407 protein-coding genes, 4 tRNA genes, 1 rRNA gene, 1 other RNA gene and 5 pseudogenes are annotated in these 441789 nt (G+C 72.1%); 229 read left to right on the plus strand and 189 right to left on the minus strand.

Annotated features, from left to right (window positions below; translation table 11 throughout):
• Positions 1-87, plus strand: a 5S ribosomal RNA gene (gene rrf, locus ACIBK9_RS35655); the annotation flags it as partial.
• Between the two features lie 122 nt (positions 88-209).
• Here rrf and ACIBK9_RS35660 read toward each other — a convergent pair.
• Positions 210-1043 (minus strand): carbohydrate-binding protein, encoded by an 834-nt coding sequence (locus tag ACIBK9_RS35660; protein WP_358283946.1) that lies wholly within the window; start codon positions 1041-1043, stop codon positions 210-212.
• A 155-nt stretch (positions 1044-1198) separates the two neighbouring features.
• Between ACIBK9_RS35660 and ACIBK9_RS35665 the strand changes: the two genes are divergently transcribed.
• The 19 genes from ACIBK9_RS35665 (at position 1199) to ACIBK9_RS35755 (ending at position 24935) form a co-directional block, all read left to right on the plus strand.
• Entirely contained in the window at positions 1199-2524 is a 1326-nt protein-coding gene (locus ACIBK9_RS35665) for a bifunctional folylpolyglutamate synthase/dihydrofolate synthase (RefSeq protein ID WP_397163094.1), read from the plus strand.
• The gene (locus tag ACIBK9_RS35670) at positions 2521-2862 is read left to right on the plus strand and encodes a DUF4233 domain-containing protein (RefSeq protein WP_397163095.1); all 342 of its coding nucleotides are present in this window, start codon (positions 2521-2523) and stop codon (positions 2860-2862) included. The genes ACIBK9_RS35665 and ACIBK9_RS35670 overlap by 4 nt, the downstream gene beginning before the upstream one ends.
• Positions 2863-2873: 11 nt before the next feature.
• Positions 2874-4451: a hypothetical protein gene (locus ACIBK9_RS35675; RefSeq protein WP_397163097.1), complete on the plus strand. Its 1578-nt coding sequence runs from the start codon at positions 2874-2876 to the stop codon at positions 4449-4451.
• 166 nt (positions 4452-4617) lie between these two features.
• Positions 4618-5028, plus strand: coding sequence for a nucleoside-diphosphate kinase (gene ndk / locus ACIBK9_RS35680; RefSeq protein ID WP_352358020.1), 411 nt, complete (start codon positions 4618-4620; stop codon positions 5026-5028).
• Between the two features lie 273 nt (positions 5029-5301).
• A complete protein-coding gene (locus ACIBK9_RS35685) occupies positions 5302-6333 on the plus strand; it encodes a rod shape-determining protein (RefSeq protein ID WP_352328454.1) in 1032 nt (343 codons plus the stop codon).
• A complete protein-coding gene (gene mreC / locus ACIBK9_RS35690; protein WP_352328455.1) occupies positions 6333-7211 on the plus strand; it encodes a rod shape-determining protein MreC in 879 nt (292 codons plus the stop codon). Before ACIBK9_RS35685 ends, mreC begins: the two co-directional genes overlap by 1 nt.
• A gap of 90 nt (positions 7212-7301) precedes the next feature.
• Entirely contained in the window at positions 7302-7766 is a 465-nt protein-coding gene (gene mreD / locus ACIBK9_RS35695) for a rod shape-determining protein MreD (RefSeq protein WP_352328456.1), read from the plus strand.
• Positions 7763-9811: a penicillin-binding protein 2 gene (mrdA, locus tag ACIBK9_RS35700; protein ID WP_397163099.1), complete on the plus strand. Its 2049-nt coding sequence runs from the start codon at positions 7763-7765 to the stop codon at positions 9809-9811. The genes mreD and mrdA overlap by 4 nt, the downstream gene beginning before the upstream one ends.
• Positions 9808-10971, plus strand: a complete 1164-nt coding sequence (gene rodA / locus ACIBK9_RS35705; protein ID WP_358283960.1) for a rod shape-determining protein RodA — start codon at positions 9808-9810, stop codon at positions 10969-10971. Before mrdA ends, rodA begins: the two co-directional genes overlap by 4 nt.
• Positions 10972-11040: 69 nt before the next feature.
• Entirely contained in the window at positions 11041-12951 is a 1911-nt protein-coding gene (locus tag ACIBK9_RS35710) for a TIGR03960 family B12-binding radical SAM protein (protein ID WP_387663376.1), read from the plus strand.
• Positions 12952-13103: 152 nt separating this feature from the next.
• The gene (locus ACIBK9_RS35715) at positions 13104-13856 is read left to right on the plus strand and encodes a TIGR03936 family radical SAM-associated protein (protein WP_352329263.1); all 753 of its coding nucleotides are present in this window, start codon (positions 13104-13106) and stop codon (positions 13854-13856) included.
• 663 nt (positions 13857-14519) lie between these two features.
• The gene (locus ACIBK9_RS35720; protein ID WP_397163102.1) at positions 14520-17288 is read left to right on the plus strand and encodes an Rne/Rng family ribonuclease; all 2769 of its coding nucleotides are present in this window, start codon (positions 14520-14522) and stop codon (positions 17286-17288) included.
• 208 nt (positions 17289-17496) lie between these two features.
• The gene (gene rplU / locus ACIBK9_RS35725) at positions 17497-17799 is read left to right on the plus strand and encodes a 50S ribosomal protein L21 (RefSeq protein WP_055506260.1); all 303 of its coding nucleotides are present in this window, start codon (positions 17497-17499) and stop codon (positions 17797-17799) included.
• Between the two features lie 15 nt (positions 17800-17814).
• The gene (gene rpmA / locus ACIBK9_RS35730) at positions 17815-18072 is read left to right on the plus strand and encodes a 50S ribosomal protein L27 (RefSeq protein ID WP_012893687.1); all 258 of its coding nucleotides are present in this window, start codon (positions 17815-17817) and stop codon (positions 18070-18072) included.
• A 139-nt stretch (positions 18073-18211) separates the two neighbouring features.
• Entirely contained in the window at positions 18212-19564 is a 1353-nt protein-coding gene (obgE, locus tag ACIBK9_RS35735; protein ID WP_387663380.1) for a GTPase ObgE, read from the plus strand.
• Positions 19565-20197: 633 nt separating this feature from the next.
• Positions 20198-21319 carry a glutamate 5-kinase gene (gene proB / locus ACIBK9_RS35740; RefSeq protein WP_397163104.1) on the plus strand — a complete coding sequence of 374 codons (1122 nt, stop codon included), beginning with the start codon at positions 20198-20200 and terminating at the stop codon, positions 21317-21319.
• Between the two features lie 10 nt (positions 21320-21329).
• The gene (locus ACIBK9_RS35745; protein WP_397163105.1) at positions 21330-22613 is read left to right on the plus strand and encodes a glutamate-5-semialdehyde dehydrogenase; all 1284 of its coding nucleotides are present in this window, start codon (positions 21330-21332) and stop codon (positions 22611-22613) included.
• 50 nt (positions 22614-22663) lie between these two features.
• Entirely contained in the window at positions 22664-22840 is a 177-nt protein-coding gene (locus ACIBK9_RS35750) for a hypothetical protein (RefSeq protein ID WP_352325645.1), read from the plus strand.
• Positions 22841-22931: 91 nt separating this feature from the next.
• Positions 22932-24935: a protein kinase gene (locus ACIBK9_RS35755; RefSeq protein ID WP_397163107.1), complete on the plus strand. Its 2004-nt coding sequence runs from the start codon at positions 22932-22934 to the stop codon at positions 24933-24935.
• Between the two features lie 21 nt (positions 24936-24956).
• Here ACIBK9_RS35755 and ACIBK9_RS35760 read toward each other — a convergent pair whose 3' ends face one another.
• A complete protein-coding gene (locus ACIBK9_RS35760) occupies positions 24957-25988 on the minus strand; it encodes a M48 family metallopeptidase (protein WP_387663390.1) in 1032 nt (343 codons plus the stop codon).
• An 87-nt stretch (positions 25989-26075) separates the two neighbouring features.
• On the opposite strand from ACIBK9_RS35760, the gene nadD reads away from it, so the two are divergent.
• The 3 genes from nadD to ACIBK9_RS35775 all read left to right on the plus strand — a co-directional run bounded on the left by nadD (position 26076) and on the right by ACIBK9_RS35775 (position 27806).
• Positions 26076-26693 (plus strand): nicotinate-nucleotide adenylyltransferase, encoded by a 618-nt coding sequence (gene nadD / locus ACIBK9_RS35765; RefSeq protein ID WP_397163108.1) that lies wholly within the window; start codon positions 26076-26078, stop codon positions 26691-26693.
• 91 nt (positions 26694-26784) lie between these two features.
• Positions 26785-27180 (plus strand): ribosome silencing factor, encoded by a 396-nt coding sequence (gene rsfS, locus ACIBK9_RS35770; protein ID WP_397163109.1) that lies wholly within the window; start codon positions 26785-26787, stop codon positions 27178-27180.
• Positions 27177-27806 carry a histidine phosphatase family protein gene (locus ACIBK9_RS35775; RefSeq protein ID WP_358283976.1) on the plus strand — a complete coding sequence of 210 codons (630 nt, stop codon included), beginning with the start codon at positions 27177-27179 and terminating at the stop codon, positions 27804-27806. Before rsfS ends, ACIBK9_RS35775 begins: the two co-directional genes overlap by 4 nt.
• 9 nt (positions 27807-27815) lie before the next feature.
• On the opposite strand, the gene ACIBK9_RS35780 is transcribed toward ACIBK9_RS35775, so the two are convergent.
• Positions 27816-29003, minus strand: a complete 1188-nt coding sequence (locus ACIBK9_RS35780; RefSeq protein ID WP_397163110.1) for an FAD-dependent monooxygenase — start codon at positions 29001-29003, stop codon at positions 27816-27818.
• 155 nt (positions 29004-29158) lie between these two features.
• Here ACIBK9_RS35780 and ACIBK9_RS35785 point away from each other — a divergent pair, with 155 nt between their 5' ends.
• Together ACIBK9_RS35785 and ACIBK9_RS35790 are read left to right on the plus strand one after the other, a co-directional pair.
• Complete coding sequence (locus ACIBK9_RS35785; RefSeq protein ID WP_397163111.1) at positions 29159-30070, plus strand: TetR/AcrR family transcriptional regulator C-terminal domain-containing protein; 912 nt, start codon at positions 29159-29161, stop codon at positions 30068-30070.
• A 66-nt stretch (positions 30071-30136) separates the two neighbouring features.
• Positions 30137-30209: transfer RNA gene (locus ACIBK9_RS35790), tRNA-Ala, on the plus strand.
• Between the two features lie 44 nt (positions 30210-30253).
• On the opposite strand, the gene ACIBK9_RS35795 is transcribed toward ACIBK9_RS35790, so the two are convergent.
• Together ACIBK9_RS35795 and ACIBK9_RS35800 are read right to left on the minus strand one after the other, a co-directional pair.
• Entirely contained in the window at positions 30254-30736 is a 483-nt protein-coding gene (locus tag ACIBK9_RS35795) for a hemerythrin domain-containing protein (RefSeq protein ID WP_358283982.1), read from the minus strand.
• 112 nt (positions 30737-30848) lie between these two features.
• Positions 30849-31820, minus strand: a complete 972-nt coding sequence (locus ACIBK9_RS35800) for a helix-turn-helix transcriptional regulator (protein WP_397163112.1) — start codon at positions 31818-31820, stop codon at positions 30849-30851.
• 46 nt (positions 31821-31866) lie between these two features.
• On the opposite strand from ACIBK9_RS35800, the gene ACIBK9_RS35805 reads away from it, so the two are divergent.
• Entirely contained in the window at positions 31867-32322 is a 456-nt protein-coding gene (locus ACIBK9_RS35805) for a hypothetical protein (RefSeq protein WP_387663403.1), read from the plus strand.
• 21 nt (positions 32323-32343) lie between these two features.
• Here the strand turns inward: ACIBK9_RS35805 and ACIBK9_RS35810 are convergent, their stop codons facing one another.
• The 4 genes from ACIBK9_RS35810 to ACIBK9_RS35825 all read right to left on the minus strand — a co-directional run bounded on the left by ACIBK9_RS35810 (position 32344) and on the right by ACIBK9_RS35825 (position 36481).
• Positions 32344-32613 (minus strand): hypothetical protein, encoded by a 270-nt coding sequence (locus ACIBK9_RS35810; protein ID WP_358283989.1) that lies wholly within the window; start codon positions 32611-32613, stop codon positions 32344-32346.
• Positions 32614-32697: 84 nt separating this feature from the next.
• Positions 32698-33189, minus strand: a complete 492-nt coding sequence (locus ACIBK9_RS35815; RefSeq protein WP_397163113.1) for a hypothetical protein — start codon at positions 33187-33189, stop codon at positions 32698-32700.
• Between the two features lie 36 nt (positions 33190-33225).
• Positions 33226-35022 (minus strand): Na+/H+ antiporter NhaA, encoded by a 1797-nt coding sequence (gene nhaA, locus ACIBK9_RS35820; RefSeq protein WP_397163114.1) that lies wholly within the window; start codon positions 35020-35022, stop codon positions 33226-33228.
• Between the two features lie 88 nt (positions 35023-35110).
• Positions 35111-36481 carry a Dyp-type peroxidase gene (locus tag ACIBK9_RS35825; RefSeq protein ID WP_397163116.1) on the minus strand — a complete coding sequence of 457 codons (1371 nt, stop codon included), beginning with the start codon at positions 36479-36481 and terminating at the stop codon, positions 35111-35113.
• 140 nt (positions 36482-36621) lie between these two features.
• On the opposite strand from ACIBK9_RS35825, the gene ACIBK9_RS35830 reads away from it, so the two are divergent.
• Together ACIBK9_RS35830 and ACIBK9_RS35835 are read left to right on the plus strand one after the other, a co-directional pair.
• Positions 36622-37221 carry a TetR/AcrR family transcriptional regulator gene (locus ACIBK9_RS35830; RefSeq protein ID WP_397163118.1) on the plus strand — a complete coding sequence of 200 codons (600 nt, stop codon included), beginning with the start codon at positions 36622-36624 and terminating at the stop codon, positions 37219-37221.
• A 41-nt stretch (positions 37222-37262) separates the two neighbouring features.
• The gene (locus ACIBK9_RS35835; RefSeq protein WP_397163119.1) at positions 37263-37643 is read left to right on the plus strand and encodes a hypothetical protein; all 381 of its coding nucleotides are present in this window, start codon (positions 37263-37265) and stop codon (positions 37641-37643) included.
• Here ACIBK9_RS35835 and ACIBK9_RS35840 read toward each other — a convergent pair.
• Positions 37619-38113 (minus strand): DUF523 domain-containing protein, encoded by a 495-nt coding sequence (locus tag ACIBK9_RS35840; protein ID WP_358284004.1) that lies wholly within the window; start codon positions 38111-38113, stop codon positions 37619-37621. The genes ACIBK9_RS35835 and ACIBK9_RS35840 overlap by 25 nt on opposite strands.
• Before the next feature lie 79 nt (positions 38114-38192).
• On the opposite strand from ACIBK9_RS35840, the gene ACIBK9_RS35845 reads away from it, so the two are divergent.
• The 5 genes from ACIBK9_RS35845 to ACIBK9_RS35865 all read left to right on the plus strand — a co-directional run bounded on the left by ACIBK9_RS35845 (position 38193) and on the right by ACIBK9_RS35865 (position 41758).
• Positions 38193-38555, plus strand: coding sequence for a hypothetical protein (locus ACIBK9_RS35845; RefSeq protein WP_358284006.1), 363 nt, complete (start codon positions 38193-38195; stop codon positions 38553-38555).
• Positions 38552-38929 carry a hypothetical protein gene (locus ACIBK9_RS35850; protein ID WP_397163121.1) on the plus strand — a complete coding sequence of 126 codons (378 nt, stop codon included), beginning with the start codon at positions 38552-38554 and terminating at the stop codon, positions 38927-38929. Before ACIBK9_RS35845 ends, ACIBK9_RS35850 begins: the two co-directional genes overlap by 4 nt.
• A gap of 31 nt (positions 38930-38960) precedes the next feature.
• A complete protein-coding gene (locus tag ACIBK9_RS35855) occupies positions 38961-39578 on the plus strand; it encodes an SRPBCC family protein (protein ID WP_357984730.1) in 618 nt (205 codons plus the stop codon).
• Between the two features lie 180 nt (positions 39579-39758).
• The gene (locus tag ACIBK9_RS35860) at positions 39759-40940 is read left to right on the plus strand and encodes an MFS transporter (RefSeq protein WP_352328545.1); all 1182 of its coding nucleotides are present in this window, start codon (positions 39759-39761) and stop codon (positions 40938-40940) included.
• Positions 40937-41758: a metal-dependent hydrolase gene (locus tag ACIBK9_RS35865; protein ID WP_397163124.1), complete on the plus strand. Its 822-nt coding sequence runs from the start codon at positions 40937-40939 to the stop codon at positions 41756-41758. Before ACIBK9_RS35860 ends, ACIBK9_RS35865 begins: the two co-directional genes overlap by 4 nt.
• 39 nt (positions 41759-41797) lie before the next feature.
• Here the strand turns inward: ACIBK9_RS35865 and ACIBK9_RS35870 are convergent, their stop codons facing one another.
• Positions 41798-42538, minus strand: a complete 741-nt coding sequence (locus tag ACIBK9_RS35870; RefSeq protein ID WP_397163125.1) for a dienelactone hydrolase family protein — start codon at positions 42536-42538, stop codon at positions 41798-41800.
• A 49-nt stretch (positions 42539-42587) separates the two neighbouring features.
• Here ACIBK9_RS35870 and ACIBK9_RS35875 point away from each other — a divergent pair, with 49 nt between their 5' ends.
• The 8 genes from ACIBK9_RS35875 to ACIBK9_RS35910 all read left to right on the plus strand — a co-directional run bounded on the left by ACIBK9_RS35875 (position 42588) and on the right by ACIBK9_RS35910 (position 47209).
• Complete coding sequence (locus ACIBK9_RS35875) at positions 42588-43007, plus strand: MarR family winged helix-turn-helix transcriptional regulator (RefSeq protein ID WP_397163127.1); 420 nt, start codon at positions 42588-42590, stop codon at positions 43005-43007.
• A 50-nt stretch (positions 43008-43057) separates the two neighbouring features.
• Positions 43058-43273, plus strand: a complete 216-nt coding sequence (locus ACIBK9_RS35880; protein WP_352357954.1) for a hypothetical protein — start codon at positions 43058-43060, stop codon at positions 43271-43273.
• A 3-nt stretch (positions 43274-43276) separates the two neighbouring features.
• A complete protein-coding gene (locus ACIBK9_RS35885) occupies positions 43277-43807 on the plus strand; it encodes a Clp protease N-terminal domain-containing protein (protein ID WP_397163129.1) in 531 nt (176 codons plus the stop codon).
• 105 nt (positions 43808-43912) lie between these two features.
• Positions 43913-43985: transfer RNA gene (locus ACIBK9_RS35890), tRNA-Ala, on the plus strand.
• 138 nt (positions 43986-44123) lie between these two features.
• Entirely contained in the window at positions 44124-44921 is a 798-nt protein-coding gene (locus tag ACIBK9_RS35895) for a hypothetical protein (RefSeq protein WP_397163131.1), read from the plus strand.
• Positions 44918-46048, plus strand: a complete 1131-nt coding sequence (locus ACIBK9_RS35900) for a sensor histidine kinase (RefSeq protein ID WP_397163132.1) — start codon at positions 44918-44920, stop codon at positions 46046-46048. The genes ACIBK9_RS35895 and ACIBK9_RS35900 overlap by 4 nt, the downstream gene beginning before the upstream one ends.
• Positions 46045-46686, plus strand: coding sequence for a response regulator (locus tag ACIBK9_RS35905; protein WP_397163134.1), 642 nt, complete (start codon positions 46045-46047; stop codon positions 46684-46686). The genes ACIBK9_RS35900 and ACIBK9_RS35905 overlap by 4 nt, the downstream gene beginning before the upstream one ends.
• A 76-nt stretch (positions 46687-46762) precedes the next feature.
• Entirely contained in the window at positions 46763-47209 is a 447-nt protein-coding gene (locus ACIBK9_RS35910) for a MarR family winged helix-turn-helix transcriptional regulator (protein ID WP_387663435.1), read from the plus strand.
• On the opposite strand, the gene ACIBK9_RS35915 is transcribed toward ACIBK9_RS35910, so the two are convergent.
• From ACIBK9_RS35915 to ACIBK9_RS35925, 3 genes are all read right to left on the minus strand, one after another.
• Entirely contained in the window at positions 47206-48678 is a 1473-nt protein-coding gene (locus ACIBK9_RS35915; RefSeq protein ID WP_397163136.1) for a pyridoxal-dependent decarboxylase, read from the minus strand. The genes ACIBK9_RS35910 and ACIBK9_RS35915 overlap by 4 nt on opposite strands.
• 88 nt (positions 48679-48766) lie before the next feature.
• Positions 48767-48952 carry a DUF4236 domain-containing protein gene (locus ACIBK9_RS35920; RefSeq protein ID WP_352326433.1) on the minus strand — a complete coding sequence of 62 codons (186 nt, stop codon included), beginning with the start codon at positions 48950-48952 and terminating at the stop codon, positions 48767-48769.
• A gap of 36 nt (positions 48953-48988) precedes the next feature.
• Complete coding sequence (locus tag ACIBK9_RS35925) at positions 48989-50434, minus strand: PLP-dependent aminotransferase family protein (RefSeq protein ID WP_397163138.1); 1446 nt, start codon at positions 50432-50434, stop codon at positions 48989-48991.
• 71 nt (positions 50435-50505) lie between these two features.
• On the opposite strand from ACIBK9_RS35925, the gene ACIBK9_RS35930 reads away from it, so the two are divergent.
• The 12 genes from ACIBK9_RS35930 to araA all read left to right on the plus strand — a co-directional run bounded on the left by ACIBK9_RS35930 (position 50506) and on the right by araA (position 65266).
• Positions 50506-51255 (plus strand): metallophosphoesterase, encoded by a 750-nt coding sequence (locus ACIBK9_RS35930; RefSeq protein WP_387663441.1) that lies wholly within the window; start codon positions 50506-50508, stop codon positions 51253-51255.
• Between the two features lie 452 nt (positions 51256-51707).
• Positions 51708-52691 carry an ABC transporter substrate-binding protein gene (locus ACIBK9_RS35935; protein ID WP_397163140.1) on the plus strand — a complete coding sequence of 328 codons (984 nt, stop codon included), beginning with the start codon at positions 51708-51710 and terminating at the stop codon, positions 52689-52691.
• Positions 52692-52743: 52 nt separating this feature from the next.
• Positions 52744-54252, plus strand: coding sequence for a sugar ABC transporter ATP-binding protein (locus ACIBK9_RS35940; protein ID WP_397163141.1), 1509 nt, complete (start codon positions 52744-52746; stop codon positions 54250-54252).
• Positions 54252-55265 (plus strand): ABC transporter permease, encoded by a 1014-nt coding sequence (locus ACIBK9_RS35945; protein WP_352326440.1) that lies wholly within the window; start codon positions 54252-54254, stop codon positions 55263-55265. Before ACIBK9_RS35940 ends, ACIBK9_RS35945 begins: the two co-directional genes overlap by 1 nt.
• 5 nt (positions 55266-55270) lie before the next feature.
• On the plus strand, positions 55271-56245 hold the full coding sequence (yjfF, locus tag ACIBK9_RS35950; RefSeq protein WP_358285917.1) for a galactofuranose ABC transporter, permease protein YjfF: 975 nt from the start codon (positions 55271-55273) through the stop codon (positions 56243-56245).
• Between the two features lie 208 nt (positions 56246-56453).
• On the plus strand, positions 56454-57572 hold the full coding sequence (gene chvE, locus ACIBK9_RS35955) for a multiple monosaccharide ABC transporter substrate-binding protein (RefSeq protein ID WP_352326442.1): 1119 nt from the start codon (positions 56454-56456) through the stop codon (positions 57570-57572).
• Positions 57573-57633: 61 nt separating this feature from the next.
• Entirely contained in the window at positions 57634-59163 is a 1530-nt protein-coding gene (gene mmsA / locus ACIBK9_RS35960) for a multiple monosaccharide ABC transporter ATP-binding protein (RefSeq protein WP_358284042.1), read from the plus strand.
• A 5-nt stretch (positions 59164-59168) separates the two neighbouring features.
• Positions 59169-60428 (plus strand): multiple monosaccharide ABC transporter permease, encoded by a 1260-nt coding sequence (gene mmsB, locus ACIBK9_RS35965; protein ID WP_397163142.1) that lies wholly within the window; start codon positions 59169-59171, stop codon positions 60426-60428.
• Between the two features lie 71 nt (positions 60429-60499).
• Complete coding sequence (locus ACIBK9_RS35970; protein WP_358285920.1) at positions 60500-61483, plus strand: LacI family DNA-binding transcriptional regulator; 984 nt, start codon at positions 60500-60502, stop codon at positions 61481-61483.
• Between the two features lie 53 nt (positions 61484-61536).
• Entirely contained in the window at positions 61537-63156 is a 1620-nt protein-coding gene (gene araB, locus ACIBK9_RS35975; RefSeq protein WP_397163536.1) for a ribulokinase, read from the plus strand.
• Between the two features lie 11 nt (positions 63157-63167).
• Positions 63168-63815: an L-ribulose-5-phosphate 4-epimerase gene (locus ACIBK9_RS35980; RefSeq protein ID WP_397163143.1), complete on the plus strand. Its 648-nt coding sequence runs from the start codon at positions 63168-63170 to the stop codon at positions 63813-63815.
• Complete coding sequence (araA, locus tag ACIBK9_RS35985) at positions 63812-65266, plus strand: L-arabinose isomerase (protein WP_358284047.1); 1455 nt, start codon at positions 63812-63814, stop codon at positions 65264-65266. The genes ACIBK9_RS35980 and araA overlap by 4 nt, the downstream gene beginning before the upstream one ends.
• On the opposite strand, the gene ACIBK9_RS35990 is transcribed toward araA, so the two are convergent.
• A complete protein-coding gene (locus ACIBK9_RS35990; RefSeq protein ID WP_387663450.1) occupies positions 65263-65610 on the minus strand; it encodes a PLDc N-terminal domain-containing protein in 348 nt (115 codons plus the stop codon). The genes araA and ACIBK9_RS35990 overlap by 4 nt on opposite strands.
• A 66-nt stretch (positions 65611-65676) precedes the next feature.
• Here ACIBK9_RS35990 and ACIBK9_RS35995 point away from each other — a divergent pair, with 66 nt between their 5' ends.
• The 3 genes from ACIBK9_RS35995 (at position 65677) to ACIBK9_RS36005 (ending at position 68207) form a co-directional block, all read left to right on the plus strand.
• Positions 65677-66882 carry an FAD-binding protein gene (locus ACIBK9_RS35995; RefSeq protein WP_397163145.1) on the plus strand — a complete coding sequence of 402 codons (1206 nt, stop codon included), beginning with the start codon at positions 65677-65679 and terminating at the stop codon, positions 66880-66882.
• A 91-nt stretch (positions 66883-66973) separates the two neighbouring features.
• The gene (locus ACIBK9_RS36000) at positions 66974-67765 is read left to right on the plus strand and encodes an LLM class flavin-dependent oxidoreductase (protein ID WP_397163147.1); all 792 of its coding nucleotides are present in this window, start codon (positions 66974-66976) and stop codon (positions 67763-67765) included.
• Between the two features lie 37 nt (positions 67766-67802).
• Positions 67803-68207, plus strand: coding sequence for a DUF3224 domain-containing protein (locus ACIBK9_RS36005; protein ID WP_397163149.1), 405 nt, complete (start codon positions 67803-67805; stop codon positions 68205-68207).
• Positions 68208-68236: 29 nt separating this feature from the next.
• On the opposite strand, the gene ACIBK9_RS36010 is transcribed toward ACIBK9_RS36005, so the two are convergent.
• Positions 68237-68309 (minus strand) — tRNA-Ala (locus ACIBK9_RS36010).
• Between the two features lie 94 nt (positions 68310-68403).
• Here ACIBK9_RS36010 and ACIBK9_RS36015 point away from each other — a divergent pair.
• Entirely contained in the window at positions 68404-69069 is a 666-nt protein-coding gene (locus ACIBK9_RS36015) for a tRNA-dependent cyclodipeptide synthase (protein ID WP_358284056.1), read from the plus strand.
• A gap of 13 nt (positions 69070-69082) precedes the next feature.
• Here the strand turns inward: ACIBK9_RS36015 and ACIBK9_RS36020 are convergent, their stop codons facing one another.
• Positions 69083-70573, minus strand: a complete 1491-nt coding sequence (locus ACIBK9_RS36020; protein WP_397163151.1) for a von Willebrand factor type A domain-containing protein — start codon at positions 70571-70573, stop codon at positions 69083-69085.
• A gap of 233 nt (positions 70574-70806) precedes the next feature.
• Entirely contained in the window at positions 70807-71826 is a 1020-nt protein-coding gene (locus ACIBK9_RS36025) for a 3-oxoacyl-[acyl-carrier-protein] synthase III C-terminal domain-containing protein (RefSeq protein ID WP_358284061.1), read from the minus strand.
• Positions 71827-71998: 172 nt separating this feature from the next.
• Here ACIBK9_RS36025 and ACIBK9_RS36030 point away from each other — a divergent pair, with 172 nt between their 5' ends.
• Positions 71999-72946: a helix-turn-helix domain-containing protein gene (locus ACIBK9_RS36030; RefSeq protein ID WP_358284063.1), complete on the plus strand. Its 948-nt coding sequence runs from the start codon at positions 71999-72001 to the stop codon at positions 72944-72946.
• Between the two features lies 1 nt (position 72947).
• Here ACIBK9_RS36030 and ACIBK9_RS36035 read toward each other — a convergent pair whose 3' ends face one another.
• Complete coding sequence (locus ACIBK9_RS36035; protein WP_397163154.1) at positions 72948-73610, minus strand: TetR/AcrR family transcriptional regulator; 663 nt, start codon at positions 73608-73610, stop codon at positions 72948-72950.
• A 22-nt stretch (positions 73611-73632) separates the two neighbouring features.
• Here ACIBK9_RS36035 and ACIBK9_RS36040 point away from each other — a divergent pair, with 22 nt between their 5' ends.
• A complete protein-coding gene (locus ACIBK9_RS36040) occupies positions 73633-74964 on the plus strand; it encodes an MFS transporter (RefSeq protein WP_397163156.1) in 1332 nt (443 codons plus the stop codon).
• Positions 74961-75374 (plus strand): hemerythrin domain-containing protein, encoded by a 414-nt coding sequence (locus ACIBK9_RS36045; protein WP_397163158.1) that lies wholly within the window; start codon positions 74961-74963, stop codon positions 75372-75374. Before ACIBK9_RS36040 ends, ACIBK9_RS36045 begins: the two co-directional genes overlap by 4 nt.
• A 15-nt stretch (positions 75375-75389) precedes the next feature.
• Here the strand turns inward: ACIBK9_RS36045 and ACIBK9_RS36050 are convergent, their stop codons facing one another.
• The 3 genes from ACIBK9_RS36050 to ACIBK9_RS36060 all read right to left on the minus strand — a co-directional run bounded on the left by ACIBK9_RS36050 (position 75390) and on the right by ACIBK9_RS36060 (position 77361).
• Entirely contained in the window at positions 75390-76253 is an 864-nt protein-coding gene (locus tag ACIBK9_RS36050; RefSeq protein ID WP_397163160.1) for a pyridoxamine 5'-phosphate oxidase family protein, read from the minus strand.
• A complete protein-coding gene (locus tag ACIBK9_RS36055; RefSeq protein WP_397163161.1) occupies positions 76254-76697 on the minus strand; it encodes a VOC family protein in 444 nt (147 codons plus the stop codon). It abuts the gene before it with no gap.
• A gap of 88 nt (positions 76698-76785) precedes the next feature.
• The gene (locus ACIBK9_RS36060; protein ID WP_397163163.1) at positions 76786-77361 is read right to left on the minus strand and encodes a CGNR zinc finger domain-containing protein; all 576 of its coding nucleotides are present in this window, start codon (positions 77359-77361) and stop codon (positions 76786-76788) included.
• Positions 77362-77459: 98 nt separating this feature from the next.
• On the opposite strand from ACIBK9_RS36060, the gene ACIBK9_RS36065 reads away from it, so the two are divergent.
• Both ACIBK9_RS36065 and ACIBK9_RS36070 read left to right on the plus strand, forming a co-directional pair.
• Positions 77460-78089 (plus strand): TetR/AcrR family transcriptional regulator, encoded by a 630-nt coding sequence (locus ACIBK9_RS36065; protein ID WP_397163164.1) that lies wholly within the window; start codon positions 77460-77462, stop codon positions 78087-78089.
• A complete protein-coding gene (locus ACIBK9_RS36070) occupies positions 78086-79567 on the plus strand; it encodes an FAD-dependent monooxygenase (RefSeq protein ID WP_397163165.1) in 1482 nt (493 codons plus the stop codon). Before ACIBK9_RS36065 ends, ACIBK9_RS36070 begins: the two co-directional genes overlap by 4 nt.
• Here ACIBK9_RS36070 and ACIBK9_RS36075 read toward each other — a convergent pair.
• A complete protein-coding gene (locus ACIBK9_RS36075; RefSeq protein ID WP_358284086.1) occupies positions 79526-80140 on the minus strand; it encodes a TetR family transcriptional regulator C-terminal domain-containing protein in 615 nt (204 codons plus the stop codon). The genes ACIBK9_RS36070 and ACIBK9_RS36075 overlap by 42 nt on opposite strands.
• A gap of 38 nt (positions 80141-80178) precedes the next feature.
• Between ACIBK9_RS36075 and ACIBK9_RS36080 the strand changes: the two genes are divergently transcribed.
• On the plus strand, positions 80179-80628 hold the full coding sequence (locus ACIBK9_RS36080; RefSeq protein ID WP_397163166.1) for a hypothetical protein: 450 nt from the start codon (positions 80179-80181) through the stop codon (positions 80626-80628).
• Positions 80629-80666: 38 nt separating this feature from the next.
• The gene (locus ACIBK9_RS36085; RefSeq protein WP_352357888.1) at positions 80667-81431 is read left to right on the plus strand and encodes a class II aldolase/adducin family protein; all 765 of its coding nucleotides are present in this window, start codon (positions 80667-80669) and stop codon (positions 81429-81431) included.
• Positions 81432-81437: 6 nt separating this feature from the next.
• Here ACIBK9_RS36085 and ACIBK9_RS36090 read toward each other — a convergent pair whose 3' ends face one another.
• Positions 81438-82388 (minus strand): GlxA family transcriptional regulator, encoded by a 951-nt coding sequence (locus ACIBK9_RS36090; RefSeq protein WP_397163167.1) that lies wholly within the window; start codon positions 82386-82388, stop codon positions 81438-81440.
• 71 nt (positions 82389-82459) lie between these two features.
• Between ACIBK9_RS36090 and ACIBK9_RS36095 the strand changes: the two genes are divergently transcribed.
• Both ACIBK9_RS36095 and ACIBK9_RS36100 read left to right on the plus strand, forming a co-directional pair.
• Positions 82460-83728 (plus strand): MFS transporter, encoded by a 1269-nt coding sequence (locus tag ACIBK9_RS36095; RefSeq protein ID WP_397163169.1) that lies wholly within the window; start codon positions 82460-82462, stop codon positions 83726-83728.
• Entirely contained in the window at positions 83728-84396 is a 669-nt protein-coding gene (locus ACIBK9_RS36100) for a peptidyl-tRNA hydrolase (RefSeq protein WP_352357882.1), read from the plus strand. The genes ACIBK9_RS36095 and ACIBK9_RS36100 overlap by 1 nt, the downstream gene beginning before the upstream one ends.
• Here ACIBK9_RS36100 and ACIBK9_RS36105 read toward each other — a convergent pair.
• Entirely contained in the window at positions 84386-85351 is a 966-nt protein-coding gene (locus ACIBK9_RS36105) for a DUF3616 domain-containing protein (RefSeq protein ID WP_397163170.1), read from the minus strand. The two genes, ACIBK9_RS36100 and ACIBK9_RS36105, sit on opposite strands and share 11 nt — an antisense overlap.
• Positions 85352-85521: 170 nt before the next feature.
• On the opposite strand from ACIBK9_RS36105, the gene ACIBK9_RS36110 reads away from it, so the two are divergent.
• From ACIBK9_RS36110 to ACIBK9_RS36135, 6 genes are all read left to right on the plus strand, one after another.
• Complete coding sequence (locus ACIBK9_RS36110; RefSeq protein WP_397163171.1) at positions 85522-86322, plus strand: hypothetical protein; 801 nt, start codon at positions 85522-85524, stop codon at positions 86320-86322.
• Positions 86323-86359: 37 nt separating this feature from the next.
• The gene (ftsH, locus tag ACIBK9_RS36115; RefSeq protein WP_397163173.1) at positions 86360-88279 is read left to right on the plus strand and encodes an ATP-dependent zinc metalloprotease FtsH; all 1920 of its coding nucleotides are present in this window, start codon (positions 86360-86362) and stop codon (positions 88277-88279) included.
• Positions 88280-88380: 101 nt separating this feature from the next.
• A complete protein-coding gene (locus ACIBK9_RS36120; RefSeq protein WP_397163174.1) occupies positions 88381-88971 on the plus strand; it encodes a DUF937 domain-containing protein in 591 nt (196 codons plus the stop codon).
• A gap of 28 nt (positions 88972-88999) precedes the next feature.
• Positions 89000-89581, plus strand: a complete 582-nt coding sequence (locus tag ACIBK9_RS36125) for a nucleoside triphosphate pyrophosphatase (RefSeq protein WP_352327805.1) — start codon at positions 89000-89002, stop codon at positions 89579-89581.
• Positions 89582-89591: 10 nt separating this feature from the next.
• A complete protein-coding gene (locus tag ACIBK9_RS36130) occupies positions 89592-90359 on the plus strand; it encodes an EI24 domain-containing protein (RefSeq protein WP_397163176.1) in 768 nt (255 codons plus the stop codon).
• Positions 90360-90474: 115 nt separating this feature from the next.
• Positions 90475-91578: a DUF4192 domain-containing protein gene (locus tag ACIBK9_RS36135; protein ID WP_397163178.1), complete on the plus strand. Its 1104-nt coding sequence runs from the start codon at positions 90475-90477 to the stop codon at positions 91576-91578.
• Positions 91579-91622: 44 nt separating this feature from the next.
• On the opposite strand, the gene ACIBK9_RS36140 is transcribed toward ACIBK9_RS36135, so the two are convergent.
• Positions 91623-91967, minus strand: coding sequence for a hypothetical protein (locus tag ACIBK9_RS36140; protein ID WP_352327808.1), 345 nt, complete (start codon positions 91965-91967; stop codon positions 91623-91625).
• A gap of 130 nt (positions 91968-92097) precedes the next feature.
• Here ACIBK9_RS36140 and ACIBK9_RS36145 point away from each other — a divergent pair, with 130 nt between their 5' ends.
• Positions 92098-92694, plus strand: a complete 597-nt coding sequence (locus ACIBK9_RS36145; RefSeq protein ID WP_397163180.1) for a DUF1707 and DUF4870 domain-containing protein — start codon at positions 92098-92100, stop codon at positions 92692-92694.
• Between the two features lie 861 nt (positions 92695-93555).
• Here ACIBK9_RS36145 and ACIBK9_RS36150 read toward each other — a convergent pair.
• The 4 genes from ACIBK9_RS36150 to ACIBK9_RS36165 form a co-directional block, all read right to left on the minus strand.
• Complete coding sequence (locus ACIBK9_RS36150; RefSeq protein ID WP_397163181.1) at positions 93556-94383, minus strand: septal ring lytic transglycosylase RlpA family protein; 828 nt, start codon at positions 94381-94383, stop codon at positions 93556-93558.
• Between the two features lie 754 nt (positions 94384-95137).
• Positions 95138-96661 (minus strand): ATP-dependent DNA ligase, encoded by a 1524-nt coding sequence (locus tag ACIBK9_RS36155; protein ID WP_397163183.1) that lies wholly within the window; start codon positions 96659-96661, stop codon positions 95138-95140.
• Between the two features lie 109 nt (positions 96662-96770).
• Positions 96771-97145 (minus strand): FKBP-type peptidyl-prolyl cis-trans isomerase, encoded by a 375-nt coding sequence (locus tag ACIBK9_RS36160; RefSeq protein ID WP_352357863.1) that lies wholly within the window; start codon positions 97143-97145, stop codon positions 96771-96773.
• Between the two features lie 139 nt (positions 97146-97284).
• Positions 97285-98724: a GuaB1 family IMP dehydrogenase-related protein gene (locus tag ACIBK9_RS36165; RefSeq protein WP_387663500.1), complete on the minus strand. Its 1440-nt coding sequence runs from the start codon at positions 98722-98724 to the stop codon at positions 97285-97287.
• Between the two features lie 96 nt (positions 98725-98820).
• On the opposite strand from ACIBK9_RS36165, the gene ACIBK9_RS36170 reads away from it, so the two are divergent.
• Positions 98821-99273 (plus strand): effector binding domain-containing protein, encoded by a 453-nt coding sequence (locus ACIBK9_RS36170; protein ID WP_358284121.1) that lies wholly within the window; start codon positions 98821-98823, stop codon positions 99271-99273.
• Between the two features lie 10 nt (positions 99274-99283).
• Here ACIBK9_RS36170 and ACIBK9_RS36175 read toward each other — a convergent pair whose 3' ends face one another.
• Positions 99284-99802, minus strand: a complete 519-nt coding sequence (locus tag ACIBK9_RS36175) for a helix-turn-helix domain-containing protein (RefSeq protein ID WP_364329365.1) — start codon at positions 99800-99802, stop codon at positions 99284-99286.
• A gap of 82 nt (positions 99803-99884) precedes the next feature.
• Here ACIBK9_RS36175 and ACIBK9_RS36180 point away from each other — a divergent pair, with 82 nt between their 5' ends.
• Entirely contained in the window at positions 99885-101111 is a 1227-nt protein-coding gene (locus ACIBK9_RS36180) for an FAD-dependent monooxygenase (RefSeq protein WP_397163184.1), read from the plus strand.
• A gap of 7 nt (positions 101112-101118) precedes the next feature.
• Here the strand turns inward: ACIBK9_RS36180 and ACIBK9_RS36185 are convergent, their stop codons facing one another.
• Complete coding sequence (locus ACIBK9_RS36185) at positions 101119-102240, minus strand: CaiB/BaiF CoA transferase family protein (protein WP_397163186.1); 1122 nt, start codon at positions 102238-102240, stop codon at positions 101119-101121.
• A 221-nt stretch (positions 102241-102461) separates the two neighbouring features.
• On the opposite strand from ACIBK9_RS36185, the gene ACIBK9_RS36190 reads away from it, so the two are divergent.
• The 4 genes from ACIBK9_RS36190 (at position 102462) to ACIBK9_RS36205 (ending at position 107722) form a co-directional block, all read left to right on the plus strand.
• Positions 102462-104000, plus strand: coding sequence for a protein kinase (locus ACIBK9_RS36190; RefSeq protein ID WP_397163187.1), 1539 nt, complete (start codon positions 102462-102464; stop codon positions 103998-104000).
• Positions 103997-104980, plus strand: coding sequence for an NAD(P)-dependent oxidoreductase (locus ACIBK9_RS36195; protein ID WP_397163189.1), 984 nt, complete (start codon positions 103997-103999; stop codon positions 104978-104980). The genes ACIBK9_RS36190 and ACIBK9_RS36195 overlap by 4 nt, the downstream gene beginning before the upstream one ends.
• Before the next feature lie 130 nt (positions 104981-105110).
• Positions 105111-106460 (plus strand): FAD-binding oxidoreductase, encoded by a 1350-nt coding sequence (locus tag ACIBK9_RS36200; protein WP_364329616.1) that lies wholly within the window; start codon positions 105111-105113, stop codon positions 106458-106460.
• Positions 106461-106462: 2 nt separating this feature from the next.
• On the plus strand, positions 106463-107722 hold the full coding sequence (locus ACIBK9_RS36205) for a class I SAM-dependent methyltransferase (RefSeq protein WP_397163191.1): 1260 nt from the start codon (positions 106463-106465) through the stop codon (positions 107720-107722).
• 90 nt (positions 107723-107812) lie between these two features.
• Here the strand turns inward: ACIBK9_RS36205 and ACIBK9_RS36210 are convergent, their stop codons facing one another.
• Positions 107813-108190, minus strand: a complete 378-nt coding sequence (locus ACIBK9_RS36210; RefSeq protein ID WP_397163193.1) for a hypothetical protein — start codon at positions 108188-108190, stop codon at positions 107813-107815.
• Between the two features lie 95 nt (positions 108191-108285).
• Between ACIBK9_RS36210 and ACIBK9_RS36215 the strand changes: the two genes are divergently transcribed.
• Positions 108286-108648, plus strand: a complete 363-nt coding sequence (locus ACIBK9_RS36215; RefSeq protein ID WP_358284134.1) for a DUF488 family protein — start codon at positions 108286-108288, stop codon at positions 108646-108648.
• A gap of 13 nt (positions 108649-108661) precedes the next feature.
• Here ACIBK9_RS36215 and ACIBK9_RS36220 read toward each other — a convergent pair whose 3' ends face one another.
• Both ACIBK9_RS36220 and ACIBK9_RS36225 read right to left on the minus strand, forming a co-directional pair.
• Positions 108662-109681, minus strand: a complete 1020-nt coding sequence (locus ACIBK9_RS36220; RefSeq protein WP_397163195.1) for a phosphotransferase — start codon at positions 109679-109681, stop codon at positions 108662-108664.
• Between the two features lie 9 nt (positions 109682-109690).
• On the minus strand, positions 109691-110023 hold the full coding sequence (locus ACIBK9_RS36225; RefSeq protein WP_397163196.1) for an HAD family hydrolase: 333 nt from the start codon (positions 110021-110023) through the stop codon (positions 109691-109693).
• On the opposite strand from ACIBK9_RS36225, the gene ACIBK9_RS36230 reads away from it, so the two are divergent.
• Positions 110022-110249: a hypothetical protein gene (locus tag ACIBK9_RS36230; RefSeq protein WP_397163197.1), complete on the plus strand. Its 228-nt coding sequence runs from the start codon at positions 110022-110024 to the stop codon at positions 110247-110249. The two genes, ACIBK9_RS36225 and ACIBK9_RS36230, sit on opposite strands and share 2 nt — an antisense overlap.
• Here the strand turns inward: ACIBK9_RS36230 and ACIBK9_RS36235 are convergent.
• Positions 110230-111765, minus strand: a complete 1536-nt coding sequence (locus ACIBK9_RS36235) for a long-chain fatty acid--CoA ligase (protein WP_387663520.1) — start codon at positions 111763-111765, stop codon at positions 110230-110232. The two genes, ACIBK9_RS36230 and ACIBK9_RS36235, sit on opposite strands and share 20 nt — an antisense overlap.
• A gap of 199 nt (positions 111766-111964) precedes the next feature.
• On the opposite strand from ACIBK9_RS36235, the gene ACIBK9_RS36240 reads away from it, so the two are divergent.
• Both ACIBK9_RS36240 and ACIBK9_RS36245 read left to right on the plus strand, forming a co-directional pair.
• A complete protein-coding gene (locus tag ACIBK9_RS36240) occupies positions 111965-113509 on the plus strand; it encodes a GMC family oxidoreductase (protein ID WP_397163198.1) in 1545 nt (514 codons plus the stop codon).
• Between the two features lie 54 nt (positions 113510-113563).
• A complete protein-coding gene (locus ACIBK9_RS36245) occupies positions 113564-114817 on the plus strand; it encodes a cytochrome P450 (protein ID WP_387663524.1) in 1254 nt (417 codons plus the stop codon).
• On the opposite strand, the gene ACIBK9_RS36250 is transcribed toward ACIBK9_RS36245, so the two are convergent.
• Positions 114792-116273, minus strand: coding sequence for an FAD-dependent oxidoreductase (locus tag ACIBK9_RS36250; RefSeq protein WP_397163200.1), 1482 nt, complete (start codon positions 116271-116273; stop codon positions 114792-114794). The two genes, ACIBK9_RS36245 and ACIBK9_RS36250, sit on opposite strands and share 26 nt — an antisense overlap.
• A 50-nt stretch (positions 116274-116323) precedes the next feature.
• On the opposite strand from ACIBK9_RS36250, the gene ACIBK9_RS36255 reads away from it, so the two are divergent.
• A complete protein-coding gene (locus ACIBK9_RS36255; protein WP_387663528.1) occupies positions 116324-117010 on the plus strand; it encodes a TetR/AcrR family transcriptional regulator C-terminal domain-containing protein in 687 nt (228 codons plus the stop codon).
• On the opposite strand, the gene ACIBK9_RS36260 is transcribed toward ACIBK9_RS36255, so the two are convergent.
• Positions 116940-117581, minus strand: a complete 642-nt coding sequence (locus tag ACIBK9_RS36260; protein WP_397163201.1) for a TetR/AcrR family transcriptional regulator C-terminal domain-containing protein — start codon at positions 117579-117581, stop codon at positions 116940-116942. The two genes, ACIBK9_RS36255 and ACIBK9_RS36260, sit on opposite strands and share 71 nt — an antisense overlap.
• Positions 117582-117628: 47 nt before the next feature.
• Here ACIBK9_RS36260 and ACIBK9_RS36265 point away from each other — a divergent pair, with 47 nt between their 5' ends.
• Positions 117629-118033, plus strand: a complete 405-nt coding sequence (locus ACIBK9_RS36265; protein WP_397163202.1) for an ester cyclase — start codon at positions 117629-117631, stop codon at positions 118031-118033.
• Here the strand turns inward: ACIBK9_RS36265 and ACIBK9_RS36270 are convergent.
• Positions 117975-119312 carry an MFS transporter gene (locus tag ACIBK9_RS36270; protein WP_397163204.1) on the minus strand — a complete coding sequence of 446 codons (1338 nt, stop codon included), beginning with the start codon at positions 119310-119312 and terminating at the stop codon, positions 117975-117977. The genes ACIBK9_RS36265 and ACIBK9_RS36270 overlap by 59 nt on opposite strands.
• 56 nt (positions 119313-119368) lie before the next feature.
• Between ACIBK9_RS36270 and ACIBK9_RS36275 the strand changes: the two genes are divergently transcribed.
• Entirely contained in the window at positions 119369-120226 is an 858-nt protein-coding gene (locus tag ACIBK9_RS36275) for an alpha/beta fold hydrolase (RefSeq protein ID WP_397163205.1), read from the plus strand.
• 48 nt (positions 120227-120274) lie between these two features.
• Here ACIBK9_RS36275 and ACIBK9_RS36280 read toward each other — a convergent pair whose 3' ends face one another.
• Positions 120275-121402 carry an RNA methyltransferase gene (locus ACIBK9_RS36280; RefSeq protein ID WP_397163206.1) on the minus strand — a complete coding sequence of 376 codons (1128 nt, stop codon included), beginning with the start codon at positions 121400-121402 and terminating at the stop codon, positions 120275-120277.
• A 229-nt stretch (positions 121403-121631) separates the two neighbouring features.
• On the opposite strand from ACIBK9_RS36280, the gene ACIBK9_RS36285 reads away from it, so the two are divergent.
• The gene (locus ACIBK9_RS36285) at positions 121632-122873 is read left to right on the plus strand and encodes a cytochrome P450 (RefSeq protein ID WP_397163208.1); all 1242 of its coding nucleotides are present in this window, start codon (positions 121632-121634) and stop codon (positions 122871-122873) included.
• Positions 122874-122897: 24 nt separating this feature from the next.
• On the opposite strand, the gene ACIBK9_RS36290 is transcribed toward ACIBK9_RS36285, so the two are convergent.
• On the minus strand, positions 122898-124565 hold the full coding sequence (locus ACIBK9_RS36290) for a hypothetical protein (protein ID WP_397163209.1): 1668 nt from the start codon (positions 124563-124565) through the stop codon (positions 122898-122900).
• Between the two features lie 504 nt (positions 124566-125069).
• On the opposite strand from ACIBK9_RS36290, the gene leuS reads away from it, so the two are divergent.
• Entirely contained in the window at positions 125070-127550 is a 2481-nt protein-coding gene (leuS, locus tag ACIBK9_RS36295; protein WP_387663544.1) for a leucine--tRNA ligase, read from the plus strand.
• A 4-nt stretch (positions 127551-127554) separates the two neighbouring features.
• Here leuS and ACIBK9_RS36300 read toward each other — a convergent pair whose 3' ends face one another.
• Positions 127555-128523 (minus strand): TIGR03557 family F420-dependent LLM class oxidoreductase, encoded by a 969-nt coding sequence (locus ACIBK9_RS36300; protein WP_397163211.1) that lies wholly within the window; start codon positions 128521-128523, stop codon positions 127555-127557.
• Positions 128524-128572: 49 nt separating this feature from the next.
• Positions 128573-128995: a hypothetical protein gene (locus tag ACIBK9_RS36305; protein ID WP_387663548.1), complete on the minus strand. Its 423-nt coding sequence runs from the start codon at positions 128993-128995 to the stop codon at positions 128573-128575.
• A gap of 156 nt (positions 128996-129151) precedes the next feature.
• On the opposite strand from ACIBK9_RS36305, the gene ACIBK9_RS36310 reads away from it, so the two are divergent.
• Positions 129152-132298 (plus strand): PDZ domain-containing protein, encoded by a 3147-nt coding sequence (locus ACIBK9_RS36310; RefSeq protein WP_397163213.1) that lies wholly within the window; start codon positions 129152-129154, stop codon positions 132296-132298.
• A gap of 101 nt (positions 132299-132399) precedes the next feature.
• On the opposite strand, the gene ACIBK9_RS36315 is transcribed toward ACIBK9_RS36310, so the two are convergent.
• Both ACIBK9_RS36315 and lexA read right to left on the minus strand, forming a co-directional pair.
• The gene (locus tag ACIBK9_RS36315; RefSeq protein WP_397163215.1) at positions 132400-133482 is read right to left on the minus strand and encodes a MalY/PatB family protein; all 1083 of its coding nucleotides are present in this window, start codon (positions 133480-133482) and stop codon (positions 132400-132402) included.
• Positions 133483-133863: 381 nt separating this feature from the next.
• Entirely contained in the window at positions 133864-134571 is a 708-nt protein-coding gene (gene lexA / locus ACIBK9_RS36320) for a transcriptional repressor LexA (RefSeq protein WP_352357808.1), read from the minus strand.
• Between the two features lie 1557 nt (positions 134572-136128).
• Between lexA and ACIBK9_RS36325 the strand changes: the two genes are divergently transcribed.
• From ACIBK9_RS36325 to ACIBK9_RS36340, 4 genes are all read left to right on the plus strand, one after another.
• Positions 136129-136314 (plus strand): hypothetical protein, encoded by a 186-nt coding sequence (locus ACIBK9_RS36325; RefSeq protein ID WP_397163217.1) that lies wholly within the window; start codon positions 136129-136131, stop codon positions 136312-136314.
• A 106-nt stretch (positions 136315-136420) separates the two neighbouring features.
• Complete coding sequence (locus ACIBK9_RS36330; protein ID WP_397163219.1) at positions 136421-136879, plus strand: hypothetical protein; 459 nt, start codon at positions 136421-136423, stop codon at positions 136877-136879.
• A 693-nt stretch (positions 136880-137572) separates the two neighbouring features.
• On the plus strand, positions 137573-138028 hold the full coding sequence (nrdR, locus tag ACIBK9_RS36335) for a transcriptional regulator NrdR (RefSeq protein WP_103955744.1): 456 nt from the start codon (positions 137573-137575) through the stop codon (positions 138026-138028).
• Positions 138025-140844: a vitamin B12-dependent ribonucleotide reductase gene (locus ACIBK9_RS36340; protein WP_358284177.1), complete on the plus strand. Its 2820-nt coding sequence runs from the start codon at positions 138025-138027 to the stop codon at positions 140842-140844. Before nrdR ends, ACIBK9_RS36340 begins: the two co-directional genes overlap by 4 nt.
• 89 nt (positions 140845-140933) lie before the next feature.
• Here the strand turns inward: ACIBK9_RS36340 and ACIBK9_RS36345 are convergent, their stop codons facing one another.
• A complete protein-coding gene (locus ACIBK9_RS36345) occupies positions 140934-141767 on the minus strand; it encodes a glycerophosphodiester phosphodiesterase (RefSeq protein ID WP_397163221.1) in 834 nt (277 codons plus the stop codon).
• A gap of 172 nt (positions 141768-141939) precedes the next feature.
• Positions 141940-144501, minus strand: a complete 2562-nt coding sequence (locus ACIBK9_RS36350) for a glycosyl hydrolase family 18 protein (RefSeq protein ID WP_397163223.1) — start codon at positions 144499-144501, stop codon at positions 141940-141942.
• A 99-nt stretch (positions 144502-144600) separates the two neighbouring features.
• On the opposite strand from ACIBK9_RS36350, the gene ACIBK9_RS36355 reads away from it, so the two are divergent.
• Positions 144601-146001, plus strand: coding sequence for an MFS transporter (locus ACIBK9_RS36355; RefSeq protein ID WP_397163225.1), 1401 nt, complete (start codon positions 144601-144603; stop codon positions 145999-146001).
• On the opposite strand, the gene ACIBK9_RS36360 is transcribed toward ACIBK9_RS36355, so the two are convergent.
• The 3 genes from ACIBK9_RS36360 to ACIBK9_RS36370 are packed head-to-tail and all read right to left on the minus strand — an operon-like array spanning position 145952 to position 147356.
• Positions 145952-146434, minus strand: a complete 483-nt coding sequence (locus ACIBK9_RS36360; RefSeq protein ID WP_397163226.1) for a pyridoxamine 5'-phosphate oxidase family protein — start codon at positions 146432-146434, stop codon at positions 145952-145954. The two genes, ACIBK9_RS36355 and ACIBK9_RS36360, sit on opposite strands and share 50 nt — an antisense overlap.
• A gap of 29 nt (positions 146435-146463) precedes the next feature.
• Complete coding sequence (locus tag ACIBK9_RS36365) at positions 146464-146862, minus strand: ester cyclase (RefSeq protein ID WP_397163228.1); 399 nt, start codon at positions 146860-146862, stop codon at positions 146464-146466.
• A 29-nt stretch (positions 146863-146891) separates the two neighbouring features.
• Positions 146892-147356 carry a hypothetical protein gene (locus tag ACIBK9_RS36370; RefSeq protein WP_397163230.1) on the minus strand — a complete coding sequence of 155 codons (465 nt, stop codon included), beginning with the start codon at positions 147354-147356 and terminating at the stop codon, positions 146892-146894.
• Positions 147357-147473: 117 nt separating this feature from the next.
• Here ACIBK9_RS36370 and ACIBK9_RS36375 point away from each other — a divergent pair, with 117 nt between their 5' ends.
• Both ACIBK9_RS36375 and ACIBK9_RS36380 read left to right on the plus strand, forming a co-directional pair.
• The gene (locus ACIBK9_RS36375; RefSeq protein WP_397163232.1) at positions 147474-148679 is read left to right on the plus strand and encodes an amidohydrolase; all 1206 of its coding nucleotides are present in this window, start codon (positions 147474-147476) and stop codon (positions 148677-148679) included.
• Between the two features lie 75 nt (positions 148680-148754).
• A complete protein-coding gene (locus tag ACIBK9_RS36380; RefSeq protein WP_364329272.1) occupies positions 148755-149840 on the plus strand; it encodes a PrsW family intramembrane metalloprotease in 1086 nt (361 codons plus the stop codon).
• A gap of 36 nt (positions 149841-149876) precedes the next feature.
• Here ACIBK9_RS36380 and ACIBK9_RS36385 read toward each other — a convergent pair whose 3' ends face one another.
• Positions 149877-151220: an MFS transporter gene (locus ACIBK9_RS36385; protein ID WP_397163233.1), complete on the minus strand. Its 1344-nt coding sequence runs from the start codon at positions 151218-151220 to the stop codon at positions 149877-149879.
• Between the two features lie 46 nt (positions 151221-151266).
• Between ACIBK9_RS36385 and ACIBK9_RS36390 the strand changes: the two genes are divergently transcribed.
• The gene (locus tag ACIBK9_RS36390) at positions 151267-151785 is read left to right on the plus strand and encodes a helix-turn-helix domain-containing protein (RefSeq protein ID WP_358284201.1); all 519 of its coding nucleotides are present in this window, start codon (positions 151267-151269) and stop codon (positions 151783-151785) included.
• A gap of 34 nt (positions 151786-151819) precedes the next feature.
• Complete coding sequence (locus ACIBK9_RS36395) at positions 151820-152440, plus strand: pyridoxamine 5'-phosphate oxidase family protein (protein ID WP_387663581.1); 621 nt, start codon at positions 151820-151822, stop codon at positions 152438-152440.
• Between the two features lie 65 nt (positions 152441-152505).
• Here the strand turns inward: ACIBK9_RS36395 and ACIBK9_RS36400 are convergent, their stop codons facing one another.
• The 3 genes from ACIBK9_RS36400 to ACIBK9_RS36410 form a co-directional block, all read right to left on the minus strand.
• On the minus strand, positions 152506-152679 hold the full coding sequence (locus ACIBK9_RS36400; RefSeq protein ID WP_352357779.1) for a hypothetical protein: 174 nt from the start codon (positions 152677-152679) through the stop codon (positions 152506-152508).
• A 310-nt stretch (positions 152680-152989) separates the two neighbouring features.
• Positions 152990-153436 carry a carboxymuconolactone decarboxylase family protein gene (locus tag ACIBK9_RS36405; protein ID WP_397163236.1) on the minus strand — a complete coding sequence of 149 codons (447 nt, stop codon included), beginning with the start codon at positions 153434-153436 and terminating at the stop codon, positions 152990-152992.
• Between the two features lie 80 nt (positions 153437-153516).
• Positions 153517-153966 (minus strand): hypothetical protein, encoded by a 450-nt coding sequence (locus ACIBK9_RS36410; protein WP_387663585.1) that lies wholly within the window; start codon positions 153964-153966, stop codon positions 153517-153519.
• A 79-nt stretch (positions 153967-154045) separates the two neighbouring features.
• Between ACIBK9_RS36410 and ACIBK9_RS36415 the strand changes: the two genes are divergently transcribed.
• Positions 154046-155152 (plus strand): MFS transporter, encoded by a 1107-nt coding sequence (locus tag ACIBK9_RS36415; RefSeq protein ID WP_397163238.1) that lies wholly within the window; start codon positions 154046-154048, stop codon positions 155150-155152.
• A 79-nt stretch (positions 155153-155231) separates the two neighbouring features.
• The gene (locus ACIBK9_RS36420) at positions 155232-155483 is read left to right on the plus strand and encodes a hypothetical protein (RefSeq protein ID WP_352326656.1); all 252 of its coding nucleotides are present in this window, start codon (positions 155232-155234) and stop codon (positions 155481-155483) included.
• Positions 155484-155493: 10 nt separating this feature from the next.
• Here ACIBK9_RS36420 and ACIBK9_RS36425 read toward each other — a convergent pair whose 3' ends face one another.
• Complete coding sequence (locus ACIBK9_RS36425; protein WP_397163241.1) at positions 155494-156591, minus strand: winged helix DNA-binding domain-containing protein; 1098 nt, start codon at positions 156589-156591, stop codon at positions 155494-155496.
• 71 nt (positions 156592-156662) lie between these two features.
• On the opposite strand from ACIBK9_RS36425, the gene ACIBK9_RS36430 reads away from it, so the two are divergent.
• The gene (locus ACIBK9_RS36430) at positions 156663-157295 is read left to right on the plus strand and encodes a LysE family translocator (RefSeq protein WP_364329247.1); all 633 of its coding nucleotides are present in this window, start codon (positions 156663-156665) and stop codon (positions 157293-157295) included.
• 7 nt (positions 157296-157302) lie between these two features.
• Here the strand turns inward: ACIBK9_RS36430 and ACIBK9_RS36435 are convergent, their stop codons facing one another.
• The 7 genes from ACIBK9_RS36435 to ACIBK9_RS36465 all read right to left on the minus strand — a co-directional run bounded on the left by ACIBK9_RS36435 (position 157303) and on the right by ACIBK9_RS36465 (position 168074).
• Positions 157303-158997 carry an ABC transporter family substrate-binding protein gene (locus ACIBK9_RS36435; RefSeq protein WP_397163243.1) on the minus strand — a complete coding sequence of 565 codons (1695 nt, stop codon included), beginning with the start codon at positions 158995-158997 and terminating at the stop codon, positions 157303-157305.
• A gap of 19 nt (positions 158998-159016) precedes the next feature.
• Positions 159017-161047: a dipeptide ABC transporter ATP-binding protein gene (locus ACIBK9_RS36440; protein ID WP_397163245.1), complete on the minus strand. Its 2031-nt coding sequence runs from the start codon at positions 161045-161047 to the stop codon at positions 159017-159019.
• Positions 161044-161943, minus strand: a complete 900-nt coding sequence (locus tag ACIBK9_RS36445; RefSeq protein ID WP_397163246.1) for an ABC transporter permease — start codon at positions 161941-161943, stop codon at positions 161044-161046. The genes ACIBK9_RS36440 and ACIBK9_RS36445 overlap by 4 nt, the downstream gene beginning before the upstream one ends.
• Positions 161943-162926 (minus strand): ABC transporter permease, encoded by a 984-nt coding sequence (locus tag ACIBK9_RS36450; RefSeq protein ID WP_358284224.1) that lies wholly within the window; start codon positions 162924-162926, stop codon positions 161943-161945. Before ACIBK9_RS36450 ends, ACIBK9_RS36445 begins: the two co-directional genes overlap by 1 nt.
• 83 nt (positions 162927-163009) lie before the next feature.
• On the minus strand, positions 163010-165358 hold the full coding sequence (locus tag ACIBK9_RS36455) for an AAA family ATPase (protein ID WP_397163247.1): 2349 nt from the start codon (positions 165356-165358) through the stop codon (positions 163010-163012).
• Between the two features lie 64 nt (positions 165359-165422).
• On the minus strand, positions 165423-166319 hold the full coding sequence (locus tag ACIBK9_RS36460) for a haloalkane dehalogenase (RefSeq protein ID WP_397163249.1): 897 nt from the start codon (positions 166317-166319) through the stop codon (positions 165423-165425).
• Positions 166320-166334: 15 nt separating this feature from the next.
• Entirely contained in the window at positions 166335-168074 is a 1740-nt protein-coding gene (locus tag ACIBK9_RS36465) for a hypothetical protein (protein ID WP_397163251.1), read from the minus strand.
• Positions 168075-168320: 246 nt separating this feature from the next.
• On the opposite strand from ACIBK9_RS36465, the gene ACIBK9_RS36470 reads away from it, so the two are divergent.
• Both ACIBK9_RS36470 and ACIBK9_RS36475 read left to right on the plus strand, forming a co-directional pair.
• Positions 168321-169850: an MFS transporter gene (locus ACIBK9_RS36470; RefSeq protein WP_358284233.1), complete on the plus strand. Its 1530-nt coding sequence runs from the start codon at positions 168321-168323 to the stop codon at positions 169848-169850.
• 35 nt (positions 169851-169885) lie between these two features.
• Positions 169886-170665 carry a DoxX family membrane protein gene (locus tag ACIBK9_RS36475; RefSeq protein WP_397163253.1) on the plus strand — a complete coding sequence of 260 codons (780 nt, stop codon included), beginning with the start codon at positions 169886-169888 and terminating at the stop codon, positions 170663-170665.
• Here the strand turns inward: ACIBK9_RS36475 and ACIBK9_RS36480 are convergent.
• Together ACIBK9_RS36480 and sthA are read right to left on the minus strand one after the other, a co-directional pair.
• The gene (locus tag ACIBK9_RS36480) at positions 170651-171589 is read right to left on the minus strand and encodes a DMT family transporter (RefSeq protein ID WP_397163254.1); all 939 of its coding nucleotides are present in this window, start codon (positions 171587-171589) and stop codon (positions 170651-170653) included. The genes ACIBK9_RS36475 and ACIBK9_RS36480 overlap by 15 nt on opposite strands.
• A 38-nt stretch (positions 171590-171627) precedes the next feature.
• Positions 171628-173031, minus strand: coding sequence for a Si-specific NAD(P)(+) transhydrogenase (sthA, locus tag ACIBK9_RS36485; protein ID WP_358284239.1), 1404 nt, complete (start codon positions 173029-173031; stop codon positions 171628-171630).
• Between the two features lie 59 nt (positions 173032-173090).
• Between sthA and ACIBK9_RS36490 the strand changes: the two genes are divergently transcribed.
• Positions 173091-173906: a PhzF family phenazine biosynthesis protein gene (locus ACIBK9_RS36490; RefSeq protein ID WP_397163256.1), complete on the plus strand. Its 816-nt coding sequence runs from the start codon at positions 173091-173093 to the stop codon at positions 173904-173906.
• On the opposite strand, the gene ACIBK9_RS36495 is transcribed toward ACIBK9_RS36490, so the two are convergent.
• The 6 genes from ACIBK9_RS36495 to ACIBK9_RS36520 all read right to left on the minus strand — a co-directional run bounded on the left by ACIBK9_RS36495 (position 173884) and on the right by ACIBK9_RS36520 (position 178741).
• A complete protein-coding gene (locus ACIBK9_RS36495) occupies positions 173884-174717 on the minus strand; it encodes a biotin-dependent carboxyltransferase family protein (RefSeq protein WP_397163258.1) in 834 nt (277 codons plus the stop codon). The two genes, ACIBK9_RS36490 and ACIBK9_RS36495, sit on opposite strands and share 23 nt — an antisense overlap.
• The gene (locus ACIBK9_RS36500; RefSeq protein ID WP_397163260.1) at positions 174714-175331 is read right to left on the minus strand and encodes an allophanate hydrolase subunit 1; all 618 of its coding nucleotides are present in this window, start codon (positions 175329-175331) and stop codon (positions 174714-174716) included. The genes ACIBK9_RS36495 and ACIBK9_RS36500 overlap by 4 nt, the downstream gene beginning before the upstream one ends.
• A complete protein-coding gene (locus tag ACIBK9_RS36505) occupies positions 175328-176083 on the minus strand; it encodes a LamB/YcsF family protein (protein WP_387663619.1) in 756 nt (251 codons plus the stop codon). The genes ACIBK9_RS36500 and ACIBK9_RS36505 overlap by 4 nt, the downstream gene beginning before the upstream one ends.
• 20 nt (positions 176084-176103) lie before the next feature.
• The gene (locus ACIBK9_RS36510; protein WP_397163262.1) at positions 176104-176874 is read right to left on the minus strand and encodes a thioesterase family protein; all 771 of its coding nucleotides are present in this window, start codon (positions 176872-176874) and stop codon (positions 176104-176106) included.
• Between the two features lie 10 nt (positions 176875-176884).
• Complete coding sequence (locus tag ACIBK9_RS36515; protein WP_387665263.1) at positions 176885-178375, minus strand: hypothetical protein; 1491 nt, start codon at positions 178373-178375, stop codon at positions 176885-176887.
• A 141-nt stretch (positions 178376-178516) separates the two neighbouring features.
• Positions 178517-178741, minus strand: a complete 225-nt coding sequence (locus tag ACIBK9_RS36520) for a hypothetical protein (protein WP_125639785.1) — start codon at positions 178739-178741, stop codon at positions 178517-178519.
• 141 nt (positions 178742-178882) lie between these two features.
• On the opposite strand from ACIBK9_RS36520, the gene ACIBK9_RS36525 reads away from it, so the two are divergent.
• The 3 genes from ACIBK9_RS36525 (at position 178883) to ACIBK9_RS36535 (ending at position 183653) form a co-directional block, all read left to right on the plus strand.
• The gene (locus ACIBK9_RS36525; RefSeq protein WP_352329753.1) at positions 178883-179452 is read left to right on the plus strand and encodes an HhH-GPD-type base excision DNA repair protein; all 570 of its coding nucleotides are present in this window, start codon (positions 178883-178885) and stop codon (positions 179450-179452) included.
• A gap of 206 nt (positions 179453-179658) precedes the next feature.
• Entirely contained in the window at positions 179659-181749 is a 2091-nt protein-coding gene (locus ACIBK9_RS36530; RefSeq protein ID WP_352329755.1) for a SpoIIE family protein phosphatase, read from the plus strand.
• A 242-nt stretch (positions 181750-181991) separates the two neighbouring features.
• Positions 181992-183653 carry an RNA polymerase sigma factor gene (locus ACIBK9_RS36535; RefSeq protein WP_397163265.1) on the plus strand — a complete coding sequence of 554 codons (1662 nt, stop codon included), beginning with the start codon at positions 181992-181994 and terminating at the stop codon, positions 183651-183653.
• A 65-nt stretch (positions 183654-183718) separates the two neighbouring features.
• On the opposite strand, the gene ACIBK9_RS36540 is transcribed toward ACIBK9_RS36535, so the two are convergent.
• A complete protein-coding gene (locus ACIBK9_RS36540) occupies positions 183719-184465 on the minus strand; it encodes a YaaA family protein (RefSeq protein WP_397163267.1) in 747 nt (248 codons plus the stop codon).
• Positions 184466-184525: 60 nt separating this feature from the next.
• Here ACIBK9_RS36540 and ACIBK9_RS36545 point away from each other — a divergent pair, with 60 nt between their 5' ends.
• Positions 184526-185227, plus strand: coding sequence for a GNAT family N-acetyltransferase (locus ACIBK9_RS36545; RefSeq protein WP_397163269.1), 702 nt, complete (start codon positions 184526-184528; stop codon positions 185225-185227).
• Positions 185228-185693: 466 nt separating this feature from the next.
• On the opposite strand, the gene ACIBK9_RS36550 is transcribed toward ACIBK9_RS36545, so the two are convergent.
• A complete protein-coding gene (locus ACIBK9_RS36550) occupies positions 185694-185924 on the minus strand; it encodes a hypothetical protein (protein ID WP_125639804.1) in 231 nt (76 codons plus the stop codon).
• 247 nt (positions 185925-186171) lie between these two features.
• On the opposite strand from ACIBK9_RS36550, the gene ACIBK9_RS36555 reads away from it, so the two are divergent.
• The 3 genes from ACIBK9_RS36555 to ACIBK9_RS36565 all read left to right on the plus strand — a co-directional run bounded on the left by ACIBK9_RS36555 (position 186172) and on the right by ACIBK9_RS36565 (position 192223).
• Positions 186172-188238: a DNA topoisomerase IV subunit B gene (locus ACIBK9_RS36555; RefSeq protein ID WP_352327648.1), complete on the plus strand. Its 2067-nt coding sequence runs from the start codon at positions 186172-186174 to the stop codon at positions 188236-188238.
• Positions 188239-189848: 1610 nt separating this feature from the next.
• A complete protein-coding gene (locus ACIBK9_RS36560) occupies positions 189849-191204 on the plus strand; it encodes a cytochrome ubiquinol oxidase subunit I (RefSeq protein WP_397163271.1) in 1356 nt (451 codons plus the stop codon).
• A gap of 2 nt (positions 191205-191206) precedes the next feature.
• Entirely contained in the window at positions 191207-192223 is a 1017-nt protein-coding gene (locus ACIBK9_RS36565) for a cytochrome d ubiquinol oxidase subunit II (protein ID WP_397163273.1), read from the plus strand.
• Here the strand turns inward: ACIBK9_RS36565 and ACIBK9_RS36570 are convergent.
• Entirely contained in the window at positions 192204-192698 is a 495-nt protein-coding gene (locus tag ACIBK9_RS36570; protein ID WP_358284263.1) for a carbonic anhydrase, read from the minus strand. The two genes, ACIBK9_RS36565 and ACIBK9_RS36570, sit on opposite strands and share 20 nt — an antisense overlap.
• 139 nt (positions 192699-192837) lie before the next feature.
• Here ACIBK9_RS36570 and ACIBK9_RS36575 point away from each other — a divergent pair, with 139 nt between their 5' ends.
• Positions 192838-193158 (plus strand): hypothetical protein, encoded by a 321-nt coding sequence (locus ACIBK9_RS36575; protein ID WP_352357718.1) that lies wholly within the window; start codon positions 192838-192840, stop codon positions 193156-193158.
• Between the two features lie 40 nt (positions 193159-193198).
• On the opposite strand, the gene ACIBK9_RS36580 is transcribed toward ACIBK9_RS36575, so the two are convergent.
• Positions 193199-193765 (minus strand): thioredoxin family protein, encoded by a 567-nt coding sequence (locus ACIBK9_RS36580; RefSeq protein WP_397163275.1) that lies wholly within the window; start codon positions 193763-193765, stop codon positions 193199-193201.
• Positions 193766-193816: 51 nt separating this feature from the next.
• Here ACIBK9_RS36580 and ACIBK9_RS36585 point away from each other — a divergent pair, with 51 nt between their 5' ends.
• A complete protein-coding gene (locus ACIBK9_RS36585; RefSeq protein ID WP_387663634.1) occupies positions 193817-194191 on the plus strand; it encodes a VOC family protein in 375 nt (124 codons plus the stop codon).
• Positions 194192-194248: 57 nt separating this feature from the next.
• Here ACIBK9_RS36585 and ACIBK9_RS36590 read toward each other — a convergent pair whose 3' ends face one another.
• On the minus strand, positions 194249-196750 hold the full coding sequence (locus ACIBK9_RS36590; RefSeq protein WP_397163277.1) for a DNA topoisomerase (ATP-hydrolyzing) subunit A: 2502 nt from the start codon (positions 196748-196750) through the stop codon (positions 194249-194251).
• A gap of 132 nt (positions 196751-196882) precedes the next feature.
• Here ACIBK9_RS36590 and ACIBK9_RS36595 point away from each other — a divergent pair, with 132 nt between their 5' ends.
• The gene (locus ACIBK9_RS36595; RefSeq protein ID WP_358284271.1) at positions 196883-197719 is read left to right on the plus strand and encodes a TauD/TfdA family dioxygenase; all 837 of its coding nucleotides are present in this window, start codon (positions 196883-196885) and stop codon (positions 197717-197719) included.
• On the opposite strand, the gene ACIBK9_RS36600 is transcribed toward ACIBK9_RS36595, so the two are convergent.
• Positions 197709-198536 carry a hypothetical protein gene (locus ACIBK9_RS36600; protein ID WP_397163279.1) on the minus strand — a complete coding sequence of 276 codons (828 nt, stop codon included), beginning with the start codon at positions 198534-198536 and terminating at the stop codon, positions 197709-197711. The two genes, ACIBK9_RS36595 and ACIBK9_RS36600, sit on opposite strands and share 11 nt — an antisense overlap.
• Positions 198537-198705: 169 nt before the next feature.
• Here ACIBK9_RS36600 and ACIBK9_RS36605 point away from each other — a divergent pair, with 169 nt between their 5' ends.
• On the plus strand, positions 198706-200793 hold the full coding sequence (locus ACIBK9_RS36605; RefSeq protein ID WP_397163280.1) for a RecQ family ATP-dependent DNA helicase: 2088 nt from the start codon (positions 198706-198708) through the stop codon (positions 200791-200793).
• Between the two features lie 50 nt (positions 200794-200843).
• Here the strand turns inward: ACIBK9_RS36605 and ACIBK9_RS36610 are convergent, their stop codons facing one another.
• Positions 200844-201737, minus strand: a complete 894-nt coding sequence (locus tag ACIBK9_RS36610; RefSeq protein WP_352323632.1) for a sugar kinase — start codon at positions 201735-201737, stop codon at positions 200844-200846.
• A 167-nt stretch (positions 201738-201904) separates the two neighbouring features.
• On the opposite strand from ACIBK9_RS36610, the gene ACIBK9_RS36615 reads away from it, so the two are divergent.
• The 4 genes from ACIBK9_RS36615 to ACIBK9_RS36630 all read left to right on the plus strand — a co-directional run bounded on the left by ACIBK9_RS36615 (position 201905) and on the right by ACIBK9_RS36630 (position 207209).
• Positions 201905-204574 carry a GNAT family N-acetyltransferase gene (locus tag ACIBK9_RS36615; RefSeq protein WP_358284279.1) on the plus strand — a complete coding sequence of 890 codons (2670 nt, stop codon included), beginning with the start codon at positions 201905-201907 and terminating at the stop codon, positions 204572-204574.
• Between the two features lie 96 nt (positions 204575-204670).
• Positions 204671-205261, plus strand: a complete 591-nt coding sequence (locus tag ACIBK9_RS36620) for a DUF5998 family protein (protein WP_352323634.1) — start codon at positions 204671-204673, stop codon at positions 205259-205261.
• Between the two features lie 26 nt (positions 205262-205287).
• Entirely contained in the window at positions 205288-206400 is a 1113-nt protein-coding gene (locus ACIBK9_RS36625; protein ID WP_397163282.1) for an alkaline phosphatase family protein, read from the plus strand.
• On the plus strand, positions 206397-207209 hold the full coding sequence (locus ACIBK9_RS36630; RefSeq protein WP_397163283.1) for a sulfurtransferase: 813 nt from the start codon (positions 206397-206399) through the stop codon (positions 207207-207209). The genes ACIBK9_RS36625 and ACIBK9_RS36630 overlap by 4 nt, the downstream gene beginning before the upstream one ends.
• Before the next feature lie 13 nt (positions 207210-207222).
• Here ACIBK9_RS36630 and ACIBK9_RS36635 read toward each other — a convergent pair whose 3' ends face one another.
• From ACIBK9_RS36635 to ACIBK9_RS36650, 4 genes are all read right to left on the minus strand, one after another.
• Complete coding sequence (locus tag ACIBK9_RS36635; protein WP_397163285.1) at positions 207223-209775, minus strand: CHAT domain-containing protein; 2553 nt, start codon at positions 209773-209775, stop codon at positions 207223-207225.
• A 54-nt stretch (positions 209776-209829) separates the two neighbouring features.
• Positions 209830-210291: a hypothetical protein gene (locus ACIBK9_RS36640; protein ID WP_352323638.1), complete on the minus strand. Its 462-nt coding sequence runs from the start codon at positions 210289-210291 to the stop codon at positions 209830-209832.
• Positions 210288-210848, minus strand: a complete 561-nt coding sequence (locus ACIBK9_RS36645) for a sigma-70 family RNA polymerase sigma factor (protein WP_352357697.1) — start codon at positions 210846-210848, stop codon at positions 210288-210290. The genes ACIBK9_RS36640 and ACIBK9_RS36645 overlap by 4 nt, the downstream gene beginning before the upstream one ends.
• A gap of 72 nt (positions 210849-210920) precedes the next feature.
• Positions 210921-211934 (minus strand): S8 family peptidase, encoded by a 1014-nt coding sequence (locus tag ACIBK9_RS36650; RefSeq protein WP_397163288.1) that lies wholly within the window; start codon positions 211932-211934, stop codon positions 210921-210923.
• 175 nt (positions 211935-212109) lie between these two features.
• Between ACIBK9_RS36650 and ACIBK9_RS36655 the strand changes: the two genes are divergently transcribed.
• Positions 212110-212604 carry a DUF3145 domain-containing protein gene (locus ACIBK9_RS36655; RefSeq protein ID WP_352323642.1) on the plus strand — a complete coding sequence of 165 codons (495 nt, stop codon included), beginning with the start codon at positions 212110-212112 and terminating at the stop codon, positions 212602-212604.
• Positions 212605-212743: 139 nt separating this feature from the next.
• On the opposite strand, the gene ACIBK9_RS36660 is transcribed toward ACIBK9_RS36655, so the two are convergent.
• From ACIBK9_RS36660 to ACIBK9_RS36700, 9 genes are all read right to left on the minus strand, one after another.
• Positions 212744-214168, minus strand: a complete 1425-nt coding sequence (locus ACIBK9_RS36660) for an acyl-CoA carboxylase subunit beta (protein ID WP_397163290.1) — start codon at positions 214166-214168, stop codon at positions 212744-212746.
• Positions 214168-215400: a beta-ketoacyl-ACP synthase II gene (gene fabF, locus ACIBK9_RS36665; protein ID WP_358284293.1), complete on the minus strand. Its 1233-nt coding sequence runs from the start codon at positions 215398-215400 to the stop codon at positions 214168-214170. Before fabF ends, ACIBK9_RS36660 begins: the two co-directional genes overlap by 1 nt.
• 36 nt (positions 215401-215436) lie before the next feature.
• Positions 215437-215676 carry an acyl carrier protein gene (locus tag ACIBK9_RS36670; RefSeq protein ID WP_125639869.1) on the minus strand — a complete coding sequence of 80 codons (240 nt, stop codon included), beginning with the start codon at positions 215674-215676 and terminating at the stop codon, positions 215437-215439.
• Between the two features lie 81 nt (positions 215677-215757).
• Positions 215758-216711, minus strand: a complete 954-nt coding sequence (locus ACIBK9_RS36675; RefSeq protein WP_352357688.1) for a beta-ketoacyl-ACP synthase III — start codon at positions 216709-216711, stop codon at positions 215758-215760.
• Entirely contained in the window at positions 216708-217604 is an 897-nt protein-coding gene (locus tag ACIBK9_RS36680) for an ACP S-malonyltransferase (protein ID WP_397163292.1), read from the minus strand. The genes ACIBK9_RS36675 and ACIBK9_RS36680 overlap by 4 nt, the downstream gene beginning before the upstream one ends.
• A 103-nt stretch (positions 217605-217707) precedes the next feature.
• A complete protein-coding gene (locus tag ACIBK9_RS36685; protein WP_352358034.1) occupies positions 217708-218832 on the minus strand; it encodes a helix-turn-helix domain-containing protein in 1125 nt (374 codons plus the stop codon).
• A 95-nt stretch (positions 218833-218927) separates the two neighbouring features.
• Positions 218928-219359: a DUF350 domain-containing protein gene (locus ACIBK9_RS36690; RefSeq protein WP_352323647.1), complete on the minus strand. Its 432-nt coding sequence runs from the start codon at positions 219357-219359 to the stop codon at positions 218928-218930.
• A 24-nt stretch (positions 219360-219383) separates the two neighbouring features.
• A complete protein-coding gene (locus ACIBK9_RS36695; RefSeq protein WP_397163293.1) occupies positions 219384-220529 on the minus strand; it encodes a glutathionylspermidine synthase family protein in 1146 nt (381 codons plus the stop codon).
• Between the two features lies 1 nt (position 220530).
• A complete protein-coding gene (locus tag ACIBK9_RS36700) occupies positions 220531-220932 on the minus strand; it encodes a hypothetical protein (RefSeq protein ID WP_397163294.1) in 402 nt (133 codons plus the stop codon).
• 90 nt (positions 220933-221022) lie between these two features.
• Here ACIBK9_RS36700 and ACIBK9_RS36705 point away from each other — a divergent pair, with 90 nt between their 5' ends.
• The 3 genes from ACIBK9_RS36705 to ACIBK9_RS36715 all read left to right on the plus strand — a co-directional run bounded on the left by ACIBK9_RS36705 (position 221023) and on the right by ACIBK9_RS36715 (position 223296).
• Positions 221023-222045: a PHP domain-containing protein gene (locus tag ACIBK9_RS36705; protein WP_397163295.1), complete on the plus strand. Its 1023-nt coding sequence runs from the start codon at positions 221023-221025 to the stop codon at positions 222043-222045.
• Between the two features lie 86 nt (positions 222046-222131).
• Complete coding sequence (locus tag ACIBK9_RS36710; RefSeq protein ID WP_352357678.1) at positions 222132-222860, plus strand: YafY family protein; 729 nt, start codon at positions 222132-222134, stop codon at positions 222858-222860.
• Between the two features lie 73 nt (positions 222861-222933).
• Positions 222934-223296, plus strand: coding sequence for a VOC family protein (locus tag ACIBK9_RS36715; protein ID WP_358284308.1), 363 nt, complete (start codon positions 222934-222936; stop codon positions 223294-223296).
• Positions 223297-223501: 205 nt separating this feature from the next.
• On the opposite strand, the gene ACIBK9_RS36720 is transcribed toward ACIBK9_RS36715, so the two are convergent.
• From ACIBK9_RS36720 to aceE, 3 genes are all read right to left on the minus strand, one after another.
• Positions 223502-224248 (minus strand): maleylpyruvate isomerase family mycothiol-dependent enzyme, encoded by a 747-nt coding sequence (locus ACIBK9_RS36720; protein ID WP_397163297.1) that lies wholly within the window; start codon positions 224246-224248, stop codon positions 223502-223504.
• 10 nt (positions 224249-224258) lie between these two features.
• Positions 224259-225758: an alpha/beta hydrolase gene (locus ACIBK9_RS36725; protein WP_397163298.1), complete on the minus strand. Its 1500-nt coding sequence runs from the start codon at positions 225756-225758 to the stop codon at positions 224259-224261.
• Positions 225759-225943: 185 nt separating this feature from the next.
• Positions 225944-228691: a pyruvate dehydrogenase (acetyl-transferring), homodimeric type gene (gene aceE, locus ACIBK9_RS36730; protein WP_397163300.1), complete on the minus strand. Its 2748-nt coding sequence runs from the start codon at positions 228689-228691 to the stop codon at positions 225944-225946.
• A gap of 930 nt (positions 228692-229621) precedes the next feature.
• Between aceE and ACIBK9_RS36735 the strand changes: the two genes are divergently transcribed.
• From ACIBK9_RS36735 to ACIBK9_RS36765, 7 genes are all read left to right on the plus strand, one after another.
• On the plus strand, positions 229622-229918 hold the full coding sequence (locus ACIBK9_RS36735) for a DUF1918 domain-containing protein (RefSeq protein ID WP_397163302.1): 297 nt from the start codon (positions 229622-229624) through the stop codon (positions 229916-229918).
• Between the two features lie 9 nt (positions 229919-229927).
• On the plus strand, positions 229928-230335 hold the full coding sequence (locus ACIBK9_RS36740; RefSeq protein ID WP_352321050.1) for a secondary thiamine-phosphate synthase enzyme YjbQ: 408 nt from the start codon (positions 229928-229930) through the stop codon (positions 230333-230335).
• Between the two features lie 118 nt (positions 230336-230453).
• A complete protein-coding gene (locus tag ACIBK9_RS36745) occupies positions 230454-230882 on the plus strand; it encodes a DUF3052 domain-containing protein (RefSeq protein ID WP_352321051.1) in 429 nt (142 codons plus the stop codon).
• Between the two features lie 39 nt (positions 230883-230921).
• Complete coding sequence (locus ACIBK9_RS36750) at positions 230922-231374, plus strand: peroxiredoxin (protein ID WP_358284319.1); 453 nt, start codon at positions 230922-230924, stop codon at positions 231372-231374.
• Positions 231375-231388: 14 nt separating this feature from the next.
• Complete coding sequence (locus ACIBK9_RS36755; protein ID WP_352321053.1) at positions 231389-231718, plus strand: hypothetical protein; 330 nt, start codon at positions 231389-231391, stop codon at positions 231716-231718.
• A gap of 174 nt (positions 231719-231892) precedes the next feature.
• Positions 231893-232834 carry an ROK family protein gene (locus ACIBK9_RS36760; protein ID WP_358284323.1) on the plus strand — a complete coding sequence of 314 codons (942 nt, stop codon included), beginning with the start codon at positions 231893-231895 and terminating at the stop codon, positions 232832-232834.
• A gap of 17 nt (positions 232835-232851) precedes the next feature.
• Positions 232852-232923: transfer RNA gene (locus tag ACIBK9_RS36765), tRNA-Val, on the plus strand.
• A 243-nt stretch (positions 232924-233166) separates the two neighbouring features.
• Here ACIBK9_RS36765 and ACIBK9_RS36770 read toward each other — a convergent pair.
• Entirely contained in the window at positions 233167-233520 is a 354-nt protein-coding gene (locus ACIBK9_RS36770; RefSeq protein ID WP_397163305.1) for a hypothetical protein, read from the minus strand.
• A gap of 901 nt (positions 233521-234421) precedes the next feature.
• On the opposite strand from ACIBK9_RS36770, the gene ACIBK9_RS36775 reads away from it, so the two are divergent.
• Positions 234422-235060 carry a GNAT family N-acetyltransferase gene (locus ACIBK9_RS36775; protein ID WP_397163307.1) on the plus strand — a complete coding sequence of 213 codons (639 nt, stop codon included), beginning with the start codon at positions 234422-234424 and terminating at the stop codon, positions 235058-235060.
• Positions 235061-235082: 22 nt separating this feature from the next.
• Here the strand turns inward: ACIBK9_RS36775 and ACIBK9_RS36780 are convergent, their stop codons facing one another.
• The gene (locus ACIBK9_RS36780; RefSeq protein WP_397163309.1) at positions 235083-235922 is read right to left on the minus strand and encodes a hypothetical protein; all 840 of its coding nucleotides are present in this window, start codon (positions 235920-235922) and stop codon (positions 235083-235085) included.
• 159 nt (positions 235923-236081) lie between these two features.
• Here ACIBK9_RS36780 and ACIBK9_RS36785 point away from each other — a divergent pair, with 159 nt between their 5' ends.
• From ACIBK9_RS36785 to ACIBK9_RS36800, 4 genes are all read left to right on the plus strand, one after another.
• Complete coding sequence (locus tag ACIBK9_RS36785; RefSeq protein WP_397163310.1) at positions 236082-237254, plus strand: hypothetical protein; 1173 nt, start codon at positions 236082-236084, stop codon at positions 237252-237254.
• Positions 237191-237523 (plus strand): hypothetical protein, encoded by a 333-nt coding sequence (locus ACIBK9_RS36790; protein ID WP_397163312.1) that lies wholly within the window; start codon positions 237191-237193, stop codon positions 237521-237523. Before ACIBK9_RS36785 ends, ACIBK9_RS36790 begins: the two co-directional genes overlap by 64 nt.
• Positions 237524-237727: 204 nt before the next feature.
• The gene (locus ACIBK9_RS36795) at positions 237728-238000 is read left to right on the plus strand and encodes a hypothetical protein (protein WP_397163314.1); all 273 of its coding nucleotides are present in this window, start codon (positions 237728-237730) and stop codon (positions 237998-238000) included.
• The gene (locus ACIBK9_RS36800; RefSeq protein WP_397163315.1) at positions 237997-238266 is read left to right on the plus strand and encodes a hypothetical protein; all 270 of its coding nucleotides are present in this window, start codon (positions 237997-237999) and stop codon (positions 238264-238266) included. The genes ACIBK9_RS36795 and ACIBK9_RS36800 overlap by 4 nt, the downstream gene beginning before the upstream one ends.
• On the opposite strand, the gene ACIBK9_RS36805 is transcribed toward ACIBK9_RS36800, so the two are convergent.
• Both ACIBK9_RS36805 and ACIBK9_RS36810 read right to left on the minus strand, forming a co-directional pair.
• The gene (locus ACIBK9_RS36805) at positions 238243-239088 is read right to left on the minus strand and encodes an FkbM family methyltransferase (protein ID WP_397163317.1); all 846 of its coding nucleotides are present in this window, start codon (positions 239086-239088) and stop codon (positions 238243-238245) included. The genes ACIBK9_RS36800 and ACIBK9_RS36805 overlap by 24 nt on opposite strands.
• A 27-nt stretch (positions 239089-239115) precedes the next feature.
• Entirely contained in the window at positions 239116-240489 is a 1374-nt protein-coding gene (locus ACIBK9_RS36810; RefSeq protein WP_397163319.1) for a hypothetical protein, read from the minus strand.
• Between the two features lie 154 nt (positions 240490-240643).
• On the opposite strand from ACIBK9_RS36810, the gene ACIBK9_RS36815 reads away from it, so the two are divergent.
• From ACIBK9_RS36815 to ACIBK9_RS36825, 3 genes are read left to right on the plus strand one after another with little or no spacing between them, the layout of a single operon-like run.
• Positions 240644-241450 (plus strand): GNAT family N-acetyltransferase, encoded by an 807-nt coding sequence (locus ACIBK9_RS36815; protein WP_397163321.1) that lies wholly within the window; start codon positions 240644-240646, stop codon positions 241448-241450.
• Positions 241451-241499: 49 nt separating this feature from the next.
• Positions 241500-241646 carry a hypothetical protein gene (locus ACIBK9_RS36820; RefSeq protein WP_352323191.1) on the plus strand — a complete coding sequence of 49 codons (147 nt, stop codon included), beginning with the start codon at positions 241500-241502 and terminating at the stop codon, positions 241644-241646.
• A gap of 43 nt (positions 241647-241689) precedes the next feature.
• Positions 241690-241833, plus strand: a complete 144-nt coding sequence (locus tag ACIBK9_RS36825; RefSeq protein WP_397163323.1) for a hypothetical protein — start codon at positions 241690-241692, stop codon at positions 241831-241833.
• A gap of 33 nt (positions 241834-241866) precedes the next feature.
• Here the strand turns inward: ACIBK9_RS36825 and ACIBK9_RS36830 are convergent, their stop codons facing one another.
• On the minus strand, positions 241867-242154 hold the full coding sequence (locus ACIBK9_RS36830) for a hypothetical protein (protein ID WP_397163325.1): 288 nt from the start codon (positions 242152-242154) through the stop codon (positions 241867-241869).
• A gap of 131 nt (positions 242155-242285) precedes the next feature.
• Positions 242286-243014 (minus strand): LysR family substrate-binding domain-containing protein, encoded by a 729-nt coding sequence (locus ACIBK9_RS36835; RefSeq protein ID WP_397163327.1) that lies wholly within the window; start codon positions 243012-243014, stop codon positions 242286-242288.
• A 54-nt stretch (positions 243015-243068) separates the two neighbouring features.
• Between ACIBK9_RS36835 and ACIBK9_RS36840 the strand changes: the two genes are divergently transcribed.
• On the plus strand, positions 243069-243440 hold the full coding sequence (locus ACIBK9_RS36840) for a DUF5997 family protein (RefSeq protein WP_352323187.1): 372 nt from the start codon (positions 243069-243071) through the stop codon (positions 243438-243440).
• 62 nt (positions 243441-243502) lie between these two features.
• Here ACIBK9_RS36840 and ACIBK9_RS36845 read toward each other — a convergent pair whose 3' ends face one another.
• From ACIBK9_RS36845 to ACIBK9_RS36875, 7 genes are all read right to left on the minus strand, one after another.
• Complete coding sequence (locus ACIBK9_RS36845) at positions 243503-244867, minus strand: TrpB-like pyridoxal phosphate-dependent enzyme (RefSeq protein WP_397163329.1); 1365 nt, start codon at positions 244865-244867, stop codon at positions 243503-243505.
• Positions 244868-244901: 34 nt separating this feature from the next.
• Positions 244902-245558 (minus strand): transglutaminase family protein, encoded by a 657-nt coding sequence (locus tag ACIBK9_RS36850; RefSeq protein WP_397163331.1) that lies wholly within the window; start codon positions 245556-245558, stop codon positions 244902-244904.
• A complete protein-coding gene (locus ACIBK9_RS36855; protein WP_358284364.1) occupies positions 245555-246721 on the minus strand; it encodes an acyl-CoA dehydrogenase family protein in 1167 nt (388 codons plus the stop codon). The genes ACIBK9_RS36850 and ACIBK9_RS36855 overlap by 4 nt, the downstream gene beginning before the upstream one ends.
• Before the next feature lie 15 nt (positions 246722-246736).
• On the minus strand, positions 246737-247111 hold the full coding sequence (locus tag ACIBK9_RS36860; protein ID WP_352323183.1) for an ectoine synthase: 375 nt from the start codon (positions 247109-247111) through the stop codon (positions 246737-246739).
• Positions 247108-247377, minus strand: a complete 270-nt coding sequence (locus ACIBK9_RS36865) for an acyl carrier protein (RefSeq protein WP_364329040.1) — start codon at positions 247375-247377, stop codon at positions 247108-247110. Before ACIBK9_RS36865 ends, ACIBK9_RS36860 begins: the two co-directional genes overlap by 4 nt.
• A gap of 75 nt (positions 247378-247452) precedes the next feature.
• Positions 247453-248922: an AMP-binding protein gene (locus tag ACIBK9_RS36870; RefSeq protein ID WP_397163334.1), complete on the minus strand. Its 1470-nt coding sequence runs from the start codon at positions 248920-248922 to the stop codon at positions 247453-247455.
• A gap of 139 nt (positions 248923-249061) precedes the next feature.
• Positions 249062-249976: a DMT family transporter gene (locus ACIBK9_RS36875; protein WP_397163336.1), complete on the minus strand. Its 915-nt coding sequence runs from the start codon at positions 249974-249976 to the stop codon at positions 249062-249064.
• Positions 249977-250409: 433 nt separating this feature from the next.
• Here ACIBK9_RS36875 and ACIBK9_RS36880 point away from each other — a divergent pair, with 433 nt between their 5' ends.
• Both ACIBK9_RS36880 and ACIBK9_RS36885 read left to right on the plus strand, forming a co-directional pair.
• Positions 250410-250820: a hypothetical protein gene (locus ACIBK9_RS36880; protein ID WP_358284371.1), complete on the plus strand. Its 411-nt coding sequence runs from the start codon at positions 250410-250412 to the stop codon at positions 250818-250820.
• A gap of 138 nt (positions 250821-250958) precedes the next feature.
• A complete protein-coding gene (locus ACIBK9_RS36885; protein WP_397163338.1) occupies positions 250959-252212 on the plus strand; it encodes a serine hydrolase domain-containing protein in 1254 nt (417 codons plus the stop codon).
• A gap of 15 nt (positions 252213-252227) precedes the next feature.
• On the opposite strand, the gene ACIBK9_RS36890 is transcribed toward ACIBK9_RS36885, so the two are convergent.
• From ACIBK9_RS36890 to ACIBK9_RS36900, 3 genes are all read right to left on the minus strand, one after another.
• Positions 252228-252785, minus strand: coding sequence for a DUF6624 domain-containing protein (locus tag ACIBK9_RS36890; RefSeq protein WP_397163340.1), 558 nt, complete (start codon positions 252783-252785; stop codon positions 252228-252230).
• A 97-nt stretch (positions 252786-252882) separates the two neighbouring features.
• Positions 252883-253641 carry a TipAS antibiotic-recognition domain-containing protein gene (locus tag ACIBK9_RS36895; RefSeq protein WP_397163342.1) on the minus strand — a complete coding sequence of 253 codons (759 nt, stop codon included), beginning with the start codon at positions 253639-253641 and terminating at the stop codon, positions 252883-252885.
• A 10-nt stretch (positions 253642-253651) separates the two neighbouring features.
• Positions 253652-254536 (minus strand): DUF2268 domain-containing protein, encoded by an 885-nt coding sequence (locus ACIBK9_RS36900; protein WP_397163343.1) that lies wholly within the window; start codon positions 254534-254536, stop codon positions 253652-253654.
• 662 nt (positions 254537-255198) lie between these two features.
• Here ACIBK9_RS36900 and ACIBK9_RS36905 point away from each other — a divergent pair.
• The 3 genes from ACIBK9_RS36905 to ACIBK9_RS36915 all read left to right on the plus strand — a co-directional run bounded on the left by ACIBK9_RS36905 (position 255199) and on the right by ACIBK9_RS36915 (position 257905).
• The gene (locus ACIBK9_RS36905) at positions 255199-255798 is read left to right on the plus strand and encodes a hypothetical protein (protein ID WP_397163344.1); all 600 of its coding nucleotides are present in this window, start codon (positions 255199-255201) and stop codon (positions 255796-255798) included.
• Positions 255799-256280: 482 nt separating this feature from the next.
• A complete protein-coding gene (locus ACIBK9_RS36910) occupies positions 256281-256688 on the plus strand; it encodes a YciI family protein (RefSeq protein ID WP_397163346.1) in 408 nt (135 codons plus the stop codon).
• An 80-nt stretch (positions 256689-256768) separates the two neighbouring features.
• Positions 256769-257905 carry an RNA polymerase sigma factor gene (locus ACIBK9_RS36915; protein ID WP_397163348.1) on the plus strand — a complete coding sequence of 379 codons (1137 nt, stop codon included), beginning with the start codon at positions 256769-256771 and terminating at the stop codon, positions 257903-257905.
• An 81-nt stretch (positions 257906-257986) separates the two neighbouring features.
• On the opposite strand, the gene ACIBK9_RS36920 is transcribed toward ACIBK9_RS36915, so the two are convergent.
• From ACIBK9_RS36920 to ACIBK9_RS36930, 3 genes are read right to left on the minus strand one after another with little or no spacing between them, the layout of a single operon-like run.
• Positions 257987-258715, minus strand: a complete 729-nt coding sequence (locus ACIBK9_RS36920; protein WP_397163350.1) for a TSUP family transporter — start codon at positions 258713-258715, stop codon at positions 257987-257989.
• 33 nt (positions 258716-258748) lie between these two features.
• A complete protein-coding gene (locus ACIBK9_RS36925; RefSeq protein ID WP_397163352.1) occupies positions 258749-259441 on the minus strand; it encodes a cation transporter in 693 nt (230 codons plus the stop codon).
• Positions 259438-259818 (minus strand): ArsR/SmtB family transcription factor, encoded by a 381-nt coding sequence (locus ACIBK9_RS36930; protein ID WP_397163353.1) that lies wholly within the window; start codon positions 259816-259818, stop codon positions 259438-259440. Before ACIBK9_RS36930 ends, ACIBK9_RS36925 begins: the two co-directional genes overlap by 4 nt.
• Before the next feature lie 152 nt (positions 259819-259970).
• On the opposite strand from ACIBK9_RS36930, the gene ACIBK9_RS36935 reads away from it, so the two are divergent.
• Positions 259971-260201, plus strand: coding sequence for a hypothetical protein (locus ACIBK9_RS36935; RefSeq protein ID WP_397163355.1), 231 nt, complete (start codon positions 259971-259973; stop codon positions 260199-260201).
• 81 nt (positions 260202-260282) lie between these two features.
• Here the strand turns inward: ACIBK9_RS36935 and ACIBK9_RS36940 are convergent, their stop codons facing one another.
• Positions 260283-260966, minus strand: a complete 684-nt coding sequence (locus ACIBK9_RS36940) for a thermonuclease family protein (RefSeq protein ID WP_397163356.1) — start codon at positions 260964-260966, stop codon at positions 260283-260285.
• Positions 260967-261306: 340 nt separating this feature from the next.
• On the opposite strand from ACIBK9_RS36940, the gene ACIBK9_RS36945 reads away from it, so the two are divergent.
• Positions 261307-262236, plus strand: a complete 930-nt coding sequence (locus tag ACIBK9_RS36945; protein ID WP_397163538.1) for an ankyrin repeat domain-containing protein — start codon at positions 261307-261309, stop codon at positions 262234-262236.
• A 31-nt stretch (positions 262237-262267) separates the two neighbouring features.
• Here the strand turns inward: ACIBK9_RS36945 and ACIBK9_RS36950 are convergent, their stop codons facing one another.
• Complete coding sequence (locus ACIBK9_RS36950) at positions 262268-263344, minus strand: ROK family protein (RefSeq protein WP_397163358.1); 1077 nt, start codon at positions 263342-263344, stop codon at positions 262268-262270.
• A gap of 257 nt (positions 263345-263601) precedes the next feature.
• Positions 263602-264486, minus strand: a complete 885-nt coding sequence (locus ACIBK9_RS36955; protein ID WP_397163360.1) for an N-acetylmannosamine-6-phosphate 2-epimerase — start codon at positions 264484-264486, stop codon at positions 263602-263604.
• A gap of 117 nt (positions 264487-264603) precedes the next feature.
• Between ACIBK9_RS36955 and ACIBK9_RS36960 the strand changes: the two genes are divergently transcribed.
• A complete protein-coding gene (locus tag ACIBK9_RS36960; protein WP_358284400.1) occupies positions 264604-265299 on the plus strand; it encodes a GntR family transcriptional regulator in 696 nt (231 codons plus the stop codon).
• A 216-nt stretch (positions 265300-265515) separates the two neighbouring features.
• Positions 265516-265719 carry a PLDc N-terminal domain-containing protein gene (locus ACIBK9_RS36965; RefSeq protein WP_397163363.1) on the plus strand — a complete coding sequence of 68 codons (204 nt, stop codon included), beginning with the start codon at positions 265516-265518 and terminating at the stop codon, positions 265717-265719.
• A 181-nt stretch (positions 265720-265900) separates the two neighbouring features.
• Here ACIBK9_RS36965 and ACIBK9_RS36970 read toward each other — a convergent pair whose 3' ends face one another.
• The 3 genes from ACIBK9_RS36970 to ACIBK9_RS36980 all read right to left on the minus strand — a co-directional run bounded on the left by ACIBK9_RS36970 (position 265901) and on the right by ACIBK9_RS36980 (position 269281).
• Positions 265901-266206 (minus strand): hypothetical protein, encoded by a 306-nt coding sequence (locus ACIBK9_RS36970; RefSeq protein ID WP_397163365.1) that lies wholly within the window; start codon positions 266204-266206, stop codon positions 265901-265903.
• Between the two features lie 89 nt (positions 266207-266295).
• Positions 266296-267273: an aldo/keto reductase gene (locus tag ACIBK9_RS36975; RefSeq protein ID WP_397163367.1), complete on the minus strand. Its 978-nt coding sequence runs from the start codon at positions 267271-267273 to the stop codon at positions 266296-266298.
• A gap of 85 nt (positions 267274-267358) precedes the next feature.
• Positions 267359-269281, minus strand: a complete 1923-nt coding sequence (locus tag ACIBK9_RS36980; RefSeq protein ID WP_397163368.1) for a hypothetical protein — start codon at positions 269279-269281, stop codon at positions 267359-267361.
• A gap of 123 nt (positions 269282-269404) precedes the next feature.
• Here ACIBK9_RS36980 and ACIBK9_RS36985 point away from each other — a divergent pair, with 123 nt between their 5' ends.
• Positions 269405-269872: a GNAT family N-acetyltransferase gene (locus ACIBK9_RS36985; RefSeq protein WP_397163370.1), complete on the plus strand. Its 468-nt coding sequence runs from the start codon at positions 269405-269407 to the stop codon at positions 269870-269872.
• Between the two features lie 64 nt (positions 269873-269936).
• Here ACIBK9_RS36985 and ACIBK9_RS36990 read toward each other — a convergent pair whose 3' ends face one another.
• Positions 269937-270227, minus strand: coding sequence for a hypothetical protein (locus ACIBK9_RS36990; RefSeq protein WP_397163372.1), 291 nt, complete (start codon positions 270225-270227; stop codon positions 269937-269939).
• 213 nt (positions 270228-270440) lie between these two features.
• Here ACIBK9_RS36990 and ACIBK9_RS36995 point away from each other — a divergent pair, with 213 nt between their 5' ends.
• Genes ACIBK9_RS36995 through ACIBK9_RS37030 form a run of 8 tightly spaced genes read left to right on the plus strand, consistent with a single transcriptional unit; the run spans position 270441 to position 280752 of the window.
• Positions 270441-271751 (plus strand): MFS transporter, encoded by a 1311-nt coding sequence (locus tag ACIBK9_RS36995; protein WP_397163374.1) that lies wholly within the window; start codon positions 270441-270443, stop codon positions 271749-271751.
• Between the two features lies 1 nt (position 271752).
• Positions 271753-273765 (plus strand): molybdopterin oxidoreductase family protein, encoded by a 2013-nt coding sequence (locus ACIBK9_RS37000; RefSeq protein ID WP_397163375.1) that lies wholly within the window; start codon positions 271753-271755, stop codon positions 273763-273765.
• On the plus strand, positions 273762-275156 hold the full coding sequence (locus ACIBK9_RS37005) for an FAD-dependent oxidoreductase (RefSeq protein ID WP_397163376.1): 1395 nt from the start codon (positions 273762-273764) through the stop codon (positions 275154-275156). Before ACIBK9_RS37000 ends, ACIBK9_RS37005 begins: the two co-directional genes overlap by 4 nt.
• Positions 275153-277582 carry a nitrite reductase large subunit NirB gene (nirB, locus tag ACIBK9_RS37010; RefSeq protein ID WP_397163378.1) on the plus strand — a complete coding sequence of 810 codons (2430 nt, stop codon included), beginning with the start codon at positions 275153-275155 and terminating at the stop codon, positions 277580-277582. The genes ACIBK9_RS37005 and nirB overlap by 4 nt, the downstream gene beginning before the upstream one ends.
• On the plus strand, positions 277579-277899 hold the full coding sequence (gene nirD / locus ACIBK9_RS37015) for a nitrite reductase small subunit NirD (RefSeq protein ID WP_397163379.1): 321 nt from the start codon (positions 277579-277581) through the stop codon (positions 277897-277899). The genes nirB and nirD overlap by 4 nt, the downstream gene beginning before the upstream one ends.
• 53 nt (positions 277900-277952) lie before the next feature.
• Positions 277953-278684, plus strand: a complete 732-nt coding sequence (locus tag ACIBK9_RS37020) for a class I SAM-dependent methyltransferase (protein WP_358284423.1) — start codon at positions 277953-277955, stop codon at positions 278682-278684.
• Positions 278684-279667, plus strand: coding sequence for an iron-containing redox enzyme family protein (locus ACIBK9_RS37025; protein WP_387663765.1), 984 nt, complete (start codon positions 278684-278686; stop codon positions 279665-279667). The genes ACIBK9_RS37020 and ACIBK9_RS37025 overlap by 1 nt, the downstream gene beginning before the upstream one ends.
• Entirely contained in the window at positions 279664-280752 is a 1089-nt protein-coding gene (locus ACIBK9_RS37030) for a glycosyltransferase (RefSeq protein WP_397163381.1), read from the plus strand. The genes ACIBK9_RS37025 and ACIBK9_RS37030 overlap by 4 nt, the downstream gene beginning before the upstream one ends.
• Here ACIBK9_RS37030 and ACIBK9_RS37035 read toward each other — a convergent pair.
• Positions 280716-280829 (minus strand): annotated as a pseudogene (locus ACIBK9_RS37035) (hypothetical protein); the annotation flags it as partial. The gene ACIBK9_RS37030 and the pseudogene ACIBK9_RS37035 sit on opposite strands and share 37 nt — an antisense overlap.
• 375 nt (positions 280830-281204) lie before the next feature.
• Here ACIBK9_RS37035 and ACIBK9_RS37040 point away from each other — a divergent pair.
• From ACIBK9_RS37040 to ACIBK9_RS37050, 3 genes are all read left to right on the plus strand, one after another.
• Positions 281205-281780 carry a YybH family protein gene (locus tag ACIBK9_RS37040; RefSeq protein ID WP_397163382.1) on the plus strand — a complete coding sequence of 192 codons (576 nt, stop codon included), beginning with the start codon at positions 281205-281207 and terminating at the stop codon, positions 281778-281780.
• 70 nt (positions 281781-281850) lie between these two features.
• Positions 281851-282132, plus strand: coding sequence for a metal-sensitive transcriptional regulator (locus tag ACIBK9_RS37045; protein WP_364328945.1), 282 nt, complete (start codon positions 281851-281853; stop codon positions 282130-282132).
• Between the two features lie 43 nt (positions 282133-282175).
• The gene (locus ACIBK9_RS37050) at positions 282176-282817 is read left to right on the plus strand and encodes a class I SAM-dependent methyltransferase (RefSeq protein WP_364328942.1); all 642 of its coding nucleotides are present in this window, start codon (positions 282176-282178) and stop codon (positions 282815-282817) included.
• Positions 282818-282891: 74 nt separating this feature from the next.
• Here the strand turns inward: ACIBK9_RS37050 and ACIBK9_RS37055 are convergent, their stop codons facing one another.
• A complete protein-coding gene (locus ACIBK9_RS37055) occupies positions 282892-283134 on the minus strand; it encodes a hypothetical protein (RefSeq protein ID WP_397163385.1) in 243 nt (80 codons plus the stop codon).
• A gap of 163 nt (positions 283135-283297) precedes the next feature.
• On the opposite strand from ACIBK9_RS37055, the gene ACIBK9_RS37060 reads away from it, so the two are divergent.
• Positions 283298-284179 (plus strand): hypothetical protein, encoded by an 882-nt coding sequence (locus tag ACIBK9_RS37060; RefSeq protein WP_397163387.1) that lies wholly within the window; start codon positions 283298-283300, stop codon positions 284177-284179.
• Between the two features lie 15 nt (positions 284180-284194).
• Here the strand turns inward: ACIBK9_RS37060 and ACIBK9_RS37065 are convergent, their stop codons facing one another.
• Positions 284195-285088, minus strand: coding sequence for an NAD(P)-dependent oxidoreductase (locus ACIBK9_RS37065; protein ID WP_397163388.1), 894 nt, complete (start codon positions 285086-285088; stop codon positions 284195-284197).
• Positions 285089-285159: 71 nt separating this feature from the next.
• Positions 285160-285492: a nuclear transport factor 2 family protein gene (locus tag ACIBK9_RS37070; RefSeq protein WP_397163390.1), complete on the minus strand. Its 333-nt coding sequence runs from the start codon at positions 285490-285492 to the stop codon at positions 285160-285162.
• Between the two features lie 73 nt (positions 285493-285565).
• On the opposite strand from ACIBK9_RS37070, the gene ACIBK9_RS37075 reads away from it, so the two are divergent.
• The 9 genes from ACIBK9_RS37075 (at position 285566) to ACIBK9_RS37115 (ending at position 294174) form a co-directional block, all read left to right on the plus strand.
• A complete protein-coding gene (locus ACIBK9_RS37075; protein WP_397163391.1) occupies positions 285566-286276 on the plus strand; it encodes a TetR/AcrR family transcriptional regulator in 711 nt (236 codons plus the stop codon).
• Between the two features lie 129 nt (positions 286277-286405).
• A complete protein-coding gene (locus tag ACIBK9_RS37080; protein ID WP_397163392.1) occupies positions 286406-286744 on the plus strand; it encodes an NADH-quinone oxidoreductase subunit A in 339 nt (112 codons plus the stop codon).
• Complete coding sequence (locus tag ACIBK9_RS37085; protein ID WP_397163394.1) at positions 286735-287808, plus strand: hypothetical protein; 1074 nt, start codon at positions 286735-286737, stop codon at positions 287806-287808. Before ACIBK9_RS37080 ends, ACIBK9_RS37085 begins: the two co-directional genes overlap by 10 nt.
• 4 nt (positions 287809-287812) lie before the next feature.
• On the plus strand, positions 287813-288718 hold the full coding sequence (locus ACIBK9_RS37090) for an NADH-quinone oxidoreductase subunit H (protein WP_397163395.1): 906 nt from the start codon (positions 287813-287815) through the stop codon (positions 288716-288718).
• The gene (locus tag ACIBK9_RS37095) at positions 288715-289212 is read left to right on the plus strand and encodes an NADH-quinone oxidoreductase subunit J (RefSeq protein WP_397163397.1); all 498 of its coding nucleotides are present in this window, start codon (positions 288715-288717) and stop codon (positions 289210-289212) included. Before ACIBK9_RS37090 ends, ACIBK9_RS37095 begins: the two co-directional genes overlap by 4 nt.
• The gene (nuoK, locus tag ACIBK9_RS37100) at positions 289209-289514 is read left to right on the plus strand and encodes an NADH-quinone oxidoreductase subunit NuoK (RefSeq protein WP_352358980.1); all 306 of its coding nucleotides are present in this window, start codon (positions 289209-289211) and stop codon (positions 289512-289514) included. The genes ACIBK9_RS37095 and nuoK overlap by 4 nt, the downstream gene beginning before the upstream one ends.
• The gene (locus ACIBK9_RS37105) at positions 289511-291361 is read left to right on the plus strand and encodes a proton-conducting transporter membrane subunit (RefSeq protein ID WP_397163399.1); all 1851 of its coding nucleotides are present in this window, start codon (positions 289511-289513) and stop codon (positions 291359-291361) included. Before nuoK ends, ACIBK9_RS37105 begins: the two co-directional genes overlap by 4 nt.
• A gap of 3 nt (positions 291362-291364) precedes the next feature.
• Positions 291365-292828 carry a NuoM family protein gene (locus tag ACIBK9_RS37110; RefSeq protein ID WP_397163401.1) on the plus strand — a complete coding sequence of 488 codons (1464 nt, stop codon included), beginning with the start codon at positions 291365-291367 and terminating at the stop codon, positions 292826-292828.
• On the plus strand, positions 292825-294174 hold the full coding sequence (locus ACIBK9_RS37115) for an NADH-quinone oxidoreductase subunit N (protein ID WP_397163402.1): 1350 nt from the start codon (positions 292825-292827) through the stop codon (positions 294172-294174). Before ACIBK9_RS37110 ends, ACIBK9_RS37115 begins: the two co-directional genes overlap by 4 nt.
• Before the next feature lie 13 nt (positions 294175-294187).
• Here the strand turns inward: ACIBK9_RS37115 and ACIBK9_RS37120 are convergent, their stop codons facing one another.
• Together ACIBK9_RS37120 and ACIBK9_RS37125 are read right to left on the minus strand one after the other, a co-directional pair.
• A complete protein-coding gene (locus ACIBK9_RS37120; RefSeq protein ID WP_387663793.1) occupies positions 294188-294847 on the minus strand; it encodes a FadR/GntR family transcriptional regulator in 660 nt (219 codons plus the stop codon).
• 31 nt (positions 294848-294878) lie between these two features.
• Entirely contained in the window at positions 294879-295868 is a 990-nt protein-coding gene (locus tag ACIBK9_RS37125; protein ID WP_397163403.1) for an ADP-ribosylglycohydrolase family protein, read from the minus strand.
• Positions 295869-295944: 76 nt separating this feature from the next.
• On the opposite strand from ACIBK9_RS37125, the gene ACIBK9_RS37130 reads away from it, so the two are divergent.
• Positions 295945-297867: a Xaa-Pro dipeptidyl-peptidase gene (locus tag ACIBK9_RS37130; protein WP_397163404.1), complete on the plus strand. Its 1923-nt coding sequence runs from the start codon at positions 295945-295947 to the stop codon at positions 297865-297867.
• 31 nt (positions 297868-297898) lie between these two features.
• Here the strand turns inward: ACIBK9_RS37130 and ACIBK9_RS37135 are convergent, their stop codons facing one another.
• The 5 genes from ACIBK9_RS37135 to ACIBK9_RS37155 form a co-directional block, all read right to left on the minus strand.
• Complete coding sequence (locus ACIBK9_RS37135; protein ID WP_397163405.1) at positions 297899-299761, minus strand: hypothetical protein; 1863 nt, start codon at positions 299759-299761, stop codon at positions 297899-297901.
• Between the two features lie 25 nt (positions 299762-299786).
• Positions 299787-300971 carry an FAD-dependent oxidoreductase gene (locus tag ACIBK9_RS37140; protein WP_387663801.1) on the minus strand — a complete coding sequence of 395 codons (1185 nt, stop codon included), beginning with the start codon at positions 300969-300971 and terminating at the stop codon, positions 299787-299789.
• Positions 300968-301708, minus strand: coding sequence for a hypothetical protein (locus ACIBK9_RS37145; RefSeq protein WP_352358998.1), 741 nt, complete (start codon positions 301706-301708; stop codon positions 300968-300970). The genes ACIBK9_RS37140 and ACIBK9_RS37145 overlap by 4 nt, the downstream gene beginning before the upstream one ends.
• A gap of 37 nt (positions 301709-301745) precedes the next feature.
• Entirely contained in the window at positions 301746-301946 is a 201-nt protein-coding gene (locus ACIBK9_RS37150) for a hypothetical protein (protein WP_358284467.1), read from the minus strand.
• Positions 301947-302423: 477 nt separating this feature from the next.
• A complete protein-coding gene (locus tag ACIBK9_RS37155; protein ID WP_397163406.1) occupies positions 302424-303155 on the minus strand; it encodes a hypothetical protein in 732 nt (243 codons plus the stop codon).
• Between the two features lie 222 nt (positions 303156-303377).
• Here ACIBK9_RS37155 and ACIBK9_RS37160 point away from each other — a divergent pair, with 222 nt between their 5' ends.
• Entirely contained in the window at positions 303378-304634 is a 1257-nt protein-coding gene (locus ACIBK9_RS37160; protein WP_387663807.1) for a Scr1 family TA system antitoxin-like transcriptional regulator, read from the plus strand.
• Positions 304635-304822: 188 nt separating this feature from the next.
• Complete coding sequence (locus ACIBK9_RS37165; RefSeq protein WP_397163407.1) at positions 304823-305632, plus strand: SAM-dependent methyltransferase; 810 nt, start codon at positions 304823-304825, stop codon at positions 305630-305632.
• Positions 305633-305680: 48 nt separating this feature from the next.
• Here ACIBK9_RS37165 and ACIBK9_RS37170 read toward each other — a convergent pair whose 3' ends face one another.
• Genes ACIBK9_RS37170 through ACIBK9_RS37185 form a run of 4 tightly spaced genes read right to left on the minus strand, consistent with a single transcriptional unit; the run spans position 305681 to position 310131 of the window.
• Positions 305681-307288 carry an MFS transporter gene (locus ACIBK9_RS37170; protein WP_358284473.1) on the minus strand — a complete coding sequence of 536 codons (1608 nt, stop codon included), beginning with the start codon at positions 307286-307288 and terminating at the stop codon, positions 305681-305683.
• A gap of 37 nt (positions 307289-307325) precedes the next feature.
• Positions 307326-307745 (minus strand): hypothetical protein, encoded by a 420-nt coding sequence (locus ACIBK9_RS37175; protein ID WP_358284475.1) that lies wholly within the window; start codon positions 307743-307745, stop codon positions 307326-307328.
• On the minus strand, positions 307742-309259 hold the full coding sequence (locus ACIBK9_RS37180; protein ID WP_397163409.1) for a hypothetical protein: 1518 nt from the start codon (positions 309257-309259) through the stop codon (positions 307742-307744). Before ACIBK9_RS37180 ends, ACIBK9_RS37175 begins: the two co-directional genes overlap by 4 nt.
• 53 nt (positions 309260-309312) lie before the next feature.
• Positions 309313-310131 (minus strand): DUF4253 domain-containing protein, encoded by an 819-nt coding sequence (locus ACIBK9_RS37185; RefSeq protein WP_397163410.1) that lies wholly within the window; start codon positions 310129-310131, stop codon positions 309313-309315.
• Between the two features lie 120 nt (positions 310132-310251).
• On the opposite strand from ACIBK9_RS37185, the gene ACIBK9_RS37190 reads away from it, so the two are divergent.
• Positions 310252-310842 carry an HAD family hydrolase gene (locus tag ACIBK9_RS37190; RefSeq protein ID WP_397163540.1) on the plus strand — a complete coding sequence of 197 codons (591 nt, stop codon included), beginning with the start codon at positions 310252-310254 and terminating at the stop codon, positions 310840-310842.
• Between the two features lie 55 nt (positions 310843-310897).
• Here the strand turns inward: ACIBK9_RS37190 and ACIBK9_RS37195 are convergent, their stop codons facing one another.
• Together ACIBK9_RS37195 and ACIBK9_RS37200 are read right to left on the minus strand one after the other, a co-directional pair.
• Entirely contained in the window at positions 310898-311257 is a 360-nt protein-coding gene (locus tag ACIBK9_RS37195) for a hypothetical protein (protein WP_397163412.1), read from the minus strand.
• A gap of 240 nt (positions 311258-311497) precedes the next feature.
• Complete coding sequence (locus ACIBK9_RS37200; RefSeq protein ID WP_397163414.1) at positions 311498-312625, minus strand: TIGR03118 family protein; 1128 nt, start codon at positions 312623-312625, stop codon at positions 311498-311500.
• A 119-nt stretch (positions 312626-312744) separates the two neighbouring features.
• Here ACIBK9_RS37200 and ppgK point away from each other — a divergent pair, with 119 nt between their 5' ends.
• From ppgK to ACIBK9_RS37215, 3 genes are all read left to right on the plus strand, one after another.
• Positions 312745-313476 (plus strand): polyphosphate--glucose phosphotransferase, encoded by a 732-nt coding sequence (ppgK, locus tag ACIBK9_RS37205; protein WP_397163415.1) that lies wholly within the window; start codon positions 312745-312747, stop codon positions 313474-313476.
• A 142-nt stretch (positions 313477-313618) separates the two neighbouring features.
• A complete protein-coding gene (gene hrpA / locus ACIBK9_RS37210; RefSeq protein ID WP_397163417.1) occupies positions 313619-317491 on the plus strand; it encodes an ATP-dependent RNA helicase HrpA in 3873 nt (1290 codons plus the stop codon).
• A gap of 34 nt (positions 317492-317525) precedes the next feature.
• Positions 317526-318188, plus strand: coding sequence for an HAD family hydrolase (locus ACIBK9_RS37215; protein WP_397163418.1), 663 nt, complete (start codon positions 317526-317528; stop codon positions 318186-318188).
• A 78-nt stretch (positions 318189-318266) separates the two neighbouring features.
• Here the strand turns inward: ACIBK9_RS37215 and ACIBK9_RS37220 are convergent, their stop codons facing one another.
• The 4 genes from ACIBK9_RS37220 to ACIBK9_RS37235 form a co-directional block, all read right to left on the minus strand.
• Positions 318267-318593: a DUF5709 domain-containing protein gene (locus tag ACIBK9_RS37220; protein WP_352359025.1), complete on the minus strand. Its 327-nt coding sequence runs from the start codon at positions 318591-318593 to the stop codon at positions 318267-318269.
• 82 nt (positions 318594-318675) lie between these two features.
• Positions 318676-320256 (minus strand): gamma-glutamyltransferase family protein, encoded by a 1581-nt coding sequence (locus tag ACIBK9_RS37225; protein WP_397163420.1) that lies wholly within the window; start codon positions 320254-320256, stop codon positions 318676-318678.
• A 9-nt stretch (positions 320257-320265) separates the two neighbouring features.
• Complete coding sequence (locus ACIBK9_RS37230) at positions 320266-321546, minus strand: MFS transporter (RefSeq protein WP_397163422.1); 1281 nt, start codon at positions 321544-321546, stop codon at positions 320266-320268.
• A 119-nt stretch (positions 321547-321665) separates the two neighbouring features.
• On the minus strand, positions 321666-323399 hold the full coding sequence (locus ACIBK9_RS37235) for an ABC transporter ATP-binding protein (RefSeq protein ID WP_387663828.1): 1734 nt from the start codon (positions 323397-323399) through the stop codon (positions 321666-321668).
• Positions 323400-323470: 71 nt separating this feature from the next.
• Here ACIBK9_RS37235 and ACIBK9_RS37240 point away from each other — a divergent pair, with 71 nt between their 5' ends.
• Positions 323471-323890: a MarR family winged helix-turn-helix transcriptional regulator gene (locus tag ACIBK9_RS37240; RefSeq protein ID WP_397163424.1), complete on the plus strand. Its 420-nt coding sequence runs from the start codon at positions 323471-323473 to the stop codon at positions 323888-323890.
• A 39-nt stretch (positions 323891-323929) separates the two neighbouring features.
• Here the strand turns inward: ACIBK9_RS37240 and ACIBK9_RS37245 are convergent, their stop codons facing one another.
• The gene (locus ACIBK9_RS37245) at positions 323930-325006 is read right to left on the minus strand and encodes a hypothetical protein (protein ID WP_397163426.1); all 1077 of its coding nucleotides are present in this window, start codon (positions 325004-325006) and stop codon (positions 323930-323932) included.
• A gap of 249 nt (positions 325007-325255) precedes the next feature.
• Positions 325256-326410, minus strand: coding sequence for a PucR family transcriptional regulator (locus ACIBK9_RS37250; protein ID WP_397163427.1), 1155 nt, complete (start codon positions 326408-326410; stop codon positions 325256-325258).
• A gap of 110 nt (positions 326411-326520) precedes the next feature.
• Between ACIBK9_RS37250 and ACIBK9_RS37255 the strand changes: the two genes are divergently transcribed.
• Complete coding sequence (locus tag ACIBK9_RS37255; protein WP_397163429.1) at positions 326521-328632, plus strand: M6 family metalloprotease domain-containing protein; 2112 nt, start codon at positions 326521-326523, stop codon at positions 328630-328632.
• Between the two features lie 71 nt (positions 328633-328703).
• Positions 328704-331226, plus strand: a complete 2523-nt coding sequence (locus ACIBK9_RS37260) for an ATP-binding protein (RefSeq protein ID WP_397163430.1) — start codon at positions 328704-328706, stop codon at positions 331224-331226.
• 13 nt (positions 331227-331239) lie between these two features.
• Here the strand turns inward: ACIBK9_RS37260 and ACIBK9_RS37265 are convergent, their stop codons facing one another.
• A complete protein-coding gene (locus tag ACIBK9_RS37265) occupies positions 331240-332247 on the minus strand; it encodes a hypothetical protein (protein WP_387663840.1) in 1008 nt (335 codons plus the stop codon).
• 73 nt (positions 332248-332320) lie between these two features.
• On the opposite strand from ACIBK9_RS37265, the gene ACIBK9_RS37270 reads away from it, so the two are divergent.
• Entirely contained in the window at positions 332321-333103 is a 783-nt protein-coding gene (locus ACIBK9_RS37270) for a tyrosine-protein phosphatase (protein WP_387663842.1), read from the plus strand.
• Between the two features lie 16 nt (positions 333104-333119).
• On the opposite strand, the gene ACIBK9_RS37275 is transcribed toward ACIBK9_RS37270, so the two are convergent.
• Both ACIBK9_RS37275 and ACIBK9_RS37280 read right to left on the minus strand, forming a co-directional pair.
• Complete coding sequence (locus ACIBK9_RS37275) at positions 333120-334160, minus strand: Gfo/Idh/MocA family oxidoreductase (RefSeq protein ID WP_397163433.1); 1041 nt, start codon at positions 334158-334160, stop codon at positions 333120-333122.
• A gap of 35 nt (positions 334161-334195) precedes the next feature.
• Positions 334196-335095, minus strand: coding sequence for a proteasome assembly chaperone family protein (locus ACIBK9_RS37280; RefSeq protein WP_397163435.1), 900 nt, complete (start codon positions 335093-335095; stop codon positions 334196-334198).
• 249 nt (positions 335096-335344) lie between these two features.
• Here ACIBK9_RS37280 and ACIBK9_RS37285 point away from each other — a divergent pair, with 249 nt between their 5' ends.
• The gene (locus ACIBK9_RS37285; protein ID WP_397163437.1) at positions 335345-335506 is read left to right on the plus strand and encodes a hypothetical protein; all 162 of its coding nucleotides are present in this window, start codon (positions 335345-335347) and stop codon (positions 335504-335506) included.
• 206 nt (positions 335507-335712) lie between these two features.
• The gene (locus ACIBK9_RS37290; RefSeq protein WP_397163438.1) at positions 335713-336633 is read left to right on the plus strand and encodes a hypothetical protein; all 921 of its coding nucleotides are present in this window, start codon (positions 335713-335715) and stop codon (positions 336631-336633) included.
• A 10-nt stretch (positions 336634-336643) separates the two neighbouring features.
• Here the strand turns inward: ACIBK9_RS37290 and ACIBK9_RS37295 are convergent, their stop codons facing one another.
• From ACIBK9_RS37295 to ACIBK9_RS37305, 3 genes are all read right to left on the minus strand, one after another.
• Positions 336644-338692 carry an ATPase gene (locus ACIBK9_RS37295; RefSeq protein ID WP_358284520.1) on the minus strand — a complete coding sequence of 683 codons (2049 nt, stop codon included), beginning with the start codon at positions 338690-338692 and terminating at the stop codon, positions 336644-336646.
• 1012 nt (positions 338693-339704) lie between these two features.
• On the minus strand, positions 339705-340424 hold the full coding sequence (locus tag ACIBK9_RS37300) for an MBL fold metallo-hydrolase (RefSeq protein WP_397163439.1): 720 nt from the start codon (positions 340422-340424) through the stop codon (positions 339705-339707).
• Between the two features lie 62 nt (positions 340425-340486).
• Positions 340487-340867 carry a nuclear transport factor 2 family protein gene (locus ACIBK9_RS37305; RefSeq protein WP_397163441.1) on the minus strand — a complete coding sequence of 127 codons (381 nt, stop codon included), beginning with the start codon at positions 340865-340867 and terminating at the stop codon, positions 340487-340489.
• 88 nt (positions 340868-340955) lie between these two features.
• On the opposite strand from ACIBK9_RS37305, the gene ACIBK9_RS37310 reads away from it, so the two are divergent.
• Both ACIBK9_RS37310 and ACIBK9_RS37315 read left to right on the plus strand, forming a co-directional pair.
• A complete protein-coding gene (locus ACIBK9_RS37310; RefSeq protein ID WP_397163442.1) occupies positions 340956-341747 on the plus strand; it encodes a helix-turn-helix domain-containing protein in 792 nt (263 codons plus the stop codon).
• Positions 341748-341913: 166 nt separating this feature from the next.
• Complete coding sequence (locus tag ACIBK9_RS37315; RefSeq protein WP_397163444.1) at positions 341914-342390, plus strand: VOC family protein; 477 nt, start codon at positions 341914-341916, stop codon at positions 342388-342390.
• On the opposite strand, the gene ACIBK9_RS37320 is transcribed toward ACIBK9_RS37315, so the two are convergent.
• Genes ACIBK9_RS37320 through ACIBK9_RS37330 form a run of 3 tightly spaced genes read right to left on the minus strand, consistent with a single transcriptional unit; the run spans position 342383 to position 346321 of the window.
• On the minus strand, positions 342383-343231 hold the full coding sequence (locus tag ACIBK9_RS37320) for an ABC transporter permease (protein ID WP_387663860.1): 849 nt from the start codon (positions 343229-343231) through the stop codon (positions 342383-342385). The two genes, ACIBK9_RS37315 and ACIBK9_RS37320, sit on opposite strands and share 8 nt — an antisense overlap.
• The gene (locus ACIBK9_RS37325) at positions 343228-345867 is read right to left on the minus strand and encodes a CocE/NonD family hydrolase (RefSeq protein WP_397163446.1); all 2640 of its coding nucleotides are present in this window, start codon (positions 345865-345867) and stop codon (positions 343228-343230) included. Before ACIBK9_RS37325 ends, ACIBK9_RS37320 begins: the two co-directional genes overlap by 4 nt.
• 46 nt (positions 345868-345913) lie before the next feature.
• Positions 345914-346321 (minus strand): PaaI family thioesterase, encoded by a 408-nt coding sequence (locus ACIBK9_RS37330; protein WP_352321529.1) that lies wholly within the window; start codon positions 346319-346321, stop codon positions 345914-345916.
• A 94-nt stretch (positions 346322-346415) separates the two neighbouring features.
• Between ACIBK9_RS37330 and ACIBK9_RS37335 the strand changes: the two genes are divergently transcribed.
• Both ACIBK9_RS37335 and ACIBK9_RS37340 read left to right on the plus strand, forming a co-directional pair.
• The gene (locus ACIBK9_RS37335; protein WP_397163449.1) at positions 346416-347699 is read left to right on the plus strand and encodes a cytochrome P450; all 1284 of its coding nucleotides are present in this window, start codon (positions 346416-346418) and stop codon (positions 347697-347699) included.
• A gap of 69 nt (positions 347700-347768) precedes the next feature.
• A complete protein-coding gene (locus ACIBK9_RS37340; RefSeq protein WP_397163451.1) occupies positions 347769-348953 on the plus strand; it encodes a hypothetical protein in 1185 nt (394 codons plus the stop codon).
• On the opposite strand, the gene ACIBK9_RS37345 is transcribed toward ACIBK9_RS37340, so the two are convergent.
• Positions 348911-349945, minus strand: coding sequence for a CopD family protein (locus ACIBK9_RS37345; RefSeq protein WP_397163452.1), 1035 nt, complete (start codon positions 349943-349945; stop codon positions 348911-348913). The two genes, ACIBK9_RS37340 and ACIBK9_RS37345, sit on opposite strands and share 43 nt — an antisense overlap.
• Positions 349942-350562: a copper resistance protein CopC gene (locus tag ACIBK9_RS37350; protein WP_397163454.1), complete on the minus strand. Its 621-nt coding sequence runs from the start codon at positions 350560-350562 to the stop codon at positions 349942-349944. Before ACIBK9_RS37350 ends, ACIBK9_RS37345 begins: the two co-directional genes overlap by 4 nt.
• Positions 350563-350613: 51 nt before the next feature.
• Here ACIBK9_RS37350 and ACIBK9_RS37355 point away from each other — a divergent pair, with 51 nt between their 5' ends.
• Complete coding sequence (locus ACIBK9_RS37355; RefSeq protein ID WP_397163456.1) at positions 350614-351375, plus strand: class I SAM-dependent methyltransferase; 762 nt, start codon at positions 350614-350616, stop codon at positions 351373-351375.
• Between the two features lie 28 nt (positions 351376-351403).
• On the opposite strand, the gene ACIBK9_RS37360 is transcribed toward ACIBK9_RS37355, so the two are convergent.
• From ACIBK9_RS37360 to ACIBK9_RS37375, 4 genes are all read right to left on the minus strand, one after another.
• Positions 351404-352201 (minus strand): SDR family NAD(P)-dependent oxidoreductase, encoded by a 798-nt coding sequence (locus ACIBK9_RS37360; RefSeq protein WP_397163458.1) that lies wholly within the window; start codon positions 352199-352201, stop codon positions 351404-351406.
• Positions 352198-353175, minus strand: a complete 978-nt coding sequence (locus ACIBK9_RS37365; protein ID WP_397163459.1) for a diiron oxygenase — start codon at positions 353173-353175, stop codon at positions 352198-352200. The genes ACIBK9_RS37360 and ACIBK9_RS37365 overlap by 4 nt, the downstream gene beginning before the upstream one ends.
• 69 nt (positions 353176-353244) lie before the next feature.
• On the minus strand, positions 353245-353844 hold the full coding sequence (locus ACIBK9_RS37370; RefSeq protein ID WP_397163461.1) for a TetR/AcrR family transcriptional regulator: 600 nt from the start codon (positions 353842-353844) through the stop codon (positions 353245-353247).
• Between the two features lie 11 nt (positions 353845-353855).
• Positions 353856-355205, minus strand: coding sequence for an ATP-binding protein (locus ACIBK9_RS37375; protein WP_397163462.1), 1350 nt, complete (start codon positions 355203-355205; stop codon positions 353856-353858).
• 163 nt (positions 355206-355368) lie between these two features.
• On the opposite strand from ACIBK9_RS37375, the gene ACIBK9_RS37380 reads away from it, so the two are divergent.
• Genes ACIBK9_RS37380 through ACIBK9_RS37390 form a run of 3 tightly spaced genes read left to right on the plus strand, consistent with a single transcriptional unit; the run spans position 355369 to position 359072 of the window.
• Positions 355369-356535: an acyl-CoA dehydrogenase family protein gene (locus ACIBK9_RS37380; RefSeq protein WP_397163464.1), complete on the plus strand. Its 1167-nt coding sequence runs from the start codon at positions 355369-355371 to the stop codon at positions 356533-356535.
• Positions 356532-357563, plus strand: a complete 1032-nt coding sequence (locus ACIBK9_RS37385) for an acyl-CoA dehydrogenase family protein (protein ID WP_397163466.1) — start codon at positions 356532-356534, stop codon at positions 357561-357563. The genes ACIBK9_RS37380 and ACIBK9_RS37385 overlap by 4 nt, the downstream gene beginning before the upstream one ends.
• Entirely contained in the window at positions 357564-359072 is a 1509-nt protein-coding gene (locus ACIBK9_RS37390) for an AMP-binding protein (RefSeq protein ID WP_397163468.1), read from the plus strand.
• Here the strand turns inward: ACIBK9_RS37390 and ACIBK9_RS37395 are convergent.
• From ACIBK9_RS37395 to ACIBK9_RS37440, 10 genes and pseudogenes are all read right to left on the minus strand, one after another.
• The gene (locus ACIBK9_RS37395) at positions 359033-360154 is read right to left on the minus strand and encodes a C45 family autoproteolytic acyltransferase/hydolase (protein WP_397163542.1); all 1122 of its coding nucleotides are present in this window, start codon (positions 360152-360154) and stop codon (positions 359033-359035) included. The genes ACIBK9_RS37390 and ACIBK9_RS37395 overlap by 40 nt on opposite strands.
• Before the next feature lie 51 nt (positions 360155-360205).
• A pseudogene (locus tag ACIBK9_RS37400) lies at positions 360206-360480 on the minus strand (helix-turn-helix transcriptional regulator); the annotation flags it as partial.
• Positions 360481-360496: 16 nt separating this feature from the next.
• Positions 360497-361390 (minus strand): NADP-dependent oxidoreductase, encoded by an 894-nt coding sequence (locus ACIBK9_RS37405; protein ID WP_397163544.1) that lies wholly within the window; start codon positions 361388-361390, stop codon positions 360497-360499.
• Positions 361391-361402: 12 nt separating this feature from the next.
• Positions 361403-362425, minus strand: a pseudogene (locus tag ACIBK9_RS37410) (zinc-binding dehydrogenase); the annotation flags it as partial.
• 47 nt (positions 362426-362472) lie between these two features.
• Positions 362473-363909 carry an Nramp family divalent metal transporter gene (locus ACIBK9_RS37415; protein WP_397163470.1) on the minus strand — a complete coding sequence of 479 codons (1437 nt, stop codon included), beginning with the start codon at positions 363907-363909 and terminating at the stop codon, positions 362473-362475.
• A gap of 61 nt (positions 363910-363970) precedes the next feature.
• Entirely contained in the window at positions 363971-364759 is a 789-nt protein-coding gene (locus ACIBK9_RS37420; RefSeq protein WP_397163472.1) for a GNAT family N-acetyltransferase, read from the minus strand.
• A gap of 76 nt (positions 364760-364835) precedes the next feature.
• Entirely contained in the window at positions 364836-365249 is a 414-nt protein-coding gene (locus ACIBK9_RS37425) for an SSI family serine proteinase inhibitor (protein WP_397163474.1), read from the minus strand.
• Between the two features lie 147 nt (positions 365250-365396).
• Positions 365397-366458, minus strand: a complete 1062-nt coding sequence (locus tag ACIBK9_RS37430; protein ID WP_397163476.1) for a M20 family metallopeptidase — start codon at positions 366456-366458, stop codon at positions 365397-365399.
• The gene (locus ACIBK9_RS37435; protein ID WP_387663898.1) at positions 366455-367483 is read right to left on the minus strand and encodes a dipeptidase; all 1029 of its coding nucleotides are present in this window, start codon (positions 367481-367483) and stop codon (positions 366455-366457) included. Before ACIBK9_RS37435 ends, ACIBK9_RS37430 begins: the two co-directional genes overlap by 4 nt.
• 72 nt (positions 367484-367555) lie before the next feature.
• The gene (locus tag ACIBK9_RS37440; RefSeq protein ID WP_397163477.1) at positions 367556-369022 is read right to left on the minus strand and encodes a flavin-containing monooxygenase; all 1467 of its coding nucleotides are present in this window, start codon (positions 369020-369022) and stop codon (positions 367556-367558) included.
• Between the two features lie 117 nt (positions 369023-369139).
• Here ACIBK9_RS37440 and ACIBK9_RS37445 point away from each other — a divergent pair, with 117 nt between their 5' ends.
• The 5 genes from ACIBK9_RS37445 to ACIBK9_RS37465 all read left to right on the plus strand — a co-directional run bounded on the left by ACIBK9_RS37445 (position 369140) and on the right by ACIBK9_RS37465 (position 372840).
• Positions 369140-369940, plus strand: a complete 801-nt coding sequence (locus ACIBK9_RS37445) for a Nif3-like dinuclear metal center hexameric protein (protein WP_397163479.1) — start codon at positions 369140-369142, stop codon at positions 369938-369940.
• Positions 369941-369942: 2 nt separating this feature from the next.
• On the plus strand, positions 369943-370683 hold the full coding sequence (locus ACIBK9_RS37450) for a C4-type zinc ribbon domain-containing protein (RefSeq protein WP_358284573.1): 741 nt from the start codon (positions 369943-369945) through the stop codon (positions 370681-370683).
• Complete coding sequence (locus tag ACIBK9_RS37455) at positions 370680-371921, plus strand: bifunctional RNase H/acid phosphatase (RefSeq protein ID WP_364328728.1); 1242 nt, start codon at positions 370680-370682, stop codon at positions 371919-371921. Before ACIBK9_RS37450 ends, ACIBK9_RS37455 begins: the two co-directional genes overlap by 4 nt.
• A 222-nt stretch (positions 371922-372143) precedes the next feature.
• An RNA gene (gene rnpB, locus ACIBK9_RS37460) (RNase P RNA component class A) lies at positions 372144-372534 on the plus strand.
• 69 nt (positions 372535-372603) lie between these two features.
• Positions 372604-372840, plus strand: a complete 237-nt coding sequence (locus tag ACIBK9_RS37465) for a hypothetical protein (RefSeq protein ID WP_387663905.1) — start codon at positions 372604-372606, stop codon at positions 372838-372840.
• 329 nt (positions 372841-373169) lie between these two features.
• Here the strand turns inward: ACIBK9_RS37465 and ACIBK9_RS37470 are convergent, their stop codons facing one another.
• The 4 genes from ACIBK9_RS37470 to ACIBK9_RS37485 form a co-directional block, all read right to left on the minus strand.
• A complete protein-coding gene (locus ACIBK9_RS37470) occupies positions 373170-374186 on the minus strand; it encodes an NAD-dependent epimerase/dehydratase family protein (RefSeq protein ID WP_397163481.1) in 1017 nt (338 codons plus the stop codon).
• A 33-nt stretch (positions 374187-374219) separates the two neighbouring features.
• The gene (locus tag ACIBK9_RS37475) at positions 374220-376415 is read right to left on the minus strand and encodes a SulP family inorganic anion transporter (protein ID WP_397163483.1); all 2196 of its coding nucleotides are present in this window, start codon (positions 376413-376415) and stop codon (positions 374220-374222) included.
• A gap of 80 nt (positions 376416-376495) precedes the next feature.
• A complete protein-coding gene (locus ACIBK9_RS37480) occupies positions 376496-377893 on the minus strand; it encodes a hypothetical protein (protein ID WP_387663911.1) in 1398 nt (465 codons plus the stop codon).
• Between the two features lie 199 nt (positions 377894-378092).
• Complete coding sequence (locus tag ACIBK9_RS37485) at positions 378093-378662, minus strand: YbhB/YbcL family Raf kinase inhibitor-like protein (protein WP_397163486.1); 570 nt, start codon at positions 378660-378662, stop codon at positions 378093-378095.
• 960 nt (positions 378663-379622) lie between these two features.
• On the opposite strand from ACIBK9_RS37485, the gene ACIBK9_RS37490 reads away from it, so the two are divergent.
• Together ACIBK9_RS37490 and ACIBK9_RS37495 are read left to right on the plus strand one after the other, a co-directional pair.
• On the plus strand, positions 379623-380144 hold the full coding sequence (locus tag ACIBK9_RS37490; RefSeq protein ID WP_358284587.1) for a PH domain-containing protein: 522 nt from the start codon (positions 379623-379625) through the stop codon (positions 380142-380144).
• An 80-nt stretch (positions 380145-380224) separates the two neighbouring features.
• On the plus strand, positions 380225-381676 hold the full coding sequence (locus tag ACIBK9_RS37495) for a PH domain-containing protein (protein ID WP_397163488.1): 1452 nt from the start codon (positions 380225-380227) through the stop codon (positions 381674-381676).
• 100 nt (positions 381677-381776) lie between these two features.
• Here ACIBK9_RS37495 and sepH read toward each other — a convergent pair whose 3' ends face one another.
• On the minus strand, positions 381777-384566 hold the full coding sequence (sepH, locus tag ACIBK9_RS37500) for a septation protein SepH (protein ID WP_397163490.1): 2790 nt from the start codon (positions 384564-384566) through the stop codon (positions 381777-381779).
• Between the two features lie 161 nt (positions 384567-384727).
• Positions 384728-385702 carry a S8 family serine peptidase gene (locus tag ACIBK9_RS37505; protein WP_397163492.1) on the minus strand — a complete coding sequence of 325 codons (975 nt, stop codon included), beginning with the start codon at positions 385700-385702 and terminating at the stop codon, positions 384728-384730.
• A 113-nt stretch (positions 385703-385815) separates the two neighbouring features.
• On the opposite strand from ACIBK9_RS37505, the gene ACIBK9_RS37510 reads away from it, so the two are divergent.
• Entirely contained in the window at positions 385816-386763 is a 948-nt protein-coding gene (locus ACIBK9_RS37510; protein WP_397163493.1) for a hypothetical protein, read from the plus strand.
• Here the strand turns inward: ACIBK9_RS37510 and ACIBK9_RS37515 are convergent.
• The 3 genes from ACIBK9_RS37515 to ACIBK9_RS37525 are packed head-to-tail and all read right to left on the minus strand — an operon-like array spanning position 386760 to position 390011.
• Complete coding sequence (locus ACIBK9_RS37515; RefSeq protein WP_397163495.1) at positions 386760-388037, minus strand: D-arabinono-1,4-lactone oxidase; 1278 nt, start codon at positions 388035-388037, stop codon at positions 386760-386762. The genes ACIBK9_RS37510 and ACIBK9_RS37515 overlap by 4 nt on opposite strands.
• A 44-nt stretch (positions 388038-388081) precedes the next feature.
• Entirely contained in the window at positions 388082-388804 is a 723-nt protein-coding gene (locus tag ACIBK9_RS37520; protein ID WP_397163497.1) for a polysaccharide deacetylase family protein, read from the minus strand.
• 55 nt (positions 388805-388859) lie between these two features.
• Positions 388860-390011: an MFS transporter gene (locus ACIBK9_RS37525; RefSeq protein ID WP_397163499.1), complete on the minus strand. Its 1152-nt coding sequence runs from the start codon at positions 390009-390011 to the stop codon at positions 388860-388862.
• 143 nt (positions 390012-390154) lie between these two features.
• Here ACIBK9_RS37525 and ACIBK9_RS37530 point away from each other — a divergent pair, with 143 nt between their 5' ends.
• On the plus strand, positions 390155-391342 hold the full coding sequence (locus ACIBK9_RS37530) for a lytic transglycosylase domain-containing protein (RefSeq protein WP_358284604.1): 1188 nt from the start codon (positions 390155-390157) through the stop codon (positions 391340-391342).
• Here the strand turns inward: ACIBK9_RS37530 and ACIBK9_RS37535 are convergent.
• Positions 391333-392292, minus strand: a complete 960-nt coding sequence (locus ACIBK9_RS37535) for a ferrochelatase (RefSeq protein WP_397163501.1) — start codon at positions 392290-392292, stop codon at positions 391333-391335. The genes ACIBK9_RS37530 and ACIBK9_RS37535 overlap by 10 nt on opposite strands.
• Before the next feature lie 107 nt (positions 392293-392399).
• On the opposite strand from ACIBK9_RS37535, the gene ACIBK9_RS37540 reads away from it, so the two are divergent.
• Both ACIBK9_RS37540 and ACIBK9_RS37545 read left to right on the plus strand, forming a co-directional pair.
• Positions 392400-394376, plus strand: coding sequence for a prolyl oligopeptidase family serine peptidase (locus ACIBK9_RS37540; RefSeq protein ID WP_397163503.1), 1977 nt, complete (start codon positions 392400-392402; stop codon positions 394374-394376).
• Positions 394376-395164, plus strand: coding sequence for an inositol monophosphatase family protein (locus ACIBK9_RS37545; RefSeq protein WP_397163504.1), 789 nt, complete (start codon positions 394376-394378; stop codon positions 395162-395164). Before ACIBK9_RS37540 ends, ACIBK9_RS37545 begins: the two co-directional genes overlap by 1 nt.
• Positions 395165-395227: 63 nt before the next feature.
• On the opposite strand, the gene ACIBK9_RS37550 is transcribed toward ACIBK9_RS37545, so the two are convergent.
• Positions 395228-395392 carry a hypothetical protein gene (locus ACIBK9_RS37550; protein ID WP_352324241.1) on the minus strand — a complete coding sequence of 55 codons (165 nt, stop codon included), beginning with the start codon at positions 395390-395392 and terminating at the stop codon, positions 395228-395230.
• Between the two features lie 223 nt (positions 395393-395615).
• On the opposite strand from ACIBK9_RS37550, the gene ACIBK9_RS37555 reads away from it, so the two are divergent.
• From ACIBK9_RS37555 to ACIBK9_RS37570, 4 genes are all read left to right on the plus strand, one after another.
• Positions 395616-396269 carry a response regulator transcription factor gene (locus ACIBK9_RS37555; RefSeq protein WP_349451511.1) on the plus strand — a complete coding sequence of 218 codons (654 nt, stop codon included), beginning with the start codon at positions 395616-395618 and terminating at the stop codon, positions 396267-396269.
• A gap of 38 nt (positions 396270-396307) precedes the next feature.
• Positions 396308-397576, plus strand: coding sequence for a sensor histidine kinase (locus tag ACIBK9_RS37560; RefSeq protein WP_397163545.1), 1269 nt, complete (start codon positions 396308-396310; stop codon positions 397574-397576).
• Between the two features lie 340 nt (positions 397577-397916).
• Positions 397917-398216, plus strand: a complete 300-nt coding sequence (locus tag ACIBK9_RS37565) for a DUF4193 domain-containing protein (protein ID WP_352324238.1) — start codon at positions 397917-397919, stop codon at positions 398214-398216.
• A gap of 94 nt (positions 398217-398310) precedes the next feature.
• Entirely contained in the window at positions 398311-399120 is an 810-nt protein-coding gene (locus tag ACIBK9_RS37570) for a hypothetical protein (RefSeq protein WP_358284617.1), read from the plus strand.
• Positions 399121-399136: 16 nt separating this feature from the next.
• Here the strand turns inward: ACIBK9_RS37570 and paaK are convergent.
• Positions 399137-400436: pseudogene (gene paaK / locus ACIBK9_RS37575) on the minus strand (phenylacetate--CoA ligase PaaK).
• Positions 400433-400801 (minus strand): hydroxyphenylacetyl-CoA thioesterase PaaI, encoded by a 369-nt coding sequence (gene paaI, locus ACIBK9_RS37580; RefSeq protein ID WP_387665278.1) that lies wholly within the window; start codon positions 400799-400801, stop codon positions 400433-400435. The pseudogene paaK and the gene paaI overlap by 4 nt, the downstream one beginning before the upstream one ends.
• A 174-nt stretch (positions 400802-400975) precedes the next feature.
• On the opposite strand from paaI, the gene ACIBK9_RS37585 reads away from it, so the two are divergent.
• The 3 genes from ACIBK9_RS37585 to ACIBK9_RS37595 are packed head-to-tail and all read left to right on the plus strand — an operon-like array spanning position 400976 to position 404913.
• The gene (locus tag ACIBK9_RS37585) at positions 400976-401923 is read left to right on the plus strand and encodes an MBL fold metallo-hydrolase (RefSeq protein WP_352359151.1); all 948 of its coding nucleotides are present in this window, start codon (positions 400976-400978) and stop codon (positions 401921-401923) included.
• Positions 401920-403470, plus strand: a complete 1551-nt coding sequence (locus tag ACIBK9_RS37590; protein ID WP_387663938.1) for an FAD-dependent monooxygenase — start codon at positions 401920-401922, stop codon at positions 403468-403470. Before ACIBK9_RS37585 ends, ACIBK9_RS37590 begins: the two co-directional genes overlap by 4 nt.
• Positions 403471-403479: 9 nt before the next feature.
• On the plus strand, positions 403480-404913 hold the full coding sequence (locus ACIBK9_RS37595; protein WP_397163505.1) for a trehalose-6-phosphate synthase: 1434 nt from the start codon (positions 403480-403482) through the stop codon (positions 404911-404913).
• On the opposite strand, the gene ACIBK9_RS37600 is transcribed toward ACIBK9_RS37595, so the two are convergent.
• Complete coding sequence (locus tag ACIBK9_RS37600; RefSeq protein WP_352324039.1) at positions 404846-405130, minus strand: DUF4235 domain-containing protein; 285 nt, start codon at positions 405128-405130, stop codon at positions 404846-404848. The two genes, ACIBK9_RS37595 and ACIBK9_RS37600, sit on opposite strands and share 68 nt — an antisense overlap.
• Before the next feature lie 107 nt (positions 405131-405237).
• Here ACIBK9_RS37600 and valS point away from each other — a divergent pair, with 107 nt between their 5' ends.
• The 9 genes from valS (at position 405238) to ACIBK9_RS37645 (ending at position 413223) form a co-directional block, all read left to right on the plus strand.
• On the plus strand, positions 405238-407715 hold the full coding sequence (gene valS / locus ACIBK9_RS37605) for a valine--tRNA ligase (protein ID WP_397163507.1): 2478 nt from the start codon (positions 405238-405240) through the stop codon (positions 407713-407715).
• 110 nt (positions 407716-407825) lie between these two features.
• A complete protein-coding gene (locus tag ACIBK9_RS37610; protein ID WP_397163508.1) occupies positions 407826-408989 on the plus strand; it encodes an AI-2E family transporter in 1164 nt (387 codons plus the stop codon).
• A gap of 75 nt (positions 408990-409064) precedes the next feature.
• Positions 409065-409619, plus strand: a complete 555-nt coding sequence (locus ACIBK9_RS37615) for a PaaI family thioesterase (protein ID WP_352324042.1) — start codon at positions 409065-409067, stop codon at positions 409617-409619.
• Complete coding sequence (dut, locus tag ACIBK9_RS37620) at positions 409616-410056, plus strand: dUTP diphosphatase (RefSeq protein WP_387663945.1); 441 nt, start codon at positions 409616-409618, stop codon at positions 410054-410056. Before ACIBK9_RS37615 ends, dut begins: the two co-directional genes overlap by 4 nt.
• A 59-nt stretch (positions 410057-410115) precedes the next feature.
• Positions 410116-410754 (plus strand): DUF3710 domain-containing protein, encoded by a 639-nt coding sequence (locus ACIBK9_RS37625; protein WP_397163511.1) that lies wholly within the window; start codon positions 410116-410118, stop codon positions 410752-410754.
• A gap of 100 nt (positions 410755-410854) precedes the next feature.
• Positions 410855-411241: an OB-fold nucleic acid binding domain-containing protein gene (locus ACIBK9_RS37630; RefSeq protein WP_352324045.1), complete on the plus strand. Its 387-nt coding sequence runs from the start codon at positions 410855-410857 to the stop codon at positions 411239-411241.
• Between the two features lie 4 nt (positions 411242-411245).
• Positions 411246-411917, plus strand: a complete 672-nt coding sequence (locus ACIBK9_RS37635; protein WP_387663949.1) for a DUF3159 domain-containing protein — start codon at positions 411246-411248, stop codon at positions 411915-411917.
• A gap of 3 nt (positions 411918-411920) precedes the next feature.
• On the plus strand, positions 411921-412475 hold the full coding sequence (locus ACIBK9_RS37640; RefSeq protein ID WP_397163512.1) for a Uma2 family endonuclease: 555 nt from the start codon (positions 411921-411923) through the stop codon (positions 412473-412475).
• Between the two features lie 265 nt (positions 412476-412740).
• Positions 412741-413223, plus strand: coding sequence for an NUDIX domain-containing protein (locus ACIBK9_RS37645; RefSeq protein ID WP_387663953.1), 483 nt, complete (start codon positions 412741-412743; stop codon positions 413221-413223).
• On the opposite strand, the gene ACIBK9_RS37650 is transcribed toward ACIBK9_RS37645, so the two are convergent.
• The 3 genes from ACIBK9_RS37650 to ACIBK9_RS37660 are packed head-to-tail and all read right to left on the minus strand — an operon-like array spanning position 413189 to position 414923.
• The gene (locus tag ACIBK9_RS37650) at positions 413189-413596 is read right to left on the minus strand and encodes a TIGR03668 family PPOX class F420-dependent oxidoreductase (RefSeq protein ID WP_387663955.1); all 408 of its coding nucleotides are present in this window, start codon (positions 413594-413596) and stop codon (positions 413189-413191) included. The two genes, ACIBK9_RS37645 and ACIBK9_RS37650, sit on opposite strands and share 35 nt — an antisense overlap.
• A 2-nt stretch (positions 413597-413598) precedes the next feature.
• Positions 413599-414258, minus strand: coding sequence for a TrkA family potassium uptake protein (locus ACIBK9_RS37655; protein ID WP_352324051.1), 660 nt, complete (start codon positions 414256-414258; stop codon positions 413599-413601).
• A complete protein-coding gene (locus ACIBK9_RS37660; protein WP_352324052.1) occupies positions 414258-414923 on the minus strand; it encodes a TrkA family potassium uptake protein in 666 nt (221 codons plus the stop codon). The genes ACIBK9_RS37655 and ACIBK9_RS37660 overlap by 1 nt, the downstream gene beginning before the upstream one ends.
• 80 nt (positions 414924-415003) lie before the next feature.
• Here ACIBK9_RS37660 and ACIBK9_RS37665 point away from each other — a divergent pair, with 80 nt between their 5' ends.
• The gene (locus ACIBK9_RS37665) at positions 415004-417070 is read left to right on the plus strand and encodes an APC family permease (protein WP_387663957.1); all 2067 of its coding nucleotides are present in this window, start codon (positions 415004-415006) and stop codon (positions 417068-417070) included.
• Here the strand turns inward: ACIBK9_RS37665 and ACIBK9_RS37670 are convergent.
• The gene (locus ACIBK9_RS37670) at positions 417057-418694 is read right to left on the minus strand and encodes an alpha/beta hydrolase (RefSeq protein ID WP_397163515.1); all 1638 of its coding nucleotides are present in this window, start codon (positions 418692-418694) and stop codon (positions 417057-417059) included. The two genes, ACIBK9_RS37665 and ACIBK9_RS37670, sit on opposite strands and share 14 nt — an antisense overlap.
• Before the next feature lie 121 nt (positions 418695-418815).
• Here ACIBK9_RS37670 and ACIBK9_RS37675 point away from each other — a divergent pair, with 121 nt between their 5' ends.
• The 3 genes from ACIBK9_RS37675 (at position 418816) to ACIBK9_RS37685 (ending at position 421747) form a co-directional block, all read left to right on the plus strand.
• A complete protein-coding gene (locus tag ACIBK9_RS37675) occupies positions 418816-420045 on the plus strand; it encodes a class I SAM-dependent RNA methyltransferase (protein WP_397163547.1) in 1230 nt (409 codons plus the stop codon).
• A gap of 82 nt (positions 420046-420127) precedes the next feature.
• Positions 420128-420535 carry an STAS domain-containing protein gene (locus ACIBK9_RS37680; RefSeq protein ID WP_397163516.1) on the plus strand — a complete coding sequence of 136 codons (408 nt, stop codon included), beginning with the start codon at positions 420128-420130 and terminating at the stop codon, positions 420533-420535.
• A 69-nt stretch (positions 420536-420604) separates the two neighbouring features.
• Positions 420605-421747: a DUF418 domain-containing protein gene (locus tag ACIBK9_RS37685; protein WP_397163518.1), complete on the plus strand. Its 1143-nt coding sequence runs from the start codon at positions 420605-420607 to the stop codon at positions 421745-421747.
• Between the two features lie 32 nt (positions 421748-421779).
• On the opposite strand, the gene ACIBK9_RS37690 is transcribed toward ACIBK9_RS37685, so the two are convergent.
• From ACIBK9_RS37690 to ACIBK9_RS37705, 4 genes are read right to left on the minus strand one after another with little or no spacing between them, the layout of a single operon-like run.
• Complete coding sequence (locus tag ACIBK9_RS37690; RefSeq protein WP_397163520.1) at positions 421780-422379, minus strand: response regulator; 600 nt, start codon at positions 422377-422379, stop codon at positions 421780-421782.
• Positions 422376-423476, minus strand: coding sequence for a sensor histidine kinase (locus ACIBK9_RS37695; protein ID WP_397163522.1), 1101 nt, complete (start codon positions 423474-423476; stop codon positions 422376-422378). Before ACIBK9_RS37695 ends, ACIBK9_RS37690 begins: the two co-directional genes overlap by 4 nt.
• The gene (locus tag ACIBK9_RS37700; protein ID WP_397163523.1) at positions 423473-424591 is read right to left on the minus strand and encodes a sensor histidine kinase; all 1119 of its coding nucleotides are present in this window, start codon (positions 424589-424591) and stop codon (positions 423473-423475) included. The genes ACIBK9_RS37695 and ACIBK9_RS37700 overlap by 4 nt, the downstream gene beginning before the upstream one ends.
• A gap of 38 nt (positions 424592-424629) precedes the next feature.
• Positions 424630-425628, minus strand: coding sequence for a hypothetical protein (locus tag ACIBK9_RS37705; RefSeq protein ID WP_397163525.1), 999 nt, complete (start codon positions 425626-425628; stop codon positions 424630-424632).
• A gap of 119 nt (positions 425629-425747) precedes the next feature.
• On the opposite strand from ACIBK9_RS37705, the gene ACIBK9_RS37710 reads away from it, so the two are divergent.
• From ACIBK9_RS37710 to ACIBK9_RS37740, 7 genes and pseudogenes are all read left to right on the plus strand, one after another.
• A complete protein-coding gene (locus ACIBK9_RS37710) occupies positions 425748-426662 on the plus strand; it encodes an LLM class F420-dependent oxidoreductase (RefSeq protein WP_397163526.1) in 915 nt (304 codons plus the stop codon).
• A 42-nt stretch (positions 426663-426704) separates the two neighbouring features.
• Positions 426705-428237: a 3' terminal RNA ribose 2'-O-methyltransferase Hen1 gene (locus ACIBK9_RS37715; RefSeq protein WP_397163528.1), complete on the plus strand. Its 1533-nt coding sequence runs from the start codon at positions 426705-426707 to the stop codon at positions 428235-428237.
• The gene (locus ACIBK9_RS37720) at positions 428221-430680 is read left to right on the plus strand and encodes a polynucleotide kinase-phosphatase (protein ID WP_397163530.1); all 2460 of its coding nucleotides are present in this window, start codon (positions 428221-428223) and stop codon (positions 430678-430680) included. Before ACIBK9_RS37715 ends, ACIBK9_RS37720 begins: the two co-directional genes overlap by 17 nt.
• Positions 430681-430705: 25 nt before the next feature.
• Positions 430706-430831 (plus strand): hypothetical protein, encoded by a 126-nt coding sequence (locus ACIBK9_RS37725; protein WP_352326762.1) that lies wholly within the window; start codon positions 430706-430708, stop codon positions 430829-430831.
• Between the two features lie 85 nt (positions 430832-430916).
• A complete protein-coding gene (locus ACIBK9_RS37730; protein WP_397163532.1) occupies positions 430917-432317 on the plus strand; it encodes a sugar porter family MFS transporter in 1401 nt (466 codons plus the stop codon).
• A 31-nt stretch (positions 432318-432348) separates the two neighbouring features.
• The gene (gene mug, locus ACIBK9_RS37735) at positions 432349-432882 is read left to right on the plus strand and encodes a G/U mismatch-specific DNA glycosylase (RefSeq protein WP_397163534.1); all 534 of its coding nucleotides are present in this window, start codon (positions 432349-432351) and stop codon (positions 432880-432882) included.
• 112 nt (positions 432883-432994) lie between these two features.
• Positions 432995-441789: pseudogene (locus ACIBK9_RS37740) on the plus strand (hypothetical protein); the annotation flags it as partial.

A 441789-nucleotide genomic window follows, 5' to 3' on the forward strand; every position in this document is an offset into this window, starting at 1 on the left:
GGTTACATTCCGAACCCGGAAGTTAAGCTTCTCTGCGCCGATGGTACTGCACTCGGGAGGGTGTGGGAGAGTAGGTCACCGCCGGACAATCTTTCGAAAGGGCCCCACACGCTTGTGTGGGGCCCTTTCGCATTCACCGGCATGACAACACGAACAGGGCCACCCCCAGCAGCCGGGGTGGCCCTTTTTTGCGTTCGGGGACCAGTGGGTCAGACGCGCTGCCACAAAGCCGGCACGTTGGGTGGCTCCCAACCGGCCATTGACGTGTGCCCTTGCAGGCACCGGTACGTCGACCCGCCGTAGGTTACCTGGTCACCCGCCTGGTAGGTCACCCCAACCTTCCAGGTTCCGCCGCCCGGAGACGGGCTAGTCGTGGGCGTGGGAGTGGGCGTCTGCGTGGGTGGCACGCCCTGCACGTTGAGCACGAAGTCGAACGTCGCTTCCTTCCCCGAGCCGACGGGGCGGACGTTCATGAGCAGTCTCGGGTCGTAGATGCTGTCGGTGTTGTTGCGCGGCTCGCCCGGGAAGTAGAGCTGCGTGGTGAGGATCCCACGGCCCGGAGCCTGCGCCTTGACGTGGATGTGCCGGGTACGGCCGGGGTAGAGGCCGGGCACGATGGTGGTGAGTTTGAAGGCCCCCTGGGCGTTCGTGTACTGGTGCCCGCGGAAGTTGTACGTGACGTTGTCGTAATTGCCGTTGGTGTCGGCCTGCCAGAAGTCGAGCAGGACGTTCGCCAGTGGCTGGCAGGACAGTCCGAACACGTATCCGCTCACCGTCAGCGGGGTGCCCGAGCCGGGGAGGGTCGAGCGCTGGGGGGAGTTGGGCTTGAAGTAGGGGCCCTCGGTCTGCGAGATCGTGAGATCGTCACCGTCGTCGCAGAACGGGGTGGGCTCCAGCTGCTGGCCGGTCCCGGCCATGGTGCGGGCCAGGGCCGGCACCTCGCCGATCAGGAACGGGACCGGTGTCGCTATGAGAGCCGCCTTGAACAGCGCCTTTCTGGTGATTCCGCGCTGCCTTTCCTCGCGAGTGTTCTCGCCTTCCACGATGGCCTCCTTGAAAGCGCCTGCTGGGGGGTAGAGCAGGCTGTTCTCCAAGGTGGCACCCTGCGGCGGAGGTGAGTACCCTCTAATTTTCTATACGATTCACGATATGTTTGCCCCGCGTCCAGACCGCTACGCGTGGTCAGTAGGGTTGAGGGGTGGATTATCGTGCGGTTGAACGTGCCATCCTGGAGCGGGGCGTCGAGTGGGACTTCGAGCCGACGCTCGACAGGATCGCTGCGCTCATGGATTTGCTCGGCTCGCCTCAGCGGGCGTATCCGGTCATACACATCGCCGGCACCAACGGCAAGACGACCACGGCGCGGCTGACCGAGGCGCTGCTTCGCGAGCGCAACCTCAGGGTGGGCCGGTTCACCAGCCCGCACCTGGTCACCGTGCGCGAGCGCATCACGGTCGACGGCGAGCCGCTGAGCGAGGAGCGCTTCGCCGAGGTCTACGAGGAGATCGCGCCCTACGTCGAGCTGGCCGACGCGCAGGGGCACCGGCGCATCCAGTTCTTCGAGCTGCTGACGGCCATGGCGTTCGCGGCCTTCGCCGACACGCCGGTCGACGTCGCGGTCATCGAGGCCGGCATGGGCGGTTCGTGGGACGCGACGAACGTCGCCGACGGCCTGGTGTCGGTCATCACGCCCATCTCCCTCGATCACATGGATCGTCTGGGTCCTGACATCCCGAGCATCGCCGGGGAGAAGGCCGGGATCATCAAGCCGGGCGCCACGACCGTGCTCGCTCAGCAGGAACTGGCCGCGGCCGAGGTGCTGATGCGCCGCGCGGCCGAGGTCGGCGCGGTGGTGGCGCGCGAGGGGCTGGAGTTCGGCGTGCTCGGCCGGGAGATGGCGATGGGCGGGCAATTGCTCACCCTGCGCGGGCTCAAGGGCGTCTATGACGAGATCTACCTGCCGCTCTACGGCAGCTACCAGGCCAGCAACGCGGTGTGCGCGCTGGCCGCCGTCGAGGCGCTGACCGGTGGCGACGATCCGCTCGACGCGGACCTGGTGCGCCAGGCGTTCGCCCAGGCGGCCTCGCCCGGCCGGATGGAGGTCGTACGGCATTCGCCCACGGTGGTGATCGACGCGGCGCACAACCCCGGCGGGCTGGAGGCGAGCCTGGAGGCGCTGCACGAGGCGTTCGACTTCGCCAAGGTGATCGGCGTGGTCGCCGTCATGCGCGACAAGGACGTCGAGACCCTGCTGGAGCTGCTGGAGCCGATGCTCGACGAGATCGTGGTGACGCGTAACTCCTCACCCAGGTCGTTGTCGGCGCAGGAGCTCGCCGCGCTGGCCGTGCCGTTGTTCGGCGAGGACCGCGTGCACGTCGTCGAGCGGCTCGACGAGGCCATCGACAGGGGTATCGGCATCGCCGATGCTGAGGGCGAATTCAGTGGGACCGGGGTGTTCATCACCGGTTCGGTGGTGACTGCCGGAGATGCCCGGCATCTGCTCAAGGCGGATGGTGTGAGATGAATTTCGAGGTCACACCGGGCATGCGCAGGCTCGGCGCGAGCGTGCTCGGCATGGAGGCCATCGTGGCCGGGCTCATCACGCCGGTGGCGATCGTCGTGGGCGGAGTGGCCCCCGCGCTCGCCGTCGCGGTGGGCATCGGGCTGCTGGTGTTGTGCGTGGTCGCCGCGGGCCTGCTCAAACGGCCCTTCGGGTACGTCATGGGCAGCGTCATCCAGGTGCTGGCCATCGCCACGGGCTTCCTCGTGCCGACCATGTTCTTCCTCGGCGCGATCTTCGCGGCGCTGTGGATCACCGCGATTATCGTAGCTCGCCGTGTCGAAGGCGTGACTTCCCGCTAAAGTCGGCCTACATGGCCGTCCCCCCGATTCAACGGTCGCCGCTTCCGGCTGGCCTCAGACATTCCTGGCTGCTCGACGTGGTGCTCGGGCTGCTCGTCCTCGTGGCGTTGCCGCTGGCGATCGTCGCGATACCCAACACGCTGTCCGTGGTCGCCGACCTGCTGCCGGGCGACTTCGACCAGATCGGGCTGAGCCGTACGCACGGGCTGGCGCTGCCCGCCCTGATGCTGACGGTGCCGCTCGCGGCGGTCGCGTTGCGGCGGATGAAGGTGGCTCACGTGCTGGTCGCGGGGCTCGCGCTGGTGGCGGTGGCCGACGCGGCGGGCGGATACGCGGCCTCAGAGCTGGTCGTCGGCGTCGTACGCGTGCTACGCGGCGTCGGCGGCGGCCTGATCGTGCCGGCCACGCTGGTGGCGGTCTGGGACCGTACGCCCGCATTGCGTGGCCTGTGGGCCGGGGTGTTGTGCGTCAGCCTGCTGGAGGCGCAGGCGCTCGCGCTCTGGCCGCTGGTCGACGTGACGAGCTGGAAGGTCACGTTGCAGCCGTACCCGATGGCCACCGGGGTCGCGCTGGCGCTGGCGGCGGCGTACCTGCTGGTCTGGAGGCTCGCCGGGCGGGCGCCCGCGCCCGCGCCGGACGCCAGGGAGCGCAGCCGGCTGCTGCTCGCGGCCGTGCCCGCGGCGGCCATCGCGGTCGTGGCGGTCAGCACGGCGAGCGCGGGGTGGGGCGTCGTCCCGGTGATCCTGCTGGCAGGGGTGGCGATCGCCGGGCTGCTGGCGCTCGGCTCGATCGGCCGGGCGGAGGGCCGCACGCACGCGTACACGATGGTGGCTGTCGGGGTGGTGCTGCTGCCGAGCACGGCGCAGGTCACGCTGGTGGAGATGGGTGGTCTGGGCGGGCCGGGGCTGCGCGGGCTGTGGACGCCGTTCGGGGTGGCGGCGGTGCTCGCGGTCGTCGCCGGGGTGGGCGTGCGCATGTTCGCCAAGGGCGTGGGACGGCTGGCGGCGCCGCTCGGGCTGCTGGCGATGGTGGTCGGCCTGTGCTCGGTGCGGCTGGTCGTCCCGTCGGCCGACGGGCTGGTGCTGGCGGTGCCGTTCACGCTGCTCGCGGTGGGGGCCACCGTGGCGGTCACGGCCACCCTCGGCGAGGTCGGGATCGGGGCGGCGGCGTTCGGGCTGTCGCTGGGCGTCGCGGGGGTGCTGGTGGGCTATCTGCTGGGCACCGGCGTGCAGATGTGGATGCTGGAAGGGGTCGGGTCGCGCCAGGAGCTGGTCGACAGCTTCGTGGGCGCGTTGCACTGGTGGGCGTTGATCGGCGGCTTCCTGCTGGTGGGCGTGATCGTGCTGGCGGCGGTGATGGGGCGGCGGCCGTCCCGGGAGGAGGAGCCGTCGTCCGGTGATGAGCCGGCGGAGGTCGCGGTCGCGGTCGGGGCCGGTCGTGAGCGCGGGGCCGCGGCGCAGGAGCCGGTCACGACGTGGGGCTCGGTCGTTCCCGAGGGCCCTCCCGCGCCGGAGGAGGACGAGCCCGCCGAGCCCGTGCCCGCGGTGCCGCCGCAGGCGCCTTCGCCGGAGGACGGCGAGCGGTCCTGAAGTCCTCGCCCGCGCGCGTCATGCCTGTGGCGACGAGGGTGTGGGTGCGGACGGTAAGCTGAGCGACGGCTATGGCGACGCGAGGGCCCGTGTCCCGCGGAGCGCCCCCGTGGTCAGGCCAGGCGCCCGTAGCCGCGACCCGAATCTGTTCAAAGGAGAACCACACGTGTCCGAGCGCACTCTTGTCCTGATCAAGCCCGACGGGGTGAAGCGTGGCCTCATCGGTGACGTGATCGCCCGCGTGGAGCGCAAGGGCCTCAAGGTCGTGGCGATGGACCTGCGCACCCTCGACGCCGACACCGCCAAGGCGCACTACGCCGAGCACGCCGAGAAGCCGTTCTTCGGCGAGCTGGTCGACTTCATCACCTCGGCGCCGCTCGTGGCCCTGGTCCTTGAGGGCCCGCGCGCCATCGAGGCCTTCCGCGCGCTGGCCGGCGCCACCGACCCGGTCAAGTCCGCCCCCGGCACCATCCGCGGCGACCACGCCCTGGAGATCGGCGAGAACGTCGTCCACGGCTCCGACTCGCCCGAGTCCGCGGCCAGGGAGATCAAGATCTTCTTCCCCGACCGCTTCTAGCAGTCAGCTTCACCCGCGCGCCCGCCGGCTTCATGCCGTGCGGGCGCGTCTTTTTGTCGGCTGCGGGTTGTAGCGTTCACCGAGTCTGGCAGGCGCGGGCGCAGTTGATCCGGTCGTGTGGGTGCAATTCGGGCAAAATCCAGGTTGAGGTAGGGGCTGGAGATTTTTGTGGAGCGCGAGGGCTCATTGCGCTCACTGGTGGGTACGTCACGTTACGATTCGAATTCGATCCGTAGTCATTCGCGAACGACGATACGGAGGGCTCCGTTCCCCATGGGCAGCAAGCTCGCGTTTCTCGGCCGTGACATGGCGGTCGATCTGGGCACCGCCAACACGTTGGTCTACGTGCGTGGCCGGGGCATCGTGCTCAATGAGCCGTCAGTCGTAGCGATCAACACCACCACAGGCAAGATCGTGGCGGTGGGCATCGAGGCAAAGCGAATGATCGGTCGTACGCCCGGCAACATCGTCGCGGTCCGCCCGCTGAAGGACGGCGTGATCGCCGACTTCGACGTCACCGAACGGATGTTGCGCTACTTCATCCAACGAGTGCACAGACGACGCCATTTCGCCAAGCCGCGCATCATCATCGCCGTACCGAGCGGCATCACCAGCGTCGAGCAGCGCGCGGTGAAGGAAGCCGGATACCAGGCCGGCGCAAGGAAGGTCTACATCGTCGAGGAGCCGATGGCCGCCGCCATCGGGGCCGGGCTGCCGGTGCACGAGCCCACCGGGAACATGGTGGTCGACATCGGCGGCGGCACCACCGAGGTGGCCATCATCTCGATGGGCGGCGTGGTCACCAGCCAGTCGATCAGGATCGGCGGCGACGAGCTCGACCAGGCGGTGATCACGTTCGCCAAGAAGGAGTTCTCGCTGATGCTCGGCGAGCGCACCGCCGAGGAGATCAAGATGGCGATCGGGTCGGCCTGCCCCAACGGCGAGGAGACCCACGCGGAGGTGCGGGGGCGCGACCTGATCAGCGGGCTGCCCAAGACGATCATCGTGTCGAGCGAGGAGATCCGCAAGGCCACTGAGGAGCCGGTCAACGCGATCGTCGACGCGGTGAAGACCACCCTCGACAAGTGCCCGCCCGAGCTGTCGGGCGACATCATGGACCGCGGCATCGCCCTGACCGGCGGCGGTGCCCTGCTCAAGGGGCTCGATGAGCGGGTCAAGGCCGAGACCGGCATGCCCGTCCACCTGGTGGAGAACGCCCTCGACTCGGTCGCCATCGGCTCGGGCAAGTGCGCCGAGGAGTTCGAGGCCCTGCAGCAGGTGCTCGTTCCGGAGTCGCGGCACTGATGAGAGATTCGCGCCGGGCCCGGCTGATCCTGGGAGTGCTGCTGATGGCGGCGCTGGTCGTCCTGACCATCGACCATCGTGCGGGCGACAGCTCACCGCTGCGTCCGCTGCGCTCGGCGGGGTCCTGGGTGTTCGGCGCGGCCGAGCGGTTCGGCGGGGGCGTGGTGCGTCCCGTCGGCGGCTTCCTGCACGCCCTGGCCAGCGCGCCCAGCGCGCAGCGGCACATCGAGCAGCTGCAGGAGGAGAACGCCAGGCTGCGGGCCGGGCTGTCCTCCAGCACGCTCGACGCCACCCGCTCGGCGGAGCTGAAGAAGCTGCTCGGCCTCTCCGGCACCGGCGGCTACAAGGTGGTCACGGCCAACGTGGTGGCCAGGCGCGGGCAGCCGGGGTTCGAGGACAGCGTGCAGATCGACGTGGGCACCGGTGACGGGGTGCGTCCCGACATGACGGTGCTCAACGGTGACGGGCTGGTCGGCCGGGTCATCCACGCCTCGTCGGCCACCTCCACGGTGGTGCTGCTCAGCGACCCCGCCTCGGCCGCCGGGGGGCGGCTGGAGGGCGGCCAGGAGATCGGCGTGGTGCACGGGGTGGGCGAGAACGGGCGGCTCGTGCAGTTCCGGCTGCTCGACTCGACGGCGCCGATGGAGCGGGGCGGTCGCATCGTCAGCTTCGGCTCCAAGAACGGGCGGCCGTACGTGCCGGGGGTGCCGATCGGGGTGATCGAGCGGGTGGAGTCCACGCCGGGGGAGCTGACCCGCATCGCCTACGCCCGGCCGTTCGCCGACCTGACGGCGCTCGACGTGGTCGGCGTGGTGGTCGAAGGGCCCAAGCGGGATCCGCGTGACGCGGTCCTGCCGGTCAAGGAGGGGGCGCGGTGATCGGCGACGGCACGGCCTCCGGCGAGGCCGCTGCTGGCGTGGTGATCGGGGGATGAGAAGCGTGCTGCTTTCGGCGGGGACGGAGGCGCGGTGATCGGGGCGATGGTCGTGGTGCTGGCGTTGCTGGCACAGGTCATGCTGGTCAACCGGCTGCCGTTGCCGGCGGGCGGCGCGCCTGACCTGGTGCTGCTGGCGGTGGTGGGCATGGCGCTGGAGCGCGGACCGGTGGCGGGGGCGATGGTCGGCTTCTTCTCGGGGCTGCTGGTGGACCTGGTGCCGCCGACCGCGCATCTGATGGGCCAGTACGCGTTCGTGCTGGCCGTGGTCGGTTATGTGGCGGGGCGCGGCGCGGGCGGGCCGGCGACGACCGTCGTGCTGTGTGTGCTGATCGCGCCGCTGGTGGCCGTGGGGGTGGCCGGGCTGCTGTCCGATCCGCGGGTGTCGCTGGCGACGCTGACCCAGCAGGTGCCCGTCACCGTTCTCTACACGCTCATCGTGGCGCCGGTGGTGATCTGGCTGGCCACCCGGGGGAGACAGCCGAGGTACTCGACATGATCCGCATGCGTACCAGGTTGCTGGTGCTGCACGTCCTGGTGGTGCTGCTGCTCGTCGTGCTGGCCGTACGGCTGTGGCAGGTGCAGGTCGTGCGCGGCCAGGAGTTCGTGACCAGGGCGATGGAGACCAGGACGCGCACGGTGATCGTGCCCGCGGTGCGGGGGCAGATCCTCGACTCGTCGGGGCGTCCGCTGGTGCGCAACAGGACGGCGCTGGTCGTGTCCGTCGACCGGACGAAGCTGAACAGGATGCCGGGCGGGGGGATGAGCGTGCTGCGCAGGCTCTCCTCGGTGCTCGACCGGCCGGTCAAGGACCTGCGGCAGCGCATCACGCCCTGCGGGCCGGGGGTGGGCAAGCCGTGCTGGACGGGGTCGCCGTACCAGCCGGTTCCGCTGGACGAGAAGGTGGACACGCGCGAGGCGTTGCAGATCCTGGAGCGGCAGGAGGAGTTCCCGGGGGTGACCGCGGAGATCCACTCCGTCCGGCAGTACCCGGGCGGACGGGCCGGGGCGCAGATGCTGGGTTACCTGCAGCCGGTGACCGAGGCGGAGCTGGAGAAGCGCGAGGGGCTCAAGGCCAGCTTCTCCGGTGTCGACCTGGCGGGGCGCGACGGCATCGAGTACGTCTACGACGACGCGCTGCGTGGCAAGTCGGGGCTGCGCAGGGTGCAGGTCGACCGGATGGGCAAGGCCCTCGGGGTCGAGGAGCAGGTGCCGCCGGTCGCCGGCGACCACCTGGTGACCAGCATCGACGCGCGGGTGCAGGCGGTGACGGAGAAGGCGCTCGCCAACGCGATGAAGAGCGCGCCCGGGGCCGACGGCGGCGCCGCGGTGGTGCTCGACGCGCGTTCCGGGCGGGTGGTGTCGGTGGCCAGCGCGCCGGGGTACGACCCGGAGATCTGGGCCGGTGGCATCTCGGCCAAGGGCTACCAGTGGCTGTTGTCGGACAAGTCGGGTAAGCCGCTGGTGTCGCGGGCGATCAACGGGCAGTTCGCGCCCGGTTCGACGTTCAAGGTGTCGTCGGTGTCGGCGATGTTGCGGGCTGGGTATCCGCTCAACGGCACGTACGACTGCCCCGGGGCGTACATGGTGGGCGACCGGTCCTTCAGCAACTTCCGGGGGATCGGCCTCGGGCAGATGAACCTGCACACGGCGCTGGTCAAGTCGTGCGACACCATCTTCTACCGGGCGGCGTACGAGCAGTACCTGAAGGACGGCGGGCGCAACCCGAAGAAGCGCACGAAGGAGGTGTTCGCCAACACGGCCAGGGCCTTCGGCTTCGGCCGGCCGACCGGGGTCGACCTGCCGGGCGAGTCCTCCGGGCGCATCCCCGACCGGGCCTGGAAGAAGGACCTGTGGAACCGCACCAGCGCCACGAGCTGCGAGCGGTCGCGCAAGGGATATCCGGAGGAGAAGGACCGGGCGCGGGCCGACTTCCTCAAACGCCTCGCCCTGGAGAACTGCACCGAGGGCTTCCTGCTGCGGCCCGGTGACTCGGCCAACTTCGCCATCGGCCAGGGCGACGTCCTGGTGACGCCGATGCAGCTCGCGCGGGCGTACATGGCGCTGGTGAGCGACGGCAAGGTCCGCAGCCCGCGCATCGGGTGGGCGCAGGTGAGGCCCGACGGCAAGGTGGTCAAGACCATCGACGTGCCGGTGGTCGGCAAGCTGCCGATCAGCGACAAGGAGCGTAACTACATCAAGAACGCGCTGAGCCAGGTGCCCTCCGACGGCACCGCGGCGGGAGCGTTCACCGGCTTCCCGATGGACAAGGTGCGCATCGGCGGCAAGACCGGTACCGCGGAGGTGTGGGGCAAGAAGGACACCTCGTGGTTCGCGTCGTTCGCGCCCACCAACAATCCGCAGTTCGTGGTGGTCGTCATGGTGTCGCAGGGTGGCATGGGCGCCTCGACCGCCGCGCCGGCCGCACGCGAGATCTACGAGGGCATCTACGGCTTCAAGGGGCAGCCGGCCGCCGTGCCCGGCGGAAGACTCCCGACCAAGCTGCCAAAGTTCGCGCCCGACGGGACGGTGATCCACCAATGAACCGCGCCGTGGCCGCGCGGCGGCCCTCGCTCATCCAGCGGGCGATCGGCGAGCACTCGGTGGTGCGCCGCATGGACGGGCTGATGCTGGTCGCGGTGGCCGGGCTGTGCCTGATCGGCACCCTGCTGGTGTGGTCCTCGACCCGCACGTGGGCGCCCGGCGCCACCGGGCTGGTCAAGAAGCACCTGCTCAACGAGGTCATCGGCGTCACCTTGTGCGCCGTGGTGGCGATGGTCGACCATCGGGCGATGCGGGCGTACGCGCCGCTGGTGTTCCTGGTGTCGCTGGTGGGGCTGGCGCTGGTGATCACGCCGCTGGGCGCGACGATCAACGGGTCGCACTCGTGGATCCTGCTCGGAGGCGGGTTCGCGGTGCAGCCGTCGGAGTTCGCCAAGGTCGGGCTGCTGCTGATCATCGCGATGCTGCTGGCCCAGCCCGCCGAGGGCAGCGACCGGCCGCGTGCCCTGGACATCACGCTGGCCCTGGTCGCGGCGGGCATCACGATGGGGCTGGTGATGTTGCAGCCCGACCTCGGCACGGCGCTCGTGCTCGCCGTGATCACGGCCGCGGGGCTGGTGATCGGGGGCGTGCGCAAGCGGTGGATCGTCGGGCTGGTGCTCGTGGCGGCGGCCGGGGTGTTTTGCGTGTTCTGGTTCAACCTGCTGGAGCCGTACCAGGTGGCGCGGTTCACCGCGTTCGTCGATCCGAAGGTCGATCCGCGCGGGGTGGGCTACAACAGCACGCAGTCGCTGATCGCGATCGGTTCCGGGCAACTGCTGGGCAAGGGGCTCTTCGGTGGCGGGCAGACGACCGGCCGGTTCGTGCCCGAGCAGCACACCGACTTCATCTTCACGGTGGCGGGGGAGGAGTTCGGGTTCATCGGGTCGGTCACCGTGGTGCTGCTGCTCGGCGTGGTGCTGCTGCGCGGGCTGAAGGTCGCCAGGCACTGCGACGACCGGTTCGGCACGCTGGTCGCGGGCATGATCGTGTGCTGGTTCGCGTTCCAGACATTCATCAATGTCGGGATGACGATCGGGATCATGCCGATCACCGGTCTGCCGCTGCCTTTCGTGTCCTATGGCGGCACTGCCACGTTCGCGAACCTCATGGCGGTAGGGCTGCTTCTGGCCATCAGAGTGCGGCGGCAGTCGTTCAACTGAGCGCGTAACGGGGGCCGTCCGCCGGTGGGCCGGATTTGTCACCGTCCGCGCGCCGCTACCCTGGACGGTATGCCTGTCGAGTCGATATTCCACCGCCTGGAAGCGCTGCTGCCCAAGGTGCAGAAGCCCATCCAGTACGTCGGGGGTGAGCTCAACTCGACCGTCAAGGACTGGGACTCCGCCGACGTGCGGTGGGCGCTGATGTACCCGGACGCCTACGAGGTCGGGCTGCCCAACCAGGGCGTGGCGATCCTCTACGAGATCCTCAACGAGCTGCCCCGCACCCTGGCCGAGCGCACCTACGCGGTCTGGCCGGACCTGGAGGCCCTCATGCGGGCCGAGGGCGTGCCGCAGTTCACCGTCGACGCGCACCGGCCGGTGCGCGCCTTCGACGTGCTCGGCCTGTCGTTCTCGACGGAGCTGGGCTACACCAACATGCTGACCGCGCTCGATCTGGCCGGGATCCCGCTCAACGCGGTCGACCGGGGCGAGGACGACCCGATCGTGCTCGCCGGCGGTCACGCGGCCTTCAACCCCGAGCCGATCGCCGACTTCCTCGACGCGGCCGTGCTCGGCGACGGCGAGCAGATCTCGATCGCCATCTCCGAGGTCATCCGTGAGTGGAAGGCCGAGGGGCGTCCCGGCGGGCGCGACGAGCTGCTGATGCGGCTCGCCGAGTCCGGCGGCGTCTACGTGCCGAAGTTCTACGACGTCGACTACCACCCCGACGGGCGCATCAAGCGGGTCGCGCCCAACAGGTCCGACGTGCCGTGGCGGGTGCACAAGCACACCGTCATGGACCTCGACGAGTGGCCCTATCCGAAGAAGCCGCTGGTGCCGCTGGCCGAGACGGTGCACGAGCGGTTCAGCGTGGAGATCTTCCGCGGCTGCACGCGCGGCTGCCGCTTCTGCCAGGCGGGCATGATCACCCGTCCGGTGCGGGAGCGTTCGATCACCACGATCGGCGCCATGGTCGACAACGGCATCAAGGAGTCCGGCTTCAACGAGGTCGGCCTGCTGTCGTTGTCCTCGGCCGACCACTCCGAGATCGGCGAGGTCGCCAAGGGCCTGGCCGACCGCTACGAGGGCACCAACACCTCGCTGTCCCTGCCCTCGACCCGGGTCGACGCGTTCAACATCGACCTGGCCAACGAGTTCTCCAGGAACGGCAGGCGCTCGGGTCTCACGTTCGCCCCCGAGGGCGGCTCCGAGCGCATGCGCAAGGTGATCAACAAGATGGTCACCGAGGAAGACCTCATCCGCACGGTCACCACCGCCTACTCGCAGGGCTGGCGGCAGGTGAAGCTCTACTTCATGTGCGGGCTGCCCACCGAGCAGGACGAAGACGTGCTCGGCATCGCCGACCTGGCCAAGAAGGTCATCCAGGCGGGCCGTGAGGCGACCGGCAGCCGCGACATCCGCTGCACCGTCTCCATCGGCGGGTTCGTGCCCAAGCCGCACACCCCGTTCCAGTGGGCCGGGCAGGCCGACCATGAGACCGTCGACCGGCGGCTCAAGGCGCTGCGCGACTCGCTGCGCGGCGACAAGCAGTACGGCCGGGCCATCGGCTTCCGCTACCACGACGGCAAACCGTCCATCGTGGAGGGCCTGCTCTCGCGCGGCGACCGCAGGGTCGGCGCGGTGATCAGGGCCGTGTGGGAGGCCGGCGGCAGGTTCGACGGGTGGAGCGAGCACTTCTCCTACGACAGATGGATGCAGGCCGCCGAGAAGGCGGGCGTCGACGTCGACTGGTACACCACGCGTGAGCGGGCCGAGAACGAGGTCCTTCCGTGGGACCACCTCGACGCCGGGCTCGACCGCGAATGGCTCTGGCAGGACTGGCAGGAGGCCGTGTCCGGTGGCGAGGTCGAAGACTGCCGCTGGACCCCGTGCTACGACTGCGGGGTCTGCCCGACCATGGGCACCGAGATCCAGATAGGCCCGACAGGGCGCAAGCTCCTTCCTCTCACCGTGGTCTAGCGCGCTCAGTGGGCGAGCCGTGTCACGGCGTACACATACACGTGTCGCGGCGGCTTATCCTGGGAGAAGGAACTCTGACAAGGGAAGGACGCAAAGCTCTGAAACCTGTTCCCGACGGGCCTCCGCCCGCGCCTACGGTGCAGCGCCTTCGTGTGCGTTACGCCAAGCGCGGACGTCTGCGCTTCACCAGTCACCGCGACATCTCGCGGGCCGTCGAGAGGGCGGTCCGCCGTGCCGGCATTCCGGTGGCCTTCAGCGCGGGCTTCTCGCCCCATCCGAAGATCTCCTACGCGGGCGCAGCGCCGACCGGTGTCGCCAGCGAGGCCGAATACCTCGAGATCGGTGTCACCAGGCTGTGCGACCCCGAGCAGGTCAAGTCGAGCCTGGACGCGTCACTGCCGCCCGGTCTCGACGTGCTCGACGTCGTGCAGGCGGGCCCGGGGGGGCTGGCCGACCGCCTGGAGGTCTCCGACTGGGAGGTACGCCTGCCCGGGGCCGATCGCGAGCTCGCCGAGACGGCGGTGGAGAAGTTCCTCGCGGCGGGCACCGTGGAGGTCGAGCGCCTCACCAAGAAGGGCCCCCGGCGCTTCGACGCGCGGGAGGCCGTCCTGGGGCTCGTGGTGTCCGAGGGAACAGACAGAACCGCAGCTCAGGTGCCAGGACAGACGTGTGTCATACTGCGCATGGTTGTTCGGCACATGACGCCTGCCGTTCGACCCGATGATGTGCTCACAGGGCTGCGCCTTGTGGCCGACTTCGCGCCGCCGGTCCCCCCCGAGGTGACCAGGCTGGCGCAGGGGCCGCTCGACGCCGGTACCGGTGCGCTTGCCGACCCGCTCGGCCTTGACCGCGATACGACGCGCGGCGGCGAGGCGGGACCGGCGGGTGAGCACGTCGTCGGCTAAGGAGGTGCCCTGCGCGAGCGGGGCGCCACCGCTGACAGGACTTGGCGCCCGCGCCTCCTTTCCGGAGGCGGGGGCGGACAACGAGACACGAGGGCTCCTGCGCGGCGCGGCGACGCGCCCGGGAGCTGACGGGAGAGCGCCCGCATGCTCGACAACGAGCCCAACGCCGGGGCCACTGGCCCTGACGGGGAGACAACTGAACAGCCCAAGGTGACCAGGCGCCGCCGTTCCGCGAGCCGCCCGGCGGGTCCTCCGCCGGAGCTGCCGGAGGAGCCGGCCGCCACCGCCCCGATCACCGTCGCGGCCGCCCAGGCCGCGCCGTCGGTTGCCGACGTGCAACCGGTGCAGACCAACGCCGTGCAGCGCGCTGCCGGAGAACCCGCGCCCGACGCCGGGCGCGGCCGGAGAACCCGGGCCCGCGCGGCGGCGCCCGAAACGCCGGCAGGCCCGGCCGGAGCCGCCGAGGGCGGCCCGGAAGGCGTTCAGGCACAGGCCGGCGCGCCCGAGAGCGCCGTGGCTGGAGCCGGTGCGCCGCAGGGTGCCTCCGCTGTGGCCGGTGCGCCTGAAGGCGCCGTGGCCGGTGCTGGCGCGCCTGAAGGTGCCGTGACTGGCGTCGGCGCGCCTGGTGGCGCCGCTGCCGGGGCCGGTGTTCCTGAAGGTGCCGTGGCCGGGGCCGTCGTGCCCGAGGGGCCGGCGCCGCAGCAGGCCGAGAGCCCTGCCGCCTCGCAGGCCGGTACGTCGGCAGAGCCCGCCGTGGAGCCCGCCGTGGAGCCCGTCGTGGCGCCGGTCGTCGAGCGGCGGGAGGCCGCCGGGCAGGTGGCCGGTGCGGCCGAGCCGGTCGTGGCGCCCGTGGTGCAGAGTCCGGGTGCGCCGGAGGCCGAGAGCCCCGCGTACGCGGGTGGCCCGGCCGAGGCCGACGAGGTGGCCAGCGTGGTCGAGGCCGCGATGGCCGAGGCCGTGGTGGAAGCCGCCGACGTTCCCGAGGAGAAGCCCAAGAGGGCCACGCGCACGCGGTCCACCGCGACCACGACGCGCCGCCGTACGACCAAGAAGGCCGAGCCGGAGGTCGCGGGAGCGCTCCCGGAGGAGGAGGCCGAGGCGCCGAAGCGGCGGCGTACGCGGAAGAAGGCCGAAGAGGTCGTCGTGGAGGCGCCGGCGGGCGCCGACGTCGAGGTCGTCGCGACGCCCTCCGACGTCGAGGTGGCCGTCACCGTGCCCGAGGCCGCCGAGGCGGCCGACGAGGACATCCTGGAGATCCTGCCCGAGGACGAGCCGCTCGACGACGAGCCCGCCGGCGAGGACCTCGACGAGGACGTCGACCGGCCGAGCCTGCTCGCCGACCCCTTCGGGCTGAGCGCGCGCAGGCACGACGAGCCGGGAACGGCGTTCCAGCGTCCCGCGGCCATCTTCGCGCCGCTGTTCCAGGCCCCCGACCCCAGCCAGGGCAAGCCCGCCGTGATCCGGCGGCCCGAGCCGGAGCCGGAGCCCGAGGAGATCGAGGAGCTGGTCGACGAGACCGTCGTCGAGGACGAGGGCGACCTCGACACCTCTGACGAGCAGGAGGAGGAGGGCGGCGGCCGTCGTCGCCGTCGCCGTCGCGGCGGCCGGGGCCGCGGCAAGTCGCGCGAGCGTGACGAGGCCGAGGACGGCGAGGAAGGCGACGAGGAGGAAGGCGAGGACCAGGGCGAGGAGGCCCAGGAGGAAGAGGCCGCCGGCTCGCGCCGCCGTCGCCGTCGTCGTCGCCGCGGCACCGAGGAGACCCTGGAGCCCTCCAGCGACGACCCGCCGAACACGGTGGTGCGCATCCGCGCGCCGCGTTCCGGCCGTGCCGCCTCTCTGGAGACCGCCACCGACGGCGTGCAGAGCGTGCGCGGCTCGACCCGCCTGGAGGCCAAGAAGCAGCGCCGCCGTGAGGGGCGCGAGCTCGGCCGCAGGCGTCCGCCGATCATCACGGAGTCGGAGTTCCTGGCCCGCCGTGAGTCCGTCGACCGCATGATGGTGGTGCGGCGTCAGGGCGACCGTACGCAGATCGCGGTCCTGGAGGACGGCGTGCTCGTCGAGCACTACGTCAACCGCGAGGCCAGCCAGTCCTACGTCGGCAACGTCTACCTGGGCAAGGTCCAGAACGTGCTGCCGTCGATGGAGGCCGCGTTCGTGGACATCGGCAAGGGGCGCAACGCCGTCCTGTACGCCGGTGAGGTGAACTTCGACACCGCCGGGCTGGAGGGCCAGCCCAAGCGCATCGAGGCGGCGCTGAAGTCCGGCCAGTCGGTGCTGGTGCAGGTCACCAAGGACCCGATCGGCCACAAGGGCGCCCGGCTCACCTCGCAGATCAGCCTGCCCGGCCGCTACCTGGTGTACGTGCCGGACGGGTCGATGACCGGCATCAGCCGCAAGCTGCCCGACAAGGAACGCACCCGGCTCAAGAGCATCCTGAAGAAGGTCATGCCGGAGAACGCCGGTGTGATCGTCCGCACCGCGGCCGAGGGCGCCTCCGAGGACGAGCTGGCTCGCGACGTGGCCCGGCTGTCGGCCCAGTGGGAGAACATCCAGAAGAAGGCCAAGTCGGCCAGCCCGCCCGAGCTGCTGTCGGCCGAGCCCGACCTGACCATCCGGGTCGTGCGCGACGTGTTCAACGAGGACTTCACCTCGCTGGTCGTGCAGGGCGACGACGCCTGGGACACCGTCGACGACTACGTCAAGTACGTCGCGCCGCACCTGGGCGAGCGCCTGTCGCGCTGGGACACCGGGCAGGGCGACGTGTTCGAGTCGTACCGGATCGACGAGCAGCTGGGCAAGGCGCTGGAGCGCAAGGTGTGGCTGCCGAGCGGCGGCTCGCTGGTGATCGACCGTACCGAGGCGATGACCGTCGTCGACGTCAACACCGGCAAGTTCACCGGCCAGGGCGGCAACCTCGAGGAGACCGTCACCAGGAACAACCTGGAGGCGGCCGAGGAGATCGTGCGCCAGCTGCGGCTGCGGGACATCGGCGGCATCATCGTGATCGACTTCATCGACATGGTGCTGGAGTCCAACCGCGACCTGGTGCTGCGGCGGCTGCTGGAGTGCCTGGCGCGCGACAGGACCAAGCACCAGGTCGCCGAGGTGACCTCCCTGGGCCTGGTGCAGATGACGCGTAAGCGGGTCGGTCAGGGGCTGCTGGAGGCGTTCTCGACGGCCTGTGAGTGCTGCAACGGGCGCGGGCTGATCGTCTCGACCGAGCCGGTCGAGGCCAAGCCGGAGCCGCGCGGCACGCAGGGCAAGATGGCGATCGAGAAGGCGGTCTCGGACAAGGTTTCCGCGGCCAAGGACTCCGCCAGCCGTGATACCGTGACCGGTGCGCTTGATGACGTCCCGGCTGAGGACGACCAGGCCAGCCAGACTTCCGGCAGAGGGCGGCGACGCTCCCGCCGAGCCAAGTCCGCCGAGTAGCCTCGGCAGGCTTCCGACGATCCGTCCGGTTCGCCTAGGGCACCGTTAAGCGGTACCCTGGTGAATCGGTGCGTCAGGTGACGTGCCCTGTTGGCGCGCTTACTCGGTTCGTCGGTTTGAGACAGGCCGAATGATAGGCGCAGCATTCGGCGGCCGCCTCGATGCGGGGCGGCTGAGGGCAACAGCGAGTCAGTAGAAGGGTTCCGCGGTGTACGCGATCGTTCGTTGCGGCGGCAGGCAGCAGAAGGTCTCCGTCGGTGACGTCCTCGAGGTGGACAAGGTCGCCGGCGAGGTCGGCTCTTCGGTTACGCTGCCGACGGTGCTCGTCGTCAACGACGGCGATGTGACCACCGAGGCCGGCAAGTTCACGGTCAGCGCCGAGATCCTCGGTGAGACCAAGGGCCCGAAGATCCGCATTCTCAAGTACAAGAACAAGACCGGTTACAAGAAGCGCCAGGGTCACCGTCAGCGGTACACCCAGGTGAAGATCACCGGTATCGACCAGGCCTGATCGGGAGTTTGAGAGATGGCACACAAGAAGGGCGCGTCGTCCACCCGGAACGGCCGTGACTCCAACGCTCAGCGCCTGGGCGTCAAGCGCTTCGGCGGCCAGCTGGTGAACGCGGGCGAGATCATCGTTCGTCAGCGCGGCACCCACTTCCACCCCGGCGACAACGTCGGCCGTGGTGGCGATGACACGCTGTTCGCGCTGGCCGCCGGCCACGTGCAGTTCGGCGTCAAGCGCGGTCGTCGCGCCGTCAGCATCGTTCCCGTCGCGGAGTAATCAGCTTCGCTTCGGTGTTGCTTCAAGGGGTGGATCGCCTGTCGATCCACCCCTTAGGCGTTTTCTGGGGGCCCTGCGGGGGCGCCATGTTGTGATTGATCTTGTATTGCCCCTGGTGGGCTTGATGGAGGAGAGCTGGATGCCGGACTTCGTGGACCAGGTGGTCCTGCACGTCAAGGCCGGTGACGGAGGGAACGGGTGCGCCTCCATCCACCGGGAGAAGTTCAAGCCGCTCGGCGGCCCCGACGGGGGGAACGGCGGCCGTGGCGGCGACGTGATCCTTGAGGTCGATCCCAACACCGCGACCTTGCTGGACTACCACCGCCGTCCCCATCGCAAGGCCGACAACGGCAAGCAGGGGCAGGGCTCCAACCGCGACGGCGCCAACGGCGACGACGTGATCCTCGCCGTCCCGAACGGGACCGTGGTGAAGGACGCCAACACCGGTGAGGTGCTGGTGGACCTCGTGGGGGCCGGCACCCGGTACGTGATCGCGCAGGGCGGTCACGGCGGGCTGGGGAACGCCGCGCTGGCCACGTCCCGGCGGAAGGCGCCCGGGTTCGCGCTGCTGGGGGAGCCCGGCGACGGGCTCGACGTCATGCTGGAGCTCAAGAGCGTCGCCGACGTGGCGCTGGTCGGGTTCCCCAGCGCCGGCAAGTCGTCGCTGATCGCGGCGCTGAGCGCGGCCAAGCCGAAGATCGCGGACTATCCGTTCACCACGCTCATCCCCAACCTGGGGGTCGTGACGGCCGGCGAGAACGTGTTCACGGTCGCCGACGTGCCCGGGTTGATCCCGGGGGCCTCGCAGGGCAAGGGGCTCGGGCACGAGTTCCTGCGCCATGTCGAGCGCTGCGACATGCTCGTGCACGTCATCGACTGCGCGACCATGGAGCCGGGGCGCGACCCGGTCACCGACTACGAGGTGATCGAGGCCGAGCTGCGGGCGTACGGGAAGCTTGAGGACCGGCCGCGGATGATCGTGCTGAACAAGGCCGACGTGCCCGACGCGCGGGAGCTGGCCGACCTGGTCAGGGCCGAGTTCGAGGAGCGGGGGCTGCAGGTCTTCGTCATCTCGGCGGCCACGCACGACGGGTTGCGGGAGCTCACGTACGCGATGGGCGAGTGGGTGGCGGCGGCCAGGGCCAACAAGCCGGTCGAGGAGCCGACCCGACTGGTGATCAGGCCCAAGCAGCTCGGCGAGGCCGGGTTCAAGGTGCGGCGGGTCAACGAGAACATGTTCCAGGTCACCGGCGAGAAGCCCGAGCGGTGGATCCGGCAGACCGACTTCAGCAACGACGAGGCCGTCGGGTACCTGGCCGACCGGCTCGAACGGCTCGGCGTGGAGGATGAGCTGGTCAAGGCGGGCGCCAAGGCGGGGGCCGAGGTGGTCATCGGGCCGATGGAGGGCGGATACGTCTTCGACTGGCAGCCGACGCTCAGCGCCGAGTCGGTGCGGCAGGGGCCCCGCGGCTCGGACAACCGCCTGGTCTGACCGCTGCCGGGGGTGACGGTCGTCTTGGCGTGACTGCCGTCTGGCGTGGCCGCCGGCTGGTGACCGTATGGGGTGGTCGCCGGCTGGTGACCGTCGTATGGGGTGGTCGCCGGCTGGTGACCGCTGTTTGAGGTGACCCTCATATGAGGTGGCCGTCGGCCGGTGATGCCGTGCGGTGTGGTCGTTGGCTGGTGGCTGTCGTATGGGGTGGCTATCGGCTGCTGATGCCGTGTGGTGTGGTCGTTGGCTGGTGGCCGCCGTTTGGGGTGACCGTCGGCTGGGACCCTCGTATGGGTGACCCGGGCGGCGGGTGGGTCGCGATCGTGCCCGTCGGTGGTTCTCGTGGCGGGATCGCTGCGGGTTCCACGGGGGTGAAGCGGCCGGGGGCGGTGGTCGTGGGTGGGATCGCCGTCCTTCTGTGCGGGCGGGCCGTGCGGTGGGACCGCTGTGAGTCCACGGGGGGCGAAGTGTCTGGAGGCGGTGGCCCAGCGGTGGGTCGCTGAGGTCTCTCGGGAGTGACGGCCCTGGGGCGGGGGCGTACGGGGACCGCCGGTGTGGCGCGCGGCGGTTGCGGTTCCGCGGGGGGTGAAAGCGGGACGGGGGTGGGGGTGGGGCGCGGATAGGCTGTCAGGCGTGCGGGAACAGATCAGCTCAGCGTCGAGGGTCGTCGTCAAGGTCGGCTCCTCCTCGCTCACCACCCCCCAGGGCATGATCGACGTGGACCGGGTCGACGCCCTGGTCGACGTCCTGGCGGCGCGGCGGCGTGCCGGGGCGCAGATCGTGCTGGTGTCGTCGGGAGCGATCGCGGCGGGTCTCGGCCCGCTGGGGTTGTCGGCGCGGCCACGCGACCTGGCCACCCAGCAGGCGGCGGCCTCCGTCGGCCAGGGGGTGCTGGTCGCGCGCTACACCTCCTCCTTCGCCCGCTACGGCCTGCGGGTCGGCCAGGTGCTGCTGACCGCCGACGACATGATGCGCCGCGCCCACCACGCCAACGCCCAGCGCACCCTGGCGCGGCTGCTGGAGCTGGGCATCGTGCCGATCGTCAACGAGAACGACACGGTCGCGACCGACGAGATCAGGTTCGGCGACAACGACCGGCTCGCCGCGCTGGTCTCCCACCTGATCCACGCCGACGCGCTGGTGCTGCTGTCCGACGTCGACGCCCTCTACGACGGTCCGCCGAGCCGGCCCGGCTCGCGCCGGCTGGCCGAGGTGCGCGGCCCCGAGGACCTGGTCGGCGTCGAGCTGGGCAGGAACGGCGCGGCGGTCGGCACCGGCGGCATGGTGACCAAGGTCCAGGCGGCCCGGATCGCCACGGGCGCGGGCGTGCCGGTCGTGCTCACCGCCGCCGCCCACGCCGCCCAGGCGCTCACCGGCGCCGACATCGGCACCTACTTCCACCCCGGCGGCCGCCACCCCGGCACGCGGCTCCTGTGGCTCGCCCACGCCACCACCGGGCGCGGCCGGCTGCACCTCGACCAGGGGGCGGTCGAGGCGATCGTGGGCCGGCGCAAGTCGCTGCTGCCCGCAGGCGTGACGTCCGTGGAGGGCGAGTTCGCCGCGGGCGACCCGGTCGACCTGTGCGGGCCGCAGGGCGGCGTGGTGGCGCGCGGCCTGGTCAACTTCGACGCGGTGGAGATCCCGGGGCTGCTCGGCCGCTCCACGAAGGAGCTGGCCAGCGCGCTCGGTCCGGAATATGAACGCGAGCTGATCCACCGCGACGACATCGTCATACTGGAAGCCCGTCACCAGTGAGGAGCACGCGATGTCCGAGGAGTTCCTGAAGGTCGCCCGCGCGGCACGAGAGGCCGCCGCCGAGCTGGCCCCGCTGCCGCGGGCGCCCAAGGACCGGGCGTTGCGGGTGATCGCCGACGCCCTGGTCGCGCACGCGGCCGAGATCGTCGAGGCCAACGCCGAAGACGTCGAGCGGGCGCGGGCCCAGGGCACGTCCGAGGCGATGATCGACCGGTTGCGGCTCGACGAGGCCAGGATCGAGGCCATCGCCGAGGCCGTGCGGGAGGTGGCCGACCTGCCCGACCCGGTCGGCGAGGTCGTCCGGGGCAGCACGCTGCCCAACGGGCTGGAGCTGCGGCAGCTCAGGGTGCCGCTGGGCGTGATCGGCATCATCTACGAGGGGCGTCCCAACGTCACGGTCGACGCCGCCGCGCTCTGCCTCAAGAGCGGCAACGCGGTGCTGCTCAGAGGCTCGTCGAGCGCCTACTCCTCCAACACGGCGCTGGTGCGGATCATGCAGGACGCGCTCGCGGGCACGCAGGTGCCCGCCGGGGCGGTGCAACTGGTGCCCGGTACGACGCGGGAGTCGGTCAAGGAGCTGATGCGCGCCCGCGGGCTGGTCGACGTGCTGATCCCGCGCGGCGGGGCGGCGCTGATCAACTCGGTGGTCGAGGAGTCCACGGTCCCGGTGATCGAGACCGGCGTCGGCAACTGCCACGTCTACGTCGACGCGGAGGCCGATCTCGACCTGGCCGTGCAGATCCTGGTCAACTCCAAGGCGCAGCGGCCGTCGGTGTGCAACGCGGCCGAGACGTTCCTCGTCCACGAGGAGGTCGCCGACGCGTTCGTGCCGAGGGCGCTGCGGGCGCTGGCCGAGGCGGGGGTGACCGTCCACGGCGATGAGCGCATCGCCGGTTACGGCGAGGTCGTGCCGGTCACCGACGACGACTTCGCCACCGAATACCTGTCGCTCGACATCGCCGCCGCCGTCGTCGGCTCGCTTGAGGAGGCCGTGGCCCACATCCGGCGCTACGGCTCCGGGCACACCGACGCGATCGTCACCCGGTCGCAGCCGGCCGCCCGCCGCTTCGTCTCGCTCGTGGACTCCGCGGCCGTGGCGGTGAACGCCTCGACCAGGTTCACCGACGGCGGCGAGTTCGGGTTCGGCGCGGAGATCGGCATCTCCACGCAGAAGCTGCACGCGCGTGGCCCGATGGGCCTGCCGGAGCTGACCTCCACCAAGTGGATCTACACGGGAGAAGGGCATCTGCGCACGTCAGAAGGCACTGTGGTACCCGGACCGGCTTGCGGTTAGTCGGCGTGTCGGGCTGACCGGCGGCCCGCGGCCTCGGTTGACTGGGTGTCATGGAAATTGTCGTCGCCCTTGTCTTCTCGGCCGCGGTGCTGTTCGGCGCCGACCGTCTGCTGCTCTGGCTGGAGAGCCGCGGTCACGTCAACTGGCGCAGGAAGGGCCGCAAGCCCCTGGCCGAGGAACCCACGGCCGAGCTCGACAGCATGCTCTCCGACCGTTCACCCCGATAAAGGTTCAACGGCTCCGGCGCGCCGCGGGCGTCAACTGTCGTCCCAGCGCTAGGGTTGTGTCCCTTATGGGCGCGCCGGGCGGGGAGGGACGGTGAGCAAGCTCGGCAAGGTCGGGCCGTACAGCCTGGTCGAGCGGCTCGGCCGAGGCGGCATGGGCGAGGTCTACCTCGCCACCACCCGCCGTGGCGAGCAGGTCGCACTCAAGGTCCTCCACGACCTGGCCGAGGACGAGATGTCCCGGGTCAGGCTGGAGCGCGAGGTGCGCGCGCTGCGCAGGGTCGAGAGCCCCTACGTGGCCAAGGTGCTCGACGCCGACCTGAGCTGTGCCCGGCCCTACCTGGTCATGGAGCACATCGAGGGCGTCACGCTGCTGGAGCGCGTACGCCAGAGCGGGCCGCTCGACCTGGGCCAGCTCGTGCACATGGCGCAGGGCATCGCCGCGGCGCTGGCCATCATCCACGCGGCCGGGGTCGTGCACCGCGACCTGAAGCCGGGCAACATCATCATGGGCACCGAGGGGCCGGTCCTCATCGACTTCGGCATCGCGCAGGTGCTCGACGCGACCCGGCTCACCATGACGGGCACGTTCCTCGGCACGCCCGGCTACACCGCGCCGGAGATCTTCGCCGACGAGCAGGTGGACTCGCCCGCCGACGTGCACGCCTGGGCCGCGACGGTGGCGTTCGCGGCGACCGGGCGGCCCACGTTCGGGCGCGGCACGGCCGAGGCGCAGATGTACGCGGTGCTGAACGGGCAGGCCGACCTCAAGGGCGTGCCGGTGGCGCTGCTGCCGCTGGTGCGGGCGGCGCTCAACCGGGAGCCCGGCAAGCGGCCCACCGCGGCGTTGCTGGCCGACCGGCTCTCCCGGCTGGCCAAGGCCACCAACGGGCCCGACGGCGACGCGTCCGTGGCCGCCGAGGAGGCGTCCAGGGGCGAGAGCGCACGAAGCCGGGCGAACGGCACGACGGCCGAGGTGCCCGCGCCCCGCGGCCGGGCCGGCACGGAGGGCAAGACGCCCGTGCCGCGCGGCCGTACGGGCACCGACGGGAAGACGCCCGTGCCGCGCACGCGTACCGGCGGGGACGGGAAGACGCCCGTACCCAGGAACCGGACGGAACCGCCCACGGCGCGCAACCGGACGGAACCGCCCGCCGCGCGGAACCGGGCCGACGGCGCGGCCTCGGCCGCGCGCCCCAGGCCGGGCACGGACGGACCGGCCTCCGCCCCCCGCCCCAGGCCGGGAACGGAGAGCACCCGCGCCAGGACCGGCACGGAGGGCACCCGCCCCAGGACCGGCACGGAGGGGACACGTCCCCGCACCGGCACGGACGGCACGCGCACCCGCACCGGCACGGACGGCACGCGGGCCAGGACCGGCGCCGACGGGACCCGGGTCAGGGCCGACGGCGCGGTTCCGCCGCCGCGGGGCAGGACGAACACCGACGGCAAGGCCGCCACGCCCCGCACCAGGAATGGCGCCGACCCCAAGACGGGCCCGCGCGCGCGGGCGACGGCGGCCGTGCGGAGCAGGTCACAGGACGGCCGGCGGACCAGGCTCAGGGGCGAGGCGCCGACCACGCTGCCCGCGGGCAACACGGCTCTGCTGCTGCTCGCGGTGCTGGCGGTGCCGTGCGTGGTGACGTCGGTGATCTGGCCGATCGCCTCGATCGCCATCACGACGGCGTTCGTGGTGCTGACCAGGACGCTCTGGATGAGTCATTGGCTGGTCAGGAAGCGCAGCGCGCGTCGCATGCGGATCGCGCTGCGCGTGTTGCTGTTCCCGTTCGCGCTGACCGGGGCGGCGGCGACCGCCGTGGTGTGGCCGGGAGTGCCCGTCGCGGTGGCGTCGGGCGGTGCGCTCTGGGTGACCGGTGGCGGTCAGATCGACTCCGACTGGTGGCAGCAGCCGGCGCCCGTGACGGTCGCGGCGGTGGTGTTCGGCATGTTGTGCGGCGGTATCACCGGGCGCGAGATCGAGCGGATCGGCGGCAAGCTGCCGGAGTTGCGCAGGGAAGGGCTGCGCGCACTGGCCGTGCTGGGCGGGTTCGTCGCCCTGTGCGCGGCCGCCGTGCGCGCGATCGCCCTCCTGCTGTAGGCGGCGAGGACGGCCGGCCGGTCAGCCCTGGCCGCCGTCGCGGCGCGAGAAGCGGTTGAAGATGCGCTCGCCCGCGTTCACCGCCCCTTCGGCCACGTCGCGCAGCACGCCGATGAAGGGGTCCTGCGACTGGGACCAGGAGGCGCGGTAGGACTCGGCCGCCGCCTTGATCTCGTCGGTGACGCGGGCGTTGGCGTCGTCCTCCCTGCGGGGGTAGTCGCCGCCGATGATGCGGTCGTACTCGCCGCTGCGCTGCCACTTGTCGAGCTCGGCGACGCGCACCACGGCGAACGGGTGGGTGGTGCCGAGCAGGTTGAGCACCTTGAGGAAGCCGTCGCGCAGGTCGCCCGCGGTGTCGTACTCCTGGTACTGCTCCAGGAACGCCTCGATGTTCATCTCGTGGGTGTAGGCGCCGCCGGCGAGCTTCATCAGCGCGCGCTTGGCCGACTCGGGGTTCTGGGCGGTCAGCAGGCCGCCGCGGTCGGAGGAGAGCTCCGACTTGCGGTACCACTCCTCCAGGCCCGCGACGATGGCGCGCAGCCCGATGTAGCCGAGCGGGATCCAGGCGACGCGCGTGGCGAGGCGGGTGAGGATGTCGAGCATCGTCCGGTAGACCGCGTGACCCGACAGGATGTGCGAGGTCTCGTGGCCGATGACGAAGCGCTGCTCCTCCTCGTCCATGAGGTTGAGCAGGCCGGTGGTGACGACGATGAACGGGTCGTCGAAGCCGATGGCCTTGGCCTGGACGTGCGGGTCCTGCTGAACGTAGATCTCCGGGATGCGGTGCAGGTCGAGGATGTAGGCCGCGTCGCGCCCCATGTCGTACAGGGAGCGGAACTGGGTCTCGCTGACGCGCACGGACGACGCCAGGTACATCAGGCGAAGGCGGCGCTCACTCACAAGACCGGACATCTGCTTGAGAACCGTGTCGAACCCACTCAACTTACGCAGAGCGACCAGGGCGGACCGGTCTGCGGGGTGTTCGTAGGCTCGGGACGAGATGCCGGGCAGTTGGACGCGGTTGCGGTCCGGGGTGGTCGTCATGCCCGGCATGCTACGTCCGCAACGGATGTGATGCGCGGACATCACCAAGGGGGGTGCCGTCATGTTCGGGTACCCCGTCCGCGTAGGGTCCGACTCATGATGAACGCGCCTGGGAACCAGGGGAAGCGGCGGGTGGGTGTGATGGGCGGGACCTTCGATCCCATCCACCACGGCCACCTGGTCGCAGCAAGCGAGGTCGCCCATCACTTCGACCTCGACGAGGTCGTGTTCGTGCCGACCGGGCGGCCGTACCAGAAGTCCGGACGCGAGGTGTCGGCGCCCGAGGACCGCTATCTGATGACGGTCATCGCCACGGCCTCCAACCCCCGCTTCTCCGTGAGCAGGGTGGACATCGACCGCCCCGGCCCCACCTTCACCATCGACACGCTGCGGGACATCTCCAACGTCTACGGCCCGCAGGTGGACCTGTACTTCATCACCGGCGCCGACGCGCTCGGCGCGATCCTGGGCTGGCAGGACGCCGACGAGCTGTTCGAGCTGGCGCACTTCGTGGGCTGCACCCGCCCTGGGCACACGTTGCACGACCCCGGGCTGCCCGAGGGCAGGGTGACCCTGCTGGAGATACCCGCGCTGGCCATCTCGTCGTCGGAGTGCCGTCAGCGGGTGGCCAAGGGGGAGCCGATCTGGTATCTGGTGCCGGACGGAATCGTGCAGTACATCAACAAACGAGGGTTGTATCACGGGGAAGGCTGAAGCTCTCCGCGCCGTGGGTGAGGGGTTTCGGCCTGGAAGGGTACCCTCGGTATATGGGCATGCTGCCGACACAGGAGGACAGACCCGCATCGTGACCGCATCCGACAGATCCGTTCAGCTCGTCCAGATCGCCGCCGAGGCCGCGGCCGACAAGCTGGCCGATGACATCCTCGCCTACGACGTGAGCGAGCAGCTCGTCATCACCGACGCCTTCCTGCTCTGCTCCGCCACGAACGACCGCCAGGTCCGCGCCATCGTCGACGAGATCGAAGACCGGCTGCGCACCGAGGCCGACGCCAAGCCCGTGCGCCGCGAGGGCGAGCGCGAGGGCCGCTGGGTGCTGCTCGACTACATCGACATCGTCGTGCACGTCCAGCATGAGGAAGACCGCACGTTCTACGCCCTTGAGCGCCTGTGGAAGGACTGCCCGGCCATCGGGCTGCCGGAGAGCGTCATGCTCGCCAACATCCAGCGGGCCCGCAGTTGAGCAGGCGGATCGTCTGCCTCCGCCACGGACAGACCCTGTGGAACGTGGAGCACCGTTTCCAGGGCCACTCCGACATCCCGCTCGACGAGACCGGCGTCGCGCAGGCGGCCAGGGCCGCCTCGCTGCTGGCCTCGCTGCGGCCCACCCTCATCGTCTCCTCCGACCTCCAGCGCGCCCATGACACGGCCCTGGCGCTCGGCAGGCTCGTGGGGCTCGACGTGACCGTCGACAAGGACTTCCGCGAACGCGGCGGCGGCCAGTGGGAGGGTCTGACGCGCGACGAGATCGCCGCGCGCTGGCCCGAGGAGTACATCGCCTGGGAGGCCCCCGACGGCGAGCCCGTCTCGGAGGTCGCGACCCGGGTGGCCGCCTCCATGCGCAAGTGGGCGGCCAAGCTCGACGACGACGGGCTCCTGGTCGTCGCCTCGCACGGCGCCGCGCTGCGGCTCGGCATCTGCGAGCTGCTCGGCCTGCCCGAGGAGCTGTGGCCGGCGCTGGGCGGGCTGGGCAACTGCTCCTGGTCGGTGCTGCAGGAGGGCCGTCAGGGCTGGCGGCTGCTCGAACACAACGCCGGCACCCTGCCCGAGCCCATCAGCAGCGACGACCGCCCTGACGCGGAGGCGTAGCCGACCGGCTCAGGCCGGCTGCGCGGGGCGGCGAGCGCCCTGCCGGGGATGGTCCGGCAGCGTGACGGCGCTCGCGGCCTTGTCCGTCATCCGCTTGACCATGCCCTTGCCCGGCAGGTACGGCAGCATGCGCATCATCTGGTTCCGCAGCCGGATCCGCGCCCGCGTGCCCGGCACGAGGTATTTGTCGGCCCCCTCGGCCTGCTTCTGGCACACCTCGACGTACGGTCTCATCCGCCGCTCGTAGGCGTCGAAGGCGGCACTGTGGTCGCCGGGGGCCGCGGCCAGCTCGGCGGCCAGCACGTACGCGCCGATCATCCCGAGCCCCGTGCCCATGCCGCCGGGGCCGGGGGCGTACCCGGCGTCGCCGACCAGCGCCACCCGGCCGGACGACCACCGGGGCAGGACGACCTGGGCGGCCTGCCAGAAGTAGAAGTCCTCGGCCCTGTCCATGGCCGCCAGCAGGGACGGGACCTGCCAGCCCACTTCCCGGAACGCCCGCGCCACCAGGGCCCGCTGCGCCGCCTGGTCGCGGTGGCCGACGTCGAGCGGGGGCGTGGCGAAGTCGAGCGACGCCCTGGTCCGGCCGTTCGTCCGGACGATGGTGGCGCAGCGGCCCGGCACGTTGTGCATCAGGCCGTCGTGGTCCAGCCCGTACGTGCCGGGGACGGAGAAGACGGCGCCGTAGAAGCCGAGATGGCGCAGGGGAGCGGCCGGGAAGGCCAGCTCGCGTACCTTGCTGCGAATGCCGTCCGCGCCGACGACCAGGTCGAACGTGCGGGGCGCGGCCTTTTCGAAGGTCACCTGCACGCCGTCGGGGCGCTCGGTCAGGGAGGTGATCGAGTCGCCGAGGAGGCGTTCGGCGGGGGCGGCCTCGTTCAGGATGCGGGTCAGGTCGCCGCGCAGGATCTCCACGTCGCCGCTGAACACCTCCGACGGCAGCCTGGCCAGCCGTCTGCCGGCGCCGTCGACGATGGCGATGTCGCCCATGCCGGTCTGGGCCGCGCTGATCGGGTCCAGCACGCCCATGCGCTTCAGCACCTCCAGCTGCGGGGCGCCGCGGAAGTCGACGGCCTGGCCGCCGGTGCGCAGGGCGGGGGCGCGTTCGACGACGGTCGGCCGGAACCCGAGGCGGGCCAGCCAGTGGGCGAGCGTGGGCCCGGCGACGCCGCCGCCGGAGATGAGGACGGTCTGCACGGTTGCCTCCCTGGGTAGTGCGCCATGTACGTTGTACGCGTACCGTAGGTTCGGGTTCTCCAGCAGGCAAGAGGGTCGCCCGGCGCACTAGTGCGGTGAGAAGGTGCCGCCGGGTGCGCCGAGCCTGGTGCACTAGTGCTGCGGAAGGGGTGGCCGTGGATCGGCCCGTGTATCTGCGGATCGTGGCGGAGTTGCGCGACCGCATCGCCGCCGGCGAGCTGGCGCCGGGGGACAAGGTGCCCTCGACCCGCCAGATCATCCGCGAGTGGGGGGTGGCGATGGCCACCGCGACCAGGGCCCTCGGCAGGTTGCGCGAGGAGGGGCTCACGCGGGCCGTGCCGGGGGTCGGGACCGTCGTCGCCGGGCCCGTGCGGCGGGCGGCGCAGGACCTCACCGCGCGGCGCGTCGTGCGCGAGGCGATCAGGGTCGCCGACCGGGAGGGGCTGGCCGCCGTGTCGATGCGCCGCCTGGCCGCCGAGGTCGACGCCTCGGCCATGTCCCTGTACCGGCATGTCGCGGGCAAGGACGAGCTGGTCCGGCTCATGATCGACGCGGTCTACGGCGAGGAGCCGCCCGCCGGGCAGCCGCCGCGCGACTGGCGGGCCCGGCTGGAGCTGGAGCTCCGGCAGTTGTGGCGGGTGCACCTGCGGCATCCGTGGCTGGCGCAGGCGGTCTCGCTGACCCGGCCGCAGCTCGTGCCCAACGGCATGGCGTCCACCGAACGGCTGCTGCGGGCCCTGGACGGGCTCGGCCTCGACGCCGGCACCATGCTGCACGCCGTCGTGTCCCTGGTGAACTTCGTCCGGGGCGCCGCCGTGGCCCTGGAGGCGGAGCTGCAGGCGCGTACCGAGACCGGGGTGACCGAGGACGACTGGCTGAGCGAGCACGAAGGGGAGATGGCGGAGTTGCTCGCCTCCGGCGCCTTCCCGACTCTGGCGAAGGTGGTCACGGATCCCGGGGTGGATCTGGACCTGGACTCCGTCTTCGAGTTCGGGCTCCGCGGGCAGCTCGACGGGCTCGCCGTGCTGGTGGCACGGGCGCAGCGGGGACGGCGGCCGGGCGATTAGGCGAAAGGGCGCGGATGGCTATATGCTCTCGGAGCGCCGCAACGGGTGATCCCGCAGCGGTGACCAGGGGCTATGGCGCAGTTGGTAGCGCGCCTCCATGGCATGGAGGAGGTCTGGGGTTCGAATCCCCATAGCTCCACACAGATTTTTGCCCTGGTTCGAGCGGTCCGGCTCGACCGCGCGTCAGTCCAGGAACGCCGGAGCGCTCCACGTCGTGGCGGGCAGGGCGTTGAGGGCGGCGACGATCCGCTTCTCCTCGTAGACGAAGTGCGATTCCAGCAGGGCCGACAGGCCGTCCAGCTCGGTGCGCACGTCACGGGTGGCGGGCGCGTCGGCGGTCAGCAGGGTTTCCAGGTCGCGCAGGATGGCGGCCACCTGCTCGTGGTCCCGGCGCAGTTCCTCAAGGACGGGGCGTAGTTCGGGGAACTCGGCGGCGAGCACCGGGAAGGCCGTGGCGTCCTCACCGGTGTGGTGGGTGGTGATCGCCGAGCAGAAGGTCAGGCAGTGGGTGCGCAGGTCGCGCAGGGAGCCGCCGCGGCCGGCGGTGTCGCGCAGCCTGGCCAGCTCTTCGCGGAGCCGGAGGTGCACGTCGATCAGCTGGTTGCCGAAGGCCGCCAGACGGCGGGCCGGCTCGGGGAAGTCGTTCATGGTCGTGTCCGATGTCACGGCGCCTCCATGCCCGCGGCGGTCTCCTGGCCGGGTGCACTGCGACGCTGATCTGGGATCAGATCATGCTTTTCGCGGCGAATCAACTCGGCGGGCCGAGCCCACTTTCGGGTCAGGCGTAGCGCCGGGCCAGCTCGGCCGCCGCCGCGCCCAGGGCCTCGCGCAGCGCGGGCGGGGACAGCACCTCGACGTCGGTCCCGAGCCGCAGGAACTCGCCGAGCGCGTGGTCGTGCGACTCGATCGGCAGGGTGACCCGCGTCCAGCCCTCGGCGTCCGGCGGCTCGGCGGTCTCCCGGGCGGCCGCCGCGACGCCGGGCGTCATGAGGTCGGGCAGGCGTTCCAGGCCGCGCGGCGACAGCCGCACCACCGCCTCGCCGCGCCGCAGCCTGGCCTCGAACTCGGCCAGGTACTCCTGCCAGTACGCCGCCAGGGAGAAGTCGTCCGGCCTGGCGAACGTCTCGGGGAGGGCGTGCAGGTCGAGGATCTGGGAGACGCGGTAGGTGCGCACGTGCTCGCCGCAGCGCGCCACCAGGTACCAGCGGCCCGCCTTGACCACCAGCCCGTACGGCTCCAGCCGCCGTTCCACCTCCTGCGGCGCCTTCCACCGCCGGTAGGTGACCTGGACGGCCCGCTCGTTCCACACGGCGTCGGCCACGGCCGGCAGGTACGTGACCGGCTCGGCGTCCCGGTACCAGGAGGGCGCGTCGAGATGGAACCGCTCCTGGATGCGGCCCGCGCGGTCGCGCAGCTCGACGGGCAGCGCGGCCATCAGCTTGAGCTGGGCGGCGGTCACCACCGCGCCGAGGCCCAGCTCGGCCGCCGGCCCCGGCAGCCCGGCCAGGAACAGCGACTCCGCCTCGTCGGTGGTCAGCCCGGTGAGGCGGGTGCGGTAGCCGGCGAGGAGCTGGTAGCCGCCGTTGGGCCCGGCGTCGCCGTAGAGCGGGATGCCGGCGGCGTGCAGGGACTCCATGTCGCGGTAGATGGTGCGGACGGAGACCTCCAGGCGCTCGGCGAGGTCGTGGGCCGTCATGCGGCCGCGCGTCTGCAACAGCAGCAGGATCGAGACCAGGCGGGAGGCGCGCACGGACACTGACACTACATGTCAGTGACCCGGCCGTACGTTCGCTCGCATGGACGACTTCGACTTCCTCGCCGGCACCTGGGACGTGGTGAACCGCAGGCTCCTCAAGCCGCTGGCCGGCAGCGACGAATGGGACGAGTTCCCCGGCCGCTCGGTCGCGACCCGGCACTTCGACGGCGCGGCCAGCTTCGACGAGATCGCCTTCCCCACCAAGGGCCGGCACGGGATGACCGTGCGCGTCCGCAACCCCGCGACGCGGCAGTGGTCGATCTACTGGGCCAGCAGCGCGACCGGCACGCTGGACACCCGGCCCATGGTGGGCGCCTTCACCGGGAACCGGGGCGAGTTCTACGGCGAGGAGACCCACGAGGGCCGGCCGGTGCGCTGCCGGTTCGTCTGGACCGTCGTCGACGAGCGCCGGGCCAGGTGGGAGCAGGCCTTCTCGGCGGACGACGGCCAGACCTGGGAGACCAACTGGACGATGGACTTCACCCGGGCGTCCTGAGCGAAGGGCTTCGTCCGGGCCTCAGGACGCCTGGCCGCGCACCCACAGGACCGTGGCCACGGCCACCACCGCGACCAGCAGCAGGAGCCCGCCCACCAGGACCACCCACCGCCAGGCCGACTTCGGCGGCGGCGGGGGCTCGTACAGGGGGACGTCGGGGAGCATGTCGGGGGTGTAGGGCAGGCTCTGCGTGTACGGCGCTTCCGGGGGGCCCTGGGGAGGGTGCTCCGGGTGCGGGACGCGATGTCGGACGGTCTGGTTCGGGTCCGGCTCCTGCGGCTCTCGCTTCATGATCCCCTCAGACGCGGCTCTGGAGGTGGGTTTCATCGACATTGTCATACTTGCCGGTGAAACGCGGTCCAGACGTCGGAAGGCTCAGTAACCGCTCTGATCGCCGCCGTGCGGCGGCTGCGGCGGCTGCCAGCCGCCCTGGGGACCACTCTGAGGGCCGCCCTGGGGGCCGGGCTGCTGGTAGGGCTGCTGCTGGTAGGGCTGGTGGTACGGCTGCGGGGGCTGCTGCCAGCCGGGGCCCTGCGGCCGCTCCTGCTGGGGGGCGGCGCGGCGCGCGACGACGGCCCAGATCAGCAGCCCGATGCCGGCCAGGTGGAACAGCGAGGAGATGAGATAGGCGAACGGCAGGACGGCCATCATGCTGGAGCCGTACGACTCGATCAGCGTCTGGGTCAGGATGCTCAGCACGAGGTTGATCAGCGTGCCGATCAGCAGCAGGCCGCAGCCCGACATGCCGAGGGTGGCCGCGCGGCCCACGTGCCGTCTGTTCATCCCGATCAGGACGATGCCCACCACCAGCAGCAGGGCGGTGATGAGGGTGGGGAGCAGGTTCGTGAGCATGTTGAGGAAACTCATGGGGCGACTCCAGCCAGAAGGGGGACTCGGGCGACGTTACGGGGATCCGCGCAGTTCTTCCACCGCACGGCTGATCGACTGCAGGTCGAGACCGCCCTTGTGCCGGCGGCCGTTCAGGAACAGGGTGGGGGTGCCGCGCACGCCGCTCTCCTTGCCCGACGCCTCGTCGAGCGCGATGCGGGAGGCGTGCCCGGCCACGTCCGCCCAGGGGTCGACGTCGAGCTCGGCGGCGTAGTGTTCGAGGTCGGCGTCGGTGAGGAAACGCTGGTTGTCGTAGAGGATGTCGTGCATCTCCCAGAACCGGCCGCGGTCGGCGGCGGCCTCGGAGACGATGGCGGCGGACGCGGCCCGGGGGTGCAGCGTCCGGATCGGGAAGTGCCGGAAGACCAGCCGGACGTCGGGGTTCCGGCGCAGGATCTCGTCCAGGACGGGGTGGAGACGGCCGCAGTAGGGGCACTCGAAGTCGCCGTACTCGACGATGGTCACCTTCGCGGTCGCCGGACCCCGTACGTGGTCGTCGGGGCCGACCGGCACCGACAGCACGTCGGGCAGCTCCTCGTCGGGCTCGGCCTCGGGCGGCGCGCAGACGCCGCCCCGGTCCCAGGCCAGCCGGAAGACCACCCAGCCCAGCGCGGCGGACAACAACGACCCGGCCAGGATGCCGATCTTGGCCTGGCTCTGGATCGCCGGGTCGTCGAAGGCCAGGTCGACGATGAACAGCGCCACCGTGAACCCGATGCCGGACACCGCCGCGCCGCCCAGCAGCTGCCCCCACACCAGGTTCCCCGGCAGGATGCCCCAGCCGAACCGCAGCGGCAGCCACGTGCCGAGCGAGATCCCGGCGAACTTGCCGAGCAGCAGCCCCAGCGCGATGCCGAGGGAGATCGGCGAGGTCAGCGCCGCCCGCAGGGTCTCGCCGTCGAGCCGAACCCCGGCGTTGGCCAGCGCGAACACCGGCACGATCACATAGCTGCTCCAGGGGTGCAGGCGGAGCTGGAGCCGTTCGTTGACCGAGACGGCGCGCTGCACGCGCCGCGAGGCCTCCCTGGCCGCCCGCGCGCTCGGCTCGGTGGTGAACTCCTGGACGGCCTCGCCCGCCAGCAGCAGCTTCTGGTCGCTGGGGGCGTAGACGAACACGAGGACGCCGAGCGCGATGCCCACGAGCGTCGGGTGGATGCCGCTCTCCAGCGTCGCGACCCACAAGCCGAACCCGAGCGCGATGTAGGCCGGCGCCCGCCAGATCTTCAGCCAGCGCAGCAGCACGATCGCCGCCAGCAGCACGACGGCCACGACGAGCGCGGTGAGCTGGAGGCTGGCCGTGTAGAAGATCGCGATGATCATGATGGCCAGCACGTCGTCCACGATGGCCAGCGTCAGCAGGAACGCCCGCAGCGGATCGGGACAGCGCGCCCCGACGACGGCCAGCACGCCCAGCACGAACGCGGTGTCCGTGGCGATCGGCACACCCCACCCGCCCGCGCCGGGGCCGCCGAGGTTGAGCGCGAGGTAGACGGCGGCGGGCACGAGCATCCCGCCGAGCGCGGCCACGGCCGGGACGGCGATCAGCCGCCGGTCCCTGAGCTGCCCGAGCCGCACCTCGTAGGAGACCTCCAGGCCGATCAGGAAGAAGAACACGCTCATGAGGCCGTCGTTGACCCAATGGCGCAGGTCGAGGGAGAACACCGCGTCGCCGAACGAGATGCCCATGGGCAGGTGCCAGAACGACTCGTAGGTCCCGGCCCACGGCGAGTTGGCCCAGACCATGGCCAGGGCGGTGGCCACGAGCAGCACGCTCGTGCTGCCCGCCTCGGTCTTGAAGAACGCCCGCAACATCGTCAGATCTCCCCCCGGAGATCCGATCTTAGAACCCGCCCCGAAGGCCGCCGGGCCCGGCGGGGGTGTTCCCCGCCGGGCCCGGATGTCACAGGTTGCGGAGATAGGCCAGGGACGGCGCGAAGAAGTACTCGCCGCCCTTCATCGTGATCGTCTGGGCGACCTGCGCCTGCGGGGCCGACGGCTCGGCCCGGCCCCACACCTTCGGCCAGCTCACCTTGACGTCGCGGGCTCCCTGCCCGATGAGCGGGTCGTGGCCGGTCGCCGGGTTCTGGAAGTCCTCGTTGTTCGCCCAGCTCTGCTGCGTGAACTCGAACTGGGCGAGCAGGCTGCTGTTGAACGCCATGAACAGCAGGCCGACCTCGCCGCTCGGGCGGGTGCCGGGCGGGGAGTCGTCCCAGGGGTCGTCGGTGCGGTCGCCGTAGGTCTGGCCCCGGCGGGCCATGAGGACCTCACGGCCGAACGATCGCGGGTTCGTCTTCCTGATGTGCCCGCTGAAGGGGCACTTCGAGCCCGGGTCGTCGTCGAAGGTGAAGTCGTTGGCCACCGGGCCCCCGCCCGGCTTCTGCTTGAGCGTGACGGGGGTGCCGTCCTTGAAGCGGCCGACGAGCATGGCGCCCGCGCGGTCCCGGTCGGCGCCGAGCAGGCCGAGGGCGTCGGCCAGGTCCTGCTCGATCTCCTTGAACGCCCGTACGTTCTGCTCCAGCTTCCTGAAGACCAGGTAGCTGCCGAAATGCCGCTCCGGGTGCGGTGCGAAGGGGTCGGCGACCAGGATGTTGGAGAGCGGGAAGGCGGGGTCCCAGTGCTCCTTCGGCTCCTTGTCCACCTCGTCCCGCACGAACAGCGGCTGGCTGCGGCCGTCCACGTACCCGAAGTGCTCGATGCCGTCGCCGGCGGGGTTGCGCATGCCGTGGCCGGTCTCCTCGCCGAGCAGCCGCGCGCTTGCGGGCAGCTCGCCCAGGATCTCCTCGCGCAGCTCCTCGACCCGGTCCTGGCGGGCGTCGCCGATGAGGATGACGGCGTGGATCTCCCGCTGGTAGGCGGGCTCCCACTCGGTCACCGGCGGGTCGTCCAGCTCGGCGCCGCGCCGCTTCATGCCGTCGCGGAACGCCTTGTCGCCGAACCTGCGCACGTCCTCGACCGAGTGGCCGAGGTCGCGGTAGCCGGCCTTGCTGATGCCGATGCCGACGTACGGCGTGCCGCGCCGGCCGTTCGCGCCGAACTCGCGCACCTCCTCAAGGTGCCGGCGCGCCGACTTCATCTTCGTGACGGCGATGTGCCGCAGGAACGCCTTTCCCGCGGCGACGTCGTTGAACCTGACGAACAGCACGGACAGGTGCTCGCGCACGTGCGCGCGGAGAATGTTGGGCTGGAGATTGTCCAGCATCTCCTTGGTGTCCGCGTCGAGCTTGGCCGAGTCCCAGGCCAGGGGTTGTGCGTTGTTCAGGTCGACAGCCATTGTCGCCGAATCCTTTCCCCGTTTCGAAATGAATCGGGCCCCCTGCATCTGTACGACTCCCGGGAATGCGAGAAAGTTTCCACTTGATCAGGTCAGTTCGATTTCCTGATCAAACCCGGCGGACCGTACATAATGACCGGATGAAGAACCGGGGCTGGGGACGTTCCAGCGGCACCCGCGACACGCTGCTGCGCGCGGCCCGCGAGGTCTTCCTGGCCAAGGGGTACGCCGAGGCCACCGTCGCCGACATCGTCGAGACGTCGGGCATCAGCGTCGGCAGCCTGTACCACCATTTCGGTGGCAAGCCGGGTCTGTTCCTGGCCCTGTGGGAGCAGTTCATGCGCGAACAGGAGGAACGCACCTCCCGCGCGGCCAAGGCCACCGCCGGCGCCGGCGAGGAACGGTTCCTGGCCGGCGCCCGCGCCTATCTGGAGGGCTCGTGGGAGCAGCGCGACGTGGCCAGGCTGTTCCTGGAGAACGACGGCCCGGCCGAGTTCACGACCCTGCGCAGGCAGCGCGGCTGGGAGTGGATCGGCGGCAACAAGCGGCTGCTCGGCCTGGCGGACACGCCGGAGGGCAACGTGCTGGTGGTGCTGCTGACCACGGTGATGGGCGAGGCCGGGCGCGAGGTGGCGGCCTGCGAGTCCGACGGGGACGCCCAGGTGACCATCGACGAGGTGATCCGGATCGTCCGCCGCATGCTGGCTACGACGGGCGGCGTACCGCGGCCTTCTCCCTGAGGACGATTCCGCCGGCCCCTCGCGATGCGAGCGTGTAGCCCATGGACGCACTGCGCAAAGCCCTCGGCGTGCTCTCCCTGGCCTACGCGCTGATCTTCGCCGGGGCCGCGCTGCTGCACGCGGGCCTCACGGTCGGCCCGCTGTCCCAGCCGGTCGTGCCGCCCGCGGTGGTCGTGGAGACGTTGTGCGCCCTGGGCCTGCTCGCCGGCGGCCACGGCGCGCTGACCCGCCGCCGGTGGGCCTGGGACGGCCTGGTCCACACCCACGCGGGGGCGCTGGGCGGCGTGCTGATCGGCATCCTGGCGCTGGCCCTGCACCCGTCGGCGGCCACCGCGCTGAGCACCTGGTTCCACGACACGATGGCGGTGCTGCTGGCCGCCGGGCTGGCCGGGGCCTTCTACGCCTCCAGATCGCGCAGGTGATCGGCCGCCTCGGGCAACTGGTCCTCGGTGAACACGCGGACGCCGTGCGCTTCGAGCAGGGCGGTGGTCACCCCCTGGCCGGGCACCCGCCGGCCGCCGAACGTTCCGTCATGGATCGCCAGCGCGCCGCACGAAGGGCTGCCCTCCTTGAGCACGGCCAGCCGGACCCCGGCCGAACGGGCGGCCTCAAGCGCGGCCCGCGCCCCCGCCACGAACTCGGCCGTCACGTCGGAGCCGTCGCTCGCCAGCACGCGGGCGTCGCCGGAGAGCACCGCCGCCCCGCCCGCGCCGCCCTCGATCTCGGCCGCCGGGCGCGGAACGGGCAGCCCGCCCGCCACCTCGGGGCAGAAGACCACCAGCCGGCCCTCCGCCCGCCAGCCCGCGAGCAGGGCGTCGGCGCTGGTCTTCGCGCCGCCGTCGTAGCGGACCCGGCGGCCCATCAGGCAGGCGCTGACGAGGATTCTCTGCACGTCCCCGATCCTATGAGCGCGATCGGCACCAGCGGGACGCCGGCGAGGGCGACCCGCACGGGCGCTAACCTGTGTCGCGATGAACACCACCGTCGCCACGATCGTCATCGTCGGCTCACTGCTGCTCATGCTGGCGAGCCTGGTCGTCGCCGTCCGCGACCGGCCCATGGGCATGGTCCTGCTGGTCGGCTTCGCCGTGCTGGAGGTGGCGATCCTGGTGCAGGCCGGGTTCGTGATCGCGGCGGTGAGCGGCGGCGAGGGGCCGCCGGAGAAGGCCACGCTGTTCGGGTACATCGGCGGTCAGGTGCTCATCCCGCCCGCCGGGGTGTTCCTCGCGCTGGCCGAGCGCAGCCGGTGGGGCACGGCGATCCTGGTCGTGGCCGGGTTCGCGATCGCGGTGATGAACGCGCGGCTGCTGCAGATCTGGCAGGGCGTGGCGTGAGCGCCCCGATCGGCGCCGGCCCCGGGCGCGCGCTGGTCGCCGTCTACGGGCTGTTCTCGCTGGCGGCCGGGGCGCGGGCGGCGGTGCAGATCGCCACCAGGTTCGGCGAGGCGCCGCTGGCCTACGCCCTGTCGGCGTTCGCCGCGCTGGTCTACGTCGTGCTCACCGTCGCCCTCGTGCGCGGCGCCCGCCGGCTCGCGCTCGGCGCGCTCGTCATCGAGCTGGCCGGGGTGCTGCTGATCGGCACCGCGAGCGTGGCCGACCCGGCGGCCTTCCCCGACGCCACGGTGTGGTCGGCGTACGGCAAGGGTTACCTGTTCATCCCGCTCGTGCTGCCCTTCGTGGGGCTCTACTGGCTGCTGCGCAGGCGTTAACGCCGGGCGTGCGCGGGCAGGGACAGACCCCATGAGCACGATCGAGCACTCAGTAGACGTCAACGTCCCGATCCGCGTGGCCTACAACCAGTGGACCCAGTTCGAGAGCTTCCCCGAGTTCATGGAGGGCGTGGAGTCCGTCAAGCAGATCTCCGACACGCTCACCGAGTGGGTGGTCGAGATCGCCGGGGTCCGCCGCGAGTTCCAGGCCGAGATCACCGAGCAGCACCCCGACGAACGCGTCGCCTGGCGCGGCACGGACTCGCCGCACCACGCGGGCGTCGTCACCTTCCACCGCATCGACGCCGACACCACCAAGGTCACCCTCCAGATGGAGTACGACCCGGAGGGCGTCGTCGAGACCGTCGGCGACGCGCTGCAGATCGTCCGGCTGCGCATCAGGAACGACATGGAGCGGTTCAAGTCGTTCATCGAGTCGCGCGGCGGCGAGACGGGCGGCTGGCGCGGCGACGTCCCCGGCGCTCACCAGCACCAGCACGAGCACGGCTCCACCTACGGCGACAGCGGCGCGCCGGTCCCGCCCGGCACCGTCGGCGGCGGCGACTACCCGCCGAGCGGCACCCTGCCGCCCCCCGGCCCCGTTCCCCCGCGTAACCAGCCCCCGGAGGGCCCGAGCCCGGTCCTGTAGGACGGGATCTCCCCGAGAATCTCAGCCCCCGCCCCGGGGGCTTTCTCATGTCCAGGAATAAAGGGACATTTCGGTCCTGTTAAGGTGGTGATTCGTCCCATGATTTGATGAGTGGAGGACCTGACCAGCATGAGCGTGCTAGCCCAAGAGGCCCGTGGCAGAACAGGCAGAACCGCCCCCTTGGCCTGGCTTCTCGTGCTGGGCATCGTTCTGGCGGCGCTGAACCTGCGCACGGCCGTCACCAGCGTCGGGCCGCTGCTCGACCAGCTCGCCGGGGCGCTCGGCATGAGCAGCGTCGGCACCGGTCTGCTCACCACGCTGCCCGTGCTGGCCTTCGCCGGCGTCGGCGCGGTCACCCCCACCCTGGCCCGCCGGATCGGCGAGCACCGGCTGCTGCTGCTGGCCCTGGTCACCCTCGGCTCGGGCATGCTGGTCAGGTCGCTGGTCGGGTCGGCCCCGGTGTTCCTGCTGAGCAGCGCGGTCGCGCTGTCCGGCGGCGCCGTCGGCAACGTGCTCATCCCGACGCTGATCAAGCGTCACTTCCCCGGGCGCACCGGGATCATGACCACCGTCTACACCACGGCCCTGGCGGCGGGCACCATGCTGGCCGCCGCCGCGACCGTGCCGATCGAGCGCGCGTCGGGGGACTGGCACATCGCGCTCGGCGTGTGGGCGGCCCTGGCCGCCGTGGCCGCCATTCCGTGGCTTGCGCTGCTGCGCAGTGAGCCGGAGCGGGACACGGGCAGCCGGGACGCGGGCATCTCGACCCTGCTCAGGAGCAGGCTCGCCTGGATGGTGGCGATCTACTTCGGCACCCAGTCGATGATCGCCTACATCATGTTCGGATGGCTGGCCACGATCCTGACCGACGGGGGATACACCTCCTCGCAGGCCGGGATCATGCTCGGCGTGTTCACCGCCCTGAACATCCCGGTCTCGATCCTCGTGCCGACGATCGCCGCGCGCTTCCGCGACCAGCGGCCGGTCGTCGTGGGGCTGGTCGTGTTCTACACGATCGGCTTCCTCGGGCTGTGGTTCGCGCCCTCCTCGACCGCCATGGTCTGGGTGGTGTTCGTGGCGGTCGGCATGGGGTCGTTCCCGCTGGCGCTGGTGATGCTGGGGCTGCGCACCCGTACGCCGGAGAGCACGGCCGCGCTGTCGGCCTTCGGGCAGAGCGCCGGATATCTCATCGCCGGCGCCGGCCCGCTGCTGGTCGGGGTGATCTACCAGATGACCGGCGGCTGGTCGCTGACGTACGTGCTGATCTTCGGCGTGATCGCCGTCCAGCTTCTCACCGGCCTGTACGCCGGCCGCGACCGTTATCTGGAGGACGAGCGCCGCCCTGCCACAATGACCAGGTGAGATCCACTGTCGTCACCTTCCCCAACGGCCGGGTCAGCGGCCGTTCCCCGATTGTCGGGGCCGTGCCGGTGGGGGACCGGCACGGCCTCGTCACCGCCGAGACGCCGTTCCATCCCCTCGACCACACCTGGCCCGACCAGCCCGCAGACCGGGGGACGATCGGCGAGCTGCCGGTCCTCGACTGCGTGACAGGGGCCCAGTCGAACGACGGTGAGATCTTCGTCGGCGAGTCCATCCCGGTCCGGCGGGGCGCGGAGGGCTGGGAGTGGCTGGTCGTCCACGTCACCGACACCCCGCTGCCCGTCGGCGCCGAGGTGGACCTGGAGGTGGACGCCGGATACCGGGCGGCGCTCTCGGCCGGCCACACCGCCTGCCACCTGGCCGCGCTGGCGCTCAACGCGGCGCTGGCGGACAGGTGGCGCAAGGAGGTGCGGCTGGACCGGCTCGGCCACCCCGACTTCGACCAGACGGCGATCACCTCCTCGCGCATCGTGCCGCACGGCAGCGTGGACGAATACCGCCTCGGCAAGTCGCTGCGCAAGAAGGGCTTCTCCGCCGACGACCTGGACCTGACCGAGCTGGCCCGGCGGGTGAACGAGCAGCTCGGCACATGGGTGGCGGCCCGGGCGCCGGTCCGGCTCGACGTTCCGGGGTCCGGTCTGACCGCGTTGCGCACCTGGCACTGCTCGCTGCCCGAGGGCGAGGCGTCGATCCCGTGCGGCGGCACGCACGTGCGCGACACGGCCGAGCTCGGCACGGTCGAGGTCGCGTTCACCCTGGAGGAAGCCGCCTTCACGATGCGCACCACCTGCGGCTAGCGGGCCCCTACTACGGGGACCCTTGATGCGGGGCCCGTGTCAGGCTCTCGCGGCCAGGAAGGCGAGGACCCGGCGCCAGGCGTCCGCGCAGATCGCCTCGTGCTCGCCGTGGGCCTCGTCGAAGAAGCCGTGCGGGGCGCCCGGGTAGACGACGATCTCGTGCTCCACCCCGGCCCCGGTCAGCGCGGCCCCGAACTCGGCCACCTGCTCGGCCGGGATGCCCTCGTCGGCCCCGCCGAACAGGCCGAGGATCGGCGCGCCCAGCTCGGCGGCGTGCTGGGCGGGGCCGGGGCCGTACGGGCCGGCGATCCCCGGCGCGCCGTAGAACCCGATCACGCCGGCGAACCCGAACCTGGGCGCCGAGGCGAAGAACGCGTTCCGGCCGCCCATGCAGAAGCCGAGCGCCACCGCCGGACGTCCCAGGTGCTCGGTCGCGGCCTGGAGGTCGGCCTGGATGTTCTCCCTGGTCAGCTTGGGGATGTGGGCCATGACCTGGAACGACTCGCCCCGGTCGTCGTCGGTGGCGGTCCTGCCGTAGTAGTCGAGGGCGAGCGCCGGATGGCCCTGCTCGGCCAGCCGTACGGTGAGCTGCTTGTAGAAGCCGTGCAGGCCGCGGACGTCGGGGAGGATCACGACGCCGGGCCCGCTCACCCGGTCGGGACGGGACTCGTGGGCGGCGAACGACGCGCCGTCGGCGGAGGTCAGGCGGAGGTCGGCGGAGCGGGTGCCGGTGATCGGCGGTTGCGGGCGCGGTGGTGCGGCGTCGTTGTCGTAGCACATAGTGCCGGGAAACTACCAAAGCTGGATTGATAAAGCTAGGCTTGGTTTTGTGCTCGCCAAGGAACTGCGGATCTCGGTCGGGCGGCTCGCCCGCCGCATCCGGCAGCTTTACACCAACGCCTCGGGCGACGACGTGTCGTTCACCGAGCTCGCCGTGCTCTCCCGCCTCGACCGGGACGGGCCGCACACCTCGGCCCAGCTCGCGCACCTGGAACGCATCACCGCCCAGGCGATCGGCACCGTCCTGGGCGGCCTCCACCAGCGCGGCATGGTGGCCCGCGAGCCCGACCCGGCCGACCGGCGGCGGGTGATCACCGCCATCACCGGCTCCGGCCGCGCCGCGCTCGTCAGCCGCGAAGAGGTGATCACCGAACGCCTGGCCGCGGCCGTCGACTCCCTCACCCCCGACGAGCGCGAACTCCTCGCCGCCGCCCTGCCCGTCCTCGCCGACCTGGCCGAACGGCTCTGAGGCGTCAGCATGTGTTGACAAGCGGCCCTCTGTCAGCACATGCTGACACCATGGACGTCACCGAACTGGCCGGGGCGGCAGCCGACCGCGACCCCGGAACGGGCCTCGCGGCGGTGGCCGCGCTCAGGGCCCTGCTGGAGGAGCTGGAGGCCGTCCACGTCAGCAACGCCCGCGCGGCGGGGTGGTCGTGGGAGCAGATCGCCGGCGCGCTCGGGGTCCGGCGGCAGTCCGCCCATCGCAAGCACGCCCGCAGAACGGGGAGGTAGCAGGTGTTCGACAGGTTCACGGAAGGCGCCCGCCGGGCGGTGGTCCGGGCCGGGATCCTCGCGCTCGACGCCCCCCGCGCCACGCTCGACGCCGATCTCCTGCTGCTGGGCGTGGCCGAGGTGCGGCCGTTCTCGCTGTCGTCGTTCACCGCCTCCGATGCCGGCCTGCGCGCCCGCGTCGACCTGGGCGACGCGCGTGCGCTGCTGGCCACCCTCGGCATCGACCTCGACGAGGTGCACCGCCGCACCCGAGCCGGGACGGACGCGCCCGACCAGTGGGCCCTGCGCCGGTCCCGGCTGCGCCCGCTGCGCGTCGCCCTGGACGGGCCGCTGGGCACGATCCCGCTGGCCATGCATGCCAGGAAGGTGATCGAGGTGGCGATGTGGAAGCCGGGGCCGGTCACCGGCGAACGGCTGCTGTGGGGCCTGCTCGCCGACGGCGCGAACGGCGCCGGCCGCCTGCTCCGCGAGGCCGGGGTCGACGTGGCCGCGCTGGTCAGGGAGGCGGGCATCCCGTCCCGCCGCGCCGCCTGACGCCACGCCGTTCGGGGCGGGCCGGAGAGCTCCTCCGGCCCGCCGGGGCGCGGGATCCGGCGTGACGCGAGGGGTCCGGAAGTCCGATACACTTGGTGATCGCAAGGGGCTATGGCGCAGTTGGTAGCGCGCCTCCATGGCATGGAGGAGGTCTGGGGTTCGAATCCCCATAGCTCCACAGAAGAAAAAGGTGGCGTCCGTCAGGGCGTCACCTTTTTCATGCCTCCGCCAGGCCGTGTCAATACCTCTCAGGTCACCTCTTGTCCGGACCTGGGGGAGACGCGGGCGGCGGGCCGGAGCCGCGATCGTCGGGGGCATGCGACTTCAACGACTGCAGATCTCGGCGCTCTCCGTCCTCGCACTCGTCGTGGCGCTCGCGCTCGCGCCGCTGCCGGGGCTGCCGTACACCATGGGGTTCGCGCCGCACTGGGTGACCGTGCTGGCCGCCGGGGTGGGGGCGGTCTTCGTGGTGCGGCCGCACCCGGCGGGGCTGCTGCCCGCCCTGCTGCTGCTGTGGTCGGCGGGCGGGCTCGTGCTCGACGTCTTCCGCGCCTTCTTCGCGCTCACCGGCATCCCCGCCGGGGAGTTCGCGCAGGTCGACTGGCCCGGGATGGCGCTGCGCGGGCTCAGCCTGGCGGGCTGCGCGCTGCTGGGCGCGCTGCTGCTGCCGCGGATCAGGGTGCCCAGCGGGCCCTGGCTCGGGTACGCCGCGTTCGCCCTCGGGTTCGTCTACCCCCTCGCCAAGCTCTACTGGTCGGCGGGCGGCACCCTGCTGCGCCCCGCGGACTACGGCGAGGGCTTCCCGTACGGCGAGACGATCATGCTGGTCATCGGCGCGGTCGGCTCGCTGGCCCTCGTGCAGAGGTGGGGACGGTCGCTGCCGCGGCGGCTGGTGCTGGCCGGCGGTTGGACGGGCGCCGCCATGTTGACCACTATGGGAGCCATGTCCGTTCTCGGCACCTTCTCCCAGCTTCTCGGCCTCACCCAGGGGCCCGTGCCGCTGTCCGAGCCGGCCACGGTGGCGGCGGTCGCGGTCGTGTACGGGAGCTGGCTGCTGTTCGGACTCGCGGTCGCCGGGGCCACCCTCTCCTACCAGCGCACGACGGCACGATGACGCCCCGCCGCGCCGACGTGCTCCTGGCCCTGGTCGCCGGGGTGACACTGTTCCCGCTCTCCCTGACGGTGGCGGTGTTGTCGGCGCCCGGCGTGCGGGCGGTCCTGCTGGCGGGGGCCTGCCTGGCGGCGCACGCGGCCGTGGCGTACCGGCGGCGGACGTGGGCGTTCCTCGTGGTCGCCGCGGCCTTCGCCGTCCAGGTCGCGGTGACTGGGTTGTTCCTCGTGCTGCCGTCGTCGGCGCTGTTCCCGCTCGCGGTCTACTCCTGCGCCGCCCACGCCCGGCGGCATCCGCCGCTGGTGGTCGGCCTGGCGGGAGCGGGGGCGGCGGCGGCCAGGTTCGCGACCGACTCCAGCGTCGCGGCGGCCGGGCTCGGGCCCGACCCGTGGCTGCTGCTGGCGTTGCTGGCCGCGGTGGTGGTCGCGGCGTGGGGGCTCGGACTGTACCGGCGGACCCAGCTCGCCCACCTCGACCTGCTGCGGGAGCGGGCCGGCGAGGCCGCGGCGCGGGCCACCGCCGAGGAACGGGCCAGGATCGCCAGGGAGATGCACGACGTGGTCGCCCACGCGCTGGCCGTCATCGTCGCCCAGGCCAGGGGCGGCCGGTTCGCGCCCGCGCGGGCGGCCGAGATCCTGGCCACGATCGAGGAGACGGGCCGCGCGGCCCTCACCGACATGCGGGCCGCCGTCGGCGCGCTGCGCGCCACGCCCGGGGACGGGCCGCCGCCCGGACTGACCGGCCTGCCGGACCTGGTGGCGCGGACCAGGGACGCCGGGCTGCCCGTCGAGGAGATCGTCCGCGGCACGCCGCGTCCCCTCGGGCCGGGGGCCGATCTCGTCGCCTACCGCGTGGTGCAGGAGGCACTGACGAACACGCTCAAGCACGCGGGCGCGGGCGCGCGCAGCACCCTCCGGCTGGAGTGGACGGACGACGCCCTGCGCATCACCGCCGGCGACACGGGCGGCGACGCGGGCGGCACCGCCTCCGCCGCGACGTGCGGTGACGGGCCGGGGAACGGGCTGACGGGCATGCGCGAGCGGGTGACCGCGCTGGGCGGGACCCTGGACGTCCGGACGGAGGAGGAAGGCGGGTTCGTCGTCGAGGCCCGCCTTCCGTACCCGGCATGACCATCGGCGTGTACGTCGTCGACGACCAGCGGCTGGTGCGTACCGGCACGGTGATGGTGATCGACGCCCAGGACGACATGCGCGTGGTGGGGGAGGCCGGCGACGGGGTGGAGGCGCTGGCCGGACTGCGCGCGGTGACGGCGGACGTGGTGCTCATGGACGTCCGCATGCCGCGCATGGACGGCGTCGAGGCGACCCGGCGGCTGCTGACGACCCCCGGCGCGCCCAAGGTGATCGTCCTGACCACCTTCGACCTGGACGAGTACGCCTTCGCCGCGCTGCGGGCCGGCGCGTCGGGGTTCCTGCTCAAGGACGCCCCCGCCGAGGAGCTGCTGGCCGCGGTGCGGACCGTCCACCGGGGGGACGCGGTGATCGCCCCCTCGACCACCCGCCGCCTGCTCGACCACGTCGCGCCGCACCTGCCGGACGCCGGGCCCGACCCGCTGACCGAACGGGAGCGGGAGGTGTTGCGGCACATCGCCTGGGGCGAGACGAACGCCGAGATCGCCGGCGCGCTGTTCCTGTCCGAGGGCACCGTCAAGACCCATGTCAGTCGCATCCTGGCCAAACTCGGGCTGCGCGACCGGGTCCAGGCCGTCATCTGGGCCTACGAGCACGGCCTGAACCGCCGCCCCTGAGCGGTCGCGCAGCGGATGCGACGGGCCGTCGAATCATTCATGCTCTGAATGATGTATCGACGCTACCATCGTGCACGTGGACGAAGTCAAGCCGGTGTCGGTGGCGGGGACGATGGCCTTCAGGATCGGGACGCTCGGGGCGATCCTGACCGAGCGGTTCACGGCCGCGCTCGTCCCGCTCGACCTCAAGCCCAAGCACGTCGGGCTGATGACCCTGCTGGAGGCGCGCGGCGCGGCCTCGCAGCTCGACGTCGCCAAGACCATGGGCGTCGCGCCGAGCCTGGTGGTGACGCTGGCCGACCACCTCGAACGGCTCGGCGCGATCTCCCGGGTGCGCGACCCCGGCGACCGGCGGCGTCAGCTCCTCGACCTCACCGCCGAGGGGCGCGCGCTGCTCGGCCGGTGCCTGGAGGTGACGCTGGAGCTCGACGCCGAGCTGACCGGCGGGCTCGGCCCGCGGGACCGGGCCGTGCTCGCCAGGGTCCTCGGCACGCTGGCCGCCCAGGCGGGGCTGCCGATCTAGTCGTCGCGGTCGGTCTCCCCGGCCAGGGCGGCGCGGCCCTGGCGGATGTCGGCCCAGGCCCGTTCGACGTGGCGGAGTTCTGTGGCGGGGCCGCCGACGGCCATGCGGAGCACGATCCGGCCGCCGATCGCGGTGTGCGTCAGGTAGAGGGAGCCGCCGGCGTTCAGGGTCTCCATCAGGCGCAGCGTGGCGGCGTCGGCGTCGGCGGGCGGCAGGCCGGGCCAGCGGGGGCGGAAGCAGACCAGGCCGAGCGGGTGCGGCTCGTGCAGCTCGAAGGCGGGGTCGGCGGCGATCAGGGCGGCCAGGTGCTGGGCCAGGGAGACGCCCTTGCGGATGTGGGCGCGCAGGCCCTCGGCGCCGTACCAGCGGATCACCGACCACAGTTTCAACGCTCTGAACCGGCGGCCCAGCGGGATCTGCCAGTCGCGGTAGTCGACCACCGAGCCGGCCGTGGTCGCGGCGTTGCGCAGGTACTCCGGCAGGATCGACAGCGCGCCGAGCAAGGGGGCGCGGTCGGCCGTCCACAGGACGGTGCAGTCGAAGTTGGTCAGCAGCCACTTGTGCGGGTTGGTGGAGTAGGTGTCGGCGTACTCCGCCACGCCGTCGTTGAGCCCGCGGAACTCGGGGCAGACGGCGGCGACCCCGGCGTAGGCGGCGTCCACGTGCAGCCACACGTCGTGCTCGCGGCACACCTCGCCGATCTCCGGCACCGGGTCGACGGCGGCCGAGGAGGTGGTGCCGACGGTGGCGCAGACCATCGCGGGGACCGCGCCGGCGGCCTTGTCGGCCGCGATCAGCTCGTGCAGCCGTCCCGGGTCCATGGCCAGCGTACGGGGGTGCACGTCCACCACCCGGACGCCGTCGGAGCCGAGGCCGGCGACGCGGGCGGCCTTCTCCAGCGAGGAGTGCGTCTGCGACGAGACGTAGATCGTGTACCGCTCGGCGACGCCCGTGCGCGTGACCCGGCCGCCGCTCGCCCGGTGCAGGGCGGCGAGCAGCGCCACCAGGCAGGCGCTCGACGCCGAGTCCTGGATCACGCCGCCGCCGCGCGCGTCGGTCCTGAAGTGCGCGGGCAGGCCGAGCAGGCTCGCCAGCCAGTCCACCACCACGGTCTCCAGCTCGGTGCAGGCGGGGCTGGTGACCCACAACATGCCCTGCACGCCGAGGCCGCTGGAGAGCAGGTCGCCGAGGATGGCGGGGCCGCTGGAGTTGGAGGGGTAGTAGGCGAAGAAGTAGGGGTGCTGCCAGTGGGTGATGCCGGGCAGCAGGATGGTGTTCAGGTCGTCCAGGACGGCCTCGAACGGCTCGCCGTGCTCGGGCGGCTCGGCGGGCAACGCGCGGCGGACGTCCCCCGGCTCGGCCCGTGACATCACCGGACGGGACTCGATGCCCGCCATGTAGTCCGCGATCCAGTCGACGACCTGCCTGCCGTGGCGGCGGAACTCCTCGGGGGTCATATGGGCGTTCATGCCTACAGATCATCATCCGGGCGGCGTCCCGGGAAGACGGGAACGGGCCGGAGGCCGCGCGCCTCCGGCCCGTCGTTCCGGCGGGGGGTCAGCGCCCACTGAGCGTCTTGCGCCAGTGGAAGCCGCCGGGCAGATTGACCGACAGCGTACGGCGGCCGTCGGCGGTACGCGTCACCCTGAACAGCCGGTTGCCCCAGCTGTGTCCAACGCCGCCGCGGGACAGGTTCAGCCGGACCGGGCCCAGCTTGATCGTCTTGCGGTAGCTCCAGCTCATCGGACTCCTCCGTCGAGGTCGGTGAGAGCCGGTCAACTACCCCGGAAGGCCGAAAATATCGGGGTTCTCGGCGCTGGAGGCGCTTCCCTCGGCGGATGCCCAGGTCAGAGCGTCGGCCAGGGCGTCCAGGGCGGCGGGGAAGGCGCGTTCGGAGGGGGCGGCGTACCCGATCAGCAGGCCGCCGGGGCCGGGCGTCTGGCGCAGCGGGCTCAGGCCGCGCAGGGCGATGCCGCGCCGTTCGCAGGCCGCCAGCACGGCGGACTCGGCCGGCCCGGACGGCGGGAGCAGCAGCAGGGCGCGCAGGCCGGCGGCCACGCCGGGCAGGCGCGCGCCGGGCAGCGGGGCGTCCGGTCCCGGGCCGAGCCGCGACAGCAGCAGGTCGCGGCGGCGGCGGTAGCGCAGCCGCGCGGCGCGGACGTGCCGGTCGTAGTCGTGGACGTCGATCAGCCGGGCCAGGACGAGCTGGCCCAGCACCCCGGTGTGGGCGTCGGCGTGCAGCTTGGCCTCGGCGACCGGGCCCACCAGGGCGGGCGGGAGCGCCATCCAGCCCAGGCGCAGCGCCGGGGAGAGCGACTCGGACGTGGTGCCGCAGTAGACGACCTGGTCGGGGGCCGTGCCCTGGAGGGCGCCCACGGGACGGCGGTCGTAGCGGAACTCGCCGTCGTAGTCGTCCTCGATGACCGGGCCGCCCCACTCGCGCAGCAGGCGGCGGCGCGCCGGGGCCAGCGGGACGCCGGTCGGGTACTGGTGCGCCGGGGTCAGCACGGCGGCCGCCACCCCGGACGTGAGGTCGCCGGTCCGGGCGCCCTGCTCGTCCACCGGGAGGGGGACGATCGTGCGGCCGGCGCGGCGCAGGACCTCGCGGTAGAAGTCGTGGCCCGGGTCCTCCATGGCGATCGGGCCCGCGCCGAGCACGCCCGCCAGCAGGTTGAGCGACTGGACGAAGCCCGTGGTGACGACGATCCGGTCGGGGGTGGTGCGCACGCCGCGGGTCCTGCCGAGGTAGCCGGCCAGCGCGGTGCGCAGTTCGATCCGGCCCCGGGGGTCGCAGGGGCCGAAGACGTCGGCGGGGGCCGCGGCGAGCACGTGGCGGGTGGCCCGCAGCCAGGCGCGCGCGGGGAAGGCCGACAGGTCCGGCTGCCCGGGACGAAGGTCGTGCACCGGCTGCGCCGGCCCGGCGACGGAAGGGGAGCCGATCGGCGCGGGGGCGGGCGGGAGGGCGTCGGCGACCTCGGTGCCCGAACCCGGGCGGGTGGTGAGGTAGCCCTCCTCGGCGAGCTGGTCGTAGGCGGCGGTCACCGTGCCGCGGGCGAGGCCGAGCCCGGCCGCGAGCACCCTGGTCGAGGGCAGGCGGGTGCCGGTCGGCAGCCGCCCGTCGCGGACGGCGGCGCGCAGCGCGTCCTCGACGGCCCGCCGCCGCCCGAGTGCGGGATCGAGCTCCAGATGCAGGTCAACTCCGGAACTGGCCCAATGTTTCGCCATAAAACCGGATCTTACGGGTGGGCCGGTGGGCGGCTACCGTCGAGGGCGTACCTCGAAAGGAAGTTCTGCCCATGCTCGTGATCGCCCATCTCAGCGACATCCACCTCGGCGGCTCGGAGCGGTCGGTCGAGCGCGCCGACGCCGTCATGCGCTATCTGGACGCCCTCCCGTACGACCTCGACGCGGTGCTCGTCACCGGCGACATCGCCGACCACGGTCTGCCCGAGGAGTACGAGCAGGCGCGCAAGCTGCTGACCTCGCGCCACCCGGTCCTCGTGTGCCCCGGCAACCACGACGTCCGGGAGGAGTTCCGGCGGGTGCTGCTCGCCGAGCCGGCCGCGTCCGGGCCGGTCAACCGGGTCCACCGCACCGGCGGGGCCGTCTACGTGTTGTGCGACTCCTCAGTCCCGGGCCGGCCCGAGGGCCACCTGGACGACGAGACGCTGGCCTGGCTCGACGGCGTGCTCGGCGCGGAACGCGGCCTGCCGGTGTTCGTGGCCTTCCACCACCCGCCCGCGACGCTGCACTCGCCGGTCGACACGATCATGCTCCGGACCCCGGAACGCCTCGCCGGCCTGCTGGCCGGGCACCCGCACGTGACGGCCGTGCTGGTCGGCCACGCCCACACCGCGGCGGCCACCACCTTCGCCGGCCGCCCGCTGCTCGCCGCGCCCGGCGTGGTGTCCACGCTGCGGCTGCCGTGGGAGGGCGCGACCACGCTGGCCGACTGCGCCGACTACGAACTCCCGCCGGGGCTCGTCTTCCACGTGCTGGACGACGACGGCCGGATCACCACCCACCACCGCGTCGTACCGGTCTGAGGACGGACGGCGGCGGGCCGGGAGGCCGCGGGCTTCCCGGCGCCGGGACGGTTCGTTTCATGGGGGGCTCCTCGGACGAGGGGGTTGTTAGCGCTACCAGTCGAAGTGACCGCTAACAAAGGTGATCGGCGTCACGTTAGGGAGGGAGCACCCCTGGAGTCAAGGGGTGTCCGGCGTGACGTGACCGTGATGTGGAGGGCCCTTGACGGATGTGCTTGTTAACGTTCACAGTCGTGGCCAAGCCAGGAAAGGAGCGGTCGCGGGATCGGTCCGGGGCCGTCTCCCCTCGGTCGCGGCCGAGGAGGCGAGGTGGCGGCCCGCCTCCTGGCGCCCCGCGGTCGCCGGTACGCGAGACGGGCACGGCCCGACGGGACCGCGCAGGCCCCCGAGGCAGGAAGGCGCCGGCAGCCGGGTTCGGTTGTTAGCGCTCACATGAGAAGGGAACCCCCCACGTGTTCAGAAGGATCTCGGCGCTGGTGCTCGCCGGGCTCACCGCGATGTCGGTGGCGAGCTGCGGCGGAGGCAGTGGCGGCAGCGGCGGCAGCGGCGGCGGCGACGGCTCGATCACCATGGGCTTCGCCCAGGTCGGCGCGGAGAGCGGCTGGCGCACCGCGAACACCAAGTCCGTGCAGGACTCGGCCAAGAACGCGGGCGTGACGCTCAAGTTCTCCGACGCCCAGCAGAAGCAGGAGAACCAGATCAAGGCCATCCGCTCCTACATCCAGCAGAAGGTGGACGTCATCGCCTTCTCGCCGGTGGTGGAGTCCGGCTGGGACACGGTGCTCAAGGAGGCCAAGGACGCGAAGATCCCGGTCATCCTGACCGACCGCGCCGTAGACTCCAAGGACACCTCCCTGTACAAGACCTTCCTCGGCTCCGATTTCGTCGAGGAGGGCAAGAAGGCCGGTCAGTGGCTGGTGCAGGAGTACAAGGACGCCAAGGACCCGGTGAACATCGTCGAGCTCCAGGGCACCACCGGCTCGGCCCCCGCCAACGACCGCAAGGCCGGGTTCGCCCAGGTCATCGGCGCCGACCCGAAGTTCAAGGTGATCGCCTCGCAGACCGGCGACTTCACCCGGGCCAAGGGCAAGGAGGTCATGGAGGCCTTCCTGAAGTCCAACCCGGACATCGACGTGCTCTACGCCCACAACGACGACATGGGCCTGGGCGCGATCGAGGCCATCGAGGGCGCGGGCAAGGTGCCCGGCAAGGACATCAAGATCATCACGGTCGACGCCGTCAAGGACGGCATGCAGGCCCTGGCCGACGGAAAGATCAACTACATCGTCGAGTGCTCGCCGCTGCTCGGCCCGCAGCTCATGGACCTGGCCAAGAAGGTCGTCAAGGGCGAGCAGGTGCCGGCCCGCGTGGTGACCGAGGAGACCACGTTCACGCAGGAGCAGGCCAAGCAGGTCCTGTCCAGCCGTCAGTACTGATCGTGCGGGCCGGGCCCGGTGGCCCGGCCCCTTCAGGCGGAAGGGGAGGCGCATGGCCGCACCCGTGCCGGTCCTGACGATGAACGGGATCGGCAAACAGTTTCCCGGGGTCAAGGCCCTGGACGGCGTGGACCTGCGGCTGCTGCCCGGCGAGGTGCACGCGCTCATGGGCGAGAACGGCGCCGGCAAGTCCACCCTGATCAAGGTGCTCACCGGCGTGCATCCCGCCGACTCGGGCACGATCGAGCTGGGCGGGCGGCCCGTCGCCTTCGCCGGCCCGGCCGAGGCGCAGCGGGGCGGCATCAGCACGGTCTACCAGGAGGTCAACCTCTGCGCGAACCTGTCGGTGGCCGAGAACATCTTCGTCGGCCGAGAGCCGCGCAGGTTCGGGCGCATCGACTGGAAACGCGTGCGGGCCAGGGCCGGCGAGCTGCTGAGCGGGCTGGACCTGAGCATCGACGTCTCGGCGCCGCTGTCGGCCTACTCGCCGGCGGTGCAGCAGATGGTGGCCATCGCGCGGGCGGTCGACATCGAGGCCCGGGTGCTGATCCTGGACGAGCCCACCTCCAGCCTGGACGCCGACGAGGTGCGGCAGCTCTTCCGGGTGATGCGGCGGCTCAAGGAGGAGGGCATCGCCATCCTCTTCGTCTCCCACTTTCTCGACCAGATCTACGAAATTTCGGACCGTATGACGATCCTGCGCAACGGACGGCTCGTCGGCGAGTACCTCACCCGCGAGCTGCCCCAGCTCGACCTGGTCGCCAAGATGATCGGCCAGGAGCTGGCCGCGCTCGACCGCCTGCACGGCGAGGCCAGGGTCTTCGACCGTCCGCTGGTCGAGGCGCGCGGGCTGGGCCGGGCCGGGGCCGTCGAGCCGTTCTCGCTCACCATCCACGAGGGCGAGGTCGTGGGGCTGGCCGGGCTGCTCGGCTCGGGGCGTACCGAGGTCGCGCGGCTGCTGTTCGGCGCCGACCACGCGAGCGGCGGCGAGCTGTCCGTCGGCGGCGCGCCCGCCGCGCTGCGCACGCCCCGCGCGGCGATGAACCACAAGATCGCCTTCTGCTCGGAGAACCGCAAGGAGGACGGCCTGATCCCCGACCTCACCGTGCGCGAGAACATCATCCTGGCGCTCCAGGCCACCCGGGGCTGGACCAGGCCGGTGCCGCGCGAACAGCAGGACGAGCTGGTCGCCCGGTACGTCAAGGCCCTGCGGATCAGCCCGCCCAACCCCGAGCACCTGGTGCGGAACCTGAGCGGCGGCAACCAGCAGAAGGTGCTGCTGGCGCGCTGGCTCATCCTGGAGCCCCGGCTGCTCATCCTCGACGAGCCCACCCGCGGCATCGACGTCGGGGCCAAGACCGAGATCCAGCGCCTGGTCGCCGAGCTGTCCGACGGCGGCATGGCGGTGTTGTTCATCTCCGCCGAGCTGGAGGAGGTGCTGCGGCTCAGCCACAAGGTCGAGGTGCTGCGCGACCGGCGGCTGGTGGCCGAGCTGCCCAACGACGAAGCCCTCACCACGGACGTGCTGATGGAGACGATCGCGAGCGGAGGGCGGCCCTGATGCGGCGGCTGCTGTGGCCCGTGGCGGTGCTCGCGCTGCTGCTGGCCCTGAACGTGTTCTTCACCCCCAGCTTCCTGTCCGTCCAGGTCAGGGACGGGCACCTGTACGGGAGCCTGATCGACATCCTGCGCTTCGGCGCGCCGCTGATCCTGGTCTCGCTGGGCATGACGCTGGTCATCGCGACCGGCGGCATCGACCTGTCGGTGGGCTCGGTGGTGGCGATCTCGGGCGCGCTGGCCTGCCTGCGGATCAGCGAGGACGCCGGCGTGCTCGCCGCCGTGGCGCTCGCGCTCGGATTGTGCCTGCTGCTCGGCGCCTGGAACGGGTTCCTGGTCGCGCAGGCGGGCATCCAGCCGATCATCGCCACGCTGATCCTCATGGTGGCCGGGCGCGGCCTGGCCCAGCTCATCACCGACGGGCAGATCATCACGGTCAACAGCCCGTCGTACAAGCTGATCGGCGGCGGGTATCTGCTGGCGGTGCCGTTCGGGGTGCTGCTGGTGCCGGTCGTGCTGGCGGTCACCGCGTTCCTGACCCGGCGGCTGGCGTTGGGCCTGCTGATCGAGTCGGTCGGCGGGAACGCCGAGGCCAGCCGGCTGGCGGGCATCAGGTCGCGCGGGATCGTCATCATGGTCTACGCCTTCGCCGCCCTGTGCGCGGGCATCGCCGGCATCCTGATCAGCTCGAACGTCTCCAGCGCCGACGGCAACAACGCCGGCCTGTGGATCGAGCTGGACGCGATCCTGGCCGTGGTGATCGGCGGCACCTCGTTGTCGGGCGGCCGGTTCTCGCTGGGCGGGACCGTGGCCGGCGCGCTCGTCATCCAGACGCTCACCACGACGATCTACTCCATCGGCGTGCCGCCCGAGACGACCCTGCTGTTCAAGGCGCTGGTCGTGACGGCGGTCTGTCTCGTGCAGTCGCCGTCGTTCCGCGCGAAGGCGCTGCGCCGGCGCGGCGGCAGCGCGCCGCCCAGCCCGGCCCCCGAGGAGAAAGTGCGGGTGACCCTGTGACGACCATGACCGTGGGCCGGGTCGCGTTGCCGGCCCGCCACCTGCCCGTGCTGGTGACGGCGTGCCTGTTCGTGGCGATGTTCGTCGTCGGCGGCCTCCGGTACGAGGGGTTCGCCAGCGGGCAGGTGGTGCTCAACGTCTTCATCGACAACGCGTTCCTGCTGGTGGTGGCGGTGGGGATGACGTTCGTGATCCTGGCCGGGGGCATCGATCTGTCGGTGGGGTCGGTGGTGGCGCTGTCCACGATGATCTCGGCGTCGCTGATGTCGGGGCCGGGGTGGCCGCCGTACGTGGTGGTGCCGGTGGTGCTGGCCGTCGGGTCAGGGCTCGGGCTGGTGATGGGGTACATCGTGCACGCCTTCGACATCCAGCCGTTCATCGTGACGCTGGCCGGGATGTTCCTGGCCCGGGGGCTGTGCTACACGATCGGCACGGACTCGATCCCGATCGAGGACCCGACGTTCACGGCGTTCGCGCAGACCAGGATCGACCTGTTCGCCGGGCTGTGGATCTCGCCGAGCGTGCTCATCGCGGTGGGGGTCGTGCTGGTGGCGGCGTACGTGCTGCACTACACCCGGCTCGGCCGGGCCGTGTACGCGACGGGCGGCAGCGAGCAGTCGGCGCTGCTCATGGGGCTGCCGGTGGGCCGGACGAAGATCACGGTCTACACGGTGAGCGGTTTCTGCTCGGCGCTCGGCGGCGTGCTGCTGTCGTTCTACATGCTCTCGGGCTACGGCCTGCACGCCGTGGGCATGGAGCTGGACGCCATCGCCGCCGTGGTGATCGGCGGCACGCTGCTCACGGGCGGCAGCGGCTTCCTGCTCGGCACGGTGCTCGGCGTGCTGGTGCTCGGGCTGATCCAGACGATCATCAGCTTCGAGGGCACGCTCAGCTCCTGGTGGACCAAGATCTTCATCGGCCTGCTGCTCTTCGTCTTCATCGTGCTGCAACGGATCTTTAGCGCGCGCCCAAGGCGCTGACCTGCGAGGAGTCTGCCGCGAAAGTTACCTAAAGGTTTCCGTGAGGTTATGCTCAACCGTTGACATCGTCTTTGTTAGCGATAACAATCGGCGGGAACGAAGCGAGAACTTTGTTCTGATTCGGCACGTTCTGTGACTGAGTCCTCTGCAAGATCGGCAGTTAACGCTCACATTCCGCTGCCGCAACCCCCATTGCAAGGAGTGCCACATGAGGTTGGGACGTATCGGGGGCGTGGTGTCCGCCATCGCGCTCGCCGCGACCATGACGGCCTGCGGCTCCAGCCAGAAGACGGTCGACGCCGACGCCTCCACGTCGGCCGCCGCCGGCGGCGCGGGCGCCCTGATCGGCGTCACGATGCCCACCAAGTCGTCCGAGCGGTGGATCCACGACGGCGACAACGTCAAGCAGCAGCTCGAACAGCTGGGCTACAAGGTCGACCTCCAGTACGCGGAGAACGACATCCCGACGCAGGCCAACCAGATCGAGAACCAGATCACCAAGGGCGCCAAGCTCCTGATCATCGCCTCGATCGACGGCACCGCGATCACCTCGCAGCTCCAGCAGGCCGCCGACGCCAAGATCCCGGTCATCTCCTACGACCGCCTGATCCGCAACAGCCCCAACGTCGACTACTACGCCACCTTCGACAACTTCAAGGTCGGCGTGCAGCAGGCGACCTCGCTGCTCAAGGGCCTCGGCGTGGACGACGGCAAGAAGGGCCCGTTCAACGTCGAGCTGTTCGGCGGCTCGCCCGACGACAACAACGCCACGTTCTTCTGGAACGGCGCCATGTCGGTGCTCCAGCCCAAGATCGACGACGGCACCCTGCTGGTCAAGAGCGGCCAGAAGGACTTCAAGACCGCCGCCATCCTGCGCTGGGACCCGGCCACGGCCCAGAAGCGCATGGAGGACATCCTCACCAAGACCTACACCGGCGGCACCAAGGTGGACGGCGTGCTGTCCCCGTACGACGGCCTGTCCATCGGCATCCTGTCGGCGCTCAAGAGCTCCGGCTACGGCACCAGCGGCCAGCCCTACCCCGTCGTGACCGGCCAGGACGCCGAGCTCGCCTCGGTCAAGTCGATCATCGCCGGCGAGCAGTACTCCACCATCTTCAAGGACACCCGCAAGCTCGCCGAGCAGACGGTGAAGATGGCCGACGCGGTCCTCAAGGGCGGCAAGCCCGAGGTGAACAACACCAAGGACTACGACAACGGCAACAAGGTCGTCCCCTCCTACCTGCTCGACCCGGTGATCGTGGACAAGAGCAACTACAAGGAGATCATCGTCGGCGGCAACTACTACACCGAGGACCAGCTCAAGTAAGGGCCCGCCCCGGGGGACCGCGGTCCCCCGGGGGCACTTCCCACACCTGAGCGAGGGGCATATGACCGAGCACATCTTGCGGATGAGCGGGATCACCAAGACGTTCCCCGGTGTCAAGGCGCTGCAGGACGTCAACCTGGCCGTCCGGCGCGGCGAGATCCACGCCATCTGCGGCGAGAACGGCGCCGGCAAGTCGACGCTGATGAAGGTGCTGTCCGGGGTCTACCCGCACGGCGACTACGAGGGCGAGATCACCTTCGAGGGCGCGCGCTGCGAGTTCGCCGGCATCCGCGACAGCGAGCACGCCGGGATCGTCATCATCCACCAGGAGCTGGCGCTCAGCCCGCAGCTGTCGATCGCGGAGAACATCTTCCTCGGCAACGAGCGCGCCAGGCGCGGCTTCATCGACTGGAACCGCACCAACTACGAGGCCGCCGAGCTGATGCGCCGCGTCGGCCTCCAGGAGAACCCCACCACCACGGTCTCCGACCTGGGCGTCGGCAAGCAGCAGCTCGTCGAGATCGCCAAGGCGCTGTCGAAGGAGGTGAAGCTGCTCATCCTCGACGAGCCGACCGCCGCGCTCAACGACGACGACTCGGCCCACCTGCTCGACCTGCTGCGTGGCCTGCGGGACGAGGGCATCACCTGCGTGATCATCTCGCACAAGCTCAACGAGGTGACCGCGATCGCCGACTCCGTCACGATCATCCGCGACGGCCGCACGATCGAGACCCTGGACATGGCCACCGACCACGTCACCGAGGACCGGATCATCTCCGGCATGGTCGGCCGCGCGCTGGACAACCGCTTCCCGCCGCACGAGTCGACGATCGGCGAGGAGGTGCTGCGGATCGAGGACTGGACGGTGCACAGCCCGAGCCAGCCCGGCCGGAAGGTCGTGGACGGCGCCTCGCTCACCCTGCGCAGGGGCGAGATCGTCGGCCTGGCCGGCCTGATGGGCGCCGGGCGCACCGAGCTGGCGATGAGCCTGTTCGGCCGCACGTACGGCGTGCACATCTCCGGCAAGGTCTTCAAGGACGGCGAGCCGATCGAGATCCGCAACGTGCAGGACGCGATCCGCCACGGCCTGGCCTACGCCACCGAGGACCGCAAGCGGTACGGCCTCAACCTCATCGAGGACATCAAGCGCAACATCAGCGCCGCCGGGCTCAAGGGCCTGGCCCGGCGTGGCTGGGTGAACGAGAACGAGGAGTACAAGGTCGCCGAGGAGTTCCACCGGAGCATGAACATCAAGGCGCCCAGCGTCAACAGCGTCGTCGGCAAGCTGAGCGGCGGCAACCAGCAGAAGGTCGTGCTCTCCAAGTGGATCCTGACGCAACCTGACGTGCTCATCCTCGACGAGCCCACCCGCGGCATCGACGTCGGCGCCAAGTACGAGATCTACACGATCATCAACCGCCTCGCCGACCAGGGCAAGGCCGTGCTGGTGATCTCCAGTGAGTTGCCTGAGCTGCTCGGCCTGTGCGACCGCATCTACACGCTCTCCGAAGGTCGCGTCACCGGCGAGGTCCCCCGCCGGGAGGCCACCCAGGAAAGCCTCATGCATCTCATGACCAAGGGACAGGAGTAGCTCCGATGAGCAGCATCACGCCCGCCGACGTGCAGGTCGGCGCGGGAGGCGACGGGGGAGCGCCGCGGCGGCCCGGCCGGGTGTCGCTGGGCGGCCTGTCGGTCAACCTGCGTTCGAGCGGCATCTACATCGCCTTCGCGCTGATCATCGTGCTGTTCTCGGTGCTCACCGACGGCGCGTTGCTCCAGCCGCAGAACATCTCCAACATCATCGTCCAGAACTCCTACGTCCTGATCCTGGCGATCGGGATGATCCTGGTCATCATCGCCGGGCACATCGACCTGTCGGTCGGCTCGGTGGTGGCGGTCACCGGGGCGCTGGCCGCCGTGCTCATGGTGAACATGGGCCTGCCGTGGCCGCTGGCCCTGCTGATCACGGTCGCCGCCGGCGCGCTGATCGGGGCCTGGCAGGGGTACTGGATCGCCTACTTCGGCATCCCGGCCTTCATCGTCACGCTGGCGGGCATGCTGCTGTTCCGCGCGCTCACCATGACCGTGCTCGGCAACCAGGGCATCGGCCCGTTCCCCGACCAGGTCCGCACGCTGGCCAACGGCTTCACCGACGGCTACCTCGGCAACGTGGGCCTCGGCCCGCTGGGCGGCGCCGACCTGTTCAGCCTGCTCATCGGCCTGGTCGCGATCGGCGGCATGGTCGCCGCGCAGTGGCGCACCCGCAACGCCCGCAGGGGCTACGGCCAGTCGGTCGAGCCGATGGCCGTCTTCGCGCTGAAGATGGCGGCCGGCGCCGCGCTGATCCTGTTCCTGGTCGTGCAGCTCGCCCGCTTCAAGAACCTGCCGTGGGTGCTGGTGCTGCTGGCCGCGCTGGTGCTGGCGTACTCGCTGATGGCCAACCGCACGGTCTTCGGCCGGCAGATCTACGCCATCGGCGGCAACCTGCAGGCGGCGGTCATGTCCGGCGTCAAGGTCAAGTCGGTGGTCTTCTGGATCTTCGTCAACATGGGCGTGCTGGCCTCCGTCGCCGGCATCATCTTCGCCGGCCGGCTCAACCAGGCGGGCCCGACCGCGGGCAACAGCTTCGAGCTGGACGCCATCGCGGCCGCCTTCATCGGCGGCGCGGCCGTCCAGGGCGGCGTGGGCAAGGTCGTCGGCGCGATCACCGGCGGTCTGATCATGGCTGTCATCAACAACGGCATGTCGCTCATCGGCTCGCCCAGTGAGCGCGTGATGCTCGTCAAGGGCGCCGTGCTGCTGGCCGCCGTCGCGTTCGACGTGTGGACCAAGCGGCGCGCCGGCGCCTCCCGCTGACCACCGCAGGCCCGGCAAGCCCCGCGAAAGGAGAACCCGTGGTACCGAGCCCCAGGCCGCGTCCGCCGGTCATGGCCGACGTGGCCAAGGAGGCCGGCGTGTCGCACCAGACGGTCTCACGGGTGCTCAACGACCACCCGAACGTCCGGGCCGACACCCGTGCCCGGGTGGAGGAGGCGATCGTCCGGCTGGGCTACCGGCGCAACCTGGTCGCCCGCGCGCTGGTCACCAAGCGGTCGCGCACCCTCGGGGTGGTGAGCTTCGACACCACCCTGTACGGCCCGGCCAGCATGGTCTACGGCATCGAGCAGGCGGCCAGGACCGCGGGTTACTTCGTCAGCATCGTGAGCCTGAAGTCGATCGACGCGGCCAGCGTCCGCGACGCGCTCGACTACCTGGCCGAGCAGAGCGTGGACGGGGTGGTGGTGGTCGCGCCGCAGCGCTCGGCCGCCTCCGCCCTGGAGAGCCTGCCGGCCGGGGTGCCCGCGGTCGTGGTCGAGGGCGCGCACGGCGCCGACGTCTCCGCGGTCTGCATCGACCAGGTCGAGGGCGCCAGGCTCGCCACCCAGCACCTGCTCGACCTGGGCCACGAGACGGTCTGGCACGTCGCGGGGCCGTCCGACTGGCTGGAGACCGAGGGGCGCGTCGAGGGCTGGCGGGCCACGCTGGAGGCGGCCGGCCGCCCGGTGCCCGAGCCGCTGCCGGGCGACTGGAGCCCGCGCGCCGGGTACGCGGCCGGCCGGCGCCTGGCCGGGATGGAGGGGGTCACCGCGGTGTTCGCCGCCAACGACCAGATGGCGCTGGGCGTGCTGCGCGCGCTCAGCGAGGCCGGGGTGCCCGTCCCCGGGCGGATCAGCGTCGTGGGCTTCGACGACATCCCCGAGTCCGAGTTCTTCTCCCCGCCGCTCACCACGGTCCGGCAGGACTTCGACGTGGTGGGCCGCCACTGCATCGAGGTGCTGCTGCGGCAGATCGACGCCGGGCCGGCGGCGTACGAGCGCATGGTGGTGCGTCCCAGCTTCGTCGTCAGGTCCAGCACCGCGCCGGCCCGATAGCCGGCAGGCGAACAGACAACTCTCTGGAGTGCAATGTGAACGCTAACAAGTTCGTGGTCGGAGTGGACTTCGGCACGCTGTCGGGGCGCGCGGTCGTCGTCCGCGTGTCCGACGGCGCCGAGCTGGGCAGCGCCGTCCACGAGTACGCCGAGCGCGTCATCGAGCACACGCTCCCCGGCACCGGCGTGCGGCTCGGCCCCGACTGGGCGCTGCAGTCGCCGCGCGACTGGCTGGACGTGCTGCGCGTGGCCGTGCCCGGGGCCCTGGCCGCCGCCGGGGTCGCCGCCGAGGACGTGATCGGCATCGGCACCGACTTCACCGCCTGCACCGTCCTGCCGACCACGGCCGACGGCACGCCCCTGTGCTTCGAGACGCCCGAGCAGCCGCACGCCTGGCCGAAGCTGTGGAAGCACCACGCCGCCCAGCCGCACGCCGACCGCATCAACGAGCTGGCCGCGCGGCGGGGCGAGAGCTGGCTGCCGCGCTACGGCGGCAAGATCTCCTCGGAGTGGGAGTTCGCCAAGGCCCTGCAGGTCCTGGAGGAGGCCCCCGAGGTGTACGCCAGGGCCGAGCGCTGGATCGAGGCGGCCGACTGGATCGTCTGGCAGCTGTCCGGCGTCGAGAGCCGCAACATCTGCACCGCCGGCTACAAGGGCGTCTTCCAGGACGGGAGCTACCCCTCCGAGGACTTCCTCGCCGCGCTCGACCCCGGCTTCTCCGGCTTCGCCGGCAAACTGGCCACCGGCGTGGTCGGCGACGACGTCGACGGCGTCACCCTGGCCCCCCTCGGCGGCCTGGCCGGCGTCCTGACGGCGCGGGCGGCCGGATGGACCGGCCTGCCCGAGGGCGTCGCCGTGGCCGTCGGCAACGTGGACGCCCACGTCACCGCCGCCGCCGCGGACGCCGTGCGACCCGGCCAGATGGTGGCCATCATGGGCACCTCCACCTGCCACATCATGCCCAGCGACCGGCTGGCCGAGGTGCCCGGGATGTGCGGTGTCGTCCGGGACGGCATCGTGCCCGGCCTGTGGGGCTACGAGGCCGGCCAGTCCGCCGTCGGCGACATCTTCGCCTGGTACGTCGACGCCTTCGGCACCGACGGCCACGAGCGCCTGACCGAGCTGGCCGAACGCCAGGCCGTCGGCGCGCACGGGCTGGTCGCGCTCGACTGGTTCGGCGGCAACCGCTCGGTGCTCGTGGACCACGACCTGTCCGGCGTGATCGTCGGCCAGACCCTCGCGACCAGGCCCGAGGACGTCTACCGCGCGCTCATCGAGTCCACCGCGTACGGCGCCCGCATGATCGTCGAGACGTTCGAGAAGTCCGGCGTGCCGGTCGAGGAGTTCGTGGTCGCCGGCGGGCTGCTGAAGAACCGCTTCCTCATGCAGGTCTACGCCGACGTGCTGCGCCGCCCGCTGTCGGTCATCGGCTCCGACCAGGGCCCCGCGCTCGGCTCGGCCGTGCACGCGGCCGTCGCCGCCGGGGCCTACCCGGGCATCGAGGAGGCCGCCGCGGCGATGGGCAAGCGCACGCGGGCGGCGTACGTGCCGGACGAGGCCCGCGCCGACGCCTACGACCGCCTGTACGCCCAGTACCGCGAGCTGCACGACCACTTCGGGGACGGGCGCATGCTGCACACCCTCCGCGCGATCAGGAACGAGGCCGCCAAGTGAACCACGAGGCAATGAGAGCGACCGTCGCCGGGCTGCACGCTGAAGTGGTGCACTACGGGCTGGTCGTGTGGACCGCGGGCAACGTCTCGGGCCGCGTCCCGGGCGAGGAGCTGTTCGTCATCAAGCCGTCCGGGGTCTCCTACGACGAGCTGACCCCGGAGAACATGGTCGTCTGCGACCTCGACGGCAACCTCGTCGAGGGGGCCCACGCGCCCTCCAGCGACACCGCCGCGCACGCCTACGTCTACCGCGAGATGCCCGAGGTGGGCGGCGTCGTGCACACCCACTCGACCTACGCCTCGGCGTGGGCGGCCCGCGGCGAGCCCATCCCGTGCGTGCTGACGGCGATGGCCGACGAGTTCGGCGGCGAGATCCCGGTCGGCCCGTTCGCGCTGATCGGGGACGACTCCATCGGCCAGGGCGTCGTGGAGACGCTCAAGGGGCACCGCTCGCCGGCCGTCCTCATGCAGAACCACGGCGTCTTCACCATCGGCAAGGACCCCAAGGCCGCCGTCAAGGCCGCCGTGATGTGCGAGGACGTGGCCCGCACCGTCCACGTGTCCAGGCAGCTCGGCACGCCGCTGCCCATCGGCCCGGCCCACATCGACCGCCTGTACGACCGCTATCAGAACGTCTACGGACAGAGGAGCCCGCGTTGAACATCTGGTTTCTGACCGGCAGCCAGGGACTGTACGGCGAGGACACGCTGAGCCAGGTGGCCGAGCAGTCGCGGCGCATCGCCGAGCAGCTTCCCGTGCCCGTGCAGTGGCGGCCCGTGCTGACCGACGCCGCCGCGATCAGGCGCGTCATGCTGGAGGCCAACGCGGACGACGAGTGCGCCGGCGTCATCGCCTGGATGCACACCTTCTCCCCGGCCAAGATGTGGATCGCCGGCCTCGACGCGCTGCGCAAGCCGCTGCTGCACCTGCACACGCAGGCCGACGTCGAGCTGCCGTGGAGCTCCATCGACATGGACTTCATGAACCTCAACCAGGCCGCGCACGGCGACCGCGAGTTCGGGTTCGTGCAGACCCGGCTCGGCGTGCCGCGCAAGACCGTCGCCGGGCACGTCAGCGACCCGGCCGTCGGCGCGCGCGTCGAGGCGTGGGCGCGCGCGGCCAGGGGCGTGGCCGAGGTGCGGGCGCTGCGGCTGGCCCGCTTCGGCGACAACATGCGCGACGTGGCCGTGACCGAGGGCGACAAGGTCGAGGCGCAGCTGCGCTTCGGCGTCTCGGTCAACACCTACGGCGTCAACGAGCTGGTCGAGGCCGTGGACGCGGCCTCCGACGCCGACGTGTCGGCACTGGTCAAGGAGTACGCCGAGCTGTACCGGGTGGCCCCCGAGCTGCTCGGCGAGCGCCACGAGTCGCTGCGGTACGCCGCCAGGATCGAGCTCGGCCTGCGCGGCTTCCTGGAGCGCGGCGGCTTCCGCGCCTTCACCACGAACTTCGAGGACCTCGGCGGCCTGCGCCAGCTCCCCGGCCTGGCCGTGCAGCGCCTGATGGCCGACGGTTACGGCTTCGGCGGCGAGGGCGACTGGAAGACCTCGGTCCTGCTGCGCACCCTCAAGGCCATGAAGCCGGGCGGCACGTCGTTCATGGAGGACTACACCTACGACCTGACGCCCGGCAACGAGCTCATCCTCGGCGCGCACATGCTGGAGGTCTGCCCGTCCATCGCCGCCGGGACGCCGTCGTGCGAGATCCACCCGCTGAGCATCGGCGGGCGGGAGGACCCGGTGCGGCTGGTGTTCGACGCCGCGCCCGGCCCCGGCATCGTCGTCGGCCTGGCCGACATGGGCGACAGGTTCCGCCTGGTGGCCAACGAGATCGACGTCGTCGCGCCGCCGCAGCCGCTGCCGAAGCTGCCCGTGGCCCGCGCCGTCTGGTCGCCGCGGCCGAACCTGCGCACCTCGACCGAGTCCTGGCTGACCGCCGGGGCGCCGCACCACACCGTGCTGTCCACGGCCGTCGGGCGCGAGGAGCTGACCGACCTGGCCGACATGCTCGGCGTGGAGCTGCTGGTGATCGACAAGGACACCACGACGGCGCAGTTCACCAAGGAACTGCGCTGGAACCAGGCGTACTACCGGCTCGCCCAGGGCTTCTAGTCCTCCGGCGGCTTCTTCGGGGCGTTCCTGCGCTGCTCCTCGGCACGTTCGCGGCAGCGGCGCAGGAACTCGGCGTCGTCGTCGGGGTCGGTGGCGGCGAACCGCCCCGGGCGGTCGTACTCGGGGAACGCGCTCGGGCGCGAGGCCGCCTGCGGGGCGCGTTCCGGACGGCCCGCCACGAGCCAGATGACCGAGCCGACCAGCGGGAACAGCAGGACCACCAGCACCCATACGATCTTGGGCAGGTTCCTGCAGACCGCGTCCGGCGTGGTGATCACGTCGAAGAGGCAGTAGAGCCACAACACGAGGGTGGCCAGGCCCATGGCCTCGGACAGATACAGCACGGGGCCGAACGTAGTGACGGGCGGGGGAGTCGGCAAGGGAAACCGGATGAATAGGGTGAAGCCGTGATGTTGACCAACTGGGCGGGCAACACCGCCTTCCGGGCGCGGGCCGTCCACCATCCCGCCTCGCTCGACGAGCTGCGCGGCCTGGTGGCCGGGAGCGACCGGGTGCGGGCCCTGGGCAGCGGTCATTCCTTCAACGACGTCGCCGACACCACCGGTGACCTCGTGGTGCTCGACCGCATGCCCGCGACGATCGAGATCGACAGCGCGGCGCGCACGGTCCGGGTCGCGGCCGGCACCACGTACGCGCGGCTGGCCGAGGCGGTGCACGCGGCCGGGTTCGCGCTGGAGAACCTGGCCTCGCTGCCGCACATCTCGGTCGCCGGCTCGGTCGCGACCGGCACGCACGGCTCCGGCGACGCCAACCGCTGCCTGGCCGCCGCCGTGTCCGGGCTGGAGCTGGTCACCGCCGACGGCTCGCTGCTGTCCTTGTCGCGCGGAGACGACGACTTCGCCGGCGCGGTCGTCTCGCTGGGCGCCCTCGGCGTCGTCCACACGCTGACGCTCGACCTCGTACCGGCCTTCGAGCTGCGCCAGTACGTCCGCGAGGGCCTGACGCCCGACGCGCTCGACGGATTCGACGACATCATGGCGAACGGCTACAGCGTCAGCCTGTTCACCGACTGGCGCGACACCCGGATCTGGCTCAAGCGCCGCGAGCAGTTCACCGCCGGCTCCTGGCACGGCACCCGCCCCGCCCCCGAACCCCGCCACCCGCTGCCCGGGATGCCCGCCGACGCCTGCACCACGCAGCTAGGCGTGCCGGGTCCCTGGCATGAGCGGCTGCCGCACTTCCGGCCCGACGCCCCGCCGAGCGGCGCCGGCGACGAGCTCCAGTCGGAGTTCCTGCTGCCCCGCGCGCACGCGGTCGCCGCGCTGCGCGAGCTGTACGCCGTCGGCGACCGCGTCCGCCCGGCCCTGCAGATCTCGGAGGTGCGTACGATCGCCGCCGACGACCTGTGGCTCAGCCCCTTCCGCGACCGTGACAGCGTCGGCGTGCACTTCACCTGGATCAGGGACGTCGCCACCGTGCTCCCGGCGATCGATCTGGTCGAGCGGACCCTCGCCCCCTTCGACCCGCGGCCCCACTGGGGCAAGCTGTTCACCCGCCGCCCCGGCTGCCCCGCCGGCTTCCGCGAGCTGGCCGGGCGGCTGGACCCGGCGGGCAAGTTCGCCAACGACTTCGTCCGGCTACTGCCGGGGGAGTAGCGGGCCGCGCCGGGCATGCGCCCGCCGTCGTAGCGGGCCACCGGTCCGGCGGACGATGTGCCGGCCGGGCGGTCGCGGCATCGTGGAGCGCATGACCGATCACCCGTTCAGATTCGGGGCCGTCGCCGGTTACGCCCCCACCGCGCAGGCCTGGACCGGGCTGGCCCGCAGGGTCGAGAGCCTGGGCTTCGCCACCCTGCTCGTCCCCGACACGCTCGGGACGCTGTCGCCGTTCGCCGCCGCGGCCGCGGCCGCCGCCGTCACCACGACGTTGCGCGTCGGCACGTACGTGATCAGCGCCCCGTACCGCACGCCCGAGACCGTCGCCTGGGAGACCGCCACCCTGCACACCCTCACCGGCGGACGCTTCGAGCTGGGGCTGGGCGCCGGGCGTCCGGGCGCCGAGCAGGACGCGGCGGCGCTCGGCGTGCCGTTCGGCACCCCGGCCGAGCGCGTGGCACGCCTGGCCGCCACGATCGACGCGGTCAAGGACGTGCCGATCCTGGTCGCCGCGACGGGCGCGCGCGTGCTGGGGCTGGCCGCGCGCAAGGCCGACACGGTGGCGCTCGGCGTGCCGCCGCAGCACACCGAGGACCAGGTCGCCGCCAAGCTCGACGAGCTGTACGAGCTGGCCGGCGACCGCTTCCACGACCTGGAGCTCGGCATGAACCTGGTGGCCGCCGGCGGCGAGCCGCCCGCCTGGCTGGCCGGCCGCTTCGGCCCGCTCGGCCCCGAGGCCACCGGCCTGCTCACCGGCACCCCCGACGAGATGGCCGACGTCCTGCGGCGGCGCAGGGACCGGCTCGGGATCTCGTACGTGACGGTGAACGCCCAGTTCATCGACGCCTTCGCGCCCGTCGTGGAACGTCTGGCCGGTACCTGACGGAAGCTGACAGGTAAGACCGGCATGATGTTTTCCCATGACCGCAAAGGGAACCTTCGACACCGCCGGCTGGGACGCCAAGCCGCCCTTCGACGACCGCGACGGCGTCGCGCTCGGCCTCGTCAGCATGACCAAGACCTTCCACGGCGACCTGACCGGGACGAGCGTCGTCCACCTGATGGTGGCCTCGACCCCGGTGGAGGACTCGCGCGCCTACGTGGCGCTGGAACGCATCGAGGGCACCCTGGAGGGCCGGAAGGGCGGCTTCGTCGTGGCGCACCAGGCGCTGAGCGACCGCGGAGGGCAGTCGCTCACCATCACGATCGTGCCCGACTCGGGTGTCGGCGAGCTGACCGGCATCACGGGACGGATGAACATCATCATCGCCCCGGACGGCTCGCACTCCTACACCCTGGACTACGAGCTGCGGGAGAGGGAGTGACTCGGGCGAACGCCCGGGTGGATGAGGGGTGGAGCTATGGGGATTCGAACCCCAGACCTCCTCCATGCCATGGAGGCGCGCTACCAACTGCGCCATAGCCCCTTGCTGCGGTCACAAGTGTATCGGACTCCGGGACCCGCCACACACATGCGCGTACCGGGCATACGCTGAGTCAAATCTTGCTACTCTCCGTGCCATGTCCAGCGTGCAGGCCGTCCCGTTGACCCCGCGGTGCGCGAAGATCCTCGCCGCTCGTGAGCATGCCGTCGTCGAGGTCAGCGCGTTCAACGGGTTCTTCACCCTGCGGGCCATCCGCAGCCTGCTGGAGTGGGCGACCCGCACGTTCACCGGCGTGCACGTGCTCGTGCCGGGCGTCGAGCTGGCCGGCACGCTGGTCGCGCGCGGGCTCCCGTCCGGGGCGGCGCTGATCAAGGCGCGGTCGGCGGCCAACAACACGCGCAACCGGGTGATCCGGGTGCTCGAAGGCATGGGCGCGGCCAACGCCACCGTCTTCGACTGGAACGAGCTGGCCGGCAACCGCGCCTACCGGCGCTCCCGCCGGGAGCTGGAGCGGCTGGCCGCCAAGGACGCCGCGTTCCGCGCCCGGTGCGTGGCGGCGGTGCTGCCGAGCGTCGGCGGCCAGGAGCTCACCCCCGAGCAGGCCGCGAACGCGCTGCCGTTCCTGCTGGCCGGGCTGCCGCTGGTGCTGAACAGCCCGGCGATCCTGCGCACGGGCTCGTCGGTGTTCTGCCACCCCGAACCCATGCCGCTGGTGGGGGAGCTCTACGCGGGCACACTGCCCGTCTCGCGCTCGCCCCACCAGGGCTTCGTCGCCTCCCGGCCGGCCCCCGACCCCGCCTGACCCCGGCGGGCGGTCAGCCGACCGAGCGGGCCTTGTCGATCAGAGTGACCAGCTCGGCGACCATCGGGTCCTCCGAGCTTCCCGACAGGCGCTCGGCGTGCTCGCGCAGCGCCGGCAGGTCCAGGCCGAACGCCTTCCTGTCGCGCAGGTAGACCGCGAAGGCCGCGACCACCACGTCCACCTGCAGCCGGATCGGCGTGCCGGTCCAGATCGAGGGCTTCAGCTCGTCGGCCCGCAGCGACTTGCCGGCCTCGGAGGCCGCGCGGGTGTCGGGGTCCTGCCAGCGCACGGTCGCCTGGGCGAGCTGGCCCCGCGCGCCCGGCTTGAGGTGCAGGGCGTACAGGGCCGTGACCGAGTGGCCGGGGCCGATCTCGCCGCCGTCGCGGCTGTCGTCACGGAACTCCTCGGCCGACATCGCGCGGTTCTCGTAGCCGATGAGCTGGTAGCTCTCCACGACCGAGGGGTTGAAGACGACCTGCGCCTTGGCGTCGCGGGCCCGTACCTCGATGGTGGCCGGGAGCTGGGTGGTGAAGACCTTCTCGGCCTCCTGCTCGGAGTCCACGTAGACGGCCATGCCGTCGCCGTTGTCGGCCAGCTGCTCCATCAGCTCGTCGCCGTAGTCGCGGCCGACGCCGACGGTGAGCAGCGTGACCTGCTTGCCCGCGTACTCCTTGACCTGCTCCACGATGGACCGCCACTCGGTGTCGCCCTGGTTGGCCAGGCCGTCGGAGAGCAGGACGACCCGGTTCGTGGCGGCGGCCCGGAACGCCTGCGACGCCTCCCGGTACCCGGTCAGGACGCCGCTCTGCAGGTTCGTGCCGCCGGCGGTGTCCAGCTCGTCCACCGCGGCGTGGAGCTGGCTCCTGGCGGTGAGCGGCGTCATGGAGGCCAGCACCTCCGCCTCGTCGCTGAACGCCACGAGCGACACCTGGTCGCCGGGCGCGAGCTGGTCGAGCAGCTTGTGCAGGGCCGACTTGACCAGGTCGAGGCGGCCGGTCTCGGCCATCGAGCCGGAGACGTCGACCACGAACGTGAGGTTGGCCGGGCGGCGCGCGGCCGAGTCGGAGGCGCGGGTCTGCAGGCCCACGCGGAGCACGGCCTCGTCGCGGCCGGGCAGCCGGGCGCCGTCCACGTGCACGGCGAAGCCGTCGTCGGAGGGCTGCGCGTAGTCCTGCCCGAAGGCGTTGACCCACTCCTCGGGGCGGATCTCGCCGGGCGCGGGCCAGCGCCCTTCCTGGAGCGTACGGCGGGCGTAGCCGTACGAGGCGGTGTCCACGTCCAGGGCGAAGGTGGAGATCTGCGCCTTGGTCGTGTCCTGCTCGGATTCCTGGGTGCCGGCCGGGGACGCGCTCGGCGCGGGTTGACGCTGCGTGTCGGACAGGGGGGCCCGCGCGGCGCTGCCGGTGGACGATCCGCCGGAGCCGCCGCACGCGGCGAGTCCGAGAAGCGCGGCGAGCCCGACGCTGATGGCCAGGGGACGAATGGCTAAGGGGCGACATCTCATCACAACCACCTCCGCGTCCTATGACGGAGATCCGTGTGGCAGCGGCCGGGCCGGAGACGCAAGCGAGCGCAAACCGCGATCGTCACGTGATCAGTTGTGACACATCAGGATTGATGAGATGGGCGGGGATGAGCGGCGCGGACGGTCGCGCGGGCCCGGAGGAGGCCGCCGTCGCCCCGCCGTTACCGGCCGTCGCCCGGTCGTCATCGACCTTCGCCCGTCGGCCGGTCGCGTCACCAGTGCAGCAGGAGCAGTTCGGCGGAGAAGCCGGGCCCCAGGGCCATCAGGACGGCGGGGCGCCCGGGGTGCCCGCGGGTCTCCTGGAGCACGTGGAGCACCGAGACCGACGACAGGTTCCCGTACGTCCGCAGCGACCGCCAGGTCACGTCCAGGGCCCTGGGATCGAGATCGAGGCTCTGCACGATCTTGTCGATGACCTTGGGGCCGCCGGGGTGGCAGATCCACGTCGGCACCTGGTCGGGGGTCAGGCCGTAGTCGGCCAGGAAGGCCCTGATGTCGTCGGCCAGCACCTGGTCCACGAAGTGGGTGAGGTCGGCGTCGAGCACGATGTGGAAGCCGTGGTCGCCCACCTCCCATCCCATCAGGTGCTCGGTGTCGGGGTAGAGCCTGCTGCGGGTGGCGACGACCTCGGGGCCCCGGCCGCGCCCGGTGGCCACGACGGCCGCCGCGCCGTCCCCGAACAGGCCGCTGGCGATCATGTTGGCGATCGAGGAGTCGTCGCGCTGGATGGTCAGCGAGCACAGCTCCACGCAGACCAGCACGGCGGCGTGGTCCGGCCAGCCGCGCAGATAGTCGTGCAGGCGCGACAGGCCCGAGGCCCCGGCGGCGCAGCCGAGGCCGAACACGGGCACCCGCTTGACGTCGCCGCGCAGCCCGAGGCGCTGGGCGAGCCTGGCGTCCAGCGAGGGCGTGGCCAGGCCGGTGGTCGAGCAGAACAGCAGGTGGTCGATCTTCCCCGGCGGCACGTCGGCCTTTTCGAGGGCGCCTCGGACGGCCTGTTCGCCCAGGTCGAGGGCGATCTCGACGTACATGGCGTTGGCGCGGGCGAAGGAGTCGAGCTTGGTGTAGCCGTCCAGCGGGAGTGCGAGGTTGCGGCCCACGACGCCGGTGGCCGCGTGGAAGCGCCGCAGCAACTCCTCGTCGCAGTCCGTCAGACGGGAGAACGCTTCGGTGATCTCCGCCTGCTCGTAGCGGTGATCGGGGAAAACGGTCTCTACCCCCGAAATATGCATATATCACTCCTGCCGCAGGGAGCGGAGCGCTAACCTGCTCGCGCCGGATATGGGCGGTTAATATGCGGATGTGCCGCTTCCGTCCTCCGGCCGACCGCCCTCGACCCCCGCCGCCCCGCTTCGGGCCTCCGCCCGGCCGCCGGTTCCGGTTCCGCTGCCGGTTCCCGCCCTGTTGCCCACGGTCGCCGTGCTGGCCTTCGACGGGATGGCGCCGTTCGAGCTGGGGTGCGTCGTGGAGTTCTTCGGGCTGCCCCGGCCCGAGCTGGACGTCCCCTGGTACGACCTCAAGGTGTGCGCCGAGACCGCCGAGCCGCTGCGCGTGGTCGGCGGGTTCACCATGCAGGCCGCGCACGGGCTCGACGTGCTGGCCGGGGCCGGGACGGTGATCGTGCCCGGCGTGGCCGACGTCCGGGGCGAGGTCTCGGGCGAGCTGGTCGAGGCGCTGCGCCTGGCCCACGGCCGGGGCGCCCGGATGGTGTCGATCTGCTCCGGCGCGTTCGCGCTGGCCGCCGCCGGCCTCCTGGACGGCCGCGAGGCCACCACCCACTGGAGGTACGCCGACCTGCTCCAGCGGCGCTTCCCCGCCGTCCGCGTCAACCCCTCGGTCCTGTACGTGGACGGCGGCGACGTGCTGACCAGCGCGGGCAGCGCCGCCGGCCTCGACCTGCTCGTCCACCTGGTGCGCAACGACCACGGGCCGAACGTGGCCAACGCGGTCGCCCGCCGCCTGGTCGTCCCGCCGCACCGGGAGGGCGGTCAGGCCCAGTTCATCGAGGCCGCCGTCACGCCCGTGGCCGACGACGGCGGCGTGGCCAGGGCGATGGGGTGGGCGCTCGACCACCTGGCCGAGCCGATCGGCGTGGCGGACCTGGCCGCGGTGGCGCACATGTCGCAACGCTCGTTCATCAGGCACTTCAAGCGGCAGACCGGGACCAGCCCGCTGCGGTGGGTGATCTCGCAGCGGGTGGCGGCGAGCCTGCCGATGCTGGAGACGACGGCGGTGCCGGTGGAGGAGATCGGGGCGGCGGTCGGGTTCGAGAGCCCGGCGACGTTCCGCCACCACTTCACCCGCGCGATGCGCACCTCACCCTCCGCCTACCGCCGCGCCTTCGGCCCCTGACTCACCCCGTCGCCGTCTGGCCGGGGCGGGGGAGCAGGCCGTCCACCAGGGCGCGCAACCCCAGCTCGTAGGTGTCCTCGGCGGTGAGCTCGGCCCAGCGGCCGCCCAGTTCGGCCAGGCGGGGCAGGGCGGCCGGGTCGAGGCCGGCGAAGACCTGGTCGCGGTAGGTCGGCCCGCCCTCCTCGCGCCTGCGCCCGGCCGCCGCGCGGACGGCGATCTCGCCCGCCGTGTAGTGCCAGATGATCCGGTAGAGGTGCACGGCGCGCTCGGCCGTCAGGCCCGCGCCGAGGGCCGCGTCGATGATCTTCTCCGGGTACCACAGCGCGCCGACCGCGAGCAGGTCGTCGGCGCGCAGCACGTCCACCGCCCAGGGGCAGCCGGCCACCGCGTCGCGCATGGCCAGGGCCACCACGACCACCCGGTCGCGCGGGTCGGCGGGCAGGTCGGGGCGCGGCAGCCCGGCCGCGTACTCGTCGAGCAGGAGCAGCAGCAGCTCCTCCTTGTCGCGGACGTGGTGGTAGAGCGCCATCGGCGTGCTGCCGACCTCCTTGGCCAGCCTGCGCATGGTCAGCCCGCCGACGCCGTCGGCCTCGATGACCCGGTGCGCCGCTGCCACGATGTCCGCCCGCGAGATCCGGGGCGGCCTTCCAGTGCGTGCGGGCATGTCGTCATGTTACTTTCTATACATGTATAAAAAGACATCTCCCTGGACGGCGGTGGTGGTCCTGGCGTTCGCCGTCGCCGTCGGGTCACTCCAGATGACCGTCGTCGTCCCGATGCTCCCGCTGCTCCAGAGGCAGTTCGGCGCGTCACCCACCTCCGTCTCCTGGACGCTCACCGCCGGCCTGCTGTCCGGCGCGGTCGCGATCCCGCTGCTGTCCCGGCTCGGCGACATGTACGGCCGCCGCGCCGTCGCCCTGTCCGCGCTCGCCCTGCTCGTGGCCGGTGCGGCGGTCGCCGCGCTGTCCGGCGCGCTCGGCGCGGTCGTCGCCGGACGGGTGCTCCAGGGCGTGTCCGCCGCGCTGCTCCCGCTGGCCATGGGGCTGGCCAGGCAGGCGGTCCCCGCCCACCGGCTGGCCACGGCGATCGGCGTGCTGAGCGCCACGATCGGCGTGGGCAGCGGCGGCGGCATGATCCTGGCCGGGCTGGTCGGCGGCGACCACCGGGCCATGTTCTGGATCCTGGCGGCGCTGGGCGCGCTGAGCTTCGCGCTGGTGGCGGCGCTGGTGCGGGAGGCCGTGCCGGCCGGGCGGGCGGGGCGTCCCGACCTGGTGGGGGCCGTGCTCGTCGCCGGCTGGCTGGTCTGCCTGCTGCTCGCGATCAGCAAGGGCGGCGCCTGGGGCTGGACGTCGCCGCCGACGTTGGGCCTGCTCGCGGGGGCGGTCGTGCTCGCGGTGGCGTGGGTGGTCACGGCCCGGCGCACCGCCTCGCCGCTGATCGAGATCCCCATGCTGCTGCACCGGGGCACGGTGGGGGCCACGGTGGCCTCGTTCCTCATCGGGTTCGCGCTGTTCGGGGCGATCACCACGCTGTCGGCGGTCGCCCAGGGCACCCTCGGGGCCTCGGTGCTGCAGGTGGGGCTGTATCTGCTGCCGACCACGGTGCTGATGCTCGCCGTCTCGATGCTGGCCGGGCCGCTGATGCGGCGCTTCCCGGCCGCGGCGCTGGTCTCCGGCGGCTCCGCGCTGGTCACCGCCGCCGCGGTGTGGCTGGTGGTCTTCCGCGACACCGCCGCCGACCTGTACGGGGCCGCCGCCGTCCTGGGCCTCGGCGTCGGCCTGGTGTACGCGGCGCTCGGCACGATGGCCGTCGAGCACGTCGAACCGGCCAAGACCGCCGCGGCCGGAGGCGTGAACGCGCTGGTCAGGGTCGTGGGCAGCAGCCTGGCCGGAGCCGTCGGCGCGGCCGTGTCGGCCGCCGGGGGAGCGGGCTGGAGCTTCGGCGTCGCCGCCGGGGCCGCCCTGCTGGCCGCCGTGTTCGCGGCCGTCCACCGGGCGAGGGCGGTGGCGTGGGCATGAGCGAGGAACAGCGCCTGATCGCGTGGGGCGACGAACTGGTGAAGCTGCACGACGGCTTCCGGCGGGAGCTGGCGCGCCTGCGGGCCGGCGGCGAGGGGTTCGACCTGCGCACGCACTGCCTGGCCTTCTGCGCCGCCCTGCACGCCCACCACGAGGGCGAGGACGCGGTGCTGTTCCCGCACCTGGCCGCCGAGCGTCCCGAGCTGGCCGACGTCCTGGCCCGGCTGGGGGCCGAGCACCGCGTGGTGGCCCGGCTGGTCGCCCGCGTCCGCGACCTGGCCGGCACGGACGCGAGCGCGGGCGACGAGCTCGACCGGCTGGCCGCCGAGCTGGAGGCCCACCTGGACTACGAGGAGGAACAGCTCGTCCCGCTGCTGAACGGCATGACCTCGATGCCCGAGAACCTCTGAGCCCGCCGCCCGTCGTCAGCGGGCGACAGGCGGGTTGAAGCGGTGGAGTTCCGGCGGGGTCCAGCCCGCCCCGACCGTGCCGTCCACCTCCGTGTACGCGGTCAGCTCGAACCGCACCGACCGCTGCTCCGCGGCCCAGTCCACCTCCGCCCGGCCGGTCAGGTGGAGGGTGCGGCCGGCGTCCCAGTCGACGAACAGCAGCCCGGCGGCCGGGTCGAGCTCCAGGTTGCCGAGCGTCATGTACATCGAGTTGCCGACGTAGTCCGGGAACTCCAGCGACCCCGGCCCGGTCACCCGGACGAACCCCGGGTTGCCGCCCCGGTGGGAGACGTCGGCCCCCAGGCCCGCGGCGCGGGTGGCGATGAAGAACGTGTCGGCCCGCTCGATCCACTCGACGTGGCCCGGCGCGAGCCGCGTCCCGCCGCCGACGACCTCCGGGACGCCGGGCGCGGCGGTGGGCTCGCGCGCCTGGATGTACTTGGGGCAGTTGGAGTACACCTGCTCCGTCCAGATCACCAGGCCGCCGCCCGCCTGGACGGCGGTGCCGTTCACGCGCATCCGGCGCCGGGTGTGCGGCTCGATGGCCAGCAGCCCGATGTCGCGTTCCGCCGTGAACAGGCCGCGCAGCGGCGCCGCGGGCAGGGCGCGGACGGTGATCGTGCGGTCGTCGTCGGCGTCGGCGAACCCCGGCTGCCCGGTCAGCACGTCGGCCCACACCTGGCCGAGGTCGTCGGCCGCGCCCGCGACCAGCAGGTGCTGGGCCCGCAGGAACGCGGCGGCCACCTCGGGGATCTCGGGACGGGTGCGCGAGCTGCCGAACGCGCCCGGCGTCCGCACCCCGGCGCGCGCCTGGACGGCGATCTCCCCCGGATGTCTCATTTAGAAGAATCCGCAGGTGGGAGCGCCGGCCGTGGGAGCGGGACGGTCGCCCGCGGCGCCGGGGGCGGAGATCTCCAGCCGGATGCCGTCGGGGTCCTCGAAGAACACGCCGCCGGAGGAGGCGCCCTCGCCGTGCGGGACCACGCCGTCGTGGTGCAGCTTCGCGCCGATCTCCCTGATGACCTGCTCGGCCCTGCGCACCGCGTCGAGGTCCTCGACCTGGAAGGACAGGTGGTGCAGGCCGGGCAGGGCGGTGGGGAAGCGGCCGTCGCTCTGCTGCCAGAGCGTGACGACGAGCTTGCTGTCCTGGGCGAGGAGGGCGTAGCGGCGGCCGTCCTCGGCGGACTCGTGGGCGACGGTGAAGCCGAAGACGCGGCCGTAGAACTCCTTCGACCTGTCGAGGTCGGTGACGTTGAGCCCGACGTGCCCGGTCCGGAATGACATACGACTCTCCTCGTCTAACGGTTGCACGACTGCTTGGCCGTTAGAAATTAATATAACGGCAAAAATGGGTCGTTGGCGTTAGAGAGGGCTATTTCTTGTGTTCCCGGTAGTGCCGCGCCGCCCGCGCGCGGTTGCCGCACGCCGGTGAGCACCACTCCTGGCGCGGGTGCTCCTTGACGAAATAGAGCACGCAGCGCGGGGCCCCGCAGGTGCGGAGCAGGACGCGGTCGGGGCCGGCCAGGAACTCCACGGCCGCGACGGCGAGCCGCCCCCGCAGGCGCGTGGACGGGTTCGCCTTGGTCGCGGGGGCCATGGTCAGCGCCGGCTCGCCGGTCCACGACAGCTGCGGGGCCGTGGGGGCGGCCAGGGCGGTCGCGTTGACCAGGGCCAGCGACTCGGCGAAACCGGGCAGGGTGGCCGCGTCCGCGGCGCTCGGCGGCTCCGGGGCGATCGCCCTGGCCAGCAGCGCCCGGACGGCCTGGCGCAGCCGTACGGTCTGCTCGCGCAACTCCTCCGTGGCGGTGAATCCGGGCGGCAGGTCCAGGTCGGCCGCGTGCTCGCGGAGCCATTCGGTCATCGCGGCGGCGTCGCGCAGCCGGTCGACGGGCCCGGAGCGGTCGGCTCTGACCGTGCCGGCGAACTCCATGGTCAGCGTGGTGGACATCTCTCCAATCTAACGCCTGCTCGATCGGGTGGCCGTTAGGTAAAGAATTGCTTCTACAGAAAGATTGCGTGATCAGAAAAAATGCGTACTCTGAAAGAGTGACCGGATTGAGGGAACGGAAGAAGCAGGCGACCCGCGAGGCGCTGATGGACGCGGCGCTCAAGCTGGCCTTGGAGCGCGGGCTGGAGAACGTCCGGGTGGAGGACGTCGCCGAGCTGGTCGGCGTGTCGCCGCGCACGTTCAACAACTACTTCTCCAGCAAGTACGAGGCCCTCGCCGCCCGCCACACCGACCGCGTCCGGCGGACGGTGGCCGTGCTGCGCGCCCGCCCGGCGGCCGAGCCGCTGTGGGAGGCGCTGATCGCGGCCGTCGCCGAGCCCTGGGAACACGCCTTGACCAGCCCGGGGCCGCCCGACGCCGACCGGCTGGCCCTCACCAGGCTGCTGGCCGAGGAGCCGGCGTTGCGCGCCGAGGCGCTGAAGGCCCAGTTCGCGGCCGACGGCGAGCTGGCCGCGGCCGTGGCCGAGCGCACGGGCACCGATCCGGACGAAGACCTCTACCCGCACCTGGTGGCGGCCACGGTGAGCGCCGCCGTGCAGGTGGCCGTCGGCCACTGGCTGCGCTCCGACCCGCCCGTCCCGCTGGTGCCGGTGCTGCGTGAGGCGCTGCACCGGCTGGCCGCGGGGCTGCCCGCCCCCCACCCCAGAACCGAAGGAGAGACCCCATGACCTCGACAGACGCCGCGGTCGCGGACGTCGTCATCGCCGGCGCCGGGCCCAACGGCCTGATGCTGGCCTGCGAGCTCAGCCTGGCCGGAGTCCGGCCCGTCGTGCTCGAACGCCTGCCCGCCCGCAGCGACCGGCCCAAGGCCAACGGCATCATCGGCCAGGTCGTCGGCCTGCTGCACCAGCGCGGGCTCGCCGCGGCGCCTGCGCCGGTGCCCGCGTTCGTCTTCGGCGCCATGCCGCTCGACCTGGCCGGGCTCGACGGCAACCCGCTGCGGGCGCTGCCCGTCCGGCAGCCGGAGCTGGAGGAGCTGTTCGAGCGGCGGGCCGCCGAGCTGGGCGTGCAGATCCGGCGCGGCCGCGAGCTGACCGGCTTCGAGCAGGACGCCGAGGGCGTCACGCTCGCGGTGACGGGCCCCGAAGGCCCCTTCGAGCTGCGGACGCGCTACCTGGTGGGCTGCGACGGCGCACACAGCCTGGTCAGGAAGCGGGCCGGCATCGGCTTCCCGGGGGTGAGCGCGCCCGACGTCGTCAGCCGCACGGCCCACGTCACCGTGCCGGGAGCGGCCGTGCGGCCCGGCACGGCCGAGATGGAGGTGCCCGGCCACGGCACGTTCGCGCTCTACACCTGGCACCGGACTGAGCGCGGCGCGTACGCGATGCTGCCCACGGGGCCGGGCGAGCTCTCGGTCACCGCGATGGAGTGGGGCGGCGAGGTCCCCGGCGACGACGTGCCGATGACGATCGGCGAGCTGCGCGCGAGCCTGGCCCGCGTGCTCGGGGCCGACCTGCCGCTCGCCCCGCCCACCGGCGAGGGCCCCCACCTGCTCCGGCGGCTGAACGGCCGCGAGACCCGGGTGGCCGACCGCTACCGGGCGGGCCGCGTCCTGGTGGCCGGCGACGCCGCCCACGTGCACTCGGCCATGGGCGCCCCCGGGCTCAACCTCGGCCTCCAGGACGCCGCCAACCTGGCCTGGAAGCTGGCCGCCGAGCTCCAGGGCTGGGCGCCCGAGGGGCTGCTCGACACCTACGACGCCGAGCGCAGGCCCGCCGCCGAGCGGGTGGCCCTGCACTCCAGCGCCCAGCTCGCCCTGGCCGCGCCGGGCCCCGACGTGACCGCCCTGCGCACGCTGTTCGCCGAGCTGCTGGACGACGACGCCAACCGGCGGCGCGTCGCGGCGCTCATGGCGGGCTCCGACCTGCCCTACCCGACGCCCGGCAGCGGGCATCCCCTCGCCGGCCGGTTCCTGGCCGATCTGCCCGCCGAGCCCGCGTCCCGGGCCCGTCCGCTGCTGCTCGACCGCACCGGCGAGCTGCGCGTGCGGCACGAGCGGGTCGAGACGGTCACCGTGCCGTCGTGCCCGGCCGAGGCCGTGCTGGTCCGCCCCGACGGCTACGTGGCCTGGGCGGGCACGCCGGACGAGACGCTGACGCGGGCGCTAGAGACCTGGTTCGGCAAGGGTGTCGAGGTGGCGGCGTAGACAGCGGCGCATCAGGCCGGGCGTCATCCGCTCGGGGTGCAGCACGCCCTCGACCGTGAGCCCGTCGATCAGCGCGCACAGCCGTTCGGTCTCCACCTCGACGTCGGCGTCCAGGCGGCCGTGCGCGGCGATGCCCTCGATGATCCGGCCGACCAGGCGGCGCATGCCGTCGTACGCCTCGCGGGCCTGTGGCCGCAGCTCCGGCCGGGTGCGCGCGGCCGTCGTGAAGGCCAGCCAGACCGCCGCCTCCTCCAGTCGCGGCTCGTCCAGGGGCAGCAGCTCCGACAACATCTGCTCCACCAGCTCGGCCCGCTCCTCGCCGTTCCGCGCGGCGAGCAGCGGGCCGACGCGTTCCTCCAGACGCGCGCTGATCCGCTCGATCGAGGCGCGCATCGCGAAGGTCATCAGCTCGGTGTGCCCGGCGAAGTAGTGGCGGACCGAGCCGATGGCGAGCCCGGCCTCCTCCGCCACGTTCCGCAGCGACGCCTGCTCGAACCCGGCGCGGCGCACGACCCGGAACACGGCGTCGGCCACCTCGTCGCGGCGGGCCTCGGGATCCACGACTTTCGGCATGTTGTCCTTTATAGCACGGCCCTGCTAATTTATTTAGCATGGACGTGCTACTAATCGCCGCACTCGTCGTCTACTCCGTGGCCCGGCGCATGATCGGCCAGCCGCTCGTCGCCAAGGACGTGTACGCGCCGCCGGTCATCCTCATCGGCATCGGCCTCCACGGCCTGCTCGACCTGCGCCCCACCGCGCTCGACATCATGTGGCTGGCGGTCACCGCCCTGATCGGCGTCGCCTTCGGCGCAATGCGCGCGGCCACCACGCAGATCTTCCCCAAGGACAACGAGCTCTGGCAGCGCTACACCTGGCGGACGCTGGTCGTGTGGGTCGTGACGTTCGCGATCAGCTTTGGCGTGGGCGCGCTGGCGCTGGCCACCGGCATGCACGAGGAGGTGCGCTCGATCCCGCTGTCGATCGGCGTCGGCCTGCTCGGCGAGGCCCTGGTGATCCTGGCCAGGTCGCGGACGGCGGGCGTGCCGTTCAGGCGTTAGTCTGCGGTCAGAACAACATTCTGTGCACGAGGAGAGCCATGCCGGACAACCTCATCTTCCGCCTGCCGCCGACGTTCGAGACGATCGAGGAGGAGCGGCGGCACCGCAAGGAACGCCTCGCGGCGGCGCTGCGCATCTTCGGCAGGTTCGGGTTCGAGGAGGGCGTGGCCGGGCACATCACCGCCCGCGACCCCGAGCTGAGCGACCACTTCTGGGTCAACCCGTTCGGCATGTCGTTCAAGCACGTCAGGGTCAGCGACCTCATCCTGGTCAACCACGAGGGCCAGGTCGTCGAGGGCCGCTACCACGTCAACGAGGCCGCCTTCGCCATCCACTCGCAGGTGCACCAGGCCCGTCCCGACGTCGTCGCGGCCGCCCACAGCCACTCGATCCACGGCCGCGCCCTGTCGGCGCTCGGCCAGACCATCGAGCCCATCACCCAGGACGCCTGCGCCTTCTACCAGGACAACGCGCTGTTCGACGACTACACGGGCGTCGTGACCGACCTGGAGGAGGGCAAGCGCATCGCCGCGACGCTGGGCGGCAACAAGGCCCTCGTGCTGCGCAACCACGGCCTGCTGACCGTCGGCGACACGGTCGACGCGGCCGCCTGGTGGTTCATCACCATGGAACGCTCGGCCCAGGTGCAGCTCCTGGCCAAGGCCGCCGGGCAGGTCGTGCCCATCGAGCCCGACAACGCCGCGCTCACCCACCAGCAGATCGGCAACGACCTGGTCGGCTGGATCAACTACCAGCCGCTGCACGACCAGATCGTGCGCGAGCAGCCCGACCTGTTCGAGTAGGGGCTCTCAGGAGCTGCGGAAGGTGTGCCGGTAGGTCAGCGGCGCGACGCCGACGGCCGCGTGCAGGTGCTGCCGGAGCGAGACCGCCGTGCCGAAGCCGGAGCGCCTGGCCACCTCCTCCACGCCGAGGTCGGTGGTCTCCAGCAGCCGCCTGGCGTGGCGGACGCGGTGGCCGGAGAGCCATTTGGCCGGGCTCATCCCGGTCTCCTCGCGAAAGCGTCTGGTGAAGGTGCGCACGCTCATCCTGGCGTGGGCGGCCAGCACGGCCAGGTCGAGCGGGGCGTCGAGGTGGGCCAGCATCCAGTCGCGGGTCGCGGCGGTGCCGCCGGCGCCGTCGTGCGGCAGGGGGCGCTCGATGTACTGCGCCTGGCCGCCGTCCCGCCAGGGCGGCATCACGCAGCGGCGGGCGGCCCGGTTGGCCACCTCGGTGCCGTGGTCGCGCTTGATCACGTACAGGCACAGGTCGAGGCCCGCCGCGACGCCGGCCGAGGTCAGCACGTCGCCGTCGTCCACGAAGAGCACGTCGGGGTCCAGCTTGACCTGGGGGAACAGGGCGGCGAACCGGGCCGCCTCGCGCCAGTGCGTGGTGGCCGGACGGCCGTCCAGCAGGCCCGCCGCGGCCAGCACGAACGCGCCCGTGCAGATCGACATGACCCGCGGCCGGTCCTGCAGGGCCGCGCGCAGGGTGGCGGTGATCGTGCCGTCCTTCATTGCCCGTCCCGCGTGGATGCCGGGGACCAGCACCGTGTCGGCCGTGTCCAGCACGTCGAGGTCGTGGTCGGGCAGCACGGTGTAACCGGCCGTGCAGCGGACCGGCTCGCGGTCGGGGGAGCAGGTCACGACCTCGTAGAGCTTCTCGCCGTCCGGCGTCTCGGCCGACTGGAAGACCTGGCCGGGCACGCCGAGGTCGAGCGGGGCGAAGTGGTTCAGCACGACGACCGCGACACGATGGGCCATGGCCCGATTCTTGCACATATTGGCTTTCGGGCCACTCGCGCCGTCAAAATGCGATGAATCAGGATTGGCGCATGACGTTGAGCACCACCCCCGCCCCCACGCGGACCCGCCGGATCCACCGCGCCTGGTGGGTCGCGGCCGTGGCCTTCGTGGCCATCCTCGGCGCGGCCGGCTTCCGCGCCACCCCCGGCGTGCTGATCACCCCGCTGCACGACGAGTTCGGCTGGAGCACGGGCACGATCTCGCTGGCCGTGTCGATCAACCTGGTGCTCTACGGGATGACCGCGCCCTTCGCCGCCGCGCTGATGGACCGCTTCGGCATGCGCCGCGTGGTGTCGCTGGCCCTGCTGCTGGTCGCGGTGGGCAGCGGGCTCACCGTGATCATGACGGCGAGCTGGCACCTGCTGCTGTTCTGGGGCGTGTTCATCGGGCTCGGCACCGGGTCGATGGCGCTGGTGTTCGCCGCCACGGTGACCGACCGCTGGTTCGTCCGGCACCGGGGGCTGGTCACCGGCATCCTGACCGCGGCGGGCGCGACGGGGCAGCTCGTCTTCCTGCCCGTGCTGGCCTGGCTCGCCGAGGGGCCGGGCTGGCGGGCGGCCTCCCTGACGGTGGCGGGCGCCGCGCTCGCGGTGGTGCCGTTCGTCTGGTGGCTGCTGCGCGACCACCCCGAGGAGGTGGGCACGACGGCGCTCGGCGCCGAGACGGGCGCCGTACGGACCAGGCCGGCCGGCGGGAACGCGGCGGCGCGGGCGCTGACGGTGCTGCGCTCGGCCGCGCGCACGCGGCCCTTCTGGTTCCTCGCCGGCGGCTTCGCGATCTGCGGCATGAGCACGAACGGCCTGGTCGGCACGCACTTCATCCCCGCCGCGCACGACCACGGCATGGCCGAGCCGGTCGCCGCCGGCCTGCTCGCGATCATCGGGATCTTCGACATCGCCGGGACGGTCGCCTCCGGCTGGCTCAGCGACAAGGTCAACCCCAAGCTGCTGCTCGGCGTCTACTACGGCCTGCGCGGCCTGTCGCTGATGCTGCTGCCCGGCCTGTTCGCGGCCACCACCGAGCCCAGCATGCTGATCTTCATCGTGTTCTACGGCCTGGACTGGGTGGCCACCGTGCCCCCGACCGTCGCCCTGTGCCGCCAGATCTACGGCCAGGACGGCGCGGTCGTGTTCGGCTGGGTGTTCGCCTCGCACCAGGTGGGCGCCGCCGTCGCCGCCGTGGGCGCCGGCCTGACCCGCGACCACCTCGGCGCCTACGACCTGGCCTGGTACGCCGCCGGCGCCCTCTGTCTGCTGGCCGCGGGAATGTCCCTGGCCATCCGGCATGCTAGACGGTGATGAACGAGACCGAACTGATGGTCCTCCCCCTCGTGGTCAGGATCGAGAGGGCCGCTCCCCCCGAGCGCACCGACGCGCTGGAGGCCGCCGCCATGGCCGTGCTGAGCCTGCTGGACGACCCGGGGGAGTGGGCCGCCGAGCTGCACGCCTGGCAGTCCACCGGCAAGATCCGCAAGGTGGTGCGGCGCGCCAGGGGCGCCGAGTGGCGCAGGGCCGCCGCGCTCCCCGGCCGCACGGTCGAGCACCGCACGGCGCAGGTGCGGGTGCACCCGCCCGTCCCGCTCGACGCCTGGCCCAAGGACCTGGCCCGGCTCCAGGTGGGCGGCACCGAGCTGAGCGACGCCGCCGAGCCCGGCGACCCGCCCGCCGGCCCGCCGGTCCTGTGGGAGAACCCCGTGCTGACCATGTCGGCGGGCAAGGCCATGGCCCAGGCCGGGCACGCCGCGCAGCTCGCCTGGTGGGCCAGCGACGAGGCCGAGCGGGCCGCCTGGCGGGCGGACGGCCTGGCGGTCTCCGTGCGCGCCGCGCCCGGCAGGGACGACTTCGACGCCAAGGTGGCCGCCGGGCTGCCCGTGGTGCGCGACGCCGGGTTCACCGAGATCGAGCCGGGTTCGTGCACGTTCGTCGCCGAGGCGCCCTGGCTCCTGGGACGGGTCGCTAGATCGTGAAGACGTCGGCCAGCACGCCGCCCGCCGGGGTGATCCGGGCGGGCGACGGGCTGTCGTAGACGACCATGAGCCGCCCGTCGGGCAGCACGGCCAGCCCCTCCGGATGGTCGTCGCCGACGCCGTAGGGCAGCTCCAGGACCGTCTCCAGGTCGTGCGCGGGCACCAGCCCGCCGCCCTGCCGCTCCCGCCAGCGCACGACCCGGACCGGGCCGTCCAGGCTCATCGTGGGCCCGGTGAGCAGCAGCAGGTCGCCGCCGTGCGGGCACATGTCCCGCACGCCCAGCCCGCCGAGGTCGAGGAAGTGCTTGCGGTACGGCCCGTCCAGCCGTAACCGGCCGCCGCCGTCGTCCACCGGACGGATCTCCAGCACCACCGCCCAGCCGCGCAGCACCGGCCCGCGCAGCCCCAGGTAGACCCGCTCGCCCACGACCGCGATGCCCTCGATGTCGAGCCCGTTGTCCTTGCCCGGCAGCGCCAGGAACGGCGCCAGATGGCGGTCGCCGGACAGCATGGCGGCGACGTTGCGCTCGCCGGACAGGATCGCGCCGGGCAGCGGACGCTCGCCGGTCGCGTCCAGCGGCAGGCGGACCAGGATGAACCGGTTCTCCTCGCGGACGACCGTGCCCAGCCGCCTGATCGACTTCTCCGGGCTGCCCGGCTTGGCCTTGCGGCGCTTGAGGCTGTGCGAGCCGACCGCCCACAGATGGCCGTCGGCCCTGGCCAGGCCCTCGATGTCGGCCTCGTCGAAGCGTCCGGCGGGCAGGTCCACGTAGTCGGCCAGGAAGAAGGAGCGCTCGTCGCCGAAGTGGTCGCCGGTCCAGGCGAGCCGCTCGACGGTGGCGGTCTCGTCGCCGGCCACCCACAGTCCCGACGGCTCCCACCTGATCGCGGAGAGATTCGTGTGCGTCTGGGCGAACCGGGAGTCCTCGCCGAACCGCAGTTCCACCTGTTCCACCCCGCCATGATTGCACTTCGGTCGCTTCACACACGCAATGGCGGGATATGTCGTACGCTCCCGTCGTGCTCCATGGGGAAGATGAGACCGAGGGTTCACGAGTGAGAACCACAGACCGCCCTGCGAACCCTGTTTCACCGCCCAGGCGCTCCCGCATCGGCGATGTCCGGATGCGGTCGATATATCGGGGGCTCGCCGTCGTGGCGGCCGTGGCGGTCGGCGCCACGGTGATCGTCCTGGCGCTCCCGTCCGGGCCGGACGAGGTCGTGGCGGGGCCGGTAACCGCGCCGCCGGCCGCACCCGCCTCGTCCGCACCCGCCTCATCCGGGCCGGCCCCGACGACGTCGGCCACCCCCACGCCGACGTCGTCCTCCACGCCGACGTCCTCCCTCACGCCGACCCCGACGCCGTCGCCGGGCTCCTCGCTCGCGCCCGGCTACACCGCCATGCAGGCCCTGTACGCCGACCCGCGGGTGCCCCGCCTGACCGGCCGCGTCAAGCGGATGGCCCTGCCCCGGCCGGCCAAACGGCTGGTGAAGGACCGGCGCACCGGCCTGGCCGTGCCCCGGCTGGGCAAGCCGTGGAAGACGCACGGGGCGGCGCCGTTCACCAGCAAGCAGGTGCTGCCGGCGGTGCGCGGCGGCAGGCTGCGCGGCATGCTGGTGACCTGCCCGCTGCCGATCATGGAGCAGAAGTCGCCGCGCGACACGGCGCTGCTGGCCGCGCGCTGGACGCTCAACCACCACCCCAAGGGCTCCAAGATCAGTTGGCTCGCCTCGCAACGTGTCAAAACCGGATGGATGCTCGTATACCGCGTCAAATACGGCAAACATTCCTCCCGAGCGGCCGTCGTGGTGATGGACGGGGGAATGAGCAAGCCAGGACTTGCGTTCGTCACAGTGCCTGACTCGCAGAGAAAGCGTTGGCGTGATATTGGCCGCGTCGTCTCAGGAGTGCGTGTTCTAGGCTAGAAAGATCATGTATGCGGCGATGTGGGGGAGTGACGCCGTGGAACGCTCTGGACCGCCGCAGGCACCGAACAAGGGCAAGGTCAAGCCGCCCTGGCGCTCGGAAGGCCTGCCCGGTTCGCCAGGCGGGCGGCCGAAGATCAACTGGTGGCGCTTCGTCGTCACCCTGCTCGTGGTGTACGCGGGCTTCTTCGTCGTCTCCTCCCTGGTCGACAACAACTCGGTCGAGACGATCTCCTACACCGAGTTCACCAAGCAGGTCGAGGCGAAGAACGTCAAGGACATCTACGCCCAGGGGCTGTCGGTCGAAGGCGACCTGAGGAGCTCGGCCAAGAACCCCGAGAGCAACGAGTCCTACACCAAGTTCCAGACCGAGATCCCCGCCTTCGCCAACACCGACCAGCTCGACCAGCAGCTCAAGTCGGCCCAGGTGGAGACCACGTCCAAGCCGCTGACCCGCGGCTTCTTCTCCAACCTGCTGCTGTCGCTGCTGCCCGTGCTGCTGCTGGCCGGCCTGTGGATCTGGGTCATGCGCCGCGGCGCCAGCATGATGGGCGGCGGCCTGAGCGGGCTCGGCAAGTCCAAGGCCGCCAAGCCGGTCGAGGCCCACAAGGTGCGCGTCACGTTCGACGACGTCGCCGGCATCGACGAGGTGGAGAACGAGCTCGTCGAGGTCGTCGACTACCTGAAGGACCCCGGCAAGTACCGCAGGCTGGGCGCCAAGCTGCCCAAGGGCGTGCTGCTCGCCGGCCCTCCCGGCACCGGCAAGACGCTGCTGGCCAGGGCCGTGGCGGGCGAGGCCAAGGTGCCGTACTTCTCGGCCAGCGCCTCCGAGTTCATCGAGATGATCGTCGGCGTGGGCGCCTCGCGCGTCCGCGACCTGTTCGAGGAGGCCCGCAAGGTCGCGCCCTCGATCGTGTTCATCGACGAGATCGACGCCATCGGACGGGCCCGCGGCGGCGCGGGCGGCATCGGCGGCCACGACGAGCGAGAGCAGACGCTGAACCAGATCCTCACCGAGATGGACGGCTTCTCCGGCGCCGAGGGCGTGATCGTCATCGGGGCCACCAACCGGCCCGAGATCCTCGACCCGGCGCTGCTGCGTCCCGGGCGCTTCGACCGCACGGTGCAGGTGGGCCTGCCCGACGCGGCAGGACGCACGGCCATCCTGGAGGTCCACTCGCGCGGCGTGCCGCTCGACGGCGAGGTCAGCCTCGACCGCATCGCCAAGACCACCCCCGGCATGACCGGCGCCGATCTGGCCAACCTGGTCAACGAGGCCGCACTCCTCGCCGCCAAGCGCGGCAAGGAGAAGGTCGACATGTCCGACTTCGCGGACGCGCTTGAGAAGCTCCAGCTCGGCGCCGCCCGCAGCATCGTGATGCCGGAGGAGGAGCGCACCCGCACCGCCTTCCACGAGGCCGGGCACGCCCTGCTCGGCATGCTCCAGCCCGGCGCCGACCCGGTCAGGAAGATCTCGATCATCCCCCGCGGCCGGGCGCTCGGCGTCACGCTGTCCACCCCCGACACCGACCGCTACGCCTACGACGAGCCGTACCTGCGCGGGCGCATCACCGGCGCGCTCGGCGGCATGGCGGCCGAGCAGGTCGTCTACGGCATCATCACCACCGGCGCCGAGAACGACCTCGAACAGGTCACCATGATCGCGCGCGGCATGGTGGGCCGCTGGGGCATGTCGGAGAAGATCGGCCCGCTGACCATCCTGCCCAACGACGGCTCCTCGCCGCAGGCGTCGCCGGCCACGCTGGCCACCGTCGACGAGGAGGCGCGGCGCATCGTGGACGAGTGCTACGAGCGCGCCGTCCAGGTGCTCACTGAGAACCGCGAACGGCTCGACGGCATCGTGGCGGCCCTGCTCGAACACGAGACGCTCGACGAGGCGAGCGCGTACGCCGCCGCCGGCCTGGCCAGCGGCAGCAAGCAGCCCGCCCTCGACTGAGCCCCGCGGGAGACCCGCCTTTCCCGAGACTTAGGGGAACCCCGGCCTTGCCTCGATCACGGCCGGGGAACGTCTCCCGCGACTCGGATCGGGGGACTGCCTTGACACTGAATGACGAGCTTCTCACCCAGCTCGGCGACTCAGGCGTAGACCAGATCGCCGGCATGCTCGGCACCGACACGGCCACGGCGCGCAAGGTCGTCGAGGCCGTGGCCGGCACCGTCATCGGCGGCATGGCCCGCAACGCCGAGCACCCCGACGGCGCCGAGGCCCTGCGCGGCGCCCTCGACGACCACGTCGACGCCGACCCCTTCAACGGCGACGTGGCCTCCCTGACCCGCGACGGCCACAGCATCCTCGGCCACGTCCTCGGCGGCCAGGGCACCGAACGGGCCGCGGCCGGGCTCTCGCAACTGGCCGGCGTCAGTTCCGGCACCATCATGCGGCTGCTCCCGCTGATCGCCCCCATGGTCATGTCCCTCCTGGCCGGCCGCGCCGCCAAGGCCAACATGGACGCCTCCGCCCTGGCCGCCGACCTGCGCGAGGAGCACGCCTCGCTGCCCGGTGGCCTCGGCCACCTGCTCGACGGCCTGCTGAGCGGCATCTTCGGCGGCACCGTCCCGGCACAGGGCGGCCCGTACGACCCGGCCGACCGGCAGCCCGCGAGGGGCACCCCCAACCACGACTGGTGACCGCGCGGGCCTTCGGTAAGCTGGGACGGTGATCGTTCTGGCCTCTGCCTCGCCCACCCGCCTCACCGTTCTGCGCAACGCCGGCCTCGACCCCAAGGTGATCGTCTCCGGGGTCGACGAGGACGCCTTCTCCGCGCACTCGCCGGCGGCGCTCAGCCTCGTCCTGGCCAAGGCCAAGGCACAGGCCGTCGCGAGCGGGCTGGAGGAGGGGCTGGTCATCGGCTGCGACTCGATCCTCGAACTCGACGGCCGCCCCTACGGCAAGCCCGGCACCCCCGAGGAGGCCGTCGAGCGCTGGCGCATCATGCGCGGGCGCACCGGCCGCCTGGTGACCGGCCACTGCGTGATCGACGTGCCGGCCGGCCGGCAGGCGGCGCAGGTGGCCACCACCGTGGTGCGCTTCGGCCAGCCGTCGGAGGAGGAGATCGCCGCCTACGTCGCCACCGGCGAGCCGCTCGGCCTGGCCGGCGGGTTCAGCATCGAGGGGCGCGGCGGCTGGTTCGTCGAGGGCATCGAGGGCGACCACGGCAACGTGCTCGGGGTGTCCCTGCCGCTGCTGCGCGAGCTGTTCGACGAGCTGGGTTACGCGGTCACGTCGTTCTGGCGCTAGCCTGCCGGGCATGCGATCTCTGCGCGACTTCGCCGCCGGCGTCGGCTTCTTCTTCCAGGGTCTCGGATGGGTGTCGCGGCACGGCCGGTGGTGGCTGTTCGGGCTGATCCCGGCGGTGATCGCGTTCGCCGTCTACGTGGCGGCGCTGATCCTGCTCGGCACCCACGCGCGCGAGGTGGCCGAGTTCTTCACCCCGTTCGCCGACTCGTGGAGCTGGGCCGACCTGTTCCGCACGCTGGTCGGCATCGCGATCTTCCTCGGCGGGCTGGCGCTGGCGGTGCTGACGTTCACGGCGCTGACGCTGGCGATCGGCGAGCCGTTCTACGAACGGCTCTCGGCCGAGGCCGACCCGCTGCCCGGCGCGGTGGAGCAGCCGTGGTGGCGTACGCTGCCCCGCTCGATCAGGGACAGCCTGATCACCCTGTTCTACGTGCTGCTGTTCACCGTGCCGCTGTTCTTCCTGGGGTTTGTGCCGGTGATCGGCCAGACGGTGGTGCCCGTGGTCGGCGCCTTCGTCTCCGGATTCTTCCTGACGGTCGAGCTGACCACGCTGGCCCTCGAAAGGCGGGGGGTGGCCAGGAAGGAACGGTTCGCGCTGCTGCGCCGGAACATGGCGACCACGCTGGGGTTCGGGGTGGTGGGGTTCCTGCTGTTCCTGGTGCCGTTCGTGGCGGTGGTGGCCATGCCGGCCGCGGTGGCCGGCGCCGCCCTCCTCGTACGCGCCCGCACAACCCCCACCCCACCCACCACCCCCACCCACCTGACCCCACCGGCATAACCCACCCGCGCGATACCACCGGCGTGTCCACAGGGTGGGCCGTCAGGGCGCTCGTCATCCACAGAACCGCGCTCGGGCGTTTGCGAGGCGTGCCTCCCCGGCACCCTTGACGCTCATGACGACCAACGCCCCGGCCCCCTGCCTCACGCTCACCAGCCCGGCCGACATCCTGGCCGCCGTCCCCTACCTGGTCGGCTTCCACCCCCACGACAGCCTGGTCGTGGTCGGCCTCCACCGGGGCCAGGCCAAGGTGGCCGCGAGGTGGGACCTCCCGTTCCCCCGGGGCACCCTCGACCCCCTCCCCGGCCTGCTGTCCCGTGAAGGCGTCACCGAGCTGGTCATCGTCGGCTACGGCAGAGGCGACACGGTCACACCCGCCGTCGACGAGGCCAGGCGGCTCGCCGCCGCATCGGAGATCCGCGTGGGCGAGGCGCTCCGCGCCCACGAAGGCCGCTACTGGTCCTACGTCTGCGACCTGCCCCGGTGCTGCCCGCCCGAAGGCACCCCGTACGACCCGACCACCAGCCAGATCGCCGCCGAGGCCACCGTGCGCGGCCTGGTCGCCCTCCCCGACCGCCGCAGTCTCGAACGCACGATCGCCCCCGCCGCCGGCCCGGTCCGCATGGCGATGCGACAGGCCACCGCCACCGCCGTCGCCGAGGTCCGCGCCCGCCTGGTGGCCGCCCCAGACCTGGACACCTTCGCCCGCGGCTACGTCGCCGAGGCGCTCACCGAAGTCCGCGCGACCCTGACCGCCCCCGCCGATGGCCTCCGCCTCGACGACATCGCAGCCGCCCGGCTGGGCCTGGCCCTGACCGTGATCAGAGTCCGCGACGAAGCCTGGACCATGATGCGCGAGGCCCATTTGCCTCTGTGGAAAGACCTCACCCGCCGCCTGGAGCCCCGCTTCGTCCCGCCGGCCGCCTCCCTGCTGGCCATGGCGGCCTGGCGTACGGGCGACAACATCCTGGCCACCATCGCCCTCGAACGCGCCCTCACCACCGACCCCCACTACTCGATGGCCAATCTCCTGATGCACGCCCTGCAGAGCCTGCTCTCACCCGCCGTCGTCCGAGACCGCCTGCCCAGCCCCGCCGAGCTCGACACCGCCATGGGGCCGGCCAACGGCGGCTGGCTGATCCCCATGCTCGGCCTGCTCGACGACGTCCCGCCCCCGCCGGGGCCCGACCGGCACCGGGGGCCGGGCGGGAGCGCATGAAGAAAGGGTGCCGGTGGCCTCCACCAGCACCCCTTCCGCCGGAACTACAGGCTGCCTTCTTCGCGGCGCCGGCGCTCGTTGTAAGCACGCATCCGAGGGGGATAGCCCGTCAGCTGCACGTCGTACACCGGTAACGCCAGATCTCGGGCCACCTTGTGGATCACCGCGGGCGACCCGACCCTGCGCCTGGTCCACTCGCCGTCGTCGGCCACCGCCACAGCGGTCGTGTCGGTGGCGAACGTCTCAGGCTCGACGTAGAACTCGACGCCACGCCGCGAACGTGCGAAGGCGATGAGCGCTTCGATGTCGGCATCGGTCGCCTCGCGGTCGAACCGCGCGATCTTCTGCCCGCGCAGCCGACGGATACCGTAGCGGTCTCGCCATCTCATGGATCCTTTTTATACCGTCCGGAGCGCCGGTGTCGGGGATGATCTCGGGGACAGCTCGGGGTTTCTCCCGATGGCACGTCCGGCTCCGAGGACGCAGTATGAAAGTTGACTGCCGATTCCAAGGAGAGGCATGACCATCATGGCTGGGGTACCCAAGACCCCCGGGCCGGGACAGGTGCCGCCAGCTCATCTGCGCGTCACCCACCAGGACCGAGAGCACGTCGTCGAGCACGTCAAGGCTGCCTACGCGGAGGGCCGCTTCGACAAGCTGGAGTTCGACGACCGGCTGGAACGTGCGATGACGGCGCGTACGCACGGCGACCTGATGCCCATCATGAACGAGCTGTACGGGACGATGGCGGTGCCGAGATTCGCGCCGCCGATGCCCCGGCCGGTCCGTCCGGAGCGGGCTCCGGAGAGCAACGAACGCGTCCAGGCCGCCCTCGGCCACCTGCTGATGGCCATCGGGATCCCGGTGGTGGGCCCGTTGATCCTGCTGCTCACGGCGGCCAAGACCTCTCCGTACCTGCGGCGGCATGCGCTGGAGGCCCTGAACTTCCAGCTCACCGTGGTGGGGGCGAGCTGCATCCTGCCGCTCACCGTCATCGGCATCGTGCTGCTGCCGGTTATCTGGGTCGGCGCCGTCGTCCTGGGCATCGTCGGTGGCATCTCAGCCCTGGCCGAGAGCAGCTTCCGCTACCCGCTGACGGTCCGCCTGGTCAAGTAACGCCTCCCGGCAGCACGCGGGGGGAGCCTGCTCTCGACGAAACGGCGGCGTGCGCACGGGTCGGAGAAGCCGACGCGCGGCGGCGGCTAAAAGATGGACGCGCGGATCGCAGATGCGGGGGCCTCGCGGGTACCGGATATCGGGGGGATATCCGAGAGATGGATCGCGACGTCCAAGGATCTGGATCAGGACCAAGCGATGCCGAGACCCGGGGAACTCAGATCGGGCTCAAGGAATGTCGGGGGACGTCTCAGGAATCGTGGGGGACCGGGGGCCGAGACACGCGGTACCGGGACCAAGGGACGTCGGGGGACGTCCGGGAACATCGGGGCGTCCCGGGGGAATCGGGGTGCGGGGATTTCGGGTCGGGGGGCCGAGCCATCGAAACCGCGGTATCGAGACCGCCATCGAAGAGACGTCCCGGTAGCGGGGCCGAGAGATTCAGGGACGTCTGGAAGAGCAGGGTGCACAGGGTTCGGATCGCGGGCTGCGGTAACGGTCCGACGGATGTCGGTGATGTCTGGAACCAGGTGTCCACCTAGGCCTCCAGGCATCCCGGTCGCAGCTCCCGGACATCCGGGGCCCGGTTCTCGGGTTCCAGCCCTCCGGGCATTCCGGTCGCAGCCCCGACATTCCGGGTTCGGTCCCCCGGACGACCGATGCCCGCCCCCCGAACACCCCGATCCCGATGTCGCGGTTCCATTTCCTCGGCTCCCCGGCCCTCCGATAGAGACCTGGGATGTCGGCAGCAAGGATCGGCGCATTTGTGGGATTCGTGGGGAGCGGTGTTGGGGGAGGGCCCGGCCCGCCCCCAGCGGACGAATGAGCGGGGGCGGGGCCGAGGAGAGAGAGCGAACGCGGTCAGCGGGCCAGGACTTCGTAGCGGACGGTCATCACGCCCGCGCCCAGGCTGCCGATCGCGTCGAACGCGGCCCTGGAGAGGTCGAGGCACCGGCCGCCCACGTACGGGCCGCGGTCGTTGATGCGTACGGTCACCGCCGAGCCGTTGCGCGGGTTGGTGACGCGGACACGGCTACCCAGCGGAAGGGTCTTGTGGGCGGCGGTCATGGCGGAGGGGTTGAAGCGTTCGCCGCTGGCCGTCATCTGGGGCTCGCCGTAGTAGGAGGCGCCACACGTCCCGGAGGACAGGACGCGGACCTTCGGCTTCGTGGCCCGGAGCTTGACCGGCTTGACGGTCTTGGTCGTCTTCTTCGCCGAGTCGGACGTCGCCGAGTCGGACGTCGCCGTGTCGGACGTTGCCGGGTCGGATGCCGCCGTATCCGACGAGGCTGTGTCGGAGGCCGACGTTTCGGTGGCCTCGGGCCGGGCGGCGGCGGGGGCCTTCGGCGCGGGGTTGGCGCCGTGCGGGGAGTTCGGGACGCCCTTCGCGCTCGGCCCCGAAGCAGTGGAGGTCGAGGCGCTGGGGCTCGAAGCCGCGGGAGCCGGGGTAGTGGTCCTGGCCTGGGAGACGTTGGCCGCGACCGGCGGGTTGGGGGTGCCGGTGGAGGTGGTCGCCGTGGCGGCGTCCTTGGCGGCGGTGGTGCCAGGGGCGTCGTTGCCGACGGCGGCCCAGGCGGTGGTCGAGGCGGCGGCCACTACGGCGGCCCCAGCGGCGATGGCGGTCCAGCGGCGCTTGCCCGGGGAGGGCTTGCGGTCGTTGGGGGACGATTTGTGGGAGTGCTGGCCCAAGGTAAACCACGGTCCTAGCTAGGGGACAGGAAAGGGAAAGGCCAGGTCATGGGGGGTGGGAGGCGTGTGACGGCCTGTCCGCCCGCAAGGGATGGGGGATCCGGCGGGCGAGGACGAACATATGCGACAAACAGCAGGTAAAGACAACTTAATGCGACATACAGTGACATATCTCACTTAAGGGCGCAAGAGGCCCAGAACGCCGAGCGTACGCCGAGGATCTTGGGCTTTCCGAAGAACGACAGAACTCGTCTAACACCACGCCTCCGGCCAACCCGACCGCAGCCCACAAACGGGCGCAACTTGATCTAAGGCCGCAACTGGGCTGACCATGATCTAAGGCCGCGAACGGCCCAACCCGCCCCTCAGGTCGTGACCGAGGGCATCCTCACGCCATGAACAGCAGAGCACGGAGACAAGACGGCCAACCTCCTCCTCGCCGCCGCACTCGCCGCGGTGCCTGTTCTTGGGTGTGCAGTCCGTTCGAGGAGGGTGCGCGGGGGATTGGGGGCAAGGCGTGCGGGTACCCCGTGCTCGTCGGCGCTCGCGTGCTGCTGAGCCTGCTTCTTGGGTGTGCAGTTCCGTACGGGGAAGGGTGCGAGGGTCTGTCGGCAAGGCGGTGGGGGCGGCGGTTGTTGGGTGCGGATGTGCAGGGCGTTCGGGAGTGTGCAGGGGGAAGCGACGGGAGCGGCAGGTGACCCCTCGCTTGCCTCCAAGGGGTCTGTGCTGTGGACGTGCCGCCCGGCGGGCGTGGTCAGAGCATGAGGGAGCGGACGGTGGCGACGGTGTCGGCGTCCTCGGGGCGTTTGTCCGGGCGGTAGCGCAGCACCCGGGCGAAGCGCAGCGCCATCCCCCCGGGGTAGCGCGGCGAACGCTGCACGCCGTCGAAGGCGATCTCCACCACCAGCTCGGGCCGCAGCTTGACCGCCCATTCGTCGGTGGGGCCGTCGGCGAGTTCGAGGAAGCGTTCGGTCTGCCAGGCCAGCAGCTCGTCGGTGAGCCCCTTGAACGTCTTGCCGAGCATGACGAACCCGCCCTCGGGGTCGCGCGCGCCCAGGTGCAGGTTGGACAGCTTGCCCTCGCGCCGGCCATGGCCCCACTCGGCCGCCAGGACGACCAGGTCGAGCGTGTGCCTGGGCTTGACCTTGATCCAGCCCGCGCCGCGCCGGCCGGCCGCGTACGGGGAGGACAGGGACTTCACCACCAGGCCCTCGTGGCCCGCCTTGACCACGTCGGTGAAGAACTTCTCCGCCTCGGCCACGTCGGCGGTGATCAGCCGCGGCGTCAGCAGGCCGGGCGGGACGGCGCGGGCCAGGGCCTCCTGGCGCTGGGAGTACGGCAGGTCGAGCAGGTCGGCGCCGTCGGCGCGCAGCGCGTCGAAGAAGAACACGCTGAGCGGGGTCTGCTCGCGCAGCCTGGCGACGTCGGTCTTGCTGGAGACGCGGCTCGCGGTCACCTGGAACGGGTGGGGACGCCCGTCCGGCCGCAGCGCGAGGACCTCGCCGTCGAGCACCAGGTCGGCGGCGTCGAGCCCGAGCACCGCCTCGACCAGCTCGGGCACCTGCGCGGTGATGTCGTCGAGAGTGCGGGTGAAGACCCGCACCTGCGTGCCCGAGCGGTGGGCCTGCACGCGTACGCCGTCGAGCTTCCACTCCAGGGACGCGGGCGAGCCGGCCTTCTCCAGCGCGGCGGCCACGTTGGGCGCGCTGCCGGCGAGCATGGGGGAGACCGGCCGCCCCACCTCCAGCTTGAACGCGTGCAGCGCCGCCACGCCGCCCGTCAGCGCCGCCGCGCCCACGGCGGGCAGCCAGCCGCGCAGGGTGAGCGCCCGCCGCACGTCGGCCGACGGCGCGCCGGACGCCTTGGCCAGCGCTTCGATCATCACGCCGTCGAGGGCGCCCTGGCGCAGCTCGCCGTTGAGCAGCCTGCGCATGAACTGCTGCTCCTGGCTGGTCAGCCCGGCGAACAGCTCGGCGACCAGCGCTCTGCGCGCCGCCTGCGAGCCGGGGCCGGAGACGGCCTTGATCCGGGTCAGCAGCGCGTCGACGGTCGTGAGGGTGGCGGTTGCGGCGAGTTTGGGCTGCGGGACGTCCTCCAGCGAGCGCCAGCCCACGCCGATCTGGCGCTGCGGCAGGTCGCCCGACAGGTAGGCGATGGCGATCTCCGCCTCGTCCGGGCCGACCCGGGCGAGCAGCTCGGCCAGATGCCCGACCTTGCCCAGCCGTGCGGAGGTGCGCGTCACCGCGTCGGAGGTCCGGACCACGTCGATCAGAAGCACACCGCTATCGTGCCTCACCACGCCGACATTTCCCCACCCGATATGTCCCGGGTTTTCCAAAGCAGGGGTAGCCGGGCGGGCCACCGTCGGCGGCCCGCCCGTTCCCGGTCTAGCTGACGCCGAGCAGGTCGACCACGAAGATCAGCGTCTCGCCGCCCTTGATGCGCGGCGGCGCGCCGCGGTCGCCGTAACCGAGGTGCGGCGGGATGACCAGCTTGCGACGGCCGCCGACCTTCATCCCGGCGACCCCGCGGTCCCAGCCCGCGATGACGCGGCCGCCCCCGAGCGGGAACTCGAACGCCTGGCCGCGGTTCCACGACGCGTCGAACTCCTCCCCGGACGAGAACGAGACACCCACGTAGTGGACGCTGACGTTGTGGCCCGGCTTGGCCTCGGGGCCAGTGCCTTCGACGAGGTCGACGATCTCCAGGTCGGCGGGCGGGTTGCCCTCGGGGAAGTCGATCTCGGGCTTCTCGAGTGCCACGAATGTGCTCCTGTTGACGATGACAATAACCCGACGACTCTATGCCGTCGGGGTACGGCCGTCGTTCATGCCCGCCCTTTTCTCCCGGCGCCGGGCCGCCCGAAGCCGGGAGATAGGGCACGTCACCGGCGCCGGTGGATCACCAGCTCTGGTGCAGCGGCATGCCCTCGGCGTAGCCGGAGGAGCTCTGGATGCCGACGACGGCCTGCTGGTGGAACTCCTCCAGGTTCGCCGCGCCCGCGTACGTGCACGACGACCGCAGGCCCGCGACGATCCCGTCGATCTGGTCCTCCACGCTGGGCCGCTTGGGGTCGAGGTACATGCGCGAGGTCGAGATGCCCTCCTCGAACAGCGCCTTCCTGGCCCGGTCGTAGGCGGAGTCCTCGGCCGTCCTGAGCCGTACGGCGCGGGAGGAGGCCATGCCGAAGTTCTCCTTGTACTTGCGCCCGTCGGCGTCGGTGCGGGCGTCGCCGGGCGACTCGTACGTGCCGGCGAACCACGAGCCGATCATGACGTTGGACGCCCCGGCCGCCAGCGCCAGGGCCACGTCACGGGGGTGCCGGACGCCGCCGTCCGCCCAGACGTGCCTGCCGAGCCGGCGGGCCTCGGCCGAGCATTCGAGCACCGCCGAGAACTGCGGACGCCCGACGCCGGTCATCATCCGCGTGGTGCACATGGCGCCCGGGCCCACGCCGACCTTGAGGATGTCGGCCCCGGCCTCGACCAGGTCGCGCACGCCCTCGGCGGTCACCACGTTGCCCGCCGCGACCGGCACGCCGGGGTCGAGCGCCCGGACGGCGCGCAGGGCGGCGATCATCTTCTCCTGGTGGCCGTGGGCGGTGTCCACGACCAGGCAGTCGGCCCCGGCCTCCAGCAGTTCCTTGGCCTTGGCGGCGACGTCGCCGTTCACGCCGACGGCCGCGGCGATGCGCAGGCGGCCCTGGGCGTCGAGCGCGGGCTGGTAGAGGGTGGCCCGCAGCGCGCCCGTGCGGGTGAGGATGCCGACCAGCCGGCCCTCGTCGTCCACGATGGGGGCGAGGCGGTGGCGGCCCTCGTGCAGGCGGTCGAAGGCGCCGCGCGGGTCGAGTCCGGCGGGCAGCGTGAGCAGCTCGCTCGACATGACCTCGGACAGCTGCGTGTACATGTCCACGCCCTGGCAGTCGGCCTCGGTCACCACGCCGACGGGCCGGTTGTCCCAGTCGACGACGATGACCGCGTTGTGGGCGCGTTTGGGCAGCAGTTGCAGCGCCTCGCCCACGGTGTCGTGCGGGGTGAGGGTGAGCGGCGTGTCGTGGACCAGGTCGCGCTTCTTGACCCAGTCGACCACGTCGGCGACGACGTCGAGGGGGATGTCCTGGGGGATCACGGTGATCCCGCCGCGGCGGGCCACGGTCTCGGCCATGCGGCGGCCGGCGACCGCGGTCATGTTGGCGACGACTATGGGGATCGTGGTGCCCGTGCCGTCGTTCGTGGAGAGGTCGACCGCGAGCCGCGATCCGACCGAGGAGCGCGACGGCACCATGAACACGTCGCTGTAAGTCAAATCGTAACGAGGCTCTTGGTCGTTGAGAAACTTCACGTTCATCCATCTTATGGGGTGACAGGTCCAACAAGGGGTTTCCCCCGTTCTCCGGGGCTTATGATCGGCCGGGGACACATTTGGGGGAGGTAAGTCGTGGACATCGTCGAACGGGCCGAGCTGACCGTCGTGGGCTTCGCCGTACGCACGACGAACGCCGACGAGGCGGATCCGGCGCGGGCCGCGCTGCCCGCGCTGTGGCAGCGGGCGGGCGCGCCGGGGGCCTTCGCGCACGTGCCGGGCCGCATCGACGAGAACCTCTACGCGGTGCTGACCGACTACGAGAGCGACCACACCGGCGCCTACACGCAGATCGTCGGCATCGGCGTGCGCACGGTGCCGCGCCTGCCCGAGGGCATGGTGGCGGTGCGCGTGCCGGCCGCGAAGTCGATCCGGCTGGCGGCCCGCGGGCAGCTGCCGCAGGCGCTGATCGAGGCGTGGCAGCAGGTGTGGCAGCACACCGAGTCGGGCGGCCAGCCCTCCCGCGCCTTCACCACGGACCTGGAGGTCCATCACTTCGAGGGCGCCGACCTCTACGTGGCCGTCTAGGCCCGGGGAGTCACAGGCCGAGCGCCTCGGCCGCCGCCGCGACGGCCGTCGGCTTGACCTCCTCCAGAGGGAGGCCGGCGTACTCGACCGTGCAGTCGGCCATGCCGCCGAGCGCCAGTGTGGCGCGGATCTGCTGGGCCCGCGTGAGGTCGGGGCCGAGCAGCAGGGCGATCAGCTCGCGCCGCCATTCGAACATGCGCTGGCCCAGGTCGAGGTAGGCCAGGATCGAGATGTCGCGCACCATCATCCCGGTCACGTCGCGGTGGCGCCACATGAGCTCGAAGTAGTCGTCGAGCAGCGCCCGCGGGTCGCCGGGCTCCTGCCTGGCGGCGAAGCGCTCGAAGTCCTCCACCAGCGGCTGCACGATGCTGCGCACCAGGTCGTCGCGTGAGGCGAAGTGGTAGTAGAGCGCCGGCTTGGTGATGCCCAGCCGGTCGGAGATCTGGCGCAGGCTGGTGTTCTGCACGCCCTGCTCGGCGAACAGCTCGCGGGCCACCGCCTGGATGCGGGACTTGGTGTCACTGGGCATGCCTGAAGTTTATCCCTTACCTACCGTTAAGTAAGGACGCGTGCTAGCGTGTACTTACCAACCGTTAAGTAAGGAGGCGGCCATGAAGGTCCTCGTCTCGGGAGCCAGCGTCACCGGGCCGGTGCTGGCGTACTGGCTGACCAGGTACGGCTTCGAGGTCACGGTGGTCGAACGCGCCCCGGCGCTCAGAAAGTCGGGCGGCCACGCGGTGGACCTGTTCCGGCCCGCCATGGACATCGTCGAGAAGATGGGGCTCCTGGAGCCGGTCATGGCGAAGAAGACCGGCACCGACTGGCTCCGGGTCCACCGCGAGGGCCGGGCGCGGCCCGTGGAGCTGGAGCTGCGCCGCATCCTCAGCGCCGTCTCCGACCGGCACGTCGAGATCATGCGCGACGACCTGAGCGAGGTCTTCCACGAGGCCACCCGGCACGACGCCGCCTACGTCTTCGGCGACTCCATCGCCTCGATCGCCGAGGACGGCGAGGTGCGCTTCGACAGCGGCCGGCAGGACCGCTTCGACCTGGTGATCGGCGCCGACGGACTGCACTCCAACGTGCGCCGCCTGACCTTCGGCCCCGAGGAGCGCTTCGCCGCCTGGATCGGCGCGTACCTCGCCGTCGCCTCCGTCCCCAACTTCCTGGGGCTCGACGGCCGGATGGAGGCCATGGCGGGCGAGGGCTACATGGCCGCCGTCTACAGCGCCGCGCACATGGACGACGCCCGCGCCGGTTTCCTGTTCAGGACGCCGGAGCCGCTCGACTACCACCACCGGGACGTGGCCCGGCAGAAGGAACTGCTGCGCGAGCGGTTCGGCGGCCTCGGCTGGCAGGTCCCCAGGATCCTGGACGAGGTGGACCGCACGTCCGTCTTCTACTTCGACTCCATCACCCAGCTCAGGCTCGACTCCTGGTCGCGCGGCCGGGTGACGCTGGCCGGCGACGCCGGTTACTGCCCGGGGCCGGCCGTGGGCGGCAGCACGAGCCTGGCGGTCGTGGGGGCGTACGTGCTGGCGGGCGAGCTGGCCGCGCACGGCGGCGACCACCGCACGGCCTATCCCGCCTACGAGGCCGAGATCGGCGAGTACGTGCGCCGCAGCCGCGCCTTCGCCCGCCGCGCGGCCAGGGGGATCGTCCCCGGGAGCCGCTTCGACGTGTGGGCGCTCACCCAGGGCATCCGCCTGGTCAACCACCTGCCGGTCGCCCTCACCAGGGCCGCCACCAAGATCAGCAGCAAGGGGGTGCGCCTGCACGACTCGATCCGGCTCAAGGACTACGCCGCCCACGCGCGACCGGCGACGTCCCGCCCCTGACGAAGGCTCAGGCCAGCACGCCCTGCTCCCGCAGCTTCTCCGCCTCCGCCGCCGGCAGCCCCCACGCGGACAGGTCCGTGAGGCGGGTGGCCGGCGACAGGTCCGGGTCCGGCACGCCGAGCAGGCGCGGCGCGGGCGCCGGATGGGTCACGCCGCCGACCTCGGCGAACGTGCCCCGGGCGACGTTGTGCGGGTGCCGCGCGGCCTCGGCCATGGACAGGACGGGCGAGACGCAGGCGTCCGAGCCCTCGAACAGGGCCTCCCACTCGGCACGGGTGCGCTTGGCGAACTCCTCGGCCAGCCGGGCCTTGAGCGCGGGCCACTGCGTCCTGTCGTCGCGGTCGGGCAGGCCGGTCAGGCCCATCAGGTTCACCATGGCGTCCCAGAACTGCGGTTCGAGCGAGCCGACGGCCAGGAAGCCGCCGTCGGCGGTCTCGTAGGTGTCGTACTGGGGGGCGCCGGTGTCGAGCAGGTTGGTGCCGCGCGGGCCCCAGAAGCCGCTCTGCGCGGCCTGGTAGAACATCGAGAACAGCAGGGCGGCGCCGTCCACCATGGCGGCGTCGATCACCCGGCCCTTCCCGGTGCGCTCGCGTTCGAACAGGGCCAGCAGCACGCCGTAGGCGAGCATGAGGCCGCCGCCGGCGAAGTCGCCGAGGATGTTGATCGGCGGGGTCGGCTTGCCGCCCTCGCGGCCGAGCATCGACAGCACGCCGGAGATCGCGATGTAGTCGATGTCGTGGCCGGCGGTGGGCGCGAGCGGGCCGTCCTGGCCCCAGCCGGTCATCCGGCCGTAGACCAGCCGCTCGTTCACCGCGTGCAGGTCGGCGGGGCCGATGCCGAGCCGTTCTGCGACGCCGGGACGGAAGACCTCGATCACCACGTCGGCGTTGCGGGCCAGCTCCTTGAAGGCGGCCACGCCCTCGGGCGACTTCAGGTCCAGGCCGATCGTCCGCTTGCCGCGGTCCATGACGTCCGTACGAGGCCGGTCGGAGACGGCCTGCACCCGGTCGACCCGCAGCACCTCGGCGCCGTGGTCGGCCAGCATCATCCCGGCGAACGGCCCCGGGGCCAGCCCCGCGAGCTCCAGCACGCGCACTCCGGCCAGCGGGCCGCCACTACCCTTCGACATGGACATCTCCTCGACAGTCGCACAGGCAAACGGTTGGCTTCACGGCTCCGAACCTGCCTCAGTAGAACAACATTCGGCAAGTCGTGGCAAGCGGCCTTTTGCGTCCTTCCCGCGAACTCGTGGGAGGTATGGGAAACTTGCCCACTGTTCGGGTGGTCTACAGATCGCCGGCGTCCAGCGGCTGTCTGCAGCAGGCGCTCGCGCCGCTACAGGGGTAGGACATGGTTTCGGAGAGCAACCGGCTTGTCGCCAGGCGCTACCAGTTACGGCGTGAACTGGGCCGCGGGGGTATGGGCGTCGTCTGGGAGGGCTACGACACGCTGCTCAACCGGCAGGTGGCCATCAAGGAGGTGCTGCTGCCCGAGGGGCTGTCGCCGGGCGAGCAGGAGCGCCACCTCATGCGCACCGCCCGCGAGGCCCGTACGGCGGCCAAGCTCAACCACCCCTCCGTGGTCGCGGTCTACGACGTGGTCGAGGAGGGCGGCCGGCCCTGGATCGTCATGGAGCTGGTCGCGCACCCCTCGCTCGAAGAGGTCGTGGCCACCTCGGGGGCCCTGCCCGTGCGGCAGGCGGCCGACGTGGGCCGCCAGGTGCTGTCGGCGCTCAGGGCCGCCCACGAGGCCGGGATCCTGCACAGGGACGTCAAGCCCGCCAACATCCTGCTCGCCGACGACGGCCGCGCGGTGCTGATGGACTTCGGCATCGCCACGGTCGAGGGCGACGCCTCGCTGACCAGGACGGGCATGGTGACCGGCTCGCCCAGCTTCCTGGCCCCGGAACGGGTGCGCGCGGACGAGGCCGGACCGCCCTCCGACCTGTGGTCGCTCGGCGCGACGCTGTTCGCCGCGATGGTCGGCCGCTCGCCCTTCGACCGCGGCGAGGCCATGGCGACGATCAACGCGCTGCTCAACGAGGAGCCCGACTACCGGCGCATCCCGCCGATCATGCACCCGATCCTGAAGGGCCTGCTGCGCAAGGAGCCCGCCGACCGGGTGGACGCCGAGGAGGCCGACCGGCTGCTCGCGGCCATCGAGGTGGCGGCCAAGCCCGCCTACACCGACCTGCCGGAGAAGAAGCCGGGCAGCGGGCGCGGGCGGGCCGTGCTGGCCGTGGCCGCCGCCGCCGTCGTGGTCGTCGCGGGTGGCGCGGTCGCCTACTTCAAGCTCGCCACGCCCGCCGAGGGCGCCCCGCGCACCGCCCAGCCGGCCGCCGCGGCCAGCCCGCTGAGCCCGTCGCCCTCGCAGCAGCCCACGACGAGCCGGACGCCGTCGGCGACCCCCACGCCGACCGTGCGGCGGGTGCGCCCGGCCGTACGGGCGTGGACCTCGCGGGAGGGCTGGTCGATCCTGCGCCCGGTCGGCTGGCGGGGCGCGCTGCGCGAGTCCGTCACCGAGTGGACGCGCCGCGACGGCAACGCCCACCTCGGCGTGGAGGCCCTGTACAGCAGCCTCGACGCCAACCAGATCCTGCGCGACTCGGAGGAGACGCTGCGGCAGGAGGGCCAGGAGGTGATCAGCCGCGGCCGCCGCGTGGTCAACCACCGGGGCGTCAAGGCGGTCGAGTGGGAGTTCTCCTGGACCGCCGCCAGCGCCGCCGGCACCCACTGGATCAGGCCGGGCATGACCTACCACGAGGTGCGCCGCGCGGTGGTGTCCGGCGAGACGGCCTACATCCTGTCCTGGACGGTCACCCAGGACCAGTGGCTGCGCAACAGGGCACTGATGCGACAGGTGATCGACAGCTTTACGGTGAAGGCATGAGCCCCTGGAACCTGCTCGCCCTGCCGCCGCTCCCCGAGGAGGCGACGCGCGCCCTGCTCGCCCCGCTCGGCGACCGGGTGACGGTCCGCGTGCCCGCCACCCGCGACCGGGCCGGGCTGCTGGCCGCGCTGCCCGAGGCCGACATCGTGCTCGGCGACTGGACCTCCACGCTCGTGCTCGACGCCGAGGCGGTCAAGCACGCGCCCGCGCTGGCCTTCGTGCAGCAGCCCTCGGTGGGCGTGGACGGCCACGACCTGGCCGCTCTGGCCGAGGCCGGGGTGCCGCTGGCCAACACGCCGGGCGTCAGCGCCGTCGCGGTGTCGGAGTGGTGCCTGGCCGCCACGCTGTCGCTGTCGCGCCGGCTGGGGGCCGCCGACGCCGCCGTGCGGGCGGGGGAGTGGCCGCAGCAGGGCCTGCGCCCGCGCGAGCTGAGCGGCCGCCGGGTCGGGGTCGTCGGGTACGGCCCGATCGGCGAGAACTGCGTGCGCCTGTTCGGCGCCCTGGGCTGCGAGGTCTCCTACTGGACCAGGTCCCCGCGGCAGGCGCCCGGCCGCGCCGACCTGGAGACGCTGGTGGCCGGCAGCGACGTGCTGGTCGTGGTGATCGCGCTGTCGGAGGAGACCCGCGGGCTGATCGACCCGCGCCGCATGAAGCAGGGCGCGCTGCTGGTCAACGCGGCCAGGGGCGGCGTCGTCGACCAGGCGGCGCTGGTCGCCGCGCTGCGCGACGGGCACCTCGGCGGGGCCGCGCTCGACGTGTTCGACACCGAGCCGCTGCCCGCCGGCGACCCGCTGCGCGATCTGCCGGACGTGCTGCTGTCGCCGCACGCCGCCGGGGTGACGCCCGAGGCGACGACGCGCCTGCTCACGGCCGTGCTGGACAACCTCACGGCGGCACTGGAGGGACGAGAGGTGCGTGCCGTGCTCAATGGGGTCTCACCCCTGGTTCGACGTAGATTTCCGCATTTGCCTGCCACATAGGCGTTTCACCTGGCACGATGAACAGTTTTCGTGTCTTTAACGACCCCGGTCTGTTCGAGCCGGGCTGCGGGAGATACGGTCTTACGGACGATCTCTACCAGCTCAAGGGGGTGCTTCCGTGACGACGACGATGTCGACACACCAACGGGCAGTAGAGCAGATCCGGCAGTCCTACGCCGAGATCCCCGGCGACGCCGCTCCCCGGTTGGCCAAGTCCACGTCCAACCTGTTCAGGTTCCGTGACGGAGGCAGGACGGCCAAGCTGTCGGCCAGAGACCTCGACGAGGTCATCAGCGTGGATCCGGCGACGATGACGGCCGAGGTCCAGGGCATGACCACCTACGAGCACCTCGTCGAGGCCACGTTGCCGCACGGGCTCATGCCGTACGTGGTGCCGCAGCTCAAGACGATCACGCTCGGCGGCGCCGTCACCGGCCTCGGCATCGAGTCGACCAGCTTCCGGGACGGCCTGCCGCACGAGTCGGTGGAGGAACTGGAGATCCTCACCGGCGACGGCCGCATCGTCGTGGCCCGTGACGACAACGAGCACCAGGATCTGTTCCGCGCCTTCCCCAACTCCTACGGGACGCTCGGCTACGCCCTGCGCATCCGGATCAAGCTCCGCAAGGTCCAGCCGTACGTGCACCTGACGCACATCAGGTTCACCGACGCGGCCAAGTGCATGCTGGCCATGCAGGAGATCTGCGACAGCATGGTGCACGACGGCGAGCAGGTCGACTTCGTGGACGGCGTCTTCTTCGACCCGGAGGAGATGTACATCACGCTGGGCCGCTTCGCCGACCGCGCGCCCTACGTCTCCGACTACACCGGCATGCGCATCTACTACCAGTCGATCAGGCAGCGCAGCCGCGACTGGCTGAGCATCCACGACTACCTGTGGCGCTGGGACACCGACTGGTTCTGGTGCTCGCGGGCGTTCGGCGTGCAGCAGCCGGTGGTCCGCTCGCTGATGCCGCGCCGCTGGATGCGCTCCGACGTCTACCGCAGGCTCGTCGCCCTCGACCGGCGGACCGGCCTGACCGCCCGCATCGACCGCTGGCGCGACCAGCCCGTCCAGGAGTCGGTCATCCAGGACGTCGAGGTGCCGGTCGAGCGCGGCGCGCAGTTCCTGGAGTTCTTCCACGACAAGGTGGGCATGACCCCCGTCTGGATGTGCCCGCTGCGGTCGAGCTCCCAGTGGCCGCTGTACCCGCTGGAGCCCGGGAAGCTCTACGTCAACTTCGGCTTCTGGGGCATGGTCCCGCTGCCCCGCGGCCAGTTCGACGGCTACTACAACAGGCTCATCGAGGACTCGGTACACGAGCTGGACGGCCACAAGTCGCTCTACTCGACCTCCTTCTACGCCCGTGAGCAGTTCTGGGAGCTGTACAACGGTGATGCTTATTGGCCGGTCAAGCGGGAATACGACCCGAACGGTCGCCTGCTGGACCTGTACGAAAAGTGTGTACGGGGAAGGTGAGCATGGCTCTCGCAAGCATCTTTGAGAAGATCGTCGGCTCTGACGCGAACATCTCGTTCATGGCCTATGACGGCAGCAAGGCCGGTCCCGACGGCGCCGACCTCGGTCTTGAGGTCAAGTCGCCCATCGCGGTGGCCTACCTGGCACAGGCCCCCGGGGAACTGGGTCTGGCCAGGGCGTACATCTCGGGGCACATCGACGTGCACGGCGATCTGTACACCCTGCTCGACCGCATGTGGAACATCACCACCAACGACCTGACCGCGGGCGAGAAGCTGGCCGCCGTACGGTCGCTGGGCGTCAAGCCGTTGCTGATGCGGGTGCCGCCGCCTCCGCAGGAGGTGCGTCAGAGCGCCCTGGCCCGGCTCGGCTCGCGGCACGCCAAGCAGCGTGACGCCGAGGCGATCCACCACCATTACGACGTGTCCAACCGGTTCTACCGGTGGGTGCTGGGGCCGTCCATGGCCTACACGTGCGCGACCTACCCCGAGGAGGGCGCGACGCTGGAGGAGGCCCAGTACACGAAGTTCGACCTGGTGGCCAGGAAGCTCGACCTCAAGCCGGGCATGCGCCTGCTCGACGTCGGCTGCGGCTGGGGCGGCATGGTCATCCACGCCGCCAAGCACTACGGCGTCAAGGCGCTGGGCGTGACGCTGAGCCGCCAGCAGGCCGAGTGGGCCCAGAAGGCGATCGCCGACGAGGGCCTCCAGGACCTCGCCGAGGTGCGCTTCATGGACTACCGGGACGTGCGGGAGACCGGCTTCGACGCGGTCAGCTCCATCGGCCTGACCGAGCACATCGGCAAGGACAACGTCCCGTCGTACTTCGAGTTCCTCTACGGCAAGCTCAAGCCCGGCGGCCGGCTGCTCAACCACTGCATCACCCGTCCGACGGGCAAGGAGAAGACGTTCAACAAGGGCGGCTTCATCAACCGCTACGTCTTCCCCGACGGCGAGCTGGAGTCGGTGGGCTGGCTGATCAGGCAGATGGAGGACATCGGCTTCGAGATCCGCCACGAGGAGAACCTGCGCGAGCACTACGCCAAGACCCTGCGCCACTGGTGCGACAACCTCGACGCCAACTGGGACGAGGCCGTCCAGGAGGTCGGGATGGGCACGGCCAGGGTGTGGGCGCTGTACATGGCGGGCTGCATCGTGGGCTTCGAGCGCAACAAGGTCCAGCTGCACCAGGTGCTGGGCGTCAAGCTCGACGACGACGGCCGGTCCGGCGTGCAGCTGCGCCCGGCGGTCACCTGGCCGTGACGGGCGGGAGAGGGCCCGTCGCCCTCTCCCCACGGCTCACCCCACCCCAAGGCGCTGTCCGAGCGGCCGGCCCCCTGGGGGTGTCCGGGGTCAGAGGTGGCCCACGGCGGTGACGGGTGCGCGGGTGCGCGGGCACGACCAGGTCGCGACGCCGTCCACCACCGTCGCGGCCAGCGGGTGGGTGCCGGGATGCTCGGGGCACTCCGGCCACACCGCGGGCAGCCCCTGACCCCACAGCGCCTCGACCGCCCACTCCTGCACCTGGTCGGCGAGGTCGGCCACCTGCTCGGCCGGGCCGCCGGCGACGCCGAGGCGCAGGCCCACGCCGCTGCCGTCGGGCGCGAACAGCATGAGCACCCGCTCACCGCCCCAGAGCGGCGTCTCCTCCCGCAGGTCCGGACGCACCCCGCAGGTGGCGCGCAGGTCGCGGAGCACGGGCAGCAGCGCGTCGGGGATCGGCTCGTCCACACCCCGGATCCTAGACGTCCCCCGGCCGGGTCCCTGAACGGCGCTTGGCGTCGCCCGGCGTAGCGTGGTCTCACGGTCGGAAGGAGGGGCGGACGGTGACGGCTGGGAACAAGGTTCGGGTGCGCCGGGTCTACGAGGAGCCCGCGCCGGACGACGGCGCCCGGGTGCTGGTCGACCGGCTGTGGCCGCGCGGGCTGGCCAAGGCCGACGCCCACCTCGACGAATGGTGCAAACAGGTCGCTCCCTCCACCGAGCTGCGCACCTGGTACCGGCACGACCCCGACCGGTTCGCGGAGTTCGGCGACCGCTACCGGGACGAGCTGGCCGAGCCTGAGCGGGCCGAGGCGGTCGCCCACCTGCGCGAGCTCGCCGGGAAGGGCCCGCTGACCCTGCTCACCGCCACCAAGCAGCCCGAGATCAGCGAGGCCGCGGTGCTCGCCGAACTGCTCGGCGCCTGACCGCCGGGAACGCTCAGCGGGCGGAGGGCCCGCCGGCGGCCAGGCCGTCGAGCGTGCGGGTGAGGAAGTGCCAGCTCAGCTCGGCGTCGCGGGTGTGGCCGTGCGGGGCGCGGAACAGGGCGACGTACTGGGCCACGTCGTCGAGGCTCCAGCGCAGCCGGTAGAGGGCCAGGGCGGCGGGGTCGGGCGTACGGCCGGTGGCGGCCGCGTACCTGGCCAGGTCGCCGGGGGTCCTGGCGACCAGCCACAGGTCCCGTTCCGGCACGGCCAGGCCGACGGTGTCCCAGTCGATCAGCAGGCAGCGGCCCTCGTGCCGGAGCACGTTGCCGGGGTGGGGTTCGCCGTGGGTGACGACGGGTGGGCCGAGGTCGCGGCAGCCGCGGTCGAAGTCGCGCAGCCGGGCGTGCAGGGTCGCGGCGTGCCGGTCGAGCAGGGTTCGGGCCCGTTCGGCGTACGGGCCGCCGGTCCACGGGCGGCCCGTCTCGGCGAGGGCCCGCTCCAGCGCCGCCCGTCCGGCCGGCTGCAGGGGGCGGGACGGGGTGGACGGGGGCGGGGACGTGCCGTGCAGCTCGGCCAGCAGGTCGATGACCTGGGCACGGTCGCGCTCGGCCGGCTCGTCGTCGAAGCCGCCGGTGACGCCGTCGACGAACGGGAAGACGCTCAGCGCGTACCGGGCGGCGAGCGGGCGGAGCAGCGCGCCGCCGTCCAGGTCCGGCACGGGCGCGACCACGAACTTCAGGGTCGCAGACAGCGCCGCCGCCGTCTCCAGCGCCCGCCCCAGCTCCCCGAACGCCACCCGCGCCCCTTCGCCCAGGCCACCGGCCGCCCGTGGCTCGCGGGGGAGGGGGGCATTCGGTGCGGAGGGCAGGGTGGCGGCGGTGAGGAACCAGCGTCGTCCGTCGGCGCCGGTCGCGATCCAGTGGTGGTCGCCGAAGCCCACCGGCGCGTGCGCCAGCCCGACGGCCTTGATCCCCCACGCCTCCAGGGCGGGCGCCAGCAGCGATTCGTCCAGATCCGCGGGCTTGTCACGCATCCGGCCACATTAGCGACCGCCCGCGCCGCCGGGCATCCCGATCAACAGTTCCATGGCCGCCAGCACGTCGTCCACCGTGAGGTCCGCCGGGGGAGCCGCCGCGCCCGTCCCGCGGTCGATCCAGATCGTCCGCAGTCCGGCCGCGCGTCCGCCCGCGACGTCCTTCTCCGGGTCGTCGCCCACCATCCACCCGCCCGCCGGCACGGCTCCGCACCGGTCGGCGGCGATCCGGAACAGCCGCGCGCCGGGTTTGCGCACGCCCTCCGCGCCGGAGATCGCCCACCCGTCCACCCGCTCGGCCAGCCCGGTGCGCCGGATCTTGCCCGTCTGGTTGTCGGCCATGCCGTTCGTCACGATCCCGACCGCCCACCCCGCCGCCCACAGCCGGAACGCCGCCAGCCGGTCGATCAGCGTGTTGTCCAGGTCGAACAGCGCGAGCGGGCGGGCCTCGGTGATCGGCTCGGTGATCGGCGCACTGGCCGTCCTGGTGATCGGCGCAGGGGGCGGCGCGGCCGGAAGGCGCGGGCCGGGGCCCGCGCCGCGGCCGGTCAGCGGAGCTCGCGCTTGAGGATCTTGCCCGTGGCCGTCATCGGCAGGGCGTCGCGGAACTCGACGATCCTCGGGTACTTGTAGGCCGCCATGTTCTCCTTGGCCCAGGCGATCAGCTCGTCCTCGGTGACCGACGAGCCGGGCGTGCGGATGACGTACGCCTTGACCTCCTCGCCGTGCGACTCGTGCGGGACGCCCACGACCGCCGCCAGCGACACCGCCTCGTGGGTCATGAGCACCTCCTCCAGTTCGCGCGGGTAGACGTTGAAGCCGCCCCGGATGATCATGTCCTTGGCCCGGTCGATGATGGCGTAGTAGCCGTCGGCGTCGCGGGTGGCGATGTCGCCGGTGCGGAACCAGCCGTCCTTGAGCACCTCGGCCGTCGCCTCCGGGCGGCCGTAGTAGCCCTTCATGACGTTGTGGCCGCGGATGGCGATCTCGCCGGGGCCCTCGCCCTCGACCGTCTTCCAGTCGCCGTCGATCAGCTTCATCTCCACGCCCCAGATGGGCGTGCCGATCGTGCCGGGCTTGGTGGGCCGTCCGAGCTGGTTGAAGCTGGCCACGGGGGAGGTCTCCGACAGGCCGTACCCCTCCAGGATGCCGATGCCGAAGGTCTGCTCGAAGTCCTTCAGCACCTCCACCGGCGAGGACGCGCCGCCGGCCACGGCCACCTTCAGACTGCGCGGCACCTCGGCGCCCTCGGCGTGGATCTTCGTGAGCATGCCCCAGTACATCGTCGGGACGCCGGCGAAGGTCGTCACGCTCTCCTTGCGCATGAGCTCCAGGGCCTCGCCCGGCTCGAAGCGCGGCATCAGCACGACCGTCGCGCCGCGCATGAAGGCGGTGTTCATGACGGTCGTCTGGCCGAAGGAGTGGAACAGCGGCAGCACCGCGAGGTAGGTGTCGCCGCCCTCGCTGCGCGGGAACATCCGGTCGCTGATCAGGGCGTTCATCAGCATGTTCTGGTGGCTGAGCTCGGCGCCCTTGGGCTGGCCCGTGGTGCCCGAGGTGTAGAGGATCACGGCAGTGTCCTCGGGGTCGGTCTGCACCGTCTCGAAGTCGGCCGGCACGCCGTTGAGCGCCGCCCACACCGTCTCGCCGTACGGGGACTCGGTGGCCAGCGGGGTGGCGGGCAGCACGAAGAAGTGCTCGCAGCCGTCCGCGGCCTCGAAGCCCGCCTTGCCGCGCTCGCCCAGCGGCAGCTCCGGCGAGCCCTCGAAGCAGAACAGCGCCTTGGCGTCGCTGTCGTCGAGGTGGTAGGCGATCTCCCGGCCCTGCAGCAGCACGTTCAGCGGCACCACGGTGGCGCCGGCCTTGAGGATGCCGAAGTAGACGAACGGGAAGTACGGCAGGTTGGGACAGGCCAGCGCCACCTTGTCGCCCTTGCCGATGCCCCGCGACACCAGCAGGTTCGCCACCTGGCGGGCAACAGTGTCGATCATGCCGTACGGCAGGCGCATGTCGCCGAAGACGATCGCCGTGCCGTCGGGGTTGTTTCTGGCGCTGTCCTCCAGGACGACCGACAAGTTGAGCATGAACGCCTTCCTCCTCTGTACGCGCTTGCCCGCCATCTTGGCATCAGCCCATACCGACCGGTAGGGCGAATTTCATTCGGCCCTGCTGCGGCCCGCTGAACGCGGGCCGCAGTAGGTAACAGAGGTTACAGATGCATATGGACGCGCCAGCTCACCTGGAGTAAGCAAGTGGCAGGTTACTTAGCCCCCTGGAGTGCTCATGCAGTACGACTACGTGATCGTCGGAGCGGGGTCCGCCGGGTGCGTGCTGGCCAACCGGCTGTCGGCGGACCCGTCGGTGTCGGTGGCGCTGGTCGAGGCGGGCGGGCATGACGACAGGCTGGAGATCCGCATGCCCGCCGGCTTCGCCAAGCTGTTCAAGACCGACTACGACTGGAACTTCACGACGGCCAAGCAGGGCGAGATGTCCGGCCGCGAGCTCTACTGGCCGCGCGGCCGGGTGATCGGCGGCTCGTCCTCGCTCAACGCGCAGATGTGGGTGCGCGGCTGCCAGGAGGACTACGACCAATGGGGGGTGCCCGGCTGGACGTACGAGGAGGTCCTGCCCTACTTCACCAGGGCCGAGCAGCGCGTCGGCAGCAACCACGGCGGCGTCTACGGCACCTCCGGCCCGCTCTACGTCTCCGAGCTGCGCAGCCCCAACGTCACCACGGCGGCCTTCCTGCGGGCCTGCGAGGAGCTGGGCCTGACCCGGCTGGCGGAGCTGAACGGCCGCTCCAACGAGGGCTGCTGCCCCACCCCCGTCACCCAGAACCGCGGCCGCAGGTGGAGCGCCGCGGACGCCTACCTGCGCCCGGCCGCCGCCAGACCGAACCTCACCGTGCTCACCGGCGCGACCGTGGACCGCGTGGTGTTCGAGGGCTCCCGCGCCGTCGGCATCGAGCACAGCGGCGGCACCCTGGTCAGGGCGGCCAGGGAGGTCGTCCTGTCGGCGGGGGCGATCGGCTCGCCGTACCTGCTGATGCGCTCCGGGGTGGGCGCGGCCGATGAGCTGCGCGACGCGGGGGTGCCGGTCGTGCGCGAGCTGCCCGAGGTCGGCAAGAACCTCCAGGACCACCTCGCCTCCGGCGTGTACGTCGAGTGCAAGGAGCCGGTGACGCTGACCAAGGCCGAGTCCCTGGTGAACCTGCTGCGCTACATCGTGCTGCGTTCGGGCATGCTGACCACGAACGTCGGCGAGGCGGTCGCCTTCGTCCGGACCTCGGCCGAGGAGCCCGCCCCCGACATCGAGCTCGTCTTCGCCCCCGGCCCGTTCGTCGACCACGGGCTCACCCCGCCGACCGGCCACGGCCTGACCGTCGGCGTCGTGCTGCTGCAGCCGCAGAGCCGCGGCAGGGTCGGGCTGAGCGGCCGCGACGTGCTGATCGACCCCGGCTACCTGAGCGCGGAGGCCGACGTCAAGCGCCTGGTCGCCGGGCTGAAGACGGCCAAGCAGGTGTTCGCGACCAGCGCGATGAAGCGGTACGCGGGCGGCCCGATGGCGCCGTACTGGGGGCCGGAGAGCGACGAGGAGCTGGCCCGGTGGGTGCGCGAACGCGGCGAGACCCTCTATCACCCCGTCGGCACCTGCCGGATGGGCACCGACGAGGGGTCGGTCGTGGACCCGTCGCTCCGGGTGCGCGGTCTCGAAGGGCTCAGGGTGGTGGACGTCTCCGTCATGCCGACGCTCAACCGGGGCCACACGCACGCCCCGGCGATCATGATCGGCGAGAAGGGCTCCGAGTTGATCCTGGGAAACCGGTAGCCGCGATGCGGCGGACCTTGACGTAAGTGAGCACTTGCCCAAGGCTTGTACGGTATGACGCTCTCCGCGGATCTGGACATCTCGCAGATACCGTTCTGGGGACTGCCGCAGGCGGACCGCTTGGAGACCTTCCGCCGCCTGCGCCGGCTCGAACGGCCCCTCTTCGTGCCGGAGCAGACCGTGCCGTTCATCGGCGGTGGGCCCGGCTACCACGCCCTCGTGCGCCACGCCGACGTCACCGAGGCCAGCAGGAACGCGGCCGTCTTCAGCAGCGAGCCGTGCTCCAACAGCATCCCGGACATGCCGCGCTGGCTCAGCGTCTACTTCGGCTCGATGATCAACATGGACGACCCGCGCCACGCCCGCCTGCGCAGGATCGTCTCCAGGGCCTTCACCCCGCGCATCCTGGCCAAGATGGAGGAGGACCTGGCCAGGGCCGCCGCCGAGATCGTGGACGAGGCGATCGAGCAGGGGCCGGGCGACTTCGTGGCGCAGGTCGCCGCCCGGCTCCCCGTACGGGTCATCTGCGACATGATGGGGATTCCGCCGAAATTTCATGACCTGGTGTTGCGACGGACCAACGTCATCCTCGGCAACGCCGACCCCGAGTACACCGGCATCGATCCCAATTTCAGCCGCGTCAACGTCGCCCGCGGCCTGGCCAAGCTGCTGCGCGCCGGCTACTCGCTGAACCGGATGGCCGCCCGCCTCGGCGACGAGCGCCGCAAACGCCCGACCGGCGACCTGGTCAGCCTGCTCGTGGGCGGCGAGGAGCGGCTCAGCCCGCAGGAGCTGGGGTCGTTCTTCATCCTGCTGGTGGTGGCCGGCAGCGAGACCACCCGCAACGCCATCGCCTACGGGCTGAAGCTGTTCACCGACCATCCCGGCCAGCGGGAGCTGCTGCTGGCCGACTTCGACGCGCGCGTCGGCCGGGCATGCGACGAGATCGTGCGCTACGCGACCCCGGTGATCCAGTTCCGCCGCACGCTGACCCGGGACCACGAGATGAACGGCGTGCCGTACAAGAAGGGCGACAAGGTGCTGCTCTTCTACAACTCGGCCAACCGCGACGAGTCCGTCTTCACCGACCCGGACGTCTTCGACATCACCCGCGACCCCAACCCGCACGTCGGCTTCGGCGGCCCGGGGCCGCACTACTGCCTGGGCGCCCACCTGGCGCGCAGGGAGATGAGCGTGATGTTCCGCGAGCTGTTCACCCGCCTGCCCGGCATCAGGACGGCCGGCGAGCCCGACTTCCTGCTGTCGAACTTCATCAACGGCATCAAGCACCTGCCGTACACGTTCTGACCGCCTCGGCCAGGCCGTCGTCCGGGCCGCGCCAGGCCACGAACCCGTCCGGCCGCACCAGCACGGTCCCGTACGGCCAGCCCTCGACCACGTGCACCGGGACGCCGGGGTCGGGCACCGGCGCGCCGGTGAACACGCTGAAATCGGGCCCGACCAGGTCGAGGCTGGATCGTTCGCCGATCCACACGTGCGGCAGCCGCGAGCCGGGCGAGCCGTCGAGGCAGAGCGTCACGTCCTCGGTGGAGGGCAGGCCCTCGACCGCCGAGGCGCCGCCGTAACGGTAACCGACGTGCACGATCGGGGCGTTCACCGCGCCCGCCGCCGCCCTGAGCCGGGCGGCCTCGGGGCCGGAGCCGAAGTGCATCCGCAGGTCCCGCATCCGCAGCCGCGACTGCTCCAGCGCCAGCAGCGCGACCGGCCGCCGCTCGTCGTGGTAGGTGTCCAGCAGCGCGGGCGCCGACCGGCCGGTCAGCACGCGGGCCAGCTTCCAGGCCAGGTTGTGGGCGTCGGCGACCCCCGTGTTCAGTCCGAACGCGCCCGTCGGCGGCACGGCGTGCGCCGCGTCGCCGGCCAGGAAGACCCGCCCCTCGCGGAACCGGTCGGCGACCTGGCCGCGGGCCCGCCAGCCCAGCACGCTGACGATCTCGACCTTCAGTCCGGGGTCGCCGATCGCGGTCCTGAGCAGGTCGGGGCTGGGTTCCTGGGCGGTGTGGAAGACCCATTCGGTCTCGCCGTCGATCGCCATGAGCATGCCGGGCGCGTCGGGAGTGGTGAGCTCGGCGAGCGCGAAGCCGTACCCGTCGGTCAGGTGGCTCAGGTCGGCGTGGAACATGACGTTGTGCAGCTCGGGGCCGAGCGCGCCGGGGCCGGTCACGCCGATGCCGAGCGCCGCCCGCACCCCGCTGCGCACGCCGTCCGCGGCGATCACGTAGCGGGCGCGCAGGGTGCGGGTCCCGTCCGGGCCGGACACGACCGCCGTCACGCCGTCGGCGTCCTGCTCCAGGGAGAGCAGTTCGGTGTCGTACGCGACGTGCGCGCCGCGCTCGCGGGCGGCGTCGAGCAGCACCTGGTCCAGCCGGTTCTGCGGGCATATGCCGCGCAGCCGGGCCGGGCTGTAGGCCGCCGTGTCGAACATCCGCGTCCGGGCGGGCAGGCCGGCCGCTATCGCGGCGAGGTCTGCGCCGGCCAGCGTGTCCACGGTGATCTTGCCGAGGGTCGCGTTCGTCATGTCGATGGCCACCTCGTCCACCGCCCGTTCAAGGCCGGCCTCGCGGAGCAGCTCGACCGTCCGGGGGCCGATGCCGGTGGCGCGGGGGTGCGCCCGCGGGCCGGGCTCGCGCTCGACGACCAGGGCGGGCACGCCGTGGCGGGCGAGGAACACGGCCGCGCTCAGCCCGACGCTGCCGCCGCCGACGATCAGGACGTCGGCGTTTCGTGGGAACACTGTTTCCGTCATGGGAACACTGTAACCACAGGCGTACGATGAAGGCCAGAGGGGGGAGCCGGATGTCACTGGTGTGGAGTCGCGAGCCGTACGCGCCGAAGCGTCAGGCCCTGAGCGTCGAGGCGATCGTGCGGGCCGCGATCGCGGTGGCCGACGCCGAGGGCCTCGACGCGGTGTCCATGCGCCGGGTGGCGAGCGAGGTCAAGTCGGGCACCACCTCGCTCTACCGCTACCTGGAGAACCGCGACGAGCTGCTCGACCTCATGGTCGACGCGGTGTGGGGCGAGGGCGAACCCGGTCCGCTGACCGGAGACTGGCGGGCCGACCTGGCCGGGGTGGCCCGCGACCAGCGCGCGGGCGTGCTGCGCCATCCGTGGCTGGCCGCGCTGATGACGAGCAGGCCGGCGCTCGGGCCCAACTCGCTGCGGCGGGTGGAGCACGCGCTGTCCGCGGCCCGGCCGCTGACCTCCGACATCACCCGGGCCGCCGCCGTGATCGGGGTGATCGGCGACTACGTGCTCGGCGCGGTGGCCAAGGAGCTGGCCGAGCAGGAGGCGCTGCGCCGCACGGGGCTGTCGGAGGAGGAGTGGCGGGCGACGATCGGCCCCTATGTCCGCGAGGTGATGGCCACCGGCGCCTACCCGGAGTTCAACCGGCGGGTGGCCGAGGCCGACGACCTCAGCTTCGCCGACCAGTTCGAGTTCGGGCTGGAGTGCCTCCTTCAGGGGTTCGCGGCGCGAATCCGCTGAGCAGGGCCGCCACGGCCAGCTCGAAGCGCTCCTGATGGTCCTCGGGCGTGCCGAGGCCGTCGGCGACCGCCCGCGCCAGCACCGGATAGTCCGCCAGGTCCAGGTCGGACTGCCGCGGGCTGTCCGGCCCCGCCTCGGCCAGCGTGTGCCCGATCACGAACGTCGACACCGCGTTGATCACATGCAGCGCCTCCTTGGCCGTGAAGCCCGCCCGGGTCAGCGCGGCGGCGGCGCCTTCGACCATGCCCAGGGCCCCCGGCGTGGCCACCGGCCGGATCGCGACCACCGGCATGAGCGCGGGATGCCGCAGCAGCTCGGCCCTGATCGACTCGGCGAACGCCCGCATCCACACCCGCCAGTCGCCGGAGGGCTCGATCGTGACGCGCGAGAGCACCAGCTCGACCAGCCCGTCGAGGACCGCGTCCTTGTTCGGCACGTAGTAGTAGAGCGTCATCGCCTCCACGCCCAGCTCCTTGCCCAGCTTGCGCATGGACAGCCCGGCCGCGCCCTCGCGGTCGAGGAGTTCGAGGGCCGCCTCCAGTACCCGCTCCCTTGACATCCGCTCTCTCATACACCGTAAGATACTGCCGTCTTACACCGTAAGAGAGAGGGTCGACCGTGATCACCGACTTCTTCGCCGCCGTCAACGAACGCCGCCTCGACGACCTGGGCGACTATCTGACCCCCGACGTCGTCGACCACAACAAGATCATTTTTGGCGAGCCGGACGAGCCCGGCGCCGCCTTCGAGGGCATCCGGATGCAGCTCGACGCGTTCGACCCGTTCCACATCGAGGTCGAGGAGGTCGTCGCCGAGGGGGACAGACTGGTCGCCCGGCTCCGCATGACCGGCACGCACTCCGGCACCCACCCGCGCATGCCCACGCCCACCGGGCGCAGTTTCGACGTCGAGGCGATCTTCCTGGTCACCCTGCGCGAGGGGCGGATCAGCGAGATCCGCGCGGTCAGCGACCGGCTGGGCCTGTTCCTCCAGCTGGGCTGGGACTGGCCGGAGACCGACTGACCCGCCCGCCCGCCAGGGCCAGCGGCAGCAGCGCGCCCGCCAGCGCCAGCCCGGCCGCCACCAGCAACATCGTGGACACCCCCGACCGGTACGGCGCCGCCAGCACCGCCACGCCCACCGCCGTGCCGACCTGCTTGAGCGTGTTCACCGTCCCGGTGGCCATGCCCACCTGATCCATCGGCGCGGTCAGGCCGACCTGGTTGGCCACCACGTTGCCCGCGCCGAGCCCCAGGCCGCCGAGGAACAGCCCGGCCATGATCGGCGTCCACCGGTCGGCCGCCGGGATCGCCATCACCAGCAGCGCCACGGTGATCAGCGCCGGGCCGACGGCGATCAGCACGCCCATGGGCCAGCGGTGCAGCACCTGGCCGACCGCGATCGGGCCGATGACCGCGGCCACGCTGAAGGCCAGGAAACGCACCCCGGCCTCGATCGGGCTCGCCTCCAGGGGGCCCTGCACGTACAGGGTGAGGTACGTGAACCCGCCCAGCAGCGCGGCCAGCATGAGCAGCGTCGTGGCCGAGCCGACCGCGAACACCCGGTTCCGGAACAGCCCGAAGTCGATCATCGGGGTCGCGGTCCGCCGCTCGGCGAAGACGAACGCCGCCAGCAGCGCGAGCCCGGCCACCAGCAGCAGCGGCACGTCGTGGATGAGCGCCGGGATGATGGCGAACAGCGCCGCGGCGATCAGCACGACGCCCAGGGGGTCCAGGTGGCCCCGGCCGCGCGACTCCGGCACCCGCTGCCGCAGCGCCACCACCACGAACACGCCGATCGGCAGGTTGATCAGGAAGATGGCCCGCCAGCCGAACGTCGCCGTCAGCACGCCGCCCACCACCGGGCCCAGCGTCATCGCCAGGCCGGAGACGGCGCTGAAGATGCCGAGCGCCCGGCCCCGGGCCGGGCCCTCCGGGTAGACCGAGGCGATCAGCGGGGTCGTGGTGCCGTACAGCGCGGACGCGCCCAGGCCCTGGACGCCCCGGGCCACGTCCAGCAGGGCAGCCGTGGGGGCCAGCGCGCAGGCCAGCGAGGCCACCGTGAAGACCGTCACGCCCACGGCCAGCATCCGGCGGCGGCCGTACCTGTCGGCCAGCACCCCGGCGGGCAGCAGGACGGCGGCCAGCGTCAGCGCGTACGCGTCCACCACCCACTGCACCTCGGGCAGGCTCGCCCCCAGGGCAGCGCGGATGTCGGGCAGCGCGATGGTCACGGCGGTCAGGTCCACCACCACGAGCACGATGGTCAGTGAGGCGAGAGCGAGAACCCATCCGCGTCGCATGCCTGCTCCTCACGATGAAAGGCCCCTTGTGCAGTGGTACTCCCGGAAGGAGGCGAATGCTAGGTTTCGCAGTCATGGAGATCAGGACGATCCACGCCAACGGTGTGGAGTTCGCGTATCTGACCGTGGGGGAGGGGCCGCTGGCGTTGTGCCTGCACGGGTTCCCCGACACCGCGCACACCTGGCGGCACCTGATGCCCGAGCTGGCCGGACGCGGCTACCGCGCCGTCGCGCCGTTCAGCCGCGGCTACGCGCCCACCGAGATCCCGGCCGACGGCGCGTACGAGGAGGCGGCCCTGGTCGCCGACGTGCGCGCGTTGCACGAGGAGCTCGGCGGCGATGAGAACGCGGTGATCGTCGGGCACGACTGGGGGGCCTTCCCCGCCTACGCCCTGGCCGGGCGTTTCCGCCGGGCGGTCGCGCTCGCGGTGCCGCCGCCGGGCGCGCAGCTTCCCGGGCTGCTGGCGTACGAGCAGCTCAAGCGGTCGTTCTACATCTTCCTGTTCCAGACCGTGCTGGCCGAGCCGGCCGCCGCAGACCCGGCCTTCCTCGACCGGCTCTGGCGGGACTGGTCGCCCGGCCACGACCCGGCCGAGGACCTGGCGTTCGTCCGGCGCAGCCTGGGCGAGCCCGCCAACATGGCGGCGGCCATCGGGTACTACCGCGCCGCGCTCGGCACCACGCCCCCCTCGGGCCGCTACCCGGACGTCGACCCCGCCACCGCGGGCCCGGTCCTGTACCTGCACGGCGAGCGCGACGGGTGCATGGGCGTGGAGATGGCCAAGGACGCGGCCGGCAGCCTGCCGCCGGGGTCGCGGGTCGAGCTGGTGGCGGACGCGGGCCACTTCCTGCACCTGGAACGGCCCGCGGAGGTCAACCGCCTCATCCTCGACTGGCTCGGCCCCGCCTCCTGACCGCCGCGATCACCGGGTGGGGACCGGCTCGCCTCCTGACCTCGGCGATCATCGGGTGGCACCTCGGCCGGCGCGGTCCCGCCTGCTGAGTACGGTGATCACCGGGTGGCGTCCTGACAGGCTCACCGGGAGCGCCTGCTCGATCGTGAACCCGCGCGGCGCGCCGCCCGGTGTCCCGTCCGCGCCGGGGTCGTCGTGGAGCAGTGCAACGGCCAGGCCGCCGGGTTCCAGCACCCGCCGCACCTCCCGCCACAACGGGTCCAGGCCGGGCCCGAGCAGGCCGCGCGGCGGCACCTGACGTCCCCAGGGCGGGTTCACCAGCACCCGCCGCACGCTTCCGTCCGCCATGGGGAGCCGCCCGGCGTCGGCGAGCCCCCAGTGGAACGGGCCCGGACCGTCCGGTGGCAGGGCGGCCCGAGCGTTCACGGCGACCGCCGCGACGGCGGCCGGGTCGCGGTCGAACCCGACGAACCCGACACCTTCGGCGAGCCCAGAGAGCCCGGCGGGCTCGGTGTGCGGCGCGCGCGTGAGCGCGTGGGCCTCGATGAGTGTGGTGCCCGCCCCGCAGCAGGGGTCGAGCACGACGCCGCGGAAGCCCTCCGCGCCCAGCCCGGCGAGCTGGGCCATCGCGGCCGCCAGCGGCGGGTGCAGCGTGCCCGGGATCGAGGCCGTCTTGTACGGCCTGCGGTGCAGCGGCCGGTCACCGGCCCGCCGGGCGATGACCGCCTGGTCGCCCTCGATCGTCACCCGCCACGCCGTCGCCCCGGCGGGTGGCCGGCCGCCGTCCCGCCGGGAGTGGTAGCGCAGCCGCCACGACCGGGCCAGCTCGGTCCCGACGGCGTCCTCGATCTCGTGCCTGGTGTAGTTGCGGCGTCCCACGAACGAGGCCGAGACCTCGACGTCGGGGCCGCCGGGCGGGCCGAGGTCGATCCCGCGGGCCGCCCGCGCCAGCCGGGCGAGCGCGGAGCGGCCGTGGCCGACCCCGTCCACCACGGCCGCGGCCAGCAGTACGTCGTCCGCGGTGCGCAATCCCAGGAGCCCGGCGCCGGGCCGGACCTCGAACCACACCTCCCGATGGCGGACGCCGACGACGACCCCGAGACGGGCACGCCGAATCTCCGCCGCGACCAAGGGCTCGGTGCCACGCACCGCCCTGGCCACCGCCAAGGTGAGCAACTGTTCTTCTCCCACGTAGCGACCCGGGACGGCGGCAGGCCGCCCCGCATCACCGGCGGTGGGTCAGCCCACGGCCCGCCGGCGGATCGCTAGCCGAGGAGGAAGAAGAACGTCATGCGCGGCACCCTACAAAAGCCCCGTCCGCACGAGCCACCGGTTTTCCCGGCAGCCACGTACGGTGTACGTCGAACCCATTGACGTAAGTGGTCGCTTTCCGAATGATGGCCCTATGACCGTCCTGGACTTCGACCTTTCGGACCGGAACTTCTGGGCCAGGCCCATGAGCGAGCGCGAGGCGGCGTTCGACCGGTTGCGCGCCCGCGAGACGCCGGCCTTCTTCGAGGAGATGGAGATGGCCGTCGCGCCCAAGGGGCCCGGCTACTACGCGCTGGCCAGGCACGCCGACATCCTGGAGGCGAGCCGCAACCCCGAGGTCTTCTGCTCCGGCGACGGCGGCGCGACGAACATCCCCGACATGCCCGCCGAGTTCACCGAGTACTTCGGCTCCATGATCAACATGGACGACCCCCGGCACGCCCGGCTGCGCAGGATCGTCTCCCGCGCGTTCACGCCCAAGATGATCAAGCAGTTCGAGTCGGACGTCGAGGCCGCCGCCGTGCGCATCGTGGACGACCTGGTGGCCGCCGGTCCAGGAGGCGACTTCGTCACCGACGTGGCCGCGCGCCTTCCGCTGAAGATCATCTGCGACATGATGGGCATCCCCGAGCGCGACTACCGGTTCGTCTTCGACCGCTCGAACATCATCCTCGGCGGCTTCGACCCCGAGTACACCGGCGGCGACCTCGACCAGCTGGCCACCCGCCTGCTCACCGCCGGGATGGAGCTGCAGCAGCTCGTCCAGGACCTCGCCGCCCACCGCACCGCCAACCCCACCAACGACCTGACGTCCTCGCTGGTCAACGCCAACATCGACGGCGAGCGGCTGACGATGCGGGAGCTGGGGTCGTTCTTCATCCTGCTGGTGGTCGCGGGCAACGAGACGACCAGGAACGCCATCTCCTACGGCCTGCGCCTGCTCACCAAGAACCCCGACCAGCGCGCCCTGTGGCTGGAGGACGTCGAGGGCCGCGCCCCCGGGGCCGTGGAGGAGATCGTCCGGCTGGCCTCGCCGGTGAACTTCATGCGCCGCAAGGTCACCCGCGACCACGAGATGAACGGTCACCTCTACCGCGCCGGCGAGAAGGTGGTGCTGTTCTACTGGGCGGCGAACCGGGACGAGCGGGTGTTCGCCGACCCGTACCGCTTCGACATCACCCGCCACCCCAACCCGCACGTCGGCTTCGGCGGGCCGGGGCCGCACTTCTGCCTCGGCGCCCACCTGGCCCGGCGGGAGATCACGGTGATGTTCCGCGAGCTGCTGCGCCGGGTGCCGCAGATCGAGGGCGGCAGGCCCGACCGCTTGCACTCCTCGTTCATCAACGGGATCAAGCACATGGAGTGCACGTTCTGAGCCGGGCGCGGCGGCGCCCGGGGCTCAGGACTGCGCGCTCAGCTTGAGCTGGTTCATCACGGTACGGATGTCCGGCAGGAGCTGCTTGCCCTCGTCCGGGATCGACACGAACACGATGGCGGGCACGCTGCCGCCGGTGTTGACCGCCATCGTGACGATCGTGGCCTTCTCCGTGCCGGCGGTCATGGCGTAGGCGATGAGCCGGCCGGTGGAGGCGCCCACCTTGATCGGCTGCTGCGCGATCTTCCTGACCTTGTTGCCGTCGGGGTAGAAGTCCTTGCGGGCCTGCAGCACCATGCGCCGGATGACCGGCTCCAGGTCGTCCTCCTGGTACAGGGAGGACAGGTTCGCCGGTAGCGGGCCCGACATGACCTGGGCGTACTTGTCGGGCGCGACCTCCGTGTACTGGCGGGTGTCGTAGCCGAACGTGGACTTGACCGTGGCCCGCTGGTCGAGCTGCCAGCTGCCGCCCAGGCGGGGCAGGGAGACCCCGGCCGCCGCGTCCTCGACCCGGCCGGTCACCGGGGACGCCTTGCCCGGGTACTTGGGCAGGGCGGGGATCGTGGTGGAGCGCTTGCCCGTGCCCGCCTTCGTGGGGCCGGCCGAGGCCGTGGGGGAGGAGGCGGTCTTGCCCTCCGGGGTGTCCTCGCCGGCCAGCGGGCCCGCGAGGAAGGCCCACAGCAGCGCCGCGACCAGGGCGATCACGACCGAGCCGCCGAGCGCGTAGATCCAGATGGGCTTGCTCGGCTCGTCGTCCAGGGAGTCGTGGTCGCCGCCCTGGTACTCGTCGCCGAAGACGTTGTTCCAGAGCTCCTGCTGGCGGTCGGGGGGCGGGGTGCGCGAGCCGCTGATCTGACCGGCCGTCACGAACCGGCGGTCGGGGTCGGAGGGGTCGCGGTTCAGGTTCGAGCCGGGGCGCGGCTGGTCGGGGTGGCCGTCGCCGGGCATGCCCGGTCCGGCCGGGGGCGCTCCGACGTGGGCCGCCGCGAGCGGGCCCGGGGGCATCGCGGGGTCGCCCGCCATGGTGTCGGCCTGCCGGCCGCCGTACATGACGGTGTGCTCGTCGGCCGGGCCGGCGGACGGCGCGCCAGGTCCGCCAGGTCCGCCGGGGCCGTCGAGCGGCGACGGCGCGGGCTGGACGGGGGCGTCGAGCGGGCCGGGCGCGCGGCCCAGCGTGACCGTGCGGTCCAGCGGGTCGGCGGCGGACGCCGACGGGGCGGGGGAGGGGGCAGGGGCGGGGCTGTTGGGCCAGGGCGCCGGCGTGGACAGGTTGGACCACGCGCCGGGGGACGGCGTCGGCGGCTGCGACCAGGCGGGCACCGGGTCCTGCGGCTGGGCCGGCTGCTGCTGCTCCGGCCAGGAGACGGGAACCTCCTGGCGGGGGGTCTCGGGCCAGCCCTGCTCCTGCCGCGGCGGGTCTGGCCAGGACGGCCGCGCCGGCTCCGGCCACGACGCGTCGCCGCCCCGCTGCTGCGCGCGGGAGTCGTTGCGAGACGGGTCGTTGCGCGGTGAGTCGTTCCGCGACGAATCGTTGCGCGGGACGTCGGGCCAGGAGGGGTCGGGGCGCGGCGGCTCGGGCCAGGAGGGCGCCTGCGGGGCCTCGGGCCAGGACGGCTGGGCCGGGGCGGCCTCCGGCCACGACATCGGCACGCCGGAGGACTCCTGCCCGCCGGACGGCCAGGAGGAAGGCACGTCGTTGCGGACCTCCGGCCAGGACGGTGGCAGGTGCGACGCTCCGGAGCTCGCGGAATTCTCCGTTGCCATTGCTGCCGGCCCTCCCGAGGTTGTGTCCGGATGTGCCGCTATATCCGGATTTGACGTACCAGGCATGATCTCATGGGATTTTCCAGGAGATACGGCTGGTTTCGCAGCGAAACGAGCGAAGCCGTGCGGATCGGTTGGCGGATCCTGCAGCGGCAGGTCGCCCTCCGGTCGATCTGGCTCAGCTGGGTACACCACGCGACGACAGTATTCTAAAGGGACATATGAGGTCACAACGGATACATCACCATCAGGTCTCGCTGGACCTGAAGGGTCTATTGTGCCTGCGCCGGTCCCCGGAGTATCTGCATTCCGTCGAAGACGTGCGCTAGGCTTGACACATGCGTTCCGCGACCCTGCTTCTTAGCGGGCCGCGACGGCCCTGAGAGGTCTCGCCGTCGCGGCTACCCCTCGTCGTGCACGAGGGGTTTTCTTATGGGTCCGAGTCAAGCCAGAAGGACAGTAGCCGTGAGTGAGTACGACCCGCAGGCGCTGCAGGCCAAGTGGCAGCAGCGATGGGAGGAACAGGAGCCCTACCGGGCGAGCGAGGACGCGGCCGACACCCGGGAGCGGCGCTACATGCTCGACATGTTCCCCTACCCGTCGGGCGACCTCCACATGGGCCACGGCGAGGTGTTCGCCATCGGCGACGTCGTCGCGCGCTACTGGATGCAGCAGGGCTACAACGTCCTGCACCCGATCGGCTGGGACTCCTTCGGCCTGCCCGCCGAGAACGCCGCGATCAAGCGCAACGCCCACCCCGCCGAGTGGACCTACGCCAACATCGAGACGCAGGCTCACTCCTTCCGGCGCTACGGCATCTCCTTCGACTGGTCGCGCCGCCTGCACACCAGCGACCCCGAGTACTACCGCTGGAACCAGTGGCTGTTCAACCGCTTCTTCGAGCGCGGCCTGGCCTACCGCAAGGGCGGCCTGGTCAACTGGTGCCCCAACGACCAGACGGTGCTGGCCAACGAGCAGGTCGTGGCGGGCAAGTGCGAGCGCTGCGGCGCCGACGTCATCCGCCGCGAGCTGACGCAGTGGTACTTCAAGATCACTGACTACGCCCAGCGCCTGCTGGACGACATGGAGCAGCTCGACGGCTGGCCCGAGCGCCTGCTGACCATGCAGCGCAACTGGATCGGCCGCTCCGAGGGCGCCGACGTGCTGTTCGAGATCGAGGGCCGCGACGAGCCGGTCCACGTCTACACCACGCGCCCCGACACCCTGTACGGCGCCACGTTCTTCGTGGTCGCGGTCGACGCCGCGCTGGCCGACGAGATCGTCACCGACGAGCAGCGCCCGGCCTTCGAGGCCTACCGCGCCGAGGTCGCCAAGCTGAGCGACATCGAGCGCCTGTCCACCGACAAGGAGAAGACCGGCGTCTTCCTGGGCCGCCACGCGGTCAACCCGGTCAGCGGCGAGCGCATCCCGGTCTGGGCGGCCGACTACGTGCTGTCCGACTACGGCCACGGCGCGATCATGGCCGTGCCCGCCCACGACCAGCGCGACCTCGACTTCGCCAGGAAGTTCGAGCTGCCGGTCAAGGTCGTCGTCCACACCGGCCTGGCCGACCCCGGCGAGACCGGCGAGGCCACGCCCGGCGAGGGCACGCTGGTCAACTCCGGCCCCCTCGACGGGCTGACCAAGGCCGAGGCCATCGCCAAGATCATCGAGATCCTGGAGGCCGAGGGCCGGGGCACCGGCGCGGTCAACTTCCGGCTGCGCGACTGGCTGCTGTCCCGTCAGCGGTTCTGGGGCACGCCGATCCCGATCATCCACTGCGCCGACTGCGGCGAGGTGCCCGTCCCCGACGAGCAGCTGCCCGTCACGCTGCCCGACCTGCGCGGCGAGGCGCTGGCGCCCAAGGGCGTCTCCCCGCTGGCCAGCGCCACCGAGTGGGTCAACGTCGAGTGCCCCAAGTGCGGCGGTCCGGCCAAGCGCGACACCGACACGATGGACACGTTCGTCGACTCGTCCTGGTACTTCCTGCGTTACACCTCGCCCGGCTACACCGACGGGCCGTTCGACCCCGAGCAGGTGCGCAAGTGGGGCCCGATCGACCAGTACGTCGGCGGCATCGAGCACGCCGTCCTCCACCTGCTGTACTCGCGCTTCTTCACCAAGGTCCTGCACGACATGGGCATGGTGAGCTTCACCGAGCCGTTCCTGCGCATGCTGAACCAGGGGCAGGTGATCAACGGCGGCAAGGCGATGTCGAAGTCCCTGGGCAACGGCATCGACCTGGGCCAGCAGATCGACGCGTACGGCGTCGACGCCGTGCGCCTGACGATGATCTTCGCCGGTCCGCCGGAGGACGACATCGACTGGGCCGACGTCTCGCCGGCCGCCTCCCAGAAGTTCCTGGCCCGCGTGCTGCGCGTGATGTCGGAGGCGACCGCCGAGCCCGGCGTGTCGTTCGAGGGCGGCGACGCCGAGCTGCGCAAGGTCACCCACCGCACGATCGACGAGGTCACCAAGCTGGTCGAGTCGCAGCGCTTCAACGTCGCGGTGGCCCGCATGATGGAGCTGACCTCGGCCGCCCGCAAGGCCATCGACTCCGGTCCCGGCGCGGCCGACCCGGCGGTGCGCGAGGCCGCCGAGTCGCTGGCCGTCATGCTCTCGCTGGTGGCGCCCTACGTCGCCGAGGAAGGCTGGGAGCGCCTGGGCCGCACCGGTCCGGTCGCCTTCGCCGGCTGGCCCGTCGCCGACCCCGCGCTGCTGGTGCAGGAGTCGGTCACGTGCGTGGTGCAGGTGGCGGGCAAGGTGCGCGACCGGCTGGAGGTGGCCCCCGACATCTCCGAGGACGAGCTGCGGGCCCTGGCCCTGGCCTCCGACAAGGTGTCCGGCTACCTCCAGGGCGCGCCGCGCAAGGTGATCGTGCGCGCGCCCAAGCTGGTCAACATCGTCCCGTAGGCGGCTAGATCCGGCGCAGGGCCGGCAGGAGCTCCTTCTCCGCCCAGTCGAAGAACGGCTCCTGCTGGTCGTGCCCGATCTGCACGAGCGCCACGTGCGTGTACCCGGCGTCGGCGAACTTCCTGACGCCCTGCACGACCGCGTCCAGGTCGTCGCCGCAGGGCACGCTCTCGGCGACGTCCTCGGGGCGCACCGAGCCGGCCGCGGCGGCGAAGTTCACCGGGCCGGGCAGCTCGGCCATGACCTTCCAGCCGCCGACGCCCGACCAGCGCCACAGCCGGTGGGCCCGCTCCTTGGCGGCCTCGGGGTCGGTGTCGTAGGCGATGGGGAGCTGGCCGTAGACCGGTTTGCCCTGGCCGCCCGCGGCGTGGAACTGCTGCACCACCTCGGGCATCGGGTCGTTGATGACCAGCACGTCGCCCAGCTCCGCGGCGAGCTCGGCCGACCGGCCGCCGGAGGCGGCGATGCCGATCGGCACCTGCTCGTCCGGCAGGTCGTAGAGCTTGGCGGAGTCGACGTCGAAGAACTCGCCCTGGTAGGTGACGTACTCGCCGCTGAACAGCTCCTTGATGATCTGCACGGCCTCGGCGAACATCCGGTGCCTGGTGTCCACCGGCGGCCAGCCCTCGCCGACGACGTGCTCGTTGAGGTTCTCGCCGGCGCCCAGGCCCAGGGTGAACCTGCCCTCGCTCAGCACCCCCATCGTGGCCGCCTTCTGCGCCACCACGGCCGGGTGGTAGCGCATGATGGGGCAGGTCACGTACGTCATGAGCGGCAGGCGCTCGGTCACCTGCGCCGCCGCGCCCAGCACCGACCAGCAGTACGGCGAGTGGCCCATCTCCTCGATCCACGGGAAGTAGTGGTCGGAGATGACCGCGTAGTCGAAGCCGACGCGCTCGGCGGTGGCGGCGTAGTCCACCAGTTCGCGGGCCGGGGTCTGCTCGGACATCAAGGTGTAGCCGATTTGTACCATGTGGTCGGGCTACCCAGGTTTGTCCGGCTTAGGGTCCGGCGTCCGGAGATCAATCGTCACTGCGCAGCTCCTCGATCACCAGCCCGAGGCCGATGGCCAGCAGCCAGAGGTCCTTGGACAGGCCGATGCCCTGCTGGGTCGGGCGCAGGCTGCCCTCCTCGCGCATGCCCGGCGTCCTGAGGTAGAGCCCGAGCAGGCCCGCCGCGAACGCGGTCAGCCCCGCGCCGGCCAGCAACGACGGCACGAACGGCAGGACGAGCGCGGCCCCGAGGGCGAGCTCGCCCTTCGACAGCAGCCGGGTGAAGGCCACCGGGTCCTGGCCGCGCAGGAACGGGTACGTGCCCGCGGCCATGCCGTGCAGGCCGGCCGCCGTCTGCTCGTCGGCCTTGGTCTTGCCGATCCCGGAGTTGAGGATGATGGCGGCGGCGGCCAGGCGGCCCGGGATCTGGTGTGGGCGCACGAAAAATCGCATGATTCCTCACAGCGTGTGATTTGTGGCGATTGGCTCCTTCCCTGCCGTTCCCCGCACATCCGGGACATCGGACGGTCTTGGCTGTTCGCGGACGGTGGACCGCTGCTCTGAGAGAAAATCTTTAGCTGGTTTGGTGTCTCGCATTAGTGTCTAGCTGTGACATATGGCGCATACCTGAGATATCCACATCTGTCTGGTGACCTGGTCACCTTCGTCGCCGACGACGATGTCTGGCTCGCCCCCGTCGCCGGCGGCCGGGCCTGGCGCTTCACCGCCGACCGCGTGCCGGTCTCCACCCCGCGCTTCTCGCCCGACGGCTCGCGCATCGCGTGGACCAGCGGCAAGGAGGGCGCCCCCGAGGTGTTCGCGGCCGAGCTCGACGGCGCCGAAGGCACCCGGCTGACGCACTGGGGCAACGCCATGACCGGCGTCCGCGGCTGGACCGCGGACGGAGCCGTGCTCGCGGTCAGCTCCACCGGGGAGGCGTCGCGTACCCGGCTGTGGGCGTACGCCGTCCCGCTCGACGGCGGGCCGGCCGAGCGGCTGCCGTACGGCTGGGTCGGCGAGGCGGCCGTCAACGGCGCGAAGGTGGCCACGGTGTCGCCGGTCTGGCGCGAGCCGTCCCAGTGGAAGCGCTACCGCGGCGGCACGGCGGCCAAGATCTGGGTCGACGCCGACGGCGACGGGGAGTTCGTCCGGCTGTTCGCCGACAGCCCCGCCCAGCACTGGGCGGTGAACTGGGTCGGCGACCGGATCGTCTACCTGTCCGACGCGGACGGCGTGGGGAACCTCTACTCGGCCCTTCCCGACGGGTCCGACGTGCGCCGGCACACCAGCCACGACGAGTTCTACGCCCGTCACGCCACGAGCGACGGCGAGCGGGTGATCTACAGCCACGCGGGGGACCTGTGGCTGCTGGAGAGCCTGGACGCCGAGCCGTACAAGCTGGAGGTGAAGCTCGGCGGCCCGCGGCCGGGACGGGCGCGCCGCCCCGCGCCCACGCGCGTCGGCGCCTTCTCCCCGGACACGACCGGGCGGGCCAGCGCGGTCGAGATCCGCGGCACCGCGCACTGGGTCACCCACCGCGACGGGCCCGCGGGCGCGCTCCGGGTGGAACCCGGCGTGCGGGTACGCCTGCCGCGCGCCCTCGGCGCCGACGGCCGGGCCGTGTGGGTCTCCGACGCCGGCGGCGAGGACGGCCTGGAGATCGGCGCCCCCGGCGGCGAGATCAGGAGCCTGGCCGGCGGGCAGCTCGGCAGGGTGCTCGAACTGACCGCCGCCCCCGACGGCAAGCACGCGGCCGTGGCCACGCACGACGGGCGGCTGCTCGTCGTGGACCTGGAGTCGGGCGACCTGCGCGAGCTCGACCGCACCACCCAGGGCGACATCAGCGGGGTCACCTTCTCGCCGGACTCCGGCTGGCTGGCCTGGGTGCATCCGGACCACGAGCCGCTGTCGCAGATCAAGATGGGCCGCGTGGACGGCACATCGGTGATCGACGTGACGCCGCTGCGCTTCTCCGACTACGACCCGGTGTTCACCAAGGACGGCAAGCACCTGGCCTTCCTGTCGGTGCGCACGTTCGACCCGGTGTACGACGCGCACGTGTTCGACCTGTCGTTCCCGGCGGGCTGCCGGCCGTACATCGTGCCGCTGCAGGCCGCCACGCCGTCGCCGTTCGACCCGTCGTTGCAGGGACGGGGGTTCAACGGGGAGGACGACAAGCCCGGCAAGGACGACAAGAAGGACGACGCGCCGCCGCGTACCGAGGTGGACCCGGAGGCGCTGGCCTCCCGCGTGGTGCCCGTACCCGTGCCGGCGGGCCGCTACGGCAACCTCAGGACCGCCAAGGACGCGCTGCTCTGGCTTCGCCACCCCCTGACGGGCCAGCTCGGCGACGGCACCGAGCCGGTGAACGAGACGGTGCTCGAACGCTACGACCTCAAGAAGCGCGCCAAGGCCGAGCTCGGCAAGGAGGTGCGGGCCTTCGAGGTCAGCGGCGACGGCACCAGGCTCGTCACCAACGGCAAGAACGGCCTGCAGACGCGGGCGGCCGGCGAGGGCGACGAGGTCGTCACCATCGACCTCGACCGCATCACCGTCCAGATCGACCCGGTCGCCGAATGGCTCCAGGGCTACCGCGAGGCCGGCCGGCTCATGCGCGACCACTTCTGGCGCGAGGACATGGGCGGCCACGACTGGCAGGCCACGCTCGACCGGTACGAGCCGCTGGTCGGCCGCCTCGGCTGCCACTCCGAGCTGATCGACCTGCTGTGGGAGGTACAGGGCGAGCTGGGCACCTCGCACGCCTACGCCAGGGGCCACGACGGCGTCAGCGACCCGCGCCGCCGCCAGGGCCTGCTCGGCGCCGACCTGGCCAAGGACGAGGACGGGACCTGGCGGGTCGAGCGCATCCTGCCGGGCGAGACCTCCGACCACGCGGCCCGCTCGCCGCTGCTCGCGCCCGGCGTCGCGATCCGTCCCGGCGACGCGATCGTGGCGGTGGGCGGGCGTCCGGTCGATCCGGTACGCGGCCCGCTCGCGCTGCTGTCCGGCACCGCCGACCAGCCCGTGGAGCTGACCGTGCGGCCCGCGGCCGGCGGCTCGACGCGCCGGGTCGTCGTCACCCCGCTCGCCGACGACAGCCAGCTGCGCTACCACGACTGGGTGGAGAGCCGGCGGGCCTTCGTCCGCGAGTCGTCCGGTGGGCGGCTCGGTTACCTGCACGTCCCGGACATGGTGGCCTCGGGGTGGGCGCAGTTCCACCGCGACCTGCGTACCGAGATGGCCTTCGAGGGGCTGGTCGTGGACGTGCGCGAGAACGGCGGCGGGCACCTGTCGGAGCTGGTGCTGGAGAAGTTGTCGCGCAAGGTCACCGGCTGGGCGCGGGCCCGCGGCTACGAGCCGATGCGCTATCCCGAGGACTCGCCCCGCGGGCCCATCGTGGCCGTCGCCGACGAGTTCGCCGGGTCCGACGGCGACATCGTCAGCGCCGGGATCAAGAACCGCGGCCTCGGCCCGCTGGTTGGCACCAGGACCTGGGGCGGCGTCATCGGCATCGACTCGCGCTACTCCCTGGTGGACGGGACCGTGGTGACCCAGCCGCGGTACGCGTTCTGGCTGGAGGGGCCGGGCTGGGGCGTGGAGAATTACGGCGTCGATCCCGACGTCGAGGTCGTGATCACGCCGCAGGACCGGGTGGCGGGCCGCGACCCGCAGCTGGCGAAGGCGGTCGAGCTGGCGCTCGCCGCGCTGGAGGAGCGTCCGGCGGCCACCCCGCCGGACCTGCCGCCGCTGAGCTGACCGTCCTGAGGGGCGGCCCGTCGGGGCCGCCCCTCAGCCTGGCGGGATCTCGGGGGAACGGCGGTTCGGCCTCGTCGTCTCGAAGAGCGCCGGGCCCCTCCTCAGTTCAGCCTGGTGAGGATCTCCGAGAGCACCGGTTCGGTCGTCGCGAAGTTCAGCCGTACGTAGTCCGCGCCGCCGGGCCCGAACGACGCGCCGTCGTTGAGCCGCACCTGGGCCTCCCGCTCGATGAGCTCGGCCATGCCCGGCTGCCCGGTGTGCAGCCATGCCAGGTAGGTGGCCTGGGGCATCCGGTACCCGAACCGGTCCGGCAGCCGCTCGGCGATGAGCCGGCGGTTGCGGTCGAGCAGCGCCCGCGTCCGGTCCAGCCAGGCGTCGCCGTGCCGCCAGGCCGCGACCGTGGCCTCCACCCCGAACAGGTGCGTCGAGCCGAAGAGGAACGGCGGCTGCGCCGCCAGGGCCGCGCGGATCCCGGCGTGCCCGATGTGGGCGACCGAGCAGCGGATGCCGCCCAGGTTGAACGCCTTCGTGGCCGAGGTGAGGGTGACCGTGCGCTCGGGGAGGATCGTCGCGAAGGGGATGTGCCGGTGGGGCGCGTAGGTGAGGTCGGCGTGGATCTCGTCGGCCAGCACCAGCAGGTCGTGGCGTTCGGCGTGCTCGGCCAGCCCTTCCAGCTCGGCGCGGGTGAACACGCGGCCCGTCGGGTTCTGCGGGTTGACCAGCAGCAGCACCCGGCAGCCGGACAGGTCGGGCACCTCGAACCGCCACGCGTCGCCGTCCGGTTCGAGCTGGATGGGGACGAGCGGACGATCCATGACGTCGAGGGTCGTCAGGAACGGGTGGTAGGCGGGGGTGTGCAGCGCGACGCCGTCCCCCGGCTTGGTCCAGAGGTGCAGCAGCACCTGGAGGGCCTGGTTGATGTCGCTGAACGTGTGGACGTGCAAGGGGTCGGCCGTCCAGCCGTGGCGGACGGCCATGCGCTCGGCGAACGCCTCGGCCAGGGGGCCGGCCTGCGGCTTGTCCAGCCAGGTCGGGTAGCCGAGGTCACCGGCGGCGCGGCGGGTCAGGGCCTCGATCACCTCGGGGGCGGTGGACAGGTCCATGTCGGCGATCCAGGCGGGGATGACACCGGGGGCGGTGATTGCCCATTTGAGACCGTCATGCGTCTCTTTGAGGTCCTTCATCTCTTTGGAGGCGGGGGTCTCTTTTGGGGCATTCGTGTCGGTCACGGGCACAGTCTAGGAGTCTGCGGTGTGGCGGTATGGGGGGCCTGATGCCGGTGCCTGCCGTCTTGGGCGTGGGCGGCTGCGCGGGGGTGGGCGCGTTGTGTTCCGGGGCCCGAAGGAACGTCCCGGGAGAAAGGCGAGCGGGCGATGCGACGCCGCCCTCCACGCGAGGCCGGGGTGGAAGGGCCTCGACGTTGGAGGGCGGCGTTCGGTGCGTGCGACTTGCGAGGAAGCGCCACATGGCGCCGACGATCACAGCCCCCGTGCGAGGGAAGCCGGATCGCGGAGAAACCGAACGGCGGCCGCAGCCTCAAGGAGGGCGGCCGGCCGGCGGACGGACTAGAGGCGGCGGAGGACGGCCACCACCTTGCCCAGCACGCTGGCCTCGTCACCGGGGATGGGCTCGTAGTTCGAGTTGTGCGGCACCAGCCACACGTGCCCGTCCTTGCGCTTGAACGTCTTGACCGTGGCCTCACCCTCAATCATGGCGGCCACGATGTCACCGCTCTCGGCGACCGGCTGCTGGCGGACGACCACCCAGTCGCCGTCGGCGATGGCGGCCTCGATCATCGAGTCACCGGCCACCTGGAGCAGGAAGAGCGTGCCCTCGCCGACGAGCTGCTTGGGAAGGGCGAAGACGTCCTCCACGCTCTCCTCGGCCAGGATCGGGCCACCGGCGGCGATGCGGCCCACGAGCGGGACGTAGGCGGCGGTCGGCCGGCTCACCGGAGCCTCGTCGTCGGTGGCGTCGGGGTCGACCCACAGCACGGGCTCGCCGGGCAGGCGCACCTCCAGGGCGCGTGGCCGGTGCGGGTCGCGCCGCAGGTATCCCTTGCGCTGCAGGGCGGTCAACTGGTGCGACACGCTGGACGTGCTCGTCAGCTGCACGGCCTCGCCGATCTCGCGCATCGAGGGCGGGTAGCCGCGCTGCTGCACCGAATCGCGGATCACTTCGAGGATCTTGCGCTGCCTGGGCGTCAGGCCCAGGGAGTCGCGCCGGCGCACCGCGAGGTCTGTGACCCCGTTAGCGTCTTCCCGCTCGCTCATGCTCTTCCTCCTCGCCTGGCGGCGGCCCGCCTCACCGGCGAACCTCCCGGTCCGTGGTCTTGATGTCGCACACAGCGACCGTATCGCTGTTGAAGATCATCTTCAAACAATTGTTCGAGTCTTCCTCGAAATTGTCGCCAGCGTGGTGTACAACATCGTACGGGAGTTCGATCGACACCGTGTTCGATTTGCTGATCTTATTTTGGCCGTTTCCTCGGGCCAGACGGCGGGAGGTCAATCGTGCGAACGACCCCGAGCACCGACCCGACCAGCGAAGACGCCAACCGGCTCACCCTCATCGCCGACGCCACCCGGGGCGCGGGCCGACGGGGAGACGACCCGCATACCGGCTCCGGCCGCCACGAGAATCCGGGAAAACGACCGGCTCCCGATTCGAACACCCGGCGGCGCCGCGCCGGCGGCTCAGGGGGAGCCGTCCAAGGCTCGGGCCGCCCCCGGCTGTGGCTGGTCCCCTCCCCGCGTCCCGACGCGGACACGGACACGGACGCCGACCGGACGCTGCCTCAGGAGGGCGCTGGACAGCCTCTCGCCGACGACACACTGACTGGCCGTCGTCCCGAAGGCAAACAGGGCACTCCGCGCACGGACGCGACAGAATCCCGCGCCCGCCCGCCCGAGCCCGGCCCCTGGCGCCGACGTCCGCCCGAAGCGAGCGGACGACGTCCGGAAGGCGAGACGCAGGGGCGGCGAGGCCGAGGTCAGGCGGAGGGGCCGGGCAGGCGCGGCGAGGCCGACATGTCAGGAAGCCGAGGTCTGGCGGAGGCGTCGGGGAGGCGAGGTCAGGGGGGCCGTGCGGCGCGACCGGCGGGCCGGGACTCGGCGATCGTGCCGGAAGGGGAGCGGGAGCGCCGGGCGGAGGCCCGGGCGGACCGCCCCTGGGAACGGCGGCGTCCAGGGGAGGCCACGGGCCGGCCCGAGCTTCGTAGGCGGCGCTCTGGTGAGCCCACGGCCCGACCCGAGACGCGAAGGCGCCGCTCGGGCGACTCGACCGAGCAGCCCGAGGCTGAGGGGCGGCGCCGGAAGAGGAGCGAGCGGCTGGGCGAGCAGGGGCGACGCCGGGAGGAGGCCGCCGAGCGGTCCAGCAAGCAGGGGCGGCGCTCGGGACGGTTGGTGGAGCGGCCGGGCGAGCCAGGGCGGCGCTCGGAGCAGTCGGCCGAGCGGCCGGACAGGCAGGGGCGGCGGTCGGGACGGGCGGCGGAGCGGTTCTCGGTACGGGGGCGGCGCTCTGGGGAGGCCAAGGGCCGGGATCGGGGGCAGGTGGTGAGCGGGCCGGGGGGCTCGCGGCGCCGGGGGGCGCGGAGGAACGGGGGTTCTGGTGACGGTGAGGCTCGCGGGGGGCGGGACATGTTGGGACGTGTTGTGGGGGCGGAAGGTGCTCCGGCCGGTGACGGTGCGGGGCTTGCACGGAATGGTCGTACGACCCCTACGGTCTTGCAGCGGCGGCGGGGCCGTGGGCGGGGTGTCGGGGTGATTCCCGCGGGGGCTGGCGTCAAGGCTGCGGCTCCTCCGGTGCGGCTGACCCGCCGGGGGCGGATCGTGCTGCTGGTGGTGGTGATGGTGCTGCTGTCCCTGGGCGGGTTCTGGCTCGGGACGCGGGCGGCCGGGCATGCGGCTGTGGGCGCCGGGGCGCCCGGCGCTTCGGCTGTGGGCGTCGGTGTGGCTGGCCGCCCGGCCGTGCCTGATGGCGACGCCACCAGCCTGACCAGCGCACGACGTCCGTGATCGCGCAGGTCGTCCGATCGGTCGCTCAACAGGCACTCCACAGGTTCTCAACATCGGCCTGGCTACCTTCGCGGTGTCCAGTACGACGAGCACCAAGGAGAACTCGATGCGAACGTTCAACACGATGGTCGTCGGTGTGGCGGTCGCCGCCGCGGCTCTGACCGCGGGTGCCCCCGCGCAGGCCTCCGTCCAGACCGGCGCCCAGACCTCCCTCACCGCCGTCACCACGGCCGCCGCGGCGGCCGGCTCGGCGACGATGTCCTGCCGTGAGGTGCGTGTGTACCGTCCGGAGATGCGCAAGGGGCACGTGGCCGCGACCGGCTGGGCGATCGGCTGCTCCAGCAACCAGCGCGTCAAGATCATGCTTCAGCGCAAGCGCTGGTGGGGCTGGCAGAACATCTCCAGCGCCTCCTGGTACGGGGCCGGCAAGAGGACGTTGTACAAGGGCTGCAAGCGGGGGGACACCTTCACCTACCGCCTGCAGGGCCAGGTCAGCTACTACGCGGGAAGCAAGTACGTCGTCCACAACGGCTGGAGCCCCACGATGCGCGCCAAGTGCCCGTGACGCGCTCCGTCCGCCACCCCGTGGGATGACCATCCACGACTCCAGTGACGCTTGGTGATCTTGAGGTGGTGGAGTCGCATGGAGACGGCCACCGCGTGATCATTCGGAGCTTGTGAAGCCAGCCGAAGATCGCGCGGTGGCCGCGTGCCTGGCTCAGGGGCGGGGCGCAGGGGGCAGGGAAGCGGGCGAGCAAGGGGGCGCGGTGAGTCGGCCAGGTCGTGGGGAGGGGGGAGGGGCAGGGGCGCAAGCGAAAGGCCGGGGAGGCAGGCGAAGGGCCGGGGTGGGGGTTCCGGGGTGTTTTGTGGGGGTAGGGGAGGGGGCTTCGGGGGTGGTGGGAGGTGGGGGGAGGCTGTGGGCTCCGGTACCTTTGTGGGGCCTGTTTGGGCTGGTCGCCGTCGGGTGCGAGGGGGCCGGTCGGGCGAGGCGCGCGAGGGGCCGGCCGGGGCGACACGCCCGGGGCCCGTGTGACGCGGGGGCTGATCAGCGACTTCAGCTCCACGGTGTTGCTCAACTTGCGTTCATGGTCGCGCGCTTCTACGGTTGGACCACAACATCTAGTAGTTACACCGATGTCGGTTCACCACACCTTGTGTTTCCGTGACCGCACCATGGCAAGCCGTGGGGCGTGCGCGAGCGTACCGCGGCGAGGGTTTTACGCGTGTGGTGGGCCAGGCGGGTCGAGGAGGCGAAGCCGTGCACTGTCCGTTCTGTCGCCACCCTGACACCAGGGTCATCGACAGCCGGTCCACGGACGACGGCGCGGCCATCAGGCGCCGGCGCACCTGTCCCGAGTGCGGGCGCAGGTTCACCACGCAGGAGACCGTCCTGCTGATGGTGAGCAAGCGTAGCGGGGTGACGGAGCCGTTCTCGCGGGACAAGGTCGTCGCGGGCGTGCGGCGGGCCTGTCAGGGCAGGCCGGTCAGCGAGGACTCGCTGGCCCAGCTCGGGCAGCGGGTAGAGGAGGCCATCCGGGCCAAGGGCGCGGCCGAGCTGCCGTCGAACGAGGTGGGCCTGGCGATCCTCGGCCCGCTCCGGGAGCTGGACGAGGTGGCCTACCTGCGATTCGCATCGGTTTATCGCGGTTTCGAGAGCCTGGCGGACTTCGAGGCCGAGATCTCACAGTTGAAGGCGGAGAAGGGGGAGTCATGACGGACACGGCCAGCGGTTCAGTGGCGCGCGGGGGTAAGCGGCCGCGTAAGGGGCTGAGGATGAAGCGGATCTTCACGAAGCCCGGCGTGCACCCGTATGACGAGGTCCAGTGGGAGCGCCGTGACGTCGTGATGACGAACTGGCGCGACGGCTCGATCAACTTCGAGCAGCGGGGTGTCGAGTTCCCCGAGTTCTGGTCGGTGAACGCGGCCAACATCGTGACGACCAAGTACTTCCGCGGCGCCGTCGGCACGCCGCAGCGCGAGTGGAGCCTGAAGCAGCTCGTCGACCGGGTGGTCGGCGTCTACACCCGCACGGGCGTCGAGCACGGCTACTTCGCCAGCGACGAGGACGCCGAGATCTTCGACCACGAGCTCAAGCACGCGCTGGTCCACCAGGTCTTCGCGTTCAACTCGCCGGTCTGGTTCAACGTGGGCACCGCCTCGCCGCAGCAGGTCAGCGCCTGTTTCATCCTCTCCGTGGACGACCAGATGGAGTCGATCCTGGAGTGGTACAAGGAAGAGGGCGTGATCTTCAAGGGCGGTTCGGGGTCGGGCGTCAACCTGTCCCGCATCCGTTCGTCCAAGGAACTGCTCTCCAGCGGCGGCACGGCCAGCGGGCCGGTCAGCTTCATGCGCGGCGCGGACGCCTCCGCGGGCACGATCAAGTCGGGCGGCGCGACGCGCCGGGCGGCCAAGATGGTCGTGCTCGACGTCGACCACCCCGACATCGAGGAGTTCATCGAGACCAAGGCGCGCGAGGAGGACAAGGTCCGCGCGCTGCGTGACGCCGGTTTCGACATGGACCTGGGCGGCAAGGACATCGTCTCCGTCCAGTACCAGAACGCCAACAACTCGGTGCGCGTCTCCGACGAGTTCATGCGCGCGGTGGAGAAGGGCGACCAGTTCGGCCTGCGTGCCCGCCTGACCGGCGAGGTCATCGAGAAGGTCGACGCCAAGGACCTGTTCCGCAAGATGGCCAAGGCCGCCTGGGAGTGCGCCGACCCGGGCGTGCAGTACGACGACACGATCAACGACTGGCACACCACGCCGGAGACCGGCCGGATCACCGCCAGCAACCCGTGCTCGGAGTACGTGCACCTGGACAACTCCTCGTGCAACCTGGCCAGCATCAACCTGCTGAAGTTCCTGAAGGACGACAACACCTTCAACGTCGCCGACTTCGTCAAGCTGACCGAGCTGATCATCACCGCGATGGACATCTCGATCACCTTCGCCGACTTCCCGACCGAGAAGATCGGCGAGACCACGCGGGCCTACCGCCAGCTCGGCATCGGCTACGCCAACCTGGGCGCGCTGCTCATGGCCACGGGCCACGCCTACGACTCCGACGGCGGCCGCGCGGTGGCCGGGGCGATCACGTCGCTGATGACCGGTGTGTCCTACCGGCGCAGCGCCGAGCTGGCCGGGGTGGTGGGCGCGTACGACGGTTACGCCCGCAACGCCGAGCCGCACAAGCGGGTCATGCGCAAGCACGCCGCCGCCAACGACAACCTGCGCACGGTCGGCACCATGGACGCGAAGATCCACGCCGAGGCGTCGCGCCAGTGGTCGGAGTGCCTGAAGGTCGGCGAGAAGAACGGCTACCGCAACGCCCAGGCCAGCCTGCTCGCCCCCACCGGCACCATCGGCCTGATGATGGACTGCGACACCACCGGCATCGAGCCCGACCTCGCGCTGGTCAAGTTCAAGAAGCTGGTCGGCGGCGGCTCGATGCAGATCGTCAACCAGACGATCCCGCGGGCGCTCAAGCAGCTCGGCTACCAGCAGGAGCAGATCGAGGCCATCGTCGAGTACATCGGCGAGCACAGCCACGTCGTCGACGCCCCCGGCCTGCGCAAGGAGCACTACGAGGTGTTCGACTGCGCGATGGGCGAGCGGGCCATCGCGCCGATGGGCCACGTGCGGATGATGGCGGCGACCCAGCCGTTCCTGTCCGGCGCGATCTCCAAGACGGTCAACCTGCCGGAGTCGGCCACGATCGACGACATCGAGCAGGTCTACCTGGAGGGCTGGAAGCTCGGCCTGAAGGCGCTGGCCGTCTACCGCGACAACTGCAAGGTCGGCCAGCCGCTGTCGGCCGGCAACGGCGCCAAGAAGGACGAGCCGAAGGCCGTCGAGGCCGAGCCCGAGGTCAAGGTCATCGAGGTCAACCGGCCGACCCGGCGGCGCATGCCCAACCAGCGTCCCAGCATGACCACCCGCTTCACCGTGGGCGGCGCCAAGGGCTACATGACCGCTTCGTCCTACCCTGACGACGGGCTCGGCGAGGTCTTCCTCAAGATGTCCAAGCAGGGCTCGACGCTGGCGGGCGTCATGGACGCCTTCTCGGTGGCGATCTCCATCGGCCTCCAGTACGGGGTGCCGCTGGAGACGTACATGAGCAAGTTCGTGAACATGCGGTTCGAGCCGGCGGGCATGACGGACGACCCGGACATCCGGATGGCCACGTCGGTGATGGACTACATCTTCCGCCGCCTGGCCCTCGACCACCTGCCCTACGACGAGCGGGCGGCGCTCGGCATCTTCTCGGCGGCCGAGCGCGCCGCGCAGCAGCGCGGCGAGGACCCGGCGGCGCTGCCGGAGGCGGTCGACCGGGAGGCGCTGGCCCAGTCGGCGCCCATCGAGAAGCCCAAGGAGGAGCCGAAGGAGGAGCCGGTCCGGGAGCTGACGCTGGAGAGCCACCAGCGCTTCACCGCCGACGCGCCGCTCTGCATGACCTGCGGCACCAAGATGCGGCCGGCCGGAAGCTGCTACGTCTGCGAGGGCTGCGGCTCGACCAGCGGCTGCAGCTGATCCACGCTGAACTGAGATGAGGGGGCCCGGGAACGGGCCCCCTCATCGGCTTTCCGGGGGTCGGGTTCCCATCAGGCAGGTGTTCGGGGTCAGGTTCCGGTCAGCAGGTCGCGCAGGATGTCGGGTTTGTCGGTGATGATGCCGTCCACCTGGTACGTCAGCAGGCGTTGCATGATGTCGGGGCTGTCGACCGTCCAGGCGAAGACCTTCATGCCGTGCTCGTGGGCCAGCTTCACGTATGAAGGGGTGAGCGCGGCGTACGGCGGGTTGACATGGTCGGCGAACCTGGCCAGGCCGGGCAGCGCGGCGGCGCTCGGCGTGCCGAGCAGCCCGATCGGCACGTCGGGCAGCAGCCGGTGGAAGGCGCGCATCGAGTCCCAGTCGAACGACTGAACCACCAGCCGCCCCGGCGCGAGCCAGGAGGGCTCGGCGCGCAGCGCGCGGACGATGCGGGCCTCGATGCCGGGGTAGAGCTTCGGCTCCTTGACCTCCAGCAGCATGCCGGCGCGGGACCCGGCCGTCGCGCGCAGCGCCTCCTGCAAAGTCGGCACCCGCTCGCCGGTGTACTCCCGGTCGAACCACGAGCCCGCGTCCAGCCTGCGGATCTGCGCGAGCGTGAGGTCGCGCACCCGCCAGGGCGCAAGGCCGGGCAGGGCGCGCTCGGCGTCGGTGGTGCGGGCGAGGGTGGTGTCGTGCATCAGGACCAGCTCGTGGTCCTTGGTCTCCTGGACGTCCAGCTCGAACAGGTCGGCCCCCTGGCGGGCGGCGAGCTGGAAGGCTGCGACGGTGTTCTCCGGCGCGTACGCCGAGGCACCCCGATGGGCGACGTTGTTGACCACTGTGGTCACAGCGGCGGCGGCGGTGGGCGGGGAGGCCAGGGGGAGGAGGGCGAGGGGCAGGAACAGGGCGAGTCGCCGCAACATGGATCTCCTCGGTGGGGGAGAGACCGACACCCCCGACCATGACCAGCAAGGATGACCGTGAGTTGAGGGCAGAGTAACGCAGCGGTGCCCATCCGATGAGGCTTCGACACGCGGACATGCCTGAGGGCGGGCCGCCCGCGGCGGCCCGCCCTCAGCTGTCACCGAACCTGGGTTACTTCAGGCCGGCGTCCAGCGCGGTGGTGAGGACGCCCGGATCGCCGGACATCTCCCAGATCATCGCGCCCAGCAGGCCCTTGCTCTTCAGCCAGGCCGTCTTCTTGCCGATCGACCAGGCGTCGTCGAACGTCCACCACTGCCCGTTGTTGCCGGTGTAGCAGTAGGTGGCGACGGCGACCTCGTCGTGGCGGATCGTGCAGCCGGGCACCATGGCGAGCAGGTTGCTGTAGCCGCGCGTGCCCGCCTCCTCCTGGAACTGGCCGGGAGCGGCGCCGTGCGCGTCCTGCCACTCGCCCGCCTTGCCGCCGTCGGTCACCTGCTGCCAGCCGCGGCCGTAGTAGGCCAGGCCGATGGTCAGCTTGCGCGGGTTGACGCCGGCCTGGAGGTAGACGTCCACGGCCTTCTCGACGCTGAAGTCCGGGTTGTACGGGCTGTCCGCGTCGAGGTACAGGTTGCCCTGGTGGCCGGTGCGGTTCGGCTCCCAGGAGTTGTCGCTGCCCGCGCCGTGGAAGTCGTAGCCCTGGATGTTGAAGATGTCCAGCGACTTGGCGACCTCGGGCAGGTCCCAGCCGGCGGCGATCTTGGCCGGGTCGGCCGGGGTGAACGCCGTGAGCTGGTACCGCTTGCCGGTCGTCGTCGTCAGCGCGTCGAGCTGGCGGCGGAACTCGGCGATCAGCAGCGTGTTGTTGGCCTTGTCGTTCTGGCCGATGTGGTTGCCCGCGTGCCCCTCGGCGCCCGGCCACTCCCAGTCGAGGTCGATGCCGTCGAAGATGCCCGCGGCCGTGCCCGGACCGCCCTTGCCGTTGTAGTCGGGCAGGTTGCCCTTGATGTAGGTGTCGATGCAGGAGGAGACGAACTTCTTGCGGGAGGCGTCGGTCGCCGCCACGTCGGAGAAGTACTTGGAGTACGTCCAGCCGCCGAGCGAGATCAGCACCTTGAGGTTCGGGTACTTCGCCTTGAGCTTCTTGAGCTGGTTGAAGTTGCCCTGCAGCTTCTCCCAGCCGGTGTCGGCGACCCCGTCGACCGACTGGGCGGAGCTGAACGGCCTGCCGTAGTCGGCCTCGGCGTCACCGGCGCCGTCGCCCTGGTTCGGGTCCTGCGGGTCGGACGTGGTGCCCTTGGTGACGCCCTGCAGGCAGGTCAGGTTCTTGGGGTCGATGTTGGCGAAGGCGTAGTTGATGTGGGTCAGCTTCGCCGCGGCCCCGGTGGTGTCCAGGTTGCGGACGAAGTACTGCCGGCCGTAGATGCCCCACTGGACGAAGTAGCCGACGCGGGCGTACCCGGTCTCGACGATGTCCGACGTCGTCACCTTCACGGGGGTGGAGGCGGCCGAGAGGTTGTCGTACAGGTCGCGGGCCTTGACCGTGAAGGAGTACTCGGTCGAGGGGGACAGGCCGGAGACGACCGCCGTCGTGCCCGTGACGGTCGTGGCCAGGGTCGAGCCGGCGAAGACGTCGTAGTTGGCCACGCCGGTGTTGTCGGTGGAGGCCGTCCAGGCCAGCGTGACGCTGCTGGAGGTCTTGGCCGTGCTGCGCAGTCCCGACGGCACCGACGGCGCCTGCGAGTCGTCGGCCGGGTTGCGGGTGGTCACCTTCAGCGGCGCGGAGGCGGCCGACAGGGTGCCCTTGCGGTCCTTGGCCTTGACGGTGAACGTGTACTCGGTGTTCGGCGTCAGGCCGGAGACCGTGCCGGAGGTCTCGGTGACCGAGGCGGCCAGGGCGGAGCCGTTGTAGATCTCGTACCCGACGATGGGCAGGCTGCCCTGGGTGGCGGCGTCCCAGGCGAGGGAGACCGTCTTGGTGGTCTTGACCGGCGAGCGCAGGTTCCCGGGGGCGCCGGGCGGCGCGTCGGGGGTGCCGTCGCAGTTGACGTCGTTGATCCGGCAGCTCGTCGGCTCGGCGTTGGCCGTGCTCACGGTGAAGCTCGGGCTGTAGGGCTCGGTGGTCGCGCCGGCGTTCACGGTGGTGTTGTAGTGGACGGGGGTCAGGGTGACGGTCCGCCCGCTCTGGGTGAGTGAGCCGTTCTGGGCGTTGCTCGCGGTGACGCCCGCGGGCAGCTCGAACACGATCGACCAGCCGTTCAGCGCGGTGGTGCTGTTGTTGGCGACGATGAACTTGGCCGAGGTGCCGTTGACGTCGTACGTGGCGCTGACCGGCGGCTTGGCGGGCGGGTCACCGCCGGTGCCGTCGCAGTTGGCGCCGTTGATCAGGCAGCTCGTCGGCTGGACGGCCGAGCTCAGCGTCACCTTGGGGCTGTAGGGTTCGGTGTTCTTCCCCGCCTGCACGGTGTTGATGTAGAAAGCGGGGGTGAGCGTCACCTTGGTGCCGTTCTGGCGGATGGTGGCGTTCTGGGGGTTGCTCGCGGTGACCCCGGACGGCAGCTCGAAGACGATCGACCAGCCGCTGACGGCGGTCGTGCCCGGGTTGCTCACCAGGAAGGTGCCGGTGTTCCCGGAGAGGGAGAACGTGGCGATGAGGCGGCTCGCGGCCTGTGCGGGAAGGGTGCACATGCCGATGATCACGAGGACGGCGATCAGGGGGGTGACTAATCGGCGCACGTCAAGGACCTTTCTTTAAAGAAAGTTTCCTAACAATTACGCGGATCGTAAGCCCCTCCCACTCAACTTGCAAGAGCCTGTCTGATCTAGCCTGACAAGATGCGAGGGGTGCTGCCGGTCCTGCTGTCGGCGTGGTTCATGGCCCAGTTCGACTTCTTCGTGGTCAACGTGGCCGCGCCGGCCATCGAGCACGACCTGAGCGCCGGTCCGGCCGCCCTGGAGCTGATCGTGGCCGGGTACGCCTTCACGTACGCGGCCGGCATGATCACCGGCGGCCGGCTCGGCGACCGCCACGGCTACCGGCGGCTGTTCGTCCTCGGCGTGGCCGGGTTCACCGTCGCCTCGGTGTTGTGCGGCCTCGCGCCCGGCGCCGCCTGGCTGGTCGCCGCCCGGCTGCTCCAGGGCCTGGCCGGCGCCGTCATGGTGCCCCAGGTGCTGGCCATGATCTCGGCCGTCTACCCGCCGGAGCGCCGCGGCCGCGCCCTCGGCTGGTACGGCGCCGCCGGCGGCCTCGGCTCCATCGCCGGCCAGGTGCTCGGTGGCCTGCTGCTCACCGCCGACGTGTTCGGCCTGGGCTGGCGGGTGATCTTCCTGATCAACCTGCCGGTCGGGCTGGTCGTCGTGCCGCTGGCCCGGTGGCTGCTGCCCGAGGCCGATCCGCACAAGCCCGTCGCGTTCGACCTGCCGGGCGCGGCGGGTCTGGCCGCCGGGCTGGCGCTGCTGCTGGTGCCGCTCGGCCTCGGCAACAGCCTGGGCTGGCCCGCCTGGACGTGGGCCGCCATGGCGGCGAGCGCGCCGGTGTTCGCGCTGACCTGGTGGTGGCAGCGGACGCTGGCCGCCCGGGGCGGGCAGCCGGTGCTCGACCTCGGCCTGCTCAAGGTCCACTCCTACCTGGCGGGCGTCGGGGCGATCGTCGCGTTCATGGCGTACTTCGCCTCGTTCATGTTCACGCTGACGCTGCTGCTGCAGAGCGGGCTCGGGCTCACCGCGTTCCAGGCGGGCCTGGCCTTCGCGCCGATGGGCGTGCTGTTCACCGTGACCTCGCTGCTCGGCACCCGCCTGGTCGGCCGGTACGGGCTGGTCGTCGTCATGATCGGCGGCCTGGTCACCGCCCTGGGGCTGGCGCTGCTGGTGGCCGGGGCCGGGTGGGGGCTGCCGTACGTCATGGTCGCGCTCATGCTCGTGGGCTCGGGCAACGGCCTGGTCCTGCCGCGGCTCATCGGCGCGGCGCTGGTGGAGGTCGCGCCGCACCAGGCCGGCATCGGGTCGGGCGTGCTCAGCACGGCGCAGCAGTTCGCCGGCGCGGGCGGCGTGGCGGTGATCGGGGCGGTCTACTTCGCGGTCGCCGAGGGCGGCCACCACGCGCGGGCCATGCGCTGGTCGGCGGCCATCGACCTGGCGCTGATCCTGCTGGTGGTGGCGATGGTGGCCTACAACCGGCGGCGCGCGGTCAGGGCGTCGGCAGCAGGGCCCCGTAGAGCCGTCTCGCCTGGATCCTGACCACCAGCCGGCGGTCGGCGACCATCCGGTGCAGGAACGCCAGCTCGCCCGCGGCGTCACCGAAGGACGGCTGCATGGCCAGCAGCTCCAGGCCCACCTCGTCACCCGGCCGGTCGCTCACGGGGGACAGCTCGGCCTCGCCCTCGGCGACGGCGTAGGAGCCGAAGTCGTCGCTGGCGACGTAGAGCGCGCAGCGGGGGTCCTGGTGCAGGCGGCGCACCGTCAGCCGGTCGGCGACGGTCGAGATCCGCACCACCCGCCGCGGCGGGTCCCAGGTGTAGACCACCGTGGACAACTGCGGACGGCCGCCGCCGCCGTTCGTGGCGAGCGCGCCGAAGCGCTGGCCGGCGAGCAGCGCCGACAGGTCCTCCTCGGGCAGCTCCAGCGGCTGTGCGCCCATCGAGCCCATCGCCCCCATTGCCTCCTGTGACATCCTTCGACCCCCGTCGTGATGCGAATATGTCAGCCTATCCCGAGTTGCCGGGAGAACGACTGGACGTCGGAGATCACCCAGTATTCGGAGAATCGTCCGTCCGTGGCACGCAGGAGGTCGTGCCCCGAGAAGGAGACGGGGGTGCCCGCCGGGGCGCTCGCGCCGGGCAGGCCGCCCCGGTAGGCGCCGGTGAACGTCCACCGGGCGGCGACCAGGTCGCCGTCGACGGCCGGGCCCACGTCGAGCGTGACCCGGACGTCGTCGAACGGTTCGTGGCCCTGCCGGATCGCCTCGATCAGCCCGTCGGGGCCGTGCACGTCCGCGCCGGGCCAGTGGCCGACGAACTCGGGGGTCACCAGGTCGTGCGCGAGGGGGAAGTCGCCGTTCCACAGTTCGAGCAGCCAGCGCTCGTACAGTTCGGTCAGCATGGCGGCACGACTACCCGCGCGGGAGGCCCCTAGCCGCAGTTGCCCCAGCTGGTACGGCCGCCGCCGGCGATGGACCCGTCGGTCCCCTGGATCGTGCCCCAGAACTTCACGCAGGCGCCCTTGGCCCAGTACTTGACCGGCCCGGCGTACTGCCCGAACTTGCCGGCGTCGATGCGCATGATCGGGTCCTGCTTCTCGTCCTTGACCGGCTTGGGCATGACGGTGAGCCTGGCGCTCATCTGCGTCTTCGAGCCGATGAAGCTGGACTTGATGGTGACCACGCAGTTCTGGCCGGTGCCGCGGTTGTACAGGAGGTAGACCGTGCCGTAGCGCTTGCCGCCCTGGGTCTTGACGGGCTTCGCGCCGCCGGAGACGAGCCCGAAGCCCGATCCGCAGACGCCCTGCGGGGTGCTCGCGGCCGTGGCGTTCGCCGGGGTCGCGAGAACGCCGCTGAGACCGATCGCCGCCGTCAGAAGGATTGCCTTTGCGGGCATGCGCACCAGTACGTCCCTTTCAATTGGCCTTGACTGAAGATCTCGACAAGCATGCCCGAAATCTGGTTATCGGTCCAGGCTTTACGGGGGAAAGCATGGCAACGGTAAGTTGCCGCTATGACTCTCGCCATCATCAACGGATATGTCGTGCCGGTTGACGGAGATCCCATCGAGGGCGGCACGGTTCTGGTCGGCGACGGGAAGATCCTCGCCGTGGGGCGGGACGTGACCATCCCCGACTCCGCCACCGTCGTGGACGCGGACGGCGGCTGGGTGCTGCCCGGTTTCGTCGAGGCGCACGGTCATCTCGGCGTGTACGAGGAGGCCGAGGGCTGGGCGGGCAACGACACCAACGAGATGACCGACCCCAACGGGGCCCGGCTGCGCGCCCTCGACGCCATCAACCCGGCCGACCAGGGCTTCGCCGACGCGCTGTCCGGCGGCGTCACCACGGTCGTGATCAAGCCGGGCTCCGGCAACCCGATCGGCGGCCAGACGGTCGCGGTCAAGTGCTGGGGCAGGTCGGTCGACGAGATGCTGGTCAGAGAGCCGGTGAGCGTCAAGAGCGCGCTGGGGGAGAACCCCAAGCGCGTCTACGGCGACCAGAAGAAGCTGCCCTCCACCCGGCAGGGCGTGGCCGCGGTGATCCGCGACGCCCTCATGAAGGCGCAGGACTACAAGGCGAGGAAGGCCGCGGCCGAGCGCGAGGACAAGCCGTTCGACCGCGACGGCACGCTGGAGATCCTGGTCCGGGTGCTCGACGGCGAGCTGCCGTGGTGCCAGCACGCGCACCGGGCCGACGACATCGCCACCGCGTTGCGCCTGGCCGACGAGTTCGGCCACCGGCTGATCCTCAACCACGGCACCGAGGGCCACCTGCTGGCCGACACGCTGGCCGAGCGGAACGTGCCGGTCATCATCGGCCCGCTGTTCACCAGCCGGTCGAAGGTCGAGCTGCGGCAGCGCGCCCTGCGCAACCCGGGCATCCTCGCGCGGGCCGGGGTCGAGCTGGCGATCACCACCGACCATCCGGTGGTGCCCATCCACTTCCTCGTCCACCAGGCCACCCTCGCCGTCAAGGAAGGGCTCGACCGGGACACCGCGCTGCGCTCGATCACCGTCAACCCCGCCCGCATCATGGGCCTTGACGACCGGGTGGGCTCGCTGCGCCCCGGCCTCGACGGCGACGTGGTGATCTGGTCGGGCGACCCGCTCGACGTGATGAGCCGGGCGCTGAGGGTGTTCATCACCGGGCGTGAGGTGTACTCCTACGTGGACGGGGAATCCGTCGTGGCCGATCCCTATTACCGCGAGTCACGGTGATGTAGGCGACTGTCAAGTGCGCGACGGCCGGGAACGCTCATAGTAGGTGCACTGAGTCGGAGAAAGGCGCCCCCCATGACAGCTCCGCACCCCGCCAGGAGACCCAGCAAGGCGCTCCTGATCGGACTGGTCGTCTCAGGCGTCCTCGCGCTGATCGTCCTCGGTCTCATGCTGCACAAAGGCGGGCCGGTCGGGTTCGGGCTGTCGGCGGTGCTCGGGCTAGCGCCGCTGCCGGTGCTGCTGGCCGCGGTGCTCTCGCTCGACCGGCTGGAGCCGGAGCCGAAGCTGCACCTGGCCTTCGCCTTCGCGTGGGGCGCGGGCCTGGCGATCGTGCTCGGCGTCGGGCTGACGCTGGCCGGACAGGCGCTGTTCCTGCGGGCCGGTTACGGCGCCCAGCTCGTCAACGACGTCGGCACCGTGTTCCTGGCCCCGGTGATCGAGGAGGCGCTGAAGGGGTCGGCGCTGCTGCTGCTCCTGCGCAGGAAGCAGGAGATCGACGGCCTGACCGACGGCATCGTCTACGCCTCCATGGCGGGGCTCGGCTTCGCCGCCGTGGAGAACATCGGCTACTACCTGATCGCGTTCGGCCAGGACGGCACCGGCGCCGCGGTCCGGCTGTTCGTGCTCAGAGGGCTGATCGACCCGCTCGGCCACCCCATCTACACCTCGATGATCGGGCTCGGCGTCGCCTACGCGCTCACCCGCCGCACGCCCGCCAGGTTCGCCGCGATCCCGCTCGGCTACCTGGGCGCGGTCGTCCTGCACGGGCTGTGGAACGGCGCCGCCTCCACCCAGTCGCTGGCCTGGCTGGGCACGGCGTACCTGGTGATCATGGTGGCGCTGGTCCTGCTCATCGTGGTCACCGTCGTCGAACGCCGCCAGCTCGTCTCGAAGATGGGCGTCTACCTGCCCGGCTACGGCCAGACCGGCCTGGTCACGGCGGCGGACCTGAAGATGCTCAGCACGCTCAAGGCCCGCAAGGCGGCCCGCAGGTGGGCCAGGGGCGCCGGGCTCGGCCGCGCGATGAGCGACTACCAGCAGGCGGCGACCGAGCTGACCGTGCTGCACCTGCGGGCCGAACGGCAGGGCATGGACCCGGCCAGGTTCGCCATGGAACGCGACGCCCTGCTCACCTCGATGGCCCACGCCCGCCGCTGGTAGCCGGGACCGGGCTCAGGGCCGGACCCAGCGGCGGGCTCAGGGGCGGGTGAGCACGGCGGCCAGGGCCGTCACCGCCGCCAGCACGATGCAGGCCGCCACCGCGACCGTCGCCCCCCGGTCCACGCCGAACGCGCCGACGACTGCGGCCACGCCGGCCGCGCCCAGGGAGGAGCCGACGTAGCGGGCGGTGTTGTTGGCGCCCGACCCCATGCTGACCCGGTGGGCCGGCACGCTCTCGATCGCCAGGTGGGTGATCGAGGAGTTGATCAGCCCGGACCCGGCGCCGCTCACCACCAGCCCGGCGATGACCAGCGGCAGGTCCAGCGAGCCGCCCACGCCCAGCAGGCCGGCGAACCCGAGCGCGGTCAGGCCGAGGCCGAGGGCCAGCCGGGCGGCGGTGCGCAGGCGTACCAGCCGGGACGCCAGCGACACCGCGAACGACGTGCCCGACCAGAGGCAGAACAGCAGGCCGGTCTGCAGCGGCGTCAGCGCGTGCGCGGTCTGGAGCACGGTCGGCAGGTAGCTGAGCAGACCCACCACCGCCGCCCCCACGACCAGCGCGCCGCCGGTGGCGACCAGGAACACCGGCCGTCCGAACAGCTCCAGGTCGAGCAGCGGCTCCGGACGCCGGCGCTCCACCGACACGAACGCCGCCACCAGTACCGCCGCCAGCGCGAACGCCCCGATCACCACCGGACGCCCCCACCCGGCACGCCCTTCGGTGACCCCCGCGACCAGCGCCCCCACGCCCAGGCTGAGCAGCACCACGCCGGGCACGTCGAACCGGCGCGGGGCGGGGGAGCGCGACTCGGCCAGCAGCCGCGCCGAGGCCACCGCCAGGGCGAGCGCGGCGGCCGACAACACCCAGTAGACCGCCCGCCAGCTCACCGCCGTGGCCAGCACGCCGGAGGCCAGCGGGCCGAGCGCGGTGCCCAGCCCGATCATGGCGCCGTACAGCCCGGTGGCCCGCACCCGCGCGGCGCCCGAGGGGAAGGCGTGGCCGACGATGCCCAGGCTGGCGGCCAGCATCGCCGCGCTCGCCCCGCCCTGCGCCAGCCTGCCCAGCACGAACACCGGCACCGACGTGCTCAGCGCGGCCGCCACCCCGGCGGCGGCCAGCACGGCCGACCCCCACACCAGCACCCGCCTGCGCCCGTGGTCGTCGGCCAGCCCGCCGGAGACCAGCAGCAGCGCCGACAGCCCGAGCGAGATGCCGCCCAGCATCCACACCGGCCCCGTCGGCCCGGCGCCCAGGGACGCGGCCGTCTGCGGCAACGTCACCATCGGCACCGTGTAGTTCGTCAGCACGAGCAGGGGCGCCGAGGACGCCACGGCCAGCGTGCCCGGCCGGACCCGGGTCAGTTCGGTCATTGAACTCATGCGGCGCAACGTATCACGGTTCGGTGAATGAACTAACATGGCTCCCATGGCGCTCGGCAAGAACTACGAAGGCCAGGACTGCTCGCTGGCCAGGGCCCTGGAAGTGATCGGCGAACGGTGGACGCTGCTGGTCGTCCGCGACGCCATGTACGGCGTGCGCCGCTACGGCGACTTCCTCGCCCACCTCGACATCCCGAGGGCGGTCCTGTCCCAGCGGCTCGGGGCGCTGGTCGAGGCCGGCGTGCTGGCCAGGAGCCGCTACCAGGACAACCCGCCCCGCGACGAGTACGTCCTGACCGCCACGGGCCGCGAGTTGTGGGTCCCCATGCTGGCCCTGTCCCAGTGGGGCGAGCGCAACCTCGGCGGGGACGGCCCGCGCCGCCTGTTCCACCACGCCGCCTGCGGCGCCCGGCTCGACCCCGTGTCCCGGTGCCCGTCGTGCGGCACGGCCGTCGGGCTGGAGGACATCGAGGTGCGCCCCGGCCCCGGCCTGACGGACAACCGTGATGATCCGGTCAGCGTTCTGCTCAGGGCACCCCACAGGATGCTTGCTCCGATCTCCTGACAAAATCGGGCGGTACCCCTCGAAAGGAGATCAGATGAGCTGGGCGGAGATCGGGTCCGAGGAGGAGTTGCGGGAACTGCTGGGCGAGGTGATGCCGAGGGCCGTGACCAAGGAGCGGGTCCGGCTGCACGCGCGTGATCGCGACTGGCTGGCGGCCTCCCCGTTCTGCCTGATCGCCACGTCCGATGCCGAGGGCAACTGCGACGTCTCGCCCAAGGGCGACCCGGCCGGGTTCGTCCACGTCATCGACGACACCACGATCGCCATCCCCGACCGTCCGGGCAACCGCCGCGCCGACGGGTTCCTCAACGTGCTGAAGAACCCGCACGTGGGCCTGATCTTCCTGATCCCCGGCCGCAACGAGACCCTGCGCGTGAACGGCCGCGCCCGGCTCGTGCGCGAGGCGCCGTTCTTCGACGAGATGGTCGTCAAGGGCCACCGGCCGCGGCTGGCCCTGGTGGTGGAGATCGAGCAGATCTTCTTCCACTGCGCCAAGGCGTTCCTGCGCTCGCAGCTCTGGACGCCCGACTCCTGGAACCCGTCCGTCCTGCCCTCGCACGCCACTCTGATCAAGGAGGTTCAGGTGGTCGAGGAGACGCTGGAGCAGTTGGAGTCGTACTACGGCGAGGGCTACGCCAAGAGGCTCTACGGCTGAGACCGGACGGCCGGCGGGGGGAGCCGGTCGTGTCGGGCCTCAGCGGTGCGGTGAATCCGTGCGGTTCAGGCGGCCGGCGTCGGTCCGCCGGGGAAGCGGATCACGTTCCGGCCGCTGTAGGCCCTCAGGTCGACCACCTTGGGGTCGGTGGCCTCGGTCCTTCGGCGGCGGACCGCCGCCCGGATGTCGCGGATCTTGTGCCTGGCGATGTGCGGCGGCACCACCGCAAGCCTCTTCATGTGAGCCCCCCGTGATGTTTCTGTTACCTCTGTTATCTACCGATACAGCCGTAAGTTCGCTGTAAAGGGTAGCTAATAGGGCAACTTTCGCCCTGAGGGGGTGCGCAGATCGGGCTCGGCCGACGGATGCGGACGCCTGATGGCCGTCGATTTCGGGACTCTGACACGTTTCACGGTCTTCCCCCTTCCGGGCCGCCGCCGGCTGACGGCGGCTCGGCGGGTGCCGCCACCCGCCTTGCGCGCCAACCTAACCGGGGCTCCCGGGACCGCTCAACGCATGTCTACGGCCTCGCGTGCGGGTGCGCCCGCGTCACGTCCCCGGAACCAGGCGGGCGGTCACGCCGATCCGGTTCCAGGCGTTGATCATCGCGATGGCGACGACGAGGGCGGCGAGCTGCTTGTCGTCATAGTGCTCGGCCGCCTGCTGCCACACCTCGTCCGGCACGGCCTCGCCGCGGTCGGCCAGGCGGGTCGCCTCCTCGGTCAGCGCCAGCGCGGCCCGCTCGGCCGGGGTGAAGACCGTGGCCTCCCGCCAGGCGGCGACCGACCACAGCCGCTCGTCGCTCTCCCCGGCCTTCTTCATGTCCGCGCTGTGCATGTGCACGCAGTAGCCGCAGCCGTTGATCTGGCTGGCCCGCAGCTTGACCAGCTCGATCGTGGCCGCGGGCAGGTCGCTGCCGTGCATGTACGCCTCCACCGCCAGGAACCCCCGGTACGCCTCCGGGGCGAGCTTGGCGATGTCGATGCGCTGGGTCATGGTGATCCTCCCTGTGTCGTCACTTCCATGACACAGGACGAGGTGGCCCGGCGCGATGTGACAGCTCCGGGCCGGTCGTGTCAGCCCCGGCAGTTGCCCCACGAGCCGCGGCCGCCCCACGCCTCGACACGGTTGTCCGGGGTGCGCGTCCAGCCCGCGTACTTCACGCACTTCCAGCTACCGTCGATGTGGCCGGTCTCGGCGTAGAAGCGGTAACGCTGCACGTCCTCGCTGCGGCCGCCGCCGCGGACCTCGATGGAGGCGCCGGTGACCGTAGGGGTGCCGCGGAAGGCGGTCTTGATCGCCGCCACGCAGTTCTTCCCGGCGCTCTTGTTGTACATGAGGTAGACGTGCCCGAACACCTTCCCGTCGCGCGTCTTCATCGCGCGGTGGCCGTCCTGCACCCGGTGGTAGCCCGCGCCGCAGACGCGCTCGGGCGTCTCGGGGGCGGTGGCCGCGGAGGCGGCGGAGGGGGTGGCGGCGAGACCGGCGGCGACCAGGCCGGCCGCGATGACCGTTCGCGTCAGCACGATATTCCCTTCGGCGGGGGATATTAAGGACGTCGTCGATCTTTACCGAGACTTGACCGCAATTCAAGGGGGTTGGTGAATGCCGCTCATCGCGGTGTCCGCCGTCTGGGCGGTGTTCTGGGGGTCCTGGGCGGCTCTGCTGCCTGCCGTGAAGCAGGAGCTCAGCGTCTCGGCGGCGCAGCTCGGCACGGCGCTGAGCGCGGTGCCCGTCGGGGCCCTGCCCGCGATGGCGCTGACCGGTCGGCTGGCCCGCGGGCGCGAGCGCCATGCCCTCATGGCGACGACCGTCCTGTTCGGGCTGGCCGTGGCGGGCCTGGCCGCGGTCACCGCGTACTGGCCGCTCGTGGCCGGGCTGCTGCTGCTCGGCGCGGCCAGCGGGGCGCTCGACGTGGCGCTCAACCTGACCACGGGACGCGTCGAGCGCGAGAGCGGCCGGCGGCTCTTCCAGGCGGTGCACGCGGCCTTCCCGCTCGCGGTCATCGTGGCCGCCCCGCTCACCGGCCTGGCCCGGTCGCTCGGCCTGGACGTCCGGGCCGTGCTGCTGGTGATCGCGGTGCTGGTGGCGGCGACGTCCCTGTCGCTGCCCGCCCTGCCCGTGGGCGGCGGCCGGGCCGCCCCCTCCGGCGACCATCACGCGGGGCGCCGGCTGTGGGGCGTCGCGCTGCTGCTCGGGACGCTGGCCGGATGCGTGCTGGTGATCGAGAACGCCGTCGAGCAGTGGTCGGTGCTCCTGCTGGAGGAGCACCGGGCCGCCACGCCGCTCATGGCGAGCCTGGCTCCCTCGGTCTACATGGCCGCGCTCACGGCCGGCCGGATCGCCGCGCAGACCCTGCCTCCGGTGCCCCTGCGCGCGCTGTACCTGGTCGCCGGGGTGGGCGGCGCGGCCGGGATCGGCCTGGCCGGCCTCGGTGACGGCGTGCCGCTGTCGATGGCGGGCTTCGCCCTGACCGGGCTGGCGCTCGGGCCGCTGGTGCCCGCGCTGCTCAGCCGCTCGGCCGCCGACGACCCGACCGGGACGCTGGTGTGGGGCGTGTCGATGGTCTCCTACGCCGGGTTCGTCGTCAGCCCGCTGCTGGTGGCGGGGCTGACCGGACCGTTCGGGCTGCCCGTCGCGCTCGCCGCGCTGGGCCTCCTGGGGCTGCCGCTGATCGTACGGTTCGTCATCATCGATGGGGACTCGGCGTGAATATGGTGTTTCGTTGGGGAAAGCGCACCGCGGTTCGGGGTATTGCCCCAGGTGATTCGGACGTGAAGAGGGGATCACCATGGCCGTCTGCGACAACTGCGGCAACGACTACGACATGGCCTTCGAGGTGCACGCGCAGGGGGCCGTGCACACCTTCGACTGCTTCCAGTGCGCGATCGAGGCCATGGCGCCGATCTGCGAGCACTGCGGCACCAAGGTCATCGGGCACGGCGTCCAGTCGGGCGAGCACTGGTACTGCTGCGCCCACTGCGCCCGCGAGGAGGGCAACAAGGGCATCGTCGACCGGGTGATGGCGAGCTCGTCCGCCTGACCGGACGGCGTCAGGCCGGGCCCAGCAGCGATCGCACGCGGCTCAGGGCGCGGTCGAGCGCGTCCTGAGGCACCGGCGCGGCCAGGTCGAGGGTGATGGCGCCGTTCTTCGCCTCCCACACACCGGCCACCCGGCCCTCGTGCACCACGACGGGCGAGATCCAGCCCGCCTGGCGGCTGACCTTGGGCTTGAGCGACGGCGGGACGAGCGGGGCGAGCGTCCGCGGCGCCCCCAGGATGAACTGGTCGAAGCCCGGCAGCAGGTGGACCTCCTGCGAGGGCCGGCTGGCGGCCAGGTCGTCGGCGTGCTCGGCCAGCGCGTACAGGGTCGTGCCGTCGTCGGCCCTGACCTCCACCAGCTCCGGGGCCAGGCCCTTGACCCACGCCTTGAGCACCGCCTTCCTGGCCACGCCGCCGAACAGCCAGGTGTCGAACATCTCCGGCGTGGCCGGCCCGTGGGCCCCCAGGAACGCCCGCAGCACCCGCACGCCCGACTCCTCCTGGCCGGGCAGCTCCCCAGGCCAGCCCGGCACCCACGACCGCGGCGCGGTGAAGGTCACCTTGCCCTCGCGGGGCGGCCCGTAGCACAGCTCGCCCAGACGGCTCAGCGGCTTGAGCAGCGCTCCCCATCCGGACGTCAGCGCCTCGCGGAGATGGGCGTCGCCGGTCAGCGCCACGATCGCGTCGACCAGCTCCTCGCGGGTCAGCGGCGCACCCTTCAGCGCCTCGGGAACGGCCTCGATGACGGCCTCGATCTCCGCGGCGGTCACGCCGTGCCCGCGCTGCCAGGAGCCCTTCTCCCAGAAGCGCAACGTGCTCAGCGCCGCGCACAGGCCGGCCAGCTCGTCGGCGGGCACCAGGTGGAGGGTGCCGCGCATGAGCCAGGTCTTGACCAGGGTCCGATCGCTCCACAGGGCCCGGTCGATCTCACCGGGGTCGGGCCGGGAGCTCCTGACCGCCACCGCGAGCTGGGCCGAGGAGGCGACCTGCGCCTGCACCCCGCACAGCCGGCGGGCCACCGACACCGCGTCCGGCCCGTCGGCCGCCGCCACGAACTGCCTGCGCAGCCGCCAGGAGAGGATCTGCGGCCAGGTGAGCTCCATCGTCATGCGTCACTTCTACCGCCTCCCACCGACGTTCCGCACATTGGGCGAAAAAAGGGGATATGAGAGGATCAAGCGTGCCTCTCGACGGTCATCTTCTCGCGCTGTTCGCGGTCACCACCATCGTGGCGATGATCACGCCCGGCCCCGACATGCTGTTCGTCCTGGGCTGCGGGATGCGGGGCGGCCCCAGGGCCGGGCTGCTGGCCACGGCCGGGGTGGCGACCAGCGAGGCGATCCACGTCGCCGTGGCCGCCGCGGGGCTGGCCGCGCTCTTCGCGGCCGTGCCGGTCGCCTTCACCGTCGTACGGATCGGCGGCGCAGCGTACCTGATCTACCTGGGCGTGCGGATGTTGCGGGACCGCAAGGGCGGGGTGAGCGACATGCCCGAGCCGGGCACCGGGATGTCCGGCCGCCGGGCCTACCTGAGCGGCCTGCTGACGAACCTGCTCAACCCCAAGATGGTCACCTTCACCGTCGCCTTCCTCCCGCAGTTCGTCGATCCGGGGCTGGGGCGGATGTGGCTGCAGTTCGCCGTGCTCGGCGCCGTCCTGATCGCCTTCGAGTTCGTCGTGGACGGCGCGGTGGGCGTGCTGGCCGGGCGCATCGGCGGATGGCTGCGCCGCAGCGCCGTCGCCCGCCGCCGGGTGAACACGGCGACGGGCGGCATCTTCGTCGGGCTCGGCGTGAAGCTCGCCGTGGAGCGTTGAACGCCGGTCAGCCGGTGAAGCCGATGTCCTCGTAGCGCAGGTCGTAGAAGCCGCGCGCGCCGACGTTGGCCAGCGTCTGCTTGGCCGCCACGTTCTGCGGACGCTGGTAGAGCGGCAGGACGTTGACCAGCTTCCAGATCAGCCCGTCGGCCTCGTTCGTCTGGGTGCGGGCGCCGGCCGGGTCGAGGTTCTGGGCCGCCTTGTCCATGGCCTGGTCGATCTCCGGCGAGCCGGTACGGCCGAAGTTGGCGTTCCACGTCTTGCCGTTCGCCGAGTTCGCGTAGATCCCGTAGCTGCTCGAAATCGGATAAGGCGTCCCGATGTAGGCGAAGGGCGTGATGTCGAAGTTGCCGGGGATGACGTACTTGGTGAAGAAGTCGTCGCTCGGCACCGCCTTGATGGTGAGCTTGACCCCGATCTGGGCCAGCATGTTCTGGGCCAGCTCACCCTCGGACTTGCTGAGCTGCACCCCGGACGGCACCACGAACCGCAGGTCGAGCGGCTGCCCGTTCTTCTGCCTGACGGCCCCGTTCAGCTTCCAGCCGGCCGCGTCGAGCATTTGCTTGGCGCGTTCGGGGTTGTAGACGCCGAGACTTCCGGCGTTGTCCAGGTAGCCCTCCTGGGTGTTCATGAAGAAGTGGTTGTTCAGCAGCGCGATCGGCCAGTCGAGCCCCTGCAGGTCGGACTGCGCGATGGCCTGCCGGTTGATGCCGAGCTGGATGGCCTGGCGCACGTTCACGTCCTTGAGCGGCTCGCTCGACCCGTTGAAGGTGAAGTGCCGGAAGTCGGGCCCGGCGGCCTGGCGCACCTGGGCGCCCTGCGTGGCCCTGGCCCGCGCGTAGTCGGGCGCCGACGGCCCGACGTCGATGAGGTCGAGCTCCCCGTTGCTGAACGCGCCGATCAGTGAGTCCTGCTCCGAGGCCCGGTAGATGATCTGGTCGAGCTTGGCCCGGTTGCCCCACCAGGCGTCGTCGCGGACGATCGTGATCGTCTTGGCCGTCTGGTCGAAGCCCTTGAACTTGAACGGCCCGGCGGTCACCGGGATCTTGTTCAGCCACGCGGTGTTGAAGGCCTGCGGCGTCCGGTTCGTGGCGGCCGGCAGCAGCGGCCCGAACAGCGACTGCCAGTCGCCGAACGGCTTGGCGAAGGTGACCTTCACCTCGTGGTCGTCCTTGCCCCGCTCGACCTTCTCGATGTCCTGGTAGCCGGTGGCCGAGACGATGTGGAACTCGGGGTTGCGGCCGTTGAGCGCCTGCCACTGGGCCTGGTAGTCGGCCCAGGTGATCGGCTGCCCGTCCGACCACTTGGCCTTGGGGTTGAGCGTGTAGGTGACCACCTGCTTCGGGCTCTGGTCGGTGACCTTGGCGTCGAGTACGTAGTCGGGATCGACGGTGATCTCCGCCTTCTCGTCGGAGACGAACGGCGAGGGCAGCAACGCGTTGCTGATCACGGCCGCCACCGCCAGGTTGCCGTCGACGTGGTTCCGGTTCCACTGGCTGGGGAACTCGTTGATGCCCCAGCGCAGCGTGCCGCCGTCCTTGACCTTGTCGCGCGGCTGCGGGTTGATGTCGAAGGCCTTGATGGTCTTGTGCGCGCCTTCCGTGCCGCTCGCCGAGCCGCCCCCCGAGCCGCCGCCGCCACAGCTCACCAGCGACAGCGAGCCGGTCACGGCGACGGCCACGACAAGACGTGAAGCTTTCATCGAGCGCATTCCTCCTGATCTAGACGACGTCGAGCCTCTCGGCGTAATGGCAGGCCGCGCCCTGGTCGTCGCCCACCGGCAGCACCTCGGGCTCGACGTCCACGCAGAGCGCGCGCTCGTCGTGGGTGAGCACCGAGCGGAACTTCGGGCAGCGGGTGCGGAAGCGGCAGCCGGTCGGAGGGTGGGCCGGGCTGGGCAGGTCGCCTTCGAGCAGGATGCGCTCGCGTACGCGCTCACGCGCCGGGTCGGGCAGCGGGATCGCCGACAGCAGAGCCTGCGTGTACGGATGCGCCGGAGCCCCGTAGACCGCGTCTACCTGCCCGATCTCGGCGATCCTGCCCAAATACATGACCGCCACCCGGTCGGCGATGTACCGCACCACCGCCAGGTCGTGCGCGACGAACAGGTACGACAGCCCGAGCCTGGACCGCAGCGAGCCGAGCAGGTTGATGATCCCGGCCTGGATCGACACGTCGAGCGCGGAGACCGGCTCGTCCAGCACCAGCAGCCTGGGCTCCAGCGCCAGCGCCCTGGCGATGCCGATGCGCTGGCGCTGGCCGCCGGAGAAGTCCTGGGGGTAGCGGGCGGCGTGCGCCCGGTCGAGGCCCACCAGCGCGAGCAGCTCGCCCACCCGCCGGCCCGGCCGGCGCTCGCCGTGGGTGCGCAGCGGCTCGGCCAGGATGTCGTAGACCGTCATGCGCGGGTCGAGCGAGGCCATCGGGTCCTGGAAGACGACCTGCATGTCCCGCCGGATCGCGGTGCGCCCGGCGCCGTCCAGCCGGGCGGTGTCGCGGCCGAGCACGACCACGCGCCCCTCCTGCGGCGGGACCAGCTCCAGGATCTGGGTGAGCGTGGTGGTCTTGCCGCTGCCCGACTCGCCGACCAGGCCCAGCGTCTCGCCCCGGCGGATGTCGAAGCTGACGCCCGCCACCGCGTGCACCGTGCCGACCCTGCGCTTGAACAGCGCCCCCTTGAGCAGCGGGTAGTCCTTGACCAGGCCGTCGACCTCCAGCACCGGCTGCTCGGCGCGGACCGCGGGGGCGACGGGCTCCCCGGCCGCGTGGCGGCCCGGGCCCTGAGGGCGGACGATCTCCCAGCGGATGCACGCCGCCCGGTGGCCCGTCGCCACCTCGAACAGCGGCGGCTCGGCCTCGTCGCACTCGTGGATCTTCAGTGGGCAGCGCGGCGCGAACGGGCAGCCCGGCGGCAGCGCTGCGGGGGAGGGCGGATTCCCGGCGATCGGCAGCAGCGGCTGACGGCCGCCGCGGTCGACCCGCGGGATCGAGGCCAGCAACCCCGCCGTGTACGGCATGCGCATCCGGTAGTAGATGTCGTCGACGTCGCCCACCTCGACCGGGCGCCCGGCGTACATGACCAGGACCCGGTCGGCGAAGCCGGCCACCACGCCAAGGTCGTGCGTGATCATGATGATCGCCGCGCCGGTCTTCCGCTGGGCCTTCTTCAGCACCTCCAGCACCTGCGCCTGGATGGTCACGTCGAGCGCGGTGGTGGGCTCGTCGCAGATGATCACGTCGGGGTCGTTGGCGATGGCCATCGCGATCATCACGCGCTGCCGCATGCCGCCGGAGAACTCGTGCGGGAAGGCGAGCGCCCGCTCGCTCGGCGACGGGATGCCGACCAGCTCCAGCAGCTCGACGGCCTTGACCGCGGCGTTCTCCTTGCTCACCCGCTGGTGGACGCGGACGGCCTCGGCGATCTGGTCGCCCACCCGGTAGACGGGCGTGAGCGCCGACAGCGGGTCCTGGAACACCATCGACACGGTCTTGCCGCGGAAGCGGGTCAGCTCCCGCTCGGAGGCGCCGATCAGCTCCTTGCCGTGCAGCCGCACCGACCCGGTGACCCGGGCGCTCGGCGGCAGCAGGCCCATGACCGCGGCCGAGGTGACCGACTTGCCCGACCCGGACTCGCCCACGATGCCCAGCACCTCGCCCGGGCTCACCGAGTAGGTGACCCCGCGCACCGCGCGCACGTCGCCGAAGGACACGTGCAGGTCGCTGACCTCCAGGACGGGGTTCGCCGCCGGCCTCATCGCCGCGCCGCCGGGTCGAAGGCGTCGCGCAGCGCGTCGCCCATGAGGTTGACCGCCAGCACGGTGACCACCAGCAGCCCGGCCACGAACCAGAACGTCCAGGGCGCGTAGACCGCCGTGCGCGAGCCGTCGGCGATCAGCGTGCCGAAGGACACGTCGGGCGGCTGGATGCCGAACCCGAAGTACGACAGCGAGGTCTCGGTCAGGATGGCCGCGCTGACGTTGAGCGTGGCGTCGACGATGAGCAGCGAGGACAGGTTGGGGATCACGTGCCGGAAGATGATCCGCACCGGCGGCACCCCCATGAAACGGGCGGCCTGGATGTACTCGCGCTCCTTCAGCGAGATCGTCATCCCCCGGACGATCTTCGACGTCACCATCCACAGGAACAGCGCCAGCATGACCACGAACAGCACCCACTGCCCGGCCCCGAACAGCGGCGACATGATCGCCAGGATGAGGAACGCGGGCAGCACGAGCAGCAGGTCGGTCACCCAGCTCAGCGCCCGGTCGGTCCAGCCCAGGAAGTAGCCGGAGAAGGCGCCCACCACGGCCGCCACCGCCGTGGACACCAGCGCCGCCAGCAGGCCCACGATCAGCGACTTCTGCATGCCGCGCAGCGTCACCGCGTAGACGTCGGCGCCCGTCTGGAGCGTTCCGAACCAGTGCCGCGGCGAGGGCGGCTGCAGGAACGCCGTGAAGTCCTTGTCGGCGTAGGACCACGGGCTGAACAGCGGCCCGGCGAACGCCAGCAGGAACATCAGCGCCAGCACCGCGAACCCGATCAGCCCCTGCGGTGAGCGGAAGAACCGCCCGGCCACCACCCGCAGCCGCGACGGCGCCCGGCCCAGGTCGCCGGTCAGCTCCTCCGCCAGCTCCTCGTCGGAGAGCGTCATCACGCCCGCACCCTGGGGTCGAGCGCGGCGTGCAGCAGGTCGGAGGCGAGCGCGGCGCACAACACGGCCACCGCGGCCAGGAAGGAGATCGCCGCCACGGTGTTGACGTCGTTGGTGAAGATCGAGTTGATCAGCTGCTCGCCCAGCCCGTGCCAGCCGAAGATCTTCTCGGTGAAGGTGGCCCCGGTCAGCAGGGTGCCGAACGTGAAGGCGAAGTAGGTGGCCACCGGGATCAGCGCGGTGCGCAGCGCGTGGCGGGTCAGCGCCCGGCCCCTGCTCAGCCCCTTGGCCCTGGCCGTGCGGACGAAGTCGGCGCCGAGCACGTCGAGCATCATGTTGCGCTGGTAGCGGCTGAAGACCGCGACCAGGCCGACGGACAGCGAGATCGTCGGCAGGATCAGGTGTTGCACCCGGTCGAGCACGTAGCCCCAGAACCCGGTCTGCAGGCCGGCGCTGTACTCGCCGCTGACCAGCAGCACCTGGCGGCCGAAGAGGTTGTCGTTGGCCCAGGCGCCGGCCAGGATCAGCATGTTGGCCAGCACCACGACCGGCACCGCGAGCACGACGAACGACAGGCCCGTGGAGAGCCGGTCGAACCAGCCGTACTGCCGCACCGCCGCGTACGCGCCCACCAGCACCCCCAGCAGGCTCCCGAACAGCAGCCCCAGGATGACCAGCCGGAACGTGACCCCCATCCGCCGCCGAAGGTCCTCGTTCACGGGCGAGCCGGTGACGGTCTTGCCGAAGTCGCCGTGCAGCACGCCCGCGGCCCAGGTGGCGTAGCGCTGCAGCAGCGGGGTCTTGTCGTTGAGGTTGAGCGCGGTGAGCTGGGCGTCGACGACGGCGGGCGGCGGTTTCGGGGTGCGGTCGGCGTAGTTGGAACGCGGGTCGAGCGCCCCGGCGGCCAGCAGGTACGCCAGACTCGCGGCCACGCCGACCAGCACCACGTAGTTGAGCAGCCTGCGGGCCAGGAACCCCGCCATCGTCCCCCTCCCGGACGCGCACGATAGGTAGTCATACTGCTACACGCAGCAGCATCGTGGCGCGGGGAAATGCCAAAGAGGGGTTAACGTCCGGAAAGTTCGTCCACGGCGGTGCGCACGTCGTCGCTGGTGATCGTCGTGAGGTCGGCGGCGCTGGCCGACCCGCCGCCCGACGCGTGGGCGGCCAGGCGCACGTCACGGCGCATCGCGGCCCGTTCGAACAACGAGCGGGCGAAGCGGCCGTTGCCCAGGCCGTCGATCAGCCGTTCCTCGCACACCCAGGCGAACACCTCGTCGAGGTCGCGCAGGGCCTGCTCGTCGAAGCTGTCGCCGGCCTTGCCGGCCAGCAGCACCGCGATCTGCGACAGCTCGCGCGGCGAGTAGCTGGGGAAGGCCACGCGCTGGTTGAACCGGCTGGCCAGGCCCGGGTTGGTGGCCAGGAAGGAGTCCATCTCGCGCGAGTAGCCGGCCAGCACGATGACCAGCCGGTCGCGGTCGTCCTCGGCCCGTTTGAGCAGCGTCTGGACGGCCTCGGAGCCGAAGGCGTCGCCGCCCGCGTAACCGGGGTTGACCAGGCTGTAGGCCTCGTCGATGAACAGCACGCCGCCGAGCGCCCGGTCGACCAGCTCGTTGGTCTTGATCGCGGTCGCGCCGAGGTGCTGGCCGACCAGGTCGGCCCGGTGGGCCTCGACGACGTCGGGCCTGGCCAGCAGGCCGAGCGCGGCGAAGACGCGGCCGAGCACCCGCGCGACGGTGGTCTTGCCGGTGCCGGGCGGCCCGGCGAAGACGAAGTGCCGCATCTGGGGCGGCGTGGGCAGCCCGCGCTCCTGCCGCATGCGGGCCACCTGGAGCTGGGCGGCGATGGCGTGCACCTGCCGCTTGACCGGCTCAAGACCGGCCATCGCGTCGAGGTCGGCCAGCGCCTCCTCCAGCGTGGGCGTGGCCACGTAGCCGCGGAAGCGGGCGGTCAGCTCCTCGAACGCCTTGGTCACGTCGGGCGTGGTGGTGGTCACCAGGTCGTGGGTGGTCGGGGTGCCGCCGGCGCCCACCACGCGCACGTCTCTGGCCTGCGCGGCGGCCTCGACCAGGCTGCGCACGAAGCGGGCGTTGCCCAGCTCGTCGACCAGGCCGCGCCGCTGGACGTCCTCGTAGAGGCCGAGCAGGGCGCGCCTGGCGTCGGGGGCCATCGTGTCGCCCCTGCGCCGCTGGAGCACCTCGGTGATCTCGGCCAGCTCGGGGGCGGAGTAGCTGGGGAAGCGCACCCGGGTGGCGAACCTGCTGGCCAGGCCCGGGTTGCTGGACAGGAACGAGGCCATCTCCTGCTCGTAGCCGGCCAGGATGATGATCAGGCGCTCGCGGTCGTCCTCGGCCCGTTTGAGCAGGGTCTGGACGGCCTCGGCGCCGAACCTGTCGGGCTGGCCGTCGGAGGAGTTGACCAGGCTGTAGGCCTCGTCGACGAACAGCACGCCGCCGAGCGCCCGGTCGACCAGCTCGTTGGTCTTGATCGCGGTCGCGCCGAGGAACTCGCCCACCAGGTCGGCCCGCTGCGCCTCGACCACGTAAGGGGTCTCCAGCAGGCCGAACGCGTAGAAGATCTTGGCCAGCGCGCGGGCCACGCTGGTCTTGCCGGTGCCCGGCGGGCCGACGAAGACGAAGTGCCTGGTCGGGCGTTCGGCGGTGTAGCCGGCCTCGGCCCGCAGCCGGGTGGCCTCGATGGAGGCGGCGATCGAGCGGACCTGCTCCTTGACCGGCGCCAGCCCGATCATGCCCTCCAGCTCGGCCAGCGCCTCCTCGACGGAGATCTGCGGCGGCGCGCCCGCCTTGTCGGCCTGCGGCTCGGGCCGGCCCTCGCGGGCGCGCACGCGCACCTGCTGCTCCTCGGCGGACAGCTCGGCCTTGGCCCGCCGCGCCTGGAGGAACCGGTGGACCAGCACGACGACGGCCGCCAGGCAGGCGCCCCAGAGCGCGACGGCGGCCGACACGAAGGAGAGCCCGAAGGCCAGCACCCCGGCCGGCACGAGCGCGGCCAGCGTGGTCACCCACGGCGTGACCCAGCGGATGAGGTGGGCGGCGGCGGCCACGGGCAGGGCCAGCGCGACCATCGCGTGCAGCGCCATGGAGCCCGGGGGGAAGCGCCAGGAGAACAGCGGCAGCGCCAGCACCACCCAGCCGGCCACGACCAGCGCGGTCGCGGCGGCCCGCGGGAAGCGCATGGTCAGCGCCACGAAGGCGAGCGCCATCAGGACGAGGGGGAACGTCTTCAGCAGATCCCAGCCGAGCGCCGCGCCCACGCCCATGACGACGATGAGCAGGACGGCGTAGAGCACCCGGCGCACGGCGGGGGGAATCTGGAAATAACGCAGTCTCACCTGCTCGAACAGATCCCGCGCCGCGGCCCGCCCCGCGGCCTGGGCCCTGTCGGACTCACGCATCACGCCTCCCCGGTCCGCCCCCGGTTATACCGCACCCGACCGACGATTGGGCGGGCCTGACACGCTAGGTGGAGGTCACGAAAAGGGCGATCCGCCGTCCGAGTTCGGTGCCGGCGTCCTCCTGGAGGAAGTGGCCGGCGCCGGCGATCACCGGATGGGACAGCCCGGCCGTGCCCGCGACGGCCTTGAGCATGATGGGCGCCATGCCGCCGGTGATGGGGTCGCCGTCGGAGAAGGCCACCAGGAACGGGCGGTCGAGCGTGGTGAGGATCTGCCAGGCAGCGCGGTTGGCGGGCGCGGCGGGGTCGTCGGGCGTGATCGGCACGAGCCCGGGCAGGGCACGCGGGCCCGCTTTGTACGACTCGTCCGGGAACGGCGCGTCGTAGGCCGCCCGCACCTCGTCGCTGAGGCGCGTCCGGCAGCCCGCCTGGACCAGCCGGGCGATGTCCAGCGTGGGGGCGCCGGCGACGGTGTCCCTGAAGCGGTGCCAGACGTCGGGCATGGGAATGTCACCCGAGGGCAACCCCGTGTTGGCGGCCACGATCCTGGCCACGCGCTCGGGGTGCTCGGCGGCGATCCGAAGCCCGATCAGGCCGCCCCAGTCCTGGCCGACGACGGTGACGCGGTCCAGGGCCAGCGCGTCGAACAGCAGCGCGCGGGTCCACTCGACGTGCCTGGCGTAGGTGTGGTCGGCGGGGTCCACGGGTTTGTCCGAGCGGCCGAAGCCGATCAGGTCGGGGGCGATCGCGCGCAGCCCGGCCGCGGCCAGCTCGCGCATGACGTGGCGGTAGAGGAAGGACCAGCTCGGCTCGCCGTGCAGCAGGACGACCGGCTCGCCGTCCGCGGGGCCGGCCTCGACGTAGGCCATGCGCGGGCCGTCCGGCAGGTCGGCGTGGCGGGGCTCGTAGGGGAAGTCGGGCAGGTTCGCGAAACGCTCTTCGGGGGTGCGCAGGATCCGCATAGAACAAAACTCTATTCACCGTCGCTGGTGCCTGCCGGGGAACTCGCCGACGAGCACCTGCTTGGGGGTGACGCGCAGCACGTCCGGACCGGCCAGGGCGATGCCGCGCACCTCCACCCAGAACCGCCGCTGCAACGGGTCGGCCGCGAACACCGCGACGCGCGGGTCGGCCGCCACGCCCTCCCACGCCTCGGGCCCGGCGATCAGCCGCAGCTCGCCGGAGGAGGTGACGGACCCGGCCGCGCCCACGACCCGGGGGCCCGCGGGGTCGCCGTAGGACAGGACGAGGCTCCTGGCGTAGGAGAACGCCTGGCGTGCCTCCGAGGTCAGGACCACCGAGGGCGCGCCGCCCATGGGCAGGTCGCACATGACGAGCGAGGCCCGCCAGGGCCCCGGCGCGCCGCGCCACCACGCGCGCAGGGCGCGGGCCGCGAACACCGTCATCGCCGCGGCGAGCGCGCCCACCCCCGCCCGCCAGCCCCAGGCCGACCCCAGCGCGCCGCCGACGGCGCAGCCCAGGGCGGCGAGCGCCACCAGCCCGCCCGCCGCCAGCAGCCAGCCGTCGCCCCCGCGGCGGGCCCGCAGCCAGGCCCGCACCATCGGGAACGGCACCGCCACCGCCGCCACCGCGGCCCGCGGCTCGACCGCCAGCGCCCCGCCGACCAGCGGCACCAGCACCGACCAGGTCCTGATGAGGACGATCCACAACGTCACGCCGGCGTTCCTGGCCGCCGTGCGCTCGCCCGTGACGCGGGCCAGCTCGGCCAGCGCGGGCATCGGCCGCCCCCGCCACGACTCCGCCAGCACCCGGACGACCGTCAGCGCCGGCCACATCAGCACCACGATCCCGGCCAGCCCCGCCCAGACCGGATCCCGCCAGGACGGCGCCGCGTGCGCCGCGCCCAGCAGCAGCCACCCCGCGAACGCCGGCACCGACAACCCGGCCGACACCACGGCCGCGCCCAGCCAGGGATCGCGCCCGGCCATGGCCGGCACGTACGCCCAGACCCCCACCCGCCGCGCCTGCCGGACCGTCAGCGGCACCAGCGCGGCCAGCGCGGCGAACCCGCACCACCGGGCCCATCCCGCGGAGTCGAGGGCCAGCGCGGCCGCCGTGACGGCGATCGTGGCCAGGGTGAGCAGCAGCCGGGCCTGGCGCGCCCACACCTCCAGCGCCCGCCTGGCCCGTCCCGTCTGGCGCGGGTCGACCGGCCAGGCGGGATCGTGGTGCGGGCGCGGACGGTCCCAGCGCAGCAGGCACAGGGCCAGGTTCACGCGGGCCTGCGGATGGGCCGGAGCCGTGGCGAGCGCGGCGCGGTAGGCCCGCCCGGCCCGCGGATGGTCGCCGCGCAGCAGCGCCAGGTCGCCGAGCAGGACCTCGGGGTCGGCCTCCTCGGGGGCGAACCGCGCGGCCAGCACGGCGTCGGCGACCGCCGCGGGCCAGCGGCCGGGGATCCGGCGGGAGATCGCGGCCAGGCGCAGGCGGGCCGACCAGGAGCCGGGCGCGAGGTCCACCGCGCGTTCTGCCGGGGGGAGGGCGTCGGCGTCGCGGCCCTGGCGCTCGTGGGCCAGGCTGATGAGGCGGCAGGCCCATTCGTCGCCGGGGTCGAGGTCGGCCGCCCGGCGCGCGGCCTCCAGCGCCGATTCGGGACGGCCCGCGTTCAGCCTGGTCAGGGCCTCGGTGCACCACTCGCGTGAGGACTTATCGGAAATATCATCTTTACCGGCACTTCCAGCGTTCCCCACGGCTCCCATGATCGGGTGACGGATGGAGGTTGGGTAGATCCGGACATATGGCTGTATCTCACTAGAGAGGTGGGGGGCCTCGCGGATCGGCCCATACCGCTATGCCGAGCGCCTGGCATGGCCTAAGCTGCCACGCAAGCCGGAGTGGAGAGCCGCGGCAGGAGAGGGCGCGAGACCGCCCCCCGTGAGTTCCCCCGCTTTCGACCGTTCTGCACGTGCAGGCCCTGGTGACCGGATCGGCCTGCAAGGAGGCCCATGACCGTCACCCAGGCCGCACCCCTCGTACGGCGTGCCGATCGCCCGCGACGGGACAACCGCTGGGCCGTCCTCGTGCTGCTCTGCCTGAGCCTGCTGCTGATCACGGTCGACGCCACCGTCCTGCACATCGCGGTGCCCGCGCTCACGGCCGCGCTCGAACCGTCCTCCGTCGAGCTGCTGTGGATCATCGACAGCTACTCGCTCGTCGTCGCGCCGCTGCTCATCGTGTTCGGCACGCTCGGCGACCGCTACGGCCGCAAGCGGCTGGTCCTGGGCGGTTTCGTGCTGTTCGGCGTGGCCTCGGCGGGAGCGGCGTTCGCGCCCACGCCGCTGACCCTGATCCTGGCCAGGGCGCTGCTCGGCGTCGGCGGCGCCATGATCATGCCGGCCACGCTCTCGCTGATCCGCCAGGTGTTCACCGACCGGCGCGAGCGGGCCGTCGCGCTCGGCGTCTGGAGCGCGGTCGCCGCGGCAGGGGCGGCGGTGGGCCCGCTGATCGGCGGCGTGCTGGTCGGCCTCTGGTGGGGCGCGGTCTTCCTGATCAACGTGCCGATCCTGCTGGTGCTGCTGCCGCTGGCCGTCCGGCTGCTGCCGGAGTCGCCGCTGCGCAGGGAACGTCCTTGGGACGCGACGAGCGCCGTGTTGTCGGTGCTCGGCCTGCTCGCCCTGGCCTTCGGGCTGAAGGAGGCCGGGTCGGGGACCCTGCTGCCGTTCTGGGCCTCGGTGCTGGTCTTCCTCGGCGGCGCGGGGCTGCTGGTCGCGTTCGTCCGCCGCCAGTCCCGTCTGCCGGCGCCGCTGCTGGAGCTGGCCCTGTTCCGGCGGCGGGAGTTCACCACCGGCGTGGCCGGCGTGCTGCTGGGCGTGTTCGCGCTGGTCGGGCTCCAGCTCATGCTGGCCCAGTACCTGCAGCTCGTGCTGGGCGACAGCCCGGTGCGCGCGGCGGTCAGGATGTTGCCGCTGGTGCTGTCGGCCGTCACCGGCGGGCTCGCGGCGGCCCACATCCTGCCCAGGATCGGCATGCGCGCCACGATGAGCGGCGGGCTCGGGCTCGTCGCGCTGGCCCTGACGCCCACGCTGGGCTGGGGCGTCGAGGGCCATCCGGTGATGCTGGCGGTCTGCTTCGTGGGCATCGGGTTCGGCGTGCAGGTGGCGCTGCTGGCCGCCTCCGACACGATCATGTCCTCGGTGCCCGAGTCCCGGGCCGGCGGGGCCGCGGCCATCGAGGAGACCGCGTACGAGCTGGGCGCGGGCCTCGGCGTCGCCGTGCTGGGCACGATCACCACGCTCGCCTACGCGCCCGCCCTGCCCGCCGTGCCCGGCGTGTCGGCGGGCGGCATGGACCAGGCCAGGCAGTCGCTGGCCGGCGCCGCCCACGTCGCCCGCGAGATCGGCGGCAGCACCGGCGACGCGCTGCTCGACGCCGCACGCTGGGCCTTCGTCAACGCCCTGCACACGACCGTGGTGGTCAGCGTCGTCCTGCTCGGCCTGACCGCCGTCGCGGTGGCCATGCTGCTCAGCCGTGATTGAGGTGTGCCGTGCCCCGGACAGGGCAGACAAATATCGTGAAACAGGCCCTGCGTGATGTCGCCGCCTTAGTCGCCCGCGTCGGCGTGGGCGGCATCTTCTTCGCCAACGGCTGGACCAAGCTGGAGGACGGGCTCACCGCCACCGGCGCGAAGTTCCTCCAGCAGGGCGCGCCCGCTCCTGGCGCGTGGGCCACGGTCACCATGCTCACCGAGCTGATCGGCGGAGCGCTGCTGATCGCCGGGCTGGGGGTCGCCGTCACCGGGCTGATCCTGTTCGCCGAGGCGCTGGGCGTCTTCCTGGTGGCCCCGCCGCTCAACCCCATCAGCATGAACGAGCTGATCCTGCTCGGGGCGGCCGCCATCCTGCTCGCCGTCGTGGGCGCCGGACGGCTGTCGGTCGACCACATGGTGGTGATCCGCAGGCGGGAGACGGAGGCGGCCAACGAGTTCGCCGCCGACGCCGAGGCCGACCGGGTCATCGCCTCCCTGCGCGACGCCGACGCACCGGCCCGCCAGTCGAGACCGGCCGAGGATGCCGATCCGCCCGCCCGTCAGTCGAAGCCGGCCGAGGACGCCGTCCCGCCCGCCCGCCGGTCGAGACCGGCCGAGGACGCCGTCCCCGAGGAGGCCGGTCAGCAGGCCGGGGACGCGCCCTCGCCCATGACCGACACCATGCCGCACCCCCGGACCCGCACGCGCCCCGCCGGCCCGCCGGCCACCGAGGAACCCGCGCCGGCCCCCGTGCCCGGCGACACGCTGGTGGCGGGCCGCAAGAAGCCCGCGCCCCGCGGACGCCGTCCCTCAGCGGACGGCTGAGCGCGCGGGCACGCGCAGCGCGCCCTGGGTGAGCGCGATGGCCAGCAGGATGACCAGCGCGCCCACCGGCTGGTTCCAGGTGATCGTCTCGTCGAGCAGCAGCACGCCGGAGGCCACCGCGAACACCGGCAGCAGGTACGTCACCGTCGAGGTCGTCGTCACGCCCGCCTGGGCCTGGACCCGGTACAGCAGCAGGTAGGCCACGCCCGTGCCGAGGCCGCCGAGGCCCAGCAGGCTCCACCAGACCTCGGCGGGCGCCGCGGTGTCCACCAGCGGCACGCCCGCCACCAGCGTGATCACCGCGAGCTGGGCCGCGCCGGTCAGAAGCTGCCCCGCGGCCAGCACCACCGGCGGCTCGGACCGCCGCCCGGTGATGAAGCGCCCCATGTACGCCCCGCCGACCCCGTAGCACAGCGCCGCCCCGAAGCAGGCCAGGCTGCCGCCGAGCTGCCCGCCCGCCATGGGCTGCCACACCCCGAGCACCACCATGACGCCGGCGAACCCGAGACCGAGCCCGGCCGCCCGCGCGGCGGTCGCCCGCTCGGCGCGCAGCACCAGCGTGAAGGCCAGGGTGCACAGCGGCGTGGTGGCGTTCCAGATCGCGGCGACGACGGAGGAGACGTACTGCTCGCCGTAGGCGAACAGGGTGAAGGGCAGCGTGGTGAGCACGACGGAGGCGATCTGGAAGTGCCCCCACAGCCGCGGGTCGCGGGGGAGCGGCCGCCTGGTCACCGCGAGCGCGACCAGCAGGGTCGCCGCGCCGACCGCCATGCGGCCGAACGACACCTGCAGCGGGTGCAGCGCGCCGACGGCGATCTTGATGAAGAAGAAACTGTTGCCCCAGATGGCGGCCAGCAGCAGGAACGCGGGCAGCCACCTCCCCGTGGCCTCGCTGCGCACGTACGCCTCCTGTAGATGAACCATCGAGGAGCGTAGCGGTCACAACCGACAATTGGGAGAAGTCACATGTCGGCGGTGAGCCGGGCCACCACCCGCATCTTGTTCATCGCGTCCAGCGCCGCCACCTTGTACGACTCCGCCAGCGTCGGATAGTTGAACACCGCGTTGACCAGGTAGTCGACGGTCCCGCCGCAGCCCATCACGGTCTGGCCGATGTGCACCAGCTCGGTGGCCCCCGTGCCGAACACGTGCACGCCGAGCAGCCGCCGGTCCTCCGAGGAGACCAGCAGCTTGAGCATCCCGTACGAGTCGCCGATGATCTGCCCCCTGGCCAGCTCCCGGTAGCGCGAGATGCCCACCTCGAACGGGATCCGGTCGCGGGTCAGCTCGTCCTCCGACCTCCCGACGAAGCTGATCTCGGGGATCGTGTAGATGCCGATGGGCGGCAGCTCCCGCAGCTCCGCCACGGGTTCGCCGCAGGCGTGCTGGGCGGCCACCCGGCCCTGCTCCATCGAGGTGGCGGCCAGCGCCGGGAAGCCGATCACGTCGCCGACCGCGTAGATGTGCGGCACGGCCGTGGCGTAGTGCTCGTCCACCCGGATCCGGCCGCGGTCGTCGGCGGCCAGCCCGGCGGCCTCCAGGTTCAGCTCGGCCGTCCTGCCCTGGCGTCCGGCCGAGTACATGACGCAGTCGGCGGGGATGCGCTTGCCGCTCTCCAGCAGGGTCAGCGCGCCGCGCGGGCGGCGTTCGACGGCGGCGACGTGCTCGCCGAAGCGGAAGGTCACCGCCAGGTCGCGCAGGTGGTACTTGAGCGCCTCGACGATCTCCAGGTCGCAGAACTCCAGCATGCGCTCGCGCCGTTCGACCACGGTCACCTTGGTGCCGAGGGCGGCGAACATGGAGGCGTACTCGATGCCGATGACCCCGGCGCCGACCACGACCATGGTCTCGGGCACCCGGTCCAGGTGCAGGATCGCGTCGGAGTCGATGACCGTGCGCTCGTCGAACTGCACGCTGTCCGGGCGGGCGGGGGAGGTGCCGGTGGCGATCACGATCCGGTCGGCGGTGACCTTGCGCTCCTCGTCGCCGCTGATCCCGATGGTGTGCGGGTCGAGGAACCGTCCGGTGCCGGGCAGGACCGTGACGTGGTTGCGGCCGAGCTGGCTGCGGATCACCTGGATCTCGCGGCCGATCACGTGCTGGGTGCGCATCCCGAGGTCGGCGACCGTGATCTCGTCCTTGACGCGGTAGCTGGCGCCGTACAGCTCCCGCTGGTTGAGGCCGGTGAGGTAGAGGACCGCCTCGCGCAGCGTCTTGGACGGGATCGTGCCGGTGTTGATGCAGACGCCGCCGATCATGTTCCGTTTCTCGACCATGGCGACGCGCCGGCCCAGCTTCGCCGCCGCGATGGCGGCCTTCTGCCCGCCGGGACCGGAGCCGAGCACCAGCACGTCGTAGTCCGCCACATCGCCCAGTGTGAGCGCGCGGGGTTACCGGCGGAAGACCCGTCGGCCAGACTGCGCGTATGCAACGTGCATTCCGTCAGGTCGACGTGTTCACCTCCGTCCCTTATCGCGGCAACCCGCTCGCGGTCGTGCTCGACGGCCAAGGGCTGGACACCGAGGAGATGCGGCGCTTCGCCGCCTGGACGAACCTGTCCGAGACGACGTTCGTGCTGCCCCCGACCGTGCCCGGGGCCGACTACCGGGTCCGGATCTTCACCGGGGGCGGCGAGCTGCCCTTCGCCGGGCATCCCACGCTCGGCACCTGCCACGCCTGGCTGGAGAGCGGCGGCCGGCCGCGGGACGCGGCGGAGATCGTCCAGGAGTGCGACGCCGGGCTGATCCGGGTGCGCAGGACCGCGGACGGGCTCGCCTTCGCCGCGCCCGAGCTGCTGCGGTCCGGGCCGGTCGAGGAGGAGCTGGCCGAGCGGCTGGCCGAGACCCTGCGCATCGGACGCGAGCGCATGCTGGCCGTCGAATGGGCCGACAACGGGCCCGGCTGGGTGGTCGTCCTGCTCGCCGCCGCCGAGGAGGTGCTGGAGCTGCGGCCGGGCGCGATCGAGCACATGGTCGGCGTGGCGGGGCCCTGCCCGGAGGGCTCGCCGTACGCCTACGAGGTGCGCGTCTTCGCCCCCGACGTCGAGGATCCGGTGACCGGCAGCCTGCACGCGTCCCTGGCGCAGTTCCTGCTGCGCACGGGGCGGGCGAAGGCGCCGTACACGGCGGGGCAGGGGACCGTGCTCGGCCGCGCCGGGCGTGTGCGGATCACCGCCGACGATCGTGACGTGTGGGTCGGCGGGTCGGTCGTCACCTGCGTCAGCGGCCAGGTCGCGTTGTGAAGCGCACCTCGTCGCCGGGCCGCAGCTGCGCGGCGACCGGCAGGTCGGCCTGCCGCACCACCGCGATCACCGGGTAGCCGCCCGTGGGCGGGTGGTCGGCGAGGAACACGATCGGCTGCCCGCTCGGCGGCACCTGCACCGCGCCGGTGACCATGCCCTCGCTCGGCAGCTCGCCCTGCCTGGCCCGCGTCAGCCCGGGCCCGCGCAGCCGCACCCCGACGCGGTTGCTGTCCTGGCTCACCTCGTACGGCCCCCCGCACAGCGCCTCCAGCGCCCCAGGGACGAACCAGTCGTCCCGCGGCCCGGCGAGCACCCGCAGCACGGCGGGTGCGGGCCCCGGCGGCGGCGCCAGGTCCACCGAGATCTCCCCGGCGGCGGACCCGCCCACCGGCAGCAGCGTCCCGGCCCGCAACGGCTCGGGGCCGAGCCCCGACAGCGAGTCGGTGGACCGGCTGCCCAGCACCGGCTCGACCGCGATCCCGCCGCGCACCGCCACGTACGTGCGCAGCCCCCACTCCGGCGCACCCAGCCGCAGCTCGCCCCCCGGCGGCACCCAGAACGGCGCCCCCATCCGCGCCTCCGCCGGCGCGCCGGTCAGCGCCGCCCAAGCGCCCTCGTGGAACCGCAGCCGCGCCAGCCCGAACGTCACCTCGACGCCCGCCGCGTCCTCGCGGTTGCCCACGAGCCGGTTGGCCAGCCGCAGGCTCGGCGCGTCGGCCGCCCCCGAGCGCGGGACGCCCAGATGGGCCAGGCCCGGCCGCCCCAGATCCTGGACGGTCGCGTAAGGGCCGGGCGCGATCACCTCGATCATGCGCGCTCGAACCGCACGCGCATCCCCGGCCGGAACAACGACGGCGGCTCGGCCGTCACGTCCCACACCCGGGTCGCCGTGCGCCCCAGCAGCCGCCACCCGCCGGGCGAGGCCGTCGGGTAGACCGCCGAGTACGGCCCCGCGACCGCCACCGAGCCGGCCGGCACCGACGTGCGCGGCGTGTCCAGCCGGGGCAGCTCCAGCACGGGGTCGAGCCCGGTCAGATAGGCGAACCCCGGGGCGAACCCCAGCCACCCGACCACCAGCTCGCGCCCGGTGTGCCGGGCGACCACCTCCTCGGCCGAGATCCCGGCCAGCGCCGCGACGGAATCGAGATCGGCCCCGTCATAGACGACGGGAATCGTCACCATCGGCCCGGCCGGCGCGTCCGCCCCGGCCGCTGCCTCGCGCGCCGATCCCGTCAAGGCCGTCAGCCTGGCCCGCAACCGCTCCCGGTCGGCGCCCGGCGCCACCACCAGCACGGTCTCCGGCCCCGGCACGACCTCCACGACCCCCTCGGGCCGCTCGGCCCGCAGCGCCGCGTCGAGCCGGTGGGAGGCCGCCAGCGACCCGGTCTCGACGAGCAGCGCGTGCTCTCCCGCCGGACGGATCACGCGAACGCCTGCAGGACCACTCCGGCCGCCAGCAGGTCGTTGCGCACGGCACGGGCCAGCCCGACGGCGTCAGGGGTGTCTCCGTGGACGCACAGCGACCGGGCGGAGACGGACACCGGGCTGCCGTCCACGGCCGTCACAGAGCCCTCCAGGGCCATCCGGCGGGCCCGCGCGGTCACCGCCGCCGCGTCGTGGATCACCGCCCCCGCCTCGCGCCGCGGCACCAGCGCCCCCGCCGCCGTGTACGCCCGGTCGGCGAACGCCTCGCTCACCGTCGGGACGCCCGCCGCCGCGGCCACCTCGTGCACGACCGAGACCGGCAGCGTCAGCACCGGCAGCGTCGGGTCGTAGTCGGCGACCGCGTCGATCACCGCCGCCGCCTGCACCTCGTCGCGGCAGACCCGGTTGTACAGGGCGCCGTGCGGCTTGACGTAGGAGACCCGGCCGCCCATCGCCCTGGCGATGCCGTCGACGGCCGCGAGCTGGTAGAGCACCTCGGCGCACAGCTCCTCGGGCTCGACCTCCATCTCCCTGCGGCCGAAGTGGGCCAGGTCGCGGTAGGACACCTGGGCGCCGATCGACACGCCGCGGTCGACGGCCGCGGCGCACGTGCGCCTGATCGTCACCGGGTCGCCCGCGTGGAAGCCGCAGGCGACGTTGGCGCTGGTGACGATGTCGAGCAGCGCGAGGTCGTCGCCGAGCCGCCAGATGCCGAAACCCTCACCGAGGTCGGCGTTGAGGTCGATCACCATCCCACCATCATGACGCAGCGCTACCTCGGCGCGACGAACAACGTCTGAGTCGCCGTGCCGACTTCGCCGCGCTCGTCGTACAGGGTGGTGCGGGTCAGGCCGCGGCCGGAGGGGCCGATCGCGGTGGCCGCGTCCATGCAGGTCCACTCGCCCACCGGGGTGCGGAACAGCGAGATCGTCAGGTCGACGTTGACGAAGACGTGGGTGGCGAAGTCGACGGCCGGGCTCACGCCGTTGCCGCTGTCGGCGAACGCGGCCAGCCGTTCGAACGGGGTGATCTCCTCGCCCTCCACCAGCGGCACGGTCAGCCTGCCCCACACCGTGGCCGGGCCGGGCAGCATCGGGCCGCCGCGGGCGAACCGCCAGTCGAACGCCCTGCCGTAGCCGAAGCCCGACACCAGGTAGGACGCCGCGTGCTCGGGCGAGGGCGGCGGCACGGGCGCGGGCGGCCCGGCGGCCGGCGTGGCGGGCGTGTCGGCCTCGCGGATGCGCCACGCGGTGGCCCTGGCGTACTCGCGCCCGCCGGACAGCACGGCCGCCGACAGGCACTGCACCCGCTTGCCGTCGCGGACGACGTCGGTGACGACCTCCAGCTCGGCCACGGGCACCGGGGCGAACACGTCGACCGCCAGCCTGGACAGCGCCAGGCCGGGCAGCGGCGCGGTGCGGTCGAGCTCGTGCGCCATCAGGGCGGTCACCGGGCCCATGTGCTGGGAGCCCGGGTCCCACGGCCCCTGGGTGTGCTCGGAGGCGAGGTAGCGGCCCATGGCCAGCCGGCGGTACATCGACATGGGACGGACTCTAGATCTCGTCGGGGATGTCGGCGATGTCGTCGAGGGCGGCGGCCAGCTCGTCGGGGTCGCCGCCGATGCGCTCGGCGATCTCGATCAGCACGTGGAGCACGTCGTGGCGGTCGTGGCCGAGGTCGAGCAGGCGCTGGGCGGCCTCCCACAGCTGGGGCGGGTCGCCGTCCCACAGCCGGGTCGCGATCTCCTCGTGCCAGGCCAGGTGCTCCTGGTCGATCACGCCGCCGTGGTCGATCTCCAGTAACGTGCGCCGGTCGGCCTCGTCGGCCGGGTTGAGCCGGTCGAGGTCGATGCCGTTGTGCACGCCCTGCAGGTAGGGGAACGCGAACACCCGTCTGGCCAGCGCCGACAGGTCGCCGTCGGGCAGCAGCCGCTCCAGCAGCGGCCGGTCGAGCCCGAACGACGTCGGGTCGCGGTAGGCCTCGGGGAACTTGCCCGTGGCCTCCCACACCGCGTCGAGGGTGGCCTTGAGCCCCTGCTCGGGCAGGCCGGTGCGGCGCGCGGCGAAGCGCACCCACGCCGACAGCACGTGCGGCATCGCCTCCTGCTCGGCCGCGCTCAGCATCACCTTGCGCGGCAGCCAGTCGAGCAGGAACGTCTCGCACTTGGTCGGGCTGACCCGCAGCGGCCGGTTGAAGTCGCGCTCGCAGCCGTAGTCGATGATGTGGTCGGCGCAGCGCGAGGCCGCCGACGGGTCGGACAGGTGCTCGGCGGCGTCGGAGGCCAGGAACTCGGCGGCCAGCATGGCCCGCCGCTCGCGGCTGTAGGGCGCCTCGATGTGCAGCGGCGCCGGACGTTTGCGGCCCGGCGGCAGCGCCTTGAGCCGGGCGCGGGCGAAGGCGTGGTAGGCGCTGTAGCTCTCGCTCACCGGCGGCGGCGTCTTGGGCTCCCTGGTGGCCTTCATGGCCGAGTCCAGGAGCGCCCTGGCCTGCTCGGGCTGGATCTCCTCGAACAGCAGCATCGGGTTGCCCGCCGCCTCGGCCCTGGCCTGCTCCAGCAGCTTGTCGACGTGCGAGGAGACCCACGCGTCGCGGGCCATGCCGTTCATGTTGTGGTCGACGACCACGACCAGCGCGTGCCGGTCGCTGGGCACCGATGCCTCGTTCCATCGGTAGGCGAACGTGCAGATCACCGTGTCCTGGTCGCCGTAGGCGTCGCGGGAGACGTAGCAGCCGGTGGGCTTGACCGCGCCGACCTTGTCGGCCCAGCCCGGCCTGGCCACGCCCGACTCCATCATCGCCAGCGCCGCGCCCTCGGCCTTGGCGCCCTGGCGGGCGGTGCCCAGGTAGGCCAGGCACACCAGCAGCGTCAGGGAGGCCGGGGTGCCGGCCTTGGCCGCGTAGTCGACCAGGCCCTCCCCGAGGACCTGCTCCACGTCACCGCCCCTGACCCGCCTGCCCCACCAGGCCCCGATCATGTCTGAGACCATCAGCTCCGCGTCGAGAGGGCTGCGCACCGCGAGCAGCTCGCGGGCCGCCTGCACCATCTCCTGGAACACGTCGTCGGGCGGGCTGCTCTCCCGGGGATCTCGTCGGTGTCGGCGCACGCCCTCACTCTCTCGTATTCCAGGCGCAAACGGTGAAGAGAACTCGGCCTGGTGACCCCGATGTTATCGGTGGAGCCGCGATCAGCGGGGACTTCGGGGCGGCGGGGCGGAGTTCACGATGGCGAGCAGATGCTCGCGCGCGATGCGCTCCACGACCTCCGGTGTGGGCGGGACGCCGAGATGCTCGGCGCACGCGCACACGTCGGCCACGCACCGGTCGATCGTGTCCACGGGTACGGTCAGGAACTCTTCGGCCAGCCGGAGACTGACCGGCTCCCTGAGGAAGCGTGTGGCCAGAGCGAGCATAGATGTGAGATTCCTCTGGAGACCCGGGAGCAAACCCCCAGGAACGTATGCAGGGTGACTTGCGCTCCCATTTCATCTTTTCTCGGCCTTGTGTCAAGGCTCTGAGGCGCCTGTGTTCGCTTCTCGTGCAAAGCTGTTTCCATGCGCATCCAGCTCGCCCAGCGGGACGAGGCAGACGAGCTCCTCGGCCGCAGCCCGCTCGCCCTGCTCGTCGGCATGCTGCTCGACCAGCAGATTCCCATGGAATGGGCGTTCACTGGGCCGTACACCATCTCGGAGCGCCTGGGGCACGACCTGACCGCCGAGGAGATCGCCGCCTGCGACCCCGAGGCGTTCGCCGCGCTCCTGGCGCAGAAGCCGGCCGTGCACCGATACCCCAAGTCGATGGCCGCCCGCGTCCAGCAGCTCGCGGCCTACCTCGTCGAACACTACGACGGGCGGCCCGAGCTCATCTGGAGCGACGCGGCCGACGGGAAAGACTTGTTGAAACGACTGCAGGCCCTTCCGGGATACGGCAAGCAGAAGGCCCAGATCTTTTTGGCATTGCTGGGCAAGCAGCTGGGGGTCCAGCCGTCAGGCTGGCGTGAGGCAGCCGGACTCTACGGCGAGGAGGGGTCATACCGTTCGGTCGCCGACGTGGTCGACACCGACAGCCTGGGCCGGGTGCGCGCCGCCAAGCAGGAGGCCAAGCGCGCGGCCAAGGGCGAGTAACCTGATCTTGCTGCGCAATGTGGAGCGACTTTGACAGGATGCGTTGACCCTTATGGCGACCGGGCGGCGGCGGGGGCTTCCGTCGGCGCATGCCCATCGCCGATGATGTACTGCAGAATCCGGTCGCCCGGAGCTGCGCTACGCCGATACACAGTTATGGAGATGTGCCGCGTGGGAGACCCTGGCACGCGACGGAGGTGCCGACCATGAGCGCCGAGACCTCCGTTCCCCGTCCCCGGGAGTCGGATGTGGACATCTCAGACTCCGCCCTGTTCAAGGGCATGCTGTCGGAGGCCGAGTTCGCCTTCGCGTTCTTCGACGGCGATGGCCGCGTCCAGCGGGTCAACGACGTGTTCAGCGACGTCGTCAGCGTGCCCGCCGAGCGCCTGGTGGGCCGCCTGCCGGTCGAGGTGCTGGCGGCCGACCTGAGCCAGATCATCACCCACGCCGTCCAGGCCGTCATCGAGAGCGACGCGCCGGTCACCGAGGGCCGCGTGCGCGTGCGGTCCGCCGAGGGCGACACCCGCCACTGGTCGCTGTCGTTCTCGCCGGTCCACGACGAGGCGGGCGAGCTGCGCGCCATCGCGCTGGTGGGCCTCGACGTGACCGAGAGCCGGCAGACCGAGGAGGCGCTGCGCCGCAGCGAGGAGCGTTACCGCTCGCTGGTGGAGGCGCAGTCCCAGCTCGTCTGGATCACCTCGCCCACGGGCGCCGTCGTCGAGGACGCGCCCCAGTGGCGCGCCATCACCGGCCAGGGGCTGGAGGAGTACCTCGCCAACGGCTGGCTGGAGGTCGTCCACCCCGAGGAGCGCCAGCAGACCGAGGAGGCCTGGCGCGAGGCGCTGCGCGGCCGCACGATGTTCGAGTGGAACTACCGGGTCCGCACCCGGGCCAGCGGCTACCGCCACTTCGAGGTGCGCGCGGTGCCGATCATCAGGCACGGCAGGGTCGTGGAGTGGGTCGGCGCCAACACCGACGTCACCCCGCAGCGCGAGGCCGAGGAGATGCGCGGCAGGCTGACCGACCAGCTCGGCGCCGCCGCCCTGCGCACCGCCCGGCTCCAGGGCGCCACGGCCCAGCTCGCCGAGGCCCTGACGGTCGAGCAGGTCGTCCAGGTCATCATCGACGTCGGCCGCACCGCCCTGGCCGCCGACCGCTCGGCCGTGGCGCTGCTCGACACCGACCGCGCCGCGCTCAAGCTGGTCAACGGCGAGGGCATCCCCGAGGTCCAGGGCTCGGGCGACGAGATCCCGCTGTCCCACTCCAACGTGATGACGATGGCCGTCAACAGCCGCCGTCCGGTCTTCGCCGAGTCGCCCGAGTCGCTGAAGGCGCAGCTGCTGGAGGCCGGCGACGACGAGGAGGCGCTGGCCGGGTTCATCAGCCAGGGCGACGAGCGCGCCTGGGTCGGCCTGCCGCTGCTGGCCGCCGGCCGGGCGCTCGGCGCGCTGCGCTTCTCGTTCACGCGCCCGCAGAAGATCTCCCAGGAGGACGGCGTCTTCCTGGAGGCGCTGGCCGGGCAGTGCGCCCTGGCCGTCGAGCGGGCCACGCTCTTCGAGCGCGAGCACCGCACCGCCGAGACGCTCCAGCGCAGCCTGCTGCCCGACCGCCTGCCCGTGGTCAAGGGCCTGGTGCTGGCCCAGCGCTTCCGTTCGGGCAGCCGCCACGTCCAGGTCGGCGGCGACTGGTACGACGCGTTCGTCCTGCAGGACGGGCGTGTCGCGGCGGTCGTCGGCGACGTCATGGGCAAGGGCGTCAAGGCCGCGGCGGGCATGGGCCGCATCCGCAACGCGATGCGGGCGCTCGCGCTCACCAACCCGCCGCCCGCCGCCGTGCTCACGGGCCTCGACCGGGTCTTCGAGGCCACGGAAGAGGAGGAGCAGGTCACCACCCTGGCCTACATGGTCGTCGAGCCGGTCACCGGCGAGGGCACGCTGGCCATGGCGGGCCACCCGCCGCCCGTCCTGGTCTCGCCCCAGGGCACGGCGATCCTGTGCGACGCCGAGCCCGGCACGCCGCTGGGCTGGCCGACCAGCCGCCGGCAGTTCCGGTTCGTGGTGCCGCCGGGACACACCGCGGTGCTCTACTCAGACGGTCTCGTGGAGAACAGGAAGCGAGGGCTTGACGCCGGTCTCGCAGAGATTTGCAGTGTTGTGACCGAAGCGCCGCCTGAGGTGGTCAGCAGTCCGCACATGTTGCTGGACTTCCTGGTTGACCGGATGTTGTCTGGATATGAACAGGATGATGACGTTACCGCGCTCGCAATTCACGTCCCGCCGGCCACGAAGAGTGACTGAATGAAACAGTCATAACGGTTGCTTTCGGGTATCAGTGCCCCGCTTACGTACGCACTACTGTCTTGGTCGGCCTAGGGTGGAGGACAACCGCCGGGAGGTGGCCGTATGGAGTGCGGGGTCGTGCCACAATGCTGTGTCAGGTCCGTCGCGCTTCGCACGGCCTCACCGATCTCCGAGAGAGGCAACAGCCCCCAGCGGGCATCTGGGTCCATTGTCGCCACGCGTTCGTTCGAGAGGTGTTCGTGTCGCCTGCAAGTTCGACTCGCTCGAAGCCACAAGAGCTGAACGAGCCCGTCATTCAGCGACTGCTCGAGCGTGGGCGCTCGCAGGGTTTCCTCGAGTCTGAGGATGTCCGTCAGGCCTTCGAGGAGGCGGACATCCCCATGTCGCACGCCGCCGCGTTCTTGCGGAACCTCAGCAAAGAGGGCGTGACCGTGGTGGTGACCGCCGCGGATTCGGCTGCGCCGAAGAAGTCTCGTGGTCCAGCAAAGCGCCGCACCGCTGCCCCCGTCAAGACCAAGACGGCAGCGGCCGCCAAAGAGCAGCAGCCCGAGACCGTGACCGCGGTCGTGGGCGCCGCTGAGGCCGAGCCGGCCGCCAAGAAGCCGGCTCCGGCCAAGAAGGCCGCTCCCGCTCCGAAGAAGGCGGCTCCGGCCGCCGCCAAGAAGGCCAAGCCAGAAGTCAGCGCTGGGCCTGCCGAGACCAAGCCGAAGGCACCCGAGGGCCTCAAGGCGACCGACTCCGACGACGACGATCTCGAGCTCGACGGCGACGTGGAGCTGGAGGACCTCGAGGACATCGAGGTCGACGACATCGTGGCCGAGGACGACTCCGACGCCGAGGGTGACTCCGACTCCGACGACGACTCCGACGACGAGCCCAAGGCCGCCGACGTCGCCGCCGCCACCGCGGACAAGACCGAGGACGAGGTCCTCATCCTGTCCGACGACGACGACGACGCCCCGGTCGCCCAGGTGGCCGCCGCCGGCGCCACCGCCGACCCGGTGAAGGACTACCTCAAGCAGATCGGCAAGGTCCCCCTGCTCAACGCTGAGCAGGAGGTCGAGCTGGCCAAGCGCATCGAGGCCGGTCTGTTCGCCGAGGAGCAGCTCGGCGGCGGCGAGACCGACAGCCTGCCGGTCGACGTCCGGGCCGAGCTCGAATGGATCGCCGAAGACGGCCGCCGGGCCAAGAACCACCTGCTGGAGGCCAACCTCCGGCTCGTGGTCTCGCTGGCCAAGCGCTACACCGGGCGCGGCATGCTGTTCCTCGACCTGATCCAGGAGGGCAACCTCGGTCTGATCAGGGCCGTGGAGAAGTTCGACTACACCAAGGGCTACAAGTTCTCCACCTACGCCACGTGGTGGATCCGGCAGGCGATCACGCGTGCCATGGCCGACCAGGCGCGGACCATCCGCATCCCGGTCCACATGGTCGAAGTGATCAACAAGCTGGCCCGGGTCCAGCGGCAGATGCTGCAGGACCTCGGCCGCGAGCCCACGCCGGAAGAGCTGGCCCGCGAGCTGGACATGACGCCCGAGAAGGTCGTCGAGGTCCAGAAGTACGGCCGCGAGCCCATCTCCCTCCACACCCCGCTGGGTGAGGAGGGCGACAGCGAGTTCGGTGACCTCATCGAGGACTCCGAGGCCATCGTGCCGGCCGACGCCGTCAGCTTCACGCTGCTGCAGGAGCAGCTGCACTCCGTTCTCGACACGTTGTCGGAGCGGGAGGCGGGCGTCGTGTCGATGCGGTTCGGCCTCACCGACGGGCAGCCGAAGACGCTCGACGAGATCGGCAAGGTTTACGGGGTCACCCGTGAGCGCATCCGCCAGATCGAGTCGAAGACCATGTCCAAGCTGCGTCACCCGTCCCGGTCCCAGGTTCTGCGCGACTACCTGGACTAGGAGCCACCTCGTCGATCGCCCCGTCCGGAACCCTCCGGGCGGGGCGATCGACGTTTCCGGGGGCGTCAGGCCGGGTCGGTGACGTGCACGTCGAGCAGCCAGGGGCGGTTCGGCCTCGCGGGCTCGGCGAGGTCGACCGTCCAGCCCAGGTTGCCGAGGGTCTTGGCCAGCTCGCCGGGCGTGCCGGGGGCCTCCTCCTGCTGGAGCAGGACGCGGGCGATCTCGCCCCGGGTGGCCTTGGCCATGTGGCTGACGACCTTGCCGTCGCGGAAGACGCGTACCGACACCGACCGGTCGCCGGGCTGCCAGGCCCCCGCGTACGTGGCCGAGCGCAGGTCCACCACCAGCCCCGGCATCCGGTCCAGTTCCTTGGCCAGGTGCGTGCGCCAGTAGGCGGCCAGGCCGCCCAGCGGCGGCAGGCTGACGCCCATCGACAGGCGGTACGGCGGCACCCGGTCGCAGACGCGCAACACGCCCCACAGGCCGGAGAAGATCAGCACGGACTCCTCCGCCCTGGCCCTGGCGGCGTCGTCCAGGGTGTTCAGGCCGAGGTTGTCGTACAGGACGCCGGTGTAGAGGTCGGCGGCGGGAAGGGTGGGCGCGGTCTTCAGCGCCGTGTTCTTGGCCGCCTCGCCCGCCAGACCGGGCGTCAGCCCGAGCACCTGCGCGGCGTCGCGGCGCTTGGAGGCCCGGATGAGCGCGGTCACGACCCGCTTGCGGGCACGGTCGAGCTTGGGGAAGGACAGCTCGCCGAGCGGCGGGCCGCTCCCCTCGGCGGCCTTTCCTTCGGACGGCGGCAGCAGAATCAGCACAACCCCACACCCTAACGGGCCGGTCAGAGGGTGTTCGCGCTGGTCGGCTAGGCTGCGCGGATGAACGTCGACCTGCTGGTGCACCAGGCGTGGCCGGCCTACGAGCAGCGTGTCCACGACGGCTGGGTGCTGCGTTCCGCCGGAGGCGTGACCAAACGGGCGAACTCGGTGCTCGCCCTGAACGCCCCCGCCGACCTGGACGCCGCGATCGGCGCCGCCGAGGCGTTCTACGGCGAGCGGGGACAGAGCTGCGCCTTCTCCGTCGGCCCCGGCACCTGGTCCGGCCTGGACGCCGAGCTGGCCCGCAGAGGGTACGAGCTGGTCGATCCGACGGTCGTCATGGCCGGATCGCCGTCGGCAGAGCCGCGCGGCCCGGTGCGGATCGAGGACCATCCGTGGCCGGAATGGCTGGAGACCTGGTGGTCCGTGGACGGCCGGTACGGCGCCGGCCTGGAGGAGGCCGCCCGCATCTGCACCGGCGTGCCCGCCTGGTACGGGGCCGTCGAGGAGGACGGCGTGCCGGTCGCGGTCGGCCGGGTGGTGCCGCAGGGGGACACGGCGGGGATCTTCTGCATGGCGACGTTGCCGCGGGCCCGGCGGCGCGGGCTGGCCCGTACGGTGCTGCGCGCCCTGACCAGGCATGCCGGGGCGAAGAGCGCGTACCTGGTCACCACCGAGCCCAACCACGGGGCTCAGGCTTTGTACCGCAGCGAGGGTTTCCAGACCATCGGCCGATACCACTACCGCGTACGAACACCGTGACCTGAGCCGTACGACCGGCCTGCACCAAAGAGGTGTGCACGGCCCCAACCACGCCGCGTGCGGACGCTTGAGACGCCGGCGCCCGTGCGGCCCTCTGACCACCGGGCGGAGGCCTGGTACACGGCAGGCACGGCCTGGGCCACGCCTCCGCCCGCGCTCTGGATCCGCGTGTACGTGTGTCCAGGGCCACAGTCTGCGTGCGCCCGGACATCCCCTGCGGGTGGCCTGATTCACTGCGTGCGTGTGCGCTGGACCACCGTCTTCGCGCAACCCGGCGACCGCCTTCGCGCACCCAGCCCTGCCTGTACGCGGTCTGGCCACTACGTCGTGTGACCTGAACCATCGCTTGCGGGTGCTCTGGCCACCGCCTGGACGGGGTTGAACGCAGAACGGCGATCCCGGCGTGGTGTGCCGGGATCGCCGAACTGGTCGTGCAATATGTGGTTATGTGATCACAACGAACGCGTCAGCGGTCGTCGTTGGGGTTCATTGACGGGGTTTCGCTGAGGCGAGCCGACTCGTCCAGGATGTCGGCGCCCTTTTCGCGCAGCGCTGCGACGTGCTGACGCCCATGGTGGGCGCAGAACAGCAGCTCCCCACCAACAGGCAGGGTCGCGCGAATGTAGGCCTGGGCGCCGCAGCGGTCGCAGCGGTCGAGGGCCGTCAGCGGCTTAACGGGGGCGAGAGCTCCAGTCACGTATCGCCTTTCGGGTCACCCCCGCCGAAGCGAGGATCTGGCGTCAGTCACTTGAGACAACATCTAACCGGACGTGGACGTTCCCAACCTCCGCCTCGCTACGCCCAGAGCAGAATGTGTCCGAAAGTAATGGTGATCAGCCGGTTGGTAACGGCAAACGTGTCGCCATGGCAAGCTTGTACGCGCGCCTGAGGGAAGAACGGTAGGCTACGCACACGTGTTCGATGCTTAGACCAGGGGAGCAAGAGTGACGGTAGTGGAGGCGGGTTACACAGCTCGTCACCTGTCGGTGCTTGAGGGCCTCGAGGCCGTACGCAAGCGGCCGGGCATGTACATCGGGTCCACCGACAGCCGCGGGCTCATGCACTGCCTCTGGGAGATCGTGGACAACGGGGTCGACGAGGCCCTGGCCGGCCACTGCGACCGCATCGAGGTCGAGCTCTACGCCGACGGCTCCATCGAGGTGCGGGACAACGGCCGCGGCATCCCCGTTGACATCCACCCCAAGACCGGCCTGGCCGGCGTCGAGCTCGTCTACACCAAGCTTCATGCCGGCGGCAAGTTCGGCAGCGGCTCCTACGGCGCCTCCGGCGGCCTCCACGGCGTGGGCGCCTCCGTGGTCAACGCCCTGTCCTCCCGGCTCGACGTCGAGGTCGACCTCGACGGGCGGGTCCACGAGATCAGCTTCAGGCGCGGCGTGCCCGGCGTCTTCGACGGCGACGGGCCCACGGCCAAGTTCAAGAAGAAGTCCGGGCTGCGGATCGGCGGCAACCTGCCCAAGAACGTCACGGGCACCCGTGTGCGCTTCTGGGCCGACAAGCAGATCTTCCTGCCCGACGCCGAGGTCTCGCTCGACGAGATCCACGTGCGCCTGCGGCAGACCGCGTTCCTGGTGCCGGGCCTGACCCTGGCGGTCTTCGACAGCAGGGGCGAGGAGCGTACCGGCGAGGAGTTCCGCTTCGACGGCGGCATCTCCGAGTTCACCGAGTTCCTGGCCCGCGACGAGCCCGTCTGCGAGGTGCTGCGGCTGCAGGGCGTGGGCCACTTCCACGAGACCGTGCCGGTCCTCGACGACCAGGGCCACATGACGCCCACCGAGGTGCAGCGCGAGCTCACCGTCGACGTGGCGGTCCGGTGGGGCAAGGGTTACGAGTCGACCGTGCGCTCGTTCGTCAACGTGATCGCCACGCCCAAGGGCGGCACCCACCTGACCGGTTTCGAGCGCGGCCTGGTCCGCACGATCAATGAGCTGCTGCGCGAGACCCGGCTGCTGAAGAGCGGCGACGACCCGGTCAACAAGGAGGACATCTCCGAGGGGCTGACCGGCGTGGTCACCGTCCGGGTGCCCGAGCCGCAGTTCGAGGGGCAGACCAAGGAGGTGCTCGGCACCTCCGCGGCCACCCGCATCGTCTCCCACGTGGTCTCGCGCGAGCTCAAGGAGCTGTTCGCCAACCCGCCGCGCGGGTTCAAGCAGCCGCTGCGGGCCGTGCTGGAGAAGATCGTCGCCGCCGCCAAGGCCCGCATCGCGGCCCGCGAGCACCGCGACAACCAGCGGCGCAAGAGCGCCCTGGAGAACTCCGCGCTGCCCGCCAAGCTGGTCGACTGCCGCAGCGACGCCGTCGACCGCAGCGAGCTGTTCATCGTCGAGGGCGACTCCGCGCTCGGCACGGCCAAGCTGGCCCGCGACTCCGAGTTCCAGGCGCTGCTGCCGATCCGCGGCAAGATCCTCAACGTGCAGAAGGCGTCCGTGAGCGACATGCTCAAGAACGCCGAGTGCGCCGCGATCATCCAGGTGGTGGGGGCCGGGTCGGGGCGTTCGTTCGACATCGAGGCGGCCCGCTACGGCAAGGTCATCCTCATGGCCGACGCCGACGTCGACGGCGCGCACATCCGCTGCCTGCTGCTCACCCTGTTCCACCGCTACATGCGGCCGATGGTGGAGGCCGGCCGGGTGTTCGCGGCCGTGCCGCCGCTGCACCGCATCGAGCTCACCAACCCCGGGCGCGGCAAGGAGAAGTACATCTACTGCTACTCCGACGCCGAGCTGCAGAAGGTCCTGCGCGACCTGGAACGGCGGGGCAAGCGCTGGAAGGACCCGGTGCAGCGGTACAAGGGCCTTGGGGAGATGGACGCCGACCAGCTCGCCGAGACCACGATGGACCCGCGGCACCGGGTGCTGCGCCGGGTGCGCATCGAGGACGCCGAGGGGGCCGAGGCCATCTTCAGCCTGCTCATGGGGAGCGACGTGGCGCCGCGACGGGAGTTCATCGTCAGCAGCGCGGCCGAGGTCGACCGCGACCACATCGACGCCTGAGCCTGGAGGCTCTCACCCGGGGTCACGTATCTGACCCCGGGTTTCGCTGACACCGGCTCAAGCAAGGGCCCAGATTTCAGGGACCTCGCGCCCATGTCCGCGGCGCTACCGTGCTGCAACCTCGCCGGCAGAACGCCACCGGGTCTCAACGCGACCTTGTGCTTCCACAACGGCCTCTCGCGTTTCCTCGATCGAAAGACGGACCCCGTGTCGTCAGGCTGCGCCCTGGCCGGGCTTCTGGGGCCGCCGAATGTCACGTCACCGCGCCTCAATCTGGCCCCTGGGCTCAAGGTGATGGCGGCATCCTCGGGCCAGGCGACGTTGGGTACGGGAGGACGCTGGATTCCGGGTGTCATCGGGCCAGGGCGACGCCGGGCTCAGGACGACGCCGGATTGGGGCGGCATCGGGCTCAGGGCGGGCATTCAGGGCCTCGGAACGCCCTCCGGCAGCAGGGTTTCTGGCCCAAGGAGGGGTGGCGTTGCCGGCGGATGGCGCGCGGGCTGGCTTGAGGAAGTCCTCATGGGCGGTCGGAGCGGAGCTCCCGGCCGCTGCACGTTTGGCAGGGCGCGGGGCTGCTTGGCAACCCCGGCGACCCGGTCTCGAAGGGTTCTGCCCAGGTCGTCGGAGAGGGCCCGTCGCTCCCGCCGCCAGACGGCCCGCCCTGGCGGCACGCCGGTCACAGGGCGTTCAGAAGGCGCTGCGGTGATGCGCTCTCTGTCGCACGCGGTCTTTCGCAGGCAACTCGGTCTCGCCTGTCACCGACGGTTCGGCCGGCTGGGATGGGCTTCGTTTGCAGCGCAGCGCGCCTTAGGTTCTGTGTCCGCTGCAGAGATGCGCAGCGCGGGGGGGCCGCTCGGGCCCGTTCATGGCTACGCCTAGGGCCCCGACCGGGGCTGTGGGCGTGTCGGCTTGGGGCGTCACCCGGACCTGCGCCGCATCGGTGTGCCCGCGCAGGACGTGGGAGCCGGTCATCACGGTGGCCGCTGGTAAGAGCATGTCGCGCTTGGGGCATCGAGGGCCTTGGACCAGCTTCGTCGACCGGCGTCGCACCGGCACCGGCCCCAAGGCTCTCAGAGCCTCACGTAGGGCTTCTGAGGTCAGCGGCTGGGGTCCGAGTGCTAGTAGGGCGTTCTGGAGGCTCCTGGGCCTCGTGGTGGCGTGGGTGGGCGCGCTGGCGGGCCTCTTGGTGTTGCGGTGCAGCGAGGTGCACGGTGGGCCGCCCGCATGAGGGGCCCGCGGAGGCCTGAGGGGGAGGGTGGCAAGTCGGGGAGCGCGGTAGGGGCCTGGGCCTGGTGCCCAGCATCGGGATTGCATGTGGTGGCTTGAGTGCTCATGGCGCATAGGGCCCTGCTGGTGGGGATGGCTGCTTCTGGGGACTGGCAATTCCCCGGTCCCGGGCTCGGTTCTGGGCTCTTGGTGGGTGGGGGTTTCCGGCCTGCTTCGTGCTTCCGTGTCCTTGCGGACGGTAAGCGCCAGTTACGTAGTGTCATCCACGAGTCGGCGGGGTACGGGCGGGACGCAGCCGTTTCGCGGATCACCTCCTGGGACGAGCCTGCCAGATCCCCCAACGAAGTCCACGGCCCCGATGGGCGGGGGGAGAGGAACGGCGATGGGGGTGACCGCGGGGGCGGTGGTGGATCTGGGGGCGGCGCGCATGCAGATGGCGTTGTCCCTCGGCTGGCACATCATCATCGCCTGTCTCGGCGTCGGCATGCCCGCCATCACCCTGCTGGCCGAGTGGCGCGGGCATCGCACCGGGGACAACAACTACCGGCTGCTGGCGCGACGCTGGGCCAGGGCGCTCGGGGTGCTGTTCGCGGTCGGCGCAGTTTCGGGGACGATCCTGTCGTTCGAGATGGGCCTCCTGTGGCCGGGCATGATGGGCGTGTACGGCGAGGTCATCGGCCTGCCGTTCTCGCTGGAGGGCATCGCGTTCTTCGTCGAGGCCATCTTCCTCGGCATCTACCTGTACGCCTGGGACCGCCTGCGTCCCGTCCCGCACCTGCTGACCGGGATCCCGATCGTGCTGGCGGGGGTGGCCAGCGCGTTCTTCGTGGTCGCCGCCAACGCCTGGATGCAGCAGCCCACCGGGTACGAGGTCGCGGGCGGCCGGATCGTGGCCGTCGATCCATGGGCGGCGATGTTCAACCGGGCCACGCCGCCCCAGACCGTGCACATGATCCTGGCGGCGTTCATGGTGGCCGGATTCCTGATGGCCGGCGTGTACGCGGCCGCCATGCTGCGCGGCCGGCGCGACCGCTACCACCGGCTCGGCCTGCTGCTGCCGCTCACGGTCGCGGCGGCCGTCACGCCCGTGCAGATCGGCGTCGGCGACTGGGCCGCGCACTTCGTGGCCGAGTACCAGCCGGTCAAGCTGGCCGCCATGGAGGGCGTGTTCCGTACGGGCCGCGGCGTGCCGCTGCACCTGGGCGGGATCGCGGTGGACGGCGAGCTGAAGTACGCCCTGGAGATCCCCTACGGCCTGTCCCTGCTGGCCCACTGGAACCCGCACGCGGAGATCGCCGGCCTGGAGCAGGTGCCGCTCGCCGACCGGCCGCCGGTCAACATGGTGCACTGGGCGTTCCAGATCATGGTGCTGGTGGGCTTCGGACTGCTGCTGCTCGGGGCCTGCCTCGCGCTGTCCTGGAAACGACGGCGTGACCTGCCGGAGTCCCCGTGGTTCCTGCGCGCCGCCGCGCTGTCGGGCGTGGCCGCCGTGCTGGCGCTGGAGAGCGGCTGGGTGGTCACCGAGGTCGGACGCCAGCCGTGGATCGTGTTCCGGGTGATGCGCACGGCGGAGGCGGTCAATCCCGCGCCGGGCCTGGTGTACGGGTTCGCGCTGGTCACGGCCGTCTACGTGGTCCTGACCGTGGCCACCGTGTACGTGATGCGCCGGCTGTCCCGCGACGTGCCGGTGCCGCTGGCGCCGCAGGAGCCCGACGTCACCGGCTACAAGGTCGTGTGACGATGCCGCTGCCGCAGATCATGCTGGCCGTCCTGTGGATCGGGCTGACGGCGTACGTCCTGTTCGGCGGCGCCGACTTCGGCGGCGGCGTCTGGGACCTGCTGGCGGGCGGCGCCGAGCGCGGCCGGCGGCGGAGGGACCTGGTGGAGCACTCCATCGGCCCGGTCTGGGAGGCCAACCACGTCTGGTTGATCTTCGTGATCGTGCTGGCCTGGACCGGCGTGCCGTCGGTGTTCGCCTCGGTCGCCTCCACCCTCTACATCCCGCTCACCCTGGTGGCGCTGGGCGTGATCGGGCGCGGCGCGGCGTTCGCGTTCCGCAAGGTCTCCTCGCGGCTCTGGCAGCGGCGGCTCTTCGGCGCCACCTTCGCCTTCTCCTCGGTGGTGACCCCGTTCTTCCTCGGCGCCGCGGCGGGCGGCATCGCCTCCGGCCGGGTGCCGCCCGGCGTCGCCAAGGGCGACCTGGTCGGGAGCTGGGTCAACCCCACGTCGATGGCGGTCGGCGCGCTGGGCGTCGGCACGGCCGCGTACCTGGCCGCCGTCTACCTGACCCGCGACGCCCAGCGCGGCGGCCAGGAGGACCTGGCCGAGGAGTTCCGGCGGCGGGCGCTGGGCTGCGGGGCGGTGGTCGGCGTGCTGGCGGCGGTGAGCCTGCTCGTGCTGCGCGCCGACGCGCCCGCCCTGTTCGCCGAGCTGACCACCGGCCGCGCCCTGCCGCTGCTGGCGCTGTCGGTGCTGGCCGGGCTGGCCTCGCTGGTGCTGCTGTGGCGGCGGGCCTATCTGGCGGTACGCCTCAGCGCCGCGCTGGCCGTGACCGGGCTGCTGTGGGGCTGGGGCGTGGGGCAGTACCCCGTGCTGCTCCCCGGCCTCACCCTCGACCAGGCCGCGGCCACCGACGCGGTGCTGGGGGCCAGCCTGGGCTCGCTGGCCGTCGGCGCGGTCCTGCTGGTCCCGTCGTTGTGGTGGTTGTACGCCACCTTCCAGCGCGAGCGCGGCGAGATCAGTCGCCGACCGGCGTGAGCAGGCCCGTGCGCACGTCGTAGATCGCGCCCGTCACCGGCATGTCGGCGGGCAGGAACGGGGTCGTGCGGATGCGGGTGAGGTCGTGGCGCAGCGCCTCGCCCTGGTCGGGGACGGTGTGGAACTCCAGGCTGCGGGTGTCCACCCCCCGGGCGCTGGTCAGGTCGTGCACGTCGGCGTCCGTCACCTTGGTCATCCCGCAGTCGGTGTGCGGCATGACCAGGACGCGCTCGACGCCCAGCAGGTACACGGCGAGGACCAGCGTGCGCAGTACGTCGTCGGTGACCCGCGCGCCGGCGTTACGCAGGATCTTGGCGTCGCCGGGTTGCAGGCCCAGCAGGCCCAGCGGGTCGATGCGGGAGTCCATGCAGGTCACCACGGCAAGCCCGCGGGCTGCCCGGCCGGTGAGCCCGGAGTCGCCGAAGTCCTTGGCGTACTTCGCGTTGGCGGCATACAGGTCGTCGAACGCAGTCATGCCTCAGATCTTCCCTTACGTCCCAAAGATGATGCTTTCCGGGGTGGCGACTGGCGCGAGTTCCCGAAGGTCCCACGAAAATCACTCACCTTGAGTGATGATGTCGTCACCATCTGTACGTCGTCGAAGAAGGTCAGTCGTGAGTAGGTCCGAATCGCTCGCCGCGTATCTCCGCGCTCAGGCCCGGCGCCGCCTCGACCGTGTGGAGTCCAACGACGACGGGCGCAACGCCAGATGCGCGCTGGCCCTGCTCGACACCGCCGCGTACGCCGCCGGCCTGCCCGAGGACGACCCGATCATCCTCATGCTCGACCAGGCGGGCTGCTACGGGCCGCTCGGCTGCGAGGAGTTCGACCCGGGGGAGGCCGGCGTCCGGCTGATCCGGTCGTGGACCGGCGGCGAGCCCCACGAACTCCTGCTCGCCCTGCCCGCCGCCATCGAGGCCGCCGCCTCCGCCTGAGCCGCGTTCAGGCCGCGTTCAGGCCGCGTTCAGGCCCTGTTCAGGCCGTGGGCTCGTTCCCCGGCCGCCACTTGATGCCGCAGCCGATCGAGGCGCGCTGCTCGGCCGGGACGGGATCGCCCGCCAGCAGCGCGTCGACCGCCGCGCGCAGCGAGGAGCCCGTCACCGGGATCGAGTTGCCCGGGCGCGACCCGTCGAACTCTCCCCGGTAGACGAGCCGCAGGTCGCCGTCGTAGAGGAAGAAGTCGGGCGTGCAGGCCGCGCGGTAGGCCTTGGCGACGTCCTGGGTGTCGTCCAGCAGGTACGGGAACGGGAACCCCGCGCGCCGGGCCTGTCCGGCCAGGTGTGTGGGATCATCGTCGGGGTAGTTCACGCTGTCGTTGCTGCAGATGCCCACCACCGACAGCCTGGAGCCGTAGCCCGCGGCCAGCGTGCCGAGGCCCGTCTCGATGTGCCGTACGTAGGGGCAGTGGTTGGACAGGAAGACCACGAGCGTGGCGGGAGAGCCCTTGAGGTCCGCGAGCGAGACGCTGCCGCCGTCGATGGCGGTGAGGTCGAAGGCGGGCGCGGGAGTGCCCAGGGGAACCATGAACGAATTGGCAGCCATGACCCTCATTCTCGTCGGCCGGGACGCCGGCGAAACAAGTCCAGGAGGTGAATGATGGCCGGCATCGCGGAGTTCCGCACGACGGTCCTCGACTGCCCGGAGCCGCGGGCGCTCGCCGAGTTCTACTCGCGCCTGCTCGGCTGGCCCGTCACGTACGAGGACGACACCTGGGTGGTCGTCGAGGACGGCGGCTCGCCCAAACGCCTGGCCTTCCAGCGCGTGCCCGGCCACCGGCCGCCGACCTGGCCGGAGGGCGATCGGCCGCAGCAGCTCCACATCGACGTCACCGTCACCGACATGGACAAGGCCGAGCGGCAGGTGCTGGAGATCGGCGCGACCAAGCACGAGCGGCAGCCGAGCGAGGACGACAGCTTCCGGGTCTTCCTCGACCCCGCCGGCCACACGTTCTGCCTCTGCCGCGACTGACCGGGCACCCGCCCCGCGCAGGCGGGGCGGGCCTCCGTGACGCCGGTCAGCCGGGGATCACTCCTCCTCGGACGCCGGGGGCGCCGGGGGCGCCGGCGCGTCGGCCTGCGGCCCCGCGGCCAGGGCGCCGCCGACGGCGCCGATGGTGTGGGTCAGCCGCACGCCGGAGCCGTCGCGGCGGCCGATCTCCTCCGGCAGCGGCACCGGCTTGCCCACCGCCGACACGGCCTTGGCGGGCGCGGGGCCGGCCCAGGCGAGCAGCAGCTCGTCCTCGCCCTTCAGGAAGCGCTGGGCCCGCACGCCGCCGGTGGCCCGGCCCTTGGCCGGGAACTCGGCGTAGTCGGAGACCTTGCCGCCCCCGACCTGCGTGCCCGGCAGCGCCGTCGAGGACCCGGCCACGGTGACGACCTGTGCCGGACGCGAGGGGTCGACCACGCCGAACCAGATCACCCGGGCGCCGCCGTCGAGCCGGATGCCGGCCATGCCGCCGGCCGGACGCCCCTGGGGACGCACCAGCGAGGCCGGGTAACGCAGGAGCTGGGCGTCGGAGGAGATGAAGACCAGGTCGTGGTCCTCGGAGTCGAGCTCGGCGGCGCCCACCACGGTGTCGCCGTCCTTGAGGGTGATCACTTCGAAGTCGTCGCGGTTGGCCGGGTAGTCGGGCACCACCCGCTTGACCACGCCCTGGGCCGTGCCGAGCGCCAGCCCGGGGCTGTCGGGGTCGAGCGAGCCGAGGCCCACGACCTTCTCGTCGGGCTGCAGCGAGACGAACTCGGAGACCGGATGGCCGCCCGACAGCGTCGGCGGGTTGGCCGAGGGCGGCAGCGTCGGCAGGTCGACCACCTGGACCCGGATCAACCGGCCCAACGACGTCACCACGCCCACCTCGCCGCGTACGGACGTGCGCGCCACCGACACCAGCACGTCGTGCGCCGAACGGTCGCCCTCCCCCGCCAGCGGAGCCGCGTCGGAGGTGCGGGCCAGCAGCCCCGTGGAGGACAGCAGCGCCCAGCACGGGTCGTCGGCCACCTGGAGCGAGGCCACCGGCGTGCGGGCCACGCCCGGCGCCTCCAGCAGCACGGTACGGCGCGGCGTGGCGTACTTCTTGGCCACCTCGGCCAGCTCGCCCGAGACCACCTGCCGCAGCTTCGCCTCCGAGGACAGGATCTCGGTGAGCGCCGCGATCTCCTCGCTCAGCGTCTGCTTCTCCTGGTCGAGCTCCAGCTTGTCGAACCGGGTCAGCCGGCGCAGCGGCGTGTCGAGGATGTAGGCGGCCTGGATCTCGGTCAGGTCGAAGACCTCCATCAACCGGGCGCGGGCCTGCGCCGAGTCGTCGGAGGAACGGATGACCTGGATGACCTCGTCGATGTTGAGCAGCGCGATGATCAGGCCGTCGACCAGGTGCAGGCGCTCCTCGCGCTTGCGCCGGCGGTACTCGGACCTGCGCCGCACGACCTCCAGCCGGTGGTCGACGTAGACCTGCAGCAGCTCGCGCAGGCCGAGCGTGCGCGGCTCGCCGTCGACCAGGGCGACGTTGTTGATGCCGAAGGTCTCCTCCATCGGCGTGAGCCGGTAGAGCTCCTCCAGGACGGCCTCGGGGATGAAGCCGTTCTTGATCTCGATGACCAGGCGCAGGCCCTTGTGCCGGTCGGTGAGGTCCTTCAGGTCGGCGATGCCCTGGAGCTTCTTGCTGGTCACCAGCTCCTTGATCTTGGTGACCACCCGCTCGGGGCCGACGTTGTAGGGCAGCTCGGTGACGATGATGCCCTTGCGCCGCGGCGTGATCTGCTCGACCGCGCACCTGGCCCGCATGCGGAACGTGCCGCGCCCGGTCTCGTAGGCGTCGCGCACGCCCTGCAGCCCGATGATCGAGCCGCCGGTCGGCAGGTCGGGGCCGGGCACGAACTTCATCAGCTCGTCGAGCGTGGCGTCGGGCTTCTTGATCAGGTGGCGGGCGGCGGCCACGACCTCGGCGAGGTTGTGCGGCGCCATGTTGGTCGCCATGCCGACCGCGATGCCGGTGGTGCCGTTGACCAGCAGGTTGGGGAACGCCGACGGCATGACCGTGGGCTCGGTCTCCTGGCCGTCGTAGTTGGGCTTGAAGTTGACGGTGTCCTCGTCGAGTGACTCCACCATGAGCATCGCCGCCGGGGCCAGCCTGGCCTCGGTGTACCGCATGGCGGCCGGCAGGTCGTCGGGGGAGCCGAAGTTGCCGTGGCCGTCGACCAGCGGCAGCCGCATCGAGAACGGCTGCGCCAGGCGCACGAGGGCGTCGTAGATGGCGCTGTCGCCATGGGGGTGGAGCTTGCCCATGACGTCGCCGACGACGCGGGAGGACTTGACGTGGCCGCGCTCTGGACGCAGGCCCATCTCGCTCATGGAGTAGAGGATGCGCCGCTGCACCGGTTTGAGGCCGTCGCGAGCGTCGGGCAGAGCCCGCTGGTAGATCACCGAGTACGCGTACTCGAGATAGCTCTTGCGCATCTCGGAGGAGACGTCGATGTCGACGATCCGCTCCTCGAAGTCCTCAGGCGGGGGTGCAGTCGTACGTCGGGCCATGTCGAACATTGTGCCGAAGAGACTCGGGTGCCCGCGACTCGTCGGCGCGCCGCCCTGCTCTTGACCAAGCAATTGCTTGGGTCTTACCGTCGGAGGCGAGGACCCCGTCCATCCGCCTCCGGAGGCTTCGCCATGATCGAGTTCCATCCCGTGACCAAGCACATCGGCGCCGAGGTCACCGGGGTCGATCTGCGCAAACCCCTCTCCCCGGAAGACGTCGCGACCCTGCGCGAGGGGTGGCTGCGGCACCTGGTGCTGTTCTTCCGCGACCAGCACATCGACGACGAGCAGCACCTGCAGTTCGCCCTCAACTTCGGCACGATCAACCACCCGGCGTTCAAGAAGGACTCCGGCAGCCCGATCCACATCCTCGACCAGACCTCCCCGAAGGGCGAGGGCGGGGACGAATGGCACAGCGACAACACCTTCGAGCCCACGCCGCCGATGGGCTCGCTGCTGCGCTGCATGCAACTGCCGAGCGTGGGCGGCGACACCTGCTGGGCCAACACCTACCTGGCCTACGAGACGCTGTCGCCGTCGATCCAGCGGCTGTGCGACGAGCTGACCGCCGTGCACGACATCACGATGTCGATGAAGAAGGCGATCTCCAAGGGGCACCCGTTCGACCTGGCCGAGATCCAGGCCAAGTGGCCGCCGGTGGAGCGCCCGGTGGTCCGCGTGCACGCCGAGACCGGGCGCAAGGCCCTGTTCGTCAACCGGGCCTCCACCACCCGCCTGGTGGGGCTGAGCGACCGGGAGAACGAGGCCCTGCTGCCGCTGCTCATCGACCACATCCGCTCGCCCGAGTACCAGTGCAGGCTGAACTGGCGTCCCGGCACGCTGGCCTTCTGGGACAACCGCCCCACCCAGCACTACGCGGTCGCCGACTACACCGAACGCCGCCGCATGCACCGCGTCACGATCAACGCCTTCCCCGAGCACGCGGACGAGGAGCGCCTCACAGCTTGAGCGAGGCCCAGCCCGACAGGGCGAAGAACAGGAACAGCAGCGTCTCCACGCCGTAGACGATGTTGCGTCCGGTCGGGCCGAACAGCACGTACGCCACGGCGGCGAGCGTGCACCCGACCACGAGGAGCACGTCCACCACCCCGAGCACGATCGCCAGCGCGAGGCGCACCAGGAACCACAGGAAGCCCAGGCCGAACCAGCTCGACATCGTGGAGTCGTCGTAGGCCCACCTGGACAGCGCCATGGGGGAGTAGAAGGAGGTGTCCCAGTACTCCTGCCAGCGCTCCCCGATGCCCGCCGACCGCTCCTTGACGGTGGCCTGGGCGTTCTTGAACTCGATGGTCCGCACGGCGCCGTTCGTCACGTCGATGAGCACCTGCCGGCGGACGACCTGGATCACGGCCGTGCCGTTCACCACGGCCATGAACTCGCCGGAACCGCTGTTGACCTTGTAGATGTGATCGAAGCCCGCCACGTCCGGCTTGTCCGGGCTTCTGCGGGCGTCGCGGACGACCACGTAGAAGGCGTCGTCGTCGGCCTCGGGCAGGTTGTACTCGGCGCCGATCGAGAAGATGCCGACCGGCGTGACCAGCGAGGTCTCCCCCGAGACCTGCACCTTGCCGTCGCTTCCCCATTCCAGCTTCACCGGCAGGAAGGCGGGGTGGTAGGACGCCTTCACGTCGGTCCCGGCGCAGCCCGCCGTGGTGAGGATCATGACGGCCAGCACCACCCGGGCCATCATCTCGAAGTGATCTTTCGTGTTCCTCCGGCGACGCGTCGCCGCCGGTGCGACCGGGGTGTGGACAAGCCCCGTCATCAGCCCTCCTGGGGGGCGAAAGCGCTTGACGACTGCTCAACGTTCCGTCCCGCCCCCCGGTTCCGCACGGCGGACCCCGCACCTGTCCGCACGGCGGACCCCGCACCTTCGTCCGGGCGGGGACGCGCGGTGGGCCTGTTCCGTCGGTGGAAGCTGGTAATAAGGGGGCATGATTGAAGCCCCCGACGCGGCGATGCTGCGCGAAGAGGCCGAGGAGCGGCTGCGGGCCCTGGCCGGCGACCACGCCCGGCTGCGAGACGACCAGTGGTCCGCCATCGAGGCGCTCGTGCTCGACCGGCGCAGGGTGCTCGTCGTGCAGCGCACCGGCTGGGGCAAGTCCGCCGTCTACTTCGTGGCCACCGCCCTGCTGCGCGAGCTCGGCGAGGGCCCCACGGTCATCGTCTCGCCGCTGCTCGCCCTCATGCGCAACCAGATCGCCGCCGCCGAGCGCGCCGGCATCAGGGCCGTCACCATCAACTCCGCCAACCCCGAGGCGTGGGAGGAGATCTACGGCCAGGTCGCCGAGGGCATGGTCGACGTGCTGCTGGTCAGCCCCGAGCGGCTCAACAACCCCGACTTCCGCGACAACGTGCTGCCCGAGCTGGCCGAGAGCGCCGGGCTCGTGGTCGTCGACGAGGCCCACTGCATCTCCGACTGGGGCCACGACTTCCGGCCCGACTACCGCCGGCTCGCCACGCTGTTCGACGAGCTGCCGCCCGGCATCCCGGTGCTGGCCACCACCGCCACGGCCAACGCCCGCGTCACCCGCGACGTCGCCGAGCAGATGGGCGAGGGCACGTTCGTGCTGCGCGGCCCGCTGGAGCGCGAGAGCCTCCACCTGAGCGTCGTCAAGCTGCCCTCGGCCGAGCAGCGCCTGGCCTGGCTGGCCCAGACCCTGCGCGAGCTGCCGGGCTCCGGCATCGTCTACACGCTCACCGTCGCCGCCGCCCACGAGATCGCCGGCTACCTGCGCGAGCAGGGCCACGAGGTGGCCGCCTACTCCGGCCAGACCGACCCGGCCGAGCGGCTGGCCGCGGAGGAGGCGCTGCTCAACAACAAGATCAAGGCGCTGGTCGCCACGAGCGCGCTCGGCATGGGGTTCGACAAGCCCGACCTGGGCTTCGTCGTGCACGTCGGCGCGCCGCAGTCGCCCGTCGCCTACTACCAGCAGGTCGGCCGGGCCGGGCGCGGCGTCGAGCGGGCCGAGGTCATCCTGCTGCCCGGCACGGAAGACCGCGAGATCTGGGCCTACTTCACCTCCCTGGCCTTCCCGCCCGAGCCCGTCGTGCGCGCCACGCTCCAGGCGCTCGAACAGGGCGGCGTGATGTCCACCCAGGCGCTGGAGACCGCGGTCGACCTGAGCCGCAGCCGCCTGGAGATGATGCTCAAGGTCCTCGACGTCGACGGAGCCGTGCGCCGGGTCAAGGGCGGCTGGGAGTCCACCGGCGAGCCCTGGGCCTACGACGCCGAGCGCTACGCCCGCATCGCCGCCGAGCGCAAGGCCGAGCAGGACGCCATGCTGCGCTACCTGACCACCGAGGAGTGCCGCGAGCAGTACCTGCGCAGGCACCTCGACGACGACACCGCCACGCCCTGCGGCCGTTGCGACAACTGCACCGGCCGCCACCGCTCGCCGGAGATCGCCGCCCAGGCCGTCGAGACCGCCCGCGAGCGCCTGAGCAGGCCCGGCGTCGAGATCGAGGCGCGCCGGCAGTGGCCCACCGGCCTGGCCGACCTGTCCGGCAGGATCAAGCCCGAGCTCGGCGCCGAGCCGGGCCGCGCGCTCGGCCGGCTGACCGACATCGGCTGGGGCAACCGGCTGCGCGAGCTGCTCGCCGGAGCCGACGGGCCGATGGCCGACGACATGTTCAAGGCCGTCGTCCAGGTGTTGTCGGCGTGGGACTGGAAGGAGCGGCCGGTGGCCGTGGTCAACGTGCCGTCGGCCACGCGCCCGCAGCTCGTGCGCGGCTTCGCCGAACGGCTGGCGCAGGTGGGCCGGCTGACCTACCTGGGCGAGCTGGGCTACCGGGCGGGGTCGCCCGGCCGGCAGTTCAACAGCGCCAAGCGCGTCCAGGCGATCAGGGGCACGCTGGCGATGCCGAAGGACCTCGGTGCCGCGATCGCCCAGTGCGGCGGCCCGGTGCTGCTGATCGACGACCGCGTGGACACGGGCTGGACGATGACCCTGGCGGCGGCCCTGATCCGGCACGCGGGCGCGCCGGCGGTGCTGCCGCTCGCGCTGGCCACCACGTCCTGACCGGCGGAAGGAAGCCCGGCCGGGGCAGGAACGCCCGGCCGGGGAGCGGGTCAGAACGGCGGGCGCGCGCCCAGGTGCATGATGGCCTTGGCGGCGAGCCGGCACCCGGCGGCCAGCGACTCGGCCGGCGGCTTGCCGGCCAGCCACGGCGGCAGGAACCCGGCCGAGAACGCGTCACCCGCGCCCGTGCCGTCGACGATCTTGTCGACGGGCTCGGCGGCCACCCGGACCGGGTCGGGGCGGCCGTTGCTGAACCACAGCGCGCCCTCGGCGTTCATCTTGATGACGACCTGCGGGAACCACGCGGTGAGCACCTTGGCGGCGGCCTCGGCGTCGTCGCGGCCGGTCAGCACCTTGGCCTGGTCGATGTTGGCGAACAGCAGCTTCGCGCCGTTGGTCCATTCGAGGAACGGCTCGGCGCCCGTGCGCTCCAGCGGCGCCGAGGAGGCGCAGTCGACCGAGATCGACATGCCCGTGCGGCGCGCCATGTCGAGCGCCGCCAGACCGGCGTCGCGCGAGCCCTCGTTGACCAGCGTGTAGCCCGAAAGGTGCAGATGGGCGCCCGAGGCGAACAGGTCGCGCGGCAGGTCTTCGGGGGACAGGGCGGCGTTGGCGCCCGGGTCGGAGAGCATCGTGCGCTCGCCCTTGTGCGTGACGAGCACCACGCAGGTGCCGGTGGGCCGCTCGGGATCCATGACGAGCCGGGCGTCGACGCCGTAGCCCATCAGCTCCATGTCGCGGTTGCGGCCGGTGATGTCGGCGCCCCGGCGGCCGATGAAGGCCACCTCCGCGCCCTCGACGGCGAGCCACGAGGCGATGTTGGCGCCGGAGCCGCCGCCGTGCATCGTCACGATCGCGGGCGTGTCACTCGCCCTGGCGAGCGCGTAACGGGCGCGCGCGACCGCGTCGGTCATGAGATCGCCCACCACGACGACCCGCGTCATGATGCCACCACCTTGCTGCCTTCAGAACGACCCTGGCCACGGCAAAACTAACAGCTTCCGGGCTGTTCGTGGGGCTGACCCCGGACACCGGGCAGCAGTCGATGCACAAGCGTTGCCCAAGAGGCCCGCCGGTCTTGGCATGTGGGATGCGGGTTTACGCTCGTGGCGTGGAGGCACAGTATCCGGCTCACTGGGAGGCCGACGTCGTCCTGGCCGACGGGGGCACCGCGCACGTGCGCCCCATCAGGCCCGCCGACGCCGACCGTCTGCGTGCTTTCTACTCCCGTCTGTCGGCCGAGTCGATCTATTTCCGGTTCTTCGGCCCTCGGCCCCGGCTGTCCGACCGCGACGTCGAGCGCTTCACCAACGTCGACTACGTCAACCGCGTGGCCCTCATCGCCACCATCGGCGCCGAGATGGTCGCGGTCATCCGCTACGACCGCACCGAGCCGGGCGAGGCCGAGGTCGCCTTCCTGGTCGAGGACGCCCACCAGGGCAGGGGCGTGGCCTCCGTCCTGCTGGAGCACCTGGCGGCCACGGCCCGCGAGCGCGGCATCGAGCGGTTCGTCGCCGACGTGCTGCCCGCCAACATGAAGATGATGGGCGTCCTGCGGCAGGCCGGCTACACCGCGCAGAGCCAGTTCGCCGACGGCGTCGTCCGCATGACCCTCGACCTGACCCCGACCGAGACCTCGGCGGAGGTGACGACCTCGCGCGAGCACCGGGCCGAGTCGCGCTCGATCGCGCGCCTGCTGGCCCCCGGCTCGGTCGCGGTCATCGGCGCCTCGCGCGAGCCCGGCGGCGTCGGCCAGACCGTCCTGCGCAACCTGCTGGCGGCCGACTTCACCGGCCCGGTCTACCCCGTGCACCGCCAGGTGCGGGCCGTCGCGGGCGTGCGGGCCTACCCCAGCGTGACCGAGATCGACGGCGAGGTCGACCTGGCGGTCGTGGCCGTGCCCGCCGAGGGCGTCCTCGACGTGGTCAAGGAGTGCGCCGAGAAGGGCGTCCACGGGCTGGTCGTGGTCTCCTCCGGGTTCGGCGAGACCGGCGCGTCCGGCCGCGCCCGGCAGGACGAGCTGGCCCGCATCGCCCGCTCCTACGGCCTGCGCGTGGTCGGCCCCAACTGCCTGGGCATCGCCAACACCGACCCGGCCGTCAAGCTCAACGCCACGCTGGCCGCCACCGTGCCGGGCCGCGGCCGGGTGGGCTTCTTCAGCCAGTCGGGCGCCCTCGGCACCGCGCTGCTCCAGCGCGTGGCCCAGCGCGGCATGGGCATCTCGTCGTTCGTCTCGGCCGGCAACCGCGCCGACGTCTCGGGCAACGACCTCCTGCAGTACTGGGAGGAGGACGCGGCGACCGAGGTCATCCTGCTCTACCTGGAGTCGCTGGGGAACCCGCGCAAGTTCACCCGGCTGGCCAGGCGCATCGCGCGCAACAAGCCGATCGTGGTGGTCAAGAGCGGCGGCACCCCGGCCGGCCACTCGGCCGAGGAGCTCGGGCTGCCCGACTCCGCGATCAGCTCCCTGTTCGCCCAGGCCGGCCTGATCAGGGTCGACGACCTCATCCAGCTCTTCGACGTGGGCCAGCTGCTGGCCTACCAGCCGCTGCCCGCCGGGCCCAGGGTCGCGCTCGTGACCAACTCCGACGCCCTCGGCCTGCTGGCCGCCGACTCCTGCCTGGCGGCCGGCCTCGAACCGCGCCCGCCGGTCAACCTGGGCGCCGCGGCCGGGCCGGCCGAGTTCGGCGCGGCGCTCGCCGGCGAGCTGGCCGCCGACGAGGTCGACGCGGCCGTCGTGATCTACATGCCGCCGATCCCCGGCGAGTCGGACGAGGTGGCGGCCGAGCTGCTGCGCGTCTCGCAGGGGTCCGCCAAGCCGGTGCTGGCCACGTTCCGCGGGCATCTCGGCATGCATCCGTCGCTGCGCGTGCCCAGCGGCTCCGGCGGCACGCCCGCGCGGGGCTCCATCCCGTCGTACGCGGCTCCGGAGGAGGCGGTCAGGGCCCTGGCCCACGTCGTGCGGTACGCCACCTGGCGGGCGCATCCGGCCGTGCCGCCGCCCGAGCTCGACGGCCTCGACACCGCCCGCGCCCGCGAGCTGGTGCTGGCCGCGCTGTCCGGCGCCCCGGCCCCGGCGGGTGAGGAGCCGGGCGGGTTCGCCGAGCCGGGCCCGCCGGTCGAGATCGACGCCACCGAGCTGCTGTCGTCCTACGGGCTGACCGTCTGGCCCGCCGAGGTCGTCCGCTCGCCGGAGGAGGCCGTGGCCGCCGCCGAACGGCTCGGCTGGCCCGTGGTGCTCAAGGTGGCCGACCCGGGGGCCTCGCGCCGCGCGGGCACCGTACGCCTGGGGCTCACCGGTCCCGAGATGGTGCGCCACGCCTACGCCGAGTTCGCCGACCAGCTCGGCGAGCGGGTCGAGCTGGCCGTGCAGCGCATGGCGCCGCAGCCGGCCGTGCCCACCGTCGTGGGGGTCGTCGAGGACCGCGCGTTCGGGCCGGTGGTCTCGTTCGGGCTCGGTGAGGTGACCGCCCGGCTGCTGCTCGACCAGGGCTTCCGGCTGGCGCCGCTGACCGGCGAGGACGCCGCCGCCCTGGTGCGCTCCGTACGCGCGGCCCCGCTGCTGTTCGGCGAGTACGGCTACCCGCCCGTCGCCGTCCCCGCTCTGGAGGAGCTGCTCGTCCGCGTGGGCCGCCTGGCCAACGACCTGCCGCAGGTGGCCCGGCTCGACCTCGACCAGGTGCTGGTGGGCGAGTCGGAGGTGCTGATCCTGGGCGCCCGCGCCACCCTGCGCACCCCGGCCGGACCACGCCTGGACGGCGGCCCGAGAAGGCTCTCCTGACCGCGCGCACAATGTCGTTCATGTCTGGACAAAGACGTTCATAGAGCGTTATGTCTGGCGGGTGAGTGCACTGCGCGGCCCTGGCAGGATGGAGGCATGAGGGAAACCCGAGTCTCAGCCGCGGGCCTGCGTGAAGCGATCGAGCGCAGCGGCTACTACCCCGACCTCGTCACCGATGCGGTCGAATCCGCGCTGGGCAAGGAGGCCGTGACCGCGTTCGTGGTCCACCACGAGGCCACCTTCGATCCCGCGATGGAGGTCCGCAGGCACGTCACCGTCCTGGTGCTGTCGACGACGAGGCTGCTGGTCTGCCACACCGACGAGCACCCGGCGGTCGAGGGCGTCTCGGCCTCCCACGCGTCCACGACCACCGAGGCGGTCCGGCTGAGCCGCGTGCAGTCGGTGGCCGTCACCCGCGTGGTGCCCGACCCGGCCTCCTACGTGCCGGGCGTCCCGCCCACGGAGGTCACCCTCACCATCGGCTGGGGCGCGATCTCCCACGTCGACCTGGAGCCGGCCACCTGCGGCGACGAGAACTGCGACGCCGACCACGGCTACACCGGCGCGATCACGGCCGACGACCTGTCGCTGCGGGTCAGCGAGGCGGCCGACGGCCCCGAGGCGGTCACCCACGTGCTGGCCTTCGCCAAGGCCCTGTCCGAGGCCACCGCAAGAGCCGCCGCCTGACCATCCCCGGCCACTAGGATGTGGGGATGCTGCCGGACTACGGCGCCGGGTCGCTGGCGGACCTCCCCGGTTCGCTGCTGGCCGCCCTCGGCCTGACCGAGCCCAACCCGCTGGCCCTCGACCCCGCGGCGCGCGTCTGCCTGCTCCTGGTCGACGGCCTGGGGGCCGAGCTGCTCCGCGCCCACCCCGAGACCGCCCCCTTCCTGTCCGCCCTGCCCGCCCGCACCCTCACCGCCGGTTTCCCCGCCACCACCGTCACCAGCCTGTGCTCGCTCGGCACCGGCCTGACCCCGGGCGAGCACGGCATGGTCGGCCTGACGCTGGCCGTCCCCGGCACCGGCCACCTGTTCAACTGCCTGCGCTGGACCCTCCCCGGCGGCCGGACGATGGACCCCGACGAGTGGCAGCCCGCCCCCACCGTCTACCAGCGAGCCGCGGCCCAGGGCGTCGACGCCGTCTACGTCGCCCCCGCCGAGTTCGAGCGCTCCGGCTTGACCAGGGCCGTCTACCGCGGCGTGCGTTACGTGCCCGCCGACGGCGTCGACGACATCGTCGCCCGCGTCGGCGAGGCGCTGCGCGCCGCGCCCCGCGCCCACGTCACCGCCTACTACGGCAAGCTCGACGCCGTCGGCCACATGTCCGGATGGGGTGGCGAGGAGTGGCTGGGCGAGCTGGCCGTCGTCGATGGCCTGGCCCGGCGGCTGGCCGAGTCACTGCCGCCCGGTTCGGCCCTCTACGTCACCGCCGACCACGGCATGGTCAACGCCACCGAGAAGCTTGACGCCGAGCGGGTGCCCGCGCTGACCGAGGGCGTGGCGCTGCTCGGCGGCGAGGCCCGGGCCAGGCACGTCTACGCCGAGCCCGGAGCCGCCGGGCACGTCCTGGAGGCGTGGCGCGCGACGCTCGGCGACCGCGCCTGGGTAGTGTCCAGGCAGGAGGCGGTCGAGTCCGGCTGGTTCGGGCCCCGGGTGCGCGAGGCGTGGCTGGGCCGCATCGGCGACGTCGTGGCCGTGCCCCGCGCCGGTCTGGCCCTCACCGCCCCCACCCGTCATCCGATCGAGGCGCTGTTCACCGGCTACCACGGCTCGCTGACCGCCGCCGAGCTCAACGTCCCGCTGCTGGAGGTATCCACCCGATGAGTGCGCTGATCACGCCCGCCGAGCTCGCCGCGCTGCCCGACGTGTCCGTGCTCGACGTGCGCTGGCGGCTCGGCGGCCCGCCCGGCGTGCAGCTCTATCGCGAGGGGCACCTCGCGGGCGCCGTCTTCTGCGACGTCGACGCCGACCTCGCCGCGCCGCCCGGTCCCGCCGGCCGCCACCCGCTGCCCGGCGCCGACGAGTTCCAGCGGGCCATGCGCGCGCTGGGCGTGTCCGACGCGCGCCCGGTGGTGGTCTACGACGACGCCGGCTCCACGACCGCCGCCCGCGCCTGGTGGGCCCTGCGCTACTTCGGCCACCGGTCCGTACGCGTGCTCGACGGCGGCCTGGCGGCCTGGGCCGAGGCCGGCCTGCCGATCACGAAGGACGAGCCCGAGGTCGCGCCGGGCGACTTCACCGCCAGGCCCGGCGGCATGCCGACGCTGACCGCCGACGAGGCCGCCGCGGTGGCCGCCGAGGGCGTGCTGCTCGACGCCCGCGCCGCCGAGCGGTACCGGGGCGAGGTCGAGCCCGTCGATCCGGTGGCCGGGCACGTGCCCGGCGCGGTGAGCGCGCCCACGACCGGCAACGTCGACCAGGGCGGCAGGTTCCTCGCCCCCGCCGTCCTGCGCGACCGCTTCGCCGCGCTGGGTGTGCGCGAGGGCGTCCCGGTGGGCGCCTACTGCGGGTCGGGGGTCACCGCCGCCCACGAGGTGCTGGCCCTGGAGCTGGCCGGCGTGCCCGCGGCCCTCTACGTCGGCTCCTGGTCGAACTGGGTCGCCGACCCCGCCCGCCCGGTGGCCACCGGCTGACGCCCGAACGCGGTCAGCCGGCCGGCCGGACCGGCCGGTCGCCCGCCCCGAAACAGACGAACCCCAGCAGGCCGGTCTTGGCCGACGCGCAGGCCAGGGCCGCGTCCGGCGCCTGCCCATCGGCCAGCAGCTCGTGGAAGGCGCCCATCATGGCCATCGCGGCCTCGTCCCCGATGGGCACCATCCCCGCCACCACGCACGAGCTCCCGCGCGCCAGGAACGTGCCCGGCAGCCCCAGCGGCGCCCCCTCCGCCGGCGTGCGGGCCATGCCCGAGTTGCACGCCGACAACACGACCAGCTCCGGCGCGCGGTGCAGGCCCAGCAGGTCGTAGGCCATGAGCTGCCCGTCGCCGAGGGTGATGCCGGACAGCAGCGGGCTGCGGGCGTGGAAGGCGCCGTGCGCGGCCAGATGGAGGACGTCGGCCTCGCCGAGCGCCGCCAGCACGGCGTCGCGGCGGCCGGGCACCGCCCGCGCGCCCGGATGGCAGGCCAGCACGCGGGCCACCTCCTCCTCCGCGTGGGCCAGCTCGGGCCCGGCCGCCGCCAGCACCACCGGCGCCCCCTCCCGCACGCGGGCCCGCCGCCGCGCGCCCACCCACGCCGCCGCGCTCGCCGCCACGCTCACAGGACGCTCGCGCAGCCCCGGCAGCGCGCCCCAGGGCAGGGTGTGCAACGGCCCCACCGGCACCACCACCAGCGGCCGGTCACCCAGCTCGGCCGCGAGCGGCCCCAGCAGCAGCCGCTCCAGCTCCGCGCCGGCGCCGGTCAGCTCGGTGAGCGCCTGCGCGGGACCGGCCACGTCGAGCCCCGCACCCCACTGACGCAGGGCGTGGCGCAGCCGCATGATCGCCTCGCGCGCCTGCCGCACGCCGCCCAGCCGCCGCAGGACCAGCCGGTCGGCGGTGATCAGCACCACCAGCAGCGTCTCCTCCTCGGCCACGAACTCCACCAGCGCCGCGCCGTCGAGCGCCGCCCGGACCCGGTCGATCTCCACCAGGCCGCACGCGTGTTCCGGCGCCGCGACCGCACGCCACCGCTCGGCCCACTCGAGCACCTCGCCCGCGCACCCGTCGCGCACCGCCAGGCCCAGCCCGAAGGCGGCCAGCCGCTCACCGGACCGGGCCGCGTGCGCCCGCAGCGCCGGATCCTCGAACGTCTCCACCTGCCCGCTCACCTCGGCCAGCCCGTCGCGGACCGCCCGCAGCGCCCCCGTGACGTCCTCCCGCAGCGCCGCCTCCAGAGCCAGGGCGTGCTGGCGGACGGTCGCCGGGATCTGCGCGAGCTGCGTGGTCTGCGGCTCGGGGGCCAGCGAGGTCAGGCGGGTGCCGGCCGGCATCCAGCGCTCGGCGCGCTCGGCGTGCCGGGTGAGCCTGCGCAGCTGCGCCGAGGCCACCGGATGGTCGTCGACGGCCAGGGCCGCCTCGGCCGCGCTCAGCCGCAGCGCCGCGGCGGCGGCCACGTGCGAGGAGACGTCCTCCAGCTCGTCGGCGCACTTGATCAGATCGGTGACCAGCTCGGACGTGACCGGCCCCATCGCCAGCCTGGCGCGCAGGACGACCTCGCCGGCCAGCGGCAGCCACGACAGCCGCTCCTGCTCGGCCAGCTCGCGCGCCGCCTGCTCGGCCACCTGCCGGGCCCGGTGGGGGTCGCCGGTGAGCAGCTCGACCTGGGCCAGCTTGAGCCGCGCCTCGGCCAGCGCCACCTGCGCGCCGGAGGACTCCAGATCGGGCACGGCCAGGCTCAGCATCGCCCTGGCCTCGCCGGGCAGGTGCGCCGCCAGCAGCGCGCCGGCGAAGTCGGCCCGCATCGTGGCCAGCCGCTCGGGGAAGCCGAACAGGGTGTCCTCGGCCTCCCGGTAGTGCTCGAACGCGCCCGCGATGTCCCCCCGCCGCACGGCCAGGAACGGCAGGTTGGCGGCCGACAGCCGGGCCAGGTGGCGCAGGCCGGCGTACTGGGCGATCTGCAGGCAGGCCGCGATGTCGCGCATGGCGGCGTCCCAGTCGCCGCGGTAGGCGTGGATCAGGCCGCGGTTGAGCAGGCCGCCGGCCAGGAAGCGCCGGTCGTCGACCGTGCCGGGCGCGGCCACCAGGGCCCGCAGCGACCGGTCGCAGGCGGCGATGGCCTCCTGGTGGCGGCCCAGGTGGGCCAGGGCGACCGCGCGCTGCGTGTCGAGCTTGGCGCGGTCGAGGGGCGACAGGTAGGCCCAGGCCAGGGCGGCCACGCGCAGGGCCTGGAGCGGGTGCCCGCGCTCGGTGCGCACGGTGACCAGCGACAGCCGCGCCTGGGCCTGGCGCTCGGCCGGGGCGCCCGGAGTGGCGATGGCCTGCCGCAGGCAGTGTTCGGCGCTGAGGAGGTCGCCCAGCTCGCGGGCGGCCAGAGCCATGGCGCGCAGCGCGATCGCCTCGGCTTCGGGCGCCTCGGCGCGGCGGGCGGCGGCCAGGACGGTGCGGCCGGCGTAAAGGGCCTGCTCGGGATCGACGTGCGCGCGCAGCACGGCGGCCTCGGCCGCCTCGACGAGCGGGCCGTGGTCGGGTGCTGATCCTGGTGGGGGAGAAGTGACGCTCATAGGGGGCTGACCGGCGGGGAGGAGGGGTGGGGGCGTACTGCGTGGGCGGCGGCGTCACGGCCGGATGCGCACCCACCTGGTCTGGACGGGGGCATGACCGGGACGGTGGCACACGATGCTCAGCCATCCGGGCGGCAGCCCGGTGGCGGCGAACCGGCCGTCCTGGGCGACCTGCCGGGTGAGCGTCAGGTGGGGGGTGCGCACGTCGATGGCGGCGCCCTCCCCGGGATCGGGAAAGATCTGCCCGGCGACGTCGATCAGCCCGTCGCCCACGGTCACCTCCAGGTCGAAGGTGAGACCGTCGGTGACGAACCGCACCAGATGCGAGCCGTCGTCGCGGTCGGGCGCGCCGGACCGCGCCGCCCGGCCACCGCCGTGGTCGGCGGGGTTGGCGGTCACCGCCTGGGGGACGCGCAGCCCGTAGATGTCACGCGCGGCGGCCGACACGTGCCCGGGCATCGGATCCATGCCGGCGGCCAGCCGGAGCGCTGCCAGGAAGTACTCGTCGTTGATCATTGCGCTGTCTCCTGTAGTGAGAGCAGAGTGCGCAGTTTCTCCAGGCAGCGGGCCCTGGTCGGCCCCACGCTGCCCACGGGCAACCCGAGCCGCATCGCCATCTGCTGGTTTCCCAGATCGGTCGCGACCAGCTGCAGCAGGGTGCGGCAGGGTTCCTGCAGGGCGGAGACCGACTTCCACAGCAGCCGCCTGCCGTCGGCCTCCAGCACGGCGGACGCCGGATCGGGCTCCTCGACGGCGCCGAAGGTGGGCCTGCCCTCCGGATCGGCGACCAGCAGGCCCGACGGCTCCTTCCGGAGCAGGAGGAGCGCCTCGCGGCGGGTGGTGGTCATCAGCCAGCCGCCCACCCGCGAGGGGTCGCGGATGTCGTGCATGTGCTGGAGCAGCCGCAGCCAGGCGCCCTGGACCGCGTCGGCGGCGTCGGCCTCGCCCAGCCCGCACGAGCGGGCCAGCGCCCACATGCGCGGGCCGAACCGGGACTCCATCTCGTCCCAGGCGGATCGGTCGCCGTCGGCCGCGTCGCGGAGCAGCTCCGCCGGATCGCGCAAGTCGCTCATGCGGCCTCCTTTCGTCCCGCACGGGGAGGTCATCCTGCCTCACCGTGATTGGCCGAGGACTGAGCGTAAACTCTACAGACTCGTGGGTACGAGAACTCCCAGATCGGGAATTTGCCGGGACTGCCGGGGGTCGAGCAGTCGTTCGACGGCTTCCTTGGCCGGTTCGCGCCGGGCGGCGTCGGCCACGGCCCCCGACACCAGCGCGGTGGCGAACGACGTGCCGCTCCAGGCCGCGTAGCCGGCGAACTCGCCGGTGTCCAGGAAACTGCTGGTCAGCCAGTCGCCGCGGGCGCAGGCGTCGACCCAGGTGCCGTACCCGGAGAAGGGCGCGCGGCGCTCCTGGGCGGCGTCGAGGGCCGCCACGCCCACCGCGCACGGCAGGGCGGCGGGCCAGAACGGCCGGTCGGAGGCGGTGTTGCCGGCGCAGGCCACCGTCACCGTGTCCTTCAGCGCGCCGATGGCGTCGGCCAGCAGGGGCGGCGGCCGGTCGTCGAAGGAGTGGCAGCCGAAGGAGAGGTTGAGCACCTGGGGCGGGTCCTCGCGCATGCGGTGGAGGGTGCGCACCACGGTCGCCTCGTCGCCCAGGCCGTCGCCGTCGAGCACCCGGCGGACCCGCAGCCTGGCGCCCGGTGCCCGGCGGGCCAGCAGGCCGGCGACGAACGTGCCGTGCCCGGCCTGCGCCCCCTGGGCCGCGTCGGCGCTCTCCGGGCCCAGCCTGGTGTACCAGTCGCTGCCCGACCACCACGGGTGCTTGGCCACGCCGGTGTCGAGCAGGGCCACGACCACGTCCGAACGTGACCTGGCCGGCCTGAAGGATACGGGCGGCGTGGGGAACGGCCGGGACGCCGGTCCGCCGAAGAACAACGGCTGGCCGGTGAGCACGTGGTTGGGTGAGGCCCGGAAGCCCCGGTCACGAAGCTCGGCGGTGATCTCGCACGGGTCCACCCCGGCCGACAGATGCAGGACGGTGACCCCGTCGGCCTCGGAGACCGCCTGCGTCCAGCGTGCGGCGGCCGACACCGCGCCCCGGTCGACCAGCACCTGACCTGGCCGGATGAACGCCTCGCCGACAGATTGCATGTCCATGAGCCGGTTGTTTCCCCGCCCGCCACAACTGTCACGTGACACGCCCGCACCAACTTGGTATGGCCCCCCTCTGGTGTCCGATGGCGACCGACGGTAGTCTTCCCCTAGTCACTTGTGATCATCCCGGGGCGAGGCCGTTGGGGAAGGCGCACCTCGTACCGAAACGGGAGGTCCGGTGTCTGCTCGTGGCGTGCTTTACGTCCACTCGGCTCAGCCCGCGCTGTGCCCTCACATCGAATGGGCAGTCGCGGGTGTCCTCGGCGTGCCCGTTGATCTGACGTGGACACCGCAACCAGCCGCGCCGAACGTCGTGCGCGCGCAGGCGGAGTGGGAGGGCCGCGCCGGCATCGCGGCGGCCATCGCCTCTTCCCTCATGGGCTGGCAGCGCCTGAGATTCGAGATCACCGAGGATCCCTCGCCCGGCGTCGACGGCTCCAGACACGCCTACACGCCGACGCTCGGCGCCTTCACGGCGGTCATCGGCGCGGCCGGGGACATCATGATCCCCGAAGACCGCCTGCGTGCCGCCATGATGATGGCCGCCCAGGGCCGGTGCGTGCTGGAGGACGAGCTCGACAAGCTGCTCGGCCGGCCGTGGGACGAAGAGCTGGAGCCGTTCAGGTACGCCGGCGACGGCGCTCCCGTCCGCTGGCTGCACGCCGCCGTCTGACCCGTCCCGCCTCCCGCCGAGCGCCTGCCGGGGGCGGCCCGCGGCAAGCACGTCATGCCCTGGAGCCGTCCGGCTTCCCGAACAACGGAAAGGCCCCGCACCGGGTCGCGGTGCGGGGCCTTTCGCGTGGAACCGTCCTCTACAGCGGGATGTTGCCGTGGGCGCCCCTGGCCGGGGTGGCCTGGGCGAGCACCTTGGCGATGGCGCCGCGCGTCTCGGCGGGCTTGATCACCTCGTCGATGACGCCCAGCTCCTGGGCGCGGGCCAGGCCGCCGGCGAGCTGCTCGTGCTCCTCGGCGAGCCGCTGCTCCAGCGCAGGCCGCTCCTCCTCGGACGCGGCGGCGAGCTCGCGCCGCTTGAGCACGCGCACCGCCGCCACCGCCCCCATGACCGCCACCTGGGTGGTCGGCCAGGCGAACACCTTGGTGGCGCCCAGCGCCCGCGAGTTCATCGCGATGTACGCCCCGCCGTACGCCTTGCGCGTGACCACGGTGACCCGGGGCACCGACGCCTCGGCGAAGGCGTGCAGCAGCTTGGCGCCGCGCCGCACCACGCCGTCGTGCTCCTGCCCGACGCCCGGCAGGTAACCCGGTACGTCCACGAGGACAACCAACGGCACTCCGAAGGCGTCACACATACGTACGAAGCGAGCGGCTTTCTCGGCGGACGTGGCGTCGAGGCAGCCGCCCAGCCGCAACGGGTTGTTGGCGACGACGCCGACCGTCCGGCCGCCGAGACGGCCCAGGGACGTGACGACGTTGGGCGCCCATTTGGCGTGCAGTTCGACCCCGGCCTCGTCGAGCAGGCCGTTGACCAGCGGCTTGACGTCGTAGGCCCGGCGCGCGGACTCAGGCAGCAGCGAGGAGAAGTCGACCTCCTCGACCGCGCCGGGCCGCACCCGGCCCTGGTGGCCGAGCAGCGTGGCGAGCCGGCGCGCCTGGAGGTAGGCCTCGGCCTCGGTCCTGGTGACGACGTGCACGACGCCGCTGCGCCTGCTGTGCGGCTCGGGGCCGCCCAGCGCCTCGCTGTCGACGTTCTCGCCGGTGACGCTGCGCACGACGTCGGGGCCGGTCACGAAGATGCGGCCGGTGTCGGCCAGGATCACCAGGTCGGTGAGCGCGGGGCCGTAGGCGGCGCCGCCGGCCGCCGGGCCGACGACCACCGAGATCTGCGGCACGACGCCCGACGCCTTGGTCATGGCCGCGAACACCCGGCCGACGGCGTGCAGCGACTCGACGCCTTCGGCGAGCCGGGCGCCGCCGGAGTGCCAGATGCCGATGACCGGCACCCGCTCGCGGACGGCCACGTCGTAGGCGTGCACGATGTGCTCGCAGCCCTCGCTGCCCATCGCGCCGCCCTGGAAGCGCGCGTCGCTGCAGAAGGCGGCGACGGGCACGCCCTCGATCCTGCCCATGGCGGCCAGGACGCCGCTGTTGTCCTGCGGGGTGATGAGCCGCAGCGAGCCCTCGTCGAGCAGCGCTGCCAGGCGGACGACTGGATCGCGGGGGTCGGCGGGCTCCTGGCCGGAGCCTTCACCCACCACCCGGCTGTCCAGTACGGTCATCAAGCCCCCTTGAAGACGACGGTCACGTTGTGCCCGCCGAACCCGAAGGAGTTGTTGACCGCGGCGATGTCGCCCTGCGGCAGCGAGCGGTTCGCGCCGTGGACGATGTCGACCTCGATGCCGTCGTCGAGGTTGTCGAGGTTGATGGTGGCCGGGACGATCCGCTCCTGCAGCGCCTTGATCGTGAAGACGGACTCGATGCCGCCGGCGCCGCCGAGCAGGTGACCGGTCATGGACTTGGTCGAGGTGACCAGCGGGTGGGTGCCGATGGCCTTGGCCACGGCCTGCACCTCGCCGACGTCGCCCGCCGGGGTGGAGGTGGCGTGCGCGTTGACGTGCTTGACGTCGAGGCCGGTGATCTCGGCGTCGGTCAGCGCCTGCGTCATCGCCATGATGATGCCGCGGCCCTCGGGCTCGGGCTGGGTGATGTGGTGGGCGTCGGCCGAGTAGCCGACGCCGGAGGCGTAGGCGTAGATGCGCGCGCCGCGCGCCTTGGCGTGCTCCTCGGACTCCAGCACCACGATGCCGGCGCCCTCGCCGAGCACGAACCCGTCACGGTCGCGGTCCCACGGCCGGGAGGCGCCCTGCGGGTCGTCGTTGCGGGTGGACATCGCCCGCGCGGCGGCGAAGGCGGCGATGTTGAGGCCGTGGATGGCGGCCTCGGTGCCGCCGGCGACCACCACGTCGGCGCGGCCGAGCCGGATCATGTCCATGGCGTAGCCGATCGCCTCGGCGCCGGAGGCGCAGGCGGAGACGGTGGCGTGCACGCCCGCCTGGGCGCCCAGGTCGATGCCGATCCAGGCGGCCGGGCCGTTGGGCATGAGCATCGGCACGGTGAAGGGCGACAGCCGGTTCCAGCCGCGCTCCTTCCATGTGTCGTAGGCGGTCAGGGTGGTGCTGATGCCGCCGATGCCGCTGGAGACCACGACGCCCAGCCGCTCGGGGGCCACCTCGGGGGCGCCGGCGTCCTGCCAGGCCTCCCTGGCGGCGACCAGGGCGAACTGCTCGCTGCGGTCGAGACGGCGGGACTCGGGGCGGGGCAGCACCTCGGTGGGGTCGACCGCCGCCGTCCCCGCGAACCGCACGGGGACGGAGTCGATCCACTCCGTGGTGAGGGTCTCCACACCCGACTGACCGGCGAGGAGCGCCGTCCAGGTCGAGGTGACGTCTCCACCGACGGGCGTCGTCGCGCCGAGCCCGGTGACGACGACACGTACCCGGTTCGCACTCACGTTTTCGCGCTCCTTACTGGTCAGAACTGCTGGGTGTCAGGCCTGGATGAAGTTGAGGACGTCCTTGACCGTCTTCAGGTTCTTCAGCTGGTCGTCGGGGATCTCGACGCCGAACTCGTCCTGAGCGGCCACGGCGATCTCGACCATGGACAGGGAGTCGATGTCGAGGTCGTCGACGAAGCTCTTCTCGGGGGTCACCTCGCCGGCCGGAATGCCGGTGATCTCGTTGATGATCTTGCCGAGGCCCGCGAGGATCTCCTGCTCGGTGGCAGCCATGTCGCTACTTCTCCTTCATTTTCTGGTTTCTGTACGGCTTCCGCCGTACGAGCTGAGGTACGGCGGGAGCCGTACCGGATCCTACGGAATCTCGATCACTTGGCCCGCATAGGTCAGACCGGCGCCGAAGCCGAGGATGAGCGCGAGGTCGCCTGAGCGGACCTCGCCGCGCTCCAGCATGCGCGAGAGCGCGAGCGGGATGGAGGCCGCCGACGTGTTGCCCGCGGTGACGATGTCACGGCCGATGACGGCCTTGTCGGCACCGAGCTTGCGTGCGATGGCCTCGATGATGCGCAGGTTGGCCTGGTGGGGGACGAACGCCGCCAGCTCCGAGGGGTCGACCCCGGCGCGGGCGCACGCCTCCAGGGCCACCGGGTGCAGCGCGGTGGCCCAGCGGAAGACCGTCTGGCCCTCCTGGGCGAGGAACTTCGTCCGGTCGGCGATGGAGATGGCCTCGGACTTGTCGCCGGCGCTGCCCCAGACGACCGGGCCGATGCCGGGCGTGTCGGTCGGGCCGACCACCGCGGCGCCGGCGCCGTCGGCGAAGATCACGGCCGTGGACCGGTCGGTCCAGTCGACCCACTGCGACAGCTTCTCCGAGCCGACGACCAGCACGTTCCTGGCCGCGCCGCCGCGGACGGCGGCGCTGGCGGTGGCCAGCGCGTAGCAGAAGCCGGCGCAGGCGGCGTTGACGTCGAAGGCGCCCGGGGACTTGATGCCCAGCCGGTGGGCCACGACCGCCGCGGCGTTGGGGATCTGGGTCTCCAGCGTGCAGGTGGCCACGATCACCAGGTCGACCTCGTCGGGGGTCAGGCCGCTGGCGGCCAGCGCCTTGCCGCCGGCCTGGACCGCCATGTCCTCGACGGACTCGGTGGCCGAGGCGACCCGGCGCTCCTTGATCCCGACGCGGGACTGGATCCACTCGTCGTTGGTGTCCATGGTCTTGGCCAGGTCGTCGTTGGTGACGACGTTGTCCGGCTGGTAATGGCCGAGGGCCAGAATCCGGGCGCCGGGGGCGATGTCGGGGATCCTCACTTGATCAGCTCCCTGGCCGCGTCGAGGTCGTCGGGTGTCTTCAGCGCCACGGTCTCGACGCCGCGCAGGCCGCGCTTGGCGAGCCCCGTCAGCGTGCCGCCGGGCAGCAGCTCGATCATCTTGGTCACGCCCAGCTCGGCCATCGTCGCCATGCACAGGTCCCAGCGGACGGGGCTGCTGATCTGCGAGATGAGCCGCTGGACGAACTCGGCGCCGCCGGCGGCGGGCCGGCCGTCGGCGTTGGACAGCAGCGTGACCTGCGGGTCGCCGGGCACGACGTTCCAGGCCGCCTCGCGCAGGGCGTCGACGGCGGGGGCCATGTGCTCGGTGTGGAACGCGCCGGCCACCTTGAGCGGGATGAGCCTGGCACGGGCGGGCGCGTCGTCCTTGAAGGCGGCGAGCTGCTCCAGCGTGCCGCCCGCCACGATCTGGCCTGCGCCGTTGATGTTGGCCGGGGTCAGCCCGTGACGCTCGATCGCGGCCAGCACGTCGGCCTCCACGCCGCCGAGCACGGCGGTCATGCCGGTCCCGGTGACGGCGGCGGCCTTGGCCATGGCCTGGGCGCGCTCGCGGACCAGGCCCAGGGCCTGCTCGGAGGTGAGCACCCCGGCCAGCGCGGCCGCGGCGAACTCGCCCACGCTGTGGCCGGCCAGCACGTCGGGGGAGGCCCCCAGCGCCTCGGCGGCGGCCAGCGCGGCGGCCACCAGCAGCGGCTGGGCCACGGCGGTGTCGCGGATCTCGTCGGCGTCGGCGGTGGTGCCGTAGGCCACCAGGTCGATCCCGGCGACCTCCGACCAGGCGCCGAGTCTGTCGGCCAGACCGGGCAACTCAAGCCAGGGGGTCAGGAAGCCTGGGGTTTGGGCGCCTTGGCCCGGAGCGACGAGTACAAGCACAAAAACCACCATGCCCTGTAGAACTTCGACACGCGGATGGAGATCCGTACGAACTTTGTCCCGGGTGCTTTGTAGGAACCCTACAGTGAAGATTTCGGGAATGTTACGTTAGGGCCCGCCATGCCGCGGCGCCTTCGGAAAGCCGGCCCAGGATGAGACCGACCTGCAGCGTGAAGGCCGACCTGCCCTCGGTGGGCTGGTAGCCCGTGAGCTCGGTGATCTTCTTCAGACGGTAGCGGACCGTGTTCGGGTGCACGAACAGCAGCCGCGCCGTCGCCTCCAGGGAGGTGCCCTGTTCGAGGTAGGTGGCCAGCGTATCGAGCAGGGGTGTGCCGGCCAACGGCAGGTAGACGTTCTCGATGAGCTGCTCCCTGGCGTCGGCGTCGCCGTCGAGGGCGCGTTCGGCCAGCAGGTCCTCGGCGTGCACCGGCCTGGGGGCGTCCGGCCAGCCCGCGGACGCCTTCAGCCCGGCCAGCGCGGCCCGCGCCGACCGCGCGGCGGCGTGCAGGTCGGGAACCTCGGGACCGATGACGATCGGGCCCACGCCGAAGCGCGCCACGACCTGCCGGGCCGCGTCGTGGACGCTGTCGGCGCCGCCCACGATCACGATCAGCCGGTCGGCCTGCACGCCGGCCAGCAGGTCCATGCCGATGCGGCGGCCCTTGTCGCGCAGGCCGTCGATGACCGCGCGCGGGTCGTCGTCGGGGGCGTGCCCGGCGATCACGACGACGGGGGAGGAGGTCCAGCCGAGAGCGGCGGCCCAGGAGTGGAGGCCGTCGTCGACCTCGCCGCGCACCAGCGCGTCGACGATCAGCGCCTCCAGCCTGGCATCCCAGGAGCCGCGGGCCTCCGCCTCGCGGGCGTAGACGTGCGCGGCGGCGAAGGCCACGTCGCGGGTGTAGCGCAGCATGGCCTGCTGGAGCTGGTCCTCGCCGCCCGGCGCGGCCAGCTCGTCGGTCTGGGCCTCGACCACCTCGACCACGATCCGGACGATGTCGACCGTCTGCTGGAGCGAGATCGAGCGCTTGAGCTCGCGCGGGGCCGTGCCGAAGAACTCGATGCTGGGCGTCGGCCGGTTCTCGCCGGCGTGCTGGAACCACTCCACGAACGCGGCGATGCCGGCCTGGGCCACCAGGCCCACCCACGAGCGGTCCTCGGCGCTGAGCGCCCGGAACCAGGGGAGCTGGTCGTCCATGCGGGCCATCGCCGCCGTGCCGAGCGCGCCCATGGCGCGCTCGAGCCTTCGCGTGGTGTCCTCCCGGGTCCGGTCTGTCACGCCTCCTAGAGTGCCAGGTCGCTTCCGATGACCGGAACGGTGGTGTTTCAGATGACCGCAACCGCCGTGATCAGGCCGATCGCCACGTGGGTGACCGCCAGCAGGCGCGCGCCGGGCTGCAGCTCCGGCTCCTTCACCAGCTCGCGTACGGAGATCCCGACGACCTTGTCGAACACCAGCATCGCCACCGTCTGCACCACGATGCCGACCAGCCCGAACACGGCCGTGCCCGCGAGCCCCTCGGCCAGCCGGCCGCCGGAGGACCAGATGGACGCGGCCACGATGAGCCCGATCGCCGCCAGCGCGGACGTGGTGAGCAGCGTCGCGTTCGCGTTGCGCTGGGTGCGGATGATCTCGCTCAGCTTGCCGGGCGTGGCCCAGTCGATCACGTAGAAGCCGACGATCAGCAGGATCACGCCGACGGCCGCGTACGCGGCGATCGCGCCGGCGCCGCGGGCCAGGACTTCGAGAAGGGTCACGTCATTTCCAATCACGGGGGTGCTTCAGTTCGCGATGCGATGAGGGACGAAGGAGGAGGTGTCGTCGGTGATCAGGCCGGTGGTCTCCCTGATGCCGAGCCCGGCGGCCTCGTCGGCGACCACCCAGGCGCCGAGGACCGGCCGCTGGCCCTCGAACGCCGGCAGGGCCTCGAACCCCTGGAAGACGTAGCCTTCCCGGCCGTAACGGCCCGGGGTCTCCTGGGCGCCCTCGGGGGTGACGATGCGCATCGAGGCGCCTTCCCTGCCCAGCAGCGGCTTGGCGATGTAGGAGGTCAGCTCGCGCGGCCCGTCGAGGTAGGCGGGCAGCAGGTTGGGATGGCCGGGGTAGAGCTCCCACAACACGGCGAGCAGCGCCTTGTTCGACAGCAGCGCCTTCCACAGCGGCTCGATCCAGGTGGAGTGGCGCACCGCGTGCCGGCCGAAGTCGTCGGCGAGCATCCACTCCCAGGGGTAGAGCTTGAACGCCGAGCGGATGATCTCCTCGCCGGCGTCCACGAAACGGCGGTTGAGCTCGTCCCAGCCGATGTCCTCCATGGCGACGGCGACCGTCCGCCGGCCCGCCTGCTCGGCGGTCTCCTGCAGGTAGGCGACCGTCATGGCCTCCTCGCCCGTCTCGTCGGCGTTGGTGAAGGCGAAGTGCGTGGGGCCGGGCGGCAGCGGCAGCTCGCGCCAGCGCTCGATGAGCCGCTCGTGCAGGGAGTTCCACTGGTCGTCGCCGGGGTGGACGTCCTGCAGCCAGAACCACTGGATCACCGACGACTCCACCAGCGACGTCGGCGTGTCGGCGTTGTACTCCAGCAGCCGGGCCGGGCCGGTGCCGTCGTAGCGCAGGTCGAAGCGGCCGTACAGGTGGGGGTCGCGGCGCTCCCAGGAGCGGGCCACGGCGTCCCTGGCCCACTCGGGGACGGCGAAGTCGGCGTAGCGGCCGGTGGAGACGACGTGCTCGACGGCCCGCAGGCACATGCCGTGCAGCTCCTCGACCTGCTCCTCCAGCGACTCCACCTCCTCCAGGGACAGGACGTAGTGCACCGACTCGTCCCAGTAGGGCCTGCTCAGGCCCTCGGGGTGGGCCACCCGGTGGTAGGCCAGGCCCTGGCTCTCGATCGTCTTCTCCCAGCCGGGACGGGCGATGCCATGCTCGCGGCGCACGTCAGCTCCCGCCGCCCCAGCTGTTGCCGAAGCCGCCGCGCTGGATCGACTTGCCGCTGCGGCTGGAGATGTTCACGTCGGAGGGCCGGTACGTGGTGCCGCCCTGCATGCGGTTGCCGACCCGGCGGCCGCCGTAGTACCACATGTACGCGCCGCGCGAACCGGCGTAGTAGTGGGACCCGCCGCCGCTGCCGCCGTCGTCGTCGCAGTAGTCGTCGTCGACGACCTCGTACGTGCCGTCCTCCAGCTGCACCACGCAGTCGGCGGTGACGTCGTCGTCGTCCTGGGTCGCCGCGCAGTAGCCCACCAGCATCACCGACAGGACCCCGAGAATGGTCAGTGGGACGGCCTTGGACGACTTGCGTGGGGGTGGGGGAGCCGGCATGCGCGGCGGTTGTGCCATGTGGTTCCTGCTTTCCTGGGCGAATCAGCCTATCGGTGCGCTTCGCCCCTGTTCAATGCCGGTCGTCGTCCGCTCGGGTATGAATGACTCATGGAACCGGTCCAGGCCCTGCGCGAGATCGCCTTCCTGCTCGAACGCGCAGGTGAGCCCACCTATCGGGTCCGCGCGTTCCGTCGCGCGGCCGCGGTCGTGGACGACCTGCCGGAAGGGGAGCTCGCGCGGCTGGCCGGAGCCGGCGGGCTGGGCGACCTCCCCGGCATCGGCAAGGTCACCGCCCTCGTGATCAACGAAGCGCTCGACGGTCAGGTTCCGACGTATTTGCGTAGGTTGCGGGCCACCGAGGGCGTCGAGCTGGACGCCGAGACCGCGGCCCTGCGCGAAGCGCTGAAGGGCGACCTGCACAGCCACTCCGACTGGTCCGACGGCGGCTCGCCGATCGAGGAGATGGCCGAGGCCGCCAGGGGGCTCGGGCACGAGTACTGGGCGCTGACCGACCACTCGCCGCGCCTGACCGTGGCCAAGGGACTGTCGGCCGAGCGGCTGGAGCGGCAGCTCGACGTGGTGGCCGGGCTCAACGAGCGGCTGGCGCCCTTCCGGATCCTGACCGGCATCGAGGTCGACGTCCACCTCGACGGCTCGCTCGACCAGGACCCGGCGCTGCTCGGACGGCTCGACGTGGTCGTGGCCAGCGTCCACTCCAAGCTGCGCATGGACCGTGAGGAGATGACCCGCCGCATGGTCACCGCCGTCGCGAACCCCCTGGTCGACGTCCTCGGCCACTGCACGGGGCGGGTCGTGCGGGCGGGCGGCGAGCGCGGGGTCAAGAGGCCGGAGTCGGAGTTCGACGCCGAGCTGGTCTTCGAGGCGTGCCGGCGGTTCGGGGTCGCCGTGGAGATCAACTCCAGGCCCGACCGGCTCGACCCGCCCAAGCGGCTCATGCGGCTGGCGTACGAAACGGGGTGCGTGTTCTCGATCGACTCCGACGCGCACGCGCCAGGGCAGCTCGACTGGCAGCGCTTCGGCTGCGAGCGGGCGGCCCGGTGCGGGATCGAGGCCGCGCGGATCGTCAACACCTGGTCCCTGGACCGGCTGCTGGAGTGGACGGCGGGGTGAGCCCTGGGTGGCGGTGGAGCCAGGTCGTTGTCGCGGGGGCCGCGCGGGGCCGGTGATTGTCGGTGGCGGCGCGTAGCGTTCCGGCTGTGAACCGTACCGACCGGCTCTATGCGCTCGTCGAGGACCTGCGCGCCATCGCGCCACGCTGCCGCTCCGCCCGTGAGCTCGCCGAGCGGTTCGAGGTCAGCGTGCGCACCATCGAGCGCGACATCACCGCGTTGCAGGGGTCCGGGGTGCCGATCTACGCCGAGCCCGGTCGCAGGGGCGGCTACGCACTCGACAAGAAGATGTCGCTGCCCCCGCTCAACTTCACCCCGGCCGAGGCGGTGGCCATCGCGGTGGCCCTCAGCCAGGCCGGCGACCAGCCGTTCGGCCGCCAGGCCCGCAGCGCGTTACGCAAGGTGGTCTCGGCCATGCCGGGGCCCGAGGGCGATCTGGCCAGGGAGCTGGCGCGGCGGGTGCAACTCGTCAGCGAGCCGCCCGAGCCCGGCTCCCCGAGCCGGCCGCTCGGCGCCGAGGGCATCTCCAGGGCCATCGAGGAGGCGCTGCTGCGGCGGCGCGTGCTCAGGCTCGACTACGCCGACGCCAAGGGCGCGCTCACCTCGCGCGACGTCGAGCCGGGGGTGTTCCTGGGCGGGCGCGGCGGTTTCTGGTACCTCGTGGCGTGGTGCCGGTTGCGGGAGGATGTCCGCGTCTTCCGGCTCGACCGCATCGCCGCGGCCGTCGTCACCGTCGAGCGCTGCCCCGAACGGCCGCTCGAAGGGTTCGCCCCCGACGTCCCGGAGATGGTGGTCCGCGGAACCATGCTCGATTAATCATGCGAAAACACCGACATAGGGTTGTCGCCATAGCGATACATCGTTGTCTTGTTCGAAAGACGAGGAGACGATGATGGACAACACGGTGACCTGGTTCGAGATCGCGACCGACGACCCCGAAGGCGCCGAACGTTTCTACGGCGAGCTGTTCGGCTGGTCGTTCAGCCGCGACGACGACGGCCCGCTCGACTACCGCATGATCGGCTACCCGGGCGGCGAGCGGCCCGGCGGCGGGCTGTTCAACAACAAGGGCGACTTCCCCGCCCACGCGGTGTTCCACGTGCAGGTCGCCGACGTCGAGGCCGCGTGCGCCAAGAGCGAGGCGCTCGGCGGCAAGGTCGAGATGAAGGTGATCGACGACGGCGCCGGCACCGACTTCGCCTATCTGCGAGACGTGTCGGGGAGCCTGTTCGGAGTCTTCCACCGCAGGTGAGCCCTTCGGCGGCGGACGCCGCCGGAGCTCGCGGGACCTCGCCGCGATCGCGCCTCCGGGGAAGCACCTTCCCCGCCGAACCGGGGCCGCGCGACGCGGGCCGTCCCGCCTGGAAGCGGTTCACCCGCCCTGGACACGCCGCCGATCGCCGAGCGGCGGCGCGTCCAGGGCCCCTTCCCCCGGCAGGGGGTTCGCGTCAGAAGCGTCAGAAGGCGGCGGCCGCCAGCCAGCGGGTCAGCAGGTCGTGGTCGCCGAAGACGGCCGGCGACCGCGGGGGCCGCCGACCGTAGAGCACCAGGAGCAGCTCGCTCGCCGGGCCGCGTACGGCGGCGTCGCCCTTGGTGTGGCCGCGTTCGCAGCTGACCGCCCCGTCGGCGCCCTGCGTGATGGTCCACTCGCCGTCGAGGTCGCTCGCGTGGAGGTGGATCGTGGCCCCTTCCGCGTCGAGCCCGGCCAGCGACCCGGTCACCCAGGTCGCGTACGGCAGGTTGTGCAGGAACTCCTCGACGCCGTCCACGGCGGTCGCCGCCGGGATCTCCGGGTCGAGGCCGAGTGCGAGTTCGGCGTCGGCCCGATGGATCACCAGCTCGAAGAGCATCCTGGGCGCCCACCATCCGGCCCGCCGGTCCGGGCCCCACGTCCACACCGCGAGGTCCGGGTCGGTGGTGCGCAGCACGTCCAGGAGGGCGGCGGCGCCCTCCATGAGCCAGGCGGCGTCGCCGTGCGCGCCCTCGGCCAGGCCGCTGGGCACCTCGCGCGACCAGACGCGCTCCTGGACCCGGTTGCGCAGCACGTACGTCGCCCAGCGATGGGTCCGGCCGACATGCGTGACGAGATCGCCGATCGTCCATCCCGGGCACGTCGGCACCGGGACGGACAGATCGCTCGCCAGCGCCGCCAGCCGCGCGGCTTCGCCCTCGATCCGGGCGATGAAGGTGTCGTTGTCGGTCACCCGTCACACACTAGGCCGCCGGGCAGGTCGCGCCCTTGGCGGGCAGCTTGCCCTCCACCAGGTACGCGTCCACCAGCCCCTGCACGCACTTGCTGCCCGACAGGTACGCCCCGTGCCCCTCGCCCTCGTACGTCACCAGCCGCGCGGTCCTGAGCTGGGCCGTCAGCCGCGGCGCCCACTGGTACGGCGTGGCGGGGTCGCCCTTGCCGCCCACGACCAGGATCGGCGCCGACCCGGTGGCGTTGACGTGCCGCGCCTCGTTGCTGCCCTTGGCCGGCCACACCCGGCACAGGCCGCCCGAGCCCTCGCTGCCGAACAGCGGCGAGATCCGCAGCGCCGCCGCCTCGGTGCGCCGCAGCTCGGCCTCGCTGGGCCGTTCGGCGGTGTCCACGCAGGTGATGGCCGGGAAGCTGGTCATCTGCGTGGAGTAGGTGCCGTCCTCCGAACGTCCGGTGTAGGAGTCGGCCAGGTACATCAGCGCCTCGCCGTGGCCCTTCAGCGCCTCGCCGAGCGCCTTCTCCAGGAACGGCCAGGTCAGCTCGGAGTACAGGGCGGCGGCCACGCCGGTGGAGGCCAGGCCCTGGGTGAGCTGGCGGCCGTCCACCTTCAGCGGCTTGGTGGTGAGCTGGTTCATCAGGTTCTCGACGTTGGCGTTCGCGGCGGTCACGTCCTTGCCGACCTCGCAGCCGCCCTTGACGCAGCTGCGCAGGAAGCTCTCGTACGCCTGCTGGAAGCCGCGGGTCTGGGTCAGCGTGCGCTGCTCGAAGGTGACCGTCGGGTCGAGCGGCGCGTCGAGCAGCATCCGGCCCACGTTCTTGGGGAACTGGGTGGCGTAGACGGCGCCGAGCTGGGTGCCGTACGACATGCCGACGTAGTTGAGCTTGGGGTCGCCGACGGCGGCGCGGATGCGGTCCATGTCACGGGCGGCGTTGACGGTGCCGACGTAGGGGAGGACCTTGCCGGAGTGCTGCTGGCAGAGCTGGGCGAACTCCTTGTTGGCGTCCAGGCTCTCCTGGTGGGTCTGCGCGTTGACCGGCAGCGTGTCCAGGGAGACGAACCGGTCCATCTGCGCGCTGTCGCCGCAGCGCACGCCCGCGCTGCGCTCGACGCCGCGCGGGTCGAAGCTGACCAGGTCGTAGTGGGCGCGCAGGGTGGTGAGCACCTTGGCGGCCTGGTCGAGGGTGTCCACGCCGGAGGCGCCCGGCCCGCCGAAGTTGAACACCATCGAGCCGAGCCGCTTCTTCGGATCGGTGGCCGACAGCTTGATGAGCGCCAGCTCCAGCTTGTCGCCGTCGGGGCGGGAGTAGTCGAGGGGCACCGCCAGCTTCCCGCAGCGCACCGAGGCGTCCTGCTGTGCCGGTGGCTCGCCGTCCGGGCGCTTGATGTCGGTGCACGGCCCCCACGCGATCTTGTCGGTGTCGGCGGCGGGCCCGTCGGTGGCGGGCTCTGCGGGTGCACTCGCGCAGCCCGCGGCCGTTACGAGCAGGGCGGCGGCTAGGACGCGTCGCATACGAACATTCCCCTTCGTGTCTTCGGGGGAAGCAGTGCCCACGATACGGGACCTCGCGTCGAACCTGGGTGAGGCGGCACGTACCCCTCCTGGACGTGCCGCCTCATCCGTCGGACGGAGCGCAGGCCCGGACATGACGGCGCTCCCGCGAGAGACAGTTCGCGGGAGCGCGCCTTCCGGATGACTCAGACGCCCATCGACTGGGTGTCGTTGCTCTCCGCACCGCCGGCCTCGGTGACGCCGTTCTTCAGGTGGTAGCGGGCGATGGCCTCGCGCAGCACCTCGCCGTCGAGCTCGCCCCGCTTGACCAGCCGGGTGAGCACGGCCAGCGTGATCGAGGCGGCGTCCACGTGGAAGTGGCGACGCAGCGCCGAGCGGGTGTCGGACAGGCCGAACCCGTCGGTGCCCAGCGAGGACCAGTCACCCGGCACCCACTGCGCGATCTGGTCCTGGACCGCCTTCATGTAGTCGCTGACGCCCACGAACGGGCCGCTGGCCTGCGAGAGCGCCTGCGTCACGTACGGGACGCGCTGCTCGGCGTCGGGGTTGAGCAGGTTGTGCTCCTCGCACGCCAGCGCGTCGCGCCGCAGCTCCGACCACGACGTCGCCGACCACACGTCGGCGGACACGCCCCACTCCTCGGCCAGCAGGCGCTGGGCCTCCATGGCCCACGGACCCGCCACGCCCGAGGCCAGGATGTTGGCCTTCGGCCCCTGCGTCTGCGGGCCCTCGGCGAACTTGTACAGGCCCTTGAGCAGGCCCTCGACGTCGAGGTCGGCCGGCTGCGCGGGCTGCAGGTAGGGCTCGTTGTAGACGGTCAGGTAGTAGAAGACGTCCTCGGGCTGCTCGCCGTACATGCGGCGCAGGCCGTCCTTGACGATGTGGGCGACCTCGAAGGCCCAGGACGGGTCGTAGGAGACCGCGGCCGGGTTCGTCGAGGCGATGAGCGGCGTGTGGCCGTCTTCGTGCTGCAGGCCCTCGCCGTTGAGCGTGGTGCGGCCGGCGGTGGCGCCGAGCAGGAAGCCGCGGCCCATCTGGTCGCCCATCTGCCACATCTGGTCGCCGGTGCGCTGCCACCCGAACATCGAGTAGAAGATGTAGACCGGGATCATGTGCTCGCCGTGCGTGGCGTAGGAGGTGCCGGCCGCGATGGTCGAGGCCATCGAGCCCGACTCGCTGATGCCCTCGTGCAGGATCTGCCCCTGCACGGCCTCCTTGTACGACAGCAGCAGCTCCCTGTCGACCGCCTCGTACGTCTGCCCGTGGGGCGAGTAGATCTTGGCCGTCGGGAACATGGCGTCGAGACCGAACGTGCGGGCCTCGTCGGGGATGATCGGCACGAACCGGTGGCCGATCTCCTTGTCGCGCATGAGGTCCTTCAGCAGGCGCACGAACGCCATGGTGGTGGCGACCTGCTGCTTGCCCGAGCCCTTGCGGAACTGGCTGTAGACGTCGTCGCCGGGCAGCTTGACCGGCTTGGCGCGCATGACCCGCTTGGGCAGCACACCGCCGAGCGCCGCGCGGCGCTCCTTCATGTACTGGATCTCGGGGTCGTTCTCGCCCGGGTGGAAGTACGGGGGCAGCTCGCCCTCCAGGGCCGAGTCCGGGATCGGCAGGTAGAGCCGGTCGCGGAACTCCTTCAGCTCGGCCTTGGTGAGCTTCTTCATCTGGTGGGTGGCGTTGCGCGCCTCGAAGTCCTTGCCCAGCGTCCAGCCCTTGATGGTCTGGGCGAGGATCACCGTCGGCTGGCCGACGTGCTCACGGGCCGCCTTGAAGGCCGCGTAGACCTTGCGGTAGTCGTGGCCGCCGCGCGACAGCTTGCGGATGTCGTCGTCGGACAGGTGCTCGACCATCTTGCGCAGGCGCGGGTCGCCGCCGAAGAAGTGGTCGCGGATGTAGCCGCCGGTCTCGACCGAGTAGGTCTGGAACTGGCCGTCGGGCGTGGTGTTCATCTGGTTGACCAGCACGCCGTCGACGTCGGCCGCGAGCAGCGGGTCCCAGTCGCGGCCCCACACGACCTTGATCACGTTCCAGCCGGCGCCGCGGAAGTACGACTCCAGCTCCTGGATGATCTTGCCGTTGCCGCGTACCGGGCCGTCGAGCCGCTGCAGGTTGCAGTTGATGACGAACGTGAGGTTGTCCAGCTCCTCGCGGGCGGCCAGGCCGATCGCGCCGAGCGACTCGGGCTCGTCCATCTCGCCGTCGCCGAGGAAGGCCCACACGTGGCTGCGCGAGGTGTCCTTGAGCTCGCGGTTGAGCAGGTAGCGGTTGAACCGCGCCTGGTAGATCGCGCCGATCGGGCCGAGGCCCATGGAGACCGTCGGGAACTCCCAGAAGTCGGGCATGAGCCGCGGGTGCGGGTAGGAGGGCAGGCCGCGGAAGCCGTGCGACAGCTCCTGCCGGAACGCGTCGAGCTGGGCCTCGTTGAGGCGGCCCTCCAGGAAGGCGCGGGCGTAGATGCCCGGCGCGGCGTGGCCCTGGAAGAACACCTGGTCGCCCGACTCGCCGTGGTCCTTGCCACGGAAGAAGTGGTTGAAGCCCACCTCGTAGAGCGAGGCCGCCGAGGCGTAGGTGGCGATGTGGCCGCCCACGTTCGTACGGGCGTTGGCCCGCGACACCATGACCGCGGCGTTCCACCGGATGTAGGCGCGGATGCGCCGCTCGACGTGCTCGTCGCCCGGGAACCAGGGCTCGCGCTCCGGCGGGATCGTGTTGATGTAGTCGGTGCTGCGCAGGCCCGGCACGCCGACCTGGTGCTCGCGGGCCCGTTCCAGCATGCGGAGCATGAGGTAGCGGGCTCTGGTGCGGCCTTCGGTCTTGACGACATTGTCGAGGGACTCGAGCCACTCGTTGGTCTCACTGGGGTCGACATCAGGCAGCTGGCTGGGTAGGCCGTCGCTGATGATCGAGAATCGCTGGCGTCCGGAAGCCACTGGGTCTCGCCTTCCGAGAATGACTGAAGTCTGGTCTGGGTCGCCTTCCATCCTGGTCGCTAGTCGTAGAAAACGCATCTCTACTGACGGGTAACCAGAGCGTCCCTGCTGGCAGGGCCATGTTGGTGGCCTAGACCACCGATGGTAGGACGAATCGCCACCAAAGGTTACATCGGTGGAGCAATTTAACAAGACTAGAAAACGGACGAAATTTCCCCCCAATCCTAGGGGGCTGGCCCGGTGGGTCGGCCTCCGCCCTCAACCCTCCCCCGAACCGGGCGGTCCTCACCCGGAGGGGGCGGCCGCGCCGCGCCGCGCGAGTCTAGCCACCGTCTTCGTGGCGGGGGCGGGCGGGGCGGCGTCCGCCGGGAGGGCCGAGGCGCACACCTCTTCTCCTTGCTTCTGTACGCGCTTCGGGCCCGCCTCTCGGAGCCCCTCTCGGAGCCATCGCCGTCGCGGCGGACGGCGGTCTCGGGCGGGCCGCGGGGCGTGCGGCCTTGTCTCGGGTGTATCCCGTTGGAGAACGCGGAGGATGGCCTCCTGGGAACTCAGGGCGCGTCAGGCCGTCGCGAAGCCGGGCTCTGCATCCTGTCGGACCGCCCGAAGTCGGGCTCTGCATCCTGTCGGGCCGTCGCGAAGTCGGGCCCGCATCCTGACGGCTCGCCTGAAGCTGTGTGGCCGGGTCCCTGGATGCCTCTCTCCTTGTCTCTCTTGTCGAGCCGACCCTCTGTCGCGCATCCCGCCGCTGCCTCCGCGCGGGTGCACAAACGGCCCTCGGCCGGGCCGCTGCCGAAATGAGGCCATATCGGAACCATCAGGCGACAGAGCCGGACGCGACCCTGCCGTTCTGGCCTTGACCAGCCGTAACGCCGTGGTGGTCAGGTGATCCGACGACCACGGCCCGGCCGTGGCGGCCGAAACGCCGCGCCCGTGCCGCGTAACGTTGCGGTCATCATTTTCGGCCCCTATGAAGACCGGGCAAAAAATCGCCGTCTCCGGCATCCGCTCTTTTCTCGGGCCGTTCGTCGTACCAATGTGGAAGGTATGAATGCGACGGCAGGAGACCGGCTCCTGATGCACGGCAACACCGTCGGCGAAAGGGAGCGAAGCGGCGTCATCACCGAGGTCCACGGCACGGACGGCGAGCCTCCGTACATGGTGCGGTTCGACGACGGCCACACCGGGCTGGTCTTTCCCGGCCCTGATGCGGTCGTTGTGCCTCAGTAGGATTTCCCTGTGAGATCAGAAATCATCTCCGTGGCCACGGGTTCACGCGAGACCGTGCACGACATCACCGCTGAATGCGCTGAATTCGTGCGCGCGCAGGGAGAAGACGGCCTGTTGCACGTTTTCGTGCCGCACGCGACCGCGGGCGTGGCGCTGCTGGAGCTCGGCTCCGGCAGCGACGACGACCTGCTCGCCGCGCTGCGTGACCTGCTCCCGGCCGACGACCGCTGGCGTCATGCCCACGGTTCGCGCGGTCATGGCAGGTCACACGTCATGCCCGCGCTGATCCCGCCGTACGCCACGATCCCCGTGCTGGGCGGGAGAATGGCGTTGGGCACATGGCAGTCCGTCGCGCTGGTCGACCTCAATGTCGACAACACGCAACGCCAGGTTCGCCTGTCGTTTTTGTCAGATTGATTCTGGCCGACTACGGCCGTACCCGTGGCGACCGTTGACGACTGAGGGTCACAGCGTGTGGACTGTGCCGAAGCGATAAACCGCATAGAGCGGGGCCACTCAAGCAGGAGGGATAAACGTGAGCGCGACCGCGGGTCAGGCGCAGGGCGAGCGCGGCCTGGCCGAACGACTCGGCCTCAAGCCGGGTCAGGTGGTGCAGGAGATCGGTTGGGACGAGGACGTCGACGACGAGCTTCGCGACTCCATCGAGGACCTGACCGGCAACGAGCTGCTGGACGAGGAGAGTGACGACGTCGTCGACGTGGTGCTGCTGTGGTGGCGCGACGGCGACGGGGACCTCTTCGACGCCCTCAGCGACGCCATGCGAGCACTCGCCGAAGCCGGCCAGATCTGGCTGCTGACTCCCAAGGCCGGGCGCGATGGCCACGTGGAGCCGAGCGACATCGGGGAGGATGCCGCTACCGCGGGTCTCTCGCAGACCAGCAGCATCTCAGCCGCACCCGACTGGTCCGGGACCAGGCTCGTCGCCCCGAAGGGCCGACGTTAGGAAACTCCGAGGCCGGCCGATACGGCAGGATGGTGGGCTGTGAACGCACATCCTGCCGAGGTCGGCGCACTGGCTCCGGATTTCGAGCTGCAGGACCAGCACGGCGCCCCGGTGAGACTGTCCATGTTCCGGGGCGAGAAGGTCGTGCTGGTCTTCTATCCGCTTGCCTTCAGCGGGATCTGTGAGGGCGAGCTCACCGCGCTGCGCGACCAGCCTCTCGACGCGCGGGTGCTCGCCGTGTCGGTCGACTCCGTGTTCGCCTTGCGTGCCTGGTCCGATCGGGAAGGTTACGGATTCGCCCTACTCTCCGATTTCTGGCCACATGGACAGGTCGCCCAGGCGTACGGTGTGTTCGATGAGGCGAAGGGGCTCGCACGTCGGGGGACCTTCGTCATCGACGGCGAGGGCGTGATCCGGTGGTCGGTGATCAGTCCGATCTCCTCGGCACGTGACGTCGCCGACTACGTCAAGGCACTCGCCGACATTTCCTGACTTCGGAGGGAACGATGCCCTGCTACCGATGCGGGGCCCGGCAGACCGACCCGGTCCGTGGCGCCAGCCCGTGGCAGCGCGGGGTGCGCAACGAGTCCCAGGTGCTGATCTGCCCGGACTGTCAACGGCTGCACGACCTCGATCTCGACTCCTGCGCCACCTGCGGGTCCACCGCGCTCATCTGCCGGCTGGGGGAGATCGAGTGCCGCGGTTGCGGCGCCGTCCGGCAGGCCCGGGCGCCGAAGGGGTTCGAGGAGCAGGGGGCGTACGTGGGGTCGGGGGCTCCGCCCGGGCTGTCGGCGGAGGTCGAGGCGGCGCTCAACCGGGTGCTGGGCAGGGCCTGACCGCCTGGGTGATCTTGAGTTCGAGGCCCAGGCGTCGTGTGGTTGATCGCCAGTTCAGGGCCCTGGTGTCGCCGGCCTGGATCGCGGCGCGGCGCCCTCCTTCCAGCTGAGAGATTCTCAAGCGCCTTTTCAGACATTTGCTGACCTGCGCTATCGTCTCCTTTCGTGTCCGCTATGAGTTCGTTCGTCGTCGCGCTCGACGTCGGTGGCACGTCCATGAAGGGCGGCCTGGTCAGCGAGTCCGGTGAGGTGCTGCTGAGCGAGCGGCGCCACACTCCTCGCGAGGAGGGCCCTGAGGCGGTCGTGTCCGCCATTTCAGACTTCATCGGCCACCTGGCCTCCTCCGGCGACGGCGAACCGGCAGGCGTCGGCCTGGCCGTCCCGGGGCTGGTGTCCGAGAGCGCGGCCCTCTATGCGGCGAACCTGGGCTGGCGTGACGTCCCCGCCTCGAACTTCACCACCCTGGACATCCCCGTCATGCTGGGCCACGACGTCCGCACGGGCGGCCTGGCCGAGAGCATCCTCGGCGCAGGAAGAGGCGTCTCCGACTTCCTCTTCCTCCCCATCGGCACCGGAATCGCCGGAGCCTCGATCATCAACGGCGACCCGTACGGCGGCTCCTCCGGCTGGGCCGGCGAGATCGGCCACACCCCCGTCTTCCCCGACGGCGAACAGTGCGCGTGCGGCCAGTTCGGCTGCCTGGAGACGTACGCCTCGGCGGCCTCGGTCGGCCGCCGCTACAGCCAGCGCGCGGGCGTGGAGGGCGTACGCGCCGAGCAGGTGGTCGCCTCCGACGACCCCATCGCCATCGAGGTGTGGGACGAGGCCGTGGAGGCCCTGTCGCTCGCCCTGGCGACGTACACGCTGCTGCTGGACCCCTCGGTGATCGTCCTCGGCGGCGGTCTGGCCGAGGCCGGTCCCGCCCTCTTCGATCCCGTACGCACCCGCCTGGTCAAGCGCCTGGCCTTCCGCGACGCGCCCCCGCTCGTCCCGGCCGCGCTGGGCGTCGACGCCGGCATGCTGGGCGCCGCCCTGCTGGGCTGGCGAGCCGCCGGCCGCCCCGAACTGGGCCCCGGCTGGACGGTGAATGTGCGATCGGCCCCTCTGGTGTCGTAAGGTTAGTGCCGATCAGGGGGCGGTTAGCTCAGCGGTAGAGCACTCGCCTTACAAGCGAGGGGTCACTGGTTCGAACCCAGTACCGCCCACCTCGTAGAACAGCCCCGTTTCCCATCGCGGAAACGGGGCTTCGTGCCATTAGCGTGCGATCGGCCGGTGCGTGGACTCTTTGCGATCTTCGCGTGCCCTGGCTGTGGGCTGGCCCTCTCCGAGACGGTCGACCCGAAAAGCGGGGGCAGGTATGAGGCTTCCACCCCCGAGGCGGTGCCACGCCTGCACAGCGAGCTCTACGGGGCTGCTGTTCCGCGTCTACCTGGAGGTCCCGTCGGTGCTTAGAAAGAGTGCCAGACGGACTGGACGGCGATGGACAGCTCCAACGCCGTCCAGCTGAGGATCATCGCGACGATCGACAAGGTTCGATTGGTGGCTGTCCCGGCGCGAGCGTGGGACATGCCCAACCCCGACATGAAGATGGCGACTAACGACACCCAGATCCCGACGCGGGCCAACACCATGGTCACGTCGAGCAGGAGGGCGAGGATGCCGAGGCAAAGGCCGACGACGCCTATCCAGTTGTGCGTTGCCGGTGCTGGCATAGGCGGCTGCTGAGGGTACTGCCCGTACGGCTGTGACGGCTGGTGGAGATACGGCTGGCCGTCCTGGTCCTGCGGGCCGGGATACGCCATGCGGGGCTCCTGAGGGAGTAGGGGTGCGTGCGTAAGACGCGTCGACAGCGTGTGCGGTTTGCACCGTTACACGACAGGACCGTTCAAGTCCTGCAATCGCGTAATTTCAGGCTCCAGGGCGGAGGCGACTCCGACATGACACCGCACCGCGCATCCTGTCGGTTTATGTCAGGCGTGGCCCGGGTCGACCGTATCGACCCGTAGAGATTGAAACCCCGAGCCGGCCCGACTGTGTGCAGATTCGAGATCGCACGCTGGGGGTCTCGAACTCGGGGTCCGGGCCGCGATTCTCGCGGCTGTTTCCGAAGTCGTATCGCTTGTAGAACTCCACGATGTACGACTGGTAGGTTCGGCGGATTTCTGTGATCCCGACCGCTCGCGGCCGCCTTCGGGACGGGTTCCGCCCGGGCCAACATGGGCGCCCGTTGGTCAGCCGGCAATTCAGCGCGTCTGCGACGGTGTGGTTGGTTGTGTGATCGCAAGGCCGTCCTCGTGATCGCGTAGAACATCCGTGGCATCTGCGCACACTGGAAGGTGCCCTTCTGGCGGTTGGCCACTCTATCCGCGTGAAAGGGATACGCGTCGCCGTGAAAGGAAGGCGGCGAACAACGTGGCCCCACCCGCAGCGATCAGTACGGTCGCGGGAATCCTGACGAGGCTCCGCAGGTCTGTGCAGTTGTCCAAATGGTGCAGCCTGTCGGCCAAGGCGGAGGACGGATCGAGTTGCGCCCAGGTGACTCCGACAAATGCCGAGCCGCAGGATTCACCGCCTGACGTGACGGACATCAGGCCGGTGAGAATGCCCGAGCCGATTAACAGGAAGGCGACAAACGCCATCGCTCTGGGAGACATGCCAGTCCTTACGTGGATCCAACCGCAGTGGATCATTTCATGGCGAGGCTTGAGCCGGGAAGACGTCTGGCTCAGCCAGCGGGACGACAAACGTCAGGGGGCAGCCCCGTTTCCATTTGCGGCAACGGAGCTTCGTGCCGTCAACGGGGCATCAGCCGGTGCGGGAGCTCTTCCCGATCTCTGCGTCAACGGCGGCGGCGTGGTGCTCGACGGGGCTCAGGTGCCTGGCATGCTCTGTGGCGTGACAATTCGTACTGCGACGCGCCGGGATCTGTCCGCGATCATCGCGCTCCTGGCTGATGAGGACACCGTGGTCGATCCCCGGACCGTTGAGGTCGACGAGGCGTACGAGCGAGCCTTCAAGGCCGTCGACACCGACGAGCGCAACGAGATGATCGTCATGGACGGGGCAGACGGTACGGTCGTCGGCTGCCTCCAGCTGACGTACATCCCTGGCCTGGGACGACACGGGCAGGAGCGGGCGCTGATCGAGGCGGTCCGGGTGCGTGCCGATCGACGTGGGGCGGGGCTCGGGCGCGAACTGCTCACCTGGGCGATCGAGCGGGCACGCGCCCGCGGCTGCACCCTGGTCCAGCTCACCAGCAACAAGCGACGCACCGACGCCCATCGTTTCTACGACTCTCTCGGCTTCGTCCGCAGTCACGACGGGTTCAAGCTGTCGTTCTGAGGCGGGGCGCCGAGCGGGGTGGTCATGGCCCTCTGCGAGATGAGCCAACGATTTTGATCGTGCGTACTCCGGGTTTTCCGATCAGCTCGGCGAGTGCCGGTTTCGAGTGTCCGTAGACGACCAATCCATAGATCCTGCCTTCATGTGCCGCCTGACGTAAACGGCGGAGATCGAGCCCGAATGACTTCAGGTTCAGTGCGTCGGTCCACTGCAACTTGGCCGCCCAACGTCTGTACAGCTCGATCGGTGAAGTGTTCTCGCATTCGGTTTCATAGACCGCGCACGACCGCCAGTAGACCGGTTTGTCGGCGTCCCCGCGCGATCGGGAGAGGAACAGGAACACGGCGTCCGATCGGATTCCTCGCACGTCCAAGATGGTGGTCAGCTCGTTCTCGGTCATGGGGGCGGTCAGTTCCACGACGGCGGTGGAGAAGTCATTCCTGCCCAGGGCCGCAATCGCCTGGCGGGCCTTGCTTTTGGCCGGCTCGTCCACTCCCTCGCCGCCGTGGAACGAGCGCAGCAACGGGCTCATCATCGCCTCCGGCATGGCCGGAGCGGAGGTCGTGCCCAGCACGTCGGTCACTATCTCTTCGTGTGCTGGACGACCTCGCAGACTCGGATGCATCTCGAAAGTGCTGACCGTCACGCCCATCAACAGAGGGCCCACACCCACCTCGTGGCCTACGATGACGTCGTACTCCGGATGCGCCACCTGAAAGGCGCCGCCATAGACCTCGCGCATGCGTTCAGCGCGCCCGCCGAACAGGTGCACGACTTCGGCCAGACAGGCGAGCAGAACGAGTATGACGACGATGACGTACCCGGTTCTGCGTGAATTCCTGGTGCGGCTGTCTGCGGTCAAGGCGGTCTCCCGTGCGTGCCGATGCCGGTCGAACAGTGATGATCAAATCAGATCGCCGGTGAATAGGGGCGCCTGGCCGACACCGGTACGGCATCGTTTGTTCCGCCGTGCCGGCCGGTGTAGCAGTGCCGTACCAAGATCGCACTAAGATCGCGTCCCGTGTCTTCGGAACATTTATGGCGGTTTATCAGGATCGGATTAGTAAGTCTGATTCTTCTGGCGGCGGTCGCGGGGCTGGTGCTCGGCGACGCCTGGCTCTGGGTGGCCGCCGAGTGGTCGCCGCCGACGTTCGACGAGTTCTCCACGGGCGACGGGTCCGACGGCTCGGCCGGTCTGGCGCTGTTCGGGGCCGCCCTGGTGAAGGCGGCGCTCCTGTGGCTGATTCTGCGCACCCCGGAACGGGGGCCGCTGGACCGCGGGGAGAGGGCGCTGCGCCGGCTGTTGTACCTGGCGGTGGCCCACGCGCTCGTGCTGTGGTACCCGGTGGCGCTGCTCCCGGACGCGGTCGACGCGGCGTTCACGCTCGTTCTGTGGGCCGCGATCGACGTCCTCTACCTGCTCGTCATCCGGTGGCGGTCCCGCCTGTTGCGCGGGGCGGCCGGAGTGCTGTTCGCGGTCGAGCTGGCCGGGGCGGCCGACGACCTGCTCGACGACCTCGACCTCCCGGAGCTCGGACCGGGCGGCGTCATCCAGGCGGTCCTGATCGGGGGCGGAGTGCTGGCGACCCTCGTCACCGTCCTCGGGCAGTGGCGCGACGGCCGCTGGAGCCGCGGCACGCTGATCGCCGGGGTGGCGTCGGTGGGCGGTTACGCGCTGGCGATCCCGTTCAATCTCCTCGTCGGAGGACCCTTCGGTGGCGGTCTGGCGATGGTGATCGCGATGGACGCGACAGGGCTCGTCACCACCGTGTGGATCGCGGCCACCGCTCGTGAGCTGCCCGCCGAGGGCCGCCCGGCGGGGCTTCCGTCCGTCCGGCGGCGCGGGTTCCGCGTCGCGGTGGCGGCCGTGGCCGTGCTGTCGCCCGTCGTACTGATCAATCCGGAGCAGGACGCGCGCCTGACCTACACCGCCGGGTCGGCGGAATGCTACGACCGGCCCAGCTTCGGTGACGTGAAGCCCGCGGAACGTGACGCCGTGTTCCTGTGCCGGGCGCGGAGCACAGACGGCGCAACTCCGCCCATGTTCCCCGACACCACGTCGGACCAGGCGGTCCTCGCGTACCGGAGCTGGCCACGGCCCGGTCCTACGAAGACGGCGCCCTCGTCGGGGTGGCCGGCGGCACGGCGCTCATCGGGCACGTCGAGGACGTCGTCGATCTGTGCCTCACGGTGAAGGCCCTCCGCGCCGCGCCGCCACTGCGCACGGCCGGGTGGGACCAGGTCCACGAGGTGCCGGTCGTCAGCCGCGGCGGCCGGCTCGCGGTGCCCGAGATGGGCGACGGCGGTGACGTGGGCGCGGGCGCCCCGATGCCGAACCTGGCGATCGCCGGGAAGGGCCGCTACCGGCTCCGTGTCCACGTGCGGATCGGTGAGGCGGGGGAGGAGCACCTGGTCGTCGTGTTCCCGGGCGCGTCGAGGAAGAGGCTGAAGCTGAAGTCCTGATCCGAGGCCGGGCGAGCCGGGGCTGGTCAGCGGCAAGGAGCGGATGCGGCACGGGCCGGGCGGGAACGCTCTCCGATCGGCACGTCGATGTGCACTGACTGCGACTTCTCCGTAGCGGCGGCGAAGTATTGTGGTGGAGGTCCCCGGGGTAAGGGCTCTTAAGCCGAAGGGGCTGCGCAGTCCGTGAACGGAGAGCCACCTGCCATGCGAAATCGCACGTTGCGGATCCCCGCCACCGCGGCCGCCGTCCAGGAAGCCATTGACCAGGCGGCGGCGGGAGAGGTCGTCCTGCTGGAGCAGGACGGTCGCCTCGTGGCCGCGGTGGTGCCCTACGAGGTGGCCGCCGCCGGCGTCGACCTGCTCAACGAGGCCCAGGACGCCGCTGACCGGCTGTCGGGGCTCAGGCTGATCGCGGAGCTCGAAGCCGGCATGGAGACGATGCGGCTCAGCGACCTGCGCCGTGAGCTTGCCTCATGAAGGGCTACTACGAGATCCAGCTCTCGTCATCGGCGGTGCGGCAGATCCGTGCCGTGCACGCCGCGGAGCCGATGGCCGCCACGTTCGTCCTCGACGGCCTGGAGTATCTCTCCACCGACCTCGACTCGGGTCTGCTGCGCACGATCGACAAGGAAGCGGGGCTGCTCAAGGCGGAGATAGGCGACTTCGAGGCCCTGTGCTGGGTGCGGCACGAGGAGATGAGCCTGGTGATCCTGACCGTCTCACGGAGTCGTCACCCAGCGTGACGCCGCGCCCTCGTTCGCCCGGACGGCGAAGTCGCGGACGTCCCGCATCCGCCGCGTGCTGACCGGCTCGGCGTAGATGTAGGGGCACATGTCCGACCGCGTCATCTTCGATCGCTGGTAGAGCGAGAAGTCACACCAGGCGTAGTCGTGCCGGGTGAGCTGCTCGATCACCTCCTCCCTGATGTGTGCGCCGTACATGGAGTCGTGCATCTCGATCAGCAGCGCCGGCTGGTGGTGGGCGATCGTCTCCGCCGCGCCCGCCAGCGCCCTCCCCTCATGACCCTCGATGTCCATCTTGACCAGCCGGATCCTCTCCCGGGACCGGGAGGCCATGACGTCGATCGGCAGGCCGTCGGCCTCACCGAGGAACGCGCCGTACCCCTCCTCGCCGTGGTGGAGGGTGGAAGTGACGCAGTCGGCGGGGATGGTCGCCGGCTCGCCGGCGGCGAGCGTACGGGTGCAGGGGCCGGCGGTGACGTCGTAGGGGTCCCAGAGTCGCAGTCGTGCTCCGGAGTCGTGCGCGGCCACCGGGTGGACGTCGACATTGCCGATCTCGTTGAGCTGCAGATTGTGGTGCAGCGCGCGCAGTGCGACCGGGTTCGGCTCGACGGCGATGACCTTCGTGAAGGCCCTGGCCATCCGTAAGGCGTAGTGGCCGACGTGGGCGCCGACGTCGAGGAAGGCCGAGCCCGGCTCGGCGAAGGACTGCAGGAGGCGCCAGATGTCCTGCTCGTGCGGTCCCGGACCGACGCGGTCACCGCTGGCGGGCCGGAGGGCCCAGGTCAGTCCGTCGCGCTGCGAGAGGGAAGGCGTCGTCGACATCAGGACTCCCGGGGAGGTGTTCCGCGCTCACCCACGTGTGATCGTTCTCGCGTCGGAGGAGATCCAGCTTCGGTGCGGGTAGTAGCTCCTGAGTTCCCGCATGCGCGAGGAGTCCGTGAAGAAGACGAACTCCAGGTTGGCCCGCCGCAGCATGCTGTGTTTCGCCTCCTCGCCCAGCAGGCCCCCGACCAGCGGGACCGCGTTGACCGCCACTTCGGTGAGCGTCGACAGGCCGGTCATCGCGAACCGTTCGGCGACCTTCGCCAGTCCGGGCATCTTCCTGCGCAGGAAGATGCCGAGCTTCGTGGGTTTGACCGCCAGATGAGGACGCGTCGCCCGGATGTGGTCGCAGATGCGCTGCCAGTAGTCGGCGGCGCAGTCGGCCAGGGCCGCGGCCAGCACGTCGTCCGCGTCATGGGCGTTCGAGACTTCGAGGTAGGACTGGATCTCGAACAGCTCCCTGGCCTGTTGGCGCAGTTCGACGATCTCCTCGAAACGCAGCATGGCCAGCAGGTCGGGCGGCGGACCTTCGACCATCCGATAGGCCGTCTCGACGAGCTCCCGCACGTCGAACTGAGGATCCGGCCGGCTGGGCGCACGCTGCGCACCGGTGAGGACGGCCTCGGCGAGGCCGGTGGCGTCCCCGGAGTTCCAGTCCGAGCCCATGATCCTCGCGTTGAACGCGCGGGCGTGCGCGGTCTCGTCGAAGAGGCCGTGGATCTGGATCAGCTCGCTGCTCACCGGCAGTCCGGAGTCGTGGAGCAGCGCGAAGATGGGAGTGTGGGAGAACCGCGGCCTCGACAGGATGTCGTCGTACCGTCTTCTCAGTTCGATCGGCTGCGCCGACAGCAGGCCGGTCAGGACGGAGTCAGGCGAGTTGGCGGCCTCGCGGACCTGCCGCATGAAGTCGTCCTTGGCGGTGACATAGTCGTAGCGGACGACGACGGAACCGTCTCCGGCGAGAACGCCGTCGAGTTCCCTGATCATGCGGTCGCGGGCGGCCGAGACCGGCGAGACGACCCATCCCTTCCCGTCGGGGCTGTTCCGCTTCCAGCTGTCCAGGACGTCCGCCAGAGAGTCGCAGGGGTCGAGCCGGTCCTCCTGGTAGAGGTAGTTGTGGGCGCGGAGCCCGACCGCGACGACGCCTCCCGCGACGAGATCTCTGAGCAGGCGGTAGAAGTTGTTCTCCCGCAGGTCCGACCTGCTGAAGTCGCCCACGACCCGGGGGTTGTCCACGAGCTGCGTGTCATGCACGTAGACCCGCTCGTTGAAGAGCGCCCCGAACACCAGCAGGGCCCGGAGCTGCATGGTGGAGCTGATGCCGGCCCAGATCGGTTCCAAGGCGGCGAATTGGGACGTGGCGCGCAAGGCGTTGATGGAGCGGGAGTCATCGCGCTTCATCTCTTCGAGATACCACCCTTCGGTCGCCACCCCTAAGGGAAGCACAGCCGGGTACCGCAGGGAAGGTCATCATGGATAGTGGCTCGGCCGGGGGTTCCGCGTCGTACGATCCGCTTGGGTCGCTCGTGGTGTCTCCTCGGGGAAGGGGCCGGTTGTGTCGTCGCTCGAAGAGGCCGTGGAGTCCAGGGATCATCTCGTCGCCGTCTGGAGCGAGCTGGTACGGGACAGAGGCGGCCGGATCGGTACGGACGACGGCGTCGTGCACATGTGGGCCGACAGCCCCTTCGGCTTCTGGAACACCGTGACCCTGGCCGGTACGGGCATCCCCGCGGACGCGCTCGGCGAGCGGCTCGCGCGGGCGGCGTCCTTCATGAGGGGCAGGTCCGAAAGCGGATATCTGTGGGTCTTCGAGGATCTGCTGAGCCCCCAGGCGCGCCAGAGCCTGTTCCGGCGCGCGGCCGAGGCCGGGCTGGAGCCGGCGTTCTCGGGCCGGGGCATGGCGGGCGACCTGGCCGTGCCCGAGCCGGATCATCCGGACCTGGAGTTCCGGCGGGTGGAGAACGAGGAGCACCTCGCCGCGTACGGCGACATCAACGCACGCGCCTACGGCATGCCGCCCGAGGCGGGCAGGCTCGCCCTGGCCGGCTCGCAACTGTGGCGCGGCGACGTGCACGCCTACCTCGGATACCGCGACGGACGGCCGGTGACCTGCGCCGCCACCGTCGCCGGGCCGCATTCCATCTTCCTGGCGCTGGTCGCCACCCTGCCGGAGGAGATGCGCAAGGGGTACGGCGAGGCCGTCACCCGCAAGGCGATCCACGAAGGCGGCAGGCGGAGCGGGCACCGGCGGCTGGTGCTGCACGCCACGCCGGCCGGGCAGCCGGTCTACGAACGCATCGGCTGCCGTGCCAACACCGCGATCCACTTCCTCCGACTCGCCGGTCATGCCTACATCGGATGATCACGGGTAGCGCTGTGCGACCACCCCGGCTACAGAAGTGGAACACGGCATGATCACTCTCATTCTGCTCATCCTCGCCCTGGCCTGCTTCGTCCTGTCCGCCTTCAACATCGGCGGCGCGCGCGTCAACCTGCTCGCACTCGGTCTGGCGCTCTGGGTGCTCAGCGAGATCATCCCCAAGCTCGGCCAGCTCTGACCCCCGGCGCCTGAGACCACCCCCTACGGGCAGGAACACGCACATGGACGCCCTCACCATCGTCGCTCTGCTGGCACTCCTCGCCGGAATCCTGGTCGCCCTCACCCAGAGGGTGTGGCCCGTCGCGCTGTTGTGCGGGGGACTGTTCATGTCCGTGCTGGCGGACGCCGGTCTCATCGTCACGTAGGCGAAGGAGACCGGCCGCCCGGCCCGTGCGGGTTCAGCAGTAGGTGATGCCCGTGACGGTGAACGGGATGTTGTGGTACGGCGTGTACTCCGACCGCTGGCCGGGGGAGACGCAGGGGCCGACCTCCGGCCACGAGCCCACCGTGGGATCCGGATGGGTGACGCGGATGACTACGGCGTAGTTGCCGGAACCGCCGCCGCAGTACGCCCAGGCGGTCTTGCCGTCCCGGCCGGTGGTGCAGCCGGTGGGGGAGGCGTGCGCGGGGGAGGCGGCGCCGAAGAGGGCGACGCTGGTGAGGACGGTCGCGAGGGGGAGGGTCAAGTGCTTTCTCGCGCGCATGTGCTGACCTCCAGTGGGTCGTCAGGCAGTGCACTCTTAGGAAAGCTTCTTAAGAGAAAGTAGCCGCACCGTCGCCGCCGTCAAGCCCCTGTCCGGTCGCCGGGACGCCGCCGTCAGCGGGGACGCGGGCCCTTCTTCTTGCGGCTCGTCGGCGCGGCGCGGCGACCGGCGCGGTTCTGGGCGGCGGGCTTGGGAGGCTGGCGTCGTGCCTGCTTCTCCTGAGGGGCGGCGGGAGCGCGGCCGCGGGAGCTGTTGACCGTGCGGCCGCGCACGATGCCGATGAAGTCCTCCACCAGGTCGGTGGTCGCGTCGGTGGGCCAGGCCAGGGCGACCTGGGACTGGGGCGCGTCCGTGACCGGGCGGTAGGTGAGGTCTTTGCGGTGGTGGAGGCGGGCCAGCGACTGGGGGACCAGGAGCAGGCCGGTGCCGGCGGCCACCATCTCGACCGCCTCGGCCGTGGTGGCGGGACGGGTGAAGGCCGGTTGCCCGGGCCGCGACGCCCACTCGATGGCGTCGTCGAGGGGATGGAAGATCTCCTCGTCGGCCAGGTCGGCGAGGGTCACCTCGTCGGCGGCGGCCACGGCGTGGTCCTTCGGCACCATGACCACCGTGGTCTCGACGTAGAGGGGGATCGCGCTCAGGCCCTCGCGGTCGATCGGGAGCCGGACGAACGCGGCGTCGGCCCCGCCGCCCCGCAGGAGGGCCAGCGCCTCGGGGGTGGGGGCCGTGACCAGCGTGAGCGGCACGTCGGGCAGCCTCTCGGCCCAGACGCCGGCCCACTTGGCGGGGGTCACGCCGGGCGCGTACGCCAGCCGGAAGTCTTCGCCGCTCTCGTCAGTCACGTCCTCAGGGTATCGATGTCGGGGACGCTGTCCCGACTGGCTAGGCTTGGGGGCATGACCTCGTCCAAACCGAAGAGCATCCAGACGATGAAGCCCGAGACGGCGGCCAAGAAGCTGGGTGTCCTCCTCTCGGCCACGCCCGCGGAGTTCCAGGCGGGCGTCGTCTCCAGGGACGAGCTGAACGAGCTGCAGGCCAAGCCGCCCGCGTGGCTCGCCGACCTGCGTCGTAACGGGCCGCACCCCAAGCAGGTCGTGGCCGCCAAGCTGGGCGTCTCCATCTCGGGGCTGCTGCGGGCCGGGATCACCGAGCCGCTCACGACCGCCGAGATCGACGCGCTGAAGGCGGAGAACCCCGACTGGCTGGAGCGCGAGCGCACCGTCCAGGCGGAGGCCCGCAAGGAAGCCCTCCGGCTCAAGCAGCGCTAGTCGCCGCGTTCCGGACATGACGGCGCGGCCCGCCGGTGGGCAGGCCGCGCGTCACCGCCCGGTCAGGCGCGTGCCAGGTCGGGGATGCTGGACAGGCCGTGGGCGAGGTCGTCGTCCGTCGGCTCGTCGTCGGGCAGCAGCCCGGCCTGGAACATCTCGTACGCGGCCAGGTCGAAGTGGCCGTGCCCGGACAGCGCGATGAGGATCGCCTTCGACTGGCCCTGCTCACGGCAGCGCAGCGCCTCGTCGATGGCGGCCCGCACCGCGTGCGCCGACTCGGGGGCGGGCACGATGCCCTCCTCGCGGGCGAACAGCACGCCGGCCTCGAAGCAGGCGGTCTGCCGTACCGCGACGGCCTCCATCAGCCCGTTCTCGACGGCCCGGCTGATCAGCGGCGAGATGTCGTGGGCGCGCAGCCCGCCGGCGTGCACGGGCGGCGGCACGAACTTGTGGCCCAGCGTGTGCATCCGCGACAGCGGGGTGAGCCGGGCCGCGTCGGAGTGGTCGTAGGCGATGCGGCCACGGGTCAGCGTGGGGCAGGCGACCGGTTCGGCGGCGACGAGCCGGATCTCGCGCCCGCGGCGCAGCTTGTCGCGCAGGAACGGGAAGCACATCCCGGCCAGGGTGCTGCCGCCGCCGCAGGGGCCGACCACGATGTCCGGGTAGTCCTCGGCGAGCTCCATCTGGAGCATCGCCTCCTGGCCGATGACGGTCTGGTGGGCGCAGACGTGGTTGAGCGAGCTGCCGCGGGTGTAGCCCAGGTCGGGGTTGGCGTAGGCGACCTCCAGGGCCTCGGACTTGGCGATGCCGAGGCTGCCGGGGTGGTCGGGGTCCTCGGCCAGCACGGCCCGTCCGGCCGCGGTCAGCGGGCTGGGGCTGGAGTTGCAGATCGCGCCGTACGCCTCCATGAGAGCCCGGCGGTACGGCTTCTGCCGGTAGCTGACGCCCACCATGAACACCTGCGCGCTCAGCCCGAACATGGCCGCGGCCGAGGCGATCGAGCTGCCCCACTGGCCCGCGCCGGTCTCGGTGACCAGGCCCGTCTTGCCGATCTGCTTGTTGTAGTACGCCTGCGGCACCGCCGAGTTGGGCTTGAGGCTGCCGACCGGCGAGACGCCCTCGTACTTGTAGTAGATGCGGGCGGGGGTGTCCAGGGCGCGTTCGAGGCGGCGCGCCCGGTAGAGCGGGGTGGGCCGCCACTGGCGGTAGATGTCGCGGACCGGGCCGGGGATCTCGAACTCCGGCTCGGTGCTGAGCTCCTGGTCCACCAGGGGCTCGGCGATCGTCCTGCACAGCTCGGCCCGGGTGATCGCCGCGCCGGTGGCCGGGTCGAGGATCGGGGCCGGCTCGCCGAAGTCCGCGGCGATGTTCAGCCACGTGTACGGGATGTCGTCCTCGTTCAGGGTGTATTTGACGCTGTCGTTCAACGGATACCTCTCATAAGGACTTCGTCGATGGATGTCAGACGCCCGCTTCCGCGGTCAGCGAGCCCTTCACGGTCTGGTCCCCGCCGCCCAGCAGCGCGGGGTGGGACGTCCTGAAGCCCTCCAGGACCAGCTCGTAGGGGAAGTCGTCGAACTCGCCGTGCCAGTGCAGGAACTCCATGTGCCGCCGGCCTGCCTCGTCGTGCGGGTGGTAGACGCTGTCGGCGGTGCCGTCGAACTCCAGGGGCTTCAGGCGGTACAGCCGGCACAACATCTTGTTGAACACGGGGGTGGCCTTCACCCAGCGGCCTTCGAGCTGGACGGAGACCAGGCCGTGGAAGCGGAACACGTCGCCGCCGACGAGCTCCTTGAGCCGTCCGGAGGCCAGGTGGTTGCGCACGTCGGCGAACACCAGCCGGGACGGGATGCCGAGCGCACGGGCGGCGGCGGCGTACACCACCGACTTGTGCAGGCAGAAGCCGCTGCCCCGGGCGATGATCGTGCTGGCCCGCAGGCCGTCGCGGGACATGTCGATGTCGTAGACGTCGTACAGGATGGTGTCGCGCACCTTGTAGTAGAGGCGTACGGCCTGCTCGGTGGGCGTGGTGGCGCCCTCGACGGCCCGTTCGGCGAACTCGCGCACCACGGGGTGGCCGGCGTCCAGGAACTTCGTGGCGGCCAGGTCAGCGCTCATGTGTGTGACTCCTTGAGGCCGAGCATCCGGGCGATGCGGATCCGTTGCATCTCCGAGGTGCCGGAGTAGATGGTGCCGCCGACCGCGTCCCGGAGCTCCTTCTCCAGCCCGGTCCCGGTCAGGTAGCCGCTGCCGCCGAAGATCTGGATCGCGGCCAGCGCCGACCTGACGTTCGCCTCGCTGGTGACCACCTTGGCGATCGCGATGTCGGTGGCGACGTCCCGGCCGGCGGCGAAGCCGCGCGCGGCGTCGTACAACCAGCGCCGGGCGGTCTCCACGCCGATCTTCATGTCCACGATCTGGCCGGCGACCATCTGGAACGAGCCGATCGGCCGGCCGAACTGGCGGCGCCGGGAGGCGTGCTCGACGCAGCGGTCCAGCCGGTGCCGCATCGCGCCGGCCTGGACGATGAAGGAGCACAGGATCTCCCACCGCATCACGTGCTCCAGCACGGTGAAGCCCATGCCGGGCCGGCCCACCACGTTGGCGGCCGGGACCCGGCAGTCGCGCAGCGTCAGCTCGCCGAGCGGGGACGTGCGCAACCCCATCTTGGGCACGTCCGGGCCGGTCAGCAGGCCCGGGGTGTCCCGTTCGACCAGGAAGGCGGTCAGGCCGAACGGGCCCAGGTCGCGGTCGGTCACCGCGTAGACCACGATCAGGTCGGCGACCGGGCCGTTGGTCACGAACACCTTGTCGCCGTCGAGGATCCAGTCGTCGCCGTCCGGTTTGGCGGTCATGCCCATGCCCAGCACGTCGGAGCCGCCCCCGGGGTCGGTGATCGCGTGCGCGGTGATCGTCGTGCCGTCGCAGATGCCCGGCAGGTGGCGGGCCTTCAGCTCGGGGCTGCCGAAGCGTTGCAGCGGGATCCCGGCGCTCACGATCTGCGTGCAGAGCGAGAAGCACAGCCCGCCGTCCCGGCAGCCCTCGCCGAGGCCCTCCAGGACGTACATGGTGCTGAGCAGGTCCAGGCCGCGGCCGCCCCATTCCGGCGAGAACGGCAGGCGCAGCAGCCCGGAGGCGCGCACCTGCTCCCACTTGTGCGCCGGCAGGCCGGCGGTCCGGTCGGCGTCGCGGTCGGCGTCCAGGTGGCCTTCGCCCAGCACCTCGTACCAGTCCGCGAACTCGGCCCTGAGCTCGCGGTGTGTGTCGCTCCACTCGTCCATGGGTGACCAGATCCGTCAGTAGTGGGAGAACTCAGCCTCAGCGAGCTGGTGGCGCTCGTCGCCCTGCAGCGCGGGGGAGAAGACGCAGATCAGCCGCAGGTCCTCGCCGGGGTCGGCGATCAGGTGGTGCGGGTCGTTCTGGTCGAGCGCGTACATGGTGCCCGGCTCCAGGACGTGCTGGCGGCCGTCGGCGTCGATCACGGCGCCCCGGCCGCTGATGCAGTAGCACGCCTCCAGGTGCTTGCGGTACTGGAGGGGGGAGCTGGTGCCGGCCCAGACGATCGTGTCGGTGAGGGAGTAGCCCATGCCGTCGCGCTCGACCAGGAAGCGGTGGCTCAGGCCGTTCCCCCACTCGACCGGCGTCACGTCAGAAATCTTGCGGATGATCATTGCAGTGTCCGTTCTGCTGGTGCTGATAATGCTTTTCCGACGAATTCGTCAATGGCGGCCACGGTCCGGAAGTTCTCCGGGGCGATGTCCAGCTCGTCGACCGGGACGTCGAACTCGTCCTTGATCCAGCCGATGAGCTTCAACAGGCCCAGACTGCTGATGACCCCGTTGCGGAAAAGGTCGTAGTCGGCCTCGAGTTCGTCGGGCGGAGTATCGGGGAGATACTCGGTCACCACGAATTCTTTAATCCGGTGTGCGATGTCCACGAAAGGCAGCATCACACGCGCGCGCACGCGGCCGCATCTCCGAGAATGCGCGTGCCCGCAATAGGCTTTTGCGTGTCAGCCGATGCGCTTTCGGTCCACCTTTCCGGTCGAGGTGCGCGGGAACGGCTGCTCGACCAGCCTGATGGCGGACGGGATCGCGGCCCGCGGCAGCCGCATCGCGCAGTGCGTCCGCAGGCGCAGCCCCGACAGCCGCCCCGGCCCCGTCCCGCGGACGAACGCGGTGAGCCGGGTCTCGGCGCCGTCCACGGCCGGGACGACGGCGGCCTCCAGGACGTCGTCGTGCTCCAGCAGCACCCGCTCGATCTGCTCCAGGTTCACCCGGATGCCGCGTACCTTGAGCTGGAAGTCGTCCCGGCCGACGAGGAACAGCCGGCCGGCGGCGTCCCGGCGGACCAGGTCGCCGGTGCGGAAGAAGCGGCGGCCGTCCGGCCCGGTCACGAACCTGCCGGTCGCCGCGGCCGGGTCCGGGGTCACGTACCCCTCGGTCTGGAAGGGCGTCCAGACCAGGAGCTCGGTGCCGCCGTCGTCCGGCGGGACGGGGGCCAGGTCGGGGCCGAAGGCCACGACGACGCCGGGCAGCGGGCGGCCGATCGGCAGGGGGGCGGGCCCGGCCGCCTCGGCGGCGTCGAACTCGTGCCAGAAGCTGTCGTTGGTCTCGGTGCAGCCGTAGACGTTGTGCAGCCGGGCGCGCGGGAACCGGCGCGGCAGGCCGGCGCGCAGCGGGACCGGCGCGTGGTCGCCGGTGACGATGACGTGCCGCACGCCGGGGAAGACGCCCTCCTCCAGCAGCTGGTACAGCATGGGCACGCCCTGGACGACGGTGACCCCGCAGGCGGCGAAGAAGTCGCAGACGTAGCGCGGGTTGGCGGCCAGCGCGGGGTCGACCAGGGCGACGCAGCCGCCGTGCCGCAGCGTGGCCCACACGTCCAGCAGGCACAGGTCGAAGTTGAGCGGCGCGTAGTTGAACACCACCTCGCCGGGGCCGAGGCCGAACGCGTCGCCGGCCCAGCCGGTGAACCGCGCCACCGCGCCCGCCGACAGCGGGACGATCTTCGGGGTGCCGGTCGAGCCGGACGTGGTCAGCATGAACGCGGTGTCCTGCTCGGTGACGGCCACGGGGTGGGGAACCGCGGGCCCGCCGCTGGGCTTGTTGTCGCGCCCGCCGATCACGGCGGTAACCACGTCGGGGTGTTCGGCGGCGTCCTCGGGGGTGGCGGCCAGCACCTCGACGCAGCCCGCCCGCGCGCACAGCTCGCCGAGCGCGACCGCGCCGAGGTCGATCGGCGGCAGCAGCAGCGGACGCCCGGCCGCCAGGCAGCCGAGCACCAGCGCGACCGCCTGCGGCGACTTACGGGCGAGCACCGCGACCGGGCCCGGCGCAAAAGCGTCGAGTTCTTTCTGGGCCCGTCCTGCCATGGCGGCCAGTTCGGCGTAGCTGACTTTTTCCGTCCTGGTTCGCAAGGCTGGTGCGGACGGTTCTCTCTCGGCGTGCGCGATGAAATCGCGGAGCAGTTCTGTGGTCATCGGAAGGTCACCCATCGATTTCTTGGTTGCCGGATACCAATGATTTTGTTCGATGTGCGACCGCGAAATCGGAGATGCGGGCTTCAGCTAATTGCCCGCGTCCGGCAGCTTCCTGCAACGCCTCGACCACGAGAACGGGTCAGGACCGTACTTCCAGTTCTTCGGCCCGCTCCGGCGGGCCGGCCGCCGGGGCGGGCCGCTCCTCCTCGGCGCGGGTGGCCAGCACGCAGCCGCCCAGGATCAGCGCGAACGAGACGACGATCAGGGCGGTCAGCGGCTCGTCCAGGATCAGCACCCCGGCGACGATCGCCACCGCCGGGTTCATGTACGTCGACACCAGCGCCCGCGACGGCCCGGCCTCCTTGATGAGCTCCACGAACACCACGAACGCCAGCCCGGTGCAGACGACGCCGAGGCCGCCCAGCGCCGCCAGCACCTGCCAGCTCGGCATGGCGGACGGCCAGGTCCAGATCGCGGCGGGCGTGTAGACCAGCGCGGCCAGGGTGAGGCAGGCGGCCGTCAGCGGGATGGTGGGCAGGTCCCGCAGGTGCCGGTCGGCGACGAGCGGGGCGATCGAGTAGCAGAGCGCGGTCAGCAGCACCTCGCCCATCGCCCAGGCGTCCCCGCCGCCCAGGTGCGGCCCGGCCAGCACGGCGACGCCGGCCAGCCCGATCACCAGCCCGATCCAGCGGGCCCTGCCGAGCCGTTCGCTGCCGCCGCTCAGGCGGGCCAGCGCCACGCCGAGGATGGGCGCCGCGGCGATCAGCAGGCCGCTGGTCGAGCTGGTCAGCCGCCGTTCGGCGTCCGACAGCAGCCACCAGGGCGCCAGGATCTCCAGGCAGGCGAACGCGAAGACCGGCCGCCAGTACCGACGGACCATCGCCAGCTGCCCGCCGCGGATCGCCAGCGGCAGCAGCAGCGCGGCGCCGATCGCGGTGCGCGCGAAGACCAGCACGGGCACCGGCACGCCGCCGACCGCGACCTTGATGAGGAGGTAGGGGATGCCCCAGATCACGGACATCAGGGCGAACAGCACCCAGCCACGGCGGCTCACATGCGTCTCCTTGGGGTCGAGATGGACGGCCTGCTCATGAAATGTCTGCTCATGGACGGTCTGCTCAGGCGGAGGGCGGGGGAGCAGCCGGAGGGGCGGGAGCGGCGCCGGGGATGCGGGCCGGCGGCCTGCGGAAGACCGACGGCGAATCCATGAAAATCCTCCAGCCTATTCGCTGCCGCGCGACAATTCCCGCACGAAAGCAATTCTTCCCGAGAATCGCACGGCGCCCGTGTCGCGGCTTCTTTCAACGTGCTCTTTCAGTGGACAATCAGCTCGACGCCAAGGGATGCTGGACGCGCGACCGGAGTGCCGCCGATCGGTGTCCTCGCAGGTCAGCCGCGAAATCACCGGCCCTCGCCGGACGGCATCGGGCCGTTGGTCCCGCCGCGCCAAGCCGTGCACTGTCACCCTGAAACGGAGGGAAACCACCATGACCGATAAATCCCCCAATCCCGCGCTCCGGCAGCTCGACGTCCTCATCGGCACCTGGCGGGTCAGCAACGTCGAGGACGGCAAGGCGACCGACGCCGGCACCGTGCGCTTCGAATGGCTGGAGGGCGGCAACTTCCTGGTCCAGCACGTCGACCTGGCCGACACCAAGGCCGTGGAGTACATCGGCTACGACGAGGAGAGCAAGACCCTCAAGTCGCACCTGTTCGGCCAGTCCGCCGAGATCCTCAAGTACACCTGGGAGGTCAGCGGCGACACGCTGACCATCTGGTACGGCGACCAGGGCTCGCCCGCCCGCTTCGTCGGCAAGTTCAGCGAGGACGGCGACACCAACTCCGGCGCCTGGGAGTGGCCCGGCGGCGGCTACCAGTCCACGATGACCCGGGTCTAGCCCCGCTCGGCGCTCCGGCCCGGCGGCGAGGTCGCCGGGCTGCGGCCGGGCGTGATTTGGCAGATCCTTGTCAAGGATGACCGAAAAATCCGTAAGATACGGGCCCTAATGGTACGGATGTGACTTGGGGGCCCTGACGTGACGCTGCTGTCCCGGCGAAATCTTCTCAAAACCGGCGCCATCGCGGTTCCGGCCGCGATCCTCGCACCCGCGACGGCGGCCCGGGCCGCGCGGCCGGAGCTGCCCGGGGTCGAGATGTCGGGCGTCGCGCCCGCCTCGCTGGCCGGTTTCGACAACCTGGTGAAGAAGTTCGTGCTGGACCGGAAGATCACCGCCGCGCAGCTCGCCATCATGAAGAGCGGCAAGATCGTGCTGGCCAGGGGCTACCGCTACAACGACTTCTCCAGGGCGCTGCCCGCGGTCTCGCCGACGTCGTTGTTCCGGATCGCCAGCCTGAGCAAGAACATCACCTCCGCCGCGATCATGCGGCTGGTGCAGGACGGCAAGCTCAGCCTGTCGGCCAAGGTCACCCAGCTCCTCGGGCTCACCCCCCTCGACGAGCGCATGGGCCAGGTCACCGTGCTGCGCCTCATGCAGCACCTCGGCGGCTGGGACCGCGGCGTCTCCAAGGACCAGCTCTGGCTGGACCACACCATCTCCGCCGCGCTGGACGTGCCGCTGCCGATCAGCCACGCCGACATCGTCAAGTACGCCACCGCCCGGCGGCTCGACTTCGACCCCGGCAGCAAGATGGTCTACAGCAACTACGGCTACCTGCTGCTGGGCCGGGTGATCGAGAAGGTCTCCGGCATGTCGTACGAGTCGTACGTCACGACCAAGCTGCTCCAGCCGCTCGGCATCACCCGCATGCGGCTCGGCGGCAGCCTGCGGAGCGAGGCGGCGCCCGGCGAGGTCGCCTACGAGTCGCGGTACACCAACAAGTCGGTGGTGGACGCCTCCGGCACCGTCGTCCCCTACCAGTACGGCGGCTTCAACATGCCCAACCAGGACGCCAACGGCGGCTGGCTCGCCTCCGCCGTCGACCTGGTCCGCTGGACCCTCGCCTTCGACAAGCCCGGCACGGTGCTGAGCTCGGCCTCGATCGCCAAGCTGGTCGCCAAGCCGGAGATCGGCGTCAACCAGTACGGATCCTGGTACGGCGGCGGCTGGTGGGTGCGCCAGGTCACCGGCCACCTCAACACCTGGCACGACGGCTCGATGCCCGGCACGTACTCCTACCTGGCCCGGCTGCAGAACGGCTTCAGCTACGCGGTCGTGTTCAACCGCAGGGAGGAGACCGGGTCGCTCGACTTCGACACGCTCGACGACGACATGAACAAGGTCACCGTCTCCTCCTGGCCCACGACGGACCTGACGTCCCGCTACTTCTGAGGGCGCCGCGAGCTGTCATTTCACCGACTGGAGCTCCTTGAGGTAGTCCTTCAGCGGCTTGAGACCCACCTCCGCGCGCCGTTCGTCGACCCGCGCCCCGTCCTCGATGGGGGTGCGGGGCCGCCATTCGCCCTCTGGGGTGGTCTCCCACTGCGTCCCGTACACCTGGGGCTTCTTCTCCGCCACGCGCACCCGGTCCACCAGGTAGGCCAGGTCGGACGGGTCGGCGTCGCCGTCGTCCACCGCCCGCCGCATCATCTCCAGGCCCCGGCGCTGGAAGGCCAGGTCGCGGTCGGCGTGCTGGACGAGGGCCCAGGCCGCCTGCGCGCCGTCCTTTCCGACCAGCTCGTACCCCGGCCAGCCGTAGGCGTCGAGGATCTGCCGCATGCGCTCGGTGTTGGCCTTCTCGGTCCGGTCCCAGTCCTCCTGGCTGGCCTCCAGGGTGCGCTGCTCCTGGTCCGTCTTGAGCATCTTCAACAGTTCGGCCCGCAGCGCGGGGTTCCTGGGGGCGTCGTCACCGCACGCCGTGACCATGAGGAACGCCGCGAACAGCCACAGGGACAAGACCCGCATGCCCTCGATCATCCCTCCGTCCGTCCCGAGACGCGAGGGATGACCGCTACATCCGGGTACGCGCATTCCCGGTACGCGCGTACGCCTGAAGCGCGTCCTACATCCGGGTACGCGCGTACGCCTGAAGCGCGTCGCGGACGAACCTCGCCCCGGTGGCGTCGCCGTACATGGCGGCGAAGCGGGGGTCGTCGACGTACATGTCGCCGAGGCAGCTCACCATCTCGATCGAGCGCTCCCGGTCGCCCTCGGCCGTGGGCGTGCCCGGGATCTGGCTCAGCCACCGCACGTGCCGGGCGGCCAGCGACTGGGCGCGGTCGGAGGTCGGCGACACCCCGGCCTGCACCGCGGCGACCCACGCGGCGACCAGGTCCTCGGCCGCCCGCTTCCAGGCCCGCTGCTGGTCGAGCGTCTTGCCGTGCCACCAGTCGTTGCTCACCTGGAACGCGCGCTCGCCCCAGCGTGCGATCACGTCGTCCTTGTAGTGGTCGTTGAAGCCGGCCAGCATGACGTCCATCCGCGGTTCCGCCCCCGCCAGCAGGGCGTCCAGCGTGTGACGGACCGACCTGATCTGCCGGTCGATGCGGTCGCGCTCGTCCTCCAGCGCGGCGATGTGGGCCCGCAGCCCGTCGCACGCGTCCACCTCGTCGGCCAGGACCTCGGCGATGGCCGGCAGGCCCATGCCGAGCCGGCGCAGCAGCAGGATCCGCTGCAGACGCAGGACCGCGGCGGAGTCGTAATGGCGGTGGCCGTTCGCGCCCACCCGGGAAGGCATCAGGAGCCCGACGCTGTCGTAGTGCCGCAGGGTGCGGCTGCTGACGCCGGCCCTGGCCGCCAGCTCCTGGATCGTCCACTCCATCGTCCCAGTGTCACCCGCGGCGGAGCGTGGTCGCGATGATCTCCGCGCTGTCGGCGTGCAGGGCCTGCGCCGCCGTCCGGCCGGTCGCCGCCAGGTAGGCGTCGACCAGCCGGTTGCCCGCGGCGTACCCGGCGCCCATCGGCAGGCCCACCGGGGTGACACCGAGGTGCTCGGCCCCGGGGTCGCCGTGCACCCAGGCGGTGAAGTTCTCCATGCCCGTCACGTCGAGGCCGGTGAGCACCTTGTCGAAGACCGCGTCGTCGTGCAGGTGGGGCACGCCGATGCGGGCGTAGCCGAGCTCGTCGCCGTAGAGCTGGCGGGCGAAGGCGTCGGCCAGGCCCTCGCCGACGATGTGCTCGCCGACCGTGACGGTCATCGGGTCCCACACCACTCCGCCCGGGCTCCATCGCAGGTTGTGGTGGAGCTCGTGCACGGCGGTGGCCTCCAGCCGCTCCACGTTCTCGGGGAAGGGCCACAACGTGATGGCGATGTTGCCCGAGATACCGCCGAACCCGGTCAGCCCCTTGCAGGGCCCCATGAAATGCTCGTCAGCCGGGTCGCCGAGCACGAACAGCACGGTGATGTCCGGCACCGCCAGCCCCGGCGTCGCCTCCAGCAGCACGGCGAGAGCGTCGTCGAGCGCGCGCCGCATGCGCTCCCAGGCTCCGGCCGCCTCCAGGGTGTCCAGCGCGTCGAGGCAACGCTCCTCGTCACGGTCGATGGGGAACCCGGAGGTCTGGAGATGCACGGACACCAGATCGACCTCGCCCGGGTAGTAGCGGTACATCCCGGCGTTGGGCTCCAGCATCGAACGCAGCAGGCCGGCGCGGTCCGCCATCGGGGCCAGCAGGATCCGCCGCATGGCGGAGCAGGTGTCAAGAACGGTGATCGACATGGCCCCGATGCTAGAAGTTGACGCAACGTCAACGTCAAACCAGATGTAACCGCGGCTCATCGGTGTTCCATCTTCTCGACGGAACACGTGTGCGGTGTCTTCTCCTCGTTCTCCTGATTCGAGACGTTCCGCTGCCCTCGCGTTGTGCAGTTCGCCCAGAATTTGGACACCCCACATAGGGGCTTTGAGGATACGACGGGATTTTGGCGCCTTGGTGTCTCCGTTCACTCGTTCAGCGCGGAAAACCACAATTGTTCCTGCTTTTATGTCTACCTCCGTCCATCTAAGAGCGCGAGCTTCTTCCGTGCGTATCCCGCAGAGCAGGCACAGGATTACGTAAGCCTTGATCGGGCTTGTGGGTGCGGCCTGAGACATCGACGAGGCTGGCGACGTTCCGCTGAACCTTGTCTCCTTTCTGGGCGTGACGGATCGCCCATCTAGCGATCTGACGGGTCAGACGTAGCGTTCGGGGCGAGAGCTCTTCTGCTCTTCCGTGAGTCGCGACGGGAACCACCTGCACGGTCAGTACCTGGCGGCTTTCTACTCCCGCTACCACGTCGGGAATGAGAACCAGTTCTGGGTCAGAATCGCCAACTGACACCGGCCGGGGGCGCGGAGGCGAATTCGTCGCGCCCCCGGCCTCCACCTCGAAGGAGGAACGCATGGATCACGACACCGATCTGTGGAATCGGCTCGCCGCGCACGGCATCGACTTCGAGACCCCCTTCCGCGGCGTCTGGTGCGAGGGGCTCACCGTCGAGCAGGCGGCGCACCGGCTGGGCGCCGACCCGGACACCGCCCGGCCCGGCGTCATCCGGGAGATCGTGACGGGCGAGTATCGCGGGCAAGAGGGCGGAGTCGTCTGGATCGGCGATTACGCCCCCGGCTGGATCCTGGCGATCCAGCTCGACGGGAACCGGCTCTGGGAGTGGGACGCCTGGGCGCGGCTCTCCGGCGAGAAGGGCAGACTGCTCAGCCTCGGCTGGCCACTGCACGACCTCGATGGTGTGGAAGACCTCCAGTACCTTGTCGGCGGGGAACTAGTCACCTCCCTGGTCGTCGGCGATCCCGAGGAGCGGGACGGTAGCGATCCCGACGCGCTCGACGACTACCTCGACGGCCTGTCCTTCTTCGGCGACACCGCGTACGCGGAGGTCACCTCGGCCCTGCGCCTCATCGGCCGGATCACCGGCAGGGAGATCGACGACGCGTGGCTCGACGGCACGCACACCCGCTATGCCATCAGGGAGAACTCCGGCTAAGTGCACCCCTCGGCGGGGGCGAGCGCCCCCGCTAGAGGCGTACCTGATGGGCGCCTTCCCCTCGATCCAGGCCCACCAGGAGCAGGAGGAGGCACCGCACGCGCGGGGATGGCTCCGAGGCGCGGGGGGCAGGCAAGGGAAAGTTCTGAGGCGCTCGCATCATGGCTGCCCTTTGCATGCTCCAGTCAACGAATCGGCCGCAGAGCGGTGGCGGACGAATCGCCAGCTCGTTCAGGTCCTCGGACATGCTGGGGACGGGCAACGGACAGCGGTTCGGGAGCCAGGGGAGGGAGCCGAAGCCCGCCGACGAAGACCGACATCACGAGACCGGCAGTGACGATGAGGCAGGTGGAAGGCTCTCCGTTCGACTCCTTCAGACCATGTCAGACCCTCTTCCCGCGCCACAACGTCAACGTCAAACCGGGTTTTGTCCCAGGGCGGAACCCGGCCAGACTGGGCCGGACAGTTCGAAGGAGAACCTGATGGCCAAATACCTGCTGCTCAAGCACTACCGGGGCGCGCCGGCGGCGGTCAACGACGTGCCGATGGGCCAGTGGACGCCGGAGGAGGTCGCGGCCCACGTCCAGTACATGCGGGACTTCGCCGCCCGGCTGCAGGAGAGCGGTGAGTTCGTCGACAGTCAGGGGCTCTCGCCCGAGGGCACGTTCGTCCGCTACGACGGCGAGGGGCGGCCGCCGGTCACCGACGGGCCGTTCGCCGAGACCAAGGACCTGATCGCCGGCTGGATGGTGATCGACGTCGCGAGCTACGAACGGGCGCTGCAGCTGGCCGGCGAGCTGTCCGCGGCCCCCGGCGCGGGTGGCGAGCCGATCCACGAGTGGCTGGAGGTGCGGCCCTTCCTGACCGGGACGCACCTGGTGGCCCGGTGAACGAGTCGTTTCCTGACCGGGACGCACCTGGTGGCCCGGTGAACGAGTCGTTTCCTGACCAGGCCGCACCTGGTGGCCCGGTGAACGAGTCGCTGCTGCGGGAGCTGGTGCCCGCCGTGATCGGCATCGTCGTCCGGCGCGGCGCGGACTTCGCGGCGGCCGAGGACGCCGTCCAGGACGCCCTGACCGAGGCCGTGCGCGTATGGCCGGACGACCCGCCCCGCGACCCCAAGGCCTGGCTGGTCACCGTGGCCTGGCGCAAGTTCCTCGACGCCGCCCGCGCCGACGCCTCCCGGCGGCACCGCGAGACCCGCGTCGACAGCGAGCCCCCGCCGGCCCCCGGGGAGGCGGTGGACGACACGCTCCAGCTGTACTTCCTGTGCGCGCACCCGTCCCTGACGCCGGCCTCGGCCGTCGCGCTCACGCTGCGCGCGGTCGGTGGGCTGACCACGCGCCAGATCGCGCAGGCGTACCTGGTGCCGGAGGCGACCATGGCCCAGCGGATCAGCCGGGCCAAGCGCACCGTCTCCGGCGTGCGGTTCAACCAGCCCGGCGACGTCGCCACCGTGCTGCGCGTGCTGTACCTGGTCTTCAACGAGGGCTACTCCGGTGACGTCGACCTCGCCGCCGAGGCGATCCGGCTCACCCGGCTGCTCGCGGCGAAGATCAGGCACGAGGAGGTCGCGGGCCTGCTCGCGCTCATGCTGCTGCACCACGCCCGGCGACCGGCACGCACCGCTCCCGACGGGAGCCTCGTGCCCCTCGCCGAGCAGGACCGCGGCCTGTGGGACACCCGTCTGATCGCCGAGGGCGTCGACGTGCTCCAGGCGGCCCTCGCCCGCGACCGGCTGGGCGAGTTCCAGGCCCAGGCCGCCATCGCCGCGCTGCACGCCGACGCCCCGACGGCCGGGGAGACCGACTGGCCGCAGATCGTCGAGTGGTACGACGAGCTGGTGCGCCTCACCGGCAGCCCGGTGGCCCGCCTCAACCGGGCCGTCGCCGTCGGCGAGGCCGACGGCCCGCGGGCCGGTCTGGCCGCCCTGGCCGAGCTCGACCCGGACCTGCCCCGCCACGCCGCCGTCGCGGCCTACCTGCACGAACGCGCCGGCGACCCGGCCACCGCGGCCCGGCTCTACGCCGAGGCCGCCCGATCGGCCCCCACCCTCCCCGAACGCGACCACCTCACCCGCCAGGCGGTCCGGCTGGGCGGGGCGTGAAGGTTCGGGGCTGACGTCGTCCGGCTGCGCGGGGCGTGAAGGTCCGGGCCTGACGTCGTCCGGCTTCGGGCGGCCGGATCATCAGCCTCCGGTGACGACGAGCACCAGCCCCGACGCGACCAGCCCCATCTCGACCACCACCACGAATGCGCCGCTGGGCAGCCGGTCGACGATCTTCTTGCCCGCCCAGGCCCCGGCCGCGCTCGCCGGCGCCAGCGCCAGCCCGGTGGCGACGCCGGACGTGGTGAGCACGGCGGCCGCGCCGAAGACGACCAGCTTGGTCAGGTGCATCACCACCGCCGCCGCGGCCTCCGTGCCGATGTAGGCGCCCCGCAGCAGGCCACGGGCCAGGAAGAACGGCGCGACCATCGGCCCCATGGAGCCGACCAGCGCCGAGCCGAACCCGGACACGGCTCCGACGGCCGCGAACGCCGCGTCGTCCAGCCGGACGCCATGCGGCCGCCTGCGTCGCCAGGCCACCATGACCAGCAGGAACACCCCGATGACCCGGGTCAGCGCGGCCAGCGGGGCGGCGGCGAACACCAGCGCGCCGGCCGCGGCGGCGGGAACCGCCCCGGCCGCGAAGACGCCCACCAGACGGCGGTCGACCTCGTCCCGGTTGAACCACACCCGGCTGCCGTTGCCGGCGAGCTGCGCGACGGTCAGCACCGCGACGGCGTCCCGGGTGCCCAGGACCGCGACGAACACCGGCAGCAGCAGCACCCCGCCGCCGAACCCGGCCACCGCCGACAGCGTCGCCGTGGCGAACGTCGCCACCACCATGACGACCACGACCAGGACGGTGTTCACGCTCTTCACCTCTCCCCAGGGATGCGCGGCCTGTCATTCTCCGGGAGCGGAGCAGCAGGAGCAGCCGGGGGCACGTCCGTCCGCCTGCTCCTCAAGGCCGGCCGGGACGGCGCAGCAGGCGTCGCCGCGCCAGGCTTCGCGGCCTTCCTTGACCGCGACCGCCGCGATCACCAGCGCGGCGACCGGGTCCGCCCAGGACCAGCCGAACAGGCTGTTGAGCGCCAGTCCCACCAGCAGCACGCCGGACAGGTAGGTGCACAGCAGGGTCTGCTTGGAGTCGGCCACCGCGGAGGCGGAGCCGAGCTCGCGTCCGGCGCGGCGCTGCGCATGGGACAGGAACGGCATGACCACCAGCGACGACGCGGCCAGGATCAGGCCGGGCGTCGAATGCTCGGCCTCGCCCACCCCCAGCAGCGTACGGACGGCGTCGAGGGTGACGTAGGCGGCCAGCGCGAAGAAGGAGATCGCGATGACGCGCAGCGCCGTCCTCTCCCGCCTTTCATGGTCGGCCGCGGAGAACTGCCAGGCCACCGCGGCGGCCGAGGCGACCTCCACCACCGAGTCCAGCCCGAACCCGACCAGCGCGGCGGAGGAGGCGAGGGTGCCGGCGGTGATGGCCACCACCGCCTCGATCACGTTGTAGGTGATGGTGGCCGCGACCAGCAGGCGGATGCGGCGCCGCAGGGCCGTCCGGCGCGCCGGGGTGGTGAGGTGCGCGGCGGTCACGACACCGGCTCCTGCGTGACCTCCACGGGGCCGGGACGCAGCGTCACGGCGTGGCCGGCGGCGGCCAGCAGTTGTTCGGCGGAGGCGAGCAGGTCCATCAGCTCGGGCCGGGTCAGGGAGTAGAACGACTGGCGGCCCTCGGCGCGATAGTCGATCAGGCCGCAGTCGCGCAGACAGGCCAGATGCTTGGACACCGTGGACTGGGCCAGGCCGAGCTGGGTGGTCAGGTCGACCACGCGGGCCTCGCCGCGGGCCAGGCGCTGGACGATGCGCAGCCGGGTCTCGTCGGCCAGGGAGTGGAACAGCGCGGCCGCGGGGGAGATGCCGGCGGCGATGTCCGCACTGACACAACGGCCACCTTCAGAATCAATCGCCATGTGGCGATGTTAGCCCGGATTTGGCATCTATGGCGAGGGTGGTGGTGTCCGCCTGGAGGTCGGTCTCTCGCCTTCCGGTGTCTGTCTGGACGTGTTCGTCGGACTTCTGTCGGGTCTTTCGGGGCGGGGTGGGATCTGGGAGGCTCGCTTTCGTGAGTGCACCAGGGTCGCGGGGCCGCCCCGCCGCCGACGAGCGCGAGACCGTCGTGATCCTTCGAGTGCTCGGGACGACCGGCGTCGCGGCGGGGCTGGCCTCGGCTGCCTTCATGTTGCTGCGGTGGTCGAGCCCGCCGCTGCCCTGGCTGGCGTTCCTGCTCGTCGTCGCGCTGGTCGGGGTCGGCCTGCGGGTCGAGGCGGCGATCCTGGCGCGTTCCGCTCGCTGACCCGGCGCTTCTGCCAACCGGCTTGTGTCCCGGCCGGTCGGCCGGGACGTTCAGGCGGGACGTTCGGCGGGCTCGCGCGGGTCAGCGTTCGCAGACGACGCCGTCGCCGTCGCGGTCCTGGTACCAGGCGTACTCGGGGTCGATGCCGCGGCGGTACGGGCCGTAGCCGGCGGCGTTCGCCTCGGCGCAGGTGCGGAAGCGCGGGTCCGTGCCGGCGGGCGGGGGCGGCGTGGGGGACGGGGTCGGAGTCGGGGACGGGGTCGGCGTGGAGGTGGACGTGTCGCACCTGCCGGACCAGATCCGCAACTTCTCCGCCTTGGCCTTCGCCTGCTCCGCGCGGAAGAGGCTCTTGTATCCGTCGTCCGGCTTGAACGGGACGGCCTTGCCGTAGCCGTAGCGGATCAGGTTGCGGTTGACGTGCACGCCCTTGGCGTTCCACACGTGCGAGGGCGGGACGCCCGGCGTCCTGGCGGTGAGCAGGTGGGCCGTCGTCCCGGGTGGCAGGAGTGCCGCCGTACGGGCGGTGGCAGCCCTGGACCAGCACCGCCCGCGCTCGGGGGTGTCCACGCCGAGCAGCTGCACGCGGATCTTCGTGGTGCCGCGCACGACGTCGACGGTGTCGCCGTCCACGATCTTGACGACCCGGGCCGCGACCGTGCCCCTGGGGACGGCGGCCGCGTCGGCCGGCGTGCTCAGGGCGAGGGTGAGGGGCAGTAGAGCGGCCGTGGCGGTGACGATCCTGGCCGTGCTCGCGTTCGTAGGCATGGCGTGACTCCAGGGACGGATGGTCCGGACGTGAGGAGACGCGCCGACGGAGACAGGGGTGTACCGCCGGAAGGGCACGGTTATGTCACTCCTGGTCGAGGTGCGGCGACGCTGCGCTTAGGGTTTGACTGATCGCCGGCCCCCTCGGGGTGGCCGACGTCCAAGGTCAGAGGCTTGTGCGGCCCTCTCCGGCCTGCCCCGCGCGGACGGTTGCGCGTGCGGGGCCGGGCGGGTCGTCAGGGACGGTCCGGCGCCGGAGCCGCGATATGCTCGTACTGGTGTTCGATAAGCTGCCTGCCTCTGGGGGAGTGTCGTGGTTGTCACCAAGGAAGCCGGATGGGTGGGCTTGAGCTGGGATGACTGGTCCGATCTGAGCGAGATCCGTGCCCGCCTCGACTCCGGCGCCGATCCGCATGCCGACCTGTGGCACGAGGGGCCGCCCCTCCACCTCGCGGCTGAGTACGGCTCGCCCGAGGTGGTCGCCGAGCTGGCCCGCCGGGTCGGCGACGTCGATGCCGCGTACGAAGGGCACAGCGCCCTCTGGCGGGCCGTGTTCGCCCACCAGAGGGACAACGCGCTCGCCCTGGTCGCCGCCGGGGCCGATCCGTGGCGGCCGATGACGGGCGGCTGGTCGCCCGGGCGGCTCAGCCTGGCCGGTCCCAACCCGGGCCTGTTCTTCCCCTTCCCGCGCGACAAGCCCACGCTCTCGGAGGCGGAGAACGCCGCCGTCGTGGAGGCCGAGCGGCTGATCGAGGCCCTGGGCGACTTCGAGTACGACGGGCTGGGGCTGGTGTGCGTCGCGGGCGTCACCGCGGCGGAGGCCGCGCGGCGGCTCGGGGCGACGGTGGCCGAGGGAGCCGGGATCGACGGGGTCCTCGACGAGCCGTACCCGGGCGAGCGGAACGGCCTGGTGGGAGCCACCGACGTGCCGGGCGGATGCGTGATCAGCCGGCGCCGGGGTTCCGAGGTGACCAGCGCCGACGTCATCAACCGCCTCTCGGCCGGGACCGTCTGTTACGCGATGTACGCCGATCCGAAGGGCGGCAACCAGGGCTACAGCTCGCGGGACGGTGTCGTCGAGGAGTGGGACGCGTATCCGGGCGGCGGCTGGGTGTCGCCGGACAGCTCGGCGGACGAGGTGCTGAACGCCTTCCTCTACCAGGGGGAGGGGGTGGCGTACTGCTGCGCGTACACGGGGCTGCGGCTCACCGACGCCCGGCCCGTCCTGGGGCCGCCCGACATCTGGCTGCACCTCCCGCCTCGCGGCTGACGCCGGTCGGCCGGTAGGTGCTGCTCCGGAGTCAGGGCATGGCGGCCGAGGCCGCGCCCAGCACGGCTCCGTGTGCGCCCAGGGTCGAGAGCCGGACGGGGACGGAGTCCAGGCCGCGGGGCGCGTACCGGCGGATCGTCTCGAACAGGGGGACGGTCAGGAGCTCGCCGAGGCCGGTGACGCCGCCGCCCAGGACGATCACGTCCGGGTCCAGGAGGGTGGCGGCGGAGGCGATCGAACGGCCGAGGATGACGGCGGCCTCGTGGATCACCTCGCGGGCCAAGGGGTCGGCGGTTTCCGGCCCAGCCTGCTGTCCGGTGGCCCCTAGGGGGTTCCGCGGGTCGGGGGTGTCGGCCGGGTGTCGTAGGGCGGGGGGCTCGGTGTTGTGCCGGGCTGGGGGGAAGGAATTGAGGGCGGGGGCGGTGCCGCCGCGGGCGTGGTAGGCCGACAGGATCGCCGGGCCTGACGCGTACGCCTCCAGGTGGCCCGTCGCGCCGCAGGGGCACGGGCGGTCGGCGTCGGCGTTCGGGGGCAGGACGACCGGGGTGTGGCCGAGGGAGCCCGCCATGCCGTTGCGGCCACGCAGGAGTTCGCCGTCCCGCACGAGGGCGCCGCCGACGCCGGTGCCGATCGTGAGGACCAGGGCCAGGCGGCTGTCCCGGGCCGCGCCGTGCCGAGCCTCGCCGAGCGCCCAGGCGTGGACGTCGTTGAGCACGGTGACGGGCAGGCCGAGCCGTTGGGTGAAGGCGGTCGCCAGGTCGGTGCCCCGCCAGCCTGGCAGGGCGTCGGTGGCGTGCGTGACCACGCCGTTGCCGTCGATCGTCCCGGCGCTGCCGACTCCGGAGGCGATGACGTCCATTCCGGCGGCGCGTGCCTGCGTGAGGCGGTCTTCGGCCAGCTCCAGCGCGGCGGCCAGCACCGCTGCGGCGCCACCTTCGGCGGGTGTGGGGACGCGGGCGGGGAGGTGGATCTCCGTCTCGCCCCCGGTGGCCGAGGCCGGGATCAGGGCGGCGGCGGTCTTGGTGCCGCCGATGTCGATGCCGAGCACGGCGGGGATGGAGTTCGTGCGGTGTCGCACGGTGGGGGTGCTGGTGGCGGGGCGTCGCACGGTGGGGGTGCTGTTCAGCTGGGTGTGTACCGCCGGGGTGCTGTCTGGGAGGGGTCTCACGGCGCTGTTCGGGCGGGGACGTTCGGCTGGGGTGCTGTCTGTGGGGAGCTGTGCGGTGCTGTTCGGATGGGGGTGTTCGGTTGGACGGACTTGCGTGGTGCTGTTCGGCGAGGCGGTGCGGGTGGCGGCTGGGCGGCGTTGTGAGGGGGGCATGGGGGCGCCGGTGTGGTGAGGGTGGGCGTGGGGTGGGGTGGGGGTCACCGGCTCGCCCTGGGGGTGGCCGCGGTGAGGTGGCGGGTGAGGGCGAGGGGGTCGGTGATGGCGGCGCCGATCACGACCGACCAGGCGCCGCGGGCGAACGCCTCCGCCACGTGGGCGTCGGTGCGGAGCCGGCCCTCGGCGACCGTACGGACCCCGAGGGCGGCGAGTTCTCCGACCAGGTCGAGGTCGGGCTCATGGGGGAGCCCCGGCCGAGGGGCGGCCCCGGTCCCAGGGCGGGAGGTGAAGTCAGCGGCGGCGGCCCTCAGAGGCACGGCGGGATCAGTGGTGGTGGAACTCCAGGTGACGGCGGGGTCGCCCGCGAGGGCGAGGGCACTGTCGAGGGCGGAGGGGGCGCCCGCGAGGGCGTGGGCGCCGTGGAGGGTGGGGTCGGCGGGCGGGGCGGGGACGGTGTAGGGGGTGTAGCCGGCGAGGGTGGTGGAGATCAGGGCTGCGCCTCGGTTCCAGGCCAGCAGTCCCTCTTCCGCTGTCGAGACGTCGGCCATGACGGGCACGCCCAGCTCCTTCCATACCCGTTCGACCAGGGACGGCAGATCGCCCGCCTCCGGTTCGGCCTCAGCCGTGACCTCCAGGGCCACCATGTCGGCGCCGGCTCGCACCAGGGATTCGCACAGGGCGAAGGTGGGGGTGATCAGGGGGCGAGAGTGGGGGCGGGGGACCTTGGCCAGGCCGATCAGGGGCAGGCCGGTGACGGCCTTCACCGCGCGGACGTCCTCGGGGCCGTTCACGCGCAGTCCGGCCGCGCCGCCGAGTTCGGCGCAGCGGGCGAGGAGCGCGATGGTGCGCGGGTCGCGCAGGGGGTGGCCCTCGGGGGCCTGGCAGCTCACGACCAGGCCGCCTTCGATCGCGGTCACCACATCCATTTGGTACAGCCCAATCTTCCGGCATAGAGGCAGAAGTGCCCGCCTCACTTGCCCGATTGGTATAGCCCAATTACGATCGGAGCGTCAAGAGCACCCCCTGACCGAGGACGACCACCCGTGACGAAGATCGGCCGGCTCACAGACCATCTGCTCACGCTCATCGAGACCGAGCTGAAGCCGGGCGAACGGCTGCCCGCCGAGCGCGACCTCGCCGAGGAGTTCGGGGTGAGCAGGCTGACCGTGCGGCGGGCGGTCGACCGACTGGAGACGGACCAGAGGGTCTACCGCGTCCAGGGGGCGGGGACGTTCGTCGCGCACCGGAGCATCGCCAAGACGATCGAGCTGACGTCGTTCAGCGAGGACATGCGGGGGCGGGGGCTGGAGCCGGGGTCGCGATTGCTGGAGGCGGCCGAGGTGCCCGCCGGGGCGCGGGTAGGGCAGGCGCTCGGCATCAGCCCGGCGGACGCGGTCGTGCGGCTGTGCCGGGTCCGTACGGCCAACGGTTCGCCGATGTGCCTGGAGCGTGCCCATGTGCCGGCCGCGTTCGTGCCCGGACTGCTCGACCGGCCGCTCGGCGGGTCGCTGTACGAGGTGCTGGCGGGGGCGTACCGGATCAGGCTGGAGCGGGCCGAGCAGTCGATCAGGGCCACGGTGCTGGAGCCGGAGGAGGCGGAGCTGCTGGAGGCGGCGCCGCTGGCGCCGGCGTTGCTGGTCGAACGGGTGGCCTACGACCAGCGGGGACGGGCGGTCGAGGCGGCCAAGTCGATCTACCGGGGCGACCGCTACTCCTATGAGATCGCGATCCGGCGGTGAGGGCCTGCCGGGGCGAAGGGGGCTTGCCGGGAGGCGACGGGTGGGGTAGACGACGGAAGGACGGGATTGTCCTCAAAGAGGTCGTTCGGGGCGCTCGGCCCCATGCGACAGAGAGGTCGATCCGAGTGTTCGGCCATGCGATGGAGAGGTCGATCGGAGTGCTCGACCATGCGTCAGAGAGGTCGATCGGGGTGTTCGGCCGTGCGATGGAGTGACATGTCGAGCCGGCGGCGGGCGGTGCTGCTCGGGCTCGGTTCGGCGGAGCTGGTGCTCACCGGGGCCGCCGCCGTGGATCTGTGGCGCCGGCCGCAGCGGGAGATCCACGGCTGGAAGGGCGTCTGGTGGCTGGGCATCTTCGTGCAGCCGTTCGGACCCATCGCCTACCTGGCGTACGGCAGGCGAAGGGGCCGCAGGCGCTGAAGCGAGCCACCCCTGACGCGGGCGTCGAAGCTCCCGTGCCGCCGGGCGGTGAAGCCGCGCGTACGCGGGGGAAGCCGCGCGTAAGCAGGGGGTGAGGCCGCGCGTCAGCGGGTGGTGAAGCCGCCGTAGCCGTTGGGGTTCATGGTCGCGTGCGGACAGAAGCCGCCGTATCCGTTGGTGTTCATCCGCGGGTGTCCACCCAGACGCTCACCGTGGTGTGCGGGGTGATCCCGGTGTAGGAGGTCTGTCCGGCCGGCACCCACGGGCCCTCGATCGGGATCAGGCCGACCTCGGGCAGGAAGTGGCGCTGGATCACGTGGATGCGGTGCTCGCCGGTGCCGCTCGGGCAGTAGCTGGTGGCCCAGCGTTCGGCCTGGTTGAGCTGGTACGTGCAGCCGGTGGGCGCGGCGGAGGCGGCCGGGGCGCCCAGCAGGACCAGGGCCGTGGCCAGGACGGCGCAGCCGGCGGTCCGTCTTCTCGCGTTCATGCGGGGCTCCTCGAAGGTGTGCGCGCGGCGAGAATTGCTTAGGAAAGTTTCCTAAACATTAGAGCCCGGAAGGCCGTACCGTCAACGGTTCACCACCGGTCGTGAACCTGCGGCCGGATCAGCTCGTCGTAGACGGCCCGCACGGCCTCCAGCGTCTCCTCCGGAAGCGGCTCCAGGTCGGCAGCGGCCGCGTTGGACCGTGCCTGGCCGGGGTTGCGCGCGCCGGGGATGACGACCGAGACGCCGGGCTGGTCGAGGATCCAGCGCAGCGCGAACTGGGCCATGGACGCCCCCTCGGGCACCAGCCCGGCCAGCCGCCGCACCGCCTCCAGGCCGGTGGCGAACTCCACGCCGGAGAAGGTCTCGCCGACGTCGAACGACTCGCCGTGCCGGTTGTAGGTGCGATGGTCGTCGGGGGCGAACACGGTGTGCTCGTCGTAGCGGCCCGACAGCAGGCCGCTGGCCAGCGGGACGCGGGCGATGACGCCCACCCCGGCCGCGCGGGCGGCGGGCAGCACCCGCTCCAGCGGCTTGAGCCGGAACGCGTTGAGGATGATCTGCACGGTCGCCACGCCGGGCCTGGCGATGGCGGTCAGCGCCTCCTCGCAGGTCTCCACGCTGACGCCGTACGCCGCGATCTTCTGCTCGGCGACCAGCGTGTCCAGGGCGTCGAAGACCGCGTCGGAGGAGTACACCGGGGTGGGCGGGCAGTGGAGCTGGACCAGGTCGAGGGTGTCCATGCCGAGGTTGTGCCGGGAGCGCTCGTTCCAGGCGCGGAAGTTGTCCATCACGTAGTTGGCCGGCACCTGCGCCATCCGGCGGCCCATCTTGGTGGCCACGGTGAGCCCGGGATGCGCCTTGGCGAAGCGGCCGACGATCTGCTCGCTGCGGCCGTCGCCGTAGACGTCGGCGGTGTCGACGAACGTGACGCCTGCCGCCACGGCCGCCTCCAGGGTGGCGAACGCCTCGTCCTCGCTGACCTCGCCCCAGTCGGCGCCGAGCTGCCAGGCGCCGAGGCCCACGACGCCGACCTGGCGTCCCGTACGTCCGAGTGTGCGGTGTTCCATGCTGTTTGTCCGTTCGTCTGGTTCCTGCGACCAGTGTCCCGGACGAAAGGTACGGGCGCGCCGCGGGGGCACGGCCGTACCGCCGTCATCGGGGCCGGTAGCTGCACCGCACGCCCGTGTGCACGGTGGCCCGCAGCTCGTCCCCCAGCGCCTGGTCGGCCGACGAGACGCGGGAGATCGCCCGCCGGATCGCCTTGCCCACCGCGATCCGCGCGCGTTCCTCCGTGCCGGTGAACGGCCGCGCCCGCCCGCCGATCCCGGTCGCCGCCGACAGCTCGGCCACCAGCCACTCGCGCTCCAGGCGCAGCGCGGCGGCCCGTTCGAGGTCGTTCATCGCCTCCAGCTCGTCGATGTCGGCCTGCAACTGGGTCAGCCGCTGCCGGTAGGTCTCCCTGGCCAGGTCGTCCAGCACCGGCTGCGCCGAGGCCGGCTCGCTGTCCTGCGCCGGCGCGCCTGCGGCCAGGTCGGCGGCCAGGATCTCGCGCCCCGGGTTGGCGATCAGGGTCGCCAGGTGCTGCATGCCGACGCTGTGCTCGACGACCACCAGCCGCCCGCCGTGCTCGACCTGCCAGTGCCGTCCGTGCCTGCGCAGCAGGAACGCCCCGTGCGCCGCGCCCGCCCTGCCGACCACGGCGGGCAGCACCATGCCGAGCTCCCTGGCCTCCTGCGCGGCGGCGTTCTGGGCGGCCCGCGCCGCCTTGTCGTGCGGCCCGTCGCGCAGCGCGAGCGTCTGGCCGAGCCGCCAGCGCGACAGCGTCGCGGCGGGCCAGTGGCCGAGCGCGAGACTGGCCCGGACGGCCTCCGCCAGGTGCCCGGCGGCGCGGTCCACGTCGCCGGTTGTGAGCGCGGCCATGCCCAGGCTGTGCTGCACCGAGCCCAGGCAGAGCACGCCCAAGCTGGCCACCACCGGCAGAGCCGCGAACGGCAGCAGCAGCGCGTACGCCTCGGCGGCGGCGCCGGCGTCCTGGAGCAGGTGGGCGGTCTCGACGACGCAGTACATCGAGAACAGCCACGTGCTCGACCTCGGCAGGTCGGCCAGGTCCCGGCCGCGCAGCCGGGCCAGGTGACCGGCCGCCGCCCTGCGGTCGCCCGAGGTGGCCGCGGCCAGCGCGAGGCCCGCCAGGTAGGAGTTGTCGACCGGGCTGAGCGTGGGCGAGCTGACCAGGTCGGCCACCGTCGGCAGCAGCTCGGCGATGCGGCCCTGGTACCAGCGGATGGCGGCGATCTGGCCGCCGTACCAGCCGGTGGCGTCCATGTCGCCGGCCTGGACGCCGCGCTCGAAGCAGTCGCCGGCCATCTTCTCCGCCTGCTCGAACCGGCCCGCCCGGATGGCCAGCATCACCCTGATCACGTCGGTCACGAACCCGACGGCCAGGTGGTCGTGCTCGGCCAGCAGGCCCCCCAGCTCCTCCAGGCAGCGTCCGGCGTGCGGGTCGGCCGCCAGGTAGAGGTCGACCGTCCGCCACAGCAGGCCCATCAGCAGGTCGCCCCTGCGCCGGGTGACCGCCGCCTGGCCGATCAGCTCCCTGGCCAGCTCCAAGCGGGCCGGCCCGTGCTCCGGCCCGAGCAGGCAGTGGTGGGCCAGGCTCAGCGCCTCGGCCAGCGCCGCCGGATCGCCCGCGCTCCTGGCCCGCGCGACGAGCCGGAGGATCTCCCCGTGCCCGCCCGCGCTGTAGTCCTCCTCCCCGGTCATCCTGATCCGCAGTCGCAGCGCCAGCGACGAGTGCGGATCGATCAGCGACAACGCGTGCCGCTGACGCGCGCGCACCATCTCCGACTCCGCGCAGGTGCGGTGCTCCTGCACCCACACCCCGCCCAGGCCGAGCGCCGCCCTGGCCAGGGCGGGCACGTCGCCGCACGCCTCGGCCTGCCGGTAGGCCGAGTCGAACCAGCGTCTGGCGGTCTGCAGATCCCCGTTCACGTACAAAGCGCGCTCACCGAGCACGAGCGCGAGCCTGATGTCCGGATACGGGGGCAGGCGAACCCCCAGCTCCTCTAAAACGCCCACGGTTTCCGTCCCCATTCGGTCATCCGGGCTGAGCTTCCAGACGGTCCCCCGAATACCGTTCTGCCGTAACGACGTACGGGGGCGGTGGACGGTTCAACCAAATGCGCTGGCTACCCTGTGCGCATGATTCGCCCCGCCACCCCAGCAGACGTCCCCGCCATCGTGCGCATGATCCTTGAGCTGGCCACGTACGAGAACGCCGCGCACGAGGTGCGCGTGACCGAGGAGATGCTGCGGACCTCGCTCTTCGGCGAGCGGCCCGCCGTGTTCGCGCACATCGCCGAGCAGGACGGCGAGCCCGTCGGCTGCACGATCTGGTTCCTGACCTACTCCACCTGGCGCGGCGTGCACGGCATCTACATGGAGGACCTGTACGTGCGCCCCGAGCACCGGGGCGGCGGCCACGGCCGCGCGCTGATGGCGGAACTGGCGAGGATCTGCGCCGAACGCGGCTACCAGCGCCTGGAGTGGTCGGTGCTCGACTGGAACGAGCCGTCCATCGCCTTCTACGACAAGCTCGGCGCCGTGCGGCAGGACGAGTGGCTGAAGTACCGGCTGACCGACGAGCCGCTGGAGCGGCTGTCCCGCTGAGGACGCCGGCGAAGAGGTGTGCCGCGCAGGCCGGCCCCCCGGCGTGACCTGCGCGGCCTCCTGGTCACACTCCGACGTGCGAGCGGGACCGCTGGCCCTGCGTGCTGTCGAACATCTCGGTGCCGTGCTCTTCGAGGTCCTTATGGGTCTCCTCGATCCGCAGCGCGACGCCGATCGCGAAGAACGTGGGCGCCCACTCGCCGATGAAGATCCCCCACCGGTCGGCCCGGTCGAGGCCCGCGCCCTCCTTGTTCTTGGAGATCATCCAGGAACAGAAGGACAGGCCGATGGACGCCAGCCCCGCGGCGTACATGTGGCCTGACTTGATGCCCATCTGGTGCAGCTTTTTGATCATTATTCCCCCCTTGCCATGAGTGCTGTTACCCCGGGGAAGACCACGTAACCAGCCAGAACTCCGATCATTACCGGCGTGTTTCGCCGGTGACGGTTGTGCGCGCGTTGTTACCGCGGTGAATCACCCGTAACCGCCGTACCTCCGCCGGCTGCCGGAACGCGTAACGCGGCACTCCTACCGTGGTGCTCCCGACGCCGAGCGGAGGAGAGATCGATGGCGCGCTGGATCACCGAGTGGCACCCCGACGACCCGGCCTTCTGGCAGCGGACCGGCAGGCACGTCGCCCGGCGCAACCTGGTCTTCTCCATCGTGGCCGAGCATCTCGGGTTCACCGTCTGGACCCTGTGGAGCGTCGTGGCCACCAGGATGGGGGCCTACGACTTCTCCACCGACCAGCTCTTCTGGCTGGTCGCGCTGCCGAACCTGATCGGGGCCGTGCTGCGGGTGCCCTACACGTTCGGGCCGGGCCGCTTCGGCGGGCGCGACTTCACCGTGGCCGGCGCGGCGCTGCTGCTGGTCCCGGCTGTGCTGCTCGGGGTGGCGGTGAACGATCCCGGCACGCCGTACTGGCTGTTCCTGGTGATCGCGGCGCTGGCCGGGGTGGGCGGCGGGAACTTCGCCTCCAGCATGGCCAACATCACCTACTTCTACCCGCGCGACAGGCAGGGGCTGGCGCTCGGGCTGAACGCGGCGGGCGGCAACGTCGGGGTCAGCTCGGTGCAGCTCGTCGTGCCGTTGGTGATCGGCTCGCTCGGGACGGCCGCCGCCGGCTGGTTCTGGATCCCGTTCATCGTGGTGGCCGCGGCCTGCGCGTGGTTCTTCATGGACAACCTGGCCGGCGCCAGGGCCGAGCCGCGCGAGCAGCTCGCGGTGGCCGGACGGGCGCAGACGTGGATCATGTCGGTCCTGTACGTCGGCACGTTCGGGTCGTTCATCGGCTATTCGACGGCGTTCCCGCTGCTCAGCAAGAGCCTGTTCCCGCAGGCGCCGTACGCGGCGGTCGCCTTCGCCGGGCCGCTGCTCGGCTCGCTGGTCAGGCCGGTGGGCGGCTGGCTGGCCGACCGGCTGGGCGGCGCGCGGGTGACGCAGTGGAACTTCGCGGCCATGGGCGCCGGGGTGCTGCTGGCCTGGGCGGCCGGCGTCGCGGGCGGCTTCTGGCTGTTCTTCCTGGCCTTCCAGCTGCTCTTCCTTGCCGCGGGCATCGGCAACGGCTCGACGTACCGGATGATCCCGGCGATCTTCCACGCCAAGGCGGTCGCCGAGCGCGGCGCGTGCCCGGAGGCCCTGCTGCACGGCCGCCGTCAGGCCGCGGCGGCGATCGGCGTCATCTCGGCGGTCGGCGCGCTCGGCGGGTTCCTCGTCAACCGGGCCTTCGGCATGGCGTTCGCCGCGGCCGGCAACCCGGCGCCGGCCTTCCTGGCCTTCGCCGTCTTCTACGCCGGCTGCCTGGCGCTGACCTGGTGGTGCTACACGCGCACCGTCGGCGTCACGGTCGTCGCCAGCCTCGCCCACGCCCGGGTCTGACATGACGAAGACACACTGCCCCTACTGCGCCCTCCAGTGCGGCATGGAGATCGGCCCGGCACTGGAGATCACTCCCAGGGCCGACGTCCCGGCCAACGCCCCCGGCGCGCTGTGCCAGAAGGGCTGGACGGCGGCCGAGCTGCTCACCAACGGCGAGCGCCTGACCACGCCGCTCCTGCACGGCGAGCCGGTGGAGTGGGAGACCGCCCTCGACCACGTCGCCGCCCGGCTGCGCGCGATCCGCGCCGAACACGGCCCCGACGCCGTGGCCGTGTTCGGCGGCGGCGGGCTGACCAACGAGAAGGCCTACCAGCTCGGCAAGTTCGCCAGGGTCGCGCTCGGCACCAGCCAGATCGACTACAACGGCCGCTTCTGCATGTCCTCGGCCGCCGCCGCCTCCCTCCGGGCCTTCGGCATGGACCGGGGCCTGCCGTTCCCGGTCACCGACCTGGCCGGCGCCGACGTCGTGCTGCTGGCCGGCGCGAACGTGGCCGAGACCATGCCGCCGTTCGTCCGGCACCTGTCGGGGCCGCGGCTGATCGTCGTCGATCCGCGCCGCACCCCGACGGCCCGGCTCGCCTGGCTGCACCTGCAGCCCACGCCCGGCACCGACCTGGCGCTCGCCCTCGGGCTGCTGCACCTGGCGATCGCCGACGACCTCGTGGACGCGGATTACGTGGCCGCCAGGACCACCGGCTTCGACGACGTGCGCACCTCGCTGGCCGCCTGGTGGCCCGAACGCGTCGAGCGCGTCACCGGGGTGCCGGTGCACCGGATGCGGCAGGCCGTCCGCGCGCTGGCCGCCGCAGGGAACGCGTACGTGCTGACCGGGCGCGGCGCCGAGCAGCACGCCAAGGGCACCGACACCGTCACCGCGTTCATCAACCTGGCCCTGGCGCTCGGCCTGCCCGGCCGGTACGGCTCCGGCTACGGCTGCCTGACCGGCCAGGGCAACGGCCAGGGCGGCAGGGAGCACGGCCAGAAGGCCGACCAGCTCCCCGGCTACCGCAGGATCGACGACCCGGCGGCCCGCGCGCACGTGGCAGGGGTGTGGGGCGTGCGGGCCGAGGACCTGCCGGGGCCGGGGCGGACGGCGTACGAGCTGCTGGACGCGCTCGGCACCTCGCGGGGGCCGCGGGCGCTGCTGCTGTTCGGGTCCAACCCGGTGGTGTCGGCGCCCGCGTCCGGGCACGTCGGCGGCCGGATCGCCGGGCTGGACCTGCTGGTCGTGGCCGACGTGGTGCGCTCGGAGACCGCGGCCATGGCCGACGTGGTGCTCCCGGTCACCCAGTGGGCCGAGGAGAGCGGCACGATGACCAACCTGGAGGGCCGCGTCCTGCTCCGCCGCCGGGCCGTCGCGCCGCCGGAGGGCGTCCGGAGCGACCTGGACGTCATCGCCGGGCTGGCCGCCCGCCTCGGCCACCGCTTCGACACCGAGCCGGCCGCCGTCTTCGACGAGCTGCGCCGGGCCGCGGCGGGCGGCGTCGCGGACTACTCCGGCATCAGCTACGAGCGCATCGCCGCCGAGACCGGCGTCTTCTGGCCCTGCCCGTCGCAGGACCACCCCGGCACGCCCCGGCCGTTCCTGGACCGCTTCGCCCACCCGGACGGCCGCGCCCGGTTCGTCCCGGTCGAGCACCGGCCCGCCGCCGAGGAGCCCGACGCGGACTACCCGGTGTACCTGAGCACCGGCCGCGTCCTGGCCCACTACCAGAGCGGCGCCCAGACCCGCCGGATCGCGTCGCTGGTGCGGGCCGCCCCCGAGCCGTTCGTGGAGCTGCATCCCGACCTGGCCGCGCAGCTCGGCGTCGCCGCGGGCGACCTGGTGCGGGTCAGCAGCCGCAGGGGCCGCAGCAGGGCGGTGGCCAGGATCAGCGACGCCATCAGGCGCGACACCGTGTTCATGCCCTTCCACTGGGAGGGCGCCAACCGGCTCACCAACCCGGCGCTCGACCCGGTGTCCGGCATGCCGGAGTTCAAGGTCTGCGCGGTCAGGGTGGAGAGGGACTCATGAGGCTCGTCGTCGTGGGGAACGGGATGGCCGGGTCACGCCTGGTCAGCGAGGTGCGGGCGCGCGACCCGCGGATGCGGGTGACCGTGTTCGGGGCCGAGGCGGGCCCGCCGTACAACCGGGTGCTGCTGTCGGACGTGCTGGCCGGGAGCGCGCGTCCCGACCAGGTGCGCCTGGTGGACCCCTCCTGGTACGCCGCGCACGGCGTCGAGGCCGTGCCCGGCGCCGAGGTCGCCCGCATCGACCGGGACGCCAGGCACGTGGTGACCGCGGACGGGCGGCGCGAGCCGTACGACCTGCTGGTCCTGGCCACCGGCAGCCAGGCGGTCGTGCCGCCGCTGCCCGGCGTCGGGCGGGCCGTACCGTTCCGGACGCTGGCGGACTGCGAGCGGATCGTGCGGGCCGCCGGACGGGCGCGCCGCGCGGCCGTCGTCGGCGGCGGGCTGCTCGGCATCGAGGCCGCCCGCGGCCTGGCCGGGCGCGGCCTGCCGGTCACGCTGCTGCACCTGGCCGGGCACCTGATGGAACGCCAGCTCGACGCCGAGGCGGGCCAGGTGCTCGGCGAGACCCTGGCCGGGCTCGGCGTGGCGGCCCGCACCGGCGTCAGCGCGGCCGCGGTCGAGCCGGACGGCGTCCGCCTGGCCGGCGGCGAGCTGGTCGAGGCCGACCTGGTCGTCCTGGCCTGCGGGGTGCGCCCGGTCACCGGGCTCGCCGCCGCGGCGGGGCTGGAGGTGCGGCGCGGCGTCGTCGTGGACGACGAGCTGCGCACCGGCGACCCGTCGATCTTCGCCGTCGGCGAGTGCGCCGAGCACGACGGCACGGTGTACGGCCTGGTCGCCCCCGCCTGGGAGCAGGCCGCCGTGGCGGCCGAGGTGATCACCGGCGGCAAGGCCCGCTACCGCGGCTCCCGGCTGGTCACCAGGCTCAAGGCCAGGAGCGTCGAGCTGGCCGCCATGGGCGAGACGCAGCTCGGCGAGGAGCACGCCGAGGTGGTGCGCTTCAGCCACCGCGCCCGCGGCACCTACCACAAGCTCGTCATCCGCGACGGGCGGCTGGTGGGCGCGATCCTGCTGGGCGAGAGCGACGCCGTCGGCACGCTCACCCAGCTCTTCGACCGCGGCGGACCGGTGCCGGGCGACCGCGCCGGCCTGCTGTTCCCGGGCCTGTCGCCGGCGCCGGTCGCGGGCAGCCCGGTGCTGATGCCGGACGCGGCCGAGGTCTGCCGGTGCAACAACGTGACCAAGGGACAGATCCGGGCGTGCTGGGAGGCCGGCGCCCGCGACGTGGCCGGGGTGGCCGCCGCCACCAGGGCCACCACCGGCTGCGGCACCTGCCGCGACGCCGTGGAGGGCATCGTCGGCTGGTTGTGCGATCAGGAAGGAGTGCCGGTATGAGGAGGATCGTCGTCGTCGGGTACGGCCCGGCCGCGCACCGCTTCGTGGAGACCCTGGCGAGCCGGGGCTTCGACGGGCGGATCACCGTCATCGGGGAGGAGCCGCGCCCGGCCTACGACCGGGTGGCGCTGACCTCGTACCTGTCGGGGGCCACCCTGGCCGACCTCACCTACCCGATGCCCGCCGGGACCGTGACGCGGCTGGGCAGCCGGGCCGTCGCCGTCGACCGGGCGGCGCGGACGGTGACCGTCGAGGGCGGGGCCGCCGAGCCGTACGACCTGCTCGTGCTGGCCACCGGGTCGGCGCCGTTCGTGCCGCCGGTGCCAGGACGCGAGCACGCCCACGTCTACCGCACGATCGACGACCTGGACGCCATCCGGGCGGCCGCCCGGCACGCGGACGAAGGCGTCGTGGTCGGCGGCGGCCTGCTCGGCCTGGAGGCGGCCGACGCGCTGCGGGCGCTCGGCCTGAGGGCGCACATCGTCGAGATGAGCCCCTGGCTGATGCCCCGCCAGGTGGACGAGGGCGGCGGCGCGGTGCTCAAGGGCCACATCGAGGCCCTCGGGCTCGGCGTGCACGCCGGGTCGGGCGTCCAGGAGGTCGTCACCGGGCCGGACGGCCGGGTCGCCGGGGTGCGCACGCCGTCCGGCACGCTGATCGAGGGCCAGGTCGTGGTGTTCTCGGCGGGCGTCAGGCCGCGCGACGAGCTGGCCAGGGCGTGCGGGCTGGAGGTGGGGGAGCGGGGCGGCGTCGTGGTCGACGACGGCATGCGCACCTCCGACCCGTCGGTCTACGCGATCGGCGAGTGCGCGCTGGCCGGCGGCACGGTCCACGGCCTGGTCGGGCCGTGCAACACGATGGCCGAGGTGGCCGCCGACCGGATCATGGGCGGGACGTCCTCGTTCGCGGGCGGGGACACCTCCACGAGGCTGAAGCTGCTCGGCGTCGAGGTCGCCCAGTTCGGCGCGATGGACGGCGCCCTCGACGTCACCTACATGGACCCGGTCGCCGGGATCTACAAGAAGCTGTTCATCAGCGACGACGCCCGCACGCTGCTCGGCGGCATCTGCGTGGGGGACGCCGGGCCGTACGCGGCGCTGCGGCCGTTCGTCGGCAAGCCGTTGCCCGCGCCGCCCTCCGACCTGCTGTTCAGCGGCTCCGGGGCGCCGCTCGACCTGCCCGGCGACGCGCAGGTCTGCTCCTGCAACAACGTGTGCGCGGGGGACGTCCGGCACGCCGTCGCCGAGCTGGGCGTGACCGACGTGCCCGGCCTCAAGGCGTGCACGCGGGCCGGCACCACGTGCGGGAGCTGCGTGCCGATGCTCCGGCAGCTCCTGGAGGAGTCGGGGGTCGAGGTCGGCAGGTCCCTGTGCGAGCACTTCGCGTACTCGCGGGCCGAGCTGTTCGACATCGTCCGGGTGCGGAAGATCACGACGTTCTCCCGGCTCATCGCCGAGCACGGGCAGGGGCGCGGCTGCGACGTCTGCAAGCCCGCGGTGGCCTCGATCCTGGCCTCGCTGCACAACGGGCACGTGCTCGACGGCGAGCGGGCCGCGTTGCAGGACACCAACGACGCCTTCCTCGCCAACATCCAGAAGAACGGCACGTACTCGGTCGTCCCGCGCATCCCGGGCGGCGAGATCACGCCGGACAAGCTCATCGTGATCGGCGAGGTCGCCCGCGACTTCGGGCTCTACACCAAGATCACCGGCGGCCAGCGCATCGACCTGTTCGGCGCCCGGGTCGAGCAGCTCCCGGAGATCTGGCGACGCCTGGTGGACGCCGGCTTCGAGTCCGGCCACGCCTACGGCAAGGCGCTGCGCACGGTGAAGTCGTGCGTGGGCTCCACCTGGTGCCGCTACGGCGTCCAGGACTCCGTCGGCCTGGCCATCGCCCTGGAGCTGCGCTACCGCGGCCTGCGCTCGCCGCACAAGCTCAAGTCGGCCGTGTCCGGCTGCGCCCGTGAGTGCGCCGAGGCCAGGTCGAAGGACTTCGGCGTCATCGCCACCGAGCAGGGCTGGAACCTGTACGTCGGCGGCAACGGCGGCTTCCGGCCCCGCCACGCCGACCTGCTGGCCACCGACCTGAGCACCGGCGACCTGATCAGGACCGTCGACCGGTTCCTGATGTTCTACGTCCGCACCGCCGACCGGCTGCAGCGCACCGCCGCCTGGCTGGAGTCGCTGGACGGCGGCCTCGACCATCTCCGGAAGGTGATCATGGAAGACTCGCTCGGCATCTGCGCCGACCTCGACGCCCAGATGGAACAGCACGTCGCCACCTACGCCGACGAGTGGGCGGCGACCCTGGACGACCCGGAGAAGCTGGGCAGGTTCGTCAGCTTCGTCAACGCCCCCGGCGTGCCCGACCCGTCGATCGTGTTCGCCTCCGAGCGCGGCCAGATCAGGCCGGTGATGGCCCGATGAGCTGGACCCCGGTCTGCGAGTACGCCGCCCTGCCGCCGGAGCGCGGCGTCTGCGCGCTGGTCGGCGACCGGCAGGTGGCGCTGTTCCGCACCTACGAGGGGCACGTGCACGCCCTGGACAACCTCGACCCGTTCAGCGGCGCGTACGTGCTCTCCCGCGGCATCGTCGGCACCAGGCGGGGCGAGCCCACCGTGGCCTCGCCGCTGCACAAGCAGGTCTTCTCGCTGGTGTCGGGCGCGTGCCTGGACGAGGCGGCCGTCCAGGTGCCCGTCTACGCCGTGCGGGTGGCGGCCGGACGGGTGGAGGTCAGCGTTTAGCCGATCAGGCCAGGGGCATTGACCTGCTGAAACACGGGGGACAGGAGGTGCGCGTGGCCTACGACGCCTCCGCCTACGGGCGCGCGATCGCCGACATCTACGACGCCACGGTGACGGAGCTGCCGACCGGCGCGGCCGTCGAGCGGCTGGCGACGCTGGCCGAGGGCGGCCCCGTGCTGGAGTTCGGCATCGGCACCGGGCGGCTGGCGCTCCCGCTCGCCGCCCGCGGCCTGTCCGTCGCCGGGATCGACGCCTCGCCGGAGATGACCCGCGAGCTGCGCGCCAAACCCGGCGGCGCGGCCGTCCCCGTGACGGTGGGCGACTTCTCCACCATGCGGGTCGAGGGCTCGTACGCGCTGGTGGTGCTCGCGATCAACACGATCTTCGCTCTGCCCACCCAGGAGGCGCAGGTCAACTGCTTCGCCAACGCGGCCCGGCACCTGCGCGGCGGCGGGCGGTTCGTGGTCGAGGCGTGGGTGCCCGACCCGGCCGCCTTCCGCGACGGCTCGGCGCTGCGGCTGCTGTCGCTGGCCGAGGACGCCGTCGTCATCGAGGCGGCCAGGCTCGCCCCGGCCACCCAGCACATGCGCACCACCCGCGTACGGCTGACCGGCGAGGGCGTGCGGCTGCTGCCCGCCAACCACCGCTACGCCTGGCCCGGCGAGCTCGACCTGATGGCCAGGCTGGCCGGGATGGCCCTGGAACACCGCTGGGCCGACTGGATCGGCACCCCGTTCACCGACGAGAGCCGCGCGCACGTCTCCGTCTACCGCAAGGCCGCCTGATGCGTCTGCCGCCCGCGCGTGGCCCGCTCACCGACCTGCTCTTCGACCGGCTCGCCCGGCCGCCCGCGACGCTGCCCGACGCCCCCGGCCCCGACGGCGAGGAGGATCTCCAGCTCGCCCTGTTCGCCTGCTACGAGCTGCACTACCAGGGCTTCGACGAGGTGGACGACCGCTGGGAGTGGGAGCCGTCGCTGCTGCGCCTGCGCGGCCTGCTGGAGGACCGGTTCGAGCGGGAGCTGGCCGGGGCCGTGCCGCGTCCCGGGCCGGTGCCGCCCGGCGAGGTGCGGCGCGCGCTCACCGCGCTGACCGCCGAGGACGAGGACGGCCCGTCGGTCTCGCTGCACCTCCAGCGCGAGGCCGGCATCGACGCCTTCCGCGAGTTCGTGATCCACCGCTCGATCTACCACCTGAAGGAGGCCGACCCGCACACCTGGGCGATCCCGCGCCTGCGCGGCCGGCCCAAGGCGGCCCTGGTGGAGATCCAGGCCGACGAGTACGGCGGCGGCCGGCCCGAGCGCATGCACTGCGAGCTGTTCGGCCACACCATGCGCGGCCTCGGCCTCGACGACTCCTACGGCGCGTACCTGCCGCGGGTCCCCGCGGTCACCCTGGCCGTCAGCAACGCCATGTCGCTGTTCGGGCTGCACCGGCGGCTGCGCGGCGCGCTGGTCGGCCACCTGGCCGCGATCGAGATGACCTCGTCCCTGCCCAACCGCCGCTACGCCGCGGGCCTGCGCCGGCTCGGCGGCGACGCGGCGGCGGCCCGGTTCTACGAGGAGCACGTGCAGGCCGACGCCGTGCACGAGCAGATCGCCGCGGCCGACCTGTGCGGCGGGTTCGCGGCCGCCTTCCCCGCCCTGACCGGCGACGTCCTGTACGGCGCCGCCTGCGCCCTGGCCCTCGAACGCCGCTGGGCCGAGCACGTCATGGGCCGCTGGGAGCGCGGCGCGTCCTCGCTGCTCGGCCAGGAGGTGCCCGCGTGATCGACCTGGACTACGTGATCCCGCTGCGCTGGCAGGACGACTCCGGCCTCGACGAGCTGACCGAGTATCTGCGCGCCCTCGCGCCGCACGTACGCGTGACCGTGGTCGACGGCAGCCGGCCCGAGCTGTACGCCCGCCACGCCCGCCGCTGGCGCTGCCTGGTCCGGCACGTCAGCCCGGCGGCCGGCCTGTCCTTCGCCAACGGCAAGGTCAACGGCGTGACGACCGGGCTGCGGCTGGCCGAGGGCGACCGGGTCGTGATCGCCGACGACGACGTGCGCTACGACCTGCCCGCGCTGGCCGAGATGCACGCCCTGCTCGCCCGCGCCGAGCTGGTCAGGCCGCAGAACTACTTCGACCCCGCCCCCTGGCACGCCCGCTGGGACACCGCCCGCACCCTGCTCAACCGCGCGTTCGGCGCCGACTACCCGGGCACGTTCGGCGTCCGGCGGTCGTTCTTCCTGGCCATGGGCGGCTACGACGGCGACGTGCTGTTCGAGAACCTGGAGCTCGTCCGCACCGTGCGCGCCCACGGCGGGCGCGAGCTGCGCCCGCCCGGCCTGTACGTCCGGAGGCTGCCGTGCGACGCGCGGCGGTTCTGGTCGCAGCGGGTCCGGCAGGCCTACGACGACCTCGCCCAGCCGGTGCGGCTGGCGTCCTTCCTGGCGGTGCTGCCCGCGCTCGCGCTGGTGCGCCGTCCGCTGCCGCTGCTGGCCGCCGCCGGGGCGGCCGTCGCGCTGGCCGAGGCCGGGCGGCGGCGGGCCGGCGGGCGGCGGGTCTTCCCCGCCGGCGCCTCGCTGTTCGCGCCGGTGTGGGTGCTGGAGCGGGCGGTGTGCTCCTGGCTGGCGGTGGGGGCGGCCTGCGCGGGCGGCGTGCCGTACGCGGGGGGACGGCTCGCGCTGGCCGCCCACTCGGTGCGGTGGCTGCGCGCGCGGGCTCAGGAGTCGGCCGGCGGGTCGGGCTCGCTCGACGCCCGGAAACCGACCGACTTGTGCGAGCCGTCGCAGAACGGCTTGGCCGATGATCGGCCGCACCGGCACAGCGCGACCGTGGCCCTTCCCGGGTCGATCGGCTCGCCGTCCTGAGTCAGCAGCTCGAAGGGGCCTCTGATCAGCAGCGGGCCGTCCTCGCAGGGCGTGACGGTGGTCGTCGGCTCGTCCATCGTCGTCACCTGCCCCGCCGGCCGGCCCTCTCACCTGCGAGGACGTCGCTAGAGGCCCTCCACGGGCGGGTAGACGTGCGGGGTGGGGTGGGCCGCGGGAAGGACGCACCGCCGCCCGGACCGGACGCTGGCACAGCGCTCGGCGTCCTCACGCTGGGGCAGTGGTTCCGGATTCGCCTGTGTTGGCCGCACTGGAGGGACGCTATAGGCGGCCCCTACCCGCCCGGTCTCGGGGCGGCAACGATCACAGCTCTGACCGGTCTCACCAATGACAGTGAAGCGTTACCGTGAGTAATGCCGACATGAGGTAAAGGGGTCGTGCGGAGTGCCTAAACCGGGCATTCGGGAACGACCGGCGAGGGCATCAACCCGGCCATGAGCAAGATTTCTGAGCGCAGGGCACTCCTGCTGGCCGCGATCGTTCCCGTCGTCCTGGTCGCGGGCTGCTCCGCGGGGAGCAACCCGCAGGCGATGAAGGGGGAGGCCAGCCCGGCCACGCCGACCGAGACCATGATGACGCCCACCGAGACCGGCATGGAGTCGCCGACCACCACCGAGACCATGACCGAGACCGCCACGCCGACCGGCACCATGACGGCGGCCACCCAGCCGCGCGCCGCCGTCCAGAACTACTTCGACGCCCTGAAGTCCGGCAACGTGGACGCGGTCGTGAAGACGTTCACCAGCGACGCCGTGGTGGCCTTTGACGGGCAGGCCACGGCCACGGGCTCGCAGGCCGTCCGCAGCCTCTACGAGAAGCTGCTCAAGGACGGCGCCGACCTGAAGTCGGCCACGCACACCATCGACGAGACGCGGAACGCGGGCACCCAGGACGCCTTCGCGCGCTCGACCAGCAAGCAGGGCGACACCACCTACCGCGAGCTCTTCATGCTCTCGCACCAGGGCGGCCAGTGGCTGATCTCGCGCTTCATGAACAACCAGGGCGGCTGACCGGCCCCGCTCGGAATACGGTAGGGGGGTACCGTGTTGCGGTCGGTGTAGCGAGCGAGAGGACCGGGAGATGGCCGGGTACACCGACGGCAAGCAGGACCACCTCCGGCGGCTGCGCCGGATCGAGGGCCAGGCGCGGGGCATCCAGCGCATGGTCGAGGACGACAAGTACTGCATCGACATCCTGACGCAGGTCTCGGCGACGACGAGCGCGTTGCAGTCGTTCGCGTTGTCGCTGCTGGAGGAGCACATGGCGCACTGTGTGGTCGAGGCGGCGCACAAGGGCGGGGCCGAGGCGGAGGCCAAGGTGAAGGAGGCGGCCGACGCCATCGCCCGGCTCGTCCGGTCGTGACGGATCCACGCGGGGCGCGCGCGGGCCGGTTAGCGTGGAGGACGTGCAGGACCTGACGCGGTTCCAGAACCCCCGCTTCGCCGAGGCGTACGAGCGGATGAGCGCCGAGTCGGAGCGGCGGGGCGCGGCCGAACACCGGCGGCGCCTGCTGGCCGGGCTGGCCGGGCGGGTGCTGGAGGTCGGCGCGGGCAACGGGCTGAACTTCGCGCACTACCCGGCGGGGGTGCGCGAGGTGGTCGCCGTCGAGCCGGAGGACCGGCTGCGGCGGCTGGCCGGGCGGGCCGCGGCCGGCGCGCCGGTGCCCGTGAGCGTGGTCGCCGGGCACGCCGCCGACCTGCGGTTCGCCGACGCCTCCTTCGACGCCGTGGTGCTCTCGCTGGTGTTGTGCTCGGTGCCCGACCAGCGCGCGGTGCTCGGCGAGGTGTCCCGGGTGCTCAGGCCCGGCGGCGAGGTGCGGTTCTACGAGCACGTGCGCTCCTCGCGCGCCGCCGGCGCGCTGGTGCAGGACCTCGTGACGCCGTTGTGGCGGCGGATGGCCGGCGGGTGCCGCCTCAACCGCGACACCGAGCGCGCCCTGATCGACAGCGGGCTGGTGGTCGAGGAGCGCGAACGGTTCGCGTTCCGGCCGCTGCCGTTGTCGCCGAGGTTGCCGCACATTCTCGGACGCGCCAGGAAACCGGTTTGACCGGCTGCCCAGACGGTTCTTCTCGGCCGCTGTGGCGACAAATCTGGAAAAATGGGTTTTTGTTCTGAAACGTCTTATTGCGCTGTGGTGTCACCGGGAATACGCGGAGTGATACGGCGCTGATCCACCAACGCCAGATAAACCGCGAACGCCCCCTGCGCCCACATCCCCGCCTGCTGCGCGGTCAGCCGGATCTCCTCGCCCTCGTGCGTGACGATCAGATAACCACCCGGCGTGCGACGCCAGGCGACCAAAACGTTCTCGTAAACCAGAACGTCGAGCATCGCGGTCAGATATTCGCCTCCGGTGGCGGACACGGCGTAAGCCTCCTCGCTCCTCGCCGAATTCTCGCCCTGATTTCTTCGTGCTGACTCCATTGTGCGCGCCGCACCGGGAATTGTCGCACCCGTCCGGCCGCTTCTTCGGTTCGCGGGCGGAACCCGCCGGGGCCGGGCGGTGTAGGGAGGTCGGAGGTGCGTGATGAAGAGAAACGTGGCCGTACCGGCTGCCCTGACGGCCGCTCTGGCGGCTGCCGTGCTGGTCGTCCTGGTGGTGTCCGGATGGTGGGCGGGGGTGGCGTCCGCCTCCTCGCGCGGGGGGTGGGCGGTGACCTACCTCGACCCGCCGCCGGCGGCGTTCGCGGGCGGGAAGACGTACACGGTGGGGTTCTGGGTGCTGCAGCACGGCACGCATCCCTACGCGGGCGAGCTGGACCCCGTCGGCCTGCGCCTCACCCGGGCCGACGGCAGGACCGTCACCTTCGCCGGCACCCCGCTGCCGGAGGCCGGACACTACGCCACGTCGGTGGCCGTGCCGGACGGGGTGTGGCGGGTGGAGGGCCTCCAGGGCTGGTTCGAGCCGTACGCCGTGGGGACGCTCACGGTTCCCGGGCGGCTGCTGGCCGACCCGGTGCCGCCGGACAAGGTGGCCACGTTCGGCGGCGACGGGAAGGACCCTTGGGGCGCGATCCGGCCGCCGGGCTTCCCCCCGGGCAAGAGCACACCGATGCCGACCGGTGAGCCGACCGGGACGCAGGCCGGTGAGCCGACCGGGGTGCAGGCCGGGAAGCAGGTCGGAGGCGGGGTCGGGGCTGCTGGGAGTGCGGCTGCGCGGGTTCCGGCCGGAGAGGCGCCGGGCGGCGGGGTTCCGGCGTACCTGCTGGTGCCCGCGGCGGTGGCCGGCGCGCTGGTGGCGCTCGTGGCGTCCCGCCTGCCGCGCCTTCGCGGGACGCCGGGACGACCGGGACCCGCGGGACCCGCGGGACGAGCGGGACGACCGTCCGGCGCGCGCCGGAATGCCGCCGCAGACGACGACCCTCCCGACGAGGACGGCTCCACGGAGACCCTCGTCATCGGCGGTTAGCGCCGCCAGGACAGGTCAGGCGGAGGGCTCGCGGAACTGTTCGATCATCGCCGCGTACCCGTCGCCGGCACGGCCGCCGGCCGCCGCGCGCCGGGCCAGGTCCAGGAAGAGGTCCGGCAGCTCGGTGTTGACGCCGAGCGCCCGGCTCTCCTGCGCCAGGTGCTCCATCCCGCCCAGGTGGACGGCGAGGGTGGCGTCGGCGGCCGGGTACCGGCCCTCGTCGATCTGCCGGGCGTAGGCGGAGACGTAGCCGGTCGTCACGCCGATGGCGGTGGTGGCCAGGGACGCGAAGGTCGTCGCCTTGACGTTGGCGGCGCCCAGCAGGGCGGCGCCCTGGAGGAAGCCGTTCAGCACGCCCCACATGACGCTCAGGACGGACATGTCGTACAGGGCGGACAGGGCGTGGTCCTCGCCGAGATGGACGGTCCCGTCTCCGGAGAGCGCTCGCAAGGTGGGCAGGTGCTCCTCGAAGGCGGCCTCCGGGCCGGAGCACAGCACCGTGGCGTCGGCGGTGCCGATCGCCTGGGGGAGGGCGAGGATCGCCCCGTCGAGATAGACGCTCCCGATCGTGCCCGCCCACCTCGCGGTGTCGCGGGCCTGGACGGAGGTCGCCGTGGTCAGGTTGACGAGGGTGCGGCCGGCCAGCGAGGAGGCGACCGGCTCCAGCAACCCGTGCACGGCGTCGTGGTCCGAGACGCAGACGACGACGAGCGGGCTCGCCTCGACCGCGCTTGCGACGGAGCCGGCCAGGGTGGCTCCCTTGGCGACGAGGTCGCCGGCCTTGGCCGCCGAGCGGTTCCAGACGGTGGTCGGGTGACCGTTCGCCAGGAAGGCCGTGGCCAGCGCCTGGCCCATCAGCCCGAGGCCGACGACGGTGACGGGCGCCCGGGAGGCGGACGAGAGGGACATGTGGGCTCCTGTGTGGTTCGCGCGGCTTGCGCCGCGATGGATGGCGGGGCTGCGGTCCGGCGGGGGACGGTTCAGGCGAAGAACCCGACGATGCTGCGGATGCGGCCCCCGTCGAACTCCACGACGTCGTAGCCGGTGACGGCCGGGCCGAGCCGCCAGCGGAACAACGCGCGGTCATGGTGGACGCCGACCACGGCGTCGAGGGTGAACCGGAGGTCGCCGAGCCCGCTCCGGACGCGGCCGATCACCTCGGACAGCTCGGCGTGCCCGCGCAGGCCCGCGTTCTCGGGATCGACGTAGAGCGAGTCCTCGGTGAGGACGGACCTCATCAGGGCAGACCGGGCGGCGGCGTCCGGCTCGTTCCAGACGTCGAGGTAGGCGTGGATCACATCGGTGGTGCTCACCTGCTGACTCCCAACACAGCGTTCGATTACTACACGCCGTTCAGTAAACAGCATGCCGTGTAAGCTGTCGACCGTGAGCGACCCCAGGACGAGCCGCCGGGACCGGCTACGCGCCCAGACCAGCGCCGAGATCAAGACGATCGCCCTGCAGCTCATGGCAGACGGAGGCCCCGACGCCATCTCGCTGCGCGCGATCGCCCGCGAGATGGGCATGACGGCCGGTGCGATCTACAGCTACTTCCCCACCCGCGACGACCTGGTCACGACGCTCATCGGCGACGTCTACACCTCGGCCGTCGACGCGGCCGAGGCCGCCCGCGACGCGGTCCCGGAGAACGATCCGGGCGGGCGGATCCTGGCCTGGGCCCGGGCCATGCGCGAGTGGGCGCTGGCCAACCCAGAGGGCTTCCGGCTGGTCTACGGTGACCCCGTGCCGGGCTACCGTCCGCCCGAAGAAGGTCCGGGCAAGGAGGCCGAAGCGCGCGCCTGCGCCGGCATCGTCGGGCTGGTCGCCGCGGCCTGGCCGGTGGCCCGGGAGTGCGCGTCCGGGGGCGGCGCCTACACCTGGGACGACTTCGACCCCGCCCTGGTCGCCCACGTCCGGGAGGACTTCCCGGGCCTGCCGCCGGCGGCCATCGCGGTGACGCTGCGGGTGTGGGGCCGCATGCACGGGCTCGTCGCCCTGGAGATCTACGGCCACCTGCGCGGCCTCGTCCACGACCCGGCCGCCGTCTACGACGACGAGATGCGCGACCTGGTCACCTCTCTCGGCCTCAAGCACTGATCCTCCGGTCGCCTGCCCGGCCGCGTTCGTGCTGGTAAGGGGGGATGTCGGTCGCGGGGAAGTCGGACTCCGGTTGCTACCGTGAGGGGCAGGTGATCTGATCTTCGGGCTCTGCGGCAGGTGAGAGCGGTGGGCGCTGTGCTGGGGCTCGTGGCGCTGCTCGCCGCCGGGGTCGCCACGGTGTACCTGGCCTCCCTGGCCCTGTCGCCCGGCGGAGTCGTACGGGTGGGGCCGTTCCTGTCCGGGGCGCGGCCCCGGGAGCACGCGATGTCCCGCTTCCACGTCCGGTGGTACGCCGTGACGCTGGTCTTCCTCGCCTTCGACATGGAGATGGTCTTCATGTACCCGTGGGCCCTCGTGGTGGCCGAGGTGGGGCTGCCGGCGGTGGTGGAGATGTTCGCCTTCCTGGGGCTGCTGCTGGTCGGCGTCCTGTACGCGTGGCGGGAAGGGGCGTTCCGGTGGGCCTGAGGGGGTGGCTGCTGCGGCAGGCGGCGCTGCGGCCCCGGGTGCTCCTCGTCGCCTGCCCGTACGGGACGGGCGCGCGGCTGCTGGCCGAGGCGGAGGCGGACCGCCGTGGCTGGCCGGTGGCGGCGTCGGCGGCGGAGGCGAGCGTGATGGTGGTGTGCGGGCGTCCCGGGGCGGAGCTGGCGGCGGCCGTACGGGAGGTCTGGAGGGCGGTCCCGGTGCCGAGGGCGCTGGTGGAACTGCCGCCGGACGTCCCGGCCGACCGGGTCGTGGCCGCGCTGGACGACGCCGTCCGCACGCTGGGGGACGAACCCGTCCAGTGGCGGCGGGCCGCCGTCCTGGCCACGGGGACGTCCGCGGACGACACTCCCATGGCCGACCGAGGGGCCGACCGGGACGGGCTGAAGCTGGACCGGCTGCACGTGCCGCTGGGACCCGTGCTCGCGGACTGGCCCGCGGGGCTGGTGGTGGAGACCGTCCTGCAAGGGGACGTCATCCAGGAGGCACGGGTGCGAACCCTGCCGGCCGACGGCACGGGGGACGCGTTCTGGACGCCGGGGCCGGACGCGAGCCCGGCGGAGGCGCGGCGGCGGACGGCGGCGGCCCGGCTGGACGGCCTCGGCAGGCTGCTCGGCGTGGCCGGCTGGCCCGCCGCCGCCGCGGACGCCCGGCGCCTGCGCGACCGCCTGCTCGCGGACGCCATGGACGAGCGGGGAAGACGCCGATGCGTCCGGTTCACGCGGCGGGTGCGCAGGTCATGGGTCCTGCGGTGGATGTTGCGCGGCGCGGGTGAGCTCGGCCCCGACGCCCCACAGCGGCTGCGTGGGGACACCCTGGATCGTGCGCGCCGGTGGCTCGACGACGTGGAGGCCCTGACCGAAGAGGACGTGGAGGCCCTGACCGAAGAGTGCCCCGGACCCGGGGACGGCGATGACGTCCCGGTGGACCGGGTGCTGGCGTTGTTGCCGGGCCTGCTGGCCGGGGCCGAGCTCGCCGTGGCACGCCTGATCGTGGCCGGTCTCGATCCGGACCTCGGCCGGCTGCCGTCGCCAGCCAGGGACGGGTGAACCGGTGGCCGCGGGGACGGCCGCGGGGACGGCCCTGGGGATGGCGGTGCTGACGTGGGGGGCGGCGGCCTTCGACGCGGCGCTCGGCGCGGGCCGGAGCTCGTGGCGGGCGGCGGCGGTGGCGCCGTTCAGGGAGGGGGCGCGGCTGGTGGTGCAGCAGCGGCGGCGGACGGACCGGGCCGACGTCCTGCTCACCCGGGCCGGGGTCGTGGCGTTGCCGGCGGCCGCGCTGCTGGCCGCCGTCGTCCTGCCGGTCGGCGGCGCGCCGGTGCTGGACCTGGGGGCGGGGGTGGTGTGGTTCAACGCCATGGAGGTGTGCGTCTGGGGGGCCCTGTGGCTGGTCGGGTGGGGGGTCAACGCCGTGTGGCCGCTGGTAGGCGGCTACCGGTTCCTGGCCCAGGGCCTGGCGTACGAGCTGCCGCACATGTTCGTGCTGATCACCGCGGGGGTGGGGGCGGGGTCGTTGCGGTTCGCCGACCTCGTGGCGGCGCAGCGCGGGTTGTGGTTCGTGATGTGGATGCCGGTCGCGTTCGCGGTCTATCTCGTCTCGGCGGTGGCGATGGCGTTCTGGGGGCCGATGGGGCAGCCGGTCGGGCGGGACGTGTGCGGCGGCGTGCCGGGCGAGCTGGGCGGCCCCGACCGGCTGGTCTTCCTGGCCGGACGCCACGCGCTGCTGGTCGTGGCGGCGGCCGGGGCGGTGCCGCTGTTCCTCGGGGGCGCGGCGGGGCCCGTGCTGCCCGGCTGGGCGTGGGGGCCGGTCAAGACGGCGGCGGTGCTGGCCGTGCTGGTGCTGGCCGGGCATCGCATGCCGGTCGTGCGGATGGACCGGTTCGTGCAGTTCGCGTGGGTGGTGCTGATCCCGGTCACGCTCGTGCAACTGCTGGTCGTCGCGGTGGCGGTGCTGCCGTGAACGTGGCGTTCTGGGCGCTGGCGGTCGTCGCGGTGGCGGGTGGGGTGGCGGTGTTCGCGGTGGACTCGATGGCGCGGGCGACGTTCGCGCTGCTGGTCTCGCTGCTGGCCGTGGGCGGGACGCTGCTGCTGATCGACCTGGAGTACCTGGGGGTGCTGGTCGTCCTCATGATGGTCATGGAGATGCTGGTCATGGCCGTCTTCATGATCATGTACATGATGAACCCGGCCGGGCTCGTGCCGATGAAGATGGTGCACAACCAGCGGGGCGCGGCGGCCGTCGCCGGAACGGTGTTCGTCCTGCTGGCCGCCGGGGCGCTGCTCGTCCGCCCGCCGAGCCGGCGCGGACGGCCGCCGGCGGACCCCACGCACGCGCTCGGCCTGTCCCTGATGGGACCGAAGATGCTGGTCATGATGGTCGCCGGGGTGGCGATCCTGGCCACGATGATCTCGGCCGTGCTGCTGGCCACCCACCGGGGACGGTACGACCGGTGACGCTCCAGGCTTTCCTGCTGCTGGCCGCCGCCCTGTTCGCCGTCGGCCTGTACGGCGTGCTGTCCCAGCAGTCGATCGTCATGCTGATGATGGGCCTCGAACTCATGATCAACGGCGTGCTCGCGGCCGCCGGCGCCTTCTGGTACCACGTCGCCCCGGCCGCCGCGGACGGCCAGGTCCTCGTCCTGGTCGCGGTCACCGTGATGGCGCTGGAGATGGCGATGGGCTTCGCCGTCACCACGGCCGTCTTCCGCGCCCGCGACGTGGACACGACCGACGCCGCCGGAGACCTCAAGGGATGAGCCCGTCCCTGTGGCTGCTGCCCGCGCTGCCCGCCGCCGCCGGCGCGCTGCTGATCGCCGTGCGCCGCGCCGCCCCCGCCCTGTCCGTCGCCACGGCCGCGCTCACCCTCGGGCTGGCCGGGCATGCCGCGGCGACCAGGCCCTCGGCGACCGCCCGGCTGATCCTCGGCGAAGGGCTGGCCGTGGACGGGCTCTCGGCGGTCATGGTGGTCACCGTGGCGGCGGTCGGGCTGGCCGTGCTGGTGTTCGCGGCGGCGGAGCAGCGGTCGGGGCGCTTCCACGGGCTGATGCTGATCTTCCTCGGCGCGATGCTGGCCACGGTGACCGCGACGGACCTCGTCCTGCTGCTGATGGGCTGGGAGGTCATGGGGGCGATGTCGTACGCGCTGATCGGCTACCGGTGGCGCGACCGGGAGCGCGTACGGTCCGGAGCCGTCGCCTTCGTCACCACCCGGGCCGGCGACCTGGGCCTGTACGTCGCCTGCGGCGCGGCCCTGGCCGCGGGCGGCGGCCTGGCGCTCGCCGGGCTGCCGGGGCTGCCGCCGCCGTGGCGGGACGTGGTGGCGGGCGGGATCGTGCTGGCCGCGCTGGGCAAGTCGGCGCAGGGGCCGTTCGCGTTCTGGCTGTCGCGGGCGATGGCGGGCCCGAGCCCGGTGTCGGCGTTCCTGCACGCGGCGACCATGGTGGTGGCGGGGGCGTACCTGCTGCTGCGGGCGCACGCCCTGCTCGCGGCCACCGGCTGGGCGGCGGCGGTGGCGGCCTGGACAGGCGCGCTGACCGCGCTGCTGCTCGGCCTGGTGGCGCTGGCGCAGCGGGACCTCAAACAGCTTCTGGCCGCCTCGACCTGCGCGCAGGTCGGGTTCATGGTGCTGGCGGCGGGGGCGTCGGCGGTCTCCGGCGGGACGGCCCACCTGGCCGCGCACGCCGCCGTCAAGAGCCTGCTGTTCCTCGCGGCGGGGGCCTGGCTGGCGGCGCTCGGCACCAAGGACCTGGCCGGGCTGCACGGCGCGGCCCGGCGGTTCCCGCTGGTGGGGGTGGCGTTCGGGGTGGGGGCCGCGGCCCTGGCCGGGTTGCCGCCGCTGTCGTTGTGGGTGACCAAGGACGCCGTCCTGGGCGGGGTCGCGCAGCCTGGACCGCGCGTGGTGGCCTTCGCCGCCGGGTTGGTGGCCGCTCTGTACGCGGGGAAGGCGCTGGCCGTGGTCTGGCGGCCCGCCGACGCGGCGACCGGCACCGGGAGCGAGCGGCGGGCCACGGGCCGGGTGGCCTGGCCCGAACTGCTGCCGTTGCCGGTGCTCGCCCTGGTGGCGGCCGGGTTCGGGATCGTCGGGCTGCCCGCGCTGCACGGCTGGTGGTCCCGGCTGGTGGGCGACCCGGGCGCGCCCGGCCTCACGGCGGGCGAGCTGGCCCTGTCCGGGGTCCCGGCGCTCGCCCTGGTGACCGCTGTGATCGCGGCGCGGCCAGGGACGGCCGTGATCGGGGTGCGGCCCGGAACGGTCGCGCCTTCGCGCGTGGGCGGGGTGTTCGGGCGCTGGCTGGGGCTGGAGCGGGCGGCGCGGGCCGTGGTGTGGCGGCCGCTGCTGCGGGCGGCGCGGTGGGCGGCCTGGGTCGACGAGCGGGTCGTGCACGGCGCGGTCGAGGCGGTCGCGCGGGCGGGACTGCTGGCCGCGCGGCTGGCCGGAAGCCCGCTGGAGTCGGGGCTCGACGGGCTCGTCCGACGGACCGGCGGCGCGGTACGACGCCTCGGCGGGCTGGCCAGACGTCCCCAGACCGGACAGATCCACATCTACTTCGCCCAGGCCGCCGTCGCCCTCGTCGTGCTGGCCGTCGTGTTCGCGATCGTGAGGTGAGGCGTGCTCGACGTCGTCGTGTTCCTGCCGCTGGCCGCCGCCGCCCTGTTCGTCCTGCCCGGCGTCACGGCGCGCGCGGCCGGCCTGATCCGGGTGGCCGCGTCCGCCGCCGATCTCGCCCTGGTCATCGTCCTGTGGACCGGGTACGGAGGCGGCCTGGCGTACGAGACCAGGCTGCGCTGGATCCCGACGGCGGGGGCCGGCTACCACGTCGGCGTGGACGGCCTGTCGCTGCCGCTGATCGCCATGACCGCGGTGCTGTTCCTGCTCTGCGCCGTCCACTCGCTGGGCGAGCCCGCCAGGCCCAAGGCGCACGCGGCGCTGTTCCTGTTCCTGCAGACCGTCTCCACCGGCCTGTTCGCGGCGCTCGACCTGCTGCTGTTCTTCGTCTTCTTCGACCTGTCCATCGTCGGCATGTACTTCGTGATCGTCGGCTGGGGGCACGGCGACCGGGCCAGGTCCGCGCTGACGTTCTTCCTCTACACCTTCCTGGGCTCGCTGGCGCTGCTGCTCGGCTTCGTCGGCCTCTATCTGGCCGCCGACCCGCACACCTTCGACCTGGCCGATCTCACCCGCCGCCCGCCGGACGCGGGCCCGGCCGTGCTGCTCGCCATCGGGATCGGCCTGGGGGTCAAGACGCCGGTCGTGCCCGTGCACACCTGGCTGCCGCCCGCGCACACCGACGCCCCGGCCGCCGGATCGGCCATCCTCGCCGGGGTGCTGCTCAAGATGGGCGCGTACGGGCTGGCCCGCATCGCCGTGCCGCTGCTGCCCGGCCCGTGGCGCGCGTACGCCTGGCTGGTCATCGTGATCGGCCTGGTCAGCGTCCTGTACGGCGCCCTGGTGGCGCTCGCCCAGGAGAACCTCAAACGGCTCGTCGCCTACACCTCGGTCAACCACATGGGCTACGTCGTGCTCGCCCTGGGCGCCGCCGGGCTGGCCGGCGGGCCGGCGCGGGCCAAGGAGCTGGCGGTCAGCGGCGCGGTCACCCAGATGGTCAGCCACGGCCTGGTCACCGGCGCGCTGTTCCTGATCACCGGCGTGCTGTGGGACCGCGCGGGCGGCTACGCCCTCGGCCGCTACGGCGGCATCGCGGGACGGGCGCCCGTGCTGGCCTGGCTCACGGCGGTGGCGGCGTTCGCCTCGCTCGGACTGCCCGGACTGTCGGGGTTCATCGCCGAGTTCCAGATCTTCACCGGGGTGATCGGCTCGGGGGCCGTGCTCGCGGGCGCGCTCTCCGTGACCGGCATCCTGATCACCGCGGCGCTGTTCCTGCGGGCGCTGCAACGCGCGTTCCTCGGCGAGCCGGGCGAGCTGACGCCGCGGGTCACCGACGTGCGGCCGCGCGAGCTGGGCGCGATCGCCCCGCTGCTCGTGCTGTCCTTGCTCATCGGCCTGGCGCCGGGTCCGCTGCTGGACCTGATCGAGCCCGCCGCCCGCGCCGTCGTCGCCCTGGCGGGCCGATGAGCGCACCTCACGGCGGCGCGGCGGTGACCGCGATGCTGCCCGAGGTCCTGATGCTGCTGGGCGCGGTGACGGCGCTGGTCGCGGGGCTGTTCGTGGCCCGCGGGCGGCAGCGCGTCGCCGCCTGGGTGTGCATGGCGGCGCTCGCCGGGGCCGCCGCGGCGAGCGCCGCCGCCCTGCCGCGCCCCGCCGTCCTGGCCTTCGACGCCTACGCCGTCGATCCGCCGACCGGAGCCGCCCGGCTGACCGTCTGCCTGGCCACCCTGCTGGCCGTGTGGCTGGCGACCGGCCGGGTCAGGGGGGACGGCAGGGAGGCCGAGCTGTACACGCTGATGGTGCTGGCGGCGCTGGGGGCCGTGCTCATGGCGGGGGCGGACGACCTGCTCGTGCTGGTGGCGGCGTACCTGCTGGCGAGCGTCCCGGCGTACGCGCTGGCGGGGTTCGCCAAGGACGCGTCCGGCACCGAGGCGGCGCTCAAGTACTACCTGATGGGCGCCTTCCTCGGCGTGCTCATGCTGGCCGGGGCCACCGTCGTGTACGGCTGGTCCGGCGCCACCGCCTACCCCGCCGCGCGCGCCCCGGCGGTGGGCGCGGTGCTGCTGCTGGCCGGGCCGCTGTTCAAGGCCGGGGGAGCGCCCGCGCACTTCTGGGTGCCCGACGTCACCGAGGGCACGTCGGCGCCGGTGGCCGCGTTCGTGACCACGGTGCCCAAGATCGGCGCGCTGGTGGCGCTGTACCGGCTGGCGACGACGGTGCTGGACGAGCCCGCGCTGCTCGCGGTCCTGGCCGCCGTGACGATGACGCTCGGCAACCTGGCCGCCTTCCAGCAGGAGAACGTACGGCGGTTGCTGGCGTACTCGACGGTCAGCCAGGCCGGTTACCTGCTGGTCCCGGTCGCGGTGGCCGGACGCACCGCCCTGGCCGCGCCCGCCCTGCTGGTCTACCTGGCCGCCTACGCGGTCACGAACCTGGGCGCGTTCGCCGTCGTGGTCGCCACCGGGGCCGAGCGGCTGGCGGACTACGCCGGGCTCGGCCGCCGCTCGCCCTGGACGGCGTTCGCGCTGGTGGTGTGCCTGCTCGGCCTGGTCGGGACGCCGCCGACCGCGGTCTTCGCCGGGAAGCTGCTGATGTTCGCGGCCGCCTGGGACGGCGGGTACGCCTGGCTCGCGGTGGTCGCCGCCGCCAACACCGTCGCGAGCCTGTTCTACTACCTGCGCTGGATCCGCCCGGTCTTCGCCGCGGAGGGCCCGGCGCACCCCGCCGCGTCGAGCCCGGTCGCGCAGGTGTGCGCCGCCGCCTCGATCCTGCTCGGCCCGGCCGCCGGGCTCGCCGTGCTGATCGCCCGCTGACCCGGCGCGCGGGTCACAGGTCGCGTTCCTGGGCGTCGAGGATGGCGACCGAGACCTCGACCGCCCTGGCCGCGTCGCCCGCCTCGATCGCGGCCAGCAGGTCGTCGTGCGACGGGTCGGGCGCCAGCGCGGCCTGCTCCTGGTCCCGGACGCTGTCGCGCAGCGCGTCGCGCATGCTGCGGTAGAGGTCGGCCAGCAGCGGGTTGTGCGCGGCGTCGGCCACCAGCAGGTGGAAGTCGGCGTCGGCGTCGGCGAACCCGTCGAGGTCGCCCGCGCGCGCGGCCGACCCGCGGCGGGCCAGCGCCTCGCGCATCGCGGCCACGTCGTCGCCGGTGCGCTTGACCGCCGCCAGCCGGGCGGCCACCAGGTCGAGCCCGCGGCGCACGTCGATGATGTCCATCGCGGCCGCCCGGTCGAGCCGCCGGCGCAGCGCCACCTGCGACTCGTCGGTGGCGGTGACGTACGTGCCGTCGCCCTGCCTGGTCTGCAGCAGCCCGGCGTGGGCCAGCACCCGCACCGCCTCGCGCACCGACAGCCGGCTCATGCCGAGGCTCTCGGCGAGCCGGCTCTCGGACGGGATCTTCGTCCCGACCGGCCAAGCCCCACTGGTGATCTCCCCGCGGAGCTCCTCGATGGCGGCATCGACGAGCGAGGTCCGCGCGACGTTTCGCATGCGATCTCTTCCGTCCCGGTGAGCCTCCAGCCTAGAGGAGCGCGGCGGCCAGGCGCTCGATCGTCTCGCGGCCCTCCAGCGGTGTCACCCAGGCGGCCGGCAGCGCGTCCGCGCCGCGCAGCGCGCCCACCAGGTTGCCGCAGACCGAGCCGGTCGAGTCGCTGTCGCCGGAGTGGTTGACCGACAGCAGCAGCGCCCGCTCGGGCGAGGGCTCGGCCAGGGCGCAGTAGACGCCGATGGCCAGCGCCTCCTCGGCCACCCACGCGCCGCCCAGCGTCTCCACCCGTTCGGGGGAGTGCGGGCCGGACGCGGCCAGGTCGAGCGCCGCGCGCAGGGCGCCGGACGTCTCCTCGTGCCCCGGACGACCGGCGAGCAGGCCGAGGGCGTGGCCGACGGCGGCCTCCAGCGGCTCGCCGGCCATCAGGCGGGCGACGATCGCGGCGAACGCGCCCGCGGCCAGGTAGCCGGTCGGATGGCCGTGGGTGATCTGCGCGCAGACCGCCGCCAGCTCGAACGCGGCGTCCGCGTCGTACGGCGCGACGAGCCCGAACGGCGCCGAGCGCATGACGGTGCCGCAGCCCTTGGAGTCCGGGTTCACCGGGCCGGGCACGCCGGACGGCGACGGGCCGGGGAAGGGTTGCCGCAGCCCGGACAGGCAGGCGTTGCCCGGGGCCCGCCGGGAGTACAGCCAGCCCTCCTCGCGCAGCGCGCCGGTCCGGTGCGGCCGGTCGGCGGGCGGCGGAGCCTGGTGCTCCTGGGTGTCGAGCCAGCGCAGGTACGCCTGCCGCACCTCGCCGGGCGTGCGGTCGCGGGTCAGCGCCTCGACGGTGAACAGGGTCATCTGGGTGTCGTCGGTGACGAGCGCGCGCCTGCCCCGCCAGGTCGTGACATAGCCGGTGACGCCGTCCTGGCCGTGCTGCCGGCGGATCTCCCGCAACGACTCGAACTCGATGGGCGCCCCGAGGGCGTCGCCGATCGCGCCGCCGAGCAGGCAGCCCCGGATCCGGTCCTGTGCCTCCATAGGTGGGATCTTGTCAGCTTTCTGGGCGGGTGAGACATTGCGGGGGAAATTACGACACTTGTCACGGAGGTCACGCGTGCCACAATTACGCCCGGCCCTCTTCGCGGTCGCCCTCACCTTGGCCATCGCGACCCCGGCACAAGCCGCTGCCGGACCCACGATCACCGTCAAGGACGGCCGGACGCAGCCGGTCTTCTCCTACGCCGACGCCGTCCGCGAGCACGTGTACGTCGAGTCCACCGTGGACAGCGACCTCGACGGCGCGCTCGACCGGGTCAGGGTGGACATCATCCGTCCCAAGGAGTCCGGTCCGGGCCTGAAGGTGCCCGTGATCATCGACGAGAGTCCGTACTACGACAACTCCGGGCGTGGGAACGAGGGGGAGCGCAAGGCGTACGACGCCTCCGGCAATGTCACGAAATTCCCCCTGTTCTACGACAACTACTTCGTCCCGCGCGGCTACGCCGTGCTCAACGTGGACATGCTCGGCACCACCAGGTCCGACGGCTGCCCGGACATGGGCGGCAAGGCCGACGTGCTGGGCGGCAAGGCGGTCATCGACTGGCTGAACGGCCGCGCCAAGGCGGTCAGGGCCGACGGCACCCCCGCCGTGGCCGACTGGACCACCGGCAACGCCGCCATGATCGGCAAGTCCTACGACGGCACGCTGGCCAACGCCGTGGCCGCCACCGGCGTCGAGGGCCTGAAGACGATCGTCCCCATCTCGGCCATCAGCTCCTGGTACAAGTACCAGCGCTCGAACGGCGTGGTCTACAACTACGACTACGCCTCCTGGCTGACCAACTACGTCGACACCGACCCCGAGGCCAAGTGCCAGGCCGTCCGCGACCGCATGGACGCCGAGGACGGCGACGACACCGGGAACTACAACGCCTTCTGGAACGAACGCGACTACCTCAAGGGCCTGCTCGGCGACGCCTCGAAGGTCAAGGCCAGCGTCTTCGTCGTGCACACGGTCAACGACCTCAACGTCCGGCCGGACAACTTCTCCGCCTGGTGGCAGGCCCTGGCCCAGCGGAACGTGCCGCGCAAGATCTGGGTCGGCCAGTACCAGCACGTGGACCCGTTCGACTTCGAGGGCCGCAGGGACCTGTGGGTGGACACCCTGCACCGCTGGTTCGACTACTGGCTGCACGGCGTCCGCAACGGGATCACCAACGAGCCCCGCGCCGACGTGCAGCTCGGCCCGGCGCAGTGGACCACCCAGCGCGACTGGCCGGCCCCGTACGCGCTCAAGGCCGTGCTGCGGCCCGCCGCCGACGGCTCGCTCGGCCTGCTCAAGGCCCGCGGCGACAGCACCGCCACCTTCACCGACCTCGCGCTGAGCGAGACCGAGATGGTGGCCGACGTCGGCACGGCCAAGCCGGGCCGCGCCGCCTTCACCACCGGCGCGCTCCCGCTGGACCTGCGCCTGTCCGGCACGCCCACCGCCGACCTGCGGGTCAGGCTCGACAAGCCCACTGCCAACCTGACCGCCCTGCTCGTCGACTTCGGCGAGGACACCCGCGTCGACTGGCGGCGCGGCCAGGGCGTCACCACGCTCACCGAGGAGGACTGCCACGGCGAGAGCACCGCGGCCGACGACGCCTGCTACAAGAAGGTCACCACGAACGTGGCCACCCGGCCGCTGGAGATCGTCGCCCGCGGCTGGATCGACGTCCAGAACCGCGACTCGCTCAGCCAGGCCCAGCCGCTGCCCGTCGGCACCTACGGGACGGTCAGGTGGCAGACGCTGCCGCAGGACTACACCTTCAGGAAGGGCCACCGGATCGGCCTGGTGCTCGCCGGGACCGACACCACCTACACCAGTGAGGAGGGCACCGGCGCGACCGTCACCGTCGACCTGACTCGCAGCAGCGTGACCGTGCCGTTCGTGCTCGGGACGCCGCTGGCCGACGTGCCCAAGGACAGCGCGACGTTCAGGGGGCCGCGACAGCTCGACCTGCCCGAGCCCGAGCCCGGGTTCCGGTTCTTCTAACCGCGCGTGGGGCCCCGGCCGGTCCGGGGCCTCATCGGCAGTTGCTCCAGCGGACGCCGCCGGCGTCGAGCCGCCGCACGCCCTTGTCCCTGGCGATGGTCCAGCCCACCTTCAGGGTGAGCGTGCCGCCGGCGGTCGCCGTGCCGCCGGTGCGCAGGCCGTCGCCGGTGGCGCGGCCCGTCCAGACGATGGTGATCCGGCCGCGCCGCACGTCGGGCCCGCCCGGGCAGCCGGGCCGCGAACGCGGGTCCAGGACGCGGAACGTCGTGCCGTCGACGACGATGCCGCGCGTGCCGGTGGCCGAGACGACCCGGCACGTCCCGGTGCACGCCAGCGAGAACGCCCCGGCCCGCCCGGACCCCAGCCACGCCGACCGGGGCGACACCCGGGCCGTGGGCGCCGCCGGTCTCGGCAGGTCGGCCTGCCGGTCCAGGGACGACAGGGCGGACCCGGCGGCCGGGCCGATCGCGGCCGTCCAGCGCGTGGGCGTCTCGGCCGGGACGGCCGCCTGCGCCGCCGCCCTGGTGACCACCGCCGGATGCGCGCGCGCATTGAGCACGGCCCACACCAGGCCCACCACCAGCAGCCCGACGCCCAGCAGCAGGCCCAGCCTGGCCACCGTGCGGATCGGGGCCTCGGTCTCCTCCTCGGGCTCCGCCGGCTGCTCCCGCCAGAACTCCTGCCAGGGGGCCTCGCCGTCGAACCGGTCGAGACCGCCGGGCTCGCCGTTCCAGCCGATGCCGCCGTACCGGATGATCATCGCGCCGGGCGGGGCGGCGGCGCCGTCACCACCACCGGCCTCACCGCCGCCGACCGGCGCGCTCAACGGACCGGTCACGGGGCTGTTCACCGGGCTGCCGCCCGGCCCGTTGACCGGCCCGTTGACCGGCCCGTTGACCACGGTGCCGCTGAGGCCGCCTTCGGCCCGGTTGTCGTAGACGAGCTTGTCGCCCGGGGAGCCGCCGCGGAAGGGCCGGGCGCGGCTCGTCGGCGTGAACGGGTGCCGCCCGCGTGCCGCCCGCCCCGGGGGCTCCTGGTCGGCGGCGGCCGCGCCCGCCGCCGACCAGGGGTTTCCCGGTGTCGCCGTCGTGGGGTCGGCGACCGGGGGCATCGGCGTCGCCCCCACGCCCGGCGGGGCCGCGAGCGGCTCCACCAGGGTGCGTGCCAGCACGGGGAAGCCGTCCGCCCGCCAGAGGGGTCCCTCTCCGGGCAGCGGCTGCGCCGAGGCGAGCCGGTTGGTCAGTGTGCCGGGCAGCTCCGCGATCGGCAGCCGGCGCAGCAGCGTGGCGGCCGACATGGTGCGGGGCGCGGCCCGGCAGGCGGCGCAGCCCTGGATGTGCCGGCTGATCCGGGCGCGGGCCCGGCGGCCCGGCGAGGTGACCCAGGCCGCCACCCGCGTGGTCAGATCAGGACATCCCGTACGGCCGCGCGCGGCGATGATCGCGGCGAACCAGCCCTCCAGCGCGTCGGCCGCCCGCGCCACCACGGCGCTGACCTCGTCCTGGCTCAGGCTGAAGACGGTGGCCAGCTCGGCGTCGGACAGGCCGTGGCGCAGGGACAGGTCGAGCAGCTCGCGCAGCGGGCGGTCGAGGGAGAGCAGCGCCTCGGGCAGCAGCTCCGACATCCGCCCCGGCCGCGACCAGGAGCCGATGCTGGCCGGCTTGGCCACGAACGCGCGGTGGGCGCGGGCCAGGGCGTAGAGCCAGGGCCGGTGCAGGGCGGGGTCGCGCAGCCGGTCCGCGTAGAGGTGGGCGGACACCAGCGCGCCGGCGGCCGCCTGCTCGGCGTCGCCCGCGGCCAGCTCGGTGCGGCAGTAGTCGTAGAGGCGGGAGCCGTGCGTGTCGCACAGCTCGCGGATGGCCTGGCGCGCTTCGTCCGAGAGCGTTCGCCACATGCGGTGTCGCACCTCCTCAGCGGTGTCAGACGGGCCGGGCCCCACCGGCGGAGCCGGGAACGGTGTCGAGCAGCGAGGCCTGCGCGAGATAGGCCCGCGTGGCCTCCGGGTCGCCGGCGATGGCCCGCAGCCCGGCCATCGCCGCGGCCAGCCGGGCGCTGTCGCGCTCGCGCACGCCGGCCGGCCGCGTCTCGCCGCGCGGCATCACCCGCTGCAGCAGCACGGCCCGCCGCCGCCACGCCCACGCCTCCAGCGCGGTGGGCGGCGCGAACCCGCCGAGCACGGCCGCGATCACCTGGCCGACCTCGACGGCGTCGTGGATGCCGGCGTTCATGTTGAGGCCGCCGACCGTGGAGGTCAGGTGCGCGGCGTCGCCCACGAACAGCACCCGCCCGCAGCGGTAGGAGGTCAGCACGCCCCTGGACAGCCCGAACCGGTCGGCCCCGGTCACGTGGATGGGCCCGCTCGCTCCCGGCAGGGCGCGGCGGACCAGCATCGAGACGTTGGGCGAGGACAGCGGCTCGGTGGCGTCGCAGGGGATCCTGAAGATGATCCGCCAGTGGTCGGGCAGCGCGAGCAGCGTGCACGACTGCTGCACGTCGCGGACGTAGGTGAGCGGCGCCAGGCTCGGCAGCAGCCGGTCGAGCGGCGAGTCGGTGAACACCCGCAGCGCCTGCGTCGGGTAGGCCGACCTGGGGAAGGGCAGCCCCAGCGAGCCGCGCACCGTGCTGTGGCCGCCGTCGGCGGCGATCATGTACCGGGCCCGCGTCCAGGTCTGGCCGACGCGGACCCGGATGCCGGTGCCGCCCTCGGAGACCCCGTCGACGCGGGTGCCGAAGCGCACGTCGACGTCGGGGTAGGCGTTCAGGGCCGCGAGCAGCAGCGGGGTGAGCGCGGCCTGGTCGGCGTGGATCCTGAACGGGTGCTTGGTCAGGCCGTTGAGCCGGTTCATGCCCATCTCGGCCAGCACGATCCCCGACCGGTCGCGCCACTGCACCCGCTCGACCACGCGGCCCTTGGCGACGAGTTGCGAGGCCACGCCCAGCTCGTCGAGCAGGTCGAGCGTGGCCGGATGGAAGGTGCAGGCCCGCGCCTGCCCGGCGAGCTCGTTCTCCCGCTCCAGCACGGTGACCGGGATCCCGGCCCTGGCCAGCGAGAGCGCCGCGGTCAGCCCCGCCGGGCCGGCCCCGACGACGATCACGCCGTTCATGCGGGGCGCCTCCCCTGCTCCGCCATGTGGCGGCGGTAGGGCACCCGGCTGAGCGTGACGTGCTCGCCGATGGCCCGCGACAGGGCCCACCAGGCGGTGCAGAGGTTGGACGTGAGCAGCGTGCGGTCGTTGCCGGCGCTGAGCGGCCCGAGCACGGGCAGCGTGGCCATGCCGGTGCCGGTGAACAGCAGCACCGCGTCGCCGGGCACCTCGGCCCGCTCGACCTGGGTGATCAGCTCGGCCGGGGTGACCGCGTAGGAGGAGTAGCCGCCCTTGGCCGCCCGCACCTGCACGACCTGCGTGACGTTCAGCCCCGCCGTCTTCCAGAAGCGCTCGGCCAGCTCGGTCAGCCACGGCTGGTACGGCGAGACCAGCACGATGTCGCTCACGCCGACGTGTTCCACCGCCTCCCTGGTGGCCTGCGTGGAGGAGGCGAACGGCACGCCGGTCGAGGCCGACAGCCGCGCGCACTGGTCGGCGTCGTCGTCGGGGCCCAGCAGGTAGCGGGACTCGCTGCAGGCCATGACCAGGGCGTCCAGCGGCAGGCCGTCGAACGCGCAGACCATGCCGGGCAGGGCCTCGTTGTAGCTCTCCAGCCGTTCGGCGAGCGACACTCCCCGGTGCACGGGGAATCGGGTGACGTGCATGTCGGCGCGCGAGCCGAGCAGGCGGGTCAGCTCGGGCTCCGCCGAGGGATTGGCGGGGGCGACGATCACGCCCACCCTGCCGCGGCTCATCTCGCACCTTCCGGGTCGGGGACCGTCCGCATGACGGTCAGGCCAGCGCCTGGTCGATCTCGCCGATCGCCTGCACGGACACCTGCCGGATCCGGCGCAGCCGGTGGACGGTGCGCGCCGGGGCCTCGGCCCGCGACGGCTCGTCCCGGCCCTCGCCCCTCGGCTCGGCGGGCTGGGGCCGTGCGCCCCGGGCGTGCACCTCGTGCGGCTGCCGCCTGGACATCTCGTCGGTGAGCATGATCACTCCTGTCGGTCGCGGATCCGGGTGACGCGGGCCGGGCGCGGCCCGCTGACGTCATGGCCACCGGCACGGGGGCCCACGCGGGCGCCGGCCCCCTGAGGGGGCGGTCGATCAGAGCCGTGGCGCCCGTCACGCCGATCGTCCCGCCCGGCGTCGCCGCCGTGCCGGTGGCGCCGGCCGGGGAGCCGGGCGGGCCCGCCTCCCCGGTCGGGGAGGCCGCCGCCCGATCACGGGCGGACGGCCGCGAGGAAAGCCGGCCCCAGGCACTACCCCTTGGTTTGGCCGGCACGCCAGCCGCTACCGCGCCGGCCGACAGCACCGTGCCGACTTTGTCGGGCACGTGACGCACGGTGCCGGAGGGATGGGGTAGCGCCGGAGCCGGCCGCATGAGGGCCGCCGGCACGGCCGCGCGCGGCGCGGGCGGTGCGGGCGGGCCGGTGGGCGGCGAGGCCCGGCGGGGGAGGGGGAGCGGCGTCATCGCGCCGTCTCCGGGTCGAGCGCGGCGGCGGCCCTGTTGGGCACGCTGACGCAGACCATGCGCTCGGTCAGCCCCGCGCGCGGGCCCGAGGCGCGCGAGCGGGCGGGCGGCGCGGTGCCGGCCACCGTGCGCGCGACCCTGGCGGCCAGCGCGAGGTGCTCGGCGCAGCGCCGGCTCACCGTCGACTCCAGCCCGGCCACCTGGGCCAGCCTGAGCCTGATGGGTTCCAGCGACGACCGGCGTTCGAGCCCGTCGAGGTCGGCCAGCCGGGCGGGCCAGCGCAGCGCGTCGCGGCAGCGCTCGACCACCGCGGCGGGCAGCTCGGCGGCGGACAGCCCTTCGTGCCGCAGCCGGGTGGCGATCATGACGGCCGCGAACGACGTGCGGTCGAAGTGGGCCAGCCGCCCGGAAAGGGCCGCGCCCAGCATCCTGGCGCGGTGGCCCAGGCAGACCGCGCTCCAGCCGAGCAGCAGCAGCCGGTCGGGTCCCGGCTCGGTGTGCCAGCCGGCCAGCCGCAGCTCGCGGGCCATGCGGTGGTGCAGACGCCAGCGGTGACGGGGGCTGTCCAGCCAGATCTCGACCCCGCCCAGCGGCAGCTCGGCGACCTGGACGTCGCGGCTCGTCAGCGGGCCGGCGACCCGCGCGCAGATGCGCCGGACGACCTGCTGCTGCCCCCGGGAGACCGGATCCTCCAGGAAGCGTGAGCCGTCGAGGGAGTCCATGGTCACGTCCGGCCACCTCCTTGCCGGAGACTCTCGCGAATCGTCCGGGCTGTTAAGCCACAGTTACCACGCGCTCCGATACTGTGCTGGAAAGAGGGGCTATGTCAACTCACACTTTGCGAATAAGTTGATACCTACCCGCCGGGCAGAGCTGGCCCGCGTGGCAGGGGACAGTGGGGGTCTCGTACCTTAGGCTGGGAAAAGTTCACGGGCGGTAGGAGGTGCGCCGTGGCGAACTTCGCCGAACGGCTCGATCTCGCGCTGACCAAGCGCGGCTTCACGGGCGCCCAGGTCGCCTCCGCCCTCACCGAGGCGGGCATACCCATCACGCGCGCCTACGTCAGCCAGCTGCGCACCGGCAAGCAGACCAACCCCACCCTCCAGGTGCTGCGGGCGCTGGCCGCCTGCCTCCAGGTGAGCGTGGGCTGGCTGGTGGGCGACGAGCACTACGAGTCCGGCGCGGTCGAGGACCTGCAGCTGCGGGCGGCCGCGATCGGCCTGTCGGCCTCCGGGTTGTCGGAGGGGTCGCTGGCCGTCCTGCGCGGCGTGGTCGAGCTGGCGCGCCGGGCCGAGGGCCTGCCGGGCGAGCCGGAGCCGGCGGCCGAGATCCCCGAGGCCGCCACGCCGCTCAACGACTCACAGCGCCGCGCGCTCGGCAAGCGGCTGCACGGCCTGCGCATGGGCGTGCGGCTCTCGGTCGAGCAGGTCGAGGGCTCGCTCGGCAAGGGCGCCGCCGCGATCCCCGCGATCGAGGAGGGCCGTCTCGCGCCCACGCCGATCACGGTCGAGCGCCTGCTCGGCCTCTACGGCGTCACCGCCCCGCCCGTCCGCGAGTACGTGCTCTCGCTGGCCAGGGGCGAGCGCGAGGCCGCCTGGTACGACGCCCAGTCGGTGCCCGTCTGGCTGGCCACGGCCTACGCGCTGGAGCAGCGGGCCACGGTGATCCGCACGTACCATCCCCAGTTCGTCCCGCCGATGTTGCAGACCGAGGACTACGCGCGGGCCGCGATCACCGTGGCCGGGCCGGCCACGCTCGGGCAGTCGTCGGTGGAGGAGGCCCTGGCGCTGGTCATGGCCCGCCAGGAGGCGCTGGCCGGGGCCGGTGACACGGTGTTGTGGGCGGTGATCGACGAGGCCGTGCTGCTGCGCTCGATCGTCGGCCCGCACGCCCAGCTCCGCCAGCTCGACCTGCTGCTCGACCACGCCAAGCGGCCCAACGTCTCGCTGCACGTCGTGCCCATCGACGACCCGGCGTACGTGCCCCGCACCGGCCCGTTCACGCTGTGGCGCTTCGCCGAGGCGTTCGAGCCCGACGTCGCCTGCGCCCACGGCGTCGAGGCCGACGAGCTGATCACCGACGCCGCCGCGGTCGAGACCTACCACCAGGCGTTCACGAAGCTGTCGGTGACGACCACCACCCGCGAGGAGACGTACGAGGTGCTGGAGTCCCACCGCGAACGCCTGTCGCGCTCGACAGCGAAATGATCTCCGGCCGCCGCCATTCAGGTAAGGCATATTTCCGCAGAATTCATGCTTTTCCTGTTGTCTTCCGGCGCGCAACGAGGATCATAAGGTCTGGGTCATCGAGTGGGGTCCGAAAGGACCGGCTTCTCCCGAGATAGTGGGCGAGGGGAAAGGGGCAACACTCAATGCGTCAGCGTGCCATCCGTAACTTGGCGAAGCTGGAGATGACCCGAGCCATGACCACCCGGGTGCTCGACGCGGCCGCGGGCGGGAAGAACAACTTCTCGGCCGACCGCGATCTGGTACGCCGATATGACCAGGCCGCGTCCGTGACGACCACCGCCGCGCGGGCCGTGCTGCAGTTCCTGGTGCGCGTGGTCCGGCATCTGGCGGCCGAAGGCGTGGACCAGTTCGTCGTCGTGGGCAGCGGCGTGCCCAGCGGCCTGCCTCCGGGCGGCCGGTTGCACGACGTGGCCCGCGGCGGCTCCGGAGGCGTGCCCGCCCGGGTGGTCTACGTGGAGAACGACCCGATGGTGCTGGCCGGCGCGCGGGCCACCATCGAGCCGGGCACCGATCTGGTCCGCGTGGTCGAGGGCGACGTGCGCGAGATCGACGCGGTCCTCGGCGACCGGGTGGTGCGCGCCTTCCTCGACTGGGACCGTCCCGTGGCCGTGCTGCTGCTGTCCACCCACAGCCTGGCCGACGACGAGTACGTCCACTACGTGATCGAGCGGGTCCGCCTGGCGGCGTCCGACGGCAGCTACCTGTCGCTGCTGCAGACCACCTTCGACGGCGTGCCGGGCGAGCTGCTGCCGGCGGTCCGGGACCTGCTGGCGATGACGCTGCCCGGCCACGCGATCCGCGGCAGGCAGGAGGTGGCGGCGCTGCTCGACGGGCTGGTGCTGGTCGATCCTGGGCTGGTGTGGGTCCCGGAGTGGCGGCCCGACGACCACGGCGCCGCCTGCTCCGGCCGGCCGAGCTCGTCGGGCACGTACGGCGCCGTGGCGCGCGTCCCGTGAACTCCCAGGCGCCCTGGGCGTCAGGCCCCGGTGAACGCCAGGGCGCCTTCAGGCCCCTGTCGAGGCGGCGGCGGGCGTGGCCGGGTCGCCGGCCGCGCCCTTCGCCGGCTCGACCCCGAACGCCAGCACCGCCACCACCGCCAGGATGAGCGGGACCGCCCCGAGCAGCGCGGTCGTGCCGATCGACGGCGCCGCCGCCCCGGCCACGAGCACGGCGGTCACGGCCACGCCGCCGGCCTTGCCCATCCCCGCCGACAGCCCGGAGCCGCGCGAGCGCACCCGGGTCGGGTAGATCTCCGAGCTGTAGGCGGCCAGCACCGCGGCGATCGTCGCCGTCCCCACGATCGGCCCGGCCAGCAGCAGGTACAGCCAGGTACGGTCGTGCGCCAGCGTCTCGCCGGAGAAGGCCAGCACCGCCAGCGCCACGCCGACCAGCGCCGACAGCGTGACGATCGTCTTCTTCGCGCTCCACAGGCCGTACATGGCGGCCGAGACGAAGATCAGCGGCAGGCCCAGCAGCGTCGAGTCGCGCAGCGCCCGGTCGGCCGTCTGCTGGTCCAGGCCCAGCTTCTGCAGGTTGGACGGGATCCACAGCTGGAAGCCGTAGGTGACCAGGCCGATGCTCAGCCCGAGCACCACGACGGCCACCGTCAGCCCGGTGAACGGCCGGCGGAACAGCCGCGAGTAGCCGCCCGCGTGCTCGTCCTCCACCCGCTCGACGCCGGCGGTGGCCTCCTCGGTGGTGGCGGCCGCGCCGTACCTGGCCAGGACGGCGCGGGCCTCGGCGTCGCGGCCGTGCGCGAGCAGGAAGCGCGGCGACTCGGGGATGAAGCGGTTGAGCAGGATGAGGAACACGCCGGTCGGCAGCCCGACCAGCCACAGCACCCGCCAGGAGAACGTCGGCGCCAGCGACGCCGACAACCAGCTGGCCGCCAGGTAGGCGACCGCCAGGTTGCCGCCGATGAGCACCATCACCCAGCCCTTGTGCCGCGGCGGGATCGTCTCGGCCAGCAGTGAGAACGTGATCGGCAACATGCCGCCCGCGCCCAGCCCCATGGCCACGCACATGGCCAGGTTCCACTCGAAGTCCGGCATGACGCCGCAGATCGCGGTGCCGATGAACAGCACCCCGGCGAACAGGATCGACGGCTTGCGCCCGATCTTGTCGCCCATCCAGCCCCACAGCAGCGAGCCGAGCACCGTCCCGGTGAGCCCGGCCAGCGGCAGCAGCGCCACGGGCAGCTCGCCGGCCGGGTTGAGCGCGGACTTCAGGCCGTACTCCTTGGCCATGCCGGGCGCGACGAAACCGAGCGTGATCGGCTTCATGGCGTCGATGATCACCGCGACCGACATGACCACGATCAGCCCGATGTGCGCCGGCCGCATGCGCGCGTCGTCCAGCGCGCGGACGCGTACCTCGGCGGCCGGTCTGGCCGTCAGCGCGCCGGGCGGGATCAGCCCGTACGCGGTGACCGCCAGCCCCGCCACGATCAGCGCCATGCCGATGGTCATCGGCAGGTCCATCGGCATGCCCGCCAGGCGGTAGTGCATGTCGGCGCCGTGCAGGTACATCGGCAGATGCAGCACGACCCCGGCCACCGTGGCCAGGAAACCGAGCCAGAAGTACAGCGGTCGAGCCAGCTCGACGCCCCCCATTGCCCCTCCGTAAGCAGAACCGTGAGCAGATCCGAGATCAGAGCAGGCGGCCGCCGCGCAGCCGCCATTCGACGAACAACACCCGCATCGGCCCGTTCACGAACAACCACTGGCCGAGCCAGACGAAGGCGAACATCACCGCGAACGCCCACGCCCTGACCGGGCCGGCGACGCCGGGGACGAGCCCGCCGTCCACCAGCACCCACATCAGCAGCCCCTCGGGCACGGCCGTGACCAGCCCGAACAGCGTCGGCCAGTCCTTGTCCCAGCGGAACTGCATGAGCAGGTGGTACAGCAGCTCCCACCCGGCGCCCACGACGGCGACGGCCAGCAGCACGAGGAAGGCGTCCCGGAAGGACATCGGCAGCACCAGGGTGATCAGCGCGGTCAGCGCCGCCCCCACGGTGGCCAGCGTGAACAGCCGGGTCTGCAGCCGCCCGGCCAGCGTCGGGATCAAGCGAGCCTCCTGTTTCCCGCCCACCGCAGCCACTGGGCCGTGGACCGCACCGGCCCGAGCCCCTTGCAGAACCCGCGCCTGGTCAGGTCGGCGGCGATGTCGAGCGCGGCGGTCTGCATGCCGAGGAAGCTGTCCACGGCCAGGAAGTGGTTGCCGGCCGTGGCGGCGCCGGAGGCGTACAGGACGCCGCCCTCGCTCTCGGCGCCGAGCACCTCGAAGTTCTGGCCCACGCTCAGCCGGCCAGCCTTGTTGGGCCGGGCGCCGCCGTGCCGCAGCAGGTCGTCGAGGACGCGGTGCTCCGGCATGTCGGCCTCCAGGCCGGTGCAGTCGATGATGAAGTCGGACACGTACTGCATGGCGGCGGCGTTGACGCTGCGGGTGTGGGTGACCAGGCGGCCGTCGGGGGCCCGTTCGATGCGGTCGACGACGGCCTGCGTGGGGTGGTACCAGTTGCCCTGCCGGCCCCTGCGCATCTGCTCCTGCCAGCGGGCCAGCTTCGGGGTGGTGGTGCCGGCCAGCGCCTTGGAGATCAGGGCGCGCTGCTCGGGCGTGGCCTTCCTGAACCGGGCCTTGAGCTGGCCGCCGAAGGCCGACTTGGGCATCGTGAACGCCTGGTAGGCCCAGCCGTCGCCGCCCTTGCGCCGCATGAACACGCTCGGGCCGTGCGGACCGGCCACGTACGTGCGGAACAGGTGGACGATCTGGGTGTGCAGGCCGTACCGCTCGCGGTCGTCCATCAGGCGCTGGAGCACCCGGGAGGCCACGATCCCGGCGCCGCGCACGACCACCACCCCGGGCCGCTTGCGCAGCTGGTCGTAGACGTGCTCGTGCGGCTCGTAGGCGTTGACCACCCGGTAACGCTCGCCCTGCGCCTGCCGGAACTCCTGGAGGTCGTCGAGGAACTTCAGCCCCGGGTAGCCGACGGCCAGGTGCACGTACTGGGAGCGCAGCACCACCCGCTTGGTCGGCGAGGTGCCCGGCGGCGGCGTCAGCACGGTGAAGTACCCGCCGCCCAGCCGCTTCCTGACCATGCGCACCTGGCCCTTGGCCAGCATGTGCCAGTAGCCGATGCGGTCGGCCTCGCGCCGCACGGTCTGCGTGACCAGCCCGGCGCGCGGGCTGTAGAAGTCGGTGAACAGCGGCTCGGCGAGCACCTGGAGGATCGGCTTGAGCGAGCCGTCCTGCCAGGCCTCCTGCACCGCGTAGGAGGGGAAGCCCCAGATGTTGTCGGGACGCGCCCCGGCGTCGGACCGGATGCGCTCGTGCGCGGGCAGCTGCGAGACGCGGGTCAGGTACTCCCACGTCTGCCAGGGGGTGTCGCTGGTCGAGAGCACCCGCATGGCCGGGATCGGCACGCCTCTGATGCGCAGCACGTCGACCAGCGTGAACGAGCCGAGCCCGCCGCCCACCGACACCAGCGGCACGTCGTGGACGGGGATGCCGGCCGACTGCACCAGCCGGTCCGTCCAGGACGAGGAATGCAGCAGCTCCGGTGTGAGATCTCCCCGTGACATGCTGTGACCGAGCCCTCCCTGTCGCGGTTAAAAGTAGCGTAAAAGCCGGGGATTCAGTCCCACCAGAACGACCAGGCGTGTTGACCGATGATCTGGTCGGCGTACCCCTGGAGGTCGCCCGGTCCCTGCACGACGTTGTCGGGGCAGAACGCCCAGTGCTCGGCGGCGACGTGCAGGGCGTGCTCGGGGTCGGCCGGCGGCGCGGCCACGCTGAGGTCGAGGGTGTTGAACCCGACGCTCACCACGCGGGCCCCGAACCGGTCCTCCCAGCTGCGCACCACGGCCGCCATCGGCACCATCCACTCGTTGTGGTGCAGCGCGCCCTGCCAGCCCATGACCGCCAGCGCGTCGGCCCCCCGGCCGGCCGCGACCAGCCCGAGCGGCATGCCCTTGGGGGCGAGCTCGCGGGCCAGCCAGTCGGCCACGTCGCCGGGGTCGGCGCGGGGCACTCCCGGCGGCGCCAGCCCCGGGCAGAGCGCCCCGTACGGCTCTAACTCCGCCAGCGCGTCGCGCGGCATCTGCGAGACCCACTCCTGCCAGACCTCGGTCATGAACCCCTCGGCGGTGAAGTGGCCGATCAGCATCGGGTCGTCGGGCACGATCTGCCCGATCGCCCACGGCTGGGCCGACTCGTCGAGCAGCACCGGCCACAGGCCGCTGTGCGCGTGCCAGACCCGCATGAACGACCAGTCCTCGCCGGCGGCGTGCTCGTCGCTCATCCAGAACGCCGGCCGGGCCGCCACGACCTGCCGGGTGTAGGCGGGGTCGGGCCAGACCACGTCGCCCGCGGGCAGGCCCGGGGGCAGTCTGCGCCCCCTGCCGCCGTCGGCGAACAGCTGGCACAGCTCAGGTGGCAGCTGGTGATCGTCCATGCCCTACCGTTCCGATACCGAATACCGTCTCGGAGATGGTAGTGCCGCCGGTCGCCCCGGGGCTTTGGTGGCACGCGAAACCTTCTCGGACCAGCGGATGCGGTACTTCACGGCACAATGATGGCTGTGATCCCCTTTGATGCGGTTCTCACCGATCTTGATGGCGTGCTCCGCCTCTTCGACCACACCGTCCAGGCCGAGATCGAGGCCCGGTACGCCCTGCCGCTCATGGCGACGGCGTTCGCCCCCGAGCTGATCGAGCCGGCCATCCTGGGCCGGATCAGCGAGCGCGAATGGCTGGAGGCGGTGGCGGTCGCCCTCGGCGGCGACGAGCGGGCCCGCCGGGCGGTGGCCGAGTTCGGGGCGGTGCCGTTCCGGGTGGACGAGGAGGTCAGGGAGCTGCTGGCCAAGGCGCAGCAGCACGTGCCGGTGGTCATCGTGACCAACGCCATGGACACCGTGGAGGAGCATCTCGACCGGCTGGGGCTCACGTACTTCGCCGACGACCTGGTCAGCAGCGCCAGGGTCGGCGTGATCAAACCCGATCCGCGCATCTACGAGATCGCCGCCGAACGCGCCGGGGCCGACCCCGCGCGCTGCCTGTTCGTCGACGACCGGCTGCCGAACGTAGAGGCCGCCAGGGCGCTCGGCATGACGGGCGTCCACTACCGCACCGTCGCCGACCTGGCGGCCGTCCTCGGCGGGCTCTGAGGCCGGACGTGCGCCGGCCCCGCCCGCGGGAGAGCGGGCGGGGCCGGCGGGCGGGTCAGTCGGCGCAGATGGCGAACACGCTGATGCCGACGTCGTTGTAACCGATCTGGCGGCCGAGGGCGATCCAGCCGCGGGCGTCATCGGTGGGGAACGACCCCACCAGGATCGCGCCGTTGCCGCGGGCCTCGCCGCCGCCGCCGAGCACGTGCTTGGAGCCCGGGCAGTAGACGGTGCGGCGCTGGAAGTTGGGGACGTTGGCGTTGGGCAGGGTGACGAGCTGGTAGCCGGGCGGCAGCGCGGCGCGCGTGGCCGCCGACACGGGACTGGACGCCTGGAGGGCCACGACGGTGGCCGTCACGCAGGCCGCGGTGGCGAGGGCGATGACGGAAAGGAACAGAGACTTCTTGACGGACATGGTCTCTCCTTGTCCTGTTCCCTGACAGGCACGGTTTCCGGGCAGCACACGACACGCCGGCTCATGCGGTGCTTAAGGGGGCGACGTGAGAGCAGGGATGAGGGTGTTGACACGTTGAGTATCTGCTCCGTCGCATTCCGTGTCCATATGTGGTTCGCAGGTTTTCCGGGAATCCGGGTTTCCGGCGCGGCCCGCGCCGGCCGCGCCGGAAACGTTCCGTGGCCCCGGTCGTGGCTGCGCTCAGTAGCCGCCACTGCCGCCGTAGGGCGACTTCGTCTTGGGGGCGGCGGAGCGGGTGGGCGCCGGCGTGCTCGCGGGGGCGGCGGCCGTGGAGGTCGGCTTCGTGCCGGCGGGGGCGATCACGCCGATCAGGCCGTGCTTGGCGCCCTCGATGCCGGCCGAGAACCACAGCGTGTTCACGCCGCCGGTGGCCGCGGTGCCCGGTTCGAGGTCCCACAGGCCGGGGAGCTTGACGGGCCGGCCGCCGGACGTGGTGATCGCGCCCAGGTGGCGGTCGCCCTTGTAGGCGTGCACGGTGCCGTCGCCGAAGTTGCCGACCAGCAGGGCGCCCGCGTACTGGCCCCAGCCGCGCGGCGCGGCGGTCATGGCCCAGGGGGCGTCGAGCCCGACCCTGGAGATGCGCCCGGTCAGACGGCCGTCGGCGTTGAAGCGGCTCACGAAGCCCTTGCCGGCGCCGAAGACGGGCTTGCCGGTGGTACGGTCGCGCAGCGCGTACGCCACCCAGACGCTGCCGTTGACCACGGCCACGTTGTAGGCGTTGTAGCCGCGCGGCACCCGCGAGTCCTGGAACTGCCAGCCGGCCAGGCGGATGCGCCGGAAGTTCTCGTCGAAGGCGTGCACCCGGCCGTGGGCGAAGTCGGCGGCCAGCAGGAACTCGCCCTCGTTGGTCCGTACGAGCTCCAGGCCCTTGTAGTCGGCGCCGCGGGTGAACGCGGCGATCACGGCGTTGGCCGGGTCGGCCTCGGCGTTCCAGCCGGTGATCGCGCCGCTCGGGCTGCAGAAGATGAACGTGGCCGGTCGCCCCTTCACGGTGAAGCCGTCACCCGGGTTGAACACCTGGCCGGTCGGGGAGCCGCCCGGGATCCACACCTCCGTCTTCTCCTTACGGCCCGTGCCGGAGTAGACGGTGGCGGTGCCGGTGCCGGCGTTGGAGACCCACAAGGTCTTGCCCATGGCCAGGCCCCACGGGTTGACGACCTTGGGGTCGGTGACCGGGGCCTTGCCCTTGACGTCCGACACAAGGTTGATGACGTCGAAACGGGTCCTGGTGGTCGCCTGCGCGGGGGCGGTGAGGGTCGTCCCCGCCACGACGGCGACAGCGCAGAGCGTGATGATGCGGAGCCGCATCCGTGCCTCCTAGTGAGCGCTTGTGACGCGAGATACGCGGCGGACGCGGAGCGGGTTCAGCGGGGCCGGAAATACCGGCGGGCGAGTTTTCCCGTCCAGGGCGGGGGAGAAGGAGAGTCATGAACGTGTTGGGCATCGACATCGGCGGTTCGGGAATCAAGGGCGCCCCGGTCGACACCGAGGCCGGAGAGCTCGTCCAGGAGCGGTTGCGCATCGCCACGCCCCAGCCGGCCAAGCCCGAGGGGGTGGCCGAGGTGGTGGCCGAGATAGTCAAGCATTTCGACTGGGACGGCCCGGTCGGCGTCACCTTCCCCGGCGTCGTCGTCGACGGGGTCGTGCAGACGGCGGCCAACGTCCACCACTCGTGGATCGGCGTCGACGCCGCCGCGCTCTTCGGCGGGGCGACGGTGCTCAACGACGCCGACGCCGCCGGCATCGCCGAGATGACCTTCGGCAGGGGCCGCGACCAGAAGGGCACGGTGCTGATCCTGACCTTCGGCACCGGCATCGGCAGCGCCCTGTTCGCCGACGGCACACTCGTCTGCAACACCGAACTCGGCCACCTGGAGCTGCGCGGCAAGGACGCCGAGGATCGCGCGTCGGCGCGGGCCCGCGAGGAGCACGACCTGAGCTGGGAGAAGTGGGCCGAGCGGGTCGAGGAGTACCTCAGGCACGTGGAGATGCTGTTCTCGCCGGGGCTGATCGTGATCGGCGGGGGCGTGAGCAAGAAGGCCGACAAGTTCCTGCCGCACGTCACCATCGACACCCCCGTGGTGCCCGCCGCCCTGCAGAACGAGGCCGGCATCATCGGCGCCGCCCGCCACGCCGCCACCATCCGGCCGGCGCGGTAGGGGGGCCGCGGCCGCCGTCCCGGCGCGGCCGGGGAGCGCGGCCGCGACCCCGGCGCGATATTGGGATGCGGGGGGCGGGTCTCGTCGGGCACCATGGGCCGTTGGCTCCGGGGCCACGGGGCTCAAATATCCTGAAAGCAGTATGGGAACGCCTTCGTTGTCCTCTCCGCTCGCCGACCTCCAGTCCCGCCTGCCCGAGCTCATGCCGCGCGACCAGCGGCGGCTGCGGCGCAGGCTCGACGGCATGCGCCGGGTCCGCTCCCGCGACGCCCGGGACAAGATCGTCACCGAGATCCTCGCCGACGTCGAGCGCGCCGAGCAGCGGCTGGCGCGCCGCCGCGAGGCCGTGCCGCAGGTCCGCTACCCGGAGAACCTGCCGGTCTCCCAGCGCAAGGACGACATCCTGGCCGCCATCCGCGACCACCAGGTCGTGATCATCGCGGGCGAGACGGGCTCCGGCAAGACCACCCAGATCCCCAAGATCTGCCTTGAGCTCGGGCGCGGCGTGCGCGGGCTGATCGGCCACACCCAGCCGCGCCGCATCGCCGCCCGCACCGTCGCCGAGCGCGTCGCCGAGGAGCTCGGCACCGAGCTCGGCGAGGTCGTCGGCTACAAGGTGCGCTTCACCGACCAGGCGAGCGACCGCACGCTGGTCAAGCTGATGACCGACGGCATCCTGCTGGCCGAGCTGCAGAACGACCGCATGCTCGACCAGTACGACACCCTGATCATCGACGAGGCCCACGAGCGCAGCCTCAACATCGACTTCATCCTCGGCTACCTCAAACAGCTCCTCCCGCAGCGCCCCGACCTCAAGGTCGTCATCACCAGCGCCACCATCGACCCCGAGCGCTTCTCCCGCCACTTCGGCGACGCGCCGATCATCGAGGTCTCCGGCCGCACCTACCCGGTCGAGGTCCGCTACCGCCCGCTGGCGGAGGACGACGACCAGACCGGCGGCATCGTCGACGCCTGCCGCGAGCTGGTCACCGAGGGGCCGGGCGACATCCTGGTCTTCCTGTCCGGCGAGCGGGAGATCCGCGACGCCGCCGACGCCCTGTCCAAGGCCGACTTCCGCAACACCGAGATCCTGCCGCTCTACGCCCGGCTGAGCGCCGCCGAGCAGCACCGCGTCTTCCAGCGCCACACCGGCCGCCGGATCGTGCTGGCCACCAACGTGGCCGAGACCTCGCTGACCGTGCCCGGCATCAAATACGTGGTCGATCCGGGTTTCGCCCGCATCTCCCGCTACAGCCACCGCACCAAGGTCCAGCGCCTGCCCATCGAGCCCATCTCGCAGGCCAGCGCCAACCAGCGCAAGGGCCGCTCGGGCCGCACCTCCGACGGCATCTGCATCCGGCTCTACGAGGAGGAGGACTTCCTCTCCCGGCCGGAGTTCACCGACCCCGAGATCCTGCGCACCAACCTGGCCTCGGTCATCCTGCAGATGACCTCGATCGGGCTGGGCGACATCGAGGCGTTCCCGTTCGTCGAGCCGCCCGACCGCCGGCAGGTCAAGGACGGCGTCAACCTGCTCCACGAGCTGGGCGCGTTCGACGCCCAGGGCAAGCTCACCGGAATCGGCCGCAAGCTGGCGAGCCTGCCGGTCGACCCGCGCCTCGGCCGCATGGTGCTGGAGGCCGAGAAGAACGGCTGCCTGCGCGAGGTCATGGTGATCGCCTCCGCCCTGTCCATCCAGGACCCGCGCGAGCGGCCGTCCGACAAGCAGCAGCAGGCCGACGAGAAGCACCGGCGCTTCGCCGACCCCGAGTCCGACTTCCTGACCTACCTCAACCTGTGGAACTACCTGCGCGACAAGCAGAAGGAGCTGTCCTCCAGCGCGTTCCGGCGGCTGTGCAAGGCCGAGTTCCTCAACTACCTGCGGGTCCGCGAGTGGCAGGACATCTACAGCCAGGTCCGCCAGGCGCTCGGCGCCCAGCCCGGCAGCGTGCCCGCCGACCCCTACCAGGTGCACGTGTCGCTGCTGGTCGGGCTGCTGTCGCACATCGGCGTCAAGGACGTCATGGACAAGCAGCGCGCCGCCGACGGGCGGCGGCCGATGCAGGAGTACATCGGCGCGCGCAACGCCCGCTTCGCGATCTTCCCCGGCTCGGCCCTGGCCAAGAAGCAGCCGCAGTGGGTGATGTCGGCCGAGCTGGTCGAGACCTCGCGGCTGTGGGCCCGGGTCAACGCCAAGATCGAGCCCGACTGGGTCGAGCCGCTCGCCCAGCACCTGGTCAAGCGCACCTACTCCGAGCCCCACTGGGAGAAGAACCAGGGCGCGGTGATCGCCCTGGAGAAGGTCACCCTGTACGGCGTGCCGCTCGTGGTCGGCCGCAAGGTCAACTACGGCCGCATCGACCCCGACCTGTCGCGCGAGCTGTTCATCCGGCACGCCCTGGTCGAGGGCGACTGGGACACCCACCACCGCTTCCTCAAGGACAACCGCCGGCTGCTCGAAGAGGTCGAGGAGCTGGAGAACCGGGCCCGCCGCCGCGACATCATGGTCGACGAGGAGGTCCTGTACGACTTCTACGACCAGCGCGTCCCGGCCGACGTCGTCTCGGCCAGGCACTTCGACTCCTGGTGGAAGAAGGCCGGGCGCGAGCAGCCCGAGTTGCTCACGTTCTCGCCGGAGATGCTGGTCAACGAGGGCGCCGACATCAGCGCCCGCGACTATCCCGACACCTGGAAGCAGCTCGGTCAGCGGATGAAGCTGACCTACCAGTTCGAGCCGGGCGCCAACGCCGACGGCGTCACCGTCCACGTGCCGTTGCAGGTGCTCAACCAGGTCAACTCCGACGGCTTCGACTGGCAGATCCCGGGCCTGCGCGAAGACCTGATCACCGCGCTGATCCGGTCGCTGCCCAAACACCTGCGCCGCAACTTCGTGCCCGCCCCCAACTACGCCAGGCAAGTGCTGACCGGGGTCAGGCAGGGCGGCGAGCCGCTGCTGGAGGCCGTGGAGCGCGAGCTGCTGCGGCTCACCGGCGTCCGGGTGCCGCGCGAGGCCTGGCAGCTCGACCAGGTGCCCGACCACCTGCGCATCACCTACCGGGTGATCGACGAGCGCAAGCGCACGGTGGCCGAGGACAAAGACCTCGACGCGCTCAAGCGCCGGCTCGCGCCGCGCCTGCGCAAGACCCTGTCGGAGGCCGGCGACGACCTGGAGCGCACCGGCCTGCGCACCTGGAGCTTCGGCACCCTGCCCAAGGTGTTCGAACAGGGCCGGATGAAGGGTTACCCGGCGCTCGTCGACGCGGGCGAGTCGGTCTCCGTCAAGATCTTCGAGACGGCCGCCGAGCAGCGCCGCGCCCACTGGCCCGGCACCCGCCGGCTGCTCCTGCTCAACGTCACCAACCCGGCCAGGTCGCTGCTCGGCGGCCTGTCCAACCAGGCCAAGCTGGCGCTGTCGCGCAGCCCCCACGGCGGCGCCGTGGCGCTGTTCGACGACGTCGTCAACGCGGCCGTCGACAAGCTCATGCTCGACCTCGGCGGCCCGGCTTGGGACCCGGCCGGCTTCGACCGCCTCCACCAGCACGTCCGGGCCGAGCTGCACGACACGGCGGCCGACGTGCTGGCCAAGGTCGAGCAGATCCTGAGCGTCTGGCACGCCGTGGGCACCCGCCTCGACGGCCTGCGCGCGAGCGCCTCGACCGACGACGTGCGCGAGCAGCTCGGCAAGCTCGTCTTCAAGGGCTTCGTCACCGCCACCGGCACCCGCCGCCTGCCCGACGTCCTGCGTTACCTGCGGGCCATCGAGCGGCGTCTCACCAAGCTCCCGGAGGAGCCCTGGCGGGACGAGGAGTGGATGGACCGCGTGCACAAGATCGAGGACGACTACCACGACCTGCTGGCGAGCCTCCACCCGGCCCGCCGGGGCGACCCCGACGTGACGGAGATCCGCTGGATGATCGAGGAGCTGCGGGTCAGCTTCTTCGCCCAGACCCTCGGCACCCCCACGCCGGTGTCGGAGAAACGCATCGCCAAGGCGATGGAGAAGCTGCAGCCCTGAACCCGGGGCCGCACACGGACGTACAGGGGGAGTGATGGTCAAGGCCGTCAAGGCCGTCGTGCTCGACGTCGGCGAGACGCTGATCGACGAGACGCGCATCTGGTCGCGCTGGGCCGACCGGCTGGGGGTCAGCAGGTTCGTGCTCATGGGCGCGCTCGGCGGCATGGCGGCGCTCGACCGTTCCCACCGTGAGGCGTTCGAGCTCGTCCGGCCCGGTCTCGACGTGCAGGCGGAGATCGCCGCCTGGGAGCGCGACGACCCGGCCGGGCTGCGCAACCACTTCGACGCCGACGACCTCTACCCCGATGTCCGGGAGGCCCTGGCGGCGCTGCGCGCGGCCGGGTTCCAGGTGATCATCGCCGGCAACCAGCCCCGCCGGGCCTTCGACGCCCTGGTGGCGATGGACCTGCCGGTCGATTCGGTGCACACCTCCGAGGGCTGGGGGTTGTCCAAGCCCGCCCCCGAGTTCTTCGCCAAGGTGGCCTCGGTGGCCGGTCGTGAGCCCGGCGAGATCCTCTACGTCGGCGACCGGCTCGACAACGACGTGCTGCCCGCCGCCCGTGCGGGCATGCGCACGGCGTTGCTGCGCCGCGGCCCGTGGGGCTTCCTGCACGCCGAGCGCCCGCAGGCGAAGGCCGCCGACATGATCGTCGACGACCTGCACGCGCTGCTGCCCGCCCTGCGCCGCCTCACCTGAGGCCCGCGAGGGCCGTGCGGCTCACCTGAGGCCCGCGCAGACTGTGCGGGCCGATGAACCGCGCGCGGGCTGTGCGGGTCAGGTGAGGTCCTCGTCGGGGTCGATGCGCAGGGCGCGCTCCTCGGCCGACAGGTCCTCCCGGTCCGCGTCCCAGTCCACGCCGATGGCCTCGTCCTCGGTGTCGGGGTGGGCGCCCTCGTCGGGCTCGGTCAGGCGGTGCTCCTCGCGCGGGGCGCGGCGCGGGCGGTCGGGCAACTCCTGGCGCAGCCGTTCGTCGAGCGTGGCCTCGTGCTGGGGGTCGTCCTCTTTGACCTCGTGGTGCAGGCCGAGGTCGTCGGTCCACTCCCTGACCTCGATGTCCTGCTCGTCGGCCATGCCGAATCGGTCCGGAGGTAGTTCGCTCATACTGCGCCCTCTACCCACCGTACGGACCGGAATCCTACGACTTGGCCCGGCTTAGGGCCTCCGGTAGCTCATCCTTGTCCATCTAGTGGCCGATCGCGGCGCCGACCAGGGAGCGGGGGTCGGCGGCGCCGGCCAGTATGCCGTCGGGGCGCACGTCGATGAGGTGGGCGTGGCCGAAGGAGCCGCCGTACGGCAGCGTGCGCACCGGGTGGCCGAGCGCGGTCAGGCCGTCGGCCCAGGTCGTGCCCTCCTCCAGGTCGAGCACGGCGTCGTCGGGGGCGTCCCAGGTGTCGAAGCCGTTGCCGTTGCCGCTGCCCAGCCGCCAGCGCGGCGCGGCGAGCGCCTGGCCGGGTTCCTCGCCGTGACGCAGCAGGCGGGTGATGACCTGGGCCAGGATCTGCGGCTGGGCGTCGCCGCCCATCGTGCCCACGACCGTGCGCAGCCCGCCGCCGGGACGGGTGATCAGCGCGGGGGCCAGGGTGTGCGGCGGCCGGCGGCCGGGGCCGTACTCGGCCGGGTGACCGGGACGCAGCGAGAAACCGATGCCACGGTTGTGGAGGTTGATCCCGGTACGCGGCTCGAAGAGCATGCCGCCGAACCCGGACGCGTTCGACTGGATCAGCGACACCCCCATGCCGTCGCCGTCGACCGCGCACAGGTACGTCGTGTCACCGTCGGCGGACGGGGCCCGCAGGCGGCTGCGCCTGACCGGGTCGACCAGGGCCCGGCGGCGGGCGATCTCGCCGGGGTCGAGCAGGTCTTTGGCGTCTTCGTGCAGCAGGTCGAGCCGGTCGTGCCCGGCGGCCCTGGCGGCCTCGGCCAGCAGGTGGGCCCAGGCCGGATGGCGGGGCGAGCCGGGCAGGTCGAGCCCGTCGAGGACGGCCAGGGACATCAGCAGCAGGTAACCCTGGGAGTTGGGCGGCATCGACCAGACGTCGTGGCCGAAGGCGCGCACCCGCAGCGGCTCGACCCAGTCGGCGCCGGGGGCGGCCAGGTCGGCGGCGGTGTACTCGCCCGCGCCGAGCTCGATCAGGCCCTGCCCGAACTCGCCGAGGTAGAAGCCGTCGCGGCCGCCGTCGGCCACCGCCTGGAGCGCGCGGGCCACGCCGGGGCGGGTGACGCGGTCGCCGGCCTGGCGGACGGGGGCGAAGTCGCCGCCGCCCGGCCGCGCGGCCGCCGTACGGGCGCCGGGGACCAGCAGCGGGGAGGCGGGGAAGCCGTCGCGGGCCAGCGCGATCGCGGGCCGCAGCAGCTCGGCCATGGGCAGCCGGCCGTGCCTGGCGTGCAGGGCGAGCCACCCGTCGACGCAGCCGGGCACCGGCACGGACCGGACGTCGTGCAGGTGCGGCATGCGGGTGTGCCCCTCGGCGCGCAGCCGGGCGGGGTCGGCGCCGGACCCGGCGCGGCCGGAGGCGTTGAGCGCGGTGACTGTGCCGGCGACTGTGCCGGCGACTGTGCCGGTGGCCGTGCCGTCGTGGACGAGCGCGAACAGGTCTCCGCCGAGCCCGCACATGTGCGGCGCGACCACGGCGAGCACGGCGTTGGCCGCGATCGCCGCGTCGGCCGCCGAACCGCCGCGGTCCAGCGCGCCCACCCCGGCGGCCGAGGCCAGGTGGTCGACGCTGCAGACCATGCCGTTCGGGGCGTATCTGGTGTTGTGCACGTGAAGAGACTAAGCCCGTTCCGGGGCCAGCCGGTTCTCCAGGCGGTTCTCCAGGAGCGGACGGAAGGCCGCCTGCCGGACGGTCCGGCCGGACAGGCGGGCCAGCGCGAGCGCTGCGAGCAGCGTCGCGGCCACGCACGACACGCCGCCGATGCCCAGCGACAGGCGCGGCCCGAACGCGTCGCTCAGCCAGCCGAGCAGCGGCCCGCCGATCGCGCCCGCGCCCGCGCTCACCATGCCCAGCGCGGCGATGACCCGCCCGCGCATCTCGTCGGGGCTGTCGAGCTGCGCCCGCGCCGAGACCGTGGTGTCGATGATCACCGCGCCCGCCGCGATCGGCAGCATCATCGCGGCGAACGTCCCCAGCGCGGGCATCAGGCCGCTCAGCGCCTGCGCGACCCCGGTCAGGAACGCGGTGATCAGCAGCAGCCGGATCGTCAGGTGCGGGCGGGCGGCGGCCAGGAAGCCGCCCACGACCGTGCCGGCGGCGAACACGCTGGACAGCAGGCCGTACCCGGCGGCGCCGGCCGCCAGCGGGCCCGCGCTCATGGCGGCCATGGTGACCTGGTAGTTGCGGCCGAGGCTGCCCAGCACGAGCGAGAGCGCCAGCACCACCAGCAGCCAGGGGGTGCGCAGCACGTACCGCAGGCCGGCCGCGACCGCGCCGGGCTGCCGCTCGGAGCCGGCGAGCCGGTGGAACTCCGCGCGCCGCATGAGCGCGACGGCCGCGATCACGACGAAGAAGGTGGCCGCGTTGAGCAGGAAGAGCCCGCCGTTGCCGGTCAACGGCAGCAGCACGCCGGCCAGGCTCATGCCGAGGATGCGTCCTGAGGAGTTCAGGATCGAGCCGAGCGCCATGGCGTTGGGCAGGTCGGCCGGTGGCACCACCTCGGCCCCGAACCGTCCGAGCGCGGGCCCGCCGAGCGCGGAGACCACGCCGCCCGCCAGCGCCACCGCATAGATCGGCACGACGGAGTCGGCGCCGGAGAAGGCGATCAGCGCCAGGACGGCGGCCAGCGCGGCCTGCGCGAGCTGCGCGGCGACGACGACGGGCCGGGTCGGCAGCCGGTCGGCCAGCGCGCCGCCCCACATGCCCAGCAGCAGCGTCGGCAGCGCCTGCATCACCAGGCTCAGCCCCACGCTGGTGGCCGACCCCGTCATGGTGAGGATGAGCCAGTTCACCCCCAAAACCTGCATCCAGGTGCCGGTGACGGAGACGATGTCGGCTCCCGCCCAGAGCCGGTAGTTGTGGTGGCGCAGGGCGCGGAAGGTGGAGGAGCGCGGTGGCAAGACTGGTCCTAGCCTCGGTACGGGGAAACGCGGGAGTCAACGCACGCCACGATCGCGACGATTCCGATTTGCCCGAAATGTGAGATAAGACACGGTTAAAACAGGTTTAGCGGGAAAAATTAGACCAGTTCGAGGGGGCGGTCCCGGTCCACCAGGGCCGCGTAGTGGCCGCCGAGCGCCATCAGCTCGTCGTGGGTGCCGCGCTCGACGACCTTGCCGTGGTCGAGCACGACGATCTGGTCCGCGTCGCGGACCGTCGACAGGCGGTGGGCGATCGTGATCGTCGTACGCCCCCGCGCCAGCGTGTCCAGGGCTTCCTGGACGGCTCGCTCGGTCTGGGTGTCGAGGGCGCTGGTGGCCTCGTCCAGGATCAGCACCGGCGGGTTGCGCAGCAGCGTGCGGGCGATGGCCAGGCGCTGCTTCTCGCCGCCGGAGAACCGGTAGCCGCGCTCGCCCACCATCGTGTCGTAGCCGTCGGGCAGCGAGGCGATGTGGTCGTGGATGCGCGCGGCCCGCGCCGCCGCCTCCAGCTCCTCGTCGGTGGCCGCCGGACGGGCGAAGCGCAGGTTGTCCGCGATCGAGGCGTGGAACAGGTACGTCTCCTGCGAGACCACCCCGACGACCTCGCTCAGCGTCTCGAACGTCAGGTCGCGCACGTCCACGCCGTCGATGGTGACCCGGCCGCCGGTCACGTCGTACAGGCGGGGGAGCAGGTAGCTGAGGGTGGTCTTGCCCGAGCCGGTCTCGCCCACGACGGCCAGCGTCGTGCCCGCGGGGACGGTGACGTCGACGGCGTGCAGGGTGCGCTCGTCCTCGTAGGCGAAGTCGACCCGCTCGAAGCGGACCTCGCCGCGTACCCGGTCGAGGGTGCGGGTGCCGGGGTGGATGTCCACCGACAGGTCGAGGTACTCGAAGATGCGGCCGAACAGCGCCAGCGAGCTCTGCACCTCGACGCCCAGCCGCAGCAGCGACACCGTCGGCCGGAACAGGCTCGACTGCAGCGTGGTGAAGGCGACCAGGGTGCCGACGGAGATGATGCCGGTGTAGCCCACGGCCCAGTAGATCAGGGCGGGCATCGCGGCCATGATGATCTGGATCGACGACTGCCGCCAGCGTCCGGCCATGCTCGTCCGTACGCCGAGCTCGGCCAGCTCGTCGGAGGCGCGGCCGAACCGGTCGGTCAGCTCGGCGGAGCGGCCCATCGTCCGGCCCAGCAGGACGCCGCTGATCGACAGCGACTCCTGGACCATCGAGGAGATCACGGCGAGCTTGCGCTGCCGTTCGTTGGTGATGCGCTTGCGCTCGGCGCCGACCTTCCTGCTGATCCACACGAACACCGGCAGCAGCAGCAGCGAGATCACCGTCAGCCGCCAGTCGAGGGCGAGCATGGCCACGATCGTGGCGATGACGGTGGTGAGGTTGGAGATGATCGAGGTCGCGGTCGAGGTGACCACCGACTGCATGCCGCCGATGTCGTTGGCGATGCGCGACTGCACCTCGCCTGTCTTGGTGCGGGTGAAGAACGCCAGCGACATGCGCTGGAGGTGGGAGTAGACCGAGATGCGCAGGTCGTGCATCACCCGCTGGCCCACGGTGGTGGAGATGAGCGTCTGCAGCACGTCGAACACGCTCGTGGTGACCGCGACCGCGATCATGCCGAGGGCCAGCAGCGTGAGCAGCAGCGCGTCGCGGGACGGGATCGCCACGTCCAGCACCTCGCGCAGCAGGAACGGCGAGGCCAGCCCGACCAGGGACGACAGCAGGATGAACGCGCCCACCAGGATCAGCCGGCCGCGATAAGGGGTGAAGAGTCCGATGATGCGCCGCAGCGGCGCGCGTGGTTCGTCGGCCAATATGGGGCCTCCTTTCGGATGTCCACTCAAACAGAGGTTAACTCATAATTGTTCCGGCTAAAATCCTCGGTATGGGAGAGAAGGAGCTCGCGGAGCTCTTGCACCTGGTCAGCAGGCGTCTGCGGCACGGCTACGTGCATCGGCTGGTGCCGCTCGGGCTCAACCCGGGGCAGGCGCGGGCGTTGCGCGCGCTCAGCGAGGCCGGCCGGCCGCTGCGGATGGTGCAACTGGCCGACGAGCTGCGGATCGTGCCGCGCTCGCTGACGCCCGTCGTGGACGCGCTGGAGGAGGCCGGGCTGGTGCGCAGGGAGGTCGATCCGGCCAACCGCCGCTCGACGCTCGTCGTGATCACCGACGCGGGCCGGGCCATGGCCGAACGGGCCAGGGACGCGCGCAGGGAGGCCGGCGAGGGCCTGTTCGCGGTGCTGTCCCAGGAGCAGCGCGACCAGCTCAGGGATCTGCTCGGCGCGGTGGACGGCCAGTTCCGATGACCGCGCCGCCGACGACCGTGCCGTGGAAGGGCGGCCGGTTCAGGTGAGCGCGCCGCCGACGACCGTGGCCAGGCAGGGTGGGCGGGCCATCAGGGCCGAGTACGGGTAGCGTCCCCGGGCGTCGAAGACGGCGAAGTCGGCCCGGCTGCCCGGCCCGAGGGAGCCGATCCGGCCCGGCCCGGCGTCCAGTCCCAGTGCCCGCGCACCGCCCAGCGTCGCGGCCTCGACCAGGCGGCGGTCCAGCCCCCGCACCCGCAGTCCGAGCTCCCGGGCCCGCCGCCGGACACCGGCCGCGAGCCCGAGCAGGTCGCCCGGCCCGAGCAGGTCGCCGGGACCGAGCAGGTCGCCGGGACCGGACGGGTCGCTGGGACGGGCGCCGGCCGGGTCGAGGCTGCCCGGGTCGAGGCTGCCCGGGTCGAGGTGGCCCGGAGCGTGGTGGCCCAGGGCGTGGCTGCCCAGGGCGACGCCGTTGCCCTCCTCCAGCAGGGCCAGCACGTCGGCGGCGTGCTCCTGCCCCGGCGGACAGATCGCGACCACGCTCCGGCGCAGGCGCAGCAGCTTGCGCTCGCCGGGGTCGAGCGGCCGGGCGCAGGCCACGTGGCAGTGGGGGCCGAGCGCGCCGGCCTCGTCCAGGGCCATGGGCGAGTGCCGGTCCAGCCCGGCCAGCAGCCGCAGGCCGAACGTCCTGGCCAGCACGGCGACGTCCTCCAGCACGTGCGGGTCGCGGGTCCGGGCCGCGATGCCGACCGGGCACGGCCGGTCCACCTCGCGCAGCGCCGTGATCAGCGCGTCCCGGTCGTGCTCCTCCCACTCCTGCTCGCCGGCGCTGGACGCCTCGACGTACGAGATGCCGGGAACGCCGGCGAGATCGGCGGGGTCGGACACCACGGCGGCCCGCGTGGTGACGCCGGGGCCCGGGGGCGTCGGCGCGCAGCAGGCGTCCACCAGCCCGGCCACGATCATGCCCGGCCAGCGGACCTCCTCCGCGACGCGGAAGCGGGACAGCAGCTCGTCCCGCGAGCCCACCTGGAGCACCCGCCCGCCCCTGATCACCACCGTCCCGTCGCGCACGGGCTCGGCGCAGACCGGCAGCACCAGCGGAGCGGAATGGGCCACGACGCGCGAGGGCACACGCCTCCCCGGAAACGGCCCCAACGCCGCCCCCCGAACCGGTCCCGAAGCCCGCCCCGAAGCCCGCCCCGAATCCGGGCCCGGCATCCGCCCCGAATCCGGGCCCGGCATCCGCCCCGAATCCGGGCCCGGCACCCGTCCTGGAACCCGCGCAGCACGCTTCGCACCCGCCATCGGCGCTCCCGTCGGATTTGCCCTTTTGGCATTAAACGCGAGCGGCGGCGGCGAAGGCAATCAGTCGCCGCGGGCGTCCCGGGGCTGGTAGCGGCCGGACAGCCGGGCCAGTTTCAGGCCGAGGTGCAGGGCCAGCCGCTCGCCGCCGTCCTTGAGGTCCGTACGCGCCAGCTCCTCCACCCGCTGCAGCCGGTAGTACAGCGAGGTGCGGTGCAGCCGCAGCGCCCGGGACGTCGCCACCGCGCTGCCCGCCAGGTCCAGGTACGTCTCCAGCGTCTCCAGCAGCGGCAGGTACTGCTCGTCGGCCAGCAGCCCGTCGAGCCCGGGATGCACCTCCTGGTCCGCGAGCTGGGTGAGCATCCGGTAGACGCCGAGCCGGGCCCACTCGGCCGACCGTCCGAGCCCCGGCACCCGCGCGGTCACCTCCGCCGCGTGCCGGGCCTCCGCGTACGACCCGGCCGCCTGCGCCAGTTCGAGCCGGGTGCGCCCGACCCCCACCACCACGGGCACCGGCATGGCCGCGTGCAGCTCGTCGGGCGGGACCGGCGGCCCGGCGGTGAGCAGCACGGCGTGGTCGTAGCGCACCAGGTGCAGCGGGTGGTGGCCGCTCAGCCGCCGGCGCAGCGCCAGCAGCCCCTGTTCGAGCGCCAGGCGCAGCCCCTCGTCGGGCTCGGCCGAGCGGGGCCGGGCCACCAGCACGGTCACCGGCTGGCCCTGCGGGAACGCGCCCGCCTCGATGAGCTGCCTGGCCGCGTCCCGCTCGCCGCGCAGCAGCCCGGTGACCGCCTCCAGCTCCCGGTGGGAGGCCAGCCCGGTCGCCAGGCTCTCGTGGAACAGCGCCAGCGCCAGCCCGGGGACGGCCGCCACGGCCTCGGCCACCTTCTCCTCGGACATGGCCGGCTCGGCGTCGATGAACCACAGGAAGCCGAGCAGGCCGTCGGCGTGCCGCAGCGGGACGCACACGCGCGGCAGCAGGCCCAGGTGCGGCGCGCCGGCCGTGCGCAGCGGGGCCTGCGCCTCGTGCACGCCGGCCGCCCGCAGCCACTCGCGCACCTCGGGGGTGGTGTGCCGGCGCAGGATGGAGTCGCGGCGGATGTCGTCCATGGCGCCGTTCTGCTCGCTGTAGGCGATCACGCGCTGCACGCGGTCCTCCAGCAGGAGGGGACGCCCGAGGCGCACGGCGAGGTCGTCCACGATCCGCTGGAGATCCGCCACTGCTCCACCTAGGTCACGCTGGACATTTCGACAAATGTCGGAAGGGTTGCTACACGTCTTCCCTACAGCTGATCGGTGATCTCCGTCAATAACGTCTATACCGTCAATCCGTGAATGCCCCGAAGAAGCTGCTGAAGGGTTTGCTGGCGGCCATCGTGCTGTTCCCGGTGAGCCTGATGGCGACCCCTGCTTCCGCAGCACCCCCCACCGTCGATCCCGAGTACCCCTGGCGGCAGAACCACTGGCCGCAGACCCAGCCCTGGCAGCAGGACGAATCGGCCGACGCCCAGACGTTGCGCGCCCGTCCTCCCGGCGGCCTCACGCCTCTCGACCCGCAGAACTGGGAGAACCCCGACCACATGACGTGGGCGGACTACAAGAAGCCTCCGGGCACGAACTGGAACGACCCGGCCGTCAAGGGCTCCAAGCGCACCTTCAAGGGCGCGCTGGTGCTGCTCGACTACCCCAACCAGGCGTTCGTCGTCACCCAGCCCAAGGGCTCGACGATCTACGCCAACCCGAGCGCCGAGGCCCATGACGTCCCGCGCGACCAGGTGGCCAAGTTCTACCAGGACTTCCTCAACACCCCGAACGACCTCAACAAGGGTCACACCATCCACGAGTACTGGATGGAGGACTCCGGCGGCCGGTACGGCGTCGAGCTGACCGGGTTCGGCCCGTACACGATGCCGGGCAAGGACCACGAGTACGCGCTGGAGCCCGGCTTCAACGGCACCTCGGGCTGCCCGGCGGGCGACACCTGCAACAAGAACCTGCGCACCGACGGCCACAACGCCTGGATCAACGCCGTCGGCGAGGACGTCGCCAAGCAGTACGACTTCGTCTTCTACCTCAGCGCCGGCCAGGACGAGTCGTCCACCTGGCAGGAGTTCGGGATGATGAAGTTCCCGACCAAGGAGGACGTGCCCGACGAGTGGGGCCCGCCCGACCCGGCCCTGCCCAACTGGCTGAAGACGCGCTACGTCGAGTGGTCCTCCTGGCAGGCGGCCTCCAACTTCTGGCCCAACGCCAACATCGGCGTCGACTCCGTCCAGGCCGAGAGCTCGGGCATGGCCGTCTACGCCCACGAGTTCAGCCACATCCTCGGTGTGCTGGACAACTACAACAACCCGTACGGGGTGCCGCCGGTCCGGGCGTACACCGGCGTCTGGGAGATGCTCAGCCGCGGCAGCTTCAACGGCCCCGGCGGGCCGCACTCCCGCTGGCTGATCCCGCCCACGGCGGGCGCGTCCATGGGCGCCCAGCACATGCTGCGCAACAAGCTCAAGCTCGGCATGGTGGACGAGCAGAACGTCCTGCGCCTGTCGCGCGAGGCGCTCGACGAGTCCGGCCTGGTCACGGCCAAGATCCTGGCCCGCGCCGTGCGCCCGGGGCAGAACGACCTGTCGGGCGTCAACATCTCCTTCGACGCCCCCGGCGACAAGAGCACCTGCCCGGCGACCGACCCGCTGTGCGACCGCGGCGGCTACCAGAACTACACGGTCGAGGTCGTGGACCGGATGGGCTCCGACTCCTTCACCCCCGACTCCGGCGTGCTCCTGGCCAAGACCAAGAACGAGGACCGGGCGCCGTTCGAGTGGGTGATCGACGCCAACCCGCAGGACATCGGCATGACCGACTACGTGATGCCCGACGGGACCAAGGTGCCGATCACCGTCGGCGACTACCGCCAGCTCTCCGACGCCCTCTTCCACGCCGGGACCGACTCCGGCAGCGAATACGAGTACGTGGACCAGGCCAACCGCCTGCACTTCTACGTCACCGACCTCAAGCGCAACCGGAACGGCGAGCTGTCCTACACCGTCGCCATCCGGTCGCTGGACGGCGCGGGCCCGCAGAAGCGCGGCGTGCGGGTGCTGCCCGCGGCCGGCGTCCCCACCGGCAAGAACGTCTCCACCTGCACGTTCCCGGTGTTCAACACCGGCAAGGCGGCCCCCGCCCAGGGGCAGCACCCCGAGGACGTCAGCGCCTACCTCGACTCCGACGTCTACCGGGTCAAGGCCGAGGTGCAGGGCAAGGGCTGGACCGCCCAGGTGCCCAACGCCCTGGCCTCCGTCGCCTTCGGCAAGCAGGCGCCGGTGACGGTCAACGCGGTGCGCGCGCCCGGCGGCGACCGTCTGGCCCGCGTCAAGCTCACCGCCGTCTCGGAGAGCGACCCGACCAAGACCGCCACGGCCACCTGCCACGTGATCGGCCTGTAGCGGAACGATGGGGTACGGCTGGCGCTCGCCGTGCCCCATCGGCTTGAATCACCCCCGGAAGGGGGTGTTCGGTGCCGGGAAACTTACCGGACAAACCGCGACGTAAGCGGGTCACATGGGCAGCGCCCGTCTCGGCGGGGCTCGCGGCCGGCGCCGCCAGTGTGCTGGCCGCCTCGCTGGAGTGGGACATCCCGCCGATGGCCAAGATCGGCGTGACGCTCGCGGCCGCGCTGCTCGTCGGCGTGACCACGTGGGCCACCACCGAGGCCACGCCCCGGCGGCGCGCCGCGCCCGCGCCCGAGCCCGGCGGGCGGCCGCCCGACCAGTGGCCGCCCGTGCCGGAGCACTTCACCGGGCGCGCCGACTCCCTCGCCACCCTGCGCGAGGTCTTCGCCGCCCGCCGCAAGTCCTCCGACCTGTCCCCGCCCCTGGTCGTCTCCGTGTACGGCCGCGGCGGCGTCGGCAAGTCGGCGCTGATGACCAGGTTCGGGCAGGAGGTCGCCGACTGGTTCCCCGACGGCCGGCTGCACGCCGACCTGCGCGGCGGCGTCGACGCCCCGGTGCGCCCCGAGGAGGTGCTGATCGGCTTCCTGCGCGGCCTGGGCGTGCGCCTGGCCACCGACCCCGGCGGCCTCGACGAGCTGCGCACCCTCTGGCTGACCTGGACCAAGGGCCGCAAGATCCTCATCGGCCTGGACAACGCCCACGACGCCGCCCAGGTCAAACCGCTGATCCCGGCCGAGCCCGGCTGCGCGGTGCTGGTCACCTCGCGCTCCCCGCTGTTCCTGGACGGCACCCACGACACCCGGCTCGGCGTGCTCACCGAGGCGCAAGGCGTGGAGCTGCTGGCCCGGCTGGCCGGCGGCGCGCGGGTCGTGGACGACCTGGAGTCGGCCAAGGAGATCGTCCGGCTCTGCGACCACCTGCCGCTGGCGATCAACATCTGCGGCGGCCGGCTGGCCACCCGCGAGCAGTGGACCATGCGCGAGATGGCCGGGCGGCTGACCGACGAGCGCCGCCGTCTCGACCAGCTGGAGGTGGCCCAAGGCGTGGACAAGAGCGTGCGGGCCTCCGTGCAGCTCAGCTACGACGACTGCACCGGCATCCAGCGCCGCCTGCTGCGCCTGCTCAGCGCGCTGCCCGCGCCCGACGTGCCCGGCTGGGTGGCCGGCGAGCTGCTCGACATCTCCGGCCTCGACGGCGCCGACCAGCTCGAAGCGCTGATCGACGCCCAGCTCGCCGAGTGCTCCGGCACCGACCAGACCGGCGCGATGCGCTACCGCCTGCACGACCTGGTCCGGGTGTTCGCCGCCGAGCTGGCCGGCCAGGACGAGGAGGAACGCCGCAGGGCCGCCGTCGAGCGCGTCCTGCACGGTTACCGCCGCCGGGCCGAGGAGGCCGCCCAGAACCGCTGGCCGCAGGACTGGAGCAAGGGCGGCCGGCGCGCCGACGCCGAGGGCCAGCTCGGGGCGGGCGACTGGCTCAACGCCGAGCGGCTGTCCCTGCTCGCCATGATCAACCTGGCCGCGCAGCTCCGGCTCTGGGAGCTGACCTGGGGGCTGAGCAGGGCGTTCTGCTCGTTGTGCCACTCGCTGCGGGCCTACTGGGCCGACTGGGCGGACGTCGCCGACATCGGCTGCGAGGCGGGCCGGCGTACCGGTGACCGGCGCGCGCTGGCCATCGCGCTGCTGAACAGCGCGATCGTGCGCGGCGGCATGGGCCTGCGCGAGCGCGCTCTGCGCGAGGCCGAGCAGGCGCTGGAGATCTTCGGCGACCTCGGCGAGACCTGGTGGGCGGCCAGGGCCAGGCGCACGGTCGGCATGACCCTGATCAGCGGCGGGCACCTCGACCGCGCCCAGGACTACCTGATCGGGGCGATCACCGCGTTCAAGCACGAGGACGACCTGTGGTGGATGGCCCGCACCCAGCGCAACCTGGCCGAGATGCGCATGGCGGAACGCCGTCCCGAGGAGGCCCGCGACCTGCTCGAAGACGCCCTGGAGATCTTCCAGCGGGCGGGCAACCGCTACTCCGAGGCCCAGACCCTGCGCGTCTACGGCGAGGTGCTGGCCGCCCAGGCGCGCGGCGAGCGCCGGGCCGGCGACCACCGGGCCTCCGACGCCCTGTTCGTCAGGGCCGGGTTCAGCCTCGACCGGGCGGCCGAGATGTTCCGGCAGCGCGGCGAGCTGTGGGAGGAGGCCCGCTGCCTGCGCGCCGCGGGCGAGGTGGGCGATCCGGCGGGCGGGCTGCGCGAGCTGGAGTACGTCCGGCGGGCCGAGGAGATCCTGGTGGCGCTCGGCGACTCGTGGGGGGTGGCGCGCACCGCGGTGTCGGCCGGGCGCGCCCTGGCCCGGCTGGGCCGGATCGCGGAGTCCGAGCACGAGCTGCGCCGCGCCGTACGCGGGTTCCAGGAGCTGGAGGACCGCTGGTGGATGGCCAGGAGCCTGCGCTACCTCGGCGAGGCGCACCTCGACGCGGGCGGGCCGGACGCGGCGGTCGGGCCGCTGGAGCAGGCCAGGGAGATCTACCGCAGCCTGGGGAACGAGGCAGGCATGCGCCGCACCCTGGAGCTCCTGCGGCAGGCCCGGCCCTGACCGCCCGCGGGGGTCAGGAGTCGCGCGAGGGGTGCCGCTGCGGGCCGGTCGCGCCGCGATCGTGCCGGTCACGCGGGCCGGTCGTGCGGTGCGCTGCGCGGTCGTGCCCGCCGGTGCGGGGGCCGAGCGCGCCGGTGCCGTAGGCGTCGCTGAAGGGGCTTCTCAGCAGCTCGCCCGCCGCCTGCCTGGCCTGCAGCACGCTCTCCTCGAACAGCTTGCGGACGTGGGCCGCCTGGTCGGACAGCTCCCTGATGCGCTCGTGCGCCAGCTCGTCCCGTACGGTGTCGGCGAGCAGCTGCTGGTACTCGGGGGTCTTGGCGGCCAGCGCCTCCAGGCGTCTGTGCGCGTGGTACACCTTGTCGGCCTTGAGCACCTGCTTGGCGTACTTCTCCAGGTGGCGTACGCGGTGCGAGAGCGAGGTCCAGGCGGCGTCGAGGGCGCTGGTGTACGGCTTGAAGGCGTCCTCCATGCCCGGCGGCAGCTCGCGGGGGATGAGCCTGCCCTGCTCGGCGTGCATCGACGACAGCCGTCGCAGCCGGTGGGCGATCTGCCAGACCTCCTCGGGCAGCGACACCTGGTTCTCCGCCGAGTCGATCAGCCCGGCCTTGTGCACCTTGGAGTTGAGCACGGCCGTGGCCGCGTCCTGGGCGCGGCGCAGCAGCACCTGGCAGGGACGGTCGAGGTCCTCGGGGAGGACGTAGTGGTCGGCGTGGGCGGTGGCGAGTCGTAGTCGTCGTTTGACGATCCGGTGGGAGCTGTCCAACGCCATCCACCGGATCAGGGCGATCAGCCCCATGCCGAGCCCGGCCACGAAGACGACCTCGAGGCTGCTGGTCACGATCAGGACCATCACCAGCAGGGCCGGAAGCGCGAAGAGCAGGGCGGGGCTGAAACTGGGATCCATCCGCCTGCCGGAACGGGCCATATGAAGGATGTGCGGGCTCGACCGCAACTCGACCGAGACGTCCGGGGGCAGCGATGGATCGATCACCAGCCGGGGAGGCAGCGCGCGTGGATCCATACGTTCATGCTGCGTTATGAACAAGGAATCCGCTCATGATTGGCCGACATATAAGGTCGAAGTAATGGATGAGATGACAAGATGGATCGATCTGGAAGGCGCCGTCAACGTACGTGACCTGGGCGAACTTCCCACCCGTGACGGCGGGCTCACCCGCCGCGGCCGGATCTTCCGAGCCGACAACCTGCAGGGCCTCACCCCGGCGGACGTGTCGCTCCTGGTGGGCGAGCTGAACCTGCGCCACGTCGTGGACCTGCGCTCGACCGCCGAGGTCAACCTGGAGGGCCCCGGCCCGCTCACCCGGGTGCCGGAGGTGACCCACCACCATCTGACGCTGTTCGCCGAGGGCGGCAGGCACACCGACGTCGAGGCCGACTCCATCGACGGCGACCGCGTGCTGCCCTGGCAGGAACGGGACGTCGACGAGGAGCTGCGCGTGACCGGCTTCTACTTCGGCTACCTGCGCGACCGTCCTGACGCCGTCGTGGCGGCCCTGCGCGCCATGGCCCTCGACGACGGCGCCGCGCTGGTGCACTGCGCGGCGGGCAAGGACCGCACCGGCGTGCTGTCGGCGCTGGCGCTGGAGGTCGCCGGGGCCACCCGCGAGGCCATCGTGCGGGACTACGTGGCCACGGGCGAGCGCCTGGAGCTGATACTCAAGCGCCTGCGCGCCAGCGACACCTACCGGGACGACCTCGACTCCCGCCCGGCGGACGACCACCGGCCCCGGGCCCGCTACATCGAGCAGTTCCTCAAGGTGCTGGACGACCGCTTCGACGGCCCGATGGGCTGGCTGCGCGGCCACGGCTGGACCGACGCCGACGACGCGGCCCTGCGCGCCCGCCTGCGCGACTGATCAGCCAGCCCAGCTGTCACCCCAGGTGGACGACCATGCGCTGGGCGGCCGACAGGTGGGCGGCCTCGATGACGGCCAGCGTGTCGATCGAGCCGCGCGGGTCGACCGGCGGCGGCGCGCCCTCGCGCAGGGCGCGCTCCACCCCGCGGTAGAAGTCCAGGTACCCGCCCGGCTCGGTGGGAACGGGCCGGGCGTCGTCGTCGGTGCCGAGCAGGCCCCAGCGGCTCTCCTCGTCGGCGCCGAACCCGGGGGAGTCGGGGGTCAGGCCCGCCCGCAGGCGCTCCTCCTGCACGTCCATGCCGTGCTTGACGTACGCGCCAGTCGAGCCCAGCACCCGCAGCCGCGGCCCGAGCCGGGCCGCCACCGAGCTGGCCCACAGGTGGGAACGCACGCCGCCCGCGTGCCGCAGCGCGATGAACGTGTCGTCGTCGGAGGCCACGCCGGGCCGCCGCACGTCGCTCTCGCAGTAGACCTCGTGCGCCGGGCCGAACAGCTGCAACGCCTGGTCGACCAGGTGGCTGCCCAGGTCGTAGAGCAGGCCGCCGATCTCCTCCGCGCCGCCGGTCTCCCGCCAGCCGCCCTTGGGCACCGGCCGCCAGCGCTCGAACCTCGACTCGTAGCGCAGCACGTCGCCGAGCCGCCCCTCGGCGATCAGCCGCCGCACGGTGCGGAAGTCGCCGTCCCAGCGCCGGTTCTGGAACACCGTCAGCATGACGCCGGCCTGCTCGGCCAGCCGGACCAGCTCGCGGGCCTCCTCGGCGGTGCGGGCGACCGGTTTGTCCACGACGACGGGCAGGCCCTCGGCGAGCGCGGCGGCGGCCATGCTCACGTGCGTGCGGTTGGGGGAGGCGACCACCACGAGGTCGCTGTGCTCCCACAGCTCACGCACGTCCGGCACGCCGGCCGCGCCGTACCGGTGGGCCACCTCGGCCTGCCGCTCCGGATTGCGCGTGACGACCGCCGACAGCCGCAGGCCCGGAGTGGCATGGACGAGCGGGGCGTGGAAGTACGCGCCCGCGGTGCCGTATCCGATCAGGCCGACCCGGATCTCGCTCATCCGCCCAGGTTAGCCGGTACGGCCCGGGCCGCCCGTCACTCGTCGTCGCGTTCGGCCAGGAAACGTTCGAACTGGGCGGCCAGCTCGTCGCCCGTGGGCATCGGGGTCGTCTCGGCCATCAGGTTCTGCCGCTCCGTGCCGCCCGCGAACGCGTCGTACTGCTGCTCCAGCCCGCTGATGGCGGTCGACAGCTCCGAGGACGCCTGGATCTGCTCCTCGATCTCCGCCGTCGTACGGTGGGCCGCGTCGCGCAGCGCCTCCATCGGGAACACCAGGCCGGTGCCCCGCGTCACCGCCTCCAGCCCGGTCACCGCCGCCGTCGGGTACTCCGCCTGCGACAGGTAGTGCGGCACGTGCACCGCGTACCCGACCGCGTCGTGCCCCTGCGCGCCCAGCCGCAGCTCCAGCAGCGCGGCCGCGCTCCCCGGAACCTGGACCCGGCCGAAGGCGCTGGTCTGGGAGTTGATCAGCTCGGGCCGGCTGGCGTGCATGGTGATGCCCAGCGGACGCGTGTGCGGCACCGCCATCGGGATGCCGTGCAGCGTGACGATCTTGCTCACCTTCAGCCGGTCCAGCAGCTCTCCCACCGCGCGGGTGAACAGCTCCCATTCCCGGTCCGGCTCCGGGCCGCTCATCAACAGGAACGGCGTGCCCGTGGCGTCATGGGCGACATGGATGGCGAGCTCGGGGCTCTCACACTCGACCCAGCGGTCGGTGTCGAAGGTCATGATGGGCCGCCGGGACCGGTAGTCGAGCAACCGGTCCACGTCGAACGTCGCCACGACCCGGTGCTCCAGCTCGGCCAGCAGGTGGCCCAGCGCGAGGCGTCCGGCGCCGCCCGCGTCGACGAAACCGTCGAAGTGGTACAGCAACACCGGATCGGTCAGCTCGGGCGCGTCGTCTGCGAGCCTGTAGAGATCCTTCGGGTCGAACACGGTTGGACAGCCTTTCCCTAGGTACTCTTCCCCAGAACCTATGGCGAGTCGGATCGATTCCGCGCAAGGCACCCTATCGAGGCACAATCCGGCATCCGGTCGGAGGCGGGGGCCCGCCCTGGCCGGCGCGGCGGCTCCAGGATGTCGCCCGCCGACGCCGGAGGCTGGCGTTGCGGTCAATCTCGCCCTCATCAAAGGTGACATTTTGCTGATGGTGGCGGCCGATCATGGCCGCGCGGAGCCCGGTGAATGATCGTCGCGTCTGGATCCGGCTCCGGCCGCGCCTGCGACCGCGCGCACGGGCCGCTTCCCGGGGGCGGGTTCACGCAGGAGTCGGCCGTGGTCAGAGCGCTGCCGGAGACGGGAGCCGATCAGCGGGACGGCGTCCTGTCGGCATTGGGCCTGGCCTGAATGTTGGCAAATGCCCAGTTTATCCACCGGTTCCTTTGGAGGGATCCATAGTGTGAAAAAGGCATTAAAGGGCTCCAAGTTGTCGAGTGTGGCCTTTTGAACAGCCGATTGTCATGCTGAAGGGCGTGGCAACTTCTGCGCATTCCTTCAGTAGGCGACCGCTCCACATTCCTCCGCTCCCATGCCCGTTCCCCAACGAGATCAACGTGCATGCCGCGGAGGTCGACGTGGAGAGCCATGCGTGGCTGGCCGCCTCCAGCATGCTCAAGGACGCCGACACCATCGAGCACTTCCGGCGTTCCAAGATCGGCCTGCTCGCCGCCCGTACCAACCCCGAGGTCCCGCGCGACAGCCTCCGGCTGATCAACGACTGGTACAACTGGCTCTTCGCGTTCGACGACGCCTTCTGCGAGGGCGAGCTGATGGGGCACCGGGCCTCCGCGCTCGCCCGCGCCCTGCCGCCGCTCCTGGAGATCCTGGACGACCGCAGGAAGCCCGACGACGACGACCCCTTCGGGCTCGCTCTCAACGAGCTCCTCCACCGCATCGTCTCCACCTCCACCCCGGCGCAGGTGGACCGGTGGCGCATCACGGTCAAGGAGTACCTGTTCGCCCAGATCTGGGAGGCGGCCAACCGGGAGGCCGACCTGATCCCCACCCCGCAGGACTACATCCTCATGCGCCGCATCACCGGAGCCACCTACACCTGCTTCGCCCTCATCGACGCCGGCGGCGGCTACCGCCTCGAAGCCGAGGAGTGGCACCATCCCGACGTGCGGATGTTGTCGGACCTGGCCTGCGACCTCATCGGCTGGGACAACGACCTGCTCTCCTACGCCAAGGAGTGCGACAACGACAAGGCCCGGCACAACCTCGTCACCGTGCTGGCCACCCACCGGAACCTCACCCTCCAGGACGCCCTCCTGGAGGTCTCCGACATGCACAACCAGGCGCTCGCCGCCTTCCTCGACCGGCGTGCGGCGCTGGAGAAGTGGGCCCCGCCGCCCGTCCGCACGTACGTCCGCGGCCTTGAGCACTGGGTACGCGGTCACATCGAGTTCTCGCTCGGCAGCGCGCGCTACGTGCACGCGTGGCCGGAGGGGACCCGCTGGCCCCAGGCCGTGTGAGGCCCCGGGATCAGTCCTCGGCCGGGGCGTCCAGGTCGCCGAGCGCGAGCGTGGACGCCTCGTCGAGGTCGAGGCGGGCGCCGTTCTCGAAGGCGTTCTTGTAGGCCAGCTCGCCCATCATCGACTTGCAGTCCTCGACGCACGCGTCGTGGTCGTCGGTCAGGAACGGGGCGCCCATCTGCGGCAGGCCGGCCGTCCGCCAGTTCTGCTGCAACGCGCCCAGCAGCTTGGCCGCCGTCGGCGCCTGCTTGAGCGCGATGAGGATGCGCGCGGTCGTCTCCAGCACCAGCAGCGTGCCCAGCGTGTCGTGGAAGTGCCGCTTGATCCGCAGGCCCTCGCGGGCGTTGTGCAGCGCCTCGCCCGGCCTGCCGGTCGCGAGCCTCGTGCGCGACATCGCCCACTGGGCGTACGAGCTGACCCACAGCTCGCCGCGCTCCCGGCACACCTGAAGGCAGTCCTGGAGCAGCGACTCGGCCTCGAACAGCTCGCCCTGCGCCGACAACACCAGCGACAGCTCGACGATCGCGGGCAGCAGGCCCGGGTTGAGCTCCTTGTTGTCGGTGTTGAACTCGATCGCCACGCCCAGCAGCGCGCTGGCCTTCTGCAGGTCGCCCTGGAGCAGCGCGGCCGTGCCCTGCATCTTCGAGGCCAGGATCACCGCCCTGGAGTCGCCCACCCGGACGGCCTCCGTGCTGCACTGCTCGGCCGCCGCCAGCGCGCCCTCGCTGTCACCCTGCGCGCTGCGCACGTAGGACAGCACCCACAGGGCCTTGCAGCGCTCCTTGCTCGGCGAGGGGTTGGCCTCCAGCGCGCGTTCGAGGTAGAGCCGCCCCTCCCGGACGAAACCGCAGCACACCCACATGAACCACAACGACGCCAGCAGCGTGAGCGCCGAGCCGCTGCGCATGGACGAGGACAACGCGTGCTCCAGCGCGACCCGCACGTTGTCGTGCTCCTGACGCATGCGCACGAACCAGTAGATCTGCCGCGGACCCGACCACGCGTCTTCGCTGCGCTGGGCCAGGCTCAGGTAGTACTCCAGGTGGCGCTGCCGCATCTGCTGGGCCTGGCCGAGCTTGTCCAGCCACTCCTCGCCGTACTCGGCCAGCGTGTCGATCAGCTTGTAGCGGACGCCGGAGTGGTGGCTCCTGATCATCAGGATCGACTTCTCCACCAGCCCGGTGACCAGATCGGTGATGTCCTCCGAGGGCAGGCGCCCGTCGGAGCAGACGAACCTGGCCGCGTCGAGTTCGAAGTCGCCGGCGAACACCGACAGCCGCGCCCACAGCAGCCGCTCGGCGGGCTCGCACAGCTCGTGACTCCAGCCGATCGCCGCCCGCAGCGTCGCATGGCGCGGCAGCGCCGTACGGCTCGCGCCGGCCAGCAGGCTGAACCGGTCGGCCAGCAGCCCGAGGATCTGCTCCACCGACAGGGCGCGCAGCCGCACCGCCGCCAGCTCGATCGCCAGCGGGATGCCGTCGAGCCTGCGGCACAGCTCGGCCACCGCGCCGATGTTGTCCTCGTCGAGCTGGAAGTCGGGCACGACCGCCCCGGCCCGCAGCGCGAACAACTGCACCGACTCGTTGGTGAACAGGTTCTCCGTCGGGTCGTCGCCGGGCACCACCAGCGGCGGCACCGGCACCACCTGCTCGTACGGCAGATGCAGCGACTGCCTGCTCGTGGCCAGCACCTTCAGGTTGGGCGCGGCCTCCAGCAGCTCGTGGACCAGCTCGGCGCAGCCCTGCACGAGGTGTTCGCAGGTGTCGATGATGAGCAGCATGTCGCGTTCGCCGACCCACTCCGACAACGACTCCGACTCCGCCCGCGAGGACTGGTCGGCGATGCCGAGCGCCGAGGCGATCGTGTGCTTGACCATGCCCGCGTCCTGCAGCCGGGCCAGGTCGGCGAACCACACGCCGTCGGGGTACTGCGTGCGGACCTGGTGCGCCAGCCGCAGCACCGTGCGCGACTTGCCCACCCCGCCGATGCCGGTGACGGTCACCAGCCGGGACTCGGCGAGATGCCGCTTGAGGTTGGCGAGTAACCGGGTCCGCCCCACGAAGCTGGTGAGCTCCGCCGGTAGATTGCCTTCTCTCCGCCAGCCTGTAGGGGTGGCCATGCGCAGCCTCACGGGGGATCGGCGACACCTGCCCTGGCATCGTACCGCCGGGCGCGGGGGCTGTCCGTGCAGCCGGGAAGACGACCGGTGTGGGTTTGTACATCTCGGTAGCATGTTTTCCGTGGACGAATTTCTCCCGGAGCAGACTTCGGACGACACCGACCTCAGCTGGGGCGACTGGCGCGAAGCCGACGCCGACGCCTTCTACCTCGACAACAAGCCTCCGCACTGGGGCTGACCTGGCCGCCCGCGCCGCCCTGTGGCCGGGCGCCCGCTTTGCCGGCTCCCGGCCGTTCCCGAAACGGCCCGCCTGATTCCCCTTTCCGGCCCATCGCACTCAGGCCCGCCCTATCCCGGTACGTAACTTTGTATCCCGCCGAATCCCACTCGCCCCATTAGGGCATGTCTTTAAAGGATCGTCAGCCGGTCAATGACGGCGGCTTTCGTGAGGCGGACAGCGGGTTGCCGTACCGGGCGGCGATACCGCGATGACGTTCGAGCCGATCGATGCCATGAGCGCTCGTCGGCACGTCACACTCGACGGCTGAACGGGCGCGGCGGCCGGCCACGTCGAAGGACGGCGAGCGCCCTCCGTGACCTCCATGACCTTCGTGACGTCCATGACCTTCGCGGCCTTCGCGGCCGCCACGCGGCGATGCGGTCGCCCTCCCAGGCCCCCGCGGCTCCGGGCCGGGCCTGGTCCGGGGCGGGGCGCGCGAATGGCGTGCAGCACGTGAGGCAGGCGGGTCCAGCCGGTGCTGCTCCCCGCCGATCACCAGGAAGGCGGGCGGATGGCGTGCAGCTCCTGAGGCGGGCGGGTCCAGTCGGGGATGCTCCCCGCCGGTGACCACGAAGGCGCGCGGGGCCGTCAGTCGATGTCACCGGCCGCCTCTGCTTGTGCAGGCGAGTCGGCACAAGCCAGCTCCTTGAACCGGACCCGAGCAGCGCTCGGCTACCCGCCGACGCCACCCGCGCGGACCGTCTCGCTCACCCGGGCCGGTGAGGTGCGCCAGGGGGCGCCGTGGCCGGGGAGCACCCAGGACGCCGGCAGCCGGGCGATCCGGTCGAGGGAGACGAGTGCATGGGCCGGGTCGTCGGTGAAGGGGGCCGGTTGGGGGCCTTCGCGACCGGTGAGGACGTGCCGGGTGGTCAGGGCGTCCCCGACGAAGACGGCGTCGGCGAGCGGGACGTGCACCGCCACGCTCCCGGGCGAGTGCCCCGGCATGCCCACGATCACCGGGCTCCCGGGCAGGTCCAGGACGTCGCCGTCACCGATCTCGGTGACCTCGCGGACGTGGCAGGTGCGCAGCCCGTTCTCGCGGATGGAGTACCCGAGGAATCCGACCGCCGGCCCGAGCCGCACTGGCCCGACCGCGACCTTGGGCTTCTGCCCGGTACGGGCGCGGACGGCGTCGGCGGCGTGCACGAACACCGGCACCCCGTGCTCACTTCGCAGGCGTTCGGCGAAACCGAGGTGGTCGGAGTCGCCGTGGGTCAGGACGAGTCCCCGGATGTCGTCCACGGACTTGCCCAGGGAACGGAGTTCGCGCTGCAGATCCCGCCAGTGGCCGGGCAGCCCGGCGTCGATGAGCGTGATGCCCTCGCCTGTGTCGACGAGATGGCAGGCCACGACGTCGTTGCCGAGGCGGTGCAGATGGGGAGCGAGTTTCATGGGACCTCCGGCGCCGGGCGCCGATCGTGGAACGGGTGGATGTCTGCCGCACGCGCCTCGCCTCAGAGCATTCCGTGCGGAACCTGCGCCGCTTCCGGCACCGGCTGCACCACGTCCCAGTGCTCGACGATCTGCCCGCCGGCCAGCCGCCAGATGTCGACGACGGCGACGCCGCGCGGGTCGTCGTCCGTGGTCATGAGGTAGTGGATCACCACGTGATCGTCGTCGGCGATGACCCGCTTGAGGTCGAGCCGGGCACGCGCCACGGGAGCCTCGGCGATGTGGGCGATGAACGCGTCCCGCCCGGACGGATTGCCCGGGCTGTGCTCGACGAAGTCCTCGTGCAGGAGCGTGCGGAGCACGTCGATGTCCCCGGCCGCGAACCGGGCGAAGCCGTCGAGGACCAGGTGCCTGTTGCGGGTGGTCGTGCTGCTGTCGTTCATGGGGGACACCGTCGCAGCGCTCGCCCTGCGGTGTCGATTACATGGCATGTAATCGCGCAGGTCAGCGGGGTGCGACGATAATCGCCGGATGAACCAGGACCGGCCGATCGGCGAGTTGCTGCGCGAGTGGCGGCGTCGCAGGGGGCTCAGCCAGCTCGATCTGGCGCTGCAGGCGGACGTGTCCGCCAGGCACGTCAGCTTCGTCGAGACGGGACGGACCATCCCCAGCAGTGCGATGGTGCTGCGCCTGGCCGAGCATCTGGGGGTCCCGCTGCGGGAACGCAACCGCCTGCTGGTCGCGGCCGGTCACGCGCCCGTCGTCCGCGAACGGCCGCTGAAGGACCCGCACCTGGCCTCGGCGCGGAACGTCCTGGAGCAGATCCTGCGCGGGCACGAGCCGTATCCGGCGCTGGCGGTGGACCGGCGCTGGAACCTGCTGTTCGCCAACTCGGCGATCGACGTCTTCCTGGAAGGCGTCGACGCGGCGCTGCTCCGGCCGCCGGTCAACATGATGCGGCTCGGTCTGCACCCGGGCGGGTTCGCCTCGCGGCTGCTCAACCTCGGGCAGGTCCGCGGATTCCTGCTGCCCCGGCTCGCCCGTCAGGTGGCGCAGAGCGGTGACGCCGAACTGAGCGCGCTGTACGAGGAGGTGCTGTCCTACGGTCCCGCGGGCGATCCGCGGCCACCGGATCCGGCCGAGATCGCGCTGCCCGTCCGCATCCGCCACCGCGGCGCGGAGTTGTGTTTCATCAACACCATCACGACGTTCGGCGCGGCCTTCGACGTCACGCTTGAGGAGATCGCCGTCGAGGCGTACTTCCCCGCCGACGACGACACCGCCCGCTTCTTCAGGACGGCGGTCACAGAACCCTCCGCCTGACGCCGTCCGTGCCGGCGCCAAGACCTTCCGCGACGTCTCAGACTTTTTTCAAAATTCTTCGGGACGCGTGTCGATCCGCCCCCGTCCCGTTCGACGCGTCGATGAAAGGAAGGGGACGGGCACGGATCCGGCCCCCGCGACACGTCTCGAAAGGACGACCGGCGACATGCAGAAGATCACGACCTACCTGTGGTTCGACAACCAGGCCGAAGAGGCGGCCGAGTTCTACACCTCGATCTTCGCCGACTCCCGCATCCTGGACGTCCAGCGCTACCAGGAGGGCGGCCCCGGGCCTGCCGGGCAGGCCATGATGGTCTCCTTCGAGCTGGCCGGGCAGCGCTTCCTCGCCCTGAACGGCGGCCCGCAGTTCACCTTCACCGAGGCGATCTCCCTCTACGTCGACTGCGCCTCCCAGGAGGAGGTCGACGACCTGTGGGCCCGGCTCACCGACGGCGGCGAGGAGTCGCAGTGCGGCTGGCTGAAGGACCGGTACGGCCTGTCGTGGCAGATCGTCCCGAGGGCGCTGCAGGAGCTGATGAGCGTGCCGGACCCGGCCGCCGCCCAGCGGGTCGTGCAGGCCATGCTGGGCATGCGGAAGATCGAGATCAAGGGCCTGGAGGACGCCGCCAAGGGCGTCAGCTGACCACGTCCTTGCGCCGGAACCTGCGGAAGGCCACGGCGATCAGGATCGCGGCATAGGTGATCGACACCGAGGCGCCCTTGGCCATCCCGCTCCAGTCGAGCTCGGGGGCCAGGGCGTCCAGCCACGCGTTGTTCCAGAACGTCGGCAGGAACTCGCGCAGCGTGCCCAGCGCCTCGACCGCCTGCAGGATGGTGCTCACGATCCACAGGCCCACCGCCCCGCCCACCGCGCCGAGCGGCGAGTCGGTCACCGTGGAGACCAGGAACGCCAGGGCCGCCACCACGAGCTGGCTGACCAGGGCGTAACCGATCACGATGCCGAACCGGGGCAGCACGTCGAGCGCCGGGATCGTCTCGCCGGTGCCGGGCACCTGGATGTCGTGCCAGCCGAACGCGACCGTGCCGGCCAGCAGCGCCATCAGCGGCAGGCAGATCACCGCCGCCGCCGAGAAGCCGAGCGCCACGATCAGCTTCTGGCGCAGCAGGCGGTCGCGGGGGACCGGCGCGGCCAGCAGGTAGCGCAACGACGACCAGTTGGCCTCGGCGGCCACCGTGTCGCCGCAGAACAGGGCGACCGCCACCACCAGCAGGAAGCTCGCCGACACCGACAGGGCGAACGCGGCGAAGTTCAGGCCGCTCGCGGTGGCCAGGTCGCTGATCCGCACCGACGACGGCCCCTGGTTGCCTGACTGCGGCCCGAACTGGAACGCGATCACCAGCACCCAGGGCAACGCCAGCAGCAGACCGAACATGACCAGCGTCCGCCGCCGCTTGAACTGCCGGACGATCTCCACGCGCAGCGGCAGCGTGCGGCGCGGCGCGTAGCCGGGCGCGGCGGTCATGATCTGTCTCCGATGAGGTCGAGGAACACGTCTTCCAGGCGCGGACCGCCGTGCCCGTTGCCGTTGCCCGCCGCCGAGCTCAGCAGCCGCGACACGGGCCCGGTGGAGACCAGCCGGCCGCGGTGCATGACGACCACGTGGCTGCAGGTCTGCTCCACCTCCGCCAGCATGTGGCTGGAGACGATGACGGTCCGGCCGTCGCGCGCGTAGCGCTTGAGCACCTCGCGCATCTCCCGGATCTGGGGCGGGTCGAGACCGTTGGTGGGCTCGTCGAGCACCAGCAGGTCGGGCAGGCCGAGCATGGCCTGGGCGATGGCCAGCCGCTGGCGCATGCCCTGGGAGTAGGTGCGCACCGCGCGGTCGAGCGCCTTGCCCAGGCCCGCGATCTCCAGCGCCTCCTCGAAGTGGGCGTCGGCGGCGGGGCGGCCGGTGGCGGCCCAGTAGAGCTCGATGTTGTCGCGGCCGGACAGGTGGGGCAGGAAGCCGGGGCCCTCCACGAACGAGCCCAGCCTGGACAACACGGGCGCACCGGGGGTGACGGGGTCGCCGAAGATCCGGATCTCGCCGGAGTCGGGACGGATCAGGCCCATCATCATCCGCATCGTGGTCGTCTTGCCGGCGCCGTTGGGGCCGAGGAGGCCGAGAACCTGACCCTGCTCGACCCGGAACGACAGCCCGTCGACGGCCCGCTCGCCGTTGCGGTACGCCTTGGTCAGCCCGACGATCTCCAACGGCACCTCACGCCCGCCGTCACCGCCCGGCGCCTCACGCCCGCCGTCACCGCCCGGCGCCTCCGACGCCCGGTCGCCGTTCGGGCTCACGCCGGCCTTCGCCGCCGAGCCGCGGCCCGAGGGACGGCCGGTGGCCAGGAGGACGGCGGCGGCGAGCACGGCGGCCAGCGGCATCGCCCACACCCACCAGGCCACCCCGGTCGGCGGCGCGGCGAGCGTGCGGACCGTGGGGACGGCCAGCGCGGGCGAGGCCAGGGAGACGCCGAACGCGGCGGGCTCGGCCGGGGTCGCGAACCCCATGTCCGTCGTGGTCACGACCAGCCGCAGCCGGTGGCCCACGGCGAACCGGTGGTCGACGGCCGGCAGGGTGACCGTGGCCTCGGCCGAGCCGGCCCCCTCGGGGATCGTGACCCGGAACGGCGCCACCAGCCCGGCAGGCAGCGCGGGCGGCTGGACGGCGTCGGCGACGTCGTAGAGCTTGGCGAACAGGGTCGCCTGGCCCTTGCCCGACACCTTGACCTTGACCGTGGGGCTGCCGGTGAGCTGGAGCGGGGCGGTGAGCGGCGGCGACTCGAACGCCGCGCTCTGGCCGGGCATGTCGATGGACACGCCCGCGCCGCCGCCCTGGCCGCTCAGCAGCCCCCCGACGCCGGGAACGGTCGAGATCGAGGCGGGGGCGCCGCCGGGCGGGTTGACGACGTTCTGCTCGGGGCCGGCGAGCCGCACCGTGGCGGTGTCGGTGCCGGCCAGGCCGGGGTAGGCGGCGGCCTCGGGGTGGAGCCTGATGCGCTGGCGGGTGCCGGGGTCGCGGCCGCCGTCACGGGTGACGGTGAACGCGCTCACCGCGGGCGCGGCCTCGCGCTTGAGGTGGCGGGCGAACCAGGCCGAGGACTGGTCGTAGAGCCAGTCGGCCTCGCCGTTGCCGCCGTCGTGCCCGCCGTCGAACCAGGCCAAGCTCACCGGCGTGCCGGCGGCGGCGATGGCCCGGGCGTTGGCGTCGGCGTGGGCGAGCGGGAACAGGGAGTCGCGCTGGCCCTGGAGCAGCAGGGTGGGCGCCTTGATCCGGCCGGCCACGGTGACCGGGCTGGATCTGCGCAGCAGCGCGACGGCCTCGGGCGTGGCCCGGCCGTCTTCGGCGACCTGCTGGTAGATGGCGCAGATCGCCGGCAGGAAGCGGCCGCACCTGGCCTGCTCGACGGTCAGCGGGGCGGCGGCCTCGCGGCGGGACTGGGCGGCGAAGGTGTCGAGGGAGACGCCCTGGCCGAAGAAGATGCCCGCCCACATGCGCTTGAAGACGCCGTCGGCCACGCCCTGCCCGATCGCGGCCTGCGGGCCCGTGGCGGACCCGGCGGCGGCGTTGGGGAAGAGGGCGTCGGCCAGGTCGGCCCAGGTGATCTGCGGGACGATGGCGTCGACGCGCTGGTCGTAGGCGGCGGCCATCAGGGCGATGGCCCCGCCGTACGAGCCGCCCGTGATGCCCACGCGCGGGTCGCCGGCGGCGTCGAGCCGCACCTCGGGCCGCCTGGCCAGCCAGTCGACGAGCTGCTTGACGTCTTTGACCTCGTAGTCGGGCGAGTTGAGCGCGATCTCGCCCGTGGAGCGGCCGAAGCCGCGCGCGGACCAGGTCAGCACGGCGTAGCCGTCCTGGGCCAGGCGGGCGGCCTGCTGGCGGACGCTCTGCTTGCTGCCGCCGAACCCGTGGGCGACCAGCACGGCGGGCGCCTTCCCGCCGCCGGCGGGCGGGAAGAACGTGGCGTCGAGCTCCACCCGCTGGTCGTCGGCGGGCCCGTCGACGACCGTGATCCGCTGGTCCTGACCGCGCGCCTCCGCGGTGGACGGCCACACCAGCCACGTCGTCACCCCGAGGACGGCGAGCACCGCGACCAGCGCGGCCACACGTTTCATGGCGGTGAGCCTACTTTCCGCACCTGAGAGATCCCTGAGACGGCCCTCAGCCGAGGATCGCGTAGACGGTCGAGGCGTGCGCGGCCGGATCGCCGTCGCCGTCGGGCGTCAGCGTGACCTCCGAGAAGGCCAGCGAGCGCCCCAGCTTGGTGACGCGCACGTCGAGCAGCACGTCGCGGCCCACCACCGGCCGCTGGAACGTGGTCGACTGCTGCACGGTGGTCATCGGCACGAACCCGCCCCTGGCGGAGGAGATCGCGACGACGGTGGCGGTGTCGGCGGCGGCCATCATCGCCTGGCCGCACAACCCGCCGCCTTCCCTGGCCAGAGAGTCGGACCAGGGGAGCCGGACGACGGCGTGGCGCTCGCCCACCTCCTCCACCCGCAGCCCGAGCTCCTGGATCCAGGGAGCGAAGTATTGCCGGAGAATCGCCTGTGCGTCTTCTGGAGTCACGCGCTCATCATGCACGCTGTAGGGCATGGCGGAGGAGCGGAGCGAGCGTCCTGTGGATAACCCCGAGCGGGCGGAGGAGCGGAGCGAGCGTCCTGTGGATGACGCGAAGCAGGGGGAGGAGCGCGACCTGGCCGAGGTGTTCCTGCCGTCCACCTACGCGGCGGACGTCCCCTACGACCTGTACGCCCGGCTCCGCCGGGAGAGCCCGGTCTGCTGGATCCCCGAGCCGGCCGTCGGCCCCTGGCGCGAGGGGCCCGGCTACTGGGGCGTGTTCCGGCACGCCGACGTCAAACGGGTGCTGCGCAGCCCCGACGACTTCTCCTCCCACCTCGGCGCTACTCAGATCCGCGACCCCGACACCCCTGCCGACCTGGAGTTCGTCCGGTCGATGATGCTCAACATGGACCCGCCAGAGCACTCCAGGCTGCGCCGGATCGTGGCGGCCGCCTTCACGCCGCGCGCGGTCCGCGCCCTGGAACGCACGATCAAGGACCGGGTGGCCGCGCTGCTCGCGCCCGGTGAATGCGACTTCGTCGAGGTGGCCGCCGACCTGCCGGTCTGGACGCTGGCCCACGTGATGGGCGTGCCCGAGCAGGACAGGCGGCTGCTGTACGACTGGGCCTCCCGCGTCATCGGCTACCAGGACGACGACTACGCCGGCCTGTCCACGGCCGAGGTCGAGTCCCTGACCCCCGTGGGCCGGCTGGCGGTCGCCGCCCGTCCCGAGCTCGAACCGGGCATGAACCCCAGGTCCAGGGCCGCGCTGACGGACATGTTCGCCTATGCCCACGCCCTGGCCGACACCCCACACGAGTCCGTCATGTCCGCCATGAGGAAGGGCGGCCTGACCGGGGCCGAGTTCGAGAACATGTTCTTCCTGTTCGCCGTCGCCGGGAACGAGACCCTGCGCAACGGCATCCCCGGCGGCCTGCTCAGCCTGCTGCGCCACCCCGCCGAACTGGCCCGCCTGCGCGCCGACCCGTCGTTGCTGGAGTCCGCGGTCGAGGAGATGCTGCGCCACTGGCCCCCGGTGATGGACTTCCGCCGCACGGCCACCCGCGACCTGACGCTCGGCGGCCGGCGCATCCAGGCGGGGGAGAAGGTGGTCGTCTACCACGCCTCGGCCAACCGCGACCCGGCCGTCTTCGCCGACCCCGACCGCTTCGACGTCGCCCGCACCCCCAACGACCACGTCAGCTTCGGGTTCGGCCCGCACTTCTGCCTCGGCGCCCACCTCGCCCGCGTCCAGCTCCGGGCGGTCTTCGCCGAGCTGCTCGCCTGGGACGTCGAACTCGCCGGCCCCCCGGTACGCCTCACCTCCAACTTCCAGAACGGCCTCAAACACCTCCCGGTACGCCTGACCCGCCGCCCGGCCTGAAGGCCGCCGCTCATCCAGACAAATGGGACATCTGAGACCGATAGGCCGGATGACCGTAAGATTTGCGCCGTGAAGTCACCAGCATCGTTCAAGAAGGCCGCAGCATGGGCCTTGCCGTACTGGACCAGAGGCCAGGCGGGGCGCGAGACGCCGCAAGACCTGTTCCGGGTGCTCTACTTCGGATGGCTGGTGGCGCTCACGCTCAAGCTCCTCGGCTCGGCCTGGGACGTCTCGTGGCACTTCAAATGGCTGCGCGACGACCTCGCCCCGCCGCATCTGCTCAACTCCGCCGGCACCGCCCTGGTCGTCGTGCTGACCGTCGTCCACGGCTACACCGGCTACGGCGTCGACAAGGCGGCGCTGCGGCTCATCCAGTGGGGGACCGGGATCTTCCTCGTCGCGGTGCCGCTCGACCTGATCAACCACCGCGTCAACGGGCTCGACATCACCTCGTGGAGCCCGTCGCACATCATGCTCTACGTCGGAACGTTCTTCATGATCATGGGCGTGATCAGGGGCTGGTTCATGGGCGCGCCCCCCGGCCGGGAGCGCACGGTCGTGCTGGGCGCCTTCCTCGCGTTCTTCCTGGAGAACGTGCACTTCCCCGAGCAGCACCAGGAGTACGGCATCCTGTCGCTCGGCGCCTGGGACAACCAGGCAACCTACGCCGAGCCGATCCTGCTGCGCTTCGCCGCCGACCAGATGGGCCGTCCGGTCGACCGGATCATGATGGCCGGGTTCACCCTGCCGGTGCCCGACTACCTCTACCCGGTCTACGCCGTCGTCGGCGGGCTGTCGGTGCTGGTCGCGGCCAGGCTGCTGATCGGCAGGTTCGGCGCGGCGACGCTGGTGGCCGGCGCGTACGTCGGGTTCCGCACGCTGATCTGGCCGCTGCTCACCTTCGGCGGCTTCCCGCCGTCGGCGGTGCCGTTCTTCTTCGTGGCGGCCGGGCTGCTGGTGGACCTGGCGTTCCTGGTGCGCGTCCCGGCCGTGCGCGCCGTCGTGGGGGCGGCCGCGGTGACCGCCGGCGCCTACGGCGCGCTGGTCGCGCAGAACGCGGCCCTGGGCCCGGTCTACGGCGCGATCAAGGGCCAGACCGGCCTGTACGGAGCCCCGCCCCTGGTCACGTCGTCGGCCCTGTGGGCCGGGCTCGGCCTGATGGTCGCCTGGCTGGCCGCCGAATGGCTCGCCGGGCGGCGCGACCGGCGGGCTCAGCCGATCGAGGCCCGGGTGATCGCGACCGCCACCCCGTAGGCCAGCCCCATCACGCCCACTTCGGCCGCCGTCCAGCTCACCAGGGCGGTGGCGCCGCCGCGGCGGATCACCGGCAGCAGGCGGAAGCGGATGTGGGCGGCCAGCGGCACCAGCAGCGCCACCAGCGCCGTCTTGATCACCACGAGCACGCCGTAGTGGCTGGTCAGGATCGCGCCGGGCAGCTCGACGCCGGGCGTGAGGGCCATCGTGCCGAGCCCCGTGACCAGCCCGGACAGCGAGACCAGGAGCAGGCAGACGGTGGCCATCCTGGAGAACTTCGGCAGCGCCACGGCCAGCAGCCCCCGGTGGGGGGCGACGAACACGGCCGTGGCGGCCAGGCCGCCCGCCCAGGCCGCCGCGCCCATCACGTGGATCTCCATCGAGATCATGATGGGGTCGTGCCAGACGGAGTTGACCGCGTGCCCGGTGACCGGGATGGGCAGCAGCCCGAACAGCGCCACGATGATCCGCAGCTCCGCGGGCACCTTCTCGCCGAACCTGACCGCCATCAGCCCGATGCCCGCCGCCGCCAGCGCGCACGCCGCGCTGAACAGCAGCCCCTGCCCGGTGCCGACCTCCTCGACGTAGGAGGCGATCAGGCCGAACGTGGGCACACGCCCCGGATTGAGCTCGGCCGTCTGGAACACGATGGTGAGCAGCGCGCAGATCGCCCACGCCCAGGCCGCCAGCACGGCGAGCGGACGCACCCGGCGCAGCACCGGCTCGGTGGCGTCGGGGTCGTCGAAGCCGAGCAGCTTGGGCACCAGGCTCAGGCCGACCACGGCGACGGCGGCCAGGTCGAGCAGCACCCGGACGACCGGCAGGCCGTAGGCCACGACCGGCCCCGGCATGGGGATGCCCGGCACGGACTCCTGCGCGGTGAACGTGGACGCCGCCACGGCGGCGACGATCCCGCACACGACGAAGGCGCCGGCGACGAGCCGCCCGCCGACGGCCTGCCGGCTGGAACGGGAGGAGACGGTCGCGGTCACGCCCGCGTCCCGCCCTCGGACGAGGCGGCGCCCTCGGCGGGCTCGGCGGCGGCGGAGGTCGCCGAGGTGGCCGAGGTGGCCGCCGGGTCCGCGCCGGCGGGGGTGGCCCGGCGGAGGGCGACGGCGGTGCCCGCGGCCAGCAGCAGCAGCGCGGCCACGATCCACACGACCGCCATGCCGGCCCCGCCGTTGGCCGCCGCCTCGGCCGCCTCGGCGCTGTCGCCCTGCTCGGCCTGCCCGGCCGAGACGCCGGTGGCGGAGGCGGCCATGGTGAAGCTGATCTTCCCGGTCACCGGATGGCCGTCGGAGGACAGGATCCGGTAGCCCACCACGTACGAGCCGCCCGCGGGCAGCGGCCTGACCTTGACGGAGACCCGCTCGGCGGACACCTCCGCCGCGCCGTCGGCCCACGAGGAGCCGTCCGCCCCCGTCACGCCCACCTGCGCGTAGCCCTGGCGCACCGCCTGGTCGAACACCAGCGTCACCCGCGCGGGCGAGGCGGACAGCGTGGCGCCGTCCTTCGGATCGCTGCCGACCAGCACGTTGTGCGCCTGCGCGGGAAGGGCGAACCCGACCGCGGCGCACGCGAGCAACAGGACCGTGAGTAGCCGCCTCACCGATCAAAACCTTCCATCGAACGAGTCTCGAACCCGTATATGGTCCCACCCATGACGGACCTCTTCGGCGGCGCGGCGCCCTACTACGCCAAGTACCGGCCCGGGCACGGCGATCCGGCCATCGACCGGCTGGCCCGCGCGTTCGGCCCGGACGGCGTCGTGCTCGACCTCGGCTGCGGCCCGGGGACGATCGCGATCCCGCTGGCCGGGCGGGTGCGCGAGGTGCTGGCCGTGGACCCCGACGAGGAGATGCTGGCCGAGGGGCGGCGGCTGGCGGCGGACGTGCCCGGCGTCCGCTGGCTGCGCGGCGACTCGACGACGCTGCGGGAGCTGCCGCCGTTCGGTCACGTCGTGATGGGCCGGTCGTTCCACTGGATGGACCGCCGCGCGGTGCTGGCCGACCTCGACGCGCTGCTGCCGCCCGGCGGCGTCGTCGCCCTCGTCGGCCCCACCCGCGACCCCGCCGAGGAGCCGTGGGAGCCGGTCATGCGCCGGGTGCGCGAGGAGTTCGGGGTGAACACCTGGACGGCCGCCGGCTCCTTCCAGCAGACCGGCGAGCACCACCAAGACGTGCTGGCCGCCTCGCCCTTCGCCGACCTGGAGTCGAGCCGGTACGAGCACCGCCTCGCCTACGACCTCGACGCCGTGCTCGGCCTGCAGCTCTCCTACTCCTACACGGCCCCGGCCAGGCTCGGCGACCGCCTGCCCGCGTTCGTCGAGGCGGCCAGGGCCGCCCTGCTGGCCGCCGAGCCGTCGGGCCGCTGGGAGCTGACGACGACCACCGAGGTCCTCATCGCCCGGCGTCCGGCCTGACCGGTCCGGTGGCCCGGACGGACGGGCCTCAGCGCCGGGTGAGCCGCCGGACCGCGAAGCCCGCCACCCGCACCGCCGCCGACGGCCACAGCCGGGCGGCGCGCCAGGCGATCCGGCCCGAGGCCGGCGCCACGATCAGCGCCTTGTTCCTGGCCACCCCGCGCAGGATGTCCCCGGCCAGCGCGTCGACGGGATAGAGCCGCCCCTGCGCCCGCACCGCCGCGCGCCTGGCGTGGGCGGCGATCTCGTTCTGCGGCAGCCCCGGGTTGGCGTGGTCGAGCAGCGGCGTGTCGATGAACCCCGGGCAGACCACGCTCACCCGCACCCCGTACGCGGCCGCCTCGGCCCGCAGCCCCAGCGAGAGCCCGACCACGGCGTGCTTGCTCGTCGTGTACGGCAGCATCAGCGGCGCGGGCACCAGCCCGGCCAGCGAGGCGGTGTTGACGATGTGCCCGAAGCCCTGGTCCACCATGATCGGATAGGCTGCGTGCACGCCGTGGACGACGCCGCGCAGGTTCACGTCGATCGTCCGGTTCCAGTGGTCGAGCGTCAGCTCGCGGGTGCGGCCGCCGACCGCGATGCCGGCGTTGTTGAACAGGAAGTCGAGCCGTCCGCGTTCGGCCTTCACCCGGGTGACCAGCGCGGCCACGGCCTCGGCGTCGGTGACGTCGAGCCGGGCGAACTCCAGCCCGGAGTCGGCGGCGGCCTGCTTGCCCGCCCGCTCGTCGACGTCGGCGATCACCACCGTCACGCCCCTGCGCCGCAGCTCCCGCGCCACCGCGAGGCCGATCCCGGAGGCGCCCCCGGTCACCACCGCGACCTTCACCGGCCCGGCCCCGTCCAGATCCCCATGGCCTGCCAGACCTTCCTGCTGACGACGTTGACGAGCCCGATCTCGGCGCACAGCTCACGCGTGCGGCCGACCGAGTCGCGGATCTCCCGCCGGGCGGCCGGGTTGTCACGGTAGATCTCGGCCACGACCTGCGGCGGGACGCGGAAGTGCCTGATCAGCGGGCCGGGCGGCGCGAGCATGATGCGGGCCATCACGCCGAGCACGACCGGCGAGATCACGCTCAGCAACATCCGCCGGTGGCGGGGCATGCGCGGCACCCGGTCGCGGAGGTAGTGGCGGGCGAAGGAGATGTGCCTGGCCTCCTCCGCGATGTGGATGCGCATGATCGTCTCTTCCAGCGGATGGTGGGCCCGGCCGTCCTTCAGCACCTTACGCTGCACGTGGTCGATCGGGTCCTCGCCACCCAGGACGAAGACGAAGAACAGCTCGGTGGAGATCAGCGGGATCCAGGGCGCGATCTGGGCGACCAGGGACAGCGGCCGGGGCATGCCGCGTATCGGGAGCTTCGTGCGGTTCACGAACTCCTGGAACATCATCCCGTGATGTCCCTCTTCGATGGTCTCGTGGTAGACGTACCGGAACTCGGGGGAGCCGTTCGGCAGGCGGTAGGCGTAGTTGAGCAGGCCGCGCTTGAGCAGGTTCTCGAACTGCAGGCCGATCTTCATGGCGGTGGCGACCCGCCACAGGCCGATCCTGGCGCGGACCTCGGGGGAGCGGCTGCGGTACCACGGGTGGCCGCCCAGCTTGTCGACCTCGGGCAGCTCCCAGCGCGGGTCGGCCTGGTCCACCCGGAACTCCGGGTCGTCCCACGGGATGTCGCGGTAGGGCTCCCAGTGTCTGTCGACCGACGCCTTCGACAGGCGTTCGACGACCGCCTCGTAGGCGGTGCGGTCGGCGATCCTCTCGTCGTTCTCCCTGGCGGCGGCAGAGCTCGGTGCGGATGTCATCGCGGCTGCTCCTCTCCTCGCCCTTGTAATTGTACGAAGGATCCAATAGGCGTGGAAGAGGGACCCGGGTCACAGGTTCTCGACGGGCAGCCCCAGCTCTCCGGCGACCGCCGTACGCAGCAGGACGGCGGCCCGGCGGCGGGAGAGCACGTGGGGATGCACATGTGTCTGGACCGCCAGGCCGTCGATGAGCGCCAGGATCCGCCAGGCCGCCTCCTCCGGATCGCCGCAGGCGAACGCGCCGGAGCGCACGCCGTCCTCGATGATCGAGAGCAGCAGTGAACGGCTGCGCGCGTCGATCCGGCGGGAGATCTCCGCCAGCTCCGGGCTGCGCATCGCCTCGGCCCAGGCGTCGATCCACAGCCGCCACTCGTCCGAGGGGATCACCGGCGAGCAGCGCCGCAGCAGGGCGCGCAGCCGTTCGAGCGGGCCGGCGGGGGACTCCTCGATGTCGGACAGCGCGTCCAGATGCAGCCTGGCCGCGTAGCCGAACGCCTGCGCGAACAGCCCGTCCTTGGTGTCGAAGTGGTAGAAGAGCAACGCCTGGCTGACGCCCGCCGCGCGGGCGATGTCGAGGGTCCGGGTGTGACCGAACCCCTGCTCGGCGATCACTTCGCAGGCCGTCTTGAGGAGGTCTTCGCGTCTTAATCGGCTGAAAGTGGGTGTCACGGCGAGTAACTCTAACTACTGATCAACGGTATTTGTAGGACAAACCGGGCGCCGCGTTCGGAGGGCTCGATGGTGAGCGTGCCCTCGTGGGCCTCGGCGATCTCGCGGGCGATGGGCAGGCCGAGCCCGGTGCCGCCGGCGTCGCGTCGGCGGGAGTCGGCCAGCCGGGTGAACCGCCGGAAGACGGCTTCGCGCTGGTCGGGGGCGATGCCGGCGCCGTCGTCGAGCACCTCAAGCACCGCCCGTCCCTCGTGTTCACCCACAGTCACAGTGATCATGGTATCGGCGTGCCTCTCGGCGTTGTCGAGCAGGTTCGCCAGCAGGCGGGACAGCCGCAGCGCGTCGCCCTCGACGACCACCCCCGAGCGCAGCCGCGTCTCCACCAGCTTGCGCTCCGGGCGGCGGAGCAGCTCCTCGCGCACCAGCTTGGCCAGGTCCACCGGCTCGCGGCGGCCGGGCGCGCCGGCCTCCAGCCGGGCCAGGGTCAGCAGGTCGCCGACGATGTTCTGCAGGCGGTCGAGGCCCTCGATCACGTGCCGGCCGGTCCGGGGCCAGTCGGTCTCCTCGGGGGCCAGCATCGCCTCCTCGACCTGCGTGCGCATCGCCGCGATCGGGCTGCGCAGGTCGTGGGAGGCGTCGGAGGCGAACCTGCGCTGCTGCTCCACCGCGCGTTCGAGCCGGTCGAGGGTCTCGTTCACGGTACGGGCGAGGTCGTCGAGCTCGTCCCGGTGCCGTCCCCTGGGCACCCGGCGGCCGAGGTCGGTGGCGGTGATCTCGGCCAGTTCGTCCCTGATCGCCGAGACCGGGGTCAGCGCCCTGCGCGCGGTCAGCCAGGCCACGCAGGCCGTGACGGCGGCCAGCAGCAGCACGCCGAGCGCGGTGGCCGGCGGGTACCAGGGGCTGATGTACCAGGGGAGCTCGGGGGTGTAGGCGTAGATCATCCAGGGTCTGCCGCCGACGTGTGCCCGGAAGCCGACGGTGATCAGGCAGTGGACGCCGCGCAGCCGGTTCGTGCAGGACGTGGTGTCGAGTCGGGCGTCGGCGCCGGTGGCGGTGCTGGTGCTGAGCGGCGGCTGACCGGTCAGGCGCGGGCTGGCCTGCCGGATCCGGCCGTCCGCGTCGACGACCTGGATGAGGTCGGTGCCCTCGGTGACGGCCACGGGCCGCAGGCGGCCGGGCGCGTCCCGCTCGACGACGAAGGCGATGCGGCGGGCGGCGCCGGCGGTCTGCTCGGTGAGGAAGCCGGTGGCCAGCGTGTGCACGAGCGGCGTGACGAGGAGCGCGGTGACGCCGTAACCCGCCAGCGCGCACAGCAGGGCGGCCAGCGTCAGCCGCCGTTGCACGGACCAGCGTCTGAACATGCGCACGCACCCTCCGACGACCAGATGATCACAGGAGGCGGGAGTGGTGCTAATTAGCGGAGTTTCGGCGACAAATGCGGCCGAAAGGCCCTCCAGAGCATTGCTCTATGCGTGCCGCCGCGACCTGACTAGAGTAAGTGAACACTGATGCCAAGGAGTCGATGTGGACCTTGCAGAGTATCGGCGTGCCGCCGCGGAGTGGCTGCGCGACAACGTCCCGGCCGACGATCAGTCAGGGGCCGACGCCCTCGCCCGCGCCAAGGAGTTCATGGCCAGGCTGTACGACGCCGGCTACTCCGGCATCACCTGGCCGCGGGAGTGGGGCGGCCAGGGGCTGACGCAGGCCGAGGAGCGCGCCTTCGCCGCCGAGGCGCGTGACTACACCCTCCCCACGTACGTCTTCTCCATCGGGCTCGGCATGACCGGGCCGACGCTGGTGGACCGGGGCACCGACGCGCAGCGCGAGCGGTTCGTCCGGCCGCTGCTGCGCGGCGAGGAGGTCTGGTGCCAGCTGTTCTCCGAGCCGGGCGCCGGCAGCGACGTGGCCAGCCTCCAGACCCGCGCCGTACGCGACGGCGACACCTGGGTCGTCAACGGCCAGAAGGTCTGGACCTCGGTCGCCCACCACGCCGACTGGGGCCTGCTGCTGGCCCGCACCGACGTCGAGGTGCCCAAGCACCGCGGCCTGACCATGTTCGTGGTGGACATGCACCACCCTGGCGTGACGGTCAGGCCGCTCAAGGACATGTCCGGCCGGGCCAACTTCAACGAGATCTTCTTCGACAACGTGACGATCCCCGACGAGCACCGGATCGGCGAGGTCGACGACGGCTGGAGCGTGGCCGTCACCACCCTGCTGCACGAGCGGCTGTCGATCTCGGCGGGCGTCGGCATGGGCGGGCAGAAGGACAACCCGGCCACCTTCGAGGCGCTGCGCGAGACGCTCGACACCAGCGACCCGCTGGTCCGCGACCAGCTCGTCGAGCTGCACATCCGCAGCCGCGCCCTGGCCCTGTTCAACCAGCGACTGGCCCAGGAGACCAGGGCGGGCATCTTCCCCGGCGCCCGCGGCAGCGCCGCCAAGCTGCTGCTGGCCGAGCTGACCCTGTTCCAGGCCGACCTCGCCACCCAGCTCGTCGGCCCCGAGTCCGTGGTCGGCGACCACCCGCTGTCCCGGTCGATCTCGCTGGCCCCCGGCATGGCGCTGGGCGGCGGCACCAACGAGATCATGCGCAACATCGTCGGCGACCGCGTGCTCGGCCTGCCGCCGGAGCCGCGGGTGGACAAGACCGTGCCGTTCAAGGACCTGAAGGTGGGGACGCAGGGGTGAAGCTCGTACTCAGCCAGGAACAGCAGCAGCTCCGCGAGGCCGTGCGCGACTTCCTGCGCGCCGCCTCGCCGCTGCGCAAGGCCCGCGAGGGCTACGACCCCCAGGTGTACGCCCGGCTCAACGGCGAGCTCGGCCTGTCCGGCCTGGTCGTCCCCGAGGAGCACGGCGGCGCCGGGGCCGGGCTCGCCGACCTCGCGGTGGCCCTGGAGGAGACCGGCGCCGCGCTGCTGCCCGGCCCCTTCCTCGCCACCCAGTTCGCCGCGCTGGCGCTCACCCAGGTGCCCGACAAGGAGCTGCTGGGCGGCATCGCCGAGGGCCGCGTCGCCGCCACGCTCGTCCAGCCCGAGAGCGACCTCGCCTTCGACGGCACGGCCGTCACCGGCGCCCTGCCCCGGGTGCTGTCCGGCATGGAGGCGGACGTGCTGCTCGCGCCCGCGCCCGGCGACGGCGGCGTGCTGCTGGTGGCCGTCGACCTGGCCGGCCCCGGCGTCACGCGGACCCCGCTGGAGACGCTCGACCTCACGCGCGGCCAGGCGCGGGTGACCCTGGAGCACGCCCCCGCCCGCGTGCTCGGCCGTCCGCCCGCCGGCAGCGGCATCGGCGACCGGCTGTGCGTCGCGCTCGCCGCCGAGCAGCTGGGCGTGCTGCGCGCCTCGCTGGACGCCATCGTCGCCTACGCCAAGATCCGTGTCGCCTTCGGCCGTTACATCGGCTCCTACCAGGGCGTCAAGCACAAGCTCGCCGACATGCACGGCAAGCTCGAACAGGCCGAGTCGATCGTCAGGTACGCCGCCTGGGCCGCCGACGAGTCGCCCGCCGAGCTGCCCGGCGCCGCCCCCCTGGCCCAGGCGTACGTGGGCCGCGCCTGCTTCGAGGTCGCCCGCGACCACCTGCTCCTGCACGGCGGCATAGGTTTCACCTGGGAGCACGACGCGCACCTGTTCTACAAGCGGGCCAAGGCCGACGAGGTGCTGCTCGGCCCGCCCCGCATCCACCGGGCCCGTCTCGCGGAACTCCTGGAGCTGTAGATGGACATCAGCGGCCTTCCCGGCTTCTACGCCATCGCCGCCGCCGACCCCGGCCGCCTGGCCGTCATCGACACCGACGGCACCCGGACCACGTACGGCGAGCTGCTCGCCCGGGTCAACCAGGTCTCCCACGGCCTGCGGGCCCGCGGGCTGGGCAAGGGCGACGTGGTCGCGGGCGTGCTGACCAACGGCGTCGACGCCGTCGTCATGCTCATGGCGACCGGCCAGATCGGGCTCTACTACGTGCCGGTCAACTGGCACCTCACCGAGTCCGAGGTGTCCTACATCCTGGCCGACTGCGACGCCAAGGTCGTCGTCACCGACGCCGCGCACGCCGTGCCGGGCGCCGAGATCGGCACGTCCGGACTGGCCGAGGGCCAGCCCGCGGACGCCCCCGACGGACGTACGGCCGGGGCGGTCATGTGGTACACCTCCGGCACCACCGGCTTCCCCAAGGGCGTGCAGCGCGCGCTGCCCGACGCCGAGCCGGAGGCCATCGTGCCGCTGTACACGTGGTTCCTCGGCGAGGTCGTCGACCTCGCGCCGGGCGACGCCGTGCACCTGGTGACCTCGCCCATGTACCACTCGGCGCCCTGCGCGCACACCCAGTTCGCGCTGCACCTCGGGCACACGGTGGTGATCACGCCCAGGTTCGACCCGGTCGACATCCTGGAGCTGATCCAGCGCCACCACGTCTCCAACGCCATGATGGTGCCGACCATGTTCCACCGCATGCTCCAGCTCCCCGAGGACGTCCGGGCCAAGTACGACGTGTCGAGCCTGCGCCAGGTCATCCACACGGCCGCGGCCTGCCCGGTCGCCGTCAAGCAGGCGATCATGGACTGGTGGGGCCCGGTGCTGTACGAGTACTACGGCTCCACCGAGTCCGCGATCGCCTTCTCCGTCAAGCCGCACGACTGGCTGGCCAGGCCCGGCACGGTGGGCCGCCCGGCGCCGACGTTCGAGGCCAAGATCTGCGACGAGAAGGGCGAGGAGCTGCCGCCGGGCGAGCCCGGCATGATCTACGTCAAGTCCTCGATGGGCTCCTTCGAGTACCGCAAGGACCCGGCCAAGACCGCCGCCAGCATGCTGGGCGAGTGGTACGCCCCCGGCGACATCGGCTACCTCGACGACGACGGGTTCCTGTTCCTGTGCGACCGGCGCACCGACCTGATCGTCTCCGGCGGGGTGAACATCTACCCCGCCGAGATCGAGGCCGCCCTGCTGGAGCACCCCGCGGTGGCCGACGTCGCGGTCATCGGCGTGCCCGACGAGGAGTGGGGCCACAACGTGGTCGCGCTCGTCCAGCCCGCCGAGGGCGTCGAGCCGGGCCCCGCGCTAACCGCCGAGCTGCTCGAACACTGCGGGCCCCGGCTCGCCCGGTTCAAGCACCCGAAGGTCGTCGAGTACCGCGACCGGCTCCCGCGCACCCCCACGGGCAAGCTGTCGCGCTCGAAGGTGCGCGAGGGTTACCTGGCCGAGGCGGGGAACACCAGCTCCTCGCTGTAGTCGCGGCCGTCGCCGAGGTAGAAGCGGGTGGCGAGGGTGCGGTCGGCGGTGTCGAAGACCGTGGTCCACAGCGTGCGGAACGGCCCGGCGGCATCCTCCGCCGGCCGCACCGCGCGCAGGCTGTCCCGCAGGTCTTCGGCGGACATGGTGGCGCCCTTGCTGCGCTCGTACAGGGTGCGCAGCCGGCCGTAGGTGCCCAGGCTCGCCGGGGTGTCGGCGGGCAGGGCCATCGGGTCGGGATGGCGGTGCAGCAGGTGGTTGGTGACGCACAGCGGGCCGTCGCCGAACTCGACGGCGTGCTCGGTGCCGTCCGTGCCGCGCTCCCACACGAACGCCTGGCCGTGGGCGTCGGCGACCAGGTAGTGCAGGGGCAGGCCGAGGTCGTACTGCTTGGCCCCCAGCAGCGCCTGCCTGGCCTGGGCCGCGGTCTCGCAGGTGTCCATGAGGAACCGGGGCAGTTGCAGGCTGCCGAGCCCCACCTGCGGGACGTCCAGCCGCGGCGGGGTGGCGGTCTCGGCGTCGGCGATCAGCAGCATGACGGCCAGGCCGGCCTCGTTGATGCCGTCGATGCAGCCGTCGAGGCCGTTCATGGTGATGACGGTCGAGGCGAGCCCGTCGTCGGGCACGGTGCTGATCACGTACGGGCGGGCGGCCATGGGCAGCTCGCCGGGGCGGGCCGGCTCGCCCATGAGCTGGCTGGTGGTGTGCAGGAAGAAGTCGTAGTTGCGGCCCACCCTGCCGTGCCCGTCGGCGGAGGCGGACGGCGGGCACCACAGGGCCGAGCAGGCGGCGCCCGCGGGCACGAAGTTCCAGCCGTCGAGGGCCAGCTCGTCCTGGTCGGGGTCGAGGCCGAGCGCCGCGGCGGCGCCGTCCATGCGGGCGTGGTGCTGCGGCCAGTTCCGTTCGAACCAGGACATCCTTGCTCTGATCACCGCCGGGTCGGCGGTCGTGGGCGACCAGCCGAGCCGGCGGGCCTCCTCGGTGAGCACCCGGCCGATCTCGAACTGGCTGCCGGTGACGGTGAGGTGCGTGACGAGCTGGAAGTCGTCATTGCCGCCGGCCACGCAGGTCATGTTGGTCATGCCGCCGATGGTGCCGCCGCCCGCTGACCGGGCTCCTACCGTCCGCTGACCGCCGCCCGCCGCCCGGCCGAGCCCGACCGCGACCGCCACGGCCTTCTCGTCGTCGAGCAGCAGCGGCGGCAGCGCCGCCCCCGCGCCGAGCCGGTACCCGCCGGCCACCCCGGGCGTGGCGTGCACGGGGTGGCGAGCGTGCGCAAGCGCTCGACGTCGTTGCGGATCGTCCTGGTCGAGACCCGCAGCCGGGTGGCCAGGTCCGGGCCCGTCCGTTCGCGGTGCGCCTGGAGCAGCGAGAGCAGGTGGAGCAGGCGGGCGGAGGTTTCCAGCAGGCGCCCAGTCTGCCCGCTAACGCGGCAAGGAGGCTTCCGCGTCGAGGACGAGCTTGCCGAGGAAGTGGCCGTCCTGGCTGCGCCGGTGGGCGTCGGCCACCCGCTCCAGCGGGAACACCTCCGCGACCGGGATGCGCGGCAGCACGTCCGCCGGGAACGGCTCGCCCTTGCCCGTGGAGAACCGCACGCCGTGCTCGGCCGCGCCCGCCGGATCGGCGATGGTGATCACCTTGGCCGGATCGCCGGTGAGCCTGACCGACAGCGCGACCTCGCCGCGTCCCGAGGCGTCCAGCACCCGGTCCACGGGGCCGGGGAGGCGCTGTTCCAGCCCGTCCCCGTAGGTGACCGGCACGACGCCGAGGTCGCGCAGGAAGGCGTGGTGGGGTTCGCTCGCGGTGCCGATCACGCGGGCGCCCCGGGCCAGCGCGAGCTGCGCGGCGGCCAGGCCGACGCCGCCCGCGACCGCGTGGACGAGCAGCGTCTCACCCGCGCGCAGGCCCAGCTCCGCCAGCGCGCGGTGGGCGGTCTCCAGCGCGACGGGCAGCGCGGCCGCCTCCGCGTACGACAGGTGCTCCGGCTTGGGACGCAGCGCGGCGGCCTCGGCCAGCGCGTACGTGGCCGCCGCCCCGGACGGGACCTGCCCGAACACCGCCTGGCCCACCTCCAGGCCGGTCACCCCGGGGCCGAGTGCGTCGACCGTCCCGGCCAGCTCGATCCCGGTGCCCTGCGGGCCGTCGGGCGGCGTGCCGCGGAAGCCGGTGCGCAATTTCCAGTCCAGGGCGTTCACCCCGGCCGCCCGGACCGCCACGCGTACCTGCCCGGCCCCGGGCCGGGGCAGCGGCACCTCCTCCAGCGCCAGCACCTCGGGGCCGCCGTGCTCGTGGTAGCGCACGGCCTGGGCGGTGACCAGCAGGACCGCCTTGCCGACCAGCTCGCGGGCCTCCAGGGCGGCGTGCGCCTCGTGGGCGCGGTCGAGCGGCACGGCCAGGCCGACGACGGTCGTCAGCTCGCCGGTGGCCGCCATGCGCAGCGCCTGCCCGGCCAGGCGGCGGAACTCCTCGGGGGCGAACTGCACCTGTTCCATGCCGACCAGCCGCACCCCCCGGCGCGCCGCCTCGGCCGGGTCCACCAGCGCGGTCGAACCGCTCGGCACCCCGTACGCGAAGAACACCCCGCCGGGCCCGAGCGACGCGAACGCCTCGGCCCCCACCCGCCCCCCGGCCCCGTCGAAGACCACGTCGAACGCCCCCACCGCGCCCCCGCCGGCCATGGTCACGTCAGCTCCCGCGCCCGCTTCCGTCTCGTGGGGGCCGGTGGCGTTCAGGGCGGGGTGGTCGGTGCCCCCATCGGTCTCACGGGTGGCCAGGGCCGGGTAGTCGACCGCCTCGGCCGCGCCCGCCGCCAGCGCCGCCGCCCGCTTGGCCGGGCCGTGCGCGGCGGCCGTCACCCGGGCGCCGGCGGCCCGCGCGAGCCGGACGATCGGCAGGCCCAGCGCCCCGCCGGCCCCCGTGACCAGCACCCGCGCCCCCGGCTTCAGCTCCGCCGCCGCCACCAGGCTGATCGCCGCCGGGCCCACCTGCAGCACCGCCGCCGCCAGCCACGAGCTCACCTCGTCGGGCACCGGCACGAGCGTGTCCACGCCGGTCACGACCCGCTCGGCGTACCCGCCGGACACCAGGGCCGCGACCCGACGCCCCGTCCAGCCGGGATCCACCCCCTCGCCCACCGACACCACCCGTCCGGCCACCCCGGTCCCCGGCACGAACGGCGGCCGGTTCGGGAACCACTCCTGCCCCCACCCGGCGCGCAACTGGGCGTCCAGCGACATCACGTCGGCCACCGAGACGCCGACGACCACCTGCCCCGGCCCCGCGACGGGATCGTCCACCCGCCGCACCCGGAGCACGTCGGGACCACCGAACTTCGTCACCTCGACAACATCCATGCCGCCGAGTCTCCTACCTCAAGCGAAATTGAGGTCAACCCCGGCGATCAGCCGGTCAGCTTCCGCGCCTGCTGGACGACCACCAGGACGGTCAGCGTCCCGAAGAACGCCACCGACCAGATGAGCGCCCCCAGCCGGTACGACCTGACCTTGATCGCCTCCGGCAGCGCCCGCCGGTTCAGCACGATCAGCAGGATCGAGTACACGAACATCATCACCGCCGCGAAGCACGCCGAGAACACCAGCAGGATCAGCGGCTGGTCGAGCCCGAGCAGCAGGATCGCGATGCCGACCAGCGTCATCGCCCAGACGGTGACGAAGTACACCCGGTTCACCGACACGGGACGGTCGCGCAGGTAGACCGTCTTGATCGTGTCCGAGGCCAGCCGCGAGGTGTAGTCGACGATGCCCATCGCCGAGGCGAACAGGGCCAGCGCGCCGATCAGCCAGAACAGGATCCCGAACCACGTGCCGACCGCGCCCTGCAGCACCTCGCCCTCGACCTTCAGGAAGCCGATGTCGTTCTTGCCCGCCACCTCCGGCCGGCCGAAGACGGTGGAGTAGGCCAGCATCGACATCAGCCCGATCGTCAGGAACGACACCAGCGCGAACGTCGCGCCCTGCTCGGCGTTGGCGAAGCGCCACCACCGGCGCCAGCGTGCCAGGTTGTCGCCGGTCGGCGGGAACTGGAAGCCGGTCGAGGCGGCCGCCTCCTCCTCGCCGGTGACCGGGCTGACCAGGCGCGGGACGTACACGCCCATGCCGAAGCCCTTGTCGCGGATCCAGTTGCTCTGGCACAGGTTCTGGCCGCCGCCCGCGCCGGCGTAGGCGACGGCGCCCATGAGCACGGCGATCCCGAGCTCCCCGGCCGGGAAGCGGGCGCCTACGGTAAGCCCCTTGCCCAGCTCGACCCAGCTGTCGGCGTTGATCGCGAACAGGATGGCGACCACCGCCAGCGTGGCCACCAGGGCGATCTTCACGAAGATCACCCGTTCGAGGACCGTGTAGATCACCGGCGCCAGCGTCAGGCCCAGCGCGATCACGACGAGCATGCCGATCGCGATCCAGCGCACCCCGCCCGCCCCGGCCCCGGTCAGGTACGTCACCATGGTCGCGGACGTGGTCACCCACCCCGGCCACAGGTTCGAGGCCAGCGTCATCACGACGAAGACCAGCCCCCAGTGCCGCCACATCCGGCTGAACCCGGTCAGCGCGGTCTCGCCGGTGGCCAGCGTGTACCGCTCGATCTCCATGTTCAGGAACCACTGGGTGACGATGCCGACCGCCGCGCCCCAGACGAACACCAGCCCCACCTGGGAGGCGATGTAGGGCCAGAGGATGAACTCGCCCGACGCCAGTCCCACCCCCGCCCCGACCAGCCCCGGGCCGATGACGCGCCAGGTCGAGCGGGGAGGGTCGGGCAGGTCGCGGACGGCGACGGACGGCAGGACTCGCGCGGGGACGGTGGGGGTGAAGTCCGTCATGCGGATCTCCTCGGTCGGCTTCCCGTACCGTCACCTTACGCAGATCGCTTACGCCGGTGAACTATCCGGTCAGGGTCACCACGTAGTCCCCTTGGCCGGTGAACCCGTCCACCCGCCCGCCGGACTCCATCAGGCCGCCCAGCACCTCGCGCATCGCCGTCCGCCAGGCCCTGGCCGCCGCCGGGTCGTGCACGCGCAGCCGTTCGACGTCGGGCGGCGTGCCCACCAGCACGACGTCCGCGTCGGCCGGCCGCACGACCGGGCCGGAGCCGTCGTCGGCCAGCACCCGGACGCGGCCCTCGGCCGGTTCCACCCGGGGCCCGAGCGGGCGCTCGTCCAGCGGCCACACCGCCAGCAGCCGGTCGGAGGAGTCGCCCTCGTTGATCGCGTCGGCCATGACGCCGTAGAAGTCGCGCAGGTACTCCTGCGGGCGGGCGCCCAGCTTGACCAGGTTGAACCGGGCGTTGCGGCGGACGAGCGGATCGAAGGTCCAGGTGACGCGGTCCAGGCCCCGATCCAGGCACCACGCCCGCTGGTGCAGCTTGAGCGCGTAGCCGATGCCCCGGCCGATCGAGGCGCCCGTCACGTGCGAGTGCAGCGCGCCGTCCGCCGCCCGGAAGCCCACCGACGCGCCCACCAGCACGTCGCCCTCGTACGCGCCGGCCACGTAGTTGCCGGTGTGCGCGAACCCGGCCATCAACTCGACGCTGATCGGCGCGTTGCCCGGATCGGGCCGCCAGATCTCGTCGAAGAGCCGGAAGACCTGCGCGAACTCGCCCATCTCGTGCAACTCGCGGATGGTCACACCACTCTTGGCCGCCGCCTCGGCGGCCTCCTCCCGGCTCGTCATGCCCCCCACTATGCCCGCCGGACGGCGACATGCCCGCCCGCGCTCGGCGGACGGGCATGTCAGGGATTGCCGGGGATCACTTCACCAGCGGCCCGAGCGTGCGTTCCATCAGGCAGTCGTTCTCGAACTTCCTGTCGTAGGACGTCGTGCGGCCGTACCAGTGGCCCCTGACGCGCACGGAGACGGGGGAGTAGTTGCGCGGGCACGCGCCCGGGTCGACGTTGAGGTCCTTGACCACGCCGTCGACCTCGTGCAGCTCGGCGCAGGCCGTGCGCGGGCGCGGGTGGGTGCCGCCGTCGGGGTCGCAGGTGAGCCGCATCGCGTACGCGCCGCCGCCGTTGCTGGGCGTGACGGTGATGTACAGCAGCACGCCCGGCTCGTCGTCGGTGGCGGCACCGGCCGGGCTCGCCCCGAACGGGACGACGAGCGCGGCGGACGCGCACAGGGCTAGGGCGGCCGTCCTGCGAGCGGCGGTCAGCACGGATTTCATGGAACCTCCCTGGTCAACGTGCGCCCCGAGAGTGGCGGCGCACGTCAAATGACTACAGGCAGTCACCATATCGATACCACTGGTGAAGGAGTGACAGAATGCTGTCCCCGCCGCTCACCCCGCTCCCGCCGACCCGGCCCGGTTGTTTCAGCGCACGGCCTCGATCAGGGCGCGGAGGAGGGCTGCGCGGCGCGGCATCTCGGCCACCACCACGTGCTCGTGGTCGGCGTGCGCGCCGCCGCCCACCGCGCCCAGCCCGTCGAGCGTCGGGCAGCCGGCCCCCGCGGTGAAGTTCCCGTCGGAGGCGCCGCCCACCGCGGCGGCGGTCAGCGGGCCCACGTCCAGCCCTGCGGCCAGGTCCTGGGCCAGGGCGTAGAGCGAGGCCGACATCGCGGCTTCGAGCGGCGGCCGGTTGGGGCCCCCTTCGACCTCCAGCCGCGTGCCGGGCACCACGGGCGCCAGCGCCCGCATCGCCGCGTCCACCCGCAGCTGCTCGGCCACCGTGCTCGCCCGCACGTCGACCCCCACCGTCGCCTCGGCCGGGACGGTGTTGAGCGTCGTCCCGCCGCGCAGCACGGTCGGGGTGACCGTCGTGTCACCGGCTCCGAGGGCGGCGATGGCCAGGATCTGGTGCGCCAGCTCGACGCCCGCGTTCGCGCCCTTCTCCGGCTCCAGCCCGGCGTGGGCCGCCTTGCCGCGCACCCGCAGCGTGTACATCGACGTGCCCTTGCGGGACGTCTTCAGCGCGCCGCCGTCCGCGCTGGCCTCCATGACGAACGCGGCGGCCAGCCCTCGCGCGGTGTCCGTGATCAGCGGCGCGGACGTGATCGAGCCCAGCTCCTCGTCACCGGTGATCAGCAGCGTGACGCCGTCGAGCGAGCCGAGCCCGGCGAGCGCGTGGAAGGTCTGCACCAGCCCGGCCTTCATGTCGAACACGCCCGGCCCGCGCGCCACCCCGTCGACGACCGACCAGGGGTGGGTCGCCAGCGTGCCGATCGGCCAGACGGTGTCGTGGTGGCCGAGCAGCAGCACCCTGGGCGTGCCGAACGACCAGCGCAGATGGGTGACGCCGTCGATCACCAGGAACTCCGGCCGGGCCCCCAGATGGCGGGCCCCCATCGCGGCCACGACCTCGGCGCTGCGGGCCACGGCCGCGAGGTCACGCGAGAACGACTCGCACAGGACCAGCTCCTCCAGATCCTCGATCATGCCAGCCGCTCTCCGAGGAACCGGTGGACGTTCCCCCCGATGATCTTGGCGACGTCCTTCTCCGGCAGGCCGCGGGCGAGCAGCCCCTCGGTCACCATGGGCAGCCCGACGGGCCCCTCCAGGCCGGGGATCGACGCCTTGGAGTCGAGGTCGTCGGGCTCCAGGCCCTCGCAGCACGGGGGCGTCAGGTCGTCCATGACCTCGCGGATGAAGTCGGGGCCGAGGCCGACGTGGTCGATCCCGGCCACCTGCGCGACGTGCTCGATGTGGTCGAGCAGGCGGTCGAGCGTCATGTCCTCCTTACGCTCGGCCAGGAAGGGGGCGAAGAAGTTCACGCAGACCACGCCGCCCGTGGCGGCGACCGCGCGGAGCTGGTCGTCGGTGAGGTTGCGGTGGTGGTCGCGCAGCGCGCGGGCCGCGGAGTGGGTGGCCATGACCGGCTTGGTCGCCAGCTCCAGCACGTGGGCCACGCCCGACGCGCCCAGGTGCGAGACGTCGAACACCATGCCCAGCCGCTCCATCTCGCTCAGGGCGGCCACGCCGCGGCTGGTCAGGCCGCTGCCGGTGGCGTCCTCGGCGCTGCCGTCGGCCAGCGGCGTACGCCCGAAGTGCGCGATGGAGGCCACCCGCACGCCCAGCCGGTGGACGGTCGAGATCAGCTCGACGCTCTCGTCGAGCCCCGGCATGCTCTCCAGCGCGAGCACCAGGGCGATCTTGCCCTCCGCCAGCGCCGCGTCGATCGCCGAGCCGTCGAGGCAGAGCCGTACGGCGTCGGGGTTGCCCTCCGCGATCACGTGGGCGCACTCGATCATGCGCAGCGTCTGCCGCAGCGCGCCCTCGGGCCGGTACTGGTCGTCGATGAAGACCGGCAGGATCTGCAGGTCGACCCCGCCCTCGACGAGCTGCGGCAGCCACCGCCGGCGGAAGAAGGAGGCCCACTGCTGGGGCGGCCGGGCGGCCACCGCCATGAGGAGATCATTGTGGGTGTCGGCCACGACGGCACGCCGGTGCAGGGGAAGCGTCATGCGAAGGACGTTACCGCGCGCCCCCGACCTGCTCCAATGCGCCTCAAGTCCGATTTTTTGCCCATATCTTGTTCACCGCACCGAAGACGGGACTTCCTCGACCCTCCGGTACGCCCCGCGCGGCGGCAGGGCGGTGAGCCGCCGATAGAGCGTCGTCGGGCCGGGCCAGTTGTTGGTGACCCGCCCCTCGGCCGTCTTGTACCAGCTCCGGCACCCCTCGCCCCACACCATGCGGTCCATCGCCGCGTCGAGCTGCCTGGTCCAGGCGGCCATCGCCTCGGGACGCACCTCGATCGGCCCCTGCTCGGCCACCCGCGCCAGGCACGCCATGACGTGCCGCACCTGGCACTCGATCATGTAGATGATCGAGTTGTGCCCGAGGTTCGTGTTCGGGCCGTAGAGCAGGAACATGCTGGGGAAGCCGGGCACCGAGATGCCGAGGTAGGCGTGCGCGCCGTCGCGCCACTGCTCGGCCAGCGACCGCCCGCCGAGCCCGGTGACCTCCATCGGGGCCAGGAACTCGGTGCTCAGGAAGCCGGTGGCGTACACGATCGTGTCGGCCTCGCGCAGCCCCTCGGCGGTCTCCACGCCCTTCGGCCCGATCCGGACGATCGGATCGGTGACGACGTCGACGTCCGGCCTGGTCAGCGCCGGGTAGAAGGCGCTGTCGATGACGACGCGCTTGCAACCGGGCGGATAGCCCGGCGTCAGCTTCGCCCGCAGGACGGGGTCGGGGACCTGGGCGCGCAGGTGGGCCAGGGCGCGCTTCCGCAGCAGGCCGGAGCTCCAGCCCTCGGCCAGGGCCGGGTAGAGGGTGGCCTCGGCGTACCGGTAGATCCATTCGCGGTAGGCCCGCTGGAGGCCCGGGACGTAGTGGAAGGCCAGCCGGGCGAGCGGGCCGAAGGTGGCGTCGGGCTTGGGGATCACCCAGTTGGGCGTGCGCTGGAAGACGTCGAGGTGCGCGGCCCGCTCGGCGACGGCCGGGATGAGCTGGGCCGCCGACGAGCCGCTGCCGATCACGGCGACGCGGCGGCCGGTGAGGTCGTGGTCGTGGTTCCAGCGGGCCGAGTGGAAGGAGACGCCCTCGAAGTCGGACATGCCGGGGATCTCGGGCAGGTGTGGGCGGTTGAGCTGGCCCACGCTCATGACGACCACGTCGAACGCCTCGGTGCGCTCGCCGCCGTCGTGGGTGCTGGTGACCTGCCAGCGGCGGCCGTCGAAGGCCGCTCGCCGTACTTCCGCACCGAAGCGGATTTTTCGCCTGACGTCGTATTTATCGGCGCAATGCTCTAGATAGGCGAGGATTTCGGGTTGGGCTGGGTAACGCCGAGTCCAGCTCGCGTACTTCTCGAACGAGTACGAGTACAGGTGCGAGGGGATGTCGCAGCCCGCGCCCGGATAGCTGTTGTCCCGCCACGTGCCGCCGAGGTCGGCGGCCTTCTCGAAGACCGTGAAGGAGCCGATCCCGGCGCGCCGCAGCCGGATCGCCATGCACAGGCCGCCGAAGCCCGCTCCGATGATCGCGACGCTGGGTGCCATGCCGTCCTCCGCGAAGTCAGGATCCACTTACAGTACGCCGAACCGCGTTCTGGCGACACCCTCCGCCACGCCCCGCGCGACCCTTCCGCGGGCCGGTAGTCTGCGCAGGTGGCTGCTGTGACGCTGACTGAGGTGATCGAGGTGCTCGAGGCGGCCTACCCGCCCGCCCGGGCCGAGTCGTGGGACGCGGTGGGGCTGGTCTGCGGCGACCCCGCCCAGCGGGTGCACAAGGTGCTGTTCGCCGTCGATCCGGTCGCGGTCGTGGGCGAGGAGGCCCTCGACTGGGGCGCCGACCTGATCGTCACCCACCACCCGCTCTACCTGCGCGGCACCACCAGCGTGGCCGCCACCACGCCCAAGGGCCGCCTGATCCACCGCCTGATCAAGCACGAGGTCGCCCTCTACACCGCCCACACCAACGCCGACACCGCCAATCCCGGCGTCTCCGACGCCCTGGCCAGGGCCGTGGGCCTGACCGGCGACCTCGTACCGCTCCAGCCCTTCCCCGACGACCCCTGGCGCGGCCTGGGCCGCATCGGCGAGCTGCCCGAGCCCATGACGCTGGGGGAGTTCGCCGCGCAGGCCGCCAAGGGGCTGCCGCGCACCGCCGGCGGCCTGCGCGTGGCGGGCGACCTGGCCCGGCCGGTCTCGCGCGTCGCGGTCAGCGGCGGCGCGGGCGACTCGCTGCTCGGCGCGGCCAGGTCCGCGGACGTCGACGTGTTCCTCACGGCCGACCTACGGCACCATCCGGCCGGTGAGTTCGTCGAGTCCGGTGGCCCCGCCCTGATCGACGCCGCCCACTGGGCCACCGAGTGGCCCTGGCTCGACAGCGCGGCGTCCATCCTGCGCTCCAGTGGCGTTACCGTTGAAACGCGCGTCTCCGCCACGGTCACCGATGCTTGGACAAGAGGATATTGATCATGAAAGCAGCCCCTGAGGCCCAGAAGCGACTGCTCGACCTGGCAGAGCTCGACTCCGTGATCGACCGGCTGGCGCACCGCCGGCGCACCCTGCCCGAGCTGGCCGAGATCGACGAGCAGTCCAAGCGCCTGGCCCGCCTCGTCACCCAGGTCATCGAGGCCGAGACCGAGGCCGGCGACCTCGCGCGCGAGCAGACCAAGGCGGAGAACGACGTCGACGCCGTGCGCACCCGCGCCGACCGCGACCAGAAGCGCCTCGACTCCGGCGCCGTGACCTCGCCCCGCGACCTGGCGAGCCTGCAGTCCGAGATCGCCTCGCTGCAGAAGCGCCAGGGCGACCTGGAGGAGGTCGTGCTGGAGATCATGGAGCGCAGGGAGGCGGCCGACAGCAAGGTCACCGACCTGGTCGCCCAGCGCGACGAGGTGGCCGCCACCCGCGCCGCCGCGGAAGACCGCCGTGACGCCGCGCTGGCCGAGATCGACAAGGAGGCGGGCGAGGTCCGGGGCCGCCGCGCCGCCGTCGCCGGCGAGATCCCCGCCGACCTGCTCAAGCTCTACGACAAGCTCAAGGAGCAGTACGTCGTGGGCGCCGCCATGCTGCACGGCGGCCGTTGCCAGGGCTGCAAGGTGGCCCTGTCCATCGCCGAGATGAACTCCATCAAGGCCGCCCCCCACGACGAGGTGCTGCGCTGCGAGGAGTGCCGGCGGATCCTGGTCCGCACCCCGGAGTCCGGCCTGTGACGTCCTACGTCATCGAGGCCGACGGCGGCTCGCGCGGCAACCCGGGCCCGGCCGGCTACGGCGCGGTCGTCCGGGACGCCGCCGACGGCCAGGTGCTGGCCGAGGCCGCCGAGGCGATCGGCGTCGCGACCAACAACGTGGCCGAGTACCGGGGGCTGATCGCCGGGCTGACCGCCGTGCTGGGGGTGGGCGGCGAGGGCGCCGAGGTGGCCGTGCGGATGGACTCCAAGCTGGTCATCGAGCAGATGGCCGGCCGCTGGAAGATCAAGAACGAGGGGCTGCGTCCGCTCGCCCTTGAGGCCGGCGCGCTGGCCAGGCGGCTGCGGGTGGTCGAGTGGACCTGGATCCCGCGCGAGCACAACAAACACGCCGACCGGCTGGCCAACGAGGCCATGGACGCCGCCGCCAAGGGCCTGACCTGGAAGGCGGGCGGCACCCACGACACCGGCGCGCCGGGGGCCGTCCCGGCTGCCGCCGTGCCCGCGGCCCGCACACCGGCGCCGGTCGTCGAGCAGACCGACCTCCTCGACGCGGGCGCCATCGCCGAGCTGTCGGCCCCCACGGCGTCCGTGGCCGCCGCCCAGCAGCGCTCCAAGGGCACCGGCTGGGCCCCGCCCACCCGCGTGGCGACCTCGTTGCTGCTGCTCAGGCACGGCGAGACGCCGCTGTCGGTCGAGCGCAGGTTCTCCGGCCTCGGCGACGCCGAGCTCACCGCCAACGGGCTGGCCCAGGCGGCGGCGGCCGCCGACCGGTTGTCGCGGGAGCCGTACCGGCCGGACGTCATCGTCTCCTCGCCGCTCAAGCGGGCCAGGCAGACGGCCGAGGCCGTGGCCCAGCGCACCGGGCTCGACGTCGAGATCGACGAAGACCTCAGGGAAGCCGATTTCGGCGCCTGGGAGGGGCACACGTTCACCGAGGTCCAGCGCGAGTGGCCCGCCGAGCTGGCCGCCTGGCTGGCCGGCCCCGACGCCGCGCCGCCCGGGGGCGAGAGCTTCGCCACGGCGGCCCGCCGCGTCCAGGCGGCGGGGGAGCGGCTGGTGGAGCGCTACGAGGGCAAGACCGTGCTCGTCGTCTCCCACGTGACACCGATCAAGATGTTGTTGCGTGACGCCCTCACGGCTCCTCTGGGCGCGCTCTACAGGATGCACCTCGACCTGGCCTGCCTGTCGCTGATCGAGTACTACGCCGACGGCCCCGCCGTGGTGAAGTCCTTCAACGACACCGCCCACCTCCGTTGAGCACGCCCGGCGACACGACCCGTTCGCGTTGAGCGCAGCGGTGGCGATGTCGAGCTTCGAGCAGCCTGCGGGCGTTGAGCGCGGCCGCGCCGGGAGCCGCCAGAACATCCCGGCGCGGCCGCTGCTGCCTCCGCCCCCCTCAGGCGGTGACATGCCCATCCCACCCAATCGATCTTGCGACTCGGTTGGGAACGGCTTGAGGTTTGATAACCTCCCTGAAGACGAGTCGGCCGGGCGGCCGCGTCGGGCCTTCGGGCCCGCCGAGGAAGGTCCGGGCTCCACAGGGCAGGGTGGTCGGTAACGCCGACCCGGGGTGACCCGCGGGACAGTGCCACAGAAAGCAGACCGCCTCCCGCCTCGGTGGGAGGTGAGGGTGAAAGGGTGGTGTAAGAGACCACCAGCGCCCACGGTGACGTGGGCGGCTAGGTAAACCCCACCCGGAGCAAGGTCAAGAAGGGACGCTCTCCGGAGCGTTCCGCGCGCGACGTTCGAGGGCTGCCCGCCCGAGCCGCGCGGGTAGACCGCTTGAGGCCGCCGGCAACGGCGGCCCTAGATGGATGGTCGCCCCTTCGTTCGCGAAGGACAGAACCCGGCCTACAGGCCGGCTCGTCTCTCACCTCCCAGTTCCTGGGCCTCGCGGCCGTGCACGATCAGGGCGTACAGCACCAGTACGTCCACCGCGATGACCGCGAGCGACCACCACGGGTTGACCGCGATCCAGGTCAGCTGCGTCATCGCGTTGATCATGACGAGAACCACCGCCACGATGCGGGCCCAGGTCTGCCCCACGCTCACCGCGATACCGGTCAGGAGCAGGACGACCCCGAACAACAGGTGGATCCAGCCCCAAGTGCCGACGTTGAAGAACAGCAGGCGGGATGGTGTGCGGACGAACAGCCCGCTGTTGATCACCGCGTAGAGACCGGTGATGATGTTGAACACGCCGGCCATGATCATGAGCATGCCGGCGAACCATACCCAGCCCACCCAGCCCGTTACGGGCCTGCTCTGGTACGTCATCGTCGAACCCTCCCCCGTGAGTTCACGTACACCGGCAGTCACCTGCCCGTCGAGCTGAGCTGTATGCGTCTTCCCAGCTCACAAGGTTTCGACGACGCGTCAGGCGCCCGGGGGCGAGGGGCGGAAACCCAGCCGCCTCCGGGGACGCCTGCCAGCCTCGGCACCCTGACGACACCTCGGCCGGGCCCCGACGGCGTCTCCACCGAGGCCCTGACGGCAGTTGCGGGGTCAGGCGGAGCGGGCGTCCCAGGCGGCGAGGATGGCGGCCTCCTTCTCCGGGGCCATCCCGTGGACCATCCTGCGCCCGTAGGAACGCTGCTCCTCCGGGATCTCCCGCAGCCACGCCCACGTGTCACGCACGGTCTCCGCGACCGGACGCGCCCGCAGCCCCGCCGCCTCGGCCTTGCCCGTCGGCACGCTCCAGAAGTTGGCGTTCTCCTCCGACGGCGGCCCGCCCCACAGCGGCAGCTCCACGAACGCCCCGGCCCCCTGCGCGACCAGGAACTCCGCGTCCATCCAGACGAACTCCGCGTCGGACCCGGTGACCTGCTTGCACAGCTCCAGCCACTCGCCGTAGGTGGTGTTGCCCGCCGGGCCGGTCACCGCGAAGCGGCCGGCGACGCCCTGCTCGGCCTGGTCGAGGGTGAAGATGGCGACGTCGCGGGCGTCGATGAGCTGCATCGGCTCGGCGGGATCGCCGGGCGCCAGCACCCGGCCGCCCCGCGAGATGCGGGTCAGCCACCAGGGCAGCCGGGCCACGTTCTCGTACGGGCCGAGGATCAGCCCAGGCTGGACGATCAGCGCGTTGCCGTCGAAACCCTGCTCGACCGCCCGCTCGCACCCGGCCTTCAGCACACCGTAGTCGCCGTCGTCGGGACCGGCGTCGGGCTCGCACGGCCATCCGCCGGTGTCCTCGGTCGCGGCCTTGGCGGGGAACCCGTCGAGGGCCGAGACGCTGGAGATGAACGCGTACGTCGCCGCCCGGCCCGACAGCGCCCGCACCGACTCGCCCACCACCCGCGGCACATACCCGGACGTGTCCACCACGAAGTCCCACGACCGGCCGTCGGCCAGCCGCTCCAGGTCGGCGACGGACTCCCGGTCGCCACGCACGGTCTCGACGCCCGGCACGTCGTCGCCGCTCTGCCCTCTGTTGAACGTCGTGACCTCATGGCCGCGCGCCAACGCCTCTTCCGCGATGGCGCGCCCCAGGAACCCCGTGCCGCCGATGAGCAAAATCTTCATGAACCCATCTTCGGCGCCCGGCGGGGCGCGGGCTCACAACTTCACGGAGAGCGAAGACCGCAGCGGCGGCACCAGGTGCACCCGCGCCGACCCGATGTCGAAGTACAGGCCCACCAGCTCCAGCTTGCCCGCCCTGACCTGCTCGTCCACCTTCCGGTAGGTGCGCAGGTTCTCCAGCTGCTGCTGGACGTTCACCCGGCACAACACGTCGAGGGCCCCCTTGTGCAGCCGGTCGCCCTCGGTCTCGATGAACCTGGCCAGGCTGTGGTTCCCGTGCCGCAGCCACCGCCGCAGCCCCGGCAGGCTGCCGGCCTGCACCCCGGCGCTGAGCACCCCGGCCATGGCTCCGCATCCCGAGTGCCCGCACACGGTGATCGTGCGCACGCCGAGCACCTGCGTGGCGTACTCGATCGCGGCCACCACCGAGTCGTCGTGCGGCTCGGAGCCGCGGCGCGGCACCAGGTTGCCGATGTTGCGCACGGTGAACAGGTCGCCGGGACCGCTCGCCGTGATCAGGCTGGGCACGATCCTGGAGTCGGCGCACGTGATGAACAGGTGGGTCGGCTGCCGCTTGTGCGCGAGCTCGGTGAAGATCGGCCGGACCAGCGGCGCCGTGGTGCGGTGGAAGTCGCGCGCCCCCTCGGTGCAGGTCGCCGGGGTCGAGCCGCCGTCGTCGGGGATGGCGCGGCGCTGCGGGCGCGTCCGCCGCTGCGCCCACGGCACCCATCGCCGGTCCGGCGACCTGCCGGGGTACGCGCGGGCCCCGCCGGCCGCCAGCGTGTACCACTCGTCGTGCGGCTCGTCGAGGTCGACCGTGCCGCCCGCCTGCTCGTGGTCCAGCCGCCAGGAGTGGATGGCCTCGAAGGCCGCGTTGTCCATGAAGTCGATGGTGAGGTCGAGGTCGACCGGCGTGCCTGCGGGGATCGACCGCAGCTCGTGCGTCAGCCTGGGCACGCCGAGGAACGTCAGCGAGCCGCTGATCGTCACGTGCAGCCGGCCGTCCGGCTCCTCGCGCCTGCGCACGCTCACCCAGGTCAGCCGGCGCAGCGCCAGCAGCGCGGCCAGCGCCGCCCCCGCCAGCACCCCCTCGGCCAGGCCCAGCACGATCACGGTCGCCGCCGTCACCATGTAGACCGGCACCTCGCCGTGCCCGCGGCCCTTCCTGACGCGCGCCAGCCCCACCATCCGCACGCCGGTGAACACCAGCAGCGCCGCCAGCGCCTCCAGCGGGATCAGCCGCACCGACCAGCCGAGACCCACCGCGAAGCCCAGCACCCACACCCCGTGCAGGATCGCCGCCGACCGGGTGCGCCCGCCCGCCCGCACGTTCGCCTCCGTACGGACGACGCCGCCGGCGATCGGCAGCCCGCCCAGCGCCCCCGACACCATGTTGGCCACGCCCTGGCCGGTCAGCTCCTGGTCGAGGTCGGCCCGGCGGCCGGGGTGCGTCCCGTCGGCGGCGGACGCGCACAGCAGCGACTCGACGCTGCCCAGCAGCGCGACGAGCAGCACCGCGCCCACGATCGTGTGCCAGTCGGCGGACGGCAGCACGGGGAATCCCCACCCGGAGAAGCTGCCCGCCAGGTCGAGGTGGGTGACGTCCCAGCCGGCCAGCCAGGCGACGCCCGCCGTGGCCGGCAGCGCGACCAGCGGCGCGGGCACCACCCTGACGCGGGCCGGCAGCCGCGTCCACGACGCCAGCACCATGATCGTGAACAGGCCCAGCGCGATCTTGTGCCCGTGCAGGCCGGCGATCTGGCCGGGCAGCTCGGCGAGGTTGGCCAGGGCCGACAGCTGGGGCTGTCCGCCGAGCACCACGTGGAGCTGGGAGAGCGCGAGGATCACGCCGACCGCGGCCAGCAGGCCGCGCAGCACCGCGGGGGAGACGGCCGGGACGACCCGGGCGGCCTTGACCACGCCGAGCACGAGCTGGACGACCCCCGCCAGCAGCGTGATCATGCACGTGGCCCGCCAGCCGTGCGTCCGCACCAGCTCCACGACCACCACGGACACCCCTGCCGCGGGCCCGCTCACCTGGACGGCCGACCCGCCCAGCGACCCGGCCACGACCCCGCCCACGACGGCGGCGATGAGCCCGGCCGCCGGCGGGGCGCCCGAGGCCGCCGCGATGCCCAGGGAGAACGGGACTGCGACGAGGAAGACCACGAGCGAAGCGGGTAGATCATGCCGTAGCGTACGCAACCAGCTACTGAGGGTATCGCCGATCATGTCGGAAACCCTAGTGGTGCGCCACCCCCGCTTTAGGGGGTCGTCGCGGGGGTTTTACTCATTCGGTAAGGGGCCGGAGATCACCGGTAGTAGTCGTTGTAGTCCTGCTCGGGGGCCCGGCGACGGCCGCCGCCGTTGTCGGCCTGGCCGGGAGCGGCCGCGCCCTGCGACTGCCCGCCGTAGGTCGGCCAGTTCGCCGTGCCGGACGGCGGCTCGGGCCAGGCGGGGCCGGACCCGGCGGTGAAGTCGCCGGTCTCGTACGCGATGGAGGACGGCGCGGGCGGCACCGGCGGAGCCGACAGGACGTCGTCGTAGGCCGAGACCGCGCGGGCGGGGACGGTCGGCGTGCCGGTGGCCGGAGAGGGGCCCGTGATGGGCGAGCCGGAGTCGTCGGCCACGGCCCAGCCGGCGCGCACCTCGTACGAGGCCGGGAACGCGGCGGCCGGCGAGGCGGTGGCGGCGGGCTGCTCCACGAAGGCGGGCCAGGAGCTCGCCGGGCCGCCGTAGGAGGCGGGGGAGGGGTCGTCGAGGATGTCGGGCGAGGCGGCGGGCCAGGAGCCGGAGGTGGCCGCGGCGGGCGCGCCCGTCCAGGTGGTCTCAAGAGCGTCGGCCGCGTTGTTGGCGGCGTTGTTGTACGCGGGGAACGGGTCGCTGGTCGGCGCGCCGTGGATCGGCGCGACGGGCGCGACCGGGAAGGACCCGCTGGAGGTGACGCCCGCGTAGGACCCGCCGCCGGCGGCCGGGTTGGCGGGGAACGAGCCGCCCGCTGCCGGGACGGCCGGGTGGGCGCCGCTCGCGGGCAGGGGCTCGGGGCGGGAGGCCGGCACGACCGGCTGGGCGCCGCCGAGGAGGCTGAGCACGTCGGGCGTGGGCGCCGCGAACGTCACCGTGCGCTGGTCGGCCATGTCGGAGGCGGAGGGGGTGGGCCGCTTGGCGGGCTCCACCAGGTCGGCGAGGTTGGCCGCGGCGGCGGCGGGCTGGCGCTGGGGCAGCGGGGCCTGGACGGTCGCGGCGTTGGGGTCGGCCGCGGCGGCCACGGGCTTGGGCTTCGCGGGACGCTCACGGCGCTCGGCGGGCTGCTCACGCTCGACGGGACGGGAGGCGCCCTTCCGGGCCGCCACGGTGCCGCCGGCGCCGAAACCGCCCTCCTCGGCGTCGCTGCGGATGTTCGCCCAGAACTCCTCGTCCTCGTGGTCGGTGGTCGGGTTGCCCCACTCGTCGACGCCACGCCTGCCACGCTGACCGGTGCGCACCGGTTTCGGCTTCACCTCGTCGATCGGGGAGAAGTCAGGGCTGAAATTGGCCATGCGCGGTTCGTGCGCGGCGAACTCGTCGGTGGACCGGGCGTGCGTCATCTCCTCCTTCTCGGCCATCTCCTTCAGCCGTTCCGGAGGGAGAGAGCTCTCCCGGCGGTTCATGGAACGCATGCCCAGTGCCACGACGACGAGCACGAGGAGCACGACAGCGACCAAGCTCACGACGACCGCGATCATTGCACCACCCTCAAAGCCATGGCCTCCCTGTGGCATCGGTGAGATCGCGCGGCCATCGACGCGATCTGCCCCCTTTGATCACCAATGCCTAACAATTGGATCTGATTCTGTCGGACCACTATGAGAGTTGTCACACCCTACGCAAAGAATTGGTTCATCCGGTCTACCTGCGGTGATCGACCTGTCACTGGATGTTCACCGCCGTCAGCCGGCCCCGGGCGATCGTGTGGTCGGCGATCTCCTTCAAGATCTCGGGGAGGCCGCCCTCCCTCGCCTCGACCTTGTCGTTCAGCGTGTAGACGGTGAACCGGTAGCTGCCCGGAGTGTTGCAGGGCGGTTCGTAGCCCGCCTTCCCACTGGTCACCGTGGCCTGGCCGGAGCCCTCGGGAGGACTCTCGGCGGCACCCGGCCCCAGCTCGGTCGTGGTCGCCGGGATGTTGTAGAGCACCCAGTGAACGGCCGATTCGGAGGGAGTATGGGAATCGACCACGATCGCGATCGACTTCGCCTTCGGCAAGGGTTCGCTGGACCAGCGCAGCGGCGGGCTGCCCTGGCGGCCTCGGCAGGAGAACTCGCTCGGCAGCGGCATGCCGTCGCGCAACTCCGGGCTCGAGACGTTGATCTCCGCGATCTCCTTGGCCTGGGATCTTCCGATGCCCAGGGCGGCGCAACCTGACAGGGTGAGCGCGAAAGCCACCACTGTCACACTGACAGCGGCCCGCCTCACACGTGATGCCGTGTTACACAGCCCCATGCCGGATGATGCTACGCGGGTCTCGGCGGTGCGCAGACCGTTTCCCGATGGTCGGTCGTCGGTAAAGGAGCCGAAACCGGCCAGAATGCGGGGATCCTGGGGGTGAAGTTGGCCACAGGGACGCCGTCGGCGGAGGCTCGGGGGTGACGATCTGATGACCTTCCTGGCCTGCCCGTTCCCCGGGGCGGGCGGCGCGGTCGCGACGCGCGAGCTCACAGGACAAAACGGACATGGTTTCGGACGGCGCCCGGCACGCAAAATTCAGATGCGCCGCACGAGGCACATGTGCTTTGCGCTGGGGGCCGCTGCCCAGGTCTCTGCTGGCACGTCCGCGGTGGCTTGCGGGGCGGACGGCGGCTGCCACGCTTCGTGAGGGCGTTTCGCGCGTGGTGCGGTAACGCGCCGCCGGGCCTGGATGGCACGAACGTGGCGCCGCCGACGTGGCCCAGCACGACAGCCTGCGGCCGGCCGCCACCGAGCATGCACCCACCGCCCCCGGCCGGCCGTCCGACACGCCGCGCCGCCCGTCCGATCTTTACCTGCCGCCGGGCGGTGCACGCGGGGGCCTGCGCAATGCCGCCGGGGCAGGCACTGGCGCTCCTAGGCCGGGCCGGACTCCCTTCGGCTCTTGGCCTATGACCCTCCGAGCAGCCTGAGCGTCGTCTATGCCCTCGTGCTTCCAGCGGGTGCGGGCCCTGCGCTCCCAAGCCCCGAGCAGAGGGATCCCCTCCGCCCCCAGGCCCCCGGCCCCTTGGCTTCTGCCCGCTGGCTCGGGCTTGCCGACCGGCAGCGTCTTTCGCCCGTTCACCGGCTCTGGGCTCCGGACCCCCCAAGGGCCGGATGGCCCTGGCTGTGGGGATGCCTTTCGTGGGTGGCCTTGGCAGCCGTGCCGGGGGATGGAAGAGATCTCGGGGTCGGGGTCAGATCGTCTTTCGGGGCGTGCGCCCTAAGCTGGTTCTTGTGACGTCAAAAGGCCCACTGCGTGACCCCGCGCACCGCGTCTCGCCCAAGGCCCGCCGCCTGTGGTTGCTGCAGGCGGCGATCGGATTCGTGCTCTTCGTGGGCGGTTCGGCCGTGGTGGCCGGGTGGGTGGGCGGCAGCGGCTGGTCGTGGGTGCCGTCCTGGTTCGCCGCGCGTTCCTGGTTGTTGCCGCTGGTGGTCGGGGTCGTGCTGACGCCGTTCCTGGCGGCGGAGCCGTTCATCAGGTACGCCGTCCACCGCTGGGAGTTGTCGGGCGACGTCGTCTACGCCAGGTCGGGGTTCCTGACCAGGGAATGGGTGTTCGTGCCGGTGAGCCGCATCCAGACGGTCGACAAGGGCCAGGGGTGGATGGAACGGCTGCTCGGCCTGGCCACGCTGGAGATCCGCACCGCCTCGCACGCGGGCTCGTCCACGATCAAGGGCCTCGACTTCGAGGTGGCGGCCGGGCTCGCCGAACGGCTCGCCCACCGCGCCGAAGAGCTCAGGGACGACGCCACGTGACCCAGCCGCCACCACCACCGCCCTCTCTGCCTCCTCCTCCGCCGCCCCCGCCCCCCGCGCCCAAGCGGCTGAGCCCCAAAGTGCTGCTCATCGACCCGGTACGCATGCTGCCCTCGCTGCTGCTGCCCCTGGTCGGCGTGCTGTTCGTGGGCGGCTTCTCGGCCAGGTCCTACGCGTGGGCGGCGTTCGGCGTCGTCGGCACCGTCGTGTTCGCGGTCATCCGCTGGGCCACCTTCACGTACGAGATCGTCGGCGACCGCCTGGAGACCAAGCGGTCGCTCATCAGCCGCTCGATCCGGACCATCCCGCTGGAACGGGTGCGCGGCGTCGACGTGTCCACGCCGCCCATGCACCGCATTCTCGGGCTGGCCGTGCTCAAGGTCGACACGGGCGCGAGCGGCGACGACGAGGAGGCCGCGCTCGACGGCGTCACGCTGGGCGAGGCCGAACGCCTCAAGGCGGTGCTGCTGCGCCGTGCCGTCCAGGTCAGGGAGGCCGAGCACGTCCCCGGGCCCGGTCCCGCGCCCGTGAACCGGCCGATCATCGCCGTCCCGCGCCGGTGGCTCCTGTACGGGCCGCTGTCCGGGGCGTACCTGCTCACGCCGTTCGCGCTCGCCGGCGGCGCGGTGGGGCTGGCCTTCCAGTGGGGCGACGACCTGGGCTTCGGCCAGGACGCCGCCTGGAGCGCGGGGGAGTGGCTGTGGGAGCACCCCTACCTGCTGCTCGTCGTGGCGCTGCTGCTGGTCGTCGCCATGCCGTTCGTCGGCGGCGTGATGTACGCGGTCTTCAACTGGGACTTCAGGCTCACCCGCCGCGACGGCTACCTCGTGGCCGAACGCGGGCTGATCAACCGGCGCAGCGTGTCGCTGGAGTCCCGGCGGGTGCGCGGCTACGAGATCGTCGACGGCCTGGCCGAACGCCTGGCCGGGGTCGCACGCGTCTGGGCGATCGTGACCGGGCTCGGCGACTCCGAGACGCGCGGGCAGCTGTTGCCCGACGTGCCGCGCCAGGTCGCCGTCGGCGTCACCGCCGACGCCGTGGGCCCCTTCCGCTCCACCCTGCGCGCCCATCCGCCGATCGCCCGCAACCGCCGTCTGTTCCGCGCGGTCTTCCCCTGGCTCCTCCTGGCCACGCTGAGCGCCGCCGGGGCGTGGGCCACAGGAATGATGCTCTGGTGGATCCTGGCGGTCCTGGCGTTGCTCCTGGCGGGCGCTGGGGTGTTCCTGGGCCTCGACCGGTACGCCTCCCTGGGGCACGGCTACGACGGCGCCCGGCTGGTGGTCCGGTCGGGCTCGTTGCGCCGCGCCGAGGCGGTGATCGAACGCCGGGCCGTGGTGGGCTGGCGGCTGCGCCAGACCTGGTTCCAGCGACGGGCCGGGGTGCTGACGCTGATCGCGGGGGTCGGAGCGGGCAAGGGCGGCTACGACGCGCTGGACGTCTCGGAGGCTCAGGGGGCGGCGTTCCCCGCCGAGGTGACGCCGGAGTGGCTGGCCCCGTTCATGCGGCCCCACACCGTCCCGCCACAGGACTGAACGCCTTCGCCGAACACCGCGGTACGTCCTTCTCGAACGACCGAGGCCGCGCCCTCCTGTCGAGGTGGGCGCGGCCTGTGGTCGCTTGATCGGGTGCGGGTCAGTCCTGGCGGCGGGCGCCGAACATGATCTCGTCCCACGTCGGCACGGAGGCTCGGCGGCCACGCGAGTTCTTGCGCGCCTGACGCGCGGCCGGAGCAGGCGGCGGAGAGGGCACCGGGACGTCGTCCTTGCCGGGGCCCTTGGCGTCGTCCTTGCCGGGACGCGCGGCCGGGACCGGCGGGGTGCCCTTGGGGGCGCCGGGGCCGGGCTTGGGCCTGGGCGCGGGCGCCTTCTTCTCGGCCACCTCGACCTTCTCCGCCACCTCCTCGGACGCCTCCTCGGGCGCTTCCGGCACGGACGCCTCCGGCACGGCCACGTCCTGGGCGGGCACGTCCTGGGCGGGCACGTCCTCGGTGGGCACGTCCTGGGCGGCGGGCTCCGGTGCCGTCGCCGGGCGCTCCTGCTCGGCGTCCGGGGACTTCGCGGCAGCCGGCTCCGGAGCGGTCGAGGACTCTTGGTCGGTCTCGTCGGCCGGTGCGTCCTGGGCGGCAGATGTCTCGGCGGCGGGTGCGTCGGGCATCGCCGTCTCGGTCGGGACAGACTCGGCCTGAGGGGTGGCGTCCGCCTCGGCGGTCGTACCGGCTTCCGGGGCGTCCTCGGTGGCTGCCAGGGTTGCCGCGGTCGGCGCGTTTTCGGTGGTCGGCGTGGGTGTGGTGGCCTGCGCCTGCGGTGCGGTTGCCGCGTCCTCCGGCTCGGGGGATTCGGGCGTGGAGTCGGTGGTGGCCACCGTGGGCGTTTCGGCGGTTGCGGCGGAGGAAGCCTCCGCAGCGGCGTCCGGGACGTCCATCGCACCGGCCGTCGCACCGGCCGTCGAGGCGTCCGACGAGGGCGCGGCGGAGTCGCTTGCCTCAGGCGTGGTGACCTGGGCGTCGCCGGTGTCGGAGGTGGTGGCGGCGTCTTCGGGCGCGGGAGAACCGGTGGTGTCGGTCTCGGGCGTGGCGGAGACGGACGTGGCGTCGGCCTCCGGCGTCGCGGAGAGCTGAGCATCCACGGCCGAGCCCGTCGGCTGGGCCTCCGTGGTGGCCGCGGTCTCCTGCTGCACGTCGGACGTGGCGGAGGGCTCCGGCTGGACGGGCGTCGAGGTGGCGGGTGTCGAGGTGGCGGGCTGGGCCGGGGCCGGGACGGAAGCGTCGGGCTGGACCGTGCCCTCCCCGGCGGCCGTCGGCGAGGACGGCGGCGTCACAGGCCCTTCAGGACCGGCCGACGTCGGCAGGACCTCAGGAGCCGCCGACGTGGCGGCGACCTCGGGAGCGGACACCGCCGCCTGCCGACCAAGAGCCTCCGAAGCGGCAGGCGACTGAGCGCCGGCCTCCGGGGCGGCAGGCGGCTGCGCACCCGGCGACGGACTGACCGACAGTTCCCCATCCAGCGACGGGCCGGCCGGCAGCTGTGTGCCAGGTGCCGGGGTCGCAGGCGGCTGCGTACGGAGGTCCGAGGCAGCAGGCGGCTGCGTACGGACGTCCGAGGCAGCAGGCGGCGGCGTACCGAAGTCCGAGGCAGCAGGCGGCTGCGGACGGAGGTCCGGGGTGGCAGGCGGCTGCGGACGGAGGTCCGGGGTGGCAGGCGGCTGCGGACGGAGGTCCGAGGCGGCGGGGGGCTGGGTGGATGTCGTGGGTTCGGCGGGTGACGGGTGGGAGGCGAGCGGGCGGGAGGGCGGCGGGGTGGCGGGCGCGTAGATGGAGTCGTCGCGTTCGCCTGAACGGCCCGAGCCGAAGTCGGGCAGCCACGGCGACGTGCCGCCGCGGCGGGAGGAGGCGTCCGGAGAGCGGCCGAAGCCGGTCTCGCGGCCCGCGGTCTCCCCACGCTGGCCCTCAGCGCGCTCCCCACGCTCCCCGCGCTGCCCCTCGGCACGGGACGGGTCCGGGTGGAAGCCCTCGCCCCGGAAGGGGGCGCGGCTGGTCTCGGGCAGGGACGACGAGCCGTCCGACGCGCTCTCCCGCCCCGGGGACGGCCGATCGAACGGCATGTCACGCCCGGAGACGTCGCGTCCCGCGAGGTCACGCCCCGGCAGGTCGGGGCCGCGGCCGTAGCCGCCGGTGTCTGCGGGCCTGGGCGGCGGGGTGTAGCCGACGGCCGGTTCCTCCGGCTCGCGGCGCACGACCGAGGGGAACGGCAGCGGGTCGGAGGCGAGCGGCGGCACCGGCTGCAGCTTGGCCACCCGCGGCGCGAACGGCGTGACCGTGGTGTCCTCCACCACGGCGGGCTCGGGATCGAAGTCGGCCGACGACAGGCGCATGGCCTCGTCGTCGTGCGGGGAGACGTGGCGCTTGCGCGGGTCGAAGAGCCATTCGGCGTGGCGCGTGTGACCGTTCCAGACGTAGCCGAGCTTGACCCGCCACAGCCCGTCGTCGCGCTTGGCCGAATCCCAGTCGATCTCGTCGGTGGGCACGCCGCGCCTGGTCAGCCGCTCGGCCACCAGCTCGCCGAGGGTGGGACCGGGCGCGGTCTCCCCGGGCATGCGGACGGCGACGCGCTGCGCCTGCTGGGCGACGTACTCCCGTTCCTGCAGCACCGGGCCCTCGAACCAGCGGACTCGTTCGACCGGGATCCCGGCGGTCGCGGCGATCTCTTCCGCTGTCTCTCCGGCGCGGATGCGTGCCTGGATCTCCTTGGGGCGCAACGGGCTCTCCACTTCGATCTCGTACTGGCCGAGACGGGAGAAGTTGCCGCGGACGGCAGCACGGAGCCGGTCGTCCACGGGAAGGGTGAAGCGCGTACCTCGCCCGGCAGTAGCCAGCACGAGATAGGTGCCGTCCTCACTCACCGCGACGAGTCGGAGCTCCTGCATGCGAGTCCCTTCGTCAGCGTCGCCATTCTTCCCCCGGACCCTTGAGTCTCTCGCGTGTGCCGGTTGCCTGCCAGCACCGTACCCGGCATGTCCGAACATCGCCTTCCTGGGAAGCCCCGGGGGCGATGTGACGCCGGTCACATTTGTGGATTCCATTTCCTCTAACGCCCGCCGCTGTGCATGAGGAGGTTAGAGCTCCTCGACGGATTCTGGCGAATCGCGGCGCGTGCTGTTGTGCACTTCAGCGAACTCGCGACAAGGGAGGGGGCGGCGTCGGGACGGCGTTCGAGAAGACGCGCCGCGGCGGCGGCGAGGTACGGGGCGCCCGCCGAGAACGCCTGCCCGCCGGAGGAAACCTGGCACCAGCCCGAGTCGGCCGCGCCCACGACGAACACCCCCGAGCGCACCAGCGACCGTACGGCGGCGCCGAGCGCGGGCGAGTCGGCCCCGTCGGCGGCGAGCGTGACGACGGACGGGCCGCGCGCGTGCCGCCGGATCCAGTCGAGCCCGGCCAGCACGTCGGCCAGCGAGCCCGACCCCGCGCAGCCGAGCACCCGCACCGAGGCGATCCTGGCCTCCGGCGCCCGCGAGGCGACGGCCCTGGCCACGCGCGTGCCGTGCCCGCCGCAGTCGCGCCCGGTGCCGCCGGTGGCGTCGAAGGCGCGCCAGGCCCGGTCGCCGAACTCGGCCCGGGTGACGTCGACGCCGGTGTCCACGACGAACACGGTCGTGCCCGCGCCCGAGTCGGCGCCCGAGTCGGTGTCCGTGTCGGCGTCCATGTCGGGGGCGGGGGCAGGCGCGTCGCCGGGCATGGCGTGGATCTCGCGGTCGGGCTCGACGGCCAGGACCCGGCGATCGGATCTGAGCTCGGCCAGCTCGCCGACGGTGAGGAAGGTGGCGAAACCCGGCAGAGCCTCGGTGTAGTAACGCCGTACCCGCCATCTCACCTCCGCGACGAGGTCCCGGGCGTCCGCGCGGCTGCGGGCCGTGACGATGTAGGGCCGGGTGGGCTCGGAGGCCGAGGGGCGCAGGGCGAGTCCGGAGGCGGGCGTCATGGCGAGAGGGACAGCGGTCGTCGCGGCCGTCGCCACGGCCGCGGCGAGGTAGACGGAGGGTAGGCCGAATCGTCGGGGCACGAGTTACGAGGATGCCTGTCGCGCAGGTCACAGGAACAACGGGACACGCGCTCGCGTCTATTCACGAGGAAGCTCTTTACCGTACGCATGACCAGAGGGGACTGATCCGGGGGATGACCGGCGAGCAGCGGAAGTTCGAGCTGAGCGTGCCACAGATCCTCGGGAGCGCCCTCGCCGCCGTCACCGCCGCGGTGGCCGCCTCCTACCTCGGGGTGGCGGGCACCGTGATCGGTGCCGCCGTGGTCAGCATCGCGAGCACGGTGGCCAGTGCCGTCTATACGCACTATCTCAAGCGCACCGGCGACCGGGTCAAGCAGCACACGCTGTCCGCGTGGCGCGAGGAGCAGGAGGAGGGGCAGGGCCTGCTCGCCGCCGCCGCGAACGCCACCCCGGCCGCGGGCGAGCAGACCGCCGCGCACGCCACCAGGGCCGCAGGGGAAGGGACCGCCGCGCACGCCACCAGGGCCGCAGGGGAGCAGACCGCCGCGAACGCCACCAGGGCCGCAGGGGAGCAGACCGCCGCGCACGCCGTCCGGGGAGGCGGCGGCCAGGGGCATGACACGCTGGTCATGCCGGTCGTCGAGCCCGCCGGGCGCGGCGGGCTGCCGTGGCTGAAGATGGCGGTCGCGGCCGCGCTGGTGTTCGCGGTCAGCATGGGCGGCATCCTCGCCTTCCAGGCATTCGACCACCGGACGCTGCACGAGCGGGTCACCGGCGGGCAGACAACGGTGAAGGAGCAGCAGCGCGCCCCCGTCAAGGATCAGGGGCACGACCGCCAGGACCGCGACGACCGGCCGATCGGTCCGACGCAGTCGCCGACCCCGACCCCCACCCCGACGCCCACGGACACGCCGCGCACTCCGCCGCCCTCCGGGACCGGCGAGCCGAGTCCGAGCGGCACGCCGACGCCCACGCCCACGGACACGGTCGAGCCCGTCCCCGAGACGCCCGGGCCCGGCGAGGAGGAGCAGGAGCGTCCCGACCCGGGCGAGCAGCAGTCCAGCGCGCCCCCGGCCACGACGCAGCCGGACGAGCCGCCGGCGCAGCAGGAGGGGCGCTAGCCGAGCACCACGTCGAGGTAGTCGTTGGTGAACACCCGGCGCGGGTCCAGCCGGTCGCGCAGCGCGACGAAGTCGTCGAAGCGGGGGTAGACCTTGCGCAGGTACGCGGCGTCCCGGGTGTGCATCTTGCCCCAGTGCGGCCGGCCGTCCAGCCGGTTCATGATCTCCTCCACGCCCTCGAAGTAGGCGGGGTTGGGCGTGGGCCGGTAGATGTGGCAGGCGACGTAGGCCGAGTCGCGGCCGTACGCGGTGGACAGCCAGGCGTCGCTGGGCGGCGTGACGCGCACCTCGACGGGGAAGGTGATCTTCCAGTCCATCCTGTCGATCAGGTCGCGGGTCTCGCGCAGCGCCTGGGCCAGGTGCTCGCGCGGTACGGCGTACTCCATCTCCAGGAACCGCACGTCCCGGCGGGCGGTGAACACCTTGTACGAGGTGTCCACCGCCTCCGAGTCGCCGAGGGCCGCCGCGCTGATCGCGTTGATCCGCGGGATCAGCGCCGGACGCCGCCCGCCGACGGCGCAGGCGGCGCCGAAGACGGTGTTCTCCAGGAACACGTTGTCCAGCCAGTGCTTGAACGGGCTCGGCGGCCTGGCCGGGCCCGCGTCCCTGTTGTTGGTCTTGACCAGGCAGGCGTCGGTGTGCGGCAGCCAGAAGAAGTCGAGGTGCTCGTTGGCCGAGGTCAGCGAGTCGAGCGAGGCGAGGATGTCGGTGAGCGTCATCCTGCGCCGGCGGTTGCGCAGCAGGAACGCGGGCTCCACCCGGAACGTCACGGCCGTCAGCACGCCCAGCGCCCCGAGACCGACCCGGGCCGCGTCGAACAGGTCCTCGCCGGGCACGGCCGTGGCGACCGAGCCGTCGGCGAGCACCAGCTCCAGCTCGGTGACCTGGTCGGCCAGGCCGCCGCTGTCGCGCCCGGTGCCGTGGGTGCCGGTCTGGATCGCGCCGGCGACGGTCTGCTCGGTGATGTCGCCCATGTTGGCCAGGGCCAGCCCGCGCTGGTCGAGCAGCTCGTTCAGCACCTTGAGCGGCGTGCCGGCCAGCACCGTGACGCGGTCCTCGCCGGCGGACCTGATGCCGCTCAGCTCCTCGGGGCGCAGCATGATCCCGTCGGTGAGGGCCACCCCGGTGAAGGAGTGGCCCGTGCCGACCATGCGCAGGCGGCGCCCGGCGGCCGAGGCGTCCCGCACGGCCTGGACGACGTCCGCCACGCTCGCGGGGGTGCGCACCTCGGCAGGGGCGCCCGTCTGATTCCCGGCCCAGTTAGTGAAGACCATGAGGCGCCCCTCCGAGCGTCGTTCCGATTAAACGTGAACGATACTCACTTCTCCCAGCCTTCGGGAACCGGGAAAATCTGACCGGGCTGCAGGTTCTGCTGCTTGATCACGTCGGAGACCGTGACCAGCTGGTACCCCTTGGCCTGCAGCGACTTGACGATCGAGGGCATGGCGTCCACGGTCTGCTTGACCCAGTCGTGCATGAGGATGATGCCGTCGCGCTCGGCCACCTCAAGGGTCTTCTTCTTGATGGCCTCGACGTCCTTGGTGTCCCAGTCGTGCGAGCCGGCCGTCCACAGGATCATGGGCATGCCGAACTCGGTCGCGACGTCCGACACCTGGATGTCGGCCAGCCCGTACGGCGGGCGCAGCAGCTTGGGCTCGACGCCCGCCGCCTTCTTGACCGCGTCCTGGGTCTTCTTGATCTCGCTCCTGATGACCCCGGCGTCGATCTTGGTGAAGTCGGGGTGCTTGTAGCTGTGGTTGCCCACCTCGTGGCCCTCGGTGACCATGCGCTTGACGAAGGCCGGGCGGCTGTTCACGTACTGGCCCTCCAGGAAGAACGTCGCCTTGGCGCCGTACTTCTTGAGGGTGTCCAGCAGGGTGCCCGCGTACTGGCCGGGCCCGTCGTCGAAGGTCAGCGCGATGCACTTGACCTGCTCGCAATCGACCTCGGCCTTCTTCGGCGTCTGGGCGAACGCGGGCGCGGGAGCCAGGGTGACGCAAACTGCCGCGATAGCTAGAAGTGAAGTGATTTGTCGGGACATAGCAAAGCTTCCGGTGTGATGGGTGTTGCGAGGGATAACTCCCGACCGTAGCGGATCAGCTCTTCAGGGGTGAAGGCGTGTCCGGAAGTCTCAGCAAACCCGAACCTCCGACGCCCACGACCGCCGCCAGGAGCGCCGCGCACACCGCGAAGCCGAACGCGCTGGACGCGCCGAAGGCGTCGGTGAGCTGCCCGCCCGCCCACGCGCCGATCGCCACGCCGAACCCGATCGAGGTGGAGATCCAGGCCATGCCCTCGGTGAGCAGGGACGGCGGGACCAGCCGCTCGGTGAGCGAGAACCCGGTGATGAGCGTCGGCGAGATGGCCAGACCGGCCACGAACGCCACGGCGGCCATGATCCACGGGTCGTCCACGAGCAGGATCGGCAGCAGGCCCACCACGAACACGCCCAGCGCGCGGATGAACCGGGCGCGCAGCGAGATCCGCCACTCCCGCGAGCCGAACCACAGCCCCGACACCATCGACCCGCCCGCGAACGCCGCCAGCAGGAATCCCGAGGCGCCCTTCACGCCGTGCTCCTCGGCGAAGGCGACCATGATCAGGTCCACCGAGCCGAACACCGCGCCGAGCCCGAGGTAGACGCACGCCAGCAGGGCGATGCCGGGGATCAGGATGGGCGTGCCGCCGGCCGTCCTGACCGGTTGCACGGGTGGCTGCGTACGCCGCTGCGCCGCCAGGGCCAGGCAGCCGCCGAGCATGCACACCAGCGCCACCAGCAGCCCCGCGTACGGGTTGATCGCGGTGGCCAGCACGGTGACGAGCGCGGGCCCGGTGACGAAGACGACCTCGTCGGCCACGGACTCGAAGGCGAAGGCGGTGTGCAGCGTCCCGGTGCCGCCGTGGATCGTGGACCAGCGGGCCCGCACCATCGACCCGATGGACAGGGAGGACGCGCCGATCAGCAGGCCGGAGACGTACAGGGTCCACTCGGGCAGGCCGAGCGCGGCGCTGAGCATCAGCGCGGCCATCGCCAGCGCGTTGACCACCGAGAAGGGGGCGATCACCCGGTTCTGGCCGAACCTGTCCACCAGCCGCCCCGACAGCGGCGCCGCGATCGCGAAGGCCACGTTGGTGGTGGCGCCGACCGCGCCGGCGGTGGCGAAGGACCCGGTGGCGGTGGAGATCAGCAGCACGACGCCGATGCCGAGCATGGACATCGGCATCCGGCCGACGAACCCGGCCAGCACGAATCCTTTGACTCCGGGCCCGTTGAACAATCCCCGGTAAGGCCCGACCACGCTGTTTCCCCCTTACTTGGCGCCCCCACGATGGCGCACCGTCTGTCCGGATGGCAAGTGATATTTCCGGTGAGTGGGTTAACGTGTGGCTGATGTCCGGTCTTCCCTCTCTCCGCGCGGTCCTGCTCATGGTGCTCGGCGTGCTCGTGGTCACCGCCGTGGCCGGGGGAGTCGTCGTGCTCATGGGCGATGACCTGGTCAGAACGGCCCAGGAGCCGGTGCGCAGGCCGATCACCCGCGCGGTTCCGGAGGCCGCTCCCCGCCTCGACCAGCTCGTACCCACGACGGCACCGGTCAAGGATTTCGGCCAGGGCGGGCCGGGCGTCACCGTGACGCCGCCGCGCGTGCTGGCGATCGCGCCCGCCACGGTCTCCCGGCGGACCAGGCTCGCTCTGGGCGCGCTCAAGCACGTGCAGAAGGCCGCCGTCGTGGACGCCGGCGCGGTCAAGGTCGCCGGCACCTCGCTCAACCTGCTGGCCGTCGACCCGGCCGACTTCCGCTCCTGGACGCCCCAGCCCGTCGCCGACCAGCCCGCCGTCTGGAGCGCGCTGGCCAGGGGCGAGCTGGTCGCCGAGGCCGGCACGACGCGCAGGTACGGCATGATCCTCGGCGCGATGTACCAGGTGGACGGCGGCCCGAGACTCCGGGTCGCGGCCTCGGCCACGCTCGGGCTCTCCGGCGTGGACGGCCTGGTCAGCCTGGAGGTGGGCCGGTCGCTCGGCTTCGCGAAGGGCGTCGCGGTGCTGCTGCACGGCAAGCCGGGCACGATCGCCGAGGCCGGCGTGCGGCGGCTGCTCGGCAAGGGCGCGCAGGTCGTCGTGCTCGACGCGGCCAGCCGCACCCAGCGGCAACAGCAGCAGCAACCGCAGCGACAACAACAGCAGCCGGTCACCGTCGGCCGCCCGAACAGCTACCTCGACCTCTACAAGGCCGCCGCCACCCGCTGCCCCGGCCTGTCCTGGACGGTGCTGGCGGCCATCGGCCAGGTCGAGAGCAGCCACGGCCGCAACAACGGCCCCTCCAGCGCGGGCGCCCTGGGGCCGATGCAGTTCATGCCCGCCACCTGGAAGCACTACGGCGTGGACGGCGACGGCGACGGCAAGGCCGACATCTGGAGCCCCTACGACGCGGTGCCCGGCGCCGCCAACTACCTGTGCGCCAACGGCGCGGGCAAGGGCGGCGCGAAGCTGCGCAAGTCGATCTGGTTCTACAACCACTCGTGGGACTACGTGGACAAGGTCATGGGCATCGCCGAGGCGTACGCCCGCACCTACGCCTGAGGCCGCCCGCCGGGCCGGGCCGGGCGCGGGCAGCAGGTGAGCGGGCACGCGACGGGCTCCGGCTCGTCCATCAGCTCCCTGACCATGCGCACGAACGCCGGATGGGTGCCGGCCGTCGCCGCGCGCTCCATCGGCAGGCCCAGCTCGGCGGCCACCTGCCGGGCCTCGGTGTCGAGGTCGTAGACGACCTCCATGTGGTCGGAGACGAACCCGATCGGCACCAGCACGACCGAGCCCGCGTCCGTCTTGCGCAGGAAGTCGCACACGTCGGGCTCCAGCCACGGCACCTGCGGGGGGCCGCTGCGCGACTGCCACACCAGGTGCCACGGCTCGTCGCGGCCCAGCGCCTGGTTGACCAGCTCGGCGCTGCGGCGGAGCTGGGACTCGTACAGGCCGCCCGAGGGGCCGGCGGTCTCGGCCATCGACACCGGGATGCTGTGGGCGGTGAACACCAGCCGGGCGTCCTGGCGGCCCAGCCGCTCCAGCGCCTGGCGCGTGTGGTCGGCCATCGCCGCGACGAACCCCGGATGGTCGCCGAAGTGCCGCATCTTGATCAGCTCGGGGCCGCCCTCGACGGAGATCCTGGCGATGTCCTCGTAGTACTGGCGGCAGCTCGAATACCCGGCGAACGCCGAGGTGGCGAAGACGGCGGCCCGGCGCACGCCGTCGGCCGCCATCCGCCGCACGGTGTCCTCGCCGAAGGGGTGCCAGTTGCGGTTGCCCCAGTAGACCGGCACGCCGGCGACCGGGCCCAGCGCCTCGACCAGCTCGCGGTTCTGCTGGTTGATCGGGCTGACGCCGCCGAAGCCCTGGTAGTGCTCGGCCACCGCGAGCAGCCGCTCGCGCGGCACGCCGCGCCCCCGCACGACGTTCTCCAGGAACGGCAGCACGTCGTCGGGACCCTCGGGGCCGCCGAACGACAGGACGAGCAGAGCGTCGTAATCAGCCACGTGTCAAGCCTAGTCAGGAGAGCGGGCGGTCCGGCCCGAGGGAGGGTGCGGAGGCGCGGAGCGCGGTGTCGCCCGCGGAGCGCCGGTGACCAGGTAGGTTCGATCGAGTGAGCGCATTCGATGACATTCGTGACTATGTGGCCATTCCCCGGGTCCTCTCCCTGAAGCTCTCGCCTGACGGCTCCCGTCTGATCTCGGCCGTGCAGGCCCTCAATCCGGACGGAAAGTCGTACGGCACCGCGCTCTGGGCGATCCCCCTCGACGGCGAGCCGTACCGTCTGACCCGTTCCGCCAAGGGCGAGACGGCCGCCGTCTTCACCGACGCCGGGGACGTGCTGTTCACCTCCGCGCGCCCCGACACCACCGTCAAGGACGCGACCGACGAGGTGCCCGCGCTGTGGCTGCTGCCGCGCGCCGGCGGCGAGGCCCGCCAGATCGCCACCCGCCCCGGCGGCATCGGCGCCGCGCGCACGGCGGGCGACGTGGTGGTGTTCGCCTCCGACGTGCTCGACGGCGACGAGTCGACCGAGGAGGAGCGGCGCAAGGCCCGCAAGGACGCCGGGACCAGCGCGATCCTGCACGAGGGCTACCCGGTCCGCTACTGGGACCACGACCTCGGCCCGGCCCGCACCCGGCTGTTCACCGGCCGGCTCGGCGCCGACCGCCTGGAGGACGTGCGCGAGCTGACCCCCGACGCGGGCGAGGCGCTGCGCGAGGCCGCCTTCGAGCTCACCCCCGACGGCTCCACCGTGATCGTCACCTGGCGCAGGTACCTGTCCGGCGGCGACAGCCGTACGGACCTGGTCGCCATCGACGTGGCCACCGGCGAGCGGCGCACCCTGCTCACCGACGAGGCGCACGACTTCGGCGGCCCGATCGCCGTCTCGCCCGACGGCACGCGGGTGGCCTGCGCGCGCGAGCGCATCACGAGCACGGACGTCTCCGTCCGCGTGGAGCTGTGGATCGCCGACCTGGCCACCGGCGAGGGCCGGGCCTACGCCCCCGACCTGTTCCCGATGGACCTCGCCTGGGCCCCCGACTCCTCGGCCCTCTACCTCGTCGCCGACCACCAGGGCCGCCGCCCGGTCTTCCGCGTCCCGCTGGACGGCGAGCACACCAGGCTCACCGGCGACGACGCCGCCTACCTCGGGGTCAACGCGAGCGCCGACGGCGCGTACGTCTACGCCCTGCGCAGCAACATCGCCCTCGCCCCCGCCCCCGCCAGGATCGACGCGGCCACCGGCGAGATCGCCGACCTGCCCTCGCCGGCCCCGCGCCCCGAGGTGCCGGGCACGCTGACCGAGATCTCGGCCACCGCCGACGACGGCGCGACCGTGCGCGGCTGGCTCGTGCTGCCCGAGGGCGCCTCGGCCGACAACCCGGCGCCGTTCCTGCTGTGGATCCACGGCGGCCCGGTCGCGTCCTGGAACGACTGGCAGTGGCGCTGGCAGTCGTGGATCATGGCGCAGCGCGGGTACGCCGTCCTCATGCCCGACCCCTGCCTGTCCACCGGCTACGGCCAGGAGATGATCGACCGTGGCTGGGGCGCCTGGGGCCCGCGCACCCAGGCCGACCTCGACGCCATCGTGGACGTCGCCCTGGCCAGGGACGACATCGACGACGAGCGCGTGGCGGCGATGGGCGGCTCGTTCGGCGGCTACATGGCCAACTGGCTGGCCGGGCACACCGACCGCTACCAGGCCATCGTCACCCACGCCGCGCTGTGGAACCTCGACCAGTTCGCCGGCACCACCGACTCCTCGCTGTACTGGCAGCGCGAGTTCGGCGAGCCCGGCTCGGAGCGCTACGACCAGCTCTCCCCGCACCTGGGGCTCGGCAAGATCACCACCCCGATGCTCGTCATCCACGGCGACAAGGACTACCGGGTGCCGATCGGCGAGTCCCTGCGCCTGTGGTGGGACCTGCAGCGCACCGACGTCGAGTCGAAGTTCCTGTACTTCCCCGACGAGAACCACTGGATCCTCAAGCCGGGCAACATCGTCGCCTGGTACGAGACCGTGCTCGCCTTCCTCGCCCAGCACGTGCTCGGCGAGGAGTGGAAGCGCCCGGACTCGGTGGCCTGATGACCGACTTCCTGCGGCTGGCCGAGGACGTCGCCCGCGAGGCCGGGGACATGCTCCTGGCCAAGCGGCCCACGATGTCGGAGGACGTCGAGACCAAGTCCAGCCCCACGGACGTCGTCACCATCCTGGACAAGGCGTCGGAGGAGCTGATCCGCGAGCGCGTCCTGGCGGTCCGTCCGGACGACCGGTTCCTGGGCGAGGAGGGCGGCGAGGCGCCGGGCGCGTCCGACGTGCGGTGGATCGTCGATCCCGTCGACGGCACCGTCAACTTCCTGTACGGCCTGCCCGACTGGGCGGTGTCCATCGCCGTCGAGGTGGCCGGGCGGGTCGTGGCGGGGGTCGTCAACGTGCCGGCGCGGGGCGAGGTGTTCACCGCCGCGCTCGGCGAGGGAGCCTGGCTGGGCGGCGCGCGGCTGCGCTGCAACAGCGGGGTGCCGCTGGCCCGGGCGCTGGTCGCGACCGGGTTCGGCTACTCCGCGCCGCGCCGCGAGGTGCAGGGACGGGTCGTGGCGGCGGTGCTGCCGCGGGTGCGCGACATCCGGCGCGGCGGCTCGTGCGCCATCGACCTGTGCTCGGTGGCGGCGGGCCGGGTGGACGCGTACTACGAGCGCGGCACGAACGCGTGGGACCACGCCGCGGCCGGGCTGGTGGCGACCGAGGCGGGAGCCCGGCTCGGCGGTCTGCGCGGCCGGCCGGTCGGCCCGGAGTTCGCGCTGTGCGCGGCTCCCGGCCTGTTCGAGGAGCTGCACGACCTGCTCGTGCCGCTGGACCCCGAACGCGACTCCTGACGGGGCCGCGGGCATGACAGGACGGCCGGGGCCCGGCGGGCCCCGGCCGTCGCACGCGTATGTCTAGCGCGGCAGCGGGACGCCGTGATCGTCGGCCAGGCGGCGCAGGTCCTCGATCTCGGCGGTGAGGGTGTCGGCGAGGTAGTCGTCGCCGGTGCTGCGGGCCTCGGAGAGGCTCTTGTAAGCCTGGTCGAGGCGGCGTTCGATCGTGGTGGTGAACTCGCCCATCTCACCTACTCTCTCAGGGGTTCGATCCGTGCGGGGCGAAGGGAACCATTGCCACTGGATGTCCGGGCAATGGGTGTCCCGACGGCATACCCCGGGTTATCGCCCTCTGAAACATGAATTTGTGCGGCCCCTGCCCGGCACACCCCTGGACATGCCTTACCGTGCGCTTATCGAGCCTGTAGGCAGAATGAGACACCGGAACCGGAAAGAGGGTGTACCAGGCGTGCGAGTGCTGGTTGTCGAGGATGAGCGGGTGCTCGCCGACGCGATCGCGACCGGGCTGCGGCGTGAGGCCATGGCCGTCGACGTCGCCTACGACGGCGGCGGCGCCCTTGAGCGCACCTCCTACATCGACTACGACGTGATCGTGCTCGACCGCGACCTGCCGGTCGTGCACGGCGACGAGGTGTGCCGCCGGCTGGTCGAGCAGCGCTCGGCCTCGCGGATCCTCATGCTGACCGCCTCCGGCGACGTGGACGACAAGGTGGAGGGGCTCGGCCTCGGTGCCGACGACTACCTGGCCAAGCCGTTCGTGTTCATCGAGCTGGTGGCCCGGGTGCGCGCGCTCGGGCGGCGTTCGGCGCCCGCCCTGCCGCCCGTGCTGGAGCGGGCCGGGATCCGCCTCGACCCGGGCAAGCGGCTGGTCGAGCGCGACGGCAAGGAGATCGTGCTCACCAAGAAGGAGTTCGCGGTCCTGGAGGAGCTGATGCGCGCCGAGGGCGCGGTGGTCAGCCAGGAGGACCTGCTGGACAAGGCGTGGGACGAGAACATCGACCCGTTCACCAACGTCGTCCGGGTGACCATGATGACGCTGCGGAAGAAGCTGGGCGAGCCTCAGGTGATCGAGACCGTGCCCGGGGTTGGGTACAAGTTGTGAGCGAACGGCCAGAGCGCGGGGCGGGGCCGACGCATCCGATGATCAGCCCCCATTCGGCCAGGAAGGCGACGCGCGTGCAGGAGGCGCCACCCCCGAGCGGGCCGCCGGCCTGGGACGGCCCGCCCCCGCCCGGCTCCGAGACGCCCGCCCGCAGCACCCTGGAACGGGTCAGGGGGCTGCCGGCCAAGGTGAGCATCCGGTGGCGGCTCACGCTCACCTACAGCGCTCTGGTGTTCGCCGCCGCGGCGGTGCTGCTGTTCGTCGTCTACTCGATCGTCGGCAAATCGATCGAGAACGCCTGGCCCGACCTGATCACCGACGACCTCGACCCGCTCGACGCCGCCATCATGCAGAACCGGTGGACCCTGGCCAAGGGGCGGGCCGTCAGCAGCGCGCGCGACGCGCTGTTCACCAGCTCCTTCATGGCGCTGGCCGGGGTCGGCATCCTCGCGCTCATCATCGGCTACTTCGTGGCCGACCGGGCGCTGCGGCCGGTCACCCAGATGACCAGCGCGGCCCGCAAGCTCTCGGAGAGCACGCTCGCCCACCAGCGCATCGCCCTGCGCGGCCCCAACGACGAGCTGAAGGAGCTGGCCGACACCTTCGACGCCATGCTCACCCGGCTCAACATCGCCTTCGACACCCAGCGCAGATTCGTGGCCAACGCCTCCCACGAATTGCGCACGCCGTTGACGATTAACCGGACGGTCCTGGAGATCGCGTTGTCGGATCCGGAGGCGTCCGAGGACCTCAAAGCGCTCGGCCGCACGCTGCTGGAAGTCAACGCGCGTAACGAGAAGCTCATCGAGGGACTGCTGTTGCTCGCCAGGAGCGAACGAGAACTCGCGGTGCGCAAACCGCTCGACGTTCAGGAAGTGGCGCAGACGGCCGTGGAACAGCTCGCGCCCTTCGCCGCCGAACACGGCGTGACCGTTGTGGCCGAACTGGTCAGCGCGCCTACCGTGGGCGACCCGGTGCTTCTGGAGCGGTCGGTCAGCAACCTGCTGGAGAACGCCGTGAAGTACAACCTTCCCGAAAACGGAAAAGTCTGGATCCGGACGGGAATGGCAGACGGGGGGCTGGTTGTTCAGGTGGCCAACACGGGGCAGCACGTCCCGGCGTACGAGGTGAACAGCCTGTTCGAGCCGTTCAGGAGGCTCCACGCCGACCGCGTGGAATCGGCCAAGGGATCGGGTCTGGGGCTGTCCATCGTCCGTGCGGTGGTGCAGGCACACGGTGGAAACGTGACCGCGGTGCCGCGTGATGGCGGAGGACTTGTGGTGACGATTCGGCTTCCGACGCGTTGACCGAGCGTCCTTGAGTGGTCCATGGGGCGCCGACGGGTGACGTTCAGGGGTGTTCGTCCGCGTGTTGATGTAGTGGGGGCGTCTCGTTCTCGCCGTACATGTGGTTGGATGTGCCGTCGAACACGGTCGTGCATGACGCCAAGGCTGTGGGTTTCGCCATATTTGGCTAACCATTGCCGTCGGCAGCAGGCCCTGTCGTGTTGGGAGGTTCGTTGTCCGTTCGCGCGGGGTACCGATGGAAAATCTCCCCGACGGAACGGGCACAAGATGGGCCTCCCGGACGTTAGAAGACGCGCGATGAGCGCGAAGACATATAGATGAGGGGGATGGAGTAAGCACAATGGCTACCGACTACGACAGCCCGCGAAAGACAGACGACGACCTGGGGGAGGACAGCCTCCAAGAGCTCCAGGCACGGCGTACCGACAAGTCGTCCGGCAGCATCGACATCGACGAGACCGACCTCGCCGAGTCGCTGGAGCTGCCCGGCGCGGATCTGTCGAACGAAGAGCTCTCCCTGCGGGTGATTCCCCGTCAGGCCGACGAGTTCACCTGCTCGCGCTGCTTCCTGGTGCACCACCGCAGCCAGCTGGCCTCCGAGAAGAACGGCCAGCAGATCTGCCGGGAGTGCGCCGCCTGACCGCTGGAGCGAAGGAGCTCAGGGTGAGGGACCCAAGGCATGACCGAGCCCGCCTACCCTGAGCGGTCGCGACCAAGAGGACGGAGGCATCGCGTTGGCCGAGCCCGAGAAGGACAAGCAACAGACGGACGACGGGATCGCCGACCCCGACAAGGAGGTCGGCGAGCTCGTTGTGCGGCTCACCGCGCCCGGTGAGCTGGAGCCGGCCGAGCGGCGCAGACTGCTCGGCCGACTAGCCAGGTCCCTGGCCGCAGGGGCGAAGAAGGCCCGCGAGAGCGGCGCAGGCCGCGGCCGCTGGCTGGCCGACGTCTTCCTCAACATCGCGCCCCGCATCCCCATCCGCGACCTGTCGACGCTGTCCGAGCATCATCACGGCCTCACCGGCGAGGAGCTCGCCGACGACCTGGTGCGCACCGCCCAGAAGGCCACGATGACGGTCGGAGCCATCGGCGGAGCACTGGCGGCGGCCCAGTTCGCCGCACCACCCCTCCTGCTCTCCGCGCCCGCGCAGCTCGTCGCGGAGACCATCGTCGTCGCCGCGATCGAGGTCAAGCTTCTGGCCGAGCTGCACGAGGTTTACGGCGTCCGCGTCCAGGGCAACGGCACGCAGCGCGCCTTCGCCTTCGCCTCCGCCTGGGCCAAGCAGCGCGGGATCGACCCCCTCGCCCCCGCGTCCGTCTCGCTGGCGCTCGGAGCCGCGTCCAAGGCTGCTCTTCGCAACCGTCTCATGCGCACGCTCGGGCGCCATCTGACCACGTTCGGCCCCTTCCTCACCGGAGCCGTCGCCGGCGGCGCGCTCAACCGCGGCGCGACCGGCAAGCTCGGCAAGGCCATCCGCGCCGACCTGCGCCTCAAGGGCCCGTCGTTGCCGCCGCCCGACCCCCGTGACGAGCTGACGCCGTAGCCGGGCGGCCGCGAGGTCAGACGTCCCGGCTGTCCACCACGCGCTTGAGCTTGCCCACCGACCGCTCCAGCGTCTCGGGGTCCACCACCTCGACCTCGACGCTCACGCCGACGCCTGCCTTGACCGCGTGCCGCAGCGCGCGCCCGGCCTCCTCGCGGCCGGTCGCGCCCGGCCGCGCCTCGACCCTGACGGTGAGCACGTCGAGCCGGTCCGGCCGGGTCAGGTGCAGCTGGAAGTGCGGCGACAGGCCGGGCACGCGCAGCACGAGCTCCTCGATCTGGGTCGGGAACACGTTCACGCCGCGCAGGATGATCATGTCGTCGGTGCGGCCGGTGACCTTCTCCATCCGGCGGAAGGCGGGCCTGGCCGTGCCGGGCAGCAACCGGGTCAGGTCGCGGGTGCGGTAGCGGATGACCGGCATGGCCTCCTTGGTGAGGCTGGTGAACACCAGCTCGCCGCCGTCGGGGGGCGGGCTCGCCGGTGAACGGGTCGACGGTCTCGGGATAGAAGTGGTCCTCCCAGACGTGCAGGCCGTCCTTGGTCTCGACGCACTCGTTGGCCACGCCGGGGCCCATGACCTCCGACAGCCCGTAGATGTCGACGGCGTGCAGGTCGAAGCGCTCCTCGATCTCGGCGCGCATGCGCTCGGTCCAGGGCTCGGCGCCGAAGATGCCGATCTCCAGCGAGCTCTCGCGCGGGTCGAGGCCCTGGGCGGCGAACTCGTCGAGCAGCGCCAGCAGGTACGACGGCGTGACCATGATGACCCTGGGCCGCAGGTCGGTGATGAGCTGGACCTGCCGGGCCGTCATGCCGCCGGAGACCGGCACCACCGTGCAGCCCAGCCGCTCGGCCCCGTAGTGGGCGCCGAGACCGCCGGTGAACAGCCCGTAGCCGTACGCCACGTGCACCACGTCGCCCGGACGCCCGCCGGACGCCCGGATCGACCGGGCCATCACCCGCGCCCAGACGTCGAGGTCGGCCTTGGTGTACCCGACGACCGTGGGCTTGCCCGTCGTGCCCGAGGAGGCGTGGACGCGCGCCACCCGCTCGCGCGGCACGGCGAACATGCCGAACGGGTACGACTCGCGCAGGTCCTCCTTGGTGGTGAACGGGAAGAGCGCGAGGTCGTCCAGGCTCCGGCAGTCGCCGGGACGGACGCCGTGCTCGTCGAACTTGCGCCGGTAGAGCGGCACGTTGTCGTAGGCGTGGGACAGCGTCCAGCGCAGGCGCTGCAGTTGCAGGGCCATGAGCTCGTCCCTGGAGACGCGCTCGACCGGGTCGAGCTCCTCGGGGGACGGCGGCGGGAAGGGCCTCATCTCAGCTCCCTGCTGCGCCCGCGGAACTCCGCGACCACCCGGCCGCCGGACCCGCGCACGGTGATGTCGTAGATGCCGCTGCGGCCGTAGGTGGTGCGCTCGGCCGCCTCGGCCACCAGCACGTCACCCTCGTGGGCGGGGGCGACGAAGGTGATCTCGGCCCCGGCCGCCACGGTGACCGGGCCCCGCGTGTTGCACGCGCAGGCGAAGGCGGTGTCGGCCAGGAGGAAGACGTAGCCGCCGTGGCAGATGGCGTGTCCGTTGATCATCTGGCCGGTCACGGCCATCCGGCACACCGCGCGCCCCTCGGCCAGCTCCACCAGCTCGATGCCCAGGGCGGCGGAGGCGGTGTCGGCGTCCAGCATGCGACGCGCGCTCTCCAACTGGTCTCCCTTGCTTACTGACCGAATGTTCGGTAAACACTTCCCCGTCCTGCCGAGCACTGTCAAGGGAGGGCCGGCGCAGCGCAGCTGCAAGGGCCGTCTGTGGGGTATGTCCTGGTTCGTCAGCGGGTCGGCCTCAGCGCGTGAGGAGAGACGATGATCAAGCCGTTCGCCTCGTCGGCGGATCTCGGTGAGAAGCGGCAGTCCCTTGAGGTGCTGGCGGAAGGCGTCTACGCGCTCACCGCCGAGGGCGATCCCAACGTGGGCGCGATCGAGGGCGAGGACTTCCTGGTCTGCTTCGAGGCCCTGGCCACGCCCACGGCCGCCGGCGACTGGCTGGCCAGGCTGCGCGAGCACACCGGCAAACCGGTCAGGTACCTCGTGCTCTCGCACTACCACGCGGTCCGCGTGCTGGGCGCCTCGGCGTTCGGCGCGGACGTCGTCGTGGCCCACGACAAGACCCGCGAGCTGATCGCCGAGCGCGGCGAGCAGGACTGGGCCAGCGAGTACGCCCGGATGCCCCGCCTGTTCAAGGATCCCGGCTCGATCCCCGGCCTGACCTGGCCCACCGCCACCTTCAGCGACACCTTCACCATCGACCTCGGCGGCGGCAGGGGCGACCTGGTGCTGGCCCACTGCGGACGCGGCCACACCGAGGGCGACCTGGTGGCCTGGCTGCCCGACCGGCGCATCCTGTTCGCCGGCGACCTGGTCGAGTCGCAGGCCGCGCTCTACACCGGCGACGCCTTCCACCGCGAATGGGCCTCCGGCACGCTCGACCGCGTCGCCTCGTTCGGGGCCGAGACGCTGGTCGGCGGCAGGGGAGCGGTGGCCCACGGCAAGGCCGAGGTCGAGGCGGCCATCGCCCAGAGCCGCGACTTCCTCACCGTGATGCTGCGCGAGGTCGGCGCGGCGAGCGGGCTGAAGGAGGCGTTCGAGCGCACCCACCGGGCCCTGCGGCCGCGCTACGGCGGCTGGCCCATCTTCGAGCACTGCCTGCCCTTCAACGTCTCCCGCCTCTGGGACGAGCTCCACGGCGTCGAACGGCCGCGCGTCTGGACCGCCGAGCGCGACCGCGAAGTGTGGGACGAGCTCCAGTCATGAGGCCCGCGGAGTCCGTGCCGCAGGTCATCGTCGTCGGCGCGGGCCCGGTCGGCCAGACCGCCGCGTTGCTGCTGGCCCGCTGGGGCATCCGGGTGCTGGTGCTGGACCGGCGGCAGGCCCGCGACGGCGGCGGATCGAAGTCGATCTGCCAGCAGCGCGACGTGCTCGACATCTGGGCCGCGGCGGGCGCGGGCCGGGTGGCGGAGGAGGGGCTGGCCTGGACCACCGCCCGCACGTACTACCGCGACCGCGAGCTGTTCTCCTGGTCCTTCGACGGCCAGGGCCCGCTGCCGCCGTGCGTGAACATCTCCCAGGCCCGCACGGAGCAGCTGCTCGACGAGGTCATCGCCGACCAGCCGCTCATCGAGGTGCGCTGGGGCCACGAGGTCACCGGGCTGGTCCAGGACCCGGCGGGGGTGGAGGTCCAGTGCGGGCAGCGGCTGCTGCGCGCCCCCTACGTGCTGGTCTGCGCGGGCGCCAGGGCCCAGCAGGTACGCCGGTCGCTCGGCGTCTCCTTCGACGGTGAGGCGTTCGACGACCAGTTCCTGATCTGCGACATCCGGGCGGATCTGCCCGGCTGGGAGAACGAGCGGCGCTTCTACTTCGACCCCGTGTGGAACCCGGGCCGGCAGGTCCTCATCCATCCCTGCCCCAACGGGACGTACCGGATCGATTGGCAGATCGCGCCGGACTTCATCCCAACAAGAGACGATATTTCGCAGAAAATCCAGCAAATCATCGGGGATCGGCCGTACGAGCTGATCTGGCACAGCACGTACCGGTTCCACTCGCGCATCGCCTCGCGGATGCGGGTCGGACGGGTGCTGCTGGCGGGCGACTGCGCCCATCTGGTGGCGCCCTTCGGGGCCCGGGGGCTCAACTCCGGCGTGCCCGACGCCGAGAACGCGGCCTGGAAGCTGGCCTTCGCGCTCAACGGCTGGGCCGGGCCGGAGCTGCTGGAGTCCTACCACGCCGAGCGGCACGCGGCGGCGCGGGAGAACCTGGAGGTGACCGCCGCCACCATGCGCTTCCTCGCGCCGCGGACGGACCGGGACCGGGCCAGGCGGCGGGAGGTGCTGGAGGCCGGCCTGGTCGCCGAGGTGGACTCCGGGCGCTTCGCCGAGCCCTACTGGTACGTGGACTCGCCGCTCACCACGCCCGAGCCGGGCCGGCCGTTCGGGGGGCGTCCGCCGAAGGGCGCGCTGTGCGATCCGGCCCCCGGAGTGATCCTGCCGGACGTGCCGCTGGCGAAGGGCAGACTGCGCGAGTTCTGCCGGGACGGTTTCCTCATTCTGTTGGGCGATATGTGCGATTCGAGTTTGTTTGTGCAGGTCCTGGGCAAGGTCATTACGGCACCGCTCGCCGTCCGCGAGCTCACGGAGATGGATGCGACCGGCTCGCTCGCCGAAAGACTCGGTGCGCGGCCGGATGAAGCATGGGTGATCAGGCCAGATGCCCACATCGCCGCGATCATTCCCCGCGGGGGGCCGGACGAGGTCGCGGCCGCCGTGAGCCGCGCCTGCGGCTCTCCTCGACCTGAGCCCTAGGAGGACTGCGTGACCGGCCGTAGCTCGTTTCTGATCGTCGCGAACCGCTTGCCGGTCGATCGCACGATCGAGCCAGACGGAACGGCCTCGTGGCGCAGGAGCCCGGGGGGGCTCGTGACGGCCATAGCGCCCGTGATGAAGCGCCGCCACGGCGCCTGGGCCGGTTGGCACGGCGCGCCGGACGAGAAGCTCGAACCGTTCGAGCAGGACGGCATGAGCCTCATCCCCATCCCGCTGTCGGCCCGCGAGGTCGAGCTCTACTACGAGGGTTTCTCCAACGCCACGCTCTGGCCGCTCTACCACGACGTGGTGGCGCCGCCGGTGTTCGAGCGGGAGATGTGGGAGACCTACCGTTCGGTCAACGAGCGCTTCGCCGCGGCCGCCGCCGAGGCCGCCGAGGAGGGGGCCGTCGTCTGGGTGCAGGACTACCAGCTCCAGCTCGTGCCCGCGATGCTCCGGCGGCTGCGGCCCGACCTGCGGATCGGCTTCTTCCTGCACATCCCCTTCCCGCCCGTCGAGCTGTTCTGGCGGCTGCCCTGGCGCAAGGAGCTGGTCGAGGGGCTGCTCGGCGCCGACCTGGTCGGCTTCCAGCTGCCCGGCGGCGCCTCGAACTTCCGCAGGCTGTGCCGGCGGCTGCTCGGGCTGCCGTACAAGGGGAACGAGATCTTCCTGGACGACCGGGTGGTGACCACGCAGGCGTTCCCGATCTCGGTGGACTTCGGGCAGCTCGACTCGCTGGTGCGCGAGCCGCACGTGGTGGCGCGGGCCAAGGAGATCAGGGGCGAGCTGGGCGATCCCGAGCACGTGCTGCTCGGCGTGGACCGGCTCGACTACACCAAGGGCATCGGCCAGCGTCTGGAGGCGTTCGGCGAGCTGCTCAAGGACGGCAGCCTGCGCCCGAACGAGGCGGTCTTCGTGCAGATCGCGACCCCGAGCCGCGAGCGCGTGGACGAGTACCGCAAGCTGCGCGACGACATCGAGCTGCAGGTGGGCCGGATCAACGGCGAGCACGCCCAGATCGGGGTGCAGCCGATCCAGTACTTCCACCAGTCCTACGGCCACGACGAGCTGGCCGCGCTCTACCTGGCGGCCGACGTCATGGTCGTCACGCCCCTGCGCGACGGGATGAACCTGGTGGCCAAGGAGTACATCTCCTGCCACCACGACCTGCACGGCGCGCTGGTGCTCAGCGAGTTCACCGGAGCGGCCGACGAGCTGCGGCAGGCGTACCTGGTGAACCCGTACGACATCGAGGACGTCAAGCGGCAGATGATCGCCGCCATGCGGGCCACGCCGCACGAGCTGGCCCGGCGGATGCGCACGATGCGCCGCCGGGTGGCCACCTACGACGTGGACCGCTGGGCGAGCGAGTTCCTCAGTGCCCTTGAGTCACCTGCTTCACAGACTTCCATGCGTCGTAGCGCTTCTTGGCGGTCCGGTTGACCACGATCTGCGCCACGGACATCCCGACGCCGGTGAGGATCGCGTAACCGATCGCCTCACCCATGCTCACCTCGGGCGAGTCGTCGTCGAGGGGCGGCTCCTTGCCGGTCGCCTTGACCCAGACGAACCCGAGGAGCTTCCTCATCCCCCAGGCGGTCGCCATGCCCACCAGACCACCGATGACGCGCCAGGCGATGTCGGGTTTGTCCTCCGCCATGCCAACTCCCTTCCCCTATGTAACGAACACTAGCCTCTAACGCTTGCCGGGCCCCCGAAGCCGTACCATAAGGAGGCATGACTCAACAGCGACTACGCCATGCATCCATGCCGGAAAAGCCGACCCTCGACGGCTTGGAGCAGGTATGGGTAGCTCGCTGGCAGGAGGAGGGCACCTACCGCTTCGACCGGTCCAAGCCGCGCGAGCAGGTCTACTCCATCGACACGCCGCCGCCGACCGTGTCCGGCTCCCTCCACGTCGGTCATGTCTTCTCCTACACCCACAGCGACATCATGGCCCGCTACCAGCGGATGATCGGCAAGTCGGTGTTCTACCCCATCGGCTGGGACGACAACGGCCTGCCTACCGAACGGCGGGTGCAGAACGTCTACGGGGTGCGCTGCGATCCGTCGCTGCCGTACGATCCTGACTTCGTTCCACCGGACAAGCCGGGCAAACGTGAGATCTCGATTTCGCGGCGCAACTTCGTCGAGCTGTGTCACCAGCTCACCGCCATCGACGAGAAGGCGTTCGAGGAGGTCTGGCGCCGGGTCGGCCTGTCGGTCGACTGGGACCTGCTCTACACCACGATCAGCGACGAGTCGCAGGCGGTCTCCCAGCGGGCGTTCCTGCGCAACCTCGGCCGCGGCGAGGCCTACCTCGCCGAGGCGCCCACGCTGTGGGACGTCACCTACCGCACCGCGGTGGCCCAGGCCGAGCTGGAGGACCGCGAGTGGCCCGGCGCCTTCCACCGCATCTCCTTCTACGGCGAGCGCGGGCCGATCTGGATCGAGACGACCAGGCCCGAGCTGATCCCGGCCTGCGTCGCGCTGGTCGCCCACCCCGACGACGAGCGCTACAAGCCGCTGTTCGGCACGTCCGCGCTCACGCCGCTGTTCGGCGTCGAGGTGCCGATCCTGGCCCACCACCTGGCCGAGCCCGACAAGGGGTCCGGCATCGCGATGATCTGCACGTTCGGCGACGTCACCGACGTCACCTGGTGGCGTGAGCTGCACCTGCCCACCCGGCCGGTCATCGGCTGGGACGGCCGGCTGCTGCCCGAGCCGCCCGACGGCGTGGAGCCGGAGCCGTACAAGGAGCTGGCCGGCAAGACCGTCCACAGCGCGCGCGAGCGCATCGTCGAGCTGCTGCGCGAGTCCGGCGACCTCGACGGCGACCCGCGTCCGGTGCAGCGCCCGGTGAAGTTCTACGAGCGCGGCGACAAGCCGCTGGAGATCGTCACCACCCGCCAGTGGTACATCCGCAACGGCGGGCGCGAGCAGGCGCTGCGCGCCCGGCTGCTGGAACGCGGCAGCGAGCTGGCCTGGCACCCGCCGCACATGCGGGTGCGCTACGACAACTGGGTCGAGGGCCTGACCAGCGACTGGCTGATCTCCCGCCAGCGCTTCTTCGGCGTGCCGTTCCCGGTGTGGTATCCGCTGGACGAGGCCGGCAACCCGGTCCACGACGCGCCGATCCTGCCGGCCGAGGAGTCGCTGCCGGTCGACCCGTCCTCCGACGTGCCGCCCGGCTACAGCGAGGAGCAGCGGGGCGTGCCCGGCGGGTTCATGGCCGACCCCGACGTCATGGACACCTGGGCGACCTCGTCCCTGACGCCGCAGATCGCCGGCCGCTGGGCGAGCGACGACGACCTCTACCGGCGCGTGTCCCCCTACGACCTGCGGCCGCAGGCGCACGAGATCATCCGCACCTGGCTGTTCTCCACGGTGGTCCGCTCCCACCTGGAGTTCGACGCGCTGCCGTGGACCGACGTGGCGATCTCCGGCTGGATCCTCGACCCCGACCGCAAGAAGATGTCCAAGTCCAAGGGCAACGTGGTCACCCCGCTCGACCTGCTGGAGCAGCACGGCTCCGACGCCGTCCGCTACTGGGCCGCCAACGGCCGCTACGGCGTGGACACCACGTTCGACGTGGGCCAGCTCAAGATCGGGCGGCGGCTGGCGATCAAGATCCTCAACGCCTCGAAGTTCGTGCTCGGGCTGGCCGGCAGCGACGGCGAGGTCACCGAGCCGGTCGACCTGTCGATGCTCGCCGCCCTGTCCGACATGGCCCGCGAGGCCACGCAGGCGTTCGAGTCCTACGACCACACCCGCGCGCTGGAGGCCGTCGAGCGGTTCTTCTGGTCCTTCTGCGACGACTACCTGGAGCTGGTCAAGGCGCGGGCGTACGAGTCCGGGCCGGCCGCCGCCTCGGCGCACGCGGCGCTGCGTCAGGCGCTCGACGTGCTGCTGCGGCTGTTCGCGCCGGTGCTGCCGTTCGTGACCGAGGAGGTGTGGTCCTGGTGGCGCGAGGGCTCGGTCCACCGCGCCGCCTGGCCGGCTCCCGAGCGCGGCACGGGCGACCCGGCGGTGCTGACCGTGGCCTCTGAGGTGCTGCGGCGGATGCGCAAGGCCAAGTCGGAGGCCAAGTTGTCGATGCGGGCCGAGGTGTCCAGGCTGACCGTCACCGGGCCCGAGGCCGATCTCGTCCGGCAGGCCCAGGACGACCTGTGCGCGGCCGGAGTCGTCGAGGAGTTCGTCCTCGACGGCGGCGACGTGCTGACCGTCGAGGTGCACCTGGGCTGAGGCACGGCCGTCCGGCACGGGCGGTGAGGGGCGCCTCCCGCACCGCCCGTCCGGCATCCCGGCGTTTTATCGGTGCGCATCCCCGGCCCGGACGTGCCAGTCTTGAACACGTGCAGATCGACCGCCCCACCACACTCGTACCGCCCGTGCTGGCCAAGATGGCCGCATGGTGCGGGTGCCTGATCCTCGTCGGCGTGGTCGTCTACTTCTTCGTCCAGGCGATCGCCCGGCTCACCTTCGTGGCGCTGCCCGTGGCCATCGCGCTGCTGCTGACCGCGCTGCTGTTCCCGCTGACCAAGAGCCTGCGGCGGGCGGGCCTGCGGCCCATCTACGCCACCTGGCTGACCATGCTGGTCGCGCTCGCCGTCCTGGCCGGCACCGGCTGGCTGGTCGGCGCGCGGGCCAGCGAGGAGTTCCCCAACCTGGTCACGCAGGTGCAGGCCACCGCGCGTTCGGTCCAGGAGTGGCTGATCACCGGCCCGCTGCACCTGAAGCAGGCCCAGATCACCGGCTACGTCGACGAGATCGCCACGATGGTCAACGCCCAGCGCACCGCCATCACCGGCACGGTGCTGTCGGCCAGCGCCGTCGCGATCGAGGTGCTCGCGTCCATCGTGCTGCTGCTGTTCGTGACGTTCTTCCTGCTCAAGGACGGCGACCGCATCTGGTCGTGGTTCCTGCGCGCCTTCGGCTCGATGTCGCCGCGGGTCGACCGGGCGGGCCGGGCGGCCTGGACCACGCTCTCCCACTACGTCCAGGGCACCGTGGCCGTGGCCGCCGTGCACGGCCTCATCATGGGCATCGTGCTGGCCGGCATGGGGGTGCCGCTGTGGGCGCCGCTGGCGGTGCTGATCTTCTTCGCCAGCTTCATCCCCATCGTCGGCATCTTCTTCGCCGGCACCGTCGCCACCCTCGTCACCCTCGGCGCCAAGGGCCTGGTCTACGCGCTGATCTTTCTCGGCATCCTCATCGTCGAGCAGCAGCTGGAGAACCACGTGCTCCAGCCGCTGATCGTGGGCAGGGCGCTCAACTTCCACCCGCTGGCGATCATCCTGGTGCTGTCGGTCGGCGGCATCCTGGCCGGCATCGCGGGAGCGGCCGTGGCCGTGCCGGTCGCGGCGGTGATCTACCGGGCGCTGCCCGAGCTGCGCCACAAACCGCCCGCCCTGCCGCCACCGCCCCACCACGAGCCGCCGGCGGAGGAACCGCCGTCCGGAGGCGCCCCTCCCGCCGGCAAGCCGCCGTCCGGGGGTGCGGTTCCCGCGGCGGGGTGACGTGAGGCGGGCCGGGTGGTTCCGATCCGGTGTCGAGGGCGAGTCCGGGGGCCGCAGCGAGTAACCTCGTCACCCGTGACGCGTTCCTCCCTCACCACCCCGCCGCCGGACGCCTCGGCGCCCGCGGCCCATCCCGGCGCCCCGGCGCCGGGCAGTTCCCTCGGCTCCCACTACAGCCGCTGCTTCGGCTGCGGCGGCGACCACCCGACCGGCCTGCACCTGAAGGCCGCCACGCCCGACGGCGTCACGGTCGAGGCCGAGTTCACCGTGGGGGAGGCCCACCAGGGCGCGCCGATGCTCGCCCACGGCGGCGTGCTGGCCGCCGCGATGGACGAGGTCATCGGAATGTCGGTCTACCTGTTCCACAAGCCCTACGTGACGGCCCGGCTGGAGACCGACTACCTTCTCCCCGTTCCCGTGGGCACGACACTCCACCTGCGCGCCTGGTGCAACGGGATCACGGGCAGGAAGGCGTACCTTGAGGCTGAGGGGCGCGTCGGCGCCCCCGACGGACCGGTCGCCGTCCGCGCGGCGGCGCTGTTCATCGAGGTGAGCATGGAACACTTCGCTGAGCACGGCGACCTTGCGGCCATCGCCGCCGAACACCAGGACTTCGAGGTGAACCCGTGAGCGACGTGGAGGTCCTCATCCAGCGGCTCGACACCGGGCTGCCGGTGCCGTCCTACGCCCACCCGGGCGACGCCGGCGCCGACCTCTACGCGGCCGAGGACGTCGAGCTGCTGCCCGGCGAGCGGGCCGTGGTCGGCACCGGCGTGGCGATCGCGCTGCCCGACGGCTACGCCGCGTTCGTGCACCCGCGCTCCGGCCTGGCGGCCCGCCACGGCGTCACGCTCGTCAACGCCCCCGGCACCGTCGACGCGGGCTACCGGGGCGAGATCAAGGTGACGCTGATCAACACCGACGCCAAGGAGCCGTTCCGCCTCCAGCGCGGCGACCGGGTGGCCCAGCTCGTGGTCCAGCGGGTCGAGCGCGCGGCCTTCCACGAGGTCGAACGCCTGCCCGGCTCGGTGCGCGGCGCCAACGGATTCGGATCGACGGGCCGCTGAAGCGGCCGGCCCGAAGCAAGCCTGGGGCTCCGGCCCCGCGAACAGGGAGAGTGAGGAACGTGTTCCGACGTCGTCGTCGTGAGCAGCCGGAGACGGTGGCCGAGCAGGAGTCCCAGGCCCCTACCCGCGAGTCCGGCCCGTGGGACGCCGACGAGCCCCACCCCGACACGGACAGGATCGACCTCGGCGGCCTGCGGCTGCCGCACAACCCCGACTTCGACGTGCGCCTGGCCTCGCTCGGCGACCAGCACGTCGGTGTCGTCGTCCTGTACGAGGACAGCTCGCTGCAGCTCCAGGCCCTGGCCGCGCCGCGCTCGGCCGGCCTGTGGGACGACGTCAGGACCAAGATCGTCGCCCAGGCCAAGACGCTGGAGGAGCGGGAGGGCCCGTTCGGCGTCGAGCTGGCCGGCGAGGTCGCCATGGAAGGCGGCAGCCGGGCGGCCCGCTACATCGGCATCGACGGCCCGCGCTGGTTCCTCCTGGCCGCCATCACCGGCCCCGGCGCCCTCGACGAGCGCGTCTCCGGGGCGTTCATCGACTTCGTCAAGGACGTCGTGGTCGTGCGCGGCGACGAGCCGATGGCCCGCGAGGAGCCCATCACGCTGAGCCGTCCGCACGAGCGGCAGGCCGGCGAGCAGGACGAACGCCCGGCGTTCAGTCCCTTCAAGCGCGGCCCGGAAATCAGCGAGACCCGCTGAGCGTTACCTCTCCGGGCCCCGCCCGGCCCAGCCCGGCGACATTCCCAAGACCCCCATCGGCTATTCGCTGACGGCTTACCATCACATAGGCTGAACCATCATGAGTACGGCAGAGCCTCCGAAACGCGGGGGATTGCGCGGCTTCTTCAGCCGGCTGGCCACCACCCAGTCGGAGATCGAGGCCCAGGAACTGCGGGAAGACGCCGACGAGGTCGGCGCGACGCCCATCGTGTCGTGTGGCGGGCGCCGCAGGTTCTGTGTAGCGGGTACGCTACGTACGGTGACATTGCGTCCGAGGGGCGGCGCCCCCGCCCTGGAGGCCGAGCTGTACGACGGGTCCGACGTGATCGACCTGGTGTGGCTCGGCCGCCGCAAGATCGTCGGCATCGAGCCGGGCCGCACGGTCAAGGCCGAGGGCCTGGTCAGCATGCAGGACGGGCGCAAGGTGATGTTCAATCCGCGATACGAACTGCGCCCAGGGAGTTGATCAGGTGAGTGCTGAGGCGGAAGAGGCCGCGCACGAGACCGTCGAGGCGGCGGTGCGAGCCCAGCTCGCCAAGGCCTTCGGCGGCGTCCGCGGCATCATCGAGGCCGCGGTGCCGACGATCGCCTTCACGGTCTCGTGGATCGTCACCGAAGACCTGAAGACGTCGCTCATCGTCAGCATCTCGCTCTCGGTGGTGCTCCTGCTGGTCAGGGTGGTCCAGCGGTCCACGCCGCAGTTCGTGATCAACAGCCTGATCGGCATCGCCATCGGCGCGTTCTTCGCCAGCCGCACCGGCAACGCGAAGGACTACTTCCTGCCCGGCATCCTGTGGAACGGCGCGTACTCGCTGGGCATGTTGCTGTCCATCGTCACCCGCTGGCCGGTCGTCGGGTTCCTCATCGGCTCGGTCACCAACGACCCGGTGGGCTGGCACAAAGACGCGGGCGTCGTCCGGCTCTGCACGCGGCTGACCTGGCTGCTCATGGTGCCGTGCGTGGTGCGGGTGGCCGTGCAGGGCCCGGTCTACCTGTTCGGCGGCGGTGACGAGGCGGTGGCCGCGCTCGGCTTCGCCAAGATCGTGATGGGCTGGCCCCTGCAGGTGGCGGCCCTGGCCGCGATGCTCTGGCTGCTCGGCCGCGGCCGCACCCCCATCAAGCCCCCGGTCGCCCCGGCCTGACCCATGCCGGAGGACGGGCGGGTCGAGCCTGGGGGTCTCGTCGCGGAAGACCTCGACCGTCTGCCTGACCTGCCCGCGCGTACGGAGCTGATCGACGGAAGGCTGGTCTGCGCGGGCCCCCAGTCGTCCTTCCGCTCGACCGTGGTCGATCTGCTCGTCGCCGGCCTGCGCCGGGCCGTCCCCCTGGAGTTCCGGGTGCGGCGGGGGATGAGCGTCATTCTGGGCGCCCGCCAGCGCCCCCAGCCGGACGTCAGCGTGGTCAGGGCGGGCGCGGTGCGTGACGACGGCGGCGAGACCTTCTACCGGGCCCACGATCTGCTGCTGGTCGCCGAGGTCGCCCCGGCCGAGTACCGCGACCGTAAGCCGGCTCTCTATGCCGCGGCCGGGATTCCGCACTTCTGGCGGGTCGAGGACGACGGCGGCGAGCCTGTCGTCCACGTCTACGAGCGGGACCCCGCCACCCGCGCCTACGCGCTCACCGGCATCCACCACGACAGGCTCAAGCTGACCGTCCCGTTCGACCTCGACGTCGACCTGAGCCGGATCCATCGCCTCTGACCCCTCGGCCCGCCATGATGCTCGGACGAGCCATGGACGAGGCCCTCTGGCGGGGCCGGTGGCGGTGGGCATCGGGGTGAGCCGCCGGGCGGGCACCGGGTTCGCGGTGGCGCGAGCTGCCGGCGTCCGCCGCGCGGGTTGCGGTGCGGTCCTGCCCCCCCGCACGACCTCGGCCACCCTGGGGCAGCGACCCGGCGGGCTCGACATGCTGGGCGGGGACGGAGCGGGGGAGCGGAAGGTCGGTGGGCGTGGGAGTCTGGGGGAGATGAGGGGGAATGTGGTGGGCTGGGTGGTGGCGCGGGTGTGGAAGGCGCTGGGCGGGCGGCTTCGCTGGCGGGTGTTGTGGCTGACCCACGCCACCTTCATGGTCGGCGTCACCGGCCTCGTACGCGACTCCGACGGCCGGGTGCTCGTCCTGCGTCACCGTCTGTGGCAGGAGGGGCGGCAGTGGGGCTTCCCCACCGGGTTCGCCAGGCGGGACGAGACGTTCGAGGGCACGGTCGAACGCGAGGTGTTCGAGGAGACCGGCCTGCGCGTGCGCACCGGCCGGCTGCTGCGCGTGCGCAGCGGGTTCGGACTGCGGGCCGAGGTGGCCTACGAGGCCCGGCTCGTCGGCGGCACGCTCAGGATCGATCCGCTGGAGATCCTCGAAGCCCGCTGGGTCACCGCCGACGACCTGCCCGAGGGCCTGCAGGGCGCCCACCGCGACCTGCTCATCCCGAGTACGCCCACCCCGACCACCGACTGACCGCGACCACGATCACCGGCCCTTCGGGCGGCCGCCGCCGGTACTGGTGGTACTTGCCGGCCAGCGCCCGCAGGGCGGCGTCGTGGCCGTCCTCGCGCACGGTCGCCGTGCCGTCGGCGCGCGCCCACCACAGCCGGGTCCAGTCGTCCTCGTAGTGGTCGGCGAGCAGGCTGACCCGCGGGTTCGCCCGGATGTCGCGCAGCCGCGCCAGGTCGTGGGTGCTCTTCGGCTTGTGGTCGACGGCGGTGACCACGTCGTTCCCGAGGACGGCGAAGGTGACGGGCACCACGCGCGGCACCCCGGCCGCGTCGGCCGTCGCCAGGCGGGCGACGCGGGCGCCCTCGAACAGCGACCGGGCGCGGCCGGCGTCCATGCTCAGCGCTGCGAGAGCAGGTGGGCGAGCTCCTCCTCGACCTCCTGGCTGGCCACGAACAGCAGCTCGTCGCCCGCCTCCAGGGGGTCGTCGGCGGTGGGCACCAGCACCCGGCCCTCGCGCAGGATCGCCACCAGCGCGGAGTCGACCGGCCACGGCACCGACCCGGCGCGCTGGCCCACCACCGGGGCGTCCTCGGCCAGCGTCAGCTCGACCAGGTTGGCCTGGCCCTGGCGGAACGTCATCAGCCGCACCAGGTCGCCGACGCTGACCGCCTCCTCCACCAGCGCGCTCAGCAGCCGCGGCGTCGAGACGGCGACGTCGACGCCCCACGACTCGTTGAACAGCCACTCGTTGTTGGGGTGGTTGATGCGGGCCACCACGCGCGGCACGCCGTACTCGGTCTTGGCCAGCAGCGACACCACGAGGTTGACCTTGTCGTCGCCGGAGGAGGCCACCACGACGTGGCAGTTGCCGAGCCCGGCCTCGTCGAGCGAGGCGATCTCGCACGCGTCGGCGAGCAGCCACTCGGCGCGCGGCACGCTGTCGATCTTGATCGCCCGCGGGTCGACGTCGATGAGCAGGACCTCGTGGCCGTTCTCCAGCAGCTCGGAGGCGATGGAACGGCCCACGGCGCCCGCGCCGGCGATGGCGATGCGCATCAGTCGTCCTGTTCCGGCGCCGCGGCGAGCACCTTGTTGATCCGGTCCATGTCGTTCTCGGCCGCGATGACGTGGAGCAGGTCGCCCTCCTGCACCACGGTCTCGTCCGTGATGGTCAGGGCCTCGCCCATGCGGTTGATGAAGGCCACGCGGGCGCCGGCCCGGCTCTCCAGGTCGACGACGCGGGTGGCGATCCAGGCCTGGTTGGCGGCCACCTCGGCCAGCACGACCGTGCCCGTGGGGTCGCGCCACAGCGGCTCGGCGCCCTCGGGGAGGATGCGGCGCAGGATCTGGTCGGCCGTCCAGCGGACGGTGGCCACCGTGGGGATGCCCAGCCGCTGGTAGACCTCGGCGCGCCGGGGGTCGTAGATGCGGGCCACCACGTTGTCGACGCCGAACGTCTCGCGGGCCACGCGCGCGGAGATGATGTTGGAGTTGTCGCCGCTGGATACGGCGACGTAGGCGGCCGCCGACTCGATGCCGGCCTCGGTGAGCACGTCGCGATCGAAGCCGACGCCGGTCACCCGCCGCCCCCGGAACCCCGCGCGCAGGCGGCGGAACGCCTGCGGGTCACGGTCGATGATGGCGACGGAATGGCCGCTGTCCTCGAGGATGTGGGCGAGGGTCGAACCGACCCTGCCGCATCCCATGATCACAATATGCATACTCCCCCGCACTTCGCGGTCGGCCGGTTGCTCGACACCAGTATGGCCCGATGGGGGAGCGCCGCGTTTAGGGCATCGGCATGCGGCTAGCATCTCGTTACGTGGCGAAGGTAACGGATCTTGTCAAACGCGTGCTCGTGGGACGTGCCCTGCGAAGCGGGCAGCTCCACGAGCAACTCCTGCCCAAACGCATCGCCCTGCCGGTCTTCGCCAGTGACGCGCTGTCCTCGGTGGCCTACGCCCCGCAGGAGATTTTGGTCATCCTGTCGCTGGCGGGCGTCTCGTTCTATTCCTACAGTCCGTGGATCGCCGTCGCCGTCGTGGTGGTGATGCTCACGGTCGTGGCGTCGTACCGGCAGAACGTGCACGCCTATCCGAGCGGCGGCGGCGACTACGAGGTGGCCACCACCAACCTGGGCAAGAACGCGGGGCTCACCGTCGCCAGCGCCCTCATGGTCGACTACGTGCTGACCGTCGCGGTGTCGGTGGCCAACGGCGTCGACTACGTCGGCGCGACCATCCCGTTCGTGGCCGAGCACCGGCCCGCGATCGCCATCATCATCGTGATCCTGCTCACGGTGGTCAACCTGCGCGGCATCCGCGAGTCCGGCGCCGCCTTCGCCGTCCCCACGTACGCGTTCATGTTCGCGGTGATCGGCCTGGTCGCCTGGGGCGGCATCCGGCTGCTGGTGTTCGGCGACGAGCTGCAGGCGCCCAGCGCCGGGTTCACCATCCGGCCCGAGCAGACGAACCTGGCCTCCTTCGCCGCGGCCTTCCTGATCCTGCGCGCCTTCTCTTCCGGCTGCGCCGCGCTGACCGGCGTCGAGGCCATCAGCAACGGCGTGCCCGCCTTCCGCAAGCCCAAGAGCAAGAACGCCGCCACGACCCTGCTCATGATGGGCCTGATCGCCATCACCATGTTCGGCGGCATCATCGCGCTGGGGCTGGCCTCCGGCGTGCGGGTGGCCGAGCCGAGCGTCGTCGCCCACGACCTGCTCAGGCCGGACGGCACCCCGGTCGGCGAGGGCTACTACCAGCAGCCGATCATCTCGCAGGTGGCCGACGCGGTGTTCGGCGGCGGCTCGCTGCCGTTCGTGGTGATCTCCGCGGTGACCGCGCTCATCCTGTTCCTGGCCGCGAACACCGCCTTCAACGGCTTCCCCGTGCTCGGCTCGATCCTCGCCCAGGACCGCTACCTGCCGCGCCAGCTCCACACCCGCGGCGACCGCCTGGCCTTCTCCAACGGCATCATCATCCTGGCCCTCGGCGCCTGCCTGCTGCTGTGGGGCTTCCAGGCCGACGTCAGCCGCCTGCTCAACCTCTACATCGTCGGCGTGTTCGTCTCCTTCACGCTCAGCCAGACCGGCATGGTCATCCACTGGACCCGTCACCTGAAGACGGAGACCGACCGCCAGGTCCGCCACCAGATGCACCGCTCGCGCGTGATCAACTTCTTCGGCGCCATCATGACCGGCCTGGTGCTGATCGTCGTGCTGCTGACCAAGTTCCTGGTCGGGGCGTGGATCGTGGTCATCGCGATGCCGGTGCTGTTCCTCATGATGAAGGGCATCCGCCGCCACTACGACAAGGTCGCGACCGAGCTGGAGATCACCGACGACTACGAGCCCGCCATGCTGCCGGCCCGCAACCACGCGATCGTGCTGGTCTCCAAGATCCACAAGCCGACCATGCGGGCGCTCGCCTACGCCCGCGCCACCCGGCCGTCCTCGCTGGAGGCGATCACGGTCGGCGTCGAGGGCGAGGAGGCGCGCCAGCTGCAGGAGGAGTGGGAGCGGCGCGGCATCCCGGTGCCGCTCAAGATGCTCGACTCGCCCTACCGCGAGATCACCCAGCCCATCCTCGACTACGTCAAGACCCTGCGCCGCCGCTCGCCGCGCGACGTGGTCACCGTCTTCATCCCCGAGTACGTCGTCGGCCACTGGTGGGAGCACCTGCTGCACAACCAGAGCGCGCTGCGGCTGAAGGCCAGGCTGCTGTTCAAGCCGGGCGTCATGGTGACCAGCGTGCCCTGGCAGCTCCACTCCTCCGACCGGCTCAAGGGCCGGCCCGAGCCGTACGCGCCGGGCGCGGTGCGCCGTCCCTGGCACCAGACCGTCAAGGACGAGGGGGAGATCAAGGCGCGCTGACCAGCGTCCGCAGCCGCTGCGTGTCGGACGCCGTCCAGCCCGGCGGCGCGGCTACGGCGGCCCACCCGTCCACGATGTTGGCGCCGTAGCGGTGGCCGTGGCCGGGCGGCACGGACATCGCCGCCGTCATGTCCACCAGCACCTGCCAGAACGTCACCAGCGGGAACCAGTTCATCTGCGGGTTCACCCCGGGCCCCCGCGGGCCCTCCAGCCAGGCGGGCCGGTGGTAGATCAGCGTGGGCGACCACCACACGACGGGGTCGGTGGCGTTCTGCAGGTAGACCACGCGCGGCGGCGGCCACGGGCTCTGGGGGCGCCACAGGTCGGCCGGGTGCTGGGCGAAGCGGGCCGTCCTGCCGCCCTGGTAGACCGGCCGCCAGACGGGGGTGCCGGGATCGCGGTGGGCGGTGAGGTGGTCCCAGATGTGGTTGGCGTTGGGCGGGCCGACGAACAGCGCGCCGTCGGTCCGGGCGACCAGGTCGGTGAGGTCGCGGAAGGCGTTCTCCAGCTCGTAGGAGCCGAGGCTCTCGCCGGCGACCATCAGCCGGGGCCGGTGGCCGGGCGGGAGCCGCTCCCACCTGGCGCGCACCGCCTCGAACAGGGCGCGCCCGGCGGCCGCCGCCTTGTGCCGGTCGGCCAGGAACGACACCCAGCTCGGCAGGTAGGAGTACTGCACCGCGACCATGGCGGTGTCGCCGTTGTACATGAACTCCAGCGAGTCGGCGATGTGCTGGTCGACCCAGCCGGTGCCGGTCGTGCCGAGCACCGCGAGCACCGGACGGCCGAAGCCGCCCGTCCGTTCCAGCTCCCGTACGGCCACCGCGGCCTGCTGCCGGGGCGAGGAGGTGGCGCCGAGGCCGACGTACACGCGGATGGGCTCGGTCGCCGGCCGGCCGGAGAAGGCGGTCAGCTCGGAGACCGTGGAGGCGGTGCCGGTGAAGCGGCGGCCCTCGCGGCCCAGGGAGTCCCAGGCCACCAGCGACCCGGGCCCGCCGGACACCTTGGCCGAGCCGGGCCTGCGCACGCCCGGATGGGTGCCCTGGTTGGTGACCGAGGAGACGTCGCTCATCGTGTTGAGGAACCCCGAGAACAGCACGTCGTCGGCGAGCACCGCGACCACGGAGGCGACGATCAGCACGCCGGCGATGTGGCCCACGTAGGCGGGGACGTACCGGTCGAGCCAGTCGATCAGCCTGCGCCCGGCCAGCCGGACGAGACGGGCCAGCAGCAGGCACAGCGCGAAGAGCGTGACCGCCACCGCGAGGATCACCGGCGGGAACCAGGTGATCCGGGTGTCCATGCCCATGAGCGCCCGCACGTCGCGCTGCCAGTCGATGCTGTACCAGAGCGCCACGACGGTCAGCCCCGAGCAGCCGCCGATCATGATCTGCCAGGCGGCCCGCCGTCCCCGCTCCGGCAGCCGGTACGGGATCGCCGCCCGCCCCAGCGCGCCCGCCGCGGCCCCCACGCCGTAGCCGAGGATGCCGGTGACCGCGCCCATCACGCCCTGGAACAGCCACGTGCGCGGCAGCAGCGACGGCGTCAGCGAGGCGCAGGCGAACAGCACGGCCAGCAGCGTGCCCCCGAATCCGAGCCGCCGGCGCACCACCCGACCTCTGTCCATCCTCACCCACAGTAGTGACTCAAGTCCGGAAAGTGAGTGTCCGGGGCGCGAGGCGGGGGACGAGGACGTCGGCCGTGGCGGCTCACCATAGGGTGGGGGTGTGGAACAGGCATCTCTGGAGCTGACGGTCGGTCCGGTCGCGCATGGCGGCTGGTGTGTGGCACGCCATGAAGGGCGGGTGGTCTTTGTCCGGCACGCGCTGCCCGGCGAGCGGGTGATCGCCGACGTGACCGAGGAGACCAGCCGCTTCCTGCGCGCCGACGCCGTGGAGATCCTGGAGCCCTCGCCCGACCGCGTCGTCCCGCCCTGCCAGTACGCCGGCCCCGGCCGCTGCGGCGGCTGCGACTGGCAGCACGCCACGCTTGAGGCGCAGCGCCGGCTCAAGGCCCAGGTCGTGGCCGAGCAGCTGCACCGGCTGGCGGGCATCGAGCGCGAGGTCGTCGTGGAGGAGGTGCCCGGCGCCAAGGACGGGCTCGGCTGGCGCACCCGCGTGCAGTTCGCCGCCACGCCCGCCGGCGAGCTGGGCTTCCGCCGGCACCGCTCGCACGAGATCGAGGTCGTCGACGCCTGCCTGATCGCCCACCCCGAGGTCGAGGCGGTCGCCGCCGAAGACCACGCGTGGCCCGGCGCGGCCGGCATCGAGGTCATCGCCTCCGCCGGCGGCGACCGTGCCGTGGTGGTCTCGCCGCGCCCGCGGCGCAGCGTGAGCGTGCCCGAGCTCGACGCGCCCGCCTCGATCCTGCTCGACCAGGGCAAGGGCCGCACGGTGCCGCGCCGCGGCTCCGGCGTGCTGCACGAGCACGTGGGCGACCGCGAGTTCCGGGTCGCGGGCAGCGGCTTCTGGCAGGTGCACCCGGGGGCGGCCGAGACGCTGCTCGACGCGGTGCTGGCCTACGCCGCGCCCGAGCCGGGGGAGTGGGCGCTCGACCTCTACTGCGGGGTCGGCCTGTTCGCGGCCGGGCTGGCCGAGGCGGTCGGGCCTGAGGGCGCGGTGTTCGGGCTGGAGTCCGACGCGGCGGCCGTCCGTGACGCCCGCGCCAACCTGCGCGACCTGCCGCAGGCCAGGGTCGAGCGCGGCCGGGTCGAGGAGGCGCTCGACCGGTTCCAGATCGAGCGCGCCGACCTCGTCGTGGTCGACCCGCCGCGGTCGGGCCTCGGGCGCGAGGTGGTGGAGCGCGTCGCGGGGCTGGAGGCGCTGCGCATCGTCTACGTCTCCTGCGATCCGGCGACGCTGGCCAGAGACCTCAAGTGGCTGGGCGAGCTGGGCTACGAGCTGACCGACCTGCGCGCCTTCGACGCCTTCCCGATGACCCACCACGTCGAGTGCGTGGCGCTGCTGGTGAAGCGCTGACTGCCGCCGCCCGGCCAAGGCGTGACCTCATCGTGACGGTTTGCCGGAACCCCGGGCGGGTGAAGCTGTCTATCGTGCATCCATGGTCGCCTCCGGAGGCGCGGGCCGCCCAGGATCGGACAGGCCGCCGATGACGCCGCTGACGATGAGCCATCGGCACCTGCCCGGCGTGACCGTGATCGAGGTGTGCGGTGAGGTCGACGCCACCAACCACACGCGATTACGGGAGCACGTCCGGCAGGCCAGGGCGCGTCCGGCCGATCACGTGGTGTTCGACCTGAGCGCGATGACGTTCATGGACAGCTCGGGGCTGCACGCCCTGCTCGCCTGCCACCAGGAGGCCCGCACGCACGACGCGCGGGTCTACCTCGCGGCCCCGCAGGGCGCCCCCGCCCGGCTGCTGGAGATCACCGGGGTCGATGCCCATCTGCCGGTCTACCCCACCGCCGAGGCCGCCGTGGCCGCCGCAGCGGCCGATCCGCCCCGCTGAGCCTTTGGTCACGCCCGTCCAGACCAAGGACGGACGCGCCGCGCGGGCAGGCGTCCCTAGCGTCGGGGCATGACGCAAACCACCCTCGCCGGACGCGTTCAGGAGATCGACGCCGTACGCGGGTTCGCGCTGGCGGGCATCCTGGTCGCGAACATCGGCTTCCTGGCCGACCCGGGGTACGCGCTGTCGGGCGCCATGCCCATCCCTGACGGGCCCGTGGCTCTGGCGATCACGGCGTTCGTGCTGACGAAGTTCTACATCATCTTCTCGTTCCTGTTCGGGTACTCCTTCACGCTGCAGATGCGGGCGGCCGAGCGGGCGGGGGCGAGCGTGCGGGCCAGGACGTTGCGCCGCTGCCTGGCGCTGTTCGTCATCGGGCTGGCCCACGGCCTGCTGCTGTGGATCGGCGACATCCTCACCCTGTACGCCGTGCTCGGCCTGGTGCTGCTGGCCCTGCGCGGGCTCAGACCGAGGACGGCCGTCATCGCCGGCTCCTCGATCATCGGCGTGCTGACCCTGTTCTGGCTGGCCCTCGCCTGGCTGTCCACCCTCGACCCGGCCGCCGGGCAGCCCGCCGCGGCCGACCCGGCGGCGGCCGCCCGCGTGCTGGCCCTGGCCACCGGCGGGCCGCTGGACTTCCTGACGATGCAGACCGAGCTCTACCCGCCGCTGGTGGCCATGATCTGGCTCTTCCAGGGGCCGACCGCGCTGGCCATGTTCCTGTTCGGGCTCGCGGCCGGCAAGTCCAGGCTGCTGGAGGGCCTCGGGCAGCGGCCCCGGCTGCTGGCCCGCGTCCAGTGGGCGGGCTTCGGCGCCGGCCTGCCCGGCGGCCTGCTGTACGCCTGGACGTCCGGCCGGACCGGCGCGGTCGAGCTGCTCGGCGGCGCGGTCAACACGCTCACCTCGATCCTGCTGGCCGCCACCTACGTCGCCACCCTGCTCCGGCTGATCGGCCGCTTCCCTGCGGCGGGCCGCGTCCTGGCCGCGCCGGGACGGGTGGCCGCCTCCAACTACGTCAGCCAGTCGCTGCTCATCGCCCTGGTCTTCACCGGGTACGGGCTCGCACTCGCGGGCAGGCTGTCACCGATCGCGGTGATGGGCGTCGCCCTGGTGATCTACACCGTGCTCGTGTGGGCGAGCGGACGCTGGCTGCGCACCCACCGCCACGGCCCGGTGGAGTACGTGCTGCGCCGGATCACCAACTGGCGCTGAGAGGGCCGGGGCTGAGGGGGGCGGCGCCGAGGTCAGAGCCAGCCCATGCGCTGGGCGGTGCGGATCGCCTCCAGCCGGTTCTGGGCGTTGAGCTTGGTCATGGCGCTGGACAGGTAGTTGCGCACCGTGCCCTCGGTGAGGTGCAGCTCGCCGGCGATCCTGGAGATCGTCGCCCCGTCGCCCGCCAGGCGCAGCGCGTCGCGCTCCCGTTCGGTCAGCGGGCTGTCGCCGGCGGCCATCGCGGCGGCGGCCAGCTCGGCGTCCAGGTAGCGGCCGCCGGCCATGACCTTGCGGATCGCCATGGCCAGTTCCTCGGCGGAGGCGTCCTTGCCCAGGAAGCCGCTCACGCCGGCGGCCATCGCCCTGCGCAGGTAGCCGGGGCGGCCCAGGCTGGTCAGGATGACGATCTTGCACTGGGCGCTGATCCGCTCGGCGGCGCTCAGGCCGTCCATGCCGGGCATCTCGATGTCCAGCACGGCCACGTCGGGGCGGTGTTCGGCGACCGCGGCCACGACCTCGTCGCCCCGGCCCACCTGGGCCACGACCTCGATGCCGTCCTCCAGGTCGAGCAGGGCGGCGATCGCGCCGCGGATCAGGTGCTCGTCGTCGGCGAGCAGCACGCGGGTGGTCATGCCGGCACCGCCGCGCGCAGCAGGTAGCCGCCGTCGGACGTCGGCTCGGCCCGCAGCACGCCGCCCGCCGCGCCGACCCGCTGGGCCAGGCCCGCCAGCCCGTTGGCCGCGTGCTCGCCCACCGGGCCGCTCACCCCGTCGTTGGACATCTCCAGGACCCCGTTCTCGATCGTGATCGTGCAGCGTTCGGCCTTGCTGTGCTTGAGCACGTTGGTGGCGCCCTCGCGGACGACGGTGGCGAGCAGGGTGCGCGCCTCCGGGGCCAGCGCCGTGGTGTCGGCCCGTACCGTGCAGCGGACCTCGGCCGCCTCCAGCACCGCCCGGACGCCGGCCAGCACCTCGTCCAGGTCGAGCGCCCGGTAGTTCTGCACCACGGCCCGCACCTCGCGCAGCGACCGCCTGGCCAGGTCGCGCACCTCGAACATGGCCCGCTCGGCGGCGGCCGGGTCGCCGGGCAGCGAGCCGGCGGCGCGGGCGGTCCTGGCCGAGACGTCGGCCAGGCTCTGCCCGAGCAGGTCGTTGAGGTCGCGGGCGAAGCGCAGCCGTTCCTCCGAGACCGCCAGCCTGGACCTGGCCTCCTGCCCTTCGTGCGCCTCCTTGGCCACCCGCCACAACCACAGGTTCGCCAGCACGCCGCCCACGCCGATCCCGGTGAACACGGCCAGCACCACGACCGCCGACAACATCTCCACGGGCAGGCCCATGGTCAGCGCGAGGACGACCACCAGGACGGCGATCCAGCCGACCGACAACGTGACGATCGTCCGGCGGCGGACGAAGGGGGCCAGCATCGCCAGCCACACCGGCACGGTGTACAGGATCGTGCCGGCCGCGAGGACCAGGGCGAGCACCCCGGAGACGGCCAGCAGCGCCGTCGGGCGGGGTCCGCCGCGTACGGCGATCCGGAACGGCCGCGTGGCCAGCGCCATGAACACCAGCAGCAGCACGCCGGCGGCCACGAACACCTGCCGGGGCAGGTCGACGTTCTGCCCGAGCAGGTACAGGTTGTAGAAGCCGGTCGCGGACACCAGCAGGATGATGTCGGTGGAGTAGACGATCAGCCAGCGGACCTTGTCCAGCCGGGTCGGCCGCCTCACGCGGGCACCGCCGCGCGCAGCAGGAACTCGCCGGTGGGCGTCGGGGCGGCCGAGAGCGAGCCGCCCGCCGTGGTCAGGCGCTCCGACAGGCCGCGCAGGCCGCTGCCCGGGGCCGCGGAGAGGTCTTTGACGCCGTCGTTGCGCATCTCCAGCACGCCGCCCTCGATCGTGATCGCGCAGGTGGTGGCCGAGCTGTGCTTGAGCACGTTCGTGCCGCCCTCGCGCACGACCCACGCCAGCAGCGCGCGCCCGGCGGGGGACAGGTCGCCGGCCCTGGTCTCGATCAGGCAGCGGGCGCCGGCCGCCTCCAGCGCCGACCGTACGCCGGCCAGCTCGGTGTCCAGGTCGAGCGTGTGGTAGCCGTCCACGGCCAGTTGCACCTCGGCCAGCGAGTCGCGGGCCAGTTCGCGCACCGCGTCCATCTCGGCCAGGGCCCTGGCCTGGTCCTTGGCCGACAACTTGGCCGCCAGCTCGCTCTTCAGCGTGATCACCGACAGGCTGCGGCCAAGCAGGTCGTGCAGGTCGCGGGCGAAGCGCAGGCGCTCCTCGGCGATGGCCAGGCGCGCCTTGGCCTCCTGGCCGTCGTTGGCGTCCCTGATCGTCCACCACAGCCAGCGCCACAGCAGCATGGCCGCGACCATGAGCGCGCAACTGGCCGCCTCGGGGATCAGCGTGCCGGCCCAGGACCGGTCGGTGATCAGCACGACGTACGCGCTGACCAGGACGGTCACGGCGGCGCCCAGGCAGGCCGTGGCCCACAGCGGCAGATAGAAGGCGACCACCGACACCCACAGGACGCCGGTCTCCAGCCAGGTGGCCGTGCTCGCCATCTCGTCGTGCGGCAGCAGCAGCACCGAGCCGGCCGCGCACGCCCCGGACACCAGCAGCTTCGCCGTGGGCCGCGGGCGGTCGTCGAAGGCGGCCCGCAGGACGGAGGGGAACAGCGTGAACTGGCCCGCCAGGCAGGCGATCGCGAGCAGCGCCTGCGGGACGCCCATCTGGCCGCGCGCGGCGTAGATGAGGACGAGGGTGACGAACACCAGGCCCAGGAGGATGACCATGGCGTCCATCCAGTGGATGAGGATCTTGCGCGCGCTCGCGGCACGGCTCGCCATCGTCGTCCTCACCCCCTGGATTCGGGGAAAATCCTATGTCAGGAGTGGGTCCTCCAGAGAATGCGGGATATTTCCGGTTTGGGGGGTGCGCCGCGCAGCGACAACCAGGCCAGCCCGTGCCGGACGGCGTACTCCGACAACTTGCGGGCCTCCGGCTCGTCCAGATCGCCGGGCCTGGCGAGCACCGGGGTCAGGGCGAGCCGCTCCCACACCTGCTCCTCGCCGGGCAGGCCGTAGGCCCGCGCGAGCTGCCCGGCCGCCGCCCGCACGGCCGATCCCAGCCTGCGCAGCCGCCCCTGCGGCCCGGTACGCGGCTCCATCTCGGCCAGCAGCTCGACGGCGTCCACCCGGACGCCCTCCCGCCGGGTCGCGCGCAGCGCCGCCAGGTCGGCCGCGTCCAGGCCGTCCGGTGTCAGGCGCAGGGTGAAGAAGACCCGCAGCGGCCGTTCCCCTTGGAGGGCGTGCAGCGCCCGCGCCCTCCGCAGCGCGGCGGCCGGGTCGGCGTCGCGGATCTCGAACCCCGCCGCGGCGGCCCCGAACGCGCCGACCGCCCTGCGGTAGGCGGTGGCCAGGCCGCCCGGCCTGGTGCACGTGACGGCCGGGTCGTCCCCGCCGGGCCCGCCGAACACCGGGAAGGCGTCGCCGCCCGCCGCCCTCAGCCGTCCGAGCCCCGCGGCCACCGGGTCGCCCGCCGGCCGCGGCGGCCCGGCCCACCGGACGAGGCAGCCGTCGTCGCCGGCGACGAGATGACCGAGCGCGTACCGGGCGACGCCGGTGGCGCGCGACTCGGCCGCCAGGTCGAAGCCCGGGTCGCGGGCGGTGTCGACGAACCCCACGAACGAACGCGGCGGCTGCCGGACCGCCGCCGGCCGCTCCGGCGGCGCGAAGCGGACGGGAGCGGCGCCGGACGGCGGCGCGGGCTCGGCGCCCGCGGGCAACATCCGGATCGCCAGGGCCGTGGCTCCGGCGAGCGCGAGCGCGGCGAGCACCGCCAGCGGGCGGGGGAGCGTGCCGGACTCTCTTGCTTTCCGCGACATATGCCACCCATCGTGATCGATCGGCTACTTTCAGCGGTTGCTGGTGAAGGTAGCAAGCGTTCGCCGGACGGCGCGGGGCTTTTCCGGTCGCCGTCCGATGTGGGCGGATAATGAGCCTCATGAAGCTGCGGATCTTCACCGAGCCCCAGCAGGGCGCCACCTATGACGACCTGCTCGCCGTCGCCCAGGCCGCGGAACGCCTGGGGTTCGACGCCTTCTTCCGGTCCGACCACTACCAGCGCATCGGCCCCGGCGACCCCGGCGCCGGCTCCACCGACGCCTGGGTGACGCTCGGCGCCCTGGCCAGGGAGACCTCCACGATCAGGCTCGGCACGCTGGTGACGCCGGCCACGTTCCGGCTGCCCGGCCCGCTGGCGATCAGCGTGGCCCAGGTCGACCAGATGAGCGGCGGCCGGGTCGAGCTGGGTTTCGGCACCGGCTGGTTCGACGGGGAGCACTCCGCGTACGGCATCCCGTTCCCGCCGCTCGGCGAGCGGTTCGGCCGGTTCGAGGAGCAGCTGGAGATCGTCACCGGTCTGTGGACGGCGAAGGACTCCTACTCCTTCGAGGGCCGCTACTACCGGCTGGTCGACTCGCCGGCGCTGCCCAAGCCGGTCCAGCGGCCCCGCCCGCCGGTGATCATCGGCGGCTTCGGCGCCAAGCGCACGCCCCGGCTGGCGGCCGCGTACGCCGACGAGTACAACGTGCCGTTCCGCACCCTGGCCGACACCGGGCAGGCGTTCACGCGGGTCCGGGAGGCGGCCGACGAGGCGGGCCGCGGCCTGATCCTGTCGGCGGCGCAGACCGTCGTCGTGGGCGCCGACCAGGCCGAGATCGAGCGGCGCGCCGCCGCCATCGGCCAGGACCCCGGCGCGCTGAGCGAGGGCGGCCTGTGCGGCACCCCCGACGAGGTGCTGGCCAAGCTGGGCGCCTTCGCCAAGCTCGGGGCCGAGCGCGTCTACCTCCAGGTCCTCGACCTGGCCGACCTGGAGCACCTGGAGCTCATCGCCGCCGAGGTCCTGCCGCACGTGTAATTCCGTTGGCGGTGCTTCGTCCGGCTACGGCACACTTGGCACGTGCTGCTGACGATCACGACCACCGCCACGCCGGCCACCGACCTGGGCTTCCTCCTGCACAAGCATCCTGAGCGCGTGCAGGAGTTCGGCCAATCGTTCGGCACGGCCACGGTGTTCTATCCGGAGGCGGGCGAGGAGCGCTGCACGGCGGCCCTCCTGCTGGAGGTCGACCCGATCGCGCTGGTCCGCTCGCGCGGCCGGAACTCGCCCGACTTCAGCCTGTCGCAGTACGTCAACGACCGCCCGTACGCGGCCTCCTCGCTGCTGGCCGTCGCGCTCGCCGACGTCTTCCGCACCGCGCGGGCGGGCCGCTGCAAGGCCCGCCCGGAGCTGCCGGGCACCCCGCTGCCGCTGGAGATCCAGGTGCCCGCGCTGCCCTGCCGAGGCGGCCCGGAGCTGGCCCGGCGGCTGTTCGAGCCGCTGGGGTGGGCGGTGGAGGCGCAGACGCTGCCGCTCGACGAGGGCTTCCCCGAATGGGGCGAGTCCCGGTACGTGCGGCTGACCCTGCGCGGCACCGTCCTGCTGGCCGACGCGCTCAACCACCTCTACGTGCTGCTCCCCGTGCTCGACGACGGCAAGCACTACTGGATGGCCTCCGACGAGATCGACAAGCTGGTCAGGGCGGGGGTGGGCTGGCTCGGCGGTCATCCGGAGCGCGGCCTGATCGCCCGGCGCTACTTCGGGCGGCGCTGGGCGCTGGCCCGCACCGCGCTGACCAGGCTGGCCGAGCTGGGCGACGAGACCGAGGAGCAGCTGGAGCCGGCGCTCGCCGAGGAGGCCCCCGCCGGGGAGACCGCGGCCGACGAGGCCGCCTTCGCCGAAGCCGTCGCCGGAGCCGGTGCCGATGGCGAAGGCGCTGCGGAAGGCGGCGTCCAGGGCGACGTCACCGAAGGCGGGGGTGAGGAGGCGGGCGCGGCGCGGAAGGCGCGGCCGCTCAACACGCTGCGGCGCGAGGCCGTGCTGCGCAGGCTCGAAGAGCTCGGCGCGACGAGCGTGATCGACCTGGGCTGCGGGCAGGGCGAGCTGGTCGCCGCGCTGCTGGCCAGGCCCAGGTTCGCGCGCGTCGCCGGCATGGACGTCTCCTCCCTGGCGCTCACCATCGCCGCCCGCAAGCTGCGCCTGGACCGCATGCCCGACAGCAAGCGGGCCCGGCTCACCCTGTTCCAGGGCGCGCTCACCTACACCGACAAGCGCCTGGCGGGCTACGACGCCGCCGTGCTCATGGAGGTCGTCGAGCACGTCGACCCGCCGCGCCTGGCCGCGCTCGAACGCGTCGTGTTCGGCCGCGCCCGCCCGCGCCATGTGCTCGTCACCACCCCCAACATCGAGCACAACGTGCGCTACGAGTTCCTGACCGGCCTGCGCCACCCCGACCACCGCTTCGAGTGGACGCGGGCCGAGTTCGCCGCCTGGGCCGCCCGGGTGGCCGCCCAGTACGGCTACCACGTCGCCGTCGAACCCGTCGGCGAGGACGACCCCGAGGTCGGCCCGCCCACCCAGATGGGAGTCTTCACCCGTGATCAGCGTTCCTGAGCTGTCCCTCGTGGTGCTCGTCGGCGTCTCCGGCAGCGGCAAGTCCACCTTCGCGCGCCGGCACTTCAAGCCCACGCAGGTCATCTCCTCCGACTTCTGCCGCGGCCTGGTGTCCGACGACGAGAACGACCAGGCCGCCACGCCGGCGGCGTTCGACCTGCTGCACCACATCGTCGGCGTGCGCCTGGCCAGGGGGCTGTTCACCGTCGTGGACGCCACCAACGTCCAGTACCCCGCCCGAAAGAGCCTCATCGAGCTGGCCAGGAAGCACGACGTGCTGGCCGACGCCATCGTGCTGGACACGCCCGAGGAGGTGGCGATCGAGCGCAACGCCGCGCGTCCGGACCGCGACTTCGGCCCCGGCGTGGTGATCCGCCAGCGCAAGGAGCTGCGCCGCTCGCTGTCCAAGATCTCCGCCGACGGCTTCCGGCGGGTGCACGTGCTGCGCGGCCTGGAGGAGATCGACAACGCCGAGATCACCTACGAGAAGGCGTGGTCGGACCGGACCGAGCTGACCGGCCCGTTCGACATCATCGGCGACGTGCACGGCTGCCGCTCGGAGCTGGAGACGCTGCTGGCCAAGCTCGGCTGGCAGGGCCTGACCCACCCCGAGGGCCGCACCGCCGTGTTCGTCGGCGACCTGGTCGACCGCGGGCCCGACACGCCGGGCGTGCTGCGCCTGGTCATGGACATGGTCGAGGCGGGCACCGCGATCTGCGTGGCCGGCAACCACGAGCAGAAGCTCGTGCGGGCGATGAACGGCCGCAAGGTCACCGTCGCCCACGGCCTGCGCGAGTCGCTGGACCAGCTCGCCGCCGGGCCCCCCGAGTTCGCCGAGCGGGCTCGCACGTTCATGGACGGCCTGCTCAGCCACTACCGCCTGGACGGCGGCCGGCTCGTCGTCGCGCACGCCGGGCTGAAGGAGTCCTACCACGGCCGCGCCTCCAAGCGCGTGCGCGCCTTCGCCCTGTACGGCGACACCACCGGCGAGACCGACGAGTACGGCCTGCCGGTCCGCTACCCGTGGGCCGACGAGTACCGGGGCCGGGCCATGGTCGTCTACGGCCACACGCCCACGGTCACCCCCGAGTGGATCAACAACACGATCTGCCTGGACACCGGCTGCGTCTTCGGCGGCCATCTGACCGCGCTGCGCTACCCCGAGCGCGAGATCGTCCAGGTGCCGGCCGAGCAGGTCTGGTACGAGCCGGCCAAGCCGCTCGGCGACCCCGCCCGCGAGCCGGGCATGCTCGACGTCGGCGACGTGATCGGCACCCGGCACGTGGAGACCCGCTTCGGCGGCCGGGTCAAGGTGCTGGAGCAGAACGCGGCCGCCGCGCTGGAGGTCATGAGCCGGTTCGCGGTCGACCCGAGCTGGCTGGTCTACCTGCCGCCGACGATGGCGCCGCCGGAGACGTCCAGGCTCGACGGCTACCTGGAGCACCCGCACGAGGCGTTCGAGGAGTTCGCCGCGGCGGGGGTGAGCGAGGTCGTGTGCGAGGAGAAGCACATGGGCTCGCGGGCCGTCGCCGTGCTGGCCAGGACGCCCGAGGTCGCCGCGGCCCGGTTCGGCGTGGCCGACGGCAGCACCGGCGCGGTCTACACGCGTACCGGGCGGCCGTTCTTCCGGGACATGACGCCGCTGGTCGAGGCGGTGCGCGCGGCCTGCGAGCCGCTGTGGGAGGAGCTGGGCTCCGACTGGGTGGTGCTCGACTGCGAGCTGCTGCCCTGGTCGGCCAAGGCGGGCGAGCTGATCAGGTCGCAGTACGCCTCCGTCGGCGCCGCCGCGCGGGCCGCGCTGCCGGAGGCCGTCACGGCTCTGGAAGCGGCGGCCGGACGCGGGCTGGATGTGGGTGGGTTGTTGACCCGCACCCGACGCCGCTTCGACAACGCTGCCCTGTTCCGCGACGCCTATGCGCGCTACTGCTGGCCGGTGGACGGTCTCGACGGGATCAGGCTGGCGCCGTTCCAGATCCTGGCCTGCGAGGGACGGGCCACTGCGCTGGAGCCGCACGCCTGGCACCTGTCCACGCTGGCGCTGCTCGACTCGCCGCTGATCGCGCCGACCAGGAACGTGACGGTCACGCTCGACTCGCCGGAGTCCAGGGCCGCGGCCACCGCGTGGTGGGAGGCGCTGACCGCCGCCGGGGGAGAGGGCATGGTGGTCAAGCCGGCCACGTACGTGCCCGGCCGGGTGCAGCCCGGCGTGAAGGTGCGCGGCCGGGAGTACCTGCGGATCATCTACGGGCCCGACTACACCGAGTCCCTCGACGTGCTGCGCCGCCGTTTCCTCGGCAAGAAGCGCTCGCTCGCGCTGCGCGAGTACGCCCTCGGCCTGGAGGCGCTGTCGCGCCTGGCGGACGGCGAGGCGGGCTGGCGGGTGCACGAGCCGGTCTTCGCGGTGCTCGCCCTGGAGTCCGAGCCGGTGGACCCGCGCCTGTGACCCCGTCTCTCCGAAGGAGCCTGTGATGACCGCCGACCGTCACCGTCCCGGCTACGTCCGGCGCGCTCTCGGGCGCGCGCTGCTGCGGTACGCCGTGGCGGTGGTGGTGGCGGTCGTCGTGATCGCGGTCTTCTGGCTGACCCGGGCCTGACGTCCGGTTTGTGGCAAGGTTGGGTAAGCGTCGCGCTACACAGGTGATCTCCGGGTAGGTCCCCGATCACGGGGAAGGGACCTGTATGGCAACTCGGTACACCCATCAGGAGCATCTGGGCCACGTCGTCTTCATCACCGCGGCGGCGGCCATCGGCGGGTTCCTGTTCGGATACGACAGCTCGGTCATCAACGGCGCGGTCACCGGCATCCAGCGGCACTTCGACGTGGGAGCGGTCCAGATCGGCTTCGTCGTGGCCATCGCGCTGCTCGGGTCCGCGCTCGGGGCCTGGATCGGCGGCGGGCTGGCCGACCGGTGGGGGCGTACCCGGTCGATGCAGGTGGCCGCCGGTCTGTTCACCGTCAGCTCGATCGGGCAGATGTTGCCGTTCGCCATCTGGGACCTGGGGTTGTGGCGGGTCATCGCGGGCTTCGCGATCGGCATGGCCTCGGTGCTCGGGCCGGCCTACATCGCCGAGGTGGCGCCGCCCGCCTACCGGGGGCGGCTGGGCTCGTTCCAGCAGCTCGCCATCGTGCTCGGCATCGCGGTCTCGCAGCTCGTCAACTACCTGATCGCCGAGCTGGCCGGCGGCGACGTCAACAACCACCTGTGGGGGCTCCAGGCATGGCAGTGGATGCTGGGGGCCTGCGCCGTCCCAGCCCTGCTCTACCTGCTGTTCGCCTCCACCATCCCCGAGTCGCCGCGCTACCTGATCATGTCGGGACGGTCGCGGAAGGCCCGCGAGGTGCTGGCCGAGGTCGAGGGCGAGGACGTGGACCTCGACGCCCGGATCGCCGAGATCCAGCGCGTGCTGCGGACCGAACGCGTGCCGGGGGTGAAGGACCTGCGCGGCAGCGCGCTCGGTCTGCTGCCGATCGTCTGGGTCGGCGTCATCCTGTCGGCGTTCCAGCAGCTGGTCGGCATCAACGTGATCTTCTACTACTCGTCGGTGTTGTGGCAGTCGGTGGGCATCAACCAGAGCAACTCGCTGCTGATCAGCTTCTCCAGCTCGATCATCAACATCATCGGCACGTTCATCGCGATCGCGCTGGTCGACCGGATCGGGCGCAAGCCGCTGCTGCTCGTCGGCTCGGCCGGCATGGCGATCGCGCTGGGCACCGCGGCCTGGGCGTTCAGCGCGTCGCGGGAGGTCGGCGGCGTGGTCTCGCTGCCCAGCCCGCAGGGGCCGATCGCGCTCGTCGCGGCCAGCGTGTTCGTGCTGTTCTTCGCCCTGTCGTGGGGCGTGGTGGTCTGGGTGCTGCTCGGCGAGATGTTCCCCAACCGCATCCGCGCCGCCGCGCTCGGCGTCGCCGCCGCCGCGCAGTGGATCGCCAACTGGCTGATCACCGTCTCGTTCCCGGCGCTGTCGGAGTGGAACCTGCCGCTCACCTACGCCATGTACGCCCTGTTCGCCGCGCTGTCCTTCTTCTTCGTCAGCAAATGGGTCAAGGAGACCAAGGGCCGCAAGCTGGAAGACATGGGCTGACCACGCCGCGGAGTGGGCTAACCTCCGGCACGTGCTTGTCGACGTGCTCGGTCCCGGCCTGAACGTGCTCTTCTGCGGCATCAACCCCGGCCTGATGTCGGAGGCCACCGGCCACCACTTCGCCCGGCCGGGCAACAGGTTCTGGCCCGCGCTGCACCTGTCCGGCTTCACGCCGCGCCTGCTGGCCCCGGCCGAGCAGCACCTGCTCCACTCGTACGGGCTGGGCATCACGAACATCGTCCCCCGGGCCAGCGCCAAGGCGGCGGAGCTGACCAGGGACGAGCTGGTGGCGGGCGGCCGGCAGCTGGCGGAGAAGGTGGCCGGGCTGGGGCCGCGGGTGCTGGCCGTGCTCGGCATCTCGGCGTACCGGACGGCCTTCGCGCGGCCCAAGGCGGTCATCGGCCCCCAGCCCGAGCAGGTCGGCGGCGCCCGCGTGTGGGTGCTGCCGAACCCGAGCGGGCTCAACGCCCACTGGACCGTCGCCACGATCGCCGGGGAGATGGGCCGCCTGCGCGCCTCGCTGCGCCCGGGCCCGGAACCGACGGTCTCTGACCTGCGCTTGTAGACGGATCCAAGTCACGCACAAGCCTTGATCGCTAGATACGTACCCGGTTCGTTGTGTCTTCGCACTGGGGGGTCTGGTGGCAAGCCGGCGATTGTCGCGCGTGGTCTGCGCATTGGCGTTGTTAACGGGTCTGGTCGCGGCCGTGCCGCCACCGGCCGTCGCGTCCGCGGCACCGGACGCCGAGACCGCGGCGCTGCTGTCCGCGATCGAACGGTTCACGGCCGCGGGCGGCGGCCTGGCCACGCTCGGCCCGATGGGCGAGCAGCTGCCGTTCGTCGGCCTGGTGCCCGGCGGCGAGGACGCCCTGGGCCTGGCCGACCTGTTCCAGGTGGCCGTCCACGACAAGCTCAAGGGCCTCACCACCCTGGACGACCTCCAGGACGAGTACGAGCTGTCCGGCCCCCGCGCAGGAAAGCTCCTGGCCAAGGCGAGCACGCAGAACGGGATCAGGCGGCTCGACCTGACCCTGGAGGTCACCAGGACGGCGGCCGGCCGCCCGATTTCCGTCAGCAGCGCCCAGCCCAAGGTCTCGCTGACCACCTCGGGCGGCGTGGACGTCACGCTGAAGCTCACGGCCAAGCTGCCCTTCGCCTACGACCCGGCCACCAAGTCCGCCTGGCTGGCCAAGGACGCCGGCATGACCGTGCGGGCCGAAGGCAGACTCGCCGCCGGGGCCAGGCCCACCGCCGCCTTCGGCATCCTCGGCGTCGACCTCTCGGCGGCCTCGACGCTCTCCGTCGACGCCGAGTTCGCCGCCACCGCCGCCGACCCGGACGGCAACGGCAGGCTGGACACCTCGGAACTGGGCTCGGAGAGCCTGTTCAGGTTCGCCCGCAAGGGCTCGGCCGCCGCCAAGCTGCAGGTCACCGCGCAGCCGTTCGCCGGCGCCCAGGTCGAGGGGGCCGCCGCGACCATCGACGCGAGCTGGCCCGACCTCGCCACCGGCGGGCCCGCCGTCAGCGTGACCCAGGCCGACCTGGACCGGCTCGGCCGCTTCCAGACGCTCACGCCCAAGGACCTGCTCGACGGCCTGACCCACCTGGCCAACGCCGTCACCGCCGCCCAGCGCGCCCGCTGGGACGGGCAGGGCGACCTCGACCTGCCGTTCATGCGCGGCTCGCTGGCCGACGCCGTGCAGGTGTCGGAGGCGATCCACGCCTTCGCCGCCGCCAGCGTGGACCGCAACACCGGCCGGCCCACCTTCACCTCGATCCAGGACCTGTTCGCCGCGCTGGGCAAGGCCCGCGGCCTGCCCGGAGGCGCGATCATCAAGGTCGCCGACGCCGGGTACGACGACGCCGCCAAGAAGATCGCCTTCACCCTCGTCGTGGACCGGACCGTCAACCCGGCCCCCGAGCCGCTCAACCCCGCCGGCCAGACCGTCAGCGGGACGGGCGCGGGCGTCACGTACGCGGCCAAGACGCTGCGGCACGCCGGGCAGAAGTGGACGCCGGGGCAGTTCGCCGGGCGCACGGTCACCGCCGGAGCGTCGAGCGGCATCGTGGCCGACAACACCGCCGACACCGTCACCCTCGCCGAGGAGGGCTGGCGCGGGGGCGTGCCCGCCGCGGGCGCGCCGTACCGGATCTCTGCGAACGACCCCATGATCGGGCAGATCGCCTTCGGGGACACGTTCAAGGCCGCCGCCGGGCTCGACCGCGCCAACGCCACCGCCGCCGTGGCGGGCGTCATGCGCGGCTACCACGCCTCGGCCACGGTCGTGCTCGACCTGAGCGACCCGGTGACCGGCCAGGGATGCGCGCAGCGGCCGGACGGGCAGCAGAAGGCGTGCCCGTACAAGCACGTCAACGGCGACGGCAGCGCCACCGTGGTGAACGAGCTGCCCAGGGCCGCTGACCGGATCATGTTGCGGACCGGCCGCGACCTGTTCGGCGCCCGCGTGTCGGTGCTCTCCTCGGTCAACGTCAACGCCGTCGCCGGCTACCTGGGCGTCCAGCTCACCGGCGACCTCACCATGGGCAGCAGGAACGGCGGCGACCTGGTCAAGGTCGGCCTCAAGGACCTCGGCGACGTGCCGCTGACCAGGCTGTTCGAGCGGCTGGCGAGCAAGCCGGGCGACGTCCTGACCTCCCAGGTGGACGCGGTGGCCAAGGCGCGGCTCACGCTGGGCGTGCCGGGTCTGGCCGACTTCTTCGGCGGCAGGGTCTCCGGCGAGGTGGAGATGCCGGACCTCGGCAAGCCCGCCACCGTCAGCTTCCGCGGCTTCGACCAGATCGGCCGGGTCAAGGACTTCGCCTTCGACCCCGACAACCCCCAGGCGCTGTTCGGCGCGCTGATCAAGTCCCTGGGCGCGGTGGCCACCTACCTCGACGGCGTCAAGGGCACCGGGCCGGTCAACGAGGCGATGACGGCGAAGCTGCCGCTGCTCGGCCGCTCGCTGTCCGACCTGGTGGCCGCGGAGGAGACGGGCTCGGGCCCCGGCGTCGTCTACGGCGACGGCGCCTGCGGCAACGAGAACGCCTACGTCACCGACCCTTCGCGCACGTTCACCCAGGCGCACGTCGGCCGCCGCGTCGCCGTCGGCACCCGGGTGCTGACCGTCGCGACCGCGTGCGGCGAGCACACGTTGTCCTTCGCCGAGAAGTTCGGCCAGGCCGTGCCCGAGGCGGGCGCCGCCTACGCGCTGCGCTCGCCGCTGCGGGACGCGATCGACCGCCTGACCGCCGCGCCGCCGGACACCGTCCAGGCGCTGGTGGCCGAGCTGAACAAGGCGCTGGGCGGCCAGGTGCGCATCGGCTACGAGGACGGCGCCCTGCGGCTGTCGCTGGCCTACGACAAGAAGGCGGCCGTGCAGGAGCCGCTGCGCTTCGCCTTCGGGGACAGCAGCCTGGTCGCCGCCAAGGGCTCGGCCACGCTGGACGCCGCCGTCGAGGGCGAGGTGCGCCTCGGCCTGCGCGTGGCGCTCAAGCGCGGCTTCGACCCGGCCCGCGACCTGCTCATCGAGACCGACTCCGGCCTCGACCTCCAGGCGAAGGCGCAGCTCGACGGCACGGTCCAGGCCGACGTCGGCCCGCTGCCGCTGGCGATCGGCAAGGAGGGCGACGACCCGCTGCAGGCCAGGCTCGGATACGGCGTGAGCCTGCGCTACGGCGGCGAGTCCCAGGACGCGGTGCCCCCCGCCGCGTTCTTCTCCGGGCTCGACCTGGCGCTGAACGAGACGAGCGAGCCGGTCGCCTGCGACCGCGACCCGCACCGCGACGACACCGACCTGGCGCTGTGCGCCGTCCTGCCCGCCTACCTCAACGGCGCGCCGCTCACCGCGGACGGCAGGCACGCGCTCGTGCTGCGGCTGCCCAGGGCCGCCCCGCTGGCCGAGATGTTCGACCTCACCAAGAAGCTGCCCGGCGACGTGAACCGGCTGGAGCTGCCCTCCTTCGACTTCTCCACCCTGCCTCCGGGCCTGGAGCTGGACTGGACCAACCTGGGCGACGGCATCGACCGCTACCTCACCGCCCTGGAGACCGGCATGCGCATGGCCTCCGGCAAGGGCAGGTTGCCCATGGTCGGCGCCGACCTCCAGCAGGGGGCCGACTTCGTCGGCGCCAAGCGTCAGGAGATCAAGGCCGCCCTCGCCAAGCTGCCGAACGGCGGCAAGGTGCCCACCGGCGGCGACCTGCGCAAGTGGTACAACGACGAGCTCGCGCCCAAGGTCGGGCCGGGCGTGCAGCCGGTGATCACCTGCGTGCAGGCGCCCGTCCCCGACCCCGCCAAGCCCGAGGCGTGCGACGCGGCCAAGGGCGCCGAGCTGACCGGCATCGCGTTCAAGGTCAGCGTCGGCAAGGGCGACGTCGATCCGGAACAGGGCTGCGTCAAGGACTGCCTGGGCGTGGAGCGGCCGCTCGACGTCGGCGTCCCCGGCCTCGCGCTGAAGCAGGGCAAGGGCAAGGGCGTACGGGCCGAGCTCGGCTGGCACGCCGAGGTCATGGTGGGCCTGGACCGGACCAGCGGCTTCTACGTCGACGCCGGCGAGGCCAACCGGCCGCGGGCGACCGTCGGCGTGAACGTCTCGCTGCCCGAGGAGATCAACGCCCGGCTGGCGATCCTCGACGTCACGCTCAAGAACCGCGAGCAGAACGCCCCCGACCTGTTCGCGGGCGCCTTCACCATCGGCTTCAAGCCGGTCGGCCGGATCGGCCTGGACCAGCTCGCCGACGCCGGCGCCCTGGTGGAGACGTCGCTGAACGCCAAGGTCGCGGTGGACTGGCGCTTCAAGGTGACGGCCGGCTCGGCCATGTTCCCCGGCCTGTACGGCGACTTCGACCTGGACTGGGACCTCACCAAGGGCGGCTCGCCTGACCCGGCGAACCTGAACATCGCCTTCAACAACGTGAACCTGGAGGCCGGCGACTTCTTCCGGAGCGTCCTCGGGCCGGTGGTGACCCAGGTCAAGAAGGTCACGGACCCGGTCAAACCGGTGATCGACCAGCTTTATGCGCCCATCCCCGTGCTGTCGGACCTGAGCAGGGCCGCGGGCGGCGGCGAGGTGAACCTGATGACGATCGCCAAGAAGTACAACACGGTCGCCGGCGGCGGCACGACGAAGTTCATCGAGCGGATGATCGAGGTCGGCAGGCTGGTGACGTCGCTGCCCGACTGCCAGGGAGAGCTGCACATCCCGATCGGCAGCTTCACCGTGGCCGGTGACCGCGCGCTGGACACCGAGAACTCGCCCGACGTCGCCGACTCGCTGATCAAGGACGTGGCGCCCGCCACGGACGACCTGTTCGCCGCGCTCGACCAGGGCGCCAGGTCGTGCGGGAAGGCCAAGGCCGCCGCCGCCGACGCGCAGGGGCCGATGGAGCACTCCGCGAAGGCGGGCTTCAGCTTCCCCGTGCTGCAGAACGCCGGACGGTCGATCTTCAGCCTGCTGATGGGCAAGGACGTGGAGCTGGTCGCGTTCGACTCCGGGCCGCTGCGCCTCGGCTTCTCCTACAGCCAGTCCTTCGGCCCGGTCTGGTCGCCGCCGCCGATCATGGTGGTCATCTCCGGCACCGCCGGGGTCGAGGCCCAGATCAGGGCGGGCTTCGACACGTACGGCATCCGCAAGGCGATCGAGCAGGGCAAGGTCGACCTCCAGGTCCTCGACAGCCTCTACCTGAAGACCACCGACGACCAGGGCCGACCACTGCCGGCGATCTCCCTGACCGGGCGGCTGGAGGCGGGCGCGGCGGTCGACGTGGTGCTGGTCAAGGCGGGCGTGAGCGGCGGCATCTTCCTCACCGTCGCCATGAACTGGCTCGATCCCACCAACGACGGCAAGTTCCGGTTCTTCGAGTTCGCCGACGTCCTGCTGCGCAACCCGCTGTGCCTGTTCTCGCTGGACGGCGAGCTGAAGGTCTACCTGAAGGCATGGGTCGAGGTGGGCATCTCGATCTTCAAGAAGCGGTTCGACTGGACCATCGTCGAGGCCAAACTGCTCGACTTCTCCGTCCGGCCCAAGTGCGACGAGGACCCGCCGAAGCTCGCGACCGAGGCGGGCGACGCCCTGGTGCTGCACGTCGGCGGGATGCGCAAGGCCAGGGGCGGCAGCACCGCCAAGCCGGGCGACGACGCCGAGCAGTGGACCGTCAGCCAGCTCCCCGGCGACGAGGGCTTCGTGGTCAGCGCGCTGGGCGTGCGCGAGGAGCACCGCGCGTCCGGCCTGACCCGGGTGCTGGCCGACGGCCGGGGCGCGAAGGGCGCGCTGCGGCTGGTCTTCCAGGGGTACGGCGACGACACCGCCGGAGCTCACCCGTTCGACCGGACGGTGGTGGCGTTCGGCGGCGACGGCGACGACCTGATCCTGGCCGGCGCCGGCCGCAACGTGATCGACGGCGGCAAGGGCGACGACCAGATCACCAGCGGCGACCAGTACGACGGGCCCGCCGCGATCGTGGCCGGCGGCCCCGGCGACGACTACGTCACCATGGGCGGCGCGGGCGGCTGGGTGGCCGGTGATGGCCGCCTGACCCCCGCCACCCGCAAGGTCGGCGACGTCCACGTGGCCGACTGGACCGGCGACGACCTGCCCGGCGCGCCGGACGACGGCCCGGCCGACGGCGGCGACCGCATCGCGGCCGGGCTCGGCGAGAACCGGCTGTACGGCAACGGCGGGAACGACACCATCGCCGTCGCCTCCGACAGTCCGCTGGCCGCTACCGACCCCTCGCCGCGGTTCCGCGCGCAGCCGAGCCTGCTGGTCGGCGGCCCCGGCGCCGACACCCTGACCGGCGGCTCGGCGGCCGACGAGATCTACACCGGGCCGCGCGCGGAGATCGGCCGCGACGAGGCGGGACCCGCCGACTCCGGGCCGAACTACGTCGACACCGGCGCGGGCGCCGACAAGGTGTACGGCGGCCAGGCCGTCGACCTGGTCGCCGGCCACTCGGCCCCCGGCGAGGCCGTGCGGATCATCGGCGGTGGCGGGGACGACGTCCTCGCGGGCGGCCACGGCAAGGACGACATCTCCGGCGGTCCCGGCGACGACTGGGTGATCGCCGAGCCGTCCGACGTCGGCGAGGCCCAGGGCCGCGACGACTTCGGTCCGGCCCGGCTGGTGCGTCACCTGCCGCTGCCGGCGGGCGTCCAGCCCTCGGCCAAGGAGCTGTCCGGCGGCGACGGGAACGACCACGTCATCGGCGGCGACGGAGGCGCGACCGTCTTCGGCGACCGCCGGCGGGACGAGCCGTGCGAGGAGCACGACGGCGACGCCCACGGCCGGGACCTGATCATCGGCGGCGCGGGCAAGGAGACCGTGTCGGCCGGCGGCGGCGCCGACCGGGTCGAGGCCGGCGGCGGCCAGGACGTGGTCTGCGGCGAACGCGGCGACGACCGCCTGGCCGGCGGCTCGGGCGACGACCGGGTCTCGGGCGGCTCCGGTGACGACACGGCGCTCGGCGACGACGGCGCCGACGAGGTGACCGGCGGCTCCGGCGACGACACCCTGTACGGCGGCGCGCACGACGACACCGTCGTGGGCGAGTCCGGGCAGGACCGCGCGTTCGGCGGCGACGGTGACGACCTGGTCATCGGCGGCGCCCGCACGGCGGGCAAGGACGACAAGGGCGACTTCCTGTACGGCGACGCCGGGGCGGACCGGCTGATCGGCGACAACGGCGACGCCGGTGGCCCGTTCGACCTCGACGGCACCCCGGAGGAGGCCGGCGGCCCGGACGTGATCCACGGCGGCGACGGCGCCGACCGGGCTCACGGCGGGATCGGCGCCGACGAGGTGCACGGCGACGCGGGCGACGACCACCTGGAGGGCGGCGTCGGCGGCGACGAGGTGTACGGCGAGGCGGGGGAGGACGAGCTGGTGGGCGGCGCTTCGGGCGCGTACCCGGACGGTGGTGACACACTGCTGGGCGGCGAAGGCCCGGACGTGATCGCCGCCGACAACGCCACCCTGACCACCACCGCCACCCCGTCCGGCACCCCATCGGCCACCCCGTCGGAGAGCTCGTCGCCCGCGGGAGGCCCGTCACCGACCGGAGGCCCGTCTGGGACTGCTAGCCCGTCTGCGACTGCTAGCCCGTCTGCGGCGGGGAGCCCTTCGGGGACGCCGTCCGCCGCGGCGACGCCGTCCGGTGAGCCGGTGTCCGGTGCGGAGGCGGCCGACCCGGCGAGCTCGGTCGCCGTGCGGCCGGGCCAGGCGGCCGTGCACCAGGTGAAGCTGCTCGCGGGCGGCTTCGGCCCGGACGTGGCCGACGGCGGCGCGGGCAACGACGCGATCTTCGGCCAGGGCGGCCCCGACCGGCTACGCGGCCAGGAGGGCGACGACTACGCCGAGGGCGGCGCGGGCGTGGACTGGGTCGAGGGCGACCAGGGCGACGACGACCTGGTCGGCGGCACCCACACCGCCGCCGACGACGCCGCCGACGCGCTCTACGGCGGCCCCGGCGACGATGTCGTGGCCGGCGACAACGCCGTGGTGACGCTGACGGGCACCCCGGCCAGGGCCACCGTCCGCATCGGCTCGGCCGGCACCCCGATGACCCCACGCGCCGTCACCCTCCTGGCCGACGGCCCAGGCGAAGGCTCAGGCTCTGGTGGCGGGGCCGGGGCGGATCGGGTGTCCGGTGGGGGTGGGGTGGACGTCCTGTGGGGGCAGGGCGGCGACGACCAGATGTCCGGCGGCGGCCAGGGCGACCACGCCGAGGGCGGCGACGGCGCGGACCAGATCCGCGGCGACCTGCCGCTGACGGCCGAGTCGACCCGCACCACCACGCGACCGCTGGCCGACCCCGGCTGGAGAGGCGACGCCAGTGGCCGAGCCGACCTGGAGGGCGACGACACCCCCGGTCAGGACGACTTGATCGGCGGCTCGGCCAAGCAGGCCGCCGCCGACGAGGCCGACGCGATCGAGGGCAACGGCGGCGCCGACGTCCTGCTCGGTGACAACGGCTCGCTCGTCCGCACCGTGACGGGCAACGCCGAGAAGGTCTACACCGAGCGCTACCCGGCGGGCCAGGCGCCCGCGGACGCCACCCGCGTACGCAGCCACGACCCGGCCCTGCCGGGCGACTCGACCAGGTTCTGCACCCAGGCCCAGGCCACCTGCGAGCCGGCCGGCTCCTACGGCGCCGACCACCTGTACGGCGACGACGGCGACGACGCGCTGTGGGGCCAGGACGGCGACGACACCCTCCACGGCGGCCAGGGCGACGACGACCTGTTCGGCGAGCTGGGCGACGACGACCTGTCCGGCGGCGCGGGCGAGGACGCCATGCTCGGCGACCGGGGCGGCGTGCTGAACGAGCGCATCGACGCCTCCGACGCCCAGCGGCTCGGCTTCACCGTCAGCCTCAACGCGCCGCCGAAGGAGACCTACAAGGGCTTCCAGCCCGGCACCTACGACCGCCGCACCGACCTGCTGCACGACACCGACGGCGAGGCGTGGGTGAGCGC

The organism is Nonomuraea sp. NPDC050227 (genome assembly GCF_044459705.1).
Lineage (GTDB): Bacteria > Actinomycetota > Actinomycetes > Streptosporangiales > Streptosporangiaceae > Nonomuraea.

Bases quoted from the DNA above. Each gene is read 5' to 3' on its own strand.
- ACIBK9_RS35670 (WP_397163095.1), top strand. From the start codon at position 2,521: ATGAATTTCGAGGTCACACCGGGCATGCGCAGGCTCGGCGCGAGCGTG.
- ACIBK9_RS35675 (WP_397163097.1), top strand. From the start codon at position 2,874: ATGGCCGTCCCCCCGATTCAACGGTCGCCGCTTCCGGCTGGCCTCAGA.
- ACIBK9_RS35685 (WP_352328454.1), top strand. From the start codon at position 5,302: ATGGGCAGCAAGCTCGCGTTTCTCGGCCGTGACATGGCGGTCGATCTG.
- mreC (WP_352328455.1), top strand. From the start codon at position 6,333: ATGAGAGATTCGCGCCGGGCCCGGCTGATCCTGGGAGTGCTGCTGATG.
- mrdA (WP_397163099.1), top strand. From the start codon at position 7,763: ATGATCCGCATGCGTACCAGGTTGCTGGTGCTGCACGTCCTGGTGGTG.
- rodA (WP_358283960.1), top strand. From the start codon at position 9,808: ATGAACCGCGCCGTGGCCGCGCGGCGGCCCTCGCTCATCCAGCGGGCG.
- ACIBK9_RS35710 (WP_387663376.1), top strand. From the start codon at position 11,041: ATGCCTGTCGAGTCGATATTCCACCGCCTGGAAGCGCTGCTGCCCAAG.
- rpmA (WP_012893687.1), top strand. From the start codon at position 17,815: ATGGCACACAAGAAGGGCGCGTCGTCCACCCGGAACGGCCGTGACTCC.
- obgE (WP_387663380.1), top strand. From the start codon at position 18,212: ATGCCGGACTTCGTGGACCAGGTGGTCCTGCACGTCAAGGCCGGTGAC.
- ACIBK9_RS35745 (WP_397163105.1), top strand. From the start codon at position 21,330: ATGTCCGAGGAGTTCCTGAAGGTCGCCCGCGCGGCACGAGAGGCCGCC.
- ACIBK9_RS35750 (WP_352325645.1), top strand. From the start codon at position 22,664: ATGGAAATTGTCGTCGCCCTTGTCTTCTCGGCCGCGGTGCTGTTCGGC.
- ACIBK9_RS35760 (WP_387663390.1), bottom strand. From the start codon at position 25,988: ATGCCGGGCATGACGACCACCCCGGACCGCAACCGCGTCCAACTGCCC.
- nadD (WP_397163108.1), top strand. From the start codon at position 26,076: ATGATGAACGCGCCTGGGAACCAGGGGAAGCGGCGGGTGGGTGTGATG.
- ACIBK9_RS35805 (WP_387663403.1), top strand. From the start codon at position 31,867: ATGGACGACTTCGACTTCCTCGCCGGCACCTGGGACGTGGTGAACCGC.
- ACIBK9_RS35810 (WP_358283989.1), bottom strand. From the start codon at position 32,613: ATGAAGCGAGAGCCGCAGGAGCCGGACCCGAACCAGACCGTCCGACAT.
- ACIBK9_RS35815 (WP_397163113.1), bottom strand. From the start codon at position 33,189: ATGAGTTTCCTCAACATGCTCACGAACCTGCTCCCCACCCTCATCACC.
- nhaA (WP_397163114.1), bottom strand. From the start codon at position 35,022: ATGTTGCGGGCGTTCTTCAAGACCGAGGCGGGCAGCACGAGCGTGCTG.
- ACIBK9_RS35825 (WP_397163116.1), bottom strand. From the start codon at position 36,481: ATGGCTGTCGACCTGAACAACGCACAACCCCTGGCCTGGGACTCGGCC.
- ACIBK9_RS35830 (WP_397163118.1), top strand. From the start codon at position 36,622: ATGAAGAACCGGGGCTGGGGACGTTCCAGCGGCACCCGCGACACGCTG.
- ACIBK9_RS35835 (WP_397163119.1), top strand. From the start codon at position 37,263: ATGGACGCACTGCGCAAAGCCCTCGGCGTGCTCTCCCTGGCCTACGCG.
- ACIBK9_RS35845 (WP_358284006.1), top strand. From the start codon at position 38,193: ATGAACACCACCGTCGCCACGATCGTCATCGTCGGCTCACTGCTGCTC.
- ACIBK9_RS35855 (WP_357984730.1), top strand. From the start codon at position 38,961: ATGAGCACGATCGAGCACTCAGTAGACGTCAACGTCCCGATCCGCGTG.
- ACIBK9_RS35870 (WP_397163125.1), bottom strand. From the start codon at position 42,538: ATGTGCTACGACAACGACGCCGCACCACCGCGCCCGCAACCGCCGATC.
- ACIBK9_RS35880 (WP_352357954.1), top strand. From the start codon at position 43,058: ATGGACGTCACCGAACTGGCCGGGGCGGCAGCCGACCGCGACCCCGGA.
- ACIBK9_RS35895 (WP_397163131.1), top strand. From the start codon at position 44,124: ATGCGACTTCAACGACTGCAGATCTCGGCGCTCTCCGTCCTCGCACTC.
- ACIBK9_RS35900 (WP_397163132.1), top strand. From the start codon at position 44,918: ATGACGCCCCGCCGCGCCGACGTGCTCCTGGCCCTGGTCGCCGGGGTG.
- ACIBK9_RS35905 (WP_397163134.1), top strand. From the start codon at position 46,045: ATGACCATCGGCGTGTACGTCGTCGACGACCAGCGGCTGGTGCGTACC.
- ACIBK9_RS35915 (WP_397163136.1), bottom strand. From the start codon at position 48,678: ATGAACGCCCATATGACCCCCGAGGAGTTCCGCCGCCACGGCAGGCAG.
- ACIBK9_RS35920 (WP_352326433.1), bottom strand. From the start codon at position 48,952: ATGAGCTGGAGCTACCGCAAGACGATCAAGCTGGGCCCGGTCCGGCTG.
- ACIBK9_RS35925 (WP_397163138.1), bottom strand. From the start codon at position 50,434: ATGGCGAAACATTGGGCCAGTTCCGGAGTTGACCTGCATCTGGAGCTC.
- ACIBK9_RS35930 (WP_387663441.1), top strand. From the start codon at position 50,506: ATGCTCGTGATCGCCCATCTCAGCGACATCCACCTCGGCGGCTCGGAG.
- ACIBK9_RS35940 (WP_397163141.1), top strand. From the start codon at position 52,744: ATGGCCGCACCCGTGCCGGTCCTGACGATGAACGGGATCGGCAAACAG.
- ACIBK9_RS35945 (WP_352326440.1), top strand. From the start codon at position 54,252: ATGCGGCGGCTGCTGTGGCCCGTGGCGGTGCTCGCGCTGCTGCTGGCC.
- yjfF (WP_358285917.1), top strand. From the start codon at position 55,271: ATGACCGTGGGCCGGGTCGCGTTGCCGGCCCGCCACCTGCCCGTGCTG.
- chvE (WP_352326442.1), top strand. From the start codon at position 56,454: ATGAGGTTGGGACGTATCGGGGGCGTGGTGTCCGCCATCGCGCTCGCC.
- mmsA (WP_358284042.1), top strand. From the start codon at position 57,634: ATGACCGAGCACATCTTGCGGATGAGCGGGATCACCAAGACGTTCCCC.
- mmsB (WP_397163142.1), top strand. From the start codon at position 59,169: ATGAGCAGCATCACGCCCGCCGACGTGCAGGTCGGCGCGGGAGGCGAC.
- ACIBK9_RS35970 (WP_358285920.1), top strand. From the start codon at position 60,500: ATGGCCGACGTGGCCAAGGAGGCCGGCGTGTCGCACCAGACGGTCTCA.
- ACIBK9_RS35980 (WP_397163143.1), top strand. From the start codon at position 63,168: ATGAGAGCGACCGTCGCCGGGCTGCACGCTGAAGTGGTGCACTACGGG.
- ACIBK9_RS35995 (WP_397163145.1), top strand. From the start codon at position 65,677: ATGTTGACCAACTGGGCGGGCAACACCGCCTTCCGGGCGCGGGCCGTC.
- ACIBK9_RS36000 (WP_397163147.1), top strand. From the start codon at position 66,974: ATGACCGATCACCCGTTCAGATTCGGGGCCGTCGCCGGTTACGCCCCC.
- ACIBK9_RS36005 (WP_397163149.1), top strand. From the start codon at position 67,803: ATGACCGCAAAGGGAACCTTCGACACCGCCGGCTGGGACGCCAAGCCG.
- ACIBK9_RS36015 (WP_358284056.1), top strand. From the start codon at position 68,404: ATGTCCAGCGTGCAGGCCGTCCCGTTGACCCCGCGGTGCGCGAAGATC.
- ACIBK9_RS36020 (WP_397163151.1), bottom strand. From the start codon at position 70,573: ATGAGATGTCGCCCCTTAGCCATTCGTCCCCTGGCCATCAGCGTCGGG.
- ACIBK9_RS36025 (WP_358284061.1), bottom strand. From the start codon at position 71,826: ATGCATATTTCGGGGGTAGAGACCGTTTTCCCCGATCACCGCTACGAG.
- ACIBK9_RS36035 (WP_397163154.1), bottom strand. From the start codon at position 73,610: ATGCCCGCACGCACTGGAAGGCCGCCCCGGATCTCGCGGGCGGACATC.
- ACIBK9_RS36040 (WP_397163156.1), top strand. From the start codon at position 73,633: ATGTATAAAAAGACATCTCCCTGGACGGCGGTGGTGGTCCTGGCGTTC.
- ACIBK9_RS36045 (WP_397163158.1), top strand. From the start codon at position 74,961: ATGAGCGAGGAACAGCGCCTGATCGCGTGGGGCGACGAACTGGTGAAG.
- ACIBK9_RS36050 (WP_397163160.1), bottom strand. From the start codon at position 76,253: ATGAGACATCCGGGGGAGATCGCCGTCCAGGCGCGCGCCGGGGTGCGG.
- ACIBK9_RS36055 (WP_397163161.1), bottom strand. From the start codon at position 76,697: ATGTCATTCCGGACCGGGCACGTCGGGCTCAACGTCACCGACCTCGAC.
- ACIBK9_RS36060 (WP_397163163.1), bottom strand. From the start codon at position 77,361: ATGTCCACCACGCTGACCATGGAGTTCGCCGGCACGGTCAGAGCCGAC.
- ACIBK9_RS36070 (WP_397163165.1), top strand. From the start codon at position 78,086: ATGACCTCGACAGACGCCGCGGTCGCGGACGTCGTCATCGCCGGCGCC.
- ACIBK9_RS36075 (WP_358284086.1), bottom strand. From the start codon at position 80,140: ATGCCGAAAGTCGTGGATCCCGAGGCCCGCCGCGACGAGGTGGCCGAC.
- ACIBK9_RS36080 (WP_397163166.1), top strand. From the start codon at position 80,179: ATGGACGTGCTACTAATCGCCGCACTCGTCGTCTACTCCGTGGCCCGG.
- ACIBK9_RS36085 (WP_352357888.1), top strand. From the start codon at position 80,667: ATGCCGGACAACCTCATCTTCCGCCTGCCGCCGACGTTCGAGACGATC.
- ACIBK9_RS36090 (WP_397163167.1), bottom strand. From the start codon at position 82,388: ATGGCCCATCGTGTCGCGGTCGTCGTGCTGAACCACTTCGCCCCGCTC.
- ACIBK9_RS36095 (WP_397163169.1), top strand. From the start codon at position 82,460: ATGACGTTGAGCACCACCCCCGCCCCCACGCGGACCCGCCGGATCCAC.
- ACIBK9_RS36100 (WP_352357882.1), top strand. From the start codon at position 83,728: ATGAACGAGACCGAACTGATGGTCCTCCCCCTCGTGGTCAGGATCGAG.
- ACIBK9_RS36110 (WP_397163171.1), top strand. From the start codon at position 85,522: ATGCGGTCGATATATCGGGGGCTCGCCGTCGTGGCGGCCGTGGCGGTC.
- ACIBK9_RS36130 (WP_397163176.1), top strand. From the start codon at position 89,592: ATGCGATCTCTGCGCGACTTCGCCGCCGGCGTCGGCTTCTTCTTCCAG.
- ACIBK9_RS36135 (WP_397163178.1), top strand. From the start codon at position 90,475: ATGACGACCAACGCCCCGGCCCCCTGCCTCACGCTCACCAGCCCGGCC.
- ACIBK9_RS36140 (WP_352327808.1), bottom strand. From the start codon at position 91,967: ATGAGATGGCGAGACCGCTACGGTATCCGTCGGCTGCGCGGGCAGAAG.
- ACIBK9_RS36145 (WP_397163180.1), top strand. From the start codon at position 92,098: ATGACCATCATGGCTGGGGTACCCAAGACCCCCGGGCCGGGACAGGTG.
- ACIBK9_RS36175 (WP_364329365.1), bottom strand. From the start codon at position 99,802: ATGCCCAGTGACACCAAGTCCCGCATCCAGGCGGTGGCCCGCGAGCTG.
- ACIBK9_RS36180 (WP_397163184.1), top strand. From the start codon at position 99,885: ATGAAGGTCCTCGTCTCGGGAGCCAGCGTCACCGGGCCGGTGCTGGCG.
- ACIBK9_RS36185 (WP_397163186.1), bottom strand. From the start codon at position 102,240: ATGTCGAAGGGTAGTGGCGGCCCGCTGGCCGGAGTGCGCGTGCTGGAG.
- ACIBK9_RS36190 (WP_397163187.1), top strand. From the start codon at position 102,462: ATGGTTTCGGAGAGCAACCGGCTTGTCGCCAGGCGCTACCAGTTACGG.
- ACIBK9_RS36195 (WP_397163189.1), top strand. From the start codon at position 103,997: ATGAGCCCCTGGAACCTGCTCGCCCTGCCGCCGCTCCCCGAGGAGGCG.
- ACIBK9_RS36200 (WP_364329616.1), top strand. From the start codon at position 105,111: ATGTCGACACACCAACGGGCAGTAGAGCAGATCCGGCAGTCCTACGCC.
- ACIBK9_RS36205 (WP_397163191.1), top strand. From the start codon at position 106,463: ATGGCTCTCGCAAGCATCTTTGAGAAGATCGTCGGCTCTGACGCGAAC.
- ACIBK9_RS36220 (WP_397163195.1), bottom strand. From the start codon at position 109,681: ATGCGTGACAAGCCCGCGGATCTGGACGAATCGCTGCTGGCGCCCGCC.
- ACIBK9_RS36230 (WP_397163197.1), top strand. From the start codon at position 110,022: ATGCCGTTCGTCACGATCCCGACCGCCCACCCCGCCGCCCACAGCCGG.
- ACIBK9_RS36225 (WP_397163196.1), bottom strand. From the start codon at position 110,023: ATGGCCGACAACCAGACGGGCAAGATCCGGCGCACCGGGCTGGCCGAG.
- ACIBK9_RS36235 (WP_387663520.1), bottom strand. From the start codon at position 111,765: ATGCTCAACTTGTCGGTCGTCCTGGAGGACAGCGCCAGAAACAACCCC.
- ACIBK9_RS36240 (WP_397163198.1), top strand. From the start codon at position 111,965: ATGCAGTACGACTACGTGATCGTCGGAGCGGGGTCCGCCGGGTGCGTG.
- ACIBK9_RS36245 (WP_387663524.1), top strand. From the start codon at position 113,564: ATGACGCTCTCCGCGGATCTGGACATCTCGCAGATACCGTTCTGGGGA.
- ACIBK9_RS36250 (WP_397163200.1), bottom strand. From the start codon at position 116,273: ATGACGGAAACAGTGTTCCCACGAAACGCCGACGTCCTGATCGTCGGC.
- ACIBK9_RS36255 (WP_387663528.1), top strand. From the start codon at position 116,324: ATGTCACTGGTGTGGAGTCGCGAGCCGTACGCGCCGAAGCGTCAGGCC.
- ACIBK9_RS36260 (WP_397163201.1), bottom strand. From the start codon at position 117,581: ATGAGAGAGCGGATGTCAAGGGAGCGGGTACTGGAGGCGGCCCTCGAA.
- ACIBK9_RS36270 (WP_397163204.1), bottom strand. From the start codon at position 119,312: ATGCGACGCGGATGGGTTCTCGCTCTCGCCTCACTGACCATCGTGCTC.
- ACIBK9_RS36275 (WP_397163205.1), top strand. From the start codon at position 119,369: ATGCTAGGTTTCGCAGTCATGGAGATCAGGACGATCCACGCCAACGGT.
- ACIBK9_RS36285 (WP_397163208.1), top strand. From the start codon at position 121,632: ATGACCGTCCTGGACTTCGACCTTTCGGACCGGAACTTCTGGGCCAGG.
- leuS (WP_387663544.1), top strand. From the start codon at position 125,070: ATGGGTCCGAGTCAAGCCAGAAGGACAGTAGCCGTGAGTGAGTACGAC.
- ACIBK9_RS36300 (WP_397163211.1), bottom strand. From the start codon at position 128,523: ATGGTACAAATCGGCTACACCTTGATGTCCGAGCAGACCCCGGCCCGC.
- ACIBK9_RS36305 (WP_387663548.1), bottom strand. From the start codon at position 128,995: ATGCGATTTTTCGTGCGCCCACACCAGATCCCGGGCCGCCTGGCCGCC.
- ACIBK9_RS36315 (WP_397163215.1), bottom strand. From the start codon at position 133,482: ATGAAGGACCTCAAAGAGACGCATGACGGTCTCAAATGGGCAATCACC.
- lexA (WP_352357808.1), bottom strand. From the start codon at position 134,571: ATGAGCGAGCGGGAAGACGCTAACGGGGTCACAGACCTCGCGGTGCGC.
- ACIBK9_RS36330 (WP_397163219.1), top strand. From the start codon at position 136,421: ATGCGAACGTTCAACACGATGGTCGTCGGTGTGGCGGTCGCCGCCGCG.
- ACIBK9_RS36340 (WP_358284177.1), top strand. From the start codon at position 138,025: ATGACGGACACGGCCAGCGGTTCAGTGGCGCGCGGGGGTAAGCGGCCG.
- ACIBK9_RS36345 (WP_397163221.1), bottom strand. From the start codon at position 141,767: ATGTTGCGGCGACTCGCCCTGTTCCTGCCCCTCGCCCTCCTCCCCCTG.
- ACIBK9_RS36355 (WP_397163225.1), top strand. From the start codon at position 144,601: ATGCGAGGGGTGCTGCCGGTCCTGCTGTCGGCGTGGTTCATGGCCCAG.
- ACIBK9_RS36360 (WP_397163226.1), bottom strand. From the start codon at position 146,434: ATGTCACAGGAGGCAATGGGGGCGATGGGCTCGATGGGCGCACAGCCG.
- ACIBK9_RS36365 (WP_397163228.1), bottom strand. From the start codon at position 146,862: ATGCTGACCGAACTGTACGAGCGCTGGCTGCTCGAACTGTGGAACGGC.
- ACIBK9_RS36370 (WP_397163230.1), bottom strand. From the start codon at position 147,356: ATGCCCGCAAAGGCAATCCTTCTGACGGCGGCGATCGGTCTCAGCGGC.
- ACIBK9_RS36375 (WP_397163232.1), top strand. From the start codon at position 147,474: ATGACTCTCGCCATCATCAACGGATATGTCGTGCCGGTTGACGGAGAT.
- ACIBK9_RS36380 (WP_364329272.1), top strand. From the start codon at position 148,755: ATGACAGCTCCGCACCCCGCCAGGAGACCCAGCAAGGCGCTCCTGATC.
- ACIBK9_RS36385 (WP_397163233.1), bottom strand. From the start codon at position 151,220: ATGAGTTCAATGACCGAACTGACCCGGGTCCGGCCGGGCACGCTGGCC.
- ACIBK9_RS36390 (WP_358284201.1), top strand. From the start codon at position 151,267: ATGGCGCTCGGCAAGAACTACGAAGGCCAGGACTGCTCGCTGGCCAGG.
- ACIBK9_RS36395 (WP_387663581.1), top strand. From the start codon at position 151,820: ATGAGCTGGGCGGAGATCGGGTCCGAGGAGGAGTTGCGGGAACTGCTG.
- ACIBK9_RS36400 (WP_352357779.1), bottom strand. From the start codon at position 152,679: ATGAAGAGGCTTGCGGTGGTGCCGCCGCACATCGCCAGGCACAAGATC.
- ACIBK9_RS36405 (WP_397163236.1), bottom strand. From the start codon at position 153,436: ATGACCCAGCGCATCGACATCGCCAAGCTCGCCCCGGAGGCGTACCGG.
- ACIBK9_RS36415 (WP_397163238.1), top strand. From the start codon at position 154,046: ATGCCGCTCATCGCGGTGTCCGCCGTCTGGGCGGTGTTCTGGGGGTCC.
- ACIBK9_RS36420 (WP_352326656.1), top strand. From the start codon at position 155,232: ATGGCCGTCTGCGACAACTGCGGCAACGACTACGACATGGCCTTCGAG.
- ACIBK9_RS36425 (WP_397163241.1), bottom strand. From the start codon at position 156,591: ATGACGATGGAGCTCACCTGGCCGCAGATCCTCTCCTGGCGGCTGCGC.
- ACIBK9_RS36435 (WP_397163243.1), bottom strand. From the start codon at position 158,997: ATGAAAGCTTCACGTCTTGTCGTGGCCGTCGCCGTGACCGGCTCGCTG.
- ACIBK9_RS36440 (WP_397163245.1), bottom strand. From the start codon at position 161,047: ATGAGGCCGGCGGCGAACCCCGTCCTGGAGGTCAGCGACCTGCACGTG.
- ACIBK9_RS36445 (WP_397163246.1), bottom strand. From the start codon at position 161,943: ATGACGCTCTCCGACGAGGAGCTGGCGGAGGAGCTGACCGGCGACCTG.
- ACIBK9_RS36450 (WP_358284224.1), bottom strand. From the start codon at position 162,926: ATGGCGGGGTTCCTGGCCCGCAGGCTGCTCAACTACGTGGTGCTGGTC.
- ACIBK9_RS36455 (WP_397163247.1), bottom strand. From the start codon at position 165,358: ATGCGTGAGTCCGACAGGGCCCAGGCCGCGGGGCGGGCCGCGGCGCGG.
- ACIBK9_RS36460 (WP_397163249.1), bottom strand. From the start codon at position 166,319: ATGCGGATCCTGCGCACCCCCGAAGAGCGTTTCGCGAACCTGCCCGAC.
- ACIBK9_RS36465 (WP_397163251.1), bottom strand. From the start codon at position 168,074: ATGGGAGCCGTGGGGAACGCTGGAAGTGCCGGTAAAGATGATATTTCC.
- ACIBK9_RS36470 (WP_358284233.1), top strand. From the start codon at position 168,321: ATGACCGTCACCCAGGCCGCACCCCTCGTACGGCGTGCCGATCGCCCG.
- ACIBK9_RS36480 (WP_397163254.1), bottom strand. From the start codon at position 171,589: ATGGTTCATCTACAGGAGGCGTACGTGCGCAGCGAGGCCACGGGGAGG.
- ACIBK9_RS36490 (WP_397163256.1), top strand. From the start codon at position 173,091: ATGCAACGTGCATTCCGTCAGGTCGACGTGTTCACCTCCGTCCCTTAT.
- ACIBK9_RS36495 (WP_397163258.1), bottom strand. From the start codon at position 174,717: ATGATCGAGGTGATCGCGCCCGGCCCTTACGCGACCGTCCAGGATCTG.
- ACIBK9_RS36505 (WP_387663619.1), bottom strand. From the start codon at position 176,083: ATGGTGATCGACCTCAACGCCGACCTCGGTGAGGGTTTCGGCATCTGG.
- ACIBK9_RS36510 (WP_397163262.1), bottom strand. From the start codon at position 176,874: ATGTCGATGTACCGCCGGCTGGCCATGGGCCGCTACCTCGCCTCCGAG.
- ACIBK9_RS36515 (WP_387665263.1), bottom strand. From the start codon at position 178,375: ATGGTGCAGGCGGCCCGCGAGCTGCTCGCGGTGCGCAGCCCTCTCGAC.
- ACIBK9_RS36520 (WP_125639785.1), bottom strand. From the start codon at position 178,741: ATGCTCGCTCTGGCCACACGCTTCCTCAGGGAGCCGGTCAGTCTCCGG.
- ACIBK9_RS36525 (WP_352329753.1), top strand. From the start codon at position 178,883: ATGCGCATCCAGCTCGCCCAGCGGGACGAGGCAGACGAGCTCCTCGGC.
- ACIBK9_RS36530 (WP_352329755.1), top strand. From the start codon at position 179,659: ATGAGCGCCGAGACCTCCGTTCCCCGTCCCCGGGAGTCGGATGTGGAC.
- ACIBK9_RS36545 (WP_397163269.1), top strand. From the start codon at position 184,526: ATGAACGTCGACCTGCTGGTGCACCAGGCGTGGCCGGCCTACGAGCAG.
- ACIBK9_RS36560 (WP_397163271.1), top strand. From the start codon at position 189,849: ATGGGGGTGACCGCGGGGGCGGTGGTGGATCTGGGGGCGGCGCGCATG.
- ACIBK9_RS36565 (WP_397163273.1), top strand. From the start codon at position 191,207: ATGCCGCTGCCGCAGATCATGCTGGCCGTCCTGTGGATCGGGCTGACG.
- ACIBK9_RS36570 (WP_358284263.1), bottom strand. From the start codon at position 192,698: ATGACTGCGTTCGACGACCTGTATGCCGCCAACGCGAAGTACGCCAAG.
- ACIBK9_RS36580 (WP_397163275.1), bottom strand. From the start codon at position 193,765: ATGGCTGCCAATTCGTTCATGGTTCCCCTGGGCACTCCCGCGCCCGCC.
- ACIBK9_RS36585 (WP_387663634.1), top strand. From the start codon at position 193,817: ATGATGGCCGGCATCGCGGAGTTCCGCACGACGGTCCTCGACTGCCCG.
- ACIBK9_RS36590 (WP_397163277.1), bottom strand. From the start codon at position 196,750: ATGGCCCGACGTACGACTGCACCCCCGCCTGAGGACTTCGAGGAGCGG.
- ACIBK9_RS36595 (WP_358284271.1), top strand. From the start codon at position 196,883: ATGATCGAGTTCCATCCCGTGACCAAGCACATCGGCGCCGAGGTCACC.
- ACIBK9_RS36600 (WP_397163279.1), bottom strand. From the start codon at position 198,536: ATGACGGGGCTTGTCCACACCCCGGTCGCACCGGCGGCGACGCGTCGC.
- ACIBK9_RS36605 (WP_397163280.1), top strand. From the start codon at position 198,706: ATGATTGAAGCCCCCGACGCGGCGATGCTGCGCGAAGAGGCCGAGGAG.
- ACIBK9_RS36610 (WP_352323632.1), bottom strand. From the start codon at position 201,737: ATGACGCGGGTCGTCGTGGTGGGCGATCTCATGACCGACGCGGTCGCG.
- ACIBK9_RS36620 (WP_352323634.1), top strand. From the start codon at position 204,671: ATGAGGGAAACCCGAGTCTCAGCCGCGGGCCTGCGTGAAGCGATCGAG.
- ACIBK9_RS36625 (WP_397163282.1), top strand. From the start codon at position 205,288: ATGCTGCCGGACTACGGCGCCGGGTCGCTGGCGGACCTCCCCGGTTCG.
- ACIBK9_RS36630 (WP_397163283.1), top strand. From the start codon at position 206,397: ATGAGTGCGCTGATCACGCCCGCCGAGCTCGCCGCGCTGCCCGACGTG.
- ACIBK9_RS36635 (WP_397163285.1), bottom strand. From the start codon at position 209,775: ATGAGCGTCACTTCTCCCCCACCAGGATCAGCACCCGACCACGGCCCG.
- ACIBK9_RS36640 (WP_352323638.1), bottom strand. From the start codon at position 210,291: ATGATCAACGACGAGTACTTCCTGGCAGCGCTCCGGCTGGCCGCCGGC.
- ACIBK9_RS36645 (WP_352357697.1), bottom strand. From the start codon at position 210,848: ATGAGCGACTTGCGCGATCCGGCGGAGCTGCTCCGCGACGCGGCCGAC.
- ACIBK9_RS36650 (WP_397163288.1), bottom strand. From the start codon at position 211,934: ATGGACATGCAATCTGTCGGCGAGGCGTTCATCCGGCCAGGTCAGGTG.
- ACIBK9_RS36660 (WP_397163290.1), bottom strand. From the start codon at position 214,168: ATGACCGTACTGGACAGCCGGGTGGTGGGTGAAGGCTCCGGCCAGGAG.
- ACIBK9_RS36670 (WP_125639869.1), bottom strand. From the start codon at position 215,676: ATGGCTGCCACCGAGCAGGAGATCCTCGCGGGCCTCGGCAAGATCATC.
- ACIBK9_RS36685 (WP_352358034.1), bottom strand. From the start codon at position 218,832: ATGGGCGCGCTCGGCACGGCGGCGATGGCCCGCATGGACGACCAGCTC.
- ACIBK9_RS36700 (WP_397163294.1), bottom strand. From the start codon at position 220,932: ATGGCACAACCGCCGCGCATGCCGGCTCCCCCACCCCCACGCAAGTCG.
- ACIBK9_RS36705 (WP_397163295.1), top strand. From the start codon at position 221,023: ATGGAACCGGTCCAGGCCCTGCGCGAGATCGCCTTCCTGCTCGAACGC.
- ACIBK9_RS36715 (WP_358284308.1), top strand. From the start codon at position 222,934: ATGATGGACAACACGGTGACCTGGTTCGAGATCGCGACCGACGACCCC.
- ACIBK9_RS36725 (WP_397163298.1), bottom strand. From the start codon at position 225,758: ATGCGACGCGTCCTAGCCGCCGCCCTGCTCGTAACGGCCGCGGGCTGC.
- ACIBK9_RS36755 (WP_352321053.1), top strand. From the start codon at position 231,389: ATGCCCTGCTACCGATGCGGGGCCCGGCAGACCGACCCGGTCCGTGGC.
- ACIBK9_RS36760 (WP_358284323.1), top strand. From the start codon at position 231,893: ATGAGTTCGTTCGTCGTCGCGCTCGACGTCGGTGGCACGTCCATGAAG.
- ACIBK9_RS36770 (WP_397163305.1), bottom strand. From the start codon at position 233,520: ATGGCGTATCCCGGCCCGCAGGACCAGGACGGCCAGCCGTATCTCCAC.
- ACIBK9_RS36795 (WP_397163314.1), top strand. From the start codon at position 237,728: ATGCGAAATCGCACGTTGCGGATCCCCGCCACCGCGGCCGCCGTCCAG.
- ACIBK9_RS36800 (WP_397163315.1), top strand. From the start codon at position 237,997: ATGAAGGGCTACTACGAGATCCAGCTCTCGTCATCGGCGGTGCGGCAG.
- ACIBK9_RS36805 (WP_397163317.1), bottom strand. From the start codon at position 239,088: ATGTCGACGACGCCTTCCCTCTCGCAGCGCGACGGACTGACCTGGGCC.
- ACIBK9_RS36810 (WP_397163319.1), bottom strand. From the start codon at position 240,489: ATGAAGCGCGATGACTCCCGCTCCATCAACGCCTTGCGCGCCACGTCC.
- ACIBK9_RS36820 (WP_352323191.1), top strand. From the start codon at position 241,500: ATGATCACTCTCATTCTGCTCATCCTCGCCCTGGCCTGCTTCGTCCTG.
- ACIBK9_RS36825 (WP_397163323.1), top strand. From the start codon at position 241,690: ATGGACGCCCTCACCATCGTCGCTCTGCTGGCACTCCTCGCCGGAATC.
- ACIBK9_RS36840 (WP_352323187.1), top strand. From the start codon at position 243,069: ATGACCTCGTCCAAACCGAAGAGCATCCAGACGATGAAGCCCGAGACG.
- ACIBK9_RS36850 (WP_397163331.1), bottom strand. From the start codon at position 245,558: ATGAGCGCTGACCTGGCCGCCACGAAGTTCCTGGACGCCGGCCACCCC.
- ACIBK9_RS36855 (WP_358284364.1), bottom strand. From the start codon at position 246,721: ATGGACGAGTGGAGCGACACACACCGCGAGCTCAGGGCCGAGTTCGCG.
- ACIBK9_RS36860 (WP_352323183.1), bottom strand. From the start codon at position 247,111: ATGATCATCCGCAAGATTTCTGACGTGACGCCGGTCGAGTGGGGGAAC.
- ACIBK9_RS36870 (WP_397163334.1), bottom strand. From the start codon at position 248,922: ATGACCACAGAACTGCTCCGCGATTTCATCGCGCACGCCGAGAGAGAA.
- ACIBK9_RS36880 (WP_358284371.1), top strand. From the start codon at position 250,410: ATGACCGATAAATCCCCCAATCCCGCGCTCCGGCAGCTCGACGTCCTC.
- ACIBK9_RS36890 (WP_397163340.1), bottom strand. From the start codon at position 252,785: ATGCGGGTCTTGTCCCTGTGGCTGTTCGCGGCGTTCCTCATGGTCACG.
- ACIBK9_RS36895 (WP_397163342.1), bottom strand. From the start codon at position 253,641: ATGGAGTGGACGATCCAGGAGCTGGCGGCCAGGGCCGGCGTCAGCAGC.
- ACIBK9_RS36900 (WP_397163343.1), bottom strand. From the start codon at position 254,536: ATGTCGATCACCGTTCTTGACACCTGCTCCGCCATGCGGCGGATCCTG.
- ACIBK9_RS36905 (WP_397163344.1), top strand. From the start codon at position 255,199: ATGGATCACGACACCGATCTGTGGAATCGGCTCGCCGCGCACGGCATC.
- ACIBK9_RS36910 (WP_397163346.1), top strand. From the start codon at position 256,281: ATGGCCAAATACCTGCTGCTCAAGCACTACCGGGGCGCGCCGGCGGCG.
- ACIBK9_RS36930 (WP_397163353.1), bottom strand. From the start codon at position 259,818: ATGGCGATTGATTCTGAAGGTGGCCGTTGTGTCAGTGCGGACATCGCC.
- ACIBK9_RS36940 (WP_397163356.1), bottom strand. From the start codon at position 260,966: ATGCCTACGAACGCGAGCACGGCCAGGATCGTCACCGCCACGGCCGCT.
- ACIBK9_RS36955 (WP_397163360.1), bottom strand. From the start codon at position 264,486: ATGGATGTGGTGACCGCGATCGAAGGCGGCCTGGTCGTGAGCTGCCAG.
- ACIBK9_RS36965 (WP_397163363.1), top strand. From the start codon at position 265,516: ATGTCGAGCCGGCGGCGGGCGGTGCTGCTCGGGCTCGGTTCGGCGGAG.
- ACIBK9_RS36970 (WP_397163365.1), bottom strand. From the start codon at position 266,206: ATGAACGCGAGAAGACGGACCGCCGGCTGCGCCGTCCTGGCCACGGCC.
- ACIBK9_RS36975 (WP_397163367.1), bottom strand. From the start codon at position 267,273: ATGGAACACCGCACACTCGGACGTACGGGACGCCAGGTCGGCGTCGTG.
- ACIBK9_RS36985 (WP_397163370.1), top strand. From the start codon at position 269,405: ATGATTCGCCCCGCCACCCCAGCAGACGTCCCCGCCATCGTGCGCATG.
- ACIBK9_RS36990 (WP_397163372.1), bottom strand. From the start codon at position 270,227: ATGATCAAAAAGCTGCACCAGATGGGCATCAAGTCAGGCCACATGTAC.
- ACIBK9_RS36995 (WP_397163374.1), top strand. From the start codon at position 270,441: ATGGCGCGCTGGATCACCGAGTGGCACCCCGACGACCCGGCCTTCTGG.
- ACIBK9_RS37000 (WP_397163375.1), top strand. From the start codon at position 271,753: ATGACGAAGACACACTGCCCCTACTGCGCCCTCCAGTGCGGCATGGAG.
- ACIBK9_RS37005 (WP_397163376.1), top strand. From the start codon at position 273,762: ATGAGGCTCGTCGTCGTGGGGAACGGGATGGCCGGGTCACGCCTGGTC.
- nirB (WP_397163378.1), top strand. From the start codon at position 275,153: ATGAGGAGGATCGTCGTCGTCGGGTACGGCCCGGCCGCGCACCGCTTC.
- nirD (WP_397163379.1), top strand. From the start codon at position 277,579: ATGAGCTGGACCCCGGTCTGCGAGTACGCCGCCCTGCCGCCGGAGCGC.
- ACIBK9_RS37025 (WP_387663765.1), top strand. From the start codon at position 278,684: ATGCGTCTGCCGCCCGCGCGTGGCCCGCTCACCGACCTGCTCTTCGAC.
- ACIBK9_RS37040 (WP_397163382.1), top strand. From the start codon at position 281,205: ATGAGCAAGATTTCTGAGCGCAGGGCACTCCTGCTGGCCGCGATCGTT.
- ACIBK9_RS37045 (WP_364328945.1), top strand. From the start codon at position 281,851: ATGGCCGGGTACACCGACGGCAAGCAGGACCACCTCCGGCGGCTGCGC.
- ACIBK9_RS37060 (WP_397163387.1), top strand. From the start codon at position 283,298: ATGAAGAGAAACGTGGCCGTACCGGCTGCCCTGACGGCCGCTCTGGCG.
- ACIBK9_RS37065 (WP_397163388.1), bottom strand. From the start codon at position 285,088: ATGTCCCTCTCGTCCGCCTCCCGGGCGCCCGTCACCGTCGTCGGCCTC.
- ACIBK9_RS37105 (WP_397163399.1), top strand. From the start codon at position 289,511: ATGAGCCCGTCCCTGTGGCTGCTGCCCGCGCTGCCCGCCGCCGCCGGC.
- ACIBK9_RS37115 (WP_397163402.1), top strand. From the start codon at position 292,825: ATGAGCGCACCTCACGGCGGCGCGGCGGTGACCGCGATGCTGCCCGAG.
- ACIBK9_RS37120 (WP_387663793.1), bottom strand. From the start codon at position 294,847: ATGCGAAACGTCGCGCGGACCTCGCTCGTCGATGCCGCCATCGAGGAG.
- ACIBK9_RS37125 (WP_397163403.1), bottom strand. From the start codon at position 295,868: ATGGAGGCACAGGACCGGATCCGGGGCTGCCTGCTCGGCGGCGCGATC.
- ACIBK9_RS37135 (WP_397163405.1), bottom strand. From the start codon at position 299,761: ATGTGGCGAACGCTCTCGGACGAAGCGCGCCAGGCCATCCGCGAGCTG.
- ACIBK9_RS37140 (WP_387663801.1), bottom strand. From the start codon at position 300,971: ATGAACGGCGTGATCGTCGTCGGGGCCGGCCCGGCGGGGCTGACCGCG.
- ACIBK9_RS37145 (WP_352358998.1), bottom strand. From the start codon at position 301,708: ATGAGCCGCGGCAGGGTGGGCGTGATCGTCGCCCCCGCCAATCCCTCG.
- ACIBK9_RS37150 (WP_358284467.1), bottom strand. From the start codon at position 301,946: ATGCTCACCGACGAGATGTCCAGGCGGCAGCCGCACGAGGTGCACGCC.
- ACIBK9_RS37170 (WP_358284473.1), bottom strand. From the start codon at position 307,288: ATGGGGGGCGTCGAGCTGGCTCGACCGCTGTACTTCTGGCTCGGTTTC.
- ACIBK9_RS37180 (WP_397163409.1), bottom strand. From the start codon at position 309,259: ATGTCACGGGGAGATCTCACACCGGAGCTGCTGCATTCCTCGTCCTGG.
- ACIBK9_RS37185 (WP_397163410.1), bottom strand. From the start codon at position 310,131: ATGGACGATCACCAGCTGCCACCTGAGCTGTGCCAGCTGTTCGCCGAC.
- ACIBK9_RS37190 (WP_397163540.1), top strand. From the start codon at position 310,252: ATGGCTGTGATCCCCTTTGATGCGGTTCTCACCGATCTTGATGGCGTG.
- ACIBK9_RS37195 (WP_397163412.1), bottom strand. From the start codon at position 311,257: ATGTCCGTCAAGAAGTCTCTGTTCCTTTCCGTCATCGCCCTCGCCACC.
- ACIBK9_RS37200 (WP_397163414.1), bottom strand. From the start codon at position 312,625: ATGCGGCTCCGCATCATCACGCTCTGCGCTGTCGCCGTCGTGGCGGGG.
- ppgK (WP_397163415.1), top strand. From the start codon at position 312,745: ATGAACGTGTTGGGCATCGACATCGGCGGTTCGGGAATCAAGGGCGCC.
- hrpA (WP_397163417.1), top strand. From the start codon at position 313,619: ATGGGAACGCCTTCGTTGTCCTCTCCGCTCGCCGACCTCCAGTCCCGC.
- ACIBK9_RS37215 (WP_397163418.1), top strand. From the start codon at position 317,526: ATGGTCAAGGCCGTCAAGGCCGTCGTGCTCGACGTCGGCGAGACGCTG.
- ACIBK9_RS37220 (WP_352359025.1), bottom strand. From the start codon at position 318,593: ATGAGCGAACTACCTCCGGACCGATTCGGCATGGCCGACGAGCAGGAC.
- ACIBK9_RS37240 (WP_397163424.1), top strand. From the start codon at position 323,471: ATGGGAGAGAAGGAGCTCGCGGAGCTCTTGCACCTGGTCAGCAGGCGT.
- ACIBK9_RS37265 (WP_387663840.1), bottom strand. From the start codon at position 332,247: ATGGATCCACGCGCGCTGCCTCCCCGGCTGGTGATCGATCCATCGCTG.
- ACIBK9_RS37270 (WP_387663842.1), top strand. From the start codon at position 332,321: ATGACAAGATGGATCGATCTGGAAGGCGCCGTCAACGTACGTGACCTG.
- ACIBK9_RS37275 (WP_397163433.1), bottom strand. From the start codon at position 334,160: ATGAGCGAGATCCGGGTCGGCCTGATCGGATACGGCACCGCGGGCGCG.
- ACIBK9_RS37285 (WP_397163437.1), top strand. From the start codon at position 335,345: ATGATCGTCGCGTCTGGATCCGGCTCCGGCCGCGCCTGCGACCGCGCG.
- ACIBK9_RS37300 (WP_397163439.1), bottom strand. From the start codon at position 340,424: ATGAAACTCGCTCCCCATCTGCACCGCCTCGGCAACGACGTCGTGGCC.
- ACIBK9_RS37305 (WP_397163441.1), bottom strand. From the start codon at position 340,867: ATGAACGACAGCAGCACGACCACCCGCAACAGGCACCTGGTCCTCGAC.
- ACIBK9_RS37310 (WP_397163442.1), top strand. From the start codon at position 340,956: ATGAACCAGGACCGGCCGATCGGCGAGTTGCTGCGCGAGTGGCGGCGT.
- ACIBK9_RS37315 (WP_397163444.1), top strand. From the start codon at position 341,914: ATGCAGAAGATCACGACCTACCTGTGGTTCGACAACCAGGCCGAAGAG.
- ACIBK9_RS37320 (WP_387663860.1), bottom strand. From the start codon at position 343,231: ATGACCGCCGCGCCCGGCTACGCGCCGCGCCGCACGCTGCCGCTGCGC.
- ACIBK9_RS37325 (WP_397163446.1), bottom strand. From the start codon at position 345,867: ATGAAACGTGTGGCCGCGCTGGTCGCGGTGCTCGCCGTCCTCGGGGTG.
- ACIBK9_RS37355 (WP_397163456.1), top strand. From the start codon at position 350,614: ATGACGGACCTCTTCGGCGGCGCGGCGCCCTACTACGCCAAGTACCGG.
- ACIBK9_RS37365 (WP_397163459.1), bottom strand. From the start codon at position 353,175: ATGACATCCGCACCGAGCTCTGCCGCCGCCAGGGAGAACGACGAGAGG.
- ACIBK9_RS37375 (WP_397163462.1), bottom strand. From the start codon at position 355,205: ATGTTCAGACGCTGGTCCGTGCAACGGCGGCTGACGCTGGCCGCCCTG.
- ACIBK9_RS37390 (WP_397163468.1), top strand. From the start codon at position 357,564: ATGGACATCAGCGGCCTTCCCGGCTTCTACGCCATCGCCGCCGCCGAC.
- ACIBK9_RS37395 (WP_397163542.1), bottom strand. From the start codon at position 360,154: ATGACCAACATGACCTGCGTGGCCGGCGGCAATGACGACTTCCAGCTC.
- ACIBK9_RS37415 (WP_397163470.1), bottom strand. From the start codon at position 363,909: ATGACGGACTTCACCCCCACCGTCCCCGCGCGAGTCCTGCCGTCCGTC.
- ACIBK9_RS37420 (WP_397163472.1), bottom strand. From the start codon at position 364,759: ATGACGAGCCGGGAGGAGGCCGCCGAGGCGGCGGCCAAGAGTGGTGTG.
- ACIBK9_RS37425 (WP_397163474.1), bottom strand. From the start codon at position 365,249: ATGAAATCCGTGCTGACCGCCGCTCGCAGGACGGCCGCCCTAGCCCTG.
- ACIBK9_RS37430 (WP_397163476.1), bottom strand. From the start codon at position 366,458: ATGATCGAGGATCTGGAGGAGCTGGTCCTGTGCGAGTCGTTCTCGCGT.
- ACIBK9_RS37435 (WP_387663898.1), bottom strand. From the start codon at position 367,483: ATGACGCTTCCCCTGCACCGGCGTGCCGTCGTGGCCGACACCCACAAT.
- ACIBK9_RS37440 (WP_397163477.1), bottom strand. From the start codon at position 369,022: ATGGCACCCAGCGTCGCGATCATCGGAGCGGGCTTCGGCGGCCTGTGC.
- ACIBK9_RS37450 (WP_358284573.1), top strand. From the start codon at position 369,943: ATGAAAGCAGCCCCTGAGGCCCAGAAGCGACTGCTCGACCTGGCAGAG.
- ACIBK9_RS37465 (WP_387663905.1), top strand. From the start codon at position 372,604: ATGACCGCGAGCGACCACCACGGGTTGACCGCGATCCAGGTCAGCTGC.
- ACIBK9_RS37470 (WP_397163481.1), bottom strand. From the start codon at position 374,186: ATGAAGATTTTGCTCATCGGCGGCACGGGGTTCCTGGGGCGCGCCATC.
- ACIBK9_RS37475 (WP_397163483.1), bottom strand. From the start codon at position 376,415: ATGATCGGCGATACCCTCAGTAGCTGGTTGCGTACGCTACGGCATGAT.
- ACIBK9_RS37485 (WP_397163486.1), bottom strand. From the start codon at position 378,662: ATGGGGCTGTGTAACACGGCATCACGTGTGAGGCGGGCCGCTGTCAGT.
- sepH (WP_397163490.1), bottom strand. From the start codon at position 384,566: ATGCAGGAGCTCCGACTCGTCGCGGTGAGTGAGGACGGCACCTATCTC.
- ACIBK9_RS37510 (WP_397163493.1), top strand. From the start codon at position 385,816: ATGACCGGCGAGCAGCGGAAGTTCGAGCTGAGCGTGCCACAGATCCTC.
- ACIBK9_RS37515 (WP_397163495.1), bottom strand. From the start codon at position 388,037: ATGGTCTTCACTAACTGGGCCGGGAATCAGACGGGCGCCCCTGCCGAG.
- ACIBK9_RS37520 (WP_397163497.1), bottom strand. From the start codon at position 388,804: ATGTCCCGACAAATCACTTCACTTCTAGCTATCGCGGCAGTTTGCGTC.
- ACIBK9_RS37530 (WP_358284604.1), top strand. From the start codon at position 390,155: ATGTCCGGTCTTCCCTCTCTCCGCGCGGTCCTGCTCATGGTGCTCGGC.
- ACIBK9_RS37545 (WP_397163504.1), top strand. From the start codon at position 394,376: ATGACCGACTTCCTGCGGCTGGCCGAGGACGTCGCCCGCGAGGCCGGG.
- ACIBK9_RS37550 (WP_352324241.1), bottom strand. From the start codon at position 395,392: ATGGGCGAGTTCACCACCACGATCGAACGCCGCCTCGACCAGGCTTAC.
- ACIBK9_RS37560 (WP_397163545.1), top strand. From the start codon at position 396,308: ATGATCAGCCCCCATTCGGCCAGGAAGGCGACGCGCGTGCAGGAGGCG.
- ACIBK9_RS37565 (WP_352324238.1), top strand. From the start codon at position 397,917: ATGGCTACCGACTACGACAGCCCGCGAAAGACAGACGACGACCTGGGG.
- paaI (WP_387665278.1), bottom strand. From the start codon at position 400,801: ATGCTGGACGCCGACACCGCCTCCGCCGCCCTGGGCATCGAGCTGGTG.
- ACIBK9_RS37585 (WP_352359151.1), top strand. From the start codon at position 400,976: ATGATCAAGCCGTTCGCCTCGTCGGCGGATCTCGGTGAGAAGCGGCAG.
- ACIBK9_RS37590 (WP_387663938.1), top strand. From the start codon at position 401,920: ATGAGGCCCGCGGAGTCCGTGCCGCAGGTCATCGTCGTCGGCGCGGGC.
- ACIBK9_RS37600 (WP_352324039.1), bottom strand. From the start codon at position 405,130: ATGGCGGAGGACAAACCCGACATCGCCTGGCGCGTCATCGGTGGTCTG.
- valS (WP_397163507.1), top strand. From the start codon at position 405,238: ATGCCGGAAAAGCCGACCCTCGACGGCTTGGAGCAGGTATGGGTAGCT.
- ACIBK9_RS37630 (WP_352324045.1), top strand. From the start codon at position 410,855: ATGAGTACGGCAGAGCCTCCGAAACGCGGGGGATTGCGCGGCTTCTTC.
- ACIBK9_RS37640 (WP_397163512.1), top strand. From the start codon at position 411,921: ATGCCGGAGGACGGGCGGGTCGAGCCTGGGGGTCTCGTCGCGGAAGAC.
- ACIBK9_RS37645 (WP_387663953.1), top strand. From the start codon at position 412,741: ATGAGGGGGAATGTGGTGGGCTGGGTGGTGGCGCGGGTGTGGAAGGCG.
- ACIBK9_RS37650 (WP_387663955.1), bottom strand. From the start codon at position 413,596: ATGGACGCCGGCCGCGCCCGGTCGCTGTTCGAGGGCGCCCGCGTCGCC.
- ACIBK9_RS37655 (WP_352324051.1), bottom strand. From the start codon at position 414,258: ATGCGCATCGCCATCGCCGGCGCGGGCGCCGTGGGCCGTTCCATCGCC.
- ACIBK9_RS37660 (WP_352324052.1), bottom strand. From the start codon at position 414,923: ATGCATATTGTGATCATGGGATGCGGCAGGGTCGGTTCGACCCTCGCC.
- ACIBK9_RS37665 (WP_387663957.1), top strand. From the start codon at position 415,004: ATGCGGCTAGCATCTCGTTACGTGGCGAAGGTAACGGATCTTGTCAAA.
- ACIBK9_RS37670 (WP_397163515.1), bottom strand. From the start codon at position 418,694: ATGGACAGAGGTCGGGTGGTGCGCCGGCGGCTCGGATTCGGGGGCACG.
- ACIBK9_RS37680 (WP_397163516.1), top strand. From the start codon at position 420,128: ATGGTCGCCTCCGGAGGCGCGGGCCGCCCAGGATCGGACAGGCCGCCG.
- ACIBK9_RS37685 (WP_397163518.1), top strand. From the start codon at position 420,605: ATGACGCAAACCACCCTCGCCGGACGCGTTCAGGAGATCGACGCCGTA.
- ACIBK9_RS37690 (WP_397163520.1), bottom strand. From the start codon at position 422,379: ATGACCACCCGCGTGCTGCTCGCCGACGACGAGCACCTGATCCGCGGC.
- ACIBK9_RS37700 (WP_397163523.1), bottom strand. From the start codon at position 424,591: ATGGCGAGCCGTGCCGCGAGCGCGCGCAAGATCCTCATCCACTGGATG.
- ACIBK9_RS37705 (WP_397163525.1), bottom strand. From the start codon at position 425,628: ATGTCGCGGAAAGCAAGAGAGTCCGGCACGCTCCCCCGCCCGCTGGCG.
- ACIBK9_RS37710 (WP_397163526.1), top strand. From the start codon at position 425,748: ATGAAGCTGCGGATCTTCACCGAGCCCCAGCAGGGCGCCACCTATGAC.
- ACIBK9_RS37725 (WP_352326762.1), top strand. From the start codon at position 430,706: ATGACCGCCGACCGTCACCGTCCCGGCTACGTCCGGCGCGCTCTCGGG.
- ACIBK9_RS37730 (WP_397163532.1), top strand. From the start codon at position 430,917: ATGGCAACTCGGTACACCCATCAGGAGCATCTGGGCCACGTCGTCTTC.